Genomic DNA, 343997 nt, shown 5'->3' with positions numbered 1-343997 from the left:
GGCACGGCGGGGCCGCCGACGGGCCACATGGTGATCGCCGCCCGGTCGCGCTCGATCCATGGGCCTTGGGAGAATTGCCCGGCCAATCCGCTGGTGCGCACGACCAGCCTGGATGAGAAATGGTGGTCGCGGGGTCATGCCTCGCTGGTCGAGGCGCCGGACGGCAGCTGGTGGTCGGTCTATCATGGCTTTGAAAATGGCTATTGGACGCTCGGGCGGCAGACGCTGCTCGATTCGGTGGAATGGACCGATGACGGCTGGTTCCGCATGACCGGCGGCGACCTGTCGAAGCCACTCCCAAAGCCGCGCGGCGGCAAGGCGCTGCCGCACGGCCAGCCGCTGTCGGACCGGTTCGACGGCCCGCTGGCACTGGGACGCAAATGGAATTTCTTCAAGCCTGGCCCCGACGAGCAGACGCGGGCAAGGGTCGAGGAGCAAAGCCTGCTGCTCAAGGCGTCCGGGCAGGCGCCGAGCAGTTCATCGCCACTGCTGCTGACAGCCGGCGACCAGGCCTATCAGTTCGAGTGCGACATAGAGATCGAACCGGGCGGGGTTGCGGGGTTGCTCCTCTTCTATGACGAAAAACTGTATTGCGGCCTCGGCTTCGATGAAGCGCGCTTCGTCACCCATCAATATGGGATGGAGCGCGGGCGTCCGGCCAATCCTTATGGCCGGCGATTGCGGATGCGGGTGACGAACAACCGGCATATCATATCGTTCCACCTGTCCGGCGACGGAGGCAAGAACTGGACTCGGTTCGATCGCGGCATGGAAGTGTCCGGCTATCACCATAATGTGCGCGGGGGCTTCCTGTACCTGCGGCCTGGCCTCTATTCTGCGGGGCAGGGAACGGCGCGCTTTCGGGATTTTCGCTTCCGCGGGCTGTAAAAAGACTCGGGAGAGCGGCAGGCATAGCGCCGTTTTGCGGCGGCTTATCGGACGCCGCCGTCCAAGATCCCGTCAAATGAATGATCAATAAGGATTAATAGGCTAAAGTAGAAACGGAAGACTACTCAATCCTCTTCTTGGTCATGAAGATCGCGGTAAACGGGGCTATTCCTTCAAAGTCCTATTTGACAGCTTTACCTGAACTCATCTTGGGCCTGCATCGTGCAGTGCGGCTCGGTTCGTCGCAATATGCACTCCAATTGCCTGCCAGACCGCATGACGCCCCTTGGCTGTTCATGTGGCAGCAAGGTAAATCTGAACAGGCAGAAACTCCATGGCGCTCTCCTGCAGCGCCGTGGCGCATTTTGCGAGTTTAATGGAGGGGGTTCTGACAGCTGGGTACGCCATCACGCGGGACGGCGGTCGGACGAGAAGCTGCGGCGACGCAGGCCCGGCTGGTCGAATTTTGAAGGAGTAGCCTGATGAGTGTCATATCGAAGAGTCCCAAATATCTGCTGATGCTTGCCCTGATCACCGGGGTGTCCTCCGGCAGCCTGTCGGCGCAGACGGCCGACGTGCCCGCGCAGGATCAGCAGCAGCCCGCCGCCGACGTGTCGGCCACCGTCGACATGCCCGCGCAGAACGTCGCAGGCCCAGAGATCAAGGGCATCATTTCCGCGCGGAGCGGCGACAAGATGCAGGTCACGGCCGCTGATGGCACCAAGTCGGTCATCGTCATCAACGACGCGACCAAGATCAGCGCCACCAAGGGCCTGTTCGGCCTTGACCGCGACCGGCTGGCCGCCGCGTCGCTGCTGAACGGCGTGCCGGTGACCGTCAAGACCTGGCAGACGGGCGGCGGCCTGGTGGCGAGCCAGATCAAGCTGACGAGCCGGGATCTCAAGACCGCGTCCATGATCCAGAACGGCACCGCGCAGGGCTTCGAGGAGCAGACCGCAGCCACGGCGGCGCTGCGCGGCCGCATGGGCGAAATCGACCAGTATAATATCAAGGGCACGACCAACGTGAACTTCGACACTGGCAAGGCCGTGCTGTCGGAGCAGGCGAAGAATGACCTGTGCGCCGCGGCGACCGCTGCCGAGGGCATGAGCAACGCCCTGCTGCTGGTCGTGGGCTATACCGACTCCACGGGTGGCGACGAATTCAACCAGCGGCTGAGCGAGAAGCGCGCTGCCCGCGTCGTCAACTATCTGCAGCAGGCCTGCCACTGGAAGCCCTACCGCATGCTGACCCCGACCGGCATGTCGGAATCGGACCCGGTCGCCAGCAACGACACGGTTGAAGGCAAGGCCCAGAACCGCCGCGTCGCGGTGAACATCCTGGTCAGCAAGGCCGTCGACGGCCTGTAAGAAGGCGCGGGGTGGGCGAGCCTACCCCGGCTTTTCGCCTTGGGGTCGGGGGGCTGCCTTACAGCCCCTCCGCCGTCACCCAGTGCGCGCCGGTCAGCTCTCGGGCGAGTGACCAGACCTGCCGCCTGATATCGGGCACGGCGACGATTTCCCAATGCGCGCCCCGGATCATCGGCCCCACTGCGAACAATCTTTGGTGAGCGCTGCCATCGCTGCTGATCGCATGGCACTGGCGATCGACGTCGATGCCGATGGCGAGCGGGTCGGCCCGAATTGCTCCTCGAGCCGCGAGGCGCGCTGTCCAGGCTGAGCGCGCAATCGACCGCCGTCAGCCCGCTGCCGAGCAGCAGGACATCGTCCTGGGGCTGCAACCCCTCGGCGACGTCGGGGCCGAGGGATCATTGACATAAGCGGTGCTTTGCAGACGCGCGAAGGCGGGGAGGTCGTGCGGCGGCAGATTTCCCGGAGCAAGCGCGGCGATATCGGCGTCGACAGTGGCACCAGAACGTAAGATGGCGCGGACGCCGCCGTCGGTCTGGAGCAGGTCGATCGCCTCCTCCGCCAAGGTCGTCAGCCTGCCCTGAGCGCGGCTGCTCACCTCATCGAGCAGGGCGCAGAGATAGGCGCCATAATCCCGGCGTGTGGCGAAGCTGCCTTGCTCGCCCAATCGCCGCGTCGCCAGCCAATCGGCGAAATGATCCGGCTGGTCGGGCAGCGCGCTCATGTTCGCGGCGCGGACGTTCAGGATATGGCCTTCCTGCGCGGCGCCATAGGCAAGGCCGCGGCCCAGCCGGTCGGCCTGCCGCTCGATGATCGTCACCTTGAGCGTGCCGTAGCGCAGCAGATTGATGCCGAGCAGGGTCCCGCTGAACCCTCCCCCGATGATGACCGCTTGATCGACCTTCAGCATGACGCGTGGCTTCGCACACTGCGCCGGCAGGTCAACCGAAGTTTTGGCGATGCGGATTGCAGCCGTCAGAGCGCGCGGGCAAGGCGCGACTGCCCGATCGCCTGCCGCTTCTTGCCGAACCAGAATGACCATAGGGTCAGGCTGCCCAGCAGGGTGAGGGCAAGGCCGGAAAAGGTCATCACCAGCTTGTAGAGCAGGCCGCCGACCTTGGCGGCATGGAGCGGGTAGAGCATGTTATAGATCTTGACCGCCGCTGGCAGGCGCGAGGCGTCGCGCGCCGATACGAGCCGCCCGTCATCCGCCGCGAACCATAATGTCGTGCGGCCATTGGGCAGCCATTCCTCGGGCTTCTTCATGCGCAGCGTGATAAGGCCGTTCTTACCCCTCGGCAGCGAGAGGCTGCGTATCTCCGCATCGGGGAAGCGCTGCTGCGCCGTCAGGATCATGGCGCGCCAGTCGAGCGCCGCCGCTGCCTCGGCCGGCGGTGATTTCGGGGCCTTGATGCTGGCGTCGATCAAGGCAGGAGCGGACGGGCCCAGGATCACCGCCGCCACCGGGCGGAACACCAGGATCGCGCCTGTCAGCAGCGAGAGAAAGAGCAGCGGCGCCGCGATGATGCCCAGATCGCGATGCTGGCGCACGATCGCCGGCCGGCTGAGGCGCTTTGGCAGCAGCCGGAATTCGAAGGTCTGGCGCGTGCGGGTCCAGAGAATCGCGCCGGAAATCACGAAGAAGAGGCCGAGCAGGGCGGCGATGCCGATGATCGTCTCGCCCGTGTCGGCGGCGAACAGATGATGGTGGAGGTCGAACAGCCAGAGTTCTGGCCGCTGCCACTGGCTCTCCCAGCGCGTGACCAGATCGCCCGCCTGAGTGACATAGGCCCCGGCCCCGTCGGCATAGCGCAGCCGGTCGAGCCCGAAGTCCGGCCCGGCGAAGCTGATCATATCGGGCCGGCTCGCGGGATCGGCCATGATCCGTGCGACCGTGCGGGCGATGACCGCGCTATCCCGCACCTGCGGGTCCGATGCGTGGGGCAGAAGCACCCAGCTGTCCTTGTGCACCAGCAGCACGCCGGACAGGCCCAGCACCGCCAGCACCAGGCCGATCAGCCCGCCGACCCAGCGGTGCATAAGGTCGAGCGTCTTCAAAAAGCATAGTCCCAGCTGAGCGTGAACGTCCGTCCCCGACCGGCGAAATAGGCCAGATTGTCCGTCGGCAGGCGGGTGTCGCTGCTATAGTCGATATAGAATTTGTCGAACAGGTTCTGGACGCTCAGCCGCACGCCGCCAAAGTTCGTCTGATAGCGGATGCTGGCATCGGTGACATGATAGCCGCCAAAATTATTGCGCTGGTCGGGCTGCGGCCGGCCGGCGTCGGCGTGGAATGTGCGGGACAGGTAGAATTGCGTCTGCACAATCGCGGAAATGGGTCCGCGATCATAAGTCGCCGACAGGTTGACGCGGTCGGGCGAGATATTGACGCCATCAAGGTCGGTGTCGACCACGTCGTCGGTATTGCTGTCGTAGCGGCCCTCGATATGCGCATAGCCGATACCGAGCTTCAGCCCGTCGATCGGCATTTGCGCGCGCAGATTGACCTCCAGCCCCTCGATCTCGATGCGCTGGCGCTGCACGTCGAAATTGCGGCCGGTGCCGGGCACGAGCAGCTGGCCCTTGTCGCTGGACGACCAGAAATAGGTGGCGGAGCCGTCGAACGGGCCGCGCTTCACCTCGATGCCGAGTTCGCGATTGTTGGACACGATCGGCTCGATCGCGAGATAGGTATCGATGTCCACCCCGGTCTGGTTGATCGAGCGCGTGATCCGCCCGACATCAGGCGCGGTATAGCCCTCCGCATAGCTGGCATAGGCGCGGATGCCCTCCCATGGCTCCAGGATGATGCCACCATTGAGCAGCACATCATCGAACCTGGGCTTGCCGCCGGCGACATCGACGCCGCCCCAGTAGCGCTGCCCGGCGGGGAGCGTCTGCGTCGTCTGGGCGAGGGTGTGGAAGTCGTCGATCTTGATCTGGACATTTTCCCAGCGCGCGCCGCCCGCGATACGGACCAAACCGTCGAACAGCTTGAGATTGGCCTGCGCAAAGGGCGCGAGGCTGCGGAACTCGGCCGGCGGCACCCAGACGCGGCCGGTGGCGATCAGGCGCTGCTCGGTCTTGTCCCACAGCGCGTCGAAGCCGAGCGTGGCGGTGAGTGCCTCGAACCCCGGGACGGCGCGCTCATAGCTGATCTTGGCGCCGACCTTGCGCGATCGGTTCTGCGATTGGTCGAACAGATCGCCATCGGGCGCGATGCTGGGGTCCTGGAAAGACGCGATGTACCGGCCGCTCGCATCCCGGTTCTCGCCGCCGAACGTGTCGCGTGAGCGGTTGAAAAAGATCTGGCTGACGAAGTTGCCGCCCCAAAGCGCGTTGTCGGTATAGGACAAGGCAAGGCTTTCGGTCCGGTTAGCGGCCGGCACGCCGGGCGAATCGCCGGGCACGGCGCTGGTGGGCAGACCCGTCAGGCGGCGGCCGGGCAGAGCGATGAAGTCCCCGTCGCTCTTCAACTCGAAGCGGCTGGCGATCAGGTCGATGCGGCCGGTGGCGGAAACGGCATAGCCAAGCCGCGCAAAGACGTTCGTCGCCTGCGAATCCTGTGTCTCGCCCTGCGTCAGGTTGAGCCCGACGCGGCGGTCCTGCCCGTCATAGAAAACGCCGCGCTTTTCGTAGGTGGCGCCGACCGTGGCATCGAAATCGCCAGCCTTATATTGGAGCAGCCCGCCAGCCTTTCCGCCGAAACCGTCGGAGTGGAAATCATTGTCCGCCGTACCTTGCAGCAGCACGCGGCCGCCCAGCCCCTCTTGCGTCGGCGCGCCGACCGTGACCTGGTTGACGATGCCGCCGGTGCCGCCGATGCCCTGCAACGCGTTGGAGCCGTAGATCAGCTCCACCCGATCGACGAAGAAGCCGTCGATGGTGAAACCGTCGCGCCCGCCGTCGCGCAGCGGCGTCGACTGGGGAATGCCGTTGATGGCGTAAAGCGGCGAACGGCCGCGCAAGGTTTCGCCCGCACCGGAAAGCTTCTGCCGGGTGGGAGAGAAAGAGGGGGTCAAGGTCGCCACCGCATCGGTGACCGATCCGGAAATCGCGATCTGCTGATCGAGCGCGGCCTTGTCGACCACGTCGATGGTGAGAGGCAGCGCGTTGGCCGGCAGGATGCTGCGCGCCGCCGTCACGATGATCGGGCTGCCCGCTTGCGCGTCCGCTTCTGCCATGGGGGATTGCGCCAGCGCTGCTTGTGCAGCCGACAGCGCGGCGGTGGAGAGCAGGATCAAAATAGCTTTGTGCACGAGTAGCCCCTTTTTCTCGGGCGCTCGCTAGCGAAACATGGCTACTAATGCAAGTCAGTCGCAATGACTGAGCGGCCACGCGTTAAACGGTGACAGGCGTGGTGCGGCGATTCATGTCGCCAAAGACGCGCAGGTAGCGGGCGATCTCTTCGGGCGTTCCGGTCGCCTTTTCGGGATTGTCGGACAGCTTGACCGCCGGGCGGCCATCGGCGCTCACGACCTTGCAGACCAGCGAGATCGGGTCGAGCCCTCCTGCGTCGTCCGGATCGCAGCCGCGAAAATCATTGGTGAGGTTGGTCCCCCAGCCGAAGCTGGTGCGGACGCGACCCTGGAAGTGCCGGTAGGTCGCTTCGATCGATGCCACGTCCATCCCGTCGGAGAAGATCAGCAGCTTGTCGCGCGGATCGCGGTCCTTCGCCCGCCACCAGTCGAGGATCTGTTCGCCCGCAGGGATCGGCGGGGCGCTGTCGGGCCGGAAACCGGTCCAGTCCGCGACCCAGTCCGGCGCGTCGCGCAGGAAGGCGGTCGTGCCGAACGCGTCAGGCAGGACGATCAGCAGATTGTCGCCATAGGCCTGCCGCCATTCGTCCAGCACGCGATAGGGCGCAGCGGCCAATTCGGCATCGTCCTGCGCCAGCGCGGCGGCGACCATCGGCAGCTCATGCGCGTTGGTGCCGATCGCCTCCAGATCGCTGTCCATCGCCAGCAGCACATTCGACGTGCCGATGAAGCGCGGCCCGAGCCCCTCCTTCAGCGCCTCCACGCACCAGCGCTGCCACAGGAAGCCGTGGCGGCGGCGGGTGCCGAAATCGGACAGCATGAGGTCGGGCAGCTGCCTCAGCCGCTCGACCTTGTCCCACAGCTTCGCCTTGGCGCGGGCATAGAGAATGTCGAGCGTGAAGCGGCCCTTGCCGCGCAGGGCGGCGCGCGCGCGCAACTCGTTGACGATGGCGAGGGCGGGAATCTCCCACATCGTCGTGTGCGTCCATGGACCGTCGAAATGCAGTTCGAATTGCCCGTCCACTGCTCGCAGTTCGTAATCTGGCAGCTGGAAATCGCCGAGCCACGTTAGGAAAGCGGGTTCGAACATGCGTGCTTCGCCATAGAAGCTGTTGCCCGCGAGCCAGATCAGTTCCTTCTTGGTTAAGCGCAGCGACCGGGCATGATCGAGCTGCGCGCGCAGTTCGCCTTCATCGATGACTTCCGCCAGCCGGACGGCCCGCGTGCGGTTGATGAGGGCGAAAGTCGCGCGCGTCTCCCGATGCCGCCGCCAGATGAGTTGCAACATCAGCAGCTTGTAAAAGTCGGTGTCGAGCAGGCTGCGCACGATCGGATCGAGCCGCCAGCCATGGTCGTAGGTGCGGGTGGCGATGTCGGTGAGGATCATAAGGAAGACAACTCGGCCGTGAGGAGGAGGCTCCCCCGACGCCGATCAAGCCAAGACGTGCATTGATCATGCGCCCCTTTGGTTTGGACCCGGATCGGCGATCCTCCTATTCCATGGCCGGTACCCGTGGCGGCGATCGCCTTTAAGGGAGAGGAGATTTCAGGACATGAGCCATTTTGGCCCCGATGATCTGGCGCGGCAGCTGGGCAGGGGATTGCTGTCATTCCCGGTCACGCACTTCGATGCGCAGGGCGCATTTCAGGAAGCGCCCTATCGCGACCATTGCGGCTGGATGCTGGAGCATGAGCTGACCGGCCTGTTCGCCGCCGGCGGCACGGGCGAGTTTTTCTCGCTGACCCCCGATGAGGTCGTGCAGGTCGTCGGCGCCGCTGTTCAGGAGACGAATGGGCGCATTCCGGTCATCTCCGGCTGCGGCTATGGCACGGCGATCGCGACCGGCATCGCGCGGGGCGCGGAAAAGGCGGGCGCGGACGGGCTGCTGCTGCTGCCCCCCTATCTGATGCACGGGAGCCAGGAGGGGCTAACCGCCCATATAGAGGCGGTCTGCCGCGCGACGGGGCTGGGCGTCATTGTCTACAACCGCGACAATGCGATCATCGATGACGAGACGCTGGCGCGGCTGTGCGAGCGCAATCCGAACCTCGTCGGCTTCAAGGACGGCGTGGGTGACATCGAGCTGATGACGCGCATCTATGCCCGAATGGGCGACCGGCTGACCTATATTGGCGGACTGCCGACGGCCGAGACGTTCGCCACGCCCTATCTCACCATGGGGGTCACGACCTACAGTTCGGCGATCTTCAACTTCCTGCCGGAATGGGCGCTGGCCTTCTACAAGGCGGTGCGCGCCGGCGATCAGGCCCATGTGATGAAGGGCCTCAAGGACTTCGTGCTGCCCTATATCGCGCTGCGCAACCGGGGGAAGGGCTATGCCGTCTCCATCGTCAAGGCGGGGATGCGCGCCGTTGGCCGCGACGCGGGGCCGGTGCGCTCGCCGCTGACCGACCTGACGGCTCAGGAGGATGCCGAGCTGCGAGGGCTGATCGAGCGCGCCACGGCGTGACTAAGAGGCGGAGCGCGGATAGTCTGGCATGATGTTCGAACTCAGCCAGCTCCGTTGCTTCGTCGCCGCCGCCGAAGAACTGCATTTCGGCCGGGCCGCCCAGCGGCTCAACATGACGCAATCGCCATTGAGCCGGCAAATCCAGCTGCTTGAGCGGATATTGAACGTGCAGCTGCTGGAGCGCACCAGCCGGCAGGTGAGCCTGACCCAGGCGGGCAGCGTTTTCCTGATCGAGGCGCGGCGGATTGTCCGGCTGGCGGATAGCGCCGCGCTCTCGACCCGCCGCGTGGCGAAGGGCGATGCGGGGCGTGTCGCCATCGGCTTCACGGCGGTGTCGGGCTATCACATGGTGCCGTGCATCGTCGCGCAGGCGCGTGCGGTGCTGCCCAATATCGAGCTCGAATTGCGGGAGATGGTGTCGGGCGACCAAGTCGAGGCGCTGCTGACCGGCCTCGTCGACATCGGCTTCGTCCGCCCGCCGGTAAAGCGGCAGGAATTCGACAGCGTCAGCGTCCTGCGCGAACCGCTGATGGTCGCGCTGCCCGCGGGCGATCCGCGTCAGGCGATGGCAGCGCTGAGGCCGCAGGATTTCGATGGCCAGCCGCTCATCATGTATTCGCGCCAGGGCGCGGCCTATTTCCACGATATGATCGACAGCCTGTTCGATGAAGAGATGGCGGCGCCCCTCTATATCCAGCATGTGACCCAGATTCATTCGATGCTGGGCCTCGTCCATGCCGGCGTCGGCCCGGCGATCGTGCCGGAAAGCGCCGCAGGGCTGCATATGAGCGACGTGCATTTCCGCCGCCTGATGACGCGCGAGGAAAAGCCGGTGGAGCTGCACATGGCGTGGCGGCGAGACAATGCGAACCCCGCGCTGCCGGCGGTGCGGCAATTATGCGAGGAAATGACCACATGAACGAGATGGGCCGCCGTACCCTGATCGCGGGGATGGCGGCGGCGCCGTTCGCAGCCTCCGCCCGGACGATGGGTCGCCAAGGCCCGGTGGCCCTTACGCGCCACGGCAAGGTTCGTGGCGCGATCGAGCGCGACGTACTGGTCTTTCGCGGCGTGCGTTATGGTGCGGACACAGGGACCACGCGCTTCCGCCGGGCCCATGCGCCACGGCCGTGGAGCGGGGTTGCCGATGCCACGGCCTATGGTCCCGCCGCGCCACAGACGCGGGCGGAGGAGGCGACGTCGGAAGACTGCCTGTTCCTCAACATCTGGACGCCCGCGCTGGACGCGGGGAAGCGGCCGGTGATGGTCTATCTGCACGGCGGTGCGCATGCCCATGGATCGGGCGGCGACCCGCTCTATGACGGCGGCAATCTGGTACGGCGCGGCGATGTCGTGGTAGTGACGCTGAACCACCGGCTGGCGGCGATGGGCTATGCCTATCTGGCGCAGCTGGGCGGGCCGGCGGAGTCGGGGAATGTCGGCAATCTCGACATCATCCTGGCGCTGCAATGGGTGCGGGCCAATATCGCGGGCTTCGGCGGCGACCCGAGGCGGGTGATGATCTTCGGCCAGTCGGGCGGCGGAGCGAAGGTGGTGACTCTGATGGCGATGCCGGAAGCGCGGCCGCTGTTCCACGCCGCCGCGACGATGAGCGGGCAGCATGTGACGGCGGCGGGTCCGATGCACGCGACGCGGCGGGCAAGGGCCTGGATGGACAAGGCGGGCGCGCGCGACGTGGGCGCGCTGATGCAGCTGCCGATCGAGAAACTGGTCGAGGCGATGGCAATGACTGATCCGCTGGAGGGGAAAGGGGAGATTAGCTTCACCTCGACGCTCGACCATGGCGTACTGGCGCGCCACCCCTTCTTTCCGGACGCCCCGCGCGAGGCGGCGCATATTCCGCTGATCGTCGGCAACACGCATGACGAGACGGCGCTATGGATCGAGAAGATGCTGCGCGCTGGCGACACGACATGGGACAATCTGCCCGGCAGGCTGGCGCGCGAGACGGTGAAGGACATGGCGCCGGACCATGTCATCCGCCGTTATCGCGAACTCTATCCGGATCGCTCGCCGGGGCAGATCCTGCTCGCCGCGACGACGGCGGGGCGGTCATGGCCGGGGCACCTCATCCAGGCGGAGGAGCGCGCGAAGATCGGCGCGCCGACATGGATGTATCAGCTCGACTTCCCCAGTCCGGAAGCGGGCGGGATATTGGGCGCCTTCCACACGCTCGACATTCCGCTGGTGTTCGACAATGTCGATGCGAAGGGATCGCGCACCGGGAGCGGCGCGGCGGCACGGAGGCTCTCCGGGCAGATGGCCGACGCGTTCATCGCGCTGGCTCGGACGGGAAAGCCCGACCATCGCGCTATCCCAGCCTGGCCGCAATATGGTCTTGAGCGGCGGGGAACGATGATCTTCGACCAGCAGGTGCGCGTGGAGAATGATCCGCGGCGGGAGGAGAGGCTGCTGTTCGCGGCGGCGCCTTATATCAAGCCGGGTGGGTGACTAACATCGCGCGGCGCTTCGTGCCTCACCGATGCCACGGGAACGCCAGCGTTGGCCGGTTGGCATAGCGCGACATCGCCAATCCCAGCCGCGCGCCGCATCCCGGCTCCAGCCGCAGCGTGAAGTCGCGCCCGCCGACCGCCATGGTGCGGCCGTCCAGCGTCACCGCATCGATGCGATGCTCCGCGTAGGCGCCCCCCTGCACAGTCACGGTCCGTGCCTGCCGGCCGAGATTGACCAGCGTCACCTCCGTCTCTCTGTCGCCGAGGCGATGCACCAGCGCTCCGACGTCCGCGGGCACGCCCGCGCGCCGCGCCACCGGATCGAAATAGCGCAGCCGGCAGTGCAGCGGCACACCCCCTTGCGGCGGCGACGTCTTCGACCAGGGCGGGCGGGCGATGTGCAGGCCGCCGGTCATCAGCTGCACCAGGCTCTTGACGCTCGCCGGGTTGATGCCGATCGGCCAGTCGGCCAAACGCGTCTGCGGCGTGGTGTCGTCCTTCTGCCGGGCGGCGACACGATCGGCGACGCGTTGCAGATCGGCCGCCAGCGCCTGCGCCGGATAGTCGCCCTTGCGCCCCTCAAGAAAGGCGATCCACGGATCGTCTCCGGCAAGGGCGCGGTCGTCCTTGCGCTGCGACATGTACCAGATTTCAAAGCCGTTGGTGCGGTACGGTCCCGGCTTCCACCCGTACCAGCCCTCCGCACCGTACATGGTGGGGGCGCTCAGCACGCCCTTCACCTTGCGCGATGCCTCGTTCAGCCGCGCGGTTTGCCGCCGCCACAGGTCGATGAACCCCATGTCGCCGCTCATCAGCACGCCGCCCATGAAGGCGGTGATGGAGCGCGGTACGCGGTTGCGGTCCTCCCGCTCGCCGGTTTGCGGCACCAGCGGGGAGAAGCCCCAGCCATAGACGCCCTTCCACCAATCCTCGCCGACGGTGCCGTCCGGCCGCAAGAAGCTCGGCAGCAGGCCGTCGTTGCGCGCCGCGCGCTCCGCCCAGGCGCCGAGATAGTCGAGCGCCCAGCGCCGGAACCGCTCCCCGCCGCCCAGCGCTGCCGCGTTGAGGCCGAGCGTCGTCGCCTGGAGGTTCAGCGGATTGTCGCCGATCACATCGCCATATTCGGCATAATGGTCGAGCGTTTGGCGGTATGTCTGCTCGCCATGTTCCATGTGGAAGGGCCGGGGATCGAACGGATCGCCTGCCCAGTCGAGCGGCGTTGCCTGCCGCAGCATAGGGCCACGGCTGCCGTTCATCAGGCTGCGCATCATTTTCAGGCGCGGGTCGTAGTTGCGCGCTTCCCTGTCGCGGCCGGTGTAGAAGTCGGCATAGCGCTTTGTCCGCGCGAGAAGCCGGGGATCGCGGGGCACGGACAGGCCCATCACGTTGAAGCTCGTCAGTCCCTCCGCATTATGCTGCCAGTCCATCTGGACGGGAAATTCGCGATAATACATGCCCTGGCGCGCGATCGGTACATCGGTCGTGCGGGCGGCGGTGAACTGGCGCAGATGCCCTTCCCAAAAACGGCTGGCGAGCATCCTCAGCCGGTCGCTGCCGCCCAGCGCATGGAGCAGGAACCAGTCGTTGGTCGCCTCTGCCGCGTCGTCGGGGCCGTCGTTCGCGCCCCAGCGTTCAAAGACCTTCAGATGATCGCGGGCGTCGACATATTGGGCGTAAAAGGTCTCGCACGCCTCGGCGTTCGCGTCGAGCAACTGACGCTGCATCACCGCCCATTTCGGCGCGGCCATCGGCTTGTCCGCCACCAGCGCTGGGGCCGTGCGGGCCTGTGCGGGCAGGGCGAGCGCGGCGGCGCCTGCCATGAAGCTCCGGCGATCGATGCGCATCAGGCAAGCTCCAGCCGGCGAATCGGCCCGACGATCACGGTGAAGGCGAAGATGGTGAGCAGGCAGTGCGCGCCGACGAAGACCAGCGCGAGGTCGAACGAGCCGGTCGCCGCGACGATATAGCCGACGACGATCGGGGTGACGATGCCCGCGACATTGCCGAACATGTTGAACACGCCCCCCGACAGGCCCGCCAGCTGCTTGGGCGCGACATCGGCCATGACCGCCCAGCCGAGCGAGGCAATGCCCTTGCCGAAGAAGGCGACCGCCATCAGCGTCACCACCAGCCACTCCGCATCGACCCAGACGCAGGCGATGATGGCGGTCGCCAGCACCATGCCCACAACCAGCGGCCCCTTGCGCGCGAGGTCGATGGAGCCGGTGCGGCGCAGGATCAGGTCGGACATGAAGCCGCCCGCCAGCCCGCCCGCGAAACCGCAGAGCGCGGGCGCGGCGGCGGCGAAGCCTGCCTCCATGATGTTGAGGCCGCGTTCCTTCACCAGATAGATGGGGAACCACGTTACGAAGAAATAGGTCAGCACATTGATACAATATTGGCCTAGATAGATGCCGAGCATCATCCGGTTCGCCAGCAGCTGCCGCACATTGGCCCAGGTGAAGGTGGGCGTGCGGCCCGCGTTGGCGGCGGCATCCTCCATGTTGATGAGGCCGCCGCCTGCCTCGATATGATCGAGTTCTGCGGCGTTGATGGCGGGGTGCCGCGCCGGGCTGTGGATGAAACGGAGGAACAGGGCGGTCGCGATCAGGCCCAGCGCTCCCATGACCCAGAAGACCGCACGCCAGCCGAAGCTGTGCACCAGCCAGCCCATCAGCGGCGCGAACACGACGAGCGAAAAATATTGCGCGCTGTTGAAGATGGCCGACGCGGTGCCGCGCTCGGCGCTGGGGAACCATGCCGCTACCAACCGCGCATTGCCGGGGAAGGACGGCGCTTCGGCCGCGCCCACGAGGAAGCGGAGCGCGAACAGCGTCGCCACGACCGGCAGGCCGGCGATCAGTCCGACGGTCCCTTGCAGGGCAGTGAAGGTCGACCAGATGGCGATGGCGCCCGCGTAGATCTTCTTCGTGCCGAACCGGTCGAGCAGCGCACCGCCGGGAATTTGCGCCAGCACATAGGCCCAGGCGAAGGCGGACAGGATGAATCCGGTCTGCACCGGCGAGAGGCCGAGTTCGCTGCTCGCCGCATTGCCAGCGATGGAGAAGGTCGCGCGGTCGGCATAGTTGATCGACGTGATCAGGAAGATGAGCGCGATGATGCGGTGCCGGACATGGGTGGCCCGCAGGGGCGTGGGGATGGCGGCTGCGTCAGTCAAGAAAAGCTCTCCTGATGTGCCGCCCGTCTTTGGTGGAGCGGTCGCGATGATGGTCCCGGCCTGGTCGAAGCGGCGCTCCAAGTCCGAATGTGGGATAATCAAGGTTATTCCGAGACGGAGGAAAAATTGCAACCGGTGTCTACGGGAAATCCATGCAAGATGCGCATCGATCCATGTCCGATTGAGGTTGGTGTTGGGGGCCAAGCCGGGTCTATCCAATGATGGTGATCCGGTAAATGCCGGACGATTGACCAGGGGAGTGAGAAGGCCATGACCGGCACCTACCGTCTGAAAGCACTATTGGGCCTATCGACGGCGATCGCGACGATCGCCCTTGTACCCCAATCCCATGCGCAGGATCAGCCGGCGCCGCAGGCCGCATCCGGCGACGTGGCGGATATCGTCGTCACCGGCTTTCGCGCCAGCCTCAGCAGCGCGCTCAACGTGAAGCGCAACGAAACGGCGACCGTCGATGCGATCAAGGCGGAAGACATTGCCGAATTTCCCGACCTGAACCTCGCAGAATCCTTGCAGCGCATTCCGGGCGTGGCGATCAGCCGCGTCAATGGCGAGGGCCGCAACATCTCCGTGCGCGGCCTTGGCCCCGAATATACCCGCGTCCGCATCAACGGCATGGAAGCCATCGGCACGACCGGCGGCACCGACAATTCGGGCGGCGTGAACCGGGGCCGCGGCTTCGACTTCAACATCTTTTCGTCCGACCTGTTCAGCAACCTGTCGGTGCGCAAGACCGCGACGGCGGATGTGGAGGAAGGATCGCTCGGCGGCACGGTCGATCTCCAGACCTCGCGGCCGCTCGACTACAAGAAATCCACCGTCGCGCTGTCGGCTGCGGCGAGCTATAACGACCTCAGCGAAAAGACGACGCCGCGCCTGTCGGGCCTGGTCGCCACCCAGACGGACGACGGGCGCCTAGGTGTGCTGCTCTCGGTCGCCTATGAAGAGCGCAAGATCAAGGAAGAGGGCGCGAACATCACGCGCTGGACCTATGGCGGGTTCAACAATGGCTTCAACGCCGCCTCCACCTTGCCGGGTTATACGATCGGCCAGATCAACAACGCCAATCCCGACACCGCGCTGTTCCACCCGCGCATCCCCGGCCTCGTCAGCTACGACATTTCGCAGAAGCGGCTGGGTGCGGCTGGCTCCCTCCAGTTCAAGCCGACCGACCGGACGCTGATCTCAATCGACGGCCTTTATTCCCGCCTCGACGGCACCCGCAAGGAAGCGCAGTTCCAGGCGATCAGCTTCAGCCGTTCGGGCACCGGCAAGCCGCAGACGATCATCCGCGACGGCGTGGTGGATGAGGACAACAACATCATCAGCGGCCGGTTCGACAATGTCGATCTGCGTTCCCAGTCGCGTTACGACGTGCTAAAGACCGAATTTTATCAGGTTACCGGCTCGGTCGATCATGAGTTTACCGATCGGCTGAAGGTTTCGGCCATGGCGGGCTATGCCAGTTCCGAGTTCAGGAACCCGATCCAGACCACGGTGACCATTGACGCGGTCAACACCGGCAATTTCCAATATGATTTTTCGACACGCTTCCCGAACATCCAACCGGGCGTCGACATTGCCAATCCCGCGACATGGAGCTTCATCAACGGCACATCGGAAGTGCGGGTTCGCCCGCAGACGGTCAGCAACGCCTTCACCACAGCCAAAGGCCATGTCGAATGGGAAGCGATCGACGGCGTGACGCTGAAGGCAGGCCTCGACTGGCGCAAGTTCGAATATGGATCGACCGAGCGCCGTCGCCTGTCGGGTGAAACCGTAGTGGCGCCGCTGACCCCAGCGCAGCTGGCGGGGATGACGACGCTCTTCTCCGGCTTCGGCAAGGGGCTGAACGTGCCGTCGGGAACGCCGACGGAGTGGATCGTCCCCGACCTCAACGCCTTCATTGCGCAGGGCGGCATCTACAGCAATCCGCTCTATGCCACCGGCGGGATCGAGAATGCGACGGCGCGCGGTTCCTTCATCACCGTGCGGGAAGAGGATACCGGCGTCTGGGGCATGGCGCAGTTCAACCTGCAGGATACGGCCGGCGTGCCGATCCGCGGCGACATCGGCATGCGCTATGTGAAGACCGACCAGTTCTCGACCGGCTATGCCAGCCAGGGGGCGGCGATCAACCTGGTCACCGCCGAGCGCAGCTATAATCGATGGCTGCCCTCGCTCAACCTGGTCGGCAACATCACCGACAATCTCCAGGTTCGCTTCGCCGCCGCTAAGACCATCGCGCGCGCCGGCATTGCCTCCCTGACGCCGGGCGGCAACCTCAACGTGTCGGGCGGCAACCGCACCTTCAGCTCGGGCAATCCGGACCTCAAGCCCACATCGTCCAAGAATCTGGACGTGTCGATCGAATGGTATCCGATGCAGGGCGCGATCTACGCTATTTCCGGTTTCCGCAAGGATATCGGCAGCTTCGCCCAGACGCTGAGCGTGGGCGTGCCCTTCAGTGCACTGGGCCTGCCGGCGTCGCTGCTGACCGGCACCACCGCCTCGGCCAGCGACATCTTCATCGTCAGCCAGCCGGTCAATTCGGACGGCGGCATCCTCAAGGGCTTCGAAATCAACATCCAGCAGCCCTTCACTTTCCTGCCGGGATTCCTGTCGCACTTCGGCATCCTGGCGAACTACACCTATGTGAAGTCGAACATCGAATATCTGACCTCGGCGACGGGCAGCGCATCGGTCACCGCGCCGCTGATCGGCCTGTCGAAGCAGGCAGCCAACGCAACCCTCTATTATGAGACGGAGAAGTTCCAGATCCGCGGTTCGGTCGCCTACCGCTCCAAATATCTGACCGCCGTGCCGGGTACGGAGGGCAACGCTTACAACGGCACCAACAGCACGCTCAACCTCGACGCCCAGGCCAGCTACAATATCACCAAGCGGCTGAAGCTGAGCATCGAGGCGATCAACCTGACCGACGAGAAGAACGACCAGTTCGTCGATGAGACAAACCGCCTCAATGTGCTGACCCATAGCGGCCGGCAGTTCAACATAGGGGTTCGTTACAGCTTCTGACCCTCCTGTCCTGGTAACGGACCTTGCCTGTCAGTTGCCCCCTGCACGGGGCAACTGACATTTTCCTGTGCGGCTCTCGCTAATCGCCCATGGCCGTGAGGGAGCGCAACAGGCAGATCATGTCCTCTGTCGCGAAGGGGTCGACGCGGCGCCCGCCTTGCTGGACCAGTGGCGCGATCTTGGGCTCGACCAGCGCGGCGGGTCCCAGATAGGCCATCGACCAGGTGGCGAACCGCCGATAAGCCAGCGCTTCCTCCTCCAGAACCCGGATATTCCGATGCCGCGGGTCGCGTCGGATGCTTGTCATCAACTCTTCCAGTGCGGGCCGGCTGCCCTCCAGCACCTGGACGAAATTGACGTGAGTGAACATGAGCGCGCCGGTGACGCCCAGCGCACTGTTACGGCTGCGCGCGACATCGATGATGACATCGACCTGCCATTCCTCAGCGGGGAGCGTCAGCGTGCTCTCGCTGACATACAAGAGAGAGTGCAGTCCCATCGCTACGGCCGTCCAATCATCCTGATAAAAGATCTGGCTCGTTGATTTACCACCATATCGCCCATGACTTGCGACCGATAATGTGCGAAAGTGTCGAGTCTGGGAAATCCAAGAATGCTTGCTGTTGGTTTATAGCAGAGAAGAGCAGATCATGGAGGCCAAACATCATCCGCTGCAGCGATTGGTCACGAAGCTGAGTGACAGATCGGCCTTGTCGGAGGATGATCGCGAGGCCGTTCTGGCGCTTCCTTATTCCACCCGAGCGAAAAGCGCCGGCCAGCATCTCGCCCGTGTCGGACAGGTGCCGACGAGCTGCACTTTGCTGCTGAGCGGCTTTGCGCAACGATACAGGCTGCTGGCAGACGGTGCGCGGCAGATCGTCGGCTTTCATGTGGAGGGCGATTTTGTCGATCTTCACTTCTCGATGCTGCACCGGGCGAGCCAGTGCGTGCAGCTGCTGACGCCCGCGCGGGTGGCCGACATCCCCAAGGCCGCGATGGTCGAGCTGATGCGCAGCCGCCCGGCGGTAGCCGAAGCGATCTGGATCGAATCGCTGGCGGACGCGTCCATCGTCCAGGAGTGGGTCGTCAGCATCGGCCGCCGCAGTGCCCGTTCACGGCTGGCGCATCTGTTCTGCGAGCTGGGGCTGCGGCAGGAGCAGGCGGGGCTGGGAAGCCGCTGCCGGATCGAGCTGCCGCTGACGCAGGAGCAATTGGGCGACGCGCTGGGCCTGACGACCGTGCACATCAACAGGACGGTGAAATTGCTGGAGAATGAGCGACTCATCGAGCGGTCGAGGCGGTCCGTGATCATTCCCGACTGGGAGAAACTGGCGGAAGTTGGCGGCTTTTCGTCCGCTTACCTCCATTTTGCGGCCTCTGAACCAACACTATCCCAAGTTAATTGTCCCTGAAATTGGATGGCTTTACAGCCGGATAGAAAGTTGCGCTGAAGTACAACAGCGACTGCTTTAACAAATGTAATAAACAATATCGCGTCGTCAGCACGCCGGTTGTTGACAGCGGAGCCGTTGTGACGGACATTTCCCTTACGGAAACAGGGAAGGGCAAGGATCGGTGGGGTGAGGCTGGTGACAGGACGAGCTGAAGGCAGGCTTCGTCTGGCGTCGCTATACTGAACATATCGAAGATCAGGTGACGAATATCGATACGTCGGGAGCTTTCAGCTGTTCGCGGACTATTTGCACTGCCCGGACCTTTCCATTTCGAACAGCACGGCCGCTGATTTCGTCAAGCATTTGCGCGCGGCGGACGATGTGCTGCGCCATTTGGAGAGTATGATGTCATCGAACGTGCAGTCAGAGCAGAGGCGATACCCCTTATCACTTCTTTGCGCAGTGGAGGCTCTTTATGACTGTCGGTTGTCCGACGCTGGGGATCGCATGGCGCCGATATCCAGTGCCGGCCTGCGCGGGGCAGAACCGGCCTTCGTCTTGGCGCCGAACGCCAAGAAGTGTTGATCCTTATTTGAACGGTTCCTTACTCAGTCTGAGGGAAGTAAATGACCAAAGTTGCTATCGTTACAGGGGGGACCCGCGGGATCGGCGAAGCAGTCAGCGTGATGCTGAAGGAACTCGGCTTCACCGTCGCGGCCAATTATGCCGGCAACGAGGAAAGGGCGCAGGCCTTTACGGACAGGACCGGAATCCAGACCTTTCGCTGGAATGTCGGCGATCATGAAGCTTGTCTGGACGGCTGCAACGAAGTTGCCGAGAAGCTGGGGCCGATCGACATCGTCATCAACAATGCCGGCATCACCCGCGACGGCATTCTCTCCAAGATGAGCTTCGATGACTGGAATGAGGTCATGCGCATCAATCTGGGCGGCTGCTTCAACATGGCGAAAGCGACATTTGCCGGCATGCGCGAACGCGGCTGGGGCCGGATCGTCAATATCGGTTCGGTGAACGGCCAGGCCGGCCAATATGGGCAGGTCAACTATGCCGCCGCCAAGTCCGGCATCCACGGCTTTACCAAGGCGCTGGCGCAGGAGGGTGCGAAATATGGCGTGACCGTCAACGCCATCGCGCCGGGCTATGTCGATACGGACATGGTGTCGGCGGTTCCCGCGCCGGTGCTGGAGAAGATCGTCGGCAAGATCCCCGTCGGCCGCTTGGGCCAAGCGCCGGAAATCGCGCGGGGCGTCGCGTTCCTGTGCAGCGAGGAGGCTGCCTTCATTACCGGCAGCACGCTGTCGATCAACGGCGGCCAGCATATGTATTGACCCGCCTCGCGCCGGCTTTTCCGCCGCGACCTTGCAATATTCAGTTTAGATCGTCCGATCTTACACTTGCGACCCGGAGTTTCGCTTTCAGCGCGACTCCAACTTAGGGCCAGCCTTCGTGCTGGCCCGCTTTGTTTTCGGCCAAGGTCAGGGCCGGTCCACATCCACGATGATCAGCGAGATGTTGTCGGTTCCCCCCGCCTTGAGCGCGGCCTCGACCAGTTTCTCCGACGCGAGCGCGGGGTCGAGCTTGAGGATGCACTCGATCGCGCTGTCATCGACCATCGAGGACAATCCGTCGGAACAGAGGAGAAGGCGGTCGCCGCCGGCCAGGTCGCACACGGCATGGTCGGTGTTGGGATGGGGGCCGATGCCGATCGCGCGGGTGATGACATTGGCGTGCGGATGGCCGCGCGCCTGTCCCGGCGTCAGCAGGCCCGCGTCGGCGAGTTGCTGCACATAGCTGTGATCGTGGCTGAGCAGTTGCAGCCGCCCACGACGCAGCCGGTATATCCGGCTGTCGCCAGCCCAGAACAGTGTGCATCGGCCCTGTTCGACATAGAGCCCCGCGACGGTCGAGCCGCAGGTTTCGCCGGATCGGCCGAGCGCAAGTATCTGATCGTTGGCGGCGCTCAGCGCGCTGGCGACCGCCGCCGCGCTGACCGGCCTGCCGTCCGCAGTCAGGGACGCAAGCGCCTGCACCACCAGCGTTGCTGCGCGGTCGCCCCGGCTGTGGCCGCCCATCCCGTCTGCCACCGCCCATATATGGCTTTCCGGGCAGTCGAGAATGCGGTCCTCATTGACCGAGCGCACGCGGCCGATATGGGTTTTGGCGACCGACCGCAGCGCCGGCTGCGGATCGCAGGCGCGCGCGCGCGATGCCCGCATGAACCAGCTCATTTGCGCGCCTCCAACTCCGCCGCCGCCGCGTCATAGGCGGCGACGAAAGCCTGGTTCAGCAGGCCGTCCTCGCTCCGCTCCACCTGCCGCAGCAGATCTTCATGATGGGCGCAGGCGGTTTCCCAGTGGGTTGCAGCGCGGCTCTTGAAGGCGAAGCCTTTCGCCTGCGACGCGGCCTCGATCGTGGCGGGGTCGAACCGGTCGATCGCCGCGCGCAGGGAGGCGCTCAAGCCGGAGAAGGTGGCGATCAGATGTTTCTTGATGTCGCGGAAGGATGCGGCGAGCGCCGCCGGGCCGTCCAGAAAACCGCGGTCGTTCCTCAGCAGCAGGTCGATCGCCAGCCGCTGCGTCGGCGCCCATTTGAAGGGATTGTTGCCTGCCCCCCCGATGGTGGTGCGCGAAAGCTGATAGTCCGCGCGCATCCGATCCCGCTCCCCCATCAGGTCGCCGATGCCGAGAACCATGTTGCGGTAGACAGCGCCCGCTCGCCGCATCACATCTTCCGGGTCCTCCGTCGAGAAGGCGGAGGCGTCGATGCCCGCCCCTTCGCAAAAGGCCTCCAGCAGGGACCCCCCGCCGCTCCGCTCCTGCGGGCCGGCACCGTCGCCCCATTCGGTGGGCACCTCGATCGATGATCCCAGCGGCGGCTGCATGATGAGGGTGCGGTTCTCATCCCCGCCCGCGCCGGCTTGCGCCGCATGGTCGACGGTCAGTCGATAGGGACCGAGGCACACGGACGCGGGCAGCGTCACCGCCACATCGCATTCGTCGGGGAGGCGGGCCCGAGTGTCCTCATCGAACATGCCGTTCGCGCCAAGGCTGCGCAGGATGAGGCCATCGGGCTGGACATGATATTCGCAATGCCAGCGAGAGATTTCGCAGCTGGGATCATGGATCACCCAGTCCGCCTGCGGATCGCGCCCGATGCGCAGCATGCCGTCCTGCAACAGCCGCGCGTCCACCGCGTCGAGCGGCTGGTCCTTCTCGTAGAGCTTGAAGATATACATGGACCCTGCCCTTTCAGGCTGCTTCGCGGTCGCCGCTGGTCGCGGGCGGCGCGATGCGGGTTCGGAGCGCGGCGAGCGCATCGCCGACCGGCCCGCCGACCGATCGCGCCTCCATCTCGTCCGCCATCTGGTTGAAGGCGTCGAACAGGTGCCCCAGTTCGTCATTACGGTTGTGGGATAGGCGAAATTCGCTGTTGCCGCCCGCCGCTTCATCGATCGCCGTGCGCAGACGGCGCAGCGGCAGCGACAATTCCCGTGCGCTCAGATAAGCGATCAGCGCTATCACGCCGACTACGAACAGTGAAAGCGCGGTGAGCAGTGTCCGGGTGCGCGACATCGCGGCGTCGAGCGGGCCGCGATCCATCACGATGTCGACCTGCCCGAAGTCGGCTCCTGCATAATGGACCGTGCGGGTAAAGCGCAGCCCGTCGACGCCGATCGCCGCTTGGTCGACGCTCGCCCGATGGCGGCTGCCGAGCAGCGCGCGGTCGGCCGCCGCCCGGACGACGCCATGATCGTCGGCGATGATGATCTGCCGGACGTTGTGGTCCTTCGCCGCTTCCTCGACAAAGGCCTGCAGGGGCAGCCAGTCCTGCTGCTCCGCCGGCAGGCCGGCATTGTCCGCGATCTTCAGCGCCGTGTTGCGCGCCACGAAGTCCGTCATCGACGCGCCGGATGTCAGTGCCATGTCGGTTATCGTCGCATTCTGCCGGTCGAGCACCATGCCGACGCCGAGCGCCAGCGCGACGGTGGCGGTCGCGCCCAGAACCAGCGGCAGCTTGAACCGCAGCGCCAGCGCTTGGCGTGCGCCGCCGCTTTCCTGCGTCATCGCCTCGCCCTCCCGCTTCAGCGCCTCGGCCAGGCGCGCAGCATCGGGGAAGCGGTCGCCCGGCTTCTTCGCCAGCAGCTTGTCGATGATGAAGCACAGGCCGCGCGGACATTCGCGGACCTGGCCGCGTATGGGGGCGGGGTCCTGCTGCGCGATCTGGATGGCGAGCGTCGCAAGACCGGTGCCGGGAAAAGCAGGCTTGCCCGTCACCATCTCGTAGAAAACCGCGCCCAGCGAGAACAGGTCGCTGCGCGCGTCGACCGACAGGCCCATTGCCTGTTCGGGGCTCATATAACGCGGCGTGCCCATGACCTGCCCGACCTGCGTGCGGTTGGCATCCAGATCATCCTCGATCCGGGCGATGCCGAAGTCCAGCAGCTTGGCGGTACGCCCATGATCGCAGATCAGGATGTTGGACGGCTTCACGTCGCGATGGATGACGCCCCGGCCATGGGCGTAGGCGAGCGCGTCCGCGACCTGCGTGCCAAGGCTCAGCACCCGTTCCACCGTCATGCGGCCTTCGTCGCGCAGGATGTCGTCGAGCGGGCGGCCCTGCAGATGCTCCATCGCGATATAGGGCACGCCGTCCGCTTCGCCGACGTCGTAGATGGTGACAATATGGCTGTGCGACAGCATTCCCGCCGCGCGCGCCTCCGCCAGGAAGCGGTCCACCAGCGCGGTGTCGCCGCGATATTCGGGCTTCAGCGCCTTGATCGCGACGGCCCGCCCGATGCTCGGGTCATGGGCGAGGAAGACGTTCGCCATCGCGCCCTCGCCGATGGGGGCGTCGATGCGATATCGTCCGATCCGGTGATGCTCACTCATAAGGGCTGCGACCTCTTTGCGGGTGAAGGGTGGGCGGGGGAAGAATCAGCGTTTGGTCTTGACGGTGCGGCGGATGCGTTGGGCGCGCTCCAGATCGCGGCGGATCAGCGGATCGGCGGGCGCGAGACTGGCCGCCTGATGCAGCAGCACCACGGCGCGGGCAACCTGCCCTTGATTGAGCGCCGCCAGTCCCGCCGCGCGAAGCTTCGCGGCGCGGGCGGGGTCGGCGGCGGGCGCCTTGGCCGCTGGTCGCTGCGGCGCGGGCTTTGCCACCTCGGGCGGGCGCGCGGCCGGCGGAGCAGCGCGAGGCGGCGGGGGCGGTGCCGCCTTGGGCGGTTCGTCGCCGGGAATGCGGATCGACTGCCCCGGCTTCAACGAGGAGGGCACGGCGATGCCATTATAGCGGGCGAGCGCGTAGAATTTGAGGCGATCGCCTAGAAAGCGGCGCGACAGATCGGGCAGGCGGTCGCCGGGCTGGATGCGATAGGGGAAGGTCTTTGACCCCAAGAGCGCGACCGGATCGGCGGAAAGGCTCTCCAGCAGCGTGGCGGAGGCTTTGTCGGCCGGATCGTTCTTCACCATCTGCTTCAGCGTCTTGCGAGCCGCCTCGACATTGCCCGCTTCAAGCAGGGAGACGACATCGTCGATGCGCTGCGCGTTGCCGATCTGCTGGATGGTGGCGGGCCGCTGCTTGTCGATGGTGCCGGGCGCGTGCGAACAGGCGGACAGCGCTGACAGAAGCGCCGCCAGGGGCCAAGCGGCATGGGGTCGGGAAATGGGCATCCTCGTCATCTTCTTTTCATCATGGCGCGCGCCTGCTGGGCGGGCGGGGAAAGGTCGGTAAGCGCGCGGATGCACGCCTCATCGCGAAGGAGGGCGCGGAAATCCGCCGCCTCCAGCGGCCGGGAGAAATAATAGCCCTGGAACAGGCAGCAGCCGTGGCGCCGCAGCCAGGCATATTCCTCCTGCCGTTCTACCCCTTCGGCAAGGACGGAAATGCCAAGGCCGCGGCCGAGCGCGATGATGCTCTGGCAGATCGCCTGGCTGTCGGGCTGCGTATCGACATGGCTGACGAATTCGCGATCGATCTTGATCTTGTCGAAGCGCAGTTCTTTCAAATAGCTGAGGCTGGAATATCCGGCGCCGAAATCGTCGATGGAAATGGCGACGCCCATGGCTCGCAGCCTGTCAAACAGTGTCCGCGCGCTCGCAGAATCGACCGAGGCCACCGTCTCGGTCAGCTCAAGCTCGAGCAGGGAGGCAGCAAGATCGTGCCGGCGAAGCGTGCGCTCCACCAGCTGGTCGAGGTCTTTCCGCTCCAGCTGATGGGCCGACAGATTGATCGCGATCCTGAGGCCCCGGCCTTCGCTGCGCTCCCACTGGCCCGCCTCGCGGCAGCCGGCGTTCAGGGTCCATAGGCCGATCTCTTCGGCAAGGCCGGCCGACTCCATCACCGGGATGAAGCTGGCCGGCGGGACCAGGCCGCGAACCGGATGACGCCAGCGCAAGAGGCCTTCGGCGCCGCAGATCCTGCCCGTCGCGGCGTTGACGAAGGGCTGGAACCAGAGGGCGAACTCATTCTTCCGTACCGCCTCGCGCAAGTCTTGTTCCAGCAGGAACTGGCTGCGTGCAGAGGCGTCCTGCCTGTCGCACGCCCAAGGCGCGCCATCCTCCGGGCTGGAGAGGCGGGCGATGCCGCGCGCGACTAGTTCCGCAGCGGAGCCATCCTCTTGCTCGCCGCCGAGCAGGACCGATCGGATCTGCGGTGCCATGTCCATGCCGGGCAGGGTGATGCGGTCCTGCAACGCATAGCATATGGCGTCGAGTTCGGGCCGCGCCTCCGCCGGATCGGTGCCCGGATACCAGATGGCGAAACGGGACCGATCGACATGCGCGAGAAAGCGGTCGTGCCCGATCATCCGCTCCATGCGGCGCGCGATCTCCGCCAGAGCCTTTTCCGCCGCTGCTGCGTTGAACAGGCTCAGCCGGTCGAAATCGCACAGCTCGATCAGACCGAGCGTGCCGGCATGGCCCTCCATCGCGCGCATCAGCGGCTCGCGCGTCGGCAGGCCTGATACGCGGTGCACATGGGCGGCGCGGTGATCCAGCGCCGCCAGCCGGGTGCAGAGCGCGTCGATCTGCCCTGCTAGGCGTCCGGCAGGGGATGTCGTTGCCAAGGTGGGCAACATCGGCGCCGCTGCGGCCTGGAGCTTGTCGGACAGCGCGCGCCAGCGCTGCTGCTGCTGCTGCCGCATGGCGAGCGCGCCGATGGCGGTACCGGCAACCAGCGCAAGCGCCGCCTCGGCAACGGCTGATCGAAAGGACAGGATGAGCAGCAAAAGGAGCAGCCCCGCCGCTGCCCAAAGGCAGCGCGTCGCGCTGGGGCGAAAGTTAATCGCGTGAGATGGCGTTCCCGTCTCCATGAGGTGGAGCTAACTGGGCAGGGAACAAGATTCCCTTAATAGCGGGCTTAGCTGGCCCTTTATTGCACTAATGCAGGTTAGTGTCCCGCAGCCGGCGGCCGGCATGCCAAGCCCGCAGCGTTGGCGAAGAATAGTGGATCGTCAGTCACCTAACGCCAGTCCGTGAAAATAGGACTTGAGCGACCGGTTGAGACATGTCGTTCTGACGACGATTTACCGGAGGAGCGCTGCCGTGATTCTGGAGGACTGGGAGCTCTGGGCCTGTGCGCAACAGGTTCTGAAGGATCAGGGCGGCAGGGCGCCCCTGCACGCCGCGCACCGCATCGCCGAACTGACGAGCGCGGGCGACAAGGTCGGCATCGCGACATGGCAGGCCATCGCCAGCCGGATTGATCAGTTGATGGATTATCGTTCCGGACAGCCGCTCAGCATCCAGTGAGTTGTGCTGGCGTCATGGGCTGAATGTCGGAAATAATCTGGCCATGTTCCTGCAAAAGCAGGAATCCGGTCCCGGTGTCTGAACTGCGCTCTCATGAGCCACCGTCTCGTTCGAGTGCTTCTATGGGAGCACGCTGCAGTTCAGTCCGGGAAGAGGAAAGCGCTAATTCATGAAAGTCGGCGGCCGCATGGCGGCCATGGCGCGCATCTGGTGCCGCAGGGCAAGGTCAGGCTGCACGCAGATGGTTTCCGGGCAGTCGCCCCGGAACAGGGCATCTACCGCCTTGCGCATGTCGGGATGTGACCGATGGAATGGATCGCCGGCGTCGTTGGACGTCCTCATTATTCCCTCTCCTGCGAGTCGTTGGAGGAGGAGCATATGGCCCTTCGCGTCAGCATAGAAGAGTCATCCGCCGTCCTGCTCCCTCGCCCTGTCGTCAGACCTATGCCCCCGGCAATAATCCGCAATCGCACGTGCAGAAACGGGCCAAGGCGTGCATAGAGAAATCCTCCCTGAACCGCCCCGCCTCTCTCCCTTGGAGGCGGGGTTTTTCATGTTCGGCCATCGCGATCGCGGCCTGGAGCTATTGAGGGTTATAGCGGTGGATATAGGCTTGGGTTAACTCACGGACATAAGACAGTTCTTTCGCACAATGATTGCTTCCGCAACAAATGTAGGTGGTGTCGTCGCGGAACGACCATCGGGAAGCACCAGTTGTGATAAGGCAGGTTTAGGCCTGCAGGCGACCCAAACTTCCCCGCCTCTATTTGAGGCGGGGCTTTTTGCGGAACCGGGAGCAGCGGCAAGCGTATTGAGAAGGCTCCGCCTCCTGATCGAGCCCCCCGCATGAGGCGGGGCACTTGTGCAACAGCCCCTCAAGCTTCCGCCTTGGGTCGGTTCATCGCGGGACCCAGTTCATGCAGCAGGCAATCCACCACCTGCTGCACCTTGGGCAGCAAGTGACGCCGCTGCGGATAGACGGCCCAGATCGGCTCGTCGTCCGGCTGCACATCCTCCAGCAGCAATTCGACCATGCCGTGCTTCAGATAGGGAATGATGTAGAAATCGGGCAACTGGCAGATGCCGAGCGCAGCGACGCAGGCCTCCATCACCGCATGCCCGCTATTGCAGCGGAATCGTCCCCGGGGACTGTGGATCACTTCCTGGCCATCGACCTTGAAATGCCATGTGGCGGCCGTGCCCGCGATACATTCATGGCTCCCCAGCGCCTCCACTCGTGTGGGCCGGCCCGCCGCCGCCAGATAGCTGGGCGCTGCGCAAGTATAGAGGGTGCGGGATGCGACCCGCGTGCCGATCAGGCGCGCATCGGTGACGGTGCCGGTCCTCACCGCCAGATCATAGCCTTCGCCGACCAGATCGATCACGCGATTGGACAGGTCGATCGAGACATTGAGGCGCGGATGCCGCATTGCGAAGCGGCGGATGATGGGCGCCACGAACCGCTCTCCCATGGCGGTGGAGCAAGTGACCCGCAACTCCCCCTGGGGCTCGCTTTGATCGCTGATTAGTGCGATCGCCTCGTCCCGCTCCTGAGCGATCCGCGCGCAGCGCTCGTAGAAGACACGGCCAGTGTCGGTCAGGCGCACCGTCCGCGTGGTGCGGTGGAAGAGCTGCGCCTGCACCCGTTGTTCCAGCGCCATGATCGCCCGGCTGACATGGGTGGTTGATACTCCAAGCGCCTGCGCCCCCCGTGTGAAGGAGCCGCTCACGGCGACGCTGATGAACTCATCGATCCCGTCCCAGCTGGCCATGATTATCCCCTTCCTGAAAAAATCCTTTGCCGAATGACGATATTATCACGCACAATTTGTTTTGCTACGCAGCAGACGTGAGAGGAAAAGGCAAACCACGGTCTTTCCGTCCGTAGCCGATGACCCGAGGAGTGAGACATGAAGAGCCGCGCCGCCGTCGCTTTCGAAGCGAAGAAGCCCGTCGAGATCGTCGAGGTGGATCTGGAAGGGCCGAAGGCCGGCGAAGTGCTGATCGAGATCATGGCGACCGGCATCTGCCATACCGATGCCTATACATTGGACGGGTTCGACAGCGAGGGCATCTTCCCCTCGATCCTCGGCCATGAAGGCGCGGGCATCGTCCGCGAAGTCGGCCCCGGCGTCACCTCCGTGAAGCCCGGCGACCATGTGATTCCGCTCTACACTCCCGAATGCCGCCAGTGCAAAAGCTGCCTGTCGGGGAAGACCAACCTCTGCACCGCGATCCGCGCGACGCAGGGCAAGGGGCTGATGCCCGACGGCACGACCCGCTTTTCCTACAAGGGGCAGCCGATCTTCCACTATATGGGATGCTCGACCTTCTCGAACTTCACCGTCCTGCCGGACATCGCCGTCGCCAAGATCCGGGATGACGCGCCGTTCGACAAGAGCTGCTATGTCGGCTGCGGCGTGACCACAGGCGTCGGCGCGGTCATCAACAGCGCGAAGGTGACGCCGGGCTCGAACGTCATCGTCTTCGGCCTTGGCGGCATCGGCCTCAACGTGCTGCAGGCGGCGCGCATGGTGGGTGCCGACCGCATCATCGGCGTCGACATCAACGAGGGCAAGGTGGAATGGGGCACACGCTTCGGCATGACCCATTTCTACAACCCCAAGGGCAAGAACACGGCGGAAGTCGTCGCCGATCTGGTGGCGCTGACGGATGGCGGCGCCGACTATACGTTCGACTGCACCGGCAACACCGAAGTCATGCGCCAGGCCCTTGAGGCCTGCCATCGCGGCTGGGGCGTTTCGACCGTCATCGGCGTTGCGGAAGCGGGCAAGGAAATCTCCACCCGGCCCTTCCAGCTCGTCACCGGCCGCGTCTGGCAGGGTAGCGCGTTTGGCGGCGCCAAGGGCCGCACCGACGTGCCCAAGATCGTCGACTGGTATATGAACGGCAAGATCGAGATCGACCCGATGATCACCCATGTCCTGACCCTGGAGGAGATCAACAGGGGTTTCGACCTGATGCATGCGGGGACAAGCATCCGTTCCGTCGTGGTTTTCTGATGGAGACGCTCTCGGCCAACCGCGCCTTTGGCGGGGTGCAGGGCGTCTATCGCCATGCCTCCAGCGCGACGGGCACGGACATGACCTTCTCCGTCTTCGTGCCGCCGCATGAGGCCGGCGCAAAGCTGCCCGTGGTCTGGTATCTGTCCGGCCTCACCTGTAGCCACGCGAACGTCACGGAAAAGGGCGAGTTTCGCGCCGCCTGCGCAGAGCTGGGGCTGATCCTCGTCGCGCCCGATACCTCTCCCCGCGGAGAGGGCGTGGCGGATGACCCCGACGGCGCCTATGATTTCGGCCTCGGCGCGGGCTTCTATGTCGACGCGACGCAGCAGCCCTTCGCGCCCCATTATCGCATGTGGTCCTATGTGACTCAGGAAGCGCCCGCCCTGGTGGCGGAGCATTTTCCGGCGGACATGGCCCGCCAGTCGATCATGGGCCACAGCATGGGCGGCCACGGCGCGCTCACCATTGGCCTGCGCCATCCCGACCGGTTCAAGGCTGTGTCGGCCTTCTCGCCCATCGTCGCACCGTCGCAAGTGCCCTGGGGGCAGAAGGCGCTGGGCGGCTATTTGGGCAGCGACAGGGCGGCCTGGCGCCAGCATGATGCGGTCGCGCTGATCGAGGATGGCGCGCGCCTGCCTGAGCTGCTGGTCGATCAGGGCGATGCCGACCAGTTTCTGGCCGAGCAGCTTCGCCCCGAACTGCTGGAGGCAGCCTGCCGGGCGGCGGGGCAGCCGCTCACGCTGCGACTGCAGCCGGGCTACGACCACAGCTATTATTTCATATCCACCTTCATGGCCGGTCATCTGCGCTGGCATGCCGAGCGATTATTCGCGCCTCAAGACCGCGCGATCGCGTCCCAGTCCCCTTTCTGAAGAACACCACCCCGCGTCCGGGCAGGGCGCGGGCATGGCGATCGAGGACAGTCTTCTGATCCGCCGGCACAACGGACCAGATCGGCTGCCGTTGTTGGCTGAATGGCCTTATTCGAGATAATGGGTGCGGAGCGCGGCCAGATCGATTTTCGACACCCCGGCTTGCTGCGCCAGATAAGTGTCGACCGATCCCCATTTCTTCTCGATCTCATCGAAAGCGAAGGAGAGGAAAGCCGTGCCATCGGCCGTCTTGAGCGGTTGGGGCTTTGACGCTGTTGGGCTGCGCTGGAAATCCGCGAACATCAGCGCGACCGGATCGTTTCCATGCGCCGCAGGATCGATCTTCGGCAGTTCCCATTCGGGCCGGCGATAGGCTGTGGACAGATGATAGTCGCTCAGGATCACGTCGCGCGGCACGCCGAGTGCGGACAGGATCATCGCGGTGACGAAGCCGGTGCGGTCCTGGCCGGCCGAGCAATTATAAGCGACCGCCCCATCCTTCGCGAGCAGGTCCTGGAACACCAGCCGCAGCAGCGGCGCGAGCGTGAGCGGCATGGTGCGATAAACCCCTTCGCCATTGCCGGGCATGGGGCCCTTCAGCAGCGCCTTCATCGAATAGCCCACCGCCTGATAGGGCACTCCCTCGATGCGGCTGGGGGCAAGCATGCGCTCCTCGCTCGATCGCAGGTCGACCAGATGCGAAAGCTTGAGGGCGCCGATCTGGCTGAGGTCGGTGTCCGTCAGCATCGGCTGGCCGCCGGACCGATAGATGAGCCCCCAGCGCACATGCTTGCCGCCGGCCGCGGGATAGCCGCCAATGTCGCGGAAATTAGAGGCTTGTTGCAGCGGCAGCAGTCGTTCCGCCACGCGCCTCGTCCGACCGGTCTTGGTATCACGCAGCAGGATATAGGCGCGCTCGCCTTCGCCAACGGCGAAGCTTTCGCGGCCATCCCTGTCGCCCTTCGACATCAGTTTTGCCTCTTCGGGGCGCGCGGCGGGATTATGGGAGAGGAAGATGTCGACCGGGTCCCCGTCCGACCAGGTGACGGTCAGTTCCGTGGGTGCGGAGCGCGTGACGACAGGCGAGTCTATGGTGCCAGCCATCGCCGTGCTGGCGAACAGGCCGGTCAGGAGAGGCAGGATGAAGGTGCGTATCATGGCAGATCTCTGTCAGCAGGTGTGGGAATATGCGTGGCGCGGGCCATGAGCATGGCTGATGGCCCGCGCCTTGTCATCAGAAGCGTATGTTCATTTCGCCGCCGAAGGTGCGCGGCTCGTTGAAGAAGCCGCTGACACCTGAAGTCGGGCTGAGCGACTTGTAGAAAAGATGCTGCTCGTTGAAGAGATTGCGCGCCCACAAGGCAAGGCTCATCTTCGCATCGCCATGTCCGAGGCCGATATCGGCGAGCGATAGGCGGCCGTTCACGATGAACGACTTCTCCCCCTTGGGCTGATAGACGTTGGCCGGGCTGTTTGGGCCGACATAGACCGGGTCCGTCGCGCTCACATAGAAGCCGCCGTCATAATTGCCATCCAGATGCGCCCGGACGGTGAAGCCCTGCATCGGCAGATCATAGTCGATCGCGCCACTCGCCGAATATTTGGGCGTATAGGTCTGATAGATCGGCACGGCGACGGTGCTCAGCACCCCGGCCGCGTTGGGGAAGGGGTTCACGGTCGCCGGGATGCGGACATATTGATAGGCGTAGGAACTCGACAGCGTCAGTCCCTCCAACGGGTTCACCGTCAATTCCGCCTCGATGCCGTGCAAGCCCCCCTTGCCCGGCGCGTTGATGGTCGATGACGTGGTCCGGGTGGTGCGGACGCCGCCGGCTTCGAACGGACGGCTGAACTCGACCTGAATATCCTTGTAGGTCCCGGCGTAGCCCGCGATGTTGAAGCGGGCATGATGGTCGAAAAATTCGGTCTTGGCGCCAATCTCGAAGATTGAGACGGACTCCGGTCCAAAGGCGTCATATTCCTGCGATCGTGAATTGGCGCCGCCGGACTTATATCCCGTGCTCCACTTGCCGTAGACATGGACATCTTCGCTGAGGTCTATGGCGAGACTGACCATCGGGTCTACGCGCGACCAGGAGACATCAAGGCCGATATCGCCCGCAACCCCGTTTCGGTCGATCGGCGCGGCGTTGTTGACGGTGGTGAGCGCACCCTTCTTGCTGTCCTTCGTCCAGCGCAGGCCACCGGTCAGATGGATGGCATCGTTCATCAGCGGTGGGGTCCAGGTTGCCTGGCCGAAAGCGCCGATGCTCTTGGTGGTTACATGGCTGGCGCGGTCGATCGGCTGGGCGTCATAGTCGATCTGCCGCAGCACATAGCTCGAACCGCCGGCGTCGGTGAACTGGCTGGTGTTGAAGGCCTGCGCATTGTCGCGCACCTTCTCGCGATAATAGAGCGCGCCAGCGACATATTTCACACGGCCAACCTCGCCGATCGCCTGAAATTCCTGGCTCCACTGATTCTGCCAGAAGCGGGCGAGGCTGTAGCGGGCGAACTGCACATTGGTGAAATTGCCGCTCGCGTTGGACATGGAAGTCGCGGCCGACCCATTGTCCCATTGGTCCTGGCTAAGCTTGCGATAGGAGGAGATGGACTTGAAGGTGAGGTCGGGGGAAGCATCCCATTCCAGTGTCAGCCGATGGCCGTGCACCCGGCCGACGCTCGGCTGTTCGGGCACGCCCACATTGGCCGTGCGCACGCGATCGGGCTGGACCGTCGCCACCGCGGCCTGCCGGTTGGTGCCCGGGGCGATCAGGTTGAGTTAGAGCGAAGTCGATTCATCCTTCGAAATGTCGAACGAATAACCCGCGCTGAAGTTGGGTGCAGGCTGCCAAAGCGCTTCCAGATGCAGGCCCTGCTTGTTATATTGGTTGAAGCCCTGCGCGCCTTCCAGCGGGTTCTTCACCAGCGGATCGCGATGGGCGACGACGCCGTCGATCTTGACGCCGATATCGTTGAAGGAGGGCAGGTCGACATGGATTTCGCCCTTGTAGGTGCCGAAATTGCCGACACCGCCGGTTGCGTTTATGTGGAATTCGCCCGACGGCTTGCGCGTCACGATGTTGACCGCGCCGCCTTCGGTGTTGCGGCCGAATAGCGTGCCCTGCGGCCCTTTGAGCACCTCGATATTCTCGATGTCGAACAAGGCGGTGCCGAGGCCCTGCGCGCGGCCGAGATAGACGCCGTCGATATAGACGCCGACGCCCTGATCGCGGGCGGGCTGGTTGCCGTCCGACAGCACGCCGATGCCGCGAATGTTGACGATCAGCGCCGAATTGCGAGCGTAGAAGGGTGCAATCTTGAGCGACGGTATCGCGCCGTCACCCAGGTCGATGAGCGAGGTGACGTGCCGGTTGACCAAGTCCTCATTGCGCATCACCGACAGTGAAATGGGCGTTTGCTGCATGTTTTCCGCACGCTTCTGCGCGGTCACCATGATTTCAGGCAGACTTTCGGCGGCGGCATCGACCGCGGCGGCAGCCGCTTCGTCCGCCGCGAAGGCCGTGGCCGGCACCAGCAGAATGAGGGCGAACGCCGTGGTTGCCAGCCAGCTATGCTGGAGTGTCATGATAGGTCCCCTATATGGATGCGACCCGCCTCGCGGGGGTGGGCTCAAGGGCGCCGACTAGGGGGCTATTGTTTCGTCCTTACGAAGCTTTGATGTCCGTCTTGCGAAATCTCGATGTCTATTTTGTTGCCAACATCGGTTCACGCGGAGGCGTAGGCACCCTCATCTGCATCATTGCGGTTATTGGCTCCCGGAACGACCCGCAGCACGATGAAGCCCGCGACCGCCGAGACAAGGGAGCCGAGCAGGATGCCAAGCTTTGCCGCATCGCCCTCATGCGGGTGGGCGGCAAAGGCGAGGCCGCTGATGAAGAGGCTCATGGTGAAGCCGATGCCGCACAGCAGCGCGACGCCATAGACTTGCGGCCAGCTCGAATGTGCCGGCCGCTCTGCCCAGCCAAGGCGGGACAGCAGCCAGATGGTGCTGAATATCCCCAGTTGCTTGCCCGCGAAAAGGCCCAGCGCGATGCCGAGCGGAACCGGAGCGGCGAGATCGGGCAGGGTAAAGCCGCTCAGCGAAACGCCCGCATTGGCAAAGCCGAACAGCGGCACAATGGCGTAGGCGATCCACGGATGCAGGCCATGTTCGAGCCGGTACAGGGGCGAATGCGCATCGTCGGGCGCACCCGGTGTCTTCCTCAGCGGCACGGTCAGGGCAACCGCAACGCCGGCCAGCGTGGCATGAATGCCCGACTGCAGGACGCAGAACCACACGCCGCCGCCGATCAGCAAATAGGGCCAGAGGCTGCTCACCCCCGCGCGGTTGCACAGCGCCAGGCACAGCAGCCCGCCCCCGGCGAGGACGAGCGGCAGCATGTTCAGCTGCGTGCTGTAGAATAGCGCGATGATGAGCACCGCGATCAGGTCGTCGATGATTGCCACGGCCGTCAGGAAAATCTTGAGCGAGCCCGGAATGCGTCGTCCCAGCAGGGCGAGGACGCCCAGCGCGAAGGCGATGTCGGTCGCCGCCGGGATCGCCCAGCCGCGCAGGCCCGTGGCATCGCCCCGATTGACCGCGATATAGATAAGCGCGGGAAGGATCACGCCCGCACCCGCCGCGACCCCTGGCAGCAGCCGGTCGGACCAGCGGGATAGCTGCCCGTCCAGCACCTCCCGCTTGATCTCCAGTCCCACGATCAGGAAGAACAGCGCCATCAGCCCATCGTTGATCCAGTGGAGGATGCTGAGACCACCGGCCTCGACATGCAGCGCATGGAAATAGCTGCCCGCCAGCGCCGAATTGGCGACCAGCATGCCTGCGGCGGCAGCGGCCATCAATATGATCCCGCCTGCCGCTTCGGTCGCCAAAAAGGCGCGCATCATCGAAAAGGGGCGGGCGATCAGGGGAGGGCGCATGCGGCGTTCCTAACCGTCCCGACCGCTGTGGGCCACCCGAAAGTCTTGAAAACAATATCCCGTGGCAAGCCGCTGCCGGCCCTTCGCGGCGACGCTTTCCCCTTGTGTCGTGGCCCCGATAGGCAAATAGTAAGGCATGATCGTGCCGGAGCGCCCCTCGACCCTGGCTGCCGTCGCGAGCCATTATGACGAGCTGGACCCGGCCTATCGGCGGATATGGGGCGAGCATGTCCATCACGGCTATTGGCAGCATGGCCATGAAACGGCGGCGGACGCGGCGGCCGCCCTCGTCCGCCTGGTGGAGCAGGCACTCGCGCTCGAACCGGACCAGCGGGTGTGCGACATCGGCTGCGGCTATGGCGCCACCGCCGCCGATCTGCTGAAGCGCTACGATATCAGCATCACCGGACTCACCGTGTCGGCGGCGCAGCACCGTCTGGCAGCGGGGCGAGCGCCCGGCTTCACCTGCCTGCTGCGCGATTGGCTCGACAATGGGCTGGAAAGCGCAGCCTTCGACCGCGCCTATGCCATCGAAAGTTCCGAGCATATGACCGACAAGGACCGCTTCTTCGCCGAGGCGCGGCGTGTCCTGCGGCCGGGCGGCCGGCTGGTCGTCTGCGCCTGGCTGGAAGGCGAGACGGCGACGCCATGGCAGGTGCGGCATCTGCTGCTGCCGATATGCCACGAAGGGCGGCTCCCCAGCATGGGCAGCCGCGCTGATTATGCAGAGATGGCGGCGCTCGCCGGCTTCGAGCTGATCGGCTATCAGGATATCAGCCGGCAGGTGGTGCGGACCTGGCAGATCTGCCTCGGCCGCTTGCTGAAGCGCCTTCTGACCGATGGCGAGATCAGGCGGCTCGCCTTCAGCCCCAGCACAACGAACCGCGCCTTCATGCTCAGCCTGCCGCGGCTGATCATCGCCCTCCGCACCGGGGCGATGCGCTACGGCATTTTTCAGTGGAAGGCGCAGTCGCGGTTGATCAGGTCTGAGTGACCGTCACCCCGGACTTGATCCGGGGTCCCGCTTTTCCTCTGAAGTTGCGAGGGCAGCGGGACCCCGGGTCAAGCCCGGGGTGACGGGGAAGATGCTTTCGTGTAAGACGATCACGCTTTAGCCCGCCCGCGTCCAGCGCCTCGACTGGCAGATGAAGAGCACGCAGCCCGTCACCTTCAGCGACCCGTCGGGACTGACCTGCAGCGTCGAGCGATAGCTTTTTCCCGTCTGCGGATCATAGGCCCGGCCATCCTTCCACACGGCGCCGGCGCGGGTGAAGCCCCACAGACTGACAAGACCCAGAAGCGGCCGCTGGCGCAGCGCCGGGTCGGGATTGTTCACGTCCGTGCCTGGAACGTTCGGACGCTTGTCGAGAATGCGGACGATCCGGCCGCACATGCGGGTGCCGCATGGCTCGATCCGCACCAGCCCCTTGCGATCGTCGGTCAGCCACAGGCCGGAAATGTCCGGTGCGGGAGTGGCGCCGCTGGCGAGCATGAGCAAGGACGCAGCCAGAAACCCCATCTCATTGGTCCTTCGTCATTCTGTTTGTGATAGGATAGCCCTCTCGGGAGGAAAGGGCCATGGTCAGTCTGGCGGAGCGGTCGCGGCAGGAAGAACAGATGGACGCGCCCGGCCTCGACCCTGCGATTTACGAGCAGGTTCTTCACGACCTGGCGCGCGTCAACCGCTGGACCTTCACCGCCTGGCCCACCATCGCCTTTCTGAACCGCGCGGTCGGGGAGGCGCGTCGTTTCCGCTTGCTGGATGTGGGCTTTGGCGATGGCGACATATTACGGGCCATCGGCCGCTGGGCTGTCCGGAAAGGGATCGATGCGGAACTGGTCGGGGTCGACCTCAATGAAAAAAGCCTGGCCGCCGCGCGAAGCGCGACCCCGCCCGGCATGGAGATCGATTACCGCGCAGGTGACTATCTGGACCAGCCCGAGCGCTTCGACTTCATCATCTCGAGCCAGGTCACGCACCATATGACCGACGCTCAACTGATGACCTTCCTGCGGCATATGGAGGCGCAGGCACGGATGGGATGGCTGGTTTGCGACCTGCACCGGCACCGCTTCGCCTATCAGGGCTTCCCGCTGCTGGCGCGGCTGCTGCGGGTTCATCGGATCGTGCGAGAGGACGGCCAGCTATCGATCGCCCGCGCATTCCGCCCGGCGGAGTGGAGGGAATTGCTGGTGCAGGCGGGCATCGCGCCCGATCAGGTCAGGATCGTCCGGCGCTTCGCCTTTCGCCTCTGCCTTGAGCGCGTGCGCGGCAGTCCTGCCGCCTGAAGCGTGAGCGTCTTAGACGGAAGCATCCGCTCCTTTTGCGTCACCTGGGCAAAGGCCGGGGTTACGGCCACTCAAACATGATCATAGTCCAACTGCCGACGCCCATGCTCTTGATCGCGGCCGGCAGCGCTAAAGGACCGTCAGGAGCCGACCCGCATGGTTCTCGATAGGCTGCGCGGTGCGCAATTGGCGCGCTTCCGATCATGGCCGCGGCGGTCCCGTCCACAGATGAAATCGAGCGCTTACAAGTATTTCTGAATTGAAACGGTTGGAAATTTCTTGTCCCTTGGCCAGACGTGATGGCGCCCTGGGCTACCAATCCGCCTTTCCAGACCCGGCTTTTTGATGGCGTGCCTTCGAGCGCGCGAGCCGGGTCGCATGAACGAGGCAAGACAGACATGAGCGCTGAACTTTCACATGGCGGGCTGGCGAAGCGCCGCTGGATCATCCTCGCCGCGGCGCTGCTTTTGCTGGCGCTGGTCGCGGCCTTCTTCGCCGCGAGGCCGGGCGGCAAGGACGATCTCCCCGTGCTGCGCGTCGGCAACCAGAAAGGGACGACGCGCTCCCTGCTCGAAGCGTCAGGAGTGCTGAAGGACCTGCCCTACCGCATCGAATGGTCGGAATTCCCCGCGGCGCAGCATCTGCTGGAAGCGCTGACGGCAAACGCCACCGATGTCGGCCTGGTGGGGGACGCGCCGTTCCTCTTTTCCTATGCGGGCGGATCACCGCTCAAGGTGATTTCGGTCGCGCAGCTTGGGACCCAGGGATCCTCCGTCGCGATCCTCGTTCCCAAGGATTCGTCGATCAGGACGGTCGCCGATCTGAAGGGCAGGAGGGTCGCGACCGGCAAGATATCGATCGGCCATTATCTGCTGCTGCGCGCGCTGGAGCAGCAGGGCTTGACCGCGCGTGACATCCATCCGGTCTATCTGTCTCCGGCTGACGCGCTGAGCGCCTTTTCCGCAGGTTCGGTCGACGCATGGGCGACTTGGGCGCCATTCCTGGACGCGGCGCTGCTGCAGGGGAAGGCGCGCGTGTTGGTGGACGGCTCAGGGCTGGTAACTGGCTACGGCTATCATGTCGCAACACCCGAAGCGATCGAGCGGAAGGCGGACCTGCTCAGGGATTTCTCGGGCAGGCTCGCAAGAGCCTATGAGTGGGCGAACAGGCATGAACGCGACTATGGCGAAGCGCTGGCGAAGGTGACCGGGCTGCCGCAGCAGGTTGCGCTATCCTATGCCCGGCGCAACAATCCGCGCAGCGTGCCGTTCAGCGACGCGCTGGTCCAGGATGCCCGGCAAGTGGTGGCGACGATCGGCAGAGGGCAGGTCATCGCCGTCGCCGGCAAGGATGTCCAGGACGCATTCGACCCTCGTTTCTTCGCGCGCTGATGGGTCAAGCAATCCCGATCGATGGGAAGCAATGCGTGTGAGACATGTCTCTACTTAGCCTTCGGCTGTCGATAACGGGCAAGGGCGACATCAGGCTGCACTTCATGGTGGCATCACGCCCGCAGGGCTCGCTTCGTTATAGCGAATGCCAGTCCTGACCGGTTTCATGCGTGGCGAAAGGCCGCCCGACATCGTCGACCTGCCTTGGCGGTTCAGAGCGTCTGGACCGTTTCCCGCGCCAGTTCGGCGAGCCGATGGGCGGCCTTGTCCAGCTTCTCGCCCGATCGCAGGATCGCGGCGACCCGTGGCAGTTGCGGCAGCCGCTCATGCTCCAGCGCTTCGCTGTCGCTCAGGAACAGATGGGTACGGCAGGTGACGCCCAGGCCCGCGCCGACCGCGGCCTTCAATGTGGCGAGGTTCGGCGTTTCCACCGCGATGCGCCATTGCAGCCCCGAATTTTCAAGTTCGCGGATCGCTGCCTCGCGAAATCGACAGGGTTCTTCGAGCACGGCAAGCGGGATCACCTCCCGCTCCGCCAGCGCCGCGTCTCCATACCAGCTCATCGGCGCCACCGTCACTGCATGCGAATCATTGGGCGCGGCAAAGCCCAGCACGATGTCGAGTTCGCGCCGTTCGAGCAGCGTCTGCAATTCGGCCGTTCCGGCAACGCGGGCGTAAATCTGCGCTTCGGGATGCAGTTCGGCAAAACGGGACAGGAGCCCGCTCAAAAGGCTGTCGGCGAAATCCTGCACCATGCCGATGCGGGCCGGACCGGCGAAGCGGCCGGCGCTGACGGCAGAGATCGCCTCATCATGCAGGGCCAGCACGCGCCGAGCATAATCCAGCAGAACCTCTCCCGCCGAAGTCAGGTTCAATCGCCGCCCCTCGCGTAGGAACAGCGTCTGCTGCACCAGCTCCTCTAGCCGCTTGATCTGAAGGCTGAGCGCGGACTGGGTGACGAACACCTGTTCCGAAGCATTCAGCATCGAGCCCGTGTCGACGATCGCAACGAAGCTGCGCAGCAAATTGGTAGGCAGATTGACCGGCATGCGAAATCCTTGGGTGAAGACAATGGTGCCGATCCGCCGCAGGAACCGGGGACGGTCTTATCAGGGCCTCTTATATATCAATCAAATTAGTAGAGATTTAGCCGCGCGAAATAAAACTACGCCCGAACGACCCGGCGCTTCAAAACCCCGCGGATCCGGGTCCCTCCGGCGGAGGAGCTGTCGATATGAGCAATGCTCATCGATCGGCCGGGTAGAACTTAATTGATTTGGTAGAGAAATCATGTTGGGCTTGCTCCTCCATTTTGAGGAGCCAGTGAATGACGGCTGCAGCATTGCGACGAAGCGGAGCCGGAGCATCGCCGCCCCAGAGATTTTCCCTGGCGCGGTTCGGCGGCCGCTGGCTTTCCCCGGTCGTGCTACTGCTGCTGTGGGAATTAGGCTCTCGGACCGGGCTGATCCCCGAGCGCACGTTGGCGGCGCCCTCGGCCGTCATCGGCACGCTTGTGGACATGCTGCTTTCGGGTGAGCTGCCGTCCAATCTGCTGGTGTCCTTCGCCCGTGTCGCCGCAGGCCTGCTGCTGGGCATCGGCCTTGGTGTCGGCCTCGGCCTGACTGCGGGGCTCTCGCGCGCCGGAGAGTTGGCCGTCGACCCGATCATGCAGATCAAGCGCACGATTCCCGTGCTGGCGCTGACGCCGCTCTTCATCGTCTGGTTCGGGATCGGCGAGACACCCAAGATCGCGCTGATCGCCTTCGCCTCCATTTTCCCGGTCTATCTCAACCTCTACAGCGGTATCCGCAGCGTCGACCTGCGGCTGCTGGACGCGGCGAAGAGCTTCGGCCTCAGCCGCACCGAGCAGATCTGGCACGTCGTGCTGCCCTCGGCGCTGCCTTCGCTGCTGGTGGGGCTGCGCTACTCCCTTTCGGTCGCCATTCTCGTCCTCGTCGTTGCCGAGCAGATCAACGCCTCGGCCGGTCTTGGCTATCTTATCAACAATGCCCGCGATTTCATGCGGACCGACGTCATCGTGGTCTGCCTCATGGTCTACGCCATTCTCGGCCTTGGCGCCGACTGGCTGGTCCGCGCCGTCGAAGCCCGCGCCCTGATCTGGCGCCCCAGCATAGTGGAGCAATAAGCATGGACGCTCGTCGTGGATTTTCCGTCTTGCGCAGCGCTGCTGCCCATGTCCACCTGCCGCATCCCGAACCTGTGGTAAGGCTGCGCAATTTCGTCCGCCGCTTCGGCGCCAATACCATCATCGATGGCCTGGACCTGGACATCGCGCCGGGCGAGTTTATCGCCCTGCTCGGCCGGTCGGGATCGGGCAAGACGACGCTGCTCCGCACGCTCGCCGGGCTCGATGAAGTGCGTGGACAGGATGTGGAAGTCCCCGCATCGCGCGCCGTCGTGTTTCAGGACGCCCGGCTGCTGCCGTGGAAGCCGGTGTGGAAGAATGTCGCGTTGGGCCTGAAAGGCGAAGGCGCACGTGACCGCAGCGAGGCTGCGCTCAAGGAAGTGGGGCTTGGCCATCGCCTCGACGCCTGGCCGCTGACATTGTCTGGCGGAGAAGCGCAGCGCGTGGCGCTGGCGCGGGCGTTGGTGCGCGAACCGCAATTGCTGCTGCTGGACGAGCCCTTCGCCGCGCTGGATGCGCTCACCCGCTACCGTATGCATGATCTGGTGCTCTCGCTCTGGCGCGCGCACCGGCCCGCCGTGCTGATCGTCACCCATGATGTCGAGGAAGCCATCGCGCTGGCCGACCGGGTGCTGGTGCTCGACAAGGGCCGCATCATCGCGCAGGAATGCATCACTGCGCCGCGCGGGGAACGGTCCGGCCTGTCGGTGCGGCTGCGTGAGAAGCTCCTTTCCTATCTCGGCGGCGACGATCATGGCGAGGGAGTGCTGCCTTTCGCCCCCATCGCAGAGGCGGCCGAATGAATGCCGTCACCGCGATGGACCGGCCTGTCGCGGTCGCACGCCTGCGCGGTTTCGTCACCGCTTTTGGCGACCTTCTGGCCGCGGTTCGGGATGAAAGCGCCATATTGGAAAGCGGCCGGGCGCTGCTCACCCGGCTGATCGCGCAGGACGACTGGCTGCCCGAAGAATTCGCCCGCGCCCATCCCGATCGCTATCAGCAATATCTGCTCCATTGCGACAGCCGCGAGCGGTTCAGCGTCGTGAGCTTTGTCTGGGGACCGGGTCAGTCGACGCCGATCCACGATCACAGCGTCTGGGGGCTGGTCGGGGTGCTGCGAGGCGTCGAGAAGGTCGAGCGCTTCCGCCGCTTGCCCGCCGGCGGACTGGGGGCGGAAGGCGAGGATATTCTGCGCGCAGGCGAGGTCGATGCCATCTCTCCGCGCGTCGGTGACATCCACCGCGTGACCAACGGCCTGGCCGACCGGCCGTCTATCAGCATCCATGTCTATGGCGCCAATATCGGCGCGGTCGAGCGGGCGACCTATTCGATCGACGGCACGCCAAAGACATTCATTTCGGGTTACGCCAACAGCGTGATCCCCAACCTTTGGGACAGATCGAGAAACGCATGACCATAGACACGCTGGAGCGCACGAGCGAGCGCATCTTGCTCGCCACACCGCAGGAGATCCGCCGCGCGCTGCTGATCGGCAGCGAGATCGCGCTGATCGACGTGCGGGAGGAGCACGACTTCGCCCAGGGACACCCGCTTTTCGCCGCGCAGATCCCGCTCCGCCGGATCGATGAGGAGGCGCGCTGGCGCATCCCCCGGCTGGATACGCCCGTCATCGTCTATGACAATGGCGAAGGACTGGCACACAAGGCGGCGGTGCGGCTGGAGGCGCTTGGCTATAGCGACGTGCGCGAACTGGACGGCGGGCTGGCCGGCTGGCGGGACGCGGGCTACGAACTGTTCGAGGATGTGAACAGCTATTCCAAGGCCTTTGGCGAACTGGTCGAACATCGCCGACACACGCCCAGCCTTGCGGCCGAAGAGGTGCAGGCGCTGATCCGGGAGAAGGCGGACATCCAGATTCTCGATGCACGCCGCTATGAGGAATATAACACGATGAGCATTCCGACCGGCACCAGCGTGCCGGGCGCGGAACTGGTGCTGCGCGCTCGGACGATCGCACCCGATCCGGACACGACGATAATCGTCAACTGCGCGGGCCGTACCCGGTCGATCATCGGCGCGCAGTCGCTGGTGAATGCGGGGGTGCCCAACCGCGTCTTCGCCCTGCGCAACGGCACAATCGGCTGGACGCTCGCGGGGCAGGAGCTGGAAAGCGGGCAGACGCGCGTTGCACCCGAGGTGGACCATCTGTTGACGCAGGAGGCCCGCGTCCATGCCCGCGAGGTCGCCTATCGCGCCGGGGTGAAACGTATCGGCTGGGGAGAGCTGGAGCAGCTCAGGGCCGACAAGGCGCGGACCCTCTACCTCTATGACGTTCGCCAGCCGCGCGAATTCGAAAGCGGCCATCTGCCCGGATTTCGCAACGCGCAAGGTGGACAGCTGGTGCAGGAAACCGACCATAATGCGCCGGTCCGTGGCGCGCGCATCGTCGTTGCCGACGATCTGGGGCCGCGGGCGGACATGACTGCCTCCTGGCTCGCGCAGCTAGGCCTGGAAGTTTACGTGCTGGACGTCGATTGGTCCGCCGTGACGCTGGAGAAAGGGTCCGACGGCGCGCCCACTCCGCGCGGCCCGGAGGGGCGGTACAAGCGCCCCTATGAGGGCACCGACAATAAGGCCGCCGCGATGCAGGCCTATCTGGATTGGGAATATGGCCTCGTCGCCCAGCTGGAGCGCGACGGCACCCACGGCTTTTTCGTCATCTAACATCAGGAGGACGCGGCATGAGCGTCAAATTCATCGGTTATATCGGCTTCAACAACGGCTCCGAAACGCAATCGGCGGTGCGCAGCCGCGCGCTCGACAAGACTTATGTGGAAGCGGCGGCGAAGGCGCAGGAGGAGGGCGGCTTCGACCGGGTGCTGATCCCGTTTGGGTCGAACAGCCCGGAAAGCCAGATCGTGGCGGCGCATGCGGCGGCGATTACCAGCAGGCTTGGTTTCCTGGTGGCGCACCGGCCCGGCTTTACCCAACCCACGGTGGCGGCGCGCCAGCTTGCCACGCTCGACCAACTGTCGGGCGGACGCGTGGCCGTGCATATCATCACCGGCGGCGCGGACGAGGAAATGGCGCGCGATGGCGACACGGGGACGGTGAAGGCGGAGCGCTATGCGCGCACGGACGAATATCTCACCGTCTTGCGCCAGGAATGGACCGCCGCCCAGCCCTTCGACCATCAGGGCAAATTCTACGACGTCAAACAGGCGTTCAGCGCGATCAAGCCGGACAATCTGCCGGTCTTCTTCGGCGGATCGTCGGCGGAGGCGGTCGAGGTCGCCGGTCGTCATGCGGATGTCTACGCGCTATGGGGCGAGACGCTGGAAGCGGTGCAGGATACGGTCCGCCAGGTGCGCCGCTCGGCCGCGCGCCATGGCCGCGACCCGGGCTTTTCCCTGTCGCTGCGGCCGGTCGTCGCCGATACGGAGGAGGCCGCCTGGAAGCGCGCGGCGGAGATTGAGGAGCAGGTGCGGGAGAACAGGGTTGCCGCCGGCCTGCCGATCACCGGCCATCGCCCGCCCAATGCCGGGTCGCTCCGCCTGCTGGAAACCGCGAGCGCCAACCGCCGGGACAAGCGGCTTTGGACCGGCGTTGCGGCATTGACCGGCGCGGCCGGCAACAGCACGGGCCTGGTCGGCACGCCGGAGCAGATCGCGGACGCCATGCTGGATTATTATGATATCGGCATCGATCATTTCCTGATCCGCGGCTTCGACCCGCTGGAGGATTCGGTTCTATACGGCAGGGAATTGCTGCCGGTCGTTCGCCGCAAGGTGGCGGCGCGGGAGAAGACCCGGCTCGCGCTGGCGGGCTGATATGGGCAGGAAAGCTGGCACCGTCGCGGCGGTGGTTCTGGTAGCGGCGGCAGGCCTTGGCCTTGCCGCAGCAAAATTTCGCGGCGGCGATGACAAGGTGCTGCGCGTCGCCAACCAGAAGGGGCAGGTCAAGGCGATGATGCTCGCCTCAGGTGTGCTGAACGGCGCGCCCTATAGCGTCGAATGGTCGGAGTTCCCCGCTGCCCAGCCGTTGCTGGAGGCGGTGGGAAGCGGCGCGGCGGACCTCGGCCTCGCCGCTGACGCCCCGTTCATCTTCGCCTACCAGAGCGGTAGTCCGGTGAAGGCGATCGCCGTGCAGGCACCCGCCAGCCAGGCGGGTGAGGCGCTTGCGATATTAGCCAAGAAGGGATCGCCGATCCGCTCGGCGCAGGACCTTGTCGGCAGGGCGGTCGCCACCACGCGCGGTTCGATCGGCCATCATCTCCTGTTGCAAGCGCTGGAGCGTGCGAACATCTCCACGAGCAAGGTCAAGGTGATCTTCCTGCCGCCGCAAGACGCCAAGGCCGCGTTCGATAGCGGCGCGATCGATGCCTGGGCGACCTGGACGCCCTACACCAATGTCGCGGTCAAGGAAGGCGCACGGGCAGTCGTCGACGCGAAAGACTATGGCTTGCCGCTCTATATCGACATCGCCCATGCCGCGTCGATCGTACCCAAGCGGGCCCTGCTGGCGGACTTCCTTGCCCGTGAGGCGAAGGCGGTGGCTTGGGCGCGGGCCCATCCCGACGCGTTCGCGCAAGTGCTGGCACGGGAAACGGGGCTGCCGCTGGACATTGCGAGGGCGAGTTTCGACCGCAATAACCGCCTGTCTCAACCCATCGACGCCAAGGTCATCGCGCATGAAGACGACATCGCGCGCCGTTTTCAGAAGGGCGGGCTGATCCGGGCGGAGCGCCCCGTTGCCGAGGCATTCGACCGGAGCTTCGGCAAGGGCGGCTGATCCCGCTGCCGATCGATCTTCCTCGGGGCACAAAAGCAACTGGCCGGCGCGGATGTCCCGCCGGCCAGTCGGGAGAGAGAGCGGGGGAGTAACTGCCTAGCGCGCGATGACCGGCTGGTCGGAAGGCACGCCGACCGCGCCGCCGCCAAATGGGCCGTTATTCTCGACGCAGACCCGCTCGACCCGCTCGTGCAGCAAGGGCTTCCCCGGTCGGTTCGCGGGCTTCACATCATAATGCCAGCCGTCGGGCTTGTCCGCTTCGGTATAGCGCTTGACCGGGATCGTCGCGGTCCAGGGGCGGGAATAGACGGTCGGATCGGTAAAGGTTGCGACATAGTTGAAGCCGCCGCCCTTCGGATCGAAGATATAGCGCTCAGTCACTCGGCCATTTTCGCTGATGAAATCGCCATAGCGGCCGAACAGCGCCTTGCCATTCTGGTTTTGGACATCGACCACCAGCACATTGCCTTCCCAGTGGCCGCGCGAGTCACCATTCCACAATTTGATCGCGCCGGGCAGGTGCGGTCGGTTGTCGAGCGGGATGATGCGCGAACCTGAATCGAACAGGAACACGACATAGTTCGGGAACTGTCGGACTTCGAAGCCATGCCACATGTAGGATTTGGGCACGCCCGCCGGGGCGCAGCGCGCCAGCGGCTCGATGTAGCGCGGCTTGTTGGGTTCGGGGAAGTTCTTGGCGAAGTCCTCCTGCAGCGCCCGGGCGGTTGGCAGATAGGGGATTTGCCCATCAGCGGGATCGGTCACGCGGCTCGGCGCCCGCTGGTCGCGCGGCAAGTTCGCGACGTCGGAGGGCTCACCGGGAGGGCCAGCCTGCGGGTCTGTGAAATTGCTGTGGTTGGAAATGGTGTTGGAATAGAAGCCCGAAATGTCGGGCTGCCCGTCCGCCAGCTTGGCTCCGGCCCAGGCGCCTGAAGCGATGACGGGCACCGTCTTCTGCCAGCGGATGCCGCCGCCATTTCCTGTGGCTTGCGGGCTCTGGGCATGAGCGGCAGGCGCCAGCGCCAGCAAGGCGCCAGCCAAGACTTTGCTCGATCTCATTTAACCTCCTTGTGCGGATAGGCCTGCTCATAGGGCAGGGTGAAGCAATAATCCTCGATCAGCTGGAAATTCTTGTCGCGACGGCGATTGAGCAGCAGCTCGATGGTCCAGGGCTTGGTGAAGACCTTGGGATCCTCGATCGTCGCGCGATAGCTGATCGTATCCTTGTCGACATAGCTCCAGCGCTCCACCACATGGAGTGCGTCGCTGTGGTAATTACCGGCGCGATCGAGCCATGTTTCCTCGTTGAAGCCGATGACGTCCACGACCAGCGTGTCGCCGTCCCACTTGGCACGGGAATCGCCCAGATAATAGCCGTCGTCCGTCTCGGTCTGGTGGCCAGTGCCGTTGGTGAAGATGGTCCGCACCTGATGGCCGAACTGGTGAACCAGCGTCAGGTCGCTGTCGCGCTGGAAGATCTGGAAGGGCGCGGGATAATAGATGCCGCGCGGCGTGCCCGCGACCCAGCATTTGAGGCGGGGATCTTCCTTCCCCCGTGCGGCGAAGTTGCGCTGCTTCTGGGCGAGGGCTTCAGGGCGATAGGGGATGACGCCGCCCTCCACCACGCCCGGTCCCGGCGGCGCATCGTGGCGGCCGGCATGCGGCTCCAGGTCATAATCGGCCTCGCTCAGCGTCTGCCAGATGCCGGAGAAGTCCGGATGGCCGTCAGTGCGGCGCGGGAGCTGGCCGGTCTGGGCGTCCGCCGCGACGCCGGTGAAGGCGATCGCGAGCAGGGCGGTAGCGGCGGCGAGGCGGCGGGCTTTTGTGATGATCTGCCCCATGTCAGCGCCTCACGGGAGCGTCGGGCGCGCTGCCGGTCTGCACCTTGCGCCCGCTGTCCAGCGTGATCGTCGCGGCATAGCCGAAGGGGCCGCCATTTTTCGCGCGGTAGCCGCCGATGCGGATGTTGGTGCCGGGCTTCACATCCTCCTTGCTGAGGCCATTGGTACGCAACGAACTGGGCGTGCCGAATTCGAAGCCCCAGTTGGTGACCGAGCCGTCCTTGTTCTTGACGTCCAGATAGATCCAGCTGTGCGGATTGACGAAGCGCGCCTTGGTGACGACGCCTTGGATGGCGAGCGGCTTGGCGGAGTCGAACTCCGCCGCGAAGGCGTGGTGAGCGATGCTTTGCGTCGCCCAGCCGCCCGCCGCCGCCAGCAGCGCGGAAATTGCAACAGTGCGCCAGTGATGATGTGCCATGAAGCCTCTCTTTAAAATTGCGTGCGGAGAAGGGCGCCGATGTAGCGGCGAGCGCCGATGCCGTCGTAGCCGACCGGCGCGGTGTTGCTGAAATCGTTGACGCTGGTGGTGTAGCGCGTGTCGAAGAGGTTCTTCGCGACGATGCTGAGTTCCGTTTTCGCGCCGCCATGATCCTTGATGATGCCGATCCCGGCGTCGGTCAGATTATAGCCCTTCTGCAAGCCATAGTCGGACAGCAGCTGCTCAAGATTATGGCGCGAACGATAGCTGTTGTTGGCAAAGGCATGGACCGCCCAGCCCGAAGTACCGATGTCGCCGACATAGTTGAAGCCCGTGATGATCGTCCAGCGCGGCGCGCCGACGACCTGACGGCCGGTGTTGTTGCAGAAGGCGACGGTGGTTGGGTAGGAGCGGGGGCAGGTCGCGGTTGACCAGTCGGAATAGGTCGCCTTGTTGTATGCGCCGCCCAGCGTCAGGCTGAGGCCGTCGATCAAGGCCAGGGCCGCATCGAATTCTACGCCGCGAGCCTTGACCCCGGGTATGTTGCCGAGGCGTGAGCTATAGCCGGTCGAGGAGGATGGATCGACTTCGCTCGTCACATTCTGATAGTCGCGCACCTCGGTGTAATAGGCGTTGAGGTTCAGGGTCAGCGGGCCGAACTGCCCTTTGAGGCCGAGTTCATAGTCGGTCGTCTTTTCCGGCTTCACGTTGCGGCGGGTGCCGTTATTCTCGAACGCCACCGCGCCCGACTTGCCGCCGCCGCTCGCCGAGGCATAGATCAGGATGTCGTCGGTGAGCTTGTAATTGGGGTTGATGAGCCAGGAGATCGAATCGTCATCGATGCGCTCGCCGGTGATCGTGGCGAAGTCGCTGCCCAGCTGCGCGCTACGGATCGCGTCGGCGGTGGCATTGCCGGTCGAGACGATCGGCGCGCCGTCCGAACGGAAGGAGGTGCGGGTGATGTTGCTCTTCTTCTGCTCGCGCGTGTAGCGGATTCCGGCGGTGATCGACGCGCGATCGGTGACCTTCCAGTCGAACTGGGCGAAGGCGGCCTGGCTGTCGGAAATCGGCTTCTGGTTGGAGATGGCGAAGATGTTGGCGAGCGAAGCACGCAGTAGTTCCCGGCCAGCCGCGGTACTGCCCAAGCTATTATATTGCGCATTGGTGGCATAGAAAGCGCCCGCATCCGCGCCGTACAGGTTGCGGCTGGTGGTGTCGGTTTCGATGCGGAAGAAATAGAGGCCCGCCTGATATTGGATCGACGGCGTCAGCGCGCCAGAAATGCGGAATTCCTGCGAGAATTGCTCGGTATCCACCAGCGTGCCGCCGCGCGCGATGGCGAAGCGGGTCTGTTCGCTGTCATTCTTCGCGTCGAAATGGAAGGTGCGATAGGCGGAGATCGACTTGAGTTCGAACGCCCCCGTGTCCCAGGTCGCGATGATCGAACCGCCGCGATTGCGGGTGATCAGCGGCTCGGCCTGATCCATGTCGATCGTGGTCCACGACCCGATGATCGGCCTGTAGCCGCCGAAATAGCTTCGCGCGAGACGCGTGCTGTAGGTGGTCGTGCGCGCCGACCCGTCGTTCAGCGTAGCCGGATCGACCATGAACGGCTTGGTGTTGCTGTTCTCGTTCGTCTCGGCGGAATCGAAGTTCAGGCGCAGCGAGAAATTGTCACTGGGCTTGAAGAGCAACTGCGCCCGGCCGCCCCAACGGTCGCGCTCATGCCAGTGGCCGCCGCGCGTGTTGACGTTCCGGATGTCGCCTTGCTGCTTGTCGACGAAGAAGGAGACGCGAAACGCCAGCGCGTCGTCGACCAGCGAATTGCTGTAGGATCCGCGCGCCTTGAACGAGGGCGTCGAAAGGCCGCCCTCCAGCTCGATCACGCCTTCCTGGCTGAAGGAGGGAAGCTTGCTGGTATATTTGAGCACGCCGAGCGAGGTGTTCTTGCCCAGCAGCGTGCCCTGCGGGCCGCGCAATATCTCGACCTGCTGGAGGTCTGTGAAGTCCTGATAGGTCATGCCGACATGGCCGAGGAACACGTCATCGACGATCACGCCGACGGCCGCTTCCATATTGTCGTTGCCGCTGGTCCGGCCGATGCCGCGCAGCGACACGCCGGTGCGCCGGGCGTTGGGCGTGGTGGCGGTGAGGCCGGGCGCCCGCTGCGTCAGATCGGCGATGGTGAAGACGCGCTGCTGCGCGATCGTCTCGCCGCTGAGGACGGAGATCGGAATGGGAACGTCGTTGATATCCTCAGCCCGGTTGCGGGCGGTGACGACGATGGCTTCGGCAGAGTCCACGGCAGCCTCTGCGGCGGCGACGGGCGCCTGCGCATGGGCTGCGGTGGTGGTGGAGAGGAGAAAGGCGGTCGATAGCAGCCCCGCGCGGCGCTGCTTGCTGGTCAAAGACATGATATAATCCTGAAATCGGGAGAAAGGGGGTCGAGCGGGCGATTATTTGCCCGGGCGGTCGACCCCATGGGTCAGGGTTGCGATGCGGTAGACCGCTCCCCGTCCGACGACATAGAGTTGCGAGCGATCCTTGCCGCCGAAGGCCAGATTCTGCGGCGCGCGGGGCAGGGGAATGATACCGAGCGCCGCGCCGTCCGCACCGAAGACCTGTACGCCTGCGCTGGTCGCGACATAGACGCGGCCGTCGGCATCGACGGTGATGCCGTCCGCGCCGCTGCTGGGGCCGTTCGGCGTCTCCTTGTAGCCGGCGAGCTTGGCGAAGTCGCGGCGGTTGGAGACGCTGCCGTCCGCCGCCACGCTGTAGGCGATCAGCGCTTCGCCGGCGGTGTTGGCGACATAGAGCGTCTTTTCGTCGGGGCTGAGCGCCACGCCGTTGGGGCGGCGGATATCGTCGGCGATGAGCGAAACCTTGCCGCGCCTGTCGAGCCGATAGAGGCCGGTCTTGGCAGGGGCGGCGCCGGGCTGGGGGGCGACGCCAGGATCCGTGAAATAGATATTGCCGTTGCGCGCGGCGGCGAGATCGTTGGGACGATTGAAGGGCTTGCCTGAGTAACTGGTGGCGAGCGGCTTTGCCTTGGGCCCAAGCACGGCAATGGCAGAGGGGGATGTCTGTACGGCCAGCAGGTCGCCTGCGCCGTTCACGGCCAGCGCGTTGGCCGAGCCGGTCTTTTCCAGATAGGTCGAGACGCTGTTATCGGGTGCGATGCGCACGATCCGGTCGGCGCGGTTCTCCGTGAACAGCAGCGATCCGTCCTTCAGCAGGACCGGGCCTTCGGTGCCCTCGAAACCCTCGCGCACCACGTCGATGCGGGTGTCGGCGGCGACGATGCCGGCTATGGCGGGCGTCACTGCCTTCTTGCCCGAGAGGAAGCCGCCCTGCGCCGCATAATCTTCCACGCCGACCGCACCGGCCACCTGGAAGCCGGCCTGCGTCAACAGCGCCGCCGCTTTCTTAGCCCGGCCTGCATGGTTGGAAACCGTGACCAGCTGGCGGTCACGCGGGATGAAGGCGCTGAGCCGGCCGAGCTCTGTAGGCTGGATGTTGAGATAGACGGGCAGGCCGCCGATCGAGCTGATCTCGTCAGCGCGGCGGACGTCGATGAAGAGTATCTTGTCCGGCTGGGCAAGCAGCGCATCGACCTTCGCGCGATCGAGCACGGCCACGGCGTCCTGTGCAGAAGCGGCCTGCGGTGCGGTTTGCGCGGTTGCCGCTCCGCTGCAGGCCAGCATTGTGGCGGCTGCACTCAGTGAAAGGACGGAACTGCTGAGGAAGATATTGCGGATGCGGGAATCGATGATCATTTCTTGCCCCTATCTTATTGTGGATATGGCGCTTCGATAGGGAGGCCGGTGTCACTGAAGAACCAACTTGTCGTTCTACCTTTATGACAATATCCGATTTGGACTTTACAGGTGCGTGCCAACGACTTGAAGCGGGCTGCATGGGGATGCGCTCGCCTTTGAAGATGGAAGCCAAGACTTGGAAGGGCTAGCTGAAGCCGATCCATCGACCTGCCGCTGCGACCGTGACCCAGGCAAGGGTTGTCGCGAAGGCGAGCGGCTTCAACGATGCATCGGCGCTGTCCGCGCCGCTCCTGATGTCGCGGACACCTGAACCTAGGGCAGGCAGCACCGTGGCGGCAAGGATGCTGTTTCCGAGCCAGCCCGAGGCGAGCGAACCCGCACCGTCCTGCCCGATCCCGTCGAGCGCGAAGAACCATGCGCCGAAAGCCACGGCGAACAGGCCGATGATCGCGGGCCGACGCTGCGGCTGGCTGGCTGCGGCGAGGATGCCCGCGCCCGCCAGGCCGATCAGCATGGCGCCGGAGTTCAGCCCCTGCGTGCCGGCGAACAGCAGCAGGCTTCCGCCCCAGAGGAGCAGCGCGAAGGCGAGGACGGCATTCTCCCGAACGGCGAGCCGGCCCGTCCGCACCTGACGCAGCACCACATGGCTGAGCAGGATGGCGGCGAGCAGCGCCACCATTTTGATGAAGAAGGCGCCGCTCGGCAGCAGCGTGCGCGTCATGGTAATCGCCATCGCGACGCCGGTGCCGATCGTGCCGACCACGCCCGTTACATACCAGGGCCTCAGTGCGCGCTCCACGTCGCGGCTGCTCATGTCCGGCAGGATCATGCCCATGAGGCGCAGGTTCAGGCCCAGCACCGCGCCGCCCAATATGGCGAGGAACAGGAGATGTCCGGTTTCCACAACAGCGAAAATCCAGGCGATCTCGTTCACGGCGCGGATGACGGGGACGGTCGCCAACGCCTCTGCGGCCGGCTGGATCGACGGGGCGATATCGCGCAGGTTGACGGTCATTGGGCAAGCTCCGGCTCGATGGCGGCAAGGGTGACGGCGCGCTCCGAACATTGCGCCGCAGCTGCCACGAAACCCTGCGCACCGTCGCAGGAGAACCAGTCATAGGCGGCGAAACGGCCGGCGACGATGACCCCGATCCACAACGCCAGCGAAAAGGCGGCGGCGCGGCGCGCGGACGCCGGGGGACGCGGCTGATCGTCCCAGGCGGCGCGGTTCGCCTGCACGCAATAGTGGAAGTAGAAGATGTTGATGGCCGCCGCGATCAGGAAGACGAACTTCAGCCGGAAGACGATATTGTGGTAATAATCCAGCGGATTGGCGAAGAACAGCGCGCTGCCCGTCAGCAGCATCACGATGAAGCCGCCGATCGTATAGGGCAGGAGCGTGTCGGTGACCTTCGATACCGGCGTGGTGCGGAAAACCGCGCCCAACAGCCGCAGGTCGACGAACAGGATGGAGCCTGCGAACAGCATCAGCGTCAGCACATGTGTCCCCTCCAGCAACATCCACAAGCGTTCTGATCCCTGAAGCTGCGCGCTCCAGGAACTATCCGAAATGGCGTGCCCCGTACTGTCGAACGCTGCGCCCAGTTTGAACTGGAGATAGGCCAGAAAATTCGAGAGCATGTCCACTTACCCGTTGCGCGGTCCCGCGCCGGTTCTTGTCCGGATGCGGGGCAGCTGAATTGGTGACGCGCCCGCCCCCGGCAGCGGTCGAGGCTCGCGTCTTTATGACGGTCGGAAATAGGAAAGGGCTCCGCCAAACCGAACGAAGCTTTCGGCATATCCTTATGATTATTTCTCCTAATGTGCCTGCTGGCCGATGCTGCGAACGGCATGCTAGGGGCGCGGCATGAGCCATAAACAACTTTTCAGCCATGCTCCGGGGCGGGGCCGCTTCGCCCAACGGGCTGTGCCGATGGTCCGGGCGATTGCTGCCGCGGCGCTTCTCATGGGCTTTGGCGGCGTGGCGGCGGCCAAGGATCACGTCGTCAGGATGATGAACAGGGGCGCCGACGGCGATCCGATGGTGTTCGAGCCAGCCTTCCTGAAGATCGCGCCGGGCGATACGGTGACGTTCACGCCCACCGACAGCGGCCATAATGCCGAACTGATCCCCGCTCTTGCACCCGTGGGCGCTCCCCCGTTCAAGGGCGCGATCAACCAGAAGCTGGCCGTGCGTTTCACCAAGCCAGGCCTTTATGGCTATAAATGCCTGCCCCATGCTGGAATGGGCATGGTCGGTCTGGTTCAGGTGGGGACGCCGGTCAACAAGGCCGAAGTCGTAAATGAAAGCGCCAAGCTACCTGGTCTTGGCAAGAAGAAAATGGCGGAGCTGCTCGCGCAAGCCAAATGAGTCCCGTGCACAGGGCTGAAAGGCACTTTCCCTCACGCCTCCGCCTGCTGCCGCTGAACTGCGCGCGACGTTGCCGCGTCATCCAGTTCGAGGGCGAAGCGGCCTCCCATGTGCAGGGCGTGAGCAAGCGCTTCATCGATAAGGCCAGGAGGTAAGGTCATCGACCCTGCGGATGCAGTTCCTTGATGAGTTCGATCAGTAGCCGCAGGCCCGTTGGAACCTGACGTCTGCTGGAATAATAGATATGATATCCCGAACTTGCGCTGGACCAGTCCTCCAGCACGAGCTGCAAGTGGCCGCGTTCGAGATGCGGCTGGAAGATCGCCTTGTTCCCGTACATGAGTCCCGCTCCGGCGAGGGCGAGCGCCATCATCGCCCGCCCGCCAGCTACCGTTACCTGGCTAGGAACGGTAACGGCGATCTCGCGCTCGGGCCCGTCGAACTCCCAATGGTAGATACGGTCATCGCCAAGCCGGAAGCCAAGGCATCGGTGGTGCCGCAGGTCATGGGGGTCCTTGGGCGCGCCGAACTTCTCAAGATAGGAGGGGGCGGCGGCGACGCCCCAGCTGATGTCCGATGACAGCCTGACCGCGATCATGTCGTCGGGCACCGTGCCGCCATGGCGGATGCCTGCGTCGAAACCCTCCCCGACGATGTCCACCATTCTGTCGGCGACGACCACATCGACCTCGACCTCCGGATAGCGGTCCATGAACAGGGGTAGCACGGGCGCCAGCAGCAACTCGGCGGCATCGCCAGGCACGTTCAGCCTGATCCGCCCTGCTGGAGCATCGCGATAGCGGTTGAGCCTTTCCTTGGCCTGATCGATCGCTTCGAACGGTTGCGCGATCGCGCTCCGCAGTTCCTCGCCAGCCGCGGTCAGCGTGACGCTGCGGTTGGTCCGGTTGAACAGCCGGACGCCCAGCCGCGCCTCCAGACCCTTCAATGCATGGCTGAGCGCCGATGCACTGACGCCGAGTTCAAGCCCCGCCAGTCGGAAGTTCCTGTGCCGTGCGATGGCTAGGAAATAGGAGAAATCGGCGAGGTCGGAACGGTTTACAGGCATGCGCCTACTCTGGGCCACCCTCGCTCCGACTGCAACGCCTGGGTTGAGAAGCGTTCTTGAAGCGTCCCGTCGCGGGGTGCGAGCTATGATCGCCAATCAACGCTTATTCAGAAATGATGTACAAACGTCATGCCATAAGTCGCCGGTCGTCCGGCATAGCGGGTGACGATGTCGTAGCCGGAGACAACATTGCTCCAATAATAACTGTTGAAAATGTTTTTCCCCCACAAAAATGCCTGCCAGCGTCGATCGGTGCTGCGGATGCCAATCTGTCCATCCACCAATGTATAGCCGCGGATGCAATAAACACAGCTGGTCACGGAGTCGTTGATGGTGCTGGGGTTGATCCTGCCGCCAGGCGTCGAGATGGTGCTGGACCGCATGTTCACATTGGCTCCGGCGAACAGTGTGATGGCGTCGCCGAGCTGCCTTTCATAATTCATGCCAAGAGAGGCCTGATGTTTGGGGGTATAGGGGATCTCGGTTCCGGAGAAATCTATGCCGACGTCGCCGCCGGCATTCACGCCCACATAACGGTCGATTGTCGCATCCAGATAAGTATAGGCTGCAGTGGCGGTGAGATCCGGTGACAAGCGGATTGTAAGTTCGGCTTCCGCACCCTTCACACTTGATTTAGGTATGTTCTGAAGTACATCCAGCTGGCCGAATATCGGGTCGTTCAATTTCGTGCGCAGCTGTTTCTGGCTGTAATCATAATAGAAGGCGGCGACATTGGCCTGCAGCCGGCGATTGAGAAGGCTGGTCTTCACACCCCCTTCATAGGCCATGACCGCCTCCTGCCGGGCCGGATTATACTGCGCCAGATTGGAGCCTGATATTGTTGGAAAGCTCCCTGCCTTGTAGCCTTTCGACACGTTCAGATAGACCAGCGCGCCCCCTCCCAACTTATAGTCAGCACCTAGGCGCCAAGATATATTATCCTCCTTCAATATGTGCCGATATTCGGCCAGCGCGGCGAAAGGGGCATAGTTCACCACTGGCGCGAATGTCGCCGGGTTCAGGTTGAGCGATGCGCACTCGTCGGGCGTGTAGGTGCCCCGACCCGGGCCTCCAAAGGCCTCACTGAATGCAATGATGAGATTGCCGTAGATGTAGGGAGGCAACGGATCGCCTTGGCAGATGGCCGCCTTGTTTCGGGAATTGGTATAACGAACGCCGGCTTTGAGCGTCAGATTGCCTGCGACATCCGCCTCGATGTTGCTAAATCCGGCAATGTTGCGCATGTCCTGGTTGTTCCGCACGTTCAGGACGTCGATCGGTGCTCCGAACAATGCGTCGAACGCGATGCGGGCCGAAGAGTCAGGGTAGTCGAAAAAAACATTCTGATCGACGCTGTCCTTCGAGAAATTGCCTCCAACAACAAAGCGCACAGGTTGACCCGGATCATTTGCGAAGCGCAGTTCCTGGTTGAAGCTCTTGATCCTGCCAACCGTCAGGGCTGCATCGAAGGATCGCAAGGCTAGTCCGTCCGTGTCGTTACCTTGTCGCATTTTATAGTCGGTATAGGCGGTGATCGACGTGACCGTTCCGAAGTCACCGATGTCCAGGTCGCCGCGCAACGAAAGTTGGTACAACCGATTGTCGGCAAAGGGGATGCGATGGTCATAATAGACTGACCGGCTCGTCCAGTCGCCCGACCGGGGATTGAGCGCGCTGAACGGCGTGGAGGCGACAGCGGCGTTGCGATACTGGCCGGGTGGGTCTGACAGGTTTTCGTTCTGGAACTGCAAGGCGATGAACTGAGCGGCCTGCGTCTGGCTTTTGTCCTTCCAGCCGTTTGCGTTGAAAAGCAATCGCAAGCCCGAACCCGCATCATAGCCAAGTTGGAGGCGGCCCATATAATTGCGCACCCGGCCGTTCCTGTCACGGTGTCGGCTGTCGCTGACCTGCCAGCCGTCGGCGGTTTCCATGCGCCCGGAAAACCGGGCAAGGAGCGTATCGCTCAGAGGACCGCTGACGAACCCTTCCAGGTCCAGCTGGTTAAACCGGCCGTAGGTTGCCTGGGCGCCCGCCGTGAAGACTTCGGTCGGCTTTGCCACGATGTAATTTATCGCCCCGCCGGTCGAATTCTGGCCGAATAGGGTTCCTTGCGGGCCCTTCAATATCTCGACACGTTCAAGATCGAAGGTGGAATGGTTGGTCAGAACGGGAAAGGAGAGCGGGACTTCATCCAGATAGATGCTCACCGATGGATAGGCGCCGATTGAGGTTTCATAAAAGCCGACGCCGCGCAGAGTGTAGACAGGCGTACCATTGGGTGCACTGGCATAGGATAGGCTCGGAACCCGCGTGGCGATCTCAGCGAGGGAACTGATCTGCTGCTGCTTTAATGCGTCTCCGCCTAGGACCGCCGCAGTGATCCCGACGTCATTGAGGCGCTGCTCGCGCTTGTTGGCGGTCACGACTATGTCGCCGAGCGCCTGCTCATCGACCCGATCGGGGGTTGTCGCGCTGTCGGGCGCCTCTGGCGCGCTACTTGATGGCTGCGCGGCGGCTCCCGAACTGACCATCAGCGTCGCCCCGATGGCGAACGGCGCAATCTGCGCAAATCCCCGCATATCATCCCTCCTGCGTGTTTATGTGACGTGCAAGCCGTGATTGATCCGATCTGCTGCGTCGCCAGCTTGTTGGCAGATGGCTCGGCCATGAAAAATCCCCCGACAAAGGGACATGCTGGGCCTGGCTGTTGCACGGCGGGGAAAGCACCTGCGCGCTGCGCGTGAAGCGGGAACGGGAAGGGTCGGGTTGATCGCGGCGAGCGGAGGGAGCATGATTTCGGGTCAGATAATGACGAGCGGCCAGGAGAGGTTATGATCGGAGAACGCGCGATCGGAAACAGCGTGCTGTGGCCGAAAAGGGCGCAGGCTTCCTCTTTGCAGGATGGCCGATTTCATGGCCTCATCGCTGCTATGGGATCAAACCGCTTTTATGGATCGCTCGCCAATACACTCTCCGAGATCGGCGGCGTTGAGCATATTCACGTCTTTCTGATCGAAGACAGGCGGCCTACCGTCATCGCGAGCGCCAGCCATGACGGTGGTCGGCTGGCCGCGCAACAGTTTGAAAATTACATGCAGCGGAGCCTGTGGCGTCACGACACGACATTGCAGCAGATCGACAGTGTCAGCCAGGGTGAGCCTCTGCTCTTGTGGACCGATGCCGCCAATGTCCCTTGCCGCGAGCTGAGAGAGCATTGGGAGCAGGAAAAATTCGCAGAGCGGTTGCTGTTCTACAGGCGGGGTGATGCGGTAAGCGTCGCGCTGACGGCTGTGCGCGTCGGGCGGGATCGGCCCTTTACGCCGGCGCAGATCGACAGGCTGGCGGCGGCCTCTGATGTGGTGCTGCCCATGCTTGCCCGCAATTTGGGCCTGTGCCGTCAGCGTGAGAATATCGTCGCTGCGCTGACGTCCCTGCCACTGATTGAAACGGTACTGAAAACCGGACCGGTTCACCTGCCGCCGCGCGAATTGCAAACCTGTGCGCGACTTCTTTATGGCCTTAACGCGAACTCGATCGCAGCGGATCTTGGGGTGGGGGTGGAAACGGTGTCCTCCTTCCGGAAGCGGATCTACCAGCGCCTGTCCATCGGCTGCCACCGCGAGATGCTATTGTGGTATCTGCGCCTTTATAACGACCTGGATCTGGACACTCGCCTCGACTGAGCCGCAGCCAAATCTTGTGGCGGTGGCGTGCCACAAATTCTTGTCCCCCTGTTTGGGGATTTAGGGCCTTTCGAGAAAGCGCGATCCTGTCAGCCGAAACAGCCGTCCGTGAACGGCGGTCGAAAGAAAGGCGAAGGCGCGGCGGGAGGATGGGTGAGTTCGATTATATCGTGATCGGAGCGGGTTCGGCGGGTTGTGTCCTCGCCACCCGGCTTTCCGAAGATCCGCGCAACCGGGTCCTGCTGCTGGAGGCCGGCCCCAGCCCTAGAAGTTTCTGGCTGGTCGCTCCGGCAGGCCTTGCCATGCTATTTCATCATCGGCGGTTCAACTGGCGGTTTACAACCGAGGCGGTTCCGACGCTTGGTGGTCGCCAGATCTACTGGCCGCGCGGCAAGACGCTCGGCGGCAGCAGTGCGATCAACGGTATGGTGTACATGCGCGGCCACCCGGACGACTTCGATCATTGGGCTGAACTCGGCAATGCAGGCTGGAGCTGGGATGAGGTGCTTCCCTGGTTCCTCAAGTCAGAGGATAATGTCTTCGGCGCCGATGGCATGCACTCGTCGAGCGGCGAAATGTATGTGAGCGATCCTGTCATCCGCCATCCCTCGACGACGGATTTTCTGAACGCGGCAACGTCCTTGGGGATCGAAGCCATCAAAGAACTGAACGCGCCGCCTCATGAAGGCGTTGCCTATCAACAGTTCACCATTCGCGGGGGCCGCCGTGAATCCAGTTATACGGCATTTCTGCGCCCCAAGCTCAACCGCCCCAATTTGCTCGTGCTGACCGATGCCCTGGTGCACCGCATATTATTGTCGGGCGGTCGTGCGACGGGTGTCGAATATAGTGTCAAGGGCAAGGTTCAGTCCGCCCGTGCTGGTCGCGACGTCATCCTGAGCGCAGGGGCCGTTGGGTCACCGCATATCTTGAACCTTTCGGGGATCGGCGACAGCCCGGATCTGAGCCGGGCGGGGATCCCCATATTGCATCACCTGCCGGGTGTCGGGCGCAATCTTCAGGATCACTGGAATGCGCCGTTCGTGCTCCGCGTCACGCCGGAAAGCTCCTACAATGCCTCTCTGCGCGGCTGGCGCAAATATGTGGAAGGCGCGAAGTACCTCCTGTCACACACGGGCTATCTCGCGATGGGAACTTCGGCGGTCAGTGCCTATGTCCGCAGCGGACCGGACCAGAAGCAACCGGACCTGCAACTGGCGCTTCGGCCGATGACATCCACCTTCCTGCCTTCCGGCAAGGCTGAGGTTGATCCTTTCCCCGGCATCAGCGGCGCGACCGTGCTCGTCGGGCCAAAGTCGCGCGGGCATATCGCCGTCCGCTCTCCAGATCCGAAACAGGCTCCCGCCATCCATCCCAATTATCTCTCGCACCCCAGCGACTTGGATCGATTGCGCGCCGGCATTCGGCTGATGCGCCGCATATTGGCTTCCGATCCCATGGCGCAGCGCATCGTTGCTGAGCTCGCGCCCGGACCCGAAGCAGTCACCGACGAAGAACTGACGGCTTACATGAGGGAAAAGGGCGGTACGTCCTGGCATCCGGTAGGGACCTGCAAGATGGGTCCGGCGAACGACCCGGAAGCGGTTGTCGATGCGCGGCTGCGGGTGCGAGGCATAGAGGGTCTGATCGTCGCGGACGCATCAATCATGCCCCGGATCACGTCGGGCAATACGCATGCGCCGACCGTGATGATTGCCGAAAAGGCGGCGGCGATGCTCGCTGAAGGATCGTGACACCGACCCAAGATCGAACGAACCATCTAACCAGGAGAGACTATCATGGCTGAGGCAACAACGATTGTTGATGGAATGACGTTGACGGAAAATGCGCGGTGGCATGGCCACAGGCTTTGGTTTTGTGACCATTACCGCAACTGCATCTGTTCGGTGAACGAAGATGGTTCGGATCTTCGCATCGAGGTGACACACAGCCATGAGCCCTCGGGCCTGGGTTGGCTTCCCGATGGACGGCTTCTGTTCGTTTCGATGCAGGACCGCCGGATCATGCGAAGGGAGCACGACGGCAGGATCGAGCAACATGCAGACCTGTCGGAATTGACCGAATATTGGCTCAACGACATGGTTGTCGATCCGCAGGGGCGCGCATGGGTGGGCGGCCATGGTTTCGCGCTCATGGAACATGACGACCTGAAACCGGTGTCGCTGTTCCGCGTCGATCCTGACGGCGCCGTGACCCAGGTTTCACGGCCGCTTTTCTTCCCCAACGGATCGACCATCATCGCCGGCCGAACATTGGTTGTTGCAGAGTCGTTCGCCCAACGGCTCGCGGCGTTCGATATTCTACCGGACGGGAGGCTGTCCGAAGATCGAGACTGGGCGGCAGTCGGCCAACTGGTCGAAAGCCGTGATCCCGCCAAAGCCATGGCCGAAATGCAGATCGGACCGGATGGCATATCCGACATCGACGAGCAGGGTGGAATCTGGGCCGCCGATTTCATCAACCCGCGTGCTGTGCGATTGAAGGAGGGCGAAGGGATCATCGAGGAAATCGAAACCGAGATGAATTGCTACGCCGTATGCCTGGGGGGCGGGGATGGCCGTACTCTCTTCATGTGCCTGACGCCGCCTGATTTCGATCCCACACGGCGCGCAAATGATCCGCGCAGCAAGATTGTCACTGTGCGGGTAGCGGTGCCGGTGGCAGGTGAGGGGGAAAGAGCCGATACTCCGGACTTGGGTGTGGCTTCGGTCGCCTGAACGCGCCTGCGCAGAATGGAATTTGCTCCGACGGACGTCCGATTGATGATGACACATCCGGAGACGTTCGGTCGGAGCATGTCTGATGAGGACAAGGTCATCGGTAGCCGGGCTTGGAGATGGCAGGCGCCGCTCACGACGGGGCCCTATGGGCGAACACAGGCTGGATTGTTGGCGCCCGACACAGCCAGGAAGGCGAGCGACTTCGCCGGTATCTGTACCTCACCGCGCACAACACGGCCAGAAAGCTGGGAAATCATTCCATTCGAGCTGATCCGCGGGACTTCCCCGTTAACCCGGATGGTCGTTGAATCGAGCGGCTGTCCGGTCATTATCCATGCCTTGGTGTCCGGTCCCGTTGCCAGTTTTTGTGGCGCATCGCCGGTATTGAGGGCGAGCAGCGCCACGCCGCCGCTGGAACCCCGCAGGCAATGGGCATATAATCTCATGTCAGGCGACGTAGGGCTGGGCGGGCCGAGCACGATCGTGCCCATCAAGCGCCGCCACAGCACAGCCGCCCAATAGTTGGGGCGCGGCTCCAGCGTGTCGCCGTCGATCAGCGCGTAGTCGGATGCTGCAAGCGTGTTGTGCATGACGACGCGCACGCCCTTCTGAGCGAGCAGCCCAAGCTGGTTCAGATAGCGGAAGCTGTCGAGGAAAGTCGATGCCCATGGACTGCCGCCACAGGAAGCCTGCGCCGTTTCCGTGAGCCAGATCGGCTTCCCGGGTTCATATTTGTCACGCAGTGCCGCGTAGAAGCTGTAGGCCCTTAATGTGAGGTCCAGCCATCTGGCCGTCAGAGCGTCTTCCTTGACCGCGCTGCCGATGCCCATCGACGCGCAGCGCTGTGACACGATGCCGTAGAAATGATAGGACACCGCGTCGAGGCTTCCCGGATTGGCTGCCAGCATATCCTCGCTGCGGATCGGCGCCCCCTTCGCCGGAACCGGGATCTGGTTGGGCGGCCTGTCTTCGGTGACTCCGCCGGTGCCCAGGATCATCGTTCCCGGCGCCGCTTTCCGGATCCAGTCGCGAAATGTCCGAAAGTCGGCGCCATAATCGGCGGCCGTGTATTTTTCCGGCAAATCGGCAGCCGCGCTCGGCATGTTCGGCTCGTTGAAGAATTCTGCCGCGGCGATCCTTCCGCCAAATTCCCTGGTGGAGTCCACCAGTCGTTGCGCCTGATCGGTCCGCCACGCGCCATCGGGGCCTCGCGTGCCGAGGCTTACGCCGAAACTGGCGACGATGGGAGCGTCGACGGCGTTGGAGAATGCCACTGCATCCTGCCACTGTTTGCGCGTCAGCACTTGTTTGAAGCCTTTCGGCAGAACCGTTCCATTCTCGCCCCGACCCTGAACATAGGTGTTGTTCGCCCAAGTCCCGCTGACCCGCATATAGGCTGGCGCCAATTGTCGGGTAAGGTTGCGCAATTTGGGATCGTTCAGATCGATGGGAGGGCGCATGCGGTACATGTTGGCCGCAGAACTGCCATAGGGCGCCCAGAAGCGACCGCCGGTCAGTTCCACCATCTCGACATTATAGGATTGGAACCGCTCGTCCACCGTAGCGATCGCGGGCAGGGAAGAAAGCAGCCCCTTGGCCTGCAGTGCCGTTGCGCTGGACGCGGCCATCAGGGCAAGTCCCAACGTCACGATATTACGCAAAGCCATTCTCATCTCCGCTCCCCCCCTGGGCAATCGCGCGTTGCTTCCCGCCGATCCGATCGGATGCCGCCTTCGCTCGCCCTTTAAAACAGGGTGATGCGTCCGCCATTGGCCTGATGTTCGATATACAGCTCGAGCTTTTCCTTCGGCAGTAGCGGACGCTCGAAGCTCCTGTCGCCGATTTCAAGGATCTTCGGCGAATCTGGGTCGAACTTAGGCCAGGCCGGCAGTCCGGGGCCGTTCGGATCGCCCGTCTTGATAAAATTCACCCACAATTTGCCGACCTCATCGGCGATCCTGCGGTCCGTTTCCGTGAATGTGCGGCCCTTTGCGTCCAGCACATTGAAAAGATAGGGGATCTCCGACGAGTGGAACGCACCCCAGAGCGCGGACTGCGGGCCGGGTTCGACGTGGCTGAACAGATAGACGAAGATCGGGAAGCGCGACGTACGCAGACGTTCTCTTGCCCATAGATAGGTCGCGGCAAGTCCCTCGTCGCGGATCAGGTCCTTGCCGATGCTGCCGGCTTCCGCATCGGTACGGGCGCGATAGATATTGCCGGCCTTTTCGGACAATGTGCCGAACTCCGCCTTGAGCCTGACAGGCAGCTCCGCCGCGCTGAGCTTGCCATATCGTTCGCCCTGGAAGCCGCTACCCTCATCAGCGTTCAGCCCCGTCAGCACGGGCGTATCCTGATATCGCGCCGCGGCGCTGTGGGGGCTTGCGGGCAGAACCGCCCCGTCGATGCTGGGGGACCATTGACGCGAAGTTGGCGGTTCCGGCGTGTTCAAAAGTGCCTCCGCCGGGAACGCGCGTAGCTCTGCCAGCGACCTCGCGCCCATCAGGCCTGCAAATTTGACGCCGCGTTCTTCCATCTCCGTGCGCGAAGGCGCCATCGAGTTCAGCCCGGCGCCACTTTGCGCGATGGCACGGCGGAACAGGCCTCGTGCAGACGGCATCGCCATCAGCGCAAGAACGGAGCCGGCGCCGGCCGACTGCCCAGCGACGGTGACATTATCTGCGTCGCCACCGAACGCGCCGATGTTGGCATGAACCCACTTCAGCGCTGCGACCTGATCCTGAAGGCCATAATTGCCCGATGATCCGGTAGGGGACTCCCGGGAGAGTTCAGGGTGGCTCAGAAAGCCGAACAGATTGAGCCGGTAATTGATGTTGACGACGATCACGTCTCTGCGCGCCAGTGCAGCGCCGTCGTAAATGGGGACCGCTCCCGATCCCTGCACATAGCCCCCGCCATGAATCCAGAAAAGCACGGGCAAGTTGCGGCTGGCGCTGTTTCTGGGACGCCAGATGTTGAGGTAGAGGCAGTCTTCGCTGACACTGCCCTCAATCCCATATTCCGCTGACCAGGCGCCGTTCAGTCGGTCGCGCACCACCTGCATGCAGCTCGATCCGAAAGCCTGTGCCTTTCGGACTCCATGCCAGGCTTTAGCCAGCGCTGGCGGACGCCAGCGTAAAGACCCGACTGGCGGGGTAGCATAGGGAACCCCCAGGAATGCGTCCACATCGCCCGTAGCCTTGCCCTCCAGCGTCCCGTTTTCAACCGTGACGCGGGGGCCGGCTGACGATGCTTCGACTGCCGGCGCGGCGATTGTGCAGATTGCGGCGCAGAGCAGTCGAAGCATGCCATGTTTCCTGGCCATTACCAGAAATCCCTTTCCTTCTCACACCCGAAAGCAAATCAACCGGCTCCTGCGATCTTGCCGCGGACGTTGGGCGCCAGAGCGCTTCACGTCAGGAGATCGGTGAGCCGGTTGACAGTGCTACAGGTTATTCAAGTGTTTCGTACGATATGATCGAAGAACTGTAATTGTAATCAGAGCTTCAGCCTCACGCCCGCGGTGAAGTAGCGGCCGACGACATCATAGGCGGTCTTGTCGGTTGCCACCGAGATGTTGGCGATCAGCGGAATGGGCACTTCCGGCGGTGTCAGGTCGAAGAGGTTCTGGACATTCAGGAACAGTTCGAACTGCTTGTTCGAACCCACAGTGGCCGCCAAGTTCGCGTCCACATATACGCGGTTGGGAACGACGAAGGGCTTTGCGAAGACCTGATTGGGTGAGCCGTAAGTATATTTGCCGGTAAAACGTTCGGTGAACGACAGCGAGAAATTCTGACCGTTGTAGGCCTGAGTCAGCAATCCCTTCCACTTTTGCAGGCCGAATGGTTCCTGGTCCGCGGTCGCCCGTCCGGCCCGGTGCAGGACGGGCTGGCTCGCCGCGCCTTGCGTGTCGTAGGTGTCGAGATAGTTGGCGAAGGCGCGCAGCGTCAGATCGCCGTCAAGGGACGGCAGTGGGATGCGATAGCTGACCTCGAAATCGATGCCCTTGGTCAGCAGCCGTGCCAGGTTCTGGGGCACCACGCGGATCTTAGTCGGGAAGTTCGCCGGCGTCGCGTTGCTGAACGGGAACGGACGTTCGATCAGCGCGCAGACAGGCGCGGTGCCGCCGCTCGTCTGGCAATCTGCCAGCTGGTCAGCGATGCTCTGCGTCCCGATCGCATCCTTGATCGACACGCGATAGGCGTCGACCGAAACGGTGAGGCGCGGGAGGCCATATTGAATATCCTTCAAATAAATGCGCGGTGATTTTGTGATGCTAAATGGATTGCGCGCTATTCGGCATGGGCATCAATCCAGATTGGCTGAAGCTGTTGGAGCTGTAATCAGTTCCGTCCAAATCCGAACCAGAGAAATTCGGGGTCCTCCAATGCCTCGAACATGCGTTCCTTCACCTCCAGCTCCGCCGACCTGGGCTATTTCCTGATTGTTCGATCGCCTGGGCAAGGACGGTCGCCGTCGTGGTGCCGTACCCGGCATGATCATGCGCTCTGGACGCGACCCCGCGGATCATTCGGGCGCCCAGGTTCTCGAACTTGTCCTTGAATTCCATTCCCTTCACGACGGTGACGCCGTCCTTGGTGATCCAGGGCGTCCAAAGCTTCTGTCGATGAAGGCATTGCGTCCCTTGAGTGCCAAGGTCACGCGCACGGCATTGGCGAGAATATCGACACCGCGCGCGATCCCTTCGCGAGCCTCGTGCGCGAATCTCAGGTCCTTGGCAGTCATGATTTTGGTCCGACTTTCTGGCGCTGGTCCGCGACGGAATGTCGCTTTCACAAGCGGAAGCCAGCGCAATTGATGAGCAGAAATGTCGTGTCGCAGGTGGGAGGATATTCTTTCTCTCGAATTTTGCGGACACGGCAATGTTGTATGATTGTCGATTAGGCCTATATGGAAGTCATCAAGTGCATAGCAACGTAGGCGCTCTTGACTGAGAGACCATCGCGCTCCCGCTTACCGAGGGAGTGATCATGGATCTCAATCAGCTTTATTCCGAACATCAGATTTTGCTCATGCACGCCGCCGATGCGATCAGTGAGCCGGCACGTCGCAAGCATCTGGCCGCAGCGGGCATCATCGGCGGTCGGATCTTCGATCTGCTTTCCTCGAAAGAGGCGGCAGCATCGGTGAGTTGGCTGCCCTGGACGGATCGATCTCGCCCGGCCGCACACTTGGTTGGGTCGGCATGAGCGCGGACGCAACGGCACCGGCGCGTCTGCGAAGACGAGCGTTTGTCAGCCGCGAGCCACGAATCTCTCCTGACCAGGCGAGACGGCAAGGCTTGATCACGCATCTTGCATTCGTGCTTCTGGGGCAGGAGGAAGCAATCCGCTTCCTAAACACGCACAATACCTCATTGGGCGCGCGGCCGCTCGATTTGGCGATCGCCGATCCAGCGGGATATTCAAGGGTGGAGAATGCGGTCCAACTCCTTGCCCGACCCGCAGCCGGCGGTCGGCAGTAATCTTGCCTCCATGCTCACCAGGATTGGACAGAAGATGATAATTGTCCCGGCAGACGAAACGGAGCTCATGGCTCGCTATGGCATCATCAAGGTGCCGGCATATCGCTATCATTATCGTGACTGGCGATATTCGACCTTGAACGATGCGCTAGCCCAAGCCCAGCGCGATGAGGCGGCGCGCTCGAAGTGAGCGGCGCGCTGCGGCATCCGATCATGCCGCGGGTGCGATCACAATAATGAAATTGACGAGAACTCAGGACGAAGTTCCCGGCAGATGAAAAAAGCGGTCGCTCGATCGGCTTGGGTACTCGTTTTGCATTTCCGTCGTTTTGTGCTATCAACGCTTCGCTGAACGTCGCGCTTCGACGGATATCGGGCCGCTTCGGCTCTCCCTTGTCCCACATTTGCCTCTTGAAGCAGGGATGCCCGCATTGTCGCGGGCGCCCATGAAACTTGGACAAGGAGCTCCAATATGATCATCGGAACAGTCAAATTCTTCAATGCCGACAAAGGCTATGGCTTCATCGCGCCGGAAAGCGGCGGCGGGGACGCCTTCGTGCACATAACCGCAGTTGAACGTGCGGGCATGCGCACGCTCGAGAAGGATCAGCGCGTGTCCTACACGCTGGAAACCGATCAGCGGGGCAAGGCATCGGCAACTAACCTTCAGGCTGCCTGAAGGAGGGCCGGGCGGCTTCGACCGCCCCCCCCATTCTAGTTTGAACAGGACTCTCCTCTTAATGAAAAGATATAAGGAACCGCACTTCCAGGAGCGCATAGCCGCTGCGGCGAGCGCCCGGACAGAGGTTCTCGAACGACTGCGGACGAAAGTGCCCGTGGTTCGGCCCGTTGCCCCCGACCAGGTAGAACGCCGTCTGGCAAAGGAAGCTGCGGCGCGGGAAAAGCGCCGGAACGCTCTGCTCGCGGCGAAAGAACAAAAAGCTGCCAAACGCGCGCACGCCAATGAAATGGCCGCGGCAAAGGCGGCCAAGAAAAAGCCCGAACTCAGTGAGGCTGAACGCAAGTCAGCCCGCGATGCGCGATATCTCGCGCGCAAGAACCGGCTATCGTCTTGACCGGGATGCTGCAAAGCCTTTTTTTGGCCGGTGCGGCACCCTTGCAGATACAACCCCATGTCCGTCGCCACCATCGTCGCAAGGGCCTTATCAGGCCGCGCCGTGCTGCCAGGGACAACTATAAAAACGCGGCCCGCGCCGCGAGGACCATCTATGAATATATTTTCCAAACCCGATAAGCGGGCAACCCGCTCCTCCTCCTTGCGCAGGCCGGAGGCGCGCCTCCATGGCCGCCCGACGACCCTGTCGAGCAGTGAATTGAAGCGCGTCGTCATAGCGATGGTGGGCTGACTTCATCCCCGACAGAGTGTTCGCCCTGCCGACCATCCCAGTTACAGTGAGGAATCTCCATGAGCCGAGAAGCAATCCGTCCCTATCTCATCTCCAAGGATGATGATGGGCATTTCCGGCTCACGGTGCGCGAGACCCGCTACAATTCCCAGGGCTATCCGCTGGTCACGTCGCATATGCAGGAGGAGAGATTCAAGTCCGCGGCCGCAGTCCGTACCTTCGCGCGCGATGTGTTCAAGGCCGAACCTGGCCAATATGATCAGACGAAGTCGCGGTCGTAACGCGGAATGACCATGCTGGCACCACAGGATGACCGATCGGCACTCCCCGTAGAGCTGGTTGACACCGCACAACTTCCCGACGGAGGTGAATTGCTCCTGTGGCGTCGAGGAGACGATTACTCGATCCGGTTCGGAGAAGATGAACTGATGGGCGATCAGGTTCGCCATTCCGAAGAAGCGCTGGCCAGACTGGCATGCGAGCGGCTTTCCCATCGCGACGCCCGCATCCTCATCGGCGGGCTGGGCATGGGCTTCACGCTGGGGGCGGCACTCTCCTCGCTTTCACCGGCTGCTGAGGTCGTCGTCGCCGAACTTGTGCCTGAGATCGTCAAATGGGCAAGGGGGCCGCTGGCGCATCTGTTTCGGGGCCATCTCGTCGATCCTCGACTGACGCTTGAAATGGCCGATGTCCATGACGTGATCTTCAGGCAGGGGGCCGAATTCGACGCCATTCTTCTGGACGTCGATAATGGTCCCGACGGGATGATCCACCTTCCCAACGAACGGCTCTACTGCAACTGGGGATTGCGGGCGGCACATAAGGCGCTGAGGGCGAGTGGCGTCCTCGCCATATGGTCGGCCTACACGGATGATGACTTTGTCGATCGCCTGGGGAACGCCGGGTTCGATGTGGAAGAGGTCAGCATCCCGGCGCTGGCCGGTGAGGAGCATGTAATTCACACGATCTGGCTTGCATCCAAGGGCGGTTGAGGCCGGCGGTTAACGATGCGCCGGCGAGATCAGTGCTATTCGCTCGGCGCCAGAATCGGCTTGGATTGTAATGGTTTGCGCCGGTCACTTATTTCATTATGCCAGCTTGGCCTCATATGCGAGGCACACCGCTTCGATGAGTTTACCCCAGCCATGCTCAGATCTGAGCATTCAGGCGACTCATGATTTCGCGGCGTCGCCTCTGCGCTTCAAATCGGGCCCGCTCGGGATCTCCATCGAGGATGGCCGAGATGATGGCTTTTCTTTCACGCTTCCAACGCTGCTTGCCATCGTCGCCCATGTAGACGGGACCGCGAGGATATTCAGCATAATGGTGAACCGCCACTCGCGAGAGCAGCTCCATCAACGGGCGATCGACCATCAGGTAAAGAATGTCGAGCATGCTCTGATCGAACGCGCCACGTTGCCGCGCGGTGTTGCGATCGTCCACTGACTGGACAAGCGCTGCCAGCTTCTGCCTCAGCACTTCATCCTTCGCGCGCGCTGCCGCTGCCATAAGCTCGCAATCGAGCAAGGTGATAATGTCTATGGCCTCTGGATGCGCAGAGTGGTGCAGGGCCAGGAAGCCGGAAATGGCTCGGCTCAATCCTTCAGCGGCAGGCCGTGCACCATAATAGCCGCCACGGGGGCCGCGGCGCACTTTCAGGAAGCCCTCATGCTCCAGCACACGGGCAGCTTGCTGCACAGTGACGATGCCGACGCCCAGCTCCTTGGCCAAGTCGGGCAGCGACCCGATCTGCGTTTCCGGCGGTTGCGCGATAATCATTTCGCGCAGCTTCGCCACGGCCGCGGTCACCAACCCTTCGCGAGAATTCTGCTTACGATTACTCATCATTCTCCTCGCGTCGCCCCTGGGGTTGGTCTTAGCGAGTTTCTCCGCGAAAGGCATCATCGGGGCGCCCGCTTCCTATTACATGCGCTTTTTAGGCGTGACAATCCGCGATTTATACCGTAATCGCTCTCGAAAGAGGCATAATAGGCACATTAGGTGGACTCGGAGCAAAGGCAGTCCAAGGCGCAGCGGAGATAGCGGGCGCCCCATGCGGGGAGAGCAGATGAAGATTTGCATATTGAAAGAGTTGGCACCTGCCGAGCGCCGCGTCGCGGGCACGCCGGAGACGGTCAAGAAGTTCGTGGGCCTTGGAGCCGAGGTAGCGGTGGAAGCCGGCGCCGGCCTGACCGCTGCGATCGCCGACGCAGACTATGCGGCGATGGGCGCGACCGTCGGCACGCGGGAAGCCGCGCTGGCGGGCGCCGACATCATCCTGGGCGTGCAGGGGCCTGAGCCGGCCAGCCTCGCCGGGGCGAAGCCGGGCGCCTGGATCGTCGCAGGCCTCAACCCCTTTGTCGAGCGGGCGCGTGTGGACGCCTATGCGGCCGCCGGGTTCGAGGCGCTGGCGATGGAGTTCATGCCGCGCATCACCCGTGCGCAGTCGATGGACATCCTCTCCTCGCAGTCGAACCTGTCCGGCTACAAGGCGGTGCTGGATGCGGCGCATGAATATGGCCGCGCCTTCCCGATGATGATGACGGCTGCGGGCACGGTGTCGCCCGCCAAGGCCTTCATCATGGGCGTGGGCGTCGCGGGCCTTCAGGCGATCGCGACCGCCAAGCGTCTGGGCGCGCAGGTGTCGGCGACCGACGTGCGCTCCGCCACCAAGGAGCAGATCGAGAGCCTGGGCGCGAAGGCGATCTTTGTCGAAAGCGTCGCCGGCATCGAGGGCGAGGGCAAGGGCGGCTATGCCACCGAGATGTCGGAGGACTATCAAAAGGCGCAGGCTGAGCTGGTGTCCGGCCACATCGCCAAGCAGGATATCGTCATTACGACGGCGCTGATCCCCGGCAAGCCGGCGCCCCGCCTGATTTCCGACGCGCAGATCGCGTCTATGCGGCCGGGCAGCGTGATCGTCGATCTGGCCGTGGAACAGGGCGGCAATGTCGAGGGCGCGGTGCTGGGGGAGGTGGTCGAGCGCCATGGCGTCAAGATCATCGGTCACAAGAATGTGCCTTCGCGCCTCGCTGCCGACGCATCGGCGCTGTTCGCGCGCAATCTCTACAACTTCCTGTCCGCCTTCTGGAACAAGGAGCAGAATGCGCCGGTGCTGGATGCCGAGATCGGCGACGCGATCCGCATCACCAGGGGCGGGAAGGTCGTCAGCGAGCGGCTGCTTGAATCGACGGGGGTGACACAATGACTGCGCTTAATCCGGATTATCTTTTCGTCTTCATCCTGGCAGCCTTTGTCGGTTTCCAGCTGATCAAGAAGGTTTCGCCGCTTCTTCACTCGCCGCTGATGTCGCTGACCAATGCGATCGCCGCAGTGGTGATCGTCGGCGCGATCACGATCACGGGGGAGGAAGGTGCGACGCCGCTCGCCAAGACGCTGGGCTTCGTCGCGGTGTTCTGTGCGACCGTCAATCTGGTCAGCGGCTTCATGATCACCGATCGCATGCTCAAAATGTTCAAGCCGCGGGGGAAGTAACAGATGGACGCTTTCGTTCCTTTCGCGGCGATCGCCGCATCGACCCTCTTCATCCTCTCGCTGATGTGGATGAGTCATCCCTCGACTGCCCGCCGCGGCGTACGCGCCGGCGAGATCGGCATGCTGATTGCCATCATCGGCGCGCTCGTTCATCATGAGATGGTCGACTACACGCTCATCATCATCGCGATGATCGCGGGTGCCGCCGCTGGTATTCCGATGGCGCTGCTGATGCCGATGACCGCCATCCCGCAGCGGACCGCCATCTCCCACGCCTTCGGCGCGCTGGCCGTTGGGCTGATCGGCGCTGCCGAATATTATAAGCACGCCCATGCGGAATATGCCGGCAGCTTCGTGCTGTGGGCGCTGATGTTCGAGATGCTGCTGGGTTTCCTGACCTGCACCGCATCGGTCATCGCCTTTGCCAAGCTGCAGGAGCTGATGGGCAGCCGGCCCGTCTCCTTCCCCGGACAGCGCATCGTCAATGGCGCGGTCGCGCTGGCGGCGGTCGTGATCGGCGTGATGCTGGCGATCGATCCGACCCAGACCTACCTCTTCCCCGTCTTCGTCGCGTTGGCGCTGCTGTTCGGCATCCTGCTGGTGATCCCGATCGGCGGCGCTGACATGCCGACCGTCATCGCGCTGCTGAACAGCTACGCGGGTCTGGCGGCGAGCGCGATGGGATTCGCGCTCGGCAACAAGCTGCTGATCGTCGCGGGCGCGCTGGACGGTGCATCGGGCTTCATCCTGGCGGTGATCATGTGCAAGGCGATGAATCGCAGCTTCGCCAATGTGATGTTCGGCGGTTTCGGCGCTGTGGTGGCCGGCGCGGCGGGCGGCAAGGACGACCGCGTAGTCCGCTCCGCCTCCGCCGAGGAAGCGGCGATGCAGCTGGAAAATGCCAGCAGCGTGGTCATCATTCCCGGTTACGGCATGGCTGTCGCGCAGGCTCAGCATAAGGTCAGCGAGCTTTACCAGGCGCTCACCAAGAAGGGCGTGGACGTCAAGTTCGCAATCCACCCCGTCGCGGGCCGCATGCCCGGCCATATGAACGTGCTGCTTGCCGAAGCGAATGTCCCTTATGAGCAGCTGGTCGACCTGGATGATATCAACCCCGAACTGCCGCAGGCGGACGTGGCGGTGATCATCGGCGCCAACGACACGGTCAACCCCTCGGCGCGCGATGATCCGCAGAGTGCCATCGCCGGCATGCCGATCATCGAGGCAGACCGCGCCAAGTCGGTGTTCGTCATCAAGCGCAGCATGAACGCGGGCTTCGCCGGCATCGACAATCCGATCTACTATAACAGCAACACCCAGATGCTGTTTGGCGATGCCAAGGACATGGTCGGCTCCATCGCCAAGGAACTGGCCGGGGGCGGCTCGGGACTGCATTGACAGCGGTGCTTCCCGGCAGAAAAGCCCGTCGCGTGCGCGCGGCGGGCCTTTTCACAACCGGACAAGATCTGAACTCTCTGGCGGGTGTGAGGGGCTCGCTCAGCGACGCCGACACCCTTAGTGACTGCTGGAAGATACTGATCAGTTGCCCTGGTAAACGGGCTTGCGCCGCTCCAGAAAGGCCTTGATTCCTTCCCCGGCGTCATCCGTTGCCATGGCGACGCCGATCGCATGAGCTTCCGCGTCAAGATGCTCGGGGAACGGGGCCAGGTCGCCGGCGAACAGCAGTTTCTTGACGCCGCCGAAAGCCGCCGTGGGGCCATTCGCGATCGTACGCGCGATAGTGGCAGCCTCCGCATCGAGTTGTTCAGGCGCGACGCTCCGGGTCGCCAGTCCTAGTGCCACGGCTTCTTGAGCGTTCAGGCGGCGGCCGAGATAAGCCATTTCCTGCGTCGCGCGCAGGCCGATCAGGCGCGGCAACATCCAGGTCGCTCCGCCGTCTGCGGTGAGCCCGATACCCGTGTAGGCCATGGCGAAGGTCGAGCCCTCAGCGGCGAGCACGATGTCGCCGCTCGCCACCAGGCTGAGGCCTGCGCCGGCGGCCGCACCCTGGGCAGCGATCACGACAGGTGCGGGATGGGCGGCGAGCAGCGCCAGCCCCTCGTGCAGGCGCGCGGCCAGCCGGGTGATGAAGCCCGCCGGATCGGTTTCGGTTGCGAAAACGCGGATGTCTCCGCCGACGCAGAAATTCTTGCCTTCCGCCTGGATCAGGAAGGCTCGGACGCCCGCTTGCGCCGTCAGCTCTTCCACAACGGTGCTGAACCGATCCACCAGCGCCCAGCTCATCGCGTTGCCAGCATCCGGCCGATTGAGCGTGATCTTGGCGATGCCTTCCTCAAGTTCGCTCTTCACCAGTTCCGTCACGCCATTTCCCTCTCTGTGGTTCATATCCGTTCCGTGCACCAGCGGCGTCCTGCGGTCCAGAGGGGAATCGTCGCGCATTGCGGGTCGCATGTTGCAGTTGCGATGCGCCCGAGCGCAGCGGATCAGGCGAGGCCGACTTCATTGAGCGGGATGCCGGCGTCCGCAAGCTGTGCCTGATCGAGCAGGGCGCCGGACACGACAAGGGCACGGCCCTGCACATAATCCTTGATCGCATTGACGCAATCGAGCGCGATGAGCTTGCCAGCCTTGAGGTAGAGGACGGAGAAGCTGCGGTTCGCCGGATCGCCGCGCAGGATCGTCTGGTCATGGCCGGTCGAAAGGCCGACAGTCTATCGCATCGACATCGTCGCGGCGGCGCAGGTCTGTAAAGCTCGCCTTTGTCGGTTCACTTCGGAGTGGTCGGTACGCTATTGAATCGGCTGGTGCGCTGAAGAAAGGGCGAAATATATGCTGGGCTCGCTCCTGTTCGTTCCCGCCGATCGGCCCGAACGCTTCGCCAAGGCGGTGGCAACCGGCGCCTAGGCCATTATTCTGGATCTTGAGGACTCGGGCGGGCTGGCGGCCAAGCCTTTGGCTCGGCCGGCGGCCGCAGATTTCTCGCAAAGCCGCGGTGCTGCAAGGTGCTGGTGCGGATCAACGGGCTTGGTACTGTCGGGTCGCCACGGGTGGAGGTCTACAGACAGCATCTATGAGGTCGTTAGCGAAGGTTCGATTTTTCCTTGATCAAGCCTTACGCAAGAAGGCGCGCCGACCATAGGATATCGCGGGAGAGCAGCAATGAATGATTTCGATTTCGCGCTCGGCGACAATGCCGACATGATTCGGGAGAGCGCCGCCCGCTTCTCCGCCGACAAGATTGCGCCGCTCGCGGCAGAGATAGACGACAAGGATTGGTTCCCGCGCGAACTGTGGCCCGCCATGGGTGAACTGGGCCTGCACGGCATCACTGTGCCGGAAGAGGATGGCGGCCTTGGCCTCGGTTATCTGGAACATGTCGTGGCTCAGGAGGAGGTCGCTCGCGCTTCTGCCTCGATCGGCCTGTCCTACGGCGCGCACTCCAATCTGTGCGTCAACCAAATCCGCCGCTGGGGCAATGCGGAGCAGAAGGCGAAATATCTGCCAAAGCTGATCTCGGGCGAGCATGTCGGCTCGCTCGCGATGTCGGAAGCTGGCGCCGGTTCGGACGTCGTGAGCATGAAGCTCAAGGCCGAGAAGAAGGGCAATCATTACGTCCTCAATGGCACGAAATTCTGGATCACCAACGCGGCCTATGCCGACACGCTGGTGGTCTATGCCAAGACGGGTGAGGGGTCGAAGGGCATCACCACCTTCCTGGTCGAAAAGGACATGAAGGGCCTCTCGATCGGCCAGAAGATCGCCAAGGTCGGCATGCGTGGCTCGCCCACCGCAGAGCTGGTGTTCGAGGATTGTGAGGTTCCCGAAGAGAATATCATGGGACCGCTGAACGGCGGCGTTGGCGTTCTGATGAGCGGCCTGGACTATGAGCGCACCGTGCTTTCGGGCATTCAGCTGGGCATCATGCAAGCCTGCCTTGATGTCGTCCTTCCCTATGTTCGCGAGCGTAAGCAGTTCGGCAAGCCGATTGGCGCCTTCCAGCTTATGCAGGCCAAGATCGCCGACATGTATGTCGCGCTCAATTCGGCGCGTGCCTATGTTTATGCGGTGGCCAAAGCCTGCGATGCGGGCAAGACGACCCGCTTCGACGCGGCGGGGGCGATCTTGCTGGCTTCCGAGAACGCCATGAAGACGGCGCTCGAAGCCGTGCAGGCGCTGGGCGGTGCGGGCTATACCAAGGATTGGCCGGTCGAGCGTTACATGCGCGACGCCAAGCTGCTCGACATTGGTGCCGGCACGAACGAAATCCGCCGCATGCTGATCGGCCGCGAGCTGATTGGCGCCTGAACCGGGCGAGGTGATCTTGCTTTCGGCGGGCTGCGGCAGGAGACTGGGATCAATACCGCCAGCCGAGCAGTACATCATCTGCGCACAGCCGGAATGCACTCTGGCCTTATCAGAAGCCGCGCCGCCGTACGACGCAAGTGGGAGGAGAAAGACGAAGTGAGCGCCCCCGTTCTGGACACGAAGATCTCCGCCCGTAGCGAAACGTTCCGAGCCAATGCTGCGTATAATTCCGCTTTGGCGCAGGAACTGCGCGACAAGGTCGCGGCTGCGGCACAGGGCGGTTCCGAAAGCGCGCGGACCAAGCATGTGTCCCGCGGTAAACTTCTGCCGCGTGAGCGTGTCGAGCGGCTGCTCGATCTGGGTTCGCCCTTCCTTGAGCTTGGTCAGCTCGCGGCAAATGAGCTTTATCATGATGAAGTGCCGGGCGCCGGCATCATCGCTGGTGTCGGTCGCGTTGCAGGGCGACAGGTGCTCGTCTCCTGCAACGACGCGACGGTGAAGGGTGGCACCTACTTCCCGATGTCGGTCAAGAAGCATCTGCGTGCGCAAGAGATAGCGCTGGAAAACCGGCTGCCCTCGATCTACTTAGTGGACAGCGGGGGCGCGAACCTGCCCAACCAGGCGGAAGTGTTTCCAGACAAGGAACATTTTGGCCGCATCTTCTACAATCAGGCCAACCTCTCGGCGCGCGGCATCCCGCAGATCGCCTGCGTCATGGGCAGCTGCACGGCGGGCGGCGCTTATGTCCCCGCCATGTCGGACGAAACCGTCATTGTGCGCAACCAGGGCACGATCTTCCTCGCCGGACCACCGCTCGTCCAGGCCGCGACGGGCGAAGTCATCAGCGCGGAAGATCTGGGCGGCGGCGACCTGCACGGTCGCAAGTCCGGCGTCGTCGATCACGTCGCTGAGAATGACGAACATGCGCTCTCCATTGTGCGCGACATCGTTTCGACGCTGCAGCCCGACTTCACGCCCGAGCTCAACCTGCGGGACGTGAAGCCGCCCAAATATGATGGACAGGATCTTTATGGCATCATCCCGCAGGACGTGCGTGCGCCCTATGATGTGCGCGAAGTCATTGCCCGCATCGTCGACGGCAGCGAGTTCCACGAGTTCAAGGCGCTCTACGGCACGACCCTCGTTTGCGGCTTTGCCCATGTCTGGGGCATGCCGGTTGCCATTCTGGCGAACAACGGCGTCCTGTTCAGCGAAGGCGCGGTCAAGGGTGCGCACTTCATCGAACTCGCCTGCCAGCGACGTATTCCGCTTCTCTTCCTCCAGAATATTTCCGGCTTTATGGTCGGCGGGAAATATGAGGCAGAGGGCATCGCCAAGCACGGTGCGAAGCTGGTGACGGCGGTCGCAACGGCACAGGTCCCCAAGATTACGGTTCTGATTGGCGGCAGCTTTGGCGCAGGCAATTACGGTATGTGCGGCCGCGCCTATCAGCCACGCTTCCTCTTCACATGGCCCAATGCGCGCATCTCCGTCATGGGCGGGGAGCAGGCGGCCTCAGTCTTGGCGACGGTACATCGCAACGCATCGAAGTGGACGCCAGAGGAAGCGGAGGCCTTCAAAGCGCCGATCCGCCAGAAATATGAGGATGAAGGCAATCCCTATTATGCCACCGCGCGGCTGTGGGATGACGGCATCATCGATCCTGCGCAGACGCGTGACGTGCTGGGCCTCGCCTTCGCAGCCACTCTGAACGCGCCGATCGCCGATCGCGCGCAGTTCGGCCTGTTCCGGATGTGATGTGAGCGCGCTAAATGCATCCCGCGTGTCGGAATGCTCAGTGGGTACATGCCGGCGTCGATCCCGCGCTCATGGGTAATGGCTTATGGCGTCGCGACCATGTGCATCGGCGGTGGTCAGGGCATCGCACTGGTTATCGAGCGACTATAAGGAGTAGGAGAGGCCGACATGCTTAAATCCGTCCTCATCGCCAATCGGGGTGAAATCGCCTGCCGGGTTATCAAGACCGCCCGTCGTCTCGGTATTCGCACCGCCGCCGTCTATTCTGACGCCGACGCTGACGCGCTTCATGTCCGCTTGGCGGACGAGGCCGTGCATATCGGCGCCGCGCCGGCGCGCGAAAGCTATCTGCTGGCCGATAAGATCATCGCCGCCGCCAAGCAGACCGGCGCCGAGGCGATCCACCCTGGCTATGGCTTTCTATCGGAAAATGCCGGGTTTGCGCAGGCGGTTCATGACGCAGGCCTGATCTGGGTGGGTCCCCACCCGGCCGCGATCACGGCGATGGGCCTGAAGGATGCAGCCAAGAAGCTGATGCAGGATGCAGGTGTTCCCACCACGCCGGGCTATCTGGGCGATGATCAAAGGCCCGAGCAACTGAAGTCGGAGGCTGATGCGATTGGCTATCCGGTGCTGATCAAGGCGGTCGCCGGTGGCGGTGGCAAGGGCATGCGCAAGGTGGAGAGCGCCGCCGATTTCGCGGATTCGCTGCTTTCCTGCCAGCGTGAGGCGGCGTCGAGCTTCGGCAACGATCAGGTGCTGCTTGAGAAGTGGGTCACGAATCCGCGCCATATCGAAGTGCAGGTGTTCGGCGACAAGCATGGCAATGTCGTCCATCTTTTCGAGCGCGACTGCTCGCTCCAGCGCCGTCACCAGAAGGTGATCGAGGAAGCGCCGGCGCCCGGCATGGACGCGGAAACGCGCGCGGCGGTCTGTCAAGCGGCGGTCAGTGCGGCCAAGGCGGTCGACTATGTGGGCGCGGGCACGATCGAGTTCATTGCCGACGGGTCCGAAGGTCTGAAGGCTGACCGCATCTGGTTCATGGAGATGAACACCCGCCTTCAGGTCGAGCATCCCGTAACCGAGGAGATTACGGGCCAGGATCTGGTTGAATGGCAGTTGCGCGTCGCCTCGGGCGAGCCGCTGCCCAAGCGACAGGATGAACTCTCCATCAATGGCTGGGCGATGGAAACGCGCCTATATGCCGAGGATCCGGCGAAGGGCTTCCTGCCTTCGATCGGCAGGCTTGATCTGTTCGAACTGGGGAGTGAGGGCGTCCGCATCGACACCGGCGTGACGCAAGGGGCGGAGATCTCGCCCTTTTATGATCCGATGATCGCCAAGGTCATTGCTCATGGGCCGACGCGCGAGGCCGCACGCGAGAAACTCGTCAAGGCACTTGACGAGAGCGCCGTCTGGCCGCTCAAGACCAATGCCGGTTTTCTGGTCAAGGCGCTCACTCATCCGAATTTCGCCGCCGCGCGGCTCGACACCGGCCTCATCGCGCGTGAGGGTGACGCGCTGCTGCCGCCCGCGCGTCCCAGTGACGAGGCGTTGGCAGACGCCGCCGCTTCGCTGACGCAGGGCGGCCTGCTCGCCGGCTTTCGCCTGAATGCGCCCACCCACGCAACCGGTACCTTCCTGCTGGATGGGGAAGCGGTGACCGTCACCTATGATCCGCGCAACGGCGGTGAAGAGCCGGCCGAGGATGTGCTGATAGCCGAGGGCGGGCAGGTTTGGCGGCTCGCGCCCTGGCGCGCGGTCGGAGCAGGGGGCGCAGACGCCTCGGACGGCGCGATGCTCTCCCCCATGCCCGGCCGCATCATTGCGGTCACTGTCGCAGCAGGCGAGGCGGTGACCAAGGGACAGAAGCTCCTCACGCTGGAAGCGATGAAGATGGAGCATAGCCTTGTCGCACCCTTTGACGGCACGATCACCGAACTCAACGCCAGTGAAGGCGGGCAGGTGAACGAGGGCGCGCTGCTCGTGAAGATCGAGAAGGCGGGATAACGACGGAGAGTGTAGTGACGGGCAAGTTTTTCGACCAGTGGCAGATCGGTGAAACGCTGATGCACGAAATCCGCCGCACGGTGACGGAGACGGACAATCTCCTCTTCTCCACCATGACGCACAATCCGCAGCCCCTCCACATCGACCTGGAGGCGGCGAAGGCGAGCGAGTTCGGTCAGATTCTCGTGAACGGCACCTTCACCTTCGCGCTGATGATCGGCCTGTCGGTAGGTGATACGACGCTTGGAACCCTAATCGCGAACCTTGGCTATGATAGGCTGGTCATGCCCAGGCCCGTATTTATCGGCGATACGTTGCGCGCAGAGTCGGAAGTCACAGAACTGAAACCCAGCAAGTCGCGTCCCGGGGCAGGGGTCGTCACCTTCACCCACCGCCTCATCAACCAGCGCGATGAAGTCGTCTGCCAATGTCTGCGCATGGCTCTCATCAAGGGCAGGGCGGCATGAGGCTGCGTTCCCTTCTTTTCGTTCCCGCCGATCGGCCGGAACGCTTTGCCAAGGCGGCGGCGAGCGGAGCCGACGCGTTGATCCTCGACCTTGAGGATAGCGTCGCGCCGGAGAAGAAGGATGTGGGCCGGGCCGCGGTCGCGGAATGGCTCGCGGGCGATCGCGCGGGCGTCACCACGTTGGTTCGCGTCAATCCGCTCGATAGTACTCTCGCCGACGGAGACCTTGAGGCCGTGATGCCCGGCAAGCCGGACGGGCTGCTTCTCCCGAAGGCGGAAGGCGCGAAGAGCGTCGAAACATTGGTGTCGAAATTGGGCGGCGTTGCGCTTCCGATCCTCCCCATCGCCACCGAAACACCGAGCGCCATTTTCCAGCTCGGCAGCTATGGCGCGGTGGCGGCGCATCTCGCCGGGCTCACCTGGGGCGCGGAGGATCTGCCGGCCGCAATCGGCGCGGCCACCTCGCGAGAGCCTGACGGCAGTTATACCGCGCCGTATGAACTGGTACGCAGCCTGACGTTGTTCGGCGCGCACGCTGCGGGCACGGCGGCAGTCGAAACCGTTTTCCCCCGAATCGGCGCCCCTGAAGCGCTAGCGGCCTATGTCGCCCGCGCCCGGCGCGATGGCTTCGCCGGCATGATGGCGATCCACCCCGCGCAGGTGGCGATCATCAACGACGGCTTCACACCCAGCGAAGCCGAGGTTGCGCATGCGCGCGCGGTCATCGCAGCCTTCGCTGCAAATCCCGGCGTGGGCGCGCTGAAGCTGGATGGCAAGATGATCGATCGACCGCATCTGATACAGGCGCAGCGAATAATCGGGATGAGCGAAACCTCTGACACCCTGAAGTTCGAACGCAGCGGCACAGTTCGATCGTAGAAGACTGAGGTGATGTTTTATTTAACATAATGATTATTATCAGACCAAGACAAGCCTGCCGGCTCAGAAGGAGTCGAACTTCCGTTGGAATTCGGCCGTGACTTCCGCCAGCACGGAGATGGCGAGCAGATTGGGGTCGCGAAGGCGCGGTATCAGTCCGATTGGTGCTTTCAGCCGGGAAATCAGCTCTGCCGGCATAGCCGCGTCGCGCAATAGCTGCGTCCGTCGCTGATTGGCACGCACGCTGCCCAATGCGCCGATATAGAAGGCAGGCCCGGACAGCATCTCCTGAAGTATCTTCAATTCCCACTCGTGATCGTGGAACATCAGCGCCACGGCGGTGAGCGGATCGCATTCGAATGGGGCGGGACTCGCCAAGCCTCTTGCTTCGGCCACTGGCAGGCTCAAGGCCGAAATCAGGGCGACGGTTTCCGTATCGGGCGAATAGGCTTGCACCTGCATGTCCGAAGCCGCGGCCATCTTGGCGAGCAGAACCGTCTCCTGCCCCGATCCCATGACGAAGAGGCGGATCTTCGGTACGATCCTGAAGCGCCAACAGGCAGCGGGCGTCGTCGCACTTCGCTCCGCTGCCGCGTGCAAGCTGCCATCCGCGCCGAGGTCCATCGTGGCAATGGTGCGCGCGTCCAATAGCTGCACCAGGTCGATGAGCGGGGCTTCATCGCCGAGCGGCACGGCGAGGATGTCCAGGCGCCCGCCGCAAGGCAGGCGGATATCGATATTAGGAGAACCCTCGCCATAAGCGATAGCGCGGGGTGCTCCCGCTGCCAGGGCTTCGAGTGCCTGGCTGACGATGTCGGCCTCCACGCAGCCGTTCGACACATAGCCGATCGAGCGCCCCGCGCCGTCCACCGCCATCCTGAGCCCCGGAGCGCGGACGCCGCCCGCGCCCGTTCCCGTGACGAAGATTAGCACCGCCCCCCTGTGGTTCCGGACAGCCTCGATGGCGAATTTGGCGACGTCTTCGGGGTGGAAGAGGCAGCCGTGGCGGATCAATGGATTATCCATCCTCACCAGCTACCATCATCAGCAGGAATGAGAATATCTTTATCCTCGATTTGCGATCGCCTGCCACGCCGAAACAAAGCTCCGGGCGGCTGCTCCGACTGCTTCGGCGGAGTTGCCGGGCTTGTAGAGGGCGGAGCCAAGGCCGAAGCCCGCAGCGCCGGCGGCTACCCAGGGCGCCATATTGTCCGGCGTGATGCCGCCCACCACCAGCTTGGGGATGGCGCTGGGCAGCACGGCGCATTGCGCTTTCAGAACTTGCGGCTGCATCGCTTCGGCGGGGAAGAATTTAAGGCCGTGCGCGCCAGCCTCCAGCGCGGCAAAGGCTTCTGTCGGTGTGAAGCAGCCGGGCAGTGAAATCAGGCCTGTCGCGACAGCTGTCGCGATGACCGCGGGATTGCTGTTGGGTGAAACGACGAGCTGCCCGCCCGCATCGGCAACGCGGCCTACATCCTCCCGGGTCAACACGGTCCCCGCCCCTACCAGTGCGGCGGAGCCCAGCCGCTTTGTCAGCCGCTCGATCGAATGGAGCGGGTCGGGCGAGTTGAGCGGCACCTCGATCAGGGTGAAGCCCGCCTCCGCCAGCGCGTCGCCCACCCCTTCTATCTCGTCAGGCGTGATCCCGCGCAGGATCGCCACCAAGGGGCAGCGGGAAAATTTTTCGGAAAAATCGGCGGTCACACTCATTGCGCTTCGCTCCAGATGGAATGGATGCCCTTCACGAACGCATCCTCGCTGTCGATCAGGGTGTAGTTGCTGCCGAGCGCTTCGATGGCGGCGCCATACAGCGCCCCCAAGCTGGCGCCGGCCAGCAGATGCACCCTGACCGACGCGTCCGGCAGAGCGGAACCCACGTCGCTGCCGATCAGCAGCCCGCTGACGTAGGACGCGGTGCTCGATATCTTGTCCAGGCCGGATACCCGGTCAGCGCGCGCGCCGAAAAGGCGGGCCAACAGATCGCCGCCCTGCCCGTGCCGAACACCAAGCAAGAAGTCGTCGTCCACCCGTGCGCTCGCATCCATCTGAGCGGCAAGCAGGCTGTGCTTTTGCAGCATCGAGAAGACTTCGCCGGTCATGGCGGTAGAAAATCGGGCTATCGCCCCATCGACCATGGTCGCCCATTTGCAATGGGTTCCCGGCTGGCAGAGCAAGGCGTCCGCAGGCGCGAGTCCCCCCTGGACTGCTCCCAGAAACTGGACTTCCTCACCGCGCATCACGTCGGCGCGGGCGTCGTCCATCCACCTGACGCCTGGCACGATGGCGGTGCGCCCCTCATCCACCCAGTGCAGCCCTTCCGCCAGATCCGCTATGCGGACGGGGCAATCCAGATAGGGAAGCTCCACCCAGCCGCGGGTCGACCCCACCATCCCGGCACAGATGATCGGGAGGTCGCCGAGTCTGCGGCGGATGTCGGCGACCTCCCCTGCAAAATCCGATGGCGCGAGGGCAAGCACGCCCCTTTCATCGCTAACGCTATGATCAATCATTCCCTCGCCGCTGATGCGAAAGATGCGGCGGTTAGTCGTGCCCCAGTCTATGGCGAGAAAGGGATCGCGGTTGGTCATCGTGCGGCAGCTCCGGAGGGTGGCGGAACGGCCTTCTATCATGGTCACGTTCAATTTGTATGGCAAATAGCCGGGGTCGCATGAACTGCATAACCTGTGTAAGTTCGGACCTAAATTGTTGCAATTTGAAGCGCAGATGGAGGCCGATTACCCCTTTTTCGCTCTTGACGCGCCCCCCTTTGCTGTGAAACTTTCCCCTACGGAAAGCGGCGAAAAAAGCCGCGACAGGAGAGGATGTCCCATGAATTCACCAGCCCCCGACGGCGGCTCGATTTTCCATGCCCTTTTAAGGGCCTGCCTGTCGGAGCAGCGCAGCCCAACCGACGACGAACTGAATATCGTTGCGAGCAAGATCTGGCATGAGGGCTTTGCCGCTTCTTCGGGCAAGCGCTGGCAGGATTTGGCCCCTCAGTCTGCCGCTCACATCGCGATGCTGAATGCGGCCAAGGGGGCGCTGGGCGTGCGCGCGGGTTGTCGTTCCCACTGAAGCTGGCCTCCTCGCGCAGGGTAAGTCGGGCTCACGGCCCCTTTATGCGTAATAACGGAACAAAATCCGTGCTGGTTTGTAGATGCCCGCCCGGATGGGCGAACCAGCGCGGCAGATTGTCGAACGAGAGGGAGGCCAGACATGATTCAGCCACAGACGACGGTGAACAGCAACCTCTCCGTGAGCATGATCGACACCGATACCGTCTTTGAGCCGCATGGCCGTTCCGACAGCCTGTCCTCGCTCCCCTTGCAGTTCGATCGCCAGACGCGCGCCATCGGCGATCTGTTCAGCAAACGAGCGGTCCTGGTGCGGCAAATCAGTGACAAGGCTGAGCGCAAGGCGGGGGACCCCGCAGAGCGGGGCGCTGGGCAGTCGCCCAGGTCGGGGATAACAGCCAAGATGATCGAAGCGCAGCAGGGCCTGTTCAGCGCCGGCGTGGAGCTGCTCGCCGCCCAGGCCGAACTGATGGGCAAGGCCGCGTCGCTCGGCGGATGGCAGATGCTCACCCATTATCCGGCTTCCATGATGGCCCTGGTCGAACAATTCCAGGGTGCGATGTCGCAGAAGCGGTCCCCCAGCTGACTCTGCGCAACTGATCCCGCCGGGAGCAGCGCCAAGGCGATGCGACCGCGGGATCAGCTTCCCCCAAAAAAACGCGATGCTGTGCTGATACAGGTCCGCCCTGCTGCCGCAGCATGTTAGTGGCGTGGGCAGCGAGCCGTCCCCCCCCCTCTCCCCCCTCAAATTTTCCATGTCCGCGCTTCGTTTCGCGTTCATGTGCGTTGTTGATCCAGGTTTCGAACGGAAACGCAGGAGCGCGATGAGCGAGGAAGCAGGCAGGATTTCGACCGGTAATGCCGGTTTGGATAATATTTTGCGGGGCGGGCTGCCTCCCAAGCGCCTTTACCTGATCGAGGGCGCGCCTGGATCGGGCAAGACCACCCTTTCCCTACAGTTCTTGCTGGAAGGCCGCGACCGGGGTGAGCCGACGCTGTACATCACCCTGTCTGAAACCAGCGAGGAACTGGCCGTCGTCGCGCAATCCCATGGATGGCACCTGGATGATGTCGCCTTGTTCGAATTGGCGTCCGCCGACCAGGTGCTGGGCGCCGGGCGGGACCAGTCGATCCTGCACAGCTGGGAAATGGAACTGGGCGGCACGATCCAGCTCATCAAGGATGAGGTCGAGCGCGTGCGCCCGACCCGGGTCGTTTTCGACAGCCTGTCTGAGATGCGGTTGCTGGCGCAGGATCCGCTACGCTATCGCCGGCAATTATTGTTTCTCAAGCAGTTCTTCGCGGGCCTTAACACCACCGTCATGCTGGTCGACGATCTGACCGGCACGCGGGGCGAGCGCGACAATCATCTCCACAGCCTGTGTCACGGCGTCATCACGCTGGAGCGGCTGACGCTCGATTTCGGCGCGGCGCGGCGGCGGTTGCAGATACAGAAGCTCCGCGGCGTCGATTTCGTCGCGGGATATCATGACTTCATCATCCGCAAGGGTGGAATCGACGTGTTCCCGCGCCTGATCGCTGCGGCGCATCACAGCGCCTTTGTCGGCGAACCGATCGGCAGCGGGGTGGCGGAACTGGATGCGCTGCTGAGCGGCGGACCAGCCCGAGGCACGACCACGCTGATCACCGGGCCATCGGGCGCGGGCAAGACGACGCTGGCGCTGCAATATCTGGCCGCAGCCTGCCGCCGGGGGGAAAAATGCGTCATCTACGAATTTGACGAGCGGATCGGCACGCTGCTGATGCGCGCCCGGGCGTTCGGCTTCGACCTGCAGGAATTTATCGACAACGGCCTGCTGACGGTGCGGCAGATCGATCCGGCCGAAATCGCGCCCGGCGAATTCACCGCCATGGTCAAGCGGGAGGTCGAGGAAGATGAAGCCAGGATTGTCCTGATCGACAGCCTGACCGGCTATGTCGCGGCAATGCCGCAGGAACAGCAATTGATCCTGCAACTGCATGAGCTTCTGTCCTACCTCAACCAGGCTGGCGTGGTGACATTCCTCATCAATCCGCAGCAAGGCTTTTTCGGGTCGATGAGCACGAACGGGCTCAACATCTCCTACATCGCCGACATCGTGATCCTGCTGCGCTTTTTCGAGGCGCAAGGACGGATCAGCAAGGCGCTGTCGGTCATCAAGAACCGCAGCGGAATGCACGAGGACACGATCCGCGAACTGCGGATCGACGCACAGGGCATCAGGGTGGGCGAGCCCCTCTCCGCCTTCAAAGGCGTCCTGACCGGCACGCCCCATTATGTTGGCTCATCCCAAACCTTGATGGAGGATCGGGACAGAGGTGCTTAAGTCGCTTCCGGAAAGCCATCGGGTCCTGGTGAGCGCGCCCTATGGCTGTGATGCGAGCAGCATGGAGACACTGCTCAGGGCGCAGGGCTATGACGCTGTCGCGTGCGGAACGCTGAGCGACATTGCTGGACAAATCAATGAGGATACGGGCGCCATCTTGATCACGGAGGAAGCGCTGGCCGCAGATCTGGGGCCGCTTCACCGGGCGCTGGAGGCCCAGCCTCACTGGTCCGACATCCCCTTCATCCTTTTGGCGGGGCGGCAGGCCGGGCGCACCGACAGCAGCAGCGCCGTGCGGCGACGCCTGCCCGAAAGCGCCATCAACGTCGTTCTGCTGGAGCGGCCGCTGAGCAGCGAATCCCTGCTGAGCGCAGTCGCGTCGGCCGTCCGTTCACGGCAGAAGCAGTTCGAGATACGCGACCGAATCGCCGAACTGAATGGGCAGAAGAACCAGCTGTCCCTGCTCCTCGACCTGCTTCCGGTCGGCGTCGCCTTCGCCGACATGAGCGGATCGGTCCTGTTGTCCAACCCCGCGTTCCGCAAGTTCCAGCCCGACGGTCAGATCCCCTCGCACTCGCCCGATGGCGAGGATCGCTGGATCGCCTATGAAGAGGATGGCAGCAGGGTCACGCGCGACCGGTTCGTCGCGCGGCGGGCGATGCGCGGCGAGGTCGTGCAGGGGGTCGAATTTCTTTATCATCCCCACAGCGGCCGCGACGTCTGGACGCGGGTCAGCGGCCTTCCCCTGCTCGACCCTGCGGGAAAAGTCGCTGGCTCGATCTGCGTCGTCGTCAATATCGATGAGCAGATGCGGGCGCAGGAGGCTCTCACCCTGGCGGCGCAGCGGCTGGAGGATCAGGTTGCGGAGCGCACCGTCGCCTTGCAGGACGCACTGGCGCGCCTGAAGCAGGAGGCGGAAGAGCGGGAGCGTGCCGAGGCGGCGCTCCGCCAGTCGCAAAAGATGGAGGCGGTGGGCCAGCTGACCGGCGGCATCGCCCATGATTTCAACAATATGCTGACGGGCGTGATCGGCGCGATTGATATCATGAAGCGCCGCATCGGGGCGCGGCGCTATGATGATCTCGACAAATTCATGGACGCGGCGTCAGCCTCCGCGCAACGAGCGGCGGGATTGACGCAGCGCCTGCTGGCATTTTCCCGGCGGCAGTCTCTGGACAGCCGGCCAAGCGACGTGAATGCGCTGGTCGCATCGCTGGAGGACCTGCTGAAGCGAACGATGAGCGAGCAGATCGAGGTTTCCATCGTGCAGGCAGATGCGATGCCGCTGGCCCTGGTCGATCCCAACCAGCTGGAAAATGCTATCCTCAACCTGTCGATCAATGCGCGGGATGCAATGCCCGAAGGCGGCAGGCTGGTCATCGAGACGAGCAGCATCGTGCTGGACGACAGTTACACGGCCGCGCACCCGGGCATTGCGGCCGGGGAATATGTAGTCGTCGCCGTGTCCGATACGGGCGTCGGCATGGATCGCGAGATACTCGACAAGGTGTTCGAGCCCTTCTTCACCACCAAGCCGATCGGCCAGGGAACCGGCCTGGGCCTGTCGATGGTCTATGGCTTCGCGAAACAGTCGAAGGGACAGGTGCGCATCCATTCGACGCCTGGCATTGGAACTTCGGTCAAAATCTACCTGCCGATCGCCGACGGGGCGGACCAAGCGGCGGCGGAGACGGCCGGCCAGCAGGTGCATGAGGGCGAAGGCCAGCTTGTCCTGCTGGTGGAGGACGACAATTCCGTCCGTTTGCTGATTGGCGACGTTCTGGAGGAGCTCGGCTATGCCAGCGTCCAGGCCGCGGAGCCGGAACAGGCGATTGCGCTGCTCGAATCCGGGCGGCGGTTCGATCTGATGATCTCCGACGTCGGCTTGCCGGGAATGAACGGGCGGCAGCTGGCCGAGGTGGCGCGCAGCCACTTGCCCGACCTGCCGATCCTGTTCGTGACGGGCTATGCGGAGAATGCGGCCGTTCGGTCGGGCTTTCTGGGGACGAACATGTCGATGATCACCAAGCCCTTCCAGATTGAGGCATTGTCGGCGAAGATCAAGAAGATGCTGGCATGATGGGGGTGGCGGGCATGGCTTGGGCGGGAGTATCGAACGGTGGTTCGGAGCGCCCCTGGTCCCCCCGATGGGCGAGCCAGCGGCGATAGATGGGCCAGATCGCCGGTCCCTCGATCATGTAGCGGCGCCAGAGCCGCCCCGGATTGCTGAGCAGGCGGTGGAGCCATTCGAGGCTCATCGCCTGCATCCAGTCCGGCGCACGCTTCTGCACACCGGTGAGAAAGTCTAGGCTGGCGCCGACGCACAGACCGATGCCCACCGCGCTGCTGGTGCGCGCGACATGCCAGGCGAGAAGTTCCTGCTGCGGGGCACCGACCGCGATGATCGAATAGCGCGCCCGTGCCTCCACCAGAAAATCGCGAGCCTCCCTCACGGCTGCCGGGTTGTGGATGAAGCCCATCGGCGGATTATGGTGCAGGAAGTAGATGGCGGGAAAGTTGGTCCTTAGCCAGGCGATCAGTTCATTCGATCCTCCGACGATGGCGACCCGGTCACCCGGAGTCAGGCTTCGCCGTATCAGCGCCTCGGTCAGGTCGCTGCCGGGTGACGCGGGCAGGTGCACGCCCGCGCCGGCGGCGAGGTGGGAGAGAATGCGGCTATCGCAGATGCAGAGCCAAGCGGCGCGATAGGCAGGCCAGAGGTCGGACCGGCGGCGCTGGATACGCACGACATGGTCGACGTTGGGCGTGACCACATAGGCGAAGGGTGCGCCCGCCGGGCGTTCGACGATGGCGGCGAGCGCCTGCGCGATCGAGAGGTCGCAGAAGTCGAAGTCAAGGAAGCTGATCCTGGCGGGCAGGCTGTCGGCGACCCGCCGCTCGACGGGCGGGCTCAGTCTTTCCGCAACCGGCGCAAGCGTCGCCATGACTGCCCTCCTTCCTTGGCGGCACGACTATGGGCGCGCGCAAGTTGCAAAGCTTTCCAGCCAATTGCCTCAGCAATTTTGGGGAGGGTGCTTGCCGAATATCACCTGGGTGCGGAGCGGACTAATTTCGGGCCAAGCTTACCTGAAGGGATAGGCCATGAAATGGACAGCCTCCACGTCCCGCCGCGTCGGCGGGTTGATCCTGCTTGCCGCGCTCGCCCACTCGCCAGCGATGGCCGGTGAAAGCGCCATCGGTGCAGCCGAAGCGGTGCCCGCCGCTGCCGAATATCGGATTAATGCGGGCGACGAACTCGACGTCATGGTATGGGGCGAAGAACGGATGCAACGCGCGGTGCGGGTGCAGCCCGACGGTTCCTTCTCCTTCCCGCTCGCAGGCCGAATCATGGCGGCGGGCAGCACCACCGGCGCCGTCACCCAGGCGCTGCGCAGCCAGCTTGCCGAGAAATATCGCAACGGCGCACCCGATGTCACGGTATCGGTGCGCGATCCTTCGGGCATGCGCTTCTATGTGATCGGGAAGGTGCGGACCGCCGGAAGCTATGCGGCGGGCAAGGGCGTCGACATCGTGCAGGCGCTGAGCCTTGCCGGGGGCCTTGCCGAGTTCGCTGACGTCAAGGGCGCGGTCATCCTGCGCCAGACGCCGGAAGGCCAGGTGGTCGAGCCGGTACGCATCGCCCAGATCCTGAAGGGCAGCCGCCGCCTGAACCGGGGTGCCCTGCCGGAGAAGATACCGGTGCTGAGAAGCGGCGACATTCTCGTCATCCCATGAGCCCTCGGGTGAACGCGACCCGCCTCGCCGCAAGGGGCGCGGAGGCGGCGCTGGTTCTGACCCTGGGCCTCGCCGGCGCGACAGCCGTGATCGCCGACGTCCGCACGAAGATCGATGTGGAGGGCAGCGCCGCGCTGTCCAACAATCCTCTGCTGATTGCGGGATCGGACAGGAGTGCCGGCATCCTTGAGGCGGGGATCAGGCCCTCGATCGAGCTGAAGGACGGGACAGGTCTGGACCTCGAACTGAGCGGGCTGCTCGCAGGCCGGCATTATACGCGGCGCTATGATGATGTGTGGCATGGTAATGCGCAGCTCGCCGCCAACTGGCGTAAGAATGAATGGCTGTCGATCGCCGGCCTCGCCGCGTTCAATCGCCAGCCGCTGATCGACCGGCTGACTTCCGATATTGACGCGGCGGTCATCAGCAGGGGCGTCGTTGAGGAGAAGACGGGACGGCTGAGCGTCAGCTGGCACCCCGACGCACGCACTCTGATCCAGCCTGAATTCAGCTATCAGGACGCGCATTATCCCGGATTGACGCCGCTCAGCGATACCAGCGAGGCGCGGTGGGGATTGCGCGCGAGCCGGCGGACCAGCGCCTTCACGACGCTGGGCGCGCGCTTCAGCTACGCCCGCGCGAGAGTGGTGGGCACCCCGGACAGCGACATCTATGCTGCCTATGCGACCTTCGATCAGCGGCTGAGCGCGTTCTGGCGCCTCAGCATCGAGGCAGGCGCAGAGCGAGTCCAATCGCCAGTTTTCAAGACCACGCAGGCAAGCGGCCGCGTGGAGCTCTGCCGCGAGGGCGAGCATTTGAGCGCTTGCGCCAGCGGCGGCGTGACATCCGGCGTAAGCAGCCTGGGCGGCGTGCAGCGGCGGATCGACCTTGCCGCGACGACCAACTGGCGGCTTTCACCCCGGCTCACCATGAACGTGGAAGGCCAGTATCAGCGCGCCACTCAGCAGGGCAGCCCCCTGCCCCATATCGATTCGGCGCAGGCACGCATCCGGCTGGAACGGCGCCTCAATAGCCGCCTGACCGCGTCGGCGCTGGCCGAATATCGGCAGCGCGACCTGCTGAGCGGGAGCACCGTCTCCTCGACAGCGGTTGGTATCCAGCTGAAATACGAGTTGATGCCGCTGTAGATACCCAGATCAGGCTGGGGATTTTTCGGGCGTCATTTGACACGGGTCCTTCATCGGGAGCCGAAAAGCCGACTATCAAGGATGGCCTGCGCCAAGCACTGTGTCCGCAGGGACGGCTACTGCCCCAAGGCCGATCCCGCTGTGCGCTGACTCTCCACCCCCATGTCATCGCACCAAGGAGACATGATGATGCTGGTTGCGAATGAGCGTCGGATGCAAGGCCGGAAACGCCCAGCGCTGCCGTCATCCATCAGGCCCCCGCGTGTCGCATACCTCACCAACGTCTATCCCAAGCCCAGTCACAGCTTCATCAGGCGCGAGATTTTCGCGCTGGAGCGGCAGGGTTTCGAGGTAGCGCGGGTGTCAGTGCGCGGCAGCGGGGGCACCTTGCCCGACCCAGCCGACCGGCGCGAACAGCGGCGCACGCATATCCTGCTGAGCGGCAATCATTGGGAACTAATCTCCGCCTTCCTGTCGCGGCTGTTCCGCCAGCCGCGGCGGCTGTGGCGGGGCATTGCCGTGGCGGCCAGCATGCTGGCGCGCGGAACCGCAGGGCCGGTGCGCATGTGCGCCTATCTTCTGGAGGCGTGCCTGCTCGTCAAATTTCTGGAAAGGTCCGAGATCAGGCATGTCCATGTCCATTTCGGGACCAACCCTGCCGCTGTCGCTCGGCTGGCACGGGAATTGGGGGACCTGACCTACAGCGTGACGCTGCACGGCCCGGACGAGTTTGACGAGCCCAAGGCGTTGCTCCTGTCGGAAAAAGTGTCGGGCGCGGCCTTTGTCGTCGCAATCTCCAGCTTCTGCCGGGGCCAGTTGATCCGATGGACGCATGCGCGCGATTGGGGGAAGATCAAGGTGGTCCGATGCGGCATCGAACAGCAGAGCGGCACCTATATCGATGAGCTGGCGATGTGCGCCAATGGCATGTCCGACCGGCTGGTCTGCGTCGCGCGTCTGAGTGCGCAGAAGGGCCTCGGCCTGTTGCTGGAGGCTGCCGCGGAGGTCGCGCGCACGCGCCCCTTCCTGCTGCGCATCATCGGCGACGGGGAACTGCGGCCCCAACTGGAAGAGCAGATCATCCGCCTCCGGCTTCAGGACCATGTCACCTTGCTCGGCTGGTGCAGCGCGGCGGAGGTGCGACGAGAGATGCTGCAGGCCCGGGCGCTGGTGCTGCCGAGCCTTGCCGAGGGGCTGCCCATCGTCCTTATGGAGGCGATGGCGCTTGGCAAGCCGGTCGTCGCGACCTGCATTTCCGGCATTCCTGAACTGGTGGACGATGGATGCGGCTTTCTGGTCCCGGCGGGATCGACTGAAGCGATCGTCGAGGCGCTGCACGCGGTGCTGGCAGCCGATCCCGACACGCTGGTGGCGATGGGCGAAGTTGGGCGGGAGCGCGTCAGGCGCCAGCACGACGTCGACCGCAACACCGCGGCTCTCGCGGCGCTGCTGCGTCCTCTGGTCTAGCGGTGACCGCGGCCCTCCTCTGGATCGTCGCGATCGCCGTCTCGCTGCCGCTGTTGGCGGTCAGCGTCGAATGCTTGGCGGCGCTGGTCTGCCGACCGCCGGCTGCGCCCCGGTGCGAAGCGCCGCCGCTCGCCGTTCTGATGCCGGCGCATGATGAGGCGCAATGCATCGGGCCGACGATAGAGGCGGTCCGCGCGCAGCTCCGCGCGCAGGACCGGCTGCTGGTGGTCGCCGACAATTGCAGCGACGCGACCGCAGCCATCGCGCGCATGCTAGGTGCAGAGGTGATCGAGCGGCAGGATGTCTCCCGGCGCGGCAAGGGTTTCGCGCTCGCCTTCGGGCGCGATCATTTGCGTGATGATCCGCCCGGCGTGGTGCTGGTGCTGGATGCCGACACCCTTCCGGCGTCCGGGGCGATTCATGGCCTTGCCGCCGCTGCGATCGAGCGCAAGGCGGCGCTTCAGGGGCTTTATCTGATCGAAGGGTCGGCAAGCGATCCCAGGGTCGCTGTGTCCACCCTCGCCTTCCGGCTGAAGAATCTCGTTCGACAGAGGGGATTGCAGGCGCTTTCCGGCAACGCGCTCTTACAGGGGAGTGGCATGGCCTTTCCCTGGGCGATGTTCAGCGCCGCACCGCTCGCTACGGCAAGTCTAGTCGAAGACCTGCAATTGGGCGTCGATCTCTTCCTGCGTGGCGGCGCCGTGGGCTTTGCCGAACATGCATGCTTCACCAGCGGCACGAGCGGCGTCGGCGGCACCATATCGCAGCGGACCCGGTGGGAGCATGGCAGCATGGCAGCCGCGCCGCGCCTTGCCGGGCGTATGCTGGCAGCGGCGGTCCGGGGGCGCGCCGCCGCATGGCCGTTGGCGCTCAATCTCGTGGTTCCGCCGTTGGGTATGCTTGCCCTGCTCTGCGCCATCGCGCTTCTGGTGCTGGGCGGGAGTGCCGTCGCTGGGCCGGGGGCGTGGCCGCTCGCCATGCTGACTGCCAGCCTGGCGCTGTTCTGCACGACCCTCCTCCTTGTATGGCATCGCTGGGGACGTGACCTGCTACCGGTTTCGGCCCTTCATCAGCTTGCCGTCTATCTCTTCTGGAAGATGCCGGTCAGTGCCCGCTTCCTGTTCCGCCGGCAAAGCGAGTGGGTCCGCACCGACCGCGAGCGATCGAAGTAAATCAATATCTTACTTGCTCTTGCTGGCCCTGCTCCTGTCACGCGAATCCACCCTCCCAATTTCCATGACGCAATCGACAGGCTGACAGTCGGACAATGGATCAAACATAGTGACGGCATAGCAGCAACGGATTTGTCGGGTCGCACCGAGCCATCTCATTTCCCCGCCCAGGAGGCTGCAATGTCATTATGGTCGATGCAAGGAGCGCAACGCACCGCCATCCTGATGGCGTTGCTTTTGCTCTTTAGCCAGCAGCTGGATGAGCCCGCGACTGCCGAGCTTGTCACTGCCTCAGCGGCCGCCCCAGCTAGAGCCGCGACGCCGGCGAAAAAGCCTCAACAGCAGCAGCAGCAGGATGAAGATCGGGGGCCGGGACCCGGCACCTATCTGTGCCTGCTGACCTGCGCTGTCGTGGTCGCCCGCCAGATCCGAAAGCGCGGGAAAACGCACGTCGTGCTTTCCTGAAAATTCCAGAGGACCAGACCCGCTATGCATGAGCAACGCAAACTGTTCGAACCGTGGCGCTGTGTCCTGGTCGGCGACGAGACTATCCTGATCGAGTGCGGGAAAATTCTGCTGGAGCGAGGGCATGAGATCGTCGCCGTCGCGAGTGAGCGGGCCTTTATCGCAGACTGGGCTGAGGCGAACTTCATCCGTCATCTGAGCCATGCGCGCGAGATTGAAGGGAGCGGGATCGGCGGGTTCGATTATCTCTTCAGCATCGCCAACCTCAATATCTTGCCCGAGGGGCTGCTTGCGCTTCCCCGTCGTGGTGCGATCAATTTCCATGATGGTCCGTTGCCCCGCTATCCGGGGCTCAACGCGCCAGTGCGGGCGCTGCTGAACGGCGAGGCGCAGCATGGCATCACCTGGCACCGGATGATGCGCGAGGTCGATGCGGGGGCCATCCTCGGCACGCGAACCTTCCCCATCGACCCGGGCGAGACGGCCTTCTCGCTCAACACCAAATGTTTCGCCGCCGCGATCGAGAGTTTCGCCCAGCTGGTGGACGGGCTCGCTGCCGATCTGGTCATCGAGGTCAGTCAGGACGCCGGCACGCTCTTCGCTGAGCGCTATGGCGACCGTACTGCAGGTGCCGGCATGATTCCGTTGTCGGCCAATGCTGCCGAAGTCGAGCGGTTCGTCCGCGCACTGGATTTTGGCAGCCATGCCAATCCTGTCGCGCTGCCCACGCTGCTTTTTCAAGGCCAGACCGCCACGGTGCGCAAGGCGGCAATGATCGGGCAAGCGTCAGGCGAGGCACCCGGCACGATCCTGCGCGTCGATACCGATGCGGTAACGGTGGCGACCGGCGGAGGCGATATCCGATTGCAGGACTGGTTCGTCGCTCCCCAAGCGCTCGGCTTGGCCGTCGGGCAGCGTTTCGACATGCCGTCAGCCGAGCAGCAGACGTCGCTGTCCCGGCTCGCAGCAGCCTTTGCGGCCCAGGAGAAATATTGGCGCAAGCGACTGAAGGCGCTGGATCCGCTGCCGATGGACTGTTTCGACCGCCAGCCAGGTTCGGGAACCGGGGCGCTCGACCAGGTCCTCCCGGGTGGAAGCTTGGCGATATTCGCCTCCATCCTCGGCTATCTCGCGCGTATTCATGATCGTGGCCGGTTCGATATCGGTTATTGCGATCCTGTCCTTTCGATGCGGATCGAAGGGCTGGAGCCGTGGTTCGCACCTGTCCTGCCTATCTCGGTCGAGATCGATTTCCGCGGAAACGTTACCAAGCTGCGCGAAGGGCTGTCCGATGTGCTGGCGCAGACGCATCGCCGGCTTGGCTATCGCGCCGATCTCCCCTTGCGCATGGGGGAGGAGTTTGGCGGTCGCGACGCGGCCTTGCCCGTCGTCTTGAAGATCGTCGATCAATTTGCCGAGACTCCCTTGCCGGCGGGCTGCAAGCTGATGGTGGCTATCCGCGCGGACGGGACGATGGCGCGCTGGGTTTTCGACCGCGCGCATCTGGATGAGGGCGCGGTCGCGATGATGCAGGCGGGCAGCCTGGCGCTGCACCGGCAGGCCGAGGATGAGCCTGAGCGGCCCGTCGCTGAACTGACGCTGGGTGCCGTTCCGGCGTCCGCAGGGGTTGCCGTCGAATGGCGGCAAGATGCGCCCGTACACCAGCTTTTCAGCGAAATGGCCGTGCGCGCGCCATCCGCAATCGCGGTCACCTGCCGGGGCGAGAGCCTGACCTATGAGGAGCTTGATCGGCGGTCCAACCAGTTCGGCCGCTACTTGCAGCGCCGGGGCGTAGGGCCGGACGTGCTGGTTGGGCTGCATTGTGACCGATCGCTCGACCTGATCGTTGCACTAATGGGGATATGGAAGGCGGGAGGTGCCTATGTGCCGCTCGATCCCGCCTATCCTGCACCCCGGATCAGGCACATGATCGAGGACGCGGCGCTCAAGGTGATCATCACCCGATCGCAGCTGCTTCCCCTGCTGGGACAGGGGAGCGCGATCTGCATCGACAGCGAGTGGAGCGCCATCACGGCGGAGGATGACAGCGCCCTCCCCGCCTCCAGCGGGCCGGACAATCTTGCCTATGTGATCTTCACCTCCGGATCGACCGGCAAGCCCAAGGGCGTGATGGTCGAGCATCGCAATGTCGTCAATTTCTTCGCCGGCATGGACCAGCATATCGCTCGCCAAGGCAACTGGCTGGCCGTCACGAGCCTCAGCTTCGACATCAGTGTGCTGGAGCTGTGCTGGACGCTGACCCGCGGCCTGCATGTGGTGCTGGCCACCGGCAACGAAATGAAGCCCGCCGCGCCCCCGCGCCGCCCAATGGACTTCAGCCTCTTTTATTTCGCGGCGGACGAGGCCAGTGACGCGACTGAAAAATACCGGCTGCTGCTGGAGGGCGCGCGCTTCGCCGACCAGAACGGCTTTGCAGCGGTGTGGACACCGGAGCGGCATTTCCATGCCTTTGGCGGCCTCTACCCCAATCCCGCCGTCGCGGGGGCCGCGGTTGCCGCGATTACCAGCCGCGTGCAGATCAGGGGCGGCAGCGTCGTCCTGCCGCTGCACCATCCCGCGCGCGTGGCGGAGGAATGGTCGGTGGTGGACAATATCTCCGGCGGGCGGGTCGGCATCGCCTTCGCGTCCGGGTGGCAGCCCAATGACTTCGTGCTGCGTCCGGAAAATTATGCGGATCGGAACGCGGCGTTGCTGCGCGATCTGGACGCAGTGCGCGGCTTGTGGCGGGGGGAAGCGCGCAGCTTCGACGGGCCGACCGGGCCTGTGGAGGTGACCACCCTGCCCCGCCCGATACAGGCCGAACTGCCCTATTGGATCACGTCGGCCGGCAATGCGGAAACCTTTGCGGCGGCGGGACGGGCGGGCGCGTCGATCCTGACCCATCTGCTCGGCCAATCGGTGGACGAACTGGCGGAGAAGATCCGCGTCTATCGGGCTGCGCGGCGCGAGGCGGGACATGCGGGAGAGGGCCAGGTCACGCTGATGCTGCACAGCTTCGTCGGGCCTGATGCCGACGCAATACGGGAGATCGTCCGCCAGCCGCTGATTGCCTATCTGCGCACGGCGACCAGTCTGGTGAAGCAATATGCCTGGTCCTTCCCCGCCTTCAAGCGGCGGGCAGGCATGGCCGATTCCGTATCGAACGCCGAGTTCGAGAGCCTGACGGCCGAAGAGATGGAAATGCTGCTGGAGCATGCCTTCGACCGCTATTTCGAGGGCAATGGCCTGTTCGGCACGCCCGAGCAATGCGTGGCCATGGTCGACCGGCTGCGGGCGGTCGGCGTCGATGAGATTGCCAGCCTGATCGATTTCGGCGTGGAGAGCAGACAAGTGCTGGCGCATCTGCCTTGGCTCAACCAACTGCGACAGCTGTGCACCGACGCTTCGCATGAGGAAGCTGAGCCGATCGCCGCGCTAATGGAACGGCATCAGGTCACGCATCTGCAATGCACGCCATCGATGATGCGCATGCTGCTCGCCGAGCCGGGTGCGCGGCCGCATATCGCCGCACTCGATCATCTGATGATTGGCGGTGAGGCTTTCCCGCCCGATCTGGCGGAAGAGTTGAGCGGGCTGGTCAGGGGCAAGGTCACCAATATGTACGGTCCCACCGAGACGACGATCTGGTCGGCGGTGCATCGCGTGACGAAAGGCGGGGCTGTTCCCTTGGGCGCGCCGCTTGCCAACCAGTCGATCGCGATCATGGACAGCCGCCAGAGGCCGCTGCCAAGCGGGGTGCCGGGCGAGATCCTCATCGGCGGCGCTGGCGTCGTGCGGGGCTATCTCAACCGTCCTGAACTGACGGCAGAGCGCTTTGTCGCCGACCCCGCCGAGCCGGGCGCGCGGCTCTATCGCACGGGCGACCTTGGGCGCAGGCGGCGTGACGGGACGCTGGAGTTCCTCGGACGGCTCGACCATCAAGTGAAGATACGCGGCTATCGCATCGAGCTGGGCGAAATCGAGGCGCTGTTGCATCAGATGAGCGAAGTCGGCGAGGCGGTCGTCACCGCCATCCGCTCCGACGATGGCGAACAGATGCTGGTTGCCTATGCCGCGCCGCTTGCGGCCAATCACGACTTTGGCCCCATGCGCGAGCGGCTGCGGGCGGAGCTGCCCGACTTCATGGTGCCGACCCATTATGTCGGCCTCCAGCGCCTGCCGCATACGCCCAATGGCAAGATCGACCGCAACGCCCTCCCCCGTCCGGAGCGCGCAGCACCGGTGTCGCAGAAGGCGTTCGTCGCGCCGGAAGATGGCATGGAAGCACGCATCGCGGCGGTCTGGCGCGACGTTCTGAAGCTGGAGAGCATCGGTTCGCTCGACAATTTCTTCGATGCGGGCGGCCATTCACTGCTGGCGGTGCAGATGCATCGACGGCTGACGGCTGAGCTCAACTGCCAGATGGCGCTGACGGACATCTTCCGCTTCCCGACGATCCGCACGCTCGCGGCGCATCTGGCGAGTGGTACGGCGGACGATCTGGCAGCGCAGCAAGGCCTTGCCCGTGCCGAGGGGCGTCGCGCCGCCATCGCGCGGCGGGCGATGGCGCGCAACGTCATGGCGACCGGCGATCGGAGTTCGATCTGATGGATCAGCATGCGAGCTGGCCGGGGATGAATCAGGGCGACCCCGATTTCGATGCCCATATCGCGGTCGTCGGCATGGCGTGCCGCTTCGCCGGGGCGCCCGATCTGGAAAGCTATTGGACGAACCTGCGCGAGGGGCGGGAGTCGATCACGCGCTTTAGTGAGGCGGAACTACTCGCGGCGGGGGTCGATCCCCGCGCGCTGGCCGATCCCCATTATGTTCCGGTCGGCGCGCCGATGCCGGACATGGAGATGTTCGACGCTACCCTGTTCGGCCTCAGCGCCCGCGATGCCGCGATCATGGACCCGCAGCATCGCCACTTCCTGCAATGCGCCTGGGCGGCGCTGGAAAATGCGGGCCATGCTCCCGACCAGTTCAGCGGGGCGATCGGTGTGTTCGCCGGATCAGGGCACAATGCCTATCTGCCCTATAATCTGCTGACCAACCCCGATCTGGTGCACAAGGTCGGCTTCTTCCTGATGCGGCATACCGGCAACGACAAGGATTTTCTGGCGACCCGCGCCTCCTATCTGCTCGACCTCAAGGGGCCGAGCGTCAATGTGCAGACGGCCTGTTCCACTTCTCTCGTCGCGATCCATATGGCGATGCAGAGCCTGCTGAACGGCGAGAGCGACATGGCGCTGGCGGGCGGCGTTACGATCGAGATGCCGCATGGTCAGGGCTATCGCTACGAACCCGGGGAAATTCTCTCGCCCGACGGCCACTGCCGCGCCTTCGATGCGGACGCGGCAGGAACGATCTTCGGCAGCGGCGCGGGCGTGGTGGTGCTGCGCCGGCTGCGGGACGCGATGGAGGATGGTGACCATATCCACGCCGTCGTGCGCAGTTCCGCCGTCAATAATGACGGGCTGGGCAAGGTCAGCTATCTGGCGCCCAGTGTCGATGGACAGGCGCGCGCCATTTCCGAGGCGCTGAGCATCGCCAATGTCGATGCTCGCTCGATCAGCTATGTCGAGGCGCATGGCACCGGCACGCCGGTCGGCGACCCGATCGAGGTCGCGGCGCTGACTCAGGCCTTCCGCAGCGACACCGACGCGGTCGGCTATTGCGGCATAGGTTCGGTGAAGCCCAATATCGGCCATACCGACACGGCCGCGGGGGTGGCGAGTTTCATCAAGGTCGCCCTCGCTCTTCAGCATCGCGAGTTGCCGCCCTCGCTCAACCATGACCGGGACAATCCCGCCTGCGGGTTGGACCGGTCGCCCTTTTTCGTCAACGATCGGCTGCGGCACTGGGAGGGGGTCGCGGGCATGCCGTTGCGCGCTGGGGTAAGTTCGCTCGGCGTGGGTGGCACCAATGCGCATGTTGTTATGGAAGAGGCGCCTTCGCCATTGCCGTCCGATCCGGCTAAGCGGCGCTGGCAGCTGCTGGTGCAATCGGCCGCTTCCCCCGCCGCGCTCGACGCCAACGCGCAGGCCTTGGCTGACCATCTGAAAGAGCATGGCGAGCAGGCGCTGGCGGATGTCGCCTTCACGCTGCAAAGCGGCCGCAAGGCGCTGGCGCATCGACGCGTAGTCGTCGCGCCAGGCCATGCAGAGGCGGCGGTGGCGCTGCGTGACCCAGAGTCTGTTTTCGCCTTGAACCGCCATTGCACGACCAGCGGCCGCAAGGTCGCCTTCCTCTTCGCGGGCGGTGGCGCGCAATATGTGGGGATGGCGCGTGACCTCTACGAGGCGGAGAGCGTCTTCCGCGAGGCAGTGGACCAGTGCCTCCCGATCCTTGCCGAACTGAGCACGGCCGACTTTCGGACGCTGCTGCTCACCTCCGATGATAAGGCGGCGATGCAGCGGCCCGCGACCGGCCTGCCGCTGCTCTTCACGGTTCAATATGCCACCGCGCGCCTGTGGATGGATTGGGGCGTGGAGCCTGACGCGATGCTGGGCCACAGCATGGGCGAATATGTCGCGGCCCATCTGGCAGGGGTGTTCGACTTGCGGTCGGCGCTCAAGCTGGCGCTCGGCCGTGCGGAACTGTTCGAGACTTTGCCGCCCGGCCGCATGTTGAGCGTGCCGCTGCCGGAAGAGAAGCTGCGCCCTTATCTCGGCCCCGACCTGTCTATCGCGGCGGTCAATGGCGGCGCGCTGACGGTGGCATCCGGTGCGATCGGTGCCATAGAGCGGCTGCGAGAAGCGCTGGAGGCGGACGGGATCACCAGCCAGCAGGTTGCGATCTCGGTCGCGGCCCATTCGCACATGCTGGAGCCGATTCTCGCCCCCTTCCGCCAGCTCGTTGCGGCCATCGCCATGGAAAGGCCGCGCCGCCGCTTCCTGTCCTGCCTGACGGGCGATTGGGCGGGGGCTGAGGATGTGACGACACCCGATTACTGGGTGCGCCACTTGCGCGAGACGGTGCGCTTCGACGCGGCGCTCGACCGGCTGCTGCCGGCAGGACATCTGCTGCTGGAGGTGGGACCGGGGCGGACACTCACCAGCCTGGCGCGGCAGCATCGCGCGCGTGCGCCGGAACAGGCGGTGTTCAATTCGCTCCGCCATCCCGATGAGGTCTATGACGATCTAGCCTATATGCTGCGCACGCTGGGCGGCTTGTGGACGGCGGGGTTCGACGTGCCTTGGGAAACGTTGCGGCGCGGCGAACGGCGGCGGCGCGTGCCGCTGCCCAGCTATCGCTTCGAACGGCAGCGCCACTGGATCGAGCCGGGCAAGGCCGGCGCGCAGGATCACGGCCAGGATGTCGAACTGATCGACCATCCCGACAAAGCCAACTGGTTCTATCAGCCGGCCTGGCAGCGCGCGCCGGTCGGCGAAGCGGGTGACGAAGCGGCGGGGGCGTTGCTCTTCCTGGATGAGAAGGGTGTCGGCGCGGCACTGGCGGCGCGGCTGCGGCGCGCGGGCTGCGATGTGACGACGGTGCAGGCGGGCAAGCGTTTCCGCGCGACCGGGGGCATGGTGACGATGAACCCCGCCGAGGCCGGTGATTATGCCCAGTTGGTGGCTCACTTGGAGCGCCAGGGCGGGATGCCGGAGCGCATCTTTCATCATTGGTTGGTTGGGGACGACCGGCGCGGCGGTGCTGACAGGAGTTTGCAGCGGGGCTTCTGGTCGCTCTTCTATCTGGCGCGGGCGATCGGCGAAGCGGGAATCGATCGCGCCCTGACGATCGCGCTGGTGTCGACGGGCATGCAGCGCGTCTGTGACGAGGCCGGCGGCGATCCCGTCAAGGCGGCGGCGCTTGGCCCCTGCCGCGTCTTGCCCACGGAATTCCCGAATATCCGCGCGGTCGCGATCGACATAGACCTGCCCGACGGGCCGGAGCAGAGCGAGGATCTGGCGGCGGCGATCATTGCGGAGGCCGCGGCGGAGCAACCCGCAGCGGTCGTCGCCTATCGGCGGCTGGAACGCTGGGTCGAAACGTTCGAGCCGATGGCTCTGGCCGAGCGTGATCGCGGGCGGCTGCGGCCGGGTGGGACCTATCTGATCACCGGCGGCCTCGGCGGTATCGCGCTGCGCATCGCAGAGCATCTGTTTGAAAGCGTCGGCGCGCGATTGGCGCTGTTGTCGCGGTCGGCTCTTCCTCCCCGCGAGCAATGGGTCGATCTTCTGGACCGGCTCTCGCCCGGCGACATGCTGAGCCAGCGCATCCGGCAGGTCCGCGCGCTGGAAGAAAAAGGAGCGGAGGTTCTGCTGCTCCAGGCGGACATCAGCGACGTACGGGCGATGAAGCGCGCGGTAACGGCGGCGCGGGCGCGTTTCGGCGGCATAGACGGCGTGTTCCATGCGGCGGGCGTGCTGGACGATGGCCCTATCGCGCTGAAGAGTGCCGAGAGCGCGGCCGCGGTGCTGAAGCCCAAGATTGCGGGCACGCTCGCGCTTGAGGCGGCGTTGGGACGGGAACCGCCTGATTTCCTGATGCTCTTCTCCTCCGTCAGCGCCATCGCGGGCCTTGGCGGACAAGTGGATTATGCCGCAGCCAACGCCTTCCTCGACAGCTATGCGCGGCATCGGGCGGGGCGTGGTGCGACGGCGGTGATGGCGGTCGGCTGGCCGCGCTGGCAGGAGGTGGGCATGGCCGTCGGGCCGCTCGCCCCGCCCCCTCGCCCCCAGACGGCCGAAGTGCGGCGGATGGAGGCCGGTTTCTTCGATCAGTTGCTCACCGATACACCGATGCGGCGCACGGTAGCGGCGCGGCTGTCGCCCTCCACCCACTGGCTGCTCGACGAACACCGGCTGAGCAGCGGCGCGGCGCTGGTGCCGGGGTCCGGCCTGGTGGAGATCGTGCGGCAGGCGTTCCAGGGCATCGCGCGCCATCGCCCGTTCGAGCTGCGCGAACTCATGTTCCTGGAGCCCTTCGCCGTTGGGGACGAGGCGACGCGTGATATGCAGGTCGATCTGCTGCACCAAGGAGGCGATCTGTGGCGAGTCCATATCATGGGACGCGACAGCGCGGCGACGGAAAGCGATCCGTGGACGGAACATGCCCGCGGCTATGCGCTGATCGGCACACCGGAAGACGCCCGCAGACTGGATCGCGACATGCTGCTGGCGCGCTGTAGCCAGACAAGCGGCACCCATGCGGCGGGATCGGCGGCGCATCTGCATTTCGGGCCCCGCTGGCAGAATATCGTAGGCGTCCATGTCGGACAGGGCGAGGCGCTGATCGACCTCAGACTGGGCAAGGACTTCCACGGCGACCTGCGCCAGATGGCGCTCCACCCCGCGCTGCTGGACTTCGCAACGGCCGGCGCGCAAATGCTGATCCCCGGCTTTGAGGCGACAAGCGAATTCTATGCGCCGGCCTCCTATGGACGGCTGCGGCTGATCGCGCCCTTGCCCGCCCAGATCATGAGCCATGTCCGGCTGCGCCATGGCGCCACGCAAGCCGGAGAGGTTGCCACTTTCGACATCAGCATCGCTTCCATGCAGGGACAGGTGCTGGCGGAGATCGAAGGGTTCACCATGATGCGCGTGCGGGAGGCGCAGGCGCTGGGTGGGGGTAACCCGGCCACCATCAGCCAGTCCAGATCAGGCTCGCAGGGTCTGTCCTGTTGCGACGGTATGGAGGTCATCGACCGCATCCTGGCCGCACGCGCTGCGCCGCAGATCATTGTTTCCCCGCAGAGCCTGATGCCGATGCTGGACCGGATGCGTGCGCCAGCGACCACTGCCAAGGCCCCAACATCGGGGTCAGGCGTGCCGGCAGAGGACCTTCCTCGCACCGATACCGAACGCGCCATCGCCGCCATTTGGCAGGACATGCTGGGTGCGGGCGCAATCCGGCGGGGCGACGATTTCTTCGACCTGGGCGGTCATTCGCTGCTGGCGGTGCAGCTGATCAACCGGCTGCGCAAGCAGTTCGGGCAGCCATTGCCGCTGACCGCCCTGATCGAGGCGCCAACGCTGGCGCGGCTGGCGGCGCTGATCTGCCCCACCGACAGTCCATCGGAAGAGAGTGCGGAGGCACTGCCGGGATCGCCCGCCCCCGGCATCCTGCTGCTGCACGCAGGTTATGAACCGGGCGCGTTGTTCCTGGTTCATGACGGGCTGGGCGAGACGTTGCTCTACCGCACGCTCGCGCTGCAACTCGACGGACCATCGGTCTACGGCATCCAGCCCGAGCGCCACCCCGACGGCAGCTTCGTCCATTCCAGCATCGCCGACATGGCGCGGGGCCATGTCACGCGCCTGCGGCAGGTGCAGCCGAACGGACCCTATATGATCGCCGGCTTGTGCGCGGGCGGCGTGATTGCGATGGAAATAGCGCGGCAGCTGGAGGATGCGGGGGAGGAGGTCGCCTATGTCGGCATCATTGACGCCGCCGATGTCGAGGCGCTTGAGCGGCCCTTCCACGGTATGCGGTCCCGCTGGCATCGGGCGGCACAATCCTTGCGGCGGGACTGTGGGTCGCTGGCGGGCGTCGCCGCCGCCGGGCCCGCTCTGCTGCGGAAGGTTCTCAACATGGTCTGCTACGAGATCAGCTCCCGTCTCGACCGACGCCGGCTTGACGAAGCGGTGGCGCAGGCGAGCCGGACCGGCGAAGCGGCGCCTGCTGCCCTGCCCTTCCTCGATCTCTATCAGGCCGCGCACCGCATGCACCGGCCCCAGGGACTCGTGAACTCTCCCAAGGTGGTGCTCTACAAAGCGACCAAGGGGAACGGCACCATGGAGGACCATCCCTTCTCCAACCAATATGGCGACCATGCCATGGGCTGGGGCCGGCGCGTCGCCGATCATATAGAGGTGGAGGACGTCCCCGGCGGTCATTCGAGCGCGCTGCAAAAGCCGCATGTCGATAGACTCGCACGCTTGATGCAAAACGCGCTGGACGAAGTGCTGATCCGGATCGGCCGGCGATCCCCACCCTGTCCCGGCGCTTCGCAAGCGGAGCATACCCCCATTGCAGCAGGCCATGACCGATGAGCAGCCCCGCCCCTTTCCGTCAGCGCCATTCGCCTGTGCTGATTTCCATCGTCAACTATCGGACATCCGCGCTGGTCATTGATTGTCTCGCCAGCCTCGCCGGCGAAATCGCTGCCTATCCGCAAGCCCATGCCGTCATTGTCGACAATGCGTCCGGCGATGGGTCGGCCGAGAGGATTGCGGCTGCGATCGAGGAAAATGGCTGGCAGAAATGGACGTCATTGGTGGCGTCGAGCAGCAATGGCGGCTTTTCCTATGGCAATAATCTGGCGGTCGCGTCGGCTCCGGCAGGGTTCGTGCCCTGTTTTGTCTGGCTGCTCAATCCCGACACGCGGGTCCGCCCCGGCGCACTGCTTGCCTTGCTGGACTTCATGCACGCTCATCCCTGCGCCGGCGTTGCGGGTACGCTGCTGGAGGACGGCGATGGGGTCGTCTGGCCCTATGCCTTCCGCTTCCCCACCGTGGCGGGAGAAGTCGAGCGGGCAGCGAAGCTCCGCCTCGTCAGCCGCCTGCTCCAAAATCGCGCCATCCCCCGGAAGATGGATGCCCGGCCCGCGCAGGTGGACTGGGTATCGGGCGCCAGCATGATGATCCGCGCAGGCATATTCGACGCGATCGGCCCGATGGATGAAGGCTATTTCCTTTATTTCGAGGAAACCGATTTCTGCCTGCGCGCGCGGCGGGCCGGCTGGCAGTGCTGGTATGTGCCCGACGCGCGGGTGCTACATATCGCTGGGCAAAGCACCGGCATTACCGGCAAGAACGCAGTCGTGCCGCGCATGCCCGCCTACTGGTTCGAATCCCGGCGGCGCTACTTCCTTAAGAATCATGGGCATGGCTACGCGATCTGCGCCGACATGGCATGGATGATCGCCCATCTTTTCTGGCGCATCCGGCGCCGGCTGCAAGCGCTGCCCGACACGGACCCGGCTAACCTGCTTTCGGATTTCTTCGCTCATTCGGCCCTACGGCAGCCGCTGCTGAACCGCGCTGCAAATGACAAGGATGGCTCCGCGACGGCGCGGCCGGAGATGCGCACGACATGAGCCATGTCGGCGCATTGCTGCCTGGCCCGCCGGGTATGGAGTTGCGCCTGTTCGACGTACGCCATATGCCGGCGGCCGCGCCGCAATCGGGACAGGAGCGCCTCCGCGCGGCCCGTTTCCTCTTCGATCGGCACCGGCATCGCTATCTGGCGGGGCGCTTCGCCCTGCGCTGCATCCTGTCCGACTGGACGGGCATCCCCGCGCCCGCGCTTCGCTTCGCGGAATATGGGCGGGGCAAGCCGATGCTGCTGGACCGGCCCGAGATCCGCTTCAACCTCAGCTATGCGGACGAGAACGTCCTTATCGGCGTGAGTGCAAAAAGCGACCTGGGAGTCGATATCGAAAGACGCCGCCCCTTCCCCGACGCCCGCGCGCTCGCCGAGGATTGTTTCGACGGCGAGGAACAGGCAGCGCTGCACGCGACATCATCGGCAAGGGATGAGAGCGATCTCTTCCTCTGCGGATGGACGCGCAAGGAAGCCGCGTTCAAGGCAGCAGCGCTCGGCATCGTCGATGATCCGGCCAGCATAGCGACCGGGATAGAGCCCGCCTATCGCGAACTGCCCATAGGCGGGTGCCTGCGCGCCGGCGTCAGCACGATGGTCACGGATCGGCACATGATATCCTGGGCCGCTATATTGTAGCTCAACCGATGATTGCGGCCCCGTCCGGCTAATAGGCCCTTCTTCCGCCGATCACCGCCGCGACGGTCCGAAGCAGGATATAGAGGTCGAACCAGATCGACCAGTTTTCGATATAATAAAGGTCATGTTCGACACGCTTGATCAGCTTGTCTTCCGTATCCGTTTCTCCGCGCCAGCCGCACACCTGGGCCCAGCCGGTGAGGCCGGGCTTGACCTTGTGCCGCGCGACATAGGATGTCAGCACTTCGCTGAACAATTTTCCGCCGGCCCGTGTCGATGGAGCATGCGGACGCGGACCGACCAGCGACATGTCGCCCAGCAAGACGTTGAGCAGTTGCGGCAGTTCATCGAGGCTCGTCTTGCGCAGCAGGGCGCCGACACGCGTCACGCGCGCATCGTGACGACTAGCCTGCACGATGTCATCGGACTGGCAGCGGTGGACATACATGCTTCTGAACTTGAAGATGCGGAAGTCGCTGCAATTGAAACCTTCCCGACGCTGAACGAAGAATATCGGACCGCGGGATTCAATCTTGATCGCGAGTGCAATCAACAGGAACAATGGTGCGAGGACGATGAGAAGCGCGAGCGACAGCAGCCGGTCTTCAGCCCACTTCTCCAATATGCGGCTGCCATGGATCGGCTTTTCGTGAAGAGTCATTACCGGCAGTTCGCCCAGCAGCATGACGGGCATCCGCGCATAGGCAAAGCCCGCCTTTTCCGGCGCCAAGCGGATCTGGACCGGCGTAATGGAGAGCGCGGCGACGATTTGCCTCAGCCGCGCTTCTGCTGCCCAGGGCAAGGCGATGATCACCTGATCGATCGCGCCCATCCGAATGGCCGTAACAAGGTCTTGGGACGTGCCGCGGAAGGGTATCGGCAATCGCTCCCCCACCCTGTCCTCGTCGCGATCGTCGTAGAAGCCGGTAAGTGCCAGGGTCAGCTTGTCATGATTGACGATGTAGCGAGCCAGGTCACGGCCCTGTTCGCCCGCTCCATAGATGGCACAGCGGCAGTCGAACCAGCCTTGGCGCTTGAGCGCGCGCGCGGTAAGCACCAGGACCAGCCGCAGCAAAGCGAGCAGCAACAGGGCAGCGACGAACCAGATCATGATCCAGCTACGCGGCGCGTTGCTCATCAGGCGGAGCATGAAGCCCAGTGACAAGAGCAATAGCGCCGTGCCGAGCCAGGCATTGAACAGGCGCGACCAGCTTTTGCGCAAGGTAAAGACCAGGCTTGTCTCATAGGCGCCCGTCATCTGGGCGACGATCACGAAGATCGTGCCGCTGACTAGCCCCAGATTACTGGCGCCGACCCACGATAGTCCCTGCACTACGCCGTAGCCCTGCGCAGCCAGCAAAATGCTGACGATGTTGAACGCAACAAAGTCGCACAGCTGCGCGATGGGCGGAAACAGTCCGAGAGAAAGCTCTTTGCGCCGGCGTTCAACGCCGAATGATTGCTCGCGCCGCTGCAGCATCGACCCCTTCCTGCGATGACGATCGGACGCGATTGTCCCGGCAAAAGGATATTACCGGAACAATTGCGTCAGGTCGCGGACCCGGGCGATCCCGATTTGTTGGGATTACCCGGTCCAGGATAGATGTTTAGGCCAATTCCTGACCGGCGGGCAGCATTCCGGTGCGGATCACATAGGCGATCATGTGCGCCCGATTTCGTGTCCGTGTCTTCAGTCGGACATTCTCGATATGCCGCTCGACAGTGCAAGTAGCGATATCGAGCTCCCGTGCAACTTTCTTCGCCGACAATCCGTAGGCGACGAGTTGCAGGACTTCTGTCTCACGATGAGTCAGTTCAATAGCGTTGGAAGTGTTATAATGCGGCATGATGGCCCCCAATTGCTACGCGGAAGCATGTTGCCGTCACGAACAAGCCGAAACTATGACAACATGGTTGCGCAGATCGAAAGAACAACCGCGACCGATCATCTTGCCGTCCGGATATGTCCGACAACAAGATATTGGACATTTTACAAAGACGGAGAGCCCCCGCTAGTTTCGATGTCGTAATCAGGACTAAAGATATTTGCGAGTCGGCGCAATACCCACTTAGAGGGAGGCGAGCCCCTAAAAACAGTCGGATACGGCGCTGGCACTCGCAAAACACCGCAATTCCGGGCTTATTTTTCTGAAAAATTTTTGCGGCCTGACATCAATGCACGGCTTTCTTCTCTACAACGAAGGGTATATTTCCCATTATGGGACATTATCTTCAATGGATATTCCATCACATTCATCGTAAATCTGTGGATATAGACACAAGCACAACATTCGTTTCACCAATATTGGTGTATTGCCGATGAAAGAATGATGCGGTGGTGATCGGCAACGCTGCTTTCGAGGATTGTATACAAGAAACGTGCTGATCTAAGGCGGCATCCAGGTAAATCTAACAACAAGCTGATTTGCTTTTATTCACTAGCCTGTGAGAAGCACGTAAAGAACATAACTTAGCCTGGGAAGCAGGCCGTTTGACTTGAGTGTGATGGGGTAGCTGGATGGAAGATGTCGATCCCGACCTGGAACGCTGGCTGACCCAGCGCGAAATAGAGGTGCTGATCCGCATCGCCAAGGGCCAGTCCGCCAAGGAGATCGCCCAGACGCTCAATATCGCGCCGCGAACGGTGGAACGGCATATCGGCCGTGTCAGGCTGAAGACACGGACCCGCAATCGATCGCATCTGGTCGCCTATGCCATCGCGAAGGGGCTGATCGGCTGATAGCTTGATCTTGCCGCCAGAGAGGCAAGTTATTTATATTCGATGAGGTGGCGCCGGCTGATCCAATAATCAATCTGCCCCTGAAGATGCGGGATCTTGCCCAAGGTCAGAAAGCTTGCCTCCAGCGCGCCCTTCCGCAAGAAAATGCGGCACCAGAGCAGCGGCCACAACGGCCAGCATAGCGGCGATGCCCAGAAGATATTGCTCGCCACATGGCGCAGCAGGCCGCGCGTCTCCCTGCCCCGCAGAACCAGCGCCTGCGCCGTGGCATAGCCGCTACGGCGGTTGCGCTGCCACCATTGGGAAAAGCGCGTCATCGCCGCGTCGTGGACCGTCATATCGGCATCGATCCGCCTGACCTTCCAGCCTTGCTTCCGGATGCGGTGACAAAGGTCTGGCTCCTCCCCGGCGATCAGGTCAGCGGAGAATCCGCCGACTTCCGCGAAAGCCTCCGCCCGGAAAAGGGCGTCGCCGCCGCATGTCTCGACGATGCCGGTGCGCGTATTCCATTCATTGTCGCAGAGCCGGTTATAGGCGCTGCGGTCAGGATAACGCTCCCGCCGGCGACCGCAAGCAACGGCCAGTTCGGGCTCTGCCGCCATGGCCGCGAGCGCCTGCGGCAGCCAACCGGGCGTCAGTTCGCAATCGCCATCGACAAAGTGGATGAAGCGCAGCTGCGGCTTGTGTTCGCGCAGCCAGGCGGCGCCGCTGTTGCGCGCTCTAGCGGCGGTGAAGGGCGTGGCCGCATCCAGCTGCACGACCGGTACTTTCAGCGCTCGCGCACGCTCGACACTGCCGTCGCTGGAGCCGGAATCCACGTAGACGACCGGCGCCTCCTCGCGCAGGACACTGAGGAGGCATCCACCAAGACGCGCGCCCTCATTGCGTCCGATCACGACGAAGCCGACCCTGGCCTGACAGGCCACCGGGTTCATACTCGTTTGATCATCGGATAAATACACGCCCGATGCCCTTCCCTCACAATCCTCCTGGCATCCGCCGTTGAATCACTGGGGGCAGCCAGTCGGCCTTCAGATGATGCAACATGGTCCGCCAGTCGCGCTTGTCGCCCGTGCCCGGGCGCACGCGAAAATCCGTCGTCCGTTCGATCCCGGTTCGGACAGCCGGCGCGGCTGTGTAATAATAGGTTGCGATCGACCGGCGCGTCCGGTCCGGTGGACAGGTGAGCGGATCGGGGTGGCCGTGGAACGTGTCGCGGTCGGTGTTGAAGATCACCGCCCGCCCCAGGACCGGCATGATCTTTCGCTCGGCGACGCGCATCTTCTTGTCCCACAGTTCCAGGCTGCCGCCATAGTCGGGCTTCCAGTCCTCATTGAGGTAGATGAGCAGGTTCAGCCGCCGCTGGACATGCATCTGCTCATGCCGGGGGAAATCGGCATGGATGCTGAGGTGGCCGCCGCACTTGATCTCATGCAGACCTGCCCCGGCATGATAGGGGTCGGCGATGAGCCCCTCTATGCCGGTCAGTTCCGAAAGAAACTGCAGGAAGGCGCGCGAATTCAGCTCCGCGAACAACATGCGGGTGTCGCCGCCGCTGCACTGGTCGGGCCGAAACTGGAATTTGAACCGTTCCTGATCCCGCTCGAAAAACGGCTGCCCTGCATTGTCGGGAAAATCCTGCACGACCTGGCGCAGCAGGTCCGCGTTCAGGAAGTCGTCAATAATGACGTGCGGAAAGGGGGTCGCGGCCGCATAGCGGTCTGCGAGCGAAGCGCCGGCCTCCCGGCACTCGTCAAAGTCGAAGCATCGGTAGCCGCCAATATCGACAAGGTTCAGCAGCGCCATTTACAGCCTCGCTCGATCGTCCGGACACAGCCCGCTTGCAGAAGCGGCCGCTTCATTCGGGCCGATTAAGCGCCTCCACCCCCCGATGCACAAGCGCTGGAAAACGCCTGGTGAGTTCTCCTAATCGAATGCCCCCTGCCGCCCGGATAGAAGCGAAGAAAGGCGATGATCAGTGCCTGGCAGGCATCTATATGGGGCGGCAGTGATGCAGGAAAATATGCAGGCGGTGCATCATGGCGGCTTCGTGCGGAACTCGCCGTTCGCCCGGATCATCGCGCTCGTCACCCGGGACACCAACGTGGTACTGGTGTCGGCGATCCTCAACAATCTGTTGCGGGCGGTAAGCAGCGTCCTGCTGACACGCCTGCTGATGCCAGAGGCGTTCGGCATCGCCGGCATCATCGGCTCGATCTCCTTCACCGCGGCGATGCTTTCCGACCTTGGCTTTCAGGCCTTTGTCGTGCGGCATGAGGATGGCGATGTTCCGCGTTTCCTCGACACGGTCTGGACCGTGTCGCTGATCCGCGCGACGATCCTGAGCGGCCTGCTGGTCGCCTTGTCGGTGCCGATCGCGGCGCTATTCGCCAAGCCAGATCTGGTGCCGATGATCGAATGGTCGGCACTGCTCTTCATCGTGGAGGGGCTTGCCTCCCTAACGCTGCTCACGGCCGTCAGGCAGCGGATGATCCTGCGGCTTTCGGCGCTGGAGCTTGCGTCCATGCTGGTCCAGATCATTGCCAGCCTGCTGTTGGCGTGGTGGCTGCGCAATGTCTGGGCGGTGCTGATCGCGCTGTTCTTCAGCAGCGCCGCCAAAGTCGTGCTGAGCTATGCCGCCTTTCCCAATTCGCGCCGCCGGTTCGCGCTCGACCCCGCCTATCTGCGCGATTTGTGGGGTTTTGCGCGCTATGTGACCGGGTCGAGCATGATCACGCTGCTGCTGATGCAATGCGACAAGCTGGTGTTGGCGCGGCTGATGTCGCTTCAGGATTTCGGGCTCTATATACTCGCGGGCAATCTCGCCGCGGCGCCGATGGCCTTCGCCACCGCCTATACCAGCCGGGTCCTCTATCCCTATTATTCACAGCTTTGGCGCGATGGAACCGGCGACCTGCGCGCGCTCTTCTATGCCAAGAAATGGCTGCCTTCGCTGCTCTACAGCTTTGCGGCCGGCGGTCTGATCGGGTCCGCGCCGCTGGTCATCGACATCCTCTACGATGATCGCTACGCGGTCACGGCGACCTATCTTCAACTGCTCGCCATCACGCCCTTGGTCGCGCTCTCCTCTTACAGCGCGAACGAGGCGCTGGTGGCCGCCGGGCGGATCAGCACGACCTTCCGCGCGAACATCGTCAAGCTGGTCTGGCTCGCCGTCGCGGTGCCCTCCGCCTATTTCGCGGAAGGAGCCGTCGGGCTGGTCGCGGCGGTGGGGCTGATGGAGGTCCCCTCCATGCTGTTCAAATGGGTCCAGCTTTACCACATGGGCATGCTCGACCTTCGACGGGAGATGCTCTTCCTTGGTGCTGGATTGGGCGGGTTCGGCGTGGGGGCCGCCGGGACGATGCTGCTCGCACCCCTATTGCGCTGACACCAGCATCGGCCGTGGGCGAACGAGCGGCGCACGCCGGAGCATGGCGGGCATCCTCCCCTGCACGCTGATGAAGGCGGCCGCAAAGCCGAACAGCGCGAAATTATACATGGCAGGCCGCGTGCCGAAGGAGGTGAAGATCAGCATCTCCATCATGACGCTGATGCCGGCAAAGACGAAGGCGGCTACCTCCCTCTCGGCCAAATGCGATGCGGGCAGCTTGCGATAGCGGCTCATGCCGCCAAGGTAGAAGAGATAACCTCCAACGAAAATCACCAAGCCAATGGCGCCACCGATCAGCATGATCCAGATATAGGCGTTGACAAAGTCGATGATCCCCTCCCCCTGGCGCAGATCGGCGAGCCGAAGGTGCAGCGTGGGCACGGGAAAGCCGACCCATGGGCTGTCCCAAAACTCCTCCATGCCGCGGCGAAACAGCTGACCGCGATATTCCGACGTTTCGCTCGATCCGCCGCTCAGCCCCAGCGTTTCCGACAAGAGATGCGACCAGGATGCCGCCGTCAAAAGCAGGCCAACGCCCGTCGCGCCCAGCACGCTCCATTTGATGAGCGGCAGATAGCGGCTGAGATAAAGCTGCCCGAGGAACAGGGCAAAGGCCATCCCCATCCATGCCCCGCGCGATTGCGGTGCGGCGAGCCCGACGAAGATGATGGCGAGCACCAGCAGATAATGCGGAACGCTCCGAAATTCGCGGCGGCATGCCCAGACCGCGATGATGCAGAGCACCACCACCATCGCCATGGAGGTGGATTCGATGAACGGCCCCCCCGCGCGCAGCAGGCCGCCACGCGACTTGATCAGCATCAGCTGCATCACATGATATTGGTTGTAGAGCGCGGGATAGATCGCCCATCCCCGCGCCGTTTCGTAGATCAGGATGCAGGCGATGGTGATGCCCCCGCACCCGAGCCAAAGCAGGCTCCGCCGCATCTCCGCCACGTCGCGAAGACCGCGGCTGACGATATAATAGGGAAAGCCCAGATCGATCAGCACGTTGAGTGCCAGCCGCAGAAAATTGGGGAAGCTCGTCTCCCGCGACAGCGCGGCAGCAAGCATCAGGATGATGGCGCAGGCGGGGATGTCGAGCCGAAGCGGGGGGCGGTTTCGGCCTTGACTCCAGAAGAGAGCGACGGCGGCGCCAAAGCCCAGCCCGTCATGCACGCCCCAATCGAACAGCTTCAACCCGCCCAATGTGACCGCATTGTCCAGCCCCGGCATCAAAAGCAGGCTCAGCAGATAGACCGGAACGATCCTGCCTATTCCCCTGCCCGCGAATAGCGGCACCCAGGCCAGCATGATGAGCTGCATCAGCCAGTAGGTTTCCAATCCCCAGACGACGACGGGCATCAGGACGACAATCAGCAGCGCGCGCACGCCCATGTCGCGGCGCGCTGGCGTCGACAGGCACAGCAGGTAGATGGTCGCCGCCGCAGCGCTGACCAGGGCGACGTGGAAAGCAGCGTTGATCGCGACATAGATCAGGGCGATGGAACCGGCGGCGAGTGCCGGGGCCGCCATGCTGAACGAGAAGCGGCTCATCCCGGCCGCCTGGTGATGAACTGGCGCACCGCGCGCAGCTTGGGAGCCTCATCGTCGGGCTGGCCGGCATATTCGCGCAGGCCCCAGGCTCCGTAGCTCGCGATCGGAGCGGTGGTGCCGTAAAGGAGGAGATCGCCGCCGATGCGCGCGTCCCACTGACTGAGATATTCCTGATAGAGCCGGCCCATGCGCGGGTCGCGCTGAAGGGCGCGGGCCAGCTTGAGGTCGCTGGTGATGAAATGCTGCCCGCCCTCATAGGTCAGATAACGTTTGCCATAGCGCGCGGCGATTGCCTTGTGCTTGATCGCATCGGACAGGGCACGGTCGATCGCGGCTGGTGTCTGGGCGAAAATCCGATCGAGGTCGCCGACGCGATATTGGTCGAGCCCAACCCAGACATAGGGTGCGGTGGCCAAGGCATCGACCCATTCCGCCGTGTCCGCGTCATCCAGAACGATCGTTGCGAGGTCCGGCCAGTCATTCTGGCTGGATGCCACCCGAACCAGGGTGCGGCGGCGGTCAGCGAAAACATCGGTCCAGATCTGCATGGCCTCGCGCAGCTTCTGCGCATAACGCAGCATCTGTGCCCGCATCGGATCGCCGCCGCCCAGCCCCAGCACCATGCCTTCGCGCTGCGCCTGCTGGGCAGCGTCGAACTGGCCGTTCCACAGCTCGTTCCCTAGTTCGACATAGACGGTGCGTTTGCGGTTGAGCCGATCGTGCACCAGTTGTGCAAACTCCCGAATATAGGCCGGGTCCGCCTGATAAGGGATCAGGAACCACGGATCGGCGCCGGTCAGGTTGGCGATGTCGACCATATCCTCGATAGAGGCGCCACCCGGCCCCGCCTGTGTCGCGCTCTGGGGAACCGGACGGTCCTGCCAGCGCACGGCCAGATTGTCATTGGTGCGCTGCCAGTCGAGGAATCGGATAATCCCGAACTGGCGGATGAAGGAGAGAAATTCGGGGTTGAAGCGCTCAGCGGCGGGGTGGCCGATCAGCCTGCAATCGATGTTGCGCAGCGGGTCCTTGGGATCGGTTTCGGTAAGCTCGATCCATGCGCCCTCATCGTCAGGTCCGGTCGGCCTCAAGTCCAGCATGAAGCCGTGGGCGGTCCGATCCCGCATGGCTGCAACGCCGCCGGCCCTGATCGCGCCTTTCCCATCATATCGGCACCGGACCTGCCCCTTATGGGAGGGCGCAGACGGAAGCATCAGCGGCCGGGGCGCGGTCTGATCGGGGCGCAGGAAACGGATCCAGCCCTGCGCGTCCAGTTGATCCTCGGGAAAAGGGGCCCAGCCTGCCCCGCGCGAGGAGAACCATTCGCTCTGCAGGATGAGGTTGGAATAGACCTGCTGGCGGTTGTAGGTCGCGAGCCCCGACAGGTTGACGCCAAGCCGGGTCGGCCCGGGAGAGGGCAGCAATTCGATCCGCAGCTCCGCCGGCTGGCTTTCATGATAGGGCGTGGGAAGCGCCGACACCGCGATGCCGGCCAGGGCCGCGATGGCGGTCATGGCCGGCAGGACGATGCGGAAAAGCCGCCGCCCATCGCCCTTCCCCAGCCCGCTTCCGTGGCCAGAAGATTTCATTCCGCCCTCCCTCAACCGGAACAAGCCGCCGCCCCGCGCGATCAGGCAGGGCTGGAAACCCCTGTCGAAGCGCGTGGCGGACGCGCATAATGGCGGCAAAGAAGAAGCGCTTCTGCTCCCAATAGGACCCTGGGTTTTATCGGAACGGAATCGCCCGAGTTCCGAAATTTCCCCTGCCGACTATAGCATATGCCGAACCGCCAATTTTCATGCGGCGCCATAACCTTTAGCATAATCCATCAGCATCATCCGGCACGACCCAGACGTGCTTTCGGATGACCCGTGATGAGGGATCGGTGCCGGATGTTGAACGCGCTTGATCAACCCGTGCAATGGTTGAAGGACCTGCCGGCGCGCACCGCGTTGCGGCTGTGCAATCATCCGCAGCTTCGCGAAATGATCGGCCGCCGGCACGAGGCTGAACTCGCCCGGCATCGCCCGCGCATCCCGACCCTCAGCCCGATGGGGAGGCATATCGTCGATGCCCTCGAGCAGGACGGCGTGTTCGTCACCCAGATCGATGCGCTGGACCTTCCGGGCGGGGAAGCAATGATCGACACCAGCGCCCTGCTGGCCTCCCGCTTTGCCGACGAAGCGCATGCGCGGGCTTGCAACGGCCAGAACTTCCTCTATGTGCCGCCGCGGGAAATCGTCGCCCATCCGCGCATTTTCCGCTGGGGGTTGCAGGACCAGCTGCTGGACATTGCGGAGGCCTATATCGGCCTGCCGGTCGCCTATGACGGGGCCATCATCAATTACACCGTTGCCGACGGCCGTGAAGTATCGACCCGCAAATGGCACCGCGACTGGGAAGACCGGCGGATGCTGAAGGTCGCGGTCTATCTGCATGATGTCGACGACGGCGGCGGCCCTTTCCAGCTGATCAGCCGCGATGTCGCGGCGCAGGACGATTGCAGCGGCTATTCCTACGATCTGGTCGATGATGGCGAACTGGCAAGGCGGCTGGGCGGCCCGATCGCGCCCCACATCGTCAGTTGCGAAGGGCTGCGCGGCACCGTCATCTTCACCGACACCGCCCGTTTCTTTCATCGGGGCAAGCCGGCGACCGCGCGCGATCGCGCCGCCATCTTCTACAGCTATTTCGCGCGTCGGCCGCGCCATCCTTTTTTCTGCGAACGAACGGGCATGAAAAGGCGTGATCTTGCGCAACTCGCCCGATATTTGCCGCTGCGGCAGAGGAATGCCGTACTCTGGCGGGGCCAGCTCTCGCCGCTGTGGAAGCTCATTCCCCCCGCCTCTTTGTAATATAGGCTATGATCACGGACGTTTGGATTGCCTGCACCCCTTTCATGATGCAAAATGTGATGGCACATCTCCACGACAGGAGAGATATGTGGCGCATAATCACGTCGATCATCAGATCGGGCCGGAGTCCAACCCGAAGGCGGGGCATCAGCGACGAACGGCAGCAAGCGCCAGACCCCCGGCACGCGGCCGCCCCAACAAGGCAGCGGTGGTGGTGATCGACGCGGCCATTTTGGACGCGGGCTGGGCGCTGTTCACCAGCCTTGGCTTCGATGCGACCAGCATGGAGGCGGTGGCCGAGCGGGCCAGGGTTACCAAGACTACCCTTTATGCCCGCCATCCCGACAAGATCGCGCTGCTGCGAGCCGTCACCCATCATCGGCTGAAGAAATTGTCTCGCGAGGCTTTCGATATCGACTGGATCGCCGGCGATAGCCTGGAGGAGCGGCTCAATCACTGCGCCCGGCTGATGCTGCGATGGGGTGGCAATGAAGAGGTCCGCGCGGCGCTGAGGCTGCTGGACGGTTGTTGGGGAGAGGCGGCGGTCGTGGCGCGGGAGCTCAGCAATGCGATGCGCGAGCCTGTGATCGCCCTGATCGCCCACGCCATCGCCGAGGATGGCGGCGAGCAAGGAGAGGCGCCACAGCGTTCCGAGGAACTGGCGCACGTGTTCCTCGCCATTTTGAAGGTTGTCGCTTCATCGGCGGTCGATCCGTTCAAGCCGACCGAAGCGGAAATCCCGCCCTTGGCCAAGCGCGCTGTCGCCCTGCTGCTGCATGGCAGCCGCGCCTGGTAATCCGGTTGCTTGGCGCCGGTCCCGGCGTTGTAAAACAGACTAAATGCGGTTTCGTACCAATAATGGGGGATGCCGCGAGTGCCCGAAGATTATAAGGGAGCGCATCCTATTGCCCGACAGCAAGTGGATGCGCCCTGCAGCTGTCCCTTGCTTGCAGGGCGCCTTTTTTATGACGCGCTCCCTCGCCCGGTGGAGCCCGGGCTCAACCAGCATAATCGTTGAAGAAAAGAAACGATCCGTGCGGATGGGAATATTTCGGTAGCTGGTGATTCGCACCACCCGGGTTACCCCCAGCGGCGAAGCTTTCCAGTGCGGTGATTTTTCTATAGGTTGTTGCAACGCTTATGGTCGAGGCGACTCGTCTGATAATCGACTGAGCGAGTGCGAGGCGCCTGCATTGGTGGGAGAGGGCCTGTGCCGATTGCGGTAGCCATCACCGTGCTCGTCGTCGCATCCGTCGCCTTCCATTTGTTCAGTCCATGGTGGCGTACGCCAATCGCTTCCAACTGGGGCTCGATCGACTCCGCATTGGACGTGACGCTGTGGATTTGCGCCGCCGCCTTCATCCTGCTCAACCTGTTCATGGCCTGGGCGTTGGTGCGCTACCGCCACCGGCCCGGGCATCGCGCGCATTATGAGCCGGAAAATGCCTCCCTCGAAAAGCGGCTGACGGTGTGGACGGCGATCGGCATCGCCGGCATGCTGGCGCCGGGACTTGCCGCATGGGGCAAATATGTGTCCGTGCCCAAGGAAGCCGCTCTGGTCGAAGCGGTCGGGCAGCAATGGAACTGGTCGTTCCGCTATCCGGGACCGGACGGCGTGCTCGGCGCCGCGTCGGTCAAATATATCACGCCTGACAATCAGCTGGGCCTCGATCCGCTCGACCCGTTCGGCCGCGACGATCTGCTGGTCGAAAGCGGCGACCTGCATCTGCCGGTCGGAAAGCCGGTCAAGGTGGTGCTTCGTTCCAAGGATGTGCTGCACGACTTCTATGTGCCTGAGTTCCGCGCGAAGATGGATCTTGTTCCCGGCATCGTCACCTATTTCTGGTTGACCCCGACCAGGACGGGTACATTCGACATACTTTGCGCGGAGCTGTGCGGAACCGGCCATCATGAAATGCGCGGTAAAGTCGTCATAGAGCCGCCTAAAGATTTCGCGAAATGGCAGAGCGAGCAGACCAGCTTCTCTCAAATACTCGCCGAAGCACCGCCAGCGGCCATGTCGATCCTGTTGCTGAAGGCGAATGCCTGTACCGTGCCCGCTTCCTGGAGCAATCGCTGATGGCTACCACCCTGGCTGACGACCTGCGCCCGCTGCATCATCCGCACAGCTGGGTCACCCGCTATGTCTGGAGCCAGGATCATAAGGTCATCGCGATCCAATACAGCGTCACCGCCATCTCCATCGGCTTGGTCGCGCTGACGCTCTCCGCCCTCATGCGCCTGCAACTGGGCTTTCCCGGAGTCTTTCCCGCGATCCAGCCTGACAATTATCTGCAGTTCGTGTCGATGCACGGCATGATCATGGTCGTCTATCTGCTGACAGCATTGCTGCTGGGCGGTTTCGGCAATTATCTGATCCCGTTGATGATCGGGGCGCGGGACATGGTCTTCCCCTTCGTCAATATGCTCAGCTTCTGGTTCTACCTGCTGTCGGTCATCGTGCTGGTGGTCGGCTTCTTCGTGCCGGGAGGGCCGACCGGTGCCGGCTGGACGCTCTATCCCCCGCAAGCCATCAGTGAAGGGACGCCGGGTCACCAGTGGGGGATAGCAACCATGCTGGTTAGCCTGGCTATTTTCGTCGTCGCCTTCACCATGGGCGGCCTCAACTATGTGACGACGGTGCTGCAAGCTCGCACAAGGGGCATGACGCTGATGCGGATGCCCCTATCGGTCTGGGGCATTTTCACCGCATCGGTGATGGGCCTGCTCGCTTTCCCGGCGCTGTTCGTCGCCGCGATCATGATGCTGTTCGATCATTTTGCCGGCACCAGCTTCTTTATGCCGATGATGCAGTCGATGGGCCGCGTCACGCCGACGGAGGGCGGCAGCCCCCTTCTCTTCCAGCATCTCTTTTGGTTCTTCGGCCATCCCGAAGTCTATATCGTCGCGCTGCCCGCCTTCGGCATCGTGTCGGACCTGATCAGCGTCCATGCCCGCCGCAACATCTTCGGCTATCGCATGATGGTATGGGCCATCACCATCATCGGCGCGCTCAGCTTCCTTGTCTGGGCGCATCATATGTATGTCAGCGGCATGAATCCCTATTTCGGCTTCTTCTTCGCAACATCGACACTGATCATCGCCATCCCGACCGCTATCAAGGTCTATAACTGGCTGCTGACATTATGGCGTGGCGACATTCATCTGCGCGTTCCGATGCTGTTCGCCATCGCCTTCATCTTCACCTTCATCCATGGCGGCCTTTCAGGACTGTTCCTCGGCAATGTCAGCGTCGATGTCCCGCTGTCCGATACATTCTTCGTCGTCGCCCATTTCCATATGGTGATGGGTGTGTCGCCGGTGCTGGTGATCTTCGGGGCGATCTACCACTGGTACCCCAAGATCACTGGCCGCATGTGGAACGAAACACTCGGCAAGCTCCATTTCTGGATAACCTTCCTTGGCGCCTATGCGATCTTCCTGCCGATGCATTATCTCGGCATTTTGGGCGTGCCACGCCGCTATTATGCGCTCGGCGAAACCGGCTTCATCCCGGAGTCGGTGCATCTGGCGAACGAGTGGATCAGCATCGCCGCGCTGATCGTCTTCGCCGGCCAAAGCCTCTTCTTCGTCAACATGATCTGGAGCCTGTTCAAGGGACCCCGCGCCGACCCGAACCCCTGGGGTGCGGCGAGCCTGGAATGGCTCACCCCCCAGACGCCGCCCGCGCACGGCAATTGGGGCGCAAAGCTGCCCGTGGTCTACCGCTGGGCCTATGACTATAGCGTTCCCGGCGCGCCGCGGGACTTCATCCCGCAGACGGAGCCGCGCGCATGACACTGCTCGCCCGCCTTACCGAGAAAAGCTGGGAAGGCCCTGCGCCGCTCGACATTCGCGACCGCCCGTCAGCGGGAGCGGTCGGCCTCGTCACCTATTTCGCGGTGGCGCTGGTGATGTTCTCCCTGCTGATCGCGGCCTATCTGATGCGGATGGGGCTGCACAGCGCCATGGGGCATGCGAGTGATGACTGGACGCCGATGCCCGATCCGCCGCTCCTCTGGGTCAACAGCACGATCCTGCTGCTCAGCAGCGCCGCATGGGAAAGGGCGCGCCGCAGCGTCGGCGGTCAGGCGACGCACTGGGCGATGATAGGTGCGATGCTCGGCCTCGCCTTCCTTTGCGGCCAACTGCTGCTGTGGCGCCATTACGCCCAGGGCGGCTACTATCTCGGCGCCAATCCGGCTAACGCCTTCTTCTATCTGCTGACCGCCCTGCACGGCTGCCATATCGCCGGCGGCCTCGCCGCCACTGCCCGAGCCTTTGCCCTACAGAGCCTGCGCGCGATCGGGCTGTGCGCCCTCTATTGGCATTTTCTGCTCGCACTCTGGATTATCCTTGCCGCCCTGCTTCTATCGACCTGAAGATCGGAGACGCCGCCCATGTCCCGAACAATGCCGGACAGACAAGATCGGGAGGTCCTGAGCCCCACCCTGCGCGAGATCGCGGCCGATTGGTCCGCCGATCAGGAAGTCTTCCGCCACACCCATTGGGGCAAGGCGATGATGTGGATCTTCCTGCTGAGCGACACCTTCATCTTCTCCTGCTTCCTGACCGGCTACATGACGATGCGCGCCTCGGCTGTCGAGCCCTGGCCCAATACGGCGGAGGTGTTCGCCCTCACCATCGGCGGCCAGTCCATTCCGCTGATCCTGATCGCGATCATGACCTTCGTTCTGATCAGCTCGAGCGGCACCATGGCGATGGCGGTGAATTTCGGATACCGCCGCGACAAGCGAAAGACTGCCACGCTGATGCTGCTGACCGCGCTGTTCGGCGCGACCTTCGTCGGCATGCAGGCCTTCGAATGGTCGAAGCTGATCCTGGAAGAAGGTGTGCGCCCCTGGGGCAATCCGATGGGCGCCCCGCAGTTCGGCGCCAGCTTCTTCATGATCACGGGCTTTCACGGGCTGCACGTCAGCTGCGGCGTCATCCTGCTGCTGATCATCGCGTCCAAGGTCGCGCGGGGCCATTATGACCGCAGCGGCGACTATAGCGCGGTCGAGATCGCTGGCCTTTACTGGCATTTCGTCGATTTGGTCTGGGTTTTCATTTTCGCCTTCTTCTATCTCTGGTGACGCCCATGAAGCATGACATTCCCGCCCAGGCGGCGCACGACACGCAGCAGCATCCGATCAGCCTCTATCTCAAGGTCTGGGGCTATCTGTTCGTGCTGAGCGCCATGTCCTACATGGTCGATTATATGCATGTGGAAGGGATTGTGCGCTGGACGCTGATCATCCTTTTCATGCTGCTGAAGGCGGGATTGATCCTGTCGATCTTCATGCATCTGGCGTGGGAGAGATTGTCGCTGATCTATGCCCTGCTGGTGCCGCCGCTGGTGCTGCTGGTGCTGGTGCGGATCATGACGATCGAGGCGAACTACGCCTTCTGGACGCGGGCGATCTTCATGGGCGGGGGAGGCTAAAAGCCATGAACCGGATGCGCGCGCTGGCGATCAGCCTTTGCGTCGGCGGGGCGGCGGCTACGCTGCTCGGGCTCGGCTGGTATTCTGACAAGCTTTATTCGCGGGGCGAGCGAGGTGCGCTTGCCTATCAGCCCGACGAGGCGCCGCCCCGCGTCGATCTCGCCTCCGTGCAACGGGACTGGCCGCAGAGCCTCGGGGCCGACGGAGCCCGCCTGATCGCCTATCATCGTAGCATGCGCGGCAAAACGCCCGTGCTGCCCGGGAGCGCTCAGACGGCCCCGGCAGCGCCACCGCCTGACCTTGACACATTGCTCGCCACGGCGGACCCGGGAGCCGGCAAGGACAAGATCAGGGCCTGCATGAGCTGCCATGACTTCACGCAGGGCGGACCGAATCGCATCGGTCCTAATCTGTGGGGCGTGGTTGGCCGGACCGTCGCGGCGCACGCAGGCTTTGCCTATTCGCCCGCGATGAAGGGGCATGGCGGAAGCTGGAGTTACGAGAATCTGTATGATTTTCTCGGTTCGCCTGCACGCGAAGTGCCGGGTACGAAAATGTCCTTTGCCGGGTTGAGGCGGCCCGAGGATCGGGCAGCGGTGATCAAATATCTGGCGAGTTTGAGGAGCGATTTGCCGATGCCCAAGGCTGCGACGGGCGGAAATTAAAGAGCATAGATGACTATTTTATCTGCCTTCGACACTCCGCTCATGCAGCAGCCGAGGGATTAGCGGCAACAACTCTCGCGCCAGAAAACCCACCTCGCCGACGTCCTCCGACAGCCGCTTGCCCGCGGCGCCGTGGGTCCAGGCCGCCCATGCCGCCGCTTCAAAAGCACTCCCGCCTCGCGCCGCGAGCCCGCCGATGATCCCCGCCAGCACATCGCCCGAACCACCCGTCGCCAGCCCGACGCAGCCGCCGTCATAGCGCAGGCAGCGCCCTTCCGGATCGGCAAGGAAACTCTCGCCGGCCTTCAGCAGCACCACTGCGCCGAAGTCCGCCGCCACTCGCAGCGCGGTCCCTGCCGGGTCAGCTGCAATGGCCGCCGCCTCCAGGCCCGTCAGATGCGCCATCTCGCCATGATGCGGGGTCAGGATCACCGTGCCATCATAGACCGCGATCATCTCCCGCAGATCGCGCGCCGCCGTCAGCGCCGCCGCGTCGAGCAGCAGGGTCACGGGCACTTCCAGCGCGGAGAGCAGCCGCGCGACCAGTTCGTCGGTCTGCCGGCTGGTGCTCATGCCAGGGCCGAGAATCAGCGTGTCGCAGCGCTGGGCGCGTTCGGCGAGCAGGTCCGCCGCCTCCGCGGCAATCTCGCCGTCCTCCTGCGCCGGCAGAGCGATCATCGCCGCTTCGGGCACCAGCACGCCTAGCGACATGGCCGCTGACCGCACCGTCGCCATCTGCACCTTGCCAGCGCCAGCGCGCAGCGCCGCTTCTCCGGTCAGGCGGAGTGCACCGGGAACGAACTCCGCTCCGCCCGCGACCAGCACGCGGCCGCGCTCATTCTTGTCGGATGCGTGATGCAGCGCCGGCAAAGGATGGCCGGCAAGCCAGCTTTCGACCAGCGCCTCCATCGTCATCCCCGCGCCCCCGCAATCGCATCGGGCGCGCGCGTGACCGGGGTGTCCTCGCGCTCCATCGGCGCCGTCACATTGTAGCGGTGCACCTTCAGGCCGCCGCTCGCGCCGCGGTGCGGATCATAATGATAGTCGGTGACGGCACAATTGGCGACGTCGCCTTCCCGGTCGATCGCCAATATTTCCTTCTCCGTCATGCCCTCTATGATGTAGCGCAGGCAAAGCACGACCACCTGATGGGTGAAGATCATCACTCGCTTTCCGGCATAATGGAGCGAGATCGTGTCCATCACCGAACGCAGCCGCAGGATTACGTCGCACCAGCTTTCTCCGCCGGGCGGGCGATGATAGAATTTGCCGAGCAACCGACGAAACTCCGCCTGTTCGGGCACCAGATTGCGGATGCCGGACGTAGTAAGGCCATCGAGAATGCCGAATTCCTTTTCCCGCAGACGCTCGTCGAAGCAGATGTCGGTGCTTGCGTCGGTCCCGCTCGCCTTGCGGAAGGCGTCGGCGGTCTGGCAGGCGCGCAGATAGGGGGAGGACAGCAGGAATTCCGGCCGTTCTTCCGCCGGCCCGCGCGCATACCAGTGGCCGAGCGCCCGTGCCTGTTCCCGCCCAAGGTCGCTCAGCGGCACATCGGCGTCGCGCACGTCCAGCGCGATCCGATCGGCGAGCGCCTCCGTGGCGGCATCGCGTGCGACATTGCCGGCGCTTTGCCCGTGACGGACGATGATGAGGCGGGAAGGCCAGTGCAGCGATGGCAAATTCGGCCTCCCTCAGCGCCGTGCGGGAGCGATGGTCACCATGGAGCGTCCTTCCACGGCCCATGCGCCCAGTAAAGATGACAGGGCGGGATGTTCCGCCACTCGAAACCCTTTTCCACCCGCGCGAAATGGCGCCTCAGCAGCGGATGAACGGCCGATCGCATCTGGTAGGCCAAGAAATATCCGTCCTCGTTCAGCATCCGGCGGCTGGCGTCCATGATCCTGTCCGCCACCTCCGGCGGCACCGTGGAAAATGGCAGGCCAGACAGGATGCAGTCGACCTGCTCCAGCCCATGAGCGGACATGATCCGGCGAATTTCGGTAGCACAGCCGGCAGCGGCGATGAGGCGGCTGTCGGGGATCGTCGCCCGCAGGTGGCCGATAAAGCCCTCGCTGGTGTCGAGTGCCAGCAGCCGCGCGTCCCGCGGCAACCGGTCCAGCAGCGCGCGTGTGAAGACTCCGGTGCCCGGCCCGAACTCCACGACCGTGCGTACGCGGCGCCAATCGATGGGCGCCAGCATCGCGTCGACCATGTAGCGGGATGCCGGAAATGCCGATCCCACCGCCATAGGCTGCTTCAAAAATTCGCGAAAGCTTACACCGAAGGTTGCCAAGTCGCTTGTCTGACTCCGCCTCTGCGCGACGGAGATATCACTGAAGGATTTAGCCACTGCCGCCCAAGACCTCGTTTCTATTATTGTCGAGAATGCTGCGCGCTTGTGCAAAAGGGCCACCACCTGGTGACCCTTCTGCATTGGATGTCAACGCTGTTGCGGCTGGCCGCGATCCTTGTCTTTGCGCTGGTCCATATTACCGCCGCCCTGCTGGCCGCGTCCGCCGCCCTGCTGGTGCTGTTGCTTCTGGCTGCCCTGCGACTTGCTCATATCGCCGCCCTGCTTGCCTCGATTGTCCTTCGCCATTTTCGGTTCCTCTCAGCTTTGTGCCATCGGCACGCGCAAGAAACCCCCGTATTCGGGGGTGAGTTCCGGAAAATCGACCAATCACCGATTAAAGGCTGCGAGCCGCTCAGGCGATTATGGCGGGGGCGGAACGGACGCGCCTTCTGGCCGTTCCGCCTATGATGACATGCGAACCAGCTACGTTCGACCCCCCGCCGGAGGCGGCTGGCTTCTATGCCGACAGCCTGCGCCACCTGGTCGAATCCCACATCCCGTTCATGCTGTCGGGCACCTATGCACTCGGTTGCCTGACCGGCATCGTCCGGCCGACCAAGGATCTCGACGTCTTCTGCAAAGCCGGTGACGCGCCCAAGATTCTCGCCTATTTCAAGGCGCTCGGCCATGAAGTTGAGTTCGAGGATGAGCGCTGGATCGGTAAGGTCTGGAAAGGCGACAATTTTTTCGACGTCATCTACAACATCTCCTCGGCCAGCCTGCCGGTAACGGAGGAATGGTTCCGCGACATAGCCCATGCGGAAGTTTATGGCGTCGATGTCCGCATCACGCCGCCGACCGAGTTTATCCTTTCCAAGCTCTTCATCCAGGACCGCTATCGCTATGATGGCGCGGATGTGGCGCACATGATCCTCAAGCAGCATGAGCGCGTCGATTGGCAGCGGCTGCTCGATGCGATGGAACTGCACTGGGAATTGCTGCTGATCCATCTGCTCTATTTCCGCTTCATCTATCCGACGGAGCGGCATTGCATTCCGCTCTGGCTGTTCGAGGAACTGCTGGGCCGATTGCAGACGCGGGCCGAACTGCCCGTGCCGAACATCCGGGTATGCCGGGGCCGGCTGTTGTCGCCGCGCGACTATCTGATCGACATCACCGAATGGGGATTTGCAGACGTGGTCGGAAAGGGACTGGAGGAAAGCCATGATCGCAACAAATGACGGCGGACGCATCACTCTGGCCGCCATCGGCGATCTGCATGTAACCGACACTTCCGAACATCGCTACCGCGAGATGTTCGAGGAAATCTCGGACAAGGCGGACATATTGGCGCTGTGCGGCGACCTGACCAATTTCGGCAAGACGCGCGAGGCGGAGATATTGGCGGAGGACTTGCGTTCCTGCTCGATCCCGACCGTCGCTGTGCTGGGCAATCATGATTATGAGTGCGGGCAGGCGGATCAGGTCGCGCGCATCCTCCATAGCGCGGGCGTCACAGTGCTCGATGAACAGGCGGTGGAGATCAAGGGCGTGGGCTTTGCCGGCGTCAAGGGCTTCGTCGGCGGCTTCGGCCGAGGCGAGTTGGGCGCATTCGGCGAAAGCGCGATCAAGGGCTTTGTCGAGGAATCGATCAACGAGGCGCGGAAGCTGGAAAATGCGCTGCGTTCGCTGCGCACCGAGCGCACCGTCGCGGTGCTGCACTATGCCCCCATTCCGGAAACAGTCGAGGGCGAGCCAAGGGAGATCTTTCCCTTCTTGGGCTCATCCCGGCTTGCGGAAGCCATCGACCGCTTCGAGAATGTGAGCTTCGCGGTCCACGGCCATGCGCATCGCGGCTCGTTCGAGGGCAAGACGCCGAGGGGCGTGCCTGTCTATAATTGCGCGCAGTTCGTGGTGTCGCAGCATTTCGATCGCCCTTATGCGCTGATCGCAGTGTAGGCGACAGGCTGAGGATGGAATGACGCGCTCCCGCCTTCGCAGGAACACGCCTTTGTCATAGCGAAAACTTTACTGCGTCCGGCTGGTCACCTTGGCGGTGCCGTCAGCCGCGATCTCGATGAGGTGAGCCGTGCCATTGTCGCAGGTCGCTCTCCATCCACGCACGCCCTTGCGCACCTCCGCTCGTTCGGACTGAGCGACGCTTGGGCAAGCCAGTCCCGCGGCCTTGATGGCGCGTTCGAGGACGCCGTTGCGCTGCCCCTCATCCAGTTTCGCGACTTGCGCCGCTGCGCCGCTTTCCACAGCAGGCCCTTGCTGCGATGCCGTTGGCTGCTCCCCCTCGCTGCCGCAGGCAGGCAGGGCCAGGGCCGCAGCCAGTATGAGCCAATTCCGCATCATCACCATCCGTCGATCAATTTGCCCCATCAGTGAGCGTTCGGCACCGGCAATGCAAGCCGCGACTCAGGCAGGCGGCTGATGCCCCAGTTCCAGATAGCCCGGATCGAATTCGGCGCATTGTGCCAGACCCTGCCAGTCCAGGATATGGATTGTCCGCCCTGTCCAGCTGATCAGCCCCTGCTGCCTTAGCAACCGGATGACACGGTTCATGTGCACGGGCGTGATGCCCAGCGCATCGGCAATGTGCGCCTGTGTCGCCTGCAGTTCGAACTCCGCGCGCGTGCCCAAGCCTGCCAGTTCCATCCGCATCGCTGTTTCGCACAGCAGGTGAGAGGCTCGCATCAGTGCATCGCGCCGCCCGACATTCACCACCCATTGCGCCAGCACGGAGGCATCCGCCACGCAATCGCGCCAGAAAGCCTCGGCGATCGCTGGGTAGCGGCGCGAAACGCCCAGCAATTCCTCGTGCGGCACCTTCACATAGCTGAGTGGGGCGGAGAGCGCCTGAAGCGCCCATTCGACGCGCGGCAGCATGACAGAATGCAGGTCGCACATATCGCCCGGGATATAGACGGCTGTGATCTGCCGGACGCCGCTGCGCAACTGGCCGAAGCGGCCTGCCATGCCCTCGCTGACCAGACAGGAATGACGCACCGTCTCGCCGGGGGGAACGATATCGATGTTGGGCGACGCCTGCGCGGCAATCGTCCGCATGGACAGGATCGCCTGCTGCTCATCCTCTGTCAGAGGGGAGCGGACCAGCAGCCGCTTCAGGAACAGTTGCAAGGCGGGATGCGATTGGGTCATGCCGCGCCCCCTATTTGCCGCTCGCACGCTCGCGAGCAACTCCAATGGTGCGCTGCATCATAGGGCGGCGGCTTATGTTTGCCCATCGAAACATATCAATTCGCCAAAAAGGATCTTCGCCAATCTTTGCCCCTGCGCATCCTCGACAATCAAGTGATGCTCGGGGTTGATCGGCCGCCCCTGAAGAATGTGCTCGGCGATGATCTCGCGACCGCTGCGGACCGCTTCGTCCCGCGCGGCGTCCGCGTCGCGAAACTCCTGCCCGGATTCGTCCAGCACTTCGGCGTCATTGAACAGATGGATATGAAAGATTGGCATAGACGGGAAATTCCAGAAAGGCCTTCTGGTTCCGTATCTTCGCCTGCCCGCCCCGCGCAACAACATGGGCGAGAATTTTCGCTATTCTTTCGGGAACTCCAGCAACTGAAGGGCTTTCCCCAAGGACTATCCTTTTCCATGTCGAAATAGGTTCCCATTCCGATGCCATCGCTCTCCTCCAATACGCCGCCAGCCTCGAAAAATTCTGATGGCAGCTCTGCGGCATCGCCCTGGCGCATGCCTCCGCGCGGATGGAAGCAAGTGCTGATGCGGACGTGGAAGGAAACCTCCGCCGACAACGCCGGCCTGGTCGCTGCGGGCGTGTCCTTCTACGGCTTCCTCGCCATGCTGCCCCTGCTCGGCGCAATCGTGCTGAGCTATGGCCTGCTCGCCGATCCGCTCACCGTCATGCGCAATATGGAAACTATGACCCGCGTCATGCCCGCCGACATCGCGCGCTTCATCGGTGAGCAGCTCATGTATGTCGTGCAGACATCGGGCGGCAAGAAGGGACTGGGCGTTGCCATCGCACTCGGCATCGCGCTTTTCAGCGCCCGCAGCGGGGCAGCCGCGATCATCACCGCGCTCAATATCGCCTATGAGGAGGAAGAGAAGCGCGGTTTCATCAAGGTCAACCTGCTCGCGCTCGGCATCACGGCGGCCGCGGTGGCGCTGTCCGTGCTGGCGCTGATGTCGGTCACCATCTTCGCCTTTGTTGAGAGCTTCCTGCCGGGGTCGCAGCCGCTTGTCGCCTTTTTCATGAAGGCACTGTCCTATATCCTGCTTGCACTGATCGCGGCGACGGCGGCGGCGGCGCTCTACCGCTTGGGCCCGTCGCGCGATGAGGCCCGCTGGACGTGGCTCACCCCCGGCTCACTGTTTTTCGCGCTGCTCTGGGTTCTGCTGACACTGGGGTTCGGCTTTTATATCGGAAAGTTCGGCAATTATAATGCGACCTATGGCTCGCTTGCCACCGTCGTCATCCTGCTGACCTGGATGTATTTGTCGGCCTATCTTCTGATCGTCGGCGCGGAGCTCAATTCAGAGCTCGAACATCAGACCGCCCGCGACACTACAAAGGGCGCTGAAAGGCCCTTGGGACAAAGGGGTGCCTGGGCCGCCGATCATGTGGCGCAAGGCACCACGACGCAGGACAAACGCCCGACGACCGATGCAGGTCAGGATCGGGACTGATCCTGCAGGAACCAGCCGCCTAGCCGATCCATTATGACGGTATTCTCGAAAGGAACTCAGCGTTGAAAGATCCCCGACAGCCATCCTCCCGCCGATTGGGGCGCGCAGCCATCGTCATTGTCGTGATCGTTCTCGCCATGTTCGTGCTGGTGTTTGTCGGCCGCAATGTCTGGCATGGCGAGGAACTGCATGAGGATCAGGCAACCGGCAACAATATGGCGACCGAACATACCGGCCCCAACTTCAATCAGAAACCCTGATCGGATTTCTTGACGCGCATATTTCAGTGAACATGGTTGGGTAGGCTGCTACTAGAGCATCGCCTGACCTTTTCTAACGTCGCCAGAGCAGCGGCATCCGGGGTCAAGCCCGGGATAACGGTCGCTCAAGCATGATGATCCTCTAGTGCAGCAGCTTGTCGAGCACGGGGACCAACGTCTGGCTCAGCGTCACCTTCGGGACCAACGGCGCATCAGGCAGGTGCCGGGTCAAGCGATCGTCGGCAAAGCCCGAGCAGAAGAGGAACGGGATGTCGTAGCTTTTGAGGTCTTCCGCCAGCATGCCGACATCACCCCCGCCGAGGCGGATTTCGAGAACGGCGCCGTCGGGAAAGTCGGACGCCAGCGCCGCGACTCCATCCGACAGGCTGGCATAGGGACCATCCACCTCATAATCGGCGTCGGTCAGCAGTTCGGCGATGATCGATGCCAAGATCGGGTCATCCTCGACCACCAGGATGCGCTCGGCGGACATCAGCCCTGCCCCAGCCCGAAATGCGCGCGATAGCGACCGAAGCAGCGCTCGCCGCATCGCAGCCGCATCAGCGCGCCTTCCGCCATTGCGGTGGCCCGGCGCGGATCCTCCGCCACCAACGGATGGATCGCCTCGTCATTCCAGTCCCGGCTATGTTTGACGTCGAGTACGGCGTGCAGATCGAAATAGCGCCGCTCCGCATTGGAGAGGCCGATCCGCTTCAACCCTCGCGCCGTGCAGGCCGATCGCCCCGGTGCGGTGAGTTCGATGACGCCAAGCGCGCCAACACTATGCCATGCATAGCAGCGGGAGGTCGCCATCGCCGTCATTCCATTGGCGAGGGCAAGGCTTTCCCAAACGGTATTTTCGATCCGCGCATCAAGGTCGAGGATCGCCACCAGCTGACTCAGCATGGGGCCATGCATGCCCTTGATATTGCCGCGCCCCATCTCGTCCCAATAATTGCGGGCCAGTTCGAGCTTCGGGCGAGCGGGCAGTTTCACCTGCGTCAATGCGACCAGATCGTCAAACCCTGCTTCGCCCGCTGCTTCCTGCGCCAGGAACCATCGTATCTCGTCACGGCTGGCGACATCGGCTAGCCAGGGAAAGAGCGGGTCGCCCTGCCCCGGTCCATTTTCCTTCAGCCCTTCGAACCAGGCGATGAAGCCATCCGGATCGGTGGGCGCACTCGCGGCTTCCTCCCGCACGTCGGCTCGCAATTCCTCAACAAAGCCATGTTCGAGCCGCAGCATCCGGCGGTCGGCGTCGAACAGGTGCGGCGTCAGGTCATCGGGAAAGGCAGGCGCTAGGCGGCGCCTGTTCCATCGGCTCAGCTCCTGCTGAAACTCCTGGTTCAGAAATTGCGACCCAGTGCTCGCGTCATTCAATCGTGTGGCCACGATAATCTCCTTCTTTGTGAAGAAGAATTCGGCAGACGCTCGCTCGTTCCGAATATTCCTATTGATCAATGTTAAGTCGCAAAATACGCGTCAGCACGCAGGAATATTCTGACGCTGGAATTGGTCCGCCGATACCCGGTGGGGATTAGGGGGTTACCTGCCATCTGGCATCGGCGGTGAGCGCCTGCCCCATCACGGCATATGACAGGGCTGCACCCGAGATTAAATCTTGTTTATTGGCAAGATAGGCGATCCGCTGCGGGCTTTCGATCCTGCTATTTACGCCCATCAAACAGCGGTCGGAGAAGCGATACATCCATTTTCGCTCATGATCGGCGTCTGAACAGCGCTCGATTTTCGGCAAGGTCATTGCGGATGGTGGTGGCTGCGACGCCGCCCTCCCCCATGGCATGGCTGATCTGGTCCAGCCCCTTCGCGACGTCGCCAGCAGCGTAGAGGCCCGCCACGGTGGTCCGCTGATGGCTGTCTACGATCAGGCAGCCGTCCTCGCTCCCCTCCGCGCCCAGCGCCATGGCCAGTTCCGACCGGATGACCGAGCCGAGCGCCGGGTAGACCGTGTCATAAGGTGCCATGCCCGCGGGTGTCGGCACAAGGATCTGATCGCCGTCGATCCTCAGCGGGGCGCAGGGGCCGTCGAGCATGGCGATGCCTGCTTCCGCCAGCCTGCCCCGTTCCTCCTCGCCGAGCGCATGGTCGCCGTCCGGCGCGATCAGTGTCACATCGCTGCTATAGGTGCGCAGGAACATCGCCTCCTTCACCCCATGCGTCCGCGTGCCGATGACCGCGATGCGGCGGTCCGTCACTTCATAGCCGTCGCAGATCGGGCAATAGCGCAGCAATCCGCGCTCCAGGGCAGCGTCGTGCACCTCCGGCGCGATCGGTGGGCGATTGTTGACGACGCCGGTCGCCAGCAGGACGCTGCGCGCGCGCAAGCTTTCATTGCCGATGCGGGCCAGGAACAGGTCATCCTGCCGTTCCAGCTTCTCAACCAGCCCGGCAGTGACCTCCGCCCCGAACTCCGCCGCCTGTTCCCGCATCCGCGTGAGCAGTTCCGTGCCGGAAATCCCTCCGGGATAGCCTGCATGATTGCGGGTGCGCGGGATCATGGCGCAGCGGCTGTTCCCCGCATCCACGATCCGGATGCGAAGGTAAAAGCGCGCCAGATAGATGGCGGCGGTCAGGCCCGCCGGCCCGGCGCCGATGACAAGACAATCGAGAGGGGCTGTATCCATCGCGGCAATATCCATTTTCCAAGAGGCGCCAGCGCTTGTCGAGGGCTGCGGTTCCATCGGTCGCCTGCATTATCCATCAGTGGTGCGCTCAAGCGCCGCTCCGGCAGTCAGGCCGTGAACCATCGTGGACAACAGGATGGTGAAGGTGACGATCGCCCACAGCTCTCCTTCATTGGTGAGGTGGGCGTGGCTGGACGCGAAGGCCAGATAGTAGATGGACCCGATGCCCCGGACCCCGAAAAAGGCGACCAGCACCCGATCGCGGCCACGAAGATCCGTGCCGCCAAGGCAGAGAAAGCCAAAGAGCGGCCGGATCAGGAAGATGAGGCCGATTGCGATCGCCGCGTCCTTCCACCCCAGCTCATCCCACAGCAGCGGGATGACGCCGCCCATCAGGATCAGCAGCAGCGCCGTCAACGCATGTTCGATCGCCTCGGTGAAGCTGTGCAGCTTGGTATGGAAGCTGTGCCCCTCCTCAGACCGGCGCAGCATCAGGCCGCAGACGAAGGCGGCGATGAAGCCATAGCCTTCCGCCAGTTCCGCGAGGCCGTAGCAGAGCAATACGCCCGCCAGCGCCACCACGCCCGAACTGGTGTCGGCCAGCACATTGCCCCGCGGCAAGGCGAAGATGACCTTGCCCAGCACCCACCCGACCGCCGCGCCGGACGCGGCGCCCATGCCGATCCGGTAGACGACGTCGCGCGCAAGCCACTCCAGCCCCCATGCGGCGGGTGACCAACCCTGCGCGGCGATGATCAGCGCGAGATAGACGAAGGGAAAGGCCAGCCCATCGTTCAGCCCTGCCTCCGTCGTGAGGGAGAAGCGGACGGGATGCTCCCCCCCTTCCGTCGGCGGCCCCACCTGCACGTCGCCCGCCAGGACCGGATCGGTCGGCGCCAGCACCGCACCCAGCAGCAGCGCCCCCGCCAGCGTCATGCCCGCCGCCAGCCAGCCCAGCAGCGCAACCGCTGCTATGGTCAGCGGCATCAGCAGCACCAGCAGCCGAAGCGCGGGCCGCCAGCGCCGCCAGCGCGGCACCCTGTCGATCCGGATGCCCGTGCCGAACAGCGCGACGATCACCGCCAGTTCGCTGGTTCGCTCCCAAAAGCTCGACTGCACGCGCGGATCGAGCGCGGCGGGCATTCCCGGCATCAGGGTGAAGGCGAGCAGGCCGGCCAGGATCAGCAGCCAGGATGCCGCCGGTTCCCGTCCCGAAAACAGGCGCGGCAGCCAGAAGGCGATGATGATCCCGCCGCCGATAGTCGCCAGGGCGACATGATAGGACGCTAGTCCAAAGAATGGCTCACCGATCACACGCGTCCTTCCAACAGCTGGCTGAAACGCGTGCAGAGGCGGGCGAGTTGCCGATATCTTTCCGCTAACCCAGGTAAGGAATGGGAGCCAAAGCCGATCAAAGGCGGTTGTTTGGCTCCGCGATGAAGATCCTGACCCTCCTTTTTGGACGACGACTCGCCAACCGCGAATATCAGGATCGCAAGATCGGATGGGTGGCCGGTGTTCCGGCCATGGGGCTGGACGGGCTCGGCTCCTCCTCCTACGGGCCCGAAGCCGCGCTGACGGTTCTCATCCCGCTCGGCGCGGCCAGCCTCTACCATGTCGGATGGGTCATCGCCCCGATCGTCGGGCTGCTCGCCATTCTCTATCTTTCCTATCGCCAGACGCTGCTCGCCTATCCCAGCAATGGCGGCGCCTATACGGTGGCGCGAGAGAATCTCGGCAAGGGCGGCGGACTGCTGGCTGCGGCCGCGCTGATGATCGATTATGTGCTGAATGTCGCGGTCGGCATCTCCGCCGGCGTGGGGGCGCTCACCTCGTCTTACCCCGCGCTGCATCCTTATACGCTGTGGCTGTGCCTTGGCATATTGGCGCTGGTGGCGGCGGCCAATTTGCGGGGGACGCGGGAGGCGGGATGGCTCTTTGCCGTGCCGACCTATGTCTTCCTGTGCTCTTTTATCGGTATCATCGGCTATGGCCTTGTCCAGCTTCATCTAAGCGGCGGTGCGCCAACTCCGGTCGTTGCACCGCGCCCCCTGCCGCCCGCTACGGAAACGCTCAGCCTGTGGCTTCTGCTGCGCGCTTTCGCGGCCGGGTGTACGGCGATGACGGGCGTCGAGGCCGTGTCGAACGGCGTCGATGCCTTCAAGGAACCCGTCTTGCGCCAGGCCCGCGCCACGCTGACCGTCATCTGCCTTTCCCTGGGCATGTTGCTCGCCGGCGTCGCCCTCCTCGCCCAAGGCTATCAGATTGGCGCGATGGACCAAACGCAGCCAGGCTATCAAAGCATCATGTCCCAGCTGGTGAGCGCAATCGCAGGCCGCGGTCCCCTCTACTATGTCGCGATGACCAGCCTGCTCGCGATCCTGTGCCTTTCGGCCAATACCAGTTTCGTCGCCTTTCCCCGCATCTGCCGTCTGGTGGCGTTGGATGATTATCTGCCGCGCTCCTTCGCCGTGTCGGACAGGCGCCTCGTCTTCTCGGTCGGCGTGATCTTCCTGACCATCACCGGCGGGGCGCTGCTTGTCCTGTTTGACGGTATCACCGATCGACTGATCCCGCTCTTCGCCATCGGAGCCTTCCTGACCTTCACCATCAGCCAGATCGGCATGATCGTGCATTGGCGCCGGGTCGGCCGACAAGGCCGGCGCCTCGCCATGAATGCGCTGGGTGCCGCCACGACGCTGATCGCCCTCGCCATCATCATCGTCGCCAAATTCTCCGAAGGCGCGTGGATCGTGATGCTGGCGATGCCGCTCACCATCGTCCTCCTGCTCAGCGTCCACCGCTATTATGCGCGGGTGGAGAGACGGCTGAGCGTGGCCGGAAAATTCCGTATCGAGGAGAGGGAAGCGCCCACGGTGCTCGTCGCCTATGAGGAACGCAACCGCATGACCGACCGGGCGCTGGGCTTCGCGCTCACGCTTTCGCCCGACGTGGTCGCGGTGCACCTGCTGAGGCTGCGCGATCCGGAGGCGGAGGAAGACCTGGCGCGGATCAGGGATGTCTTCGCGCGCGAGATCGCCGCACCCGTGGAAGCGGCTGGCATGACGCCGCCCCGCCTCATGTTCCTGCGCGCCGCCTATCGCCAGATGAGCGGGCCGCTGATCGAACTGGTCGAGAAGATCGACGCCGCAGCGCCAGGGCGTTCCGTGGCGATCCTGGTGCCCGAACGCGTCCACCGCCACTGGTGGGAGCGTCTGCTGCACGGCAGGCGCGCCAGACAGCTTCGCGCCGCGCTGATGGCTCAGGCGGGCCCAAGGCTGATGATCGTCACGGCGCCATGGCGCGGCTGAAGCGCAGATCGCCTTAAATTCTCGTCATAGGGCAGTCCATGGCTTGGCATTTGACCGCAAAAAGACGATGGTCGGACTGGCCGCAGTCGAGGATAGGACATGTCAGCCCCCCCGCTTTCCGCATCCGCTTTACAGCGCTTTCACGACCTGTCGGACGATCTGCTCGCGACCGTATCGATGCGCGCCGGCACATGGGTCAGCGTCAACCCAGCCTTCGAACGCAGCCTTGGCTGGGGCGAGGACGAGCTGGTCGATCAGCCTTTTTCCGCGATCATCCATCCTGACGATCTGCCCAGATGGTCGGACGCTGTAAATGCGATGGATTGCCGTCTCCGATGCAAGGATGGCCACCATCGGCTGATCGCCTGGCGCTTTTCCTATGGCGAAGGAGGGCTGACCCACTGCATCGGACGCGATCAGGCGGCAAGCCGGAGCAGCGCGGATGAAGAGAAATATCGCAACCTCTTCCGGTCGATGGATCAGGGCTATTGCATCATCCAACTGATCTATGAGGATGGGGAGCCGGTCGACTGGCGCTTCATCGAGGTGAACCCCGCTTTCGAAAAGCATAACGGCCTTCACAACGCGGTCGGCCGCACCATGCGGGAAATGGCCCCTGCGATCGAACAGAAGTGGATGGACGTCTATTCCCACGTCGCGACCACGGGCGAAAGCCTCCGCTTCGAGGAGGATTCGGCGGCGCTGGGCGACCGCATATTCAACCTCTATGCCTTCCGCGTCGGCGAGCCGGAAGAGCGAAAGGTCGCCGTGCTGTTCCAGAACATCACCGAGCAACGCCACGCCGAAGAAGCGTTGCGGCAGAGCGAGGATCGGCTGCGCGTGCTGGTCGGGGAATTGCAGCACAGGGTCCGCAACATGCTGACCGTCGTCCGCTCGGTCTTTACGAGGACGGTCGCCACCAACGAGGATCTGGAGGAGGTGGTCGATCATTTCCAGGGCCGTCTGGGTGCCCTTGCCCGCACGCAAGTTATCGTGGCGCGCACCGCCGCGGGCATGGTCGATCTGCAGGACCTGATCCGCGACGAACTTCTGAGCGTAGGCGTTCATGACGGTCCCAATGTGCGCATCGGCGGCCCCGACATCTTGTTGAGTTCCAACGTCGCCGAGACGCTTGGCCTTGCGATGCATGAACTGGTGACCAACGCCCTCAAATATGGCGCGCTCAAGGTCGATGGCGCGCGGCTCGACATATCCTGGTCGATCGATCTGGATCAAGGACGCCCGAACCGGCTTCACCTAAGGTGGGTGGAACAGGGGGTTCCCGCGATCGTTCTCCATCCCGCTCGCGACGGCTTTGGACGGGAGTTGATCGAGCAGGCGCTGCCTTACCGTCTGGGTGCTGAGACGATGCTTGAGTTTCGGGGTGGCGGGATACGCTGCTCCATCTCTTTGCCGTTGGACGGCCGTCCAGGCTCTGCCGAGTGATGCTATGGGGGCTTGCGATGAGTGAAACCTTCAAGGACAAGCGCATACTCATCGTCGAGGATGAATATTTCATCGCGCAGGACATAAAGCGCGTCCTGCATCAGGCCGGGGCCGAAGTCCTGGGCCCGGTGAGCACCCTGTCGGAAGGCATGTGCATTGCGGAAGAGGGACGCCTTGACGCCGCCATATTGGATGTGAACCTCCACGGGCAGATGTCCTATACGCTCGCGGAGCAATTGGCGAAAAGCCATGTCCCCCATCTTTTCCTTACAGGATATGATGACTGGTCGCTCGCCGAGCCGCATCGGGACACCCCGCGCATGGCCAAACCCTTCCAGCCGATGATCCTGCTCGCCGCGCTGGAGCGATTGCTGAGCGCCGAAGCGTCGGCCTGATCAGCGCGCTTCCAGGACCATGTTGAACGGCCCCTCGGTCACACGCCGGACGGAGATGAAGCCACCTTCGCGCACGATTTGGGACAGCCGCGCCTCGCCCGCCTGCGCGCCAAGACCTTCCCCAACCTCCTGATCGAGCGAAGTGGGCACGCAGATCATGGTCGACGCATTATAATAGAGCCTGCCGACCGGATTCAGATTGTCCTGCGCGCTGTCGCCCGCGATCGGCTCGACGATCATCCAGCTGCCGCCGGGCGCCAGGATACGCCGCATATGAGCCGCGCAGCCCCGCGGATCGCCCATGTCGTGCAAACAGTCATACATGGTGACGAGATCATAATTGCCCTCGGGAATCTCCTTCGCCGTCGACACTTCGAAGCGGACGCGATCGTCAAGCCCGTGGTCGCTCGCATGGCGCCGCGCGTCCTCAATGGAGGGTTCGTGGAAGTCATAGCCGGTGAACCGGCTTTCGGGATAGGCCTGCGCCATCAGCAGCGTGGAAAAGCCGACGCCGCATCCCACGTCGGCGACCCGCGCCCCTGCTTTGAGCTTGGCCTCTACCCCGTCGAGCGCCGGAATCCAGGACTGTACGATATTGTTGACATAGCCCGGCCGGAAGAAGGCGCCAGTTGCGCAGAACAGGCATCCGGCATGATCGCCCCAGCGGACGCCCCGGCCGTTGCGGAAACATTCCTCCACCTTCGGCTCGGCCTCGATCATGGCGGCAGCCATTTCAAAGGCGCCGGCGAGATAGACCGGGCTGTCGCGGTTGACGAAAACCATCTCCTGCTCGGGTGACAGCGCGAAGCGGTCAGCCCCAGCGTCGAAATCGACAAAGCCGTTCGCCGCCTGTGCCAACGCCCACTCCCGCACATAGCGGACGTGCAGGCCGCCCGCCCGCGTGGCCAGTTCCTCCGCGCTCGCCGGACCTTGCGCCAGTGCATCGAACAATCCCAGGCGGAAGCCGATGCGCGCGGTCGGCACGCTCAACGCGCCGCCCAGATCGCCCAGCATTTTGCCAACGAAGGCATGGAGCTTTTCCTGATCAATCGTCGCCGACATGGTGCCCTCCACCAATAATCTCGCGTGCGACTCTCGCTCTTTTCTACGCTGCTGCCTTTTATCACAGTTGCCGCTCGGTAACGAGCGGCTCCGCTGCCGGGCCGATAAATGGAACTCTCGCCTCCCACGTCCGTTTCGGACCTTGTTGGAGGAGGAATATTATGGCTGAAGTTCATCGTGATCCCTATTCAGGCGACCGCGTCGTCGTTCACAAATCCCATGGTGGCCGTACGCTGGCGATCGTGCTTGTGGTCATCCTGGCGATCGTCGGCATCCTGTTCGCCACCGGCTTCTGGAAAGCCGATGTCTCCGGCGGTGATGTTCCTGAAGTAAGCGTCAAGGGCGGCGAACTGCCGAACGTGGACGTGGATTCGAAGGCCGTCGTCGTCGGCTCGAAGAAGGAAACGATCGACGTTCCGACCGTCGGCGTGAAGGATAATGGCGAAGACTAAGCGCTTGGCATCATGATCCCTGTCGGGAAAAGATCCTATGGCGGGCCTCACCTGGGTGAGCGCCCGCCATTTTCATCTGTGCGCCCGGCGACTGCGCGTCTGACGACATGTAAACTGCCCAGCGTGACACTTTGCCGATTGATTAAGTGTCACGGGTGAAATGCCTCCGGGCAAAGTGTCACAAGCGACAAAAGCGGTCAGAGCGGAAGAAAGTGGATTCACTTCGGCCGTGCTTTGTGCTGGATTCAGCCCTGTTATGTTTCACGCGCCCCGCCATCCCGGACCCTCGACCAGCGGCGATCTGTCCCAGCTGCTCGATCGGCTCGCCCATTGCAGCACTCGCCCCCGCTACGCCTTCATGGCGCTGACGCTGATCGCCGATGCGGCGCGGGCGGATGGCACGGCGGGTCCGATGGTGGCAAATGGCGAGCGGCTGATCCCGCTGCGCGACTGGCTGAGCGACGCGCTGACGCCGATGGGCCATCGCGATCCGCGCCGTCAGGCGCTGATGGACCGGGTGAGGGACGATTTGCGCAGCGAAGGGCGCTTGCCCGATCATGAGGCCGACGCTGCCACGATGATCGAAGAGGAAGTGCGCGCCCGCGCGCGTGCAGCGGGCAAGAGCAACCTCAGCCGCGCCGTGTCGGAACTGGTGCGCGCCGGGCTGGTGCGCCGTCATTATCAGGGCTATCGCGTCGACCATCATAATCGCGGCGCGCAGCGGCAGGCCGTCTATACGCTGATCGGCGACGCTCGCGTGCTGCTCGGTAAGGCTGAGCCGCAGCCGACGCCTGCCCGTCGGCCCAAAAAGCCCGAGCAGCTGACGCTATTCTGATCCGGCAGGTTCCTCACCTTCCGTCCGGTCCATCATATCCATGAAGTCGCGTGCGGCATCCCGATCGGCCGCCTCCTCGAACGCGTCCAGATCGGGTGCGTCCCCCAGCAGAAACAGCAGCGACCAGAGCGCAAAGCGCCGACCACGGTCCGTTTCCAGCCCGAAATCCACACGCATCCGCTCCATCCCCGCGGCCAGCGCGTCGGGTGTCAGCGCGTCGAAATCCGCCGTGCCGAAATAGCGGTGAAGCTGATCTTCGAAATTCATGCCTTCTCCGGAATCGATCTTCGGCCATTAGGCGTTATAGCGGCCTTGTCCAACTCCATCGCCACGGAACCGCCATGCGCCAGGCCACGACCATGCTTACGATCGAAACCTGCGGCCAGGGCCTGGTCGAGATCAGCCGGGAGGTGATCGACTGGACGCGGCAAAGCGGCATAGCGCAAGGGCTGCTGACGCTCTTCTGCCGCCACACCTCCGCCTCGCTGCTGATCCAGGAAAATGCGGCGCCTGAAGTCCGGGACGATCTGGAGGCCTATTTTGCCAGCATCGCGCCCGAAGACCCGGCCGCCTACGCCCATGACGATGAAGGACCCGACGACATGCCCGCGCATCTGCGCACGGCCCTCACTCAGGTGCAGCTAAGCATCCCAGTAATGGCGGGCTCACCGGTACTGGGCACCTGGCAGGGCATCTACCTGTTCGAGCATCGGCGCCAACCGCATCGCCGAACCGTGGCGCTTCACCTGATCGGCGACTGAGCCGAGGCGATCAGGAAACCGCCAGCACGCCTGCATAGTTGCGGTCCTCCAGCGCCTTGCCCGCGCCCATCGCGACGCAAATCAGCGGGCTGTCCGCCACCTTGACGGGCAAGCCGGTCGCGTCCGCCAGTGCTTCGTCCAAACGCCGCAGCATTGCGCCGCCGCCGGTGAGGGTGATCCCCTCCTCGATGATGTCCGCCGACAGTTCCGGCGCGGTCTGTTCAAGCGCAGTCATCACCGCCATCTTGATCTGCCCGACCGGCTCGGCGAGCGCGTCCGCAATCTCGGCCTCGCTGATCGTCATTTCGGCCGGGCGCCCGTTGACGAGGTCACGCCCCTTGACGACGATCCGCTGCCCCTCCTCATCGGGCGGCGTGGCCGCGCCGATCTGGCACTTGACGCGTTCTGAAGTCGCCTCGCCGATCATCAGATTATGGGTGCGCCGGATGTGCGAGGCGATGGCGTCATCCAGCCGGTCGCCCCCGACGCGCGCGGAATTGCTGTAGGCGATCCCCTGCAGCGACAACACCGCCACCTCCGTCGTGCCGCCGCCAATGTCCACCACCATCGCGCCGCGCGGCTCGGTCACAGGGAGTTCCGCCCCGATCGCCGCCGCCATCGGCTCCTCGATCAGTTGCACGCGATAGGCGCCCGCATTGGACGTTGCATCGCGCAGCGCGCGCCGCTCGACCATGGTCGACCCGGTGGGCACGCAGATCACCACCTCATGCCGCCGGCCAAAACGAGTGCCATTCAGCGCCTTGTCTATGAAATGCTTGATCATCTGCTCGGCCACGTCGATGTCGGCGATCACCCCGTCGCGCAGCGGCCGGATCGCCTGGATGCCGTTCGGCGTCTTGCCCATCATCAGCTTGGCTTCGTTGCCCACAACCTTGACGCGGCGGATGCCGTCCCGCGTCTCGATGGCGATCACGGACGGTTCATTGAGTACGATGCCCCGATCCCGGACGTAGATTACCGTGTTCACGGTGCCAAGGTCGATCGCCATGTCGCAGGCGGAGGAGGAGAAAAGCCGGGGAAATTTCATGGGATGGCACAGGACATTCGGCAGGAGGGCAGGATCAGCCGCTCCCAGTGCAGATGCGCTGATCCAGCAGAAGCGCCGTGCGACAGTCCGTCCGGTTCCCGCGTCAAACCGAATTGGGAACGGCCCACGTCCGCGCTGCCCATCGAATTGCCCTGTTGCGAGTCGTTCGCTGGGAACGAGACTCGCCTTCGATCAATTCATACGCATAAGCAGGAGGACCAACAGTCATGGCCGACAAATTCACTGACGCAATCGCCTTGCTCAAGGCGGATCATCGCAAGGTCGAGGAGCTTTTCGAGCAATTCGAAAAGGCGCGCGCCGCGAACCGCAAGCAGGAGATCGCGCACCAGATCTGCACCGAGCTCAAGATCCATACGATGATCGAGGAAGAGATTTTTTACCCGGCCTTCCGTGGCAAGATCGAGGACGACACGCTGGATGAAGCCTATGTCGAGCATGACGGCGCCAAGGTGCTGGTGAACGATATCGAGGCTGGATCGCCCGAAGATGATTTCTACGATGCCAAGGTCACGGTGCTCTCCGAAGAGATCAAGCATCATGTGAAGGAGGAGGAGCGCGGCTCCGACGGAATGTTCGCGCAGTGCCGCAAGACCGACGTGGACCTGGTCGCATTGCGTGACCAGATGCTCGCGCGCAAGGAAGAGTTGATGGCTCAAGCCAAGGCTGGCGGACTGGCGCCCGCAAAACCGACCGCCGTGCACCTCGTCACCGCCTGACCTTAAGGCGTAAGATCGATCCTCTCGGCATCCGGGAGGATCGCTTCCACGAGCAGGGAGCGGTGGCATCCCGCCGCCTCCCGCTCGAAGCACAGCAGGGCGGTAGGCCGTTCCGCCGCCATATCGATCAATTGGGCTGCCTGAAGCATCGCTTCGGGCAGTTCCAGCTGGCTTTCATAGATTTCCGCCAGCTTGGCGTGATCACCCTTGCGCGCCGCATCGCGCCCAGCCGGAGGCGTCCCCAGCGCCTTCAGCCCGACGTAATCGATCCCTGCTTCCTTCAGCCCGGCGGCGAGGATGTTCTTCGAAAAACCCGGTCTGCGCGACAGCGGAACGGCGCGAACATCGGCGAGCAAGGTGATGCCCGCCGCCTGGAGCGCTGCTATGACGTCCGCCTGGGTGGCGCCCTCATAGCCGATCGTGAAAATTTTCATGAGCGGGATTTAGGGAGGCCCAGGCGGGTATTAAAGTGCATCTGCTCCTGCCTTCGCAGGAGCACGAACGATCAAGGCGCGGAATCCTTGCGGTCCTGCTCGGGATAATCCTCCGGTTTCACGCTGCCTACCATCGGGCGTTCTTCCGGCCGTTCCTGGCCCTGCCCGCCAACCGTGCGAGGGTCTTCCTTCTCCCGTCCGGGCATTGCGTCGCCCAGCGGGCCCCGAGGCGTGTCGGCGTTGTCGGGGTCGTGGCGGTGCTTGTCACTGTCCATTGTCTTTCTCCACCTTCTCGGCCGTGCCCGGTTCGGCCATCTTGCGATGCTGCTCCGCCAATATGGCTGCGGGCGTGACATGGGCGGCGGCGGCCTGAAGCTTGTTCTTCCAGCCGGACACGATATGCGCCTTCCCGTCCATCAGCGCGTCCCAGCCATCCTTGGCGACCTTGGCAGGATCGTCCTTCTCCTGAACGCCGACCTTCGTGTCGAGCATGTCCGCACGCTCAAAGAATTCGGTGTCGGTAGCGCCGGGCATCAGCGTCGTGACGGTGACCCCGTCCGCATCCTTGATCTCGTTCCGGATCGCGTCGGCGAAACTGTCGATAAACGCCTTGGTACCATTATAGACCGCGTGGAAGGAGCCGGGAAGGAAACCCGCGATCGAACCCGTAATCAGCACCTTGCCCTCATTCCGGCCGACCATCGGCTGCAGGACCTTCTGCAGCAGATAGAGCGTGCCGGTGATGTTTGTGTCGACGACGTGACGCCATCCTGCCACATCCTGCTCAAGGAAGCTGTGGCCGAGTCCGGCCCCGGCATTAGCGCACAGCAGATCGATCTGCCGCCCGTTGGCGCTGGCAAGCAGCTTGTCGACGCCCTCCAGCGTCGAAAGGTCGGCCTCCACCGCCTGCACATTCGTGCCATGCCGCTGGAAATCCTGCGCGGCCGAGTGGATCAGCGCCTCGTCGGCGACGACCAGCAGATCATAGCCGTCCTGCGCCGCCAGATGCGCCAGCTCAAAACCAATCCCTGTGGACGCGCCCGTAACGATGGCGAACTTGTCCGAAGCCATAAGTCTTTCTCCGTTCAGGCCGCCGCGGGCTGCATGCCCGGCTTCAGCACGATCTTGGTCACTTCATTCTGCTTGTCGTGGAACATGCGATAGCCTTCGGCCGCATCCTCCAGCGGCATGCGGTGGCTGATGAGGAAGGTCGTATCGATCTTGTCCTCCATGATGGCGTTGAGCAGCGCGGGCATATAATGCTGCACATGCGTTTGCCCGGTCTTCAGCGTCAGCCCCTTCTGCATGAAGGCGCCGAGGGGGAATTTGTCGACGAAGCCGCCATAGACTGCCGGCATCGACACCCGCCCGCCCTTGCGGCAGGCCAGAATCGCCTGCCGGATCGAATGAGCGCGGTCGGTGCCCATGAAGGTCGATACCTTGATTTGATCCCAGATATTGTCGGCAAAGGCGCCATGCGCCTCCAGCCCCACGGAATCGATACAGGCGTCTGGGCCGATGCCGCCGGTCATCTCCATCAGCGCGTCGTAGGTCTTGCTTTCCTCATAATTGATCGTCTCGGCCCCGAACTGGCGGGCGAGTTCCAGGCGGCGCGGGAAGTGATCGATGGCGATCACCCGCTCTGCACCCATCAGGAAGGCGGACTGGACGGCGAACAGGCCTACCGGGCCGCAGCCCCAGACAGCAACCGTGTCGCCCGGCTCGATCTCCGCATTTTCCGCAGCCATCCAGCCGGTCGGGAGGATGTCGGAGAGGAACAGGACCTTGTCGTCGTCCACGCCATCGGGAATGACGATCGGCCCGACGTCGGAAAAGGGCACACGCACATATTCCGCCTGCCCGCCTGCATAGCCGCCCGTCATATGGCTGTATCCGAACAGCCCTGCCATCGGATGGCCGTAGATCGACTGCGCAATATCCTGATTGTCGGCAGGCAAGCCATTGTCGCAGGCGGAATATTGATGCTTGCCGCAATGGAAGCAGTTGCCGCAGGAAATGGTGAAGGGAACGACGACGCGCTGACCTTTCTTCAGCGTCGATCCCGATCCCACCTCGATCACCTCGCCCATGAACTCGTGGCCGAGGATGTCGCCCTTTTGCATCGTCGGGATATAGCCGTCATAAAGGTGCAGGTCCGACCCGCAGATCGCGGTCGAGGTAATGCGGATGATGGCGTCGCGCGGGTTGACGATTTCGGGATCATCGACGGTTTCGACGCGGACGTCATGCTTGCCATGCCAGGTGAGCGCACGCATTATTGCTGTTCCTCCTCATATTCGCGCCGGTTGCGTGCCGCCGTCGCGACCTCGCCCGTTTCCATCAGCTGTTTGAAGCGGCGCAGGTCGCGGCGGGCCTGAATGGCGGGCTCGCGCTGAAAAATCTTGGCGATGACTTTGCCGACGATGCCGGCGGGCGGGTCATAGAGGATGGTCGCGGTCACCCATGTACCGCGCCCGTCCGGCGCATCGCGAAATTCGACGCGGCCGCTATTGGGCACATCGGCCCCTTCCTCCGATGCCCAGGCGATCAACTCGCCCGGCTTGTCTTCGGTGATCACGGAAATCCATCCCACCGTCGTGCCGCCGGGCGCCTTGACCTCCCAGCGGGAACGGCGATCGTCAAGCGGCTCCACCGCGACGACATTTTCCATGAAATGGGGAAGATTGCCAACGTCCCGCCAGAAGGAATAAAGCTCCTCCCGAGGACGATCGATCGTTACCGTCTTGCCGACCAGGCTGTCGCCCTTGGCCTCCGCCAGGGTTTCGCTCGCCCGACCTGCCGTGTCTCCATGCTTCGCCGTGCTGAGCGGGGCGTCATCGCCCCGGCTCTGGATCTCTTCCATGCCGACCCTCCTGTGATTGGTAGGGCAGCAACCAGTTCACGCCGCGTGCCGTTCCACCTCACACCGACAAAAGAGGGCAAAGCATCCCATTGTTAACATGGATGAGTCAGGCCCCGGCATAGATCCTGTCGAGCAGCCGCGCGACATCAAGCAGCCGTTCCGCACCGGCGTCAAAGCCGCGATCGACCGCAAGCCGATTACTCCAGTCGACGATCGCGCGACCGCCCCAATCATCGGGTGGAGAGGTCAGGCGCTCGCAGGACGTACCCCGCATATACTCTGCAGCGAAGTCGTAGAAGGAGCCGTCCATATTGCGGATCTGCGCGCCGCCCTCGGTGCCGTAGAAGGCGGCCGAGATGATCGCATCCTGCCCGGCGTGAAGCCGCCACGAACAGGTGAGGCGCAGCGTTGCTCCGCTCGCGAGTTCGACCATGGCGGTCGCATAATCCTCGCAAGCCGCCCCGCGATCCAGCAGCGGACGGCCGTTGCTCTTGAGCGCGCTGCTGACGCTCACCACCTCGGGAAAATCCAGCAGCCATAGGGCGAGATCGGCCAGGTGAATGCCAAGGTCCATGACACAGCCGCCGCCCGACTCCAGCGGATCGTAGAACCACGGCTTGTCCGGCCCATAGGCGTTGTGGAAGGTCAGATCGATGCTGTGCACATGACCCAGCGTCCCCTGATCCAGCAGCCGGCGGACGGCCTGCACCGCTTCGGTAAAGCGGTAGGACATGTCGATGCCCAGCAGGCGATCGTTGCACCGGGCGGCACTGATCACGTCGCTGACCTCACTCGCGCTGCGGCCGAGCGGCTTCTGGCAGAATACGGCGATGCCGGCGTTCAGCGCGCGGATGGCCTGCGTGGCGTGGAGCGCGCTCGGCGTCGCGATCACCAGCCCGTCCAGATCAAGCGCGAGCATCGCGTCGAGGTCGGCGGCGATCTCCGCGTCGGCGGCAAGGTCGCGAGCGGCGGCAAGACAGGATGCGTCCGGGTCGGACAAGGCGCTGACCTCCACATGCGGCAGACTGGCGAGCGCGCCCAATCGATGCCGTCCGATCCAGCCTGTGCCGAGAAAACCGAGGCGGAGAGGTGCCGCCTTCGGCTCTGTAATGAGGGTCGGTTGAGCAGAGGTCAGAGACATATCAGGGCCTTCATAAAGCCATCGGGACGGTCGCGGGTGGCGTCGAGCGCCTCGCCCAGCCGGTCGAGCGGATAGCGGTGCGTGTAGAGCGCCCTTGGGTCGATCCGTCCGTCCTCCACGGCGGTCAGTGCGTCCCTCATGCCCTGGATATAGGCCTGCGGGTCGCGCTCATGCGCGTTCACCACATCGATGCCGCGCCAGTTCCACAGCTGCATATTGACCTGCCGCGGCCCGTCCTGATGATAGCCCGCCACGATCAACCGCCCACGCACCGCCGTCAGTTCTGCTGCAAGATCCAGCGGCCATTGCATGCCGACAGCCTCGATCACCCGGTCGCAGAAGCGACCGCCGGTAAGCTCGCGCACCTGATCGATGATCGCGTAATGATCGTCCATCGGGATCGTCTCGGCCGCGCCGAACTGCCGGGCAAGATCAAGCGCGAACGGCCGGCGCCCGATGGCAATGACACGGGCGCCAGCCTTCGCTGCAAGCTGCGTCAGCAGGGCGCCCAGAAAGCCGATGCCGATAATCGCCACCGTCTGGCCGGCATGAATATCAGCGCGGGCATGGATATTCATCGCGCAGCCCAGCGGCTCGCCGGGGAAGGGCTGATCGCCCAACGCTTCGGGCAGGCGCACGACGGCGCTCGCATCCACCAAATCCTGCTCGGCATAGGCGTTATAGGAAAGCGCCGCGACACGGTCGCCCACGCGCAGATCAGTGACCTCCGCGCCGAGTGCGTCAATGGTCCCCCATCCCTCATGCCCCAGCGACCCAGCCGCCGTCGGAAACTGCATCCACTCAGGCCCGGACCATGGCGTGAGGTTCGACGCGCAGACGCCGCATCCCTCCAGCTTCACGCGCACCTGTCCCTTTCCGGGCGTCGGCAGCGGCACATGATCGATCTCGACCACCCCGGGGCCCGTGACGATGGCGGCGCGCATCGAATGGCCCGTCATGCACGAACCTCGCGCAGCTGTGCGGCCGGCCTTTCCGCCAGAAAGGCCTCCATCGCGGCATGTGCGGCATCGTCGCTCATCTGCTCGGGCGGGTGCTTGCATAGCCAGGCGGATGGCGCAATGACCGGACCGCCGATGCCGCGATCCAGCGCCACGCGCGCGCAACGGATCATGTCGATGGCGACGCCCGCGCTGTTCGGGCTGTCCTCGACCGACAGGCGCAGTTCGAGGTTCATGGGCACGTCACCGAATAACTTCCCTTCCATGCGCAGGAAGCAGACCTTGTTATCATTCTGCCACGGCACATAGTCGGATGGCCCGATATGAATATTGTCCTCGTCCAGCCGGGACTTGGCAACGGCCTGAACCGCTTCGGTCTTGGAGATCTTCTTCGAGCGAAGCCTTGTCCGGTTCGCCATGTTGAGGAAATCCGTATTGCCGCCGGTATTCAGTTGATAGGTCCGGTCCAGAGTCACGCCACGTCGTGCGAACAGGTCGGTGAGCACGCGATGGACGATGGTCGCACCCATCTGCGCCTTGATGTCGTCGCCGATCAGCGGAACCCCGGCAGCTTCGAAGCGTGCCGCCCATTCCGGTTCACTGGCGATGAACACCGGAATCGCGTTCACGAAGGCGACGCCCGCTTCCAGCGCGCAGCCGGCGTAGAACTCGCTCGCCACCTGTGACCCGACGGGCAGATAGTTGATAAGCACATCGGCGCCGACCTCCCGCAGCCGGTTCACGATCATATGGCGGTCGGGCTGCTCGGCTTCGGCGGTGACAAAGGTGCGATGTTCGGGTGCCTCATCCATATGATCGGCGACGCCGTCGAACACCGCGCCCATCTCGACCTGCACGCCGCTCGGCGGCACCGTGTCGCAGAAGCGCTGGGTGCAGTTGGGCGGCGCGAAAATCGCCTCGGCCACATCGCGGCCGACCTTGCGGGCATCGATGTCCCAGGCTGCCGCGATCTCGATATCGGCGGGCCTGTAGCCGCCGAGCTCGAAATGCATGAGGCCGGAGGCATCGTTCTTCTCCGCATAATAGGCAAGCCCCTGCACCAGCGAGCTGGCGCAATTGCCGACGCCGACGATCGCGAGGCGGATCGGCCGATTGGCTATGGCAGGCATAAGTCTCTCCTTCATTAGCCGATGGCTTGCGCGGCCTGCGGGATGGCGGGTGCGTAGCGCTCGATGGCCCAGGCGCAGAAATCGGCGAAGGCCTGAGCATCGACGGGAGCGCTGCTGTGATGCGGTGCGAGGCCGAGATGCTCGGGCGTGAAGCAGAAGGTCAGCGTTACCTCGAACGGCTCGAGCGCGGCGATCATCCGGTCGAACCATTCGATCGCGCCCGGACGAAAGCTATCGGCCCAGCTCAGCCCCGTGCGCAAGTGACGCACGCCCAGACGCTTCATCGTCGCGACCGCTTCATCGAGGCGTGGATCCTCGAAATGGAACCATTGCATCAGGCCCATCCGGTCGGCCACCTTCGCATAATCGTCGAGAGCGGGCTTTGGCGTGCCATCCTCACGGATCAGGCCCATGTAGAAATGACGATAATAGCTCGATCCCTCCGCCTCGCGGTGCCGCGTCGTCGCGCCCCAGCTTTGTGGCAGGTCGTAGAGCGAATACCAGTAGATGCGCGGCACCCGGCCGATCAGCAGTTCCGCGGTGCGGTTGAGGCCGAAGACCTGCACTTCCTCCGCGCCGAAGGAGCCGACGCCGACCTCCGTGACCCAGACCTCCTTGTCGGGCACCACCGCCTCGATCTCCGCGATCTTGTCGGGCCAAGCGTGGATCGGCCACAAATTCCAGTCGAGCGGGAAGCCGTGGACCGCCACCACATCGACCGCGTCGAGGGCACCATGCTCGCGCATCCGCTGCGTCCAGCCGGGATCGATCGGTGACATGCCGCCCAGAACGCGGGTGAGCCCTGGATTGACATCCGCGATGGCGCCCCCCGCCCGTATCACCAGATCGGCGTAGAGCGACCAGTCGGGATCAAGTTCCGGGTCCCAATGCGACTTGTTGTTGGGCTCGTTCCAGATCATCGCGGCTTCGATCATCCTTGCTTCTCCTTATTGTTCTTAAGCGACCAGCTGATTGAGCAGGACGAGGCGAGCATCATCATGAGCTATCTCCAGCTTCGATATCGACGCCGGGGCGACATCGAAGCGATGAATATTGTTGAGATCGAGGCCGAGATAATGAGCGATCGTTCCGCGTATGATGTCGCCATGGCTGACACAGACGATCGATCGAACATTCTCGTCCTCCTTCCGACATTCGATATAATCGACCGTACGGTGGACGGCTTCCCGCATGCTCTCACCGGCAGGCGGGCGGGCCGTCGATCTTCGCTCATTCCAGTCGTGCCAGAGGGGATCGCTCCCCAACATTGTAAAACTTCTTCCTGTCCAGTCTCCAAAATCAATTTCGTTCAACGCGTCCTCTATCACGAGCTCTCCGCCCTGCTCCCGCGCGATTGCCGCAGCGGTCTGCCGCGCGCGCAAGCAGGGACTGGTCGCAACCAAATCAATCGGTTCTAGTTGGAGATGCTTGGCGAGGCGAAATGCTTGTTCAGTCCCCGCCGCGTTCAGCGGAAGGTCGGAACGTCCACTTAATACGCGTCCCAACTCGTCATGAGCAGCATGACGGACAAGAAGGACGTTCAGCATCTCAGGCTATTCAGCAGCTTCAACATAGATGCTGTCTAACCACAGCCTTTCATGCTCGGTTCCCGAACGCAACGAACTAACCGCCGTGATAAATACCTGAATTACACCGCGATAACTTGCGTTATCTTCCAAACAGGTCGTCGGGAACATGAAGAAGAAGATGAAGTTGCTTCCCCCGTTATTCCATACAGCGGGAGGAGGTCGGCGTGGAGCATGTTCTCGTAACAGGCGGAGCGGGGTTCATCGGGCGTTACATATGCCAGGAACTGCTGCGCCGAGGCAAGAAAGTCCGCGTTCTCGACAGTCTGATCGAACAGGTGCACGGATCGGCCGGCCGCCCCGAAGCGCTGGCCCCGGAGGTTGAGCTGATCCGCGCCGACATCCGCAATGGCGCGGCCGTGGAAAAGGCGCTGGTCGGCATCGACAGCATCATCCACCTCGCCGCCGAAGTCGGCGTCGGCCAGTCGATGTACGAGGTCGAGCGCTACACCTCCGTCAATGAAGTCGGCACCGCGGTGCTGTTCGAAAAGCTGATCGATCATCCGGTCCGCCGCGTCGTCACCGCTTCCTCCATGAGCATTTATGGCGAGGGCCTCTATCGCGACCAGCAGGGCAATTTGCTCCAGGAAGTCGCCCGCTCCGGCGTGCGCGACGGGCTGCGCCAGTGGAACCCGGTCGATGCGGAAGGCAATCCCCTGATCCCGCTGCCGACCCCGGAATGGAAGCGCCCCTCGCTCGCGTCCATCTATGCGCTCGGCAAATATGCGCAGGAGCGCGTCACCCACATCATGACCGAGCCCTATGGCATGGAGGGCGTCACGCTGCGCCTGTTCAACGTCTATGGGCCGGGGCAGGCGCTCTCCAATCCCTATACCGGCGTGCTGGCGATCTTCGCCTCCCGCCTGCTCAATGGGCAGCGCCCGATGATCTTCGAGGATGGCGCGCAGCGCCGCGACTTCGTCCATGTCCGCGACGTCGCCCGCGCCTTCGCCGACGCGCTCGACCTGCCCGCAGCGGCAGGCGGCACGTTCAACATCGGCTCGGGCCACGACCGATCCATCAGCGAGGTTGCAACCGCCCTCGCCGCCGCCATGGGCCGCAACGATCTGGAGGCGGAGATCGTCGGGCGCGCGCGCATCGGCGACATCCGCCACTGTTTCTGCGACACCAGCCAGGCGATGGAAAGGCTGGGCTTTGCCGCGCAGGAGGACTTCCACGCAGGCCTTGCCGAACTGGCCGAGTGGGTCGCCTGCCAGGAAGCCGAGGATCGCGTCGCCGAAGCGCGCGCCGAGCTGGAAACCAGAGGACTGGTGGCATGAGCGGGCAGCCATCCGACCGGCCGTTGCTGGTCACCGGCGGCGCGGGCTTCATCGGCGCCAATCTGGCGGACCGGCTGATGAACCTGGGCCATCGGGTCATCATCTATGACTCGCTCGCCCGCGCGGGCGTCGAGGATAATCTGCGCTGGCTGGAGGAACGCCACGGCCAGCGGATGGAGGCGGTCATCGCCGATATTGCCGACCGGGCCATGCTGCGCGACTGCGTGAACGCTGCGGCCGGCGTCTTCCATCTGGCGGCGCAGGTGGCGGTAACCACCAGCCTCGAAGATCCGCGCCGCGACTTCGAGGTCAATCTGATGGGCACGTTCGACCTGCTCGAACTGGTGCGCGCCCGCTCCATCCCCTTGATCTTCGCCTCGACCAACAAGGTCTATGGCGACCTCGGCGATATCGACCTGCAACTTACGGATCGGGGTTATCACCCCGTCGATACGGCTTGGGCGGGGCATGGCGTCCATGAGCGGCGGCCGCTCGACTTCCACACCCCCTATGGCTGCTCCAAGGGCGCCGCCGACCAATATGTGCTGGATTATGCGCGCAGCTTCGGCATTCCAACGGCCGTCCTGCGCATGAGCTGCATCTACGGTCCCCTGCAATGCGGGACGGAGGATCAGGGCTGGGTGGCTCATTTCGCGCTACGGGCGCTCGCGGGCGAGCCGATCACGCTTTACGGCGACGGCCATCAGGTGCGCGACATCCTCTATGTGGCCGATGCGGTAGAGGCTTATGTCGCCGCGTGGCAGCGGATCGAGAGCGTGAAGGGCCGGGCCTTCAACCTTGGCGGCGGCCCGGACAATGCCGTCAGCCTGCGCCACCTGATCGGCTATATCGAACGGCGGACGAACCGCAGCATCACCATCGAGACCGCGCCTTGGCGCGCCGGCGATCAGCGCTGGTTCGTTGCCGATGCCCGCGCGGCCCGCCAGGCGCTGGCCCTGCCCGCCCCGCTCGACTGGCAGGAGGGCGTGGGCCGCCTGATCGACTGGCTCGGGCGAGACAGCGTTGATGCCGTGCGCGAGGTGGCGGCATGACGATGCGCCACCTGCTTATGACGGCGGACGCCGTAGGCGGTGTGTGGACCTATGCGCTGGACCTGGCGCAGCAACTGGCTCCGCACGGCTACCGCACGACGCTTGCGATACTCGGCCCCTCTCCCGACGCAGCGCAGCGCGCGGCGATGGAGCGGGTAGAGGGGCTCTCATGGATCGACACCGGCCTGCCGCTGGACTGGACCGCGCCAGACGCCGCCAGCGTGCGGGCGACGGCGACGGCGCTGGCGACATTGGCGGGAGAGTTGCGGCCCGATCTATTTCAGGTCAACGCCCCCGCCCTCGCCTGCGCGCGTCATCCGGACATTCCACTGATCGTCGCCACCCACAGCTGCATGGCGACCTGGTGGGACGCGATGGAAAGCGGCCCGATGCCTGCCGATTTCGCCTGGCGAACCGACCTCGCGCGCGAGGGGCTGGCGCAGGCCGACCGCTGCGTCGTGCCGACCGCCGCCTTCGGGGAGGCGGTCGCCCGCTGCTATGGCCTCGGAACTGCGCCCATGGCGGTGCATAACGGCCGCCTGACCAAACCCCCGCAGCCTTCCGCGCCCCATGATTGCGTCTTTACGGCGGGTCGCCTCTGGGACCGCGCGAAGAATGTCCAGACGATGGATGCGGTCGCCGGCCGGCTCGCCATCCCGTTCAAGGCAGCCGGCTCACTCGCCGGCCCCAATGGCGAAAGAGTCGAGCCGCGCCATCTGTGCCTGCTCGGCCAAGTCGACGGCGACCGCATGGCGCAATGCCTCTCCGCCCGCCCGGTCTTCGTTTCCGCCGCGCGCTATGAGCCGTTCGGCCTCGCCGTGCTGGAGGCGGCAGCGGCGGGCTGCGCGCTCGTCCTGTCCGACATACCGACCTTCCGCGAACTCTGGGACGGCGCCGCGCTCTTCCTCCCGCCTGACGATGACAAGGGCTTCGCTCGCGTCATCGAGGGTCTGATCGGCGACGTACGCTGGCGCGCCGAAATGGGCGAGGAGGCAGCGATCCGGGCGCAGCGCTACAGCGCGCAGAACATGGCCGACCAAATGGCGCAGCTCTACGGCGCCCTTACCCCCAATTCGGCTCGGAGGGCGGCATGAAAATCGTCTATTTCACCCATAGCCTGCTGTCCTGCTGGAACCATGGCAATGCCCATTTCCTGCGCGGCGTCCTGCGAGAACTCATCGCGCGCGGCCATGACGTTACCGCGTGCGAACAAGCTGACGGCTGGAGCCTCTCGCAGCTTCTGGCCGATCATGGCGAGGCGGGCTTGATCCCCTTCCGCCGCGCTTATCCGGAACTTGGCGCCCTTTCCTACCACTCGTCGGAGGAATGGCGCACGTCGGTCGAAGCTGCCGATCTGGTGATCGTGCATGAATGGAACGATCCGGCTCTGGTTGCGGAGATCGGTCGCATGCGCCGTCAGGGCGGCCGCTTCCAGCTTCTGTTCCACGACACCCACCATCGCGCTGTCAGCGACCCGCAAGCGATCCGCGCCTTCGACCTGCAGGATTATGACGGCATCCTCGCCTTTGGTGAGGCACTGTCGGAAGTCTATCGCCGCTGGGGCTGGGCCGATCGGGTCTGGACTTGGCACGAGGCCGCCGACCTCCGCCTGTTCCGCCCCGCCGCCCATGAGCAGCGGCGCGAGGGCCTCGTCTGGATCGGCAATTGGGGCGATGGCGAGCGCACGGCCGAGCTGGAGGATTTCCTCTTCCGCCCCGCAAAGTCGGCGGGCCTGCCGCTCGACATCTACGGCGTCCGCTACCCGGAGGAGGCAAGGCGCACGCTCGACCGCTATGGCATCCGCTATCATGGCTGGGCGGCAAACGCCCGCGCGCCGGAGATTTTCGCGCGCCACCTCGCCACCGTTCATGTGCCACGTCGCCATTATGCCACGCAGCTGCCGGGCATTCCGACGATCCGCATGTTCGAGGCGCTGGCTTGCGGCATCCCTCTCGCGTCTGCGCCGTGGGAGGATAGCGAGGGCCTGTTCAGGGGCGGGCAGGACTATCTGATCGCCCGAAACGGCGCGGAAATGACGGCGCACCTGCGCGCGCTTGCTGCGGACCCCACCCTTCGCGAGAGCCTTGCCCGCCACGGCCTTGAAACCATCAAGGCGCGGCACAGCTGCGCCCACCGCACCGACGAGCTGCTGCGCATCGTCGATACGCTCCGCCCCGCGATGACGGTTCAGCAAAGGATCAGTGCATGAAGATCGCCTTTTACGGCTCCAGCCTCCTGTCCTCCTACTGGAACGGCGCGGCCACTTATTATCGCGGCATATTGAAGGCGCTTGCCGCACGGGGGCACCAGGTCAGCTTCTACGAGCCGGATGCGTTCGACCGCCAGCAGCATCGCGACATCGATCCGCCTGAATGGGCAAAGGTGGTCGTCTATCCCGCTACCCCCGATGGCCTTGCAGGCGTGCTCGGCGCGATGAGCGATGCCGATGTGGTGGTAAAGGCAAGCGGCGTCGGCGTGTTCGACACCGAATTGACGGAAGCGCTGGTGGAGCGGCCTCGCCCGGACGCGCTGCGCATCTTCTGGGATGTGGATGCGGCCGCGACGCTGGACGAGATGGCCGCCGCGCCCGATCACCCCGTCCGCCGCGCCCTGCCCGATATCGACCTGGTGCTGACCTATGGCGGCGGCCCGCCGGTGATCGACGCCTATCGGGCGATCGGCGCGAGGCGGTGCGAGGCGGTGTATAACGCGCTCGATCCCGACACTCACCATCCGGTCCCACCAGTTGAGCGCTTCCGCGCGGACCTCGCCTTTCTAGGCAACCGCCTCCCCGACCGCGAGGCACGGGTCGAGGAGTTCTTCCTCCGCGCCGCCTCCCTCCTTCCCGAAGCCCGCTTCCTCATCGGCGGCAATGGCTGGAAGGAGCGCGCTCTGCCCGCCAATGTGGAAGCGATCGGCCATGTCTACACGGCCGAGCATAACGCTTTCAACACCACGCCCCGCGCTGTCCTCAACATCGCCCGCGACAGCATGGCGCGCGTGGGTTTCTCGCCCGCGACCCGCGTGTTCGAGGCCGCCGGCGCCGCCGCCTGCCTCATCACCGACGCATGGGAGGGCATAGAGCTATTTCTCGAACCCGGCCGCGAAGTGCTGGTCGCCCGCGACGGGCAGGATGTGGCCCACCTTATCCGCGAGCTCACACCTGAACGGGCCGCCGCCATCGGCGAAGCGGCGCGGCTGCGCATCACGCGCGACCATGTCTATGAGAAGCGCGGAGCACAGGTGGACGCGCTACTCCGCGCCCACGCGAGAAAGGTGGTGGCGGCATGAAGCTCGTCGTCCTCGGCCTCAGCCTGTCCTCCTCCTGGGGCAACGGTCACGCCACAACCTATCGTGCCCTCCTGTCCGCCTTCGCCGCGCGCGGGCACGACATCCTGTTCCTGGAGCGGGACGTGCCCTGGTACGCCAACAGCCGGGACATGCCCGACCCTAATTTCTGCAAGCTCGCCTTTTATGCCGATCTGGAAAGCCTTGCCCAATGGCGTGACGAGATCGCCGGGGCGGATGCGGTCATCGTCGGCTCCTACGTGCCCGACGGGGTAGGCGTGGGGGAGCTGGTGCAAAGCTGGGCGCGTAACGTCACCGCCTTCTACGATATCGACACGCCCGTTACCCTCTCGCTGCTGGAAAGCGGGCAGCATGATTATATCAGCCCCGCGCTGATGCCGGGTTACGATCTCTATCTCTCCTTCACCGGCGGACCTACGCTCCGGCTCATCGAGGAACGCTATGGCGCCCCAGCCGCCCGCGCCCTCTATTGCGCGGTCGATACCGATCACTACCGCCCTGTCGCAACGGAGAAGCGTTGGGATCTCTCCTATCTCGGCACCTACAGCGCCGATCGCCAGCCGACGCTGGAGCGGCTGCTGATCGAGCCGGCCCGCCGAATGCCCGACAAATGCTTCGTGGTCGCCGGCCCCCAATATCCCGCCGACATCGACTGGCCGGAGAATGTCGAGCGCATCGATCATCTGCCGCCCGCCGATCATCCCGCCTTCTACTGTGCATCGCGCTACACGCTGAACGTCACACGCGCGGACATGATCGCTGCGGGCTGGTCGCCCTCCGTCCGCCTGTTCGAGGCCGCTGCCTGCGGCACGCCAATCCTGACGGACATATGGCCGGGCCTTGAGGAAGTGTTCGAACCCGGCCGCGAGATCGCCTTCGCCCCGGGCACCGATGCGGTGGTCGCGGCGCTCGGCCAGGACGGCGCCGCCATGGGCCACGCCGCCAGAGCGCGGGTGCTTGCCGAACACAGCGGCGCGCGCCGGGCGGAGCTTCTGGAACAACTGATCGAAGAGGCCGCGCAGCGCCGCGATGCCGAACAGCTTTTGACCATCGGGAAGGATGCCGCATGAAAGAAAAGAAAATAGCACTGGTCGCTGGTGGCGCGGGTTTCATCGGCTCGCATCTTTGCGCGCGGCTGCTCGAACAGGGCTGGGACGTGCTGTGCCTCGACAATATGCTGACGGCGCGGCCCGGCAATCTCCGGGCGCTGACCAACCATCCCGGGTTCAGCTTCGTGCGCGCCGACATCACCGATCCGCTGCCCGACGAGGTGGTGGAGCAGGCCGACCGGATCGAGCGCATCTATAATCTCGCCTGCGCCGCGTCCCCGCCGCATTATCAGTCGGACCCCGAACATACGATGCTCACCAATGTCGTCGGCACGGACCGCCTGCTGCGGCTCGCGGAACAGAGCGGCGCCCGCTTCCTCCTCACCTCCACCAGCGAGGTGTATGGCGATCCCGAACAGCACCCGCAGCGGGAGGATTATCGCGGCTGGGTGAACTGCACCGGCCCGCGCGCCTGCTATGACGAGGGCAAGCGCGCGGCGGAGGCGATGGCCTTCGACTTCGGGCGTCTGCAACGGGCGGAGGTGCGCGTCGCGCGCATCTTCAACACCTACGGCCCGCACATGGACCCGCGCGATGGCCGCGTAGTGTCGAACCTCATCTGCCAGGCGCTGGAGGGGCAGGAAATCACCATCTATGGCGACGGCAGCCAGACCCGCAGCTTCTGCTATGTGTCGGACCTGGTCGACGGCCTCATCCGCTTGATGGAGGCGAAGGACGTATCGCTCACCCCGGTCAATCTCGGCAATCCGGAAGAATATACGATCACCCAGCTGCTGGAGCAGGTCCGCGCGCTCGTGCCGACCACGGCGGAGGTCGTGTACCATCCCCTGCCCGTAGACGATCCGCGCCGCCGGCGCCCCGACATCGGTCGGGCAAGAGCGCTGCTGGGCTGGGCGCCGCGCGTGCCGCTTGCTGCCGGCCTCGCCGAAACCGTACGATGGTTCGCGGAAGAAATGCAGCGCATGCAGCTGCTGGAGCTCCCCGTGCAGGAAACCCGCCTGTCGGCCTGATACCAGAAGCGACACCGTTCGCTTCGAGCAGCATCGAGCGAAGTCGATATGTGTCCGTCGAGAAGGCATAAGCAATTCTCGACAAGCTCGAAACGAACGGAATAGCTCGGGCTCGAGCGCGTCCGATCTACGGATCGGCGCTAAGCGGCTCGCCGCCGGAGAGCGTCAGATCAAGCTTTCCCCCACCGTCACCGCGGCGACGTCCCGCAGGGCGGCAAGGTCGGGGATGCGCAGCCATTTGGACTGCAACTCCACCAGCCCCTTGGCCCGCATCGTCTGCAAGGTGCGGTTGACGTGCACCGGGGTCAGGCCGGTGATGTCGGCAATCTCCATCTGCGTCAGCGGCATGGCGCATTGCTGACCATAGGCCAGGCCCGCGTGCCGCATCCGCTCGAACAGTTCGACCAGCAGATGGGCGAGCCGCTCCAGCGCCGTCTTGCGGCCTAGCGTAACCAGCCAGTTGCTTTGCCGCTCGATATGGTCGCCCAGCATCTTCCAGAACTGCTGCTGCCGGTCCGGAGGGAGATGGCTCGGAGATCGGCACGGCATCCTTGCCGCCCTGATGTTGGTCAGCGCCACCACCGGCTGGGTGGGCAGTTTACCCAGCAGCCAGTGCGGCTCGCAATAATCGCCGGGCAGGTACAGCGAGGTGATCTGCCGCCGCCCATCGGACAGGAGGCGATAGCGGCACGCCCAGCCTTCCTGCAGCTGAAACAAGGCTTCAGGCTGTTCATTCTCCCGCGCCAGAAACTGGTGAGGGCGAAAATGGACATGGCTTTCAACCGGCACGACCTGGCTGAACATGGACGACTCCCTGTATGCCCCGGCCGATCAAGATAACGAACTTACGGCAGGGTTAATTCACATAGGTTCTGTTCTGAAGATTTTGCGTCAGGCGGCGTTCAGAAAGCGACGAAGAGATCGGCGCCGGAAATAATGCAGGTTATGCCATATCCGCTGGCATGCCGGAACATCCTTCCGTCCGGATCGCTCTCCATCGCGAGAGGAGCGACCCCTATGAAATATGTAACATCCCTGCTGATTTCGAGCTTCGCCATGCTGCTGCCGGTGGCGGCACAGGCCGAAGCGCCGAACGCTTACCTTGCCAAGGCCGGCGCCAGCGATCTGTTCGAGCAGACGTCGAGCAAGCTCGTCCTGCAAAGCACCAAGGATGCGAAGGTCCGCTCTTTCGCGACGATGATGGTGCAGGATCATGGTAAGAGCACCGCCATGCTGAAGGCGGCCGCCGCCAAGGCGAAGGTCAAGGTCGCGCCGCCCAAGCTGGCAGGCGAACAGCAGATGAAGATAGACGCGCTGACGAAGGCGACCGGCACGGCACGCGACACGCTTTATTGGGAGCAGCAGAAGGCCGCCCATCGGCAGGCGCTTGCGCTCCATCAGGGCTATGCTTCGACCGGAACCGTGCCGTCGCTGAAGACCGCGGCCGGGCAGATCGTGCCGGTGGTCAAGCACCATATCGAGATGCTGGGCGGCGACAAGGGCGGCCACTAATGCCCAAGGATCAGGAAAATTCGCCCGCTCCGGACAAGGAAGAAAGCCGGACGGAGGATGAAAAAGTAACGCAGGCGACGGAGAAGGGCCAGCCGCGAAAGGTCAATCCCCTCGCGCCGCCAATCAACAATCAGGCTGGGAGTTGATGTCATGATGATGGAGCGCCAAGTGCCCGGCTCTCCGGCAAGTCCTGCGGTACCGAGCAATGTCAAGCGGATATCGCTCAAACGGGACATAGAAGTCCAATATTGGTCGCATCGCCTGAACACTTCGCGGGCGTTGCTGGAGGAGGCGGTCGAACATGTCGGCAGCAACGTGAACGCTGTCGCCGACTATCTCTCACAAAGGCAGTAGAGGGCTGCCGTGACCCGGCAAATGCCCCGCCTCTTGCGAAGGAGGCGGGGCCAGTTTGGGTCGCACTGCGGGCAAAGCCCGCACGTCGAATAGCGCACAGGAAGAAAATCGGCGCAATAACAGAGGTCAAAGTCGAACGCGCGGAGTAGCGCGCTGGGAGGCACTACAGCTCTTCTTGCTCGCTTAATATCAACGACTTGCCCTTTGCGAAGTCGGTGGATAAGATTCAGACGTCCAAAGTTTTTTAATTGGACGAAAACGTATTATAGCGGTCTATCCATCAAGCGATTCGCATGCGCTGCTTTTTGGCTCCTCCGCTCGGGAGCAGGATCATTTGAAAGACTTGGTTCCGATGGGAGACTTGCTGCCTTCGACCGGGCGGCGCGAAAGGCCCGTCGCTGCATCGATGCCGTAAAGCGCCGCTGCGGCTTGCAGCAACGACACGGAATAGGCGCCGCGTTCGGCAGGTTGGCGAGTTAGAACTTCTCCAGGCATGACAGCCCCTTTCCCGGCGATAGCCGCCGACTTGGGGAACACGATCCGGCGTTGTCGCCCTGAACCGTGCGCTTTAGCGGTTGGTAACGCGGAGCAAGCTGCTTCCCTATCAAAAGCCGCGGGTCTGTGCCGGTGGGGTCCACCCGACGCACGACCAATGCGTCGTTCAGTCGTACTCTACTTAGACGATAGAGAAATACGGACACAGCAAATTTTGCTTGGCCGCTCGCAAGCTCCGCTGTGCACGCGTGAGGATAACCCCAAGCGGAGCGCCATTGCCATCGGTGGCACAAGTGGCTACGAGCGAGCAAAGGAGATTGCGATGCCTGACCTTGACCTGCCCAATCCGCTTGACCCAGCTTCTGGCGAAAAGGCCGCACCCCGCCTCTCTACTGCCACCATTCCCTTCCTCGCTCTGGAAGTGAAGCGCCCTGCCTATAACCGATCGGGCGTCGCCAATGGCGTGCTTCATTTTGGTCCGGGTGCCTTTCATCGCGCGCATCAGGCCGCCGCTTTCGACGCCTTGCTCGCGCATGATCCCCGCTGGGGCATCACGGGTGTCAGCCTGCATTCGACGCAGGTTGCGCAAGCCCTGAACCCACAGGACGGACTCTACAGCCTCGCGTTGCTGGATGAGGAGCCGGGCCTGCAGATCATCGGCTCCCTCACGCGCATTCTCACGGGGTCGCAGGGGAAGGCGGTCATGGAAGCGATGACCTCGCCCGAGTTGCGCATCATCAGTTCGACGGTGACGGAGAAGGGCTATTGCCTCGGTCCCGACGGCCGACTGGACGAGCAGCACCCCGACATTCGAAGCGACCTCGCCGACCTATCTTCTCCCCGCTCCTTCATCGGCTGGCTGGCGTCGGGCCTTGCGGAACGGCGCAGGCGCGGGCTTCCCGGCGCCACGATCCTTTCCTGCGACAATCTGACCGACAACGGTCGGAAGCTGGGTGCGGCGGTGATCGACTTCGCATCGATGCGCGACCCGGACACCGCGCGCTGGATAGAGGACCATGTGCGCTTTCCCAACGCGATGGTGGATTCGATCACGCCGGCAACGGATCAGGATTTGCGCCGAAAGGTCGCGCAATCACTCGGCCTGACCGACGCATGGCCGATCCAGCGGGAGCGGTTCACCCAGTGGGTGATCGAGGATGATTTCGTCGACGAGCGGCCGGCGCTCGACGTGGCGGGCGTCACCTTCACCAAAGACGTGCACCCTTTCGAAGCGGCCAAGCTGCGGCTGCTGAACGGCGCGCATTCGACCCTGGCCTATGTCGGCCTGCTGCGCGGTCACCGGACGGTGGCGCAGGCCATGACCGATGAATGGCTCGCCCGCTTCGTGGAACGGCTGATGCGGGAGGATATCGTTCCGACATTGAAGCCGCCTGCCGGACTGGACCTCGACATCTATATATCGGACGTGCTCCGCCGCTTCCGCAATCCGGCGATCGAGCACCTGCTGTCGCAGATTGCATGGGACGGATCGCAAAAGCTGCCCTACCGCCTACTTGGCACGATCAGGGACAGGCTGGCATCCGGCGGCGAGATCCAGCGGTTGATCCTGCCGATCGCCGCCTGGCTCCGCTTCATCGCCCATGCGGCGCGTCATGATCTGACGATCACCGATCCGCTGGCCGACCGCCTGCTTGCGGCTGGCGACGATTGGCAGGCGATCGTCGCCATGCCGGAAATATTCGGTGACCTTGCTGGCAGTCCTGTTCTGGTTCAGCCGCTGACATCGTCGTTCAAGACTTTGGACGATTTAAGATCCGCGACATAACTTACCAAAGACTAACCACAAAATTGATGGTTAACGCGGTTTTCCATTGAACGATTCCTGCGCCGGTCAGTTTGCGCAGAAGGATCAAATGGATCGATCCCGATAAAGGCAAACCGGTGGTGACGCCGGGACGCAAAGCCTCCGGCCTTGGTGGCAAGGTAGCGGGGCTGCCGAAGGGCCGAGATTCCTGTGGAGTGCGCCTGTCGCCTTGGGCCATGTTGCGCATTCCCGGACGGGCCCTCGCTGGGCAGCCCTCCTGTCGCTTCCGGGCATGGACATGACAGGAGAAAGCCAGTGATGTCGTTCAATCAGAAATCATCTCAGGGCAGGTTGCTCGCGCTATCAGCCTGCTCCACGCTTGTTCTGCTGCTTAGCGCCTGTGAAAGCAGCGGCGGCTTTCGCGTCGCCAGCGTTGGCACCCCCGGCGCCGGGAGTGGCAGCAGCGGGTCAGGCAGCGCCGGCACCGGCAGCGATACGGGCGGCACCGGTGGCGGTACAAGCAGCGGCGGAACGGCCGGAGGCAGCGGCGGCGGCAGCGGTGCCGGGTCGGGCACGGGCGGCACGGGCACTGGCACTGGCACTGGCGGAACTGGTGCCGGCGGCGGGACGGGCACCGGCACAGGAGGCGGCACGACGACCGCCTCGGCACTTCAGCAGCTTTCTCCGGTTCTGACGACCGCAGGCAATGCCGTCCTCGGCGTCGCCGATGCCCAAGGCAATGTCACGACCCCGATCGCTACAGCCCTGCCCGTGACACAGCCGGTCACCGGCACCATCACCCGCGTGCTGACCGATACCGGTACCGTGCTGGTCGACGCCGGAGCGGGACGCACCCTGCTGTTGCAGGGCGCCCAAGGCGTGGTCGGCGACCTCGTGTCGATCGACCTGGGCGGGCGGACGGTGACGACCGGCCTCGACGGGACGACCGGAGCCATTGGCGCTGGTGTGCTGGGCGATACCCAGCCGACAGGAACCATCGCGACACTGGGCGTTCTCAACGCGGGCAATACAGCGCTCGCGACCGTCAACGGCATAGCCGATGTCCAGGTGACAAACGTGACCTCCCCGACCGGCGGGCTTGCGGACAATCTGCTCAACGTGGCGCTCGGCGGCAATCAGCTGCTGGGGAGCGGCGATCCGGCGCTGGTCAATGCCAATATCCTCCCGGCCGGCGTCCCCACGCCAGGAACCGGTACAACCGGCGGGCTCCTCGCACCCGTCAGTGGAGTGGTCGATGCGGTCGGGTCCACGGTCCAGAATGTGACCGGCGGCGCCCTTGCCCCCATCGGTGTCAGTGCTGACGCCTCCGCCAGCGGCGGCACGACGGCGAGCGCGGACGCCACCGCCAGCCCCGGCGGCCTGCTGGCCCCCGTGACCGGCACCGTCAGCGGCACGCTGAATACCCTGACCAGCGGGCTTAATCTCACCCGCTGATCCAACTGGGCCGGGGCGCAAGGGCAATGGTCCGCGTCCCGGCCCACTTCTTGACGGGAACCCCGCTCCTATGCTGCTTGCCCTTGCCACGCTGCCGTTCCTGACGGCGGCGCAACCCCCTTCCGCCACGCTGGCCCCGCCCCTGATTGAGCAGCGCGATCAGTCCCCCGCCTTGCCCGATGCGAATACGCCGCCCCGCACCTCGCCCGACGCCGCCATCGCCGTCGACGCGGAAAACAACGCGGTCGCCATTCGCGGTATCGACTTTGTCGGGGTGGAAGCACCCGAGCCCGTTGCGCAGGCAGCCCGCCAGTATCTCGGCAGGCCCGCTTCCCGCCAGACGCTCGACGCGCTCGCCAAGTCCATCGCCCAAGCCTATGCGCAGAGCGATATCGCGCTCTACACGGTCGCGATCCCGCAACAGGATCTGTCCGGCGGTCAAGTGAAGGTCCTGCTGGCTGAAGGCTTTGTCGAGGACATCGTCTATCCCAATGGCGCCAGCCCGCTGATCCGTGCCTATGCCGAACATATGCGCGCGGAAAGGCCGCTCACCCGCCGCGCGCTGGAACGCTATCTCTCGCTGATGCGCGACATTCCGGGCGCGAAGGTCGACGTCGCCCTGCTGCGCGGCACGAAGCCGGGCGGCGTCAGGCTCTCCATCACGCCGCAGCGCAAGCCGTTCGACTTCAGCTTCGGGATCGACAATCGCACCCAGAGCGGCCTTGGCAGCGGGCAGCTGCGGGCGAGCGCGCAGGCGAACAGCCTGCTGCGCGACGGCGACCGCACCGATCTCGTCCTGCTGAGCGCGATCGACTTCAAACGCTATCAATATGCAGGCCTCAGCCATCAAACGCCGCTCGGGTCGGATGGGCTGACGCTCGGCCTCTCCGCTTCCTGGCTGAAGACGCGGCTCAAGAATTTTCCGGTGAAGGGGGAAGCCAAGACACTGGGCGCATCGGTCAGCTATCCCGTCATCCGGGGCTACAAACGGAACCTGACCATCAGCGCTGGTCTGGACGGGCTGAACAGCGATGCGGCCTTCCTGGGTGCCGTGCTTTCCTCCGATCACATCCGCACGGCGCGCGCGGCGATCGGCTATTCGATGATCGGTGACAAGAGCGTGCTGAGCGCCGGCATGACCGTGGCGCGGGGCCTCGACATATTGAACGCGCGCGGTACGCCGGGCTTTACCGACACCGTCTTCACCAAGCTCACTGCTCGCGCCGGCTATGATCGAATGCTCGGCAAGCAATTTGTCGGGCGGCTGCGCGTCACCGGCCAATATAGCGCGGACCGCCTTTCGGGCAGCGAGCGCCTTCCCATCGGCGGTCCGGAATATGGCCGCGCCTTTGACACGGCCTTGCTGAGCGGCGACAAGGGCGCGGCGGGATCGCTGGAACTTGCCTACCGGCCGACGCTGCCGCCCAAGTTCAAGGGCAGCGAGATTTATGGCTTTATCGACGGCGCCAGCGTTCATGTAAAAGAACGCAGAAACTTCGCCGGAGCCGAATATAGCCTCGCTTCGGCAGGCGGAGGCGTAAGGCTGTCCTATAATTCTCAAGCATCCCTAACAGTCGAAGGGGCAAGAGTGATAAAGGAGCCATATGATGAAATTGGCGGGTGGCGGCTTAATATTGGATGGCAGATCAAGATGCGGCGCTAGCGTTTATCGTATGGACAAACATTATCTATTCTAAAATGGTAGATTACTGATATAACATTCGATATATAACCTCCGCCTTCAGCAATCATCTTGCAAATTATCCTTTCGTTAACCCCGAGAACTTAGAAGAACTCCCGAGCGGAGGAGGCTTCTGTAATGGGGCGCGGGATGATTTGGCGGCTGTTGCGGGACAAGTCCGGCAACATGCTGATGCTTGCGGGGGCATCCTTGCCGGTCCTGATGGGCGCGGCGGGTCTTGCCACCGATACCGTCCAATGGACCTTGTGGAAGCGCCAGCTTCAGCGGGAGGCGGATTCCGCCGCGCTCGCCGGCGCCTACGCCGTCGCGCAGAACTACAGCGCATCGGACAGCGCCACCGCCGACATCGGCCGCCTGTCGCTCATCACCCTCTCCCAGACGCCGGTGATTGAAAATGCGCCGACCACCGGCTCTTACGCCGGCAATAACAAGGCCGTGCGCGTCGTCCTTCAGGCGACGCAGGCGCTGCCCTTCTCCAAATTGCTGGGCATCACCGCGCCGGTCCTGACGGCTGAGGCGACGGCGGCTGTGGTCCAGGGCGGCACCTATTGCGCCTGGGCGAGCGAGAGCACGACGACTGCCGGCATCGTCATGCAGGGCAACGCCACAGTCGATCTGGGCTGCGGCATGATCACCAATTCCCGCGCCGCGAACGCGGTCACGGCGGGCGGCAGCAGCAGCATCCTGGCGACGCCGGTCGCGGCGGTCGGCGGCCTTCAGACCAGCAGCAACTATGCGTCGGGCACGACGCTGCAACCCTATAGCCTCCCCCAGTCCGACCCCTATGCCGCGCTGCCGACGCCTAGCCCCACGGGCTGCGGCGGTAAATTCTCCGTCAACTCGAACAACAGCGCCACCGTCAGCCCCGGCTGCTACAAGGGCTTCGACATCAAGGGCACGCTCACCATGGCGCCCGGCATCTATTATGTCGACGGCAGCAGCTTCAGCGTCGGCGCGCAGGCGGTGCTGAGCGGCACGGGCGTCACGATCATTCTCACCAGCAGCAACGCGGCCACCACTCCCAGCCAGATCGCCACGCTGGACATGAATGGCGGCGCGACCGTCAACCTGTCCGCCACCACCAGCGGCACCTATGCCGGCATACTCTTCTATCAGGACCGCCGCGCGCTGGATTCGGGCATCAACAAGGTGAACGGCAACGCCAGCTCCTCTTTCCAGGGCGCCTTCTACACCCTGTCCCAGGAACTGCAGTTCAGCGGCACATCGGGCATGACAACCGACTGTATCCAGATCGCCAGCCGGCGCATCACCTTCATCGGCAACAGCAGCATCACGAACAACTGCCCTCCCGGCTCGGGAGCGGGCGGCTTCACCGGCACCCGCGTGAGGCTGGTGGGATGAGACTGCTCTTCTTCCTTCGCAAGCTGGTGATCGACCAAAAGGGCACGAGCGTCCTTGAACTCGCGCTCATCCTGCCGGTGCTGGCGATGCTGACCTTCGTCGCGGCGGACATCGCCATGGCTTTCAAGGCGAAGATCACGCTGCAACGCGCCGCCGAACGCGCGGGCCAGATGGCCACCAGCGGCGGTTACAACAGCACGGCCTATCAAAATCTCGCGGCCGACGCGGCCAGCGCGGCGGGTGTCTCCTCCAGCAATGTCACCGTCACGGACACGCTGTTGTGCGATGGCACCGCGCAGGCGGCGACCACCCCGTGCGCCGCCGGACAGCAGATCAGCCGCTATGTCGGGATCACCGTCAACGGCACCTACATGCCGATGTTCGCCGGCCTGCTGCCGGGCAGCCGCTGGTCCTCGGGTCAGGGCGTCGCGCTGACCGGCGCCGCTTCGGTGCGCCTGCAATGAGGCGCCTTCTGCGCAACCAGCGCGGCGCGGCCGCGATCGAATTCGGCCTCGCCCTGCCGCCCTTCATCATTCTGCTGATGGGCGCGATCCAGCTTGGCATCGTCGCCTGCGCCCGCACCGGCCTTCAGCACGCAGTGGACGAGGGTGCGCGCTATGCCGCCATCTATCCGACGCCGACCGACAGCGCGATCATCGCCCGCGTCAGTTCGCGCGAGTTTGGCCTCGACCCCGCCTATGTCAACGATCCGACGATATCGCACGGCACGCAATATGGCATCCCCTATACGGAAATCACCATGACCTATTCGCGGCCGCTCGACTTCCTGCTGTTTAGGACGCCGCCCGTTTCAGTGAGCTACACCCGGCGGACCTATTAAGCACGGCAGCCTCCTGCGCCGCCAGCAAACCTGAAACCCGTTCCAACAGGCTCGCCCGGTTGAACGGCTTGTTGAGCAGCGGCCGCCCGCAATAATCCGCCGGCAGATGCTCCGGCCCATAGCCCGACACGAACAGGAAGGGGATGCCGCGCCGGTCCAGCGCCTCGGCGATCGGATCGACCGGCTGCCCCTGCAAATTGCCGTCCAGGATCGCCACGTCGAAATCCAGTGTCTCGATCGCCTCCCTCGCCTCCGACAGGGTGCCGGCCGTGCCGACGACGCGTGCGCCTGCATCCTCCAGCAGGTCCGACACCTCGAACGCGATCAGCGGCTCATCCTCGACCACCAGGAAATCCAGGCCCGCCAGCGTCGCGTGGCTGCTGAGAGCCTGCCCCACGAAATTGGTCACGGCCGCGTCTCTTGCCTCGACGCGCGGCGCAACGGCGCGCGACGCTTCCGTCAGCGGCAGGTCCATATGCCAGATCACCCCTTCGGGCGGATAGCTCGCCGCGACCACCCCGCCCTCCGCCGACAGGCTGCGCTCCACCAGCACGGTGCCGAAGCCCTTGCGCGTGGGTGGCGTCACGACCGGCCCTCCGCTCTCGCGCCAGTTCAGCTGCAACCGCCCCTCGCTCGGGGTCCAGTCGATATAGACATGCCCCGCATCATTTGAGAGCGCGCCATATTTGGCGGCGTTGGTCCCCAGTTCATGCAGGATCAGCGCGAGATGCAGCGCCAGATTGGGCGGCAGCTCGATCGGCGGTCCCGAAATCGTGCAGCGCCCTTCGTCCAGCGTGCCGAGGTCCAACTGATCCTGCACCAGCTGCGACAGGCTGGCGCTCTGCCAGGTCTGGTTGCTCAGCAGCGAGTGGGCGCGGGCCAGCGCCTGCAGCCGCCCGGTAAAGGTATCCACGAACTCCGACGGGTCCGGCGCGCCCTTCAGCGTCTGCGAAGCGATCGCCTGCACTGATGCCAGCGTATTCTTCACCCGATGGTTGAGCTCGCCGATCAGCAGATGCTGCGTCTCCTCCGCGCGGCTGCGTTCGGTGATGTCGAGGATCTGCACCGTGACGGACGCCGGCCGCCTGTTACGATCCAGCAGCAGCGAATAATAAAATTCGCACTCCAGCGCTGCTCCTTCGCGGCGCAGCACCTGATGCACCTGCATATCGCGATGTTCGCCGCCAAGCGTCAGGGCGGCGACATGCCGCGCCACCGCCTCGGCGACCGGCTGCCCCATCCATCCCAACTCGCTCGCCCGCCGCCCCAGCACTTCGTCTGCCGGCCAGCCGAACAGCCGTTCCGCGCCCTTGGTCCAGCCGATGATCGTCAGGTCCGGCTCGAACTCCACGATGGCAAGCGGGCTATTGTCGCGATGGGCGTTCAGCCGGTCCAGCGTGGAAGAAAGCACCGCCGCCGTCTCGCGCAGTTCGTCGCGCTGTTCCGCCAAAATCTGCCGCTGGCGGCTGAGTTCGAAGAACACCTCCGCCTTGCTGGTCAGCATGCGGGTGTCGATCGGCTTGAACAGATAGTCGACCGCGCCCGTTTCATATCCGCGAAAGCGCCGCTGCTCGTCCGTCGCAACGGCCGTCAGGAAGATGATCGGGATTGAGCGCGTGCGCTCGGTCGAGCGCATGATCTCCGCCAGTTCGAAGCCGTCCATGTCAGGCATCTGCACGTCCAGCAGGGCCAGCGCGAAATCATGTTCGAGCATCAGTTCGAGCGCTTCCGCCCCGGAACGCGCCTTGAACAGCATCAGCCCGTCGCGCGCCAGCAGCGCTTCCAGCGCCACCAGATTCTGCGGCACGTCATCGACCAGCAGGAATTTGACCGTCACGTCAGATGACATGGGCAGCCTCCTGCCCGATCTTGTTCATCACATTCATTCGATAGATGCGCTCCTGCGGGGCAAATTCGCCAAACTGCGCGGCATGGGCGGAAAAGCGCAGCGTCTCCTTCGATCCCAGCCCCAGAAAGCCGCCGCGCACCAGAGAGTCGCGGAACAGGCCGATCGCACGATCCTGCAACGGCCGGTCGAAATAGATCAGCACGTTGCGGCAGGATATCAGGTGAATCTCGCCGAACACCTGATCGCTGACCAGGCTATGTTCGGCGAACAGGGTGCGCTCGCGCAGGCTCGGGTCGAACCGCGCCGCGCCATAGGCCGCGACATAATATTCGCTCAGCGAACATCGCGCACCCGACGCCCGATGGTTGGCGGTAAAGCCCGGTATCCGCTCCAGATCGTAGATCCCCGCCTCCGCCTTGCGCAGCGCCGCCGGGCTGATGTCCGTCGCGTAGAAGAGCGTGCGGTTGGCTAGCCCCTCCTCCCGGAACAGGATGGAGAGCGAATAGAGCTCCTCCCCCGTGCTGCACCCCGCCACCCACACCTTGAGCGAGGGGAAGGTCGCCAGATGCGGCAGCACCGTTTCGCGCAGGGCGCGATAATAGGCCGGGTCACGGAACATCTCGCTGACATGGATGGTGAGGAAGCTCATCAGTTCCGGCAGGATCGCCGGTTCATGCAGCATCCGGTGCTGGAGCATCGACAGGCTCTCGCACCCGAAATGCTGTTGTGCACGCTGCATCCGGCGCAGGATCGATCCGCGGGAATAGCCGCGAAAGTCGAACTGATAATGGCGCCAGAGCGTCTCCAGCAGCCCGTCCAGTTCCAGCGCTGGCAGCGCGTCCTCCGGACCGATCTCGATATCCAGCGGCACCGCCATCAGCGCGGCATCCAGACACGAACCAGGCTCAGCAGCTTGTCGATATCCAGCGGCTTGGCGAGATAGTCGTTCGCGCCGGCAGCGATGCAATGCGCCTGATCCTGCGGCGTGGCCTTGGCCGTCAGGGTAATGATCGGCAGGTCGCGCCAGGCCGGGTTCGCCCGGATCTCCCGCGTGGCGGTGAGGCCGTCCATCTCCGGCATCATCACGTCCATCAGCACCAGATCGATCGGCGCGCCGTCATCCTGCCTCAGCCGCTTCAGCGCCTCGGCCCCGTTGCGCGCAATGTGGACGGTCGCGCCATGCGGCTCGAACAGGCTGGTCAGCGCATAGATGTTGCGCACATCATCCTCGGCGACGAGGATATGCCGCCCCTCAAGCAGCGCGTCGCGGTTGAGCGCGGTCGCCAGCATCGCCTGCTGCCGCTCCGGCAGTTCGGACACGACCTGGTGCAGGAACAGCGTCACCTCGTCCAGCAGCCGTTCGGGTGACTTGGCGCCCTTGATGATGATCGACTTGCTATATTTGCGCAGGCGCAATTCCTCGTCCGCCGACAGGTCGCGGCCGGTATAGACGATCACCGGCGGGAAGCTGAGCGCCTCATCCTCGCTCAGCTTCTCCAGCAGTTCGAACCCGGACGCATCGGGCAGGTTGAGGTCGAGCACCATGCAGTCGAACGTCTCGCGCCCCAGCAACTCCATGCAGTTCGCCGCGCTCTTCGCCTCCACCGCCTCGACATCGCGGGTGGCGAGCAGCAGCCGCAGGCTCTCGCGCTGGGTCGCGTCATCCTCGACCAGCAGCACGCGCCGCATGCGCTGGGCGAAGCGCTGCTCCAGCCCCTCCAGCACATGGGCCAGTTCCTCGCGCTTCACCGGCTTGAACATATAGCCGACCGCGCCATAGGAGAGCGCTGCATGGGTGTGGTCCGCGACCGATACGACATGGACCGGGATATGCCGCGTGTTGACGTCGCGCTTCAGCCGGTCGAGCACGGACAGACCGCTATGATCGGGCAACCCCATGTCGAGGATGATCGCCTGCGGAATATATTGCCGCGCCAGGACCACGCCCTCGTCGGCCGTCTCGGCGAGCAGACACTGGAACCCCATCTCCCGCGCCAGATCGCGCAGGATGCGGGCGAAGGCCGGATCATCCTCCACGAACAGGATGACGCGGCTGTCCCCCGTCAACGCCTCGCGGTCGTCCTCGACCGACCTTGCCCTCACCGGCCCCAGGTCGGTGCGGGTGGCGATCACCGGCACCGTTTCTCGCGCGGCGGGCCGATAGGCCGGCAGTGGAGCCACGGGCAGATCGGCGCGGAAATTGCGCGGCAGTGTCAGCGTGAAGGCGCTGCCCTCCCCGCTCGCGCTCACCAGCGCGATGTCGCCGCCCAGCAGCTTCGCCAGTTCGCGCGAGATCGAAAGGCCAAGCCCGGTGCCGCCATATTTGCGGCTGACCGACCCGTCCGCCTGCCGAAACGGTTCGAAGATCGACTGCTGCTGTTCCGCCGGGATGCCGATGCCGGTATCGCGCACGGTGAAGGCGATGGCATCGTCGCTCGCCGCCGCGATGCTCAGCATCACCTCGCCCTGCCCGGTGAACTTGATCGCGTTCGACAGGAAATTCTTGAGGATCTGCTCCAGCCGGTGCGGGTCCGTCTCGATGTCGGCGGGGGCGTCCTGCGCGATATGGGTGCGCAGCATCAGCCCCTTCTGCGCGGCGCCCGGCTCCAGCAGCGTCCGCAGCTTGTCGACCATCGGCGCGATCCGGGTCCGCCGCGTCTGCAGGTCGACATGCCCCGCCTCGATCTTGGAAATATCGAGGATATCGTTGATCAGGTGCAGCAGGTCGTTGCCCGACGTCTCGATCGTCTCGGCATGGCGCACCTGCTCCGCCGACAGATTGCCCTGCCGATTGTCGGCCAGCAGCCGCGCCATGATGAGCAGCGAATTGAGCGGCGTGCGCAGCTCATGGCTCATATTGGCGAGGAATTCGGACTTGTAGCGGCTCGCCTGTTCAAGGTCGCTCGCCTGCGCCTGCAGGCTGGTCTGCGCGCGGGCGAGATCGTCGCGCTGCATCTCCAGCTGCTGGGTCTGCTCCTCCAGCTGTGCGTTGGTCTGCTCCAGTTCGGCCTGCTGCCGTTCCAGCTCCGCCTGCGATTGCAGCAGCTCCTGGCTCTGCTCCTCCAGCTCCTCGTTGGCGCTGCGCAGTTCATCGCTCTGCGCCTGCAGTTCCTCGGCCTGCGCCTGCGTTTCCTCCAGTAGCTCCTGCAAGCGCTCGCGATAGCGCGCCGCGCGGATCGCCTTGCCGATGCCCTCGCTCGCGCGCGTCAGCAATTCCGTGGCGCGCTCGTCCGGCGGCGCGGCAAAGCCCAGTTCGATCAGCGCTACCGCATGATCATCAGCGGACGCGGGCGCGACCAGCATCATGCGCGGCGCCGCCGAACCCAGGCTGGAGCCATAGTGCAGATAGCTGTCGGGCACCGGCCCGATCTCGATGATGCGGTTCTCGCTGATCGCGACCCCCAGCAGCCCGTCCGCCGCGCTGGTGGAGGCGATGATCTCCGCGCTCGCCGGCACGCCATGGCTCGCCTGCCGCCGGAACGCCTTGCCATCCTCCACGAACAGCACCGCGGCTTGCGCGCCGGTCCGCTCCGCCAGATAGCTGATGATCCCCTGCCCCAGCGCGTCCATCGTGCGCTCCCCCGCCATCGCGCGGCTGAGGCCCAGCTGGCTCATCTGCAGCCACTCCTCTCGTCGGATCGCCAGCCGGTTGCGGATGAAGAGATAGCCGATCCCCCCCAACATCCAGGCGGTGATCGCGCCCAGCGTCCGGTTGATTTGCGCCACCGTGGGGTCGATCCCGCTGCCGGCCAGCAGGAAGCCGGCGATCATCAGCAGCGTCGAACAAGCCGCCAGCACCGGCGGGATGATCGGCCGCGACGCCAGATAGGACAGCACGATCGGGAACAGGTAAAGCACCCACACCGCCATGCCGAGCGGCAAGGACAGGTCCGCCGCGAACGGAACCAGCATCAACAAAATGAGCGCAGCGTTCAATAATGTGGCGTATCGGGCGGGCGCATGCCCCGACAAGGACGGCATATCCTATAATTACTCTTCAACTCGACGCCCCCCGCGACGGGCGCGTTATTGCAGCCTCCTTGGCTGACTGCAAGGGGCGCGGTTACCGATGCTCCCTGTTTGGTACAGGCCGCTTCATTCGCCGAACGGATAAGTTTCCGGCATGCCGCGATGCCGCTCCGGCCCCAGCGGCGTCACCGCCCGCGTCTCGTCGAACCAGACGAAGGCGTCGAACTGCTCGGGCAGGATCGCCTGGCTATAATGGCTCCAAAGCTCCGTATCGGGCCGATAGATCACGCCGATGAAGCGCTCCAGCATCGGTTCTGCCAGCCGCCGCCGCAGCGCCTCATGTCGCCCCGGCGACAGGTCGAGCTGGAAGCGGCCCTTGCCGCTGTCATGGAATTGCCGCTCATAGCTGTCCCGGCGGGACGGGTTCACACGCTTCACCTCCATATCGCCGTCCCAATCCGTGGCCGCCGCTACCGTGCCCGTGTGCGTGCCGAAACCGATCAGCGCCACGTCCCGCGCGAACCGCTCGCGCGTCAGCTGGCCGATGTTCAGCTCCTCGCGCGTCATGCCCATGTCCGTATGCCGCGCGTCGCCGATATGGCTGTTATGTGCCCAGACGATCGCCTTGGCGCCCGGTCCCTTGGCTTCGAGCAGATGCTCCAGCGTCTCGAACATATGCGTGTCGCGCAGGTTCCAGCTTTCCGCGCCGCCATAATACATGATCCGATAATAGCGCTCGGCCGAGGCGATCAGCCGCGCATTCTGCGCTGCGTCGATGAAATCCTCGCCATCGTCCCGCGCATAGTCGAGCCGCTTGCCCAGCAGGTCACGGCATTGCTCGATCACCGCCGCCTCGCACTCCGCATAGCCGCGCGACAGCGCCGCCCGGCCATAGATGGCGGGATCTTTCTGCCACGGTGTCAGGCAGCCATAGCGTTCCCGCGCCACCGCCGCCGCCTGCCGATCGACCCGGTCGAGATAGTCGAGCACCGCCCCGATCGACCCCGACATATTATAGATGTCGAGCCCGTAGAAACCCGCCCGCGCCTCCATCTCCCGCGACGCATTATGCTCGCGCATCCATTCGATCAGGTCATGAACGTCGCTGTTGCGCCACATCCATGTCGGGAAGCGCTGGAAGGGCGGCTCCGCTCCCTCTCGCGCGGGCCGGTGCCGCACATAGCGGTCGACCGTCGCCGCGTCCGGCCAGTCCGCCTCCACCGCCACGATGGTGAAGCCATGATGCGCCACCAGGTGCCGGGTTACCGCCGCCCGGGCCTGATAGAATTCGCTCGTCCCGTGGCTCGCCTCGCCCAGCATGACGACGCGTCGATCGGCAAACCGGTCGAACAGCCGCCCGAAGCTCGGATCGTCAAATCCCGGCAGCACTTCCGCCGCCTCGCCGATCATCTCCGGCAGCGTCAGATCGCGCGCCGCACCCGGCACATGGCTGCTGGCGGCGCGGCTGCCATCCTCGCGCCAGCCCTGCGCGCCGATCAGCGGCACGAACATTACCGCGCCCAGGCTGTCCTCCTCATAGCGGTCCTCGTCGCGCCGGCTGATCTTGCACAGCTTCTGGTTGCCCGGTTCGCCGATCGGGATGATGAGGTGCCCGCCAATCGCCAGCTGCTGCTTCAGGGCGGGCGGCACGGCAGGACCGGCTGCGGCCACCAGTATCGCGTCGAAAGGCGCCTCGTCCGGCGCGCCTTCGGTCCCGTCGCCCACGCGAATATCGACATTGTCGTAGCCCAGCCGGATCATGCGCTCGCTTGCCAGCGCTGCCAGCGGCGCGTGCCGCTCGACCGCCACCACCCAGCCGGCGATCTTCGCCAGCACGGCGGCGGCATAGCCTGACCCCGCCCCCACCTCCAGCACATGGTCGCCCGGCTCGATCTCCGCCGCCTCGATCATCGCCGCGACGATATAGGGTTGGGAGATCGTCTGCTCCTCCTCGATCGGCAGTGCGGAATCCTCATAAGCGAATTCCTTCAGCCCCTCCCGCACGAAAAGCTCGCGCGGCACGGACCGCATCGCGGCCAGCACGCGCCGGTCGCGTACGCCGCGCCGGGCGATCTGCGTCTCAACCATTCGCTCACGCAACTGGGCAAAATCAGTCATGATCGGGCACTCCCGCCGATCGAGCCAGCGCATCGGAGGGGCGCTTCCGATCGATCCTCTATCAAATCCGCTGAGTGCCCGGCGTTCCGCTCCTTCGCCTCCGCGCCAGCGGTCCACGCGCGGCCGTGCCGTGCTTGCGTCCAGTGGTGCGTGCCGACGCATACCACTTCTGCGCGCGTGCGTTCATTTACTCTCACACGAGCAGGAGACATGCGATGGCCGACCTCAGCCAGATCAAGGAACATATGGAAATCATCGGTGCCGACGGCGTGCATATCGGCACCGTCGATCATGTCGATGGCGACCGCATCAAGATGACCAAGGCCGACAGCGGCTCGCATGGCGATCATCACCATTATATTTCCGGTGGCCTCGTCGCTGCGGTAGAGGGCGAGCGGGTGCGCCTGTCAGCGAATGGCGATGCTGCCGTGCTGCTTCAGGAAGAAGAAGGCGGCGAGCCGCTGTCGGACAACAAATGAGCATGCGGGGAGGCGGATCATGACCAAGAAACTGAAGAAGGGTGACCGGGTCAGCTGGAACAGCCATGGCGGGCAAGCGCATGGCAAGGTTGTCAGGAAAGCGACCAGCCCGACGCAGATCAAGGGTCACAAGGTCGCCGCCTCCCCCGACAATCCCGAATTCATCGTCCAGACCGACGAGGGCAAGCGCGCCGCCCACAAGCCCGGCGCGCTGAAAAAGCAGGGCTGATCCCTCTCCCCGGCCACCCTGCTTCTACACAGCCTGCCGCCTTTTTAATCTGTGTGATGGTCCGGCCTGACGATCCGCGCTAGCTCCGGGCCACAGAAAACACAGGAGAGAGAAGCGTGTCGAAATCGACCGACGCGACCTATTTCGCAGCCCGAGCAAAGGCCGAAATCAGGAAAGCGACCGAGGCTAAATTGCGCGGTGAAAACAAGGCCACGATCGCCCTTCATGCCGAACTGGCAGTCCGCTATCAGGCCAAGGCGCTGAGGCTCCAGCGGCATTAGCAAAACCGGACCGGCGCGGGCGCGAATCGGCGTCCGTGTCTTCTCCTGAAAGCCTTGTTCCCTCCGGCTGCCATCACCATATCGCAAACTAACCTATGTCGCTTTGCGAGGCGCGCCATGGAAAATCGGTTGACCCAGATCGAGAAGGCTTGGGAACAGGCGCTGGAGGATATTTTTCAGCCCTATGTCGATCTGAAGCGGGAGCCGACGGCCAAGGCGATGGACGCCTTCCGCGCCGTGCTGGGGTCCAGCCGATATGACATCCGCCGCCATATCGCCGAGACGGCGGCGCGGCAGGGGTCCACCTTCCTCAGCCAATATCTCGCCGAAGAAGATTGGCGCCGCCCCAATCGCTAGTCACCTCCATCCTTAGTCTTCCTCATAAATTCCGTCACCCCGCGCTCGAACCGGGGTCTCGCTTCCTCTCGCGCAGGCTGAAGAAAAGCGGGATGCCGGGTCGAACTCGGGATGACCATGATGAGACGAACTTCGTTTCCATGATATTCGAGCTTCACATCATTCCGGGGCATGTTTTTCTGTCGGAAGTCGGACAAGGCCGCTATTGCCGCCAGCTAAGGCCCGTAACGGCCTCTTTGCGCTGGGACCTTTTATGACACAGGAAAACTTCATGCTTGCGATCCCCTGGGATCAGCCCGCCACGATGATCGACCTTGACGGCAAGGCCCCGATCATCGGCACGATCCGCGACTGTGCCCAGCATTTCGCGATTTTCAAGCCCCACGCCAAGGAACAGGCCAGGGTGCTCCTGACCAAGCCGGTGCATCGCGAAGGGCGCAAGACGCGGACCTGGCTGCTCGAACCTTTCGAAATCGAGCAACTGGCCCAGCGGCTTCAGGCCGAGCTTCATTAGAGCCTTCCCAATCGCCGTCACTGCCTTTATGCACAGCCGCGAAAGCCGGGTTTCGGCCCGCTTTCGCTGATCGCGCCGGTGCCCCGCCAGGGGCTTAATAGGGAATGCGGTGCGGACGCTCAGGCGTCCCAATCCGCAGCTGTCCCTGCAACTGTAAGCGGTGAGCGAGACGCATATCGATTGCCCGCGACCGCCGGGACAATCAGCCACTGGGCCGGACGCTAAATCCTGCGAGGCCTGGGAAGGCCATGTGTCGAGCGATGACCCGCGAGCCAGGAAACCTGCCTGCGTCTGGTCGCTCTTGCCTTGGCCCAGGGGATGGCCGCGGCACGGATCTCCGTCTGAGCGACGCCACAGGCGACGGGGCGATGCCACCTTCGCATGCCGGGCGCTTTTTGAAGGTGTCCGCCCGGTGTGCAGGCGCTCCCGTCCGGTTTCGCTGACGCCGACGGGGACTATAAGAATGACCCTGTTTTCTCATGCGCTGCGCCGCCGCGCGACAGCCATGTTCGCCATGCTCATTGCCGTCAATGTCGCGCTCTGGCTCTGGGCTTTCGCGCTCTTTGCCGGCGACACGGTCATGCTCGGCACCGCGCTGCTCGCCTGGAGCCTTGGGCTGCGCCATGCGGTCGACGCCGACCATATCGCCGCCATCGACAATGTGACCCGCAAGCTGATGCAGGACGGCCAGCGCCCGCTGACGGTCGGCCTCTGGTTCGCCATCGGCCACAGCGCCATTGTCCTCATCGCGGCCGTCGCCATCGCCTTTGCCGCGAGCGCGCTCAGCCGGGTCGAGATGTGGGGCGAGGTCGGCGGAACGGTCGCCACGGTCGTTTCCGCCACCTTCCTCTTTGCCATCGCGGCGATGAACCTGTTCATCCTGCGATCGGTACTCAAGACCTTCAACCATGTCCGCAACGGCGGCCGCTATGTCGATGAAGATATGGACATTCTCCTTGGCTCGCGCGGGCTTTTGGCGCGCCTCTTCCGGCCGCTGTTCCGCCTCGTCACGCGCAGCTGGCACATGGCGCCGCTCGGCTTCCTGTTCGGCCTCGGCTTCGACACCGCGACAGAGGTGGCGATCCTCGGCCTCTCGGCCGGGCAGGCGGCGAACGGGCTTTCCATCGCCACCATCCTCATCTTCCCGCTGCTGTTTGCCGCGGGCATGGCGCTGCTCGACACCGCCGATGGCGCGCTGATGATGGGCGCCTATCAATGGGCCTTCGTGAAGCCCATCCGCAAGCTCTACTACAATATCACCATCACGCTCGTCTCCGCCATGGTGGCCCTGCTCATCGGCGGGATCGAGGCCGCCGCCTTGCTGGGCGAAAAGCTCGGCCTTTCGGGCGGCATCTGGGCGGTGGCCGCTGATCTGGGCGATCATTTCAACAGCCTCGGCTTCTTCATCGTCGGCCTGTTCGCCGCCTGCTGGCTGGTGAGCTGGGCCATCTACCGCTGGAAAGACTTCGACCGGATCGAAGTCGCCCTGCCCGAACAAGGATTTGTCCAATGAACAAGATACCCGCGACCGTCATCACCGGCTTTCTCGGCGCCGGCAAGACCACCCTCATCCGCCACCTTATCGAAAATGCGGGCGGCCGCCGCCTTGCGCTCATCATCAACGAATTCGGCGATGTCGGCGTCGACGGCGCGCTGGTGAAGGGCTGCGGTGACGATGCCTGTCCGGAGGAGGACATTATCGAGCTGGCGAACGGCTGCATCTGCTGCACCGTCGCGGACGACTTCCTGCCCACCATGCAGCGCCTGCTCGACCGCCCCACGCCGCCCGACCATATCATCATCGAAACGTCCGGCCTCGCCCTGCCCAAGCCGCTGGTGAAAGCCTTCCAGTGGCCGGACATCCGCACCCGGGCCACGGTCGACGGGGTCATCGCGCTGATCGACGCCGACGCGCTGGCGGCGGGCCGCTTCGCCCATGACGAGGAAGCGCTCGCCGCGGCCCGCGCTGCCGACCCGACGCTCGACCATGACAGCCCGATCGAGGAACTGTTCGAGGATCAGCTGGCCTGCGCCGACCTCGTCCTGCTCAACAAGACCGATCTGGTGGACGCCGACACGCTCGCTACGCTGGAGCAGGATCTGGCCGGCGAAATCCGCCCCGGCGTCCGCATCATCCGCACCGCCAGGGGGCAGATCGACCCGGCCATCCTGCTTGGCCTCGACGCCGGTGTCGAAAACCAGATCGACGCCCGCCCGTCCCATCATGACGATGAGGACGACCACGACCATGACGATTTCGAAAGCTTCATCGTCGATCTCGGCGTCCTCGGCAATCCGGAGCCGCTGCTCGCCGCGCTGACCCAGGCGACCGCCGCGCACGACATATTGCGCGTCAAGGGCTTCGTCGCCGTCGCCGGCCGCCCCGCCCGCCTCGTCATCCAGGCAGTCGGCCCGCGCATCCAGCACCATTATGACCGCCCTTGGCAAGCCAACGAGCAACGCACCTCGCGCCTTGTCGTCATCGGCCAGCATGGCCTCGACCGCGCCGCGATCGAAGCCGCCCTGGGCGCGCAGACGGTCGCCGCCTGATGCACCTGCTGACCGCCACGCCCGGCACCCTCTCCAGCGGAGAGGAAGCCATCGACCTCGGCCAGTCGCCGGGCGACATCGTCCTGCTGACCGTGGCGGACAGCGAACTCGCCTGCTTCGCCAGCGCCGCCGCGGCGCTCGGCGACGGCGGGCCCCGCATCCGGCTCGCCAATCTGCTCCAGCTCAAACACCCCTATTCCGTTGACCTCTATGTCGAGCAGGTCATCGCCCACGCGAAATTCGTCTGCGTCATCCTCCTAGGCGGCAAGAGCTATTGGCCCTATGGCATTGATGAAATTGCCAATATCGCCCGCGAGAAGAAGATCGCCTTCGCCGCCATAGCCGACGGGCGCGAAGACGATCCCGACCTCCACGCCGCCTCCACACTTGCGCTGGAAAGCTGTGCGCGGCTTCGCGACTATCTGCGGCAGGGCGGCATTGCGAACGCGGTCGCCTTCCTCAAGACCGCCGCCCGTCTCGCCGGCCTTGATGCGGGCGAACCCGACGCGCCGGTCCCGGTCGCCGACGCGGGCCTCTACCTTCCCGGCACCGACCGCCCCGCGCTCGAGCAGGTGAAAGCCCGCTGGCTCCGCGGCCGGCCCACCGCGCTCTTAGTCTTCTACCGCGCGCTGCTGGTCGCCGGCACGCTCGAAGCCGTAGACGCCATGATCGCGGGCCTCGAAGCCGCCGGCCTCAACATCCTGCCCGTTCATGTCCGCGCCCTGCGCGAGCCCTTCGCCCAGGACTTCCTCCGCAGCCTCATGGCGCAATCCCCGCCGGACGTGATCCTGAACGCGACCGCCTTCGCCGCCAGCGCCCCGGGAGAACCCCGCACGCCCTCCATCCTTGAGGAAGCGGACTGCCCGATCCTCCAGACCGTCTTCGCCAGCGCCGAGCAAAGCGCGTGGGAGAGCAGCGCGCGCGGCCTTGGTCCTCGCGATCTCGCCATGCACATCGCCCTGCCCGAAGTGGACGGCCGCCTCTTCACCCGCGCCGTCGCCTTCAAGGCCGCGGCCCGTTTCGACCAGCGGACCGAATGCAGGATCATCGTCCCGCGCGTGCTCCAGGACCGCGTGAACTTCGTTGCACAACTGGCTGTAAATTGGGCGAGACTTGCCCGAACACCCGTTGCAGATCGGCGCGTTGTCCTCGTCCTTGCCAATTACCCCAGCAGGGACGGCCGCATCGGCAATGGCGTGGGGCTCGACACCCCCGCCAGCGCCGCCGCGATCCTGAACGCGCTGGCGGAAGCGGGCTACGCCACCGCCGACGCTCCCACCGAAGGCGCAACCCTCATGCGCCAGATTACTGGCGGCGACGCCAACCAAACTTCCTGCGATCCGGGCCCTTCTCTCACGCTGACGGCCTATCAGACAGGCTTCAGCGCCCTTCCTCCATCCGCGCGCGAAATAATCACCGCTCGTTGGGGCGATCCCGAAGCGGACCCTTTCGTCCGCGAAGGCGCCTTCCGCCTCCCCGTCCACCGTTTCGGCAACATCGCCGTCGCCGTCCAGCCATCGCGCGGCTATGATATCGACCCGAAGAGCAGCTATCATGACCCCGCGCTCCCGCCGCCGCACGCCTATCTCGCCTTCCACTTCTGGCTCGCCCAGGAATTCGGCGCCCACGCCGTCGTCCATGTCGGCAAGCACGGCAATCTCGAATGGCTGCCCGGCAAGGCCATCGCCCTGTCCGAAGGCTGCTTCCCGGAAATCTGCGCCGGGCCGATCCCGCAAATCTATCCCTTCATTGTCAACGATCCGGGCGAGGGCACGCAGGCCAAGCGCCGCATCGGCGCCTGCATCATCGACCATCTGACGCCGCCCCTGACCCGCGCGGAAACCTACGGCCCGCTGAAGGAACTGGAGGCGCTGGTCGACGAATATTATCTCGCCGCCGGCATGGACCCGCGGCGGCTCGACACGCTGCGCAAGGACATATTCGCGCTCGCTGCCGCGCAGGGCCTGGACAAGGATGCGGGGGCGCAGGGGAGCGGAGACGATGCCTTAGCAGCGATCGATAACTATCTGTGTGAACTCAAGGAACTTCAAATCCGCGATGGCCTCCACATCTTCACCCAGTCGCCTGAAGGTCCGCTCCGCCGCGACCTGCTGATCGCTCTCGCCCGCTGCCCGCGCGGACTGGACGAAGCCGGCCAACAGTCGCTGCTGCGCGCGCTGGCGGATGATCTGGCGCTCGGCTTCGACCCGCTTGATTGCCATATGGGCACGCCGTGGACCGGACCACGTCCGGAGGAACTGGCCAATCTCGTCCCCGGCCCATGGCGCACCATCGGCGACACGGTGGAACGGCTGGAACTCTACGCCATCGCCCTCCTCGACCGTCATTCCCGCGAAAACGGGGATGACGATGTCGTCGTAGGCCCCCAAACCACTGCCGTCCTCCACGCCATCGTCACCGACCTCGCCCCCCGCGTCGCCGCCTGCGGCCCGGCGGAAAGGTCCGCCCTGCTGGCCGCGCTCGACGGCCGCTTCGTCCTTCCCGGCCCCTCCGGCGCGCCGACACGAGGCCGCCCCGACGTCCTTCCCACTGGCCGGAACTTCTATTCGGTCGACACCCGCTCGGTGCCGACCGTCGCCGCCTGGAATCTCGGCCAACGTTCCGCCGACCTCATCGTGCAGGATTATTTCCAACGGCAGGGCGACTATCCCCGCGCGATCGCCCTGTCCGCCTGGGGCACCGCCAATATGCGCACCGGTGGCGACGACATCGCGCAGGCGCTCGCGCTGATGGGCGTCCGCCCCCGCTGGGACTGGGCATCGGGCCGGGTCATCGGCTTCGAGGTGATGAAGCTCGCTGAACTGAACCGCCCGCGCGTCGATGTCACCTTCCGCGTCTCGGGCTTCTTCCGCGACGCCTTCCCCGAACAGATCGACCTCATCGACAGCGCCGCCCGCGCCGTCATGGCGCTCGATGAACCGGAGGAGGACAATCCCGCCGCTGCCCGTCACCGCGCCGAAACCGCCGCCCTCATCGCGCAGGGCGTCCACGAAAAGTCCGCCACCCGCCGCGCCGCCGCCCGCGTCTTCGGCTCCAAACCGGGCGCCTATGGCGCAGGCCTGCAAGCCATGATCGACGAGAAGCTCTGGCACGACCGATCGGACCTTGCGAACATCTATCTCGACTGGGGCGGCTACAGCTATGGCGGCGGGGTGGAGGGGGAGGCCGACCGCGCCCTCTTCGCCCAGCGCCTGACGGAGGCCGACGCCCTCATCCAGAATCAGGATAATCGCGAGCACGACCTGCTCGACAGCGACGATTATTACCAGTTCGAGGGCGGCATCGCCGCTGCCGTCGAGCATCTCTCCGGCAGGAAGCCGCTCAGCTACCATAACGACCATAGCCGCCCCGAGCGCCCGGTCATCCGCACGCTGGAGGATGAGATCGGCCGCATCGTGCGCGCCCGCGTCACCAACCCCAAATGGATCGCCGGCATGATGCGCCACGGCTATAAGGGCGCGTTCGAGATCGCCGCCTCGGTCGATTATCTCTTCGCCTTCGCCGCCACCACCCACGCGGTGCAGGACCATCATTTCGACGCCGTCCACGCCGCGTTTATCGAGGATGAGGCCGTCCGCGCCTTCATGGCGGAGGCGAACCCCGCCGCCCTGCGCGAAACCGCCGCGCGCCTGCACGAAGCGCTCGACCGGAACCTCTGGAAGCCGCGCTCCAACAGCGCCGCCTATCTTCTCTCCACCCTGAAGGACGCCCAGCCATGATCGACCGCACGCCCGAACAACATGCCGAAAAGATGAAGAAGAAGCAGGCCGCCCATGACAAGATCATGGCGACCAAGACCCAGGAAAAGGGCCTGCTGATCGTCCACACCGGCAAGGGCAAGGGCAAGACTACGGCCGCGCTCGGCATGGTCGTGCGCTCCATCGGCCACGGCAAGAAGGTCGGGGTCGTCCAGTTCGTCAAGGGCGCGATGACCACGGGAGAAAAAGCCGTGTTCGATGCGTTTCCCGACAATGTCGAGTTCAAGCCCATGGGCGAAGGCTTCACCTGGAACACGCAGGACAAGACGCGGGACATTGCCCTGGCCCGCGAAGCGTGGGATGAGGTCAAACGCATGATCGCCGACCCCGCCTATGACATGGTCCTCGCCGATGAACTCAACATCGTCCTTCGCTATGATTATCTCCCGGTCGAGGAAGTGCTGGAGGCGGTGAACGGACGGTCGGAGATGAAGCATGTCCTCATCACCGGCCGCAATGCGCCCGAAGCGCTGGTCGAGGCGGCCGATCTCGTCACCGAAATGACGCTCATCAAACATCCCTTCCGCAGCGGCGTGAAGGCCCAGCCAGGGATCGAATTCTGAAAGCCAACGGCACCCCCCTCGCCTTCGACGCGGTCGCCTTCGACGCGCTGATCCGGGCGCGGCGCGACGTGCGTCATTTCCGCACCGATGCGCTGCCGGAGGATGAAGTCGAGCATCTGCTCGAACTCGCCCATAATGCGCCGTCGGTCGGACTGTCGCAGCCGTGGCGCTTCGTCCGGATCGAAACGCCGGCCCTGCGCGAGGAGCTTGCCGTCCACGTCGATGAGCAGATCGCAAGGGCCGGCAATATCTATCGGGGGGAAGAGGAAAAACTCTATCGCAGCCTGAAACTGCACGGCCTGCGCGAAGCGCCGGTGCTGTTCGCCGTCTACTGCGACGAGGAAACGGAGACGGGCCATAAGCTGGGCGCGATCACCATGCCCGAAGCGCGACGCTACAGCTGCGTGATGGCGATCCATACCATCTGGCTCGCCGCCCGCACGCGCGGCATCGGGCTTGGCTGGGTATCGATCCTCGACCGGCCGACCGTGGACGCCATGCTGGAGGTCCCGGAAAACTGGCGCTGCCTAGGCCTCCTCTGCCTCGGCTATCCCGTCAGCGAGGAAGCCACGCCCGAACTCGAACGCCGCGGCTGGGAACATCGCACCGACTGGCATTCGGTGGTGGTCACGCGTTGACCCTTGTTCCCTCTCCCCTTGTGGGAGAGGGAAAATCCACCCCCTTCCCTTTCCTCCGCGCAGCCCCTATGAAGCGCGCCGGAACGGGCTTGGCCCGCGCCATCGATCGCGTCGGTGTCCCCGCATGGGGGCTTAATTGGGAACGCGGTGCGGGGGGAAACTCCCAAATCCGTGGCTGTCCCTGCAACTGTGAGCGGCGAGCAGAGCTGGGAAGACCGACAAGGTCAGCCACTGGAGCGATCCGGGAAGGCCCCTGCCGATGCTGTGACCCGCAAGCCAGGATACCTGCCGGCGCATAGGGTCGCTCTTGCCTTGGTCCAGGGGATGGTCACGGCTCGGTTTTCCGCGTGAGCGACGGTTTAGGAGCGGTTGGGGAACTTCCCGGCCCTCGTCGCGACGTGGGAGGTGATATCAGTGCCAGACGCCCGGAGCATCGACTCCGCCCCGGCCATTCGCGGCTGGTGCCCCACGGCATGGCGGCCGATGATGGCAGGCGATGGGCTGCTGGTCCGCGTGCGCGCGCCGCTCGGCCGACTGAAGGCTGCCCAGCTGATTGGCCTGTGCGACGCCGCCACGCACCATGGCAATGGCCTCATCGACCTCACCAACCGCGCCGCCCTTCAGTTGCGGGGTGTCAGCGATCAATCCCATATGCCGCTGCTCGAACAGTTGATCGCCCTCAGCCTCATCAACCCCGACCCTGCATGTGAGGCCCGCCGCAACATCATCCTCAACCCCGACTGGTCCCCGGGCGACGACAGCCACATTATCGCGAAGGCGCTCCTCGCCCGCATCGATGAGCTTCCCGATCTGCCCGCCAAAATGGGCATAGCCATCGACGCGGGCCCCGCGCCCGCCCTGTCGCGCACGCCCGCCGACTTCCGCATCGAACGCAGCGCCGGCACAACCCTGCTCCTGCGCGCGGACGGCCGCGATAAAGGCATCGCGACCACCACCGCCCAGGCGGTAGACGCCCTGATCGACCTGACCCGCTGGTTCGTCGCCACCGATGGAGCCGCGTCCGGCCGCATGGCCCGCCACCGCGCCACCCTGCCGCCGGGCCACGACATCGCGCCCGCTCCGCCGCGGCCCCTCATGCGGACGCTTGCCTGCGCGCCCGGCCCCTTTCACGGCATTCCCTTCGGCCAGATCCATGCCGACGCGCTCGCCGCGCTCGTCACGGATACGGGAGCGAGCGCGATCCGCCTCACCCCATGGCGCGGCCTGATCCTTGAAGGCAGCAGCGCCGCCCCCCGTCACGGCCCGGACGACCCGCTGCTTCGGGTAGATGCCTGCCCCGGCGCGCCGCTATGCCCGCAGGCGAGCGTCGCCACCCGCGACCTCGCCGCCCGGCTGGCGCCTCACGCCAAGGGCTCACTCCATGTATCGGGCTGCGCCAAGGGCTGCGCCCGCCCTGCCGCCTCAGACACCGTGCTGACCGGTCGGGAAGGCCGCTTCGACCTAGCCCGCAGCGCCCGCGCCGGATCGGCTCCCGACAGAGCCGCCCTCGATCCCGACCAGATATTCGCGCTTTTCGGAGCCTCCTGATGCCCCATCTCTACGAAACCGACGGCGCGGCGATCTACCGCCAGTCCTTCCGCACCATCCGGGCCGAAGCCGATCTGGCCCGCTTCTCACCCGAGGAGGAGCGCGTCGCCGTCCGCATGATTCACGCGGCGGGCCTCATCGCCCTCGCTCCGCACATCCGCTTCTCCCCGACCTTCGCGCAGGCCGCCATCGCAGCGCTGGAGGCGGGCGCCCCCATCCTCTGCGACGCGCGCATGGTGTCGGAGGGGATCACGGTCAAGCGCCTCCCCGCCGCCAATCCGATCCTCTGCACCCTGAACGACCCGCAGGTCCCCGCCCTCGCGCAAGCCATGTCCAACACCCGCTCCGCCGCCGCGCTCGAGCTCTGGCGCCCGCACCTCGCCGGCGCGCTGGTCGCCATCGGCAACGCGCCGACCGCCCTCTTCCACCTGCTCAACATGCTGGAGGACCCCGCCTGCCCTCGCCCCGCTGCCATCATCGGCTGCCCCGTCGGCTTCGTCGGCGCGGCGGAATCGAAGGACGCGCTCTGGCAGGAGCAGCCCGTGCCCTGCTGCATCGTAGAGGGCAGGCTCGGCGGCAGCGCGATTACCGTCGCGGCCGTCAACGCGCTGGCGAGTGCGGCCGAATGAGCGGCACCATCCATGGCGTGGGCCTCGGCCCCGGCGCGCAGGACCTGATGAGCGTGCGCGCCGACCGCCTGATCCGCTCCGCCCGCCACATCGCCTATTTCCGCAAGGCCGGCCGCTCCGGCCAGGCGCGGGGCATCGTGGAAGGCATGCTCCGTCCCGACGCGATCGAATTTCCGATGGAATATCCGGTCACGACCGAAATCCCCTTCACCGACCCGCGCTATAATGAAGCGCTGTCCGCCTTCTACGCCGACTGCACCGCCCATCTCCACCGGCTCGCCGCCGCCGGCGAGGACGTCGTCGTCCTGTGCGAAGGCGACCCTTTTTTCTACGGCAGCTTCATGCACCTGCACAGCCGCCTCGCCGACCTCGCCCCCGTCCGCATCATCCCCGGCATTACCGGCATGTCCGGCGCCTGGACCGCCAGCGGCACGCCGATCAGCTGGGGCGACGACGTGCTCACCGTCCTGATGGCGACGCTCCCGGAACAGGAACTCACCCGCCGCATCCACGACACCAATGCGCTCGTCGTCATGAAGATCGGCCGCAACCTCGCGAAGCTGCGCCGGGCGGTCGAGGCCGCCGGCAAGCAGGACTGCGCCTGGCTCGTCGAATATGCGACCATGGACAAACAGCGCCTCACCCCGCTGATGGAGGCGGACAGCGTCACCGCCTATTTCTCGATCCTGCTGATCCACGGACAGGGCCGCCGGCCGTGAGCGGCTGGATCGCCGTCGCCGGCCTCGGCCCCGGCGCGCAGGCCCTCATCACGCCGGAAGTGTCGGAAGCGCTCGCGGCAGCGACCGACGTCATCGGCTACATCCCCTATGTCGCCCGCGTGGCCCAGCGCCCCGGCCTTACCCTCCACCCCAGCGACAACCGGGTGGAGCTGGACCGCGCCGCCCACGCCCTGACCCTCGCCGCGCAGGGGGCCAGGGTCGTCATCGTCTCCTCTGGCGATCCCGGCGTCTTCGCCATGGCCTCGGCCCTGTTCGAAGCGCTGGAGGCAGGCCCGCCCGAATGGCGCGCGCTCGACCTCCGCGTCTTCCCCGGCATCACCGCCATGCTCGCCGCCGCCGCCCGCGCGGGCGCGCCGCTCGGTCATGATTTCTGCGCCATCAACCTGTCGGATAATCTCAAGCCCTGGCCGCTGATCGAGCGCCGCCTGCGCCTCGCCGCTCAGGCCGATTTCGCCATGGCCTTCTACAACCCCCGCTCGAAGTCACGCGCGGAAGGTTTCGCCCGCACCCTCGACATCCTGCGCGAGGAATGCGGCCCCGACCGCCTGATCCTTTTCGCCCGCGCGGTGACCACGCCCGAGGAACAACTCGCCATCACAACCCTCGGTCAGGCGACGCCCGACATGGCCGACATGCGCACCATGGTGATCATCGGCTCGAGCCAGACCCGCCTCATCGACCGCCCCGGCCGGCCGATCCTCTACACGCCCCGGCACGCCGCATGACCGAGCCACTCCAGCACCGCCTCCACCTCATGCACGACCAAAGCGGCCGGCGCGGGCGGCCGGTCGATCATGATGACCGGCAGCCCCAGCGCCCGCGCCGCCGCGAGCTTCGCTGCCGCGCCGCTGCCACCCGCATTTTTCGCGACCACGACGTCGATCCGATGCTCGCGCATCAACCGCATGTCGCCTTCGACGGTGAACGGTCCGCGATCGATAATCAGATGGTTATCCGGCAGCGCCGGCGCCTCCTCCGGCCGATCGACGAAGCGCAGCAGATAATGGTGCTGCGGCTGCGCGGCGAAGGCATCGACATGCATTCGCCCCAGCGCCAGCATCACACGCCGCGCCTCGCCCGCCAACGCGGCTACCGCACCGGCAATGTCCGCCACTCGTGTCCAGCGATCCCCTTCGCCCGCGACCCAGGCCGGGCGGCTCAGCACCATATGCGCCACTCCGGCCTCGTGCGCCGCCTCCACCGCATGGGTGCTCATCTGCGCCGCAAAGGGATGGGTCGCGTCCACCAGATGCGTCACTTGCCGCTCCCTCAAATAAGCGACCAGCCCCGCCACCCCGCCAAAGCCGCCGATCCGCACCGGCACCGGCTGCGCCCTCGGCTTGTCGGTACGCCCGGCATAGCTCAGCACCGCGTCTGCGCCCCGCTCCGCCAGCGCGCGCGCCAGGGCGCTCGCCTCGGTCGTCCCGCCCAGGATAAGGATGTTGGACATGCCCGATACTCCTGACAGGCCGTGGCTGACGATCATCGGCATCGGCGAGGATGGCGCAGAAGGCCTCTCCGAAACCGCCCGCAACGCGTTGGAACAGGCCAGCTTCGTTACCGGAGCCGCCCGCCACCTCGCGCTGCTGCCCCCCCTTAAAGCGGCCCATAGCCCCTGGCCAGTCCCGTTCGACGAAGGCCTCCCGGCCCTGCTCGCCCGGCGCGGGGAGCCCAGCGTCATGCTCGCGTCCGGCGACCCCTTCTGGTTCGGCGCGGGCAGCAGCGTCACCCGCCACCTGAACCCCGCAGAGTGGATCGCCCACCCGACCCCCTCCACCTTCAGCCTCGCCGCGGCCCGTCTCGGCTGGCCGCTCCAGAGCGTCGAATGCCTCGGCCTCCACGCCGCCCCGCTCACCCACCTGCGCCCACATCTCGCCCCCGGCGCCCGCCTCCTCATCCTCCTGCGCGACGGCCCCGCCGTAGCGTCGCTCGCCAGCTATCTCAGCGACAACGGCTTCGCCCCCTCGACCCTGCACATCATGGAAGCGCTCGGCGGCACCCGCCAGCGCATCCGCACCCTCACGGCCAGCGACCCTATCCCCGACGACATAGCCCATCCCGTCGCCGTCGGCCTCGTCGTCGCGGGGGAAGGCCGCACCCTGCCCCGCGCCAGCGGCATCGCCGACGACTGGTTCGACCATGACGGCCAGATCACCAAGCGTCCCGCCCGCGCCCTCACCCTCTCCGCGCTTGCCCCCCGCCCCAATGAAACGCTGTGGGACATCGGCGCCGGCTCCGGCTCGATCGCGATCGAATGGCTGCTCAGCCACCCCTCGACCCAGGCCCTCGCCTTCGAAGCCGACCCCGCCCGTGCTGCCCGCGCCCGCGCCAACGCCGCCCGCCTCGGCGTCGACCGTCTGACCGTTATCGAAGGCCGCGTTCCCGATATTCTCTCCGGCCGCGTCCGGCCCGAAGCCATTTTCATCGGTGGCGGGCTCAGCGAAGCGCTGCTCGAAACGCTCTGCGCCCTCCCCGGCGGCCCCACCCGCCTCGTCGCCAACGCCGTCACCCTCGAATCCGAAGCACTGCTCGCCCAATGGCACGCCCGCAAGGGTGGCGACCTGCTCCGCATCGAACTGGCCGAAGCCACCCCGCTCGGCACCCGTCGCGGCTGGCGCGCATCCTATCCGCTCGTCCAATGGAGCGTCACCCTGTGATCGTTGCCGGCTTCGGCTGCCGCGCGGGCGCGACCCCCGCCTCGCTCCACGCCGCGCTCAGCGCCGCCACCCAGGGCCAGCCGATGCCCGACGCCCTCGCCACCTTGCGCGCCAAGGCGCCTCAACTCGCCCCGCTCGCGCAATCGCTCGCCCTCGCGCTTATCCTGCTCGACGGGCAGGCGCTGGAGCAACAGACCACCCTCACCCATTCCCCCGCCAGCCTCGCCGCCCACGACACGGGCAGCGTCGCGGAAGCCGCCGCCCTCGCCGCCGCAGGTCCCGGCGCCCGCCTGCTTGCGCCCCGCCATATCTCGCCCGATCGCCTCGCCACCTGCGCCCTTGCCGAAGGAAGACCCGCATGACCGTCCATTTCATCGGCGCAGGCCCCGGCGCGCCCGACCTCCTCACCCTGCGCGGCCGCGATCTCATCGCTGCCAGCCCCGTCTGCCTCTATGCCGGCTCACTGGTTCCCGCCGCGATCCTCGATCATTGCCCGCCCGGCGCGACCATCGTGAACACCGCGCCGCTGACGCTGGACGAGATCATCGCCACGATCAGCGAAGCCCACGTCGCCGGCCACGATATCGCCCGTCTCCACAGCGGCGATGTCTCGGTCTGGTCTGCGATGGGCGAGCAGCTCCGCCGGCTGAAGGCGCTCGACATCCCCTTCAGCATCACCCCCGGCGTTCCCTCCTTCGCCGCCGCCGCCGCCGCGCTCGGCACCGAACTGACGCTGCCCGAACTCGGCCAGTCGCTCGTCCTCACGCGCACCCCGGGCCGCGCCAGCGCCATGCCGCCACGCGAAAGCCTGACCGCCTTCGGCGCGACAGGCGCGACCCTCGCCATCCACCTGTCGATCCATAATCTGGCGAGCGTGGTGGCTGACCTCAGCCCGCTTTACGGTCCCGACTGCCCGGTCGCGATCGTCTGGCGCGCGAGCTGGCCCGACCAGCGGGTCGTCCGCGCCACCCTCGCGACGGTAGAGCAAGCCGCCGTCGGCGGCCCGGAACGCACCGCGCTGATCCTCGTCGGCCCGGTGCTCGGCGAAGCGGACTTTGCCGAAAGCAGCCTCTACGCGCCGGGCTATGACCGCCGCTTTCGCCCCTCGTCGGCCGACTCGCAATTCATTGGCAGAGAATGACGCCCGGCCTTCTCATCGCCGCCCCGCGCTCGGGCTCCGGCAAGACGACGGTGACGCTCGGCCTGCTGCGCGCGCTTACCAATGCCGGCATGACGGTCCAGCCGTTCAAGAGCGGCCCCGACTATATCGACCCCGCCTTTCAGTCTGCCGCTGCTCGCCGCCCCTCCTTCAATCTCGACAGCTGGGGCATGGCGCCCGACCGCCTCGCCGCCCTCGCCGCTGAGGCGGAGAACGCCGACATCGCGCTGGCGGAGGGAGTCATGGGCCTGTTCGACGGCGCCGCGACCCCCGGGGAAGCAGGCAACGGCTCCAGCGCCGACATCGCCGCCGCGCTCGGCTGGCCCGTGCTGCTCGTCATGGACGTGTCGGGGCAGAGCCAGTCCGCCGCCGCCATCGCGCAGGGCTTCCGCAGCCTGCGCCCGGACGTCCAGATCGCAGGCGTCATCCTCAACCGCGTGGCAAGCGAGCGCCACCGCGACCTCATCTCCGGCGCGATGGCGGCGGCGGGCATCCCGGTCCTCGGCGCCATCCCGCGCTCGGCCGATCTGACCTTGCCCGAACGCCATCTCGGCCTCGTTCAGGCCGCCGAGCAAGCCGATCTGGACGCGATGCTCGATCGCTTCGGCGCGATTATTTCCGCGCATGTGGATATAAACAGGATTTTGGAGGCCTCGCACCGTGCTCCTGCGAAGGCAGGAACCCAGCCCCGTCGCCTGAACGGGCCTCCTAACTGCGCAGGAGCCCTGGCCCCCTCGGAAAGAGGCGCGCTCCCCCCGCCCGGCCAGCGCATCGCGCTCGCATCCGACGCCGCCTTCACCTTCACCTACGCCCATCTCCTTGCCGACTGGCGTGCGGCGGGCGCGGAAGTCCTCCCTTTCTCACCGCTCGCCGACGAAGCACCCGATCCGGGCGCGGATACCATCTGGCTACCCGGTGGCTATCCCGAACTCCACGCCGGCCGCATCGCTGGCTCCACCCGCTTCCACGCCGGACTGCGCTCCCATGCCCTCACCCGCCCCATCCATGGCGAGTGCGGCGGCTATATGGTGCTCGGCAGCGCCCTCATCGACGCGGATGGCCGCACCCATGAAATGGCCGGCCTGCTCGGCCTGGTCACCAGCTTCGCCGACCGCCGCCTGCACCTTGGCTACCGCCGCGCCCGTCTGCTCGCCCCGATGCCCGGCTTCCCCGAAGGCGCGCTGCTCAACGGCCATGAATTCCACTATTCGACCATCATCGATCAGCCGGACAGCCCTCTCGCCACCGTCACCGATGCGGAGGGGCGCGCCGTCGCCGCCACCGGCTCCCGGCGCGGTCAGGTGACCGGCAGCTTCTTCCACCTCATTGCCGCCGCATCGGAAGTCACCTCATGATCCGTCTCTCCCTCATCGGCATCGGCACCGGCAATCCCGATCATCTGACGCTGGCCGCGATCCGCGCGATGAATGATGCCGACCTCATCCTGCTGCCGCGCAAGGGCGACGCGAAGTCGGACCTCATCGACCTGCGCCGCACCATCTGCGCGCAAGTCCTTGACCGGCCCGTCAGCATCGTCGAATTCGACATGCCGACGCGCGCCGACCAGCCCGCCTATGTCGATGCCGTGCTCGATTGGCACGACGCCATTGCGGGCCTCTGGATGGAGCAGATCAGGCAGCATCTCCCCGATGGCGGCACGCTGGCCCTTCTCGTCTGGGGCGATCCCTCTCTCTATGACAGCAGCCTGCGCATCGCCGCGCGCCTGCCCGGCCTCGACATCAGCGTCATTCCCGGCATCACCAGCATGCAGGCGCTTACCGCGGCTCATGCTATCTGCCTCAACGATCTGGCCGAACCGGTGCTGATCACCACCGGACGGCGGCTGCGCGAACAGGGCTGGCCCGCCTGCGCCTCCACCATCGTCGTCATGCTGGACGGCGGCTGCGCCTTCCAGACACTGAAACCGGAGGGGATCGATATATGGTGGGGCGCCTATCTCGGCATGCCGCATCAGGCGCTCTGCCACGGCCCGCTGTCTTCGACGGGCGCGCGGATCGTGGCGCAAAGAGCCATGCTCCGGGAAGAGCATGGCTGGATCATGGACATCTACCTGCTGCGCAGGCGGTCAGGCTGAGGCAGGGCGCTCGTCAGAGCGTATTGGGGCAAAGCTCCATCACCGGTCTGTTGACGGGGCGCAGTTCGCCCAGCGGATCGGACTCGGCCCGGCGGCGGAATTCCGCGGCCATCGCCTGATGCACCATGCGCGCGGTGGCGTCGTCGGTCGCCCGCGCCAGCTGCTCGTGCATTCTGGCCCGCTCAAGACACTCTTCTCGATTGAGAGCATTCGTCATGAATCGAACTCCTGCCTGTCGCGGGATCGATCGACGCAGATCCGCAGGCACCCTCAAGCGCCCTTGGTCAACGCCCTCTCTCCCGCGAAAACCGGCAGCAATCTACCCTTTTCGCATCGGATATGAAAATGGAATCTCGCAGGCGTCAGGTGCCCGCCCCTCGCTTCCCCCGCTTCAGCGCAGCCAGGCCAGTCGGGGTTGCGCGCTATGGCTTTTCAGCTCCCTGCGGCTCTCCGCATCCACCTCTTTCAGCAGCACCTCATAGCCCCACAGATTGGCCAGATTTTGCAGCACCATGACGGTATCATCGGGGTCCAGCTGCACCCCGTCCAGCACCGCATGCTCGACGATCAGCTTGCGGTCGCCCGCCAGATCGACGTCCACCACCTGGATGTCGGGCTCCTGCCGTCCGATATCATATTCCCGCGCCAGCGCCCGGCGGATGCGCCGATAGCCGCGCTCGTCATGGATCGCCTCCACCCGCAGCTCCGACTCGGCCGCCCGATCGACGATGTTGAACAGCCGCCAGTGGCGGATCATGTGCGGGCTCAGATATTGCGAGACGAAGCTTTCGTCGCGATAGTTCGCCCAGATATCCTTCAGCACCTCCACCGGATCGCCCGATCCCGCGATGTCGGGGAACCATTCCCGGTCCTCCTGCGTCGGCTTCAGGCACAGCCGCTCGATGTCCATCATCACGCCAAAGCCCAACGCATAGGGGTTGAAGCCGCCGAACTGCCCGGAATCATAGGTCGGCTGATAGACGACATTGGTGTGCGACTGCAGGAATTCCATGAAGGCGCCATCGGTGATCCACCCGCGCTCATGCAGCGTCGTCATGATCCGATAATGGGTATAGGTCGCCGCGCCCTCGTTCATCACCTTGGTCTGGCGCTGCGGGTAGAAATATTGCGCGATCAGCCGCACAATGCGCAGCACCTCTCGCTGCCAGCTTTCCAGCCGAGGCCCAGTCTTCTCCAGAAAATAGAGGATATTCTCCTGCGGCAGCCCCAGCGCCGCGCGCCGCGCCTCATTGGGCACCGCGTCCGCCTTCGCCCCAGTCGGCACGGTGCGCCACAGATCGTCATAGATGCGGTCGCGATAGGCCTGCCGCTCCGCCTCCCGCGCGGCCTCCGCCTTCAGGTCGCGCGGCCGCACCCGGGCATAGCGATGCACGCCCTGGTTCATCAGCGCATGCGCGGCGTCCAGCACCCGCTCCACCGCCAACTGCCCGTGCCGCTCCTCGCACTGCGCGATATAGCGCTTGGCGAACTCCAGATAGTCGAGGATGCCCTCCGCATCCGTCCACTGCTTGAAGACATAATTATTCTTGAAGAAATGATTATGACCGAATGCAGCGTGCGAAATGACCAAAGTCTGCATCGTTGCGCTATTTTCCTGCATCAGATAGTTGATGCAGGGATCGCTGTTGATCACCAGCTCATAGGCAAGGCCACGCAGCCCCTTGCGATACATCATTTCATTGGTCACGAACTGCTTGCCAAACGACCAATGCTTGTAGAAAAGCGGCATGCCGATGGACGAATAGGCGTCCAGCATCTGTTCCGCGCTGATGATCTCTATCTGGTTGGGATAGATATTGAGCTTCATTTCCTGAAGCGCGATCGGCTCGACCACTTCATAGATGCGGTTGACCAGCGAAAAGTCCCAGTCGCTCCCGGTGAACAGCGGCTCGGGCGCCAGAGCCACGCTCATGCCGTCCGCTCCGCCACGCCCTTGCGCTGGAACAACTCACGGAAGACGGGGTATATTTCCCGCCTATGATGCACCTTGCGCATCACGAAATTGCGGTTCGCCTCGCTCACCGGCGCATAGGCCTGCCACAGGCCCGACCGCGTACCCACCGCCTCGATGTCCGCGAATTCCTCGCGCCCGACCTCCAGATAGGCGACATATTGTGACATCGGCAGGATCTCATCGTTCATCAGGCTCACCACCTTGCCATTGTCCGACTGCATCGTGTCGCCATCGGACGCCTGCGCGACATAGATATTCCAGTCATCCGACGGATAACGGTCCTTCGCCACCTCCAGCAGCTTGTCGAGCGCGCTCGACACCAGCGTCCCGCCCGTCACCGTGCTGTAGAAGAAGGTCTGCTCATCGACCTCGGCCGCCCGGTCGGTATGGTGGATGAACACCACCTCGACATGTTCATAGCAGCGCGTCAGGAACAGATGCAGCAGCGCGAAGAAGCGCTTGGCCAGGTCCTTCATATGCTCGGTCATGGAGCCGGAGACGTCCATCAGGCAGAACATCACCGCCTGCGCCACGGGCTTTGGCACATTCTCGAAACGCCGGTAGCGCAGGTCCACCGGGTCGATATAGGCGATCAGGTTCCGCCGCCGAATGATGTGCGACCGCTCCTCGCGCAGCCGTTCCAGCCGCACCGCGTCGTCCGCTCCCGCAGGGTCGCGTGCCTCGATCGCGGCGATCTCCTCCTCGATCTCCCGCAGTTCGCGGCTGCTCGGCCGCCGCAGCGCGATCCGCCGCGACATCGCCTTCTGCATCGTGCGTGGCACCGAGAGGTTCGACGGGCTTCCCACCGTCGAATAGCCCGCCCGCCTGATGCCGTCGACCGCCCCGCCGATCAGCCGCCGCTTGGCTAGGTCGGGCAGCTCCAGATCGTCCAGGAACAGTCCCAGAAATTCCTCCCGGCTCAGTACGAACTGGAAATCGTCATTCCCCTCGCCCTGCCCGGCCTGGCTGCCCGATCCGCCGCCGCCGTTCGGCCGCTTGATCCGGTCGCCCTCCATATATTCCTTGTTGCCGGGAAAGACGCGCTCGCGATTGCCGCCCTGCCCGGCCTTGTGCAACGTCGGCTCGTGGATGGCGTCGCGCTGGATGGTGATCTGGCCTTCCTTGTCCAGATCCTTGATGCTCCGGTCCTTCAGGCTGTCGCGCACCGCCTGGCTGACATAAGCCCTCGCCCGCCGCAGGAAGCGCTGCCTGTTGACCAGGCTCTTGCCTCCCGGATTAAGCCGTCTGTCGACTATGTGCATGACAGCCAGATATACTCCTTCACAGGACGCGCGCCTCCATCAATACTGGCCTCGATGCGATCCGTCGGGTCGAGGCACCACCAGCCCTCCGTCACCCGGCCTGCTTCACCCGGATATACCATTCCACCAGCCGCCTCACCTGCCGCTCGGTATAGCCGCGCTCGATCATGCGCGACACGAACTCGTCATGCTTGGTCGCCGTCTCGCCATCCTTCTTCGACCCGAAGCTGATCACCGGCAACAGGTCCTCGACCTGGCTGAACATCCGCTTTTCGATCACCTCGCGAATTTTCTCATAAGACGTCCACGAAGGGTTCCGCCCGTCATTGCTCGCCCGCATGCGCAGCGCGAACTTCACGACCTCGTTGCGGAAATCCTTGGGATTGGCGATGCCGGCCGGCTTCTCCGTCTTCGACAATTCCTGGTTGATGACCTCGCGGTCCAGCAACTGCCCGGTATCCGGGTCCTTGAAGTCCAGATCCTCGATCCACGCGTCGGCATAGGCGACATAGCGGTCGAACAGATTCTGCCCATAATCATTATAGGATTCCAGATAGGCCTTCTGGATTTCATTGCCGATGAACTCGGCATAGCGCGGCCCAAGCTCGCCCTTGATGAACTCCAGATATTTGGCCTCGACCTCGGCGGGGAACTGCTCCTGCCGCACCATGCCTTCCAGCACATACATGAGGTGCACCGGGTCGGCCGCGATCTCGCTGCTGTCATGGTTGAAGGTCGCCGACAACGCCTTGAAGGCGAAGCGGGTCGATGTCCCAGCCATCCCCTCGTCGACGCCGGCGGCATCGCGATATTCCTGGATGCTTTTCGCGCGCGGATCGATCTCCCGCAGCATTTCGCCGTCATAGACGCGCATCTTGGAATAAAGATTGCTGTTCTCATGCTCGCGCAGCCGCGTCAGCACGGAGAAACGCGCCAGCATGTCCAATGTCCCTGGCGCACAAGGCGCTTTGCTGAGGTCGGATTCCCGCAGCAGCTTTTCATAGACTTGCCGTTCCTCTGTCGCCTGCAGAGAATACGGAACCTTGATAACATAGATACGGTCGATGAAAGCTTCGTTATTCTTGTTATTCTTGAAATTCGCCCATTCCGATTCATTGGAATGCGCCATGATGATCCCATTATAGGGGATCGCGCCGATATTCTCCGTGCCGATATAATTGCCTTCCTGCGTCGCGGTCAGCAACGGGTGGAGCATCTTGATCGGCGCCTTGAACATCTCGACGAATTCCAGCATCCCCTGGTTCGCCCGGTTGAGCCCGCCCGAATAGCTGTAGGCATCGGGATCATTCTGGCTCAGCATCTCCAGCTTGCGGATATCGACCTTGCCGACCAGCGAGCTGATGTCCTGATTATTCTCGTCGCCCGGCTCGGTCTTGGCGATCGCCACCTGCCGCATGCGCGATGGCATCATTCGCACGACCTTGAATTGCGAGATATCGCCCGCGAATTCGTCCAGCCGCTTGCGGCACCACGGGCTGATCATGCCGGTCAGCCGTCGCCGGGGTATCGCATAATTCTGCTCGATATAGTCGCCATGCGTCTCGGCATCGAACAGCGCCAGGGGGCTTTCGAAGATCGGGCTGATCTCATCTCCGGCCTTCAGCACATAGATGGGGTGCACCTCCATCAGCGCCTTCAGCCGCTCGGCCAGCGACGACTTGCCGCCGCCCACCGGCCCCAGCAGGTAGAGGATCTGCTTGCGCTCCTCCAGCCCTTGGCTCGCATGCCGCAGGAAGCTGACGATATGCTCGATCGTCCCTTCCATGCCGTAGAAATTCGCGAAGCTCCGGTAGCGCCGGATCGTCCGGTTCATGAAGATCCGGCCCAGCCGCGCATCACGCGATGTATCGATGATCTCGGGCTCGCCGATCGCCGCCAGCAATCGCTCCGGCGCCGAGGCATGCATCAATGGATCACTGCGACATTCCAGCAGATAATCTTCAATGGACATTTCGGCCTGACGCCGGTCATCGAATTTCTGCGTGAAGCTGGAAAACAGCTCGTTCTTTGTCACTGGCGACTCCCGCTAAAGTAGCCGTGAAGTGCAATATAGACGCTCGCGGCCTGTAAAAACAGTGCAATACAACAAGGCTAGGTCAAAAATTTCAATTCTGTCCAAATATTCATCCGCACATTTCTGACGTAGAAACGCAGGATGCCTGTCCGGCGACGCAGAAGCATTCCGGTATTTGCGCGATCGGCACTTCATCGGCGGGCAGAGCTTGCCGCGCCGTCTTGCCGCTTCTTCCGTTCGGCGCGACGATCCCCCGCCGCGATGAGACATAGTGTCACCTCAAGCCCTCATAGGAAAGAGGGTAAAGAGATAATCTCCCATGAAGGCTGGAAGTTCCCTTCGACGGGGGAAAGGATCATGAAGGAGCTGCCGTCACGCGAGAGCGCGGTATCGAGGCTCCTTTTCCGTCACCCCGGCTCGATCCGGAGTGACGGACCCACTCGAAGACGATCATGCTCGGCGACCGGAGATGAAAAGGCACAAACGAATGATGGGTCCTGCCGTTCAACACACCAGCCCCCTCGTCATGCTGAACTTGGTTCAACATCCATCCCTCCTCACGCCCTCCTATCCCCGGAGGCGCGCAAACCAGCCCAATCCGCCGCCCCTTCAAGCCTTCATATCAACCGTCGCGATCAACCCGCCCCCCGCCGCGTTGCTCAGCCGCACCGACGCCTCGAAACTCAGCGCCAGCGACCGCGCGATGGTAAGGCCGATGCCCGTTCCCGGCCGTCCGCCCGGCTGCCCGGCGGCGCCGCGCGTGAACGGCTCGAACATCTGGTCCAGCTGTTCCGCCGCGATCCCCGGTCCCTGGTCGCGCACCGTGATCAGCACCCGGCCATTCGCCCTTGCGCAGCGAATATCCGCGCTGCCGCCATATTTGACGGCATTGCTGACGAGATTGCTGATGCAGCGCGTGAGCGCATTCACCTTGACCCGCACCGTTCCGCCGCAGCCGCTCAGGAACTGGACCGGCAGTCCCAGGTCCTGCGTATCGTCCGCCATGCTGGCGAGCAGCGAGTCGATGTCGATGACCGACCACTCCTCCTGTGACTCCGTGCTCGCGGCGAGGTCCAGCCCCTCGCGCACCAGCGTCAGCATCGCCTGATGATCCTGCAAAAGCCGGGCGCGCAGTTCCTCATTTTCGACCAGTTCAAGCCGCAGCCGCAGCCGGGTGAGCGGCGTCTGCAGGTCATGGCTGATCGCGGCGAGCAGCTGCGTGCGCTCGACGAAGCCAGCCCGCACCCGCCGCTGCATCAGGTTGAAGGTGGATAGCGCCGCGCGTACCTCTTCCGGCCCGGACTCAGGTATCTCCTCGGGATCGAGCGACACCGAAAAGGCTTCGGCCGCGACCGCCAGCCGCCGCAGCGGCTTGGCGACGAAGCGCGCGACGATGATCGCCAGGCCCGCTGAAGACAGCAGGATCAGCAGCAGGTACAGCGGATTGCCGACGATGCTGGGCGGCTTGTCCAGCCGCGGCAGGTAGATGGCGAGCGATCGGCGCGCGCCGCGTTGATCGCTGTAGCGAACGATCCAGCAGTCCGGATAGGGAGAGCCGGCGAGTCCCGCCGCCCGGCGCGACGGGTCGAACCGGTCGGTCGAGAGGCATAGCCCGAACGGAACCTGACCGGCCTCCGGATGGGATGTTTGCCCGAGCTTCTCCGCCAGCGCCTGGGCGAGCGCCGGGTCGGGCTCGGTCAGCGCCACGCCGGTCGGCGCCAGGGTCGCGCCCACGATCTGCCGTGCCGCCAGCATCCGCTCCGCCCGCCCCGGTTCATGGGCAAGCCGCTGGGCGATGTCGGCCGCGCTCGCCACGACGCGCTGCAGCCGATACCGCCGATAATCGACATGCCGGCTGTTCTCCGCCACCAGCAACGCCAGCATCGCGGCAATGCTCATGCCTACGGTCAGCAGCAGGAAAATCTGGCCGGCCAGCGACCGCAGGAAGCGGCGGCCCCGCGCCAGCGCCGCGCCGATCATTCGTATGTCACCGGACTCGCCAGCACATAGCCTTCGCCGCGCACGGTCAGGATCAATTCGTCTCCGCCTTCGCCATCCGCGAGCTTCTGCCGCAGGCGGCTGACCTGAAGGTCGATCGACCGGTCGAACGCCGCCGTTGCCCTTCGCTCAGGCACCAGTTCCTCGCGCGACAGCACCACGTTTGGCTCCTCGATGAAGCGCGACAGCAGCCGGAATTCGGCGGAGGAGAGCATGACCAGCCGATCGTCGCTGGCGATCAGGCGGCGCTGGAACAGGTCCAGCCGCCACGCGCCGAAGCACGCGATGCGGGCGCTCTTCTGCGCCGCGGCCTCATCGGCGCGCGACCGCCGCAGCAGGTTGCGTACCCGCACCAGCAGCTCGCGCGGCTCGAACGGCTTGGTCAGATAATCGTCCGCCCCCAGTTCAAGGCCGAGCACCCGGTCGATCGCGCTACCGCGCGCCGTCACCATGATGATCTGCACAGGCGCGCCCCTCGCCCGCAATTCCCGGCACAGCGACAGGCCGTCGCCGTCGGGCAGGTTGAGGTCCAGCACGATCAGATCGACATGTCGTTGCGATATCGCAACATTCAGTTCGGCCAGGCTGCCCGCCTCCAGAACATCATAATGTTCCTGCGCCAGTTGCCCGGCGATCAGGCCGCGAATATCCGCATCATCATCGACGACGACGACACAGGGCTGATGGGACGGCGGCAGGTCGGGCATGCCTTCCCTTATCCGTCCTGCGCCCAAAAGTCTGCGCCCTCCGCCGCCCGATACATTCTGATACATTCCGCTACATGTTGAAAATAAGTCGCTCTAGCAACGGAGCCTCCGAAAGGCGAAGGAGGTGAAGTCGGCATTTCTTCCGTATCAATCCCTCTTGGATTCGCGCGAGGAAAAGGCCGACCTTCGCCCGGCGCGTCCCTCCCCTCCCCCTTGCGCCGGGCGAAGCGATATCTTCTAAAGCTTGGGACCGTTTCAGCACATGCCGCTCCGCCCTGTCCTCCTGTCTGCCGCCCCGCTCGCCGCCCTCTGCCTCGTCTCTGCCTGCGGCAAGGGCGAAGCACCCAGGAAGGGCCCGGTCGAGGTCGGCGTCGTCAGCCTGACCGCGCAGGATGTGACGGTGTCCACCGAACTGCCCGGCCGCACCGCATCCACCATGATGTCGGAAGTCCGGCCCCAGGTCGCGGGCGTCATCCAGAAGCGCCTCTTCACCGAAGGGTCCTTCGTCCGCGCCGGACAGCCGCTCTATCAGATCGATCCTTCGCTCTACCGCGCATCGCGGAATGAAGCCCAGGCCACCCTCGCCAGCGCGCAGGCCAATGCCGCCGCCGCTCAGGCCAAGGCCAATCGCTACCGCACCCTCGGCGAAAGCGAGGCGGTGAGTGCCCAGGATCGCGACGATGTGATCGCCGCCGCCCGGCAGGCGAGCGCCGCCGTCAACCAGGCCCGCGCCACGCTCCAGACGGCAGGCATCAACCTCAACTTCACCCAGGTCCGCGCCCCCATCAGCGGCCGGATCGGCCGGTCCATGTTCACGCCCGGTGCCTTGGTCACCGCCAGTCAGGCCGACCCGCTCGCCACGATTCAGCAGCTGGACCCGATCTTCGTGGATATCACTCAATCCAGCGCGCAATTGCTGGCACTGCGCCGCGCACTCGCCGCCGGCAAGGCGCTGCCCGCCAGCGCAGCGATCCGCCTGAAGCTGGACGATGGCTCCGACTATCCGCTGGAGGGCCGCATCGAGTTCGCTGAGCCGATCGTCGATCCGAACAGCGGCACCATCACGCTCCGCGCGCGATTCCCGAACCCCGACAGCCTTTTGCTGCCCGGCATGTTCGTCCGCGTCGTCGCGCCCCAGTCGGTGGTGCCCGGCGCCATTCTCGCGCCCCAGCAGGGGATCAACCGCGATCCCAAGGGCAATGCGACCGCGTTGGTTGTGAACAGGGCGAACAAGGTCGAACGCCGCACCGTCGCCGCCGCCCAGGCGATCGGCGACAAATGGCTGATCACGGCCGGACTTAAGGCAGGCGACAGGCTGATCGTGGAGGGCACGGACAAGGTGCAGCCCGCCGACGTGGTCAAGCCTGTGCTCATCAACCAGAACGCGAAATAAGGGAGCGGCAACCTTGCTCAGCCGCTTCTTCATAGACCGCCCCATTTTCGCATGGGTCATCGCTGTCGGCATCATGCTGGCTGGGCTGGGCGCGATGCTGACCCTGCCGATCGCCCAATATCCGGACATTGCGCCGCCCGCCGTCAACGTCTCCGCCAACTATCCCGGCGCCGCGGCGGAGACGGTGGAATCCAGCGTCACGCAGGTGATCGAGCAACAGCTCACCGGCATCGATGGCCTCATGTATTTTTCCTCGTCCTCGACAGCGAACGGCCAGTCGCGGATCACTGTCACCTTCAAGAAAGGTACCGATCCCGACACGGCCCAGGTGCAGGTGCAGAACAAGGTGCAGCAGGCGCTGAACCGCCTGCCCAACGCGGTTCAGCAACAGGGCGTCACCGTTACCAAGTCGCAGACCGATTTCCTGATGCTGGTCAGCCTCTACGACCGGACCAACAGCGCCACGCAGACCGATATCGCCGATTATCTGGTCAACAACTTCCAGGACCCGATCGCCCGGATCGACGGCGTGGGGCAGACGCAGATCTTCGGGTCGCAATATGCCATGCGCATCTGGCTGGACCCCTATAAGCTGGCGACCGTCAAGCTGATGCCATCGGACGTGCAGAGCGCTGTTGCGGCCCAGAATGTCGAGGTTTCGGCCGGGAGGATCGGTGCCGATCCGGCGCCGGAGGGGCAACAGATCAACGCCACGGTGACAGCGCGGTCGCGCCTGGAGACGCCCGATCAGTTCCGCAACATCATCGTCAAGACGCAGAGCAACGGATCGGTGGTGCGCCTGTCCGACGTGGCGCGCGTCGAACTTGGCAATGAAAGCTATACCTCGGCGTCAAGGCTGAACGGCCATCCTGCGTCGGGCATGGCGATTCAGCTCGCGCCGGGCGCCGATGCGCTCAAGACGGCGGAGCTGATCAAAGCCAAGGTCGAGGACTTGTCGAGCGGCCTGCCGCATGGTTATGTCGTCACCTTTCCGCGCGATACGACCCCGTTCATCAAACTCTCTGTCGAGGAGGTGATCGAGACGCTGATCGAGGCGGTCGGCCTGGTTGTCGTGGTGATGTTCCTGTTCCTGCAAAGCTGGCGCGCGACCCTCGTGCCTGCGGTGGCGGTTCCCGTGGTTCTGCTCGGCACCTTCGGCGTGCTGGCGCTGTTCGGCTATTCGATCAACACGCTCACGCTGTTCGGAATGGTGCTCGCCATCGGCCTGCTGGTGGACGATGCCATCGTCGTAGTCGAAAATGTCGAGCGCCTCATGGAGCAGGAGGGGCTGCCCGCCCGTGAAGCGACGATCCGGTCGATGGAGGAGATCGGCAGCGCGCTGATCGGCATCGCCCTGGTTCTTTCCGCCGTGCTCCTGCCGATGGCCTTTTTCGGCGGATCGACAGGCGTCATCTATCGCCAGTTCTCCATCACGGTCGTGTCATCGATGCTATTGTCGGTGCTGGTCGCCCTTATCCTTTCCCCGGCGCTCTGCGCCACCCTGCTCAAGCCCATCGGGCATGAGCATCGCGATCGCGGATGGACGGGCAAGTTCAACCGCTGGTTCGATCGAATCACTAACGGCTATATGCGCAATCTGGATCGCTTCTTCGGCCGTCGGAAGCTGTTCTGGGGCGGTTACGCGCTCATCCTGCTGGTGCTCGGCCTGTTGTTCGTCCGCTTGCCCACCAGCTTCCTGCCGGTCGAGGACCAAGGGCAGGTCATGGTGCAGCTGACGCTGCCGGCAGGCGCCAAATCCTCCCGCACCAGCGCTGCTCTCGAGCAGGTGCAGAATTATTTTCTGAACGACGAGAAGGACAATAGCGATGCGGTTTACCTGATCCAGGGCTTCAGTTTCGCCGGCCAGGGAGAAAATACCGCGCAGGGCTTCATCAACCTCAAACCCTGGGAAGAACGGCAGGGCAGCATCAATGGCGCCCTGGCCATCGCCGGGCGCGCGACCAAGCAGCTGGCGGCGATCCGCGATGCCAAGGTGCTCGCGCTGACGCCACCGGCGATCCGCGGCCTTGGCCAGTCCAGCGGCTTCACCTTCGAGCTGCTCAACACGGGTGGCCTTGGTCGCGCCCGTTTCCTTGAGTTGCGCAATCAGTTGCTGAAGGCTGCGGAGGAGAGTCCGATATTGGCCGGCGTCCGCTCCGCCACGCTGGAGGATACGCCCCAGCTGAAGGTCGACATCGATTCCGCAAAGCTCGCGGTGCTGGGCCTCACCCAAAGCAGCGTCGACAATGTGCTGAGCGCGGCCTGGGGTAGCAGCTACGTCAATGACTTCGTCGATCGGGGTCGCGTGAAGCGCGTCTATATGCAGGCCGACGCTCCCTTCCGCGCCTTGCCGAGCGACCTCGACAACTGGCAGGTGCGCTCCAGCGTGACTGGCGAGATGGTGCCCTTTTCCGCCTTCGCCACGACCCACTGGACGATGGGACCAAGCACCTTGTCGCGCTTCAACGGTCAGCCATCCTACGAAATTCAGGGGCAAGCGGCGCCGGGCGCGAGTTCGGGCGAGGCAATGGATGAAATCGTCCGGCTTCAGCGCCAGCTGCCCCCGGGCACGGGCTTCGCCTGGAGCGGACTGTCCTTTGAGGAACAGCTTTCGGGCGGGCAGGCGCCGTTGCTCTATGGCCTGTCGGTCCTTGTCGTGTTCCTGTGCCTCGCGGCGCTCTACGAAAGCTGGTCGATCCCGCTCGCGGTGCTGCTGGTGATCCCGCTTGGCCTGATCGGCGCAGTGCTGGCGGTCTGGCTGCGGGGGCTGGAGAACAACATTTTTTTCCAGGTCGGGCTGCTCACCACAATGGGGCTGGCGGCGAAGAACGCCATTTTGATCGTCGAGTTCGCCGAACTTGCCTGGTTGCAGGGGAAGGATGCAGGCGTCGCCGCTGTGGAGGCGGCGCGGCTGCGTTTCCGGCCCATCCTGATGACATCCCTCGCGTTTATCGCGGGCGTTCTCCCCCTGGCGATCGCCACGGGCGCAGGTGCGCAAAGCCGGGTTGCGATCGGCACCGCCGTGGTCGGCGGCATGCTGACCGCGACGGTTCTGGCCATCTTCTACGTTCCGCTGTTTTTCGTCACGATCATGCACATTTTCTCTCGCAAGGGCACCAAGCCCAGCCCCTCCACCACGGAGGTCATGGCATGAGGCGGGTCCTGCTGACTCTCATCCCGGCAGCAGCCCTCTGCGGCTGCAACATGGCGCCGGTTTACGTCCGGCCATCCGCCCCGGTACCAGCCCGCTGGCCCCAAGGTACCCCATACGTAGCCAGCAGCACCGCTGAGAAGGCGGGCCTTCCCTGGACGCTTCTCATCGGCGATCCGAAGCTCAAGACCGTCATCGAACGAGCGCTCTCCGACAATCGCGACCTGCGTGTGGCGCTGGCCAACGTCTTGTCCGCACGCGCGCAATATCGCATCCAGCGCGCCGCCCAGCTTCCTGCCGTCACGGGCGAGGCGGGCAGCAGCATCGCCCGGCAAAATGGGGTGGTGCGGGATAGCTACAGCGGCAATGTAGGCTTCAGCGCCTTTGAGATAGACCTGTTCGGGCGGCTCAAGAACCTGAGCGAGGCGGCGCTTCAAACCTATCTCGCGTCCGAGGAAGGCGCGCGCTCAACGCGGATCGCGCTCGTTGCGGAGACAGCGAACGCCTATGCGACCCTCGCGGCCGACCAGGAATTGCTGGCGGTCGCGCGCGAGACGCTGGCGAGTACCGAACATAGCCTGGCGCTGATCCGGTCGCTCAATCGTGCGGGCCTGACCGACAAGCTGGACGTGCACCAGGCGGAAACGACAGCCGAGCAGGCGCGCAGCGATGTCGCGAGCGGCATGGCGCAGCTGGCGCAGGATCGCAACGCGCTCGACCTGCTCGTCGGTGCGCCGGTCGAAAGCACCCTGCTGCCTCAGAGCCTTCAGGGGCTCGCCGACACTGTTGCAAGAGTGCCCGCCGGCCTTTCTTCCGACGTACTGCTGCAGCGGCCCGACGTTTTGCAGGCCGAACATCAGTTGAAGGCCGCCAATGCCGACATCGGCGCGGCGCGCGCGGCCATGTTCCCCCGCATCAGCCTTACCGCCGCGATCGGGGCCGCGAGTTCCGCGCTCTCCTCGCTCTTCTCAGGGGGCGCCTTCGCCTGGTCGGCCGCACCATCGGCCAGCGTTCCGGTCTTCGGCGGCAGTGCGCGGGGAAATCTTGATTACAGCAAGGCGCAGCGCGATCGCTATCTGGCGCAATATGAGCTGGCGATCCAGACCGCGTTCCGGGAGGTTTCCGATGCGCTCGCCCGCGCCGGGACGATCGATGAGCAACTCGGCGCGCAGCGGCGGCTGGTGGTGGCGAGCCAGCGCGCTTTCGCCCTGTCCCAAGAGCGTTATCGCGCAGGCATCGACACCTTCCTCAACAGCCTCGTAAACCAGCGCGCCTTCTACAGTGCTCAGCGCAGCGCTATCGCGACTCAGCTGAAGCAGGTGCAGAACCGGCTGACGCTCTATCGGGTGATCGGCGCGGACTTCTGAAAAGCTGGAAACACCCGACGGGACGATATCAAGATTTGAGGGTGAGCGGCAGGCCTGCCGCGACGAAGACCACTTCCCGGCAGACTGCCGCCATTTTCTGGTTGAGCCATCCCGCCTCATCTCGAAACCGCCGGGCAAGCGCGTTGTCGGGCACGATGCTGAGGCCCACTTCGTTGGCGACCATGATCACGGGCACGCTGGCCTTTGCTACGCGCTCAGATAGTTCGCCGGTTGCCGCCGCCATGTCCGCATCCGCCAGCAACAGGTTCGAGAGCCATAGAGTGAGGCAGTCGATAAGAATGACGTGCGCATCCTGCGCTGCCTGGTCGATGGCTTCACCCAGATTTGTCGGCGCCTCCAGCGTGAACCAGCGTTCGCCGCGCTCCGCGCGGTGGCGGGCGATCCGCGCCGCCATTTCCGTATCGAAGGCCTGCGCTGTGGCGATATAGGCGAGCCGGCCGGGCAGCGCTTCACATCGAGCTTGCGCATAACTGCTCTTTCCTGATCTGGCGCCGCCAAGCACCAGCAGCGAGTGGCTGTTCGTCATAGGGCTGCTATCCATGTCGCGAGGGCGCACGCCCACAATAAAAGGCAGGCGCGGCCGTAGACATGCAACGCCGCACGAATAGTGCGCTCCGACGGTGCTTCGCCATCGCCAATCCAGGCCTTGTCATGCATCACGCCATCATAGGCGACGGGTCCTGCCAGCCTCACCTGCAAGGCGCCGGCCATGGCCGCTTCCGGCCAGCCCGCGTTGGGCGACGCGTGCCGGCCGTGGTCACGCCAGAGCACGCGCCACCCCCCGCCCCCGGCAGCGCACAACAGCACGCCCGCGATCCGCGCCGGCACCCAGTTGAGCAGATCATCGAACCGCGCCGGGGCCCAGCCGAAGTCGGCATAGGGTTCTTCCTTGTGCCCTACCAGACTGTCGGCAGTGTTGATCGCCTTATAGGCCCATGCTCCAGGCAGGCCGAGCAGCAGCAGCCAGAACAAGGGCGCGGCCACGCCGTCGCAGAAGCTCTCTGCCAGGCTCTCGATCCCCGCGCGCGAGACGCCAGCGTTATCAAGGCGTGCTGTATCGCGCCCCACGATCCAGCCGACCGCGCGGCGCGCCTCGTTGAGATTTCCGTCCCGCAGCGCCTGTGCGACAGGTCGGACATGGTCGTAGAGGCTGCGCTGCGCCAGGGCAGGCCAGGCGGCGACGGACAGCCACAGGGCGCTCCATTCCCCCGCCACCAGCCGGATGACGCGGTCAAGCAGCAGGCCAGCGCCGCCTGCTACGGCGAGCAACAGCAGCACCAGCCCGACGCCTGCCGATCGGCGGAGCACAGGACTCCCACGATTCCAGCGCCGGTCTGCCACTCCGATGATCCGGGCGAAGGCGCCGACGGGATGACCCGTTCGCGTGTGCAGCCAGCCGGGCCAGCCGATCAGCGCGTCCAGCATCAACGCACCCAGGGCGACCGGCTCAGCCATCGGCAAGCGCGCTTTCGAGGCGGCTCCACGCGGCTTCATCGCCCGGCAAGCCGATCCGCAGCCAGCGCGGATGATCGGCAAAGGGCCGGGTCAGGATCGCGCGGCGCGCGAGTCGATCGAACAGCGCGTGGCCATCCTCCACCTCCAGCAGCCGGAACAGCGGACAATTGCCGCGCGCGGCAAACCCGTATTGTGCCAGCAGGGCATCCAGCCGCGCCGCTTGCCGAGGCAATCGCGCGGTCATTGCTTCGATCCAGCCTCGATCCCGATAGGCCGCCGTTCCCAGCGCCACGGCCGCCGCCGAAACCGGCCACTCGCCCAGCATCTGCCGTGCCCCCGCCACGATCGCGCGGGGTGCAATCAGGAAGCCTAGCCGAACGCCGGGCAGGCCGAAGAATTTGCCGAAGGAGCGCAGCAGGATCAGACGTCGGTCATCGCCCACGGCCTCCGCCAGCTTGCTGCCGGGAACCGCATCGGCATAAGCTTCGTCGACAATCAGCCATCCCTCCCTGCGCTCCAGTTCATCGAGCCAGTGCAACAGCCTCTCCGCCGGGAATATTCTACCGTCGGGATTATTCGGATTGGCAAGCAGGAGCGCTGTCGGCTCGTCGGGGAGGTATTCACCGCCGCTGATCGGTCTGCTGCGGGCGAACACCTCGCCGTGGGTGCGGTAGCTGGGGACAAGGAAGCGCGCCGGCAGGTCCAGCATCCGACCGAGCAACCGAAGGCCAATCTCGCTGCCCGGGATCGCGCAGACATGCGCCGCATCTACATCGAAATGGGCCGCCGCCGTCTGCTCTAGCGCCATTAGGGCCTCTGGATCGGGCAGGGCTGTCCAGTCGATCTCCACCTCGCACACGCCGGGCCATGGGATCGGATTAATCCCGGTCGATAGGTCGATCCACTCGCCTTCGCCATAGACCGCGCGCGCCTCCGCCAGCCGCCCGCCATGCCAGGTAAAGCCGCTCATCGCAGCACCACCATCGCCGCAAGCAGGCCCGTCTCGACCAGTTCGATCCCCGCGCCATGCCCATCGCCGGATATGCCGCCGATACGCGCCCGCAGCCACCATGCCCAGAGCGGAATGAACAGGGCGGCAAGCAGCAAGGGCGGCGCCAGTACGGCCAGTAGCAGCCCGACAGCGCACCATCCTGTCGCTGCACTTGCACGCCACCCCTCGCGGAACCGGCTGCCCAGCCCCTCATGCAGTGGCGGCAGCCAGCGGGTCCACAGCAGGGGGCCGATCCGCGCGATGATGGCGATCGGGATCACCGTCCAGACCGAAGCCGCTTCGAGCCAAAGCCGCAGCACGACGAGCTTCGCGAGCAGTTGCAGCCCGATCGCGACAACGCCGAAGCTGCCGATATGCGGGTCAGCCAGCACGGCGGACAGCCGGCGCGGATCGGCATGCGTGGCCCCAGCTGCGTCCGCGATATCGCCGAGGCCGTCCAGATGCAGCGCGCCCGTCACTGCAACCCAGGCGACGAGGCCCAGAAGCGCCCCTGCCCAGGGGTCCGTCCGCGCCCCCAGCCCCGCGGCGCCCGCGACGATGATGCCCACAACCACGCCAGCGGCCGGAAACCAGCGGATCGCCGCCGCAAAGTCCGCATCATCAGCCTGCACGGGCGGCAACGGCAGCCGCGTCAGCAATTGAAGGGCGAGGATTAGCCGCTTCACGGCAGCAGCGCCGTCATCTGTCCGGACATTTGCGGACCGGGCCACACGCGCAGGCTGAGTACCGCCGCGTAGGGCAGATCGACCGCCCAGCATTGGCGCGCATCCAGTCCGCACAGGGCCGCCAGCGCCGCGCGCATCGCGCCGGCATGGGTGACGACCAGCGTCGGTGCGGTGAGAGTGCGCAGCGCATCCTCGACCCGCCCGCACAGCTCTCCCCACCGCTCTCCCCGAGGAGGAGGATGACGATCGGGGTCATCCCAGAAGGCGCCCAGCGGCTCGGGCGGAAGCGTCGCCGGATCGGCGCCCTCCCACTCGCCGAAGTACAGTTCGCGCCAGCGCGCGTCGGCATGATGCTCGACCTTTCGCTCTGCCGCGATGATCGCGCCGGGCGCCCTCGCCCGCGACAGGTCGGAGGTCACAACCCGCTCGAATTCGAGCGTTCGCGCGCGTCTCACACATTGTTCGACGCCATGCGCTTCGGAGGGCACGTCAAAATGCCCCAACAGCAAGCCGGGCAGTTGCGGCGCCCCATGCCGCATCAGGTGAAGGACGACTTCGCTCAAAGCGCGCCCGCTACGGCGGCTTCGGCAAAGGTCGCCATTCCCCCATGTGCCGCCAGAGCGGACCGCACGATCTGCGCCGCCACCGCCGCGCCACTCCCCTCGCCGAGCCGCATGTCGAGCCGCAGCAGCGGCTCCAGACCCAGTGCGTCGAGCAAGGGCGCATGGCCCGCTTCCGCTGAACAATGGGCGGCGAGGCAATGGCCGGTGATGGCGGCATTGTCCTTGGCCAGCGGCGCTATCGCGGCGCAGCCGATGAAGCCATCCAGAAGAACCGGGACCCGCAGCGCGCGTGCGGCCAGAACGGCCCCAGCCATCGCCGCGATCTCGCGCCCGCCGAGCCGCCGCAGCGTCTCGAACGCGTTATGGCAATGGGCCGAGTGGCACTGGATGGCCTGTTCGACAGCCTCGATCTTCCGCGCCACGCCCTCGGCATCGACGCCCGTGCCCCTGCCGACCCATGATGCCGCAGTTCCGCCAAAGCTCTGCGCACAGAGCGCCGCTGCGGAGGTGCTGTTGGCGATGCCCATCTCACCGAGCAACAGCAGGTCGAGGTCGGGCGTGACGACCGCGGCGCCCGCGTTCAAAGCCCGCAAGCAGTCCTCCTCGCTCATCGCGGGAGCCTCGCAAAAATCCTCGGTCGGCCGGTCCAGATCGAGCGGCACCACGGTCAGCTCGGCCCCGCACGCGGCGGCAAGGGCGTTGATGGCCGCCCCGCCCGAGCGGAAATTCGCCACCATCTGCATGGTCACGTCCGGCGGATAGGCGCTGACACCCCGCGCCGCCACGCCATGATTGCCCGCGAATATCGCCGCCCTGATCCGCTCCACCTTGGGCCGTTCGCGGGCCTGCCAGCCGGCCATGAACAGCGCGATATCCTCCAGCCGCCCCAGCGATCCCGCCGGCTTGGTGAGTTGGGCCTGCCGCTCGGCGGCCGCCTGGACCTTGGCCTCATTGGGCTGCGTCAGTTCCTGCAGCAGCACCGCGAACTCTCGAACGCTCCCGAAACTGATCATGAGCAGACAAAGCCCTCGGGTGGCGTCCGGACGATGAAATGACCCTTCACCCCCTGCGGCCAGTCGGCATAGCGCACAACGCCCTCCTCACTCGCAGCGTGGCGCAGCGCATAGTCCAGCACGGCTCGCGCGGCGCCCTCATCGGCAGTGAAGTCGCCCAGCACATAGCCGATCTTGCCCGGCCCGCGCACATGCACCGTGCAATGACGCTGGCAGGCGAACAGGCACGGCATTTCCTGCACGGAGATGCCGGCATAGGCGGCATCGCTTTCCTTCACCGCCCGCATTTCGGCTGCCAGAAGAGCGCCGCCGCGCCGTCCTTGCGCATCTTCGCGTTGTTCGGGCGACAGGCGGCAGGTCGAACAGACGACGACCGCCGCGCCCTCTTCCACACGGCGCAGCATCAGCAGCTTTCCTCAAAGCGGGAAAGGCAGGCAGGCAAGGCGGTCATCCATATTCTCCGACCAGACAACAAGGGCCTGGCCGGACGGCAGCAGCAGAAGGGCGCACGACAGGACGCTCCCCCCGCACGGCCGCACCGGCAAGGCAATGGCTGTCGTTCGGCGAGGAAAAGCCCCGTTCGGCCGGCACACCCTGTCCGGTCGAAGAACGACTGCGGCAGGCAGGTCTCCTGGCTCACGGGTCGATGCCCATCGGCGCCTTCTCGGGACTGTGCGTCCCAATGGCATCATGACCGATCGGCTCACCGCTTACAGTTGCAGGGGCAGCGCGGGATAGGCCCGACTTCCCTTTTCATCCTCATGCGAGGAACCTGTCGCCCGCCGCTGATAGATGCCGATGCCGCGCTTCGCAAGAGGGTGCGCACGGGAACGGTCCCGCGGCTCAGGGGTAATATCTTCATGCTGGCAAATGATCTGAGTACGACCCTTATCCGTCTGGGCCTCGCGACCTTGCTGGGGCTGGCCCTTGGCTACGAGCGGGAACGCAACGGGCATGATGCGGGGCTGCGCACCCATGGGTTGGTTTCGCTGAGTTCGGCGATGCTGACGCTTTCCGCGTTGGAACTGGCGGAAGTCTATACCGACAGCGACCCCGTCCGCGTCGTGCAAGGGCTGGCGCAGGCGATCGGCTTTATCGCAGGCGGCCTGATCTTCGTGCGCGGCGGCGACGTGCGCAACATGACCACGGCCGCCAGCCTCTGGATGGCCGCGGCCGTCGGCATCACGGCGGGCGCGGGGCAATATGTGCTGGTGCTGGCCGGCTCCTTCATCGCGCTGCTGCTGCTGACGGTGATGCTGGCGGTGGAAAAGCGGATGAAGCGGTCGGAGCGACAGGACAATGAAGAAGAGCCTGTCCGCATGCCCAACCGACGCGGATCGGCTCCGCCGGATCAGTCCTGATCGCGCGTCCCCGCCGGTTCGAAACGCCGCATGATCTTGCCGACCGGCCCGCGCAGATAGGCGAACCCCTCATAACAACGAAGCGCCAGTCTGGCCCAGCGCAGGTAGAGTCCGCGCCATCCTGAAAGACGGGCGAAGGCAAGGACGCGATGGCTGCCGGCGCTGATCCAGCGACGGCTGCGGTAAACCAGCTTGCGGCGGAACGGCAGCCCCTCTCCTCCCGGCACGACTCGCTTGCGCAGCGGCAGCGCAGGCGGCGCGATGCGCAGGCGGTAGGCCAGACCTTCGCGGCGGTGGCGAAGGCCGGCTGCCTGCGTCTCTATGATGAAGTCGGCATCCACCTCTTTCAAAGCAAGTCGCCCATCTTCAATGGCGGCGTCGACCAAGGCTTGCACCTTTTTGCTGCGGGTGATGACGACATTGGTGCCGCGTCCATCCGATGAATAGGGCTCAACCCAAGCGTCGCCAAAGGCTATGTCGGCCGTTTCAGCGACCACATCGTCACAATAGTTGCAGGCCGAGTTCTGAAAAAATCCCGCGCCCCAGTCGCCATCAACCAGGTGCCACCAATCCTGCCAGCGCGCCGTGCCATCGGCCAGCGTCAGATGCGCGGTGTACCAGTTGGCGGGGCGGTCAGGGTTCTTGCGCCGATATTCGACCGCCCGCACATCCTCCATCGGCGCGCCCAGCTGCCAGGCGAAGCTGTCCACCAGGCGCGCGCTCTTCATATGGCCGCAGAATAGCCCCAGCGTGAAAGCAATCCGCTCCCGCAGCAGCGGGTCCTCCGCACGCAGCAGGTGCAGCGCCTTGATAAAGCAGGGCACGCCGACGACCGCATAGCGCCCCGGGCGGGCGCGTATCTCCTCCAGCACGCCGGAAAGCTCGACGGGATAGTAGCGCGATCTTGCGCCCTGCTGCACCTCCGCCACATCGCGGGAAATGCGGTAACGGAAGAAGCGGCCGTCCTGCGCCGGGTCGACCGGCACGACATGCGCCACACCATCGACAAGGCCACGCCGCAAAAGTTCGGCCGCCACCCAGCTGACCATGCCGCCGGAGCTTCCGCCGGAGCGGAACTCATCCTCCGCGACATGGCCGACATGGGCGCGCTCGAAACGGCCGATAAGCGCGTTCTGCTGGGGCGGCTGAGGGAAGCGCTCTGCGGCAATCTCATCCTCATTGCGGGCATGCGGTGAGAAGGGGCAGATGCGCCCAAATCTCGGTGCGGCCTCTCTCGTCCAATCACCTTGCGGCTTGAGTTGTCCGAAACGGTCCCACTCCATCGCCCCCCTGCCCGCCGCGCAGCCGCCACAGCCGATGCACAGCCCCGCCAAGACGACGTCCTGCGGCGTGAGGCTGCTATCAGCCAAGAACCGAAGCCAGATAGGCGCTGGAGCGCGCCCGCATCTCTTCGAGCCGCGCGCCGATCGCAGGGTCCAGCGGCGCTTCCATCAGTTGCGCATAGGTGCCGGCGGGCGTTTCCTTCCTCACCATATGGCGCTCCGCGGAGAGCGACCGGGTGAGATCGCGCACCTTGTTGAACCGATAGGCCGAGGGCGCGGATACGAATGGCCTGCCATAATGGAGCGCGAAGACGCAGCCATGGAAGAAATTGGTGGCGACCGCCTCCGCGCCAGCCATCAAGGCGGCAAACTCCTCCGGCCCGGCTTCTATCCTCTGCTCATCCGCCCATTCGGTACGATAGCCGATGCTGACGATGCGGACATGATTCTCGTCCGCCCAAGCCCGCACGGCGACCGCGAACCAGTCGGGGAAGCCATGGCCGTAAAGCGCGAGATAGGGCTCCTCTTGCCCCTCGGCGACCGAAGGCAGCGGGAATTGAAGGCAGGGATCGAGCACCAGCTCAGGCTCCCGGCCGAGCGCCTGCCGGACGAGGCTGCGGCTATTCTCATCCCGCACCGACAGCGCCTCGAACCGGCCGAGCTTGGTCGCCCAGCCTGGATCGATGCCATGCGCGGCATCGTGATTGCCAAAACTGGCGGCATAGGATGCCAGCCGCCGCGCGCGCAGCCGGTCCCCGAAGAAGATAGGCTTGCCGCCATACCACGGGTGGCGGAAGTTCCATACTTCGTCGCTGCCGATCAGGATGGTGTCGTAGGCGCCCGCCTCTTCAGGCCGGTCGAGCGCGAAGCGTGGCGATTGCGGCAGCTTGTCGAACGCGTCCATGAACCGCCGCGTCTTGGCCGCGTAACGCCGCAGGTCCGCCCGGAACGTGCGTGCGGGCAATTGGGGCTGAAAGGCGCAGCGCCACTCGGCCAGGCGGACATCGGGCGCGTCATGATCGAGCAGCTCGGCGTCGTGCCCCTGCCCGCGCAGACCTTCTACCAGGCAGCGCGCCTGCCAATAGGATCCATAGTTGATGCAGCGATGGAAGGTGAGGATACCGATCTTCATCGCTTCAACGGGGAGCCCCCTTGGTCGGATAGGCAGCGGCCGGCCCATGCTGTGCATAGGGCACCGGCGCGGTGCGGCAAAGATAGACGTCCGGCTCCGGCGTCCGTTCGACCGTGAAGCCCGCCGCGCGCAGCATCGCCTGGCTGCACGCCGCATTGGGCGCCCACCAATTGGTCCAATCGTGCGCGAACTCCCGCTCGATGAAGTGCATCTTGGGATAGGCGGGATCGTCGAAATAGGCGGGCGGCTCGGCCGTTCCGGGCATGAAGAAGGGATGATCGGCCGGCACCTCCATCACGTCGCTCGACCCCTGCTGCATCGTCTGGAAGAGCAGCATGTCGCCAGCCACATGCTCGCGGATCAGGTCCAGCGCGAGCAGCGGATGGCGCAGGTGATAGAAAACGCCCATGAAGATCACCAGGTCGAACTTCTGCCCCAGCGTCGCGACGTCATAGACGGAAAGCTTGCCGAATTCGACTCCATCGAAACCGAACGCTTCCGTCGCCAGCCGCGCCTGAGCCAGATAGCGTTCATCACTGTCGATCCCCAGCACATGGGAAGCGCCGCGCCTTTTCATTTCAAAGGAATAGAAGCCGGCATTGCAACCGATGTCGAGCACCGTCTTGCCGCTGAGATCGCTTGGGAGGACCGAAGCGAACCGGGCGAATTTGCCTGCTGGATAGTCGCCCAGAAAATGATCGGGCGCAGTGCTGATGCCATCGATGTCGATATTGTGGAACCAGGGAGCCAGCGCCTCGATCCGTTGACGGAGCGTTTCGGCATCTGCGGCTTCCGCGACCTTGCTGACGACTTGTCTCAAAGGCGTTCCCTCTGTTCGAACAGGAAAAAGCCGCCCAGGAAGAGGCGTCACCCTCATGCGGCGGACAGGTTTCGTTACCCGAACGAACGGAGTAGCTTCGCGTTCCTTCCGCGCGATTGCCATGCTTCCCGCGGGTTCGATGGAACCAGCTGCGCATGGCGTGACTTTGATCCTGTCTATGACGGAACGGATGAAGATGTGGACCGCCGCGATGCGCTCGGGCCGTTATGCGGAAGCCTGGGCGTTCGCAGAACAGACACTGGCGGAGCGCGATCGCTCGACGCGTGACGATCCGACGCTCCCCTATCATCTGCGTTGGGTGTGGGACGGGCGGCCGTTCGAGGGCCGCAACGTGCTGGTGCGCTGCTACCATGGCTTGGGAGACACCATCCAGTTCGCGCGCTTCCTGCCCCTGCTCGCCGCCCGCGCCGCTTCAGTGACCGTGGAGGTGCAGCCTCGGTTGATTGGCCTGCTGACAGGAATAGCGGAAGGCATCCGGCTGGTTCCGTTCGACCCCGCTCACCCGCTCTGTCCGGCAGAGGTAGATGTCGAGATTACCGAGCTCGACTTCGCGCTTCGCATTTCGCCTGAAGAGGTGAACGCGCCCTATTTGAATGCCGCACGAGCGGTGCTGCCACAGGGGACCATGGCCCTATGCTACGGGGCGGGTGACTGGGACCGGACGCGCTCGGTGCCCACATCGCTGCTTGGCCCGATCTGCCGCCGCGCGCCTTGCCTCAGCTTGATGCCGGAGCCGACCAGGCTCGCGGTCCTCAACCCCAACGGTTGTCCGCTCGACATCGGTCTGACCGCCATGTTCGTGAGAAGCGCCGATCTGGTCATCACCGTCGACACGATGATCGCGCATCTCGCGGGCGCGCTGGGCAGGCCCACCTGGCTGCTGCTGAAAGCCGAGCCCGACTGGCGGTGGGACCCAGCCCAGCAGACCAGCGCCTGGTATCCGTCGGTCAGCCTCTATGTGCAGCCGCGGCCGGGCGACTGGCAGACGGTCGTCGATGAGGTCGAGCGTGACCTTGCCGCCCGCACTTTCCTGATGGAGACAAGTGTATGAAGCATCTCGGCAGCCCGGCCGTCCCGGTTTCCTGGGGCGAACTGCTCGACAAGATCACCATCCTTGAAATCAAGCTCGCCCGCATCGCCCGCCCGGACGCGCGCGCCAATGTGGCAAAGGAGCATCGGCTGCTCGGCGAGATCGGGAGCAGCGCGATAGAGCGCGCCGAGGTCGCGCCCCTGCTCGGCGCGCTGCGCCAGGTCAACGAAGCATTGTGGGACATAGAGGATGCGATCCGCGAGCAGGAGGCGCAGGCCCGCTTCGGCGCCGAGTTTATCCAGCTCGCACGGTCCGTCTATAAGCGGAATGACGAGCGGGCGGACATCAAGCGCCGTATCAACGCGATTTTGGGGTCCGACCTGATCGAGGAAAAAAGCTATGCTGGCATTGCGGCGGCGCCTGCCGAGGCGGGAGCCGTATCCGCGCCCTGATCGCAAGGTTGGCGATCAGGGCGCTGCAAGTCAGGCCTTCAAATGTTTGGCGAGATGCTTGTTCATCTCGAACATCGTCGCCTTCTTGCCGCCAAAGATTTTCTGGAGCTTGTCGTCGGCCAGGATTTCCCGCTTGTCCTTCGGATTTTGCAGGTCGTTGGCCTTGATATAGTCCCACACCTTCTTGACGACTTCGCTGCGGGGCAGCTTGTCCTTGCCAACGATCTCGGCAAGCTCGTCAGACGGCGTAACGGGCGCCGTGATGCCGCCCCGTGCGCCCCCCACCGGCTTTCCGGTTTTCTTTACCTGCTTGACCGCAGCCTTAGTTTCCTGCTCGCCACGCTGCTCACGAGTACGCGCCATCGAATGCTCCCTGCATTTTCGCGAAGCCGGGATCGAGCCGCTTGCTCAACCCGCGCCTGCACATGGACGAGACTCCCAAAACGCAACAGCGGAAAAGGTTGCGTGCGCGGGCGTAAGTGAGGCAGCGTTTTCAGTTCAGCGTAAAGGGGATGCGCAGGGTCGTGCGAATGTCGCTCGCATCATCCGTCGCACCCATCTCGACCGTCCAGTTGATCGTCGTGCGCGGATTGACGCGATAGCCGAGGCCGAAGAGGAAGCGCCCGATCTGCTGATCCCTCGTCTTGCGCGTAAAGGGGGCGCCCAGCACTTCGGGGCCCAGGTTGTTGGGCCGCGTATATTGCCGGAACGTCGTGTCCGTCCCGAACTGCCAGGTGTGCGCATAGGCGAAGCTCAGCGACAGTTCCGGATTGAGCGCGATGCCAAGGCCCACGGTCGCGTTGGGCGCGCCGCCGGGCTTCACCCGCCCGATCAAAATGTCGCCGATCCGCTCATCGACATCCTTGCCGAAATTGAACGTATATCCCACCGATGCGAAGATGGTCGCAGGATCGCTGGGCATGAGCATGGTGACGTTGGGCGAAACGCCCCAGAAGCCCGCGCCGGTCGCAGCCTTTGTGGCATTGCCGAGCGTGTCCCTTGGTACGGAGAAGGGGTCCTTGCCCGTCGGGATGATCGCCTGAACGCCCGCGATCAGAAAGGGCCAGCCCCCCGATCCGTCGGTCAGCTGGTAGCGGGCCGACAGTTCGATATCGCCGATCCCGGTCCCGTTCGCAGAGGTATCGATAGTGACCTGATCGTTCGCCAGTGGCACCAGCACGGCCTTGTCGCTCCGGTAGACGAATGGCACGCGGGCGCCGATCTCCAATCGACTGGTAACGCCCAAACGACCGGCGATGGCGGCGGTCAATATATCCTGCCGGCTTTCGTTGATGTCGAACACGCCGACCAGCACCGACTGAGGAACTTCAATCCCGCGAAAAACGAAGCGGTTACGGTCCGCATGCGAATATTCGATGCTGGGTTCGATGGTGATGCGGCCGGCCGTCGTCATGATGCTGCCCTGATCGGCCAACACCGCGACTTCGGGCGGGTTCGTCTTCTCCTCCGGCCTTGAGCCGACCTCTTCAACTTGGCCTGCAGGCTGTGAGGCAGCAGCCTGGACGGCGTCTCCGGCGCCCGATCCGACGCCCGCGCCCCGCATGCGGCCGAGCAGTTGATCCTCCAGCCGCTCAAGGCGCGCGCGCTGCTCGCTCAGACGCTGCTCCTGACGCGCAAGTTCCTGCCGTTCCTGCGTCAGTTGATCGCGCAGCGCGATCAGATCAGCCGGGTTGTCGGGCGCGGGCTGACTTGCCAGCGCGGAAACTGCAGAGGCGGACATCAGGACAGACGTGAACGCCTTCAGACACAGGAAACCCATAGCCTTTTACCCCCCAAACATGTTCGCGGACGACAATCCCCGATAATCAATACACGTCTCGTCCTACCGCATCCAAGATCACGGACTCGATACGGAGCATAATATTTCCAACAGGAACGGCAGAATCGCTCAGCGAGATATTCACGGTCGCGATCGTGTCGATTGCCCTGTTGTCCATGGTATTGGCGATCAATACTCCTGTTGAGCTACCCGTCATATGCTGAATTTCCAGGTCCTGCCCCTTGAGGATTACCGCCGGCCCCTTGTCGGTCTGAGCGACCGACAGGGTTCCGAGATCGGACCTGATCTCCATATTGGCCGGCAACGCCGTCGGCGCGGCAGAACCGGCCGCCGAAATAGGCACCGAGACGGCCAGCGCATCAGGATTGACGGCAGGTGCCTGCACGGAGGGCGACGGCCCGGTCTGCAGGTTGACGGCGACGGGTGTAACGGCGTTGGCAATCGGATTAGGCGTGACGGCCGCCACGGCCGATGGAACAGTGATCTCCAGCGCCGAAGAAACCTTGTCCGTGACGGTGAGGACCGTGCGCAGGGCGAGGCTGTTGTCGACATAGGTGTCGATCTGCACCCCGACCGCCACGTTCATCCCATTCGGCAATTCAAAACCGCCCCTCATGCTGCTGAGCGATCGGTCGCTGACCGGCGGCGTCCCGAACGGATTTGCCGCGGCAGGAGAACAGATGCTGAGCGGCAGCCCCAGCGCCGAAGCAGCGAGCAAGCGCCGCCGCATCCGGTGCGCATCATAGGTGATCGGGGAGGCCATGGTCATCCTCCTTACAGTTCCGGCGGAAAAGCCTGCGGCCGGGTAAGCGCCAACGCCTGAAGGCTCAGTGGTTCCATCAGGCCCGTCGCACGCGCTCGCGCTACGAGCGCCCAGTCGCTGTCCGTGCCGAAGCTCGCTTTGGCGAGTTCCGGCTTTTCATTGATGACGAAGAGAATGTCGTTCCACATTGCCTGGAACTTGCGGACAGGAATCAGGCGGATGCCCAATGACGGGTCGCCGATCAGGACCTGGCCCTTCTCGATCCCCTTCACGACCACGAAATGCATGTAGCCGTTCATGTTGATGAGGGCGATGCCGGGAATGCGGGTCGATGCGACTTGCTGCAGGCTGACCTGATAGCCGTCGGAGCCGATGCCGCGCGCCGCGAGATAGCGTTTCATGTCCAGCAGCGAGAAGCCCTGCTTGCGGATCTGTTCGCGGTCGCCATCGCGCCACATGCCGACGAAGACCGACTTCTCGGTCTGGCTATCGCCATAATGGAAGTGCAGCAGCGTTGCGAGCGCGGCCGACCCGCAGCTGAAATCATATTGCTGGCGAACGACCGTCAGGAACCGGCGTTCGGCCATGCTGCGCACCGGCATCGTGAAGTCGGTGCGGCCGACATTCAGGCCGGTGGACCCGTCAGGCACGCCCGCACACCCCGCAAGCAACAGGGCGAGCGCCAGCGCCTTCAGCCTATTGCTGGATTGAGACATTGACGTTCATCGCCGCGTTGATCGACACATTATTGCCGGTGTTTGCGGTCAAGATCGAAAGGCCGTTCATGTTCTGGAACGACTGGCCGTCAATCGCGATCTGCCCCGTGACCGACTCTCCGCTGACGCTGTTGCCGTTCACGACGCTCGTATTGTTGGCGTTCGCATATTGTTGAAGATTAGCCATCCCGGTCACGGATTGAAGTTCCGGTCCGTCGACCGCCTTAGTATCACCGAAAGGGCCTTGCACTGGCTGAGGTTGGTCGGCGTCCTCGCCGGGGTCGGCGGACGCGCAGGGGCTGAGGACCATAATGAAGCCGGCGCACATTAAGGATAAAATCGATCTGTTGGGCACGGCATCCTCCATCAGGCAAGCGTACCGATCGAGCCGGAAGGCCGGGTGCCCTTGCGGACGCCCGGCCCCCTCGGTCGCGGGCGCTGTTAGAAGTTGAGCGTGCCGATCGACGCGCTCACATTGATGCTCGCATTCTGCTGAGCGCCAACCCCGGTGTTCAGGTTCTGCGCGTTCAGACCAGCGAAGCTCGCCATCGCACCGCCATCCAGCGTGATGCTGTTGTCGATCAGCGGGCTGCCAGCTGCGCCGCCATTGCCGCCGGTGCTGGTGCCGCCGCCGCCGTTGGCATTGCCGCTGTCGCCGTTACCGCCATTAGACGGCAGCTTGTAGACGACATAGTTGCCGGTGACATAGCCGGACAGCTTCGACTTGGAGACGACCGCAGCCGACGAGTAGGTCCAGGTCGAGGTGCCGCCGCTATTGGCGGCCGAGCTGCCGAGCGCGGCAGAAGCCGAGGTCGAATTATCCGACTTGTCGACGCCGACGGTGCTGCCGTTGGCCGCGATCGCCCCATCATCCGCATGGGCGTTGGTGGAGTTGTCGGATTCATCGCTCGTGCCGTTTACACCGCCGTTGGAGGCGATGTTGCTGCCGATGGCGACTTCACCGCCCTTGCTGGCCGACACCGAGTTGTCGGTCGAGTTGTCCGACTCGTCATTCGTGCCGACGACGCCGCCCTTCGATGCGAAGTTGCTGCCGATCGTGACCTTGCCACCCTTTTCGGCTTCGATCGAATTGTCGGTCGAATTGTCCGACTCATCGTTCGTGACCGTGCTGCCGCCGCTCGCTGCGTTGGCACCCGCAGCCGCAAAGGCCTTGGAATGGTCGTCCGTCGAGTTATCCGACTCGTCGTTCGTGACGGTGCTGCCGCCGTTGGCGGCATTGGCGCCAGCCGCCGCGAGCGCCGCCGAATTGTCGTTGGTCGAGTTGTCGGACTCGTCATTGGTCACGGTGCTGCCGCCGTTCGCCGCGTTCCCGCCATAAGCCGCTCCAGCGGCCGACAGGGCGTTTGTCGAGTTGTCGGATTCATCGTTGGTGACCGTGCTGCCGCCATTGGCCGCGTTGCCGCCCAGCGCCGCACCCGCCGCCGACGCGGTCGTGGTGTTGGTGGTGGTCGAGCTGTCGTTCAGCGTATAGGAGTCGTCATTGCTGATCGCGCTTCCATTGTTGGCACTGCCGTTATTGACGGCGTTGCTGCCGTCTTCCGCCGCCGTCACGTCCAGGTCCGGCCCGTACGCATAGGCGGGCACAGCCATCGCGCTAAGCGACAACGCGCCTGCCGATGCCGTCAGTAGCAAAGCATGTCTTATCATGACGTCCTCCTGTTTGATGGTCACCGGCTCCCGTCCTCCCGACGGGGAGCCGGCAACGCCCAGACAAAGGTATCCCGGCTCCGGAGCGCGAATGAGGCGACCGCAGTGGTTCACGGCTATTTGGGCGTTAACGATAAGCTATGGGCGGTCGGGGGGAGTCGCTAGTGCGATTTGGCACAGCGTAAATATACGGGAATGCTCGACTTTGGTGTTACTGATCGCACGCAAAGGCTGGCCGGCCTGGCTCTCGGCAATCTTTCACACTCTTCTCCAGCGGCAAGTATGATCCTGACCAGAACCGGCTGGGTAAAATTACCCGCATCTTCTCGGTGCCTTGCCAAAACTTATGTCGTTAAGCATAGATCGTTTGTCTCATCAGGGGAGGATGTGCGCACTGGTCGTCCGGACGCGCGGCTCACTGATCATGTGAGTGAAGCGGTGGATAAAGCTGGTCGCAGGGTCGGCAAATCCGCCTATGAAATGGGGTCGCTCCCAAGAGTACCTCGCGAAAGAGCGGGGCAAGGAGGGCGAATGCGAAAGACCACCTATAATGAGCTGCAGATCACGCAGCGGGAACTCCAGATCCTCGAACTGATCGCGTACGGCTTCTCTGCCAAGGAAGTCGCCCAGGCCATTTCGATCGCGCCTCGCACCGTGGAGGGGCATATCGACACGATCCGCCTTAAATTGCAGGCCCGCAACCGCGCCCACATGGTCGCCAAGGCCGTGGCGTGCGGGTTGGTGGTCCTGGACGGAGAAGAGGAGGCGGCAGCGGCCGATGCTCCGCAGGGGGATGACGCGGAAGATGAGCAGTTTCTCGCCTTCCCCTATGGCACGGCTCCGTCCGCCGACAGCGACGCGGTGACCCTGGCGCAGTCCGGCTGATCCACCAAGTGGGAATTGCCGAATAGCTTGCTGCCCTCATGCCGCTTGAACCGCAGGGTGAAACATACCAGTTAGGTGTGACCTTTCCGCCTTACCGGCACAGCCTTGCGAGACATGATGAACAGCGACAATCCCCTGCTTGCCGACAGTGACCTTCCCGATTTCGCCGCTATCAGCGCAGCCCATGTGGTGCCCGCGACGCAGGAGGCGATCGCTTCCCACCGCGCCGCGATCTACGGGATAACGAAGGCCGGATCGGACGATTTCGACAGCGTCGTGCTGGCGGCGGAGCGGGCGGATTTCCTCTTGTCCCGCGTCTGGTCGCCGGTCGGCCATCTCGCGTCCGTGGCCGATACCCCCGAACTGCGGGAGGCCCATGCACAGGCGCAGGCGCTGATGACGGCCTATCTGATGGAGGCGGGACAGGACCGTGCCCATCATGACGCAGTCGCCCGCGTCGCGGCACGGCCCGATTTCACCATCCTTCCTGTCGCCCAGAGACGCGCCGTCGACCTCGCCCTGCGCGGCTTCCGCCTGGCCGGTGTGGCGCTGGAGGGCGAGGCGCGGCAGCGCTTCCTCGACATCGGGGTGGAACTGAGCGACCTTGGCACCAAGTTCGGCAATGCCGTGCTCGACGCGACCGAAGCATGGAGCGAGCATGTCACGGACGAGGCCGCTCTGGCCGGCGTACCGGAGAGCGACAGGGCGATCCTCGCTGCCTATGCGCAGGAGAAGGGCCTGACCGGCTGGCTGATCACCCTGCGTCAGCCGAGCGTGCTGGCGATCCTGCTTCACGCGCAGGATCGTGCTTTGCGGGAGCGGGTCTATCGCGCCCACAACACCCGCGCCTCCGAACAGGCGGACGACAAGGCGCACGATAACAGCGAGCGGATCGACCGGATCATGGCGCTGCGGCATGAGGCGGCAGAGATATTGGGCTTTGCCGACGCCGCCGCTCATTCGCTGGAAACCAAGATGGCGAGCGACGCGGACGAGGCGCTGACCTTCCTGGCCGACCTCGCTCGCCGTGCGCGGCCGGTCGCCGAGCGGGAACTGGCCGAAGCGCGCGCCTTCGCGGCGGCGGAACTCGGGCTGGACGACGTGCAGCCCTGGGACCTTTCCTATGTGGCCGAGGCGATGCGCCGCACCTTGCACGGGGTCGATCAGGAAGCGTTGAAGGCCTATTTCCCCCTGCCCCGCGTGCTGGCGGGGACGGAGGCCCTGCTCGAACGACTTTTCGGCATCCGCCTCGTCGCGCGGGAGGGCGTGTCGACCTGGCATCCCGACGTCATCTTCTACGACGTGCTGGATGCCAGCGGAACGACGGTCGCTGGCGTCTATCTCGACCTGTTCGCCCGCGCGGGCAAGCGCGGCGGCGCGTGGATGGATGTATGCCGCGCCCGCTTCCGTGACGCCGACCGCTTCCATTTGCCGGTCGCTTACCTGACCACCAATTTCGCGCCGCCTGCCGGTGATCGCCCATCGCTGGTCACGCATAATGACGTGGTGACCCTGTTCCATGAGTTCGGCCATGTGCTGCATCATCTGCTGACGGAGGTGGACCTGCCCTCGATCGGCGGGATTTCCGGCGTCGAGTGGGATGCTGTCGAACTGCCCAGCCAGTTCATGGAGAACTTCGCCTGGGAACGGGACACGCTGATCGGCCTGTCGGGCCATGTTGATACGGGCGAGCCGCTTCCCGAAGCGATGTTCGACCGGCTGCTGGCTGCGCGGCAGTTTCAGGCGGGGCTGGCGATCTTGCGCCAGATCGAATTCGCGACCTTCGACCTGCTGCTGCATCGCGATTATGATCCGTCCCGGGGATCGCGGGTCAATGAGGTGCTGGCTCAGGTGCGCGCGGAGGTCGCCGTGATGCGGCCGCCGGAGTGGAGCCGCTTTGCCCATGCCTTCAGCCATATCTTCGCCGGCGGCTATGCGGCGGGCTATTATTCCTACCTCTGGGCGGAATTGCTCTCCGCCGACGCCTTCGAAATATTCGCTCATGCCGATGTGCCAGGCGGCGGCGCCACCGCCTTCCGGCGGGAGATATTGGCGGCCGGCGCAAGCCGTTCGGCGGCGGAGAATTTCCGTGCCTTCGCGGGCCGCGCGCCGGAGATCGACGCGCTGCTGCGGATGCGCGGTCTCGCAGAGGCCTGATGCCCGGCATCGATCTTCCGTTGGCGGGAGGTGCGCGCATCTGATATGATACGAGCATCGGGTTGCGCTGGCTCAGTGCGGCAATATGTCGGTCACGCCGAGCCTCCGCGACAGACTCGTGGAGGTTGTGCGATGAGCATCTCACCCAAATTGCGCGGTTATATGGACCGGTGCGGCACGCGGTTCGATGAGGTCATGCATGAACCGGCGGTCGAGATGGGCCGCGTGGCACAGGCCGCTCATGTTCCGGGGCGTCAGGTCGCGAAGGCCGTGCTGGTGCAGGCTGGCGACGAATATATACTGACGGTGCTGCCGTCATCCAAACATGTGAGCTTCGACTTCCTCCGCCAGTGGCTGGCCCGAGACGTCAATCTGGTGGAGGAGCATACGACTGCGGCTCTGTTCCCGGATTGCGAACTGGGCGCGATCCCGCCGGTTGGTGCGGCCTACGGGTTGAGGACCATACTCGACGATGACATGATGACCGACAGCGACATCTATTTCGAGGGCGGCGATCACAGCACGCTCATTCATGTGACCGGGGCGGACTGGAAACGGCTGCAAAAGGGATCGCGCCACTTCTCTTTCAGCATCTGATCTTCTTGGAGGAGCGGCCGGCGCCTTCCAGGGGCACCGGCCGCACCCTCATGCGGCGCTGCGTTCCTCCTGCCGCGTCTTCCAGAGCGACCAGCCGATACCGGCGCCGAGCAGGGCGAAGGTGACGCCAAGGCTGAGCACCGGCGGGAACTTGCCGCCATCGAGCAGGAAGTCGGCGACGAAAATCTTGGCCCCGATATAAACGAGGATCAGCGCCAGCGCATATTTCAGATAATGGAAGCGATGCACCATCGCCGACAGCGCGAAGTAGAGCGCGCGCAGGCCAAGGATCGCCATGACGTTGGACGTGTAGACGATGAAGGTGTCCGTCGTGATCGCGAAGATTGCCGGCACGCTGTCCACGGCGAACAGAAGGTCGGCGAAGTTGATGACGATGAGCGCCAGGAACAGCGGCGTTATGGCCGTGACCACCTTGCCCGTCTTCGCGCTGGTCGTCTTCACGACGAAATGCTCGCCGTGCAGGTCGGGCGTGACGCGCAGATGGGTCGAGATGAAGCGGATCGCCCGGTTCTTGCCGATGTCCATTGGCTCGTCGCCAGAAAATAGCATCTTGATCCCGGTGAAGATCAGGAAGGCTGCGAAAAAATACAGAACCCAATAGGCCTCATGCAGCAGGATCGCGCCGCCCGCGATCATCAAGCCGCGCAGCACGATCACGCCGACGATGCCCCAAAGCAGCGCGCGATATTGGTACCGCGCGGGAATAGCGAAATAGGAAAAGATCAGGCTGATGACGAAGACATTGTCGATCGACAGCGCCTTCTCGATGAAGAAGCCCGTAAAATACTGCATTCCCGGCTCTGGTCCGCGCGCGAACCACACCCATGCGCCGAACAGCAGCGCGACGCTGATATAGAAGGCTGACAGGGTGAGGCTCTCGCGGATGCCGATCTCCCGGTTTTCCTTGTGCAGGAAGCCGAGGTCGAAAGCGGTCAAGGCTATGACGAGCCCGATGAACGCCAGCCAGAACCAGGCTGGCGTTCCCAGCCAGTCTGTGAAGAGAAACTCCATGGATCATGCTCCTCTTGTTCAACATCAAGTCGATCGGAGGATCTGGAGCGAAGGAGGAACGACCACAGCAGGCCCGTCGTTCGCATCGGATCATCCGATGCGGTCCGACATCACGCGCTTATTTTGGGCAAGCGCGCCAGAGGGGCCCGGTCCGCACCCCGACAATAGGCGGGCTGGCGAAGAAATCAATGCTTTGCCTCGCGAAGCCGGCATGAACAATTTTCTTTCCATGGCCGGACGGCTGGATCATATGCAGCGCATCTGAAGACTCGGGGCTTTTTTCCGATGAAGATGACTGAGCATTTCGTGGCAGCAGGATCATGTCGGGAGGGGCCGGTCGATCCAGAACCCGTTCTTCCTTCTCGCCCCCGAATGGGCGCGGCTACCGCTGGTTATTCTGGCGACGCTGGCGACGATCATCGCCAGTCAGGCGGTTATCTCAGGCGCCTTCTCCGTCACGCGGCAGGCGGTACTGCTGGGCTTCCTGCCGCGCCTGCGTATCCTGCATACCAGCGCGTCCGCCGCGGGGCAGATCTACGTGCCGATCGTCAACTGGACCCTGCTCGCCTTCGTCATCATGCTGGTGCTGGGGTTCAAGAATTCCAGCAATCTCGCTGCGGCCTACGGCATTGCGGTCACCGGAACGATGGTCATCACCGCCTGCATGCTGGGGGTGCTCACCTTCAGCGTCTGGCGTTGGCCGCCGGCAGTAGCGGGGCTGGTCACCGGCTTGCTGCTGATCATCGACGGCGCCTATTTCCTGTCCAACGCCACGAAGATACCCGATGGCGGCTGGTTCCCCCTGCTGGTCGCGGCTGCAGTGTTCATCATCCTGACAACATGGTCCACGGGCCGGCGGATCATGCATTTCTACCTGCAGGAGGGGACGCTGGACCTGGATCTCTTCATCCAATCGAGCGCGCGGTCGATCAAACGGGTGCCCGGCACGGCGATCTTCCTGTCCTCCACGACGGACGGTGTGCCACCCGCCCTGCTGCACAATGTGAAGCATAACAAGGTGATGCATGAGCGTATCATCATCCTGACCGTCGTCACGGAGGATGTGCCCCACCTGCCGCTGACCGGCAGGGTCGATATGGAGGATCATGGCGAAGGCTTCTACCGTCTCAGCGTCCGCCACGGCTTCATGGAGGATGTCGATCTTCCCGCCGCCATGAAGAGCGTGCAGGGCTGCGGAGGGTCCATAGGGGTGATGGACAGCAGCTATTTCCTCAGCCGGCAGACGTTGATCCCGTCCGAACGGCCGGACATGGCGATCTGGCGCGAGAAGCTCTTCGCGTGGATGGTGCGCAATGCGGAAAGCCCGATGGCCTTCTTCAAGCTGCCGACCAACAGGGTGGTCGAGCTGGGCTCGCAGGTGGAAATCTGAACGCGCTCAGCTTTGTTCGGTCAGCATCGATCGAATGCGCGTGGCGAGAGCCTCCATCGCGAAAGGCTTGGTAATCATTTCCATTCCCGGCTCCAGGAAGCCCGAAGCAAGCGCAGCATTTTCCGCATAGCCCGTCATGAACAGGATCTTGAGCGCGGGGCGCAAATCCCGCCCGGCGTCGGCGAGTTGACGGCCATTCAGTCCGGGCAGCCCTATGTCGGTAATCAACAGGTCTATGCGCCGCTTCGAGCGCAGCATTTCCAGGCCGCTGACCCCGTCCACGGCTTCGAGCGCGGCGTAGCCCAGTTCATGCAGCTCCTCAAGGATAAGCCCGCGCACGACAGACTCGTCTTCCACGACGAGAACGACCTCCCCTTCTTCCGCCTGATGCAAGGTGCCGGTCTGGGGTGCGGCATCTTCCTCCTCCGCCTCGCCGCGATAACGCGGCAGAAAGAGCTTGAAGGTCGTCCCTCGCCCGACTTCGCTATAGATTTTGGCATAGCCCTCGGACTGCTGGGCAAATCCGTAGATCATGGAGAGGCCAAGGCCGGTTCCCTGCCCGATCGGCTTGGTGGTGAAGAAGGGTTCGAAGGCCTTGCTGATCGTGTCGGCGTCCATCCCGGTCCCGGTATCGCTGACGCATAGGCAGACATATTGTCCCGGGCGAACGCCACGTTGGCGCGCGACATAGGCGCGATCGAGATGGGCGTTGCACGTCTCGATGATCAGCTTGCCACCGTCCGGCATGGCGTCGCGGGCATTGATCGCCAGGTTCAGGATCGCGCTTTCCAACTGGTTGGGGTCGCACTGTGTGATCCACAGGCCGCCGCCCAGCACCAGTTCCAATTCAATGCGTTCGCCGATGGTTCGGCGCAGCAAGTCCTCCATGGAGGCAACGAGGGTATTGGCACGGACGGGCTTGGGATCGAGCGGCTGCCGGCGGGAGAAGGCGAGCAGCCGGTGGGTCAGCGCGGCGGCCCGGTTGGCTGCCGTGGATGCGCCGGTGATGAACCGGTCCAGTTCATCCAGCCGGCCTTGCGCGACCCGCCGCTGGACGATCTCCAGACTGCCGGTGATGCCCTGAAGCAGGTTGTTGAAGTCGTGCGCGATACCGCCGGTCAGCTGTCCAACCGCCTCCATTTTCTGCGATTGGCGGAGCGCGGCCTCCGTCTCGGCCAGGGCTGTCGCGGCCTCGATCTCGGCCGTGACATCACGGCCGAAGCCATAGAAGGTTTCATTTTCCGGCACCGTCGTCCATTGGATGACGCGATGCTCGCCGCCTTTCGTCCGCAGCGTAGTGCGATAATCGAGCAAGGCCTGACCGCTGCGGAGCGTCCGCACCCGTTCATGCCAGTCGCCTTCATCATCCACCATGAAATCCGTGCTGCGCCGGCCCAGCGTCTCCTCCCGCGACCAGCCAAGCCGCTGGCTCCAGGATGGATTGACGTCGGTGATGTAGCCTTGCGTATTGGTGACGACCTTGAGCACCGGGGACAGGTTCCAGATGCGGTCGCGGTCGCGCGCGAGCAGCCGCTCCTCCGTGATGTCGCGGCCCACCGCATGGATACGGCCCGCATCAGGTACCGCCGTCCATGCGAGCAGCCGGAAATCGCCATCCTTGGTCCGATAACGGTTCTCGAACGCCAGCGTGGTGATGCCGTGGCCCAGCTTGCCCAGTTCCGCGGCGGTCCGGTCGAGATCATCGGGATGGATGAATTCGGACAGCGAGTGCCCCACCATCTCCATTTCCATCCAACCCAGCATGCGCGTGGCCGACGGATTGACCGCCGTGATGACGCCCTCCAGCGTGCATACGAGCAGCAGGTCGCGCGAGATCGACCAGAGACGGTTGCGATCATCCTGTAGCCGACGGGTTGCGAGCACCTTTTCGGTCGTCTCGATGACGATGGCCACGACGCCGATCGGCGTGCCGCCCTCGTCCAGCACAGGGGAATATTCAAGGTCCGTCCAAAGCAGCTTGGGCGTGCCGTCGCGGATCAGCGTCAGTTCCTGATCCTGATAGGACAGGGTGCCGCCTTCGCGATAGACCTTCTGCATCACGTTGGCGTTGAAGTCGGCGACCTCATGCCAGCCTTCCAGCACATTGGTGCCCAGCAAGGCGGGATGGCGGCCTCCCGCGAAGCTTCGATAGCCGTCATTATAAATCATCACGCCCTTGTCGCCCCACAGGGTGACGATGGGCACAGGCGAACGCAGGATGAAGCCCAGCATGCTCTTCATCGCGGTGGGCCAGTTGTCGATCGGGCCTATGCTGGTGCTGGACCAGTGGAATCGGGCGATCCTGTCACCCATTTCACCGCCACCATTCAGGAAATCATGCAAAAAGCTCTCCGTGCCGGAGTCCGGAATTGTCACGCTGCATTCATCCTGTGGCCCACCCAATTCGCGATCGGACTACGGTCGCTAATCGACCGAAACTCTCCGCCGGGCCAGCGGTTCCGCGGGGGTTAGAGATCGGGGGCATTCAGCGCTTCTTCCGATCGGCGGCGCAGCAGGTCGGACACGGCCTTGATCCGAGCCAGCTTCGCGACGTCGCTATGGGTGACGAGCCAGAAGCTGCGGCTGATCTCTACATCATCGGGCAGCAGGCGGACAAGGCGCGGTTCGTTCGAGGTCATGAAATCGGGCAGCACGCCAACGCCGCCCCCGCCCAGCACGAGCCGGCGCTGGATGCCGATGCTGCTGGAGCGGAGCGTTGCCTGAAGGCCAGCCTGAACCTCGTCCAGATAGTCGAGTTCGGGAGAGAAGAGGAATTCGGGGACATAGCCGATGAGCGCATGGCGGTGCAGGTCGGTACGGGACCGTGGCTCGCCATGCCGCCTGATATAATCAGGGGAGGCATAGAGATGCAGGCGATAGTCTGCCAGCCGCTGCACCGTGAGATGGCCTCGCTGCGGCCGAGCCAGCATCACGGCCATGTCCGCCTCCCGCTTGGATGGGTTGAGGAAGCCGGACGCGGTCACGAGATCGAGGCGGATGCCCGGATGCTGCGCATGGAACTGGGGCAAGGCAGGCGCGAGTATCCAGGTGCCGAACCCCTCGGCAACCGACAGCCGGACATGGCCATTCAGGCTGTGCCGCTCCCCCTTTACATCGGCCAGCGCGGACAAGGCTGCCCCCTCTATGCTCTCGGCATGGGCAAGCAGCGCCGCGCCGCGCTCGGTGAGAATGCGCTCGCCGGCCACCTGCTCGAACAATTGCGCGTCCAACGCCTCCGCCAGCCTGACCAGACGCCGGGCAATAGTGGTCGCGTCCATGCCAAGCGCACGGGCGGCGGGCGCGATGCGCCGCATACGGGCCACCGTCAGAAAGATGCGCAGATCGTCCCAGTCGAACATTTGCGGCCTTGCTGCAAAAATGCAGATCAACTCTGCAAAAATGAGATATTGAATGCACTATCGCATTCGATCATGCATGGTGCAAATATTCGGCGGAGAAGTTCCCATGCGCGAGATTTCCCACAAGCTGGCCTTTGCCCATGACGGCAAGACCGCTCGCTACAGCGATGTTTTCGACCCGAATAATGGGCATGTCCAGGCGCGCGTAGCGCTCGGCGACAAGGCACTGCTCGATCGCGCGGTCGAAGTGGCAAAGGCGGCGCAGCCCGCCTGGGCCGCCGTCAATCCGCAACGGCGTGCACGCGTCATGTTCAACTTCAAGGCGCTGGTCGAGAAGAATATGGACGAACTGGCCCATCTGCTGAGTTCCGAACATGGCAAGGTGATCGCCGACGCCAAGGGCGACATACAGCGCGGGCTGGAAGTCATCGAATTCTGCTGCGGCATTCCCCACGTGCTGAAGGGCGAACATACCCAGGGCGCGGGGCCGGGCATCGACGTCTATTCCATGCGCCAGCCGATCGGCATCGGTGCGGGGATCACCCCGTTCAATTTTCCCGCGATGATCCCGCTCTGGATGTCGGGCGTGGCGATCGCTACCGGCAACGCCTTCATCCTGAAGCCTTCAGAGCGCGATCCGTCAGTGCCGGTGCGCCTCGCCGAATTGTTTCAGGAAGCGGGTCTGCCGGAAGGCATTTTGCAGGTCGTGCAGGGAGACAAGGAGATGGTGGACGCGATCCTCGACCATCCCGATATCGGTGCGGTCAGCTTCGTCGGATCGTCCGACATCGCCCATTATGTCTACAAGCGCGGCGTCGATAACGGCAAGCGCGTGCAGGCGATGGGGGGCGCGAAGAATCACGGTGTCGTCATGCCCGACGCCGATCTGGATCAGGTCGTCAACGATCTGGCCGGCGCGGCGTTCGGCTCGGCGGGCGAACGCTGCATGGCGCTGCCGGTCGTGGTGCCCGTGGGTGAAAAGACCGCCCTCGCCCTGCGCCAAAAGCTGATCCCCGCGATCGAGGCGCTGCGTGTCGGCGTGTCTACCGATGCGGAGGCCCATTACGGCCCGGTCGTGACGGCCGCGCACAAGGCGAAGATCGAAAGCTACATCCAGATGGGCGTCGATGAAGGCGCGGAACTGGTCGTTGACGGCCGCGGCTTCACGCTTCAGGGCCATGAACAGGGCTTCTTCGTCGGCCCGACGCTGTTCGACCATGTGAAGCCATCGATGCGTTCCTACCAGGAGGAGATTTTCGGGCCGGTGCTGCAAATGGTGCGGGCGGAAAGCTTCGAGGAGGCGCTGGCACTGCCCAGCCAGCATCAATATGGCAATGGCGTCGCGATCTTCACGCGCAACGGCCATGCCGCTCGCGAATTCGCCGCGCGCGTGAATGTCGGCATGGTCGGCATCAATGTGCCCATTCCTGTGCCGGTCGCCTATCACACATTCGGCGGCTGGAAGCGGTCGGCATTTGGTGACACCAACCAGCACGGCATGGAGGGCGTCAAATTCTGGACGAAGGTCAAGACCGTGACCCAGCGTTGGCCCGATGGCGGTGCGACCGGTGACAGCGCATTCATCATCCCGACCATGGGGTGAAAGGGTAAGCAGTTCATGACCGATCCATTCGCCCTTACCGATGAGCAACTGGAAATTCAGGAGCTTGCCCGCCGCTTCACGGCCGACGCGATCACGCCGAATGCCGCCGAATGGGACGAGAAGTATATCTTCCCCCGCGACACGATCCGCGCGGCGGCGGAACTCGGTTTTGGCGGCATCTATGTGTCGGAGGCGTCGGGCGGCATCGGTCTTGGCCGCCTGGAATCCGCGCTGATCATGGAGGCGATGGCCTATGGCTGTCCCTCCACCAGCGCCTTCATCTCGATCCACAATATGAGCGCGTGGATGATCGACCGCTTCGGGTCCGAGGCGGTGAAGCGCAAATTTCTGCCCGATATGGTGCCGATGACGCGCATGGGGAGCTATTGCCTCACCGAAGCCCACGCGGGCTCCGACGCCGCCGCCCTCAAGACGCGCGCGGTTCGCGATGGCGCCGATTATGTGGTCACCGGTTCCAAGCAGTTCATCTCCGGCGGCGGAGAGAACGAGGTCTACGTCGTCATGGTCCGCACCGGGGAGGATGGGCCGAAGGGCATCAGCTGCCTCGTCATCGAGAAGGATATGGACGGGGTCAGCTTCGGCGCGCAGGAGCGCAAGCTCGGCTGGCACTCGCAACCCACAGCGCAGGTCAATTTCGATGGCGTGCGTGTCCCGGTCGAAAATCTGGTGGGCAGCGAGGGCGAAGGCTTCCGCATCGCGATGATGGGCTTGGACGGCGGGCGGCTCAACATCGGCGCCTGCTCGCTGGGCGGGGCGCAACGCTGCATCGATGAGGCTGTCCGGTATACGAAGGACCGCAAGCAGTTCGGACAGGCGATCGCCGATTTCCAGAACACGCAATTCATGCTCGCCGACATGCAGACCGAACTGGAGGCGGCGCGAATGCTGCTCTATGCCGCGGCGGTCAAGGTAACGGAAGGTGCGCCCGACAGAACCCGCTTCGCTGCGATGGCGAAACGGCTTGCTACCGACACCGGCTCCTCTGTAGTGGACCGTGCGTTGCAGCTGCATGGCGGCTACGGATATCTGATGGACTATCCCATCGAGCGGTTTTGGCGCGATCTGCGCGTCCATTCGATTCTGGAAGGCACCAATCAGGTCATGCGCATGATCATCGCGCGGGACATGCTGCGGGAATGAAGAAGAGGAAAAGGGGAGCCGACATGACCGATCAGCTGGTCACCTATGTGGAAGGACGCGTGGGGCGCATTCGGCTCAATCGCCCCAAGGCGATCCATGCCCTGACACCGGAAATGTGCGATGCCATCAACCGCACGCTGCTCGACTGGCGCCATGATCCGGCGGTCGAGGCGATCATCATCGACCATGCGGAAGGCCGCGGCTTTTGCGCAGGTGGCGACATCGCCCTCATCGCCAGAAGTGCGCAGACCGACTGCGTGGAGGCGGAGCGCTTCTTCTACGTCGAATATCGTATGAACCATCTGCTGTTCGTCTATGAAAAGCCGATCGTCGCCTTCATCGATGGGGTCGTCATGGGCGGAGGGGTTGGCCTGTCCCTGCCCTGCCGCTATCGGGTCGCGACGGAACGAACGACCTTCGCCATGCCGGAAACGGGGATCGGCCTGTTTCCCGATGTGGGCGGCGGCTGGTTCCTGCCCCGCCTGCCGGGTCGGGTCGGCACATGGCTCGCCGCCACGGGCGCGCGTATTGACGGCGCGGATTGCCGGCTCATCGGCATCGCAACGCATTATGCGCGCTCCGACACGCTCGACGCCGTGAAGAGCAAGATCGTGGCGCGGCCGGGCGATCTCGCGGCGATCCTGGATGCGGCCGATGAGGTCCCCCCTGCATCGAAGCTGGCGGAGCAACGCGACGACATCGACCGTCTGTTCGCCTCCAATCGCTTCGAGGACATTCTGTCCGCCTTGCGCGCTGACGGGTGCGAATGGGCGCAAAAGCAATTGGCGGTTCTGGCGACCAAGTCACCCCAGACCATCAAGGTCGCGCTCCGGCAACTGGCCGAGGGCGCGGCCTTTACCGATTTTGCCGACAACATGCGCAACGAATATCGGCTGGCCTGTCACGTGATCCGCCGGCCTGACTTTGTCGAGGGTGTCCGCGCAGTGATTTTCGACAAGGATAATGCGCCGCGTTGGAATCCCGATAGTCCGCAGCGGGTTTCCGACGAACTGGTCGCGTCCCTCTTCGCGCCCTTGCCCGCCGGCAAGGAGTGGACCCCCCTTCCCGAACTGGAGGCCTGATCGTCATGAGCTTCGAAACCATTCTCGTCGAGCAGCGCGACGCCGTGACGCTGGTCACCATCAACCGCCCGCAGGCGCTCAATGCGCTCAGCTCCGTGGTGCTGGCCGATCTGTCGGCGGCCTTCGCGGCCTATGATGCGGACCCGAGCCAGCGCTGCCTCGTGCTCACCGGAAGCGGCGAAAAGGCGTTCGCGGCCGGTGCTGACATCAAGGAAATGGCGGACAAGGCAGCGGCGGACTTCTTCCTGGAGGATTTCTTCTCCGGCTGGCAGTCGAAGGTCGCGGCCACCCGAAAGCCCTGGATCGCGGCGGTTGCGGGCTTCGCGCTCGGCGGCGGCTGTGAACTGGCTATGATGGCCGACTTCATCATCGCCGCCGAGACGGCAAAGTTCGGCCAGCCCGAAATCAAGCTGGGCGTAGCGCCGGGCATGGGCGGATCGCAGCGCCTGACGCGGGCGGTGGGCAAGGCCAAGGCGATGGAGATGTGCCTGACGGGGCGGATGATGGACGCGGAAGAGGCCGAGCGGAGCGGCCTTGTCGCCCGCATCGTGCCCGCCGCAGCACTGCTGGACGAAGCGTTGAAGTCGGCTGCTCTAATCGCCTCCATGCCGCCGATGGCCGCGATGGTGAACAAGGAAATGGTCAATCTCGCCTTCGAAACCGGGCTGGCGCAAGGCGTCCAGACCGAGCGCCGGCTGTTCCAGATCCTGACGGCCACAGAGGACAAGGTCGAAGGCATGGCCGCTTTCGTCGAAAAGCGGCAGGGAGCCTGGCGCGGCCGCTAAGTTCAGCACGCGCACGCAAATCAAGCGAGCGGCGGGCCAAGCGACCCGCCCCATCTACGGAGTGGATCATCTTATGTCGCAGACGATTGCCTTCATCGGCCTTGGCAATATGGGCGGCGGAATGGCTGCCAATCTCGTCAGGAACGGCTTTACCGTCAGGGCATTCGACCTGGCGGAGGCGGCGCTTGCCAAGGCGGAGGCGGCGGGCGCGACCCGCGTGGCGAGCGCTGCGGAAGCCGCGTCGGGCGCCGATGCCGTGGTCACGATGCTGCCGGCGGGCAAGCATGTCGAAAGCGTCTATCACGACGCCGTTTTCGACTCAGCCACGAAGGGCGCGCTCTTTCTTGACTGTTCCACCATCGATGTTGCGACCGCCCGCCGGGTGAGCGCGGCGGCAGCGGAGCGTGGCTTCGAGATGGTGGACGCGCCCGTCTCCGGCGGAATCGCGGCGGCCAATGGCGGCACACTCACCTTCATGGTCGGCGCCGATGACGCGACCTTCGGCAGGGCGAAGCCGATTCTGTCGGCCATGGGGAAGGCAGTGATCCATGCCGGCAGCGCGGGCAATGGTCAGGCGGCCAAGATCTGCAACAACATGCTGCTGGGCGCCACCATGATCGCGACCTGCGAAGCCTTCGCGATGGCGCAGAAGATCGGGCTCGATCCCCAGACCTTCTACGATATTTCCAGCGTCTCGTCGGGGCAAAGCTGGTCGATGACCAGCTATTGCCCGCTGCCGGGCGTTGGGCCGCAAAGCCCCGCCGACAATGGCTATGAGGGCGGCTTCGCGGTCGCGCTGATGCTGAAGGACCTGAAGCTCGCGCTGGAGGCGGCGGCTTCCGTCAACGCCAGCGTGCCGATGGGGAGCCAGGCGGAAAGCCTCTACCAGCTGCTCGCCAACAAGGGGGAAGGCGGACGGGACTTTTCGTCAGTCATCGAATTGCTGTCGTAAGGATCACGAGCGACACAAAGGTCGTGCCTCAAGCGCCCTCTTCCGTCGCAGCCCCGGCAACTCCCTGCGGCTTGTTGCCGTCGCCCAATATCTGCCAGAACATCCGCGCGGCGAGATAGCGCAAGCCGCTATTCGGCTGCGCCATGGCGCCGAGCAGGCGAACGGTATTGGCGGCGGCGTTCTGAAATTCGATCTGCGCCGGATCGAAGACGCATTCGGAAAGCTGCGGCGGCTCCCCGCCACGATAGATCAGCGTCGCATGTTCGAAGCGGCATTTGATGAAGCGGTTTCCATCCAACTCGACATTGCCCGAAAGCTGCTGTCCTTCGTAGATCATAGGCTCTCCCTCCGCCCGGAGCGGCGATGATAACCTGAGTGAAAGACCGAGGAAACCAGGAGAAGCGCAAGATCGGCATTGCCCTTCCTATGGCTCCAGCTAATCTGCGCGTAAACGGCACGAGGGGGGCATGTCGGAGCGCAAACTCAAAGCCTGGCAGCAGGCCGGCCTGATCGACGCGGACGTGGCGGCGAAAATCCGGGCGTGGGAGGCGCAGAATGCCCGGCCGGTCGGACTTTGGGCGATCATCGGCCTCGGCGCGCTGACCATCGGACTTGGCATCCTTTCCGTGGTTGCGGCGAACTGGAACGCGATACCCGGTGAACTGCGTCTCGGCCTTCACTTGGCGCTCATGGCACTGCTGGCGGCTTTCCTGTGGTGGCGGTTGATCCGGCCGGGGAAGGCTGATTATGTCAACGATAGCCTGCTGTTTGTGGCGGCGGTCCTCGGGCTCACCTTCTTCGCCCATGTGGGACAGGTCTATCAGACCTCCTCCCCCTTGTGGCAGCCCCTGCTGCTCTGGCTCATCATCTTCTCGCCCTTGCTGCTATTGTCGGGCCAGGGATGGCCGGTCGCCGGGCTCTGGATGGCCGGAGTGCTGGGCACCGCATGGTCGCACGCAAGCGAATATGGCAATCTGTGGGAAGGAGGACGCCGGGTGGCCCCTGCCTACCCTGCGCTCTATTGGGGTCTGATCGCCTGCCCACCCATGCTGATCGCAGCGCTCGCCGCCAAATGGCGCCTAGGCAGCGCCCGACCGCAATTCTGGCGCCTGGTCGAGCAGATCGCCATCGCCACCATCCTTGCCGGCCTCAGCATCGCCATCATAGCGCGCGGTTGGGATAGCGGCTCGCAGGGCCTGTTGGGCAGCGTCGTTATCCAGACTATGGCGCTGCTCGGCGCGGCGGCGGCGATCTTCCTTGCCCGGCCCACGCGGTCGGGCGCGGCGACCGCCGGTATTCTGGTCGTAGCGGCGCTTGTCCATCTGACGCAGGCGCTGCTGCTGGACCTGCACGGCCCCTTGCACGGCCCGTGGCTCAGCGCGCTGCTGTTCCTGCTGCTGTGGGGTGCCGTCGCGGCGGGAGCACTCTATGCCCGCTGGCGCCGCATCTTCCAGGGCGCAACGGCCGTGCTGGCGCTGCGCATCATCATCCTAAGCTTCGAATTGAGCGACGATCTGCTGGGAAGCGGGGTCGGCCTGATCCTGTCGGGCGCGTTCGCCATGGCGGTCGCCTGGGCCACGGTGCGCGTGTCGCGGCGTTACGCTCCAGCCCGGGAGGGCGGCGAATGAGTAAGGCTCGCCTCCTCCTCACCGCAGCGCTTGTCCTTCCGCTGATCGCGTGCGGCATTGTCTGGGCTTCAACCTATCGGCTGGCGCAGCAGGGCGAGGAATGGCTGATCCCCATCCAGGGCTATGACCCCAGGGATCTGCTGCGCGGGCATTATGTCCAGTACCGCTATGACTGGCCGGTCGATACCGCTCGCCCGGACCAGGCGTCAGCCACCATCGATCCATCCTATGCCGCGCGGCTCTGCATCGAAGGTGTCGCACCGATCATCGATCGGGTGCGGGCGCTGCCCGCTTCGAGCGGGCTGCGCGATCCTCAAGAAAGCAAGGGCTGCGCCATCATCGTGCGCGCCACGGCGGGCACGCGGCGCGAAGTGCGCGGCCTGGAGAGCGGGATTTTCTTCGCCTCCCAGGGCAGCGCCATTGAATTGTCGCGGCGTCTGGCCGATCCGAAGCTTCAGGGGATGGTCCGCGTCAGGATCAGACCGGATGGCGTCATGCGGCCCGTAGGGCTGGAGTTCAGGCCGCGCGCCAGCGAGGTGCCTACCCCTCGGAGATCAACGCGATGATCCGTTCGACTGTTGCATCGGGCAAGCACGGGTAAAGGGGCAGGCACAATATCTGTTTCGCGAGGCTGCGAGCGTGGGGAAGCTCCGCCCGAGCAGACGGAAGATCGCGATAGACTGGCGTTTCCGATGCCAGCGGAAAGCCGTAGCGCCGCGCTTCTATCCCTTGATCCATCAGCCGCTCATAAAGCTGGTTTCGGCCTGCCTGATGCTCGTCATTGATGGCGATCGGGAAAAAGCCATGATTGCTGCGCCATTGTGGTCCTACGCCGAACAGGCGCACGCCCCTGATGTCCGCTAGGGCAGCTCTGTAGCGCCCGGCGATCTGCTCCCGCCGCACGATCGCATGGTCGAACTGGGCGAGTTGCAGTAGCCCAAGGGCGGCGTGCATCTCGCTCATCTGACCGTTGATCCCGGCCGCTGCGACCGTGGTCGTTCCGACCAGACCGAAGTTGCGGAGCCGCCCTATGCGGCGCTTGACCCGCGGATCGGCGCAGACCACCGCTCCTCCCTCCCCGCAGGTGAACGGCATCGCGGCGTGGAAGCTCAGCACGGAAGCGTCTCCGTGGCTGAGGATCGAGCGGCCGGAAACGGAAACGCCGAAGGCGTGAGCGGCATCATAGATGACCTTGAGGCCGTATATGTCGGCGACCTCGTTGATGGCTGTGGTATCGCAAGGGTGGCCGAAGCAATGGACCGGCAGGATGGCGCGGGTCCGCGGGCTGATCGCGGCCTCTATGGCGCTGGGGTCGAGATTGCCTGTGAGCGGATCGATGTCGACAAAGACCGGCTTCAGCCGCGACCAGCGCAGCGCATGAACCGTCGAGACGAAGGAAAAGGGCGTGGTAATCACCTCGCCATCCAGGTCAAATGCGTTGAGGGCCAGCAGAAGCCCGATCGTGCCATTCGCCGTCAGAGCGAGATTTTCGACGCCCAGATAATGTTCCAGTGCAGTTTCCAGTTGCTCGTGAAAAGGGCCGCACCCGGTCAGCCGTCCGCTGCTCCATATCTGTTCGAGATAGGGCCGGAAGGCTTCGAGCGGCGGCATTGAAGGCTGCGCGAACGGCGTCGACGGCCGGGCACCCAAGGGCGCCGCTTCGCCCAGGATCATATAGGGTGTCGGAGAGGGCGGAAGGCCGCTCATGCGCAAGTCTTTCGATCAGGGTACGATGCGGCCTTCACGCTCGCTTGACGGGTCACAGCCGGGCATTCTCTGGAAGCCAAGCCATGTTGCTACGGCCTTCGCCTTCACGGCCGGCTTTTCGGCGGCAGGAGCGATCGGTCGGCATAATATTGATATTGATGGCGCCGCCGGAACAGCGAAGCGATCGACTTGTTGAGCACCGTGCCGATAATCGGCGTCGGTTCGACCAGGTCGATCGCTTCCTTCAATTCGTCGGCGGGCGTCTCCCCTTCCTCCACCACGATGAGCATGCCCTGCACCTTGGCGGCGATGGACAATGTCTCCTCAATCGCCAGTGTCGGCGGCGTGTCGATGACGAAGATCGGGTCTGCTTCCTGATCGGCAAGGCCTCGGAGCATCGCGTCCAGCCGTTCGCTCGCAAGCGCTGCGCCCGTGTCGAGCCGGGGCTGACGGACCGGATATACGGTCAACCGCATGTTCTCGATGCGCTGTCCGCAGAAATCGAGCGGCGCCCCGTCGAGGAGGAAATCGTCTATTCCTGCAAGCGGCGCTAAGCCGAGCCGATCGGCAAGGACGGGCTTGGCAAGGTCGAGATCGATCAGCACGACAGGCTGAACGCGGCTCAGCGCGAAGGCGAGGTTCGCCGCGACGAAGCTTTTGCCGTTGCCGGGGCGGGTCGAGGTGATCGCCATGATGCGTCCGCCCGACGCATGGAAGCCGTTCATGATCTGCGAGCGCAGGAGAGCAAAGCTGCGGGCACGGGGATCGAGAGGATCGAGCGAGCAAATCCCACTGGCGGCGAGATGCCCTTGATCGAGCAAGACCGGCGCCATCTTCCGGACCTCAAGCACGGGCGCGACATGCCGATAACCGAGGTTCCGTTCCACGACGTCAATCCCGGTGACCATGAGCAACTCCTTTCAGAAATTCCAGTCGCGGCAGGAAGGATCGAACCCATTCGATAACGCTGTCCGCCGACGGGTGAAGCGCAGGCACGATGGCGAGCGGCGCCACGCCGGTCACCCGTCCGATCGCCGCTCCGCCATGAATGCGGCCCGCCGCCAGTTCCAGCGTGATCGTGAGGATGAGGCCAAGTGCCAACCCTGCACCGGCACCCATCAGCAGCAGCTTCTTGCGATGGGGGAAGACGGGATCGAGCGGCAGGCTGGCTTCATCCACCACGGTAAAGCGCTCGCCCTTGTCTTCCGCCTGAAGATTGGCGGCAACCTGCGCCTCCATCTGCTTTTCGCGGATGTCCTGATATTGCAGCGTCAGATTGTCATAGTCCCGCTCCAGATTGTTGAGCTCGTAGCTCGCCTGGGGGGCCTGCGCAGCGAGATGCTCCATCTGGGCGATGGCGTTCACCAGTTCCGCGCGCCGCTGCGCGAGCATGGCGATGCGGGTCCGGCCGGAAGCGATCTCGGCCGCGATCACCCCGCCGGATCGAGGCTCTCTCATGTCCTTCTTCTGGTTTGCAATAGCGGCGCGTGCGGCGATGACATCGGGATGCTCGTCGGAATAGGTCGCGGTCAGGGCGGCGAGGCGGTTCTGCGTCTGTCGCAGCGCATCGGCCTGCGGACTGGGCGCGGATATCAGTTCCTGGCTCCGCGCGGCCAATATGCCGTTCTGCTGCGCGATACCCTGCGTCTCGGCGTCGATCCGCGACACTTCAGCGCGCAGGCTGGAGGCCGACTGAGTGCTGAGCGCCACCTGATCGGGCAACGCCCCATTATAGCGCGCCTCTATCTCCCGCCGCCGGTTCTGAAGTTCGATCAGCCGGTCCTGGATCTCGTTCCCGCGCCGGGACAGGAAAGCCGCCGTGCCGGAGGCCTGTTCCGTTCGTAGCCGTTTGTCCTCGTCCAGGAACATGCGGGTCAGCTTTTTTGTCACGCCCTGCGCGATGACGGGATCGCGATAGGTGAAGGACAGGCTGAAGGCGATGGTCGGACCGCCCTGGCCGCTATTGGTCGCATTGCCGGTGCCGACCAACTCTACTCCAATGGCGCGGCGCATGAGATTCTGTATCTCGTCGGAGGTGAGCCGCGTGCTCTCCTTGGGATAGAGACGCATGTCGCGGACCAACTCCACGAGATTGGCGCGGCTAAGTATCTGCTGCCGGATCTTGGCGATCCGCTCATTCGCATAGGTGGTGAGCGGAGAGGCGACCATGGCGGTCGGCACTTCCTGCGAGGCGATCAGCAGGGTCGCGGTGGACTGATATTGCGCGCTGATCGTCAATATGGCGGTGATCGCGGCCAAGATACCCAGCGCTGTCGGGGTGATCAGCCACCAGCGCCTGCGAAAGGCGATGGCGAGGATTTCGGGAATGGTGATGAACGGCCCGTCGGAGCCAGTTTCGTCGGTCATCTTGCGCCCCTTTCCGGCCGGTCAGGCCGGAAGCGGCGACGGCGTGCGTCCGCCTCGCCGACCCCATCGCAACGACGCGGCAGATGCCTTTGTATGAACAGCGATTTCATCGCCTATCCCCTCAAGGTAAGCTCGCGATGACAATCGGAGTTTCGCCAGGTCGAAGCTATTCTCTGGAGTGTGTGGCGACTCCCCGGTGGGGAAATCTGCCTAATCCCGATCAGGTGACGGCCAAAGAAAACCCCGCCGGAGCAAGCTCGACGACGGGGCAAGGTTCAGGGAGGTGTCACTCTCAAGGGGAAAGAGCGACACATCCTATTTAGGTAGGATGAGACAGGTTTCAACCCCCTGTTATGGTTCGACTAAGTTGCAATCGCGCCAACCCATATCGCCCTTTGGCACGAAGGCGACGAAGCTGCCGTCGATGATCAGCGTGGCCTGAGCAGAGCGGAATTGCTCTCCCAAGGAAGAAGGCGCGCGTGCCAGGGTCAACCGATCGCCGTCCAACTGAACCTGCGCCCGCGCACCGTCGATCCGCAGCAGGAAATTGCGGCCTTCCGCGCACTGGACCTGATGATCGCCTTTCACCTCGGCAGCTGCGCTCGCGAGAGGGAACAACGCCAGCAGGGGGGCTAGCACGGGCGGCAGGAGGGGAAGACGGGCCTGCATTCATGGGCCTCACGGGTGCAAGGGGAACAAGGGGCTCAATGCCCGGCCGCCGCGCGAGTTCCTTTGCGTCATGCCGCGCTGACGCTGCCCTTCATTCAGCCGGGTCTGAACAATATTCACCACGTAGAAATCCGCGCCTGCAAACCAGACTGCCGCCGGTCTTGCGAGAAGGATATTATTAACCATCATCGACAAGGAGGCCGACTATGGAGCTGCAAGGCACCGCAACCAACGGAACCGTCTCGGCCGACGACTATGCGGACCCATCCATCGCCGACGTCATCCTGAAGCCGCGAGCCAAGGGGGAGCATCGTCCGCCCCCGATTGATCTCGATGACGCGCCCGTCACGCGGCCTTTTCTGCCCCCGCTGGAGGAATTCCAGCCCTATCTCGAGCGCATCTGGGCCAATCGCTGGCTCACCAATGCGGGGCCATTTCACCAGCAGCTGGAGGAAGAGCTCGCCGCTTATCTCGGCGTCCAGCATATCGCGCTGACTTCGAACGGCACCGCGGCGCTGCAACTGGCCTTGCAGGCGCTGGAGGTTAAGGGCGAGGTCATCACCACGCCCTTCACTTTCGTCGCGACGACGCATGCGCTGCGGTCCTGCAACCTGCGCCCCGTGTTCGTCGATATCGATCCCAGGACCGGCAATCTGGATCCGGAGATGATCGAGCGGGCGATCACCCCCGACACCTGCGCGATCATGCCGGTGCATTGCTTCGGTCATCCCTGCCGGACGGACCGCATAGCGGAAGTCGCCAGCCGGCACGGCCTGAAGGTCATCTATGACGCGGCCCACGCCTTTAACGTAAGGCAGAATGGCGAAAGCTTGTTGCGGGCAGGTGACGCAGCCTGCCTCAGCTTTCATGCGACCAAGGTATTCAACACCTTCGAGGGGGGCGCGGTCGTGTGCGCCGATGCGATGATGAAGGCGCGCATCGGGCAGCTGCGCAACTTCGGCTTCACCGACGCCTTCTCCGTCGGGATGGCGGGAACCAACGGCAAGATGAGCGAATTCCAGGCCGCCTTCGGGCTGCTTCAGCTGAAATATGCCGATGAGGCGATAACGCGACGAGCCATGATCGCGGCGCGCTATGCGGCGGGATTGCGTGCGACCGAGGGCCTCACCCTGTTCGAGGCCGAACCGGGATGGCAGCTCAATCATTCCTATTTTCCCCTGCTGCTGGCCGAGGGCCTGGCCGAGCGGCGCGCGGATCTCTGCGCCCGGCTGCTGGCCGCGGGTATTCACGCCCGCCCCTATTTCTGGCCGCTCGTCTGCGATCATGCGGTCTATCAGGACCTGCCATCCGCATCGGGGGAACTGCCCGTGGCGCGCCGCTTCGCGCGGCAGATACTGTGCTTGCCGCTCTACCCCGACCTTGCCGCTCGCCACGTCGAAACAGCGGTGGCGACCATCCGGGATTTCTGCGCGGTAGCGGAGACGTGACCGACGCAGCGCGCCCGGAAGCCGGAAGGCTCAACATCCTCCTCGTCGCGGAGAATGTCTCGCGCAATCTGAGCGGCGAGACGATCCTACCCTATTATTATCTCCAGCATTTCCTCGCGTTGGGCCACGATGTGCGCGTGATCTGCCATGAACGGGTGCGCGACCAGCTCAAGAAGGAGCTCGATTTCGCGACATTCGCGCGCTTTTCCTTCGTCAAAGACAGCCTGCTGCAAAAGCTTCTGTTCCGCATAGGCCGCGCCTTCCCGCATCGTGTGGATGACCTAGTCTTCAACCAGTTGATTCAGTTGCTGACCCAATTGCGGATGCGGCGCGTCGCGAGGGAGCAGCTGTCCCGTGAGCCGGTCGATGTCATATTTCAGCCCGCGCCGATCGCGGTCAAGGCGGTCAGCGGCATGCATCGTCTCGGCGCTCCGGTGGTCATCGGGCCTATGAGCGGCGGCATGGATCTGCCGCCCGCCTTCCGGCGCATGGACGGTCCGCTGGTGCGGCTGGCGATAGCGGGCGCGCGCGGCGCCACCGGACTGCTCCACCGCCTGATCCCGGGCAAGCGCGCCGCTGCCATGCTGCTGGTCGCGAACGAGCGGACCCGGGCTGCCCTGCCCTCCGGCATCAAGGGCTGTGTGCGCGAGGTCATGGAGAGTGCCGTCGACCTCGGCCGCTTCCTGCCACGCAGCGCAGACCCGGCGCTCAACGGTCCCATGTCCTTCATCTTCTGCGGCCGGTTCGTCGACTGGAAGGGGATTGGCTATCTGGTCCGCGCCTTCGCCCCGCTGGCGCGCGAAGGCGGCGTCAGGCTTGACCTCATCGGCGATGGCGAACTGGTCGGCGAGATCGAGCGGCTCGTCGCCGCCGAAGGCATCGGCGACAGCGTGGTCATGCATGGTCGCGTGCCGCTGGAACGCTATATGGAGATGCTTCATCACGCGGGCGCCTATGTCGCGCCGACGCTTCGCGAATGCGGCGGGATTGCGATGATGGAGGCGATGGCGACCGGCGTCCCGGTCATAGCGACGGATTGGGGCGGCGCCGCGCAATATGCCAGCCGCGATTGCGCAATCCTTGTCCCGCCGACGTCCGAAGCCGAGTTTGTCGCCGGGCTGACCGCCGCGATGCGCAGGCTGGCGGAAGATGCGGAGCTTCGCCGCCGCCTCGGCGAAGCCGGCCGTCTGCATCTGGAGCAGCAGGGGCATGACTGGGCCGTCAAGGCGCGCGACGTGGCCGAGATTTTACAGGAGGTTGCGGTACCCCGCCGCGCTTCACCGATACCCATCAACGTGGCGCAGCACGCGCCGCTCACTCAGGCTGTCTGAAAGCTGGCACCATGGAACAGATCGACAAACCCGACATCGTCTTCTACGCCCGATCCCTCTATAACGGCGGGGTCGACCGGGTTGTCTTCAACCTTGCCGAGGAATTTCTGGCGCGCGGCATACGTCCGCTGATCCTTGTCGATCGGCACAATCCCTATTCGCCCTTCAAGGACCTGGTGCCGGGGGGTGTCCCCTATGAGGTGCTGAACGCGGAGGGGATGATCGCCCGCGTCACCAAGCTGCGTGCCTTCCTGCGCAAGACGCGGCCGCAGGCTGTGATGTGCACCGGCTTCGGCTTTCCCAATCTCTGCGCCATTCTGGTGCGGTGGATCGCCGGGTTCCAGTTCCGGCTCATGCTGACGGAGCATTGCTTTCCGTCCGTGGACCATGACGCGGCCAAGCCCTGGCAGTCGCGCTACTGGTTCTTCCGGCTCGCGCACCTGCTTTATCCCTTTGCCGACAATATCGTCGCTGTGTCGAAGGGCACAGCCAATGATCTCGCCAAGGTTATCAGCATCGACCCGCGAAGCATCACCTGCATCTACAATCCCATCGTCAGCGATGCGCTGATCGAGTCGGGCAGCGAGCCGGTCGATCATCCCTGGTTCCACGACGATAGCGTACCCGTGGTCATCGCGGTCGGCCGGTTGGAGCATCAAAAGGACTTTGCGACGCTCATCACCGCCTTCGCCCGCGTCCGCAAGCAACTGCGCTGCCGCCTGATGATCCTGGGCGACGGGACGGAGCGCGACATGCTGACGGCGCTGATCGACCGGCTCGGCCTTGCGGACGATGTGGCGATGCCGGGCTTCGCGCCGAACCCCCATGCCTATACCGCGAAGGCCAGCCTGCTTGTCCTGTCCTCGCGCTTCGAAAGCCTTGCCAACGTGGTCATAGAGGCGATGGCGTTGGGCACGCCGGTCATCGCCACCGACTGCCCGTCCGGCCCCGCGGAGGCGCTCGACCACGGCCGGTTCGGAAAATTGGTGAAGGTCGGCGACGCCGACATGCTGGCGGACGCGATGCTGGAGATTTTGCAGAAGCGCCCCGCTCCTGTGCCGCAAAGCTGGCTGGAACAGTTCACCACCCGAGCCTCCGCCAGCCGCTATCTGGAGCTGCTGACACCGGCACTCAGATGATGAAACAGGATCAGCAGGCCCCGCTTGCGCAACTGACATCGCTGCGTCTATTTGCGGCGCTGCTGGTCCTCTTCTCCCACTTCCAGTTCTTCGCGCGGAGCGGCAGCCCGGCGCTTGAACGCCTCTATGACCTTGTCTTCCGGCAAGGTGCCTGTGGCGTCACCTTCTTCTTCATCCTTTCGGGCTTCATCCTCACCCACGCTTATGAGCGTGCGCTGGTGGACGAGAAGATCACCGCATCGACCTATTTCTATCGCCGGCTGGCAAGGATCTTCCCGCTTCACCTGATCGTGGGGCTGGCGTTTCTCGCCTATCTTGCTTGGCGCGCCGACGTGCCGCCACTGCGCGCAGTGATGCTCAATCTGACGCTGCTGCATAGCTGGTTTCCCGACCCGATCGTCCATTATTCGCTGAACGGTCCGTCCTGGAGCCTTTCGGACGAGCTGTTCTTCTACGCATTATTCCCATGGCTGGTGAGGCTGTCCCAAGCGACGCTGCTGCGCTTTTTCTGCATCGGCACCGCCTTGATCATAGCGGCCAGCGGCATCGCGGCGGCGCGCATCGACGGCTATTCGCCGTTCGCCGACTGGCTGTTCTACGCCTTCCCGCCCACGCGCCTCTTCGAGTTCGTGGCGGGCATCCTGCTCTGCCGCGCGTGGCGAGCCGGAACCGGGCGCAGATGGGCGAGCAGCGGGACCGAGGCGCTGCTGGTCATGACGGTGCTTGCGACAATGGTCGCGGTGGAGTGGTTCGCGCTGCCGCTGGTGTTGCGGTACCAGCTGGCCTTCCTGCCCCCAATGGCGGCGCTCATCTTGATCTTCGCCCATGGCGAGGGCGCGCTCTCGCGTCTGCTGCGTCATCCCAGCCTGCAATTGATGGGCGAGGCGTCCTTTGCACTCTATCTCATCCATCGGCCGTTGATCACATTCATGGAGCGCTGGGCGGGGCACGGGGCGGCAAGCGATCTGGCGCTAGGAGCCGCCATGCTCTCGCTCTCGCTTGTCGGCGCGCTATTCGCCTTTGTTCTGCTGGATCAGCCGGTGCAGCATTGGCTCCGGCGGCGGGAAAGGCGCGTTCCCGGACAGACAAGGCTAGTTCAGCCGTAAGTTTCAGCCACAAGTGCTCCTGCGCAGCAGGAGTCCAGACCTGCCGCTGGGACTGAGTTCCTGCCTTCGCAGGGACACGCACCTCTCGGAAATTTAGCCGCCAAGCCGCTCCAGAAGCCGCGCGACGATCGCCTTCCTCTCTTCGTCGCCCCCTTCGCGCACGACATGCTCGCCTTGTTCTGCCAGATCGCCCAGTTCCGCCTCCCCGAACATGGCAGCGCTGCCGGCTAGTTTGTGAAGCAGGCCTGCCGCAGCGTCGCGGTCCGACGCCGCCGGTTGGTCAACCTCCGCCAGGCGCCTGAGCGCCGCCCCCACCTCCTGCTTTCGCTCCTCATAGCGCTGGCGCAGGCTGGCGCTGATGTCCGGCTCCTCCGGGACTTCCCGCGTCGGCGGGACGGCGATCCACGCCGCCAGTGCATTTTTGAGGTCGTTGAAGCGGATGGGCTTGGGAAGATGCGCCTGCATGCCGGCCGCGACGGAACGATGCTGGTCGTCGCCAAAGGCGTTGGCCGTCAGGGCGAGGATCGGCAGCTCGTCGGGCGCGATACCCGCCTGGCGGATCTCCCGCGCCGCGTCGAGCCCGCCCATCACCGGCATTTGCAGGTCCATGAGCACCAGCTGAAACGGCTGGCCCCTCGTCCGGGCGCGCACGGCCTGGTCGACCGCTTCCCGCCCGTTCGAAGCGAGTACGGTCCGGCAGCCAAGCCTGTCGAGCATCGTCAGGATCAGCTGTTGGTTGATGTCATGATCCTCCGCCACGAGAATGCGCGCGTTTTGGAATGTGCCGCGCTGACCCGCGTCCCCCACCTCGCGCCGGAAGGACAGCGGGGCGGCCGCCGGACGGAAGGGCAGCGAAAGGGTGAAGCAACTGCCTTCGCCCGGCACGCTTTCCAGCCTGATTTCGCCATCCATCAACACGGCCAGTTGCGCGCTGATCGACAGGCCAAGGCCGGTGCCGCCATGGCGGGCGACAACCGATCCGTCCGCCTGCGCATATTCATCGAATATCGCCTTCTGTCGTTCGGGCGGGATGCCGGGGCCGCTGTCCGCGACGGCGATCATCAGCCTGTCCTGCTCCAGCCTCGCGCGCAGGGTGACATGGCCGCGCCCGGTGAACTTCACCGCATTGCCGAGCAGGTTCAGGATGATCTGACGCACGCGCAGCCCATCCCCCATGACCAGCGGCGGCAGATCGGCCGAAAAATCCCGGCCAAGGTCGAGCCCCTTCTGCTCCGCCACGGGCCGGACCAGATTGAGGCAGGCTTCCATCGCATGGACAAGGTCGAATGGCTCGTCGGCAATCTCCATCTGCCCCGCCTCGACCTTGGACAGGTCGAGAATGTTGTTCAGCAGGTGCATCATAGCACGGCCTGAGTCGGCGATCATCCGCGCCTGATGACGCTGCTGCGCGGTGAGATCGCTGTCGAGCAGCAGGTCCGCAAAGCCCAGTATGCCGTTCATCGGCGTGCGGATCTCATGGCTCATATTGGCGAGGAAAACGGACTTGGCTGCGCTTGCCAGCTGTGCCGCCCGCCGAGTCGACACGTCCTCCACCACGGCGACGAAGAAATCCGGCGCGCCTTCGGCATCACGCACCAGCGAGACGGTGAGGTTGATCCAGATCGCCACGCCGTCCTTGCGCAGATAGCGTTTCTCGATCGCATAGGACGCGCTTTCGCCGCTCAGCAGCTTCTCCACCTCCGCCAGGTCGCGATAGATGTCGGCGGGATGAGTGATCTGCCGATAATGCATCCCCATCAGTTCGTCGCGGCTGTATCCGGCGATCTCGCAGAAGCGGCCATTGACCTGAAGAAAGCGCCCGTCCGGAGAAGCGTGGGCCAGACCCACCGCCGCCTGTTCGAAGGTCGCGGCAAAGCGCCGGGACATTTCGGTATGAGCGGCGTTGACCAGGCCGGTGATGATGGGTCCGGCGGTCAGCCGGGCGATGTCGAAATCCGCTTTGGAAAATGCCGCGACCTGATCGGAATAGACTTTCAGCACGCCTGCCGTCTGCCCATGATAGGGTAGCGGCACCAGCATCATGGACCGCAGTTCGATGCTGCGGCAGGCGGCCCGATCCACGCGCGGGTCGGTTTCGCTGTCCTCGCAGATTTGCGGCTCGCCCGACGCGACGCAGGCGCCCGACAGGCTGCCGTTCAGCTTGAGGCGCAGCCCGACCTGGTGCGCCGCCAGCCCGCTGGCGGCCCGGTACACGACTTCGTCGCCCTCCCGAATTTCCACGATCGCGCCGGTGGCATAGGGCATGATGCGCAGAGCGCGCTGAGTAACTTCCCTGATGATATGTTCGAAATCCGCGCCGCTCTCCGCCACGGCCTGTTGCAGCGCCAGCATCTCGCCAACCCATTCGGACGCGTCGCGGCAGTTCATTTCGTCTCTCCCTCTGGCATCCAGCCATGGACACGGAAGCCGGCGAAACGCGGCCAACCCTGCAGCAGCGGGGCGATGGCCCGCTCCACTGCTGCCGCACGATCCGGCGACCCGTGAAAGCTGACGCGGGCGGGACTGGTAACCTGCTCCCCCGCCATTGCGAACATGACCTCTCCCTCCCCTGCTTCCCGCGCATTCGTAAGCAGGACCGTGCCCGTCGCGCCCAGCCGAAGCGTGCCCCGGCCCGCGCGCTGGTAGGTGCGGGTGACTTCCGTCGCGACAGGCCCGCTTTCTATCGCGATGCGGATCGGCCTTGCGTACGCCGCGAACCAGGGTTCCACCGCATCCAGGATGAGTTGCGGATCGGTGCGGTAAGCCATGATGACGATCTCCGCGATCGCGCCCTCCGCACGGGAAAGCGCCTCCCTCCCCCCCGGATCCTTCGTCATCCACCAGGGAACGTCCACCGCCACGGGCTGGCCCCATGCGGCTGAAATCGCGTGTATGGCGGTCACCCAGCCTGCCCAACCGCCGCCAGGGTCAGCGCCCGAACTGGCAAGCGTGTAGGGCTCTATATCCAGTTCCAGCATGGGGAGACGGACAAGATTGGCCTCGCACCAGCGGCGCCATCGGGCGAATTGTGGCAGGGCATGATCGAGGCCCCCCGGCGTCGCGTAAGCAGGCGCGCCCTCGACGAAGCGGAAGCGGATCCCCCGCTCAGCCAGCGCCGCGATCAGGGCTTGTACGGCGGCGTCCGGCTCAGCCGGCAACTGTATCGCAAGCTCGTTCCAGCCGGCGTCGGCGGCCCGACGGGCGAAAGCTGCGGGGTCGGTGCGCCAGGCCGCATCGCTCCACACCCATGTGCCGCGCGAATGGATCGCATCGCTTTTCAACGGCTCGATCATGACCGAATGCAGACGCCCCGATGCAGCCTCGGGCGGGCAGGCGATCACCAGAGAGGGCGCTGCGAGCGGCTCATAGGGAAGACGCATCACGCCCTGTCCCAGCATTACCTCTGGACGGTGCTTGCCGTCTGTTCCGCTCAGCACCACGCTCATGGGCAACGGCTGCCTGCTGGCCCCGTCCACGCGCCACTCGCCCCGATAAATGAGGGGAAAGCGCCTGCCCGGCCATGACAGCACCACACCCGCCGGAGCTTTCCCCGGACGGCAGCGGAGCGTGATGCCCTCGCCTGTGCGTTCGACCGCAATCCGCTCCTCGACACCGAAGGGGCGAATGTCGGCGAGCGGCAGCAGATTGCCCGCCAAGGGGATCAGCGCCGGCCCCGGCGCGGCGGTGGGCAACTCAGGGGCAAGGGCGGATGGCTTGAAATGCCCATCTTCCAGCACGCCCGAAAGGATCAGCCGGTCGGCATCACGCCATTCGGGCATCGCGGGTCCTTTCCACAGGATCGGTTCCTCGACAGGTGCAGCGCCAGCGGCGGCGGCCCAGGCGGCCACGACGATCCCGACCGCCGGACCTCGCCTCATGCGCGCGTGAAACCGGCACGGCCCGCACTCGCCCAGCGAACGTCCTTCTTCACGAACCGCCACACGCCATAGAGGCGAAACGCCAGATTGGCCTGACGATAGCCCAGATTCTCGACAATGGCGGCGATGCCCAGCATGAGCAGGTCCTTCGCCTTGGGCGTGCGCCGCAACTGCACCTCCTCCAGCGCCAAGGTGGCAAGGCTGAGTGCGGTACCGAACAGCACGGTGAGCGAGAAGAAGGCGAGCACGACGATGCCGGACTCCACCCCCATGAAATAGAGTATGGGGATGAGCAGATAGCCGAAAAGCTCGCAGGGCGGACCCAGCACATCCTCTATGATGAGCAGGGGCAGGCCGACCATGCCGATCCTGCCATAGCGAGGCCGCAACAGCATCGGCGAATGGCGGCCGATCGTCTCCAGCGCGCCCTGCTGCCACCTTGCCCGCTGGTTGCGCAGCCCGGTCCATGTGGCGGGAGCATCGGTCCAGCAGATGATCTCCGGCAAGAAATCGACGCGATACGGGCGTCCCTCTTCCCGCATGCGACGGTGGATGCGGGTCACGATCTCCAGATCCTCGCCCACCGTGTCATGCCGATAGCCGCCGATGTCGACCAGCACCGCGCGGCGAAACATGCCGAACGCGCCCGATATCAGCATCAGCATGCCAAGCCGCGCATTCGCCATCCGGGCCGTCAGGAACGCGCGCAGATATTCAAGGATCTGGAAGCGCGCCAGCCATTGTCCCGGCAACCTTATCTCACGGACGTGCCCGCCGTTGACGATCGAGCCATTGGCGATGCGGATCGCGCCGCCCACCGCCATCAGCCGCCCATCATCAGCCATGAAGGGCTCCGCCGCGCGCAGCAGGCCGTCAGGCTCGATGATGGAATCGGCATCGATGACACAGACCAATGGCGCCGCCGCGAAGCCCAGGCCGGCATTGACCGCGTCGGCCTTTCGCCCGTTCTGCTTGTCGATCAGGATCAGATTGGGATAGCGCGCCGATCCGTAAACGCCCAATATCCGCGTCCTTTGCAGGTCCGCCAGTTGCTCCCGCTCGATCGGGCGCATGTCGAATTCGTCGATGACGGTTTGCAGGGTGCCGTCGCTCGATCCGTCATTGACCAGGATCACCTCATGATCGGGATATTCGAGCGCCAGCAACGCACGGACGCTGTCCGCGATCGAAAGTTCCTCATTGAAGCAGGGCGCGATGACCGAAACCGGCAGGGCAAGATCGGCATAGCGCGTCCAGAGATCATAGGATCGCCGGGCGGGGCGGATACGCGTCGCAAAGATGCGGGCGGCAAGGATCAGCTGGATCGTTGACACCAGATTGCGGATCGTCACGACCAGAAAACAGAGCAGCCCGATCGCGATCAGCGTGGTGACGCCGATATCGGACAGCATGTTGAGCAGCGCCTGTCCCGTCACGGCGTCGCCGCCAGCAGCTGCTCGGCCTGTTGCGCGCGCAGGCGCACCCAAGGCGACGGATCGGCCCGCAACGCGCGGATGGGCTCCAGCCCCTCGGCGATGCCGATGGAGACGCAGGCGGTGATCGCACGGGAACGAACCGGCGGCACCGGATCATTCAGCATCGGCAATATCCAGCGCGCGCTGTCCGGATGCCCGAGGCGCGCGGCGGCGTTGATCGACGCAAGCCGGACAGGCGGGTTCGGGTCCGTCGATGCCTCCGCCAATATCCTCAGCGTCGAATAATCCTCCGTCCAGCCCAGCGCCTCAACCGCGAGCGCCTTTATGGCCGGTCGCAGCGGCATCCCCGCCAGCGCGACCAACTGCTCCGGCCCGTTGCGCGCGAGCAGGCTGAACAGGGCGCGGTGCAGCGGCGTGATCTGCTGCTCCTCCAGCGCCAAGTCGGAAATCAGCGAGCGCGGATCTGGCAGCGCGTCGAGGCGCGCCAGCCAGCCGGCCGCTTCCAGCCGAACCTCCAACGACTTCGCCCGATGCAGGGCTTCGCGCAGTGTTTCGACCGCGCGCTCGCCGCCGACGCTGCCAAGCAGCCGGATAGCCTCCACCTGTTCGCGCGGCCCCGCCTTCTTTACCGCGCGCATGGCGTCGTCCAGAAGCCCTTCGCGTTCGGCAAAGGCGATGAGCCGTGCCTGATCCTCCCCCCGCACGAGTTGGATCATGCGGCTGACCGCCTTCAGCTTGTCGCGGACCTTCGCGCGGGTGAAGACGGGGCGCGCCTCTCCATCCTGGAGATGGCCCATGATCTCGCGCGTCAGGGCAAGCATCAGGTCGGCACGGCTTCGGCGGCCTTTTTCCAGCCGATCGCGCCGCATCACGATGAACAGCAGCGCCGCCGCCATGAACAGCGCGCCGAAAACGCATATCAGCACCGCGATCCGCGCGACATGATCGGCGATGGGCATCTGCTCCATCGCTCAGAAACGGAATTGGAGGCCGAGCGACCCGCCCTTGCGGGTATAGCTGCTCTCTCGCCGGTCGCGATCGATCCCGGCGCGCAGCGTCACGCGCTTCGACAGCGGGAGCGCGCCGCCGAGGAACCAGGAATTGACCTGGCGCGTGATGCCGGCTTCGGTATCAGGATAGGTCGCGGCGCCCGCATAGACCAGCGCGCCGCCCGCAAATTCCTTGTCGATACGGCCCGACACGCCGGCACGGTGCGTGCCCTCCTCATCCCACAGGTTGATCATCCGCACGGTGGCGCTCAGCGCGCGGCTGCGATCGTTCAGCCGCATGCCGGGCTGGAATATGGTGATCGATGCGTCGCGATATTCAGCATGCCGAAGATCGGCGACCAGAGTGACGACGGAGGTCAGGTCACCCTCCAGCCCGCCGCCAACGCTCCATTTCTCGCGAAAATCCGCGTCTGGCGTAGCGGCGACCGTCGCATAGCCGCGCCAGGCGGAGGAGAAACGATGATCAACCCTTGCCTGCAGCCGGGTGTCGACGGCCGTCTTGCGATCCTCCCGGTCCGCCTCCAGCGAGAAGCTGGTCGATCGTCCGAGCGGGCCGAAGACGGCCAGTGAGGTTTCCGACCATGTCCGGTCAGCGCCGCTCTCGAGGGATACATCCGAGAGCCGCTGGTTCACCGCTACGCCGAAGCCAGCCCCACTCGGCCTGTCGGGCGAGGGTGAAGCGGTCAACTGGGAGAGGATTTGCCCGGCTTCGGCATTGGAAGCATCCCGGGACTTGACCGCATTCACCTCGCGAGAGGCGGATGACCTGTCACCTGACCAAAGATAGGTGCGCGCCAGGGCGAGCCGAATGTCGAGATCGTCGGGTGCGATTGCCTTCGCCCGCTGCAATGTCGCTATGGACTGGCGGTAACGTCCGTTAAAGGCATAGGCCGCCCCCAGCCGCCGCAAAATGTCGGCATCGCCGGGAAAGCGGTCCGCTGCCCGCTCCAGAAGCGCCACAGCGGCCTTGCTGTCCTTTCGCGCGAGCGCCGCCTCCGCCTCGCGGACCAACTGCTCGCGGGACATGGAAACGGCGGCTGCAGGCGCGGCAGCGATGATCGCGATCAGCGACACGCTCACTCCACCCGCGCGCGGGTACGCAGGATGGAATTGACGCGCACGACCAGTTCGTCGGGAATGAAAGGCTTGGTGAGGTAATCCCGCGCGCCGCCATTCAGGGCGGCCAAGACATCGCTCGACGCCTTGCGCGCCGTCAGCATCACCACGGGCAGCTCCGGCTGCTCCTCGCTCAGGCTTCGCAGCACGTCCAGCCCGGACATCACGGGCATCATGGCATCCAGCACGACGAGTTCATATCTGTGCTGCCGGGCGAGGGCCAGCGCGGACGCGCCGTCACCCGAAATCGTCACCCGATGACCCGCCCCTTCCAGCTTGAAGCGCACCAGTTCGGCCAGCAGTTCGTCATCGTCGGCAATCAGGATATCCGCCACGCGCCCTTCCTCTTCGATTTACCTCGTCTTCTACGTCAACCATCTAAAAAGACTGAAAAACTTTCCAGTTCAACGCGGCTTGGCGGCTTTTCAGGGCGGCTCGCCGTCGGCGAGTATCGCTGGCAGAGGTTAACGAACGACAAAAAGCCGCTCTGCAAGTCGACCTTGCGGGGCAGCGCTGCGACCAAAAGCTGCAAGCGGCGTTTCAGCCTCGAAGGACTTCGGGTGATGGAATTTCGCCTTTAGGAGAGAGCCATGCGAAAATGAAAGCTTCTCCTTGCCCGCCCGTGGCATAATGTCGTCATGGTTGCCGCGAACGTTCATCCGCCCCAAGGTGCCGCCGCTGACTGGACAGTTCCGCAGCGCTGGAGCGACTATACGCCCGCAGAACATGCGATGTGGGACCGGCTGTTCAACCGCCAGGCGCAGATGCTGCCCGGCCGAGCGGTAACGGAATTTATCGACGGTCTTGACGTCCTGAAAATGACGCGCCCCGGCATCCCTGATTTCGAAGAACTGTCCGATCGCCTGATGACGCGCACCGGGTGGCAGGTCGTCGCGGTGCCCGGACTCGTGCCCGACGAGCTGTTCTTCGAGCATCTCGCCAACCGGCGCTTCGTCGCCGGCCGCTTCATCCGCAACGCCGATCACGTCGATTATCTGGAAGAGCCCGATGTTTTTCACGACATTTTCGGCCATGTCCCCCTGCTCGCCAACCCGGTGTTCGCCGATTATATGCAGGCCTATGGCCAGGGCGGGCTGCGCGCCGCCAGCCTCGGTGCGATCGACAATCTCGCGCGGCTTTACTGGTACACGGTCGAGTTCGGACTGATCCGCCAAGAGGGCAAGCTGCGGCTCTATGGCGCGGGCATCGTTTCCTCCTATGGAGAGTCGATCTTTGCGCTCGACGATCCATCGCCCAATCGCATCGGCTTTGACCTGCAGCGGATCATGCGTACCCGCTACCGGATCGATGATTATCAGCAGAGCTATTTCGTTATCGACAGCTTCGAGGAGCTTGTGAAGCAGACGCTCGAAGCCGATCTGGCGCCGCTTTACCGGCAATTGAAGCAGGCGGTCGAACTCGACCCGGTCACCGTTCTGCCGGACGATCGCGTCTTCTATCGCGGGACGCAGGCCTATGCCCAAGCGAAGCTTGCACAAGGATAAGAATGGAGAGGATGAGATGGCGGAACGCGACGATAACCCCCTTGGCCTTAACGGCTTCGAATTTGTCGAGTTCACCTCGCCCGACCCGCAAGCGATGGGCGCGCAGTTCGAACAGCTTGGCTTCGTGCCTAGTCACCGCCATCCAACCAAGAATATCACCCGCTACAAGCAGGGCCGCATCAACCTGATGCTCAACCGCGACGATGCTGGCCGCGTCGCCGCCTTCCGCGGGGAGCACGGCCCCTCGGCGAGCGCGATGGCCTTCCGGGTTGCCGACCCGCAGGCCGCGATGGCATGGGCATTGGACCACGGCGCCAAGCGGACGGACGAGGATGACACAGTCATTCAGGGGATCGGCGGCTCCTACCTCTATTTCATCCGGGACGGCGAAGACCTGTATGCCGACTGGGCCGAGTTCCCGGGGTGGCGTGAGGCGGAGGCGCGTAACAATGTCGGGCTCGACCTGCTCGACCATCTCACGCACAATGTCCGCCGCGGCCACATGCGGGTGTGGAGCCAATTCTACCGCACGCTCTTCGGCTTCGAGGAGCAGAAATATTTCGACATCAAGGGTAAGGCGACCGGCCTTTTCAGCCAGGCGATGATCGCGCCGGATCACGCGATCCGGATCCCGCTGAACGAAAGCCAGGACGAAAACAGCCAGATCGAGGAGTTCATCCGCCAATATCGTGGCGAGGGCATCCAGCATCTCGCGCTGACCACCGGCGACATCTATCGAACGGTGGAACGGCTTCGCGCGCGCGGCGTCCGGCTGCAGGACACGCCGGAAACCTATTATGAGTTGGTCGAAAAGCGGGTTCCCGGACATGGCGAGGACTTGGAAAGGCTGAAGAAGAACCGCATCCTGATCGACGGCAATGTCGATGATGAGGGCATATTGCTCCAGATTTTCACCGAGAATATGTTCGGGCCGATCTTCTTCGAGATCATCCAGCGCAAGGGGAATGAAGGCTTCGGCAACGGCAATTTCCAGGCCTTGTTCGAAAGCATCGAACTGGATCAGATCCGGCGCGGCGTCGTCAACGTCGAGCAGTGAGGTGGCGATGAGCAAGGGCGATCATCGGGTCCTGACAGGCTTCGGCAACCATCACGCGAGTGAGGCTGCTGCCGGTGCCTTGCCCGTCGGGCGCAACTCCCCGCAGCAGGTGCCCTACGGCCTTTACGCCGAGCAGTTTTCCGCCACCGCCTTCACCGCCCCGCGTCACGAAAATCAGCGCAGCTGGTTCTACCGACTGCGGCCCACTGCAGACCATCCGCCCTATCGCCCTTATGCGCGGGAGAGCCGGCTGCGGTCCGCTCCCTTCGGCGAACGTCCCGCATCGCCCAACAGACTGCGCTGGAACCCGCTGCAGATGCCGACAGAGGCGACCGACTTCGTTGACGGCCTCGTCAGCTATGCCGGGAACGGCGATGTGGCTGCAGGCTTCGGGTGCGCCGTCCATCTCTACGCCGCCAACCGGTCGATGACGGATCGCGCCTTCTTCTCGGCCGATGGCGAGTTGTTGATCGTCCCCCAGAGCGGGAGGCTGCGGATTGTCACAGAACAGGGGGTGCTGATCGTCCCGCCGCTGCACATCGCGCTCATTCCACGCGGCATCCGCATTCGCGCCGAACTGCTGGACGGGGCCGCGCGGGGCTATGTCTGCGAGAATTACGGCGCGCCTTTCCGCTTACCCGATCTCGGCCCGATCGGCGCCAACGGGCTTGCCAATCCGCGCGACTTCGAGGCGCCGGCCGCTTCCTATGAGGATGTTGAGCGGCCTTGCGAGCTGATCCAGAAATTTCAGGGCCAGCTATGGGCGACGATGGTGCCGCAAAGCCCGTTCGACGTGGTGGCGTGGCATGGCAATATCAGCCCCTACCGCTACGATCTTTCGAGATTCAACGTCATCAACACCGTAAGCTTCGACCATCCCGACCCGTCCATCTTCACGGTGCTGACCAGTCCGAGCGATCGCACCGGCGTCGCCAATGTCGATTTCGTCGTCTTCCCGCCGCGCTGGATGGTGGCGGAGGACACTTTCCGCCCGCCCTGGTTCCACCGCAACGTGATGAGCGAATTCATGGGACTGGTGCAGGGCGAATATGACGCAAAGGCGGGCGGCTTCCTCCCGGGCGGAGCATCGCTGCACAACTGCATGGCGAGTCATGGGCCGGATGTGGACAGCTACCGCAGGGCAGTCAGCGCTGAACTGAACCCGCAGAAGATCGAGGGAAGCATGGCCTTCATGTTCGAAAGCCGATACGCTTTCCGTCCCACGGAATGGGCGATGGAAACGTCGCTGTTGCAGAGCGACTATGATGCATGCTGGAGCGGCTTTCGGAAGGCCGAGCTGCCCGGCATCGAAGGGCGCGGCGCATGAACTGGTGGCAGACCGACGAAACGCATGATCCGTCCCGGAAAAGCTGGGTGGAAAGCGCCGAACGCCATCGCGATTTCCCGATCCAGAATCTGCCACTGGGGCTATTCTCTCCACCCGGAGAGCCCGCGCGCATCGGGGTGGCGATTGGTGACATGATCCTGGATCTGCGTGCCTGTGCCGAGCGCGGACTTCTTGACGGAATTGTCGCGGCGGCCTGCCAGGAAGAAACTGTCAATCGCCTGCTAGCGCTACCATCGGTCAGCAGACGTCACCTGCGCAGGCGGGTCAGCGCCCTCTTGTCCGACCCGGCGGAGAGGAAAGCGATGGAAGGGTTGTTGTTCCCCGCAGCCCAATGCTCGCTGCATGTTCCTGCTCGGATCGGCGATTATACGGACTTCTACGTCGGCATCCATCACGCAACCAATATCGGCCGGCAGTTTCGCCCCGACAATCCGCTTCTCCCCAATTATAAATATGTGCCGATCGGTTATCATGGCCGCGCCTCCTCCATCCGCTCGTCCGGCGTTCCGGTTCGCCGCCCGGTGGGGCAGCGCAAGCCCCCCGATGCGGAAGCACCGCTCTTCGGCCCAACGACGCGGCTCGACCATGAGCTGGAGCTGGGCGTTTGGATCGGTCCGGGAAACGAACTCGGCGCTCCCATCCCGATCGGGCAAGCGGCGGAGCATGTGGCGGGCTTCTGCCTCCTCAACGATTGGTCCGCCCGCGATTTTCAGGCTTGGGAATATCAGCCGCTGGGGCCATTCCTCGCCAAGAGCTTTCACTCCACCATCTCACCCTGGATCGTCACGGCGGAGGCCATGGCGCCCTTCCGCTTGGCTCAGCCTCCGCGGCCCGGAGGCGATCCGCAGCCGCTGCCCTATCTACTGGATGAGGCGGACCAGGCGCATGGCGCGCTGGGGCTGACGCTCGAAGCCTTCCTGCTCACCGAACGCATGACGAAGGAAGGGGCGGCTCCGTTCCGACTGAGCACCGGGTCAACCGCGGCGATGTATTGGACTGTGCATCAGATCGTCGCCCATCATGCCTCCAACGGCTGCAACCTCTCACCCGGTGATCTGTTGGGAACGGGCACGATCTCGGCCCCGACGCGTGAAGGGGTGGGCAGCATGATCGAGCTGACTGCGGGGGGCAAAGAGCCCATTGTCCTGCCGAATGGCGAAACCCGCAGCTTCCTGGAGGACGGCGACGAGATCATCTTGCGCGCCACCGCATCCGCGCCGGGTTTTGTCTCCATTGGCTTTGGAGAATGCCGGGCCAAGCTAAGGCCAGCCTTATGAGCGACATCCTGCTGCACGGATATTGGCGTTCTTCAGCGGCTTACCGGGTACGCATCGCACTTCATCTGAAGGGTATCGAGTATCGGCAGGTGAGCCACGACCTGCGCGCCGGCGAGCAGCAGGCGGCGGAGTATCGCGCGATAGCGCCGCACGGGCTTGTGCCCGCGCTTCAGTCCGGCGACGCGGTGCTGATCGAAAGCCCAGCGATTCTGGAATGGATGGAGGAGCGGTGGCCAGCCCCGCCCCTTTTCCCCGCCGATCCCAACGATCGGGCGCTCGTCCGGGCAATGGCCGCGATCATCGGCTGCGACGTGCATCCGCTCAACAATCTGCGTGTTCTGAACGCGCTTAGATCCGATTTCGCCGCGGACAAGGATCAGGTGAAGGCTTGGGCGCAGCGCTGGATCGCGGCGGGCTTCACGGCGCTGGAGCAGATGGTCGAGCGCCATGGCGGACGCTACGCTTTCGGCGACGAGCCGGGCATGGCGGATGTCTATATCGTGCCGCAAATCTACAATGCGCGCCGTTTTTCGGCCGACCTGACCCCATTCCCGCATTTGGTCGGGGCAGGCGATCGGGCAGCGCATCTCCCGGCCTTCCAGGCTGCCCATCCCGATCGGCAGCCCGATGCATCCCACTGAGCAGACCTGCCTCTCGCAGGAAGATTGATCTGGTTTAGGGACGTGCCTGAGCCTCATCGCTAACAACGATGACCACACATGTCACAAGGTCCCATGAAGAGCGCATCCGGATTGCTGGAAGACAAATGGACTGCGCTGTTCGCGGCGTCGGAGGCGCTCGCCCGCGCGCGGTCGCTGGACGATGTGGTGGAGACGGTGAGGGCAGCCGCCCGCAGCGTCACCGGCGCGGAAGGCATCACCTTCGTCACCTGCGAGGGCGATGAATGCCATTATGTGGCCGAGGATGCGATCGACCCGCTGTGGGAGGGCAAGCGCTTCAGGCTGTCCGAGTGCGTCTCAGGCTGGGTGATGCGTCACCAGGAGGCCGCCATCATCCCGGACGTCTTCGCCGATGATCGCGTGCCCCACGACCTCTACCGCGCCACCTTCGTGCGGAGCATGGCGATGATGCCGGTGCGCGCCTCCTCGGTGGAGGCGGCAATCGGCGCCTATTGGCAGGAGGCGGGGGGTCCGGATCCGCAGTCGGTCGACCTTCTCTCGAAGCTGGCCCGCTTCGCCGGGGCCGCAATCAACAACGTCGATTTGCAGAACTCGCTGGAGATCCTCAATCGCACCGGCGCGGCAGTCGCGGCCGAGCGCGATCTCGACAGGACGGTGCAACTCATCACCGACGCGGGCGTCGAATTGACTGGCGCGGAGTTCGGCGCCTTCTTCTACAATCTGGTCGACGAGCAGGGCGAAAGCTACATGCTTTACAGCCTGTCGGGCGTGCCGCGCGAAGCCTTCTCCCGCTTTCCCATGCCGCGCAACACGGCGGTGTTCGCGCCAACCTTCGATGGCGAAGGGGTGGTACGGTCCGACAATATCCGGCTTGATCCGCGCTATGGCCATAATGACCCCCATCGCGGCATGCCGGAAGGGCATCTGCCGGTGACCAGCTATCTTGCGGTTCCGGTGATTTCGCAGACCGGCGAGGTGCATGGCGGCCTGTTCTTCGGCCACCATCGCGAAGGCCGCTTCAGCGCAGAGCATGAACGTATCGTCCAGGGCATCGCCGGCCACGCTGCCATCGCCATCGACAATGCCCGGCTCAACCAGCGGTCGGAGCGCGAGATCGACGCCCGCCGCGCCGCCGAGAACGGCCTGCGGGAAAGCAATGATCGTTTCCGGGCGGCAGTCGATGCGGTTCAGGGCGTGCTGTGGACCAACACGCCCGAAGGCCGAATGGAGGGCGAGCAACCCGGCTGGACGGCGCTGACCGGCCAGACGAAAGAGGAATATTCCGGCTATGGCTGGTCGGCGTGCGTCCATCCTGACGATGCGCAGGGTACCATAAAGGCGTGGGAAGAGGCGGTGAGACACCGCTCCCCCTTCCTGTTCGAACATAGGCTGCGGCGCGCGGATGGTGCCTGGCGCCACTATAGCATCAGGGCAATGCCGGTCTTCGGCGCAGACGGCCGGCTGGAACAATGGGTCGGCGTCCACACCGACATTACCGAGCAGCGCATCGTCGAGGGGAAGCTACGCGAACTCAACGCAACGCTTGAGCAGCGGATCGAAGCGCGCGCGAGTGAAATCACGGCCGCGTTCGAAAGCCTGCGGGAGAGCGAGCGACGGTTCCGCATCCTCGTCGATGGCGTCAGCGACTATGCGATCTACATGCTCGATCCGTCGGGAATCATCACCAACTGGAATGCGGGCGCGGAGCGGATCAAGGGCTATAGCGCCGAAGAGATTATCGGCCAGCACTTCTCCCGCTTCTATACCGAAACCGACCGGGACGCCGGCAAGCCCGCCCAGGCGCTCGAGATGGCTTCGCGGACGGGCAAGTTCGAATCCGAAGGCTGGCGCGTTCGCAAGGACGGCACCGAATTCTGGGCCAGCGCCGTGCTCGATGCGATCCGCGACGATGCGGGCGAACTGGTGGGCTTTGCCAAGATCACCCGCGATCTCACGGAAAAACGGGCAGTCGAGGAACAGCTGCGCCAGTCGCAGAAGATGGAGGCAGTGGGCCAGCTGACCGGCGGGATCGCCCACGACTTCAACAACCTGCTGACGATCATCACCGGCAATATCGACATGGCGGCGCGTTGGCTGTCGGACACGGACACCAGTCCGCGCGTCCGCCGATCGATTGACAACGCGATGCGCGGCGCGGAACGGGCGGCGGCGCTCACCCAGCGCCTGCTCGCCTTCTCCCGCCGCCAGCCTCTGTCGCCCAAGCCGCTTGAACTGGACAAGCTGGTGACCGGCATGGCCGAGCTATTGCGGCGGTCGCTGGGCGAACTCGTGCGGTTGGAGATCGTTACCAGCCCGGGCCTCTGGACCGTCGAGGCCGATCCCAACGAAATCGAAAGTGCCCTCATCAACCTCGCGGTCAATGCCCGCGACGCCATGCCCAGTGGGGGCACGTTGACGATCGAGACAGCCAACGCCCATCTCGACGCCACCTATGGCGTGGCACATAATGAGGTGCCCCCAGGCAACTATGTGATGGTGGCGGTGAGCGATACCGGACACGGCATGCCGAAGGACGTACTGGGCCGGGTGTTCGAACCCTTTTTCACGACCAAGGAAATCGGGCGGGGCACCGGTCTTGGCCTCAGCCAGGTCTATGGCTTCGTCAAACAGTCGGGCGGCCACGTAAACGTTTATTCGGAAGAGGGGCTGGGCACCACGGTCAAGCTCTACCTGCCGCGTTACACCGGCGAGGCGATTGGAGAACCCGACAGGGAGAGCGGCGTCGCCCAACGCAGCAGCGGAGGCGAGGTCATCCTGGTTGTCGAGGATGACGAGGATGTGCGATCTTATTCCGCCGAGTGCCTGCGCGACCTTGGCTACCAGGTTGCCGAGGCGGTCGATGGAGCCGCGGCGCTCCGCCTGCTCGAACAACCCAACATGCGGGTGGACCTTCTCTTCACGGACGTGGTCATGCCCGGAATGTCCGGCAAGGACCTGTGCGCCGCCGCGCGCGCTCTGCGGCCCGACCTCAAGGTTCTCTATACCAGCGGCTATACGCGCGACTCCATCGTTCACGGCGGTCGACTGGACCCGGGCGTGGAATTGCTGCCCAAACCCTTCAGCTTCGAAGCGCTGGCCGAGCGGGTGCAGGCGTTGCTGGACGGCGGATCGGGCAAATGCCTGCTGCTCATCGACAGCGATCCCAATGTCCGTATCCTTGCCAGCGAAGCGCTGACAATGGCGGGCTATCGAACCGACGCGGCAGCTGACGAGGAGGAAGCGGCCGACAGGATCGCGGCGGCGCAAGGCCGCTATCATGCGGCGATTCTCGACGGCAATGGCGAGTTCCTCCCCACCTTGCGGGAGCGGTTTCCCGATCTGCCGGTGGTGATCGCTGTCGACGGCAGCGCGGAGCAGACCCCCGACCTTCGCTGTCGGGCCGTCAGCAAGCCCTATTCAGCGCAGAAGATCATCACGGCTTTGGCGGAACTGGGTATAACGTCGGGCAGCGCGGCTTCTCAGTAGATCGAAGCGACTGAAAATTCACATTGCCTCCATCTCCGCGGGGATAAGTTCGCGCAGGCGCGCGATGCTGTCCCTTGCTGAGCGGTGATGCACGAAAATGCCGCCGACTTCTTCCCAGAGATGCGCGTGCTTCTTCTGATCATCGACCAATATGTCGCCCTCGCGGGCATGGTTCCGCTTGTCCACGGCCAGCACCGTGATGATCTGCGTGCCGGGAAAATGCTGCGCCGCCCACCGAAGCTTCTGCGGCGCGGCCCATTTGCCGCGAGGCAGGCCCGTCAGGATGATCGGCGCAAGATGCCGAACCGCCGCGAACAGTTCCATCGCATCTGGCATCAGCGGCAGGCTGCCGTAGAAGTCGGGGTGCCGCGCGATCTCCCGCCAGAAGGCGGGCAGCCCGTGCCGCTTCTCATAGGCGCGCGGCGGCATGCCCAGCAGGGCCGTCGCACCCCGGTCGAAGTCGGCAAGCACGCCGTCGCAATCGAGGTAGAGCTGCATCTCAGCCGTCCCATCTTGTGGGGATCAGCCGGACCGGGATGGGCGGCTCTATCGGCCGCCAGCCATGATCGCGAATGACGTCATTGCTCTCCTTCGCCTTGCGGCCCGCGCCCAGCGAGAAGGTGATATGATAATGGCTGCCGTCTCCCCGATGGGTCGTGCCCTCGATCCGAACGACGAGCGCCTGCACGCCCTTTCCGTCATCCGCCGCCCCCACAACCTCGCCGGCACAAGCGCTGGGCAGCGGGGTTTGCTCGTCCGTTCCAAAGCGCAGCGTCACATGATCGGCGATGACAGAAGGATAATGGGCCGCGATCCGCTCCAGCAAGGCGGATCGGTCTGCCGGCTCGACCTTCCATCCTACGATCGATCGTCCCATGATCCTGCCACTCCTGGCCGTTCGCCACGCCTTCAGTCGAGATCGTTCAACTGCGACCGACGCAGTTCATATTGCAGCTGTTCCATCCGGCATTGCCGAGGCGCCTTGTCGGGACGCCAGCGCAGCAGCCCGGTCCCGTGCCGGAATCGCTCGCCCGTCACCTGATCGTAGCGCACCTCCACCACCAGTTCGGGTCGAATGGGAAACCATTCACTCTCGCGCCCATTGTTCCACCGGCTGGGCCCACCGGGCGCCTTGCCGGTGAAGCCGGGCGGCTCGATCAGTTGGTCGAGGCGGCCAGTGAGCACCGCGCGGTCTTCCTTGCCCAGCGCCGAGGTGAAGCCGACATGATTGAGCAGGCCCGCATCATCATAGAGGCCGAGCAACAGCGAAGCGACTTGGGCCCCGTCCTTCGCGCGCCGAAATCCCCCGACGACGCAGTCCGCGGTGCGATGCTGCTTAACCTTGCGCATGGCGCGTTCGCCGGGCTGATAGGGTTCGGCCAGCGGCTTTGCGATCACCCCGTCAAGCGCGCCGCCGCTCGCCGCCAACCACTTTTCCGCATGTGTCCGTCGGGGGGTGCAGGGGGACAGCAGCAGCGTCCCGCTGCCTTCGCCGCGATGGAACTGCTCCAGCGCTTCCCGCCTGTCGGCCAGCGGCCGGTCGAACAAAGACCGCTCCTCCAGCGCAAGGCAGTCGAACAGCATCAACTGTGCGGGCGTTTCCCGCGACAATCTCTCGATCCGACTCTCGGCCGGATGCAGCCGCGCCTGCAACGCGTCAAAGGAAAGGACATCGCCCACCGGCAGGATGAGTTCGCCGTCGAGCACATAATGATCGCTCTTCGTCGTGCGCAACGCTGCGAGGATCTCCGGGAAAAAGCGTGCGAGCGAATTGCCGGACTTGGACATAATCTCGACAGCGCCGCCCGCCCGTGAGGCGATCGCACGAAAGCCGTCCCATTTGGGCTCATATTGCCATTCCCCCTCGGCAGGCAGGCTATCGACCAGCTTTGCCTCCATGGGTTCCGTTCCCGCCAGCGGATGCACCTTGTCCAGCGCCACGTCCTTCTCTTCTCCCATCAAAGGGTAACGCGGGCACGCGGGCCATGGTTGCCTCGCGGCCCAAAAGGAACCGCAGCGCCCGCCACACGTCTCAAGGGGGATGGAGGAGCACAGATGACCCAGACCCAAACGCTGCCAGAGCGCCGCATCGCGCAGTTGCCGCTTCCCGAGCGCCTCGACGTGAAGAGCATCGAACTGCTGCGGCCATGGCTTGAAAAACCTGCCGTCAAGCAGCTGGGCAAAGTCGGCAACGTCGCCGATGAACCGCCACTGATGCTCCTGTCCGCTGCAATCCTGATCGCGGGCGTCGTGTCGCACAATCCAAAACTTCAGCGCACGGGGCTCCGCATGGGCCTTGCCCATCTGATCGCCATCAGCCTTAAGGAATTAGGCAAGAATAATGTCGATCGTACCCGGCCGGACCAACAGTTGAAGGAAGGAAGTTATCATATGGAGGCGGGCACCTCCCGCTCGGCGCGGCTGCGCTCCTTCCCTTCCGGCCATACCGCCGGCGCGCTGGCGCTGGCGCGTGCCTTCTCGCGCGAATATCCGCGCTACACCAAGCCGCTGCTCACCGTCGCGGCGGTTGTGGGCGCATTGCAGGTGCCCCGCCGCGCCCATTATCCCGGCGACGTGGTGGCGGGCGGCTTCGCCGGCGCGCTGGCCGAAAAGGCCGCCGACCTCATCATCTATGGCGCGATCCGCCTGCGGTCGAAGCGACGGCGCACCGTTTAGCGCATAACGTGCGGCTGGCGCAAATTACCGAGGGTGTCTCCCCCACTCTGAAGTTCCGATGATTTCCGAATCGGGCAGATGGTAGGATGCGTATCCTGCTCGAACCTTTGGGACTTAAGCTCATATTATCTGCCAGCGCCAGAATCTTGACCTTGCAACTACTCCTTAATCGCAGCCGATCACCGCAATGTTGATATTGCCGTGATGCCGCGATTTCCTAAGCTGGCTGCGTGACTGGCCTGAAGAGCGAGCACGAAGGCGTCAAACCCGTCGCCTGACAGAGAGGGGGTGCATTTGCGCGCTATCTTGCGATTGGCCGTCAGTCTGATGCTCGGCGCTGCGCCCTCCGCCGTCATGGCTTCCACGATCGACCTGTCCGCGATCAGCGACTTCCGGCTCACCCCGTCGCCCGTCCCAGACCCGCAGACGGAGACTCCCTCCGAGCCTTATGGACCGAGCGAACCATCCGAGACGAAGGCGGAACCCGACCCGGCACAGTTTCAAGGCTTCGGGCGTCAGGTTGGCGCGATCAAGTGGGAAATGGCGGCCGTCCTGGGCTATTACACGCTGGTCAACGGCCAGAAGCTGTTCAAGGATCCGCAGGCGCCGCATTTCCAGAGCGAAGGCTGGTTCGGTAAATCGACAAGGAATGTGGGCGTCGACAAGCTGGCGCATACCTACAGCACCTATGTGATTTCCGAGCTTCTCTATGCGCGGCTGAAGCGCAAGACCGGCGATGCACCCGGTATAGCGCTGACCGCCGCAGCGCTTGGCTCAGCCACGATGCTTTACACGGAATTGTGGGACAGTATCGAGCCAGACGGCGGCTGGTCGTGGGAAGATGTTGTGTTCAACACGTCGGGCGCTGCGCTGTCTGCGCTGCGCAATTCGGTGCCCGGCCTTGATCGGAAGCTCGACTTTCGCCTGATGATCGTTCCCAATAAGGACGTCGTTACCCTGTCGGGCAAACGGCATTTCGAACAGCAGCGCTATTTCTTCGCCTTGAAGCTCGCCGGCTTTGAGGCTTTTGAGAATGGCCCGCTCCGCCTGCTCGAACTGCATGCGGGCTATTATGGCAAGGACTTCACCAACGAGGATCGCGCTCGTGGCATAGAGCCCAAGCGGCGGATCTTCGTGGGTGTCGGCATCAACCTGCGCGAGCTTTTCTTCAAAAATGCCCGCAGCCGCGTGGGCCGTGCAGCAGGGGAAGTTCTGGACTATTTCCAGCCTCCCTACACCGCTCTGCACCACCATATTACCAACTGAAAGCCACCTCTTCAGCAGGCATGTCAGGCGGCGCGAACCACCGCCAACGGACGCCGGGCCGGCCGGAGCCGGTCGCCCAGCGCCGTTATCACCTCCGCTGCCCGCTCCGAAGACGGCCGGCCATCGAGGTCGAAACTGTCGGCGAACAATTTTTCCTGTACCGCCCGGTAATAGCTCTGGTGCATTTCCCCAGCCCGATCGAGCGCATTGTCCAGTTCCGTGGGCGAGGAAATCACTTCCCCTGCCTGCCAATGGGCGAAGTTCGGGTTCCCACGCCAAGCAATTCCATGGCTGTTGAGGAAGATGCAAGGGCGGGGATGCATGAGAAATTCGTAGACCTGGCTGCTAGCATCCCCAAGGTACATGTCCGCCGCCATGGTGTAGCTCATGTCGGTGGACGACCGGCTGCCCAAGTCGATCTGAATATTACCGCCATGCAGATAGCGGTCGTCGATCGTGCCCGGCCGCTGCACGCTGAGCTTGTCGATCGCCACCACGAAGGGCCGCTCGAACAACATGACATGCGGAGCAAAGATCAACTCATGGCTGTCGGCGTGCCTGAAATGCTCAAGCACCTCACGCCCATGCCTGTACCAGGACGACAGATGGGGTGAGCAGTGCGGATTGTACAGGATCACCGGCCTCTCCGCGCCCGCCCGGCGGGTTCTGGCCCCGTGGCGGAGCATGTCGAACTTCGGGTAGCCGACGATGCTGATCTTCTCAGGATCAACCTGCGCCTCGCTGATCAGGCGCCTGCGGACCTTGTCCCCTGAACAGAGGATGTGATCGAAACCCGCGCTCGCCTCATCGAAGCCGATCGCTCGATCGCCTGCACCGTGGCGGGTATGCACCATGAAGAGGTTGGTGAGGCCATAACGCGACTTCAACAGCAAAGACGTCTTTTCCGCGACGACCAGCATGTCCAGGGTGCGGAAGAAATCCAGATTGTCTCTGTATGCGAGCAGCTTGGCGGCGGGCAAGATATTGCCCAGCAGCCGTGCGATCGTGCCGGATCGGGAAGACAGCGCCAGTTGCACGTGCTGGATGCGGGACGACAGACATTCGCCCGCGAGACGACGCACTTCCGCAGCCAGCCTGTCATTGGTGGTGGCGACGAGTATCTCGCCGGGAAAACCGCTCTTGGCGAGGGCAATCGCGATGGGCAGGCTGTGCGCGACCTGATGGATCTGATCATGATTGAACAGAAATCCAATGCGCATGACGCCCGCCCCCTTCCGGCTGCTCACATTATTGATTGCATAATATATGTAATAGCGCCGGAATCCCATGACCCTAAAGTATAAACCGGGCGAAAACTCTCGCGCCGCGACGCAAAGATGAAGTCGTTTATCCCTTTAATCATTTAGGACCCGACACTTTCTACAATGTCATGCCGATCTATGCGCCGCCTGCACGATCGAAGATGCCAGCTTCGGATTGACCTCCGCCAGATGATCGAACCGCGCCTCATAATGAGCCATGCCCTGGCTGAGCGAGCGGACCTCCGCCTCCAGCCCGTGCAATCCCGCCTCCGGCAGCAGCACCTCGATCACGTCCCAATGCGACCAACCCTCCCGCGCGCTCATCCGTAGCATCTGGCCGCGCCGGCTGGATATGGCGGAGGTGATGCGAGATGTGGCGTTGCCGGGCGTGGTGATCGTCACATGCGCGACCGGTTCCAGCAGATAGGGGGAGGCGCCCGCCAGCGCATCCGCCATGGCGATCCGTGCCGCCGTGCGGAAGGCGAGTTCCGAACTGTCGACGCTATGGAAGGACCCATCGACCAGCACGGCCGCGACATCGACCACGGGGAAGCCGAGCGGCCCCTTCGCCACGGCGTCATGCACGCCCTTCTCCACCGCGGGAATCCATTGCTTGGGCACCGCACCGCCGGTGATCTTCTCCTGAAACTGGATACCCTCGCCGCGGTCGAGCGGTCGGATCTCCAGCACGACGTCGCCATATTGGCCGTGACCGCCCGACTGCTTCTTGTGCCGGCCGCGCTGGGTCGTCGGCTTGCGGATCGATTCCCTGTAGGGAATAGTCGGCGCCTGAACCGATACCGCCACGCCATAACGCCGTTTCAGCCGGTTGATCGCGACCGCCAGATGCTCGTCGCTCATGCCGTGCAGCAGCGTTTCCCGCGACGCTTCATCCTGATCCCAGCGCAGGCCGGGGTCCTCCTCCGCCAGCTTGTTGAGCGCGGCCGACAGCCGCACCTCGTCCTTATGGTCCTTGGTCGCGATCGCGACGGCACAGTTCGCCACTGGCTGCTCGATATCGAAGCCGGGCGCTGCCGCCTTCTTTCCGATGCCGATCACATGACCCCGCTGAATCGCATCGATCTTGGCGATGCCGACGACAGCGCCCGCCGGGGCAGAAGCGATCTTCGTGGTAGAGGCGCCCTGAACCGCGAATAGCCCGCCAGCCCGCGCCGACTGCCCGTCGCCGTTCACCAGTTCCGCGCCGTCGGCCATCGACCCGCCGAACAGCCGCGCCAGCGCCAGTCGCCCGACGGTCGCGGCATGAGAAATCTTGAAGACCAACCCGGCCGCACCCTCCACGCCCAGCCGCTCCGCTGTTTCGGCAGGATGCGGCGCATCGTGGCGCAGCAGCTTCAAGAGGCGCCTGATGCCAAAGCCGTTCAGCGCCGATCCGAACAGCACCGGCACGATCCGGCCGCTCGCCGTCTCCCGCGCGAGATCGGCGAAGATCATGTCCAGACTTGGATGTTCGTCGGAGAGCAGCTGTTCCAGCAAAGCGTCGTCATGGTCCGCCAGCTGCTCCAGCATATGAAAGCGTGCAGTCTGCTCATCCGCCTGCAATTCCGGGGCGAGCGCAATCTGCTGCGAGGGCTTCCCCGCCTCATAATGATAGGCCCGCTCCAGCGCAAGGTCGACGAAACCGTCCACCCGCTCGCCCGCCCGGATCGGGATTTGCCGTGCGACCAGCGCCGCATTGCTCATGGGCGCCAGCGCCTCCAGCAGCTGCTGGATATTACCCCGCGCCTGATCGATCTTGTTGACGAACAGCGCGTGCGGAACGCCGGCCCGCTCCAGCCGCCGCAGCGTCGGCTCGACCAGCGCGGCGCGCGCGGGGTCCGGATCGACCACGACGATGGCAAGGTCGCAAATGGCAAGCGCCAATTCCCCATCGGCCGAAAAGCCGGGTGATCCCGCTATGTCGATCAGCGTGAAGCCATCGCCCATCCAGTCGAAATGCATGAGGTTGAGTTCGGTCGAGCTGCCCCGCTCCCGCGCTTCGGCGCTGGCGTCCCCCACGCTGCTTGCCCCCTGTACCGAACCTTGTCGGGGAATGGCTCCGGCGATGAACAGCATCGCCTCCGCCAGACTGGTCTTGCCCGCACCAGCAGGGCCGACGAGTGCCACGGCCCGCATGTCGCTACCGCCCATCACGCTCTCCTCCATCTCGCCGATCTCTCTTGGCGGAGACGGCCGTTTGGAACGTGGATGTTCGCCCGATCTCGTTTCAAAGGCAAGGGCTCCAAAGGGGAAGATCGCAAGTGCAAATTTGTCGATCACTTCCGGTTCGGCACGCAACGCACCTCGCCGCGCCGCGTTGGAACGCAAGCGGATAAGGAGAGAAAAGATGCAGGTTCCCCATAACGCGAGGATCGTGGTTGCCGATGGCAGGAAGATGCTGCTGCTCAGAAATGAGGGCGACGGCGAGTTGCTGAACCTTCAGGTGGAGCAGCACAAGATCCACGAAAGTCCCAAGGACTCCGATCAGAAAAGTGACCGGGCCGGACAATCGTCATCCACCCAATCGGGGCCCGGCGCACCGGCGGCTGCGCAGAATGGATCGATGCATGCACGCGGCGGCGGCGCGCAGTTCGCGCCATCCCGGGGCAGCATGGAAGAAACCGACTATCACCAGATGGAGGAAGACCAGTTCGCCACAAGCATCGCCGAGCTTCTGAACAAGCAGGCGCTGGCCGGCGCCTATGAGTCGCTGATCGTCGTCGCGCCACCCCGCACACTGGGCGAACTGCGCAAACATTATCACAAGGAAGTGGTGGACCGGTTGAAGGGTGAGGTCAGCAAGGACCTGACTGGACATACCATCCCGCAGATCGAGGAGGCGTTAGCCGCAGCGTGACGGGTTTGGGCATGCGGCAAAGCTTAACCGTTGATAACATGGCGGTTCAGCTTGCCGCTAGGAGAAGGGTGGAAAAGAGGTGGTCACAGACGAAACATAACGGGTCGAGGAGTTCATCAATGACCATTCGCAAGTCCATTCTCGCCATCGCGCTAGCCGCCTCAACCGTCACCGCCATGGTTCCGGCGACGTCCTTCGCCCATGACGGGGGCCGAGGCTGGCATCGCCATGGACGTCATGACGATCGCGCCCGCTATGTCGACCGGCGCGGCTATCGCGACGACTATCGCTATCGCTGCCGCAAGTCGGGCGGGACCACCGGCCTGCTGCTCGGCGGTGTGGCGGGCGCGCTTCTCGGACGTGCGGTGGACACGCGCGGCGATCGGGCTCCGGGAACCATCATCGGCGCCGGGGCGGGCGCGCTCGCTGGCCGGGCGATCGACCGCAATTCCAGCTGCTGATTCCCACATCTTTCAGCCAAGCCATGAAACGGGCGGGTCATCATCGACCCGCCCGTTTCTTTTCGCTAGAGAATATGATCGAAGGCCAGACTTACCTGCGGTGAAACAATGATGGACCCCGATTACGAGTTGTTTGCGACCATCGTCGATGAAGGCGGGATGGCCGCGGCGGGGCGCAGGCTGAATATCTCGCCTGCGATGGTTTCGAAGCGGCTGGTGCGGCTGGAGGATCGGCTGGGCGCACGCCTCATCCATCGCACGACGCGCCGCCTGTCGCTCACCCCCACGGGCGAGCGGCTGCGGGAAGATCTGCGCTTCATCCTGGCAGCGCTGGATGAGGCAGAGCGCAGGGTGTCCGGCGCGTCCGCCGAGGCGTCGGGCACCTTGCGGATCACCGCGCCCACCTCTTTCGGCCGTATGCATGTCGCGCCCTATCTCGCAAGCTTCCTCGATGCGCATCCCAAGGTCGACCTAGAGATCGACCTTTCGGACGAATATGCCGACCTGATCGCGAAACGGGCTGATCTCGCCATCCGCATCACCGCGGATCCGGGGCCGGGGCTGCATGCTATGCGGCTCGCCGACAATCGGCGGATATTGTGTGCGGCACCCTCCTATCTCGATCGCTTCGGGGTGCCCGCCAGCATCGCCGATCTTGCCCGGCATCGGCTTTTGGCGGCAGAGGGGCAGATGCCTTGGCGGCTCATGGGTCCTGTCGGCAGTGCCACAGTCGAAGGGCGCAGCCATGTCCGCACCAACAGCAGCGAGATGGTGCGCGAATTGGCGATGACAGGCGTCGGCATTGCCCTCCGTTCGGTCTGGGACGTCAGCAACGCGCTGGAAAGCGGCGCGGTGCGGCAGATATTGCCGGATTTTGAGGGATCGACGGACGTCTGCCTCTACGCCGTTCAGTTGCCACAAAAGAACCCGCCGCTCGCCATCACCGCCTTTGTGGATTTCCTGAAGCGGCTGTTCGCACCCGTCCCACCGTGGGAGCGTGGATCGGCCCAGCTGTCCGCTTGACGAAAAAAGGGAACCCGAGCGAGAACAGTGAGTTAAGAAGGGTGGACGCGGCCCGCGCACGGTTCCCCGGGGGCGGCCTGCGACCGTAGGAGCGTCCCGTCCCGCCTTCTGGGGCAAGGCGGGACGCTTTTTCGTGCGCCGATGCGATCGCCTTTGTCCACCAACCCAGCCTTGCAAGCAGAGGTAGCATCAACCCCTCGCCTCGCCTATGCCGGGTCATCATAGTGATAGAAAAAGAGAGTCATGGATGGCCCTGGTGAAGAAGGCGGCGCTCGGCAAGCGCCTATCCGGCAAGCCGATCGAGGCAACCGATAGCCAGCCGGTAGGCCTGAACGGCGCGAACCTGCCTGCGTCTATCGCGGAGCCACCGAAGGGTCGGCGGCCCCGCGCCAGGCAGAAGCCGGCCAATGCCCTGGAGCGGCTGGATCAGGCGACGCAAGCGCTGGCTAGCGGCCTGGGCGAGTCCGCATCCGCAGCGGCGGAGCTGCAGGTCAATATCGAGCAGATGGCCGGCGGCGCAGAAGAAGCCGCCGGTGCCGCCCAGGAGTCGCTGGGGCTGGTCGGCCATCTTCGCGCGCATTTTCGCGCGGCCAGCAATCGCGCCGCCGCGTCGCGCAGCCAGACCGAGCGGCTGGAAACCGCCTTCACGGATATGGCCGGCCATATCGAGGCCTCCATGGCGGCCATCGAGTTGAACGCGCGCCGGCAACTCGGTTCGGTCGCAGCGATCGAGCAGCTTGAAACCGCGGCTGCCCGCATAGCTACGGTCGGCGATACGGTGGGTGACCTCGCCGAGCAAACGGGCATGCTGGCGCTGAACGCCTCCATCGAGGCGACCCGGGCCGGGGAAAGCGGTACGGGCTTCGGCATCGTCGCGGACGAGGTGCGCGAACTCGCCGAAAGCTCCGAAGCCAGCGCAGCCGATGTCCGCAGGCTCGCCGCCAGGATCGCGGAGGAGGTCCGCGCCGTCGCCGCGCGCATCCGCTCGGCAAGCGAACGCGCTGCCGAGGCGGCCCAGAGTGGCAGCCGCATCAGTACCGCCTTTGAGGAGGCGCGCGCGGCTCTCGCCGTGGTGTTGAGCGGCGCGCATGAGATTGCCAGCGCGGCCGTGCAGGCGGAGGCTGCGGCGACGGAGGCTGAGCGAGGCGCCGAACAGGTGGCTTCCGCCGCCGAAGAGCAGTCGGCGTCGGCGGCAGAGGCGCAGCAGGCGATCGAGCAGCAGGCCGTGTCGCTGGAGCAGAGCCAGCAGACCGCGGAAGCGCTGGCGGAGCTGAGCGGCAGCTTGGGCGCCGGCGGCACCGCAACGCACGCCGTGGATCAGGTGGCCGCCGCTGCCGAACAATTGTCCGCGACCGTCCAGGAGCTCTCGGGCGCGTCCAGCCAGATCCAGATCGCCATCGAGCAGATCGCCCGCGGTGCGCAGTTGCAAAGCGCGGCGACGCTGCAGGCGAGCACAGCCATGGGACAGATCGAAACCAGCGCGGACGTTGCCAAGGCTCGCGCCACCGTAGCCCTCGAACGGCTCGCGGCCATTGTCGACACAGTGGGCGAGAGCAGTGCGACCCTCAGCGCTCTCATCAAGGGCGTTGGCGATGCTGTCGAGGAAACGCGCGCGGTGCTGGACATGCTCGCTTCGCTGGGTGAAACGGCCCGCCGTGCCGAAAAGATCGCCGACGCGCTGGCGCTCGGCGCGCTTCAGACCAACATGCTGGGGGTGAGCGGCGCTGTGGAGGCGACGCGTGCCGGCGAGGCGGGGCAGGCCTTCGCCACGGTCACGACGGACATTCGGAAGCTCGCGCGCAACCTCGCCGGCAATGCCGAAGACGGCAAGGATGTGGTGCGCGCCATCCAGGACGGCATACAGTCGGCGCGGCGTGACCTCGATCAGATCGCCGCAGCAGGCGAGGCGGAGGCGGCGCGCAACGAAGCCCTGCTCGCACGCTTCGCCGAAATGGCCGCCGACCTCGACGCCACGCGTGCCGATAATGGCGCGATCGCGGAGGGCGCCGAAGCGATAGCGCGCGCGGCAAGCGAAGTCAGAACCGGTTGCGAGCAGATCGCCAAGGCGGCCGAACTGGCATCCGAGGCCGCCCGGGAGGCCGGCGTTGCGGCTCATCAGCAGGCAAAGGGGACCGAATTGCTCGCCGCCGCGATCGAAGACATCGCGTCGCTGGCCGTGTCGCTCCATGTCCGCGCCGAGCAGCCGGGGGCATGACGGCGACGCCCCGGCTCGTCTTCCGGATCGGAAAGCGGCGTTACGCTCTGCCGTCGGAGCGGGTGCGGGAACTGACCCGGCTGCCTCGACTGACGCCGGTTCCTCTGGCACCCGCAGGCTTGCTGGGGCTTGGCAATGTCCGGGGAGAGACATTGGCGGTCCTTTCCCCGGCGGCGCTGGTTAACGGGGATGACACGGACACCGCGCGTCAATTGTTGGTCCTCGCAGGCGCCGACCGGATAGCACTGGCGGTCGATGCCGTCGAACGGCTTGATCAAGCTGGGCCGAAGGGGCTTGCCGCGACGGCGGACGACATTGCCGACCTGCCGATCGACCAGATGATCGCCGCAGCTTTTCCGCCGCGCGTAAGCGCACGCCGGTCGGGACCCCGTGCCCAGTCGGCTGAGCGGGCAGCGGTGGCCGACGAACGTGTAGCCCTGCTGCAAATGTCGGTCGGCGACCAGAATTTCGCCTTGCCGGTCGAAGAGGTCGTCGAGGTTCTGCGCGTACCGGATGCGATCGCACGCCTGCCGGGCGCCGATGCCGCAGTCATCGGAACGATCGCCTGGCGGGACAGGACCTTGGGTGTCTTGTCCCTGGCAGCTTTGCTGGGACTGACCCGCGCAGTGTCATCCGGGGACTCACATGGCCGGATCGTCGTGGTCGCGATGGGCAGTCACGCGCTGGGGCTGCTGGTGGATCGTATCCATGCGCTTTTTCAGGCGCCCGCGGTCCGCATCGATCCGGTGCCAGCGACCGTCCTGAGACAGGATGGGGAGGCCCGCATCCGGGCCATTTATCGGCCCCAGGATGGCGGCAGGCTGATATCGATACTGGCCGCCGACCAGTTGCTCAGCGAACCACGCACACGCCATCTTCTCGCCAGCGCTGCTCCTGCCGACGTTGGATCCCACCAGGCATCAGGCGTAACGGAGCGCGTCTTCCTGCTGCCAGTCGCGATCGGGCCGCATCATCTCGCTTTTCCTGTCGAGGCAGTGGAGGCAGTGGCCCCCTGCCCCGCCCGGCTGACGCGAGTACCGGGCGCCCCCGAGTGGCTGCTCGGCCTCAGCGCGTCCGATGGCAAGCCGCTCGCCGTCATAGACCAGGTCCGCCGGCTGACCGGAGTCGCCGCCGGCGGCGGGCGGCAACGCATGGTCATGCTGCGCGCGGATGGTCAGCGTATCGGTTTCCTGGTCGACGATGCGCGGGCGATCATTGCAGCCGACCGGCATGCCCTCGCCCCCGCACCTGTGCCCGAATGCCTGGCGGCGGGCATATTCGGTGATGCATTGCAACGCCCGGAGGACGCCGGCGCCGACACGATGCTCGTGATCGAGCCGGCCGCGCTCATTTCCTCAGCGGAGCAGGCATTGCTGGCGGAAGTCGCCTGCCGCTCATCGACGGCGCGCGCATGACAAGACTGCTGATCGTCGACGACAGCCCTCTGATGCGGCAGCTGCTGGCGGAAATCTTCGCCGAGGCCGGAGATTTCGAGATCGAAATCGCGCGCGGTGCGGACGAAGCCCTGGCAAAGCTCGACAGCTTCTCGCCCGACGTGGTCACGCTCGACATCCACATGCCGGGCATGGACGGGCTGACCTGCCTCGACCGCATCATGATCGAGCGGCCGACGCCCGTCGTCATGGTGTCCTCGCTGACCGAGGAAGGCGCTGACGAGACGCTGGAGGCGTTGGAACTGGGGGCGGTCGACTTCATCGCCAAGCCGCGCGGCCCGCTGTCGCTCCAGATCGATGACATCGCGTCGGACCTCATCGCCAAGGTGCGCGGGGCTGCGAGCGCCCATATTCCCCGGAGCACGCGGCTGGCAGAGCGGGTTCGCCGGCAGAGGGTCGCCGGTCGTTCTCAGCCCAACGCTGCTCCTGCTGCGCTGCCTGCCCGACATCGACGCAGCGCGGCGGCGAGCGCGCGGCCGCGCCCCAGCGGCGAAGGGCTGCCTGCTGTTCAGGCCGTGCTGGTGGGTGTCTCGACCGGCGGTCCGCCGGCTCTGGATGCGCTGCTCGGGCCATTGCCGACGGATTTTCCCTGGCCGCTCATCATCGCTCAGCATATGCCGGCGAGCTTCACCGGCCCGCTCGCCCGCCGGCTCGACCGCGCATGTGCCATCCGGGTAGTGGAGGTGAGCCATCCCGCTCCTCTCGAACCCGGCACCGCTTATATCGGACGGGGCGACGCCGACCTCCTCTTCTCTCGCCGCGCCGGCATTCCCCATGTCCTCGCGGCTCCGATCCAGGCCGATCGGCTCTGGCATCCGAGCGCCGAGCGCATGGTGGAAAGCGCGCGCACGGTCTTTGCGGCGCAGGCGCTTGTCGGCGTGCTGATGACGGGCATGGGCTATGATGGCGCTCAGGCGATGGCCGAACTGCGGCGCGATGGCGGCCATGTGCTGGCGCAGGATGAGGCAAGCTCTGTAGTCTGGGGGATGCCGGGTGCGCTGGTCGCGCTGGACGGCGCCGACATGGTGCTGCCGCTGGACAACCTTGCGCCCCAGCTTCTCGCCTGGGCGGCGCGATGACGGGGGCGAGTGCGGAGACGGTGCTGACCGGCGCCTCGCTGGAGCAACTCGCCACGTTGCTCTACCGGCTGACGGGGATGCGGTTCGGGGAGAAGAAACGCTATTATCTGGAACGCCGCGTCGCGCTGCGGATGAAACGCACGGCGGTAACGGATATCGCCCGCTACCTGCTGCTGCTGGAACGCGACCCGCATGAGCGGCAGTTGCTGATCAACGCCGTCACGATCAACGAAACCTATTTCTATCGGGAGGAGCATCAACTCGCCGCGCTGGCGGAAGAGATATTGCCTGCCGTCGCCGCCGCGAAAAAGCCGGGCGATCTGATCCGCATATGGTCGCTGCCCTGCTCCACCGGCGAAGAAGCCTATTCGATCGCGCTATGGCTGCTGGAACAATGGCCGTTGGTCGATGCCTATCATGTCGAAATCGTGGGATCGGACGTAGACACCCATGCGCTGGATGCCGCGCGCGAAGGCTATTATGGGCCGCGCGCGCTGGCACGCCTCTCCGGCACTATCCTGAGCGCCTATTTCGAGCGAGAGCAGCATCATCGCCGGCGCATCGTCCCGGACTTGCGGGAGTCGGTGCTGTTCACGCAGGCCAATCTGAACGACGCCGCCTCCGTCGCGAGTCAGGGGCAGTTCGACATCATCCTTTGCCGTAACCTGCTCATCTATTTCGATGATCTTTCGCGGGCGAAGGCGGCCGGGCATCTGCACGACGCGCTGCTGCCGGGCGGGTACCTGTTCCTTGGTCACAGCGAATCCATGACCCGGATCGACGATCGTTTCGATCCGGTTCGCTTGTCCGGGGCAATCGGCTATCGTCGCCGATGATGGACGATCTTCTCGAACAATTCCTGCTGGAAGGGCGCGATCTGGTCGCGCAGGCGCATGCCGCGCTCGTCGCGCTTGGGCGCGAAGGCGAAGATCGCGACGCCCTCGACAGCCTGTTCCGCGCTGCCCATACATTGAAGGGCTCTGTCGCTCTGTTCGACATGGCGCCGGCAGAGCAGCTGCTGCATGCTGCGGAGGCAAGGCTGGAAGCGGCTCGCAAGCGGCACATCCTGTTGGACGAAGCGGCGCTGGATGCCCTGGTGGCGGTCATCGACCAAACCGACCGCTGGATCGACGCCATGGAAACGGCGGGCAGGCTGGATCAAGACGCGGCAGAGCGGGCGGCGGGGCTTGCGAGATCGCTTGAGGGCGAGGAACATGCTCGCGCGGCCGCACCGGGCCGATCGGCCGAGGAAAGCGACTGGATCGCCGACCTGCGGGCAAGGCCGGAATTTCGCCAGATCGATGCTCAAACTGCTCGAACCGCATTCCGCTACATGCCCGACGCCGACTGTTTCTTCCGGGGGGAGGACCCGCTCGCGACGGCAGGCGGCGTACCCGATCTGCTTGCCCTCGCCGTGCTGCCGGCCGGCGGGGAGTGGCCCGCGCTCGAGACATGCGAGCCCTTCCGCTGCATGGCGGTTATCGAAGGGCTGAGCGGCGCCGACGAGGCGGCGGTGCGCGCCGCCTTTCGGCTGGTACCCGATCAGGTGCTGGTCGAAGCTATTGGGCCTGCCCTTGCACCGGACACCGCTGCGCAACCGGAGATCGGCGCTACATTGCGCGTGGAAGCGGCGCGGCTCGACCAATTGGCCGATCAGAGCGGCGAACTGGCGGTGGCGATCCGCAGCCTGAAACCGATCGCGGAGCGGCTGCGTTCACTGGATCCGGCCCTCGCCGCCGAGCTGAGCACGGCGGAAGAACAGATCAGCCGCGTGGCCGATGAAGTCCGGCGGTCGGTCGCTCAGGTGCGGCTGGTATCGCTGGAGCCGGTGCTGCGCCGCTTGCCGCGGCTTGCGCGGGAAGCGGCGGCCGGTCTGGGCAAGGCGGTCCGCTTCACGCTGGAGGGAGAGCATGTTCGCGCCGACAAGCAGATGGCCGACCAACTGTTCGAACCGCTGCTGCACCTTGTACGGAACGCTGTCGATCATGGGATAGAAGCGGCTGAGGAGCGGGGGGCTTCTGGCAAGCCGGGCGAGGGCCAGATCAGGCTTTCGGTCCAGCAGGATGGCGCGTATGTCATGATCCTGCTGGCGGACGATGGGCGGGGGATCGATCCGGCAAGGATGCGGGAAGCCGCCGTGGCCAAGGGTCTGATCGGTGGAGAGGCAGCCGGCTCGCTGAGCGACGCGGCGGCTTTGCAACTCGTCTTCCTGCCCGGCTTCTCCACCGCGAACAGCGCCACCAGCCTGTCCGGGCGCGGGGTCGGCATGGACGCGGTGAAGACTGCGGTCGATCGGCTGGCCGGAACCATCACCATCGAGAGCGAAGCGGGCATTGGAACCCGCGTGCGGCTGCGGCTCCCGGCGACCGCGATCACGACGCCCTTGCTTCTGGTGCGCGCAGGCGATCAGCAACTGGGCATCCGGCTGGACCAGATTGCGGAGACAGCGCGGATCGAGGCGGCGGCGATCCACCCTGTCGGCCACGCCCGCGCCTGTGTGTGGCGCGACCAGACCGTGCCGGTGCTGGACCTTGGCTCGGTGCTAGGCCTTGCACCCGCGTTAGACAGTATTGCGCGCCTGATCGTGACCGATACCGGCCCGTGCCGCACGGCACTTCGTGTCGCGCATTTCGGCGAGCGGTTCGACGCCGTCGTGCGCGAGGGCACCGGGCTGATCGCCGCCATGCCGGCGGTGGCGGGCACGACCATCTTGGCCGACGGCAGCGTGCTGCTGGTCCTGGACCTTGCGGAGCTGGTCGCATGAGCGTGATGGTCGACAAGGACCGCATCCGCCTGATCGGAGCCGCCAGAGTGGAGGACGCCGAGCCGCTGCTCGCGGCATTGCTGGAGCATCCTGCCCTGCCGGTCGACATAAGCGCTTTCACCCGCGCCCATCTGGCGGTGGTGCAGTTGCTTCATGCCGCCGGTCGGCCGCTGACCGGAAGCCCGGACGGTTCCTTTCTGCGCGACGTCGCACTCACCTGTCTGATGCAGATCAACGCGTAACGATTTTGATTCCGGCTTCACCGGAACGCCCCTATAGCTCCCGATGCACCGTAGTTTTCCGGAGTCGTAAATGCCCGTTACCGTATTGATCGTCGACGACAGCAAGCTGGCGCGGATCGTCGCGGGCAAAGCGGTGGCCGAGCTGCATCCCGAATGGCAGAAGGTGGAGGCAGGCAGCGGCGCGCAGGCGATCGATCTGCTGGGCAGGGAGCCGGCCGACATCGCCCTCATCGATTTCAACATGGTGGAGCAGGACGGGTTGGAACTTGCGCGCGAGATACGCGCTTTGAGGCCCGACATGCCGATCGCCATCATCACCGCCAATATCCAGGACGAGATCATCGCGCAGGCGCGTGAGGTCGGCGCCGCTTTCATTCCCAAGCCCGTCACCAGCGACGGCCTCGCCGGCTTTCTGTCCGGCGCTGCGCTCAAGCTGAGGTCGAGCAAGGAATGACAGCCGATCAGGTGACGCTGAGCGAGCTTGAGCGGGATGCGCTGACGGAAATCGTCAATATCGGCGTCAGCCGTGCGGCGTCTTCCTTGAGGAAGATGATCGGCGATCAGGTGCTGCTGTCCGTACCGTCGATCGAAGTGGTGAACCAGCGCCGTGCCGCCCGGCTGATCAGCGAGCGGGAAGTTGTCGATCTGGTCGCGGTGCGGCAGGATTTTTCCGGCCCTTTTTCCGGCCGTGCGCTGCTGATCTTCCCCGAAACGAACAGCCTCGAACTGGTGCGCGCGGTAACCGGCGGCGAACTGTCGGCCGAGGAAGTGGTCGAGATGGAACAGGAGGCGCTTGCCGAAACGGGCAATGTCATCCTCAACAGCTGCCTTGCGACGATGGCGAACATGCTGAAGCGGTCGCTATCTATGACCATCCCCGAAGTGCTGCGGGGCAATGGCGCGCTCCTGTTCGAAGTCGACGAGGAAGCCGCGGCCGACGGGCTGGTGCTGTTCCTCTATATCGACTTCGCCGTGCGCCAGCGGGACATTCGCGGCTATATCGCGATGCTGATGGATATTCCTTCGCTCTCGACGCTCAAGGAACTGCTGGACGAGTTCATCGCGCGCATCGTGGGGGAAGATGGCTGACGACACGCAAGCCATCAGCGCCGATCAGCTGCGCGCGGCGATGGCCGCCGCCGGCGCCAGCGGGGCGTGGGACTGGAACATCGTTCGGGACGAACTGACCGTCGATGCGCGGTTCGCCGAACTTTACGGCCTTAGCGAGGAGCTTGTAGGCAAGCCGCTGCCGACGACGACTTTCTTCCGGGCCATCCACCCCGATGACCGGGCGCGAATCCGCATCGCGGTCGCCGGGCTGCTTGCCGGGGCCGAGCTTTTTTCCAAGGAGTTCCGTGTGGTCGCCCCCCACGGATCGACGCTCTGGATGCATGGGCGCGGGCAGAGCCACCTCAACGATCAGGATGAACCGGTGCGCTTCACCGGCCTGATGGTCGACGTCACCGATCGCAAGCGCACGGAAGAGCGGCTGCGCGTGGCGCAGAGTGCGGGCGGCGTCGGCACGTTCGAATATCAGGACGGCTTTGCGACCGTTTCGGTATCCGGCGAATTCTGCCGCCTGCTCGGCCTGCATCCCGCCGAGCGGCTGCCGGTGCGCACGATCAATGCGGTTGTTTGCGACGGCGAGGAGCTCTTGATCCCGGAGGATGGGAAGGCACCCGTCAGCCTCGACCGCGAATTCAGGGTCCGGCGGAGCGACGATGAGGCGGAGCGCTGGATTGCCCGACGCGGCGAGGTGATTCGCGATGTGGAAGGCAGTGGTTATCGGCTGCTGGGCGTCATCTACGACGTCACCCTCTCCAAGCTACAGGAGATGCGCCTGCGCGAGCTGAACGACACGCTGGAGCAGCGGGTCGCGCAGGAGATAGAGGAGAGACTGCGGACGGAAGAGACGCTGCGCCAAGCGCAGAAGATGGAGGCGGTCGGGCAGCTGACCGGCGGCATCGCGCATGACTTCAACAATCTGCTGACGATCATCACCGGCAGCATCGACATGGCGTCCCGGCGGCTGGACAGTTCGGCAGACCCGCGCGTCGGGCGTGCGCTGGAACATGCGATGCGCGGCGCCGAGCGCGCGGCCGCGCTGACGCAGCGGCTGCTCGCCTTCTCCCGCCGCCAGCCGCTCGATCCACGAACAGTGGATGTGCCGCGCCTGCTGGCGGGCATGTCGGACCTCCTGACCCGCACGATTACAGAGGCGGTGGCGATCGCCATCGATGCGCCCGACGATGTCTGGACGATCGAGGCCGATCGGCATCAGCTGGAAAATGCGATATTGAACCTTGCAGTCAACGGCCGTGATGCGATGCCGCAAGGCGGATCGCTGACCATCACGGCGCGCAACCGCAGCGTTCGCGCCGACGAGCGCAGCGATGGACAACTTGTCGCCGGGGATTATGTCGCGATCGAGGTGATTGACGAAGGCGTCGGCATGGATGTCGAGACGCTGGGCAAAGTATTTGACCCCTTCTTTACCACCAAGGAGGTGGGCAAGGGCACCGGCCTTGGCCTGTCGATGGTCTATGGCTTTGCCAAACAGTCGGGCGGTAGCGTGCTGATCAAGTCGACGCCGGGCGTCGGCACCACGGTCACGCTGCTGCTGGCGCGCAGCATCCAGGATACGGAAGCGCCGATGGATACGGCGCGCGACGATGAGCCGTCCGGCAGCGCGTCGGAGACGATCCTGGTGGTCGAGGATGACGACGATGTGCGCGCCTACACGGTCGGGACCTTGCGGGAGCTTGGCTATCGCGTGATGGAGGCGCATGACGGGCCGACCGCCCTCGCCTTGCTGGAGAAGCAGGAGCAGCCCGTCAAGCTGCTGATCACCGACGTGGTCATGCCGCAAATGTCGGGCAGCGAGCTTGCCGCCGCCGCGCGCGAGCGGCAGCCGGGGCTGAATATCCTCTATACGTCGGGCTATCCGCGCGATGCCATCATGCGCGACGGGCGGCTGGACCACGGGGTGGACCTGCTGCCCAAGCCGTTCACGTTGCGCACCCTGGCGAGCCGGGTGCGGGAGATCATCGACCGGGGGTGAGACGGACGCAGCCGCAAGCTCCCTTCCGGCTGAGCGGAGGCGAAAACATCTCGCTGCGTGCGGGGTGCCCCTTCGACCGGCTCAGGGCGAACGAGGCTGGCCTGATGGGCTTTGGCTTGACCCGACTTCATCAACAACCGGCACGCCATAGTCCTTCAGCACCGCGCGGATTTTCCATGCCTTAAGCATAAGCTGCCGATCGATCGCTGCCTTGAGTTCCGGCTGATCCTTCGCCACGCCCATCGAGATATCGAACATCATCGGCCATTGCGCATCGTCCAGCCATGGCGTGACGGGCTCCAGCCACAGCGGTACAGAGGATCGCCGTGCCGCCCACCCGGCCAGCGGCCCCCAGACAAGCGCGGCGTCGATCTCCTCTTTCGCCGCGCCCCCGGGCTGAGGCCGAACGGGGTCATGCCCATCTGCACATAGGCGGCGTACCAGGGAATGGCGGAAAGCACCATCAGCGCGCCAAGGCCGCCGCCGACCATCGATGTGATGAAAAGGCAGAGGGCGGAAGTGAGATAGTCCGCCCTGCCCTGCCCGCGGGGCAGCATCGCCAACCAGAAGAGGAGCGCTGTGACCATAAAGCTCAAATGCTGTGTGACGTGCCATCCTTCGGAGGTGATGGCGCGGTCGAACAAGGCGGGCATGTGCCAGACGATGAGCGCGGCGGACTGGAGCGCGTTCTCCGCGACGAAGCGCGCGCGGTCTGCCTTCTTCACGCCCTGGCTGTGATAATCGCGCGTCTCCGGCTGCATCCGGCGAGCGCGAGCAGCAGCATCACGCAGTGCGGCAAGGCAAAGACATAGAGCCTTCCTCCCGCGTCGCTCTTCTGGATAAGGTCCGGCATCGCGTTGACGAAGCCGAGCGCGGAGGTCGGGTCCGCAGGGCCGAGGCGCCCAGCGAGGATCGCACCTGACCAGCCGCCCACTCCCGCGAAGATAGCGATAGGTCATGGGCATCCCGATGATGCCGCTGTCGAGCTTCTGCTGCTAGAGCAACTTGCCATTGCGGCGTCGACCGCCTTGAACCAACCGTCCATCGTTCCGTAGAAGACGACATCGCCCGCCCTCGCCAGCGCGCCGCTCCACAGCGACAGGTCCTCGCGTATGCGCCAGCCTGCTGCGCATTGCATCATCGCTATAATGCGACTCTGCGTTGGACAGCCGCGATGATCCAAAAAGGGGGCCCGCCGCTTTCTACCCTTGTCCCATCGAAGGAGAAGCAAACATGGCACAGAAGGGCGCAGGCGGTAATCCGGGCGCGATTACCAACAAGGGCGGCGATCCGGGTTCGGGCACAGAGAGCAAGAGCACGGGCGGCAAAGGCGGCGGCGGCCGCTCCGGCGGAAGCAAGAGCGGCAGCGGCGGGAACAGCGGCGCGGCCTCTAGCGGAGGCGGCAGCAAGTCCTGACGGTCAGGGGGCGGCGCTGTTGTTGCCGCCCTGAATTTCGGCCGCAGCGTTGGAAGCAGCGGGCGCATTGGGCGGCGTCTCTCCCGATCCGCTGACCGGGACGGGTGCGCTCATGCCGTTGCCGGGTGCGTCATCCATGCGGTTGATCGCAGCACCGTTGACTGCGGCATTCTGGTCGTTGCGCTCATTCTGCGAGCAAGCAGCCGCAGCCAGCAACGGCAGCAGCAACAGGGCATAGCGGGTCTTCATCTCATCCTCCATCTCAGGTCAGGGAAACGTCCAGCACCATCATCAGGCACAGACCGATGATGAAGCTGAGGTGCGGGCGGTCCGACCGCTCCTGTCCGATGGCGGGCGCGATCTGGCTCATGATCACGCTGATCATCGCGCCCGCCGCGATGCAGAGCGCCCAGGGCAGCAGGGGACGAAATTCCGCCACCAGCACGGCGCCCGCCGTGCCCGCGACAGGCTCGACCAGGCCGGAGGCGACAGCGCCAAGGAAGGCGAAGACCGGCGAATAGCGCAGCGCCAGCGCACAGCCGACCGCTATGCCTTCAGGAATATTCTGAATGCCGATGCCGAAGGCGGTCGCGCTGCCCTCTGCATAGGCGCCGTTGGCGAAGCTCACGCCCACGGCAAGGCCCTCGGGCGCATTGTGCAGGGTGATTGCGAGCACGAACAGCCAGATGGAGCGGGTCGCTGCTTTATCGCCGGAGAAGCAAGGCGCGTCGACCGCCGGGAGCAGGCGGCCGAGCGTCATCAGCATGCCCGCACCGATGGCGACGGAGCCCGCCGCGACCAGCGAGGCGCGCAGAGGGCCTGCTCCGTCGGCCTTCAGGTGAGCGAGTGCAGGGATGATGAGCGAGAAGAAAGATGCGGCGAGCATCACGCCCGCCGCAAAGCCCAGCAGCACGCCCTGGTAACGCTGCGCCGATCGGCCGATGCCCAATATCGGCAGGGCACCGACCGCCGTCGCCATGCCGGCCAGCAGGCTCCCTACTGCGCCCGCCATTTCGGGCGAGGGGGTCAAGGGCGTGCCTGCCAGACCGGCTCCATGCGCAGCGCCTCTATTCCGGGGTCTGCGCGCGTGCCATGGCCTTGGCTTCGGCCATGTCGGCAGCGCCGCCCTGATCCTCATCCGACAGCTTGCCTGCGCCGGGCCCGCCGCCCAGGTCGGCGCCGGTGGTCGGATCAGCAGCGGGATCGGAGGCGAGACGCGCGGACATGGCGGTATAATCCTCCATCTCCTGCCCCGCGAGTTGCACACTCGCAAGGCCGTCGCCGCCATCAACGGGCAGATTACCTTCGATATCGTCCATCCGCTCCCACTGTTCGCCGCTGTTCCAGGGGCCGGTCGTGTCCCCCTCTCCTTGCGAGGCGTTCACATAGAGATTGGCGAATGGCGCGAGGCCGGGAAGCTTGCCCGGAGGGAAATTGTCCTTGATCGAATAGAGCGCCTTTTCAAAGCTCTTCTGATGCGCCACTTCACGCGTCATCAGGAAGCCGAGCGCATCCTTGATCCCCGCATCGTCGGTGATGTTGATAAGGCGCTCATAGATGATTTTGGCACGGCTTTCCGCCGCGATGTTGGACCGCAGGTCGCAGGTCGGATCGCCGCGGCTGTCGACATAGGCAGCAGTCCACGGCACGCCCGAGGAGTTTGTAAGCGCAGGGCCGCCGCCATAGAGAATCGATTGGGTGTGGCTATCGCCGCCCTGGTTCAGCGACACATAAAGGTCCGCTTCCTCCAGTGACGCCTCGCTGAGAGCACCCTTGGCGCCCTTGTTGAGCATGGCGACGATGGAGCCGATGACCTCGAGATGGCTGAGTTCTTCCGTGGCAATGTCCAGCAGCATATCCTTGCGGCCCGGATCATCCTCCGCCAGTCCTTGCGTGAAGTAGCGCATGGCAGCGGCCAATTCTCCGTCAGGCCCGCCAAATTGTTCCAGCAGCAAAGACCCCAGAGCAGGATTAGGCTCGCTCACACGCACGGTATATTGCAGGCGTTTATTATGCATAAACATATTCAGATCTCCTCGGGATCTTGCGGTTCAGCCGATATGCGTTCCCTTTTTGCCGGTGGTCCTGCTCTGCCTGCCTTGTGCATTGTGGCAGCCGACCGCCAGCGCGCCTCCCAGAAATGTGGCGGCACCGATGCAGATAATGCCCGGCAGCAGCACCGCTGCCGCAACGGCTCTGTCAGCAAGCAACAGGTGCAGGATCAGTATGGACAGGCCGGAAAAGGCTATCCAGAGGCCGATAAGCAAGCGGCACCTGCCGGCGAAACCTGATCGCACGCTCACGATGATCTCCATAAGTGCTTGAGCAATGCAGAAGCCGATCCGTGGCGATCCGTTCCCACCATAGCGGAGGTCCGCTAACATGATTTAATGGGGAGCATTTAGGACCGGTTCAGAAACAACTTCCTGATGTTCGCGACGATCAGCTGTGATGTGCTCCCGCCGCCGCAGGAGCACATCGCATCATTTCGCGCCGCGCGACGGCCCGAATTTATGGTCCAGCTCTTGCGCCATCTTCCGGTGATGATCGACGACCTTGGCCGTGGCTTGTGCCAGCGGCTTCAGCGCTGCATTGTCGCCGCGATTGGCATAGCTGCTTTGCAGGTTGAAGGCCTCTTGATGTGCGGCGGCCTGCTGTCCGACATAGACGGAGTCGAATTCGGCGTCGCTCGCATCCTGTAAATTCTTGAGCATTGCCATGCGGCGCGCGTCGAGATTCTTCTCAGGCGCGATGTTGACGGGGTGACTGGCGACAAATTTGCGCAACTGCTCGCTGCTCTTCTTGTGATCGGCAACCATCATCTTGGCGAAGGCTTTGACCTCCGGCGCTCGGGCCCGCTCCATGGCGAGTTCCCCCGCCTGGATCTCATACATGTCGCTGATCGAGGATTGGGGGATATAGAAGGTCGTCGTTACCGCGTCATTGGGGCTAGAGACGCCTTCGGGCTTGGGCCCCTCATAATGTTTCGCGACGGTTGCGCTGCCGTTCGCGGGCTGCCCTTCTTCCGATGCGCCGTCGGTCTGACTGCATCCCCCAATCAGGAACATGGCGCAAGCCGCCGCCAGAGCGGCCCGCGGTCGAGTGAAAAGCTGCTTCATGGCTGTGTCCCTTCTCCGCCGGTTCCGGGTGCACCGATGCCGGGCATCGCGTTGGAACTGTGGGCAGGTCCCGCCTGGTTGATCGCTTCCTGCTGGTTCGTGCCGCCGGGCACACGGCCATTTTCCTGCTGGGCAGCGGGGCTGCAACCGCCGAGCAGGGCAGCCGCCGCCAATGTCAGGCATGGGATTGTCGAATGGCGATGATAATTCACGCGTTTCTCCTCATGTAGACGTTCGCCACTCAACGCCTGTCCCCAGGATTGGCGCCTGTGCGCATGGCAATCTGGGTTAGCGCAAGTTCGCTTTTGACGGCGGCGCCGGAACCGCATCGGCTGCGTACCCATTGAAAAGCCCGTTCAAAGCCGGTCGGCAAGCGCCGCCGGTGACCAGCGAAACAGGAGCAAGACATGTCCGTCCTCGACAGGATCGTTGCAGCAGTCACACCCCCGGAATCCGAAGAAGACCGCGCCAAGGCGCGTGAGAAGGCGCGGGCTGCCGCCGCTCCCGGCGACTGGCTGGACCAGATCCTCCAGCATCATGAGCAGATCGAAGCCGCCTTCGGCGAGGCTCGCGCCGCAACCGACGCGCAGAGCCGGACGCTGGCGCAACGCAGGCTGGGCGCATTGCTGACGGGTCATTCCAATGCGGAGGAAGCGGTGATCTATCCCCAGCTTTCCAACGATCACAAAACGCATATGGCGATGGCCTATGAGGAGCAGCAGGCGGCCAAGGTGCAGATGGCGCTGCTCGAAGCCCTCGACCCGCTCAGCCATGACTGGCTGGAGAAGCTGGAGCATATTCGCGGCGCGGTGGCGCATCACGTCTATGAAGAGGAAAATGACCGCTTCGTCCATTTGAAGGAAGAATTGCCGCCGGCCGATCAGGACCGGATGACGGCGCGCTACCGGGAGGAAATGTCCCGCTACGACGCCCAGATCTGAGCCGCTTCGGCCGGCATCGGAGCGATCGCCGGTCGAACTGCTTGCGGGCGCGAAGCCACAGAACTCAAACGCTTTTCGTGCGTTATGTCAGGAACGATAGTCCAAGAAGGCAGCGGCATTTTCATGGCGGTCCCGGTCCATTTCCCCGACGGCACGATCAGACAGGTTCCAGCGCAGCTAAAGCAAATCGCAGGAAGGAACGGCATAGCGGGCGCGACGTTCGAGCAAGTGCCGCTAAACTGTCACCAATCATGGAAATATCATCAGGTTGGGACACGATGGGTCGCCGTTCGGCGGATTGTGGGCGTAAGCCCCCTGCGCCTGCCGGTCGAGGACTGGTGGCAGTCGATCGCGACGATGGCGGACGAAAGGCCCGAGTTGCCGCAGAAGGCGGATCCGGTAATGCGATCGGCCGCGTGACCAGCGCCCGATGAGCATTGCATGGATCGCGACACGGCTGGCGGGTCTGCTGGAGCGGGGCAACATTCTCTATCTCGCCGACGACGACCAGCAGGCGGAGCGAGTGGCGGCCGCCCTGGCGGCGCTGATGCCGGGCGATCCGGTCATCTTCCTTCCGTCGAGCGACACATTGCCCGGCGACACGGCGCCTGCCTCCCCATCCAATGTCGGCCAGCGCGTGGCGGCACTGCACCGGCTGCGCTGCGCGAAGGGCAAAGTGGCGCTGGTCATGAGCGGTGAAGCGGCTGCGCGCGCCTATCCCGCCCCCGAGGCATTCGAGAGCGCGCCGCCCACGCTGGCTGTGGGCGATCCCCTGGTACTGGCGGAGCTGGCGGAACGGCTGACGGAGATTGGCTATTTCGCTGACGACCGCGTTGATGAGCCGGGCGAAATGGCCGTGCGCGGGGACGTCGCGGACATCTTTCCCGCCGACGCCGGCACGCCCGTTCGCGTCGAGGTGGCGGAAAAGCGAGTGGCGAGCCTGCGCACCTACGACCCGATCAGCCAGCGCGCCATCGAGGAACTTGACGGTATCGCGATCGGCAGGGCGTTGGAACCAACCACCGAAACTGCCGTCACCATCCTTTCCCATATCGAACCAGGGCAGGTCACCTGGTCGGCCAAGGCGGAAAAGCGGCGATTGCGCTTTCTGAAGCTCGCTGCCGATGCGCACGGCCGTGACGACCGTGCACCGCAGGAGGAGTGGGACGAAACCCTCCGGTCCTGGGAGACGGTGGCGCTGGATCAAGCGGCGGACGTGCCGCGCTTTGCCGAGAGCCGGTCGCCGCTGGCATCCTTCGCGCGTTTCGTAAAGCCGCTGCTGGAGGAAGGACGCAGTCTCATCCTGGCGGGCTGCGAGCGCGACCTGCGCTTCCTGCGCCGCAAGGTGGAGAAGCGGCTCGGCATCGAACTGGCCGAAGCGGCGGATTGGCAGGCGGTCACCGCCCTGCCGCCTGGTCGAGGCGCGACCATCCAGCTGCCGGTCGATGCCGGCTTCACCGACGATCGGCTGGTGCTCATCGCAGCGGCGGACCTGCTGGGAAGCCGCGCGATCGTCGATGATGCTGCGCCGGGTAGCGGGTCGATCTGGGTCAGCGCCTCGTCGGAGGTGCAACTGGGCGATGTGATCGTGCATGAGGATCATGGCGTTGGCCTCGCCCTTGGCTTGGAGACGGTCCCGGGCGAGGATGGCGGCGAGACGGAGATGATCGCGCTCGGCTATGCGGGCGGCACTCGCCGTCTGGTGCGCGTGGCCGAAGCTGACCGGATCTGGCGCTATGGCGGGGACGCCGATGCAGTCACGCTGGACAAGCTCGACAGCTCATCCTGGCAGAAACGGCGGGAAGCGATCGAGCAAGCCGTGGCGTCCACGGCCGAGGGTCTGGCCGAGATGGCACGGATCCGAACCAAGGCGAAGGCGCCGGAAATGGCTGCGGACGAGGCCGCCTATGAGCGGTTCGTCGGCGGCTTTCCCTTCAACGAGACGGCGGATCAGGCACGCGCTATCGCGGCCGTGCGCGACGATCTGGCGAGCGGGCGGCCGATGGACCGGCTTATTGTAGGCGATGTCGGCTACGGCAAGACGGAGGTCGCTATGCGGGCGGCGGCGATCGCCGCGCTCAGCGGCTATCAGGTCGTGCTGGCCGCACCGACCACGGTGCTGGTACGACAGCATCTGGAAGGTTTCGCCGCACGCTTTGTGCCTCTCGGGTTGAAGGTCGCGGGTCTTTCACGCCTGTCGAGCGCAGCCGAAAAGCGGGAGGTCAAGGTGGCGCTGGCGGATGGCTCCGTCGATATCGTGATTGGCACCGGCGCGGTCATGGGCAAGGGCGTCAGCTACAAGCGGCTCGGCCTCGTCATCATCGATGAAGAGCAGCGGTTCGGCGCGGCGGACAAAGCGCGTCTCCGCGGGACGGGCGGCGTCCATCTACTGGCGCTCAGCGCAACCCCCATCCCGCGCACCTTGCAGTCTGCGCTAGTCGGCCTGCAGGAAATCTCCGTCATCGCGACCCCGCCCGCACGGCGGCAGCCGATCCGCACCAGCATCGACAGTTTCGACGCGCAGCGCGTGCGCACCGCGCTGGTCCGCGAACATGGCCGCCGCGGGCAGAGCTTTGTCGTCGTGCCCCGGATCGAAGACATGGCGCCGCTCGGCGAAAGGCTGCGGAAACTGGTGCCGGAACTGTCGGTGGTGGAGGCGCATGGCAAGATGCCCGCCGCGCAGATCGACGCGACGATGGTGGATTTCGCCGACGGCAAGGGCGACGTGCTGCTGGCGACCAACATCATAGAGGCGGGGCTGGACGTGCCGCGCGCCAACACGATGATCGTCTGGCGCGCCGACCGGTTCGGCTTAGCGCAGTTGCACCAGCTACGCGGGCGCGTGGGCCGCAGCAACCGGCGCGGGCAAGTGCTGTTGCTCACCGATCCGGGCACGAAGATTGCGGAAAGAACGCTGAAGCGGCTCCGCACGCTTACGGCGTTTGATCGGCTCGGTGCGGGCTTCGACATCAGCGCGCGCGATCTCGACATGCGTGGCGCAGGCGATTTGCTGGGCGAGGCGCAGGCTGGCCATGTGAAACTGATCGGCGTCGATCTCTATCAGCATATGCTGGGAGCGGCGCTGCGCAGGGCGCGCGGCGAGGAGTGCGAGCGGTGGATGCCCGAAATCCACAGCGGGGCGGAGGGTTGCCTGCCGCAGAGCTGGATACCCGAGGAACCGACGCGGCTCGGCCTCTACGTGCGGCTGGCGCGGCTGAGTGATGCTAGCGCGATTGACGCGTTCGAAGAGGAGCTGCTCGACCGTTTCGGTCCGCTGCCGGATGCGGCGGAGACGCTGCTGGCGCAGGCGCGGCTGCGGCTGAGCGCGCGGGAGGCGGAAATCGCACGCATCGACGCGGGCGAGGCGGCGATCGCCCTCACCCCACGCGGCGATAAGCATGCCGGCTGCGCGAAGGCGGGACTGGAGGCGAAGAATGGGCGCTGGCTGCTGCGCGAGCCGACGGACACGGCGGAGCGGCTGGAGCGCGTCGCGGAACTGTTGGAGGAGGTGAAGGGATAAAGATTTTTAGATCAGGCGCCTCCCTCGACCGGCAATGACAGGGTGACGAGCAACCCCGGCGCGGCATCGCCCAGGATGAGCGTGCCGCCGTGCAGGCGCGCCACGGCGCTGGCGAGCGAAAGACCAAGGCCCGCCCCCGCGATATGGCGTGACGTGTCGAGCCGGGCAAAGCGGCTCAAGGCCTGTTCGCGCTGCGCCTCCGGTACGCCGGGGCCGTTGTCGGTTACCTGGATCAGGATCGCTCCCGCCTCGCGGTGCGCCGCCAGGGTGATGCGGTCACCGCCATATTTCAGGGCATTGTCGACCAGGTTGGAGAGCGCCTGCCCGACGATCTCGCGGTTCGCCCGGGCGATCAGGCCGCGCTCCACATCCACCCCGATGGTCGCGCCGCGCTCTTCCGCAAGCGCACCGTACATCTCCTGAAAATCGTTGAGCATCGCACCGACGTCCACGGCCATGAAACTGTCGCGGCCGATCCCCGCCTCCGCCCGGCTGATGAGCAGCGCGCTGTCGAGCATGCGTAGCAGCGTGTCGCTTTCCTCCAGCGCGCGTTCAAGCGCGCGGCTGCCTGCCTCGTCCGGATTTTGCCGCAAACTATTTTCCAGAACCGCGCGCAGCCGAGTGAGCGGGGAACGCAGGTCATGGGCAAGGCCATCAGTGACGAGCCGCAATTCGTCCACCAGCCCGGTGATCCGGTCCAGCATGGCGTTGATCGCCCGGCCGAGCGCATCGAACATGTCGCCGCTGCCTGTCAGGACGATGCGGCGCTGCATGTCGCCTGTGCCGACCGCCGCCGCCGTGTCCGTCACCGATCGCAGACGCCTTTGCATGATGGCGGCAGAAAACCACGCCGCCCCGGCCGCGAGCGGGATGGCGAGCAATACCGCGCTCAGCAACGCCGCCTCCAGAAAGCCTCCGAAGCGCAGATCGCTTTCCACGACATGGCCGGCCAGCAGGCGGGTGCCATCGGGAAAGCGGGTGCTGACGATGCCCAATATCTGCCGGTCGCTTCGACGCGGGCCGCTGTGCAGATTGAGCAGCCGCCAGCTTTCCGCCGTTCCCACCGTGGCTGGCCAGCGCTGAAGGTTGCCGGCGATGCGGCGGCCATCGGGACCGATCAGGAGGAGGACGGTGTCGGCGCCCGGATCGCCCTGGATGCGGCTGCGAACCGTCGCACCCGCCGCGTCCAGCCCGGCAGCGGCATAGGTGGCGGAGATATCGTCCCGCAGGCCTACCGCCACTTCGCGGCTGGCATGGTTCATCGACTTGCTGGTGAAGCTGTGCACCGCCCACAGCGACACGAGAACGCAGGCGATCTGCATCAGGAAGATGAGCGCGGCGAAGCGCCAGATGACCGAGAGCCGCCAGCGCATGAAGCGCATCAGGGCTTCGCGCTCAGGCGATAACCCGCGCCGCGCACGGTGTGGATCAGCGGCGCCTCCCCCTCCTCATCGATCTTGCGGCGAAGGCGGCTTATATGGACGTCGATCACATTCGTACCGGGATCGAAATGATAGTCCCATACGCCCTCCAGCAGCATAGTGCGCGTCACGACCTCATCCTGATGCCGCATCATGTAATCCAGCAGGCGGAACTCGCGCGGCTGAAGTTCGATCGGGCGATTGCCGCGCCTGACCTTGCGCGAAAGCAGATCGACCTGAAGATCGCCGCACGCAAGCCGCGTCTCCGCTGCCTGCCCGCCGCTCCCCCGGCGCAGCATGATACGCAGGCGCGCCAGCAGTTCTGCAAAGGCGAAGGGCTTGGCGAGATAATCGTCCGATCCGCCGGTCAGTCCCCTCACCCGCTCATCAGCGGTGGCAAGGGCGGAAAGTATCATCACCGGCGTCTCGATCCCGGCCGCGCGCAGGGCGGCGAGCACGGCCATGCCGTCCATGCCCGGCAGCATCCGATCCAGGATGATCGCGTCGTGGCTCGCTTCCGTCGCCATGAACAGGCCGTCACGGCCGTTGTCCACCCGATCGACGATGAAGCCTTCCTCGCCGAGCCCCTTGACGATATAGTCCCCAGTGGTGGCGTCATCCTCGATCAGCAGCACCTTGTAGCTCATAGGCGCTCTATCCAGCATCGGCTTGCTCCCGTCCAGAGCGCAGCACGTGGCCCGCAGCGCTCCTTCGTCCGCCATCAATCAGCCGCTGAAGGTCGAGCACAGCGCGCAGCATCGAAAAACCGGGCGGCCCGGCGATGAAGCGCGGCTCCCACACGGGAGCGAACTTCGCCTTATAGGCGCGCAGGCCCTTGAACCCATAAAAGCTGCCGCCATGCTGAAACAGCAGCGCGCCCGCCTTGGCCCAAATGGGCGACAGGCGCCGCGCCTCCAGCCCCGAAAGCGGCGCCATGCCCAGCGTGAACCAGCGATAGCCCTGCTCCTTGCCCCACAGCATCAGGCGGGAGAACAGGAAATCCATCATGCAGGCGGGCGCGTCCGTGTCGTGGCGCATCAGGTCCACCGACAGCTCATTGCGGTTTGCCGTCGACCAGATGTTGGCAAACGCGATGATGTGCCCTTCCCGCCGCAGGACCACGCAGTCGAAGCGCCGCATATAGCAAGGGTCGAAGCGCCCGACGCTGAAGGCCTTCTCGCTGCCAGCCTTTGCCTGAAGCCAGCGGTCCGATACCGCCTGCATCTCCACTAGCAGAGGGGGAATGTCGGCGGCGGCCACGATCTCGAAACTGACGCCTTCGCTCTCCGCCTTGCGGATGGCGTGGCGCAGCGGCTTGCCCCTTGGCCCTTCGGTGGTGAAGCCGGCAAGGTCGATCCGGGCCTCCTCCCCATATTTGACGATGGAGAGGCCAAGGTCGATCGCGAGCGGCAGGGAATCGAGGCTGAGCTGATAAAGGAGCAGCCTTCCCTGCACGGCGTCGGCCCGCTCGCGTATCTGCGATCTGCGCCAGCGCCTGCCCTCGCGAAGGAAGGGCGAGCGACCAGCCGAACAGGCGAACCGGGCGCGCGGTCCGGCCGAGCGCCAGCAGCAGGGCGGCGATAAACCCAAGCAGGGCAAGGCCAAGGGCATGCTGCACGGTGGTCGGCACATATATGTCGCCCGCCCTCACCGCCACCGGATGGACCGCCATGACCAGCGCGGCCAGCGTGACGACGCCACCCCAGAAGGCGAGGCTGGCCGAGGCGATGACGCGCGCGATATCTCCCGGCCCAAGGCCCGCCGCGCCGTAGATGCGGAACCTGGCCGATCCCCCGGTCAGCAGCGAAAGGCCAAGATTGTGGCTGAGCGTATAGCTACAGAAGGATGCAAGCGCAGCGGTACGCCACCTGACCGGACGCCCGATGATGCGCAGCGCCATATGATCGTAGAGGGTCAGCGACAGATAGCTGAAGATCGTGAACAGCAGAGCGGCCAATATGGCGGAGGGCGGGATCGCGTGGATCGCCCCGCGCAGGTCATGGCCGCGGACTTCGGCCAGAAGATGATCGACCATCGCGAAGCCCAGCATCGTCACCAGCAGCAGTCCGGCGATGATGAAGCTGCGGCGGTGGCGGGCGAAGAGGCCGTTGGGGCTGATAGCGAACATGGCGCGCGTCAGGACGCCAGCACGCCGTCGATCGCGCGCAGCAGGACGGCGCTGGCGGCATCGGCGTCATGGTGCAGTTCATGGCCGCCCGGCAGCCGGGCGATCGTGGCGTTAGGCTGGCGCAGCGCGGGGCAAAGGCTCGCCCGCTCCATCGCGCCATGGATGCAGAGCAGCGGCACCCAACTCAGCCGCCGGCCGGCCATCGACGCATCCTCCTCCGGCTCGCCCATCGAGAATATCTCGGACGGAGAGGCCCGCCACTCCCTCGTGGCGCCCGGCACGATCAGGCCGACAAAGGATATCCGCTTGCGCAAGTCGGTCGATACATAAGGCAGCGAGGGGGCGATCACATCGGCGCCGAAGGATTGCCCCAGCAGCAGCAGGCGGGCCTTGGGATCGATGGCGAGCGCGCGGTGCAGCCCCTCCGCGATCATCGCGCCGGTTTCCTCCGGCGTGCGGCGGACGTGGAAGAAATGCAGGCTGTTCTCGGCGACGACGGCGATGCCATGCCGGGTCAGGCGGTCGGCTATGTCGGGACCAAGCCCCGCATGGAAGCCCATGTCGCCCGACAGGTAAAGTGCGACGGCGCGCCGCTGTCCCGGCGCTGGGGCGGACTTAGCCGGCAGAACATCGAACAGGTGCCCGCCGATATAGCCGATATACCAGAGCCCCAGCAGGATTGCGGCTGCAAGGCCCAGCCCGGTGCGCGCCAGCGACTTCATGCAGCGCTGCTCCATTCCGGCTGCGCCAGCGGTTGGCCGTCCACCCGGCCGCTCCGCTCCAGCTTCCCCCAGCCCACCCACGGCCCGAGGATGGCGGTCGCCACGGCGCGGATGACGACGCCATACATGATTTGCCGATAGACGAAGCGCTGCGCCACCAGCAGTAGCGCGGGGTAGCGCCGCTCGCGCGGTTCGAGGCGGTAGGCGACCGCGCCGCACAACACGTCGATGGCAGTGAAGGCCAGCCAGTAAAGGCCCATGCGCAGCACGTCGCTCTGTGTCTGCGCCCAGCCATGCTGGTGCACGCGGATCATCGTGTCGATAGCGCTCGCCACCAGCGCAAGATCGATGATGGGTGAAACAAGCGCGAAGCCGATCTGAAACAGCCATGCTTGCGGCAGGCCAACCCACGAAAGGCCGGCAGGCTTTCCTTCCCGCCAGATTCGGCGGTGCTTCCACAGGCATTGCAGCGTGCCATAGGCCCAGCGGAACCGCTGGCGGGCAAGCGTACGGAAACTTTCCGGCGCTTCGGTCCAAGCGACTGCCTCGCTGTCATAGGCGACCCGCCACCCGGCGCGCTGCACCGCGATGGTCAGGTCCTGATCCTCCGCCAGCGTATCGACGGGATAGCCGCCGACCTCATCCAGCGCCGCGCGCCGCCATGCGCCGACCGCGCCGGGCACGACCGTGATCGCATCGAACCGCGCGAGAGCACGCCGCTCCAGATTCTGAGCGGTGACATATTCGACCGCCTGCCAGCGGGTGACGAGGTTGACGCGATTGCCCACCATCGCGTTGCCCGCGACCGCACCGACCTGATCGTCGGCGAACCAACGGGCCAGCCGGGCGATGGTCAGCGGCTCGAATTGGGTGTCGGCATCAAGCGCGACGATGATGGGCGCATGGGCGATGGTAAGCGCGCGGTTGAGCGCAGCGGCCTTCCCGCCATTTTCCAGGGTGAGCAGGCGGACGCGCGGGTCGGCGGCGAAGGCCCGGTCCACTATGGCGCTGGTCGCGTCGGTCGAACCGTCATCGACCACGATGATCTCCAGCTTGACGCCCTCGCTCGCCAACACGCGACGGACGGACGCCTCTATCACCTTGGCCTCGTTGAACGCGGGGATGATCACGGAGACGAAGGTGCCGGGCTGCATCGCTGGCGGCTCGATCCGATTGGCGCGCAATCGACTGCCCAACGCGAGCGCCGCCAGCATCACCGCCCGACCGATGCCGAGCAGGATGACGACGAAGAACAGCCATTTGAGCGCGACCGCGATTCCCGCGAACAGAAGGAAGATGCCGACGTCGATTCGCACCGCGGCGAGGTCCGCTCCGCCGATCGGGGGCATCACCTGCGTCGGGGTAAGACCGGCGAGCGCTGATACGGTGACGAAGCGATAGCCCTTGGCCTCCAGCCCCCGAATGATGCGGGGCAGCGCCGCGACCGTCTGGGCCCGGTCGCCGCCGCTGTCGTGGAGAAGGACGATCTGCGCCGATCGATCGGTATTGCCGCCTTCGACCTGGCGGAGCGTGCGATCGACGATGGCGTCCACGCCCGGCCGCGTCCAGTCGCCCGGATCGACATGCAGGCCGACATTCAGATAACCCGCCCGCTGCGCCTGCAAGGCCGGACCGATCTCGTCCGCGCTGGTCGGCTCGGCATCACCGAAATAAGGTGCGCGAAACAGGCGCATCGCCCGACCGGTATAGGCCTCGACCAGCCGCTGTACGCCGTTCAGTTCGAGCGAGACGCCCCGCTCCGACACCTGCGCCAGATTGGGGTGGGTGTAGCTGTGGCTGCCGATCTCGCTGCCCTGGGCGATGATCCGGCGCAGCAGGCCAGGGTGCATCATCGCATTTTCGCCGATGACGAAAAAGGTCGCGGGCACATGCGCGCGCTGCAATATGTCGAGGATCGGCGCCGTCCACACCGGGTCCGGGCCATCGTCGAAGGTCAGCGCCGCCAGATGCGGGCGGTAGCCGGTGCGGCGGATCACGTAAGGCGTCGGCAGGCTGGCGAAATGTTCGTCGATAATAAGCCCGCGCGCCGGTCCGCTGCCCATGCGCACGGTACGGCGGCCGATGGTGGGCACGTCGTCTATCCGCAATATCTCGCCATTGCCATCGACATCGACGGAGTTGAAGCTTGTGAGGCGCCCCAAACCGGCGATTGCGTCCCTCTTCCCCTGCGCCAGCGCGGACCAGTAGCCCGGATCTTCCGAGCCGAGTCGCCACAATGCCACTCCGCTCGCACCCGCTTGCCGCGCCGCGCGGAGCTGGTTCCAACCGCTTGCGGCGTCGAGCATCCAGACATGGTGGACCGATCCTCCTTCCGCATAGTCAAAGCTGGCATTGCCGCTCGCCGGATCGAAGCGAATCGGCGCGCCGGAATCATGCGCCGTCAGCCAGGCATCCTCGATCGAGAGCGCGGCGGCATTGCCCCCGCCTTCGGTCCAATCATAGGCATAGTTGCCGATGGCGACGATCGCCTTTGCCGGCGGCACCACGCGTAGCGCGTCATGCAGTCGCTGCACGAACCATGGCTGCGCCGAGATGGGGCCCGGCGTATCTCCGATATAATGTTGGTCGTAATCCATCAGGAAGACGCGATCGGCCATCCGGCCAAAAGCGGCGAGGTTCCAGCTGGCATCGCCCACCGGGACCGTCAGCATCAGCGGCAGATGACGGGCGCGCAGTTGCGGCGCGGCCTGCCGGAGGAAGGCCAGATAGTCCCTTTGTGCTGAGGCGGGCAGCGCCTCCAGGTCGAAAATCACCCCGGACGCGTGTAGCCCGGCAAGCGCCGGGAACAAGCGATCCAGCAAAGCCTGCCGCGCGCGCGGATCATGGAGCAGGGCGGCGGTTCCAGCGCTGTCCCACACGCCATCGTCGACATTCTGAACCACCGGCATGACATGGGGCCGACGCCGCGCGGCGCGGATGGTCGAAGCAAAGAGCGCGTCGTTCGCCACATGCAGCGCATGGTTCCTGCCGCTGATCGAGAGCAGCGCTGGTGCTACCCAGTCGAGGTCGCCGACATGCTGGCGCAGCGAGGCCCGGCTGGCGTCATCCCATGGCACGTAGAAGGCGACACTGACTGGGTGCGTGGACAGCGCGTGGCCGGCATGAGGCATCCACCCGGCGAGCCCGTGGCGCAGGGACCTGCCTATATGTCCCAGCTTCTGCCCGATCCCCTCGGGCCTCGGCCGCTCCATGCGCAGAGGGACCGCCGGGGGCACCGGCACGTTGACGATGGTGAAGGCGAAAGCCATGCCGGCGCCAAGGATCAAAAGGAGCGTCAGGAACAGGAGGGGTAGAGTCAGGCGGCGCCGGCGCCCGCTGGCATCATAGAAGACTGGCCTCTGCATCGGGCACTCATCTGACTGGAGAGGCGGCGCAACAGGGGTGAGCGCCGCCTCTCACTTACGTGGCCATCATGCGACCGGGGCCTGTAATAGAGTACGCTCGCGGACGGGAGCATGAGCGTGGCATTACGGATTTTTCATGAAAAGGGCTGCCGCACGAGCAACCGTGAACAACGAAACCGATCAGTGTGAACAGGATTGATCTATTCTAACTACTGTTCGATCAGCCTATGACAAAGGGGCTGGGCCGGGTGATCTTCGTTTGGGTCGCACCCCATTGTCCGGTCCAGCACCTACCCTCCAAGCTTCGACAGGATGAAGGCGAGCAGGAAGCCGGCCACCGCGATTAGGCCCGAATATTCGTGTGTTTCCTCCGTTGCCTCCGGGATCATCGTGTCGACCAGCATGGCGAGAATCGCGCCCGCCGCGACGGCCATGGTCGCCGCGATGATGTCGGGACTGGCGCCCGCCAACGCCAAATTGCCGAACGCCGCCGCAATGCCTGAGGCGAGCGCAATGCCGCCCCACACCAGGAAAATATAGAATGGCCCGCGTCCTGCCTTCTTCATGCCGGCCGCGCTGGACAGTCCTTCGGGAACATTCGACAGGAAGACAGCGACCACAGCCACCATGCTGACCCCGCTGCCCGCGAGCAGGCTGACCCCGATGACCACCGATTCCGGTATGCCGTCCAGCAGCGCGCCGACGGCGATCGCCGTGCCCGATCCATCGCTCGCCGCCTGCTGGCTCTGACCGGGATTGGAGCCGGACCGCTTGCGGTGCTTGGCCCCGCGCCTGCTCACCAGGATATTGGCGAAGGTGTAGGCGGCGGCGCCCGCCAGAAAGCCGAGCGCCGAGGAGTCGAAACCGCCCCTCCGGTAAGCTTCATCCATCAGGTCAAAGGCGACGGCGGAAATCAGCACGCCCGAGCCGATCGCCATGACCGCAGCTATCAAGCGCTGCGGCAGGTTGATGTAATAGCCGATCGCCGCGCCCAGCAGCAGTGCGGAGCCGCCCAGCAGCCCCCATAAACCTGCCTGGATCGGCATGGGGATCATGATCGCAGGCCCTGCTGCAAGACGTTCTCCCGGCGCTTCCTTCCTCTCTTATTCACAGTGCGTTATGTCGATCTTGGTTCCCGCGGCCCTTTGGATTAGGGAGTGCAAAAAGCCCGGTGGCGTCTGCTTTAAGCAACTTAACCTGGGTAAGCGGCGTTTCTCCGCCTACTCACGCCAGCGCTGGGCCGGGCGTCTCGATAGCTAGGGAAAGTGGTTTTAAGTGGCGGAGCTGGACAAGGTTGATCTTACGAATTGCGATCGTGAACCGATTCATCTTCTTGGCGCGATCCAGTCACCCGGCTTCCTGATCGCCGTCAGCACCGACTGGATCATCGCACGGGTTTCGCGAAATATTCGCGACCTGCTCGGCCATGATCCGGAGGCGTTGATCGGCACTCCCCTGCCCGACTATATTCCGGCCGGGCTGCTGCACGATCTGCGCAACAAAATTTCCTATCTGTCGGAACCCGACATGGTTGAGCGGCTGTTCGCCTGTCAGATCGGCACGTCGGGCCAGCCCTATGACGTCGCCGTCCATTTTTCCGGCAACCAGATCATCATAGAGGCGGAGCCCGGCATGCCCGCCGGCGGGGATTCGACGAGCGCCGTGCGCGCGATGATGTCGCGCCTCGACCGGACGAAGGATATCCAGACCTTCTATCGCGAAGGCGCGCGGCAGGTCCGGACTCTGCTCGGCTATGACCGGGTGATGGTCTACAAATTCGCCGGCAGCGGCGCGGGCGAGGTCGTCGCCGAAGCGTGCAAACCCGGCATCGGCAGCTTCCTTGGCCTCCACTATCCGGCCAGCGATATCCCGAGGCAGGCACGCGAGCTTTACAAGCGCAATCTGGTGCGCGTCATTCGCGACGTGAACTCCCAGCCGATCGGCATCGTGCCGGAGATCGACGCGGCCGGCCAGCGGCTTGACCTGTCGCTCTCCATCCTGCGGTCGGTCTCGCCGATCCATATCGAATATCTCAAGAATATGGGCGTCGCCGCCTCGCTTTCCATCTCCATCGTCGTGGATGACGAGCTTTGGGGCCTGTTCGCCTGCCATAATTATTCTCCCCGCTCCCCGACATTCGAGCGGCGATCGGTATGTGAGCTGTTCGCCGAAATGTTCTCCATGCGGCTTGAAGCGCGGGAGCGGCGGCAGATCGCCGATTATGAACGCCGTGCGCGCGACATTTCCGACCAGCTGCTCGGCGCCGTCGCCTCCGACGAGACGCTGCTGAACGATCCCGACTGGCTGGGCGACATATTGGTGAGCGCGATTCCCGCCGATGGCGTTGGCATCTGGATCAACGGCAATTATGCCTTTTCCGGATCGACACCGCCGACGGAAGATTTCCGGCGGATCGTGCGCGCGTTGAACGGGCTTGCGGCCGGGCGCGTCTATACCACCGACCATATCGGCGGGCTGATCGAGGATGCGGGCCGCTTTGCCGATGCCGCCGCCGGCTTGCTCGCGATCCCGATCTCCCGTTCGCCGCGCGACTATGTGGTACTGTTCCGGTCCGAGTTGAAGCAGTCGGTGCGCTGGGCGGGCGATCCGCACAAGCCGGTGGAATATGGACCCAACGGCCCCCGCCTCACCCCGCGCGAGAGTTTCGCGGAATGGCAGGAGAATGTCGAGGGCCATGCCGAGCCCTTCTCCGCTTCGGAGGTGCGCGTGGCCGAGACGCTGCGCGCGACCTTGATCGAGGTGGTGCTCAGGCTCGCGGACGAAGCGGCGGCGGAACGACGCCAGTCCAACGCCCGTCAGGAAATGCTGATCGCGGAACTCAACCACCGGGTTCGCAATATCCTGGGCGTCATCCGGGGCCTTATCCGCCAGTCCCAGCCCGACAATGAGGAGGTCAAGGAGTTTGTGAAGCTGGTCGACGGCCGCATCCACGCCCTTGCCCGCGCGCATAACCAGATCACCGATGACCATTGGGGGCCTGCTCCCCTTGCCGCCCTTATCGATGCGGAGGCCGCCGCCTTCGCCGCCAGCCGGCAAAGCGCGATCATCTCGACCGGCAGCCCGATCCTGCTCAATCCGCAGGCCTATTCCACCATGGCGCTGGTCATCCATGAGCTTGTGACCAACTCCACCAAATATGGCAGCCTGTCCGGCGACGGCGAAGTGCACATCAACTGGCGCCGGGACCATGCCGGCGACCTTGTGCTGGTGTGGCAGGAGGTCGGCGGCCCGCCTGTCTCCCCGCCCAAGCGCAAAGGTTTCGGCACCACGATCGTCAACCGCTCCGTCCCCTATGATCTGGGGGGCAAGGCACGGATCGACTATGCGCCCGATGGGGTCCGCGCGGAATTCTGCATCCCCGCCCGGCATGTTTCCGAACCGAAAAGCTACGGGGGCCCAGAAATCCGCATCCCCCGGGCTGCCGTTTCCAGCCAGCAGGCGATCGATCCGGAACTGCTCGACAGAAAGTCCATCCTGCTGGTCGAGGACAGCCTGATCATCGCGCTCGACGCCGAGGATATATTGGACCGCTTCGGCGCTTCGGTCGCGACCGCCTCCACCCCAGAGGCTGCGCACGACATTCTCGACCGCGACCAGGTGGATTTCGCCATTCTCGACATCAATCTTGGCGATCAGACGAGCTTTGGTATCGCCGATCGCCTGACGGAACTGGGCGTGCCCTTTTTCTTCGCGTCCGGCTATGGCGAGCAGGCGAACCTGCCGATGGAGCATCGCTCGCGCATCGTCGTGCAGAAACCCTACACCACCCACAATATCGCCAAGGCTATCGACGATATGTTCGGCTGATCAGCGCGAACTATTCAAGCGAAGCGCGCCAGCAGTTCGTCCAGCAGGGGCCGCAGCCGCCTGATCTCCTCCTTGTGCGTGGCCGACAGGCTGGCGAGCAGTTCCAGCGCGCTCGGTGTCAGCTCGAGTTGAGCGCGTCGCCGGTCGGCCGCCATCGAATGGCGCGTCACCAGCCCCAGCTTCTCCAGGCGGTCGACCAGCCCCGTGGCGCTATGGGGCTTGAGCAGCAACCGCCTCGCCACATAGCCGACGGTCGCGTCTTCGCGCGGCGCGGCGCGCAGGGCAAGCAACGCCTGATGCTGCTGCGGTGTCAGCCCCTGTTGGGCCGCCTTCTCGCTGCTGAACGCCTGAAACTGTCGCAGGGCGAAACGGAACTCCGCCAGCGCGCCATAATCCTCGTCAGTCAGCTTGTCGGATTTCATGCTCATCTTCACCTTGAACTATATCGTATTGCGATATAATCGCACTGCTGCACCAACAAAGAGGGATTTGCATGATTCGGGAAGCCTCTGCTTCCGTTAAAGCGCCGACGCTTGGCGATCATAGTGCCGATCGACGCATGGTGATGCTGGCCGCCATGTCGCTGGTGGCTGGCATAGGCGGCGCGGCGGGCGCATGGGTGCTGCTCAAGCTGATCGCGATTGCGACCAACCTCTTCTGGTTCGGCCGCCTCTCCGTGCAGGAGTTGGACATGGCCGGCCAGGCGGGCGGCTGGGGCACGCTGCTGATCCCGCTGGCAGGCAGCCTGATCGTCGGCCTCATGGCCCGCTTCGGGTCGGAAAAGATACGTGGCCACGGCATACCCGAAGCGATTGAGACGATCCTGTTCGGTGAAAGCCGCCTGTCGTTGAGGGTCGCCGTCCTGAAGCCCCTCTCCTCCGCCATATCGATCGGCAGCGGCGGTCCGTTCGGCGCCGAAGGGCCGATCATAATGACCGGCGGAGCGATCGGGTCGCTGTTCGCCCAATGTTTTCACCTGAGCGCGGCGGAGCGCAAGACGCTGCTCGTGGCGGGCGCAGCCGCCGGCATGACCGCGATTTTCGGCACCCCGCTCGCCGCCATCCTGCTCGCGGTCGAGGTGCTGCTGTTCGAATGGAGGCCGCGCAGCTTTGTCCCCGTCGCGCTGGCGGTGCTGATATCCTTCACCATTCGGCCGATGCTGATCGGCAGCGGGCCAATGTTCGCGGCTGAGCTGCACGCGCCTGGCGGCGGTTGGGCGCTGGTCGCAGCGATCGGGCTCGGCCTGCTGGCGGGGTTGCAAGCGGCGCTGCTGTCGACCGCGCTTTATCGGATCGAAGACGACTTCCACCGGCTGCCCCTTCACTGGATGTGGTGGCCTGCAGTTGGATCGATGGCGGTCGGCGTCGGCGGCCTCGTCGACCCGCATGTGCTGGGCGCTGGCTATGCCAATATCCACGCGCTGTTCGGCAATGATCTGGAAGTTCGCGCGGTCGTTACATTGCTGCTGGTGAAGGCGTTGGTCTGGCTGATCGCGCTCGGGTCGGGCACCTCGGGCGGCGTCCTTGCGCCGCTGCTGATCCTGGGTGGAGCGCTCGGCTGCCTTGCGGGCCAATATCTGCCGGGCGACGCGGGCGTCTGGGCCATGATCGGCATGGCCGGCATCATGAGCGGGGCGATGCGCGCGCCCCTCACCGGCGCGCTGTTCGCCGCCGAGCTGACCGGCAGCTTCGGCGCGCTGCCGCTCTGCCTCGCAGGCGCGGTGGGCGCCTATGCGATCAGCGTGCTGCTGATGCGGCGGTCGATCCTGACGGAGAAGATCGCGCGGCGCGGCAGGCACATCTTCCAGGAATATAGCGTTGATGCGCTCGACCTGCTGCAAGTGCGCGAGCTCATGACCACCGATCCGCAGACGCTGCCCGGAACCATGCCGGTCAGCGCCGTAATCACTTTCTTCGCCGGGAAGGCGCGCCATCGAAGCTATCCTGTGGTGGATGAAGCCGGCCGCCTGCTGGGCCTCGTCTCCCGCAGCGACGCGCTGCGCTGGCAGGTCGATGGCGTGGACCCGGCGGCCTCTCTGGCGGAGAGCCTGTCCGACGCTTCGCAGCCCTTCGCCTTCCCCGACAGCCCCAGCGGCACCGTCGCGGACCTGATCGTGCAGTCCGGCATAGGGCGCATCCCGGTCGTCGACCATGACAGCCGCCGCGTGATCGGCATCCTGTCGCGCCAGGATCTGCTGAAGGCGCGTCACAAGGTGCGGCGAGCCGAGTTGGCCCGCGCCCGTGCCATCGAATGGAAGCGGGGGATGTCTGCGAACGCGCCGCTATAGGCGCGGCACGGCCACATGGAGGCGGCGGTAGCGCGCCTCCACCAGGCTGAACAGGCCGAACAGCGCCAGGCCGATTGCGACGATCAACAGCAGCAGAGCGCCATGTTCCTGCTCGCGCAACTGACGAAGGGCCGCGCCGATGCCGCCTGCCTCGTTCGGGTCATGCTGCACCACCACATTTACGAGGAACCAGGCCATCATCGCGAAGACGAGCGCGCGGGCGGCATAGCCGACGCGGCCCATCCATCGCACCTGCCGCGGCGCAGGCACATCACCGCTCAGTTCATCGAAGCTCGCCTTATAGGCCTTCACCGCCTGCGCCGCTGCGGTCGCGAGCAGGCCGATTCCGACGACGATCAACAGCGCTGGCCCTGCCGGCTGGTCGAGCAGCCAGGCGGACCAGCTTTGCGCGGTCTGGTCGCCGGGGCTGCCATTTGGGGAGGGTTGCTGGCGCATGGCGAGTTTGACGGCGGCAACCGCAAGCCCGATGTGGATCAGGCCGCTGAGCGCATAGCCCACCCGCTCTAACCTGCCCTTCATATTCTGTCGCCGAAGTTCGGGATCGAGCGCCGCTTCGGCCAACCGCCAGAAAGCATAGCCTGCAAAGCCAAGCGCACAGAGCAAGAGCAGCACTCGACCCACTGGAGCATCGGCCATGGTTCCCATGACGCCCTGATTGTCGCTGGGCCTGCCGCCGTTCAACGCTGCATCTAGCGCGAATATGCCGACCAGCAGATAGACCAATCCGCGCGCGGCGAAGCCTAGCCGGGCAAGGATCGTAAGCCATCCCGCAGGACCGTCTCGTCTTTCCATCATCTACCTCCGTGAAGGAAACGCGAAGCTGCCTGCGAAGTTGCCGCAGCGCCGCCTCGTGCGGGCCCTCGGCCGCGAAAAGTTTTTTCATGTCGCAAGCGGAATCCTTGGCACCGGGACCAGCGGGCGAAGTTCCTTCGCCAGGAGAGTAACGTGGCTGAAAAGATCGTTTCCATCGGCTTGCTGACGGCCAAAGATCTTGAGCGCCTGGGTCAAGGGTTCAGGCGGCATTTTCCCGTGCAGGATGACGACCAGTTCAAGGACCTGCTTGCCAAGCTAGACAAACTACCGTCCATCGACTTCAAGCGGCGTGACAAAGCACGATGAAGAACGGGCCGCGGAAATTTGGCCGGGCCCTATTGCTTGCGGCGATCATCCTGTTGGTCCTCGCCATCACCGCGATGATGATCCATTCCAGTATCGAAGCGCCCGACCCTGCTTCCCGCACGCCAAAGGGCGCGATGCCGCCGGAGGGCGAACCGATGCGGCCGACCCCGTGAGGGAAGTCAGCCGCAAAGGGTCGAGGGAGGCGGGCGGACCCGCCTCCCTCAGCTTCTCAGTAGGTGGTCGACTTGCTCCGTGACGAGCTATGCCCGCCATTGCGGTACAATATGTCGCGCACGGCTTCCGCACTGACATTGCCGTCACTGTTGTTGACCGACACGAACACCGCGCCATCCTTCATCCGCTCATTATAATAGCCGGCATCTTCCCGGCTGACGCCATGCTTGGTCAATGTTTCGTTCAGCGTCCCAGCTGCAGCGCCAGCGGCAGCGCCGATCGCCAGCGCTTCGGGCACGGCCGATGCAGCGATGGCACCCGCCGCCGCCAGGGGTCCGACGCCGGGGATCGCCAGCGCAGCAACGCCAAGGCCCGCACCAAGAGCTCCTCCGCCCAAAATGCCGCGCAGGATATTGCGATGGCTCTCGTCCGTAATCTCGCCATCGCCGCTCGTGGTGGTCGTGGTTCCACCATGATGAGCGATGACCGACAAGGCATTGTCGCTGACACCGGCGGTGCGAAGCTCCGCCACAGCGCGCTCGGCCTCTGCGTGGGTGTCGAACAGGGCGGAAATGACGCTATCGCTCATAATATACTCTCCTTTTGGTTGGTGATGATCGTTCAAGCCTGGGGCGGGCCGTCCTGATAGGCTGGGGTGGTGCTCTGGAAAGGCTGCGGCTGTTGGCCTGATGAACTGGTCTCGCCGCCTTGCTGAAGGCTGCTGTCGGCCTTGTCGACCAGCCCATCCTTCGCCTCGCGCAGCTTGTCGGTCAGCGCGTCCTTCTGTTCACTGGCGGCGGCGCGCGCCTTCTCTCCCAACGGTCCCAGCTTTTCCTGCTCGGTCCTGCTGAGCGGCACCACCGATCCCAGCGCCGCCCCGACGGCCGCAGCGATCAGCCCGCCGACGAAGGGGTTGCTGTCGTAGAGACTTTTGGCCCTGTCGCTTGCCTGCGCCGCAGCGCGCCCGGCGGCGTGGCTCGCCTGCGACACGGTGCGCCCTGCGGCGTCGTATGCCTGCCCCGACGTCTGCGCCCAGGCATGACGCTTTTCGCGGAACTTGTCGGTGACGTCGTCCAGCCGCTGGCGGAAGCCATTATCATCCTCGTCGTGCCGGCGTTCCACCATCAGATAATTGGCACGCGCGGCATCACGCCTCCGCTGATAGGCGACCACATCCTCGCCATCGCGCATTTCGACCGCGGACATATGCTCCACATAGTCGCGATGATGGGGGTCGACATGGCCGTCGCTCTTTCCGCCGCCCTTCGAACGGAAGCTCGGCAATTTCGCGTCATTGTCGCTGATCAGCCAGATCGTCCCGGCCGCGATCAGGCCGAGGGCGAGGGGATTGCGCCGCGCGCCGTCCAGCAGCATCCGCGCGTCGACATTATTGTCGTCGGCCTTGTCCAGCAGCGCGTTGAACAGGTTGCGCGGCGTCAGTTGATCGCCGATCCTGTCGATGGTGCGGCTCATATCCTCCTGCGTGCGGCGGATGTCGCGCTCGATGGCGTCGGGGTCCCGTTCTACGGTGTCGGTCATGATCTATGCTCCGGATTGAGGTCGCCGCGCAGCGCAGCAGGCGTGCGCTCCAGCGTGTGTTGGGTGCGTTCGGGCGTCAGTTCACTCGCACGCATCTTCTCGATCGCGCTGCGATAGAGGATGAAGGCGACGATAAGGGTGACGATGCCGACGATCAGCGTGGCAAGTCCAAGATGGTCGATGGCATCGGCCAGTAGATAGGCGAGCCCCATGAGCAGCACTCCCAATCCGGCGATGCCCACGACGGCGGCGCCTGCAATCGCGCCGACGGCCACCTTCACCCCGGTCGCGGACTCCCGCACCTCTGCCTTCAAAAGCGCGAGTTGCTGTTCGGCGAGGTGGGTACCCTGCCCCATCAGGGAGCGGAGCAGGGAAGCGATATCCTCTTCTCTACCCACGCCGGCACCGGGGGGCACGACCCGGTCATATTGCGGGTCGGTCATATCACGCCTCCCCCCTGGATATTCGGCGGCACTTGCGCGGTTTCGGGCGAATAGTAGGATGCGGTTGGCGCTGGCACAGCGGTGCTACCGAAGCCGGCACTGCTGCCCGCATCCGCCTCTGCGCGGAATATCCGGCTAACGGCAAAGCCCGCCGCCGCGCAGGCCGTCAGGAAGGTGACAGGATTGTCCCGCGCCAGTTGGCGGACGTTGCCGACCAGTTCGCGCGAATCCTGCTGCTCGATCCTGTCGGCGAGCCGCTGAATCTGCTGCGCGCCCTGTTCCAGCGTCGATTTGAGCCAGGCGGGCGAGTTGCCGCCACCCAGTTCCGCAGCCGCCTTGTCGATGGCGGAGGAAACCGATCGGGCCTGATCGGCCAGCGGCGCCTTGCGCGTATTGACCTCATCATGGAGCCGATCCTTGGCCGCGCCGGTCAGGTTGCGGGCATCGTCGCGCAATTCGTTGCGCAAGTCATCCCGATCTTCGGATTGGGTCTGCATAGTTCATCTCCTGGACTGCCGCTGATGAACAGTGCGAGGAGAGGCAGGTTCCACTCGTCTCAAAACTTTGCGGTGAAATGTTCTTTAGGGCGAACATTAGCAGTTCTTGAGCTTAGCAGCCGCGAATAAGGATCAGGATAAATTAAAGTATGTTATCATCGCGAATCCGGGTGATGTCCAATGATCGCCGAAACCAACGCAATTCGCTCGACATGCCTGTACGCTTCGCCTTCCAGTTCCTCACCGAAGACGTCAGGATCGATCTCCGCATAGCGGAGCCGGCAACCCTTCTCCTGGGCCAGGCTCGCCAACTGCTGGTGCAGGCGATCCTCGCCAGCGACGATCGCGCTACCCGTATAGAGAATGAAGCGTCCGCCGGCCGCAAGGCGCGGCACTGCCTGCCGAGCCATCTCCAGCGACACCTCGCCGCCATGCAAGTCGCCGCCGTCCCGATAGCTCCTGCCGGCGTTGTCCGCGATATAGGGCGGGTTGGCAAGGATCAGGTCGAAATTCCCTTCAAGGGACGAAATATCCCCCGTCTGGAAGAAGCGCGCCTTTACGCCTGCCGCCCGCGCATTCACCTCGGCAAGGCGCAGCGCGACAGGGTTGATGTCCGTCATCGCGATCTGGAGCGAGGGACGGAGATGCGCCGCGACAATGGCTCCGACACCTGCGCCTGTCCCGATGTCGACCAGCCGCCCTCCATCGTGCCGCGGACAGCCGCCAAGCTCATCGGCGATCAGGCGGGCGAAGCGATAGCTGTCGGGGCCGAAAAACACTGCGTCCTGGCCGGTAGTGGGGTAAGCCGAATGGAGGAAAAGATCGTCGCCCAGCGAGGACACGCGGACTCTGCTCTTCGCGCCTCCCTTGTGCCGTTCCACCAGGCGACCCTCTTCCAGCATGCGCCACAGCACAGGGTCGATCTGACGGGGATCGAACGGCAGCGACCAGCCGAAAATGTCCCGGAGATTTTCGGCTTGGCGACCCCCTTCCCTCGTCAATATGCGGGCGTGAGTGGCAGGCGTCGGCGTGACGAACCGATAGTCCCGCTCCTTCAGATACTCGAGCAGCGCGGCTATCGCACCGCCCTCAGCCCATTCGCCGCCGCCCGATAAAGCGCTTTGCACATCCGCATCCACACATCGTCTCCACTTGACGCTGGCTCAACGTCGAGGCGTGCCGGTCGGATCCAAGAGCTGCGTCAGGTGCGACTGAAGCGCCAGCGGTCTGCGTCGCTCTCCTCGGCGTCGAAGCTATAGCCGTCGCTATCGAAGCCGCGCATCGCCTCTATGTCGGACACATGATGCTCGCACATCCAGCGCGCCATCATGCCGCGAGCGCGCTTGGCGTTGAAGCTTACGAAGCGCGGGCCGTTCGGTCCGGGTTCGCGAAACTCGACCTCGATCACGCGCACGCCGGGCAGGCGGCCCTTCACCGCGGCGAAATACTCGAGGCTGGCGAGGTTGAGCACTACGCCCGATCCTTCCTCGGCAAGCTGGGCGAGCAGATGCTGGGCGATGCGATCGCCCCACCAGTCGGTCAGGCTCTTGTGGCGCGGTGCCCATCGCGTGCCCATTTCAAGACGATAGGGGCGAATGGCGTCGAGCGGCCGCAGCAGTCCATAGAGGCCCGACAGCATGCGGACATGATCCTGTGCGAAGGCGACGCCCGCCTCGTCCAGCGTATCGACCCCGAAGCCCGTGTACACGTCTCCGGCAAAGGCGAACAATGCCGGGCGCTCCGGCAGATCGGCAAAATCGCGGAAGCGGTCGGCGTTGAGCTTGGCGAGCCGGGGCGAGATGTGCATCAGTTCCGACAATCGCTTCTGCGTTAGCTTCGACGCTGATCGCGCGAGCCCCTGCGCCTCCTCGGCGAAATGCGGGATGGAGGGTTCGAGCGGCGGCAAGGTGCGCTCGAAATCGAGCGTCTTGGCAGGGGACAACAGGGCGATCATCGGCGCGGCGGTAGCGGCAGCGCGCGTGGGCGTCAAACCGGCGGCTGCGCCCGCGCGTGTCTTTGCAACGGCTAAAGCGGCAATCCCACATAATTTTCCGCGATGGTCGTCTGCGCCGCGACGGAGGACGCGATATAGTCCAGGTCTGCCAGCTGCATCCGGCGGTCGAACGCGTCATTGTCGGGGAAGCGATGCATCAGCCTGGTCAGCTGCCAGGAAAAACGCTCCGCCTTCCAGATGCGGGCGAGCGCTTTTTGCGAATAGCCTGCGATGGCATCCGCGTCGCGGTGGGCGAAATAGCGGATCAGGGCTTCTGAGAGATAATGAACATCCGACGCTGCCAGATTGAGGCCTTTGGCCCCGGTCGGCGGAACGATATGCGCGCTGTCGCCGGCCAGCATCAGCCGGCCATGGCGCATCGGCTCGAACACATAGGAGCGCAGCGGGGCAATGGACTTTTCCAGCGCCGGACCGCGCGTAATGTGCGCGGCGGCCTCCGGACCCAGCCGTGTCGCCAGCTCGTCCCAAAGCCTGTCGTCGGGCCAGTCCTCCAGCTTCTCGTCCAGCGGCACCTGCACATAATAGCGGCTGCGCGTTTGCGACCGCATGGACGCGAGTGCAAAGCCCCGCTCGTGATTGGCGTAGATGAGTTCATGGTTGCAGGGGGGCACATCGGCAAGGATGCCGAGCCAGCCGAACGGATAGACTTTCTCATAAGCGGTCGCGACCGACGCCGGGATCGCCCGCCGCGAGGGACCGTGAAAGCCGTCGCAGCCGCAGATGAACTCGGCATCGACGCGATGGGTCGCGCCATCCTTGCTGTAGGTCAGGTAAGGCGCGTCGCTCTCCACATCGAACAGGGCGACGTCAGCGGCCTCATAGATGATCGACAGCCCACGCTCGGGCGCCGCCTCCATCAGGTCGCGGGTCAATTCGGTCTGCCCATAAACCATCACCTGCCGCCCGGTCAGCGCGGCGATATCGATCCGGATCAACCGCTCCCCATCCGCCAGATGGAAGCCGTCATGCGGCAGCCCCTCGGCATGCATCCGGGCACCCAGGCCAAGCCGGTCCATCAGGTCGGTCGTGGTACGTTCCAGCACTCCGGCGCGGATACGGCCGAGTACATAATCGGGCGAAGCGCGCTCGACAACGACGACGTCCAACCCTTCAGCCCTCAGCAGATGGCCCAGCAGCAGACCCGCCGGTCCCGCGCCCACGATAGCGACTTGCGCCTTCATGACATTCCTCTCGAAAGCATCCTTCTGAGCGCGGATCATGCCGCGCCGCGCTCTTGCAGGACAGGGCGGGAGCGGTGTAAAAGATGGACGATCCGACAGTTTTTTGGCTGCTCACCTCCATGTCATCCATCGCCCCCACCAACGCCGTTCCCAATTTCTACCTCTATGGAGAGCCGCAACGCTCGGTTGCGGAGGGCTTCGTTCATGTCGAGAGCCTGGATGATCGCTCGCGCCCCAGCGAATGGACGATCCAGCCGCATATTCATCGCGACCTTAACCATATCATCCTGATCGCGCAGGGCGGCGGGTCAATGCGGGCCGAAGGACAGACGGCGCATTTCAGGGCGCCCTGCCTGCTGCTGATTCCCGCCACGGTCGTGCACGGCTTTAGCTGGGCCAGTGAATCCCGCGGGTGGGTGGCGACCATGGCGGAGAACTATCTTCATCACCTGCTTGAACGCGACCCCGACCTCGCCCGGCTGTTCCGGTCGGCGCGCGCGGTGCCGCTGCCGCCGGAGGATGGCGCCCCGATCGAGCGGCGCATGGAGCAGCTGGCGCAGGAACTGGGCTGGTCGCACGCGGGACAACGCGCGATGGTTGAGGCGCTGCTGCTCTCCATCATGGTCCAGGCGCTGCGCCGCTCGACCCTCAGCGACACGCAGCCAGTCGGTGGCCGGCGCCACGCTGCCCTTGTCGCTCGGCTGCGCGAGCGGGTCGAGCAGCGTTTTCGCGAGCGGGAGCCTGTCGCGATGTACGCCCGCGCGCTGGGCGTCAGCGAAAGCGCGCTGCGCCAAGCCTGCGCCCGCATCGCCGCGCGCTCGCCCGCCGCCATATTGGACGAGCGGGCGCTGCTGGAAGCGCGGCGCCTGCTGCTCTATTCCAACATGAGCGTCAGCGAAATAGCCTTTGCCCTCGGCTTCGACGATCCAGCCTATTTCTCGCGCTTCTTCGCCCGTCACGCCGGCAAGTCTCCGCGTGCCTGGCGCACGGAGCGCAGTGACGATGCTGGCACCTGATACCGAAGGTCGGCTGCCAACCCTCACCGGTGTTCATCACCGGCATACGCGGCGACATGGCGCAGCTGTCGGTACCGACCGGCGCTATGATGCGGTTCTGCAGCAGCATGGCCAGATCGACGTCCTGTTCGCCAGCGTCGGCGGCGGGGAGCCGCTCCTGTCAGCGCGATCGATGAAGCCTCAGCCTGCGGGGGCGATCCGTCCGGCCGGCTCGCTCTCGGCATGGACGCTTTCACGGCATTCCTCCTCATGCACCGGGATGAGCAGCTTCGCCTTGCGCCAGCCGCCCTGGAGATAGACCACCCCCGCCAACAGCAGCGCCATGCCCGACCCTGCCGGCAAACTGAGCCACAGCGCATTTTCCCCAAGGCGCGGATAGCCGAGATGATAGAAGCCGAGCCGGACAGCGAAGAGGGTGAAGATGAGGATCAGCAACGGCTTCACCACGACGCCGTTGGCGCGCATCACCCCGAACAGGATCATGGTGCAGCCGAACAGCATGAAGCTCCAACTGGCGAGCAACTGCATGTTCCAGGCCGCCTCCATCGCGGCGGCGTTGCTGCCGAGGAAGAGCGATAGCAAAGGAGCGTGAAAAAGCAGGATCACCGCGACCATCGCCCCGGTGATCAGCAGTAGATAGCTTAGGCCATAACCGGTGATCCGGCTGATCCTGTCCCACCGGCCCGCACCGACATTCTGCGCGGCCATGGCGCTGACCGCCGCGCCCATCGCCATGGCGGGCATCTGGAGATAGGTCCATATCTGCTGCGCGGCGCCGTAAGCGGCGGTGAGCAGAAACCCCTCCCGGTTGACGAGGCCGATCATCATCAGGCCAGACCCCGACATGACGATCATCTGCAAGCCCATCGGCAGCCCCTTGCCCAGCAGCACGCGCATCTGCTCGGGCGCCGGACGCAGATAGGCGAACTCCCGGCCGCGCAGGCGCAGCGGCAGATCCTTGGCATAGATATAGAGGATCAGCCCGATCAGGCTGATGAGGCCCGCCGCCGCCGTCCCGGCCGCCGATCCGCCGATGCCCAGCGCTGGGATTGGGCCAAATCCCAGTATCAGCACTGGGTTGAGGATGAGGTCGACGCCGACGCTCACGAACATGAAGATCAGCGGCGTGCGGGCGTCGCCAGTGCCGCGCAGGCCCATCATCATCATGACGCTGAGCAGAGTCGCAGGCATGGCGATGAAGATCACCCGCAGATAGGTGAGAGCCATGGCGAACGCCTCGGCCGGAGTCGCCAGCAGCCGCAACAGTGCGGGCGCGCCGATCCAGCCCGCCATCGCCACCACGATCCCCAAAAAGGTGCAGAACCCCACCGCCGATCCGAAGGCACGGCGCGCGCCGTCAAGGTCGTCGCGTCCCACCGCCTGCGCGATCATCACCGTCGATGCCATGCCGAAGCCGAACACGACGGAGAACATCAGAAACATGGTGATATTGGCATTGGCCGTCGCCGCCAGTGCCTGCGCACCTAGAAAACGCCCGACCCAGATGGCGTTGATCGACCCGTTGAGCGACTGGAGGATATTGGACGCCAAAGTAGGGGCGGCGAACAGCAACAGGGTTGAGCCGATCGGCCCTCGCGTCAGATCCTTTCCGCCGCGGCCCTGTGCCTCCATAACTCTCCCCTCCCTTGCTCATGACTATCCAGTTCGCCCCGTCCGCTTGCTGGACGCCGCCTACAATGCGCCGTTCAGGCAAGTCGTTCCAGCGGCGTTTCATCCTTGCCGCCATACAAACACTCGGTCATGAAATTCGACATTCCATCAGCCGATGTCCCGCTCCCACAGGAAGACGGAAATCAAACCGCGGGTGTGCCTTGAGCCAGTTCGAAGGCGATCGTTCGCCGGGCCTTGTCCGCCTCCATCAACCGGACGGAGATTGAGTCTCCGGGCAGCAGGCCTTTTGTGGCCAAGCGTGCCACGACAGGTTGATGGCATAGCTGGACCTTCGCGCCACGCTCGTCGACGTCCGTAATCACCGCGTCAAAAGCCTCCCCTTCGTGCCCACTCAGGAGGATCGTCTCGGCCAGGTCAACGACGGCGCGGTCGATCTTGCTGGCCGACATGTCGGCGCGCGCCATCACTTGGGGCAGCTTTTCAAATGCTTCCTCTACCACGGCCGGAACCGGCCGCGCATTGCATATGGCCAGGACCGCCCGCAACACATAGCGGTCCGCCAGGCGGCGGAGCGGCGCTGTCGCGTGCGCATAGGTGGCCGCCATTGCCGCATGCCACGGCGTCACGCCGCTGCGGTAAGGCGCGTAAGAAGCACCCGACCCTGCACGCCGGATCGCCATCATCAGCGATACCTCCCCCGGATTGCCCGGTTTCAGGCTTTGCTCAAGCTCCTTGAGCGGCACATTTTCCGGCCAAGGGACGCCCAAGGCGCGAGCCGTCAGGCGCAGGCGTTCGACGGCCTCGGAATCAGGCTCGGCCATAACGCGAAAAATGCCAGTGTGATGGGCTTGCAAGGCATTGGCGACAGCCAGATTGGCTGCCAGCGACAGGCTGGCATTATCCGCCTCCGACTCCAAACGAGGCCGATACGCCAGCATGAACCCGCCATGCGGGGAGTGGATAACCTCCTGCTCGGGCGGGTCGACGCGGGCCGCCCCGCGCAAAGCCTCGGCAGCCTGTAGGCGGCGGGCGAACTCGCCAAACTCCTGCGGCAGATCAGCTGCCTTCACGCTGTCATAGGCGAGTTTGGCCCGAGATCGTACGACAGCGCGTTCCGCTCCATCGAGGCGGGCGTTGCCGTCCGTCCCGACGCGGACGGACAGGACGATCGCCGGCCGAGGTCCATCGGGAAGCAGACTTGCCGCCCGTTCGCTGAGGATGGGCGGATAGAGACTGGCCTTCTGGTCGGGAAGATAGAGCGTCTCCCCCCGCCGCCACGCCTCTATGTCGATAGGACTCCCGTCGTCGACGAACCAGCTCACATCCGCAATCGCATAGTGGAGCAGCAGATCATTTCCGCTGGATTCGATCCAGAATGCCTGATCCAGATCGGTGGACGACGCCGGATCGAGCGTGACAAAGGGAAGTTGCGTTCGATCAACATGTTCGGTCGGCGCGCGCCGCGCAGCCTCCCCTGCGGCCTCCAACACTGCGGCAGGAAAGACTGAGGGTATCTGAAATTCAGATCGGATGGCGGCCAGGCCATCGCCCAGTGCGTTGCCGAGGTCGACAATGGTTTTCATCAACTTCCCTTAGAACAGCCGCGAAGATGCTTGTCCATATCGGTTCCGCGGGGCAGGCGGCACGCTGCTGGCGGCTGTCGGCGCCAAGCCGTCGGCGACGGCAGGGTAGCGCCCTCATACCGTTCAGCGGCCTGCCTCATCGCAGCTGTTGCTGTCATAGCGACGGTGGTTTCTCCAACTGTGCAGATTCAACCAGCGCTAAACGGGGACGAAACGTAACTCTTTGAAAATCATCATCTTACTAAAATGGCACAGCATTTGCGACAGATTCCCCGTTCGATCCGCGCACCGCGGACGTGTTTTTTGGAATTGGGGGAACCTCCTTGTCCAAACCTGTTCATTCGTCCCAAGCCCGCCGCTTATTTGGCGCCAGCGCCTTTGCCTTGCTGACATCGGGACAGATACCCACCGCTCTCGCCGGCGAAGCCCCTGTCCACCGCCCTGATCGCCGATCGCGTTGCCGTGCTCGGCGAAGGCCGGATCGTGGCGCAGGGGACGCCTGAGCATCTGGCGAAGAACAGCGCATCCTATCGCGCTCTGATGGGGCTGTAGTTCATGAATGCGTTCCGCGGCGACAGCGCCCTTTCCGACATCGAACTCGAAGAGAAATTTTCGAAGAGGTCCCTCAACCAAGGCATCACTTCCCGCCTTCTGCCGCTGATAGCGCCGGTATGGCAGCCGATCGCGGCGGTGATCGGGATAGAACTGGTGCAGGTGCTCGCCATCTTCACGCGGCCGCTGCTGTTAGGGCTGGTCATCGATCGGGGGCTGCGACAGGCGGCGATCGACGCGCGCCTCATCCTCTGGGCTTGCGTTGGTCTCGCAGCGACGTGGGGCTTGCGCTTTGTGCTCGGCGGCCTCTCGCAATATTGCGCGGGCACCGCGGCCATCCGGTTCTCAACGACCTGCGCACCCGCGTCTTCGCCCATGTCCAGCGCCTTGGCGTCGGCTATTTCGACCGCACCAAGGCAGGCCGCATCATCGCTCGCGCTGATCGCGATGTCGACACGCTGGAGCCGCTGCTGATCCAGGCCCCCCCGAATTTCTCTCGGCCGTGCTGCGCCTTTGCCTTTCCGGCCTCCTTCTATGGCTGATCGCGCCAGCGCTTCTGGCGGGGCTCGCCGCGGTGGTGCCGGTGCTGATCCTCGCCACGGTCCTGTTCAAGCGCGTAGCCCAGCGCAGTTGGGCGAAGGTTGCGGAAAATCGCAGCCGCTTCACCGCCCATCTGGTCGAAACAGTAGCGGCCGTCCGCCTGATCAAGCAATCCGGGCGCGATCGGGAAAATCTGGCCAAATATCAGCGGCTGCTTGAGGACTTCAATTCATCGCTGATCTTCGGGTCTGTACGGTCTGGCTGGTTTGCCCCCTTTGCCGGCCTGCTGACGACCGCCGGTCTGGCGATGACGCTCATCGTCGGCGGGCGCGGACTGGCTTTGGGGACCCTGACGCTGGGCGAGCTGACGCAAAGCCTGTTCTACGTCTTCCTGTTCCTCGCCCCGTTACAGGAATTCAGCGACCTGTTCGAGCGGTTTGCCAACGGAACGGCCTGCGCTCAGCGCATCTTCCTGCTACTGGATACCGAACCGGAAATTACCGACGGTCCCGCCGCCCTGGCCCCGCCCGCCGTCCAGGGGCATATCGAGTTTCGGGACGTAGGCTTTGGCTATCATCCCGGCCGACCCGTCATCCGCGACCTCAATCTGACGATCGAGCCGGGCGAGTTGCTCGCGATCGTGGGACCCACGGGGCATGGCAAGAGTGCGCTCGTGCAGTTGCTCACCCGCTTCTATGATGTCGATGCGGGCGCGGTCCTTCTGGACGGTCATGATATCAGCAGCTTCGCAGAAAGGAGCCTGCGCAGCCACATAGGGGCGGTGTTGCAGGACAATGTGCTGTTCAGCGGCACGGTACTGGACAATCTGCGGCTCGCCAAGCCGGATGCGGCCGACGAAGATCTGATCGCGGCATCAAAGCGTATCGGCGCGCATGACGTGCTCAACGCCTTGCCGCATAGCTATGCGACGCAGGTGGGGCCGCTCGGCAGCCAGTTGAGCCAAGGGCAGCGGCAGCTTGTGTGCCTGGTACGCGCCTATCTGGCCGATCCATCCGTACTGGTCCTGGACGAGGCGACGTCGGCGATCGATGTGAGTACCGAGCGCAGGATCCAGCAGGCCCTTCGCGTGCTATGCGAAGGGCGAACAGCCTTGGTCATCGCGCATCGACTGGAAACAATCCGGTCGGCGCACAGGATAGCGGTTATCGAAAATGGACAGGTGATCGAGACGGGGTCGCATGCCGCACTCATTGCCAAGGGCGGCCATTACGCGGCGCTGCATGACAGTTATGAAAAGGCGGCGAGCACGGCGTGGCCGAAGCTGTCGCCGCTGATTTCGGCGACTGGGTCATAGGCTCGCACGGCGAAGATCAGACGAGCTTCGGCCGCTGTATCGATCGCTTCAAAAAGCGTGATGGCAGGTGACCCATCGCCCGTCGCGTGTGCGTGAAGGCGGCGTTGCCTGAGCTGGCGGCATCCATGTCCGGGTCCACGCGCCCGACCTGCGGCCCGACAGGCGCGCGCCTGCTCACCGGCGGGCTGATGAAGTCTGGACGCGGCCGCAAAGCCGGGCTTATGCGGAGGCAGCGGAATGATCGCGCATATTTCCGATGACCGTTGCAACGGCTGCAACAGTTGCGCCACAGGCCCGCCTATTTGATCATCTCATAAGGCGGCGACCGATGCGCGTTGGTCGGAGTTCGACCACGGCTTTACCGTTCAGCATCTTCATTTGCGAGAACGACCATGTCACGGCAACGCCATATCAAGCTCGGCTTCTGCTCCGCACCGAAGCGCCGACAATATTGGAAGCCGTCAGCCGCTTCAAAAGCAAGGTCGTAGGCTGATCAACCTTCTCCAGAAAACGCGAAACGCAAATCTTTATGAAAATCTCGCCGATCCTAGTGCCGCTGCTCACCGGTTGCGCCCTTGGCTGGACCTTCCCCGCCGCAGCGGCGGAGCCGGGAGAGCAGGTGAACAAGGCGCCTTCCGTTCAGGATTGGGCAGCGCTTGCCAACCTTCCCGACCTCTCGGGTGTCTGGTCGCCCGGCCCGCTCGACCGCTTTCCACCCGGCAGCAAGACGGCGCCGCCCTGGAAGCCAGAGCAGGCGGCGCAGATCGCCGCACTGCAAAAGCAGGAAGACGACGGCAATCCGCACAATATCTACGTGAACTGCCTGCCAGAAGGCTTGCCGAGCTCGGTGACCCAGACGCTCAATTCCGTGGAGTTTCTGGTAACGCCGGGGCGGGTCACGGTGCTCGGCGAATTTGACGGCAACCGTCTGCGGCGCATCTGGACCGACGGGCGGCAGCACCCCGCCGATCCCGACCCGACCTTCAGCGGTCATTCGATCGGTAGATGGGAAAAAGGCGTGTTAATCGTGGATACAGTCGGCTTCCTGCCGCAGGTGTTCATCCCGATGGGACAGGGCGTGGGCCTGCCCAACAATGGCGATATGCGTGTCGAGGAACGGATCTATCTGACCGGGCCGGACAGGCTGCAGGTCGATCTGATCGTGCACGCGCCCCGGGTGCTGACGGGTCCGTGGCACGCAAGCCGTACCTTCACCCGCCATCGGGAACAGAAATTTGATCTGGTGGAATCCTCCTGTCGGCAGGGGGATTATCTCGATGATGTGGACGTGAAAGGCAATGCGGTCTTCACGGCCATCCCCAAGGATGCTGGCGGCGCGCCCGTGCCGCCGGACCAGGCGCAAGCGCCAAACCCCTAACCTTACCGGAACAGGACTCCATGCTCGGTCTATCTTCCCGCCTCATCGCTTCGACCCTGTTGCTGGCCATCCCTGCCCTGCCGCTGTCCGCCCATCACAGTTTCGCGATGTTCGATCCAGCGAAACCCATGTCGTTCGAAGCCACGGTGAAGACGCTGCAGTGGACGGCACCGCACGCGATATTGTGGGTTCAGGCCGCGCAGGTGGGCAAATATGCGCCTGGCCTGTGGTCGTTGGAACTGCCGACCAGCCCCGGCAATCTTAGCAAGATGGGATGGTCCCGCGCGTCGCTGAAAGCGGGGGACAAGGTCATCGTGGACATCAACCCGATCCGCGACGGCCGACGCGCGGGTCAATTCAAGAAGGTGACGATCGTCGCCACAGGCAAGACATTGACCGTCGGCGCCATCCCGGGCGCGCAGCCGCCGAAATGAGGGGCATCACGCGCAGTCTGCCCTTTGCCCTGACGCTGCTGCTTGCGGCGCCCGCCATGGCCCAGCCGGTCGCGTATCCGATCGATCCAGCTCCGACCGCTGCAGACTGACAGGCGATTGCCGCCCTGCCCGACTGGAGCGGAAGCTGGTCGCCCGATCGTGGATCAGAATGCGCAGATCGCCGGCAATCCGGTGCCATCGAAACCTGCCATCCAACAGCAGGTCGATCATTGGACGGCGGAGGAAAAGGCCTGCAGCCCCAAGGGGCTGCTGATCGACTGCCAGCGTCACGGCACACCCACCTTCATCCTGATCACGCATAATGCGCTGGAGATGCTGTTCACGCCCGGGCGCGGTACCATTCTCGACGAGTCGGACGGCAACCGCTTGCGGCGCATCTGGACCGAAGGCCGGCCGATGCCCGAAGATCCCGACCCCAGCTTTCACGGCTACTCGATCGACCTTTGGGAGGGCCAGACGATCGGCATAAAGAAGGCGCCCTGACCAGCCCTCCGCAATCCTCCCCATTGCAACATGGGGAGGACACCAGGACCATCGCTACAGCGTGAAGCCGATCCAACGGCCGAAGGTCACGATCGTCAGCCACAGGGTGAGCGAAGCTGCGCCCGACAGCTTGGGCGCCAACGCGCCCGGTGTCGCAAGGTGGCGATGGCTGAACAGGTGGAAGGCCAGCATGTTCACGCCCGCCAGTACCAGCAGGCTGAGCTTGGCAAGAAAGTAGAAGTTCGCGCTGTAGCTGATCGGATTGGCGGCGAACAGCAACAGCCCCGTCAGAAGCGCAAAGGCGAAGGCGAGCCAGGTGATCGGCAGGATCGACCGCATCAGATCGCTCGCATCGCGCCGACGCCACGCAAGGCCGAGCAGATGCAAATCCACCAGCGCGATCGATCCCACAACCAGCGTCAATGCGATGACATGCAGGGACTCGATCGCGGGAAAGGCGATCTCGAAGTCGGTCAGCGCGATGGACAGCGGGCTTTCCGACAGCCAGATCGCAAAATTCTCAAGGCTCATGGGGGCATTCCATCGCTAGGAGGGGTTCAGGCCGGCGCGCCCGGCCAGGCATCGACATAGGCAATCCAGCGCCCGGCGACGACCACGGCCAGCCACAGCAGCAGCGCCAGCACCGCAATGCCCTTGCGCAGGGACGAGATTGCCGCACCGTCCACGCAGCCCACCGTCAGCGACTGGCGATGCGACCAGGTCAGCAGGCCGGCGACAACGATCAGGGATAGCTTGATCCAGAAGATCGTACGAAAAATGGCGCGCGAGGGTTCTCCCGCGATCAGCAGCAATCCGCTGATCGCCAGGACCAGAATGGCGATTCCAACCGGGCGCAGAAAACGGTCGAGCACCGCTTCGACCCCCTGCCCGCGTTCGACCAGCCCGACGACGCGCAGGTTGATGAGCAAAACGCCCAGCAGCACCACGGCGACGCTCAGAATATGGATCGTCTGGAGCGCCGGCACGACCCAGAAATGCTCCGCCACGGCGGAAGACAGCCGGCTGGCGCCCAGCCATTGGGAAAAGTGAAGAAGCGCGGTCGTAATCATTCCATTGCCCCATCTCGGCTGCTTCAAAGAGGGAAATACGCCGATCATCTACCGGCACCACTTGATTGCAGATTGATCAATATTGATCGCAGTCCATTGCCGTAAATCATCGGTTTCTATTTACATATTGTATGATGTCCGGGTTGAAGGAACCGTCGTGCCACCATCGGCATCGGGTATCGCAGGGATAATGCCCGCTAGATGATAGCGCTCGAAAATCTTGGTCTGCTCGCGCACGAGTTGGGCGTCGATCGGAACGGCGCTTCCCAGGTAGGACGCTACGGTGAAACGCGCCACGTCGAACGGGATGCCGGTTTCCTTCGCCAGCACCCGCGCATAATCATCGGGATGGCGCTGCGACCAGACGCGCGCGCGGGCGAGACGGGCGACACTAATCGGCGAGCAGCGGGCGCTTGGAGGCGATCGCCTCGTCGTTGGCGCATAAAGCCGACGTCGCCCGCCTTGATCGCTGCGGCGCGGCGCTTTTCAACGCTGGCATTGTCGCCCGCGGCGATGTTGTAGATCGGCGTGACCTTCGGATCATGAGTGGCGCTGGGATAGGTATAGAGGAGGCCAAATTCGCGCGCGAAGGCGGCGTGGCTCTCACTGTCGAGTTGCTGGTCGCCAAAGAACACGACCTTATATTTCAGCTTTGCGGCGCGGATCGCGTTGCGCTGCGTCGAAGTGAGCGGTTTGCCGATATCGACGCCATGGATCTCCGCGCCGATGGTGGGTTGCAACGGACGCCGATCGATTGCGCTCAAATCGGCATGCTGGATGGCGGTTGCGGTGGACATGTTGATACTCCTGATATGCCGGACTCTCAACAGAGCCATGGACCATGGATTAGGACGTCCCTGTCGCCAAATCTCATGAGTATTTCTTGAGTCCTTATCAGTCCTTGCTTCCCGCGTGCACGAGTCATGAAATGCGATTTAAAACTGCGGCCGACTGGCGACCACCGGACATTTTGCTAACCGGCGCTGAAGATATGCGTCACACTTTTCAATCTAGGACGCAAATTCGATTACCCGACCGATCGAACCTCCTGCTAGATGCAGGACCGCTGGAACGTACAAACTGCCGTTCCGGCGGACCAGATCATCGCCTAACCGGGCGGCGTCGATGTCACCGTGCTGGAGGCGCACAGCCGCACCGGCAGGCGGGTGTGGCTCCTGTGCGGCGGCAACTTCAGCCAGGGGTTGTATCTCAACGCCGGCGCAGCCCGGGTGCCAAGTCAACATGACGGCATCCTGCGCCTGCACCGGGCGATCGATCAGTTCCCGTCGCTGAAGGTGTAGGAACAGATTTTGTTACCCGCCGGATCGCGCAGATAGGCGGCATAGGCGCCGGGCAGATGGCTGCGGGCGCCAGCGGCACCCTCATCCGAGCCGCCATTGGCGAGGCCCGCCGCGTGGAAGGCATCCACTTCTGCCGTCGTCGCGGCGGCAAAGCCGATGGTCACGCCATTGCTGCTCGGCGCCTCGCCATTGCCGGGTCTGGCGATGATGAAGGCGGGCTTATCCTTGCCATAGAGGATCCAGCCATTGCCGAACGGCCCCAGATTCTTGACGCCGAGGGCGCCGAGAACCGCGTCATAGAAGGTCGCCGATATCTCGACATCCGCGGCGCCGATGAAGACGTGCGAAAACACTCCGTCGCCGGAAATCACTGCCATTGCCTTTCTCCTGCTGTGTTAGACCGTTTTAGAAAACCACCACGGAACGGATGTTTGTCCCCGCATACATGAGGTCGAAGCCCTTGTTGATCTCCTCCAGGGTGAGGACATGCGTGATCATCGGGTCGATCTCGATCTTGCCGTTCATGTACCAATCGACGATCTTGGGCACGAACGTATAGTCGGGGCCGCCATCGGTCAGCGCGACCAGATCGGCGACGATTTCCGCCGTGTTCTTGCTATTGGGTTGTCGAAATGGGTCACGCCGAAGCGTGTGCCCCATTCCGCCTTGCCCTCGTTGGTGGCGTCAACATCTGCTGACCGACTTCAACGAAGGCCTGATCATCTCGAACGAGTACATGTCCTGTCCTCACCAATTCTCACAAGATGTCGGCTAAACTGAAAGCCTTGAGCATCTGCATGGCGTTACCCCTTGCAACACCGCCCCCGAATAGCCAGTTAGTGCGATGCGCGTGGCGCGGTCAGTCACCCAAGGGCAACCAAACGAGAGCTTGAAATTCAAACGACTTCATCACTATGTCTAAGCTGCGATCTCCGACTAGACAGTTCAGCCGTCTAAACCCACGGCAACATCCGCGACAGGTACATCTTTCGCTTTGCATTCCGCCCTGATCTGGCTTTCAAGCCTATGTCTGACCTTCAGCGCTCCGGTATCGACCCGCGCGGAGACTTCGCGAATGGGCCCGGTCGCCGATTGCAAAACTTCTTCCACTGCCGCCATAGCCTCCTCGTCCTGCGGCTGAATTCTGCTGCCCATATCGACATTTACCTGGCTGAGCACATCATTGTCGTGCCCGAAATTTCGTGTCGTGATAACAAAATAATGAGTGCTGGTTGGCGTCTCGGGCGTGATGCAGTGAATGAAATTTTGGGTGCCGAGTGGCTCGGTCAGCCCTGAGCGAAAAGTCGTCCCGCCCGTACGAATGATGCTGGGCGCGTAATATTCCGCATCAAAATGTTGATCGACTGGCCCATCATTATCAGGAAATTGAAGTTTGATGAATGGATTAATGGGCAGATTGCGACCGATCCGCTCTACATTGAGACTTTCCTCATTTTCGATCACGGTGACCGGAATCATCGCGACCGCTTCGCCCCCAGGAATGGTATCAGCATGGATGAAGCTTGCATGGCCCAGATCGAGAAGATTATCGATGAGCAACGTATAGCGGCCGACCGTCGTTATGGGCGGTGAGTAATCAGACTTCCAATCCGGGCTGAGACCCAAGCGCTCAACCGGCGGCACAAGGTCGGGGGCCGCATTGCCGACCTCCCCGGTCCAAATCCACAGCAGACCGCCGCGTTCCACGACAGGATATTGCCGCAGACTGGAATTGGATGGCACGCCTGTTTGGTTGGGAACAAAAACACAGTTGCCCCCGCTGTCGAAGGTGAACCCGTGATACCCACACTGGACGGCGTCGCCAACCAGCTTGCCTTTGGCGAGCGGATAGGAGCGATGGGGGCAGATACCTGACAATGCGACAGCTTCGCCGGCTTCCGTACGGTAGAGGATGACACGGTCGCCAAGGATCGTGCGGCCGAGCAGCTCTCGCCCCACTTCGCTCGAATAGGCAGCCACCCACCATTGCTCATACGGATAGGGTTGATCCACCTTCAACGGATGCATTTGCTCTCTCCTTTGCACGCCTGGCACGACGCATCTTCACTGCCAATATCCTTCCATGCCATAACCTCTTTGTCAATCGACAAACAAACTTGCTTTCAGTTCTCAGTTGGTCAATTTGCGGCCATGGCAAGAAGACGACCAGAACCAGGCGGAAGCCTTGGCGGAAGTGAAGCGCCCCAGCGCGTCGTGCGCCCTCGGCGATATGACGGTGACGACAACCGGCGGGCTATCCTGGACGCGGCGATTGAGATCTTCGGCCTTTACGGCTATGAAGGGGCCAGCACTCGCAAGATTGCCGCTGCAGCCGGAATCGAACAAGGCCACCTCATCTATTACTACAAGACTAAAGAATTGTTGTGGCGCGATGTCGTGATCACCTTTGCTTCCGGGACCGAGGCCAGGCTTGCTGAGGCGCTTGAGCGGAGCAACGGTCTTAGCGCCGCCGACACGGCTTGGGCTGTACTGCCCGAGTTTCTCGAGTTCTGCGCCGACAATCCCCATCTGGTCCGCCTGATGCTTCAGGAGTTCTCGATCAATTCACCGCGCCACGATTGGCTTGTGGATACATTCGGCAAACCAATATGGCTGCTCCTCAAGCCGGTTTTCGACCGCCTGCACGTTGAAGGCCTATTGTTCGGTGCAGCGCCGGAGGTTGCCTACTTCACTTTCGTGGGAGCCGCTCTGGTAACCTTCGGCAATTTGGGCGTGACCCGTCGCATCGCAGGTATTGAAATGACCAATCATCCCGCGCGCGATCAGCATATCAACTACATCATGAAACCGATCGTCCACCGCGTAGAACGTGAGACTGGCCGATCCTCCAAATAGATGATCCATGAAGTCCCTCATTTCCCGCAAACGTCAGTTACAAAGGCTATAATTTCGTCCTGCAGCCGGGTGTCTGACGTTCCCAAGTGGTAAGGAAGGGAATAATGATTGTGGCCCGAAGCAATGTAGCTTCGCGGCAATATCCCGTGCCGGTCTAACCGATGGTGCAGTAAGCTCGCGAATTCAGCCTGAAATCGGGGCGGATCGAACTCCGCGGCGGCCAGAAACAGCGGGAGATCGGTCGATAGCACGGCTTCGGCCGGAATGCGTGCCGGATGAAGGCTTGCATCCTCGCCATAATAGCTCTGGTCACGAACGTCCGAGAGAGGCGTGAAACCATACAGCCCGGACAGCATGATCGCGGCGCGTACCTCATCAGCATGATGAGGACGCAGCTTCAGATATCCCGCTACGTGGACCGCTCCTGCGGAAGTCCCGGCCACGACGATCCGCTTCGGATCTCCTCCCCAGGTCGAGGCATGCTTCCTCACCCAATCGACAACCGCGGCCACATCTTCAGCTCCTGCCGGCCATCCAAAGTCCGGCGCCAAGCGGTATGTGATTACGACGCCGAGGAAACCGGCCGCGGCAGCCATGCGTCCGGCATTGGCGTCGGTCCAGCGCCCGTTGCCGCCTTTGTCACCTCGCATGAAGCCACCTCCATGAACCCAGATCAACACGGGAACGGCCGCATCGCGCGTTGCAGGAGCGTAGATATCCAGGCGATGCCGCTCATGAGGCCCATAGGCCAGGTCAGCCGCAGTGACCGGCACCGCCTCCGCCAGCTCATGCTGTTCCTGGTCGAACAGCGACAGGACGGCTTCGATCGCTGACGGCCCGATCTCCCGTCCGATGCCCACGATCGTTTGGCGTACGGAGCTGGACTGCATGGCTTCGATATCTCCCTGCTCAGCGCTCGTCGACGACCGGGTTGAAGAGGGTACCGATGGCACCGACCGATACCTCCACGACATCTCCCGACTTCATGTATAGCGGTGGGGTCCGCTTGTCGCCTACGCCGCCCGGCGTTCCGGTCGCGATAACGTCTCCCGGACGCAGTTCGGTGAACGTCGAACAATATTCGACGATGATGGCTATGTTCCAGATCATGTCCGAAACTGGCTGATCCTGAACCAGCTCACCATTCAATCGTGTTTGCACCCGCTGACTTCCAATGTCCGCGATTTCACCAGCGGGAATAAGTGAGGGACCGAGCGATCCGGTGCCTGGAAAGTTCTTGCCAGGAGTGAACTGGATGTTGTGCCGCTGCCAATCCCGCGCCGAGGCGTCATTGAAAATGGAATAGCCCGCAATATGGTCGAAGGCCTGTTCGCGCGAGATGCGCCGCCCACCCTTGCGGATGATCACCGCAAGTTCGCCTTCATAATCGAAGCGAACGCTTTCCCGCGGCCTGACCAGCGGGTCGCCTGCCGCGATCAGCGTGTCGGCCCAGCGGGTAAAGATCGCCGGATGCTCTTTTTGCTCCCGCCCTGTCTCTTTGACGTGCGTGGCGTAGTTGAGCCCGACGCACAATATCTTGCCGGGATTGGGGATCACTGGCAACAGGACAATGTTAGATCGAGGGAAGACAGCGGTTTGCGATAGCCCGCCCAATCCCTGCTCGAGAGCATCCCTCATATAGGCCGCAGCACCTTGGCCGCCAAGATCATGGACGGTATCACCCTCGATGCGCCCAAAGCTGGGGGTGCCGTCAGGACGGCGGAAGCTGATATATTCCTTCACTCGAAACACTCCACGATAAGGTTTTTCGCCCGCAAGCGCTCGGCCCCGCACAAGCAATCGGCCGAACATGAACGCTCCAAATGTTCGTCGGTCAATTATCAATCGGTTGGACATCCCACGTACGGACAAAACGGAAGCGCTCCTCCGCAGCGCGTAGCCCGACCAAATCCTTGTCTGACATCCCCCACTGGTCGATCCGGTTTTCAGGCCAGGTCCAGTCCTCCGGCGTTCCCACCTTATAATTTTCGCTAACCTTTTCCACGGCTGTGGAAAATTCAAACACCGGTCCGAAAGGCGCGATGAAATAGGCGAAGACGTTTGCGCCCGGCCCGTGCCGCCCTGGCCCCCAGGACGGCGCCAGACCATGGTCCCGCAGCCGGCCGATCCCCCGCATAACGGAATCAATGCAGCTCATCTCGAATGCGATGTGGTTGAGCGATGCGATGCCAGCGCGAGCGAAGGCGATGCTGTGATGTGAGTCGTTGCAACGCACGAACACCATTCCCTTGGTGCGGTCGGACACATGAAAGCCCAGCACCTGTTCGACCGCCAGTCCCGTGGCCTCTGCATCGACTGAATTGAAAACGACATGGGTCAGCCTGACTGGAAGATCATCACCCTCGATTGTCCTCACTTCGCCAGAGCCAACCAGAAAACGGAGCAATTCGCCCTCTGGCAGTTCGACCAAAATTCCCTCACCGCCGCCTATGTCGTCCGACACCTCCGGCCGTGCAGGCCATCCGGCCGCAGAAACCCTCCGCTTGACCTCCGCGAGCTCCGCTTCCTCGCAGACGAAGGTCGTGCTGCGGACGAATTCATGATCCGATTTGTCAAACGCGATCAGATAAGGATAGCTGCCCGATCCGCGCAGGTAGAATGTTCCACCCCGTTCCTCCGCAAGCGCCATGCCCCAGATCTCGACCATGAATGCCGCCGCTGCAGAAGGATCGGACAGCGCCAGTTCGATGCTGCGGAGTTTCACCGGCCCTCTCCTTGCAACCCTTCGCGCGTCAGCCCCGCCAGCGCGCACTCCTCGTCCACATCGCCGGTATCGCCGCTGATGCCGACAGCCCCCAGCAAGGAGCCTCCTGCGTCGCGTACCGCAACTCCACCCGGAGAAAAGGCAATGTTCCCATCCACCGCCCCGGACAGGCTTTGAAAGAACAGGGGGTTGCTTTTGGCGCGATCCGCCAGAACGCGCGTGTCATCGCCCATGCCTACAACGCCTCTCGCTTTCGCCAGAGCGATATGGTGACGAAAAATGGTGGCGCCGTCCTCGCGGGCAAATGCGATGAGATGCCCGCCCGCATCGACCACGGCGACCGCCAGCGGCTTTGCCTGTTTCGTCCGGGCAGCCTCCAGCGCACCGGCGACGATGCTCTGAGCGGTAGAGAGAGAAAGCGTCATATAGTCTCCATTGCGATGGCGATCATACTCAAAGCAACAGACCGCCATCAGAAATTCCTATTCAGGCGTCTGCATGATCAGCCATCAGCTTGTGGGTGGCGCCGCCCTTCATGATCATGCGAAAACGGTTGGCATCCTGAAGAATGGCGACATCCCGCGTCGGGTCCCCATCGACGATCAGCAGGTCGGCAATATAACCTTGCTTTACCAGACCCAGTTCGTCGCCCCTGCCCATTAGCTGCCCGCCGAACATGGTGGCTCCCTGTAGGGCCTCCGATGGGGTGAAGCCGTAATGATCCACAAAATGCTGCAGATCGCGTGCGTTCGTTCCGTTAGGGTTGAACGGAAAACCGTAATCGCCGCCTATCAAAATCCGCATGCCGCGCTGCTTCAGCTTCGGCACGATCTCTGCCTCGTGCCGCAGACGGTTGCCGGCTGAGTCCTTCGCGGCGCTCAGATCGACGTGAGGAGGGGGATTGGCTTCGAGCGCGGCCACGCACACCCCCGGTCCCGGTGCGTAGAAGAGTTCATCTTTCTTCGCGATCATCATGTCCAGCGCGGCGTCATCTGCATAAGAACAGTGATAAAGAATACGGACCCCTGCTTCGATGGCGAGTGCGATAGCGCGCGGACTGTAAGCGTGGGCAGCGATCCACAAGCCGGCCTCCTTGGCCGCTTCGCCCGCGGCCGTCATCTCCTCATCGGTGTAGAGAATGTCCTTGGAGGATCCAGGCTTAAGCGCGTCTTCACCGGAAATGACGAGTTTCAGCGACTTCACGCCCTCATCCTGGCAGTGGGCAACGAATCTCCGAATCGCTTCGGAACCGCGGCCGTTGAAGATATCGCCGGTTTCCACACCTGCTTCGCCCTGGGGACTGCGCTCGATGGTGGAAGGAATGAAACGCGGGCCTGGCGTCTCACCCGCCTCGATGGCACGTGCCAGTTCGGGTTCGATGCCAGGAGCCAGTGCACCGGCGGAATAGGCACTGGTGAAGCCCTGATCGAGCAAGATGCGCGCGTTCCGCCATGCCGCCTCTTTAAGTTCTTCCTGCGGCAGAACAAATTGATGATAGATTTTTTCAATGGAGGAGGCCCATGTGAGGTGCGCATGAGCCTCGACCATGCCCGGCATCAACGTGCCGCCATGGCCGTCAATCCTTTCATCGACTTCGTCGCCTTCCAAGTCGCTTACTGAGGGCACGACGCGCGCGATCCGTTCCCCATCAATGAGGACGGCACCCTCGAACCGAGCAGATCCCGACCCATCGAAGATCGAAACGTTATGAATTAGTCTTCGCATGGTCATGTCCTCATGAAGTACAATGGCATTTCATATCGCCTAACGCCTTGAAAGCGCTACGCCATCCGCTTAAAACCGGATGCCAGCGCGGATACCGTAAGTCCGCGGTGGACGGAGCTGTCCAACCGTGAAGAAGGAAAAGGTGGTAGGAAACGTCGAACTGACCACCGCTTCATCGAATATGTTATTGATGAAGCCAGCGACGAAGAAGCGATCGCCTGACGCAGCGAAGGTTAGAGATGCGTCGGTAAGCCAATAAGCATCCTGATATTCAATTGAAGTGAACTCCAGACCTGTCAGCGTCTCGGACTGATAATGTCCGCGAACATTCGCGACTATCTTGTTGTCGCCAGGCAGCGGGATGATCTGCTGCAAACCAAGGTTGAGCGTCCACTTGGGGGCATTTGGCGGCCTGCGGCCAGAGCAGTCCACGGTGTAAACGGTGGCAGAGACTGCGAGGCTGGGGCACCCGGTGCCATTGTCAAACCCGCCATTGCTGTTCGGCGTGTTATAGACGAAGTTATCATACTTCGCATCCAGATACTGTGCGTCCGCCGTAAACAGCGTATTGGGGGTCAGAAGGAACTGAAGCTCAGCTTCCATCCCCTTGAATGTCGCGCGGCCCACATTCTCGGTAGGGAAAATGATGGTGCCCTGCGAGTCCAGCCCGAGATGGCTGATCTGTTGGTCCTTGTAACGCCAGTAGAAGGCTTCAAGGTTCAACTGCACGCGATTGTCGAGGAAGCGGTTTTTGCTGCCGATCGTCCAGGCCTCAATCGTTTCGGGTCGGAATGTGCCCGTGTCACCCGAGAAAAAATTTCCTCCCGACTTAAATCCGGTTTCGTAGCTCGCATATAGCAAGTTTCGGCTGGTGATATCCCAGTCCGCGCCCAGTCTGTAGGTGAACTTGTTGAAACGGTTACGCTTTGCATTGACACCGGTATTGTCGATTAAGCTGGGAATTGCGATTGTGCCGTCCGCACCCGGAAAGAAATTTGGCGGAGGTAATTCGATGGTTTCATAAGGAATTGGTTGCGCTGTGGGGCAGCCAGCAACGTAAGTGGGGAAAAATTGCGTCGGTATAACGCAAATTCGATTCACGCTCGCGTTTACACCGTCGAAAGTCTTCTTTTCCGATGTATAGCGCCCACCGACCGTCAGCCGCACTTCGTGTATGGGCGCATAGGTCAAGCGGCCAAAGGCAGCGAGGCTATTGGTGTCCTGACGAAACCTCTGGTTCGATATTTGCGCCTGCGAATTGTACTGGGCAAAGGGAACGTCGTTGGTCTCATCATAATAGTAGCCGCCGATGAGGGCGCGGATCGGACGCGTATCATCCGTCGCAAAGCGTGCTTCGACGCTTCCCTGACGGTCCTTCTCTCTCTGGGTAATAGCGAAGCCTGGCACGAAGGAGACGTAGTTGAGACTATTTTCCCTGTATGCAGGGACCACCGTCAACGTGCCGATATCGGTTTGCCATTCGACCGTGGAACTAAGGCCCCAGCTATTGTTGCGCATAAATGGGGCAAGGTTGGGGGCGGCGAATGGGCGGCCCAAGAGAATGTTGGGCTGCCCTGCAAAGAATGCCTGCCCTTGTGGAGACAGAAGGCCGATCCGATCATCGGGATCTAAGGCCAAGGGCGTTGATCCCGCACCGATACCGCGCTGGCGGAAAATATCGGCAACGATGGAAACCTTGAAGTTGTCAGTGGGTTCAGCAAGGAACGAGAGGCGGCCGCCTAAATCCTTCTGGTCGTCTGTTCCATCGTTCATATAACCGTCATGTCGGACATAGGTCGCAGCTGCTCGAAGAGCGGCCTGATCACCAAGCGGAATATTGATCGAGCCGTCTAGACGCAGCGCATCATAATTGCCGTATTCAGCCGCCGCCTCTCCGCCCATGTCTCCTAGCTTTGGGGCGGCTGGAATGACGTTAATGGCGCCTCCGGTAGCATTTCGCCCATAGAGGGTCCCCTGCGGGCCTTTCAGCACCTCAATGCGATCGACATCGTAGAAGAAGCCAGTCGTGCCTGATGGACGGCCAATGTAAACGCCAGCGAAATTGAATGCTACCGCCGGATCGGAGAGTGCATTGGAACTGAAATTCCCAACGCCTCGCAGGTAAAATAAGCTGTATGGGCCGGCTGAAGCGCCCACCTGCAGTGCCGGTACGACAGTGGTAAGCTCGGTTGGCTTAGTAACACCCGCGTTCCGCAGCGCGTCGCCCGAAACAGCAGAAACCGCAATAGCTGCACGCTGGAGATTTTCGCTTCGCCGTTGCGCCGTCACGATGATGTCGCTCAGTCCCGGTGCTTCGCTTGCTGCCGTCGCAGTGCCAGACTGCGTTTCCCCTGCCAGTGGGGCTGACGGTGTCTCCTGAGCAGATACAGTCCCCCCTAAGCTCAGCGCCACTATCCCTACGGACGATGTCAGTGCCAGTTTCACCATCTCACCCTCTCCCCTTTCGTTTGTCTTTTTATTTTAGTTGGCTGCCTGCAGGACTGATCCAGCCCCTCAAACTTCGTCCGCAATAAGCTTTGCAAGCGTGCGGCGAGCAAGCACAGCGGCCTTGTCCGTCGGCAAAAGGGCGGGTTTCAGCGACATTATGTCGTGGTTTCCCACCATCTGCGCCTGTGCATCGATCATCGGTTTGTCTTCGGTGACGAAAGCGTTGCTGAGCGCCGCGAGGAAGCGGTCGGCCGTTTCTTCGTCTGCGGTCGCCCGCGGCAGGCTGCCCACATAGAAATAGTGGGTGCTCCCTTCAGCCTCGGGCGTAAAAAGATGCAGGGTTTGCGTGCTTGTCCGCCATGACGTCGACGTATCAACAGGCTCTACCTGAACCTGAAGCACCATGTTTGAAGCGGGATACCAGTCGACTGACATCGTGCGGTTCACCCGCTGATCGCCCGACTTATATACGTAAGCCAGGCCCGGCGGGAGCACCTCGTCCTTCATCGCGCGGCTGGTCCTGACAATTGTGCCATCCTGCGTCGTATCGACCCGCGCCCTGCCGACGGCGTCCGTTCCCAATCCGGGATGAAGAAACTCGATGTGGGACAGGTCAAGAATATTGTCCGTCATCAATTCATAATGGGCGCGTCCATGCAGATACCCGCGCCTGACGTGGTGATGCCCTTCGTCGAGGTTAGCAAACTCTGGAATGAGAGCCGGATCGGCAAGCGCTGCATCGCCCATCCAAACCCACAGCAAGTTTAGCTTCTCCTGCACCGGGTACGCCGCAACCGACAGTGCGCCCGTAGGACCGTGGGGATTGTGGACACATTTGCCGGTCCGATCAAAGCCGAGCCCATGATAGCCGCAGCGGACCTGCCCATCCACGATCTTTCCCTTGCTCAGCGGTACAAATCGATGAGGACACCGATCGGCAATGCCCGCAACATTGCCTCCGGCATCGCGATAAAAAACGACCGGCCTGGAAAGGATCGTGCGAGCGAGGAGAGGCTGCATATCCAACTCCTGCGAGTAGCCAGCCACATACCAGCTGTTACGCAGAAATGGGCCAACACCTGATGCTGCGCTTTCTATCTTGCTGTGGGCTTCGACCGACAAATGCATCCCTTCCATGACTACGCATTGCTGCCTCGGCTCACGCGAAACAGAGTGGAGCCAAGCTCTGGCTAAGTTTAGCCAGCTGAGGTGCATGGCCGAGGATGCTCCTGACAGTTATGCCAAGGCATTCTGCCGACCTATGCTCTACCTCGACACCGAACCTCCAGTGAAGCGCCTTGGCACGATCTGCCAGGTTAGTTCTTTCATGCCCCCGCTGCTCAGGCCAAATTGGCTTAGACGGTCATCGCCGTCTAGTTCTAAGATTGTTGCAGTGTATAGCTGATGGTTATAGCTGTTTTCAATGAGCCGTCCCAGCTTCGCAGGTGCAGACAGATATGAAAGTTGATCCCCGACATCTCACACTCGTTCTCGCGATCGTGCAGGAGGGATCATTTAATCGTGCAGCGGAAGCAATGGGCATGTCTCAGCCAGCACTGTCGAAAAGCATTGCCCTGCTGGAACGGAGCATCGGCGCCAAAATATTCGATCGTGCCGCCAGAGGGTCTACCCTAACCCCTGTCGGCCAAGTGGTGGCGCGCTGGGCCACAAACATGGAACAGTCTCTCTCTCGGATGAAGGAGGAAATAAAGGAGACGAGCGAACATCGAGAAGGCCCGCTGGTGATTGGTGCGACGCCAAGTTTGATGCTGGGGTTGGTGCCCGAGGCACTAGCCCGGCTCTTCGAAGCCCATCCAAACATCAGCGCCCGCATTGTAGAGGGGCTAGACGACGAACTGACGTCAGCCCTTGGGCACGGCAAGATCGATTTGCTCGTCGGACCAGTGAATGGGCTTCATCCTGTCGATCCCGAGTTCATCGAGATAGAGGTGGCACTGGATCCTTACTACGCTACGCTGGCGCCCGATCACCCGCTTGCCACTTCTCCCTCGCTTCGCCTCCTCGATCTAGTGGATGAAACCTGGCTGCTGCCGAGTCCGGGCAGCACCTTTTTCAGGGCGGTAGAGGCAATGTTCCTCGTGGCCGGTCTCCCTTGGCCCCGCAACCCGCTGGTCACCGACTCTCTGCAGATGCACGACCGCCTGATAGCCCGTACCGGCTATGTCGGTATCGCCACCAAGGCGCAGTTGCTCACTAAAGAGAGGTCGATCGTTGCCGTACCGCTGGCGGACGTGCCGCCTCGCTCGATTGGCGTGAAAAGGCGCATGCGGAGCGTTGAATCGTCCCTGACTGAGGAATTTTTGATGCATTTGCGTCAAGCGGCTCTGGACCTCTCCCTCCATCGATCTGCCTAGGATTAAGCCATCAGAGGCGAGTGCTTACGTAGTAGGCGCGCTGCATCGGCAAGGCACTCGAGAAAGTCGGACGCCATCGGTGATAGGACCAGATTGCGGCGGTACCGGGCGCCGATTGCTCGTGGTGGCGCGCCATCAAGTCTTGCGAGATGAAAAGCGGGATTGCGGCCGAGTAACTGTGTTGCCGTCACGATGCAGGTTCGCCCTGTTTGCTCCACAAACCGTTCTTGCAAGTTCACGGAGTTGGTTGCGATAAAATTTCGCGGCCAGGGCGTCCCGCTGGCACTGAACAAGGATTGGAGGCGATCGAAGAAACTGCTGCCGACGGTCGGTAGAACCCAGGCATCCTCCGCGATTTCTTGGAGGCAGACTTTTTCCTGTCCATAGAGGGCGTGGCCATGTGGCAGCGCAACCAGGAAGTCATCGAGCAAAAGCCGCCGTTCAACGAAGTCGCGGCTGATCGGCACGAGCGACTCTACCTGCCCCACCAGCATTTCAATTTCCCCGCTGTGGAGCGCAGATTGCAACGACGCATCATACCCCTCGATAAGGGATATCCGGACAGATGCGTGTTTGGCTGACAGGCTAGCGATGGCTTGAGGTAGCAGTCCAAGAAGAAGGCTGGGCGTGGCGCCAATCCGCAGCGGTCCAGTTAATCCATCCGCCATCCCAGAGATTTCATCACAAGCTTGCCTCAAGATCTCGTCGCTATTCTGCGCACACCGCGCGATGATGCGCCCGGCATCGGTCAAGCGAGCGCCTCGTCTGTCTCGATCGAACAGCCTTACGCCGAGCGCATGTTCCAGCAGGACTACGCTTTTCGACAAGGCGGGCTGGGAAAGGCCTAGCGCGCTGGCTGCGCGGTTGAAGCTGCCATGTTCAACAATCGCGTGCACAGCGCGCAGGTGTCGAGGATCGATCCTTTGCGTGGAATGTGTCTTGATGGTCATTCTCCTTATCTATCCCCCTCACCCATGTGACCACGGCCGCATCGTTGCTGATAATCTATGGGAATAACGTTAGAAAGACTTAGAACTAGACTTAGTCAGCCGCTCTCGGCGAATATCGCATCAGATTTTGATCCGGCGGCACAGAACCGCGATCGGAAGCCAGGGAGGAGATCATGTATCCGCTGTTTCGAGAGCGCGAGTACCCCCGCAATCAGTGGTACATAGCTGCTTGGAGCACGGAGGTTACCGACAATATTCTTGCACGCACGCTGCTCGACACGCCACTCGTTCTGTTCCGCGACTCGAATGGCGATGTCGCGACGCTTGATGACCGCTGCCCACATCGCCGCTTCCCGCTATCAAAGGGATGGATTGAAAACGGGAACATCGTCTGTGGATATCACGGCTTCACCTTCGATGCCTCGGGCCGCTGCGTTCATGTGCCGTCGCAACAACGCGTCCTGGATGCGCAGAAGACGATCGCCTATCCGACTCATGAATATTGGAACTGGATTTGGGTATGGCTCGGCGATCCGGCACTCGCCGACGAGGCACTGCTGCCTTCAGGCGAGCTTGTCCATGCGTCCGATCCGGACTGGCAGTTCACAGTCGGCTGCGCGGCGACTGACAGGATGCG

320 protein-coding genes, 5 pseudogenes and 4 riboswitches are annotated in these 343997 nt (G+C 64.1%); of the genes and pseudogenes, 166 read left to right on the top strand and 159 right to left on the bottom strand.

The window, feature by feature from the left end; genetic code table 11:
* Together L858_RS0103930 and L858_RS0103925 are read left to right on the top strand one after the other, a co-directional pair.
* The coding region (locus L858_RS0103930; RefSeq protein WP_028055787.1) for a family 43 glycosylhydrolase at positions 1-888 on the top strand (888 nt) is incomplete at its 5' end.
* 482 nt (positions 889-1370) lie between these two features.
* Complete coding sequence (locus tag L858_RS0103925; RefSeq protein WP_022681841.1) at positions 1371-2258, top strand: OmpA family protein; 888 nt, start codon at positions 1371-1373, stop codon at positions 2256-2258.
* A gap of 58 nt (positions 2259-2316) precedes the next feature.
* Here the strand turns inward: L858_RS0103925 and L858_RS22475 are convergent, their stop codons facing one another.
* From L858_RS22475 to pncB, 5 genes are all read right to left on the bottom strand, one after another.
* The gene (locus L858_RS22475) at positions 2317-2439 is read right to left on the bottom strand and encodes a hypothetical protein (RefSeq protein WP_338010732.1); all 123 of its coding nucleotides are present in this window, start codon (positions 2437-2439) and stop codon (positions 2317-2319) included.
* A gap of 147 nt (positions 2440-2586) precedes the next feature.
* Positions 2587-3168 carry an FAD/NAD(P)-binding protein gene (locus tag L858_RS0103910; protein ID WP_028055786.1) on the bottom strand — a complete coding sequence of 194 codons (582 nt, stop codon included), beginning with the start codon at positions 3166-3168 and terminating at the stop codon, positions 2587-2589.
* A gap of 65 nt (positions 3169-3233) precedes the next feature.
* On the bottom strand, positions 3234-4316 hold the full coding sequence (locus tag L858_RS0103905; RefSeq protein WP_028055785.1) for a PepSY-associated TM helix domain-containing protein: 1083 nt from the start codon (positions 4314-4316) through the stop codon (positions 3234-3236).
* Positions 4313-6442, bottom strand: a complete 2130-nt coding sequence (locus L858_RS0103900; protein ID WP_238564920.1) for a TonB-dependent receptor — start codon at positions 6440-6442, stop codon at positions 4313-4315. Before L858_RS0103900 ends, L858_RS0103905 begins: the two co-directional genes overlap by 4 nt.
* Positions 6443-6599: 157 nt before the next feature.
* Complete coding sequence (gene pncB, locus L858_RS0103895; RefSeq protein ID WP_022681838.1) at positions 6600-7904, bottom strand: nicotinate phosphoribosyltransferase; 1305 nt, start codon at positions 7902-7904, stop codon at positions 6600-6602.
* Positions 7905-8070: 166 nt separating this feature from the next.
* On the opposite strand from pncB, the gene kdgD reads away from it, so the two are divergent.
* Genes kdgD through L858_RS0103880 form a run of 3 tightly spaced genes read left to right on the top strand, consistent with a single transcriptional unit; the run spans position 8071 to position 11460 of the window.
* Positions 8071-8988: a 5-dehydro-4-deoxyglucarate dehydratase gene (gene kdgD / locus L858_RS0103890; protein WP_022681837.1), complete on the top strand. Its 918-nt coding sequence runs from the start codon at positions 8071-8073 to the stop codon at positions 8986-8988.
* A 28-nt stretch (positions 8989-9016) separates the two neighbouring features.
* Positions 9017-9907, top strand: coding sequence for a LysR family transcriptional regulator (locus L858_RS0103885; protein ID WP_022681836.1), 891 nt, complete (start codon positions 9017-9019; stop codon positions 9905-9907).
* Positions 9904-11460, top strand: a complete 1557-nt coding sequence (locus tag L858_RS0103880) for a carboxylesterase/lipase family protein (protein ID WP_022681835.1) — start codon at positions 9904-9906, stop codon at positions 11458-11460. Before L858_RS0103885 ends, L858_RS0103880 begins: the two co-directional genes overlap by 4 nt.
* A gap of 25 nt (positions 11461-11485) precedes the next feature.
* Here the strand turns inward: L858_RS0103880 and L858_RS0103875 are convergent, their stop codons facing one another.
* Together L858_RS0103875 and L858_RS0103870 are read right to left on the bottom strand one after the other, a co-directional pair.
* Positions 11486-13306: a DUF8034 domain-containing protein gene (locus L858_RS0103875; protein WP_022681834.1), complete on the bottom strand. Its 1821-nt coding sequence runs from the start codon at positions 13304-13306 to the stop codon at positions 11486-11488.
* On the bottom strand, positions 13306-14640 hold the full coding sequence (locus tag L858_RS0103870; protein ID WP_028055782.1) for an MFS transporter: 1335 nt from the start codon (positions 14638-14640) through the stop codon (positions 13306-13308). Before L858_RS0103870 ends, L858_RS0103875 begins: the two co-directional genes overlap by 1 nt.
* Before the next feature lie 270 nt (positions 14641-14910).
* On the opposite strand from L858_RS0103870, the gene L858_RS0103865 reads away from it, so the two are divergent.
* The gene (locus tag L858_RS0103865; protein ID WP_022681832.1) at positions 14911-17697 is read left to right on the top strand and encodes a TonB-dependent receptor; all 2787 of its coding nucleotides are present in this window, start codon (positions 14911-14913) and stop codon (positions 17695-17697) included.
* A gap of 79 nt (positions 17698-17776) precedes the next feature.
* Here L858_RS0103865 and L858_RS19635 read toward each other — a convergent pair whose 3' ends face one another.
* Complete coding sequence (locus tag L858_RS19635) at positions 17777-18196, bottom strand: BLUF domain-containing protein (protein WP_022681831.1); 420 nt, start codon at positions 18194-18196, stop codon at positions 17777-17779.
* Positions 18197-18347: 151 nt separating this feature from the next.
* Here L858_RS19635 and L858_RS0103855 point away from each other — a divergent pair, with 151 nt between their 5' ends.
* Entirely contained in the window at positions 18348-19109 is a 762-nt protein-coding gene (locus L858_RS0103855) for a Crp/Fnr family transcriptional regulator (protein WP_022681830.1), read from the top strand.
* A 608-nt stretch (positions 19110-19717) separates the two neighbouring features.
* The gene (phbB, locus tag L858_RS0103845; RefSeq protein WP_022681828.1) at positions 19718-20440 is read left to right on the top strand and encodes an acetoacetyl-CoA reductase; all 723 of its coding nucleotides are present in this window, start codon (positions 19718-19720) and stop codon (positions 20438-20440) included.
* Positions 20441-20587: 147 nt separating this feature from the next.
* Here phbB and L858_RS0103840 read toward each other — a convergent pair whose 3' ends face one another.
* Genes L858_RS0103840 through L858_RS19625 form a run of 5 tightly spaced genes read right to left on the bottom strand, consistent with a single transcriptional unit; the run spans position 20588 to position 26340 of the window.
* Positions 20588-21328 (bottom strand): PP2C family protein-serine/threonine phosphatase, encoded by a 741-nt coding sequence (locus L858_RS0103840; protein ID WP_022681827.1) that lies wholly within the window; start codon positions 21326-21328, stop codon positions 20588-20590.
* An 8-nt stretch (positions 21329-21336) separates the two neighbouring features.
* Positions 21337-22347, bottom strand: a complete 1011-nt coding sequence (tagH, locus tag L858_RS0103835; RefSeq protein WP_022681826.1) for a type VI secretion system-associated FHA domain protein TagH — start codon at positions 22345-22347, stop codon at positions 21337-21339.
* A gap of 13 nt (positions 22348-22360) precedes the next feature.
* Positions 22361-24001, bottom strand: coding sequence for a protein kinase domain-containing protein (locus L858_RS0103830; protein WP_022681825.1), 1641 nt, complete (start codon positions 23999-24001; stop codon positions 22361-22363).
* 45 nt (positions 24002-24046) lie between these two features.
* Positions 24047-24784: a LysM peptidoglycan-binding domain-containing protein gene (locus tag L858_RS19630; RefSeq protein ID WP_022681824.1), complete on the bottom strand. Its 738-nt coding sequence runs from the start codon at positions 24782-24784 to the stop codon at positions 24047-24049.
* 5 nt (positions 24785-24789) lie between these two features.
* Positions 24790-26340 (bottom strand): putative bifunctional diguanylate cyclase/phosphodiesterase, encoded by a 1551-nt coding sequence (locus L858_RS19625; RefSeq protein ID WP_193742844.1) that lies wholly within the window; start codon positions 26338-26340, stop codon positions 24790-24792.
* Positions 26341-26656: 316 nt separating this feature from the next.
* Here L858_RS19625 and L858_RS0103815 point away from each other — a divergent pair, with 316 nt between their 5' ends.
* Positions 26657-26863, top strand: coding sequence for a DUF6961 family protein (locus L858_RS0103815; protein WP_022681822.1), 207 nt, complete (start codon positions 26657-26659; stop codon positions 26861-26863).
* A 162-nt stretch (positions 26864-27025) separates the two neighbouring features.
* On the opposite strand, the gene L858_RS0103810 is transcribed toward L858_RS0103815, so the two are convergent.
* Together L858_RS0103810 and L858_RS0103805 are read right to left on the bottom strand one after the other, a co-directional pair.
* Positions 27026-27205 carry a hypothetical protein gene (locus L858_RS0103810; protein ID WP_022681821.1) on the bottom strand — a complete coding sequence of 60 codons (180 nt, stop codon included), beginning with the start codon at positions 27203-27205 and terminating at the stop codon, positions 27026-27028.
* A gap of 533 nt (positions 27206-27738) precedes the next feature.
* Entirely contained in the window at positions 27739-28635 is an 897-nt protein-coding gene (locus tag L858_RS0103805) for a LysR substrate-binding domain-containing protein (RefSeq protein WP_022681820.1), read from the bottom strand.
* A 138-nt stretch (positions 28636-28773) separates the two neighbouring features.
* On the opposite strand from L858_RS0103805, the gene L858_RS0103800 reads away from it, so the two are divergent.
* A complete protein-coding gene (locus L858_RS0103800; protein WP_022681819.1) occupies positions 28774-29886 on the top strand; it encodes an S-(hydroxymethyl)glutathione dehydrogenase/class III alcohol dehydrogenase in 1113 nt (370 codons plus the stop codon).
* Entirely contained in the window at positions 29886-30761 is an 876-nt protein-coding gene (fghA, locus tag L858_RS19620) for an S-formylglutathione hydrolase (protein ID WP_022681818.1), read from the top strand. Before L858_RS0103800 ends, fghA begins: the two co-directional genes overlap by 1 nt.
* A gap of 108 nt (positions 30762-30869) precedes the next feature.
* Here the strand turns inward: fghA and L858_RS0103790 are convergent, their stop codons facing one another.
* The 4 genes from L858_RS0103790 to nhaA form a co-directional block, all read right to left on the bottom strand.
* Positions 30870-31919 (bottom strand): tyrosine-protein phosphatase, encoded by a 1050-nt coding sequence (locus L858_RS0103790; protein ID WP_022681817.1) that lies wholly within the window; start codon positions 31917-31919, stop codon positions 30870-30872.
* 76 nt (positions 31920-31995) lie between these two features.
* On the bottom strand, positions 31996-33504 hold the full coding sequence (locus L858_RS22180; protein ID WP_238564918.1) for a TonB-dependent receptor: 1509 nt from the start codon (positions 33502-33504) through the stop codon (positions 31996-31998).
* A 39-nt stretch (positions 33505-33543) separates the two neighbouring features.
* Entirely contained in the window at positions 33544-34350 is an 807-nt protein-coding gene (locus L858_RS22175; protein WP_238564917.1) for a TonB-dependent receptor, read from the bottom strand.
* Positions 34351-34490: 140 nt separating this feature from the next.
* The gene (gene nhaA, locus L858_RS19610) at positions 34491-35705 is read right to left on the bottom strand and encodes a Na+/H+ antiporter NhaA (protein ID WP_022681816.1); all 1215 of its coding nucleotides are present in this window, start codon (positions 35703-35705) and stop codon (positions 34491-34493) included.
* A 136-nt stretch (positions 35706-35841) separates the two neighbouring features.
* Here nhaA and L858_RS0103775 point away from each other — a divergent pair, with 136 nt between their 5' ends.
* Positions 35842-36699 carry a class I SAM-dependent methyltransferase gene (locus L858_RS0103775; RefSeq protein WP_022681815.1) on the top strand — a complete coding sequence of 286 codons (858 nt, stop codon included), beginning with the start codon at positions 35842-35844 and terminating at the stop codon, positions 36697-36699.
* Positions 36700-36816: 117 nt separating this feature from the next.
* On the opposite strand, the gene L858_RS19605 is transcribed toward L858_RS0103775, so the two are convergent.
* Positions 36817-37224 carry a DUF2147 domain-containing protein gene (locus L858_RS19605; protein ID WP_022681814.1) on the bottom strand — a complete coding sequence of 136 codons (408 nt, stop codon included), beginning with the start codon at positions 37222-37224 and terminating at the stop codon, positions 36817-36819.
* Between the two features lie 59 nt (positions 37225-37283).
* Between L858_RS19605 and L858_RS0103765 the strand changes: the two genes are divergently transcribed.
* Positions 37284-37994 carry a methyltransferase domain-containing protein gene (locus L858_RS0103765; protein ID WP_022681813.1) on the top strand — a complete coding sequence of 237 codons (711 nt, stop codon included), beginning with the start codon at positions 37284-37286 and terminating at the stop codon, positions 37992-37994.
* Positions 37995-38392: 398 nt separating this feature from the next.
* Entirely contained in the window at positions 38393-39385 is a 993-nt protein-coding gene (locus L858_RS0103760; RefSeq protein ID WP_051132586.1) for an ABC transporter substrate-binding protein, read from the top strand.
* 212 nt (positions 39386-39597) lie between these two features.
* Here L858_RS0103760 and L858_RS0103755 read toward each other — a convergent pair whose 3' ends face one another.
* Complete coding sequence (locus L858_RS0103755; RefSeq protein WP_022681811.1) at positions 39598-40434, bottom strand: LysR substrate-binding domain-containing protein; 837 nt, start codon at positions 40432-40434, stop codon at positions 39598-39600.
* A 278-nt stretch (positions 40435-40712) separates the two neighbouring features.
* Between L858_RS0103755 and L858_RS0103750 the strand changes: the two genes are divergently transcribed.
* Genes L858_RS0103750 through L858_RS0103725 form a run of 6 tightly spaced genes read left to right on the top strand, consistent with a single transcriptional unit; the run spans position 40713 to position 46283 of the window.
* Positions 40713-41531 carry an ABC transporter permease gene (locus tag L858_RS0103750; RefSeq protein WP_022681810.1) on the top strand — a complete coding sequence of 273 codons (819 nt, stop codon included), beginning with the start codon at positions 40713-40715 and terminating at the stop codon, positions 41529-41531.
* A 2-nt stretch (positions 41532-41533) separates the two neighbouring features.
* Positions 41534-42334: an ABC transporter ATP-binding protein gene (locus L858_RS0103745; RefSeq protein WP_022681809.1), complete on the top strand. Its 801-nt coding sequence runs from the start codon at positions 41534-41536 to the stop codon at positions 42332-42334.
* Entirely contained in the window at positions 42331-42945 is a 615-nt protein-coding gene (locus tag L858_RS0103740; RefSeq protein WP_022681808.1) for a cysteine dioxygenase family protein, read from the top strand. The genes L858_RS0103745 and L858_RS0103740 overlap by 4 nt, the downstream gene beginning before the upstream one ends.
* Complete coding sequence (locus tag L858_RS0103735; RefSeq protein ID WP_022681807.1) at positions 42942-44216, top strand: rhodanese-like domain-containing protein; 1275 nt, start codon at positions 42942-42944, stop codon at positions 44214-44216. The genes L858_RS0103740 and L858_RS0103735 overlap by 4 nt, the downstream gene beginning before the upstream one ends.
* A gap of 17 nt (positions 44217-44233) precedes the next feature.
* The gene (locus L858_RS0103730; RefSeq protein ID WP_022681806.1) at positions 44234-45322 is read left to right on the top strand and encodes an LLM class flavin-dependent oxidoreductase; all 1089 of its coding nucleotides are present in this window, start codon (positions 44234-44236) and stop codon (positions 45320-45322) included.
* A gap of 1 nt (position 45323) precedes the next feature.
* Positions 45324-46283, top strand: a complete 960-nt coding sequence (locus L858_RS0103725; protein WP_022681805.1) for an ABC transporter substrate-binding protein — start codon at positions 45324-45326, stop codon at positions 46281-46283.
* 96 nt (positions 46284-46379) lie between these two features.
* Here the strand turns inward: L858_RS0103725 and L858_RS20930 are convergent, their stop codons facing one another.
* The 7 genes from L858_RS20930 to L858_RS0103690 form a co-directional block, all read right to left on the bottom strand.
* Positions 46380-47342, bottom strand: coding sequence for a hypothetical protein (locus L858_RS20930; RefSeq protein ID WP_081643286.1), 963 nt, complete (start codon positions 47340-47342; stop codon positions 46380-46382).
* A complete protein-coding gene (locus L858_RS0103715; RefSeq protein ID WP_022681803.1) occupies positions 47339-48124 on the bottom strand; it encodes a hypothetical protein in 786 nt (261 codons plus the stop codon). The genes L858_RS20930 and L858_RS0103715 overlap by 4 nt, the downstream gene beginning before the upstream one ends.
* Position 48125: 1 nt before the next feature.
* The gene (locus tag L858_RS0103710; protein WP_028055778.1) at positions 48126-48542 is read right to left on the bottom strand and encodes a DUF6152 family protein; all 417 of its coding nucleotides are present in this window, start codon (positions 48540-48542) and stop codon (positions 48126-48128) included.
* 11 nt (positions 48543-48553) lie between these two features.
* Positions 48554-50956, bottom strand: coding sequence for a TonB-dependent receptor (locus L858_RS19595; protein ID WP_022681802.1), 2403 nt, complete (start codon positions 50954-50956; stop codon positions 48554-48556).
* Positions 50957-50998: 42 nt separating this feature from the next.
* The gene (locus L858_RS0103700) at positions 50999-52318 is read right to left on the bottom strand and encodes an SMP-30/gluconolactonase/LRE family protein (RefSeq protein ID WP_022681801.1); all 1320 of its coding nucleotides are present in this window, start codon (positions 52316-52318) and stop codon (positions 50999-51001) included.
* A 187-nt stretch (positions 52319-52505) separates the two neighbouring features.
* On the bottom strand, positions 52506-53336 hold the full coding sequence (locus L858_RS0103695) for a DUF6644 family protein (RefSeq protein ID WP_022681800.1): 831 nt from the start codon (positions 53334-53336) through the stop codon (positions 52506-52508).
* Positions 53333-53962 (bottom strand): DUF6644 family protein, encoded by a 630-nt coding sequence (locus L858_RS0103690; protein ID WP_022681799.1) that lies wholly within the window; start codon positions 53960-53962, stop codon positions 53333-53335. Before L858_RS0103690 ends, L858_RS0103695 begins: the two co-directional genes overlap by 4 nt.
* A gap of 226 nt (positions 53963-54188) precedes the next feature.
* Between L858_RS0103690 and L858_RS0103685 the strand changes: the two genes are divergently transcribed.
* Positions 54189-54692, top strand: a complete 504-nt coding sequence (locus tag L858_RS0103685) for a pseudoazurin (RefSeq protein WP_022681798.1) — start codon at positions 54189-54191, stop codon at positions 54690-54692.
* Between the two features lie 32 nt (positions 54693-54724).
* Here L858_RS0103685 and L858_RS22400 read toward each other — a convergent pair whose 3' ends face one another.
* The 3 genes from L858_RS22400 to L858_RS19590 all read right to left on the bottom strand — a co-directional run bounded on the left by L858_RS22400 (position 54725) and on the right by L858_RS19590 (position 58181).
* On the bottom strand, positions 54725-54853 hold the full coding sequence (locus tag L858_RS22400; RefSeq protein ID WP_022681797.1) for a hypothetical protein: 129 nt from the start codon (positions 54851-54853) through the stop codon (positions 54725-54727).
* Positions 54850-55758: a LysR family transcriptional regulator gene (locus L858_RS0103675; RefSeq protein ID WP_022681796.1), complete on the bottom strand. Its 909-nt coding sequence runs from the start codon at positions 55756-55758 to the stop codon at positions 54850-54852. Before L858_RS0103675 ends, L858_RS22400 begins: the two co-directional genes overlap by 4 nt.
* 107 nt (positions 55759-55865) lie before the next feature.
* Positions 55866-58181: a TonB-dependent receptor gene (locus L858_RS19590; RefSeq protein ID WP_193742843.1), complete on the bottom strand. Its 2316-nt coding sequence runs from the start codon at positions 58179-58181 to the stop codon at positions 55866-55868.
* A 471-nt stretch (positions 58182-58652) separates the two neighbouring features.
* Between L858_RS19590 and L858_RS0103665 the strand changes: the two genes are divergently transcribed.
* From L858_RS0103665 to L858_RS19585, 3 genes are all read left to right on the top strand, one after another.
* Entirely contained in the window at positions 58653-59441 is a 789-nt protein-coding gene (locus tag L858_RS0103665) for a helix-turn-helix transcriptional regulator (RefSeq protein WP_152639763.1), read from the top strand.
* 149 nt (positions 59442-59590) lie between these two features.
* A complete protein-coding gene (locus L858_RS0103660; RefSeq protein WP_022681793.1) occupies positions 59591-61195 on the top strand; it encodes a GMC family oxidoreductase in 1605 nt (534 codons plus the stop codon).
* Between the two features lie 45 nt (positions 61196-61240).
* Positions 61241-62179 (top strand): SMP-30/gluconolactonase/LRE family protein, encoded by a 939-nt coding sequence (locus L858_RS19585; RefSeq protein ID WP_022681792.1) that lies wholly within the window; start codon positions 61241-61243, stop codon positions 62177-62179.
* Positions 62180-62325: 146 nt separating this feature from the next.
* On the opposite strand, the gene L858_RS0103650 is transcribed toward L858_RS19585, so the two are convergent.
* The 4 genes and pseudogenes from L858_RS0103650 to L858_RS21190 all read right to left on the bottom strand — a co-directional run.
* Positions 62326-63849 (bottom strand): glycoside hydrolase family protein, encoded by a 1524-nt coding sequence (locus tag L858_RS0103650; RefSeq protein WP_022681791.1) that lies wholly within the window; start codon positions 63847-63849, stop codon positions 62326-62328.
* A 77-nt stretch (positions 63850-63926) separates the two neighbouring features.
* The gene (locus tag L858_RS19580; protein WP_193742842.1) at positions 63927-65489 is read right to left on the bottom strand and encodes a carboxylesterase/lipase family protein; all 1563 of its coding nucleotides are present in this window, start codon (positions 65487-65489) and stop codon (positions 63927-63929) included.
* Positions 65490-65680: 191 nt separating this feature from the next.
* Positions 65681-66436, bottom strand: a complete 756-nt coding sequence (locus tag L858_RS0103640; protein WP_022681789.1) for a TonB-dependent receptor domain-containing protein — start codon at positions 66434-66436, stop codon at positions 65681-65683.
* Positions 66437-66623: 187 nt separating this feature from the next.
* Positions 66624-66931, bottom strand: a pseudogene (locus L858_RS21190) (TCP-1/cpn60 chaperonin family protein); the annotation flags it as partial.
* Positions 66932-67176: 245 nt separating this feature from the next.
* On the opposite strand from L858_RS21190, the gene L858_RS0103630 reads away from it, so the two are divergent.
* From L858_RS0103630 to L858_RS0103605, 6 genes are all read left to right on the top strand, one after another.
* Entirely contained in the window at positions 67177-67395 is a 219-nt protein-coding gene (locus tag L858_RS0103630; RefSeq protein WP_022681787.1) for a hypothetical protein, read from the top strand.
* Positions 67396-67623: 228 nt separating this feature from the next.
* Positions 67624-67860: a hypothetical protein gene (locus L858_RS21905; RefSeq protein WP_022681786.1), complete on the top strand. Its 237-nt coding sequence runs from the start codon at positions 67624-67626 to the stop codon at positions 67858-67860.
* A gap of 282 nt (positions 67861-68142) precedes the next feature.
* Positions 68143-68349: a cold-shock protein gene (locus tag L858_RS0103620; RefSeq protein WP_022681785.1), complete on the top strand. Its 207-nt coding sequence runs from the start codon at positions 68143-68145 to the stop codon at positions 68347-68349.
* A 61-nt stretch (positions 68350-68410) separates the two neighbouring features.
* Positions 68411-68746, top strand: coding sequence for a DUF6481 family protein (locus L858_RS0103615; protein WP_022681784.1), 336 nt, complete (start codon positions 68411-68413; stop codon positions 68744-68746).
* A gap of 350 nt (positions 68747-69096) precedes the next feature.
* Positions 69097-69318 (top strand): hypothetical protein, encoded by a 222-nt coding sequence (locus tag L858_RS0103610; protein WP_022681783.1) that lies wholly within the window; start codon positions 69097-69099, stop codon positions 69316-69318.
* A gap of 147 nt (positions 69319-69465) precedes the next feature.
* On the top strand, positions 69466-70029 hold the full coding sequence (locus L858_RS0103605; protein WP_238564916.1) for a polyamine aminopropyltransferase: 564 nt from the start codon (positions 69466-69468) through the stop codon (positions 70027-70029).
* Positions 70030-70186: 157 nt separating this feature from the next.
* Here the strand turns inward: L858_RS0103605 and L858_RS0103600 are convergent, their stop codons facing one another.
* Positions 70187-70942, bottom strand: a complete 756-nt coding sequence (locus L858_RS0103600) for a FadR/GntR family transcriptional regulator (RefSeq protein WP_238564915.1) — start codon at positions 70940-70942, stop codon at positions 70187-70189.
* Between the two features lie 163 nt (positions 70943-71105).
* On the opposite strand from L858_RS0103600, the gene L858_RS0103595 reads away from it, so the two are divergent.
* From L858_RS0103595 to L858_RS0103585, 3 genes are read left to right on the top strand one after another with little or no spacing between them, the layout of a single operon-like run.
* A complete protein-coding gene (locus L858_RS0103595) occupies positions 71106-72245 on the top strand; it encodes an NAD(P) transhydrogenase subunit alpha (protein WP_028055773.1) in 1140 nt (379 codons plus the stop codon).
* Positions 72242-72532, top strand: coding sequence for an NAD(P) transhydrogenase subunit alpha part 2 (locus L858_RS0103590; RefSeq protein WP_022681779.1), 291 nt, complete (start codon positions 72242-72244; stop codon positions 72530-72532). The genes L858_RS0103595 and L858_RS0103590 overlap by 4 nt, the downstream gene beginning before the upstream one ends.
* Positions 72533-72535: 3 nt before the next feature.
* Positions 72536-73930 (top strand): NAD(P)(+) transhydrogenase (Re/Si-specific) subunit beta, encoded by a 1395-nt coding sequence (locus L858_RS0103585; protein ID WP_022681778.1) that lies wholly within the window; start codon positions 72536-72538, stop codon positions 73928-73930.
* A 141-nt stretch (positions 73931-74071) separates the two neighbouring features.
* Here L858_RS0103585 and L858_RS0103580 read toward each other — a convergent pair whose 3' ends face one another.
* A complete protein-coding gene (locus L858_RS0103580) occupies positions 74072-74878 on the bottom strand; it encodes an enoyl-CoA hydratase/isomerase family protein (RefSeq protein WP_193742841.1) in 807 nt (268 codons plus the stop codon).
* 98 nt (positions 74879-74976) lie between these two features.
* Positions 74977-75204 (bottom strand): annotated as a pseudogene (locus L858_RS21185) (oxidoreductase C-terminal domain-containing protein); the annotation flags it as partial.
* 448 nt (positions 75205-75652) lie between these two features.
* Between L858_RS21185 and L858_RS0103570 the strand changes: the two are divergent.
* The 5 genes from L858_RS0103570 to L858_RS19575 all read left to right on the top strand — a co-directional run bounded on the left by L858_RS0103570 (position 75653) and on the right by L858_RS19575 (position 81911).
* Positions 75653-76798, top strand: a complete 1146-nt coding sequence (locus tag L858_RS0103570; RefSeq protein ID WP_022681775.1) for an isovaleryl-CoA dehydrogenase — start codon at positions 75653-75655, stop codon at positions 76796-76798.
* Positions 76799-76954: 156 nt separating this feature from the next.
* Positions 76955-78556: a carboxyl transferase domain-containing protein gene (locus tag L858_RS0103565; protein WP_022681774.1), complete on the top strand. Its 1602-nt coding sequence runs from the start codon at positions 76955-76957 to the stop codon at positions 78554-78556.
* A 168-nt stretch (positions 78557-78724) separates the two neighbouring features.
* Entirely contained in the window at positions 78725-80566 is a 1842-nt protein-coding gene (locus L858_RS0103560; protein ID WP_022681773.1) for an acetyl/propionyl/methylcrotonyl-CoA carboxylase subunit alpha, read from the top strand.
* Between the two features lie 14 nt (positions 80567-80580).
* Positions 80581-81033, top strand: coding sequence for a MaoC family dehydratase (locus tag L858_RS0103555; protein ID WP_022681772.1), 453 nt, complete (start codon positions 80581-80583; stop codon positions 81031-81033).
* Positions 81030-81911, top strand: a complete 882-nt coding sequence (locus L858_RS19575; RefSeq protein WP_022681771.1) for an HpcH/HpaI aldolase/citrate lyase family protein — start codon at positions 81030-81032, stop codon at positions 81909-81911. The genes L858_RS0103555 and L858_RS19575 overlap by 4 nt, the downstream gene beginning before the upstream one ends.
* A gap of 63 nt (positions 81912-81974) precedes the next feature.
* On the opposite strand, the gene L858_RS0103545 is transcribed toward L858_RS19575, so the two are convergent.
* From L858_RS0103545 to L858_RS0103535, 3 genes are read right to left on the bottom strand one after another with little or no spacing between them, the layout of a single operon-like run.
* Positions 81975-82925 carry an XdhC family protein gene (locus tag L858_RS0103545; protein ID WP_193742839.1) on the bottom strand — a complete coding sequence of 317 codons (951 nt, stop codon included), beginning with the start codon at positions 82923-82925 and terminating at the stop codon, positions 81975-81977.
* Positions 82926-82976: 51 nt separating this feature from the next.
* Positions 82977-83621, bottom strand: a complete 645-nt coding sequence (locus L858_RS0103540; protein ID WP_022681769.1) for a 2-dehydro-3-deoxy-6-phosphogalactonate aldolase — start codon at positions 83619-83621, stop codon at positions 82977-82979.
* A complete protein-coding gene (locus L858_RS0103535) occupies positions 83618-84499 on the bottom strand; it encodes a 2-dehydro-3-deoxygalactonokinase (protein WP_028055770.1) in 882 nt (293 codons plus the stop codon). Before L858_RS0103535 ends, L858_RS0103540 begins: the two co-directional genes overlap by 4 nt.
* 115 nt (positions 84500-84614) lie before the next feature.
* Between L858_RS0103535 and L858_RS20925 the strand changes: the two genes are divergently transcribed.
* From L858_RS20925 to L858_RS0103515, 4 genes are all read left to right on the top strand, one after another.
* Positions 84615-84986 (top strand): hypothetical protein, encoded by a 372-nt coding sequence (locus L858_RS20925; RefSeq protein WP_152639760.1) that lies wholly within the window; start codon positions 84615-84617, stop codon positions 84984-84986.
* Positions 84987-85127: 141 nt separating this feature from the next.
* Complete coding sequence (locus L858_RS0103525; protein WP_022681766.1) at positions 85128-85571, top strand: hypothetical protein; 444 nt, start codon at positions 85128-85130, stop codon at positions 85569-85571.
* 238 nt (positions 85572-85809) lie between these two features.
* A complete protein-coding gene (locus L858_RS0103520; RefSeq protein WP_022681765.1) occupies positions 85810-87312 on the top strand; it encodes an ATPase domain-containing protein in 1503 nt (500 codons plus the stop codon).
* Positions 87305-89392 carry an ATP-binding protein gene (locus tag L858_RS0103515; protein ID WP_022681764.1) on the top strand — a complete coding sequence of 696 codons (2088 nt, stop codon included), beginning with the start codon at positions 87305-87307 and terminating at the stop codon, positions 89390-89392. The genes L858_RS0103520 and L858_RS0103515 overlap by 8 nt, the downstream gene beginning before the upstream one ends.
* On the opposite strand, the gene L858_RS19565 is transcribed toward L858_RS0103515, so the two are convergent.
* Positions 89373-90257 (bottom strand): WecB/TagA/CpsF family glycosyltransferase, encoded by an 885-nt coding sequence (locus L858_RS19565; protein ID WP_022681763.1) that lies wholly within the window; start codon positions 90255-90257, stop codon positions 89373-89375. The two genes, L858_RS0103515 and L858_RS19565, sit on opposite strands and share 20 nt — an antisense overlap.
* 157 nt (positions 90258-90414) lie before the next feature.
* Here L858_RS19565 and L858_RS0103505 point away from each other — a divergent pair, with 157 nt between their 5' ends.
* The 9 genes from L858_RS0103505 to L858_RS19545 all read left to right on the top strand — a co-directional run bounded on the left by L858_RS0103505 (position 90415) and on the right by L858_RS19545 (position 107992).
* Positions 90415-91047 carry a polysaccharide biosynthesis/export family protein gene (locus L858_RS0103505; protein ID WP_022681762.1) on the top strand — a complete coding sequence of 211 codons (633 nt, stop codon included), beginning with the start codon at positions 90415-90417 and terminating at the stop codon, positions 91045-91047.
* A gap of 8 nt (positions 91048-91055) precedes the next feature.
* Positions 91056-92195 carry a hypothetical protein gene (locus L858_RS0103500; protein ID WP_022681761.1) on the top strand — a complete coding sequence of 380 codons (1140 nt, stop codon included), beginning with the start codon at positions 91056-91058 and terminating at the stop codon, positions 92193-92195.
* 183 nt (positions 92196-92378) lie between these two features.
* On the top strand, positions 92379-93662 hold the full coding sequence (locus L858_RS0103495) for a glycosyltransferase (protein ID WP_022681760.1): 1284 nt from the start codon (positions 92379-92381) through the stop codon (positions 93660-93662).
* A 2-nt stretch (positions 93663-93664) separates the two neighbouring features.
* Positions 93665-94834: a glycosyltransferase family 2 protein gene (locus tag L858_RS0103490; protein ID WP_022681759.1), complete on the top strand. Its 1170-nt coding sequence runs from the start codon at positions 93665-93667 to the stop codon at positions 94832-94834.
* A 132-nt stretch (positions 94835-94966) separates the two neighbouring features.
* Positions 94967-95299 (top strand): hypothetical protein, encoded by a 333-nt coding sequence (locus L858_RS0103485; protein ID WP_193742838.1) that lies wholly within the window; start codon positions 94967-94969, stop codon positions 95297-95299.
* A gap of 24 nt (positions 95300-95323) precedes the next feature.
* Entirely contained in the window at positions 95324-99907 is a 4584-nt protein-coding gene (locus tag L858_RS19560) for a MupA/Atu3671 family FMN-dependent luciferase-like monooxygenase (protein ID WP_022681757.1), read from the top strand.
* Positions 99907-106302 (top strand): type I polyketide synthase, encoded by a 6396-nt coding sequence (locus tag L858_RS19555; RefSeq protein WP_022681756.1) that lies wholly within the window; start codon positions 99907-99909, stop codon positions 106300-106302. Before L858_RS19560 ends, L858_RS19555 begins: the two co-directional genes overlap by 1 nt.
* Positions 106299-107348 (top strand): glycosyltransferase family 2 protein, encoded by a 1050-nt coding sequence (locus L858_RS19550; protein WP_022681755.1) that lies wholly within the window; start codon positions 106299-106301, stop codon positions 107346-107348. The genes L858_RS19555 and L858_RS19550 overlap by 4 nt, the downstream gene beginning before the upstream one ends.
* A complete protein-coding gene (locus L858_RS19545) occupies positions 107345-107992 on the top strand; it encodes a 4'-phosphopantetheinyl transferase family protein (RefSeq protein WP_022681754.1) in 648 nt (215 codons plus the stop codon). The genes L858_RS19550 and L858_RS19545 overlap by 4 nt, the downstream gene beginning before the upstream one ends.
* Before the next feature lie 28 nt (positions 107993-108020).
* Here the strand turns inward: L858_RS19545 and L858_RS19540 are convergent, their stop codons facing one another.
* Both L858_RS19540 and L858_RS0103455 read right to left on the bottom strand, forming a co-directional pair.
* The gene (locus tag L858_RS19540) at positions 108021-109472 is read right to left on the bottom strand and encodes an undecaprenyl-phosphate glucose phosphotransferase (RefSeq protein ID WP_022681753.1); all 1452 of its coding nucleotides are present in this window, start codon (positions 109470-109472) and stop codon (positions 108021-108023) included.
* A gap of 127 nt (positions 109473-109599) precedes the next feature.
* Positions 109600-109839, bottom strand: coding sequence for a response regulator transcription factor (locus L858_RS0103455; protein WP_022681752.1), 240 nt, complete (start codon positions 109837-109839; stop codon positions 109600-109602).
* Positions 109840-110510: 671 nt separating this feature from the next.
* Between L858_RS0103455 and L858_RS0103450 the strand changes: the two genes are divergently transcribed.
* Positions 110511-110732: a response regulator transcription factor gene (locus tag L858_RS0103450; RefSeq protein WP_022681751.1), complete on the top strand. Its 222-nt coding sequence runs from the start codon at positions 110511-110513 to the stop codon at positions 110730-110732.
* A 29-nt stretch (positions 110733-110761) separates the two neighbouring features.
* Here L858_RS0103450 and L858_RS0103445 read toward each other — a convergent pair whose 3' ends face one another.
* Entirely contained in the window at positions 110762-111667 is a 906-nt protein-coding gene (locus L858_RS0103445; protein WP_022681750.1) for a glycosyltransferase family 2 protein, read from the bottom strand.
* A gap of 43 nt (positions 111668-111710) precedes the next feature.
* On the bottom strand, positions 111711-112538 hold the full coding sequence (locus L858_RS0103440) for a 2OG-Fe(II) oxygenase (RefSeq protein ID WP_022681749.1): 828 nt from the start codon (positions 112536-112538) through the stop codon (positions 111711-111713).
* A 205-nt stretch (positions 112539-112743) separates the two neighbouring features.
* Here L858_RS0103440 and L858_RS19535 point away from each other — a divergent pair, with 205 nt between their 5' ends.
* Entirely contained in the window at positions 112744-114123 is a 1380-nt protein-coding gene (locus L858_RS19535; RefSeq protein ID WP_022681748.1) for an oligosaccharide flippase family protein, read from the top strand.
* Here L858_RS19535 and L858_RS19530 read toward each other — a convergent pair.
* Both L858_RS19530 and L858_RS19525 read right to left on the bottom strand, forming a co-directional pair.
* The gene (locus L858_RS19530; RefSeq protein ID WP_022681747.1) at positions 114112-115683 is read right to left on the bottom strand and encodes an O-antigen ligase family protein; all 1572 of its coding nucleotides are present in this window, start codon (positions 115681-115683) and stop codon (positions 114112-114114) included. The two genes, L858_RS19535 and L858_RS19530, sit on opposite strands and share 12 nt — an antisense overlap.
* The gene (locus L858_RS19525; RefSeq protein WP_022681746.1) at positions 115680-117272 is read right to left on the bottom strand and encodes a hypothetical protein; all 1593 of its coding nucleotides are present in this window, start codon (positions 117270-117272) and stop codon (positions 115680-115682) included. Before L858_RS19525 ends, L858_RS19530 begins: the two co-directional genes overlap by 4 nt.
* A gap of 303 nt (positions 117273-117575) precedes the next feature.
* Here L858_RS19525 and L858_RS0103420 point away from each other — a divergent pair, with 303 nt between their 5' ends.
* The 8 genes from L858_RS0103420 to L858_RS0103385 all read left to right on the top strand — a co-directional run bounded on the left by L858_RS0103420 (position 117576) and on the right by L858_RS0103385 (position 124649).
* Positions 117576-118538, top strand: coding sequence for a phytanoyl-CoA dioxygenase family protein (locus tag L858_RS0103420; RefSeq protein WP_022681745.1), 963 nt, complete (start codon positions 117576-117578; stop codon positions 118536-118538).
* An 88-nt stretch (positions 118539-118626) separates the two neighbouring features.
* Complete coding sequence (locus L858_RS20920) at positions 118627-119334, top strand: TetR/AcrR family transcriptional regulator (RefSeq protein ID WP_022681744.1); 708 nt, start codon at positions 118627-118629, stop codon at positions 119332-119334.
* A 414-nt stretch (positions 119335-119748) separates the two neighbouring features.
* Positions 119749-120618 carry a cytochrome c oxidase subunit II gene (locus L858_RS0103410; RefSeq protein ID WP_022681743.1) on the top strand — a complete coding sequence of 290 codons (870 nt, stop codon included), beginning with the start codon at positions 119749-119751 and terminating at the stop codon, positions 120616-120618.
* Positions 120618-122336, top strand: coding sequence for a cytochrome c oxidase subunit I (locus L858_RS0103405; protein ID WP_022681742.1), 1719 nt, complete (start codon positions 120618-120620; stop codon positions 122334-122336). Before L858_RS0103410 ends, L858_RS0103405 begins: the two co-directional genes overlap by 1 nt.
* A complete protein-coding gene (locus L858_RS0103400) occupies positions 122333-122920 on the top strand; it encodes a cytochrome c oxidase subunit 3 (RefSeq protein ID WP_022681741.1) in 588 nt (195 codons plus the stop codon). Before L858_RS0103405 ends, L858_RS0103400 begins: the two co-directional genes overlap by 4 nt.
* An 18-nt stretch (positions 122921-122938) precedes the next feature.
* Positions 122939-123634: a heme-copper oxidase subunit III family protein gene (locus tag L858_RS0103395; RefSeq protein WP_051132584.1), complete on the top strand. Its 696-nt coding sequence runs from the start codon at positions 122939-122941 to the stop codon at positions 123632-123634.
* Between the two features lie 5 nt (positions 123635-123639).
* A complete protein-coding gene (locus tag L858_RS0103390) occupies positions 123640-123984 on the top strand; it encodes a cytochrome C oxidase subunit IV family protein (RefSeq protein ID WP_037504308.1) in 345 nt (114 codons plus the stop codon).
* Positions 123985-123989: 5 nt separating this feature from the next.
* Complete coding sequence (locus L858_RS0103385) at positions 123990-124649, top strand: c-type cytochrome (RefSeq protein ID WP_022681738.1); 660 nt, start codon at positions 123990-123992, stop codon at positions 124647-124649.
* 18 nt (positions 124650-124667) lie between these two features.
* On the opposite strand, the gene L858_RS0103380 is transcribed toward L858_RS0103385, so the two are convergent.
* The 4 genes from L858_RS0103380 to L858_RS21900 form a co-directional block, all read right to left on the bottom strand.
* A complete protein-coding gene (locus L858_RS0103380; RefSeq protein WP_028055766.1) occupies positions 124668-125564 on the bottom strand; it encodes an NAD(P)H-hydrate dehydratase in 897 nt (298 codons plus the stop codon).
* On the bottom strand, positions 125561-126328 hold the full coding sequence (locus L858_RS0103375) for a histidine phosphatase family protein (protein ID WP_022681736.1): 768 nt from the start codon (positions 126326-126328) through the stop codon (positions 125561-125563). The genes L858_RS0103380 and L858_RS0103375 overlap by 4 nt, the downstream gene beginning before the upstream one ends.
* A gap of 35 nt (positions 126329-126363) precedes the next feature.
* The gene (locus L858_RS0103370) at positions 126364-126897 is read right to left on the bottom strand and encodes a class I SAM-dependent methyltransferase (RefSeq protein WP_051132583.1); all 534 of its coding nucleotides are present in this window, start codon (positions 126895-126897) and stop codon (positions 126364-126366) included.
* 192 nt (positions 126898-127089) lie between these two features.
* Entirely contained in the window at positions 127090-127248 is a 159-nt protein-coding gene (locus tag L858_RS21900; RefSeq protein WP_022681734.1) for a hypothetical protein, read from the bottom strand.
* 158 nt (positions 127249-127406) lie between these two features.
* Between L858_RS21900 and L858_RS0103360 the strand changes: the two genes are divergently transcribed.
* Positions 127407-128183, top strand: coding sequence for a nucleotidyltransferase family protein (locus L858_RS0103360; RefSeq protein ID WP_238564914.1), 777 nt, complete (start codon positions 127407-127409; stop codon positions 128181-128183).
* Positions 128167-128901 carry a metallophosphoesterase family protein gene (locus L858_RS0103355; RefSeq protein WP_022681732.1) on the top strand — a complete coding sequence of 245 codons (735 nt, stop codon included), beginning with the start codon at positions 128167-128169 and terminating at the stop codon, positions 128899-128901. The genes L858_RS0103360 and L858_RS0103355 overlap by 17 nt, the downstream gene beginning before the upstream one ends.
* Before the next feature lie 69 nt (positions 128902-128970).
* Here L858_RS0103355 and L858_RS0103350 read toward each other — a convergent pair whose 3' ends face one another.
* From L858_RS0103350 to L858_RS0103340, 3 genes are all read right to left on the bottom strand, one after another.
* The gene (locus L858_RS0103350; protein WP_028055764.1) at positions 128971-129297 is read right to left on the bottom strand and encodes a hypothetical protein; all 327 of its coding nucleotides are present in this window, start codon (positions 129295-129297) and stop codon (positions 128971-128973) included.
* Positions 129298-129363: 66 nt separating this feature from the next.
* Positions 129364-130107 (bottom strand): Crp/Fnr family transcriptional regulator, encoded by a 744-nt coding sequence (locus L858_RS0103345; RefSeq protein ID WP_022681730.1) that lies wholly within the window; start codon positions 130105-130107, stop codon positions 129364-129366.
* Positions 130108-130179: 72 nt separating this feature from the next.
* Complete coding sequence (locus tag L858_RS0103340) at positions 130180-130425, bottom strand: DUF6894 family protein (RefSeq protein ID WP_022681729.1); 246 nt, start codon at positions 130423-130425, stop codon at positions 130180-130182.
* Between the two features lie 267 nt (positions 130426-130692).
* Between L858_RS0103340 and L858_RS19515 the strand changes: the two genes are divergently transcribed.
* The gene (locus tag L858_RS19515; RefSeq protein WP_238564913.1) at positions 130693-131619 is read left to right on the top strand and encodes a YihY/virulence factor BrkB family protein; all 927 of its coding nucleotides are present in this window, start codon (positions 130693-130695) and stop codon (positions 131617-131619) included.
* 62 nt (positions 131620-131681) lie between these two features.
* Positions 131682-131879: a hypothetical protein gene (locus L858_RS0103330; protein WP_022681728.1), complete on the top strand. Its 198-nt coding sequence runs from the start codon at positions 131682-131684 to the stop codon at positions 131877-131879.
* Between the two features lie 142 nt (positions 131880-132021).
* Here the strand turns inward: L858_RS0103330 and L858_RS0103325 are convergent, their stop codons facing one another.
* The 5 genes from L858_RS0103325 to L858_RS0103305 form a co-directional block, all read right to left on the bottom strand.
* Positions 132022-132372, bottom strand: a complete 351-nt coding sequence (locus tag L858_RS0103325; RefSeq protein ID WP_022681727.1) for a response regulator — start codon at positions 132370-132372, stop codon at positions 132022-132024.
* Positions 132372-133271 carry an iron-containing redox enzyme family protein gene (locus L858_RS0103320; RefSeq protein WP_028055762.1) on the bottom strand — a complete coding sequence of 300 codons (900 nt, stop codon included), beginning with the start codon at positions 133269-133271 and terminating at the stop codon, positions 132372-132374. The genes L858_RS0103325 and L858_RS0103320 overlap by 1 nt, the downstream gene beginning before the upstream one ends.
* Positions 133272-133416: 145 nt before the next feature.
* Entirely contained in the window at positions 133417-133587 is a 171-nt protein-coding gene (locus L858_RS21895; RefSeq protein WP_022681725.1) for a hypothetical protein, read from the bottom strand.
* Between the two features lie 10 nt (positions 133588-133597).
* A complete protein-coding gene (locus L858_RS0103310) occupies positions 133598-134524 on the bottom strand; it encodes an NAD(P)/FAD-dependent oxidoreductase (RefSeq protein ID WP_028055761.1) in 927 nt (308 codons plus the stop codon).
* A gap of 69 nt (positions 134525-134593) precedes the next feature.
* On the bottom strand, positions 134594-135838 hold the full coding sequence (locus L858_RS0103305; protein ID WP_022681723.1) for a cation:proton antiporter: 1245 nt from the start codon (positions 135836-135838) through the stop codon (positions 134594-134596).
* 122 nt (positions 135839-135960) lie between these two features.
* On the opposite strand from L858_RS0103305, the gene L858_RS0103300 reads away from it, so the two are divergent.
* From L858_RS0103300 to L858_RS0103290, 3 genes are all read left to right on the top strand, one after another.
* On the top strand, positions 135961-137835 hold the full coding sequence (locus L858_RS0103300) for an APC family permease (RefSeq protein ID WP_028055759.1): 1875 nt from the start codon (positions 135961-135963) through the stop codon (positions 137833-137835).
* Positions 137836-137934: 99 nt separating this feature from the next.
* Positions 137935-139281, top strand: a complete 1347-nt coding sequence (locus L858_RS0103295) for an HWE histidine kinase domain-containing protein (protein ID WP_022681721.1) — start codon at positions 137935-137937, stop codon at positions 139279-139281.
* Positions 139282-139298: 17 nt separating this feature from the next.
* Positions 139299-139676 (top strand): response regulator, encoded by a 378-nt coding sequence (locus L858_RS0103290; protein WP_022681720.1) that lies wholly within the window; start codon positions 139299-139301, stop codon positions 139674-139676.
* On the opposite strand, the gene L858_RS0103285 is transcribed toward L858_RS0103290, so the two are convergent.
* The gene (locus L858_RS0103285; RefSeq protein ID WP_028055758.1) at positions 139677-140738 is read right to left on the bottom strand and encodes a class I SAM-dependent methyltransferase; all 1062 of its coding nucleotides are present in this window, start codon (positions 140736-140738) and stop codon (positions 139677-139679) included.
* A gap of 161 nt (positions 140739-140899) precedes the next feature.
* On the opposite strand from L858_RS0103285, the gene L858_RS0103280 reads away from it, so the two are divergent.
* Together L858_RS0103280 and L858_RS0103275 are read left to right on the top strand one after the other, a co-directional pair.
* Positions 140900-141190, top strand: a complete 291-nt coding sequence (locus tag L858_RS0103280; RefSeq protein WP_022681718.1) for a hypothetical protein — start codon at positions 140900-140902, stop codon at positions 141188-141190.
* A gap of 256 nt (positions 141191-141446) precedes the next feature.
* The gene (locus tag L858_RS0103275) at positions 141447-142025 is read left to right on the top strand and encodes a hypothetical protein (protein WP_022681717.1); all 579 of its coding nucleotides are present in this window, start codon (positions 141447-141449) and stop codon (positions 142023-142025) included.
* Here the strand turns inward: L858_RS0103275 and L858_RS0103270 are convergent.
* Positions 142017-142292: a hypothetical protein gene (locus L858_RS0103270; RefSeq protein WP_022681716.1), complete on the bottom strand. Its 276-nt coding sequence runs from the start codon at positions 142290-142292 to the stop codon at positions 142017-142019. The genes L858_RS0103275 and L858_RS0103270 overlap by 9 nt on opposite strands.
* A gap of 74 nt (positions 142293-142366) precedes the next feature.
* Between L858_RS0103270 and L858_RS0103265 the strand changes: the two genes are divergently transcribed.
* Positions 142367-142786, top strand: coding sequence for a secondary thiamine-phosphate synthase enzyme YjbQ (locus L858_RS0103265; protein ID WP_022681715.1), 420 nt, complete (start codon positions 142367-142369; stop codon positions 142784-142786).
* Between the two features lie 10 nt (positions 142787-142796).
* Here the strand turns inward: L858_RS0103265 and L858_RS0103260 are convergent, their stop codons facing one another.
* Positions 142797-143834: a rod shape-determining protein gene (locus L858_RS0103260; protein ID WP_022681714.1), complete on the bottom strand. Its 1038-nt coding sequence runs from the start codon at positions 143832-143834 to the stop codon at positions 142797-142799.
* A gap of 227 nt (positions 143835-144061) precedes the next feature.
* On the opposite strand from L858_RS0103260, the gene L858_RS0103255 reads away from it, so the two are divergent.
* Complete coding sequence (locus L858_RS0103255) at positions 144062-144571, top strand: hemerythrin domain-containing protein (protein ID WP_022681713.1); 510 nt, start codon at positions 144062-144064, stop codon at positions 144569-144571.
* 2 nt (positions 144572-144573) lie between these two features.
* On the opposite strand, the gene L858_RS0103250 is transcribed toward L858_RS0103255, so the two are convergent.
* The 10 genes from L858_RS0103250 to L858_RS21180 form a co-directional block, all read right to left on the bottom strand.
* Positions 144574-145005: a DUF488 domain-containing protein gene (locus L858_RS0103250; RefSeq protein ID WP_022681712.1), complete on the bottom strand. Its 432-nt coding sequence runs from the start codon at positions 145003-145005 to the stop codon at positions 144574-144576.
* A 71-nt stretch (positions 145006-145076) separates the two neighbouring features.
* Positions 145077-145280, bottom strand: a complete 204-nt coding sequence (locus L858_RS0103245; RefSeq protein WP_022681711.1) for a hypothetical protein — start codon at positions 145278-145280, stop codon at positions 145077-145079.
* Entirely contained in the window at positions 145270-146076 is an 807-nt protein-coding gene (locus L858_RS0103240; RefSeq protein WP_022681710.1) for an SDR family NAD(P)-dependent oxidoreductase, read from the bottom strand. Before L858_RS0103240 ends, L858_RS0103245 begins: the two co-directional genes overlap by 11 nt.
* Before the next feature lie 14 nt (positions 146077-146090).
* Positions 146091-147281 carry a zinc-dependent alcohol dehydrogenase gene (locus L858_RS0103235; protein WP_022681709.1) on the bottom strand — a complete coding sequence of 397 codons (1191 nt, stop codon included), beginning with the start codon at positions 147279-147281 and terminating at the stop codon, positions 146091-146093.
* Positions 147281-147868, bottom strand: coding sequence for an SRPBCC family protein (locus tag L858_RS0103230; protein ID WP_022681708.1), 588 nt, complete (start codon positions 147866-147868; stop codon positions 147281-147283). Before L858_RS0103230 ends, L858_RS0103235 begins: the two co-directional genes overlap by 1 nt.
* Before the next feature lie 106 nt (positions 147869-147974).
* Complete coding sequence (locus L858_RS0103225; RefSeq protein WP_022681707.1) at positions 147975-149009, bottom strand: Gfo/Idh/MocA family protein; 1035 nt, start codon at positions 149007-149009, stop codon at positions 147975-147977.
* Positions 149000-149968: an MDR/zinc-dependent alcohol dehydrogenase-like family protein gene (locus L858_RS0103220; RefSeq protein ID WP_022681706.1), complete on the bottom strand. Its 969-nt coding sequence runs from the start codon at positions 149966-149968 to the stop codon at positions 149000-149002. Before L858_RS0103220 ends, L858_RS0103225 begins: the two co-directional genes overlap by 10 nt.
* Entirely contained in the window at positions 149965-151098 is a 1134-nt protein-coding gene (locus L858_RS0103215) for an inositol-3-phosphate synthase (RefSeq protein WP_022681705.1), read from the bottom strand. The genes L858_RS0103220 and L858_RS0103215 overlap by 4 nt, the downstream gene beginning before the upstream one ends.
* 14 nt (positions 151099-151112) lie before the next feature.
* Positions 151113-152033 (bottom strand): beta-xylosidase, encoded by a 921-nt coding sequence (locus L858_RS0103210; RefSeq protein WP_022681704.1) that lies wholly within the window; start codon positions 152031-152033, stop codon positions 151113-151115.
* Positions 152034-152054: 21 nt separating this feature from the next.
* Positions 152055-152645, bottom strand: coding sequence for a histidine phosphatase family protein (locus L858_RS21180; protein WP_028055754.1), 591 nt, complete (start codon positions 152643-152645; stop codon positions 152055-152057).
* Positions 152646-152851: 206 nt separating this feature from the next.
* Here L858_RS21180 and L858_RS0103200 point away from each other — a divergent pair, with 206 nt between their 5' ends.
* Genes L858_RS0103200 through L858_RS0103170 form a run of 7 tightly spaced genes read left to right on the top strand, consistent with a single transcriptional unit; the run spans position 152852 to position 160405 of the window.
* Positions 152852-153964: an SDR family NAD(P)-dependent oxidoreductase gene (locus L858_RS0103200; protein ID WP_022681703.1), complete on the top strand. Its 1113-nt coding sequence runs from the start codon at positions 152852-152854 to the stop codon at positions 153962-153964.
* Positions 153961-155016 carry an SDR family NAD(P)-dependent oxidoreductase gene (locus L858_RS0103195; RefSeq protein WP_022681702.1) on the top strand — a complete coding sequence of 352 codons (1056 nt, stop codon included), beginning with the start codon at positions 153961-153963 and terminating at the stop codon, positions 155014-155016. The genes L858_RS0103200 and L858_RS0103195 overlap by 4 nt, the downstream gene beginning before the upstream one ends.
* Positions 155013-156110 carry a glycosyltransferase family 4 protein gene (locus tag L858_RS0103190; RefSeq protein WP_022681701.1) on the top strand — a complete coding sequence of 366 codons (1098 nt, stop codon included), beginning with the start codon at positions 155013-155015 and terminating at the stop codon, positions 156108-156110. The genes L858_RS0103195 and L858_RS0103190 overlap by 4 nt, the downstream gene beginning before the upstream one ends.
* Complete coding sequence (locus L858_RS0103185; protein ID WP_022681700.1) at positions 156107-157225, top strand: CgeB family protein; 1119 nt, start codon at positions 156107-156109, stop codon at positions 157223-157225. Before L858_RS0103190 ends, L858_RS0103185 begins: the two co-directional genes overlap by 4 nt.
* Positions 157222-158307 carry a CgeB family protein gene (locus L858_RS0103180; protein ID WP_022681699.1) on the top strand — a complete coding sequence of 362 codons (1086 nt, stop codon included), beginning with the start codon at positions 157222-157224 and terminating at the stop codon, positions 158305-158307. Before L858_RS0103185 ends, L858_RS0103180 begins: the two co-directional genes overlap by 4 nt.
* Positions 158304-159395: a CgeB family protein gene (locus L858_RS0103175; RefSeq protein ID WP_022681698.1), complete on the top strand. Its 1092-nt coding sequence runs from the start codon at positions 158304-158306 to the stop codon at positions 159393-159395. The genes L858_RS0103180 and L858_RS0103175 overlap by 4 nt, the downstream gene beginning before the upstream one ends.
* Positions 159392-160405: a UDP-glucuronic acid decarboxylase family protein gene (locus tag L858_RS0103170; protein WP_022681697.1), complete on the top strand. Its 1014-nt coding sequence runs from the start codon at positions 159392-159394 to the stop codon at positions 160403-160405. Before L858_RS0103175 ends, L858_RS0103170 begins: the two co-directional genes overlap by 4 nt.
* A 165-nt stretch (positions 160406-160570) precedes the next feature.
* Here L858_RS0103170 and L858_RS0103165 read toward each other — a convergent pair whose 3' ends face one another.
* Entirely contained in the window at positions 160571-161209 is a 639-nt protein-coding gene (locus L858_RS0103165) for a Crp/Fnr family transcriptional regulator (protein WP_022681696.1), read from the bottom strand.
* Positions 161210-161422: 213 nt separating this feature from the next.
* On the opposite strand from L858_RS0103165, the gene L858_RS0103155 reads away from it, so the two are divergent.
* From L858_RS0103155 to L858_RS0103110, 9 genes are all read left to right on the top strand, one after another.
* The gene (locus L858_RS0103155; RefSeq protein ID WP_022681695.1) at positions 161423-161917 is read left to right on the top strand and encodes a DUF4142 domain-containing protein; all 495 of its coding nucleotides are present in this window, start codon (positions 161423-161425) and stop codon (positions 161915-161917) included.
* Entirely contained in the window at positions 161917-162063 is a 147-nt protein-coding gene (locus L858_RS21890; protein ID WP_022681694.1) for a hypothetical protein, read from the top strand. The genes L858_RS0103155 and L858_RS21890 overlap by 1 nt, the downstream gene beginning before the upstream one ends.
* A 4-nt stretch (positions 162064-162067) precedes the next feature.
* Positions 162068-162271 (top strand): DUF3606 domain-containing protein, encoded by a 204-nt coding sequence (locus L858_RS0103145; RefSeq protein ID WP_022681693.1) that lies wholly within the window; start codon positions 162068-162070, stop codon positions 162269-162271.
* A gap of 817 nt (positions 162272-163088) precedes the next feature.
* On the top strand, positions 163089-164552 hold the full coding sequence (locus L858_RS0103135; protein WP_022681691.1) for a mannitol dehydrogenase family protein: 1464 nt from the start codon (positions 163089-163091) through the stop codon (positions 164550-164552).
* A gap of 97 nt (positions 164553-164649) precedes the next feature.
* Positions 164650-164727: riboswitch (cyclic di-GMP riboswitch) on the top strand.
* Positions 164728-164846: 119 nt separating this feature from the next.
* On the top strand, positions 164847-165986 hold the full coding sequence (locus L858_RS20910; RefSeq protein ID WP_152639759.1) for a hypothetical protein: 1140 nt from the start codon (positions 164847-164849) through the stop codon (positions 165984-165986).
* A 70-nt stretch (positions 165987-166056) separates the two neighbouring features.
* Complete coding sequence (locus tag L858_RS0103125) at positions 166057-167649, top strand: ShlB/FhaC/HecB family hemolysin secretion/activation protein (protein WP_022681689.1); 1593 nt, start codon at positions 166057-166059, stop codon at positions 167647-167649.
* 156 nt (positions 167650-167805) lie between these two features.
* Positions 167806-169050: a pilus assembly protein TadG-related protein gene (locus L858_RS0103120; protein ID WP_028055750.1), complete on the top strand. Its 1245-nt coding sequence runs from the start codon at positions 167806-167808 to the stop codon at positions 169048-169050.
* On the top strand, positions 169047-169514 hold the full coding sequence (locus L858_RS0103115; RefSeq protein ID WP_022681687.1) for a TadE/TadG family type IV pilus assembly protein: 468 nt from the start codon (positions 169047-169049) through the stop codon (positions 169512-169514). The genes L858_RS0103120 and L858_RS0103115 overlap by 4 nt, the downstream gene beginning before the upstream one ends.
* Complete coding sequence (locus L858_RS0103110; RefSeq protein ID WP_022681686.1) at positions 169511-169891, top strand: TadE/TadG family type IV pilus assembly protein; 381 nt, start codon at positions 169511-169513, stop codon at positions 169889-169891. Before L858_RS0103115 ends, L858_RS0103110 begins: the two co-directional genes overlap by 4 nt.
* On the opposite strand, the gene L858_RS19505 is transcribed toward L858_RS0103110, so the two are convergent.
* From L858_RS19505 to L858_RS0103090, 4 genes are all read right to left on the bottom strand, one after another.
* Positions 169845-171740, bottom strand: coding sequence for a response regulator (locus L858_RS19505; RefSeq protein ID WP_022681685.1), 1896 nt, complete (start codon positions 171738-171740; stop codon positions 169845-169847). The two genes, L858_RS0103110 and L858_RS19505, sit on opposite strands and share 47 nt — an antisense overlap.
* A complete protein-coding gene (locus L858_RS0103100; protein ID WP_022681684.1) occupies positions 171730-172617 on the bottom strand; it encodes a CheR family methyltransferase in 888 nt (295 codons plus the stop codon). The genes L858_RS19505 and L858_RS0103100 overlap by 11 nt, the downstream gene beginning before the upstream one ends.
* A complete protein-coding gene (locus tag L858_RS0103095; RefSeq protein ID WP_028055747.1) occupies positions 172617-175721 on the bottom strand; it encodes a response regulator in 3105 nt (1034 codons plus the stop codon). The genes L858_RS0103100 and L858_RS0103095 overlap by 1 nt, the downstream gene beginning before the upstream one ends.
* 114 nt (positions 175722-175835) lie before the next feature.
* A complete protein-coding gene (locus L858_RS0103090; RefSeq protein ID WP_028055746.1) occupies positions 175836-177827 on the bottom strand; it encodes a protein-L-isoaspartate(D-aspartate) O-methyltransferase in 1992 nt (663 codons plus the stop codon).
* Between the two features lie 215 nt (positions 177828-178042).
* Between L858_RS0103090 and L858_RS0103085 the strand changes: the two genes are divergently transcribed.
* The 14 genes from L858_RS0103085 to cobJ all read left to right on the top strand — a co-directional run bounded on the left by L858_RS0103085 (position 178043) and on the right by cobJ (position 190859).
* Positions 178043-178306, top strand: a complete 264-nt coding sequence (locus L858_RS0103085; RefSeq protein ID WP_022681681.1) for a DUF2171 domain-containing protein — start codon at positions 178043-178045, stop codon at positions 178304-178306.
* Between the two features lie 19 nt (positions 178307-178325).
* A complete protein-coding gene (locus L858_RS0103080; RefSeq protein ID WP_022681680.1) occupies positions 178326-178535 on the top strand; it encodes a hypervirulence associated TUDOR domain-containing protein in 210 nt (69 codons plus the stop codon).
* Between the two features lie 116 nt (positions 178536-178651).
* Entirely contained in the window at positions 178652-178816 is a 165-nt protein-coding gene (locus L858_RS21885) for a hypothetical protein (RefSeq protein WP_022681679.1), read from the top strand.
* A 117-nt stretch (positions 178817-178933) separates the two neighbouring features.
* Positions 178934-179173 carry a hypothetical protein gene (locus tag L858_RS0103070; RefSeq protein WP_022681678.1) on the top strand — a complete coding sequence of 80 codons (240 nt, stop codon included), beginning with the start codon at positions 178934-178936 and terminating at the stop codon, positions 179171-179173.
* Between the two features lie 271 nt (positions 179174-179444).
* Positions 179445-179687 carry a hypothetical protein gene (locus tag L858_RS0103065; protein WP_028055745.1) on the top strand — a complete coding sequence of 81 codons (243 nt, stop codon included), beginning with the start codon at positions 179445-179447 and terminating at the stop codon, positions 179685-179687.
* Positions 179688-179746: 59 nt separating this feature from the next.
* Positions 179747-179990, top strand: a riboswitch (cobalamin riboswitch).
* A gap of 160 nt (positions 179991-180150) precedes the next feature.
* Entirely contained in the window at positions 180151-181200 is a 1050-nt protein-coding gene (locus L858_RS0103060; RefSeq protein WP_022681676.1) for a HoxN/HupN/NixA family nickel/cobalt transporter, read from the top strand.
* Positions 181197-182237: a cobalamin biosynthesis protein CobW gene (cobW, locus tag L858_RS0103055; protein ID WP_022681675.1), complete on the top strand. Its 1041-nt coding sequence runs from the start codon at positions 181197-181199 to the stop codon at positions 182235-182237. The genes L858_RS0103060 and cobW overlap by 4 nt, the downstream gene beginning before the upstream one ends.
* Entirely contained in the window at positions 182237-185977 is a 3741-nt protein-coding gene (gene cobN / locus L858_RS0103050; RefSeq protein ID WP_022681674.1) for a cobaltochelatase subunit CobN, read from the top strand. The genes cobW and cobN overlap by 1 nt, the downstream gene beginning before the upstream one ends.
* Positions 185974-186579 carry a cob(I)yrinic acid a,c-diamide adenosyltransferase gene (gene cobO / locus L858_RS0103045; protein WP_022681673.1) on the top strand — a complete coding sequence of 202 codons (606 nt, stop codon included), beginning with the start codon at positions 185974-185976 and terminating at the stop codon, positions 186577-186579. Before cobN ends, cobO begins: the two co-directional genes overlap by 4 nt.
* 47 nt (positions 186580-186626) lie before the next feature.
* Entirely contained in the window at positions 186627-187217 is a 591-nt protein-coding gene (gene bluB / locus L858_RS0103040) for a 5,6-dimethylbenzimidazole synthase (RefSeq protein WP_193742845.1), read from the top strand.
* A gap of 95 nt (positions 187218-187312) precedes the next feature.
* Positions 187313-187524, top strand: a riboswitch (cobalamin riboswitch).
* Between the two features lie 176 nt (positions 187525-187700).
* Positions 187701-188765 (top strand): precorrin-3B synthase, encoded by a 1065-nt coding sequence (locus tag L858_RS0103035; RefSeq protein ID WP_022681671.1) that lies wholly within the window; start codon positions 187701-187703, stop codon positions 188763-188765.
* On the top strand, positions 188765-189394 hold the full coding sequence (locus L858_RS0103030; protein ID WP_022681670.1) for a precorrin-8X methylmutase: 630 nt from the start codon (positions 188765-188767) through the stop codon (positions 189392-189394). The genes L858_RS0103035 and L858_RS0103030 overlap by 1 nt, the downstream gene beginning before the upstream one ends.
* Positions 189391-190113, top strand: coding sequence for a precorrin-2 C(20)-methyltransferase (cobI, locus tag L858_RS0103025; RefSeq protein ID WP_022681669.1), 723 nt, complete (start codon positions 189391-189393; stop codon positions 190111-190113). The genes L858_RS0103030 and cobI overlap by 4 nt, the downstream gene beginning before the upstream one ends.
* A complete protein-coding gene (gene cobJ / locus L858_RS0103020; RefSeq protein ID WP_022681668.1) occupies positions 190110-190859 on the top strand; it encodes a precorrin-3B C(17)-methyltransferase in 750 nt (249 codons plus the stop codon). Before cobI ends, cobJ begins: the two co-directional genes overlap by 4 nt.
* Here the strand turns inward: cobJ and L858_RS0103015 are convergent.
* Positions 190835-191584 (bottom strand): cobalt-precorrin-6A reductase, encoded by a 750-nt coding sequence (locus tag L858_RS0103015; RefSeq protein ID WP_022681667.1) that lies wholly within the window; start codon positions 191582-191584, stop codon positions 190835-190837. The two genes, cobJ and L858_RS0103015, sit on opposite strands and share 25 nt — an antisense overlap.
* On the opposite strand from L858_RS0103015, the gene L858_RS0103010 reads away from it, so the two are divergent.
* Genes L858_RS0103010 through cobF form a run of 5 tightly spaced genes read left to right on the top strand, consistent with a single transcriptional unit; the run spans position 191583 to position 196045 of the window.
* Positions 191583-192791: a bifunctional cobalt-precorrin-7 (C(5))-methyltransferase/cobalt-precorrin-6B (C(15))-methyltransferase gene (locus L858_RS0103010; RefSeq protein WP_022681666.1), complete on the top strand. Its 1209-nt coding sequence runs from the start codon at positions 191583-191585 to the stop codon at positions 192789-192791. The two genes, L858_RS0103015 and L858_RS0103010, sit on opposite strands and share 2 nt — an antisense overlap.
* Complete coding sequence (locus tag L858_RS0103005; protein ID WP_022681665.1) at positions 192788-193153, top strand: cobalamin biosynthesis protein; 366 nt, start codon at positions 192788-192790, stop codon at positions 193151-193153. Before L858_RS0103010 ends, L858_RS0103005 begins: the two co-directional genes overlap by 4 nt.
* Entirely contained in the window at positions 193150-193932 is a 783-nt protein-coding gene (cobM, locus tag L858_RS0103000) for a precorrin-4 C(11)-methyltransferase (RefSeq protein WP_022681664.1), read from the top strand. Before L858_RS0103005 ends, cobM begins: the two co-directional genes overlap by 4 nt.
* The gene (locus L858_RS0102995; protein WP_022681663.1) at positions 193929-195305 is read left to right on the top strand and encodes a cobyrinic acid a,c-diamide synthase CobB; all 1377 of its coding nucleotides are present in this window, start codon (positions 193929-193931) and stop codon (positions 195303-195305) included. The genes cobM and L858_RS0102995 overlap by 4 nt, the downstream gene beginning before the upstream one ends.
* The gene (cobF, locus tag L858_RS0102990) at positions 195302-196045 is read left to right on the top strand and encodes a precorrin-6A synthase (deacetylating) (RefSeq protein WP_022681662.1); all 744 of its coding nucleotides are present in this window, start codon (positions 195302-195304) and stop codon (positions 196043-196045) included. Before L858_RS0102995 ends, cobF begins: the two co-directional genes overlap by 4 nt.
* Positions 196046-196058: 13 nt before the next feature.
* On the opposite strand, the gene L858_RS0102985 is transcribed toward cobF, so the two are convergent.
* The 6 genes from L858_RS0102985 to L858_RS0102960 form a co-directional block, all read right to left on the bottom strand.
* Complete coding sequence (locus tag L858_RS0102985; protein WP_022681661.1) at positions 196059-196262, bottom strand: hypothetical protein; 204 nt, start codon at positions 196260-196262, stop codon at positions 196059-196061.
* A 174-nt stretch (positions 196263-196436) separates the two neighbouring features.
* Positions 196437-197978, bottom strand: a complete 1542-nt coding sequence (locus L858_RS0102980) for a SpoVR family protein (RefSeq protein WP_022681660.1) — start codon at positions 197976-197978, stop codon at positions 196437-196439.
* A complete protein-coding gene (locus L858_RS0102975; RefSeq protein WP_022681659.1) occupies positions 197975-199282 on the bottom strand; it encodes a YeaH/YhbH family protein in 1308 nt (435 codons plus the stop codon). The genes L858_RS0102980 and L858_RS0102975 overlap by 4 nt, the downstream gene beginning before the upstream one ends.
* A 91-nt stretch (positions 199283-199373) precedes the next feature.
* Positions 199374-201317, bottom strand: coding sequence for a PrkA family serine protein kinase (locus L858_RS0102970; RefSeq protein ID WP_022681658.1), 1944 nt, complete (start codon positions 201315-201317; stop codon positions 199374-199376).
* 609 nt (positions 201318-201926) lie between these two features.
* Positions 201927-203297: a sensor histidine kinase gene (locus L858_RS0102965; RefSeq protein ID WP_022681657.1), complete on the bottom strand. Its 1371-nt coding sequence runs from the start codon at positions 203295-203297 to the stop codon at positions 201927-201929.
* Positions 203294-204022, bottom strand: a complete 729-nt coding sequence (locus tag L858_RS0102960) for a response regulator transcription factor (protein WP_022681656.1) — start codon at positions 204020-204022, stop codon at positions 203294-203296. Before L858_RS0102960 ends, L858_RS0102965 begins: the two co-directional genes overlap by 4 nt.
* A gap of 262 nt (positions 204023-204284) precedes the next feature.
* Here L858_RS0102960 and L858_RS0102955 point away from each other — a divergent pair, with 262 nt between their 5' ends.
* Genes L858_RS0102955 through L858_RS0102945 form a run of 3 tightly spaced genes read left to right on the top strand, consistent with a single transcriptional unit; the run spans position 204285 to position 209933 of the window.
* Positions 204285-205415 (top strand): efflux RND transporter periplasmic adaptor subunit, encoded by a 1131-nt coding sequence (locus L858_RS0102955; protein WP_022681655.1) that lies wholly within the window; start codon positions 204285-204287, stop codon positions 205413-205415.
* A 13-nt stretch (positions 205416-205428) separates the two neighbouring features.
* Positions 205429-208569: an efflux RND transporter permease subunit gene (locus tag L858_RS0102950; protein ID WP_022681654.1), complete on the top strand. Its 3141-nt coding sequence runs from the start codon at positions 205429-205431 to the stop codon at positions 208567-208569.
* Positions 208566-209933 (top strand): efflux transporter outer membrane subunit, encoded by a 1368-nt coding sequence (locus L858_RS0102945; protein WP_022681653.1) that lies wholly within the window; start codon positions 208566-208568, stop codon positions 209931-209933. Before L858_RS0102950 ends, L858_RS0102945 begins: the two co-directional genes overlap by 4 nt.
* A gap of 28 nt (positions 209934-209961) precedes the next feature.
* On the opposite strand, the gene cobU is transcribed toward L858_RS0102945, so the two are convergent.
* Genes cobU through L858_RS0102910 form a run of 7 tightly spaced genes read right to left on the bottom strand, consistent with a single transcriptional unit; the run spans position 209962 to position 215066 of the window.
* Positions 209962-210480 carry a bifunctional adenosylcobinamide kinase/adenosylcobinamide-phosphate guanylyltransferase gene (gene cobU, locus L858_RS0102940; RefSeq protein ID WP_022681652.1) on the bottom strand — a complete coding sequence of 173 codons (519 nt, stop codon included), beginning with the start codon at positions 210478-210480 and terminating at the stop codon, positions 209962-209964.
* Positions 210477-211409, bottom strand: a complete 933-nt coding sequence (gene cbiB / locus L858_RS0102935; protein ID WP_022681651.1) for an adenosylcobinamide-phosphate synthase CbiB — start codon at positions 211407-211409, stop codon at positions 210477-210479. Before cbiB ends, cobU begins: the two co-directional genes overlap by 4 nt.
* Positions 211402-212379: a threonine-phosphate decarboxylase gene (locus L858_RS0102930; protein WP_022681650.1), complete on the bottom strand. Its 978-nt coding sequence runs from the start codon at positions 212377-212379 to the stop codon at positions 211402-211404. The genes cbiB and L858_RS0102930 overlap by 8 nt, the downstream gene beginning before the upstream one ends.
* On the bottom strand, positions 212376-213086 hold the full coding sequence (locus tag L858_RS0102925) for an adenosylcobinamide-GDP ribazoletransferase (RefSeq protein WP_022681649.1): 711 nt from the start codon (positions 213084-213086) through the stop codon (positions 212376-212378). Before L858_RS0102925 ends, L858_RS0102930 begins: the two co-directional genes overlap by 4 nt.
* Positions 213083-213649, bottom strand: a complete 567-nt coding sequence (locus L858_RS0102920) for a histidine phosphatase family protein (RefSeq protein WP_022681648.1) — start codon at positions 213647-213649, stop codon at positions 213083-213085. Before L858_RS0102920 ends, L858_RS0102925 begins: the two co-directional genes overlap by 4 nt.
* A complete protein-coding gene (cobT, locus tag L858_RS0102915) occupies positions 213646-214662 on the bottom strand; it encodes a nicotinate-nucleotide--dimethylbenzimidazole phosphoribosyltransferase (RefSeq protein WP_022681647.1) in 1017 nt (338 codons plus the stop codon). Before cobT ends, L858_RS0102920 begins: the two co-directional genes overlap by 4 nt.
* Positions 214659-215066, bottom strand: a complete 408-nt coding sequence (locus L858_RS0102910; protein ID WP_022681646.1) for a DUF1636 domain-containing protein — start codon at positions 215064-215066, stop codon at positions 214659-214661. The genes cobT and L858_RS0102910 overlap by 4 nt, the downstream gene beginning before the upstream one ends.
* 200 nt (positions 215067-215266) lie before the next feature.
* Positions 215267-215453, bottom strand: a riboswitch (cobalamin riboswitch).
* Positions 215454-215522: 69 nt separating this feature from the next.
* Between L858_RS0102910 and L858_RS0102905 the strand changes: the two genes are divergently transcribed.
* On the top strand, positions 215523-216023 hold the full coding sequence (locus tag L858_RS0102905) for an MgtC/SapB family protein (protein WP_028055742.1): 501 nt from the start codon (positions 215523-215525) through the stop codon (positions 216021-216023).
* Here the strand turns inward: L858_RS0102905 and L858_RS0102900 are convergent.
* Genes L858_RS0102900 through L858_RS0102890 form a run of 3 tightly spaced genes read right to left on the bottom strand, consistent with a single transcriptional unit; the run spans position 216014 to position 219258 of the window.
* Positions 216014-217393: a Coenzyme F420 hydrogenase/dehydrogenase, beta subunit C-terminal domain gene (locus tag L858_RS0102900; RefSeq protein WP_028055741.1), complete on the bottom strand. Its 1380-nt coding sequence runs from the start codon at positions 217391-217393 to the stop codon at positions 216014-216016. The two genes, L858_RS0102905 and L858_RS0102900, sit on opposite strands and share 10 nt — an antisense overlap.
* Positions 217386-218438 carry a polysaccharide pyruvyl transferase family protein gene (locus L858_RS0102895; RefSeq protein WP_022681644.1) on the bottom strand — a complete coding sequence of 351 codons (1053 nt, stop codon included), beginning with the start codon at positions 218436-218438 and terminating at the stop codon, positions 217386-217388. The genes L858_RS0102900 and L858_RS0102895 overlap by 8 nt, the downstream gene beginning before the upstream one ends.
* Before the next feature lie 4 nt (positions 218439-218442).
* Complete coding sequence (locus L858_RS0102890; RefSeq protein WP_022681643.1) at positions 218443-219258, bottom strand: TIGR04290 family methyltransferase; 816 nt, start codon at positions 219256-219258, stop codon at positions 218443-218445.
* A 190-nt stretch (positions 219259-219448) separates the two neighbouring features.
* On the opposite strand from L858_RS0102890, the gene L858_RS0102885 reads away from it, so the two are divergent.
* On the top strand, positions 219449-220330 hold the full coding sequence (locus L858_RS0102885; RefSeq protein WP_238564912.1) for a hypothetical protein: 882 nt from the start codon (positions 219449-219451) through the stop codon (positions 220328-220330).
* Complete coding sequence (locus L858_RS0102880; protein WP_022681641.1) at positions 220327-220761, top strand: DUF6165 family protein; 435 nt, start codon at positions 220327-220329, stop codon at positions 220759-220761. Before L858_RS0102885 ends, L858_RS0102880 begins: the two co-directional genes overlap by 4 nt.
* Positions 220762-220791: 30 nt before the next feature.
* On the opposite strand, the gene L858_RS0102875 is transcribed toward L858_RS0102880, so the two are convergent.
* The 6 genes from L858_RS0102875 to L858_RS19490 form a co-directional block, all read right to left on the bottom strand.
* Complete coding sequence (locus L858_RS0102875) at positions 220792-221124, bottom strand: SWIB/MDM2 domain-containing protein (protein WP_022681640.1); 333 nt, start codon at positions 221122-221124, stop codon at positions 220792-220794.
* Between the two features lie 130 nt (positions 221125-221254).
* Entirely contained in the window at positions 221255-222502 is a 1248-nt protein-coding gene (locus L858_RS19500; RefSeq protein WP_193742837.1) for a transporter, read from the bottom strand.
* 85 nt (positions 222503-222587) lie between these two features.
* Complete coding sequence (locus tag L858_RS0102865) at positions 222588-223325, bottom strand: hypothetical protein (protein WP_022681638.1); 738 nt, start codon at positions 223323-223325, stop codon at positions 222588-222590.
* A gap of 11 nt (positions 223326-223336) precedes the next feature.
* Positions 223337-224041 carry a C39 family peptidase gene (locus tag L858_RS0102860; RefSeq protein WP_022681637.1) on the bottom strand — a complete coding sequence of 235 codons (705 nt, stop codon included), beginning with the start codon at positions 224039-224041 and terminating at the stop codon, positions 223337-223339.
* A complete protein-coding gene (locus tag L858_RS21570) occupies positions 224022-224237 on the bottom strand; it encodes a hypothetical protein (RefSeq protein WP_152639757.1) in 216 nt (71 codons plus the stop codon). The genes L858_RS0102860 and L858_RS21570 overlap by 20 nt, the downstream gene beginning before the upstream one ends.
* A gap of 245 nt (positions 224238-224482) precedes the next feature.
* A complete protein-coding gene (locus L858_RS19490) occupies positions 224483-225709 on the bottom strand; it encodes a hypothetical protein (protein WP_152639756.1) in 1227 nt (408 codons plus the stop codon).
* 531 nt (positions 225710-226240) lie between these two features.
* Here L858_RS19490 and L858_RS21175 point away from each other — a divergent pair.
* From L858_RS21175 to L858_RS0102835, 3 genes are all read left to right on the top strand, one after another.
* Positions 226241-226594 carry a helix-turn-helix domain-containing protein gene (locus L858_RS21175; protein WP_022681634.1) on the top strand — a complete coding sequence of 118 codons (354 nt, stop codon included), beginning with the start codon at positions 226241-226243 and terminating at the stop codon, positions 226592-226594.
* Between the two features lie 117 nt (positions 226595-226711).
* Positions 226712-228751: a M3 family metallopeptidase gene (locus L858_RS0102840; RefSeq protein ID WP_028055737.1), complete on the top strand. Its 2040-nt coding sequence runs from the start codon at positions 226712-226714 to the stop codon at positions 228749-228751.
* 132 nt (positions 228752-228883) lie between these two features.
* Positions 228884-229348, top strand: a complete 465-nt coding sequence (locus L858_RS0102835; protein ID WP_022681632.1) for an aminoacyl-tRNA deacylase — start codon at positions 228884-228886, stop codon at positions 229346-229348.
* Between the two features lie 48 nt (positions 229349-229396).
* Here the strand turns inward: L858_RS0102835 and L858_RS0102830 are convergent, their stop codons facing one another.
* Positions 229397-230380: a TerC family protein gene (locus L858_RS0102830; RefSeq protein ID WP_022681631.1), complete on the bottom strand. Its 984-nt coding sequence runs from the start codon at positions 230378-230380 to the stop codon at positions 229397-229399.
* Between L858_RS0102830 and L858_RS0102825 the strand changes: the two genes are divergently transcribed.
* Both L858_RS0102825 and L858_RS19480 read left to right on the top strand, forming a co-directional pair.
* Positions 230379-230645 carry a hypothetical protein gene (locus L858_RS0102825; RefSeq protein ID WP_022681630.1) on the top strand — a complete coding sequence of 89 codons (267 nt, stop codon included), beginning with the start codon at positions 230379-230381 and terminating at the stop codon, positions 230643-230645. The two genes, L858_RS0102830 and L858_RS0102825, sit on opposite strands and share 2 nt — an antisense overlap.
* 78 nt (positions 230646-230723) lie before the next feature.
* A pseudogene (locus tag L858_RS19480) lies at positions 230724-231770 on the top strand (KUP/HAK/KT family potassium transporter); the annotation flags it as partial.
* A 6-nt stretch (positions 231771-231776) separates the two neighbouring features.
* Here L858_RS19480 and L858_RS0102815 read toward each other — a convergent pair.
* Both L858_RS0102815 and L858_RS0102810 read right to left on the bottom strand, forming a co-directional pair.
* The gene (locus tag L858_RS0102815; RefSeq protein WP_028055736.1) at positions 231777-234083 is read right to left on the bottom strand and encodes a PAS domain S-box protein; all 2307 of its coding nucleotides are present in this window, start codon (positions 234081-234083) and stop codon (positions 231777-231779) included.
* A 155-nt stretch (positions 234084-234238) separates the two neighbouring features.
* Positions 234239-235129: a LysR family transcriptional regulator gene (locus L858_RS0102810; protein WP_028055735.1), complete on the bottom strand. Its 891-nt coding sequence runs from the start codon at positions 235127-235129 to the stop codon at positions 234239-234241.
* Between the two features lie 106 nt (positions 235130-235235).
* On the opposite strand from L858_RS0102810, the gene L858_RS0102805 reads away from it, so the two are divergent.
* From L858_RS0102805 to mmsB, 5 genes are read left to right on the top strand one after another with little or no spacing between them, the layout of a single operon-like run.
* Positions 235236-236732 carry a CoA-acylating methylmalonate-semialdehyde dehydrogenase gene (locus L858_RS0102805; protein WP_028055734.1) on the top strand — a complete coding sequence of 499 codons (1497 nt, stop codon included), beginning with the start codon at positions 235236-235238 and terminating at the stop codon, positions 236730-236732.
* A 15-nt stretch (positions 236733-236747) separates the two neighbouring features.
* On the top strand, positions 236748-237893 hold the full coding sequence (locus tag L858_RS0102800) for an acyl-CoA dehydrogenase family protein (RefSeq protein WP_022681626.1): 1146 nt from the start codon (positions 236748-236750) through the stop codon (positions 237891-237893).
* A 23-nt stretch (positions 237894-237916) separates the two neighbouring features.
* The gene (locus tag L858_RS0102795; RefSeq protein ID WP_022681625.1) at positions 237917-238975 is read left to right on the top strand and encodes an enoyl-CoA hydratase/isomerase family protein; all 1059 of its coding nucleotides are present in this window, start codon (positions 237917-237919) and stop codon (positions 238973-238975) included.
* A gap of 5 nt (positions 238976-238980) precedes the next feature.
* Positions 238981-239760, top strand: a complete 780-nt coding sequence (locus L858_RS0102790; protein WP_022681624.1) for an enoyl-CoA hydratase-related protein — start codon at positions 238981-238983, stop codon at positions 239758-239760.
* Positions 239761-239812: 52 nt separating this feature from the next.
* A complete protein-coding gene (mmsB, locus tag L858_RS0102785) occupies positions 239813-240712 on the top strand; it encodes a 3-hydroxyisobutyrate dehydrogenase (protein ID WP_274518593.1) in 900 nt (299 codons plus the stop codon).
* Between the two features lie 28 nt (positions 240713-240740).
* Here the strand turns inward: mmsB and L858_RS19475 are convergent, their stop codons facing one another.
* Complete coding sequence (locus L858_RS19475; RefSeq protein ID WP_022681622.1) at positions 240741-241049, bottom strand: hypothetical protein; 309 nt, start codon at positions 241047-241049, stop codon at positions 240741-240743.
* Positions 241050-241179: 130 nt separating this feature from the next.
* Between L858_RS19475 and L858_RS0102775 the strand changes: the two genes are divergently transcribed.
* On the top strand, positions 241180-242340 hold the full coding sequence (locus L858_RS0102775; RefSeq protein ID WP_022681621.1) for a DUF2157 domain-containing protein: 1161 nt from the start codon (positions 241180-241182) through the stop codon (positions 242338-242340).
* Positions 242337-242906, top strand: a complete 570-nt coding sequence (locus L858_RS20905) for a GDYXXLXY domain-containing protein (protein ID WP_022681620.1) — start codon at positions 242337-242339, stop codon at positions 242904-242906. Before L858_RS0102775 ends, L858_RS20905 begins: the two co-directional genes overlap by 4 nt.
* Here L858_RS20905 and L858_RS0102765 read toward each other — a convergent pair.
* The 4 genes from L858_RS0102765 to L858_RS19455 all read right to left on the bottom strand — a co-directional run bounded on the left by L858_RS0102765 (position 242881) and on the right by L858_RS19455 (position 247083).
* Complete coding sequence (locus tag L858_RS0102765) at positions 242881-244047, bottom strand: DegT/DnrJ/EryC1/StrS family aminotransferase (RefSeq protein ID WP_022681619.1); 1167 nt, start codon at positions 244045-244047, stop codon at positions 242881-242883. The genes L858_RS20905 and L858_RS0102765 overlap by 26 nt on opposite strands.
* 104 nt (positions 244048-244151) lie before the next feature.
* Positions 244152-244955: a CpsD/CapB family tyrosine-protein kinase gene (locus L858_RS19465; protein ID WP_022681618.1), complete on the bottom strand. Its 804-nt coding sequence runs from the start codon at positions 244953-244955 to the stop codon at positions 244152-244154.
* Positions 244939-246414: a GumC family protein gene (locus L858_RS19460; RefSeq protein WP_022681617.1), complete on the bottom strand. Its 1476-nt coding sequence runs from the start codon at positions 246412-246414 to the stop codon at positions 244939-244941. The genes L858_RS19465 and L858_RS19460 overlap by 17 nt, the downstream gene beginning before the upstream one ends.
* A gap of 351 nt (positions 246415-246765) precedes the next feature.
* Complete coding sequence (locus L858_RS19455) at positions 246766-247083, bottom strand: hypothetical protein (RefSeq protein WP_022681616.1); 318 nt, start codon at positions 247081-247083, stop codon at positions 246766-246768.
* Positions 247084-247289: 206 nt separating this feature from the next.
* On the opposite strand from L858_RS19455, the gene L858_RS19450 reads away from it, so the two are divergent.
* From L858_RS19450 to L858_RS0102730, 4 genes are read left to right on the top strand one after another with little or no spacing between them, the layout of a single operon-like run.
* Positions 247290-248531: a DegT/DnrJ/EryC1/StrS family aminotransferase gene (locus L858_RS19450; protein WP_022681615.1), complete on the top strand. Its 1242-nt coding sequence runs from the start codon at positions 247290-247292 to the stop codon at positions 248529-248531.
* Positions 248528-249862, top strand: a complete 1335-nt coding sequence (locus L858_RS19445; protein WP_022681614.1) for a glycosyltransferase family 4 protein — start codon at positions 248528-248530, stop codon at positions 249860-249862. The genes L858_RS19450 and L858_RS19445 overlap by 4 nt, the downstream gene beginning before the upstream one ends.
* Before the next feature lie 11 nt (positions 249863-249873).
* Complete coding sequence (locus tag L858_RS0102735; protein ID WP_022681613.1) at positions 249874-251001, top strand: glycosyltransferase; 1128 nt, start codon at positions 249874-249876, stop codon at positions 250999-251001.
* Positions 250998-252107 (top strand): acyltransferase family protein, encoded by a 1110-nt coding sequence (locus tag L858_RS0102730; protein ID WP_022681612.1) that lies wholly within the window; start codon positions 250998-251000, stop codon positions 252105-252107. Before L858_RS0102735 ends, L858_RS0102730 begins: the two co-directional genes overlap by 4 nt.
* Before the next feature lie 93 nt (positions 252108-252200).
* Here the strand turns inward: L858_RS0102730 and L858_RS19440 are convergent, their stop codons facing one another.
* The 6 genes from L858_RS19440 to L858_RS0102700 are packed head-to-tail and all read right to left on the bottom strand — an operon-like array spanning position 252201 to position 259882.
* Positions 252201-254495, bottom strand: coding sequence for an ATP-binding protein (locus L858_RS19440; protein WP_022681611.1), 2295 nt, complete (start codon positions 254493-254495; stop codon positions 252201-252203).
* The gene (locus L858_RS21880) at positions 254492-255985 is read right to left on the bottom strand and encodes a hypothetical protein (protein WP_193742836.1); all 1494 of its coding nucleotides are present in this window, start codon (positions 255983-255985) and stop codon (positions 254492-254494) included. Before L858_RS21880 ends, L858_RS19440 begins: the two co-directional genes overlap by 4 nt.
* Positions 255982-257421 carry a glycosyltransferase family 2 protein gene (locus L858_RS0102715; RefSeq protein ID WP_022681609.1) on the bottom strand — a complete coding sequence of 480 codons (1440 nt, stop codon included), beginning with the start codon at positions 257419-257421 and terminating at the stop codon, positions 255982-255984. The genes L858_RS21880 and L858_RS0102715 overlap by 4 nt, the downstream gene beginning before the upstream one ends.
* Positions 257418-258380 carry a HEAT repeat domain-containing protein gene (locus L858_RS0102710; RefSeq protein ID WP_193742835.1) on the bottom strand — a complete coding sequence of 321 codons (963 nt, stop codon included), beginning with the start codon at positions 258378-258380 and terminating at the stop codon, positions 257418-257420. The genes L858_RS0102715 and L858_RS0102710 overlap by 4 nt, the downstream gene beginning before the upstream one ends.
* Positions 258381-258392: 12 nt before the next feature.
* Positions 258393-259505, bottom strand: coding sequence for a YaiO family outer membrane beta-barrel protein (locus tag L858_RS0102705; protein ID WP_028055730.1), 1113 nt, complete (start codon positions 259503-259505; stop codon positions 258393-258395).
* A gap of 2 nt (positions 259506-259507) precedes the next feature.
* Complete coding sequence (locus L858_RS0102700) at positions 259508-259882, bottom strand: response regulator transcription factor (protein ID WP_028055729.1); 375 nt, start codon at positions 259880-259882, stop codon at positions 259508-259510.
* A gap of 303 nt (positions 259883-260185) precedes the next feature.
* Here L858_RS0102700 and phhA point away from each other — a divergent pair, with 303 nt between their 5' ends.
* From phhA to L858_RS20900, 6 genes are all read left to right on the top strand, one after another.
* Positions 260186-261052: a phenylalanine 4-monooxygenase gene (gene phhA / locus L858_RS0102695; RefSeq protein ID WP_022681607.1), complete on the top strand. Its 867-nt coding sequence runs from the start codon at positions 260186-260188 to the stop codon at positions 261050-261052.
* Positions 261053-261068: 16 nt separating this feature from the next.
* The gene (gene hppD / locus L858_RS0102690; RefSeq protein ID WP_022681606.1) at positions 261069-262109 is read left to right on the top strand and encodes a 4-hydroxyphenylpyruvate dioxygenase; all 1041 of its coding nucleotides are present in this window, start codon (positions 261069-261071) and stop codon (positions 262107-262109) included.
* 7 nt (positions 262110-262116) lie between these two features.
* Positions 262117-263436 (top strand): homogentisate 1,2-dioxygenase, encoded by a 1320-nt coding sequence (gene hmgA / locus L858_RS0102685; RefSeq protein ID WP_022681605.1) that lies wholly within the window; start codon positions 262117-262119, stop codon positions 263434-263436.
* Positions 263433-264734, top strand: coding sequence for a fumarylacetoacetase (gene fahA / locus L858_RS0102680; protein ID WP_022681604.1), 1302 nt, complete (start codon positions 263433-263435; stop codon positions 264732-264734). The genes hmgA and fahA overlap by 4 nt, the downstream gene beginning before the upstream one ends.
* On the top strand, positions 264731-265375 hold the full coding sequence (gene maiA / locus L858_RS0102675; RefSeq protein ID WP_022681603.1) for a maleylacetoacetate isomerase: 645 nt from the start codon (positions 264731-264733) through the stop codon (positions 265373-265375). The genes fahA and maiA overlap by 4 nt, the downstream gene beginning before the upstream one ends.
* Before the next feature lie 93 nt (positions 265376-265468).
* On the top strand, positions 265469-268861 hold the full coding sequence (locus tag L858_RS20900; RefSeq protein WP_022681602.1) for a PAS domain S-box protein: 3393 nt from the start codon (positions 265469-265471) through the stop codon (positions 268859-268861).
* An 18-nt stretch (positions 268862-268879) separates the two neighbouring features.
* Here L858_RS20900 and L858_RS0102665 read toward each other — a convergent pair whose 3' ends face one another.
* The 3 genes from L858_RS0102665 to L858_RS0102655 are packed head-to-tail and all read right to left on the bottom strand — an operon-like array spanning position 268880 to position 270802.
* Positions 268880-269359, bottom strand: coding sequence for an HAD family hydrolase (locus L858_RS0102665; protein ID WP_022681601.1), 480 nt, complete (start codon positions 269357-269359; stop codon positions 268880-268882).
* A 1-nt stretch (position 269360) separates the two neighbouring features.
* Positions 269361-269738: a hypothetical protein gene (locus L858_RS0102660; protein WP_022681600.1), complete on the bottom strand. Its 378-nt coding sequence runs from the start codon at positions 269736-269738 to the stop codon at positions 269361-269363.
* Positions 269739-269770: 32 nt separating this feature from the next.
* Positions 269771-270802: an ATP-dependent DNA ligase gene (locus tag L858_RS0102655; RefSeq protein ID WP_238564911.1), complete on the bottom strand. Its 1032-nt coding sequence runs from the start codon at positions 270800-270802 to the stop codon at positions 269771-269773.
* Positions 270803-270916: 114 nt separating this feature from the next.
* On the opposite strand from L858_RS0102655, the gene L858_RS20895 reads away from it, so the two are divergent.
* Together L858_RS20895 and L858_RS0102645 are read left to right on the top strand one after the other, a co-directional pair.
* On the top strand, positions 270917-271537 hold the full coding sequence (locus L858_RS20895) for a phosphatase PAP2 family protein (RefSeq protein ID WP_051132580.1): 621 nt from the start codon (positions 270917-270919) through the stop codon (positions 271535-271537).
* A 294-nt stretch (positions 271538-271831) separates the two neighbouring features.
* On the top strand, positions 271832-272803 hold the full coding sequence (locus tag L858_RS0102645; RefSeq protein ID WP_238564910.1) for a DUF2279 domain-containing protein: 972 nt from the start codon (positions 271832-271834) through the stop codon (positions 272801-272803).
* Between the two features lie 23 nt (positions 272804-272826).
* On the opposite strand, the gene L858_RS0102640 is transcribed toward L858_RS0102645, so the two are convergent.
* Together L858_RS0102640 and L858_RS0102635 are read right to left on the bottom strand one after the other, a co-directional pair.
* Positions 272827-274023, bottom strand: coding sequence for a hypothetical protein (locus tag L858_RS0102640; RefSeq protein ID WP_028055725.1), 1197 nt, complete (start codon positions 274021-274023; stop codon positions 272827-272829).
* A gap of 168 nt (positions 274024-274191) precedes the next feature.
* Positions 274192-276216, bottom strand: coding sequence for an elongation factor G (locus L858_RS0102635; protein WP_152639755.1), 2025 nt, complete (start codon positions 276214-276216; stop codon positions 274192-274194).
* A gap of 196 nt (positions 276217-276412) precedes the next feature.
* On the opposite strand from L858_RS0102635, the gene L858_RS0102630 reads away from it, so the two are divergent.
* The 12 genes from L858_RS0102630 to L858_RS0102575 all read left to right on the top strand — a co-directional run bounded on the left by L858_RS0102630 (position 276413) and on the right by L858_RS0102575 (position 289221).
* The gene (locus tag L858_RS0102630) at positions 276413-276922 is read left to right on the top strand and encodes a host attachment family protein (RefSeq protein ID WP_022681595.1); all 510 of its coding nucleotides are present in this window, start codon (positions 276413-276415) and stop codon (positions 276920-276922) included.
* A 119-nt stretch (positions 276923-277041) separates the two neighbouring features.
* Positions 277042-277383 carry a glycine zipper 2TM domain-containing protein gene (locus tag L858_RS0102625; RefSeq protein WP_022681594.1) on the top strand — a complete coding sequence of 114 codons (342 nt, stop codon included), beginning with the start codon at positions 277042-277044 and terminating at the stop codon, positions 277381-277383.
* 108 nt (positions 277384-277491) lie between these two features.
* Positions 277492-278406 (top strand): LysR family transcriptional regulator, encoded by a 915-nt coding sequence (locus tag L858_RS0102620; protein ID WP_022681593.1) that lies wholly within the window; start codon positions 277492-277494, stop codon positions 278404-278406.
* 247 nt (positions 278407-278653) lie between these two features.
* The gene (locus L858_RS0102615) at positions 278654-280621 is read left to right on the top strand and encodes a methyl-accepting chemotaxis protein (RefSeq protein WP_022681592.1); all 1968 of its coding nucleotides are present in this window, start codon (positions 278654-278656) and stop codon (positions 280619-280621) included.
* On the top strand, positions 280618-282036 hold the full coding sequence (locus tag L858_RS0102610) for a chemotaxis protein CheW (protein ID WP_022681591.1): 1419 nt from the start codon (positions 280618-280620) through the stop codon (positions 282034-282036). The genes L858_RS0102615 and L858_RS0102610 overlap by 4 nt, the downstream gene beginning before the upstream one ends.
* The gene (gene cheB, locus L858_RS0102605; protein ID WP_022681590.1) at positions 282033-283154 is read left to right on the top strand and encodes a chemotaxis-specific protein-glutamate methyltransferase CheB; all 1122 of its coding nucleotides are present in this window, start codon (positions 282033-282035) and stop codon (positions 283152-283154) included. The genes L858_RS0102610 and cheB overlap by 4 nt, the downstream gene beginning before the upstream one ends.
* Positions 283151-283990, top strand: a complete 840-nt coding sequence (locus L858_RS0102600; protein ID WP_022681589.1) for a CheR family methyltransferase — start codon at positions 283151-283153, stop codon at positions 283988-283990. The genes cheB and L858_RS0102600 overlap by 4 nt, the downstream gene beginning before the upstream one ends.
* Positions 283987-285918 (top strand): ATP-binding protein, encoded by a 1932-nt coding sequence (locus tag L858_RS0102595; RefSeq protein ID WP_022681588.1) that lies wholly within the window; start codon positions 283987-283989, stop codon positions 285916-285918. Before L858_RS0102600 ends, L858_RS0102595 begins: the two co-directional genes overlap by 4 nt.
* Positions 285915-286160, top strand: coding sequence for a hypothetical protein (locus L858_RS19425; protein WP_022681587.1), 246 nt, complete (start codon positions 285915-285917; stop codon positions 286158-286160). The genes L858_RS0102595 and L858_RS19425 overlap by 4 nt, the downstream gene beginning before the upstream one ends.
* Positions 286161-286230: 70 nt before the next feature.
* Complete coding sequence (locus L858_RS0102585) at positions 286231-286614, top strand: response regulator (protein ID WP_022681586.1); 384 nt, start codon at positions 286231-286233, stop codon at positions 286612-286614.
* Positions 286611-287249, top strand: coding sequence for a chemotaxis protein CheX (locus tag L858_RS0102580; RefSeq protein ID WP_022681585.1), 639 nt, complete (start codon positions 286611-286613; stop codon positions 287247-287249). Before L858_RS0102585 ends, L858_RS0102580 begins: the two co-directional genes overlap by 4 nt.
* Positions 287242-289221, top strand: a complete 1980-nt coding sequence (locus L858_RS0102575) for a hybrid sensor histidine kinase/response regulator (protein WP_022681584.1) — start codon at positions 287242-287244, stop codon at positions 289219-289221. The genes L858_RS0102580 and L858_RS0102575 overlap by 8 nt, the downstream gene beginning before the upstream one ends.
* Before the next feature lie 81 nt (positions 289222-289302).
* On the opposite strand, the gene L858_RS21565 is transcribed toward L858_RS0102575, so the two are convergent.
* Complete coding sequence (locus L858_RS21565; protein WP_028055722.1) at positions 289303-289482, bottom strand: hypothetical protein; 180 nt, start codon at positions 289480-289482, stop codon at positions 289303-289305.
* Entirely contained in the window at positions 289479-289982 is a 504-nt protein-coding gene (locus L858_RS0102565; RefSeq protein WP_022681582.1) for a cytochrome c oxidase assembly protein, read from the bottom strand. The genes L858_RS21565 and L858_RS0102565 overlap by 4 nt, the downstream gene beginning before the upstream one ends.
* Before the next feature lie 472 nt (positions 289983-290454).
* On the opposite strand from L858_RS0102565, the gene L858_RS21875 reads away from it, so the two are divergent.
* Complete coding sequence (locus tag L858_RS21875; RefSeq protein ID WP_028055721.1) at positions 290455-290637, top strand: hypothetical protein; 183 nt, start codon at positions 290455-290457, stop codon at positions 290635-290637.
* A 3-nt stretch (positions 290638-290640) separates the two neighbouring features.
* Here the strand turns inward: L858_RS21875 and L858_RS19420 are convergent, their stop codons facing one another.
* The 6 genes from L858_RS19420 to L858_RS0102530 form a co-directional block, all read right to left on the bottom strand.
* Positions 290641-290886 carry a hypothetical protein gene (locus tag L858_RS19420; protein ID WP_238564909.1) on the bottom strand — a complete coding sequence of 82 codons (246 nt, stop codon included), beginning with the start codon at positions 290884-290886 and terminating at the stop codon, positions 290641-290643.
* A gap of 13 nt (positions 290887-290899) precedes the next feature.
* Positions 290900-291667: a ZIP family metal transporter gene (locus L858_RS0102550; RefSeq protein ID WP_022681580.1), complete on the bottom strand. Its 768-nt coding sequence runs from the start codon at positions 291665-291667 to the stop codon at positions 290900-290902.
* Positions 291668-291704: 37 nt separating this feature from the next.
* A complete protein-coding gene (locus tag L858_RS0102545) occupies positions 291705-292661 on the bottom strand; it encodes a manganese catalase family protein (RefSeq protein ID WP_022681579.1) in 957 nt (318 codons plus the stop codon).
* Positions 292662-292688: 27 nt separating this feature from the next.
* A complete protein-coding gene (locus L858_RS0102540; protein WP_022681578.1) occupies positions 292689-292952 on the bottom strand; it encodes a hypothetical protein in 264 nt (87 codons plus the stop codon).
* Between the two features lie 168 nt (positions 292953-293120).
* Entirely contained in the window at positions 293121-293756 is a 636-nt protein-coding gene (locus L858_RS0102535; protein WP_022681577.1) for a DUF4142 domain-containing protein, read from the bottom strand.
* Positions 293753-293968: a hypothetical protein gene (locus L858_RS0102530; RefSeq protein WP_022681576.1), complete on the bottom strand. Its 216-nt coding sequence runs from the start codon at positions 293966-293968 to the stop codon at positions 293753-293755. The genes L858_RS0102535 and L858_RS0102530 overlap by 4 nt, the downstream gene beginning before the upstream one ends.
* A 195-nt stretch (positions 293969-294163) precedes the next feature.
* Between L858_RS0102530 and L858_RS0102525 the strand changes: the two genes are divergently transcribed.
* Both L858_RS0102525 and L858_RS0102515 read left to right on the top strand, forming a co-directional pair.
* Complete coding sequence (locus tag L858_RS0102525; RefSeq protein WP_022681575.1) at positions 294164-294697, top strand: hemerythrin domain-containing protein; 534 nt, start codon at positions 294164-294166, stop codon at positions 294695-294697.
* A 430-nt stretch (positions 294698-295127) separates the two neighbouring features.
* Positions 295128-298217, top strand: coding sequence for a helicase-related protein (locus L858_RS0102515; RefSeq protein WP_022681573.1), 3090 nt, complete (start codon positions 295128-295130; stop codon positions 298215-298217).
* 11 nt (positions 298218-298228) lie between these two features.
* On the opposite strand, the gene L858_RS19410 is transcribed toward L858_RS0102515, so the two are convergent.
* From L858_RS19410 to L858_RS22170, 3 genes are read right to left on the bottom strand one after another with little or no spacing between them, the layout of a single operon-like run.
* On the bottom strand, positions 298229-299590 hold the full coding sequence (locus tag L858_RS19410) for a sensor histidine kinase (RefSeq protein ID WP_238564908.1): 1362 nt from the start codon (positions 299588-299590) through the stop codon (positions 298229-298231).
* A gap of 8 nt (positions 299591-299598) precedes the next feature.
* Positions 299599-300285, bottom strand: a complete 687-nt coding sequence (locus L858_RS0102505) for a winged helix-turn-helix domain-containing protein (protein ID WP_022681571.1) — start codon at positions 300283-300285, stop codon at positions 299599-299601.
* Positions 300286-300292: 7 nt separating this feature from the next.
* Positions 300293-301228, bottom strand: coding sequence for a phosphatidylglycerol lysyltransferase domain-containing protein (locus tag L858_RS22170; protein WP_238564907.1), 936 nt, complete (start codon positions 301226-301228; stop codon positions 300293-300295).
* 29 nt (positions 301229-301257) lie between these two features.
* Here L858_RS22170 and L858_RS22165 point away from each other — a divergent pair, with 29 nt between their 5' ends.
* Positions 301258-301410, top strand: coding sequence for a hypothetical protein (locus tag L858_RS22165; RefSeq protein ID WP_238564906.1), 153 nt, complete (start codon positions 301258-301260; stop codon positions 301408-301410).
* A gap of 364 nt (positions 301411-301774) precedes the next feature.
* On the opposite strand, the gene L858_RS0102495 is transcribed toward L858_RS22165, so the two are convergent.
* From L858_RS0102495 to L858_RS0102485, 3 genes are all read right to left on the bottom strand, one after another.
* Positions 301775-302488 (bottom strand): AcvB/VirJ family lysyl-phosphatidylglycerol hydrolase, encoded by a 714-nt coding sequence (locus L858_RS0102495; RefSeq protein ID WP_022681568.1) that lies wholly within the window; start codon positions 302486-302488, stop codon positions 301775-301777.
* The gene (locus L858_RS19405; RefSeq protein ID WP_022681567.1) at positions 302485-305853 is read right to left on the bottom strand and encodes a trifunctional glycoside hydrolase family 18/polysaccharide deacetylase/glycosyltransferase family 2 protein; all 3369 of its coding nucleotides are present in this window, start codon (positions 305851-305853) and stop codon (positions 302485-302487) included. Before L858_RS19405 ends, L858_RS0102495 begins: the two co-directional genes overlap by 4 nt.
* Before the next feature lie 290 nt (positions 305854-306143).
* The gene (locus L858_RS0102485; RefSeq protein ID WP_037504255.1) at positions 306144-306908 is read right to left on the bottom strand and encodes a ZIP family metal transporter; all 765 of its coding nucleotides are present in this window, start codon (positions 306906-306908) and stop codon (positions 306144-306146) included.
* A gap of 220 nt (positions 306909-307128) precedes the next feature.
* Between L858_RS0102485 and L858_RS0102480 the strand changes: the two genes are divergently transcribed.
* The gene (locus tag L858_RS0102480; RefSeq protein ID WP_022681565.1) at positions 307129-309681 is read left to right on the top strand and encodes an HWE histidine kinase domain-containing protein; all 2553 of its coding nucleotides are present in this window, start codon (positions 307129-307131) and stop codon (positions 309679-309681) included.
* A 14-nt stretch (positions 309682-309695) separates the two neighbouring features.
* Here the strand turns inward: L858_RS0102480 and L858_RS0102475 are convergent, their stop codons facing one another.
* On the bottom strand, positions 309696-310103 hold the full coding sequence (locus tag L858_RS0102475) for a MarR family winged helix-turn-helix transcriptional regulator (RefSeq protein WP_152639754.1): 408 nt from the start codon (positions 310101-310103) through the stop codon (positions 309696-309698).
* Positions 310104-310174: 71 nt separating this feature from the next.
* On the opposite strand from L858_RS0102475, the gene L858_RS0102470 reads away from it, so the two are divergent.
* On the top strand, positions 310175-311968 hold the full coding sequence (locus tag L858_RS0102470; protein ID WP_022681563.1) for a chloride channel protein: 1794 nt from the start codon (positions 310175-310177) through the stop codon (positions 311966-311968).
* Here the strand turns inward: L858_RS0102470 and L858_RS19400 are convergent.
* Positions 311963-312784, bottom strand: coding sequence for a DUF1206 domain-containing protein (locus tag L858_RS19400; RefSeq protein WP_081643273.1), 822 nt, complete (start codon positions 312782-312784; stop codon positions 311963-311965). The genes L858_RS0102470 and L858_RS19400 overlap by 6 nt on opposite strands.
* 150 nt (positions 312785-312934) lie before the next feature.
* Between L858_RS19400 and L858_RS21165 the strand changes: the two genes are divergently transcribed.
* Together L858_RS21165 and L858_RS21870 are read left to right on the top strand one after the other, a co-directional pair.
* Complete coding sequence (locus L858_RS21165) at positions 312935-313108, top strand: hypothetical protein (protein ID WP_238564905.1); 174 nt, start codon at positions 312935-312937, stop codon at positions 313106-313108.
* Complete coding sequence (locus L858_RS21870) at positions 313105-313281, top strand: hypothetical protein (RefSeq protein WP_022681562.1); 177 nt, start codon at positions 313105-313107, stop codon at positions 313279-313281. The genes L858_RS21165 and L858_RS21870 overlap by 4 nt, the downstream gene beginning before the upstream one ends.
* Before the next feature lie 56 nt (positions 313282-313337).
* Here the strand turns inward: L858_RS21870 and L858_RS19395 are convergent, their stop codons facing one another.
* The 7 genes from L858_RS19395 to pobA all read right to left on the bottom strand — a co-directional run bounded on the left by L858_RS19395 (position 313338) and on the right by pobA (position 318956).
* On the bottom strand, positions 313338-313871 hold the full coding sequence (locus tag L858_RS19395) for a hypothetical protein (protein ID WP_022681561.1): 534 nt from the start codon (positions 313869-313871) through the stop codon (positions 313338-313340).
* A 32-nt stretch (positions 313872-313903) separates the two neighbouring features.
* On the bottom strand, positions 313904-314821 hold the full coding sequence (locus L858_RS0102445) for a DUF3618 domain-containing protein (protein ID WP_022681560.1): 918 nt from the start codon (positions 314819-314821) through the stop codon (positions 313904-313906).
* Entirely contained in the window at positions 314818-315264 is a 447-nt protein-coding gene (locus tag L858_RS0102440; RefSeq protein WP_022681559.1) for a phage holin family protein, read from the bottom strand. The genes L858_RS0102445 and L858_RS0102440 overlap by 4 nt, the downstream gene beginning before the upstream one ends.
* On the bottom strand, positions 315261-315761 hold the full coding sequence (locus L858_RS0102435; protein ID WP_022681558.1) for a hypothetical protein: 501 nt from the start codon (positions 315759-315761) through the stop codon (positions 315261-315263). The genes L858_RS0102440 and L858_RS0102435 overlap by 4 nt, the downstream gene beginning before the upstream one ends.
* Positions 315762-315916: 155 nt before the next feature.
* Complete coding sequence (locus tag L858_RS0102430; protein ID WP_238564904.1) at positions 315917-316888, bottom strand: methyltransferase; 972 nt, start codon at positions 316886-316888, stop codon at positions 315917-315919.
* Between the two features lie 74 nt (positions 316889-316962).
* Positions 316963-317715 (bottom strand): YaaA family protein, encoded by a 753-nt coding sequence (locus tag L858_RS0102425; RefSeq protein ID WP_028055714.1) that lies wholly within the window; start codon positions 317713-317715, stop codon positions 316963-316965.
* Between the two features lie 71 nt (positions 317716-317786).
* Positions 317787-318956: a 4-hydroxybenzoate 3-monooxygenase gene (pobA, locus tag L858_RS0102420; RefSeq protein WP_028055713.1), complete on the bottom strand. Its 1170-nt coding sequence runs from the start codon at positions 318954-318956 to the stop codon at positions 317787-317789.
* 119 nt (positions 318957-319075) lie between these two features.
* On the opposite strand from pobA, the gene L858_RS0102415 reads away from it, so the two are divergent.
* Positions 319076-319972: a helix-turn-helix domain-containing protein gene (locus tag L858_RS0102415; RefSeq protein ID WP_028055712.1), complete on the top strand. Its 897-nt coding sequence runs from the start codon at positions 319076-319078 to the stop codon at positions 319970-319972.
* Positions 319973-320152: 180 nt separating this feature from the next.
* Here the strand turns inward: L858_RS0102415 and L858_RS0102410 are convergent, their stop codons facing one another.
* Together L858_RS0102410 and L858_RS0102405 are read right to left on the bottom strand one after the other, a co-directional pair.
* Complete coding sequence (locus L858_RS0102410) at positions 320153-321604, bottom strand: MATE family efflux transporter (RefSeq protein WP_022681553.1); 1452 nt, start codon at positions 321602-321604, stop codon at positions 320153-320155.
* Positions 321605-321786: 182 nt separating this feature from the next.
* Positions 321787-323187: an RNB domain-containing ribonuclease gene (locus tag L858_RS0102405; protein WP_022681552.1), complete on the bottom strand. Its 1401-nt coding sequence runs from the start codon at positions 323185-323187 to the stop codon at positions 321787-321789.
* Positions 323188-323858: 671 nt separating this feature from the next.
* On the opposite strand from L858_RS0102405, the pseudogene L858_RS22520 reads away from it, so the two are divergent.
* From L858_RS22520 to L858_RS0102370, 5 genes and pseudogenes are all read left to right on the top strand, one after another.
* Positions 323859-324625, top strand: a pseudogene (locus L858_RS22520) (ABC transporter transmembrane domain-containing protein); the annotation flags it as partial.
* Between the two features lie 294 nt (positions 324626-324919).
* The gene (locus L858_RS22515) at positions 324920-325594 is read left to right on the top strand and encodes an ABC transporter ATP-binding protein (RefSeq protein ID WP_420801822.1); all 675 of its coding nucleotides are present in this window, start codon (positions 324920-324922) and stop codon (positions 325592-325594) included.
* A 529-nt stretch (positions 325595-326123) separates the two neighbouring features.
* The gene (locus tag L858_RS0102385; RefSeq protein ID WP_022681549.1) at positions 326124-326972 is read left to right on the top strand and encodes a hypothetical protein; all 849 of its coding nucleotides are present in this window, start codon (positions 326124-326126) and stop codon (positions 326970-326972) included.
* Between the two features lie 20 nt (positions 326973-326992).
* Positions 326993-327406 carry a DUF6152 family protein gene (locus L858_RS0102380; RefSeq protein WP_028055711.1) on the top strand — a complete coding sequence of 138 codons (414 nt, stop codon included), beginning with the start codon at positions 326993-326995 and terminating at the stop codon, positions 327404-327406.
* Between the two features lie 159 nt (positions 327407-327565).
* The gene (locus L858_RS0102370; RefSeq protein ID WP_022681548.1) at positions 327566-327910 is read left to right on the top strand and encodes a hypothetical protein; all 345 of its coding nucleotides are present in this window, start codon (positions 327566-327568) and stop codon (positions 327908-327910) included.
* A gap of 54 nt (positions 327911-327964) precedes the next feature.
* On the opposite strand, the gene L858_RS0102365 is transcribed toward L858_RS0102370, so the two are convergent.
* From L858_RS0102365 to L858_RS20890, 6 genes and pseudogenes are all read right to left on the bottom strand, one after another.
* On the bottom strand, positions 327965-328441 hold the full coding sequence (locus L858_RS0102365; RefSeq protein WP_022681547.1) for a DUF6644 family protein: 477 nt from the start codon (positions 328439-328441) through the stop codon (positions 327965-327967).
* Positions 328442-328467: 26 nt separating this feature from the next.
* The gene (locus tag L858_RS0102360) at positions 328468-328980 is read right to left on the bottom strand and encodes a DUF6644 family protein (RefSeq protein ID WP_022681546.1); all 513 of its coding nucleotides are present in this window, start codon (positions 328978-328980) and stop codon (positions 328468-328470) included.
* A gap of 278 nt (positions 328981-329258) precedes the next feature.
* Positions 329259-329777 (bottom strand): TauD/TfdA dioxygenase family protein, encoded by a 519-nt coding sequence (locus L858_RS19385; RefSeq protein WP_022681544.1) that lies wholly within the window; start codon positions 329775-329777, stop codon positions 329259-329261.
* A 479-nt stretch (positions 329778-330256) separates the two neighbouring features.
* Positions 330257-330658 (bottom strand): VOC family protein, encoded by a 402-nt coding sequence (locus L858_RS0102345; RefSeq protein ID WP_022681543.1) that lies wholly within the window; start codon positions 330656-330658, stop codon positions 330257-330259.
* A 28-nt stretch (positions 330659-330686) separates the two neighbouring features.
* Positions 330687-330958, bottom strand: a pseudogene (locus L858_RS22130) (zinc-binding dehydrogenase); the annotation flags it as partial.
* 268 nt (positions 330959-331226) lie between these two features.
* Positions 331227-332309, bottom strand: coding sequence for an aromatic ring-hydroxylating oxygenase subunit alpha (locus L858_RS20890; protein WP_022681541.1), 1083 nt, complete (start codon positions 332307-332309; stop codon positions 331227-331229).
* Positions 332310-332378: 69 nt separating this feature from the next.
* Between L858_RS20890 and L858_RS0102330 the strand changes: the two genes are divergently transcribed.
* Positions 332379-333137 (top strand): TetR/AcrR family transcriptional regulator, encoded by a 759-nt coding sequence (locus tag L858_RS0102330; RefSeq protein ID WP_193742834.1) that lies wholly within the window; start codon positions 332379-332381, stop codon positions 333135-333137.
* Positions 333138-333154: 17 nt separating this feature from the next.
* On the opposite strand, the gene L858_RS0102325 is transcribed toward L858_RS0102330, so the two are convergent.
* From L858_RS0102325 to L858_RS0102295, 7 genes are all read right to left on the bottom strand, one after another.
* Positions 333155-334090 carry an alpha/beta hydrolase gene (locus tag L858_RS0102325; RefSeq protein WP_238564901.1) on the bottom strand — a complete coding sequence of 312 codons (936 nt, stop codon included), beginning with the start codon at positions 334088-334090 and terminating at the stop codon, positions 333155-333157.
* On the bottom strand, positions 334047-334880 hold the full coding sequence (locus L858_RS0102320) for a fumarylacetoacetate hydrolase family protein (protein ID WP_037504260.1): 834 nt from the start codon (positions 334878-334880) through the stop codon (positions 334047-334049). Before L858_RS0102320 ends, L858_RS0102325 begins: the two co-directional genes overlap by 44 nt.
* A 91-nt stretch (positions 334881-334971) precedes the next feature.
* Positions 334972-335862, bottom strand: coding sequence for a VOC family protein (locus L858_RS0102315; RefSeq protein WP_022681537.1), 891 nt, complete (start codon positions 335860-335862; stop codon positions 334972-334974).
* A complete protein-coding gene (locus tag L858_RS0102310; protein ID WP_028055708.1) occupies positions 335859-336287 on the bottom strand; it encodes a GlcG/HbpS family heme-binding protein in 429 nt (142 codons plus the stop codon). Before L858_RS0102310 ends, L858_RS0102315 begins: the two co-directional genes overlap by 4 nt.
* A 61-nt stretch (positions 336288-336348) precedes the next feature.
* Complete coding sequence (locus tag L858_RS0102305; protein ID WP_028055707.1) at positions 336349-337587, bottom strand: amidohydrolase family protein; 1239 nt, start codon at positions 337585-337587, stop codon at positions 336349-336351.
* 69 nt (positions 337588-337656) lie between these two features.
* A complete protein-coding gene (locus L858_RS0102300; protein WP_022681534.1) occupies positions 337657-340035 on the bottom strand; it encodes a TonB-dependent receptor in 2379 nt (792 codons plus the stop codon).
* Positions 340036-340101: 66 nt separating this feature from the next.
* The gene (locus L858_RS0102295; protein WP_022681533.1) at positions 340102-341172 is read right to left on the bottom strand and encodes an aromatic ring-hydroxylating oxygenase subunit alpha; all 1071 of its coding nucleotides are present in this window, start codon (positions 341170-341172) and stop codon (positions 340102-340104) included.
* 320 nt (positions 341173-341492) lie between these two features.
* On the opposite strand from L858_RS0102295, the gene L858_RS0102290 reads away from it, so the two are divergent.
* The gene (locus L858_RS0102290; RefSeq protein WP_081643270.1) at positions 341493-342410 is read left to right on the top strand and encodes a LysR family transcriptional regulator; all 918 of its coding nucleotides are present in this window, start codon (positions 341493-341495) and stop codon (positions 342408-342410) included.
* Positions 342411-342412: 2 nt separating this feature from the next.
* On the opposite strand, the gene L858_RS0102285 is transcribed toward L858_RS0102290, so the two are convergent.
* Positions 342413-343360: a LysR family transcriptional regulator gene (locus L858_RS0102285; protein ID WP_022681531.1), complete on the bottom strand. Its 948-nt coding sequence runs from the start codon at positions 343358-343360 to the stop codon at positions 342413-342415.
* Positions 343361-343533: 173 nt separating this feature from the next.
* On the opposite strand from L858_RS0102285, the gene L858_RS21555 reads away from it, so the two are divergent.
* The coding region (locus L858_RS21555; RefSeq protein WP_022681530.1) for a Rieske 2Fe-2S domain-containing protein at positions 343534-343997 on the top strand (464 nt) is incomplete at its 3' end.

Source organism: Sphingobium bisphenolivorans (assembly GCF_000412635.1).
In the GTDB taxonomy this organism is placed as follows: domain Bacteria; phylum Pseudomonadota; class Alphaproteobacteria; order Sphingomonadales; family Sphingomonadaceae; genus Sphingobium; species Sphingobium bisphenolivorans.
The sequence above is the reverse complement of the archived record's forward strand: the minus strand, read 5'-3'. Positions and strand labels throughout refer to the sequence as shown.

What these genes read in the sequence shown, in the direction of transcription:
- L858_RS0102960 (WP_022681656.1), bottom strand. Translation starts at nt 204,022, where the DNA reads ATGCCCGACCTGCCGCCGTCCCATCAGCCCTGTGTCGTCGTCGTCGAT.
- L858_RS0103255 (WP_022681713.1), top strand. Translation starts at nt 144,062, where the DNA reads ATGGCCGACAAATTCACTGACGCAATCGCCTTGCTCAAGGCGGATCAT.
- L858_RS0102285 (WP_022681531.1), bottom strand. Translation starts at nt 343,360, where the DNA reads ATGACCATCAAGACACATTCCACGCAAAGGATCGATCCTCGACACCTG.
- L858_RS0103615 (WP_022681784.1), top strand. Translation starts at nt 68,411, where the DNA reads ATGAAAAGATATAAGGAACCGCACTTCCAGGAGCGCATAGCCGCTGCG.
- L858_RS0102710 (WP_193742835.1), bottom strand. Translation starts at nt 258,380, where the DNA reads ATGCCCATCGCCGATCATGTCGCGCGGATCGCGGTGCTGATATGCGTT.
- L858_RS0103120 (WP_028055750.1), top strand. Translation starts at nt 167,806, where the DNA reads ATGGGGCGCGGGATGATTTGGCGGCTGTTGCGGGACAAGTCCGGCAAC.
- L858_RS0102665 (WP_022681601.1), bottom strand. Translation starts at nt 269,359, where the DNA reads ATGCAGCTCTACCTCGATTGCGACGGCGTGCTTGCCGACTTCGACCGG.
- L858_RS0103830 (WP_022681825.1), bottom strand. Translation starts at nt 24,001, where the DNA reads ATGAGTGAGCATCACCGGATCGGACGATATCGCATCGACGCCCCCATC.
- L858_RS0102300 (WP_022681534.1), bottom strand. Translation starts at nt 340,035, where the DNA reads ATGGTGAAACTGGCACTGACATCGTCCGTAGGGATAGTGGCGCTGAGC.
- L858_RS21890 (WP_022681694.1), top strand. Translation starts at nt 161,917, where the DNA reads ATGCCCAAGGATCAGGAAAATTCGCCCGCTCCGGACAAGGAAGAAAGC.
- L858_RS0103445 (WP_022681750.1), bottom strand. Translation starts at nt 111,667, where the DNA reads ATGAACCCGGTGGCCTGTCAGGCCAGGGTCGGCTTCGTCGTGATCGGA.
- L858_RS19530 (WP_022681747.1), bottom strand. Translation starts at nt 115,683, where the DNA reads ATGAGCCGCTTCTCGTTCAGCATGGCGGCCCCGGCACTCGCCGCCGGT.
- pobA (WP_028055713.1), bottom strand. Translation starts at nt 318,956, where the DNA reads ATGAAGGCGCAAGTCGCTATCGTGGGCGCGGGACCGGCGGGTCTGCTG.
- L858_RS0103740 (WP_022681808.1), top strand. Translation starts at nt 42,331, where the DNA reads ATGAATGCCGTCACCGCGATGGACCGGCCTGTCGCGGTCGCACGCCTG.
- L858_RS19465 (WP_022681618.1), bottom strand. Translation starts at nt 244,955, where the DNA reads ATGGTCACCGGGATTGACGTCGTGGAACGGAACCTCGGTTATCGGCAT.
- L858_RS20890 (WP_022681541.1), bottom strand. Translation starts at nt 332,309, where the DNA reads ATGCATCCGTTGAAGGTGGATCAACCCTATCCGTATGAGCAATGGTGG.
- cobU (WP_022681652.1), bottom strand. Translation starts at nt 210,480, where the DNA reads ATGACGAACAGCCACTCGCTGCTGGTGCTTGGCGGCGCCAGATCAGGA.
- L858_RS0103300 (WP_028055759.1), top strand. Translation starts at nt 135,961, where the DNA reads ATGAAGATCCTGACCCTCCTTTTTGGACGACGACTCGCCAACCGCGAA.
- L858_RS19545 (WP_022681754.1), top strand. Translation starts at nt 107,345, where the DNA reads ATGAGCCATGTCGGCGCATTGCTGCCTGGCCCGCCGGGTATGGAGTTG.
- L858_RS0103765 (WP_022681813.1), top strand. Translation starts at nt 37,284, where the DNA reads ATGGTCAGTCTGGCGGAGCGGTCGCGGCAGGAAGAACAGATGGACGCG.
- L858_RS0103570 (WP_022681775.1), top strand. Translation starts at nt 75,653, where the DNA reads ATGAATGATTTCGATTTCGCGCTCGGCGACAATGCCGACATGATTCGG.
- L858_RS0102980 (WP_022681660.1), bottom strand. Translation starts at nt 197,978, where the DNA reads ATGAGCGTGGCTCTGGCGCCCGAGCCGCTGTTCACCGGGAGCGACTGG.
- fghA (WP_022681818.1), top strand. Translation starts at nt 29,886, where the DNA reads ATGGAGACGCTCTCGGCCAACCGCGCCTTTGGCGGGGTGCAGGGCGTC.
- L858_RS0102810 (WP_028055735.1), bottom strand. Translation starts at nt 235,129, where the DNA reads ATGTTCGACTGGGACGATCTGCGCATCTTTCTGACGGTGGCCCGTATG.
- L858_RS0103215 (WP_022681705.1), bottom strand. Translation starts at nt 151,098, where the DNA reads ATGCCTGCCATAGCCAATCGGCCGATCCGCCTCGCGATCGTCGGCGTC.
- cobO (WP_022681673.1), top strand. Translation starts at nt 185,974, where the DNA reads ATGATCGACCGCACGCCCGAACAACATGCCGAAAAGATGAAGAAGAAG.
- L858_RS0103190 (WP_022681701.1), top strand. Translation starts at nt 155,013, where the DNA reads ATGACGATGCGCCACCTGCTTATGACGGCGGACGCCGTAGGCGGTGTG.
- L858_RS0103505 (WP_022681762.1), top strand. Translation starts at nt 90,415, where the DNA reads ATGAAATGGACAGCCTCCACGTCCCGCCGCGTCGGCGGGTTGATCCTG.
- L858_RS0103495 (WP_022681760.1), top strand. Translation starts at nt 92,379, where the DNA reads ATGATGATGCTGGTTGCGAATGAGCGTCGGATGCAAGGCCGGAAACGC.
- L858_RS0102475 (WP_152639754.1), bottom strand. Translation starts at nt 310,103, where the DNA reads ATGAAATCCGACAAGCTGACTGACGAGGATTATGGCGCGCTGGCGGAG.
- L858_RS0102535 (WP_022681577.1), bottom strand. Translation starts at nt 293,756, where the DNA reads ATGAAGCAGCTTTTCACTCGACCGCGGGCCGCTCTGGCGGCGGCTTGC.
- L858_RS19515 (WP_238564913.1), top strand. Translation starts at nt 130,693, where the DNA reads ATGCGGACGTGGAAGGAAACCTCCGCCGACAACGCCGGCCTGGTCGCT.
- L858_RS0103290 (WP_022681720.1), top strand. Translation starts at nt 139,299, where the DNA reads ATGAGTGAAACCTTCAAGGACAAGCGCATACTCATCGTCGAGGATGAA.
- L858_RS0102625 (WP_022681594.1), top strand. Translation starts at nt 277,042, where the DNA reads ATGACCATTCGCAAGTCCATTCTCGCCATCGCGCTAGCCGCCTCAACC.
- L858_RS21875 (WP_028055721.1), top strand. Translation starts at nt 290,455, where the DNA reads ATGGCACAGAAGGGCGCAGGCGGTAATCCGGGCGCGATTACCAACAAG.
- L858_RS0103630 (WP_022681787.1), top strand. Translation starts at nt 67,177, where the DNA reads ATGGATCTCAATCAGCTTTATTCCGAACATCAGATTTTGCTCATGCAC.
- L858_RS20930 (WP_081643286.1), bottom strand. Translation starts at nt 47,342, where the DNA reads ATGAGATCGAGCAAAGTCTTGGCTGGCGCCTTGCTGGCGCTGGCGCCT.
- L858_RS19535 (WP_022681748.1), top strand. Translation starts at nt 112,744, where the DNA reads ATGCAGGAAAATATGCAGGCGGTGCATCATGGCGGCTTCGTGCGGAAC.
- L858_RS0103095 (WP_028055747.1), bottom strand. Translation starts at nt 175,721, where the DNA reads ATGCCGTCCTTGTCGGGGCATGCGCCCGCCCGATACGCCACATTATTG.
- L858_RS0103650 (WP_022681791.1), bottom strand. Translation starts at nt 63,849, where the DNA reads ATGGCTTTGCGTAATATCGTGACGTTGGGACTTGCCCTGATGGCCGCG.
- L858_RS0102435 (WP_022681558.1), bottom strand. Translation starts at nt 315,761, where the DNA reads ATGCAGACCCAATCCGAAGATCGGGATGACTTGCGCAACGAATTGCGC.
- L858_RS0103385 (WP_022681738.1), top strand. Translation starts at nt 123,990, where the DNA reads ATGAACCGGATGCGCGCGCTGGCGATCAGCCTTTGCGTCGGCGGGGCG.
- L858_RS0102995 (WP_022681663.1), top strand. Translation starts at nt 193,929, where the DNA reads ATGACGCCCGGCCTTCTCATCGCCGCCCCGCGCTCGGGCTCCGGCAAG.
- L858_RS0102310 (WP_028055708.1), bottom strand. Translation starts at nt 336,287, where the DNA reads ATGACGCTTTCTCTCTCTACCGCTCAGAGCATCGTCGCCGGTGCGCTG.
- L858_RS19585 (WP_022681792.1), top strand. Translation starts at nt 61,241, where the DNA reads ATGGCTGAGGCAACAACGATTGTTGATGGAATGACGTTGACGGAAAAT.
- L858_RS0103735 (WP_022681807.1), top strand. Translation starts at nt 42,942, where the DNA reads ATGACCATAGACACGCTGGAGCGCACGAGCGAGCGCATCTTGCTCGCC.
- L858_RS0103115 (WP_022681687.1), top strand. Translation starts at nt 169,047, where the DNA reads ATGAGACTGCTCTTCTTCCTTCGCAAGCTGGTGATCGACCAAAAGGGC.
- L858_RS0103220 (WP_022681706.1), bottom strand. Translation starts at nt 149,968, where the DNA reads ATGACGGGCCATTCGATGCGCGCCGCCATCGTCACGGGCCCCGGGGTG.
- L858_RS0102495 (WP_022681568.1), bottom strand. Translation starts at nt 302,488, where the DNA reads ATGAAGTCGCTGGCGCGCACCGGGCTGGGCCTTGCAGCCGCAATCCTG.
- L858_RS19490 (WP_152639756.1), bottom strand. Translation starts at nt 225,709, where the DNA reads ATGATAAGACATGCTTTGCTACTGACGGCATCGGCAGGCGCGTTGTCG.
- L858_RS0102470 (WP_022681563.1), top strand. Translation starts at nt 310,175, where the DNA reads ATGATTCGGGAAGCCTCTGCTTCCGTTAAAGCGCCGACGCTTGGCGAT.
- L858_RS0103380 (WP_028055766.1), bottom strand. Translation starts at nt 125,564, where the DNA reads ATGACGATGGAGGCGCTGGTCGAAAGCTGGCTTGCCGGCCATCCTTTG.
- L858_RS0103755 (WP_022681811.1), bottom strand. Translation starts at nt 40,434, where the DNA reads ATGCCGGTCAATCTGCCTACCAATTTGCTGCGCAGCTTCGTTGCGATC.
- L858_RS0102860 (WP_022681637.1), bottom strand. Translation starts at nt 224,041, where the DNA reads ATGTCTCAATCCAGCAATAGGCTGAAGGCGCTGGCGCTCGCCCTGTTG.
- L858_RS0103250 (WP_022681712.1), bottom strand. Translation starts at nt 145,005, where the DNA reads ATGAAAATTTTCACGATCGGCTATGAGGGCGCCACCCAGGCGGACGTC.
- L858_RS19420 (WP_238564909.1), bottom strand. Translation starts at nt 290,886, where the DNA reads ATGAAGACCCGCTATGCCCTGTTGCTGCTGCCGTTGCTGGCTGCGGCT.
- L858_RS0102485 (WP_037504255.1), bottom strand. Translation starts at nt 306,908, where the DNA reads ATGATCCCCATGCCGATCCAGGCAGGTTTATGGGGGCTGCTGGGCGGC.
- L858_RS0102360 (WP_022681546.1), bottom strand. Translation starts at nt 328,980, where the DNA reads ATGATTACGACCGCGCTTCTTCACTTTTCCCAATGGCTGGGCGCCAGC.
- L858_RS0103685 (WP_022681798.1), top strand. Translation starts at nt 54,189, where the DNA reads ATGAGCCATAAACAACTTTTCAGCCATGCTCCGGGGCGGGGCCGCTTC.
- L858_RS20900 (WP_022681602.1), top strand. Translation starts at nt 265,469, where the DNA reads ATGAAGAGCGCATCCGGATTGCTGGAAGACAAATGGACTGCGCTGTTC.
- L858_RS0103360 (WP_238564914.1), top strand. Translation starts at nt 127,407, where the DNA reads ATGATGACATGCGAACCAGCTACGTTCGACCCCCCGCCGGAGGCGGCT.
- L858_RS0103090 (WP_028055746.1), bottom strand. Translation starts at nt 177,827, where the DNA reads ATGACTGATTTTGCCCAGTTGCGTGAGCGAATGGTTGAGACGCAGATC.
- L858_RS0102660 (WP_022681600.1), bottom strand. Translation starts at nt 269,738, where the DNA reads ATGGGACGATCGATCGTAGGATGGAAGGTCGAGCCGGCAGACCGATCC.
- L858_RS19405 (WP_022681567.1), bottom strand. Translation starts at nt 305,853, where the DNA reads ATGCAGAGGCCAGTCTTCTATGATGCCAGCGGGCGCCGGCGCCGCCTG.
- L858_RS0103100 (WP_022681684.1), bottom strand. Translation starts at nt 172,617, where the DNA reads ATGGCGGTGCCGCTGGATATCGAGATCGGTCCGGAGGACGCGCTGCCA.
- L858_RS0102595 (WP_022681588.1), top strand. Translation starts at nt 283,987, where the DNA reads ATGATGGACGATCTTCTCGAACAATTCCTGCTGGAAGGGCGCGATCTG.
- L858_RS0103525 (WP_022681766.1), top strand. Translation starts at nt 85,128, where the DNA reads ATGATTCAGCCACAGACGACGGTGAACAGCAACCTCTCCGTGAGCATG.
- kdgD (WP_022681837.1), top strand. Translation starts at nt 8,071, where the DNA reads ATGAGCCATTTTGGCCCCGATGATCTGGCGCGGCAGCTGGGCAGGGGA.
- L858_RS0103660 (WP_022681793.1), top strand. Translation starts at nt 59,591, where the DNA reads ATGGGTGAGTTCGATTATATCGTGATCGGAGCGGGTTCGGCGGGTTGT.
- L858_RS0102910 (WP_022681646.1), bottom strand. Translation starts at nt 215,066, where the DNA reads ATGCTGCGCCGTGTGGAAGAGGGCGCGGCGGTCGTCGTCTGTTCGACC.
- L858_RS0103400 (WP_022681741.1), top strand. Translation starts at nt 122,333, where the DNA reads ATGACACTGCTCGCCCGCCTTACCGAGAAAAGCTGGGAAGGCCCTGCG.
- L858_RS0103230 (WP_022681708.1), bottom strand. Translation starts at nt 147,868, where the DNA reads ATGGAAGAGATCCAGAGCCGGGGCGATGACGCCCCGCTCAGCACGGCG.
- L858_RS0103875 (WP_022681834.1), bottom strand. Translation starts at nt 13,306, where the DNA reads ATGCGCATCGATCGCCGGAGCTTCATGGCAGGCGCCGCCGCGCTCGCC.
- L858_RS0102865 (WP_022681638.1), bottom strand. Translation starts at nt 223,325, where the DNA reads ATGGCCTCCCCGATCACCTATGATGCGCACCGGATGCGGCGGCGCTTG.
- L858_RS0103155 (WP_022681695.1), top strand. Translation starts at nt 161,423, where the DNA reads ATGAAATATGTAACATCCCTGCTGATTTCGAGCTTCGCCATGCTGCTG.
- L858_RS0102425 (WP_028055714.1), bottom strand. Translation starts at nt 317,715, where the DNA reads ATGATCGCCCTGTTGTCCCCTGCCAAGACGCTCGATTTCGAGCGCACC.
- L858_RS0103535 (WP_028055770.1), bottom strand. Translation starts at nt 84,499, where the DNA reads ATGACCAACCGCGATCCCTTTCTCGCCATAGACTGGGGCACGACTAAC.
- L858_RS19635 (WP_022681831.1), bottom strand. Translation starts at nt 18,196, where the DNA reads ATGGGACTGCACTCTCTCTTGTATGTCAGCGAGAGCACGCTGACGCTC.
- L858_RS0103675 (WP_022681796.1), bottom strand. Translation starts at nt 55,758, where the DNA reads ATGCCTGTAAACCGTTCCGACCTCGCCGATTTCTCCTATTTCCTAGCC.
- L858_RS0103370 (WP_051132583.1), bottom strand. Translation starts at nt 126,897, where the DNA reads ATGGCGGTGGGATCGGCATTTCCGGCATCCCGCTACATGGTCGACGCG.
- L858_RS0103810 (WP_022681821.1), bottom strand. Translation starts at nt 27,205, where the DNA reads ATGAGGACGTCCAACGACGCCGGCGATCCATTCCATCGGTCACATCCC.
- L858_RS0103695 (WP_022681800.1), bottom strand. Translation starts at nt 53,336, where the DNA reads ATGACCGTCAACCTGCGCGATATCGCCCCGTCGATCCAGCCGGCCGCA.
- L858_RS0102875 (WP_022681640.1), bottom strand. Translation starts at nt 221,124, where the DNA reads ATGGCGCGTACTCGTGAGCAGCGTGGCGAGCAGGAAACTAAGGCTGCG.
- L858_RS0102790 (WP_022681624.1), top strand. Translation starts at nt 238,981, where the DNA reads ATGAGCTTCGAAACCATTCTCGTCGAGCAGCGCGACGCCGTGACGCTG.
- L858_RS19475 (WP_022681622.1), bottom strand. Translation starts at nt 241,049, where the DNA reads ATGATCTACGAAGGACAGCAGCTTTCGGGCAATGTCGAGTTGGATGGA.
- L858_RS0102545 (WP_022681579.1), bottom strand. Translation starts at nt 292,661, where the DNA reads ATGTTTATGCATAATAAACGCCTGCAATATACCGTGCGTGTGAGCGAG.
- nhaA (WP_022681816.1), bottom strand. Translation starts at nt 35,705, where the DNA reads ATGCGCCCTCCCCTGATCGCCCGCCCCTTTTCGATGATGCGCGCCTTT.
- L858_RS0102615 (WP_022681592.1), top strand. Translation starts at nt 278,654, where the DNA reads ATGGCCCTGGTGAAGAAGGCGGCGCTCGGCAAGCGCCTATCCGGCAAG.
- L858_RS0103295 (WP_022681721.1), top strand. Translation starts at nt 137,935, where the DNA reads ATGTCAGCCCCCCCGCTTTCCGCATCCGCTTTACAGCGCTTTCACGAC.
- L858_RS0103540 (WP_022681769.1), bottom strand. Translation starts at nt 83,621, where the DNA reads ATGAGTGTGACCGCCGATTTTTCCGAAAAATTTTCCCGCTGCCCCTTG.
- L858_RS0103520 (WP_022681765.1), top strand. Translation starts at nt 85,810, where the DNA reads ATGAGCGAGGAAGCAGGCAGGATTTCGACCGGTAATGCCGGTTTGGAT.
- L858_RS0103065 (WP_028055745.1), top strand. Translation starts at nt 179,445, where the DNA reads ATGCTTGCGATCCCCTGGGATCAGCCCGCCACGATGATCGACCTTGAC.
- L858_RS0103730 (WP_022681806.1), top strand. Translation starts at nt 44,234, where the DNA reads ATGAGCGTCAAATTCATCGGTTATATCGGCTTCAACAACGGCTCCGAA.
- L858_RS0103395 (WP_051132584.1), top strand. Translation starts at nt 122,939, where the DNA reads ATGTCCCGAACAATGCCGGACAGACAAGATCGGGAGGTCCTGAGCCCC.
- L858_RS0102405 (WP_022681552.1), bottom strand. Translation starts at nt 323,187, where the DNA reads ATGAAAACCATTGTCGACCTCGGCAACGCACTGGGCGATGGCCTGGCC.
- L858_RS0102440 (WP_022681559.1), bottom strand. Translation starts at nt 315,264, where the DNA reads ATGACCGACCCGCAATATGACCGGGTCGTGCCCCCCGGTGCCGGCGTG.
- L858_RS0102965 (WP_022681657.1), bottom strand. Translation starts at nt 203,297, where the DNA reads ATGATCGGCGCGGCGCTGGCGCGGGGCCGCCGCTTCCTGCGGTCGCTG.
- L858_RS0102885 (WP_238564912.1), top strand. Translation starts at nt 219,449, where the DNA reads ATGAAGATGTGGACCGCCGCGATGCGCTCGGGCCGTTATGCGGAAGCC.
- cobN (WP_022681674.1), top strand. Translation starts at nt 182,237, where the DNA reads ATGCACCTGCTGACCGCCACGCCCGGCACCCTCTCCAGCGGAGAGGAA.
- L858_RS0102445 (WP_022681560.1), bottom strand. Translation starts at nt 314,821, where the DNA reads ATGACCGACACCGTAGAACGGGACCCCGACGCCATCGAGCGCGACATC.
- L858_RS22400 (WP_022681797.1), bottom strand. Translation starts at nt 54,853, where the DNA reads ATGACCTTACCTCCTGGCCTTATCGATGAAGCGCTTGCTCACGCCCTG.
- L858_RS0103085 (WP_022681681.1), top strand. Translation starts at nt 178,043, where the DNA reads ATGGCCGACCTCAGCCAGATCAAGGAACATATGGAAATCATCGGTGCC.
- L858_RS0103245 (WP_022681711.1), bottom strand. Translation starts at nt 145,280, where the DNA reads ATGGACAGTGACAAGCACCGCCACGACCCCGACAACGCCGACACGCCT.
- L858_RS0103900 (WP_238564920.1), bottom strand. Translation starts at nt 6,442, where the DNA reads ATGGCAGAAGCGGACGCGCAAGCGGGCAGCCCGATCATCGTGACGGCG.
- L858_RS0103710 (WP_028055778.1), bottom strand. Translation starts at nt 48,542, where the DNA reads ATGGCACATCATCACTGGCGCACTGTTGCAATTTCCGCGCTGCTGGCG.
- L858_RS0103080 (WP_022681680.1), top strand. Translation starts at nt 178,326, where the DNA reads ATGACCAAGAAACTGAAGAAGGGTGACCGGGTCAGCTGGAACAGCCAT.
- L858_RS0102955 (WP_022681655.1), top strand. Translation starts at nt 204,285, where the DNA reads ATGCCGCTCCGCCCTGTCCTCCTGTCTGCCGCCCCGCTCGCCGCCCTC.
- L858_RS0103450 (WP_022681751.1), top strand. Translation starts at nt 110,511, where the DNA reads ATGGAAGATGTCGATCCCGACCTGGAACGCTGGCTGACCCAGCGCGAA.
- L858_RS0102415 (WP_028055712.1), top strand. Translation starts at nt 319,076, where the DNA reads ATGTCATCCATCGCCCCCACCAACGCCGTTCCCAATTTCTACCTCTAT.
- L858_RS21905 (WP_022681786.1), top strand. Translation starts at nt 67,624, where the DNA reads ATGCGGTCCAACTCCTTGCCCGACCCGCAGCCGGCGGTCGGCAGTAAT.
- L858_RS0102840 (WP_028055737.1), top strand. Translation starts at nt 226,712, where the DNA reads ATGAACAGCGACAATCCCCTGCTTGCCGACAGTGACCTTCCCGATTTC.
- cobI (WP_022681669.1), top strand. Translation starts at nt 189,391, where the DNA reads ATGAGCGGCACCATCCATGGCGTGGGCCTCGGCCCCGGCGCGCAGGAC.
- L858_RS0103260 (WP_022681714.1), bottom strand. Translation starts at nt 143,834, where the DNA reads ATGAAATTTCCCCGGCTTTTCTCCTCCTCCGCCTGCGACATGGCGATC.
- L858_RS0102825 (WP_022681630.1), top strand. Translation starts at nt 230,379, where the DNA reads ATGGATCATGCTCCTCTTGTTCAACATCAAGTCGATCGGAGGATCTGG.
- L858_RS21895 (WP_022681725.1), bottom strand. Translation starts at nt 133,587, where the DNA reads ATGTATCGCTTCTCCGACCGCTGTTTGATGGGCGTAAATAGCAGGATC.
- L858_RS0103590 (WP_022681779.1), top strand. Translation starts at nt 72,242, where the DNA reads ATGACTGCGCTTAATCCGGATTATCTTTTCGTCTTCATCCTGGCAGCC.
- L858_RS19425 (WP_022681587.1), top strand. Translation starts at nt 285,915, where the DNA reads ATGAGCGTGATGGTCGACAAGGACCGCATCCGCCTGATCGGAGCCGCC.
- L858_RS0102830 (WP_022681631.1), bottom strand. Translation starts at nt 230,380, where the DNA reads ATGGAGTTTCTCTTCACAGACTGGCTGGGAACGCCAGCCTGGTTCTGG.
- L858_RS19455 (WP_022681616.1), bottom strand. Translation starts at nt 247,083, where the DNA reads ATGCAGGCCCGTCTTCCCCTCCTGCCGCCCGTGCTAGCCCCCCTGCTG.
- L858_RS0103060 (WP_022681676.1), top strand. Translation starts at nt 180,151, where the DNA reads ATGACCCTGTTTTCTCATGCGCTGCGCCGCCGCGCGACAGCCATGTTC.
- L858_RS0103600 (WP_238564915.1), bottom strand. Translation starts at nt 70,942, where the DNA reads ATGATGCCTTTCGCGGAGAAACTCGCTAAGACCAACCCCAGGGGCGAC.
- L858_RS21870 (WP_022681562.1), top strand. Translation starts at nt 313,105, where the DNA reads ATGAAGAACGGGCCGCGGAAATTTGGCCGGGCCCTATTGCTTGCGGCG.
- L858_RS0103285 (WP_028055758.1), bottom strand. Translation starts at nt 140,738, where the DNA reads ATGTCGGCGACGATTGATCAGGAAAAGCTCCATGCCTTCGTTGGCAAA.
- L858_RS19555 (WP_022681756.1), top strand. Translation starts at nt 99,907, where the DNA reads ATGGATCAGCATGCGAGCTGGCCGGGGATGAATCAGGGCGACCCCGAT.
- L858_RS0102730 (WP_022681612.1), top strand. Translation starts at nt 250,998, where the DNA reads ATGATGAAACAGGATCAGCAGGCCCCGCTTGCGCAACTGACATCGCTG.
- L858_RS0103750 (WP_022681810.1), top strand. Translation starts at nt 40,713, where the DNA reads ATGACGGCTGCAGCATTGCGACGAAGCGGAGCCGGAGCATCGCCGCCC.
- L858_RS0103775 (WP_022681815.1), top strand. Translation starts at nt 35,842, where the DNA reads ATGATCGTGCCGGAGCGCCCCTCGACCCTGGCTGCCGTCGCGAGCCAT.
- L858_RS0102880 (WP_022681641.1), top strand. Translation starts at nt 220,327, where the DNA reads ATGAAGCATCTCGGCAGCCCGGCCGTCCCGGTTTCCTGGGGCGAACTG.
- L858_RS0102525 (WP_022681575.1), top strand. Translation starts at nt 294,164, where the DNA reads ATGTCCGTCCTCGACAGGATCGTTGCAGCAGTCACACCCCCGGAATCC.
- L858_RS0103690 (WP_022681799.1), bottom strand. Translation starts at nt 53,962, where the DNA reads ATGCTCTCGAATTTTCTGGCCTATCTCCAGTTCAAACTGGGCGCAGCG.
- cobF (WP_022681662.1), top strand. Translation starts at nt 195,302, where the DNA reads ATGATCCGTCTCTCCCTCATCGGCATCGGCACCGGCAATCCCGATCAT.
- L858_RS0103035 (WP_022681671.1), top strand. Translation starts at nt 187,701, where the DNA reads ATGATGGCAGGCGATGGGCTGCTGGTCCGCGTGCGCGCGCCGCTCGGC.
- L858_RS0103355 (WP_022681732.1), top strand. Translation starts at nt 128,167, where the DNA reads ATGATCGCAACAAATGACGGCGGACGCATCACTCTGGCCGCCATCGGC.
- L858_RS19505 (WP_022681685.1), bottom strand. Translation starts at nt 171,740, where the DNA reads ATGTCATCTGACGTGACGGTCAAATTCCTGCTGGTCGATGACGTGCCG.
- L858_RS0102585 (WP_022681586.1), top strand. Translation starts at nt 286,231, where the DNA reads ATGCCCGTTACCGTATTGATCGTCGACGACAGCAAGCTGGCGCGGATC.
- L858_RS0103865 (WP_022681832.1), top strand. Translation starts at nt 14,911, where the DNA reads ATGACCGGCACCTACCGTCTGAAAGCACTATTGGGCCTATCGACGGCG.
- L858_RS0103225 (WP_022681707.1), bottom strand. Translation starts at nt 149,009, where the DNA reads ATGTCTCTGACCTCTGCTCAACCGACCCTCATTACAGAGCCGAAGGCG.
- L858_RS0102385 (WP_022681549.1), top strand. Translation starts at nt 326,124, where the DNA reads ATGAAAATCTCGCCGATCCTAGTGCCGCTGCTCACCGGTTGCGCCCTT.
- L858_RS20905 (WP_022681620.1), top strand. Translation starts at nt 242,337, where the DNA reads ATGAGTAAGGCTCGCCTCCTCCTCACCGCAGCGCTTGTCCTTCCGCTG.
- L858_RS19460 (WP_022681617.1), bottom strand. Translation starts at nt 246,414, where the DNA reads ATGACCGACGAAACTGGCTCCGACGGGCCGTTCATCACCATTCCCGAA.
- L858_RS0102800 (WP_022681626.1), top strand. Translation starts at nt 236,748, where the DNA reads ATGACCGATCCATTCGCCCTTACCGATGAGCAACTGGAAATTCAGGAG.
- L858_RS0103805 (WP_022681820.1), bottom strand. Translation starts at nt 28,635, where the DNA reads ATGGCCAGCTGGGACGGGATCGATGAGTTCATCAGCGTCGCCGTGAGC.
- L858_RS0103885 (WP_022681836.1), top strand. Translation starts at nt 9,017, where the DNA reads ATGATGTTCGAACTCAGCCAGCTCCGTTGCTTCGTCGCCGCCGCCGAA.
- L858_RS0103350 (WP_028055764.1), bottom strand. Translation starts at nt 129,297, where the DNA reads ATGCGGAATTGGCTCATACTGGCTGCGGCCCTGGCCCTGCCTGCCTGC.
- L858_RS0103170 (WP_022681697.1), top strand. Translation starts at nt 159,392, where the DNA reads ATGAAAGAAAAGAAAATAGCACTGGTCGCTGGTGGCGCGGGTTTCATC.
- L858_RS0103725 (WP_022681805.1), top strand. Translation starts at nt 45,324, where the DNA reads ATGGGCAGGAAAGCTGGCACCGTCGCGGCGGTGGTTCTGGTAGCGGCG.
- L858_RS0103180 (WP_022681699.1), top strand. Translation starts at nt 157,222, where the DNA reads ATGAAGATCGCCTTTTACGGCTCCAGCCTCCTGTCCTCCTACTGGAAC.
- L858_RS0102580 (WP_022681585.1), top strand. Translation starts at nt 286,611, where the DNA reads ATGACAGCCGATCAGGTGACGCTGAGCGAGCTTGAGCGGGATGCGCTG.
- L858_RS19385 (WP_022681544.1), bottom strand. Translation starts at nt 329,777, where the DNA reads ATGTCCACCGCAACCGCCATCCAGCATGCCGATTTGAGCGCAATCGAT.
- cobT (WP_022681647.1), bottom strand. Translation starts at nt 214,662, where the DNA reads ATGATCAGTTTCGGGAGCGTTCGAGAGTTCGCGGTGCTGCTGCAGGAA.
- L858_RS0103910 (WP_028055786.1), bottom strand. Translation starts at nt 3,168, where the DNA reads ATGCTGAAGGTCGATCAAGCGGTCATCATCGGGGGAGGGTTCAGCGGG.
- L858_RS0102410 (WP_022681553.1), bottom strand. Translation starts at nt 321,604, where the DNA reads ATGGAGGCACAGGGCCGCGGCGGAAAGGATCTGACGCGAGGGCCGATC.
- L858_RS0103390 (WP_037504308.1), top strand. Translation starts at nt 123,640, where the DNA reads ATGAAGCATGACATTCCCGCCCAGGCGGCGCACGACACGCAGCAGCAT.
- L858_RS0103310 (WP_028055761.1), bottom strand. Translation starts at nt 134,524, where the DNA reads ATGGATACAGCCCCTCTCGATTGTCTTGTCATCGGCGCCGGGCCGGCG.
- L858_RS0103165 (WP_022681696.1), bottom strand. Translation starts at nt 161,209, where the DNA reads ATGTTCAGCCAGGTCGTGCCGGTTGAAAGCCATGTCCATTTTCGCCCT.
- L858_RS0103195 (WP_022681702.1), top strand. Translation starts at nt 153,961, where the DNA reads ATGAGCGGGCAGCCATCCGACCGGCCGTTGCTGGTCACCGGCGGCGCG.
- L858_RS0103030 (WP_022681670.1), top strand. Translation starts at nt 188,765, where the DNA reads ATGCCCCATCTCTACGAAACCGACGGCGCGGCGATCTACCGCCAGTCC.
- L858_RS0103345 (WP_022681730.1), bottom strand. Translation starts at nt 130,107, where the DNA reads ATGACCCAATCGCATCCCGCCTTGCAACTGTTCCTGAAGCGGCTGCTG.
- L858_RS19540 (WP_022681753.1), bottom strand. Translation starts at nt 109,472, where the DNA reads ATGCTGCAGCGGCGCGAGCAATCATTCGGCGTTGAACGCCGGCGCAAA.
- L858_RS0102540 (WP_022681578.1), bottom strand. Translation starts at nt 292,952, where the DNA reads ATGGAGATCATCGTGAGCGTGCGATCAGGTTTCGCCGGCAGGTGCCGC.
- pncB (WP_022681838.1), bottom strand. Translation starts at nt 7,904, where the DNA reads ATGATCCTCACCGACATCGCCACCCGCACCTACGACCATGGCTGGCGG.
- L858_RS20895 (WP_051132580.1), top strand. Translation starts at nt 270,917, where the DNA reads ATGACCCAGACCCAAACGCTGCCAGAGCGCCGCATCGCGCAGTTGCCG.
- L858_RS0102835 (WP_022681632.1), top strand. Translation starts at nt 228,884, where the DNA reads ATGAGCATCTCACCCAAATTGCGCGGTTATATGGACCGGTGCGGCACG.
- L858_RS0103405 (WP_022681742.1), top strand. Translation starts at nt 120,618, where the DNA reads ATGGCTACCACCCTGGCTGACGACCTGCGCCCGCTGCATCATCCGCAC.
- L858_RS0102905 (WP_028055742.1), top strand. Translation starts at nt 215,523, where the DNA reads ATGCTGGCAAATGATCTGAGTACGACCCTTATCCGTCTGGGCCTCGCG.
- L858_RS21180 (WP_028055754.1), bottom strand. Translation starts at nt 152,645, where the DNA reads ATGCTGAACGTCCTTCTTGTCCGTCATGCTGCTCATGACGAGTTGGGA.
- L858_RS0102290 (WP_081643270.1), top strand. Translation starts at nt 341,493, where the DNA reads ATGAAAGTTGATCCCCGACATCTCACACTCGTTCTCGCGATCGTGCAG.
- L858_RS0102775 (WP_022681621.1), top strand. Translation starts at nt 241,180, where the DNA reads ATGTCGGAGCGCAAACTCAAAGCCTGGCAGCAGGCCGGCCTGATCGAC.
- L858_RS0103185 (WP_022681700.1), top strand. Translation starts at nt 156,107, where the DNA reads ATGAAAATCGTCTATTTCACCCATAGCCTGCTGTCCTGCTGGAACCAT.
- L858_RS19575 (WP_022681771.1), top strand. Translation starts at nt 81,030, where the DNA reads ATGAGGCTGCGTTCCCTTCTTTTCGTTCCCGCCGATCGGCCGGAACGC.
- L858_RS0103125 (WP_022681689.1), top strand. Translation starts at nt 166,057, where the DNA reads ATGCTGCTTGCCCTTGCCACGCTGCCGTTCCTGACGGCGGCGCAACCC.
- L858_RS0103620 (WP_022681785.1), top strand. Translation starts at nt 68,143, where the DNA reads ATGATCATCGGAACAGTCAAATTCTTCAATGCCGACAAAGGCTATGGC.
- L858_RS0103605 (WP_238564916.1), top strand. Translation starts at nt 69,466, where the DNA reads ATGGGCGATCAGGTTCGCCATTCCGAAGAAGCGCTGGCCAGACTGGCA.
- L858_RS0102600 (WP_022681589.1), top strand. Translation starts at nt 283,151, where the DNA reads ATGACGGGGGCGAGTGCGGAGACGGTGCTGACCGGCGCCTCGCTGGAG.
- L858_RS19440 (WP_022681611.1), bottom strand. Translation starts at nt 254,495, where the DNA reads ATGAACTGCCGCGACGCGTCCGAATGGGTTGGCGAGATGCTGGCGCTG.
- hppD (WP_022681606.1), top strand. Translation starts at nt 261,069, where the DNA reads ATGGCGGAACGCGACGATAACCCCCTTGGCCTTAACGGCTTCGAATTT.
- L858_RS0103070 (WP_022681678.1), top strand. Translation starts at nt 178,934, where the DNA reads ATGGAAAATCGGTTGACCCAGATCGAGAAGGCTTGGGAACAGGCGCTG.
- tagH (WP_022681826.1), bottom strand. Translation starts at nt 22,347, where the DNA reads ATGTATATCTTCAAGCTCTACGAGAAGGACCAGCCGCTCGACGCGGTG.
- fahA (WP_022681604.1), top strand. Translation starts at nt 263,433, where the DNA reads ATGAACTGGTGGCAGACCGACGAAACGCATGATCCGTCCCGGAAAAGC.
- L858_RS0103440 (WP_022681749.1), bottom strand. Translation starts at nt 112,538, where the DNA reads ATGGCGCTGCTGAACCTTGTCGATATTGGCGGCTACCGATGCTTCGAC.
- L858_RS21565 (WP_028055722.1), bottom strand. Translation starts at nt 289,482, where the DNA reads ATGATGTTCGATATCTCGATGGGCGTGGCGAAGGATCAGCCGGAACTC.
- L858_RS0102640 (WP_028055725.1), bottom strand. Translation starts at nt 274,023, where the DNA reads ATGCGCATTGGATTTCTGTTCAATCATGATCAGATCCATCAGGTCGCG.
- L858_RS0103760 (WP_051132586.1), top strand. Translation starts at nt 38,393, where the DNA reads ATGAGCGCTGAACTTTCACATGGCGGGCTGGCGAAGCGCCGCTGGATC.
- L858_RS0102295 (WP_022681533.1), bottom strand. Translation starts at nt 341,172, where the DNA reads ATGGAAGGGATGCATTTGTCGGTCGAAGCCCACAGCAAGATAGAAAGC.
- L858_RS0103595 (WP_028055773.1), top strand. Translation starts at nt 71,106, where the DNA reads ATGAAGATTTGCATATTGAAAGAGTTGGCACCTGCCGAGCGCCGCGTC.
- cobW (WP_022681675.1), top strand. Translation starts at nt 181,197, where the DNA reads ATGAACAAGATACCCGCGACCGTCATCACCGGCTTTCTCGGCGCCGGC.
- L858_RS0102985 (WP_022681661.1), bottom strand. Translation starts at nt 196,262, where the DNA reads ATGACGAATGCTCTCAATCGAGAAGAGTGTCTTGAGCGGGCCAGAATG.
- L858_RS0102380 (WP_028055711.1), top strand. Translation starts at nt 326,993, where the DNA reads ATGCTCGGTCTATCTTCCCGCCTCATCGCTTCGACCCTGTTGCTGGCC.
- L858_RS19395 (WP_022681561.1), bottom strand. Translation starts at nt 313,871, where the DNA reads ATGAGCGATAGCGTCATTTCCGCCCTGTTCGACACCCACGCAGAGGCC.
- L858_RS0103275 (WP_022681717.1), top strand. Translation starts at nt 141,447, where the DNA reads ATGTTTCACGCGCCCCGCCATCCCGGACCCTCGACCAGCGGCGATCTG.
- phhA (WP_022681607.1), top strand. Translation starts at nt 260,186, where the DNA reads ATGGTTGCCGCGAACGTTCATCCGCCCCAAGGTGCCGCCGCTGACTGG.
- L858_RS0103210 (WP_022681704.1), bottom strand. Translation starts at nt 152,033, where the DNA reads ATGATCGAAGCCGCGATGATCTGGAACGAGCCCAACAACAAGTCGCAT.
- L858_RS0102805 (WP_028055734.1), top strand. Translation starts at nt 235,236, where the DNA reads ATGCGCGAGATTTCCCACAAGCTGGCCTTTGCCCATGACGGCAAGACC.
- L858_RS0103880 (WP_022681835.1), top strand. Translation starts at nt 9,904, where the DNA reads ATGAACGAGATGGGCCGCCGTACCCTGATCGCGGGGATGGCGGCGGCG.
- L858_RS0103265 (WP_022681715.1), top strand. Translation starts at nt 142,367, where the DNA reads ATGCGCCAGGCCACGACCATGCTTACGATCGAAACCTGCGGCCAGGGC.
- L858_RS0102365 (WP_022681547.1), bottom strand. Translation starts at nt 328,441, where the DNA reads ATGAGCCTTGAGAATTTTGCGATCTGGCTGTCGGAAAGCCCGCTGTCC.
- L858_RS0102505 (WP_022681571.1), bottom strand. Translation starts at nt 300,285, where the DNA reads ATGAGCTACAAGGTGCTGCTGATCGAGGATGACGCCACCACTGGGGAC.
- L858_RS0103270 (WP_022681716.1), bottom strand. Translation starts at nt 142,292, where the DNA reads ATGAATTTCGAAGATCAGCTTCACCGCTATTTCGGCACGGCGGATTTC.
- L858_RS0103585 (WP_022681778.1), top strand. Translation starts at nt 72,536, where the DNA reads ATGGACGCTTTCGTTCCTTTCGCGGCGATCGCCGCATCGACCCTCTTC.
- L858_RS0102895 (WP_022681644.1), bottom strand. Translation starts at nt 218,438, where the DNA reads ATGAAGATCGGTATCCTCACCTTCCATCGCTGCATCAACTATGGATCC.
- L858_RS0102575 (WP_022681584.1), top strand. Translation starts at nt 287,242, where the DNA reads ATGGCTGACGACACGCAAGCCATCAGCGCCGATCAGCTGCGCGCGGCG.
- L858_RS0103925 (WP_022681841.1), top strand. Translation starts at nt 1,371, where the DNA reads ATGAGTGTCATATCGAAGAGTCCCAAATATCTGCTGATGCTTGCCCTG.
- L858_RS19580 (WP_193742842.1), bottom strand. Translation starts at nt 65,489, where the DNA reads ATGCTTCGACTGCTCTGCGCCGCAATCTGCACAATCGCCGCGCCGGCA.
- cheB (WP_022681590.1), top strand. Translation starts at nt 282,033, where the DNA reads ATGACAAGACTGCTGATCGTCGACGACAGCCCTCTGATGCGGCAGCTG.
- L858_RS19565 (WP_022681763.1), bottom strand. Translation starts at nt 90,257, where the DNA reads ATGGCGACGCTTGCGCCGGTTGCGGAAAGACTGAGCCCGCCCGTCGAG.
- L858_RS0103280 (WP_022681718.1), top strand. Translation starts at nt 140,900, where the DNA reads ATGGCTGAAGTTCATCGTGATCCCTATTCAGGCGACCGCGTCGTCGTT.
- L858_RS0103455 (WP_022681752.1), bottom strand. Translation starts at nt 109,839, where the DNA reads ATGCCGCATTATAACACTTCCAACGCTATTGAACTGACTCATCGTGAG.
- L858_RS0102630 (WP_022681595.1), top strand. Translation starts at nt 276,413, where the DNA reads ATGCAGGTTCCCCATAACGCGAGGATCGTGGTTGCCGATGGCAGGAAG.
- L858_RS0103855 (WP_022681830.1), top strand. Translation starts at nt 18,348, where the DNA reads ATGGAGGCCAAACATCATCCGCTGCAGCGATTGGTCACGAAGCTGAGT.
- L858_RS0103240 (WP_022681710.1), bottom strand. Translation starts at nt 146,076, where the DNA reads ATGGCTTCGGACAAGTTCGCCATCGTTACGGGCGCGTCCACAGGGATT.
- L858_RS0102345 (WP_022681543.1), bottom strand. Translation starts at nt 330,658, where the DNA reads ATGGCAGTGATTTCCGGCGACGGAGTGTTTTCGCACGTCTTCATCGGC.
- L858_RS0102945 (WP_022681653.1), top strand. Translation starts at nt 208,566, where the DNA reads ATGAGGCGGGTCCTGCTGACTCTCATCCCGGCAGCAGCCCTCTGCGGC.
- L858_RS0102610 (WP_022681591.1), top strand. Translation starts at nt 280,618, where the DNA reads ATGACGGCGACGCCCCGGCTCGTCTTCCGGATCGGAAAGCGGCGTTAC.
- L858_RS0102735 (WP_022681613.1), top strand. Translation starts at nt 249,874, where the DNA reads ATGGAACAGATCGACAAACCCGACATCGTCTTCTACGCCCGATCCCTC.
- L858_RS19550 (WP_022681755.1), top strand. Translation starts at nt 106,299, where the DNA reads ATGAGCAGCCCCGCCCCTTTCCGTCAGCGCCATTCGCCTGTGCTGATT.
- L858_RS0102975 (WP_022681659.1), bottom strand. Translation starts at nt 199,282, where the DNA reads ATGCACATAGTCGACAGACGGCTTAATCCGGGAGGCAAGAGCCTGGTC.
- L858_RS0102765 (WP_022681619.1), bottom strand. Translation starts at nt 244,047, where the DNA reads ATGAGCGGCCTTCCGCCCTCTCCGACACCCTATATGATCCTGGGCGAA.
- L858_RS19595 (WP_022681802.1), bottom strand. Translation starts at nt 50,956, where the DNA reads ATGTCTTTGACCAGCAAGCAGCGCCGCGCGGGGCTGCTATCGACCGCC.
- L858_RS22175 (WP_238564917.1), bottom strand. Translation starts at nt 34,350, where the DNA reads ATGACACTCCAGCATAGCTGGCTGGCAACCACGGCGTTCGCCCTCATT.
- L858_RS0103340 (WP_022681729.1), bottom strand. Translation starts at nt 130,425, where the DNA reads ATGCCAATCTTTCATATCCATCTGTTCAATGACGCCGAAGTGCTGGAC.
- L858_RS0103715 (WP_022681803.1), bottom strand. Translation starts at nt 48,124, where the DNA reads ATGGGGCAGATCATCACAAAAGCCCGCCGCCTCGCCGCCGCTACCGCC.
- L858_RS21900 (WP_022681734.1), bottom strand. Translation starts at nt 127,248, where the DNA reads ATGGCGAAGGACAATCGAGGCAAGCAGGGCGGCGATATGAGCAAGTCG.
- L858_RS19400 (WP_081643273.1), bottom strand. Translation starts at nt 312,784, where the DNA reads ATGATGGAAAGACGAGACGGTCCTGCGGGATGGCTTACGATCCTTGCC.
- L858_RS0102795 (WP_022681625.1), top strand. Translation starts at nt 237,917, where the DNA reads ATGACCGATCAGCTGGTCACCTATGTGGAAGGACGCGTGGGGCGCATT.
- L858_RS0103235 (WP_022681709.1), bottom strand. Translation starts at nt 147,281, where the DNA reads ATGCGTGCGCTCACCTGGCATGGCAAGCATGACGTCCGCGTCGAAACC.
- L858_RS0103790 (WP_022681817.1), bottom strand. Translation starts at nt 31,919, where the DNA reads ATGATACGCACCTTCATCCTGCCTCTCCTGACCGGCCTGTTCGCCAGC.
- L858_RS0103325 (WP_022681727.1), bottom strand. Translation starts at nt 132,372, where the DNA reads ATGTCCGCCGAGCGCATCCTGGTGGTCGAGGATGACCCGATCTTGGCA.
- phbB (WP_022681828.1), top strand. Translation starts at nt 19,718, where the DNA reads ATGACCAAAGTTGCTATCGTTACAGGGGGGACCCGCGGGATCGGCGAA.
- L858_RS19410 (WP_238564908.1), bottom strand. Translation starts at nt 299,590, where the DNA reads ATGCGCTGGCGGCTCTCGGTCATCTGGCGCTTCGCCGCGCTCATCTTC.
- L858_RS0102565 (WP_022681582.1), bottom strand. Translation starts at nt 289,982, where the DNA reads ATGCAGCCGGAGACGCGCGATTATCACAGCCAGGGCGTGAAGAAGGCA.
- L858_RS19630 (WP_022681824.1), bottom strand. Translation starts at nt 24,784, where the DNA reads ATGCCCATTTCCCGACCCCATGCCGCTTGGCCCCTGGCGGCGCTTCTG.
- L858_RS0103560 (WP_022681773.1), top strand. Translation starts at nt 78,725, where the DNA reads ATGCTTAAATCCGTCCTCATCGCCAATCGGGGTGAAATCGCCTGCCGG.
- L858_RS0103840 (WP_022681827.1), bottom strand. Translation starts at nt 21,328, where the DNA reads ATGCGGGCATCGCGCGCGCGCGCCTGCGATCCGCAGCCGGCGCTGCGG.
- L858_RS0103745 (WP_022681809.1), top strand. Translation starts at nt 41,534, where the DNA reads ATGGACGCTCGTCGTGGATTTTCCGTCTTGCGCAGCGCTGCTGCCCAT.
- L858_RS0103010 (WP_022681666.1), top strand. Translation starts at nt 191,583, where the DNA reads ATGCCCGATACTCCTGACAGGCCGTGGCTGACGATCATCGGCATCGGC.
- L858_RS0103800 (WP_022681819.1), top strand. Translation starts at nt 28,774, where the DNA reads ATGAAGAGCCGCGCCGCCGTCGCTTTCGAAGCGAAGAAGCCCGTCGAG.
- L858_RS21880 (WP_193742836.1), bottom strand. Translation starts at nt 255,985, where the DNA reads ATGAGGCGAGGTCCGGCGGTCGGGATCGTCGTGGCCGCCTGGGCCGCC.
- L858_RS0103175 (WP_022681698.1), top strand. Translation starts at nt 158,304, where the DNA reads ATGAAGCTCGTCGTCCTCGGCCTCAGCCTGTCCTCCTCCTGGGGCAAC.
- L858_RS21175 (WP_022681634.1), top strand. Translation starts at nt 226,241, where the DNA reads ATGCGAAAGACCACCTATAATGAGCTGCAGATCACGCAGCGGGAACTC.
- maiA (WP_022681603.1), top strand. Translation starts at nt 264,731, where the DNA reads ATGAGCGACATCCTGCTGCACGGATATTGGCGTTCTTCAGCGGCTTAC.
- L858_RS0103420 (WP_022681745.1), top strand. Translation starts at nt 117,576, where the DNA reads ATGTTGAACGCGCTTGATCAACCCGTGCAATGGTTGAAGGACCTGCCG.
- L858_RS0103110 (WP_022681686.1), top strand. Translation starts at nt 169,511, where the DNA reads ATGAGGCGCCTTCTGCGCAACCAGCGCGGCGCGGCCGCGATCGAATTC.
- L858_RS0103135 (WP_022681691.1), top strand. Translation starts at nt 163,089, where the DNA reads ATGCCTGACCTTGACCTGCCCAATCCGCTTGACCCAGCTTCTGGCGAA.
- L858_RS0103700 (WP_022681801.1), bottom strand. Translation starts at nt 52,318, where the DNA reads ATGATCATCGATTCCCGCATCCGCAATATCTTCCTCAGCAGTTCCGTC.
- L858_RS0103015 (WP_022681667.1), bottom strand. Translation starts at nt 191,584, where the DNA reads ATGTCCAACATCCTTATCCTGGGCGGGACGACCGAGGCGAGCGCCCTG.
- L858_RS0103580 (WP_193742841.1), bottom strand. Translation starts at nt 74,878, where the DNA reads ATGAACCACAGAGAGGGAAATGGCGTGACGGAACTGGTGAAGAGCGAA.
- L858_RS19525 (WP_022681746.1), bottom strand. Translation starts at nt 117,272, where the DNA reads ATGAAATCTTCTGGCCACGGAAGCGGGCTGGGGAAGGGCGATGGGCGG.
- L858_RS0102815 (WP_028055736.1), bottom strand. Translation starts at nt 234,083, where the DNA reads ATGGGTGACAGGATCGCCCGATTCCACTGGTCCAGCACCAGCATAGGC.
- L858_RS19605 (WP_022681814.1), bottom strand. Translation starts at nt 37,224, where the DNA reads ATGGGGTTTCTGGCTGCGTCCTTGCTCATGCTCGCCAGCGGCGCCACT.
- L858_RS0102635 (WP_152639755.1), bottom strand. Translation starts at nt 276,216, where the DNA reads ATGGGCGGTAGCGACATGCGGGCCGTGGCACTCGTCGGCCCTGCTGGT.
- cbiB (WP_022681651.1), bottom strand. Translation starts at nt 211,409, where the DNA reads ATGGCTGAGCCGGTCGCCCTGGGTGCGTTGATGCTGGACGCGCTGATC.
- L858_RS0103610 (WP_022681783.1), top strand. Translation starts at nt 69,097, where the DNA reads ATGAGCCGAGAAGCAATCCGTCCCTATCTCATCTCCAAGGATGATGAT.
- hmgA (WP_022681605.1), top strand. Translation starts at nt 262,117, where the DNA reads ATGAGCAAGGGCGATCATCGGGTCCTGACAGGCTTCGGCAACCATCAC.
- L858_RS0102930 (WP_022681650.1), bottom strand. Translation starts at nt 212,379, where the DNA reads ATGAGCGGCTTTACCTGGCATGGCGGGCGGCTGGCGGAGGCGCGCGCG.
- L858_RS0102620 (WP_022681593.1), top strand. Translation starts at nt 277,492, where the DNA reads ATGATGGACCCCGATTACGAGTTGTTTGCGACCATCGTCGATGAAGGC.
- L858_RS0102515 (WP_022681573.1), top strand. Translation starts at nt 295,128, where the DNA reads ATGAGCATTGCATGGATCGCGACACGGCTGGCGGGTCTGCTGGAGCGG.
- L858_RS19500 (WP_193742837.1), bottom strand. Translation starts at nt 222,502, where the DNA reads ATGTCCGCCTCTGCAGTTTCCGCGCTGGCAAGTCAGCCCGCGCCCGAC.
- L858_RS0102305 (WP_028055707.1), bottom strand. Translation starts at nt 337,587, where the DNA reads ATGCGAAGACTAATTCATAACGTTTCGATCTTCGATGGGTCGGGATCT.
- L858_RS19450 (WP_022681615.1), top strand. Translation starts at nt 247,290, where the DNA reads ATGGAGCTGCAAGGCACCGCAACCAACGGAACCGTCTCGGCCGACGAC.
- L858_RS0103145 (WP_022681693.1), top strand. Translation starts at nt 162,068, where the DNA reads ATGATGATGGAGCGCCAAGTGCCCGGCTCTCCGGCAAGTCCTGCGGTA.
- L858_RS19560 (WP_022681757.1), top strand. Translation starts at nt 95,324, where the DNA reads ATGCATGAGCAACGCAAACTGTTCGAACCGTGGCGCTGTGTCCTGGTC.
- cobM (WP_022681664.1), top strand. Translation starts at nt 193,150, where the DNA reads ATGACCGTCCATTTCATCGGCGCAGGCCCCGGCGCGCCCGACCTCCTC.